Here is a 456509-nt window from a genome sequence, read left to right as displayed (position 1 = left end):
CTGAAAAAATCGATGTCAATCGTATCATCCTCCAACGCCGTAAAACTATGAGGAACATTCGGTGGAATGATGATTCCGTCTCCGGCTTTTACGATATATTCTTTGTCCAGAATTTTCACTTTTACACTTCCTTTGGTAATCAGAGAATACTGTTCGTTGGAGTGCTGATGGGTCGGAACCACCGCTCCTTTTTTATAAGTAAAATATCCGATCGTTCCCTGTTCACCGGAAATCATTCCTCTTGTGAGAAGTTCGTTAACGGGTTTTGTTGGTAATTCCTTCAAGGTAAATGTCTGGACATTTTGGGCAGAAATTTTCATAGCAAACAGCATAGTCATCATTAATAATAGATTCTTCATTTTTGTAATTGAATTAATTGGATTTTAAATTTTAATTCTAAACACTTTAAAAGGCTTTTTAAACTGCTCTTTCCCATTGTGAAACCAAGGCATCAGCTGAATCTGAGAATTGGAAATGTATAAATATCCATCATCAGAAATACTGTAACTGTCCGGCCAGATCAGTTTTTCATCGTCCTCTACAATCGTCTGCATTTTCAGATCCGGAGTAATTTTCACGATTGAATTTTTCTCCAAATCTCCCAAATACAGATTTCCTTTTTTATCGAAAATCATACCGTCTGTCGTAATGAATTTCCCTAAATCTTCTACACTTTTGTTTAAGACAACTTCATTGGTTTTAAAATCTCTCAACAAATCGGTTTTAATTCTGTACAAGCGGTTGTCCGTAAGTGGTTTGTAGTATAGATACTGATTATCGGGAGTCAGTGCAATTCCATCTGAATTCACTTTCAGCAAAGAACCGTCGCCTTTTTTAAGTTCTGTACCTAAAGGAGAAAAATGATAATTCGGGTCAGATTTCACGGATGGAGAATTGGCTAAAACCAATCTTGAATCTCCCGTATTAATATTCAAAACCACGATTCCGCCTGTATTTGAATTGCTTAAATACGCAAAACCATTTTCATTATCCACGCGGATATCATTGATGTAAACATCTTCGTTCACCACATTTTCAGGAAATCTGTAGATTTTCTCAATTTTATTTGTGGCTAAATTGATTTTCACCACTTTACTGCTGTGTTGATACACTTTTCCAAGTCCGATTCCTGCCGCATCCACTACCCAAAGAAATCCTTTGTCATCGGTAACTACAGACTGTACCGTTACAAATTTGTTTTGTCCGTCTTCACCTTTTTTGAAACTGTTCCATTCCACATCAGGATACGGAACCGGTTTTCCGTCTTTCACCTCAACCACGGAATAGGAATGGGTGTCCAGCCAATAAGGATAATTCACAAAGACCCGGTTATCTTTTGCCACGGCAACACCCGTTAACTGATACGTACTGTCTGAGAAAACCTCTTCTAACTGTGTATTTTTTTCGGTCAAAACTTCGCTATTACCCAATTGTTTGGGTTGTTTGGAAGATTCTTTGCAGGCGACTAATGAAACCAATGCCATTGCCAGTACTGCTATATTTTTTAAGTTCATTTTGATAATTTTAAATAATAGATTTTACAAAGTCACCACGATTTTACCAACTGTTCTGCCAGTTTCCTGCTCCAGATGGGCTTCTCTCATTTGTTCGAAAGGAAATATTTTTGAAACGTGAGGTTTTACAGCACCGCTTTCCAATAAAGAAGCAATCTGTTTCATATCTTCACCGCTGGATTGCACGAGAATAAAATAGCCTTTCACGCCTTTTGATTCTGCTTTTGAAGTCACCTGTTCATTCAAACCCGTCGGAATACTGATGATGGAACCGCCTTCTTTCGTTACTTCAAGGGAATGGTCGATATTGTCTCCGCCAATTGTATCCAACACAAAATCAAAAGTTCTGCCCGCTGATTTCCAGTCGAAACCGTGATAGTCGATATGTGAATCTGCGCCTAAACTCAAAACAAAATCTTTGTTTTTTGCGGAAGAAGTTCCCGTTACTTTCGCCCCCAAATGTTTGGCGATCTGCACCGCGATATGTCCCACTCCACCCGAAGCGGCGTGAACCAAAACGTTTTGCCCTGGCTGAATATTCGCATTGTGAACCAAAGCCTGATAGGCTGTAAGCGCAACCAAAGTGGAAGCCGCAGCGTCTTCAAAAGAGATATTTTTAGGTTTTAAAGCCAGTTGATTGGCCGGAGCTGCGACATATTCAGCATATGCTTTTCCGTGTCCGGGGAAATTAACCATTCCGAAAACCTCATCGCCAACTTTAAAATCTGAGCTTTTAGTTTCTTCCACAATTCCTGAAATATCCCAACCCAAAATCAATGGATTTTCTGTTTTGATTCTTCCGTAAACACCTTTTCCGGCACGGCTTTTCACATCTACCGGATTGATGCTGATGGCTTTTACTTTTATTAATACTTCGCCTTCGTTAATGGTTGGTTTTGCCAATTCTACGTATGCTAAATTTTCTACGCTTCCGGCTTCTTTTAAAACAATTGCTTTCATAATATTGATATTTTTTTAATGTTATTTATTTGAATTACTTTAATTTAAATCTTGAACTCAATTTAATTTCTTAATGGTTTCGCATTGATTTTCAGGTTGTAAATCACCACCGGAAATTTCACTTTGCTTTTTCCGTTCTGAAATGCAGCCAAGCGGTTCAGCTGGCCTGTCGGAATCCATAGATATCCGTCGTCATCAATCCATAAAGCGTCTGCCCAAAGCAATCTTTTATCTTTAATGACCAGTCTTTCTTTTCCTTCCGGTGATATTTTGATGATTTCACTTGTATTGACATCGCTTACATAAATATTTCCCTCTGCATCAATGGCGGTTCCTCCTGTTGATGGGGTTTTGTAGAATAATTCAACTTTGGACGTCAAATCTTTTTCGGATAGATTTTCATCATTCAGAAATTGAGTTTCAACTCTCCAAAGCGGGCCGCTTGCAGGCTGGAAATACAGCCATTTTCCATCGGGAGAAAGTTCCAGTTGGTCTGCGTGGATTCTCACTTCATTTCCCTTTTCATCTTTCATTATTTTTCCTTCTGCTTTTATCGGTAAATTGTCGGTGGTTGAAGGGTGATTTTCTAGAACACGTCTGCCTTTTCCCGTCGTTTTATCCAAAATAATTAAAGCCGGTTCGCCCGCGTCGGTCAGGTAAATCGTATTTCCCGAAATTCTTAGATCATCAATAAAAGTCGAAGGTTTTGCAATTCCTGAAAGTGGAATAATCTGCTGAACGGTATTGGTTTTAGTATCGATAGAAACCAGTTTCAAAGCATTTCCTGATAATGGATTTTGTCCCATCGAAGGCGTTCCCGTATCGACAATCCAAAGCAAACCGTTCGGTCCGACTCTCAGAGAATTGGTTCTTACGAATTTCTCATTTACGTCTGCTCCCGATTCCCAATTGTTCCAGTCTTCATTTGGATAGGGAATGATTTTTCCGTTTTTCAGAACTTCCCCGATTCTCATTCCTTTGTCACCTTCAATTCTTGGGAAATTAACAAAGACTCTTCCGTGTGAACTTGTTGTAACACCGTTCCAAACAGTATGGGAAATAGCTACTTTCTGCAGTTGTGATTTAGCAGAGATTGCTAGGGTTAAAAATAAACTCAGTATAATTGCTTTCGTTTTCATATTGCCTATCATTGTCTCTTATTGATTTTGATAAGACAAAGTTAGCTCGGCAGCTGCTGGATAAATAGTTCATTTATCCGAAAGAATAGTACAGAAATACAAAAAACAATTATATCTTATTTTTGTAAGAGAAAATCCCCATAGAAATCTGGGATTTCACTTGCATAAATCTGTTGAGCCACAAAACTGGTGTCATAATCTATTTTCACAATTTCAACTTCTATCTTATTTTTGTTTAACGTTAAATAGCAGTAGGAGGCTTTTCTGTCTGCCTCCCTGCTTCTCCCAACAGAGCCGGCATTAATCAGAAGCTTTCCCGAACTTCTCTGAATATATGGCTGATGCGTGTGCCCCATTACCATTGTATCATAATTATGAACAGACAGGTATTCTGCTAAGCCCAACTTGGGATCTTTCTCAAACAAGTATTCATCATTACTGAAGGGAGTAGCGTGCACCAATAGTATTTTACAGGCATAATCTTCATCTGACAGCGTAACAGATAGACTTGCAGGTAAAGTCCGCAGCCATTTTTTATGATCTTCTGTAATTTCTTTTTTGGATATTGTGATTGCTTTATGCCTGACTAAGGATTCTTGTAGATGGTGATGTTTTAAGTTAATAATAGGCAGATCAAAGGCAATGCGTTCATCGTGATTTCCCATTACACAAGGTATTTTAAGATCCCGTACAAGCTGGATCACCTCATTGCCCCAAGGTGCAAAATCGACAAGATCACCCAAGCAATAAATATCTTTAATGCCCTTGCATTTAATGTCAGCCAAAACCTCAATCAACGCGGTTAAATTAGAATGGATATCACTTATTATTGCAATCTGTTTCATCTGAATTTTATTTATAGTTTATGAGCTCTTGATAACGTAATAATTCCAAATGCAATAAAAGACCAGACAAGCATCTGAATGATGGCAACTGTCCAACCACCAATGCTCCAGCTCAGCAGCCCAAAATACGTTCCTACTCCTGCACCGATGAAGTAGGTAGTCATATAGATTGTATTGAGACGGCTGTGAGATTCCTCGTCGAGAGCATATATTCTGGTGAAATTTGTGATCTGTGTTGCCTGAACACCAATGTCTAAGAAGAAAATGGACAACAGTAAGACCCATAGAGAAAATGGAAATATTAATAGAGCCAATAGACTTAAAAATATCAGTCCGACGGTAAAATAAAGATTATTGAATACATTTCCCTTATCTGCCCTCTTGCCAAAATAAGGAGCGACAAGTGCACCTCCTATTGCTATCAGGCCGAACATACCAATAGTCGACACTGAGTAATTAAACGGTTCCCCACTAAGATGAAAGGTTAATGTCGTCCAGAATGAACAGAATATACCAAAAGTAAAAGCACCAAGTAAAGCGGCCTGTCTCAAAGTTTTAAATTTTTTGATCAGCTTTAGTGTTGATGACAATAGATTGAGATAATTCCCTTTAAATTTAGGCGGAATTTCAGGCAGAAACCTAGACATTAGATACAAGCTGATAATGATCAATCCGGCTGAAAACAAGAACACACTTTGCCAGCCATAAAGATCTGCTAGCCATCCTGCAATAACACGGGAACTTAAGATACCGCAAAGAATGCCACTAAAAACAATGCCGACATTTTTACCGCGCTGTTCCTTATTGAGCGCCGCAGCCATCGGCAGGATGATCTGTGCTGGAGTTGAAAGGACACCCGTCAGGAAGCACAAAATCAATAACGTAGGAAGACTTGTAGTAAAGGATATGGCTACGAGTACTGCTGCTAACAACAGAGAAAGAAATAAAATCAGACGTTTGCGATTGACTTTATCCCCCAAAGGCAGCAGGAAAAACATCCCTAATCCATAACCGACCTGAGCTAATACCGATATTTTTCCAACATTATTTTCATGGCTGTTCAACGAATGAGAGATCTCATTCAGAAGGGGCTGACTGTAATAAACGTTAGCTACAATGGCGCCAGCCGAGAATGCCATTACAGGAATTGTAAATTTATTTTTAGACATTGTAAAGTAATTTCATGCAAACTTATGATTGAAGAAAAATAAAATATTGTACATTACGACAGTAATTTTGTACAAATCATCACAATGAAACTTATTCAGTTTGATCCGCTTTTCATCAGACATTTTAAAACCAGGGAGTGGCCTTTTCCGCTGCATAGCCATAATCATTATGAACTTATGTTGATCAGCGAGGGATCCGGTATTCATATTTTGAATGGAAAAAGAAACAATTTCAAAAAAAATACAATCTTCTTTCTTGCCCCGGAGGATGTTCATGATTTCGAAATTATTGAAGAGATACAATTCAGCGTTTTAAAATTTCTGCCGGCCGTCCTGAAAAATGGGACCAATGTCAGTATGACCGATTATTGGGACAACCTACTGATATTTTTGGCGATGGAATGGAATTATTCAAACAAAGCATCAGAGGATTCGCAGCTTTACAAGACTCTAAGAAATATTATCGATATAATGGTTATGGAGTGGAAAAATTATAGCGAGAAAATTACAGAGGTCCATACCCATCTGCTTCGAAGCTTACTTCTCATAATGGATCAGCATTTAAAAATAAGTACGGATAAAATAGCAGATACTTCAGCTATATCCAAGATAGAACGCATCCAAAATTATATTCATCAGTACATCCATGAGCCTGATAAATTACTGATTAAAACGATTGCTGTACATTTTAGTTTATCAGACTCTGGATTAAGGCAATTTTTTAAAAATAAGATGGAGATGCCCATCAATCAATACATCAGTGAACTAAAAATCAAAATGATCAAAAGTAGAATTGCACACAGTGACCTGACGCTTTCTCAGGTAGCTCTGGAATTTGGTTTTGCTGACGCAAGCCATTTCAATAAGTTTTTCTTTAGATTTGAAAATCAAAACCCTTCCCAATTCAGATTGTCAATAAAGAACAAAAAGAATGCACACATGTAAAATGTATGCATTTGTAAGTTAACATTGAAATTAATTCAGCTGTGATTTTCTGAATTCCAGTGGTCGCATACCCGTCTGCTTCTTAAATAATTTCGTAAAATAGGAGGCATTCTCAAATCCTAAATGGTAGGCTATTTCCGCAACTCCCTTTTCTCCCAATCTCAATAGATTTTTAGCCTCTGAAATAAGAAATATATGGATGAGCTCCAAAGCAGTTTTCCCTGTTTCCTGTTTTAGTACATCACTCAAATAACGTGGTGAAATAAATAGCTGATCGGCAATATAGGTAACGCTTGGCAGCCCGTCCTTTTCCAGACCTCCTTCATCAAAATATTTTTTGAGGATCTCATTGAATTTAGATGCTGTTTTACCATTAACCTGTTCTCTGTCTATGAACTGTCTTTTGTAAAAACGTTGCGCATATTTCAAGATGGAAGAAATATGACTCAAAATAATCTCGCGGCTGTATTCATCGGGATTATTAAAATATTCGCGTTGAATTTTCGAGTGCAGCTCCAGAATTATCTGCTCTTCTTTTGGAGAAAGTTGCAGAGCCTCGGTTACATCATAGTCAAAAAAGCCATAACTGTTAATGCTTTTAAAGAGCTCGTGCCCGTTCAGATAATCTTCATGGATCATAAGCATATAGCCTTTTTCTTCAAATTCAAGGTCTTTCATCTCAATGATCTGTCGTGGTTTAGCAAAGAATAGACAACCGTTATCGTGGTCGTATTTTGTACGTCCGTACATAAACATCCCTGATTTTATCTTTTTAAAAGCAATGATATAACAATCTGTGGTAAATTCCCTATTTCCCAATGGGCAGGCTGCCTGACAGCCGATCATACTGAACAGCGGATTTTCCGGGGCGTCCCAGCCATTTCCCGTGTGTAACTCTGTAAGGCTTTTATAATGTTTCATTATAATTTATTTTAATCGAATGTACGACAATCTCCTTTCATTTTGATTGATTGTCTGATCTTAAGATAAGAATAAGTTAACGTATCCTGCCGTAAGCTCCGGATATTGATGCTGAGGACCGTGTCCCGCATCATTTAAAATAATATGCTGCATTGTAGGTGCATTTTTCAGTAGCGGAAACCAGTTTTCTGTTGCAAAGCTGATGTCGTGGTCCCCGGAAATAACCAAAACGGGAGATTTCAGGGTTTTATAGCCTTCTCTGAAGTTCAGTTTATCTTCTTTCATCGTTGCCGAACCCGCAATATATCTCTGGAAAACCTCCATCGTAGAAGGAATTAACGAACGTTCTAATCTCTGCCCGATTCTGTCGTGAGATTCCTTGGCTGCCTGTCTGCTTTTTTCGGAAGCCGGCTCAAAGAACAGATAATATTCGTCTTCCAGATCATTAATCGGTTTTAAAGCGTGGTCAAAAAACACCTGCTCGATTGGAATTGCATTTTCTCCCGGAGGATTGGTTCCGATTAAAACAGTTTTTAATACTCTTTCCTGATTCTGAAAAGTAACAGCCTGCGCCACCAATCCACCATAAGACCAACCCAACACATTAAACTTATCGATTCCCAAATGGTCTGCCAAAGCCGGAACCGTACCCGCCACTTCTATAACATCCAAAGGCAGCTCTCCTTCTGAGCTTCCGATGCCCGGATAATCAAAAAGAATGACTGTATTTTTTTCTGCCAATGAATCCAGAAATAAAGGATCCCAGGTATCCATAATTCCTCTGAATCTGTTCACAAAGAATAACGGAGCGCCGTTTCCGATTTGTCTGTAAGCAATTTTGTTATTCTTGATTTCTGCGAATTTTGTTTCTGCGTTTAAGGCTGTAGTTTTCATAAATATTAAGATTTTGCTTGATATGTATTAATTCAAACTTGGAAATATTTGCTTGGAAATAATTTATCAAAACAGCGGAAAATTAGCACAAAAAAAAACGATGTTATTATTCCGCTGATTTGAATTTTTTATTAATGACCGTGAGCTGCGATACTCACTTCTTTCCAGTTTTGAATATCATTTAATCTTTTCGTGTAAACCTCATTCACAACGTGATAAGCAATTTTACCAAACAATAATCTTTGCGGAGGAGTTTGATTGTCGATAAGATTCAGAACTGGCTCCACGGTAGCTTCCGGTTTTCCCCACGTCTCAGGATTTTCTCCACTTTCTGCAAAAGCCGCACGCACCGGATTGTAATCTTCAATATGCGAAGAAGTCTGAACCGCAGAAGCTCCGGCCCAGTCCGTTGCGAACCCATTAGGTTCAATTAAAGTGGTTTTGATTCCCAAATGTGCTGTTTCTGAACCAATCGTTTCAATCAAACCTTCCACTGCAAATTTTGAGGCGTTATACAATCCTAAAAGCGGTAAAGTCGTTAATCCCAAAAAGCTGGAAATCTGAATAATATGCCCACTTTTCTGTTTTCTCATCACGGGTAAAACGGCCTGTGCTACCCAAAGTGAACCGAAAAAGTTGGTTTCCATCTGTTCTCTCGCCTGTTGTTCCGTTGTTTCTTCCGTCGTTCCGAATAAGCCGAAACCTGCATTATTGATCAAAACATCAATTTTTCCGAAGTGTTTTACCACCTGTTCCGTTACTTCAAAAACTTCTGAACGGTTGTTGACATCCAGCTTCAAAGGAAGAATGCTGTCACCGTACTTATCTTTCAAATCCTGCAATGCATCGATATTTCTCGCTGTGGCTGCAACTTTATCCCCTCTTTTAAGTAAGGCTTCAGCCCATAATTTTCCAAATCCTTTGGAAGCTCCTGTTGTAAAAACTATTTTGCTCATTGTTATTTTTCTTTTTTGTTTACTCAAAATTATCCTTTTCTGTAGACGTAGAATAGCGCATTTCAGCTGAAGTATAGCACATAATTACGGTATAGCTTTAGCTGCCTAATTCGCCCTACTTATTGTAATAATCGTAAATGGGATAGATCTTTTTTAAAAAGAGCTCCTTCTATTTCTAAAAGAAGCTCTCACCAACACTTCAATTAAAACACTTATTATAAACTTTTTGCTGCCGGAAAATCAATTGGGATCTGGGTGTTTGCAAAAACATAATTAGTGAAACTTCTTAGGGCAACCAGGGCTGTAAGTTCTACGATCGCTTTCTCATCCAGACCAACCCCATAAAAGTTTTCCAATGCTGCATATCCGGCATTACCTTTATTTTTTGCAATCGACTGGGCAAGTTTTATAATTGCATCTAATCTAACATCCTCAACACTTCCCTTTCTGATTCTTAACGTATCTTCCTCGCTAAAGCCATTTAATTTAGCCAGCATAGTATGAGCAGCAAGACAGTAATCACAATCATTCACCTGGGACACCACCAGGTTGATCGCTTCTCTTTCTTTTGCGGTGTAAGAAGAATTATGCGCCAATGTTGCTTCTGTTTCCAGCATCGCTTTTAAAGCTGATGAAGAATAACCGATAGTTGCATAAAGGTTCGGGATCTTGCCCATTTTTTTCTCTACCGATGTTAAAATGACCTGAGCTTCTTGGCCCAATTGTTCTTTGTGTGGAACGTTGACAGTTTTCATATTTTTATTCTTTATTATTTTTTTAATGAATCTTCCAATTGTTAGCTGGAAGCACTTGTTTATTATTTCATTTTTGATAAAACAAAGTTACCACGGATAATGCCCCTGTAAGTAGCCCGTTTGAGCTGAAGAATAGCACAGATTTACGAAAGATGAGACATTCGTAGAGATCTATGCGTAATTCCGTAAAATCTGAAAATTTCCACCCCTTCACTCTTCGAGTTTTGTAGTTAGAATTTTAAATTATTCAACATGAAATAGACAGTTATGATCACAAGGCATCCTTTTAACAGTATATACCAGAAAAACCATAATCAACATATTCATCTGCATTTGGTTGAAAAGGCAAAGTCGAAGTTGCTTCCACTAAATCGGTCAGTGAAAGTGCATATAAAATGGGCTTCACCCTACACACTTTTCAAAAGTATTTAAAGCAAAAACAGGCGAATCTCCCGTGGAGATTCGCCTGTCCAAATAGAATTTTGTGCTACTTTATATTGTTCAATTCAGCATTTTTACTGCTCAGTCCTTGTTAAAACTGATCTCTTGAAAATAAAAATCCCAAGAAAAGTCAAAACCACGATCAGTAAATTGACCATTGCAATGCTCTGAACATTTTTTATCTCAAATAAATTGATCAGTCCATAACCGGCAATAGAACTAATGACGTAAATACCCCCACCTGTCAGCCCGCTTGCTACTCCTGCATTCTTGCTAAAACGCTGTAAACAGTATGCATAGACATTATTGAAAATGAAACCGGAGAGGAAATGGATAAGCAGCGTAAAAATAAGCAGTACATAAAATCCATTCGCCCCAAATGATATAATGGTCATCAGACCTGCGAAAATCAATTGTAGGATCACGGCTGTATTGATCTTTAAGAAGAGATTTTTGTTTATCAACACCTTTGAGGTGATTCCGCCCAGCATCAGAGCAAGTCCTGAACCCAGCGAACTGTAGCCGGTTACAACCGGTGAATAAACAAAAACCTTTTCTATAATAAACGGACTACTTATCCCGTAAATAACGAGCAGCGAATAGCTCAGACCGATAATAAGCAGCCCCATACTAAAATCCACTGTCTTTAGCATACCTGAATAGACATTTAGGATCTGCTTTCGGTTAAAGGACTGGAATTTCTGGAGTGATTCACCTGTATATCTGAACTCGAAAAATAGGACAAATGCTGTCAAAAAGCCCAAAAGATAAAAATTCGACTGCCAGCCAAATGTTACCTGGAGATACCCGCCGATAAAGGGTGCGACAATTGGAGCCGTTGCCCATACAATCGAAAATAGGCTCGTATAGTGCTTCAGCTTTTCACCACTGTACATATCAACAAAGAATGCCCTCTTTCCAACGATGATTAGTGATACTGTTATACCCTGTATAATGCGCATTACATAGATAACCCCGATATCAGGAACCAGTGCAATAATAAAACTGGCGATTGAAAATACGATTAGGGCAAACAAGTTGATCCTGTATCGCCCAAAGCTGTCCAGAATGCTACCGATAAAGAGCTGGCTGAGACCGGAGCTTACCATGAAAAGCAATAAGGAAAGCTGCACCTGCTGTACGGAAACGCTCAGATCACCGGCCATTGCAGGCAGCGAGGGAATGTAAATATCGGTCGTTAGTCCTCCGAGCGGAATCAGTATAAAAGCAAGCAGTGTACTGATGTGTAAATATTCTATTTTTTGGGCTTTCATAACTATGTTTAACTATGTATAAAAAAGCACGGGGTTACCCGTGCGCTGCTTCTGAAACATCTTTCCACTCCTTCCACTGTTGAAGTTTTTCACCATACACTCTTTCCGTTTTCACATATCCTAACTTTCCAAGGAATAATCTCAACGGTGGATTATCGCTGTCGATCAGTTTCAATATAGCAGGAACAGTGGCTTCAGGCGTACCATAATCATCAGGACCAAGCCCTTCTATTTTGGTCAGGCTTTCTTTCAGCGGATTATATACATCCAACTGATCGCCAAATACTGCTGAGCTCCCTCCAAACTCGGTTTTGTAACCATTTGGTTCGATCAGGGTAACATTGATACCAAAATCTTTAACCTCGCTGGCCAGCGCTTCACTCAATCCTTCAACCGCAAATTTGGTTGCATTGTAAATACCTAAAGTAGGAAGGCTCCATACACCTAATACACTTGAAAGCTGGATGATGTGCCCATGTCCCTGCGCTCTCAGAATCGGAAGTGCCGCCTGGGTCACCCATAGTGTTCCGAACAGATTAGCATCGAAAACATCTCTAGCGACTTTTTCACCGACTTCCTCCACCGCGCCAAAAACGCCATAGCCCGCATTATTGATCACCACATCAAGCTGACCGAAATGTTCCTTAGCTTTGTTAACGGTTGCAAATACGGCTTCTCTATCGGTGATATCAAGCTGAAGCGGTAAAAATTGGTCGCCATATTTTTCTGATAATGCTGTAAAAGCATTAGCTTTTCTAGACGTTGCCACGACGTTGTCCCCACGTTGCAATAGTGCTTCTGTCCAAAGTTTTCCAAATCCTGAAGTTGCTCCTGTAATAAAAATTGTCTTTGCCATTTTGTTATTCTTTAAATTATTATTTGTTATTTTGATAAGACAAAGTTATATCCAGAATAGGCCTTTGCTCTACTCCATATCAGCGGAAGAATAGCACAGATTTACGAAAATGTAATTTTGAAACATTTTAACAAGCAAATTCCTAAAATTAGAGACATTGGAAAAGATCAACCATTATAAAAGCATAACTGAACTTCATGAAAAAAGTGGCTTTGAAACTCCGAAGCATCCACTTTTGAGCCTGATGACCTGCAAAGAACTCATGACCTATTCGGTCGGAGAAGACAGGTTCACCGGAGACTTTTATATGGTTGCACTGAAAAAGATCAAATCTGGATACGTGCTTTATGGTAAAACCAAATATGACCACAGCAACGGTTCTACTGTTTTTATGAAACCAAGACAAATTATCGAGGTTAGTAATGTCCAGTTTGCGGAAAAGGGTTTTGTCATTTTTTTCCATGAGGATTATCTGGCGGGCCACATGCTGCATGATCAGATCAAAAATTATGGTTATTTTGAATATGAGATTAACGAGGCCCTGCACCTATCCCCTGCGGAGGAGGTCATCATGTGGGAGCTGTATGAAAAAATACGCAAGGAATATGACGAAAACTCGGACGAATTCAGTCGCGAAATTATCCTGTCACATATTGATTCCATCCTCAAATATTCAGACCGTTTTTATAAAAGACAGTTTGTAGATCGAAGCAGCAACGTCTCGGGAACCACGCTAAAAAGATTTCAGATTGTACTACAGAACTATTTTGATAAGAAGCTTCACCTTAAAGAAGGATTGCCTACCGTGAGTTATCTTGCTGGAGAACTTTTTCTCTCGAGCAGATATCTGAGTGACCTTCTTAAACAGGAAACTGGAAAAACGGCTCTTGAGCATGTTCATATCTACCTGATAAAAGAAGCAAAAAACCTGTTGTTGGGATCAAATAGCAGCATATCTGGAATTGCTTATGATCTGGGCTTTGAGAGTCCTTCTTACTTTACACGTCTGTTTAAAAAAGTAGCAGGCTTAACGCCCGCTCAATTTAAGGAAGCGAAGAACTGATTTATGATATAAGAGGACTCTCCTAGATCATGGCATTTATGTGGGTGGTCAGTATCCTATTGGTATTGATGAATTTCTACTGGTTCTGCTATTCTTTTTCCACGACCAGGGATGGACATTGGAAGTCATAGAACGAATCATGAAAAATTTCCGGAGAACTTCCGGTCTATTTAATAATTCTTCCTACAGAAAACTGTTTGCCCTAATATTATTGGCGCTTAGCTGCCTTGGAACAAAAGGTGTAAAAAATGGAAAATTCAGGTGTCTTTGTAATTAAGCAAACTATAGCCACTCTTCGCAATACCTTTCCATTAGGAATATCTTCAATTTACTTTTCTACAATTGTCGAGCTGTATGTGCCATCTACCTGCTCTGCAGTTTCTAAAGCCTGATATATTTTAGACATAATAATTATTTTGTATAACCATTTCATCTGGATAATAGCGCAGAATTACATCCTGCATTACCTAAAGTTTTTCTTTCGGTACGAGGAAGGAGTTATGTCATTATATTTTTTAAAAATCCGGTTTAGATGGCTTTGGTCCGTAAAACCAAATTCTAAAGCAATTTCACTAATACGCATATCAGTCAACTTTAATCGGCTTTCTATCAGCTTCAATTTGTAAAGCATAATATATTGTTGCAGGCTCTCTCTGGTATGTTTTTTAAAATATTCTCCCATATATTTTGGAGAAAGGTGAAAATGTTCAGCTATTTGATTGATTTTTAATTTTTCCGGCTCGAAAATATGTTGGTGCAGGTAGTTTATAATGGACATTACACCCGAAATTTTACCATTGAAAACTTCTTTTTCCTGCAAGGTAAGGTTGCGGGCAGCGTAGGTTATTATGGTATTGATTAACTGTTGGATTATTTGTTCTTTCTGGGGTGAATTACTTTCTTTTTCACGGATGAGTGCCTCAACAGCAGCACGGATAAACGGCTTGTCGGTGATGGTTTTTAGTATGCAGCCTGGCAAATGATTGTGGCTGTTAAAAATATATTCCAATTCACGGATGTTTTGACTGTTCTGTGTTTTGATATAATCATTATTAAACCTGATGAAGAAAAAACGGCTATAAGCATCTACATTGAAATAGTGAGTATCCTGCGGAAATATAAGAAATAATTTATCTGGAGCATAAGGCAATTCATGCTCGTTGATGATCTGTAGTCCGGTTCCATCAAGTACAAAAACCATTTCAAAAAATGTATTCCTGTGTGATTTCGCTTCATAATATTGTGTTTCAAGCAATTCCAATTCGTAGGAACTATATAGATTCTGCACATTCATACCTGCAATTTTACAAAAAAAACCTGTAATAATCCTTGTTTCAGATATTGCATTTAATAGAACTTTGTACAAAATTTTATTATGAACGATATATCTTATTTGATGTTGCGCCTGGTGGCAGGCATCAGTTTTCTCGGGCACGGTTTGGTACGGTTACCCAAACTCACCGCTTTCAGCCAATGGATGATCGAAACTTTTTCAAAATCCATGTTGCCGCAAAGTTTAATATCACCCTTTAGCTACATCTTACCGGTGGCAGAATTCACGATCGGCATATTGTTGATTTTGGGCATATTTTCTCCCAAAGTTATCATTGCAGGATTTGTTGTGATGATTATATTAATGTTTGGCACTTGCTTGATAGAGAATTGGGAAGCTCTTCCATCGCAAATGATGCACGCCATCATTCTCGTTGTGTTGTATCAATTCATTTCAGCAAACAGCATTTCATTAGACCAATTTTTTAAAAAATAAAAATATGATGGACAGACGAAAATTCATTAAACAAAGCGGTTTGCTCACCACAGCAGGATTGGTTGGGAGCGCCGTACCACTTTCGGGAATGGCACAGAGCACAAACAATCTGCGAGCAGATCCAAATGCAAAAAACTCCAAATGGCTGGATGGATCCCGTCTGGTAGTTTCAGTTTCGATGCAGTTTGAAGCTGGCGGACAACCCGAAAATGCAGAAAGTCCTTTTCCTCAAAATATGGAAAAAGGCTATAGAGATTTGCCGGCAGCAACCTGGTATGAGTACGGATATAAAGAAGGTATTCCTCGTATGCTTGATAACTGGGATAAATTGGGTGTAAAAATCACATCACATATGGTGGGCTCTGCGGTTCTAAAAAATCCGGCATTGGCAAAAGAAATTGTAGATCGCGGTCACGAAGCTGCTGCACACGGTATGAACTGGGCTACACAATACACAATGTCTTACAATGACGAGAAAAAATTTATAGAAGACGGTGTTCATGCCATCAAAAAAATTACGGGCTTCAATGCAATCGGCTATAATGCTAATTGGTTGCGTAGGGGCGAAAACACATTAAAAATTTTGCAGGAATTGGGATTTTTATACCATATTGATGATTTGAGCAGAGACGAACCTTTCATTCAAAAAGTAAATAGTAAAGATTTTGTAACCGTGCCTTATACTTTGCGTTGTAACGATATCCAATTGATTGAGGGTAAAAATTTCTCTGTTGATCAGTTTGTAAATCAGGTGAAAATGGAATTTGATCAATTGTATGAAGAGTCAGAAAATCGCAGAAGGCAAATGTCCATAAGCTTCCACGACCGTATTGGTGGTACACCGCAAATGGTGCAGGCAACGAAGGAATTATTTACATATATCACAAATCACGAAGGTGTAAGCTTTAAGCGTAAAGACGAAATTGCAAGAATGGCATTAGAAGATAAAACAACCATAAGGGAGTAAATAATACCACCGTCAGTAGATCACAAAATCAGAGAAATGTATAAGACATTCCCTAAAATCGACAAGTGATTCGTCTTTGCTTATCGGAACTTTGTCTAAGAAATTTTAAACAAATTCATTATGAAAAATACAGTATTGATCACAGGTGCATCATCGGGATTGGGAAAAGCAAGCGCTAAATTATTTCAGCAAAACGGATGGAATGTCATTGCTGCAATGCGTTCGCCGGAAAACGAAAAAGAACTGAATCTTCTTGCAAATATTCTTTTGGTAAAACTGGATGTCACAAATCCACAGCAAATTCAGGAAGCGATAACAAAAGGAACAGAAATATTCGGTTCAATTGATGTTCTGTTGAACAGTGCAGGCTACGGATTGATGGGCGTTTTCGAATCTTCAAGCCCTGAACAGATCCAAAAACAATTTGAAGTCAATGTTTTTGGTCTGATGAATGTTACCAAAGCCGTCTTACCGATAATGCGAACCCAGAAAAAAGGAACCATCATTAATATTTCTTCATTCGGAGGAGTGACGGCTGGGCCTTTTGCCAGTTTATACAACAGCTCGAAATTTGCAGTGGAAGGATTTTCCGAAGCTTTGCATTTTGAAGTTTCTCCCTTTGGAATTGATGTAAAAATCGTGGAACCGGGCAGTATCGCCACCAATTTCAGAAGTGGAATCGAGATGATTCAAAATACAATTGAAGAATACAATACGGAATTGGCAGCGTTTATCCCGAAATTCACCAAACGTACAGAACATCTTCCGAAAGCAAGCGCAGAAGAAGTTGCAGAAACTGTTTTCAAGGCTGCAACGGATCAACTTTCCAAATTAAGATATGTGATTGGCGAAGATGCACAGTATTATATCGATTTGAAAAACAAAAATTCCGAAGAAGATTTTCTGAGACTGATGCAGAATTAATCATTAGAAAACTTTAATTTTAACTAAAATCAGAAAATGTCAGAAGCTTTTATTTCCATAAAATCTGTTGCAGACCTTCATCGCTTTTATAATTACGAAAGTCCTAAGCATCCTTTGATTACGGTGATTGATCTGAAAAACGTAAGCCGTTCCGACGAAAATTTCGCAGACTATCTATACAGCCTTGATTTATATACGATTGTTTACAAAAAATTTAAAGGAAGTTTAAAATACGGACGTTCAAATTATGATTTTCAGGATGGAACTTTAATGTTTACCGCTCCGAATCAGGTGATGAGTCCCAGTGCGGATACAGAGATTGAGGAAGGTTGGTTTCTGGCATTTCATCCTGATTTTATTTACGGTTCGGATTTAGGCAGAAAAATTCAGAAGTACAGTTTTTTTCAATACGAAAGCAATGAGGCACTTCATATTTCGGAAGATGAAAAAGTTTTGCTTGATGAAGTGACTGCAAGAATTAAAAAAGAATATTCCCAGAATATTGACCGCCATACGCAGGGATTGATTTTAAACCAGATTGAAATGCTTTTGAATTATTCTGATAGATTTTATGACCGGCAGTTTTTCACCCGAAACAAAACAGGAAACGATGTAACACAACGTTTTGAAAGTCTACTTAATAATTTTTTTACTGACGACCATTTGATTGAAAAAGGGATTCCCGAAGTAAAATATTTCGCCGAAAAACTGAATCTTTCTTCCAACTATCTGTCAGATTTGCTCAGTAAATTTACAGGCAAAACGACGATAGAGCACATTCATCTGAAATTGGTCGACAAAGCAAAAAATATCCTTTTGGGAACTACAAAATCGGTAAGTGAAATTGCTTATGAACTCGGATTTGAACATCCCTCCCACTTCACCAAAATTTTTAAAACCAAAGCCGGAGTTTCTCCGTTACACTTCAGAAAACAGTTTCCTGAGCAGAATTAAAACCAATAGACAAGATTATCCCACTATATTACATAGTGGGCATTTCTAAAAGAATGGTCTCACGTTGCGTCTTGAAGTGACAGTTTTTTTGAATCTGGCCGAACTGATCTTTCGGTCAGGCTTTTTTGCAGCCTTTTCGGGAGTAACCTATTAATCTATTTATGCAATAAATGCTGCTGAGAGTAAATCTACAATTCGCAGAGAACTATCGCTTTACTATTATATAACTATTTTGCCATTCCTTTGCCCCGACAGTTGCGATAGATTTTAATCCCCGCGTAGGTCTAAAATTGATATAGATCCAGCAAATAAATATAGATTAAACAAGAAATGCTGAGTAAGATCGATTTGTAGTCGAATTACTTACCTGTTCAACTCTCTCCGACTCTCATAATATCTTGACCAAGGTGCAATAGATTTAATTTTTCATTATACCTTAATTAGTAACCAATTAGAAGACTTAGTGAGACACTTAAATATATTCCATATTAAAAAAACCATGTTAGATCATCAGTTTATCCAATAATCTGCGCAATCGGAGTTTTGTGCTAATCTTCAGCTCATATATACTAACCGAGCGAGCAAGGGCGCTCTAACTTTGTCCTATCAAAAAAAAGGAAAAATGGAAACAATAGAAAAAATTGAAGCTAAGGACTTTTTTAAGTTCACATTAGGCTCATTGGAACTGATCGTAATAAGTGATGGTGAATTTGATCTGGATCCCATACAGCCGCTCTTTGCACCGGACAGAGACCCGGATGAGATCATCGAATTTTTAGAGGGCCGCGACCATCTTCCCCATAAATTGGTATTCGAGGGAAATGTCCTTCTTGTTAAAAACGGTGAACATACAGTGTTAATCGACGCAGGAAGTGGACAGACTTCAGGTCCAACCGTAGGCAAAATAGTTAAGCACCTTTCGGCGGCAGGAATTGAAAAAGAAGATATCACTGAAATTGTCCTTTCACATGCACATCATGATCATATTGGCGGAATAATGGATGAAAATGGTGCATTCACTTTTCCAAATGCAAAAATTTTCATTGCCAAAGCCGAAAACGATTTCTGGCTGTCTGAAAAACCCGATTTTTCAAAAGGGTCAGATAACCAAATGGCAGAATTTCAAAGCGCCTTTGCTAAAAGGCATATCATCTTTGCGCAACCGAAACTTCATTTCTTCGAGGACAACGATGAATTATTTGGCTTTCTGAAATTAAATCTTGCGCCAGGCCATACCCCGGGCCATACTGTTATTACCATTTTCTCCGAAGGAGAGGAACTGGTTCACTTTGCTGACGTGTTCCAACACGTAATCCTACTTGGCCATCCTGAATGGGGGAACCAGATTGATGTTGATTTCCACCAAGCTGTAAAAGCACGTAAGGATATGGGAACACATCTTGCAGAATCCAAGAAATTTACTTTTGGGGACCACCTTCCATTCCCAGGTTTAGGATTTATTGAAAAAAGAGATGATACATTCCATTGGGTTGCCAAAGAAATATAATATTATCTGATCCTCCGTGCTGGACAACAGTTTGATGTCGATTCATAGCAGAAGACTGGGGACGTCCGCATGGAGGAAATAATTTTTCAATGGCAAAAAATCGATGATCAACTAACAAAAAAGAACCCCACGGCCGTTAGATGGCTGTGAGTTTCTATAAATAACCAATCATTCAAATGAAAAAGCAAAGCCTCGAATTTCTTCACATCAGTACCTTACTTGCCTTCATACTAATTCCGCTTGGTGGGTTAACAACAGATATATACATCCCTTCCCTACCGGCTATGGCGGGAAAGCTCAATGTTGACATACAGGCAGTCCAGCTGACCCTTTTGTTATTTATGGTAAGTTCAGGAGCCAGTCAGTTGTTCATAGGAAGTATCCTTGATAGTTTCGGAAGATACAGGATTAACATCGGTGCACTGATCGTATTTTCAGCAGCAAGCTTTATTATTGCTTCTGTACCGAATATTTACTCCATTTATGCCATGAGGATTATTCAGGGAATCACGGTTTCTCTTATTATAGTTGGCAAGAGGGCCTTTTTTGTGGATATGTTCAGCGGAGAAAAACTCAAAAATTATACAAGCCTGTTCTCCATTGTGTTTGCTACAGCACCGATTGTGGCTCCCTTTTTGGGAGGCTACCTGCAGACGCATTGGGGCTGGGAGGCAAATTTCTACCTACTGGGATCGCTTGCTATCATCGTACTCTTCTTTGAGTTGAAGTACACAGGAGAATCTCTCCAGAAAACAAAGGCTTTTAATTGGAAGAACATCAAAGATGTATATAAAACGATGCTGGGTACCCCGGATTTCACACTCGGACTGGTGATTGTTGGTCTTAGTTACTCCCAACTGGTAATTTACGGGATGGTCAGTCCTTTCATTATAGAGAAAAAATATGGATTTTCCGCACTTGTGACAGGTTATAGCTCGCTTTCTTCAGGTGTTGCACTAATGATCGGAGGTATCATATCTAAAATAATGCTCAAAAAAACCCTGATTTCCAAATTATTTCCCGCAATTATCTTATCATCTGTTATCGTGGTTCTGATGATGTTTTTCACTGCTGGCCACGAGAATATCTGGATGCTCTTAGGCTTCACCCTACCCATCCATATCTTAAGCGGTTTTGTTTTTAACAACGTATATGCTTATTGTCTTCAACGTTTCACTCAGAGTGCGGGCACTGCTAGCGGATTAACAGGTGGGGGTATCTATATCATAAGTTCAGCCATGGGCTATGGTCTAATCCACCTGTTTGATATCAGGACGACCCATTTCTTTTCTTTTATAAACGCGATTATCGTGTTCTTATTAATCATTGCCATATACGTTTTCTCGAAAATCAGCAAAAGAAGCAAATAATAGAAAAGTCTTCACAAAAATTAAAAATTCCAAAATATTATTGGCGCTGCAGACAGAACCAAAGTTTAGTGGAAGCAGGAACAATCAGAGTTTAGGTTCAAGGCGGAAATAAATTGATCAGTTTGGCAAGCAGTACTTAAATACTTAAATTTACTAAATAGAATAAAGAAATGAAACACTACAGCTCACTTGCACAAATGCATCATGAGAATCAATGGAATCCCCCGCTAAATCCGATGTTTAGCATAGTCGGTTTTTTATCGGAATGCACATTGGGAGACCGGGAGTTCACTTCGGACTGTTATGTTATTGCTTTCAAAAAAATAATCAGCGGTCAATTTATGTACGGGAGAACCCGGTATGACCATGATAACGGATCATTATTTTTTATGAAACCGAGGCAGATTATCGAAATGAAAAATCTTCAATATGAGAAAGATGGATTTATGATACTTATACATGAAGATTATCTTAAGGGGCATGAGCTCAATAATCTGATTGAGCGCTATGGTTTCTTCGACTATGAAACCAATGAGGCGCTGCATCTTTCCAGTAAAGAGGAACAGACCATTTGGGATCTTTACGGCAAAATCGAGGAAGAGTATAAAAATAATCCTGATGCATATAGCAGAGAGATAATACTCTATCACGTTGCGGCGATACTGAAGTATTCACAGAGATATTTCAAGAGACAATTTGTAGACCGGCAACTGGCCTCAGGTAAAACTGTTTCCAGGTTTGATGAAGTCCTAAAGACCTATCTGGCAAAGAACAGCATAAAAGATCAGGGATTGCCAACGGTATTTTATATGGCAGAACAACTACACCTTTCGCCACGGTATTTGAGCGATCTACTAAGGCAGGAAACTGGTAAGACGGCACTGGAGCTCATCCATCTTGCCCTTATTTCAGAAGCAAAGAATTCGCTCCGCCTGGGAAATCAGACGGTTTCGGAAATAGCCTATGAACTGGGCTTTGAGAATTCTTCATACTTTGCCAGACTTTTTAAAAAGCAGACCGGAATGACCCCGGTAGAATACAGGAAAGCCCAATTGAACTGACGATCACCGTTTTCCTTCGAAGTCTTATAATAAAATATATTTTGAGTAAGACACACAGTATCATTTAGATTAAAAGATCAATGCTTAACATTGCAACAGCGCAATAGAGATATTCTTCGTATTTAATCGTGTATTATTTTGAAAAATTTATCAATAACAATACACGATCACTATCGGACAGATCGTGTCGGAATACAATACCTGGCTGATTTCAGCAGAAAAATAAGAAATAAATACGTTTTAAAATTTTAACCAATTATTAGCGATATAATAATTAAATTTGTTCTATAACTATGAAGTAAATGTTCGAGATTTTCCAAAAATACCTTACCGAAAAAATAGCACTTTCTGATGATGAAATACAATTAATAGAATCTGTTTGCAAACAAAAAAGACTCCGCAAGAAACAGTTTCTTTGTCAGGAAGGAGATATTTGGCAGTATAATGCTTTTATCTGCAGAGGTTTGGTAAAAACCTTTTTCATCGCTGAAAACGGAACAGAACATATCATCAACTTTGCCCCCGAAAATTATTGGACAGGCGACCGAGAAAGCCTCCACAGTGGAAACCCTTCACTTCTCAACATTGACGCTATCGAACCTACAGACGTGATTTTAATTGAAAAAGCAAATTTTGAAAAGTTATGTGCAGAAATTCCTCAGTTAAATCAATTGGTTAATCAGATTATTCAGAAAAGCTTTATTGTTTCACAAGGTCGAATTTTAGCGAACATCAGTTTTACGGCAGAGGAAAAATATCAAAATTTCCTTGAAAAATATCCTCATATCGTCAATCGTATCCCTCAGCACATGATTGCATCTTATATCGGAATCACTCCCGAAACGCTTACCAGACTGCGTAGAAATATGTTCAAGAAATAAAAACGCTTCATTTCATTGACATTTGTTTGCTATTTTTTCGAGCTTTTGTCAATGGAAGAAAGCCTGCTGTTCCTGCATCTTTGCCTTATCAGAATAACAATTAAAAATAAGACAAAATGAACAAAACAGTTTTTATCACAGGAACAAGCACAGGCTTTGGAAAATTAACAGCAACAACACTTGCTAGCGCAGGATACAAAGTAATAGCAGGAATGCGAGGCATTTCAGGAAAAAATGAAACCGTAGCCAAAGAATTGGGATCACTCCCCAATATAGAAGTCGTTGAAATAGACGTAACCGATGATTCTTCAGTAAACAACGCTTTCGAAAAAGTACTTGAAAAGTATGGTAGAATAGATGTATTGGTAAACAACGCCGCCGTTTCAGGTTTTGGACTACTGGAAGCTTATAGTTTGGATAGAATCCGACAAATGTTCGAAGTAAATTTCTATGGCGTTATCCGAACTTATCAAGCGGTACTGCCCTCTATGAGAGAACATAAAAGCGGTTTAATTATCAACATAACTTCCGGAGCGAGTGCTCATACCTCACCGTTTATGGTTCCATATTTTGCTTCCAAGTTTGGAGTAGAAAGTATTACAGAAGGTTTACAGGACGAATTAAAACAGTTCAATATCGACAACGTTTCCATTCAGCCAGGAGTTTATCCAACGGAAATGAATACAGGAGAAAAAACAGGAGTCAATGCAGATAAGCCAGAAATCGCAACATTATATGAACCCGTTGCAACAGAACAATTCAATGCTATTGGCTCTGCGTTATTCGGCAAGATGAAAGAATTCAATATGAATCCACAAACCATTGCTGACGGAATTTTGGAATTGATACAAATGAAAGAAGGTTCCCGTCCGTTACGTTTCCCGCTGGACGCCGTAGCCCAGGGAACTGATTTGGAATTCATCAATGCAAGAGCCGAATTGAAAGCCAAATGGCTTGCAAAATATAGCGATTAGCTCATTACAAATTTTATAGACAAAGGTTGAAGAATTACGCTTCAACCTTTTTTTATTCCTAAACATTAAAGCCAGACCTCAAAATGTATATTAAACCAAGTTCATTTTCATTGACATTTGTTTGTTTTTTTTTCAAGCTTTTGTCAATGGAAGAAGACCACTGAATGTTGGAGATTTGCTTTATAAAATAACAACAAAAAAATATCACAATGAGCAATTTAAAAAAACAAATCAAAGCCAACGCAGCAGCAGTAGCAAGTGCACTTTTATTATCAGCAGCAGTTTCAAATACTTCGGCACAGGAAAGAACAGGAATTCTTGGAATCGACCACGTGGGAATAAACGTTCCGGATATGAAACAGGCCGTGAACTTTTTCACTGATGTTTTGGGATTTTCAGCAGTAACAAGCTTAGGTCCGATTCCTTTGGATGATGCGTGGAAAAAGAATAATCATATGAATCCCAAAACTGGTCCAGTATCCTTCAAAATGGTAAAAGCAGGAACGGGAGCCAACATTGAATTATTCGAATATCAGGACAATAAAGGAAGTTCACAACAACCTGGAGGAGACGATATCGGGGCGAGTCACATTGCTTTTTATACCAATGATATCAACAAAAGTGTAGCTTATCTTAAAAGCAAAGGCGTACAATTCTTGGGAGAACCGTTTTTGATGCCATCAGGAGATACAGAAGGTGAAACTTGGGTCTATTTTGTAACACCTTGGGGGTCTAAAATGGAATTGGTTTCTTACCCGAACGGAAAAGGCTACGAGAAAAAAAATCCAGCAACGATTTTGTGGTCACCTAAAGATGCTTTGAAAAACCAAACTGAAAAATCTGATTCAAAACCACTTTCTGAAAATGAAATTAAATCTTTAGTAGAAGGACATTTAGCGATATGGAACGAGAGAGATCTTAAAAAACGTGAAGCATTAATGTCAAAAATCTATGCGGACAATATTGAAATGGTAGACAGTCACTTTATCGCTGTCGGTCACAAAGAAATCAATGGTTTTGTGGACGGATTGCAACAGAAAAGTCCAAATTCTAAATTTTCTCACATCAAAGCGATAGAGGTTAATCATAACATTGCAAGACTCTACTGGCAAAACGGAACTCCTGAAAAACCAGATGCCGTAACAGGAATGGATTTATTCGTTTTTGAAAACGGCAAAGCTGTGAAACTATACGTTTTTGTAGACGGTAAAAAATAAATCCTTCTTTAAACTTCAAATAAGCCTTAACAATAAACAAATCAGTGAATAAGATTTCTTCAACGGGATTCTTGTTTAATTATTCAAAATTTCAATCAAAATCAATCTTTAACATTTAAAATAAATCGTATGAAAGCATCAGTAATCAATCAAAATTCAGCCAACGAAACATTAATCCGTGAATTGTACAGAATCGCAGAAGAACAGGATACCCAAGGTTTTGTAGATCTTTTTGCAGAAGACGGCTATTTCTGGGATGTATCTGCGGGAACAAAGTATTATGGACAAGACATCGGGAAAACGGTAGATGTTTACGCAACAGCTTTCCCAGATATGCACAGGGAATTGTATGATCTTTACGTATTGGAAAACGAGAACACAGTAGTAGTGGAATTATCTTTAAACGGAACTCATAAAGGCCCGCTTGAGTTACCTTCCGGAACTATACCTGCGACAAATAAAACCATGCAGACACCTTGTTGTGATGTTTTCAAAATCGAGAATGGAAAAATAAAATCATTCCATTGTTACACCGCCGCAACGATACTTTTAGGTCAATTGGGCATCTTCTAAATACTTTAAAATCATCAAGGCAAGTGATACCCTATCATTTGCCTTGATTTAAAATCAAATCAAATGAAAAATATAATAGAATTACTGAACTGGAGGTACGCCACAAAAAAAATGACGGGAGAGAAAATTTCCTCCGAAAAAATCAATAACATTTTGGAAGCAGCTCATCTGGCTCCTTCGGGAATTGGGTTACAGCCCTACGAAATCATTGTTATCAGTGATCCCGAAATCAAAAAGAAAATATTCCCTATCGCAATGAATCAGCCTCAGGTCGTAGAATCTTCACATCTTCTGGTTTTTGCAGTCTGGGACGAATATTCCAAAGAGAGAATTGATCATGTATTCGATTATCTTACGGAAAAACGTAATGTTGATTCTACCAAGTATGACAAGCAAAGAGAATTTTCTAAACAGTTTTTTGGGAAGATGAGTATCGAGGACAATTTTCATCACGCAGCCAAGCAGGCGAATATTGCATTAGGTTTAGCTATTGTTGAAGCGGCTGCAGAAGGAATAGATTCTACACCGATGGAAGGTTTTGACCCGATAGCTCTCGACGATTTTTTAAAACTTCCGTCCAAAGGCTTAAGAAGCTCGATGCTACTCGCTTTAGGATACCGAGACCAAGAAAATGACTGGAACCTAAAACTGGAAAAAGTTCGCAAACCATTTGACGAGTTTGTGACCTTTCTTTAATAACTAACTTAAAATTTAAATTTAAATGGATCATTCACAAAAAATTGGGACATCCAATAATCACGATAAAACACAAACAACAGGAATTACGGTAAGTGCTTACTACAAAGTACATCCTGATGACAGACAAATTTTCATTGATGCTGTTATCCCCGAAATGATTGCAGCAAACGAGCTAGAAGGTTGTATATATTATGCCTTCTCACAAGATTTGACAGATGAAAATACATTTCATCTTCTAGAAGGCTGGAAAGATGAAGAAGCTTATGAACGTCACGAAAATTCGGAAACATTCTTGAAGGCTTTGAGTACGGTTGTGAAAAATGTAAGAATTTTAGACCGAGAAGGAGTTCGTTACGACGTTGCAAAAATTCATATTGACGATCCGCGTGGAAAGGTATGATCTATTTCGCTATCAAAAAGCCTTTTGAAATAATTTTCAAAAGGCTTTTATTACACTAGATAAATCATACAACCACAATCTTTCTCCCTATTACTACATTGCATTTTCCAATTGTAAAGGTCAATTACGGTTTACCAATTGGCCTGTGTGAACGATACCGAAAAGGTGTAAAATCAAGAAAAAAAACAAATACTTATTACAAGCATATATTTTTAATATTCTTTCAATATCAAAAAAAAGCAAATAATAGAAATTTGAGAACAATTAAAATTCATAATTAAAATCCTTTGTCAAATCTGTCAAATAGGATAACTTTGCTTTAGTTATTATCAGTTTGTTTGAGAATGGCGTTCAAATGTCCCCTTAAATAGTTAAATTCCTATATATTAAGGCGATTCATATTCTGTATCGAAACATAATAGATATAATCTTTTAAACATTCCCTAAACGTTTCCCGTATCCACTACCGCCTATAAAAATCTTTGTAAATCTAGACTTTTACTACGGACCTCGAAGGAAAAAATAGGCAAGAGAAAGAAAATGCACCTTCATTTGTTCTGGCCTAAGATACTTTTGATTTATTCAAAAAGTATCTTATGGAAATGCTAACAAAACATGATCTTGAAATATTTAGAGTAAGGATAATCTCCGATTTAGAAAAAATGTTGGAAGCCAACCTAAATCAAGCATATGGAGATTTTTCTTGGTTACGTAGTAAAGCTGTTCGGATGATGATGGATATCTCACCTGCCACCTTACAGAACTTAAGAATTACAGGTAAAATTCGTTTCAAAAAAGTTTTGGGTTCATACTATTACAATAAAGAGGATTTACTAAAACTGTTTGAGGATGAAAATTGATGTATCAAAAAACGGTTTAGAATATCTCGATAACATTTGTAATGATGAACGATTAAATGTATGGCATCTCTGTTTATTACTTGCAATAACACGGTTAGCATATCGGCAAAATGAAGGCAGGATTATCCGTGTCAGCAGAAGTAAACTTATGAAAATGTCACACATTGATACCATTCCCACTTATCATAAATATTTCAAGCAGCTTCAAAATTTCGGTTATATAAAATACATCCCCTCCTATCATCCTGGCTATCGCAGTACTATAGAATTGCTATAGTGACCTACTTAATTGATGTCAATCTTTCATACTTACATTTTTTGGCAAAATCCTGGCAGAAAATTTCGCACGGTTCAAAAGAGTGTCTACCGGTAATTTAAATATGGTAGTTCGAGAATGCGTAGAGATCACCACCTAAGATTTAAATGAAACGATGCTCGCTGAAGCGAACTTTTATATACACTAAAGGAAAAAACAAAAATAAAAAACCATAAATGCATATAAACAGATAACAAACATTGCTCTTTTGTAATACTCTTGTGCCATTACCAGATGAGAAACTTTCATATTTATTACATCTTCATTACCCTTTATTATTTTGAAAAATGAAGAAATAATGTCTCGTTTATAAGAGTTTTTATCTCCTGAAATATTTATATCATCATTTCCTAAAACATGGTAGGTTCCCCTTTCCAAAACTTTTACTGAAAACCATACCGTTCTTAGGGTGTAGATTGCTAAAACGATGGAAATAAATACTGAGGTTTTGATAACTCCAATTGGGATTCCTTTACCCCAAATTAATGTATTTGCACCTATTACAATAGTATTAGCTACACTTAAAGATCCCATAAATAGAGCTGCTTTAGATTCAGTACCTTTTCGACGGTCATCTTCTTCTTGATATATCTTACTTTGCAATTGCAATGCAAGATCTAGATTTTCATCCTCGATTTTTAGAACAGGATTTTCCTCAGCTGCATTATCTTCTTCAGATAAATTCTGATCAGAAATATCACTGTCAACATCCTCTTCAAGCAGTGGCCAAATAAATTCTCTAAGTCTATGCAGTTTATCGTTCATCAATTTTATTTTTTAGCAAATTAACTATAGCACCCGAAACATTTAAACCCAGCAATCTCTCAATCCATGCCCACTGACCATTGGGGTTAATTTCAAGAAATATATAATTACCCATTTCATCTAAAATTAAATCAATTGCGCCAAAATTTAAATTTAGTTTTTTCAGCAGATTAATGCATTTAGCGGAAACATCTACTGGCAAGGTACAAATACTGTGTTTCAGACCATTTTGACTAATCCTCCAATCAACTTTTGAGTCGTCAGAATCTTGCGAGTGTATGAAGGCCGCAAAAACCTTATCTCCCACGACTGTCACTCTTATATCCCCTTGCTTTTTTATATGTTTTTGAAAAAATGTTGGACATCCTGCTACACGCTGAGCACTATTTTTATCGAGGTTAACTTTATTCGTAAAAATAATCGCTTCTTCATTTTCTTCATCAGAAATTAGTCCTGTACGAATCGGTTTTATTATACAGTCCTCATCGTTCATTCTATAAAAATTCATCGCTGAATCAGCATTGGTAGTGATCAGGCTAGGTGCGATTCTAAAACCTAAGTTTTTAGCAAGTAGCAGCTGAAATATTTTGTTTTCAGCATTTCTTATATGCTTAACACTATTTAACCAATACGCAGAATTTAGAATTTCATAGATACCTTCAAGGGTATAACTAATCTCATTTCGTACAAATTGATTTTCAGACCTAGTAAGCTCTGAATTATCGGCCCGTAATTCTGGTCTTCGAAAATATACAGCTTTTATATCCAATAGATTTATTTGAATATTAGTAGTCTTATCAAATATTTTAAAATTACCTTCAGGAAAGTCGAAATTTACCTCAACATTATCTCCTAATTCTTCTGTATTTAGTCTATAAAATTCTATTCTTTCCTCTTTTAACCTTTTTACGATAAAGTCCGTTGTAACATCTGTTTTATTGGTTAAAAGGAGTACGCGTATCATCATTTTCCATTTTAACAAGAGTTTTTGTAGTATACATCACATAATCTAAGTGACAGTCATCTTTTTCACCACTTACCTTAGTCCTCGTAATTAAATCAAAAGACAATGCATGAGAATCACTTTCGGACTTAACTTTTGTGACAGTCGCAACTGTCACCATCAAATCAGTCGATGCATCAATTAGCGGGATTTTTGCACCGTCAATTTCCAGCATATTTAGAGATTCTAAAGGGTCATAGTTGTAATTTGGAGCAACATCTGGCTCCGAACGAACAGTTTTATAGTCTAATATTAATGGCTTCATATCTGTAACAGGTATATCCTGTAAAAATAATAATTATCCATTCAATTTTCATCAATAAATAACCCTACATTTTTATTTAACTATAATCCTACATTAAAACAGAGCCATTAGACTAAATTATTTCAATTAATGATATATTTGACTTTAAACTTAAAACTGTTGATTAAAAATGCCAAATATAGACCTAAACTCGATCAAAATTTTTAAAAGAAATGGCGATGCGATTTCAACGAATAGAGGTTTCTATTATCAATACTTATCTTTCTTGAAGAAATGGATAACTAACTTTATAAATGGAGATGACAGTCCAATTTATACGGAAGTTGACAATGATATTAAAGAAGTTGGAAAGAACCTTGTGTTTACACAATTAAAATGCTATAGCTCAGATTTTAGTTTAAATTCAAAAGAGATTAAACATACTTTATTTGACTTTTTTATTACCTACCTTAGGTACAAGCAAAACAACATTACACCAAAATTCTCTTTTCTTACCAATTCTGGAATACAAAAGAGAGAAAAATTGTTGGGAAAGTGGCTTAACAGAGAAGTTTTTGATAATTCTAACGACCTTGAATCTTTAAAAAAGAAAAATAGAGAAATACTAAAAGGCGAATCTAATAAAATAAGGCAAGCTAAACTTAACCGCCAAAATATCTCTTCAATAAAAAAGCTTGAAATCAACGAAAGTTACAAAGCGTTTTGCACTATTCTCTCGGATGATTTAATTGTTGAAGATTTTTGTAGAGCTGTCCACTGGGATTTCGGGGAAATTACGACAGAGGAAGCTATTTTCCAAATTAGGCAAAACATATTATCCTTATTAAAGAACAAACTATTTGGTAATAAGCCGATCGAAATAATTTTTAGGGTTCTTTTGACCGAAATATACAGATGTTCACAGGAAACCGAAGCTTCTATGCGCTGCCTGACAAGCGTAGACTTACAAAACCTTTTAAGTTTAACAGATACTGAAATATCGCAAAGAATTGATTCGAAATTTATACAATTAATTGGTTTCGAATTAGAGGAAATAAAGGATAGAATTAAAGCGGTTGAATCCATACAGGAAAGTCAAGCTGTATTAATAGAAAAGCTAAGACCAAATACATTCGAAAAGCTTGATTTAACATTAGTTCCATATGTCAATGATGTAGAGGAAGTATTTGGTTGGGAAAATGAACTTGAGGAGGTATTTGATATTCTCAACAATAAAAAACTTATTACAATTAATAATTATGGTGGTGTTGGAAAAACGACATTTGCTAAAAAATTTCTTACAATTAACCGCAATAAATTTAATAACGTCGTATGGTTAAATATCGAGAAATCAGTAGAAACTTCATTTGTCTTTAATAACCTGTTGCTTTCTAACTTGCGTATCAAGTTGGATAAGGAAAAAACTGTAGAAGAACAGTTTAATATTATATTGAATGAGCTAGATAAAATTGGAGAAAATAACCTTATAATATTAGACATCCAAGAAAATGACGAGACTAATTCAGCACTTAACAACATTGCTAGTTTAAGAAACTGGAAGAAAATATTTCTCACGCGAGCGAAACTTAAAACGTTAAATCCTTACTTACTTCCGTATTTGGATTATAACAGTGCGATCAGCTTGTTTAAGTTACACTGTTCAAAGGAATTTGACGAAACAGTATTTAAATCTTTTATAAATTATATCGAGTTTAACTCTCTTATCATAGAGCTTGTCGCCAAAACTATTGAGAATGGATTTGATCTAACTTTAGAGTTTGTATTTGATTCCTTAGAAACACAAAATCTAAATAATGAATTGCTTAAAATAGATATTGACCTTTATGATAAGGAGAATAAAGTTACGGCCATATTTGACTTTATTCTACAAAAATTTTCTGTAAAAGGTATCAACGATACAGAAAAGTTCTTTTTGGAGTATCTTGCCTTACTCCCATCTACAGATATTGTCATTGAAGATTTAGTCTTAATTTGTGGCAAGGAATTTTATGATGGTAACAAACTAAGTTATATAAACTCAATTAATTCTTTAGAAAAGAAAGGGCTTGTACAATACGAGAATGATAAGAAAAGTATACGAGTCCATAAAATACTGCAACAAACAATTATATATAGATTAAGAGCTGGGAATAACGATTTTATAGGTTTCATGTTTTATATAACTTGGCTAACGCATAGATTAACCGAAGGTTATAATAATCCAAAAGAATCATTCAGATTTTTAAAATATGCGGAATCAATTTTAAATACCATTAAAGAAGAATATCGGACAAGTATTTATCAGCCGCTTTTAATTCTTGAAAATGAATATTTGCATCTATCATCATTCTTCTTTATACGTGATAATAGCGATGAATTATGGGCAGACCTGATAAGGAGAACTGAAAAATATTTAGGAAAGGATGCGCTTTGCTTGGGAGCGATGTATAACAATCTAGCATCAACATTAAATATTGAAAATTCTTTGGATGATATTATTAAATACCAAAGAAAAGCTAACAATTTATATCTACAACATTCTCGTGATTTTAAAAATGATAATTTATTAATGTATATAACATCATTACAAAATCTGGCTCAAGCATATCTTTTAAAAGATGATCCAGAAAACGTACTCAAATGTCTCCAAAAAGTAGCAGCCCTTAGAAAACAAAATTATTTTTATAATGATGCACAAGTCGGCGTGGGGTACACTATATTATCTGAACTTCACCGCAGGAACAAAAATTTTGATGAATCTGAGTCATTGATTAAGAAAGCTATTAAATATCATAATTCAATACCCAAAGAAAAGAGAAATGAATTTTTATTATCTATCTACTACAATAAATTAGCGGAGAGTTCCATTTTGAAAAACAACTTAGATGATGCAATAATACATCAATTAAGATCTGTAGAAATTCTGGAATCGCAAGAAATCAAAAATATACATGCTGTAAAGATGTATCAATTTCTCATTGACTTATTTAAAATAAGTAATAACCCTGATAACCATATAATTTATAAGGATAAACTTGAATCATTATTAAAATAGAATTGAGAAAGATATTACACATTCTTCCTGCTAAATGACGATTTAGCCCTTAAACGATTTCTAAAGTTTACTCCTCCGAGATACTCTTAAATATATAAAAACAAGTATATGGAAAATTGCTCAAATTCTCACCTGTTAATAGATGACACGACTTACGGATATGACTTAAAAAAGTTATTATGGAAACAGCAATATCATCAACCTGCTTTCAATGAAATGATAGCATTAACACTTAAACTCCTTAATATTGATTTCCAACATTGTGAAGAAAAAGACTTAAAAATATTCTTTACTGAAAATGAAATAAAGTTGTTCGAAGACACAAAACCTATCCAAAAAATTGACAATAAAGAGGTTTTAGCAAGATGGTTTGATGTAATGTTGACTCTAAATAAAAAGCACATTAAAGCCTACATTAAAAAAGCATATAAAAGCTATATCGATGTCTATGAAGCAACTACTGAAATACACTACTTAATACGCTCCCTTGCATTGGTAAAATATGCCAAGAGCTATTTTAATGATCTATATGAAGAGATATTTGAGAAGGCAAAGTTTGCGTTCATTGAATGTACCTCAGCATATTACCAACAGCTCATCATAATTGAATTATTATCTATCTATGGACAGAATAGATGCCAGGTAGAGTTTAATGAGTACATAGATCAAAAAATACTTCATTATATTACAATTAAAGATTTTCGTTCGGCAAGATTTTGTATTAGATCATTACAACTCATTGGCACATTAGACAGAAATCAATGCAATATTGAAATGGCTGAAAATTATGAAGCGGAAGGAGACCTTTATGTTTCAGAAATGCAGCCCAATACCTACTATCCGACGATTTCTGCAGTATACTTAAAGGGCTTTAGATTGATTGCTTCTGCACATGGATGTCAGGAATTACACAATAGGCTTCAACGAAAAGTTGCCAAATTTCAACTTGAGGACTTTCGTACAATTCAAGCAGCCGGCGTTCGTCTTATTCCAGAAATTGATATGGCCTCGATTCATAAAAATGTGCTAGAATTGAATCTAAGTACATCAAGTCTTGCATATCAAGCTTTGATAGAACTACCGATGATTTCAAACTCAGCAGTTGAGCAATTGGCAAAGTCCGATAGAGAATCTGCCATGGGATTATCCCGATTCTTCTCAGAACAGATCAAAATATCAAAAAAAGGCGCACAAGTCGCATCCGAAGATATTAACCAAAGCCACTTTAGCAATGCACGAACCTACTTGCGAGAGAGGCTAATGGCTTATATTTATTTTGTAAAGGGAAACTTGGACAGCTATATTGATATGAATTATGCAATGGTAGCTAAACTTTTAATAGAATCAAAAAGTCCATTTGTTCCGGAAGACAGATTGCATATTTATAGCTTAGGAATTACGGCTGGTTTTCAAAACGATTTTGTCACAGCCGCCCATCTACTTATTCCGCAGTTAGAAAATAGCCTTAGACACTTAGCTGTCTCAAACGATATCATTGTAACAACTTATGACAAGAGATTTCATTTAGAAAATTTATTAGGAGGCTTGATTGCTAAAGTCCGCCCCTTGGGTAATGATGATATTATTGAAGAACTGGATAGTTTCCTTGTCAATAACAGCAACGTCAATTTTCGAAATGAAGTGCTGCATGGACTGCTGGAGACAACGCTTGTTCATAAGTATGGACTCTATGCTTGGTGGTTATGTTTGAAACTGATACTGAAAACGAAGCTAATTTTCCCAAATATAAAATAGAAGTTATAAAGTACTAAAGTCAAATGGGCTATTCTTGCCATATTAAGTACGATCAGATTGAATAGTTGTTTATATAAGATTTAATTTCCTTCATTTATATGAAATCTTTAGAAATTTAAAATCAAAACATTTTTATATATAAAAAGTGATGCAACAGTTCTGTTATTATCATAACATGTTTTAAATTTGAGAAAAAGTTCAAAATATAAAAAATGGGAAAATTTGTAGTCCATAAGAGATTCAACGGCGAATATCAATTTAATCTTAAAGCTTCGAATGGTCAGATAATTTTATCTAGTGAAGGTTATATTACTAAAGTTAACTGCTTAAACGGTATCGAAGCAGTAAAGGCAAATTCGAAGAATGATGATCGATTTGATAGAAAAAGTTCAAGTAACGGAAAATATTACTTTAATCTGAAAGCTTCTAATGGTCAAATAATCGGAACTAGTGAAATGTACGAAACTGATTCTGCCAGAGAAAATGGAATACAATCTGTGAAAGTAAATGCCAGCACTGCTATAATTGATGATCTTACCTTATGAGCATGCCAGTAGTTTCGGTGATTCAACCTATCCTTGCCAATGGAGTAAGATTACTGATTGACACAAATATATATCTTGATTTTTACCGTAGTAACAAAGATTCAATTCAGCTTTTGAGTGAATTATCAAAGCATCTTGATAAAATAGTACTAACTGACCAGATTATTCAGGAATTTGAAAGAAACAGAGAGGTTGTGTTGAAAACTTTAAGAGCAAGTTTTGAATCAGAGTCACGCTTAAAATATATTTCAAGCGCATTTCTACAAAACTTACCCGAATTTGCTACGCTTCAAAAAGCGCAAAAAGATTACGACAAATGTCGAAGAGACGTCATCTCCTCAATAGATACCATCATTGATTCTCCTGAAAAAGATCCCGTTTATTCTTTTTTTTCAGACATGGTCAGTGTATGCCGATTGAATAATGCAATTTTGAACACAACCGATGAAATTATCGAAAGAGCGCACAAGCGAAAACTTATTGGAAACCCTCCCACTTCATCGGGATTTTCAATTGGTGATGAAATTAATTGGGAGATCGTCATTGCGAATTTAAAGGAGAATATTATTCTAATCGGTAGAGATAGTACCTATACAACTAATTTTTCTTTTCTTAAAAGGGATTTTCATAGAAATACTGGTTGCTTAATAACAAAGCTTACAAACAGTATTACCGAAGCTTTAAAAGAAATTGGTGTCGTCATGACCGCTGAGCTTGAAAACGTTGAGCAGAAAATGATTGAAGAATTAAAAGTTTACAATGAATTTTGGACGACTCCAATTACTAAAGAGGAAAAAACCAGCGAAAGGTAGAACTTCGTATTTTATTTATTTCATATATTTGGCTAAATAAATTAGTTGTTCTTTGTAATCGTCGATAAATATTTACTTCCTCAAATTTACAAAACGATTAGTGGCAAATTCATGGCAGTAAATTAAACATACTTATAAAAATTGGGTTTAAAGTAATTTGGAAGAGGTGGTTCGAATCCCTCCCTTTCCGCTGAGACATAAAAACGCAGTGTGAGGCATGGAAAATAAGATTGTGGCAGAATCGTGGCAAAATGATTCTTTAACAGTCGCAAAACAGCTCTAACAGGGCTAAAAACAAAGAAAGTTCCAGTCCCTCACTCTCCGCTTAGTGTGAAAGTTAAAACTTTCAAAAACGCTTAAAGTTCTTTTAAAAAGCTGTAATTTAATTTATTACAGCTTTTTTTGTGTTTTTATGTGTCGCAAAATTTTCACAAATGCTCATAATATTTGTGGCAGAATCATGGCAGTTTTTATTTAGAAAAAAAACTACCACAAAAACAGATGTAATCCATTGATTATTAACAGGTAAAATAATTTAACATCTTGATTTTCATGTGATTTAATTCGAATTTTATTAACCCTAAAAAATCGAATTATGTTAGAAAGTAGTTTTGGCGTAAATTTTTTCCTTAAAACGCCTTGGAAAAAATATGATCAGTTGAGATTTGTATACCTTCGTATTACTGTTGAAGGTGTCTCAAAAGAGATTTCAACAAAAAGGAAATGGAATATTGTACGATGGAATCAGAAGATGGAACGTGCAATAGGAACAAAAGAAGATGCCGGGTCATTGAATCATTTCTTAGATTTTATAACTACGGGAATCACTAACTTTAGAACAAAGCTAATTAATAGTTCGGAGACTATCACAGCAACTAAACTTATTGAATATGCTCAGGGGAAATCTTACAGCAAAGCTAAGGTTCTAGAAGAATTTCGAAGCATCCAAAGCTAAAACCTCACGAACACGAAAAAGGGGATTAGACTTGGATAAAATGTAAAAATGAAGAAGCAGCTCATTCGCTGCTTCTTTACTAAATCCTGAAGAGGAACGTTACGCAAGATATTACGCCACAAATCTTGATTTCCTGATCTACAATAAACTGGGAAAAAATCCTGTATTAGCCATAGAAGTAGATGGATATGAATACCATAAACTAGAAAGCCGACAAGCCGAAAGAGATATCATGAAAAATGAAATTTTGGAGAAGTATGGAATTCCGTTGGTAAGGTTTTCGACCAGGGGAAGTGGGGAAAAGGATTAGCTTATTAATAAACTAAATCAATTTAAATAGCCAGATAAATTAAACTAACACTGACTAATTCAAATATGGCGAGATATGCTTCGGATATTTCGCAACATTTAATCTTGTTGTCTCGCTTAATTAATTTTATTTTTTATCGTTTTTTGAGACTCTAATTAAATCATGGTAATGATATACTTAATTGTACCATAAATTGCATAATGTTACGGTAGTTAATGCCCAAACAATCTTTGATCTTCATTTAAGAAAAATCATTTTGTACGCCAAAGTATATAATTATCATCTTTTTTTAGCAACACTATATTTCAGTGTCCAATTTTAACAAGTTAAATCCGGAAGAGCTATACTCTATCCGGACTCAACTTATAAATCACTAAAGCTATCAATGTAACTATTGTAGCTATAGTTCTACTTTTTCTCCGCTCTTACTTTAAGGTTCCTTAGCCAGATCTGCAGTGAATTTTCCAAGCCTTTTTGAAACGTATTGCTCATTAGAGATACCAGCCATCCTTCCATACTTTCTTCAACTTTCACTTTGGTTTTTCCATTATGCTCAACAAATGACCAGTTGTGTATCGCAAATGCTCCGAAAGCTTTACCTGTCCAGCCGATTTTACGTCTCTGCTGTACTGTATGCAGAGTAGAATGAATCGTCAATCCTCCACTTTTCCAGTCAAAAGTGCTGCCTTTTTCGAAGGGCCCGTTTAGTTTAGCGTCTTTAACATCACTATGCCAATCCGTCCAATAATTGATACCACTCATAATCCCACAAACCTTTTGTGCAGGAGCATTTATTGTGATTTCCTGATAAGTTTTCACAGGAGCTTTCTTATTGATAGATTCTGACACATTGTATGAGGTAAATATTTCAAGGCAAGTAAGTGTTATCACGACTATTCCTATTATTAAAATAAAACTATAAACTAACTTTTTCATATTGATTATTGTTTTGATTATTAAATTATTTGAAAAAGTTTAAGTGATCCTGAACAAATTGCTCGAAGTCTATCGCTGGCCTTTCTGTTATATCATGAACCGTATTAAAAATTTCTGAAGCCTCTCCTCTTGCATAATGAGCATAATCTTCAATAAGACCTCCGATCTGCCATTCCGGAAACCCGACGGCCTTTAATGCTTCCTGCATCTGTTCGGTATTTAAATCAACATAGGTAATGTCTTTCTCCAGTAGACGGGAAAAAATTTCTGCCATTTGGAAATGGGTAAGAGATTGCTCTCCTGTTATATTGTAGATCTTGTCTTCATGTCCAGCCTCTGTAAGCACTCTTGCCGCTACGCCTGCAATATCCCGAATATCCACTGCACTAACAGTTGCGTTTCCCAATGAGCCATAAAATTTTCCCTCATATTTAATGGAATGTCCAAACGCTAAAAGACCTTGCATAAATAAATTAGGGCGTAAAAAAGTATAATTCATTCCTAACTCCCGGATCCGGTTCTCAACGGCAGCATGATACCTGAGAAAACGCACCGGTGATGCTTCTTCAGCAGCCAGTTGAGATAATTTCACAATATGCTTCACACCTGCTTTATATGCTGCATCGACAAAATTGAGCTGAAGCTCTTCGGCATGCTCTGAAGAGTTGGTAAGTAAAAATATCTTCTCGATTCCTTGTAGCGCTTGAACAAGGCTATCAGTATCGGATAGATCACCGACCGCTACTTCGGCCTGCGGTAAATTTGCCATTAGGTCTCCCTGATCATTATTTCGAACAAGAACTTTAAAAGGTACGTTCATATTCACCAATTGTTTAACAAGCTGTGTACCCACACTTCCTGTTGCTCCTGTAATTAAAAGATTTGTACGTTTCATATAAATTGTTTTTTAATACTCCAAAATTCGGTTTATTAAAGAATCAAAAATTGTAAGAAAACGAAGATGCACATTGAGTACAGGATAGAAAATATTTAAAAAAATGTCGATCAGCATTTTTTATGATAGCTGACCGACATCTTTTATTATGTTGTATAGATTTAGAAAAAAATAAAATTCTGATTAATTCTTAGGATCACAGATGGCTTCCTGGAATTTTAAATATTTTGACGGGCTAAGATGAATATAATATTTAAAATCCTTAATCAGCTGGCTTTGATCATAATAGCCGCACTGATTTATTATATCAAACCAATCAACCTTAGTATTTTCGCACGAAATATTCTGAACAACCTGAATGGCTTTTAAAAAACGTTGATACCGGCAGATTTCCTTTGAGGTATAGCCAAAATGTTTCTTATGGCTACTTTGGATCGATCGCTCAGAAAGTTTGTTCTGTTTGGAAATTTCTTTTATCGGGCTGAAAGTAGTCCGGTCAAAAACAGCGATCTGCTCAGCAATTCCATTCCGGTTTCGTAGATAAGGTCGGCAAAATTCAAGTATTTTCTGAACCCGATTTTCATTACAGCCGATATCTTTCAATACAGACCAGAGCGATGTAAAACAATTTTGATGAAGTAATTCGTCAGGATCCATTTCCAGTCCCTCTGCCAAATCTGCATTACCAAAGAACCTAAAAAAAGCATCATCTTTAAAGTTACAGACCAAGATTTCCGCATCTGCTGGAAGTACGTAATTAAAAGCATGTTTTATAGGTCCCAATACAATACATTTTTCAACTTTGATCTCTTCTTTATTTTTAGAAATAAACGATGCCGGAGTGCCAAAACTGAAAATCATTATCGTCTGATACGAAGGTAAAAGTGTTTTTTCTACGGTTTCTCCAGATCTATTTTCCGCACAATAAAAATGCGAAAAAACATCTTCAAATTCTGTAGGAGCAGATATTCGGTAACTAGTATAACCTTCCATATTTCTAACTTTTGGAATTAAACCATCAGCACTTTGAAGTACTGTTTGATCTTATTGTGCTACTATAGAATTTTAACCAAACAAATATATTTAAAAATTCACAATGCTGTCTACCAATAAAAGCCGTTGATTTTTATATCAACGGCGATCGCTTACGCATGAAAAATTAATCCCAAGCCATAAACCCTTCGTAGGCGAAATAAATTAATGCAATGTAAAAGCCATATTTAATTAATTTTTTAGCTGCCTTATAGCTTTTGAACAATACCGGATTGTAAGCTGATCTGTCGAATGTTGTTTTTGTTGTTTGTTCCATTTTGTTTTATTTATTATGGTTGTTATAAAATTGTCCTCCGGTTGATAAGAAATATAGAAATATTCTTTTTCTACTCCAAAGAATGTCTTCGAAACAATAGCATTGGTCATTAATACATAGGTATTACTTGCTATATCGTTTTTCAACAGTGCATGCGCCTTAACGACGGGCTCTCCATATAATTTTTTAAAGGTACCAATGGTATATTCTGAGAAAGTTCCGTAGTGTGCTATTAATTTTAACGATAAGCCTAATTTATATCCAAGTATAGCCTCTATTTCTTTAAGTTTTATTGTAAAGCTTCTTAGCATTGTTTCGTACAGTTTTAAGATTTTCTGCGTAGAGGGCTTTTTACCAAATTTGTAAAACAATATGGCATCGCCTTCGATTTCGGACACGTTCATCTTCAATTCATTAGCTTGCAAAATTGTAGAAAGTAGTTCCTTGTGATATAGCGACCTGCTTCGATGCAAATACTATTAACAAATTCGGTATAACCACTTATGTCTGGAATGATAATAATTCCTCCTTCAACCCGAATGTTCTTGTTTTCTGACAAATATTGCTTATATAAATACTCCATGATGTCACATTTTTAGTTTTTTCTGAGACAAATTTACATTCATCAATGGAGCAGAAATTGTAAGAAAACGAAAAAAGCTTTCAGGTTAGACAATCCTGAGAGGAATTACACTTAAAATTTAGTTAATGATATACTTAAATGTACCATACGCTTTTAGTTATATAAAGTTACGGCAATTAATCCTTAAAAAATCTTTAAACTAAGTTCAATTTAAATCACTTATAAAATTTTTAAGGTAATGATATATATACTTTACTATACCAGTATCCAAATTAAATTATTTTGCTTTTTTTTAAGCTTCATACAGGAGCTTCGCCAAAGGTAATTCGTTCCAGCACGACAGTGTAATAATGATCTTTATAGATGCATTTCAGCCCCTATAATGATGATAATCTGGATACAACCTATGCCAATTCGGCTATTTTTTCTGCGAAAACAATTAAGAACTTTGGCATATAATTAAAACAGAAAAAATATGCTAAAAGGAAAAGTGATCGCCATTACAGGAGCAAGTGCAGGAATCGGGAAATCTGTTGCAATTGAATTGGCTAAAAATGGTGTAAAAGTTGTTCTTGGTGCAAGGAATACACTGGAGCTGGAAAAGGTTGTTAATGAAATCAAAAACCTTGGGCAGGAAGCTATCTTTCAAAAGGTAGATGTAACGAAAAAAGAGGACTTGGATAAGCTTGTTAATATGGCTGTTGAGCGTTATGGCACTTTGGATGTCATCATCAACAATGCCGGAATAGCCAAACTCTCCAGAATAGATCAGCTTGATACCAAAGGTTGGAATGAAATGATCGATATAAATTTAAAAGGCACTTTATATGGAATGGCGGCGGCGATTGCTGTATTTAACAGACAAAAATACGGGCATATCATTAATATAATTTCAACTTCCGGATTGAAGATTGTGCCTACCCAAGGAGTTTATGCAGGAACAAAAAATGCTGTTCGTACAATTACAGAAGCATTCCGCCAGGAATCCGAAGGAAATATACGGATTACCGGGATTTCGCCGGGGTATGTTAAAACAGATTTTGCCGTCAAAAGTGTTGACACTGAACCTTTAAAAACAGCTATTTCGTATACCGTAGACCAATTGGCCATAAGTCCAAAAGCTATAGCAGATGCGGTAATTTTTGCAATAAGCCAGCCAGCGAAGGTAGAAATTGGTGATATTGTTATCCGTCCGTCGGCTCAAAATTGATTATATTTGAATAATGGAATCGCAGACAGTACATCATATTACAACTGTATCACAGTTGGTCCGGGAGCTTGGACTGGAAGCACCAGCGCATCCTCTTGTTACAGTGGTAGACTATAGTACTGTTTCAACTGGATTGTTGGCTAAGGGACAAAAAATAAGCCTTGACCTGTATAAAATTTCCTTTAAACCCGATTACAGAGGTCAAAGCAGGTACGGTCAGGGATATTACGATTATGAAGATGGGGGGCTTGCATTTTTAAACCCAAGCAGATTGTTTTTTTTCCTGAAGATCCAAATAATTTTCAGGGCTTTTCCTTATACTTCCATCCCGATTTCATTAGAAACTATGCATTGGGAAACGCCATAAACCACTTTGGCTTTTTCTCTTATGCAGTTTCTGAAGCATTGTTTTTGTCTGCGAAAGAAAAAGATATTATTTCGAATTTATTTACTTCTATTACTAATGAATTGGATACTAATATTGACGCATTTACTCAGGACGTATTGGTTTCACAGATAGAACTCCTTTTGAATTATAGCAACCGCTTTTACAACCGTCAGTTCATCACAAGAAAAGCAATAAACAACGATATCGTTGACGCTTTAAACAAACTTTTAGAAGTATATTATGATCGGGGAAATTGTTTAGAGATGGGCATTCCGTCTGTACAGTATATCAGCAAAGAGCTGAACCTCTCACAACGCTATCTCAGCGATTTGCTGCAATCGGTAACCGGTTTGAACACCCAGCAGTATATACAAAATGTAATGATTGAACGCGCCAAAGATAAGCTTTCAACAACTGAACTTACCATTAGTGAGATTGCCTATGAGCTAGGGTTTGAGTATCCACAATCATTCAGCAAATTGTTTAAAAACAAGACAAACATCTCCTTTAGCTTTTAGAAAGTCTTTTAATTGATGCGTTATCAAATTGATCCGTCAAAGCATAATTATCCATTATAATACCGGATTATTTACTGATCTGCAATTCAAAGCTGTACAATATTATAAATTAATTAACGGATTTATCATTTCCTCTTTTCCGGACGAGAAAAAGATTTACTTTCAATTTCTAATGCAACTGAAAACAGATACAGTTCATACCATAAAAAGGTATTGATTAATTAAAAGATTTACGAAATTCCATTGGGGAAATATTCGTTTTCGCCTTGAACAGTTTATTAAATGACTGTGAATGTTCGAAGCCCAGTTCATAAGCGATCTCACTAATGGTAAGTTCAGTTGTAGAAAGTCTCTCTTTAGCTTTTTCGATTACTTTCTCGTGGATGATCTGCTGCGTGGTTTGTCCTGTCAGTGATTTGAGTACCCCCCGCATATATTGTGTCGACATATGTAGCTTCTCAGATAGCAGCTGTACCGTAGGTAACCCATGCTTTATGATATTTTCTCCTTCAAAATACTCATTAAGAAAGATCTCCAGCTTCTCCAAAAACTGATGATTAGCCTTCTTACGTGTTATAAACTGACGCTGATAAAAACGCTGGGAATAGTTAAGCAGTGTTTCCAATTGCGAGACAATAATATTCTGGCTGAACTGGTCTATATTGCTCTGATATTCCTGCTTAATGTTTTCGATGATCTGCTGCATTTTTAGTTCCTCCTCTTCTGATAAAAACAGCGCTTCATTCACTGAATAATCAAAAAATTCATATCTTTTGATCAAAGCGGAAAGTGCCGTGTTCCAAAGAAAGTCAGGATGGATCATCAGCATCCATCCCGAAGGATTCTTACCTTCTTCTTCACGTATTACACTTAGCACCTGATGCGGCGCCATGCAGAACATCACACCTTCGTCAAAATCATAATCCTTCTGGCCGTATCTGTACTTGTGGTTCATGTCACGTTTTACCGAAATCATATAAAAATCGAATATCAGCCTCTGTTTTCCGATCCTGGAAGGCTTTTCCATGTCTTCAAAATTGATCACGCTGATCAGTGGATGCTTTGGTGCCGGCAAACCTCGCAGCCTATGAAATTCGGAAATGGTCTTCAGTCTTAGCGGTTTGTTATCGGACATGATTTTACAGATTTTAGTATTAAAATGAATAAATACAAAAATACAAATTATTGATGCTCAGAAAAATAACATGAATCTTTCAAATCTTCCAGTAAAGTTGGGTGAACCGGATTCCAGCCCAATGCCTTCCTTGTCTGAATACTGGAGCTTAGATTGTCCAGCTTTGCAAAATGTGTAAACCAAGAAAAATGTGACTCAGCTTCATGTGAATTCAGGGAGACCAAAGGGATATTTAAACGTTCGGCAATTTCAGTGGCTACCTTTTTAAGCTGAATACCCTCTTCTGCTACAGCATGATATCTGGTTCCCTTTTCAAATGGTTTCTCCAGAGCTAAACGGTAAAGCTTTGCAGCATCCAAACGGTGGACAGCTGGCCAGTGGTTATTTCCGTCACCAATGATGGCAGAGACTCCTTTTTCCTTTGCGATTTTGATAAATAGCGGAACAAAACCGATTTTATCTCCTTCACCATGTACAGATGGTGATAATCTGATCACGGCAACATTCACGCCTTTTGCGACCTGATCGTCAGCGGCATTTTCAGTTGCAATTCTTGGGTGCGGATGATTAACGCTACGGTCATGCTCTGTTGTAATGCCATCTTTTGAAAAAAGTGCTGTTCCCGAAGTGATCAGAAAGGGCTTCTCTGTACCGACCAAAGCATCTCCAATAGCATTGATCACTTCCTTATCCAATTCACACATCTCCTGAAAACGCCCAAAATCATGAACAAATCCTAAATGTATAACAGCATCCGCAGCCTTAGCTCCTGATTTTAGGCTCTCAAAATCAGTCAGGTCGCCATAATAGGCTTCTGCTCCTGCCTCAATTAATTTCTTTGCAGATTCTTCTGATCTTGCAAGTCCAAGAACCTCGTGACCGGCTCCTAATAATTCCTGGACTACAGCTGTTCCAACGAAACCTGTAGCGCCTGTTACAAATACTTTCATATCCAATATTATTTATGAAGCAAAGTTCAGGTTTGACGGGATGATACATGTAGCCAAAAATAGCTTTGTTGTATCCAGAATTTATAAAAATACAAAACTTGAAATCAAAGGCTAATTTAAATTTTCTGCTTCTTTATTTCTCTGATGATATTTTACCTATCTAAAAAGTCCCGCAGAGGTTATCCGCGGGACTTTTTACAACTATTTACGGAGAAATGCCGTTATTAAGTCAAACCCAAGTATTATAAAACCGGAAGTGTACCGCCATCAATCCTGTAGTTTGCTCCTGTGATGTATTTTGCCTCAGGTGAAACCAAAAAGCTGACAAGTTCTGCTACCTCCTCGGGTTCTGCCATTCTGCCTAATGGAAGATCTCCAATTTCATTTTTAATGGATTTAAAAGTTTCCTCAATAGACGTTCCACTTTTTTCTGCGATATCAGCAATAAAAGCTTCCATCAAAGGTGTTTTGACCAAGCCTGGAGAAACTGCATTAACTCTTATCCCTTGTGGTCCCAATTCGCTTGCCAAAGCTTTTGTATAGGCATTTAAAGCAGCCTTTGAAGCAGAATACGACATGGTCATTTTCCAAAGAGGCTGTAATGCAGCGCCTGTAGATATATTGATGATCACGCCCTGCTTCTGTGCCACCATGCCCGGAATCAGTGCTTTATTTACCCTTACAGCAGACATGAGATTCAGCTGTATCTCGTTATTCCAGTCCTCATCAGTTAAGGTACTGTATCCCCCACCAGGGCTGGTATTGGCTCCGGCATTATTTACCACAATATCCACTTTGCCGAATTTTTCCAGAAGTTCGTCTGCAATGATCTGGCCTGCCTCCGGTTTGCTCAGGTCACCTGCTATAAAATAATGCACAGTTTCCTCATCTGGTTTTGTACGGGCTGTTATGATAACCTGAGCCCCCAGCGAAGAAAGCTTATCAGCAATCGCTTTTCCGATACCTTTTGTTCCGCCCGTAACGAGCGCTATTTTTCCTTCTAATGAATTTTCCATAATGTTAAATTGAAATATTATGTTGCAAATCTAAACCCAATACTTTACATTTGAAAGTAGTTACATAAATGTAAAGTAATACCAAAAAGTACAGCCTTACAGCAAATCAAAACGTTATGAGCAAAAAAAATTCTGAAAAAATTTTAGGTAAGTGTGTGATCCAGGAAATTTTGGATATAATTGGAGGGAAATGGTCAATGTCAATCATTTTTGCTCTTCTTCACGGTACCAAAAGATTCAACGAGCTTCAAAAATTAGTTACCAATATCAATACCCGAATGCTGGTGAAAGAATTAAAGAATATGGAAGAAAATGGAATTGTTATCCGGGAGGTTTTTGCCACTGTACCCCCAACAGTGCAGTATACACTCACAGAAAAAGGAAGAAAGCTGGAACCCAGTCTTACAGAGCTCTTCAAATGGGGCGAAGAATTTGTAAATTAAATCTTGATATTTTAATTTTCCAGCGAAAGGATTATCCAAAATATCGCCAAATCATTATCTGATGTTAGACTACAGCCATCTTCCTCCACTAAATTAGCTAAGCTTCTAAAGGCGCTTACTACAAAATTATGTCAGTTTGCTATAGATTAGCTAGCTTTGCGATATGCCAGATAAGAAAAGTTTAGCGGCATTTTATGCCCATAAGTTTCATGATACACCACCGATCCCACCGCTGGGAGCCGGAGAGTTCAACGTTTTTCGGCTGGCGGACAGTAATGGCGGAACTTCTCCCGCACCATATGCTCGTTATGATTTCTTTAAGATCATGCTGATCCGTGGCAGGCACCGCTGTCATTATGCGGATAAAAGCATTGAACTGACCGGTAGTACACTTATTTTCTTTAATCCAGCAGTTCCCTACCGTTTTGAACGGCTCGATCATGACTCGGCGGGATATTTTTGTTTGTTTAAAGAATCTTTTTATCTGGAATATTTACGGAACGGAATTCAGGATATGACCATGTTTCAAAGAGGTCATCAGCATGTGTATCCTTTAAATAACAATCAGGATAAGGATGTGGAATTGCTTTTTGAAAAGATGCTGAATGAAGCTACTTCCGATTATCGGTTTAAATATAACCTGCTCAGAAATCAAGTGTTCGAACTGCTTCATTATACAATGAAAATGCAGCCTTGTGAAAATTTATTCGAGCATCCAGACGCCAATGCCCGCATCACCTCTATTTTTACTGAAATGCTGGAACGCCAGTTTCCGATTGAATCAATTGCACAGTGTCTTGAAATGCGTTCGCCAGCTGATTTCGCAGAAAAGCTTGCAGTACATGTCAACCACCTCAACAGGGCAGTAAAGCTTACAACCGGAAAAACTACAACGGAACATATTTCACAGAGGATAACTGCGGAGGCCACCGCTCTGCTCAAACATACGGATTGGAATATCGCTGATATCAGTTATTGCCTTGGCTTCGCCCATCCCTCGCATTTTACTTATTTTTTTAAGAAACAGACCAATGCTACACCTACTTCTGTCCGCAATGTTTGAATTTTGATAGTAACGGTTTGATTTGAGTTAATCGCAGAATATCCTTCTGTCTAACTTTGCATCATAAAATCAGACAAAATGCAAAATCAAAAAACATGGTTCATTACCGGAGCTTCAAAAGGTCTTGGCCTCACTTTAGCTAAACAGTTATTAAAAGCTGGTCATAGCGTAGCTGCCACATCCCGTAATACGGAAGTGCTCATTGATGCTATCGGTAAAAAGTATACCGATAATCTATTGCCGTTAAAGGTAGATCTGGCCAATGAGAACAGTGTTTCAACCGGAGTACAAAAAGCATATGAAAAATTTGGGAGCATAGATGTTGTGGTGAATAATGCAGGGTACGGGATCGGAGGAACTATAGAAGAACTCAGCGACAGAGAAACCCGAGACAGTTTCGATATTAACGTATTCGGAACGATCAACGTGATCCGTCATGTAGTACCGATCATGAGAAAACAATCATCTGGGCATATCATTAACATTTCATCCATTGCAGGCATTGCTCCCTCTGCAGGCTGGTCGATATATGGTGCTGCTAAACATGCCGTGATCGGTCTTACAGAAGTATTGGCTGATGATGTCAAAGCACTCGGTATTAAAGTAACACTGATTGCTCCGGGTGCCTTTCGTACAAATTTTAACAACCCCGACTCTCTTGTTCTGGCAGAAAATAGAATTGAAGCCTATTCCCATATCCACAATCTGAATGACCGTTTTGCTGCATTAAGTGGCAGCCAAAAAGGAGATCCCCTAAAGGCAGCAAAAGTGATGATGGAAATCACCGAGATGCAGCAACCTCCGCTCTATTTACTTTTGGGCAGTGATGCATATTCGCGTGCGTTGACAAAACTCAATCTGCTTAAATCTGATTATCAGCAGTGGGAAATGCTTACAAAATCAACAGATTTTTAATGACAGGAAGTTGCCAAAGAACGGTCTATAACAAGTCTGTGGTATAAAAAATAATATTAATTTTTAATAATATCCAGGTTAATCAGGACGTTCCGGCAGTTGGGTTTCTAATTTCAATCCATGGCGATATGTGCTGATTGTTACATTCCGACATTACTGATTATTACGAAAATAAGCTTTCTGGCAAAACTTAAAACAGTTGCTCCAATTCATTTCTGTGATCCTCACCCCATTGTGCAGTTAACTTGATAACAGGTATCAGGCTTTCGCCCAACTCGGTAAGTTCATACTCTACTTTCAGGGGAAGCTCATCGTAAACGACTTTCTTGATTAAGCCGTGTTCCATCAATTGGTTCAGCTGCGCGTCAAGTACACGCCGGGAGGCATTAGGTATTTTCCGCTGGAGTTCACCAGGACGTTTAATTCCTGAATGTATCGCCCAGAGTAAACTTATTTTCCATTTTCCCTGAACCACCTGCAGGAAAAGATGTAAACCGCAATCCAAATTGACCGGAAGCTTTTTTTCGTACATCGCTTATTTATTTTGTAGCTAAAAAATTGGTATAGATAAATTTGTCCGTAATTGACATAGCTGCTTTCTACAACTAACTTTGCTGCAAAGTAAATGTAAAAATATGAAATACAAGTTATTTGGATCAAAAACCGGGCTTTATGCCAGTGAAATAATATTGGGAGCTGCCAACTTTGGAACAAGAAAAGGCTATGGTGCAGACCAGCAGGAATCAGAAAAGATTCTAAAAGCTTACGCAGAGGATGGTGGTAATTTTATCGATATTTCGGATGTTTACCAATTTGGAGAAGCGGAAGAAATCGTGGGTAATTTTATGCAAGGTCAGCGGAGCAATTTTATTATCTGCTCAAAATACACCAGAAGCAGTGACCCCAGCCCGGCCATCAGTAATTTTGGCAATAACCGCAAGTCTATGCGGCTGGCTGTTGAAAAGAGTCTGAAAAGGCTGAAGACAGATTATATTGATATTTATATGCCTCATTATGATGACTGGGTAACTCCTTTTGAAGAAATAGCCATTGGACTACAGGATCTGATCCGCGAAGGAAAAATACTGTATGCGGGACTGACGAATTTTCCGGCATGGAAGGCATCATCCATTGCATCATTAATAAAACTTTCTGCATTGCAAGTTGAGTATAATTTATTGCAGCGTACAGCAGACCGTGAACTGATCCCGATGGCAAAAGAATTTGGTCTTGGTGTGATGATATACTCACCTCTTGCAGGCGGACTGCTTACCGCAAAATACAGAAAGGGAGAAGCAGGGCGCATCAGTCATTCTACTGACGCTGAATATTCGGAAGACGAAAAAACCAAACTGATCATTGATGGACTGGTAGCAATTGCAGAAAAATATGAAGCTACGCCTGGCCAAATTACATTTGCATGGACTTTATCCAAGAATGCATTTCCCTTGCTTGGAGCACGAAATATCAATCAATTTGGGCAAAGCATTAAAGCTGCTGAAATCAATTTGACAGCTGAAGAATTAGCACATTTAGATGCCTTAAGCTCCATTAGTTTGGGGTATCCGCACGATCTGTTGAATACTGTACGGGGTTGATTAGAATGATCAACCGACTGTAGATCTGAAAGAAGTAATCTAAAAGGTTACTTCGTTCAGATTTACACTTTTAAAATCATTATTTGAACCTAACTTTTATCGGTTATCAGTCTTTTATGCTTCTTTCCCCACTCGATCATATCGGTAATTAAAGCTCCATATTCCTTTGCATACTCTGTAAACTCATATTCTATAATTGATGGGAAATCTATATCAACTTTACGTGTGATCAGTTTATTGGCTTCCAGCTCCTTTAAATTTAGTGATAACATTCGTTTGGTAATTGTGGGAATACTCTTTTCGATATCACTGAAACGCTTATTACCATTACATATTGAGTAAATTATAGGCAGTTTCCACTTACCTCCGATCACATAAATTGTATCCTGCAATGCTTTAATATCCTGAGCATCAATTGTTGTTTTTACACATTCTTTCATATCCTTATTCTTTACTATTCGGTTATCAGCGCAAATTTTGCCTTCATTCAAGACTTCCATTTTTTGCTCCCGAGTATCAGCCATGATACTGGTTACAAAGTTATACCTAATTGCTTATAACTTTGCATAAGAAATTGAGATAAAGATCAAAATTTTAAAAAATTTATCACATTCTCAACAATATTATATAATCATTCAAATGAAAGCAGTCATACTAAAAAAACAGGGAGATGTTGACCAATTATCAATGGTAGAGCTCCCTATTCCAACACCCAATGATGATGAGGTGCTCATCAGAGTACATGCAATAAGCATTAATCCCACAGATATATATGCCCGGCAAAACCCTGCATTAGACTACATATTTAACAATGAAACCCCCAAAATATTGGGTTGGGATATTTCGGGTGTCATTGAAACTGTAGGAAACAATGTCAGCACATTTACTGTTGGTGATGAGGTGTTTGGTCTACTCAATTTCCCAACTTTTACAACAGCCGGACACGCTAAAGCTTATGCAGAATATGTAGTTGCCAACATAGCTGATATTACAATAAAACCTGATAATATCTCCCATGATGAAGCTGCTGCTGCAGGCATGGCAGCATTAACTACCTGGCAGCCGCTCATTAAAAATCCTATAAAAATGGGTGATCGTGTACTTATAACCGCAGCAGGTGGCGGTGTGGGGCATTTTGCAGTGCAGTTTGCCAAATATTTTGGTGCTTATGTTATTGCTGTAGCTTCCGGATCAAAAAAGGATTTGGTGATGAGCCTCGGCGCAGATGAATTTGTCGATTATCAAAAGACTGACTTCCTAAAGGTAACCGAACCGGTAGACTATGTTATTGAAGGATTGCGGGATGAGCATATCCAAAAAACCCTTAGTATAGTGAAAAAAGGAGGTACATTATTAAGCCTATGGTCTCACATTGAGGGAAGCGAATGGGAAAAGCGTGCTAAAGAATTAGATGTGCATGCCTATTACAATGCTGTTGTTTCAAACGGGAAAGATATGACCGCCATTGCAGGATTAATGAAAGAAGGTTTAGTAAAATCACATGTTTCCAAGAAGTTTAAACTTGAAGAAATAGCACAGGCTCATACAGAACTTGAAAAAAATCACACTGCAGGTAAAATTATCGTCAATCCGTAACAATAAAGCTTTAATGAAAGTCTTAGAAATTGTACATATTCAATGTTACAAGCATTAGATTATCTATAAACTGATATTAACGAACTTACAATAAAATTTAAATAAAATGTCAAAATTAAAAGAAAAAGCAGCCTTCGTTACCGGAGGAACTCGCGGAATGGGAAAAGCAATTGTAGAACGCCTTGCAAAAGAAGGCGCAATGGTTGCCTTCACTTATTTAAACTCAGAAAGCAACGCTCAGCAAATCGTATCTGATATTGTTGAGGCCGGAGGAAAAGCAGTAGCCATAAAAGCTAATGGAGCAATTCAAGGAGCTGTAGAAAGTGCCATCGAAGAAGCTGTAGCAGCATTTGGTAGGATCGATATACTGGTCAATAATGCTGCTGTAGCCGTAAACGGTCCAATTGAAACTGCAAGCGAAAGAGCAGAAGCATACAATAACCAGATCGATGTAAATATTCGTTCTGTTGCCGAAGCCGTTAGAACTGCACAGAAATATATGCCTGACGGTGGAAGAATCATCAACATTGCCTCGGTTGGTGGAATCAGGATTGGCAGTCCGGGTATGTCTGATTACATAGCCACAAAAGCCGCTGTTTCTGCTTATACCCGAGGTCTTGCCTGGGATCTCGCGCCCAGAAAAATTACAGTGAACAGTGTAGAGCCGGGAGCTACGGAAACAGATATGCTTATTAATGCTGATGAAAATATACGCCAGTATCTTATGGAATCCATTCCATTAAAGCGCTTTGCCCTTCCAGAGGAAGTAGCATCTTTGGTTAATTTCCTAGCGGGTGATGAAGCAGGATACATCACAGGCAGCAGCTTTAAAATTGATGGCGGTATTTCTGCATAATTGATTTTGAAACAATATAAAACAGGACAAGGTTTTCAAACTTTGTCCTGTTGTTTAAATAGTCCATTGTATATTATTAAAAATAATTAAGTATGAATGTTACGGTATGTGAACTCAGTAATGACAGAAAGGAATTTTTAGAAGACTGGCGAGAACTCCAAATTTATCTCAACCAAAATAAGACAGATTTATTACTCTTACCTGAAATGCCTTTTTATTCATGGTTTGTTAATAGCAAAGAGGTCTCAGAAGATGTACAGCAAAAAAGTGTAGAACAACATCAGCTTTGGCTTAAGGAAGTAGAAAAGCTCGAGACTAAGTATATTGTTTATTCTGCTCCCGAGACTGTTGGTACAAAATTTTACAATACGGCATTTGTTTTTCAAAAGGGAAAAGGCCATCGGAAAATTCATACCAAAGCCCTTTTTCCGGAAGAAGATCATTTTTGGGAAGAAAGCTGGTTCGACAGAGAAGATAATATTTCCTTTGAGACAGTTCAGCTTGATGATTTGAAAATTGGTGTGCTCATGTGTACTGAACTGTGGTTCACAGAAAGGGCCCGTCACTATGGAAAACAAAATGCAGATCTATTGTTATGTCCCAGAGCAACGGGGAAATCTTCTGTTGAACAATGGTTAATAATTGGTAGAGCGTCAGCAATTATATCGGGAGCCTACTGTTTGAGTTCAAACAGGTCAGGACAAAGTGCTGAATTCGATTGGGGTGGCACAGGCTGGATTATAGAACCAATGACTGGCAATTTGTTAGAATCAACCACCCCGGAAAGAAAATTTGTCACTCATTCCATAGATTTAAAAAAAACAGCGCAAGCAAAGAAAGAATATCCGCTTAATGTTAACGATTTTATGGCTGAAATGACTAAAAGCACAGAAGTTACAGTAAACGCTATTTTGCCAGGGCCAACAAAATCACGCGGTATCGAAAGGTTTCATAAATGATATGACTGCTGCAAGCAATATAACTCTGCTGAAGCGGAAGCTGATTTCTTCAAAGATATCCGCCCAACTTCTTTAATACAGCGTTTTGCCAAAGTCGAAGAATTTGCTGATACGGTCGCTTACTATGCAAGTCCTTTGGCGTCTGCGACCAATGGAGCAGCTATTCGTGTAGAAGGCGGAACAATTAAAGCAGTTATATAATATTTGAACTCCGTTTGCCATTAACTTTAATAGAGAAGATGGCGAACGGTTCCATTTAAATCTTTGGCAAATTCTCCTGTAATTCTTTATAATTATATTTGTATCAATTAGCTGAGCTTTTCAATGTTCATCAGAATACCATAACTTGATCATCTAATTAAACAGTCCATAACTATGATTGAAGATAATAAATTTAACAACTATAGAATTGCCGTTCCTGCTGAGTTTGAGTCAGTCTTTTCTCATTTTTATTTTGCGGAAAACAAATCCGAGGAATTTATCACAAAGACTTTTCTTCCCTCCTATCAAACAATCTTAATTTTCAATTTTGGCTGCAAGGCAATACTGCATTCCAAGCAGAATTCACAGATCGAAGTTGAAAAATGTTTAATTTTAGGCCCTATAAAAAAAGCCTTTGATTATTCACTCCCTCCCAAATCTGAGATTCTGGTCGCAAACTTTAAAGACGATTCTTTCTACCGTTTCTTCGGAGCTGCTTCCATTGCAGAACATTTACCAATAAACCCAGATGTTCTATTAAATCAAAATTGTTTTACAGCCTTATGGGAAGAACTAAGCAAAATTCACACAACCGACAGAAGAATAGATTTTATCCTGAAATTTTGCAAACCTTATCTTCAAAACAGAAATCAAGTACTGGAAAGTTTGACGGCTACGGATAATCCAAATCTTGACAAAATTAAATCTGTTGCCGCCCTACACAATCATACGGAAAGAAACATTCAGCTTTACCATAAAAAATATCTTGGATATTCAGCTAAAGAAATCAATCGTTATGAACGCTTTCTAAATGCTGTAAAATTTATACAGCACAATATCACTTTAAAAAATAAAGTTGATTGGTTTGAAATCGTTGACAAATGCGGATACTATGACCAAAGCCAATTGATACGAGATTTCAAATATTATATTGATCTTAGCCCAACCAAATATCTTGAATTTCAACAGGCAATCTGTAATCCTAAATCCTGATTTCGTTTTCTTACAATTCTAACAGATGAAGCTTAGATACTTTTGTTCTATCAAAAATAAAAAATAGAACAATGAAACATCTCATTATTTTCGTACATCCAAATGAGGAAAGCCTCAACTACCAGTTATTAAAAACTGCTGTAAAAAGTTTACAAGAAAGAAACCATGAAATTGAAATCAGGGATTTAAATAAACTTAATTTCAACCCTGTACTTTCACTGGAGGATATCGCCGGACAGCGTATAGGCAAAGTATCTGATGACGTCAAAAGAGAGCAGGACTACGTCACTTGGGCAGATCATATCACATTTATTTATCCGATCTGGTGGACCGGTATGCCAGCAATTATGAAAGGATATATAGACCGCGTTTTCAGTTATGGCTTTGCCTATCGTTACGATGAAGGTGTACAAAAAGGTCTGCTTGCAGGTAAGCTCACTACCATTATCAATACCCATGGCAAATCCAAAGAAGAATATGAAAATAGCGGAATGAACAAAGCACTTTCCCTTACTTCGGATACAGGTGTATTTATCTACTGTGGGCTAAAAATCAACCGACATTTATTCTTTGACAAAGCAGACCGAGCATCTCCTGAAACCATCGAAAACTGGAAACAGCAAATAGGAAATTTTTATTAATTGACAGTTACGGAAATTAGTAATTAAAGAGAAAATGTAAAAGTTAGGTTGGAGTTTTTAATTCAACTCCAACCTAAAAAAGCATTACATATCAATTAAACTATATTAAAATCAATAACTTAATTATTTAAACTACCTTTCAGTTTAACTAAAGCCTCACAACTTCCGTTATGAGGTCTTTTGTTTATATTAACTTTATAGATTATTCATATTCTTTATTCAACATCGGCATACAATATTTCATCAGCACTTTCCTGTGAAAATTAATACAGAAGATGCAATTGTCAAAAGTAAAAGCACCTTGAATTTATGACAACAATATATCCAGTTTCATCAATTTAATTTACATCATCTTTTTTTAATCCACACACTTACAGAACCAGAATTTACAGAAAAAATCCCTTTTCCATTTTCATTCGTCGTAATTATATCATCCCTTTGATTCAGAAAGTCTCTATATTCCGAATAAGCATTTTCTTTTCCCAAATCAATCTCTTTGTAACCTTCCTTATGATTGGAAAGAATAACAACACAGCCATTGTGCTTATTATCGCCTTTTCTAATCCAGGCAATACAGTTGGGATGATCAAAATAGTCAATTTGCTCGCCACGGGCAAAATGTTGTCTGGCTTCTAATAATTTAGGTAAAACTTCAACTTTAGGCATAATAATTTTAATTTTCTCACCTTCTTTTACATCAGTATATTCCGCACCGAAAAGGTCCGGATAAAACACGCAGGGGTAAGCATCTTCAGAAAGTAAAATGATGGCATAGGCCAATGGCTTAAACCAATCTTTCACTGCAGATTCCAAAGCCTGCAGCTTCTGTGTATCATGATTTTCAACAAAAGAAACTGAAAAAACAGGCTTTTTCTCTAAAAAGCTTCCCTTTAAAATTTCGCTTAAATTATACTGCTCTTTTTCTTTCGAGGCCTCAAAAAAATTATAGTGCAAAGGTGCATCAAAGCATGAAATCAAATCATCCATCTTGTCCGAAAAATAATTGATTTTTTCAGCCTCATCTTTCCAGAATTCTCCTAAAACATAGCAATCCGGATTCAGTTCTATTTTAATATAGGTAATCCATTCTTTAAGAAAATCAGAAGAAATATGCTTCAAAGCATCCAGGCGAATTCCATCGGCTTTCGTACTTTCCAGATACCATTTGATCCAGTTTTTCATTTCCTGAACCACATGAGGATTGCGATATTCTACATCGGCACCCATCAGATAATCATAATTTCCGAACTGATGACTTACGGTATCCGGCCAATCTGTTCCGTATTCATTATGGATTTTGAAAATCCCGGTCTTCTTCTCACTATCTTTATGGATAGCATCAATACCGCTGAAGCAGCGATAATCCCATATAAAATCTGAATATTTCCCCTGTCTGCCGGGAAACGTAAATTTTGTGCATGCTGTAACTTCAAAAGGATCAGAAATTATTTCATTACGATTTTCTTCATTCACCTCATGTACTGTGATCTTTTCCTCCTCATCACCGCCCATTCTGTGGTTCAGCACAATATCGGTGTAGACCTGAATTCCAGCTTCATGTGCTTTGTTTATCGCCTCGAGATAGTCTTCTTTTGTTCCATATCTTGTAGGGATACCGCCTTTCTGATCAAATTCACCAAGATCATACAGATCATAGATATCGTATCCACGGCCCATTTTTCCCAAACTGCATTTATTAGCCGGAGGAAGCCAGGCCGCTGTGAAGCCAAGATCCTTGAGATACTGTACATTACCGGCAAACTCATTCCATAAATCTCCTGAATAATACCAATGAAAATACTGAATAATAACTCCGTTCATAGCTTGCTAACCGTTAACAATTAAGCCTCCGTTAGGATGTAGAACCTGCCCTGTAATCTGCGCAGATGCCTCTGTAGCCAAAAATAAGAAACTTGTTGCAATTTCGTCCGTAGATGCATTACGCTTAAGGGGTGGTTTGTTTGGATCTTCCTCTTCTTCCCCAAACGTTTTTTCGGTAAGCGGCGTAGCAACAGAACCAGGAGCAACTGCATTAATACGGATCCCTTTCGGTTTAGACTGTAATGCCAGAGATCTCGTAAAAGAAACTATGGCACCTTTGGTAGCCGAATAATCCAGCAGCTCTTCATGACCGAGATAAGCAACTGCTGAAGTAGTATTGATGATAGAGCTCCCTTTTTTTAAATAAGGGAAAGCAGCTTTCGTCAACAAAATCATGCCGATAATATTCGAATTAAAAGTTTTTCTTATATTTTCTTCTTCCAGATCCAGAATGCTTTCAGAAGGAAATTGGGTTCCTGCGTTATTGATCAAAATATCAATTCCTCCAAGCTCCGACACTGTTTTTTCTACTGTATTTTTACAAAATTCGGCATCATTGATATCGCCATCAAAGGATAATGTTTTTCTTCCCAATGCTGCAATTTCATTCTTTGTTTTTTCTGCATCATCTTTATCGTGGTAATGAACGAAAGCGATATTGGCCCCTTCCTTCGAAAAAAGCAAGGCAATCGCTTTCCCAATTCCGCTGTCGGCCCCGGTGATTAAAACATTTTTGTCCTTTAGCTGTAAATTTTCCATATTTAATATTTTGGTGATGTGTATTTATTTTATTTCTTCTCTTAAGCTTATCTGTTTATCCATTTCTACTTTCAGGCATTCTATGATGAATTCACTATAGCATAACTGTGCACTGATAGAATCTTTTCTTGAATTGAGATCCATTTTCTGGGACAAAATAATTTGATTTTTGTAGGAAAAAGAAAAGTAGGCAAAAAGCTTATACTCCGATTCTTCTACCGGTGTTGCATAACCGGTAACTGCTATTCCCCAATCTGTACCGAATAATTTTGCAACATTCAGAGCCATTGCATCCGAAATATTCTGAGAAACACAGTTAGACTGCTTTCCTTCTTCTTCATCAATCTGTAAAAATTTCACTTTTTCATCAATAGTATAAGCGGTTATCCCGCCTTTAAAAAATTGTGAGGCATCTTTTATCTGAGAAAAAGAAAACTGCAAAAACCCCGCAGTAACACTCTCTGCAGTAGAAACTGTTTCTTCAGATGCCTGCAGGTGGTTTCCGATAAATTCTAATAGATCTTTCTGGAGATTCATTTTTGATTTATTTAAATTAAAAAAGCAACAAAGTAATGTCATTAACAGACAGTTCTGTAAAGCATTAAACTGATAATTAATTGTTTATTTATACATACCCACAATTTATATTGTCGACAAATTATCGAATAATAAAGCATCTTTATCGATCTTGAAAAGATTCAGGATCAATGTATAATTATATTTAAAATTCAGATTGAGGAGGTTATTTTTGAATACTTTACCGAATTTCGGAAATAGTAAATGAAAAATATATGATTATAATCAATAACAGAGGGCTTTCCGATGAATATTCTTTTCATCATAAAAATATCTCTAATTCTGTCTTAAAAAATTATGCTTTATAAAAACTACATTAAAACAAAAGACCACCCCATGTAGGCAGCCTTTAATTTTTATTTAATACAATCTTTAATTTCTCACTTTTAAATTTTCAAATTTAGCGTATGAAGATTTTAAACGACACATCTGACCCGAAACCAGTCTTGTACTTTACGGACAATTTAAGTAAGTTTTATGGCTGTCCGCTTCCTCCGGCAGCACCATAAATATGGCCTGTGGTAAAACTTGCACTGTTGTCTGCAAGCTGTACAAATATGGATGCCAGTTCAGCAGGCTGTCCCGGTCTTCCAATCGGAGTATCCCCACCGAATTTTTCTATTTTTTCCTGAGTCTGCCCACCGCTGATTTCAAGGGCAGTCCAAACCGGGCCTGGAGCAACACCATTCACTCGTATTCCTTTCGGTCCCAGCTGTTTTGCCAGCGATTTCACATAGCTTGTGGTTGCTGCCTTAGTTTGGGCATAATCATATAAATCTTCTGAAGGGTCATAGGCCTGAACCGAAGATAATCCTATGATACAGGAACCCGGCTTTAAATGAGGCAATGCGGCTTTTATAATCCAAAATGGAGCATAAATATTGGTTTTCATTGTTCTGTCGAATTCTTCGGTACTGATGTCCAGGACAGATGGATGTGTCTTCTGATGTCCGGCATTGTTAACCAATATATCCAATCCGTTAAGCTGTTCAACGGCCTCAGAAACCAGTTCTTTACAGAAATTCTCATCTCTTATATCCCCCGGAATAGCAACAGCTTTCCTTCCAGCCTTCCGAATAAGTTCAATAACCTGTCTTGCGTCTGGTTCCTCTTCCGGAAGATAATTAATTGCTACATCAGCGCCTTCACGGGCATAGGCAATGGCAGCAGCACGGCCAATCCCGGAATCTCCTCCCGTAATCAACGCTTTTCTGCCTCTGAGTCTTCCCGAGCCTACATAGCTTTCTTCCCCATGATCAGGTACAGGATCCATCTTGCTTGCGAGTCCTGGAAATGGCTGAAACTGTCTTTTAAAAGGCGGTTTGGGATATTTGGTCGTAGGATCTGTTAAATCCGGACCTTCAGCATTGTGAATTTTGTATTGTTTTGGAGACTGTGCCAAATATCCGGGAGAAACTGCTGCAACAGTAATAGTCGCTGCGATCTTCCCGATAGCATTTCTTCTTGTGATTTGTTTTTCCATTAATATTATAATTATTTGGTGATGTGGTGCAGAATAGTCTACAACTATAAGACCATAATGAGGCAAAATACGCAGATGTGGTATCTAAAACCATTATTTGCCCCATTGTGATTTTGATCATAACGATTAATAAAAACCGATGCTATTTTTGTATTAACACCAAAGAAAAATTGATGAAGCCGAAACAGATCCCGGGAATTCCTCTTCAGAAAAAGGGAGGATTTCACGATACTGAAAGTACCAAACAGTACAACAGTTCAGAAATCGATGCAAAATTTAATATCCTTAAAGAGCGTTTTTTTTCTATCAATCGATGGAAAGATTATTGCGGAGATGCTTCTGCCGATTTTAAACATTTTGATTCTTCCGGAAACTTTGTTGAAAGAATTCCTGTAAAGGGAGATTTTATAAGAATTGCCATACCCGGTCCGGGAACGAAAGAAGCAGATGGTTACGATTGGGTAGAAATTGTTAACATATCCCATCGCGACACAAAAAGTTATGAATCTTACCTGATGATGTGCAGGCCATCCAAAGCCCCCAACAGGCTGAGAGGATATATTGCCCATTTTTACAGCCGGGCGGCAACTTCAAACATGATGATTTCAAAAGAAATAGATTTTTTAAGTGTCGGAATTTACGGAAGAAATGAAAGGCCCAATTTCAATGCACGATTTCTCGACAAGATAAGAAACTTTTTTATTGCTTTCGGAGGGATGTTCGGTGCCGGGAAAATACAGTGGAAAATTCTTGCCGAAGGATTATTAGATTTTAAATAATTATATTATTGTTTTTTTAATTCACTTTACTTTTCAACTCCTCAAAATTTTGAGGAGTTTTTGCTGAAAAATAATTATTAATAAATATTTTAAAATAAAATCCCCTATATGATACCAATCATAAAGTTTCATAATCCATCTATCTACCTTTGATCCACACACCACACAAAATTTGATATTATAAAATTACTATTAATAATTCTTTTGCTGCAGTATGGCCACTGGTTCATATTCAGAGCTTTATTTTAATAACCGGCGAAAAAACAGATATATGGCTGGTAAAAACAGTGAGTGTTCTGCTTTTACCTTATTGTCTGCTTTTGCTGTATCTTACTTTTAGTTATAGAAGAAATTTTATGATTGTGATTTCAATAATACTTTGCTGTCTCGGATTATTATGGATCGATTTATACTACTATTTTGCAGGAATTATCAAGTGGACTTACCTTCTTGACGGATTTTTTCAGTTCGTATTCATTATCTACTGGACTGTCTATATGATCCGCTCAGACAAAAAATAATCTTTTATTTTTTTGGGATTTTAATAAATTAAGACCGTTTTTTAAGTCAATTATTAAGCGAAAAAAATCCCTGATTAAAAACCAGGGATAAAAACTAATAACCATGATACTCAAATGAAGTGAGAATCTGAGCAAATATATTTATAAACTAAGTCTTAGACTATGATTGAAATCTATTGGCATTATTTTTCTCTCATCCAGGCAGACATATATTCCCGGTTCATTCTTGCAATGTTATCCAGAGAAATATTTTTCGGACATTCTACTTCGCAGGCTCCTATTACAGAACAATTCCCGAAACCTTCGTCATCCATTGCCTGTACCATGTTCAAAACTCTTCTTTTGGCCTCTACCCTACCTTGAGGAAGTAATGCAAAGTGAGAAACCTTAGCTCCGACAAAAAGCATCGCAGCACCGTTCGGACAACAGGCAACACATGCACCACAACTGATACAAGCTGCAGCATCCATCGCTTTATCGGCATCTTCTTTAGGAACTGCAATAGCATTGGCATCCAATGTATTTCCTGATGTATTGACAGAAATAAATCCTCCCGCCGCCATAATTCTGTCAAAAGCGCTTCGGTCTGTTATTAAATCCTTTATCACAGGAAAAGCAATACTTCTCCAGGGTTCAATAACAATCGTTTCACCATCCGTGAACATTCTCATGTGCAATTGGCAGGTTGTAATTCCTGTGTCGGGGCCATGGGCTCTTCCGTTAATATATAACGAGCACATTCCGCAAATTCCTTCCCGGCAGTCATGATCGAACGCTACAGGTTCTTTGTCTTCTTTTATCAGCTGTTCATTAAGAATATCCAGCATTTCCAGAAATGAAGCATCAGTGGAAATATTCGAAACTTTATATATTTCAAACTTACCTTTTGTTTTTTTGTTTTTCTGCCGCCAGATCTTCAGAGTAAGGTTTAGATTTTTACGTTCGCTCATAATTAAATGATTTGTTTAATTAAAAATACATATAAAGAAATGACGCCTTTATGAGCCATATCATAATGATCTGTGAAAATCCCTGGGCTAATCTGCTAATCGACAATTGAAGATCTTCACTTTTATCTCAATTTTTCCCGGTATTTGCACCTTCAAACAGGTTGCTGCTAAAATCGATCTTACAATTATCCGTCAAAATATGAACTTTAAGGTTTTCTGCATAAATGGGAAACCCTTTTTCTGCCATTTCGGTATTGGTCTGCCCGATTTCTCTTGCATTAATAATCCATACCGAGCCCGAGCCCCGGCAGGTAGCTTTGTATCCTTCTTCAATCAGAAGAGCTGTATCTTCTCCCAGACCAATTCCCCAACATTCCTGATGTAAGATGGTAGCATGTGCAAGCCTTACGAATCTTGCCCGATGTACAAAATAGGTATCAATAATACAGTTTTCTATAAATCCAAATCCGGAATTCAGTTCAATATCATACTCCAGAATCGCTTCACCGTTAATGGCTTCCAGAATAACGATTTTAGGCATACACATGGCTCCGGCGCTGGTTCCTGCAATCATAAAATCATCTTCCTCTTTATATTTCCTTCGTAAAAGGTCTCTTAAAATAGATTGCTTTAAAGCCTCACAAATCCTGTTCTGATCGCCTCCGGTAAAAAATACTGTTTTCGCAGCTTCCACCCTTTTCTTTATTATTTACGGTTTCCTTTTTGTTATCCTGATCAATATATTGCGTTTCAGATTTTGTACATGATGAAAGAATGTATAATAAGAATATATATACTGCTAATTTTTTCATAATAATGATTTGGTTATCCCAAACTTAGTCATCAAAAAATGAAGATTTTATGATGGGAATCACAATATTTAAATAAAAAATATCGCCGGAAAGAAAAACTTAGAGTACAAATGCAAAATTGAAGGATATTTTCAATGATAGAAAGTGATTTCACTGTTTAAACATTAAATATGCATTCATTTTAAATGCTGCACTTTAGAGTTTTGGGCAAGCATTTACTTCTTAAATTTTGCTAAAATATTTAATGGCAAATTTGTGACAGTAATCAAAAATACCTTTAAAAATTACAGAAAAAGTTGTAATTGTAGAAAATACAGCTTTTATTTTATGAAACACTTATCTGTAGTTACTATAAACTACTATTAATTTAGGTATTTATTTTGATTTGTTTCAGCTTCTCCCTAAATTTGTACAAATATATTTTTCATGAACTACAAGCTGGAGCTCAATACGCAGGAACCTAATTCCAATATCGTTTTTAATAACATTATTTTTGATTCGTTCAAAGTTAATATTGTTGAAAAATATTTTGGAAAGAAAGGTTTTAATCCAAAATTGGGCGAAGCATTATTTAAAGTAAGAACTTTAGATGACGTTTTGGTCAACAGAAAAGATGGCCATATCCGATTAAAAATCAAAGGAGAGGATTTTGAAACTTATCAGAGACTGTCGAGAGTACTCAACTCTTATGATTATAAAAATAAATTAATCAACAGAAAAAATGCAGATCAGGACTATGTGCATTTTATTTTAAGCCTGGTAATTACCAATTACTCACTTGCTTAATTTGTTTTTTATCATTGATAAAAGATAATTCTGCTATTAAAAAATCAGATTTCCTCAAGTAGAAATAAAAAACCGCTTCAACAATTTTGAAACGGTTTTTATCTTATATTGGTTTTTAATTAATGTAATTCTGCAAGGTATTTTTCAGCATCCATTGCGGCCATACAACCGCTTCCTGCTGCTGTAATCGCCTGTCTGTAGATGTGATCCTGAACATCACCTGCTGCAAAAACTCCCGGAAGGTTTGTTCTTGAAGAACCTTTTTCAGTTTCTATATATCCATTTTCATCCAAATCGATTTGCCCCTTGAAGATATCTGTGTTCGGCTTGTGACCGATTGCAATAAAAATACCATGAACATCTACTGTCGATTTTTCCTGAGTCTGATTATTGATCACAACGGCTCTTTCCACTAAGTTATTTTCTCCTTCAATACCAATTAATTCATGGTGGAATTTCACTTCAATATTCGGTGTATTCTGAACTCTGTGAACCATCGCCTTAGAGGCTCTGAATTCATCTTTTCTCACCAGCATCGTTACTTTATTTACTAATTTGGCCAGGTAAGTCGCCTCTTCTGCCGCAGTATCTCCAGCTCCAACCACCACTACATCTTTACCTCTGTAGAAAAAACCGTCGCAGGTTGCACATGCAGAAACTCCTCCTCCATTATATTTTTTCTCGTCATCAAGACCTAAATATTTTGCAGTTGCACCAGTAGAAATAATTACTGTTTTAGCGAAAATCTCTTTGTTTCCTGCATATAGCTTATGAGTACCTCCAACTTCCTTGGAAAACTCAACCTTTGTGATCATTTCGTAATGAACTTTTGTGTCGAATCTTTCAGCTTGTTTTTGCAAATCCATCATCATTTCAGGACCTGTAATTCCTGCCGGATATCCAGGGAAGTTATCCACCTCCGTAGTTGTAGTTAATTGTCCGCCCGGCTCCAAACCTGTGTATAATTCAGGTTTTAAGTCTGCTCTTGCTGCATAAATTGCCGCTGTGAAACCAGAAGGCCCAGATCCAACGATCACACAGTCTAAAATGTTTTGCTCCATATTTTGCTTTTCAAAGAGTTAAAATTTACGAGTGCTAATTTCGTAATTTTTACTATGTATTTAAAGTTATTTTAATGATACTTGTCAATATCAAACATGCGAATTCTCTATGATAATTTAAAATTTAATAGATAAAATCTTTTAAACCATTTACACTTTCATTTTTATTTTGTCTACATTGATAATTTTATAGACCAGTTCCTTTATTAATTCCGCTTCACTCATATTGACTGCTCCCAGCCCTTTTCCCTTCATATCGAATTCCCTTAAAATCGAAATCACTCTTGTGGCATGTTTTAGAGGATACAGCTTTGCCGATTCGGCATAGTCTTTAATAAAATAAGGATTTACCCCCATTTGAGAAGCGATGACATTAGGCGGCTGACCAATCATTGTATTATATATAATGACATTCGAAAAATAATTGTATAAACTCGCCAGCATCATTACAAAAGGATTGTTCTTCGGATTTTTACCCATAAAATGAGCAATTTTAAAAGCCGCATTGGTATTTTTTGTTCCTAAAGCTTTCTGCAGTTCGAAAACATTGTATTCTTTGCTGATTCCGATGTGGTCTTCAATAATTTTCCCGTCCAGAATTTCATCAGGCTTAAGAATAATTTTTAGCTTATTCAGTTCATTGGCAATTCTGGAAAGATCGTTTCCGAGATATTCTGCCAAAAGATGAGAAATGTTTGGCGCCGTTTTGATATTTAATCTAATGCATTCGTCTGCAATCCATTTCGGAAGCTGTGCTTCTTTAATCGACTCACTCAGAAATAATGCATTCGATTTTTCCAGAGATTTCGTCACCTTTTTGCGGCTGTCCAGCTTTTTGTGCTTATGGGCAAAAACCAGAACTGTAGACGGAACAGGATTTTCAACATACATTTCCAGCGCTTTCGTTTCAGCTTCGTTTAGCTTTAAATCCTGCGCTTCCTTTACAATAATCACCTGCTTATCTCCCATCATGGGAAACTGTCTTGCCAACGACAGAACTTCCTGATAGGTGGTGTCTTTCCCATACACCACTGTTTGGTTGAAAGCTTTTTCATCTTCATTCAGAAAATCGTGTTCAAGGGCTTTTACAGCAAGATCAATAAAGTAAGGCTCTTCTCCGTGGAAAAAATAAATCGGTAAAACTTCTTTATTTTTAATATTTTTGAGGATTAAATCTAATTCTTTCATCTTATAAATGGAACTTCCAAAACTGAATTTTCAGGAAACTTTTGATTTTAAATTCAAGAAAGACAAAGATAAGTTTTTTATTTATGATTTGGTTCGTAAAACTTACCTTTTGCTCACTCCTGAGGAATGGGTAAGACAGCATTGGGTACACTATTATCTTACTGTAAAATCATACTCTACATCTGCTTTAATTACTGAAAAAAAGATTGTTTTAAATGGTTTGACCAAGAGAATTGACCTTTTAATTACTGAAAAAACGGAACCCATTATTTTAATTGAATGCAAGGCTCCCCAAATTAAGTTGACGGAAAAAACATTCGAACAAACGGCACGGTATAATTCTATTATCGGAGCCAAAGAAATTATTCTTACCAACGGGTTGCAGCATATTAATGCGTACTATGAAAATGAGCAGTATCAGTTTTATAAGCCTGATTGATGACATCAAATACTCCCTTGATTATGAGTTATAAAGTACTAGAACAATATGGTCTGGCAATGGTAAAGACACCGGAAAATTTCATGGTGTTGTTGAGGAAACCTCATTGCTAATTATATTACTGCTTCAGGCATCCCGATGATTCGTTTCGGTTTTAAATTTAACTATTTCCGCTAATTTCTCTCAAATCGAAGCAGTTTTAATAAATTCATTATTTTTCATTAAAACAATTTGTTTTAAACTTCTATAACATAAACTGTTATATTAAATTTAATATGTATATTTATATCTATAAGGTTTGATTAGACCTTCAAATATTAAGATCAAATATATAACACTATGAAATTTAAATTATTCTTTTTTCTCATATTCATTATCACTTTTACAAAAACTTGGAGCCAGTCACCGCCAATACAATGGCAAAAATCTTTTGGGGGAAGTCTTAGTGATACTGGTAAATCGATCCGTCAAACCCAAGATGGTGGTTTTATAATCGCCGGATCTACAATATCTAATGATGGGGATGTTACAGGTCTCCATGGGTTATCCGACTGTTGGATCGTAAAACTGGATAATTCAGCAAATATACAATGGCAAAAAACATACGGTGGAACTGATAATGATGTAGCCAATGACGTTCAGCAAACTTCGGATGGAGGATATATTTTTGCGGGTTATTCTTCTTCTGTAAATGGTGACGTGACCGGAAATCATGGTTCAAGTGATTATTGGGTGGTAAAAATAGATGCATTGGGAAGCATACAATGGCAGAAATCTTTCGGAGGAAATAGCTACGAGGAGGCTACTTCTGTGCAGCAGACTTCAGATGGAGGATACATTGTTGCAGGTCATTCAAGTTCGACAGATTTGTTTGCTGATGTGACCGGAAATCACGGATTTAATGATTACTGGGTCGTTAAATTAAATTCGTCAGGAAATATACAATGGCAAAAATCTTTTGGGGGAAGTGCTCATGAATTTGCGGGTACAATAAAACAGACTTTAGACAACGGATATATTATGATCGGAAGTTCATCATCAAATAATGGAGATATTTCGCAAAATATTGGAAATTGGGATTATTGGGCAATTAAATTAGATTCTTCCGGAAATTTGGTATGGGAAAAATCTTTGGGAGGAAGTAGCAGCGATCAAGCTTTTGATGTTGTACAAGATCAGAATGGTGATTATGTGGTTACAGGTTTCGCTCTTATGCCAAACAGCCAGTTTCCAGACTCACCCGGGTCTCGTGATTTTTTGATCGTAAAGCTCAATCCATCAGGGAATGTAATATGGGAAAAAAATTTCGGAGGAGGTAGTCCAGATGGCGCAAACTCTATCAATCTGACGTCTGATGGAGGATATATTGTTGGCGGATATACACAGTCTATAGACGGAGACATCACTCAAAATTTCGGGAATAATGATTACTGGATTATAAAGTTAGATTCATCGGGAAATTTACAGTGGCAAAAATCTTTAGGTGGTAGTAACGTTGATAAATTATATGCTGTGCAGCAAACTTCAGATAGTGGATACATTATGATAGGAAATACCATGTCTTCTAACGGAAATATTACAATAAATCATGGTGCTTCTGATATTTGGGCTGTAAAATTAGGCTCGACTTTAGGAGTTGAAGAACATAAAAGTATTTTAAAACTTTCTCCTTACCCAAATCCAACAAAAGATTTTGTAAACATAGATAATCTTCCGAAGGAAACAACTGTAAGCATTACTGATGTTTCCGGAAGAAAACTATTTTCAAATAAATATTATGATGAAAAAGCTATTATTGATGTATCACGTTTTATTAATGGAATATACATTGTTAAGGCTGAAAACAAGGGAACAATTATTTTATCTGAAAAATTGATTATAAAAAAATAAATTTGAAATTTTAAGACTTAATAGACTTCTATTATTTAAATTTGACTGTTAAATTTGGACAACAAACCTGTTCAAGCATATTTTTCACCTAACTTTTTCATTCATTTAAATTACAAAATATGATACGTTCATTAGTACTATCAGCATTTCTGCTGACTTCAGGAACAATTTTCAGCCAAAACCTCAAAACAGTTTCCTACAAAGACGATTCCCAAAAACTGAATGGCTTAGTCACTTCAAATGCAGGAAAAAAACTTCCCGGCGTTCTGATTCTTCCGGCATGGAAAGGAATTGATGACGAAGCCAAAACGGCTGCACTCGAATTGGAAAAACAAGGATATGTAGCATTTATTGCCGATATTTACGGGGAAGGAAATATCCCGACCAATCTGGATACGGCCGCTAAAAACTCAGGGTATTTCAAGAAAAATTACGAAGCTTACCAAAAAAGAATTTCTTTAGCTTTGGATGAATTAAAGAAAAACGGCGCCGTTCCTGATAAAATCGCAGTGATTGGCTATTGTTTTGGAGGAACCGGAGCTTTGGAAGCTGCAAGAGGAAACTTACCTGTTGTGGGAGTGGTTTCAATACACGGAAGTATCGGGAAACCCCGTTCAAGACCCAACGGACCGATTTCCACAAAAATTTTAGTAGAAAATCCAGCGGATGATAAAGCGGTAAGCCCCGAAGACTACAACGGACTGGTTGCCGAAATGAATGAAGGAAATGCAGACTGGCAAATCATTACCTATGCTCATTCCAAACATACTTTCACAGATCCCAAATCACCGGATTACAATGAAGTGATGGCAAAAAGAGCATGGAATCACACTTTAATGTTCTTGAAGGAAATTTTAAAATAATTAAAATAGTTAGTCTTTTTGTCATTCTGCCGGTAAGAAAAGTATTTACCACAGAATGACAAAAGGCTTATTTCAGCACTCTTTTTATTAGAGTAATCTTATTACAGCGGCAACACCACCAATATTCTGTTTGGTTGTCTTTTAGTTTCATTTTTGTTTTGTTACCACAACTTTCGCAAATACATTCATCAGATTCATTTTCTTCAGCCTGATAAAAACACTGGTGACAGCCCCAACTGGTAAAATTCGAAACCTCATCATCTATAGACCAGGTGAATGAATTCCTCTTACATTTCGGGCAAATTTGTGTTCCCATAATCAATCCACACCTTCCACTTCCCTGTTCACCAATTCCATAGAAAATGCAGGAAGGCAAATCGCGATATATTCGCAGGCCTCAGGAAACGGATTGCTGTAGCGGATTCTTGCTCCTTTTTCAATCAGAATACTCTGTCCTTTCTCTAAAGTGACAATCTCTCCATCGATTTCAAACTGTTTTTTCCCTGAAATAATGATGGTAAATTCATCAAATTCCGGAGTCTGATGCGGCTCGCTCCAATCCGGAGGTGCTACCATGTGAGCAATTGAAATATTGGAGTTTCCCGTGGAGTTTCCCCAATGCTCTTCGATCAGTTTACCATCCGTCGTCGGAACAACAAATGGCGATTGTTGAATTTTAAATTTTTTCATATTATTAAATTAAATTTGGTTTTAATATAAAGTGTATATTTTAGCTTCTCATTGTTTTTAAGTTCTCAAAACGGCATTTCGCCGATTCCAATAAAGCAGGAATAAAATTGAAACAAGGCCGTTGAGTTATATAAGTTCTCAAAGTTTTTCAGTTATGATTAATCATCTTTATTTAAAAATTTTAATCTGCGAGAATAATTAAGTTTTAATGATTTTCTTTCTTAATTTCATATACAAAATTAGTTCTGGTAGGTTCACCGAAATAAGCAACTTCTTCCTCGGCAATCTTTTGTCCGCCCAATCTTTCCAAAGCAATTTGAGAACGATAATTTTCTTTCCCGATATGGAAACGAACGGTATCGACAAACTGAAAAATATAATCAAGCATTAACTTTTTGATCTGAGGGTTAATCCCCTTTCCCCAGGACTTTACTCCGTAAAAAGTATATCCTATGAAAATACTGTTTTTCTCTTCATCGAAATCGTAAAAACGGGAACTTCCCAAAACGTTTCCACTCTCTTTTTCAACAATTTTAAACGCACCCTGACTTTCAATCGCCCCCTTAAAAAAATTTTCAAAAATCTCTCTTTGATAACGGTCTTTGTTCGGATGCTGTTCCCAGACCTTAGGATCGGAAGCCACTTCGTATAAAGACTCAAAATCCCCTTGCTGTAAGGGGATTAATTGATATTTTTCGTTTTCTAAAATCGTTTGAATAGAAAATTTCATTGCTTAGCCTTTTGCTTTCGAAGCGTCGGATTCGATTTTTTTGATCTCCTTCAGTTTATCTGCAATTTTAGTTACTGCATCCTGATTTGAAGGTTTTAAAGCTACCTCAGCCTGAACCATATCCCACTTGATTACCAGATTTCCGGTATTTTCTCCCGTTGGATTCAGGGTAATTTCAAACCACTCCTGTTTGTCTTCCAGTTTATTTACAGGAACTGTAACGTCTACAACATCCTGCTTCGGATCGTACGTATAAGCGCCCCACTGCTGGAAGTCTTTATTTAAGATCACTTTCCATTCTTTTTCAGTAGGAACGATGAATAATCCGTAAGTTCCTGCAGGAACTACTTTTCCCCCGAAATTAACAGACTGTCCGAAAGTAATTTTTGTAGATGAGTTTGCCCCTGCTCTCCAAACCTGTCCGTAAGGTACCAGTTCTCCGAATATTTTACGTCCTTTTACTCCTGGTCTTCCGTAGTCGACAGAGATTTTAGACATTGAAAACTGCTGCTCCACCTTTTGGCGCGGGCTTGCTGCCGGTACCGAATAATCCTGAGCAAAAGACAAAGCTGAAGCTGATATGCAAAGTGCAAATAGTAACTTTTTCACGTGTAAATTTTTGTCCAAAATTACAAAATCAAAACAGAATAGCCTTCTCCAATTCCAATAATTTTTGCTTTCTCCAGATTCCTCCTGCATAGCCTGTAAGTTCGCCATTCGAGCCAATAACACGGTGGCAAGGGATTAAAATTGCAATTTTATTGATGCCGTTGGCGGTTCCCACTGCCCGGATTGCTTTTGGATTTCCTAAGAATTCAGACTGCTGTTTATAGGTTCTGATCTCTCCCATCGGAATTTCTATCAGCAACTGCCAGACTTTTCTCTGAAATTCTGTTCCGCTAATGTATAATGGAACTTCAAATTTGCTTCTCCTTCCTTCAAAATATTCTTTTAATTCTTCTTCCAACTGCCTGAAATGCTGATGGTCTTTTTCAATTATTTCTGAATCTAAGCTTTTAGATAATGACTGTAACTGCTTTTCAATATTTTTGCGGTCTGTAAATTCCAGTAAACAAATTCCTTCTTCTACTGCGCAGGCAAACATTTCTCCCAAAGGCGTCTGAATTGTTTTTCGATAAATAATTTCCATTGAATTAAAATTAAATAAAATTCGGAAATAGACGAGCTTAATTTATGACTGATTTAAAATTTTACCAGCCTGACGGATGTGTCTTAGATTATGATTGATGATAAAACGGAAAGTATCTCCTAATTTCAGCTTAATTAATTTTGAGATACTGATGCTTGTTTTCGTAGTATTGAGGTCAATATTTTTTGATTTTTCCAGTAAGTCTAATAATTGGCTTTGCTGCTGAATAAATTCATGAATAACCTGTATGTTTAGCTCACTGTGAATGGGATTCATGCTTTTAAAAGTTTTCATAGCATTTAGTTTTTTATTCGGAAGCATGCTTTCGGCAAAGTAATTTCCTAAAATACCGGAAGAAAAGGTAGGATTGGAAGCTCTCTTGGAGGACAGCATTCTTTTATTAATTTCCGGAATATAAAAACTCCCATATCGGTTCAGATGTTCCAGGCATTCCAAAACACTCCAGCTTTTTTCTGAAAGCCTTTTATTCAGGTCATCTTCAGATTTATGTAAAAGATTTTGAGCAAACTGAAGGTTCGCTTTTGTACTGTTTTGCAGTTCTGATATTAATTGTGACGAAGAAATTTTCATTGTTATTTTTTGCAAATTTCATTATTGAAGCTTGTTAAAATCTTGATTGAACTCAAGATTTTTTAAGCCTCGACAAAGTTTCGGGAGACATTCTGAGGTAGTTGGCAATATATTTATTCGGTATTTCCTGAAAAAGTTTCGGACTTCTTTTTAAAACTCTTTCAAAACGTTCTTTCGGAGAATTCATCAACAGGTCTTTTTCTCTTTCGATTTGTTGCAATACCAGATCTTCCAAAATGACAGTCCAGAACTTCATATTTTCATCGTCTGACTGAATAAACTGATAAAAATCCTTTTTAGATGCCAAGCGGATCTCTGTTGTTTTTATAGCCTGAATGTAAAATTCTGATGGCTTTTCAGACAGAAAAGAATCCAGTGAAACAACAATATTTCCCGAATATCCGATCCTGATAATCCTTTCTTCATCCTCATCCATAATGAAAATACGCATACTCCCATTTTCTATGTAATAAATTTGAGTATCAATACTGCCCGCAGTATTCAAGTATTCATTTCGTTTTAATATTCTTTTCTCAGAAAAAATGCCACTTTCCAACAATGTCTGAATCATAATTTGACTAATGAACTTTAAATTTAATTAAAAATACCTGACTCGTTGTGCATTTATTTAATATCAGAATTCAAAGCAACAATCAATTAACAAATCCTTAACAATTCCGAGGAATACTTACACTATCTTGTACTATCCTGCCTCAGCAATTTTTATTTTCTAAAATTTCCATACTTTTAAAAATCAAAAAACGTTTATGTTTTAAAAGATTGTCTGCAAATTTTACAGTTAAAAAATTACAGGGTGTAATCGATTGACTTTTTACAGACAAACCAAATAAAAATTATTAAAGTAACCAGATCAATGAATAACATCCACTCCGGAAATGCTGTTTCTTCCGCTTCAAAAAAGAGAAATTACAGTCTTCCTTTGATTCTTATCATAAGTTTATTTTTCTTTTGGGGATTTATTCATAATCTCGATCCTATTTTAATCAAACACTTGAGAAGTGCTTTTCAGCTGAACCATTTTCAGGCTTCATTGGTTGATTCATCGGTTTTTGCAGCTTATTTTTTATTGGCTATTCCAGCGGGGATTATTATTCAAAAATATGGTTACAAAACAGGAATTTTGGCAGGATTATTCTTTTTTGCAGTGGGTTGTTTTTTATTTGTTCCTGCAGCGAATACAGTCAGTTACCCATTTTTTCTTGGAGCGCTTTTTGTCTTGTCCTGCGGTTTGGCAATTCTGGAAACTGCAGCCAACCCTTATATTACGGTTTTAGGACCACCCGAAAAAGCAACACAGCGACTAAATTTCGCACAATCTTTCAACGGTTTGGCAGCTTCCATTGCTCCCATCATTGGCGGAGTTTTTATTTTGGCAGAAGAACCGAAATCTCAGGAAGAACTTTCAACACTCAGTGAAGCAGCAAAATTAGCATACATCCAGGCAGAAACATCTTTGGTAAAAGGACCTTACATGATTTTAGGTTTGATTCTTTTGCTGGTGATGATTTTATTTTTCTTCATCAAATTACCAGAAGTAACGGAAAGCGAGGAAAAATCAACCAAGAATTTTCTTCAAGTTTTAGGCGTGAAAAATGTCGGGTGGGGAGTTTTAGCACAGTTTTTTTACATTGGAGCACAAATTTATATCTTCAGTTTTCTTTTGGTATTTGCAGAAGACGCGATTGATATGGCCGGACAGGAAGCCAAATATTATGCAGGAGTTGCAGGATTATTGTTTATGATCGGACGCTTTGCCGGAACTTTTTTCATGAGATATGTTTCACCTCAAAAATTATTGAGAATTTACAGTATGATCAGTATTGTTCTCTGCATTTATGTCGTTGCAGGCTCAGGAACTTCAACCTTATACGCACTGGTTGGATTAACATTTTTCATGTCCATCATGTTCCCTACCATTTTTGCTTTGGGAATTGAAGATGCAGGCTCTGATACAAAACCAGCATCGAGTTTATTAATTATGTCGATTGTAGGAGGTGCAATTATCCCACCGATTGCCAGTAAAATCACGGATATTTCAGGAAATATTCATCTATCATATATTGTTCCTGTCATCTGTTTTATCATCGTATTTCTATTCTCATTAAGATTTAGAAATAAGCATAAAACTTTGAGGTCTTAGTCAAGTGGAAACGTCTTTGCGAACTTAAAAGTATAAAGAAAAATATTATAAAAAATCTTTATGCACTTTGCGTTAAAACAAAAAAGGATACGTAAGAAAATATTCAATCTTAAATGTAAAATGAGCAATTTAATTTTAAAAATAAATCCAAAAGACAATGTTTTAGTCGCTCTGCAGGATATTCCGGCAGAAACCGAAATCATTTTCGAAAATAGTATTTACACCACTTTAGAAGAAATTCCCGCCAAACATAAATTCTTTATGAACGACATGACGCAAGGCGACGAAATCTTTATGTATGGCGTTTTGGTGGGCAAAGTACAATACGATTTGGCGGCGGGAACAAGAATGACGACAGAAAACACCAAACACGCTGCTGAGCCCTATTATTACCGTGAAGTCGATTATCATTGGACAAAACCCGATGTTTCAAAATTTCTGCATAAAACATTTAAAGGATATCATCGTTCAAATGGCGATGTTGGCACAGCCAATTACTGGCTTTTTATTCCGACTGTTTTTTGTGAAAACCGTAATTTAGATATTATTAAAGAATCGCTTTATAATGAATTGGGATATTCTGTCGATGCCAAATACAAAAGCTATACACATCAATTGGTTGAAGCCATTTCAAAAGGTGAAAATTTGGACGATATCGATTTTCCGCCATCCAATATTCCATCCAGAGAAAGAGTTTTTAAAAACGTAGACGGAATCAAATTTCTGAATCACACCGGCGGTTGTGGCGGGACAAGACAGGATGCAGATACGCTCAGTAAATTGTTAGCTTCGTATGCAGACCATCCCAATGTGGCAGGAGTAACTTTGTTAAGTCTTGGGTGTCAACACCTTCAGGTTGAAAATTTCAAAAAAGATTTATATAACCGAAATCCGAATTTTGATAAACCTTTACTGGTTTTCGAACAGCAAAAAGCCGAAAGTGAAGAAACCATGATTAAAAAAGCCATTTTTGAAACGCTGAAAGGACTTTTGGAAATCAATAAAATAGAGCGTGAGGATGCTCCGATCAGCAAACTTTGTGTTGGGGTAAAATGCGGCGGAAGTGATGGTTTCAGTGGAATTTCCGCGAATCCTGCGGTAGGACATCTTGCGGATATTCTTTCGGTTTTAGGTGCTAAAGTTTTGCTTGCCGAATTCCCTGAATTGTGCGGAGCCGAACAGGAAATGATCGACCGTTCCATCAATAAAGAAACTGCTGAAAAATTCATCAAACTGATGACAGAATATGATGAACTCGCTCATGCTGTAGGATCAGGGTTTTTCATGAATCCATCGCCGGGAAATATTAAAGACGGATTGATTACCGATGCAATAAAATCTGCAGGTGCTGCTAAAAAAGGAGGTTCATCGCCAGTTGTTGACGTTTTGGATTACACAGAACCAGCCACAAAACCGGGATTAAGTTTAGTTTGTACCCCGGGAAATGATGTGGAAGCAACCACAGGAAAAGCAGCCTCCGGAGCAACTTTAATTCTGTTTACGACAGGCCTCGGAACACCAACAGGAAATCCGGTTTGTCCGGTTATCAAAGTGGCTACCAATACAGCTTTGGCAACAAAAATGTCTGATATTATTGATATTGATACGGGAGCCATTGTCCATGGCGAAAAAACGATCCAGGAAATGGGCGAAGATATTCTGGATTTCTGCATTGAAGTGGCGAGTGGAAATATCATTCCTAAAGCAGTTGCACTGAATCAGGACGATTTTATTCCCTGGAAGAGAGGGGTAAGTCTTTGATAGAAGAGCCAAGGTAAAAGTAAAAAGAGTCAAGTCTGTTGGAATTCACATTACGAATGAAAGGTAAAATAGTGATGGTATCATTTCAAAATCAACATTAAGCCTTAGCTGAGTGAAATCGAAGATTCGACGAAGTCAAACGTCTTTGCGAACGAAAAATATGCAGAACAATATTAAAGAAATCTTAGCGCTCTTTGCGTTAAAAACAAATAAATAAGATAAAAAATGTTTTCATTAAAAAATAAAAAAGCAGTAATAACAGGTGGAGGAAGCGGAATCGGACAAGCCATTGCCGTTCAGCTTGCTGCCAATGGTGCGGAAGTTCATATTCTCGAAATCACAGAACAGAACGGACAGGAAACGCTTGAAAAAATACAGTATGCAGGAGGAAATGCGAAAGTGTATGCGTGTGATGTTTCTAAACAGAAAGATGTTTTAGCAGTTTTCGAGCAAATCGGAGCAATTCATATTTTGATTAATAATGCCGGAATTGCGCACATTGGAAAAGCGGATACCACTTCAGAAGAAGATTTTGACAAAATTTATAATGTCAATATTAAAGGGGTTTATAACTGTATGTTTGCCGGAATTCCGCAAATTAGAAAATCCAACGGCGGTGTGATTATCAATATGGCTTCGATTGCCGCATTAGTCGGAATTCCCGACCGTTTTGCGTACAGTACGGCGAAAGGTGCTGTAAAAGCAATGACGATGAGCGTTGCCAAAGATTATATCAATGAAAATATTCGTTGTAATTCTATTTCTCCGGCAAGGGTTCACACTCCTTTCGTGGATGGATTTTTACAGAAAAATTATCCTGATCAAATTGACGAAATGTTTGAAAAACTATCGAAAACCCAGCCAATCGGAAGAATGGCTCGACCAGAGGAAGTTGCTTCTTTAGCATTGTATTTATGCAGTGATGAAGCGTCTTTCATTACAGGAGTAGATTATCCTATTGATGGTGGTTTTACAACATTAAATAATTAATTATAAAGTAAAAAAACTTAGTGGCTTTAGTTAAATGAAACGCCTTTGCGAACTTAAAAACAATTAGTTGTTAAAAAAACTTAGTGCCCCTTGTGTTAAAATAATTTTAGGCAAAAATCAAATTAATAAAATTTAAAAATGAAATTAATAAAATTCGGAAAACCGGGACAGGAAAAACCAGGAGTCATAATCGGAGAAAAAAGATTTGACGTATCTCATTTGGTGAAAGATTATGACGAAAACTTCTTTTCGGGTGATGCTATCGAAAATTTAAAATCGGAAATCAACACTCAGAATCTGCCGGAAATATCTCAGGATGAAAGATTGGGTGCTCCTTTTGCGAGACCCTCAAAAATCATTTGTGTAGGATTGAATTATAAAGACCACGCAGCTGAAACCAATGCTCCCATTCCACAGGAACCGATTTTGTTTTTTAAGGCGACGTCGGCGATTGTCGGTCCGAATGACGATCTGGTTATTCCTAAAAACAGTGTGAAAACCGATTGGGAAGTTGAATTAGCCGTTGTGATTGGTAAAAAAGCGAGTTATGTTTCTGAGGAAAATGCTATGGAACATGTCGCAGGATACGTTTTGCATAACGATTACAGTGAAAGAGAATTTCAGCTGGAAAGAAACGGACAATGGGTAAAAGGGAAAAGCTGTGATACGTTTGCGCCGATTGGGCCTTTTATTGCGACGCCTGATGAAATTGACGATGTTCATAACCTTCGCTTATGGCTAAAAGTGAACGGAAAAATTTTACAGGATGGTAATACTTCAAATTTAATTTTCAATATTCCTTATGTGGTGAGCTATATCAGTCAGTTTATGACATTACTTCCGGGCGATCTAATTACAACGGGAACGCCTGCCGGTGTTGGTTTGGGGCAGAAACCGGAACCTTGGTATCTGAAACCGGGAGATATTGTGGAACTGGGAATTGACGGTTTGGGAAGCAGCACACAGAAAGTAAAAGCGTACGACGAATGAAAAAATTCTGTCTCGCTCTCGATTTAATTGATGATTCTGAACTGATTGCACAGTATGAAAAATATCATCAGAATATCTGGCCGGAAATCAGGCAAAGTATTTTGGATTCGGGAATTTCCAATATGGAAATTTACCGTGTTCAGAATAGATTAATGATGATTATTGAAGCGGATGAAAATTTTTCTTTTGAAGCTAAAAATGAATGGGATAACAATAATCCTAAAGTTCATGAATGGGAAGAACTGATGTGGAAATTTCAGCAGCAATTGCCTCATTCAAAGCCGGGAGAAAAGTGGCAGTTGATGGACAAAATATTTTCTTTATAAATTTTGAGTACATGATATTTTTTAAACCGCAAAAAATATTTTGGTGCTTTTGCAGTAAATATATTCAACAAAAATTGATTTAAATGATTATTGATTCTCACGTACATTTTTGGAAATTTGATCCGATTCGCGATGCCTGGATTACGAATGAAATGACAGTTATTCAGCGAGATTTTCTCCCCGAAGATTTTTCGTTGTATATCAATGAAAATCAGATTGAAGGTTGTATCGCTGTTCAGGCAGATCAAAGTGATGAGGAAACTGCGTTTTTATTGAATTTAGCTAAAGAAAATTCTTTTATTAAAGGAATTGTAGGCTGGGTTGATCTGACTTGTGAAAAATTGGAAGAATCGCTTCAACAATACCAATCAGAAAAATTAATAAAAGGTTTCAGGCATATTGCAGAAGGAGAAGACATCGGATTTCTACTGAAGGAAAACGTATTTCATGGAATCAAAAAACTTCATCAATTTAATTATACTTTTGATATTTTATTGAGACAACATCAACTTTCCGATGCAGTAAAACTCTCGGAAAAATTACCAGACCAACCTTTTATTTTAGATCATTGCGGAAAACCCAATTTGGCAACGAATGATTTGAGAGACTGGAAAGAAAACATTTCAGAACTGGCGAAAAACCCCAATATGTTTTGTAAGATCTCAGGACTTTTAACGCAGGGAAATTGGAATTTGATGGATGAAAAATCAATTTTTGAAACTTTGGATTTTATTTTTAATCAGTTTGGAATTGAGCGGTTGGTTTTCGGAAGCGATTGGCCTGTCATGTTATTGGGCGGAAATTATGTTTTGTGGTTGGAATTGATTTCAAAATATCTAACTCAGTTTTCAAAGGAAGAACAGGAACTTTTTTACTTTAGAAATGCTTTAAAGTTTTACAATTTATAATTTAACCACAAAAGTTTTTGACACATAAGTCACATTAGGTTTTAGTTAAATACTTTGAGAATATTTAGAGCACATAAGTTTAAAAAATCAAAGATTTTTATTTTTAAAATTTAAAACATTAAAAACCTTTGAGATCTTTGCTAAGTGAAACGCCTTTGCGAACTTAAAAACAGTTAGTAGTTAAAAAAATCTTTGCGCTCTTTGCGTTTAAAAACAAAAACATGAATTTAAATTTAGATCATAAAATAATCATCATAAGTGGCGGTGCAAAAGGCATCGGAAACGGCATTGTTAAAATCTTAGCAGAAGAAAAAGCTTTTCCAATCATCATAGGAAGAAATCAAGAAGACAACAGAAAAGCGGTTCAGGAAATCATTGAAAACGGTGGAAAAGCAGATTTTGTGACTGCCGAACTTTCTCAACCCGAAGAATGCAAAAAAGCCGTTGATGAAGTGATAAAAAAATATGGTAAAATTGATGGAATCGTCAATAATGCCGGTGTGAACGACGGCGTTGGTCTGGAAAATGGTTCATATGAAGAATTCATTGCATCTTATCACAAGAATGTGGTGCATTATTATCTTTTGGTGCATCATGCGCTTCCCTATTTGAAAGAAAGTAAAGGATCTATCGTTAATATCGGTAGCAAAACCGCAGAAACAGGACAAGGCGGAACTTCAGGTTATGCCGCAGCAAATGGAGCAAGAAATGCGTTAACTAGAGAATGGGCAGTAGAACTTTTACCTTTCAGGATTCGTGTAAATGCGATTATTGTTGCCGAAGCGTGGACTCCGCTTTACCAATCTTGGATTTCTACTTTTGAAAATCCGGAGGAAAAACTGAAAAGTATTACCTCAAAAATTCCTTTGGAAAACAGAATGACGACTTCGGAAGAAATTGCGAATATGGCTGCATTTCTGTTATCGGAGAAATCTTCACATACAACGGGACAGCTGATTCATGTTGATGGTGGGTATGTGCATTTAGATAGGAGTTTAGGGTAAAATTAACTATTATTATCTAGATCAATTAAGTTTGTTTTGAGATAAAGAAAGTTGATCTAATGTTTAAATTTATTAACTTTAATAAAATTTAAGCAATGAATTCTAATACATTACATATCATTTATAACGATTTTCACAGTCTTCCTTTGGCGGTATTATCATTTATAAAATTGAAAAAGAAAAGCAGAGTATAAAAATTTTCAGAGTTTTTCATACTTCACAAAACCCTGAAGATACCCATAAAGATAGATTAAAATGAACTTTTTTAATCATATATAATAAATTCGGATGGTATTCCAAATCGGTCTGTATATGAGCTTAATATTTAATGTAAAATGAAAGAAGAAGATCAACATGATTGTATAAGTAGAGAAGATTTACTGGAGCAGACAAGACAAAACATTGAACAGTTCGGACTTCAAGTTATCATGGTTAGTTCTACAGAATATTTACCATCATTTGCTTACAGTGTAGGTTTGGAGAAGACTTATAAGCATCCTGAGATTATTTGTTTTGGGCTTTCTAATGATTTGGCTCATAAAATAATTAATGATATTGCTGAAATTTTAAAAAAAGGTGAGGCAATCCAAAGTGGAAAAGTTTACGATGAAATATTTAATAATAGCCGAGCTTATTTTTTAAACGTTGATAAAAGAAATATTCCCGATTATTTTGGTTCAGCTCTAAATTATTATCAAGATAAAGGATTTGATGCTTTACAATTGATCTGGACAGACCGAAATGATAAGTTTCCCTGGGAAGAAAATTTTGAGGAAGAATTTTTATTCATACAGCCATTATTAGATAGAAATGCTGAATTCAAATTTTATGAACCCAAAAACTTAACAACTTTTACTACAAAACAATGGCTTGAAGAATCTAAACCTATTTTAAGAGTTGTTCATGACAATGATGGAGATTGGCAATTTTTAACAGGAGACCAAATGCCTGATGATATCAGAATTGTTGCTTTGGAAGAATTAATAAAATCTGATCAAACGTTAAATAACGTTTTCGATCTTGATTATGGCGAAGAAGCTGAACGAAGTTCTGTCGGCGGAAAATGGACGAGATACAAATTGGAAGATGATGAGGAAAAATAAGCTTTTAGTAAAATAATCTCAAATAGAAAGGCGGAAGAAAATCTCCCGCCTTTTACTTTATCTTAATCCGAAAACTACATCGTTTCCATTTTGAAACTCATACTTTCGATTACTTTCAAGATCGCTTCAACTGTATCCATTGATGTTAAACAAGGAACACCATTTTCCACACTCATTCTTCTGATCTGGAAACCGTCTCTTTCAGCTTGTTTTCCTTTTGTAGTCGTATTAACAACATACTGAACTTTTCCTTTCTGAATCAGATCGATTAGGTTTACATCTTCCTCTCCTATTTTGTAGCCTATTTTACAAGGAATTCCTTTTTCTTCGAAGAATTTCGCCGTTCCTTCCGTAGCCCAGATTCTGAAACCAACTTCATGGAATCTAGCAGCCAAATCAGCCGCTTCCTGCTTGTGTTTATCGGCTACTGTGAACAAGATCGAACCGTGCATCGGAACTTTTCTTCCCGCTGCAACCAATCCTTTGTAAAGAGCTTTTTCAAGTGTTGTATCTTTACCCATAACCTCTCCCGTAGACTTCATTTCAGGGCCTAAAGAGATATCAACTTTCGTTAATTTAGAGAAAGAGAACACAGGAACTTTTACGAAAACCCCTTCTTTATTTGGAACCAATCCGTTTTTGTATCCTAAATCTGTCAGTTTTTGACCTAAAATTGCTTTCGTCGCCAAATTTGCCATTGGAACATCCGTGATTTTAGACAAGAAAGGAACTGTTCTTGATGAACGTGGATTTACTTCGATCACATACACATTTCCTTCGAAAAGAACGTACTGAATGTTCATTAGACCAACTACATTCAATCCTTTTGCTAATCTTTGCGTATAATCTACCAAAGTATCAACCTCACTTTGTGAAATATTCTGTGGAGGATACACCGCAATCGAGTCTCCAGAGTGAACTCCTGCTCTTTCGATGTGCTCCATAATTCCCGGAATGATTACCGTTTCACCATCGCAAATTGCATCAACTTCAATTTCTTTTCCAACCATGTATCTGTCAACCAAAACTGGGTGTTCCGGACTTGCATCTACCGCAAACTCCATGTAATGAGCCAATTCGCTTTCTGAGTACACAATTTCCATGGCTCTACCTCCTAAAACGTAGCTTGGACGAACTAAAACCGGATAACCGATTTCGTTAGCGATTTTAATGGCTTCTTCTTTCGATGTTGAAGTTTTTCCTAAAGGTTGAGGAATTCCCATTTCCTGAAGGGCTTTTTCAAACTTATCTCTATTTTCAGCTCTATCTAAATCTTCCAAAGAAGTTCCCAAAATCTGAACTCCGTGAGCTGCCAATTTATCGGCTAAGTTGATCGCTGTTTGGCCACCAAACTGTACGACTACCCCTTTTGGTTTTTCCAATTCGATGATGTTCATTACATCTTCTTCCGTTAATGGTTCGAAGTATAATTTATCTGAAATTGAGAAGTCTGTAGAAACTGTTTCAGGGTTGTTGTTGATGATGATTGCTTCGTAACCCATTTCTTTGATTGCCCAAACTGAATGAACTGTCGCGTAATCGAACTCAACTCCCTGTCCAATTCTGATAGGTCCTGAACCCAGAACGATGATTTTTTCTTTATCGGAAGCAACGCTTTCGTTTTCTTCTTCGTAAGTTCCGTAGAAATATGGGGTTTCAGATTCGAATTCCGCAGCACATGTGTCTACCATTTTATAAACCGGCATTACTCCGTTTTCTTTTCTGAAATTGAAAACTTCACGCTCAGTCACATCCCAAAGAACTGCAATATTTACATCTGCGAAACCTAATTTTTTAGCTTCTAATACAATTTCTTTGTTGAATTTATTTTCAGCAATTGTCTTTTCGAAATCAATTAATTTCTTGATTTTCCAGATGAAAAACTTATCGATTTTACTCCATTCTACGATTTGTTCCCAATCGTATCCTCTTCTTAAAGCATCACCGATAATGAACAATCTTTCGTCATCACAAACTCTGATTCTTCTTTCGATTTCTTCAGCTGTTAAAGCTGCAGCTTGTTTCGTTTTTAAACCGATATGTCTGATTCCTGTTTCTAATGAACGGATGGCTTTCTGTAAAGATTCTTCGAAATTTCTTCCGATGGCCATTACTTCACCCGTCGCTTTCATTTGCGTTGATAATCTTCTGTCCGCAGTTTCGAATTTATCGAACGGGAATCTTGGAAATTTAGTTACCACATAATCCAAAGCTGGTTCGAAACAAGCGTAAGTCTTTCCTGTAACAGGATTCATGATTTCATCAAGTGTTAATCCTACTGCGATTTTTGCAGCAATTTTAGCAATCGGATAACCAGTTGCCTTTGATGCTAAAGCTGATGAACGGGAAACTCTCGGGTTTACTTCGATAATATAATAGTTGAATGAATGTGGATCTAATGCCAACTGTACGTTACATCCCCCTTCAATTCCTAAAGCTCTGATGATTTTTAGTGAAGCGTTTCTCAACATCTGATACTCTCTGTCTGAAAGCGTTTGAGAAGGCGCCACAACGATTGAATCTCCTGTGTGAACTCCAACCGGATCTATATTTTCCATGTTACAAACCACAATTGCGTTGTCGTTTGCATCACGCATTACTTCATATTCGATTTCTTTGAAACCAGCGATGGATCTTTCAATCAAACACTGTGTAACAGGACTGTGTTTTAATCCTAATTCGGCGATTTCTTTTAATTCTGCTTCAGTGGCAGCGATTCCACCACCTGTTCCTCCCATTGTGAAGGCAGGACGAACAATTACAGGATAACCGATTTCGTTAGCAAAATTTAAAGCTCCTTCTACCGTATTTACAATGTCTGATTCCGGAACCGGCTCGTTCAATTCTCTCATCAATTCACGGAACAAATCTCTGTCTTCCGCTCTGTTGATCGCTGAAAGTTTTGTTCCTAAAACTTCTACTTTACATTCTTCAAGAATTCCTGATTTTTCCAATTCTACCGCCATGTTAAGACCAGTTTGTCCACCCAAAGTTGGTAAAAGCGCATCCGGACGCTCTTTTCTGATGATATGACTTACAAACTGAAGTGAAATCGGTTCGATATATACTTTATCTGCGATTTCAACATCCGTCATAATCGTTGCAGGGTTTGAGTTGATCAAAATTACCTTGTAGCCTTCTTCCTTCAAAGACAGACAAGCCTGCGTTCCTGCGTAATCAAATTCTGCCGCCTGACCGATGATGATTGGACCTGAACCGATTACTAAAATTGTTTTTATGTCGTTTCTTTTCATTTTAAATTTATCCTTTTTGTTAGTTTTGAACCCTTTTGGGTTCTATTGATGATTTTTTCACCATTTCCATAGGTTGCACCTACGGCTATTCATATTGAATCTTTCGGATTCGTTGAATTCTGATACTTAAATTTCAGCGGCGAATTGCACGCAGCCCGACTTGAGCGGAAATCCTTTTTTGCCATCCTGATTTTTCTATTTTAGCCGAAATGTTCTGCAAAAAAGATTGGGAGTGGAAGGCGGATTAAGCTGCCCAAATTAATCTTCTACTTTTTAAAATCTTCCATTAACTGGATAAACTCATCAAATAAATAGTTCGCATCTTCAGGGCCTGGACTTGCTTCCGGGTGATATTGAACTGAGAAACAAGGGTGAATTTTGTGTTTCAGACCTTCGTTTGTTCTGTCGTTCAAGGCGATGTGAGTTTCAATTAAATCTGTACCTTTTAAACTTTCCTGATCAACTGCATAACCGTGGTTCTGAGAAGTGATGGCCACTTTGTTTTTCTCTAAATCCAACACCGGATGGTTTCCTCCTCTGTGTCCGAATTTTAATTTGAAAGTTTTGGCTCCACAAGCCAAACCGATCAATTGGTGTCCTAAACAGATTCCGAAAATCGGAACTTTTCCTAGAATTCCGTTAATCATTTCAAGAGCTTGTTGGTTATCTTCCGGGTCGCCAGGACCGTTTGACAACATTACTCCGTCCGGATTCATCAGTAAAATTTCTTCTGCAGTTACATCCTGAGAAACTACCGTGATATCGCAGTTTCTTTGAGATAATTCTCTGATAATTCCTAATTTAGATCCAAAATCTACCAATACTACTTTCAACCCTCTTCCCGGATTTGCGTAAGGCGTTTTTGTAGAAACCTGCTCTACCTGATTGGTAGGGAAGTTTGTTGATTTTAATTCTGAAACTACTGTGCTTTCGTCTGCATCAGCGTTTACGATTTTACCTTTCACAACTCCATGGTTACGAAGAATTCTTGTCAGTCTTCTTGTATCGATTCCTGAAATTCCTGAAAGGTTTTTCTTTTTAAATAATTCATCTAAAGTAATCTGAGTACGGAAATTTGAAGGCAAATCACAAAGCTCTTTTACGATAAGACCTTTGATTGCCGGTTCTATACTCTCATAATCATCTCTATTAATCCCATAGTTTCCGATTAATGGATAGGTCATACACACAATCTGACCGCAATAAGATGGGTCAGAAATCAGTTCCTGATACCCTGTCATTCCGGTATTGAAAACCACTTCTCCTGCCGTTTCCAATTCTGCTCCGAAACCTTCTCCATGAAACACTTCACCGGACTCCAGTATTAATTTTTTCTTCATTTTAAACTTTTATCTCTTATTATTTATTTTATTGATCTTCATTAACAGATCGCTCCTACAGAGCTCTTTTAATCTCTATCTTTGTTTCATGGGTTTCACCCATGGCTATTAATAGGTTGCCCCTCTGGGGCTTGGATAATCTTTATCTCTTTTTGTTTTCCACGGGTTTCACCCGCGGCTATTGATATTTCGCCCCTTCGGGGCTCACCAACTTTTTACTTATTTCTTTTAGCTTGTCTCTTTTTATTTAAAAGTATACCCCTCTTTTTCTAAGGCTTCTTTTAAGATTGCCATTCTCGCGAAAACGCCGTTTTGCATTTGTTTGAAAACTCTTGAGCGTTCGCATTCCACCAAGTCTGTATCAATTTCCACTCCTCTGTTGATTGGAGCCGGATGCATGATGATGGCTTCTTTTTTCATTGCTTTTTCTCTTTCTTTCGTCAAACCATATTTTCTGTGGTAATCTGAAGCTGAGAAGCTCATTTTTGCATCGTGTCTTTCGTGTTGAATTCTTAAAAGCATTAAAACATCAACTTCATTAATTAATTCATCTACTGAAAGATAAGTTCCATTAATTAAAGCCCCTTCATCAAACCACTGTTCGGGTCCTGAAAAGTATACTTTTGCACCTAATCTTCTCAATGCTTCTGCATTCGAATTGGCAACCCGGCTGTGTTTTACGTCTCCTACAATTCCCACCTTTAAGCCCTCAAACTTTCCGAATTCCTGATAGATCGTCATTAAATCGAGCATACATTGGGAAGGATGGTTTCCTGTTCCGTCTCCTCCATTGATAATAGGAATCTTTATATTTTTTAATTCATCAAAATACCGGTCTTTCTTATCTCTGATTACGACAAGATTTACTCCAAGACTTTCAATAGTTTTTACCGTATCATAAAGGCTTTCTCCTTTGTTTACCGAACTGTGAGATGCATCAAAAGGAACAACCTGTAATCCTAATTTTCTTTCGGCAATATCAAAACTTGTCTTTGTTCTTGTACTGTCTTCGAAGAAAAGGTTTGAACAAAAAACTTCGCCTTCTATTTTGGCAGTTTTTCCGTTGGCAAAAGCCAGCGCTTCTGTTACTATACTGTTGATTCTCTCGGTGCTTAGTTCTGTAATTGTAAACATAATATTTTCAAATTTTCACAAAAAAAAAGCGAAGAAAATATCTTCGCTTAAAATAAATAAATATCGTAAAGGGCGTCTACGCCCGGTAATTCTAATGATATAAATACTGTGTTATTCATTAGGTGCAAAGATACAACAATTTTACAAACTGACAAAACTAAATTTTGATTTAGATTAAAAAATGATAATCTCTCGTTATTTTCATTTTTAAATATTATTTTTGTTACAACTCAACATTATGATATGGATTTAAAAGACAGAATGATTCTCAGCATAATTCAGGAAGACTCCACTTTATCCGTGAAAGAAATTTCGGAAAAGATTGGTCTTACCTTTACTCCAACCTATGAAAGAATCAAGCAATTGGAGAAAAACGGGATTATTGAGAAATATGTCGGGCTTTTAAACCGTGAAAAATTAGGTTTGAATATCGTGGTCTATTGCAATGTCCGTTTAAAAGAACAATCTCAGAAAGTTTTGGAAACATTCGAGAAAAACATTGGTAAACACGATGAAGTTCAGGAAATCATCAGTCTTTCCGGTGAATACGACTATATGTTGAAGATCATTGCAAAGGATATCAATTCTTACAATGAATTTGCCGTCAATGTAATTTCAAATATTCCTAATATCGGGCAATACCATAGTTCTATCGTGCTTCATGAGGTGAAAAAGTCTACTAAGTTTAAGATTGATCTGGATTGATTTATAAATCTGTAGATATCAAACCAAACTATTAACACAGGAAACAAATATGAAAACCAAATTTAACAACTGGCTTATAGAAACTAAAACAAAAATAACCAGGCCTGATAAATATTCAAATACAATAACAACCATTTCTAATCATTTCAAAAAACAATTAAACAAAGATATTGATCTTTATAAAGTAAGTAATGCTAATGATTTACTTAGAATAAAGGATGAATATTTTAGTTATGATACTTTTTTTGAAAAAAATAAAACAGGAAATAGGATGTATAGTCGATCTTTGGACTTGTATATAGAATTTCTTGAAACAAATCGTCAATTAATTAACAATACAATTAGCGAAATTGAGCAAGTAAAAGCCGATAAGCAATTAACAACTCTTGAAAAAGAAGCAATAATTCTAAGCCGTATCGGACAAGGCAAGTTTAGAGATGATTTAATTGAGCTCTGGAAAGGCAGTTGTGTAATTTCAAAATTTAATGATTCAAGATTTTTAATTGCATCTCATATTAAACCCTGGAAAAAATCAACTAATAATGAAAAAATTGATAAATACAATGGTTTATTATTATTGCCGACTTATGATAAATTATTTGACTTAGGTTTTATATCTTTTGATGATAATGGAATTATAATTATTTCAAATTCACTTACTAATTTTGACAAACTTGGAATTGACGAAGCAATTAGAATTGAATTAAAAGATGAAAATAAAATATACCTACAATATCATCGGCAGGAAATATTTAAAAAATAATATTTAAAAACTAAAAGCATTTTTTTAGTTTGCTTCTAGTTTTTAAATTTTTAATTTACCCCAATAATTTATTTTTCAGTTTATTAAACTGATATTCAATCTTATCCAAACAAAGATTCCCAATACTTCCCTTATGAGTATGATTTAAGTTTCCAATTTCAAAATCAAATTCATTATTCTCAATCTCTTGCCCCACTTTCACATAGGCATCACGGAATGAACTTCCGTTTTTCACTTCTTCATTGATTTTCTCTACGCTGAAAAGATATTTGTACTTTTCATCTTCAAGAATTCCATCTTTCACCTGTATATTCGGTAAAGTATAATTTAAAATCGCCAAACATTCCTTTAAAGAATCAATGGCAGGAAAAAGAATTTCTTTCGTTAACTGCATATCTCGGTGATATCCTGAAGGAAGGTTATTTGTCAATAAAATAAATTCATTCGGCAACGATTGGATTCTGTTGCAACGCGCACGAACCAATTCAAAAATATCCGGATTTTTCTTATGAGGCATAATGCTGCTTCCCGTTGTAAATTCTTTAGGAAAACTGATAAAATCAAAATTCTGACTCAAATATAGACAAACATCATAAGAAAATTTACCCAATGTTCCCGCCAAAGTCGCCATTGCCATAGAAAGCATTTTCTCTGATTTTCCGCGCGTCATTTGAGCGTAAACAGAGTTATAATTCATTGACTGAAAGCCTAAGTTATACGTCGTACTCTCACGATCAATCGGGAAAGACGAACCATAACCTGCCGCCGAACCCAATGGATTTTTATTAATGATATTTTTTACCGAAAACAATAGTTCAATATCATCCAACAACGCTTCTGCATACGCACCAAACCATAATCCAAATGAGGATGGCATCGCAATCTGTAAATGGGTATATCCCGGAAGCAAAACATTTTTGTGCTGTTCTGCCAATTTAATTAATATTTGAAAGAATTCATCCGTCAAAGCTGTAATTTCCCGGATTTCTTCGACTAAATACAGTTTAATATCCAATAAAACCTGATCATTACGAGATCTTGCCGTATGTATTTTCTTTCCGGTATCGCCTAACTTCTCAATTAAAATAGATTCAATCTGTGAATGAATATCTTCCGCATTTTTATCGATCTCAAAAGTTCTATTTTCGATATCTTCTAAAATCTCTGCCAAAACAGCTAGCATCTGCTCTGATTCTTCATTGGAAATAATTCCAACTTCTGCCAGCATTTTACAATGTGCCATCGAACCTTTGACATCATATTTCGCCAAACGCTCATCAAAGTCAAGATCCTTCCCGACTGTAAATTTATTGACTAATATATTGGTGGCATTATCGTCTTTCTGCCATATTTTTTTCATAAAATTTCTTTTTTAATTTAAAATTTTCTTTTGTCTTAAAACAAAAGAAACAAAAATTCAAGACTGGAAACTTCCGCTAAAAAATATTTTTATTCTCTAAAAATCCCAAAACTCGTGCGAATTGAACATTATTTCTTCGGTTCAATATTTGTGTCGCACTCAAACAGTGGGATTTTTTTAACGTTCATAAAACTATTTTTCTTAACGCTCCATTTTTCCTAGGCCGTTATTACACACTGCATAGACTTCAATCATCACATTTACTACTTCCAGCCTATAAAACTTTCTCCAGAATTTTGATGTAAATTTCAATTCCTTCTTCAATTTCTTCAATGAAAATAAATTCATCCGCAGTGTGAGAGCGCCTGCTGTCGCCCGGACCGAGCTTCACAGATGTACAAGGAATAATCGCCTGATCGGATGAAGTTGGGGAACCATACGTTGTCCTTCCGATTTCCAAACCTGCCTGTACGAACGGATGATCCATTTCTATTTTTGAAGAGTTCAACCTGAAAGACCTTGCCGTTAAAGTCGATTTCATTTGCGATTGGATAATTTCAAACGCTTCTTTATTAGAATATTCATCGGTAACTCGTACATCCAAAGTGAAAGTACAAGATTCCGGAACTACATTGTGCTGAACTCCGGCATGAATTCCCGACAACGTTATCTTTACCTCACCCAAATAATCCGAAACTTTTGGAAATTTAAAGCTCAGAATATTCTGAAGATCTTCCATACATTTTACAATCGAGTTATCGTCGTTCGGATGAGCAGCATGAGAAGGAGTTCCTTTCATTTCCCCGTCAATAACCAAAAGTCCTTTTTCCGCAATCGCCAGATTCATCTGCGTGGGTTCTCCTACAATGGCGAGCTCCACATTCGGAAGCTGTGGAAATAAAGCCTCGATCCCATCAAACCCTGAAATCTCCTCCTCGGCCGTCAAAGCAATAACTAAATTATATTGTAAATCTTCTTTCTCATAAAAATGTAAAAAAACCTGCGCCATCGAAACCAAAGAAGCGCCTGCATCATTACTACCCAATCCGAATAACTTTCCATTTTTTTCAATAGGTAAAAATGGATCTATTGTGTAAGCTTTATTGGGCTTCACCGTATCATGATGCGTATTCAGCAAAATTGACGGTTTGAAAACATCAAAATTTTTATTCACCGCCCAGATGTTATTTTTAAAACGTTTTGTCGGAATCTGATGTTTTTTGAAAAAGTTTTCAATTTCCACAGACGTGTTAAATTCATCTTTGCTGAATGACGGAATTTCAATCAGTTTTTTCAACAGTTCTACTGCATTATTCAGTAATTCTTCTTTACTATAAACAGATTTCAGTTCCTGCATGATGGTTTTCTATATGGTTTTTTAGTTCGGTTTCCTTAATTAAGAATACCTTATTTACATTATTTTTCACCGCTCCAAGAGCGTTTTCCAGTTTGGGAAGAATTCCTTTGTGAAGTTTACCTTCGTCTTTTAAGGCTGAAAATTCTTCTTCGGATATATTTTTAATAACAGATTCAGGATTGTTTACATCTCCCAAAACGCCCTCTTTATCAAAGCAATACAATAATTCCACATCGTATTTTACCGATAAAGCCTGTGCAATAACCGAAGCAATCGTATCTGCATTCGTATTGAAAAGGTGACCTTTTTTATCATGGGTAATCGCTGAAAACACAGGAACCAATTTAAGTTTAAGCAACTTTGAAATCAATTTCTTGTTTACACTTTTTTCAGTAATATCGCCCACAAATCCAAAATCTATTTCTTTATGTTCCCGTTTTTTAGCTTTAATTAAATTGGCATCAGCGCCGGAAAAACCTATGGCTTTACACTTCTTCTGCTGAAGTTTTGCGACAATATTTTTATTGATTCCTCCTGCATACACCATTGCCACAATATCCAAAGTATCTTTATCGGTAATTCTTCGTCCGTTAATCAGCTTTTGCTCAATACCCAATTTATCTGCTAAAGTCGTTGCCAGTTTTCCACCACCATGAACAAGGATTTTCTTTTCCGGAATTTCAGCAAACTGCTCCAGAAACTGCTCTAATAATTCCTCATCATCAATCAAAGCACCACCTATTTTTATGACGAAAAGCTTTTCTTGCATGATTTAATTATTTTGAATTAATTTCATCTAAAATTTCTGAAAAAACCGCCTGGGCCGAGAAAATTCTGTTTTTGGCCTGCTGATAAATGATAGAATTCTCACCATCCATCACTTCATCGCTCAATTCTACATTTCGACGAACCGGAAGACAGTGCATTACCTTTGCATTATTGGTCTTTTCTAATTTTTCGTTTGTTAACATCCAGCTTTCTTTCACTTCCGGCATCGCTGCATACTCATCAAAAGACGACCAGTTTTTAACATAAATAAAGTCTGCATCTTTCAACGCTTCATCCTGATTATGAATAACTTTCATATCTTTAGTAAAGTTTTTATCTAAATCATACCCTTCAGGATTTGTGATGACGAAATCTACGTCCATTTCCTGCATCCATTCTGCAAAAGAATTTCCCACCGCGTGAGCAATCGGCTTGATGTGAGGAGCCCAGGTCAAAACCACTTTCGGCTTACGGTTTACACTGAGCTTGTCGAAGTGCCAGTTTTCTGTAATTGTGATGCAATCTGCCAAACTTTGCAAAGGGTGACGTGTCGCAGATTCCAGCGAAATAACCGGCACTTTTGCATGTTGCTCAAATTGACTTAAAATGCTTTCATTCACATCATCTTCTTTACTTTTCATTCCTGCAAAACAACGAACTGCAATGATATCACAATATTGATTTAATACTTCAATTGCATCTTTGATGTGTTCAACCGTGTCGCCATTCATAACAGCTCCATCTGCAAATTCCAGGTTCCATGCTTCCTGAGCAGCATTTAATGTTAAAACATTTAAGCCTAAATTCTGTGCTGCAATCTGGCTACTTAAACGGGTTCTTAAGCTTGAATTTAAAAAGACAAGTCCTATGGTTTTTCCTTTTCCTTTCTTGGTTTCAGAAAGAGGATTTTCTTTAATTTGTAACGCTTTTTTTATAATTTCCTGTAAGTTTTCTACATCACTTACAGAGGTGAATTTTTTCATTTTGAATTGATTTGTTTTACCACAAAAGTCACAAAAGATTATTATCAATTTTAAAGTTTAATACTTTGAAAATATAAGTTCACATAAGCTAAAATCTTTGATTACCAGCAATCCTTTTTTGCTCTTATCACAGATTTATATTTTGTTTATTTATAGTATTTAAAACTTTTGTAACTTTTGTGGTTAATTAAAATTTAAAGATTTTCTAAAACAGTTTTTAAAGCACTGATGAACAGATCAGTTTCTTCTTTTTTAATGGTAAGCGCCGGAAGAATCCTCAACACAGCCTTATCATTAGAATTTCCCGTGAAAATATGATGATTGTACAACAGGTTGTTCCTCACTTCTGAGCAATCCCTGTCGAGTTCAATACCAATCATCAAGCCTTTCCTTCGGATGGTTTTAATATGTGGAAAATCTTTAATTTCATTTTCAATATAAACGCCCATTTGCTGAGCATTTTCGATGAGATTTTCATCTTTCATGACATCCAATACAGCAATCGCTGCAACACAAGCTAAATGATTTCCTCCGAAAGTTGTTCCCAACAAACCATTGCTTGCCTGAAATTTCGGGTGAATCAAAACACCGCCAATCGGGAAACCGTTCCCCATTCCTTTTGCTGTGGTAATGATATCCGCTTCAATTTCAAATTCCTGATGGGCAAAGAAATACCCGCTTCTTCCGTAGCCTGACTGAACTTCATCCAGAATCAAAACAACATCATGTTTTTCACACAGTTCTTTGATTTTCGTTAAAAATTCAACCGTTGGAATCATAATTCCTCCAACTCCTTGGATTCCTTCTATTATTACAGATGAAATTTCGTTTCCTTGTTCTTCAAAGATTTGTTCAAGCTGCTCGATATTATTCCATTCTGATTTGATGAATCTTTCATCATAGTTTACCGGAGCTACAATTTTTGGATTATCTGTAACCGAAACTGCTGCCGAAGTTCTTCCGTGGAATGAACCTGAAAAATACAGCACTTTGTTTTTTCCGTTATGAAAAGAAGCCAGTTTCAAAGCATTTTCATTCGCTTCTGCACCGGAATTGCACAGAAATAAATTATAATCTTCCAAACCTGAAAGCTTTCCTAATTTTTCTGCCAATTCAGTTTGTAATTCATTATGAACGGAGTTTGAATAGAAAGATATTTTATCTAACTGGTTTTTCAATTGAGTCTGATAATGCGGATGGTTGTGCCCGATAGAAATCACGGCATGACCTCCATAAAAATCAAGATATTTTTCTCCTTTATCGTCCCAAAGAAATGATCCCTGAGCTTTTACCGGATTTATGTTGAATAATGGATATACGTTGAATAAATTCATTTTTAGTTGATTGTTGTTGGTTGATAGTTGCTTGTTTTTCTAGCAACTTATCTTTAATATTTTTCTTTTGTCTTGAAACAAAAGAAACAAAAGTTCAAGACTTGGAAACTTTCGCTAAAAATTTAAATTAAATCCTAAAATTTCCAAAACTCGCACGAATTGAAGATTTGTTCTTCGGTTGAAAATTTGTCTCGTGCTCAAACAGTGGAAATTTCTTAACGGATTAAATTTTAATTTTCTTAACGCTCCATTTTCCTAAGTCATTTTTAAATGGAGTTGTTAAATTCACGATTGACTTTTAAAATGCAATCGGCTTTAAGTTCAATCCTGAATTCTCTTCCCATCCCATCGCAATATTCATATTTTGGACAGCCTGCCCGGAAGCTCCTTTTAACAAATTGTCAATCGCTGAGTGAATAACCGCAACATTTCCACTCTTTTCAATCTGTATCACACAGCGATTCGTGTTGACAACCTGCTTTAGATCAATTGCTTTTTCGCTTACTTTTACAAAAGGTTCATCTGCATAAAAATCCTTAAACAACCGCTCTATATCTGAAAGTTCTAAATCTGTTTTCACTGTGGAACTTGTAAAAATTCCTCTCGCAAAATCCCCTCTCCATGGAACAAAATTTAGATTGATTTCATTTGTATTAAAAGAAACTAACTGCTGTAAAATCTCATCCACATGCTGATGCGTCAAAGTTTTATATGCTGAAATATTATCATTCCTCCAGGTAAAATGTGTTGTCGCCTGCAAAGATTGACCTGCACCTGTCGAACCCGTAATTCCTGTAGTGTACACTTCATTCAACAAACCTTTTTGAGCCAAAGGAAGCAAAGCCAGTTGAATTGCTGTTGCAAAACACCCCGGATTGGCAATACTTTTCGCCCCTGAAAGTTGTTTTTTGTTGATTTCAGGTAATCCGTAGATAAAATTTCTGTTCTCAAAATTCCCATCCAAACGAAAATCGTTTCCTAAATCAATGATTAATGCTGAATCTTTTACTGGATTTTGGGTCAGCCAATTCTGACTTTCTTTGTGAGGAAGACACAAAAATAAAATATCTACCTCTTCAGGTTGATCCGTCAAGACCATTTCACAAACTGTCGCTAAATCCGGGTACAAATCTGAAATCTTTGTTCCCGAATTCGATCGACTATATAAAAAACTCAAAGACACGTGAGGATGAAAAGCCAACAGACGAACCAGTTCGCTTCCCGTGTAACCGTTGGCTCCGATGATTCCTGCTGTTTTGTTAATTTCAATCATTTTTATTCTTGTCCATAGGTTTCACCTACGGCTACTTTTATTGAACCCTTCGGGTTCTTCGTTTATATTGATCTTTTTTAATCCATAGGTTTTACCTAAAGCTATTCATTGAACCCTTCGGGTTCATCATCATAATGCTGAATTAATCTGATGATATATATTTAAAGAATTGCTTACAATTTTGGTGTAGCCTTTCACATCTTCGCCTGTCCATGCTCTGTTTGCTTCACCATAACTTCCGAATTTATCAGACATTAAATCATGTTCAGATTCAATTCCATTTAAGATAAATCTGTAAGGATGAAGGGTTACAAAAACTTTTCCACTAACTGTTTTTTGAGAATCTACCAAGAAAGATTCGATATTTCTCATTACAGGATCTAAGAAAAGTGCTTCATGAAGCCAGTTTCCGTACCAATCGGATAATTGAGACTTCATCATCTGCTGATATTTTGAAAGCGTATGTTTTTCTAATAAATGATGCGCTTTGATGATCACAGATGCCGCAGCGGCTTCGAAACCAACTCTTCCTTTAATTCCCACAATCGTATCTCCAACGTGAATATCACGACCGATTCCATAAGCTGAGGCTAATTCCTCTATTTTCTGAATCGCGTAAACTGAATGTTCAAAACTCTCTCCGTTTACCGCTACAACTTCCCCATTTTTAAACTCAATTTCCAATTCCGAAGGCTTAGTTTCTTTAATTTGGGAAGGAAAAGCTTCTTCAGGCAGATAATTTCTTGAAGTCAACGTTTCTTTTCCTCCGACTGAAGTTCCCCAAAGTCCTTTATTCACAGAATATTGTGCTTTTTGGAATTCCATTTCGTAACCGTGATTTTTTAAAAACTCGATTTCTTCTTCACGGGATAAAGCCATATCACGAATCGGCGTAATGATTTCTACATTCGGACACATCACCTGGAAAATCAAGTCAAAACGAACCTGATCATTTCCTGCTCCTGTACTTCCGTGAGCAATGGCGTCGGCTCCAACTTCAATCGCAAATTTTGCAATTTCCTGGGCCTGAATCGTACGTTCTGCGCTCACAGATAAAGGATAAGTATTGTTTTTCAGTACATTCCCAAAAATTAAATACTTCACACAAGAATTATAATAATCTTCCTGAGCATCTACGCACCTGTACTCTTTCACCCCAAGATTCAAGGCTTTTTTCTCCAGCTCTATTTCTTCCTCTTTAGAGAAACCTCCGGTATTTACAGTAACTGCATACACATCATATCCTAGTGTTTCACTAAGATATTTAGCACAGTAAGAGGTATCCAAACCTCCGCTAAACGCTAAGATGACTTTCTTTTTCATCTGGACTCTTTTTATTATTTTTAATGGTCATCTGGAATTCGCCAAGAGAATTTTGTACAGGATACTCAATATCGGTTTGGCTCATTTCATTGCTATATTTAATTTCCGGCTGCGTATGGGCAGCTCCATTTTTTGTTATATTTTCCGGAACAAAAAGCATTGCCGTACAAAGGCAGTTTTTACGTTCTTTTTTCATTAAAATATCATAATTCACACAGCTTTTACAGCCATTCCAGAATTCATCATCCTGAGTGAGTTCAGAATAAATTACCGGTTTGTAGCCTAAATCACTGTTGATCTTCATTACGGCAAGACCTGTCGTAAGTCCAAACACTTTCGCATTCGGATATTTATCTCTAGATAATTGGAAAACTTTATTCTTAATTAAAGTTGCAGCACCTCTTTCCCTGAATTTCGGTGAAACAATCAGTCCGGAGTTAGCCACAAACTGACCGTGCGACCAGGTTTCTATATAACAGAAGCCTACCCACTCTCCATTTTCAGTAGCCACCACAGCATTGCCTTCTGAAATCTTCTTACTTAAATACTCTATGGAACGTTTTGCAATACCCGTCCCTCTACGCTGTGCAGAATCATACATTTCCTGTTGTATTTCACTCACATACATCAGATGCATGGATGAGGAAATTTCTATTTCCATTTATTTATCTAAATTTTTTGGCAAATTTAAAATATAATTTCTTTTAAAACCAAATAAAAAAGATAATTTTATTGAATTAAATTAATACACAGGTAATTTTATCTTTATAATGAATTAACATTTTGCTAAATTATTATATATTTGCTAAAAAGATATAGACATGGAAAATCAATGTCCTAAATGCAATAGTACCAAGGTCGTAAAAAGCGGAATCATCAATGAAAAACAAAGATTCCATTGCAAAGACTGCAACTATTATTTTACCGTAAAAAAACTCGGAAAACAGATTGATGATTACTATGTAACCAAAGCTTTACAACTTTACCTTGAAGGCTTGAGTTTTCGTGAAATAGAAAGAATTATAGGCGTTTCACATGTTACGATCAGTTCATGGATTAAGAAATACAATATTATACGACCTCCCCATTCAGAATTCCATCCGGTATATAAAGTTTTAAAACAAAATGAGTTGATTGAATACATGAGCAAGGAAGAAAATATAAAAAATTCCGGATTGATTATCACACAGTTTGCCGACAAGTATATGTTGATTAAGTGGGAACGGTTTAAAAAATAGGCTTTTAGAATTATGAGTTATAAGTTATTAATTATGAGTTTTTACCATGCATAATCAAAATAAATAAGCACCTTAAATTCAGAATATTAAATATTAAAAATCATTCAAAAATCTACCTATTTCAACACTCATCATTCATAATTTATAATTTACAACTATAGTATTACCATTAATATATATTAAATTTCTTCAAACAAATTATTAATTACAATTTGGCTTTCACAAAATAACAGCCAAAAAATTAATAATTTATGAAGAAAGTATTAAGTTTTATTGGATTAGCTTTAATCAGCAGTTCTGTATATTCACAAGGGTCTCCTGACTATGGAAATGGTTTAAAAATTAACTTAAATCCTGAAGGAGATAAATATATCAGATTTATTTTATGGGATCAGTTCTGGATCAAAAACACAGAAATGAACCCCGGAAGTATGGTCGGAGGCGAGCCAACCGACAACACCTGGAACCTAGGAAACCGAAGAGCACGTATTTTAGCCTATGCACAGGTTACGAAACGATACATGATTCTCGCTCATTTTGGGATCAATAATCAAACTTTTATTAATGGCGGCGCAACAGGCTCTGCAGGCACTGGTGGCTATGGAAACGGAAAAAAACCTCAGCTTTTCTTTCATGATGCGTGGAATGAATATGCAGTTTTAATGCCGGGTGAAGCAGGAAAATTCAGTTTGACTTTGGGAGGCGGTCTTCATTATTACATGGGGCTTTCCCGTATGACAATGGCTTCTACGCTTAATTTCCTTACGGTAGACTCTCCTATTTTCAGCTGGCCTCTGATTGATAATTCTGATCAGTTTGCAAGGCAAATGGGAATTTTCGCAAAAGGAAAATACGGAAAATTTGAATACCGAATGAGTTTAAACAAACCATTCGCAACCGATTTAACTCCGGCAAACACTTTAGTTCCCGGAAATGAAGTGGCAGTAGATAACAACGGAAATCCGAACTGGTCTAAAGCAGGTTATTTTGAATATCAATTCTTAGACACAGAATCTAATCTTCTTCCTTTCAAGGTGGGTTCTTATTTGGGGACTAAAAAAGTTTTCAATGTAGGAGCGGGTTTTTATCATCAGGCAGAGGGAACAAGAACTTCAGTTAATTCAAATATCGAAAAACACGACATTACTTTGCTTTCTGTAGATGCTTTTGCAGATATTCCATTAGGTGAAGCTAAAAATAAAATGGCGGTTTCGGCGTATGCAGGCTATTTCAACTACAATTTCGGTCCGAATTACGTGAGAAATTTAGGAACCATGAACATTGCAGCCAATGACCCGAATTTTGTAGGACAGAGAGCTTTAGCAGGTCCAGGAAATCTTCAACCGATGATAGGGACCGGAAATGTGGTTTATGCTCAAGCCGGACTGTTATTACCAAGTCAGGCAGAGAAACCGAAAATCAGAATCCAGCCTTTTGCGGCGTATACTTATAAAGATTTTGAAGCATTTGACAAACCTTCTTCACAATTTGATGTGGGAGCCAACTGGTTTTTGGACGGTCATCACGCAAAAATTACTACACAATATTCTACAAGACCCGTTTACACGAGTGCAACAGAAAGTCCGAAGTCTAAAGGAGAATTTATTGTACAGCTTCAGATTTATTTATAAAAAAGACTAATTCCGTTATAATAATTTAAACAAAAAAAATCTAGTGATATGAGCGAACAACACCACGATGCCTACGATAATATGACAGATAAGCAGAAAAACCGCACCATCTGGAGCGTCATTACTGCGTCATCACTCGGAACTCTGATAGAATGGTATGATTTCTATATTTTCGGAAGTTTGGCAATTGTTTTGGCCACCAAATTTTTCCCTGCCGACAACCCTACCGCAGCATTTTTATCTACGCTGGCAACTTTTGCCGCAGGATTTGTCGTAAGACCTTTCGGAGCTTTATTTTTCGGAAGATTGGGTGACATCATCGGAAGAAAATACACGTTTTTGGTAACTTTACTAATCATGGGGTTCTCCACATTCCTGATTGGATGTATTCCGGGATATGAAACGATTGGATTCATGGCCCCTGTTTTAGTTTTAATTTTAAGACTTTTACAGGGCTTAGCTTTAGGTGGAGAGTACGGAGGAGCAGCAACTTATGTGGCAGAATACTCCCAACCCCACCGAAGAGGTTACTGGACTTCATGGATTCAGACAACCGCTACAGCAGGACTTTTCATTTCATTAATTGTGATTTTAATTACCAAAAACTCACTTTCAGCAGCAGAATTTGATGCTTGGGGATGGAGGGTTCCGTTCTGGATCTCCATTTTAATGGTAGGAGTTTCGTATTTCATCAGAAAAAATATGAAGGAGTCTCCTTTGTTTGCTAAAGCTAAAAGTGAAGGGAAAACTTCAAAAAATCCTTTAAAAGAAAGTTTTGGGAATAAATTCAACTTCAAATTTGTCTTATTGGCATTATTTGGAGCTGCAATGGGACAGGGTGTAATTTGGTACACAGGACAGTTCTACGCCATGAGTTTCCTTCAAAAAGTAATGAATATTGATTCGATGCAGGTCGATTATTTAATGGCAACTGCATTATTGATGGGAACACCGTTCTTTGTATTTTTCGGTTGGCTTTCAGATAAAATCGGAAGAAAAGCGATTATGATGACGGGAATGTTGGTAGCGATTTTAGCCTACCGACCGATTTACGACAGCATGTACAAAAGTGTCAACATAGAAGCAAAAACCGTTGCCGAAAACGGAATTAAAGAAACAAGAACTGCAGCAATTCACAAAACGATTGCAACAGACAGTTTAATTACTTTCCACAAAGAAACTGCTTACACAGACGGCACTTTAATCAAAAAAGACAGTATTGTTCATTGGTCTGCAACAGGTCCTGTAATGAAAGACGGAAAAGCGGAAGAACCCAAAGTTTCAAAATCAATTACACTGAACAGCGATACGAGATGGTATTTGGTATTTTTAGTTTTCATTCAGGTGATTTTTGTAACGATGGTTTATGGTCCGATTGCGGCGTTCTTAGTTGAAATGTTCCCGGTAAGAATCCGTTATACATCGATGTCTTTACCGTACCACATTGGTAACGGCGTGTTTGGAGGATTACTTCCTGCGGTGGCAACCTATCTTGTAACTCAAGGAAAAGATGCAGGTCATGCAACGTGGTATCTGGAAGGACTTTGGTATCCGATTGGAGTTGCCACAGTCTGCTTGCTTATCGGATTGATTTATCTTAAAAATAAGAATCAAAATATCCACGATTAATAGGGGTAATCACTTAAAAATTTATTAATTTTAAATCTAACAAAATGGACGGATTAAAAAAAATATTAGGCATCGTTTGGATTTTAATTGCCCTGGTTGTTGCCTACTTCGGAATAACCGTGATGGGAATCCCAAAACTCACCTCAGGAAAACAGGAAGACCTCGTATTCGGAATCATCATTCTTTTCGTACTGGTACCGATTGTTTCCGGCGGAATGGCAATTTTCGGATACTATTCTTTGATAGGAGAATATTCTGACGACAAGTAATTATAAATGATAGATGATAATTGATGAATGATTTCGGTCTGTTCATCAATTATCGTTTTTAAGGAAAAATTGAATCAGGAAATAAACATTCGAATCAATCAATTATCAATAATCATTCATCATTTATGAAAAAAAGACACGAACAAAAACTGATTATTTTAAGCATAGGTTTGCTGATTGCCTTCAGCATTCCGGTATCACTGCTTTTTAACAGTGAAAGAGAAGTTTTCGGTTATCCGATGATTTTGGTGTATTTGTTTGCTGTCTGGATGATTTCCATCCTAATTTCTTTTGTAATCGTAAAAAAATATGATGAGTAGTTTCGCATTATTTATCGTTGTTTTAATCTATCTCGCACTTTTGTTCTTAGTTGCCCATTTGGCAGAGAAGAAAAAAAGTAAGTTCTGGATTAACAATCCGTATATCTATGCTTTGTCATTAGCTGTTTATTGCACAGCCTGGACGTATTATGGAAGTATCGGCGTTGCAGCGACAAGCGGACTCAATTATTTACCGATCTACATCGGACCGATTATAATCATTCCTGCATGGATTTACATTAATACAAGAATTGTTCGAATTTCCAGAGTTAACAAAATCAGCAGTCTTGCAGATTTTATTTCTTTACGATACGGAAACAGCAGAAGTTTCAGCGCCATCATTACTTTGGTTTGCATTTTTGCCATCGTTCCTTACATCGGATTGCAGATCAAAGCAATTTCCGAAACTTTCCATTTGGTCACGGAAACTCCGATGTCTAAAAATATTTTAACGGATAATGCCACTTTTGTAGTTGTTTTAATCGCCGTATTTTCCTCTTATTACGGAACAAAATATGTAGACGCTTCTGAAAAACGATTAGGAATTATCTCGGCAATCGCTTTAGAAAGCTTTCTTAAATTGTTCTTCATTATTATTTTGGGATTATTCGTGATTTATTTCGCATTTGACGGATTTTCGGATTTGTATCAGAAAGCAAGTAAATTTTCTGATTTTAAAGCTAAAAATACATTCAACGGAATTGAGGGTGCGATGAACTGGATGGTTCTCTGCATGATTTCCGGAACTGCCATCTGTATTTTACCGAGACAGTTTCACACCGCCATTGTTGAGAACAGACAGGAAAGACACATCAAAACAGCCATTTGGTTTTTTCCTCTTTATTTATTGATTTTTACAGTCTTTATTTTCCCGATTGCCTGGGGCGGAAGATTGATTTTTCAGGGTCAGAATGTGAACCCCGAGTTCTACTCTATTTTAATTCCGCAATATTTTAACAATAATTTGATTACCGTCTTGGTATTTTTGGGAGGTTTAAGTTCATGCATTTCGATGATTATTATTTCTGCAATCACCTTATCCATCATGCTTTCCAACAACCTGATTATTCCTTACGGATTACTGGGAAAATTTAAAGCTGAAAATGAAATTCAGAACACCAGAAATATTACCAATATCAGGAAGTTTTCGATTTTTGGATTGGTTATTTTAGCCTTTGGGTTTTATAAATATTTTATTTTAAAAACTTCACTTGATTCGGTAGGACTCATTTCTTTTGTCATTATTGCCCAGCTTGCCCCCTCTTTCTTCGGAGCTATTTTCTGGAGAAGAGGAAGTTACAAAGGTGCGGTAATCGGACTTTTAGCCGGTTTAATCATCTGCTATTTCGGTTTAATTATACCCCAATACTATTTTTCTTACAATCAGGAATTGAAAGGAGCTTTGCGTGATATGTACAATACTTTTCAGTTTTTTGATATTCCATTTTTAGCCAGAATTCCTGAAATTTTCTTTTGGTCTATTTTGGTTAATACAGGTTTGTTCAGCATTCTTTCTGTAAGTACGAAAGGAAATTACCGCGAGAGAAATTTTGCCGAACTGTATGTTGACATCGACAAATATATTCAAAATCACGAGAATGCTTTCATCTGGAGAGGAACCGCCTATGTTTCTGATATTCAAAATATTCTGGAACGTTTTTTAGGTAAAAAGAAAACCGAACAGGCCATGAGGATTTTTAATATTAAATACAATATTGATTCTCAGACCGAAACCGCAGATTCAAGATTCATTAAGTTCTCGGAAAACCTTTTGGCAGGGAGAATAGGTACCGCTTCTGCGAAGATTTTAATTGAAGGTGTGACAAAGGAAGATAAAATTTCATTGAAAGAAGTATTAAATATTCTAGAGGAATCAAAGGAAAATATTTCATTAAATAAAAAACTGACTGAAAAGTCTGAAGAGTTAAAGCAGCTTTCCAACGACCTTACAATTGCCAATGAAAATTTAATTGTAAAGGACCGACAGAAAGATGATTTCCTGGATTCTGTTGCGCATGAACTGAGAACGCCGATCACAGCAATCCGCTCAGCAGGAGAAATTTTAGCCGATGACGACGATATTCCATTAGAAATTAAAAGAGAATTTTTAAACAACATCATCACGGAATCTGACCGCCTAAGTGAAATCATCAATGATATTTTATATCTGGATAAGCTCCAGCATGGTGAAATCGCCTTAAATATACAGGAAAATGACATTATTGAGACTTATAAAAAGGCATTAAATCCGATTCTGCATTTAATTCACCAAAAGTTTATTAATATCAGTGAAGTCGATTTATTGAACAATCATATTTCGAGATATGATGAAGCGAGAATGATTCAGTTGTTTCAGAATATTATAGGAAATGCCTTAAAATTCACCGATGAACAGGGAACTATTCAAACTAAATTTTTGGAAAAAGAAAATGATTTAATTATTAAAATATTTAATACCGGAAAAAATATACCTGAAGAAGATTTGGAAATGATTTTTGATAAGTTTTACCAGTCGAAAAATCAAAACATCTTAAAACCCACCGGAAGCGGACTCGGATTGGCCATTTCAAAAAGGATTGTCGAAGCCCACAGTGGAAAAATAAAAGCAGAAAACAGTGGATTGGGAGTGACTTTTACGGTGACTTTGCCGAGAAGGATTGATGTTGAGGACGGAGAACCCGAAGGGTTCAATAACAGTAGCCGTAGGTGAAACCTATGGGAACAGAATAAACATAACGCAATCAGAACCCGACAGGGTTCAACACCAATAACCGTAGGTGAAACCTATGAAAACAAAAATAAGCACATAATAATAGAACCCGAAGGGTTCAACAATAAAAACACAAATGAAAAATGGGCACCTATCGACAAATATTTTATCATATTGTTTTCGGAACAAAACACAGAGAACCAACAATTAATGAAAAGAATGAATCAGAAATATACAAATATATTTGGGGTATTTTAAACAATAAAAAATGTAAATTATACAGAATAAATGGAATGCCCGATCATATTCATATTTTTTGCGATCTTCATCCAAATATAAATCTCAGCAATTTGGTAAAAGATATTAAAGTTGCTACAAATTTATGGATGAAAGAATCGGGATTATTCCCTGAATTCATTGGATGGCAGGAAGGTTATGGCGCTTTTACTGTTTCATTTAAAGACAAAGAAACAATTATAAATTATATAAAAAATCAAAAAGAATATCATAAAACGGAAACGTTTGAAGATGAATTTAAAAAGCTTTTAGCTGAACATGGAATTGACTTTGATGAAAATAATATATTCAACCCTACGGGTTGATCTGATCCCAATCATAATACGTAATTCCATAGGTTTCACCTACGGCTATTAAAATTGAACCCTTCGGGTTCCCCAAAGAAAAATATAAAAACAATGAAGTTGAACTTTAAAGCAGAAAATACACAATGAAAAAGATAGTAATTGCGGATGACGAACACAAAATACTAATGTCGTTAGAATACAGTTTCAGAAAAATCGGGTATGAAGTTTTTATTGCCCGAGACGGAACAGAAGTGTTGGAATTTCTGAAAATACTGACTCCTGATGTGATTTTACTCGATATCATGATGCCAAACCTTGACGGGTACAGCACATTAGAAGAAATTAAAAAAAATAAAGCGCTTGAAAACACAAAAGTCCTTTTCCTGAGTGCCAAAAACAATCCAAAAGATATTGAGAAAGGACTTGAAATGGGAGCCGACGCGTATGTAACGAAACCATATTCCATTAAAAAACTGATTCAGCAAATTGAAGAAATGCTGGAATAGATTAAAAATAACAGATAAAAGATTGCTTCGCTTTTAACAATGACCTAAAACACAAAACTTATATGAACACAAATAACTTATTTAAACAAAGCATAGAAAACAAAGAACAGTTCTGGAAAGAACAAGCTCAGGAAATCTCATGGTTTGAATTCCCGAAAACGATTATTTCGCAGGATGAAAACAATTATACACAGTGGTTTGCAGACGGAAAGCTGAATATATCTTATTTGTGCATTGACAAACATATTGAAGACGGCTTCGGAGAAGAAATTGCGATTATTTATGACTCTCCGGTTACTGATCAAAAAATAAAGTACACCTACAATCAGGCAAAATCAGAAATTTCAAAATTGGCAGGCGGCCTGGTCTCCTTAGGATTAAAAAAAGGCGACACCGCGGTGATTTATATGCCAATGATTCCGCAGACACTTTTTGCAATGCTGGCCTGCGCAAGAATCGGTGTCATTCACAACGTGGTTTTTGGAGGTTTTGCACCACACGAATTGGTGGTAAGAATCGATGACTGTAAACCAAAAGCTCTACTCACAGCCACCGCAGGAATTGAAATTGCCAAAAGAATCCCTTATTTACCATTGGTTGAAAAGGCCATCGAATTGGCGCACGATAAAGTCGAAAACATTATCGTTTTTAACAGGAAATTAGTTGATAACCGGCACGAAATGTTTGATGGAATTATTGATTACGAAGAGTTGGTTTCCAAATCAGAGCCGGCAGATTGTGTTTTGGTGGAATCCAGTCATCCGCTTTATCTTTTATATACTTCAGGAACTACCGGAAAACCTAAAGGAATTACAAGGGATACAGGAGGTTACGCAACTGCTTTGAAATTTTCGATGAAATACATTTACGGAATTAAACAGGGCGAAACTTTTTGGGCGGCTTCAGATTTTGGCTGGGCGGTTGGTCACAGTTATACGGTTTACGGACCTTTAATTAACAGAAATACAACGGTAATTTTTGAGGGGAAACCGATTATGACTCCCGATGCAGGAACTTTCTGGAGAATTATTTCTGAACATAAAGTTTTAGCCATGTTTACTGCTCCGACTGCGATTCGTGCAATTAAAAAAGAAGATCCGAATGGAGAATTGGTAAAAAAACACGATTTAAGTCATTTCAAAAAACAGTTTTTAGCAGGTGAAAGATGCGATGTTGCAACGTTGGATTGGTTTGCAGAACACATCGGAGTTCCTGCAATCGACCATTGGTGGCAGACAGAGTCAGGCTCGCCAATGTTAGGCTTAATGACTTTTAATGAAAACTATCAAATAAAAAGGGCTTCTGCAGGAAAACCAATTCCGGGTTATGACATTAAAATTTTTGATGAAAACGGATTGGAATTAAACGAACATAAAGAAGGATATTTGGTCATCAAACTTCCGCTTCCTCCCGGAGCTCTTTTAGGCATCTGGAATGATTACGAAAGATTTGAAAAAAGCTACTTGTCACAATATAAAGGTTACTATTTTTCTGGAGACGGAGCGATCAAAGATGAAGATGGCTATATTTTCATCACGGGAAGAGTTGATGATGTGATTAATGTTGCTGGTCACCGGCTTTCAACTTCCGAAATGGAGGAAATCGTTTCTTCACATCCTGATGTTGCAGAATGTGCCGTCGTAGGAATCGATGATGATTTGCGCGGACAGGTTCCTTTCGCAACCATCGTTTTGAAAAACGGTTCTGAAATTTCAGAGGAAAACGTCGAAAAAGAAATCATTCAAAGCGTCAGAGAAAAAATCGGAGCGGTAGCTTTTCTCAAATCTGTGATGGTTGTGAAAAGATTACCTAAAACGCGTTCCGGAAAAATTTTAAGAAAATTAATACGGACCATTATTGATGGTAAAGAATTTCAGATTCCATCGACGATTGATGATGAAAAAATTATTGAGGAAATCCAGCAAAAAATCAGGGAATATAGGGTTTAAACAAGAAATTAACTATAAATTTAAATAATAAAAAATTCAAATTTCAAAAAAGGAAAAGGATATGAGAAATTACTTAATAGAAGATTTGCCACACTATTTTGAAGAATACAAAAAATCTATCAAAAATCCTAAAAAATTCTGGGACAAGATTGCCGATCAAAATTTTGTATGGTACCAGAGATGGAGCAAGGTGGTGAAATATGATATGAATGAAGCAAAAATTACATGGTTTAAAAATGCAAAACTGAATATCACCAAAAACTGTTTAGACAGACACCTTTCCGTAAGGGGCGAAAAAACAGCAATCATCTGGGAACCCAACGATCCGAAAGAAGAAGCACAACATATTTCTTACAGCGAATTATATACAAGAGTCAACAAAACGGCTAATGTTTTAAAAGACATGGGCATCGAGAAAGGAGACAGAGTCTGCATCTATCTTCCGATGATTCCGGAATTGGCAATTACCATGCTGGCCTGTGCAAAATTAGGGGCTGTTCACTCCGTTATTTTTGCTGGGTTTTCTGCATCAGCAGTTTCTTCGAGAGTGAACGACTGTGGAGCAAAAATGGTGATTACTTCAGACGGAAGTTACAGAGGAAGCAAAGTTTTAGACCTGAAAAGCATTGTTGATGAAGCTTTAGAAAAAACACCTTCTGTAGAATCGGTCTTGGTGGTGAAGAGAACACACAACGAAATCAAGATGAAAGAAGGAAGAGATCATTGGTTGGCAGATTTATATGAAAAAGCTTCTGCCGATTTTGTCACCATCATAATGGATGCCGAAGATCCGCTATTCATCCTCTACACTTCCGGATCGACAGGGAAACCGAAAGGAATGCTTCATACTTCTGCCGGATACATGGTGTATACTGCTTATACTTTTAAAAATGTCTTCAATTATAAAGAAAATGATATTTATTGGTGTACTGCCGATATCGGTTGGATTACAGGGCATTCATATATTTTGTACGGACCACTTTTAAATGGTGCAACCACCGTAATTTTTGAAGGGGTTCCTACTTATCCTCAGCCAGACAGATTCTGGGAAGTTATTGACAAGCATAAAATTACCCAATTCTACACTGCTCCGACAGCCATCCGTTCTTTAGCTAAAGAAAGTGCGGAATGGGTTGATAAACATGACCTAAGTTCATTAAAAGTTATCGGATCGGTTGGAGAACCGATTAATGATGAAGCATGGCATTGGTTCAACGATCATGTCGGAAAGAAAAAATGTCCGATTGTAGATACCTGGTGGCAGACAGAAACCGGAGGAATTATGATTTCACCGCTGCCTTTTGTTACTCCGACCAAACCTACCTACGCTACCCTGCCCTTGCCGGGAATTCAGCCTGTCTTAATGGATGACAAGCGTAATGAAATCTCAGGAAACCAAGTAACAGGAAACCTTTGTATCCGTTTTCCTTGGCCGGGAATCGCAAGAACGATTTGGGGCGATCACCAAAGATATAAAGAAACCTATTTCTCGGCTTTCCCCGGAAAATACTTCACAGGAGACGGTGCATTAAGGGATGAAGTTGGATATTACAGAATTACAGGCCGTGTTGATGATGTAATTATCGTTTCAGGACATAATCTGGGAACTGCACCAATTGAAGACAGCATCAACGAACACCCGGCTGTAGCAGAATCTGCAATTGTTGGTTATCCTCATGATATCAAAGGAAATGCTTTGTACGGTTTTGTCATTTTAAAAGATACTGGAGCAGACAGAAAGCAGGAAAATTTGGTAAAAGAGATCAATCAACTGATTTCAGATCAGATCGGACCGATTGCTAAATTAGACAAAATTCAGTTTGTTTCGGGACTTCCGAAGACACGTTCAGGGAAAATCATGCGTAGAATTCTGAGAAAAATTGCAGAAGGAGATTTCAGTAATTTCGGAGATATTACCACTTTATTAAATCCTGAAATTGTTGAAGAGATTAAAAACGAAAGAATTTAAATAGATACAAAAGCGCAGACTGTTCTGCGCTTTTTCTTTGCTAATTTTTAATGATTTTAATAGACTGCCTTCCTAAATTTGAATGGATATCAAGTAAATAATTCCCTTTTGGATAATTAAAGTCTAAAGAATATTTTTTCAGTCCTTTATCGTTGATATTATCTTTTAAAATATTTTTAATAAACTTTCCCGAAGCATCATACAAACCGATAATTATATGGTCAGAATGCACATAGTCTATATTCAGATTAAGTCTGTCTTTAACAGGGTTGGGTACAACTTCTACCTGTAATTTTCTATCCTGCTTTTCAGTAGAGACTTCATGAGTCGAAAGTGTCCCTTTAGTCATTTTATAAACATTCGTTCCCGCTGCATACGCTACATTATCATTGATGATAAAAATTCGGTTTAAAGATCCTCCGATTCCTGTGTTATTCCATGTAGTTCCGCCATCAAAAGTTTCATAAAACCCGGTGTTGTGACCGCCCATCCAGCCATGAGTTGCTGATGTAAACCCAACTGCCTGAACGTAATGATCCGGAAAATCTTTAGTTTCCCAGCTAAAGCCTCCATTCAGAGATTTTAATAATTTTCCGGTATTTGGCAATTCAGATTCTATGGAGCAGAAAATATTATTCCCTAAAAGCTGTATTTTCCATACATAATCATTCGGAGTGTAAGTGTTATAAATTTTAGTCCACGTATTTCCACCATCCATTGTTTTTAAAAGTACTCCTCCATCATCATCGTTTCCACCTGCGTATCCCACATTTTCCGATACAAAAGCAACTTCTACCAGAGCATTCGCATAGCTCGACATATCAATATATTGCCAGGTATTGCCGCTGTCTGTTGATTTGATGATATAAGCCGGATAAAACCAGGCGCCACAACCATAAACCGTGGAAGTTCCCACACAGTCAAGACCGCAGATCGCCTGTGGATAGGGTGAGATATTATCCACTCTTTGCCATGAATTTCCTCCGTCTACGGTTTTATAAAAATTATTGTTCAATGTTCCAAGGAAACCTACATTTTCATTGAGAAATTCTATATTCCTGTAATATTGATTCGTTGCCGTGCTTACTGTCTGCTGTATCCAGTTCGCTCCGCCGTTTGTTGTTTTAAAAACCGCTCCGTTTCCTCCTTTTGCTGCCCATCCTACATTTTCGTTCAGAAAAAATACATCATCATATCTTCCGGTTCCGTTTGAAGGTGGATAAGAAAAAACCGACCAATTGTATTGTGCCTGTAAAAGCGAAGTGAAGAGCGAAAAAGCCGCTATCATTTTTTTCATGATTGATTAATTTTTCAGATTACAAATTTGAATTATTTTCTACCATTATACAAGTCACTTTGAGTAAAGAATAGTTCATCAATACAATTTTCAATTTAACATTAAATCAAACATTTGTTCAATAGATAATATTATAAAAATCATTAATAAATTATAGATAAAATAACTAATTAATAATTATTTTAAAAAATATTTAAAACATAAAGAAAATAATCTTATCTTTAAGTACAATTTAAAACTATTGCTTATGTCAAATATATTAGCTGGATTATTTGAACATCGCAGCGATTACAAGAAATTGGAAGCTGACCTTGAAAACTCAGGCTTTCAGAATTCAGATTACATTGTATATCTTAATGACGAAAATCTTCACTCACAATATTTAGTAAGTGTCGCCGTAAAAGATATTGACCAGGCAGATCATGCAAGAAATGTTTTCAACCAACATACTGCCCTAAAAACATATCTCTTTGAAAATATGGAAATCAATCAGGCCAATTACCCAAACCTGAAAAGGTTTATCGACGCCAGAAACAAAGCGGAGATCCACAATTGTCCCGATGTGAAAATTAAAACTTCAACTTCAGGAATGGACTCTGAAGTAAAATTCTAAACAATTTAAGATAAAAACTAACGACCGAAAATCCGCAGAGCTTTCTGCGGATTTTTTACTGTTTGAAAAGTGCAAAAATTTTCGTATTTTCGTGTAAATAAAGGCCCTTTACACAAATGAGTTACGACTTAGAACTGGAAAACAAGGAAATCCTTGCAAGATATAAAGATCTGATATCGAATACATACCGAACACTTGATGAGGAAAACAACAAACTCATCCGGAAAGCATTTGATATTGCCCTGGATGCACACAAAGATCAACGAAGAAAATCTGGTGAACCCTATATTTACCATCCTATTGCTGTTGCCAAAATTGTTGCTACCGAAATCGGTTTGGGTGCTACCTCCATTGCCTGTGCACTTCTGCATGACGTCATTGAAGATTCGGATTATACTTACGAAGATTTAAAGAAAATTTTTGGCGAAAAAATAGCCAATATCGTGAATGGACTGACAAAAATATCCATCATGAACCATCAGAATATTTCTGTACAGTCTGAAAACTACAGGAAATTATTACTTACTCTTTCTGAAGATTTCAGAGTAATTTTAATTAAGATTGCCGACCGTCTTCACAATATGCGGACACTGGAAAGCATGGCTCCGGACAAACAGAAGAAAATTGCCTCTGAAACGGTTTACATTTACGCTCCGATGGCGCACCGTTTGGGCTTATATAATATTAAATCCGAACTGGAAGACTTATCCCTGAAATATAATAATCCCGAAGTTTACAGTGAAATAACGGAGAAATTGGAACTGGCAAAAGAAAACCGTGAAAGATATATTCAGGAGTTTACCCAGGAAGTTTCTCAGAAATTAGAAGAAGAAGGATTACACTTTAAGATTAAAGGCAGAGCGAAAGCAATTTCATCTATTTACAGAAAAATGCTGAAGCAGGGAGTTTCTTTTGAAGAAGTATACGACAATTATGCCATCAGAATCATCTATAAATCAGATGCTAAGAACGAAAAATTCCTGGCCTGGAAAATTTATTCCATCGTAACGGATGTTTACCACAGTAACCCTTCAAGGATGCGCGACTGGATTACCCAGCCTCGTTCCACGGGGTATGAAAGTTTGCATTTAACAGTTCTTGGCCCCGATAAAAAGTGGATTGAAGTACAGATCCGTTCCGAAAGAATGGATGAAATTGCAGAAAAAGGGGTTGCCGCACACTACAAATACAAAGAAGGTTATAAACAAAGTTCTGAAGACCGGAATTTTGAAAATTGGGTAACCGAAATCCGTGAAGTTCTGGAACAGCAACAAAATCTTTCCACATCGGAACTTTTGGATAATATTAAACTCAATTTATATTCAAAAGAAGTTTTTGTCTTTACTCCTAAAGGCGAAATTAAAATTTTACCAACCAATGCTACTGCCCTCGACTTTGCTTTTTCCGTTCACTCGGATCTGGGAATGAAATGTTTAGGAGCAAAAATTAATGGTAAATTGGTTCCGATCTCGTATGTTCTTCAAAACGGAGATCAGGTGGATATTCTTTCTTCTCAAAATCAGAAGCCAAAATCCGACTGGCTGGAATTTGTTGTTACCTCAAAGGCCAAGTCGAAGATCAAGAGTTATTTAAATTCACAGAAGAATCAATTGGTAGAAGATGGTAAAGAAATTCTGCAAAGAAAACTCCGTCATGCGAAAATCAATTTTAATGATGAAGAGATCAACAAGCTTCAAAAATTCTTCAACCTTAAAAGTTCACAGGAGCTTTTCCTTAAATTCCAAAGCAACGAACTGGATGCAAGCAGTTTAAGAAAATATATTGAAAGTAAAAATGTATTCAACAACTTACTTTCAAGATTCAGAAAATCTCCTTCAAAAAATGCTGTTTACATAGAACCAAAAGAGCAGAATCTCGATATGATCGTCTTTGGAAAAGATGAGGAAAAGCTCAATTACACGTACGCTAAATGCTGTACAGTAATTCCGGGAGATAAGATTTTTGGGTTTATTACAATTTCTGAAGGAATCAAGGTTCACAGTGACAGCTGTCCGAATGCGATTAACCTTCGTGCTCAGTACGATTACAGGGTTATCCCGGCGAAGTGGGTAAATGCTGAAAGCTTCAAAAACAGAGTGAAAATCGAGATTGAAGGTCTGGACAGAATGGGTATGATCAACGATATTACCACCGTCATCAGCGGTGCGATGGGGATGGATATGAAGAGTATGTCGATCGAGTCTAACGACGGTATTTTTACGGGAAATATTATTCTTGAAGTTAAAAATAAAAATCAATTGGAACAGACATTTAAAAAACTGAATGACATCAACGGAGTTTCAAGAATAAGGAGAATACAATCTTAAACATGAATCTATCGGTATATTTTAAAAAATTTTTCCAAAGCAGCCAATCGTCCGGGATCATTTTGATTTTTTGCGTTTTAATTTCATTATTAATTGCGAATTCAGCTTTTTCCGAAAACTTTCAGCAGTTTTTAAATAAAGAAATCGGGACGGAAATTTTTCATTTGAAATATTCTGTCAACATCTGGATTAATGACGGATTAATGGCTGTATTTTTCCTTTTGGTGGGGCTGGAGATCAAAAGAGAAATCGTTGAAGGTGAACTTTCTTCCTTCAAAAATGCGTCACTGCCTATTTTTGCTGCTGTGGGTGGAATGCTGGTTCCCGCAATGATTTATACACTTTTCAATTTGGATACAGCATACGGAAACGGCTGGGGAATCCCGATGGCTACAGATATCGCGTTTTCATTAGCAATTTTATCAATGCTTGGAAAAAAGGTTCCGAATTCTATTAAAATTTTCCTTGCAGCGCTGGCTATTGTTGATGATTTAGGAGCAATTTTAGTGATTGCCATATTTTATACCGAGCAGATCCACTGGATCTACTTATTCTTGTCTTTTGGAATAGTTGCTTTATTGTTTTTATTAAATTTTTTAAAGGTTACAAAGATCATTTTCTACATTATTCCCGGGCTATTTTTATGGTATTTTCTGCATCACTCAGGAATTCATGCTACGATTGCAGGAGTTTTGCTGGCATTTTCAATTCCTACCAATGTTTCTGATGTAGAAATTTCGCCTTTAGAAAAATTGGAACACCAGCTGCACTTTCCGGTAGGCTTTATCATCATGCCGGTTTTTGCGTTAACCAATACCAATATCACCTTCACTTCTGATATGATTGCCGGAATATCTAGTACTTTAGGTTTAGGAATTATCTTTGGTCTTGTTTTAGGAAAATTAATAGGAATTAACTTATTTTCATTTATCGCGACTAAGCTAAAGCTGAGTTCATTGCCTCAAAATAGCTCGTGGACACAAATGTTGGGAGTTGGATTGCTTGCAGGAATTGGTTTTACAATGTCAATTTTTATTGCTTTGCTTTCTTTCAAAGAAGAAATTGAAATTCAGGATAATGCTAAGTTTGCCATTCTGATCGCTTCCCTTTTATCTGCAGTTTTAGGATATCTGATCTTAAATGCCTGTTGTAAAAAGCAGGGAATTCCGGAGGAAGATTAGCTTTCTTCTTCTTCATTTTTAAGGAAATTCCTTCTGTGCTCTTCATCGCTTTCCAGATTAGGCTCCGATTTTTGTGCACGGAATTCCAACGCCTCTTTTTTTATTTCGTCCGACAGTAATTTTTCGATTCGGAGCTTTCTGATGGCCATATTCAATTCATTTCCGAAAAGAAGAAGATAGACGTTTACATTAACCCAAACCATGAGAAGAATCATACTTCCTATAGAGCCGTAAAGTACGTTATAGCGGGCGATATTTTTTACATACAGGGCAAAACCATACGTTGTTGCCACAAACAGAACTGTCGTTAGAATCGCACCCGGAATGGCCTGTCTAAACCTAGCAATCCTTACCGTTCCCAGCCAATAGAATAATGTTAACAGGATGAAATAAAAAATCGGGAAAGAAACGAATCCGATGATTTTGGAAAGATTGTCAACGAGCCAGGAAACATCGTAAACAGGCGTAAAAAGTTTTAAAACAACTTCAGAATAATACACCCCAAAAAGTGCTAAAAATACGATACTAATAAATCCTATGGTAATAAAAAAGGAAAGGATGAATTCTTTCACGTCAGACATTTTCTCGTCCGTATTTTCATTAAATCCATTGATTAAGGAAAAAGTTCCGTTGGTCGCAAAAACCAAGGCTAAAACAATCGTTAAATTACTGATTCCCTTCATATTGGGAATAATACTATCTTCAATATATCCCCTCACGTCATTTTCCATTTTTGCAGGAAAAACATTATGAATCAATACTTCAAAAATATAGAACTGAAGCTTATCATAAAGCGGCATATGTGGCAAAACAGAGAGAAGAAAAAGTATAAAGGGAAATAAACTGATGGTAAAACTCCACGAAATGGCAGCCGCTTTCCGGCCTATTTTATCTTTAAAAATACCGCGGATATAGATCTGAAACATCTGCCAAAGTGATATTCCCAATACAGGAATATGTATATCATCAAAAAATTCCTGAACTTTCAAGATAAATTTCGGAAGTTTTATAGCCATTTTACTTGAGGATATTATCTATTTTATCAAAATTTCTGTTTACAAATGTAGGTGAATTAAACCGGAAACCCACTCCTATCCTGAACAACCATTGGGTTGTGGAATAAAAATTCTCATTAGAACTGTTGATCCAGTTGAGCTGCGTACCACCACCGAAAAACAATTTTCCATTATCATAGCCAATTCTTGCATTGGAATACAAGCCTACATTAAATTCATGAAAATCTTCATCTATCAGCTTCGAATAATAAAATTCGGGATAAGCTTCTACAATTACATACCAATTATTCTTTATCTTTTTCTGAATTCCGGCGCCCGATCTTAGAGCAATCCTCATATCTTTTGACGGAGATTCTTCACCCGTTTCATTAAAAATTTCCCCCTGATAAATAGTTTTATCAACATGACTGAGAATATTATACTGGTAAAAAAGTCCGGTACTCACCACAAATACATCTTTCAAAGGTTTGTAAGTCATATTATTGAAGCTTCTGTAGTCGGTTTTATTTCCAAGCCACAGATAGCTTGTTTCCCCTTTGTACGAACGGTATTTTGCATCAGGAAACTGCAGATAGCCTTCTTCATTATACCCATTTCCATACAGCATACGCATAAATTCTTTGGTATCCTGAAAATATAAGCCTGCTACCTGGCTAAAATAAACATATTGCCGCAGTTTTGGACTCAGAAAAAAAGTAAAGCCAAAATTGAAGTATCTCGATTTTCCTTTTTCCGGATCATCATTATTGATTCTTGTAAGTTTTGGAGCAAAAGAAAAGCTCACATCCAGCCATCTGTAGCGAAGAAAAAATTCTGTATAAAAAGCATCATTAGGTCTTAACCTGAAAATTTTATCCTGGTACAGCAGGCCAAAAGTATTGTGAAGATAGCTCAAACCTGTAACAACTGAAATTCTTTTATTATCCTCCTCGATATATCTTTGAATCTGATCCTCATTAACTTCCTGTGCATAAGAAATTAACGAGAAACATAAAAACAGAGAAGAAAGGATTTTTGCTTTCATCGAATTGGTGTTACCACAAAAGTAATGATTTTTTTAAACTTTAAATATCCTAAAAATGATACCGATTATGACGTTCCTTAATTTATGAATATCTTTGACCTTTAAAATAAGTAAAACAGAACATGCAGATCAATTTGCTTTGTATTGGTAAAACAGACGACAAGGAAATCACTTCTTTAATTAATTATTACCTGAAACGCCTTCCTAAACACTGGAATTTTGAAATCGTTGAAATTCCTGATGTAAAAAATGCGAAAAACCTTTCTCCGGATCTGTTGAAAAAAGAAGAAGCAAAACTGTTTATGAATCACATCGACAGAACTGATCTTGTAGTGATTCTAGATGAAAAAGGCAAACAGTTTACCAGCAGAGAATTTGCCCAGAAAATTGACAACTGGATGAATTCTTCAGTGAAAAAAATCCATATTCTCATTGGCGGGGCTTATGGATTTTCGGAAGAAATCTACAACAGAGCCAACGAAAAAATGTCATTATCCAAAATGACATTTACGCACCAGATGATCCGGTTATTTATCGTAGAACAGATATATCGTGCCGATCAGATTTTACAGGGAAAACCTTATCATAACGACTAAATATTCAGTAACATTATTTTTTTAAATTAATCTGCCTCTTTGCTTCACCCACCACGAAAGCAACGGAATTCGCAATATTAAAGCTTCGTATGAGTTTAGACATAGGAATCGTTAAATGATTTTCAAAACGATCCAGAACATCTTTACTCAAGCCAACACTCTCTTTCCCGAAAACAAGCCAGTCGCCATCCTGAAAATCGGTTTCCAGATAGGATTTCTCGGCATGTGAACTCATAAGGAAAACGCGGGAAAGATCGGGAATTACTTCCATCCATTCGTCTACATTTTCATACTCGGTGACATCAAGATGAACCCAATAATCCAAGCCTGAACGCTTTAAATTTTTATCATTAATCACAAATCCAAACGGATGAATAAGGTGCAGTCTGCTTTCTGTTCCTACACATAATCTTCCGATATTGCCCGTATTGTTTGGGATCTCCGGTTCTACAAGAACGATGTTCAGCATGAATTATTTAATTTTTTATTCTGATAACAGTTAATCTTTTGTTGTTACCATAACCAGTTGATTAATACCTTTCTCTCTGAATTTTTTCTTAACATTGTCACCGATAAGAACTTTTACAGATTTTACATTTTTTGAAGGAATATTCTTTACCGTTTCTATATCACTTTGAGTTTTGTTGATGAAGAAAACAGATTTTGATGTTGGTTCTTCAGATCTTTTTAAAGCAGCTTCCAGAAGAGAATTTCTTTCAGTCTGTACTTCCGATTGCTGGGCATGAGCTGTAACAGAAATTCCGAAAATTAAAATGGCAGTCGCCAATTGTCTAAGATTTTGTAGTTTCATTTGTTGGTTATATTTATTTTTTTATTTCACATTTAGCATAATATTCAGCCAATGCAGATTTTTCGTAGCCTAAACTCACCGCTTTGTCTAAACTGGCACAGGCTTCTTTCGGTTTTGCTGTTTCCAATAGAATGATCGCTTTGCTTATATAAGCCTGGGCAAATTTCGGGTCGACAGAAATGGCTTTGTTCACATCTGCCAATGCTTCCTTATATTTTTTCAGCTTTACATACACATCGCTTCTTCCACTGTATAATAAAGATTCCGGTTTTTCGGAAATCAACTGGTTATAATCTTTTAAGGCACCTTCAACATCCCCGTTATTTTTCTTAAGATTTGCCAGCCTTGTTCTTGCAAAAATATTATCCGGAGCAAATGTCAGAATTTGTTTTAAATCTTTTTCGGCGAGATCCTTTTTATCCGAATTTTCATACACTTTAGCCCGTGTGAGATAAAGATCTGCATTTTCGGGATCAATACGAAGCCCTTTATTAAGGTAATCCATAGCTGCCTGTTTGTTTCCTTTCTGGCTATGAATAGACCCTAAATTTACATAAACTGGTATCGATAAAGGATTTGCCTTTAATGCAGCTTCGTAAGATTTAATCGCCAGTGTGGTTTTGCCTAATCTTCTCTGAGCCGTGCCCAGATAATTATAATAATCCGACTGGAATTTATGAATCGTTTCTTTTTGTGCCAATTTTGAATATTGCTCTTCGGCACAGTTGTAATCTCCTTTCTGGAAGCATTCTTCAGCAATTTTTTTGTCCTGTGCGTACACATTAAAAAAAGAAACTACCGAAAGTAGAATAAGTAAATGTTTTTTCATGATATATTTTGTTTGTTGATGACTTTTGTAGCGAGTGCACTAAAAATCACTCCCAATAAAGTACCAACAAACGCCCCCACCAAAATATCTACCGGGAAATGCACTCCTAAATATATACGGCTATAAGAAACCACTGCTGCCCATACAAATATGGCATACGGCAACCAGCGCATTTTCTTTCTCAGTAAAACAGTTAAATAAGCCGCCAGAAAGAATGTATTGGACGCATGTGCAGAATAAAACCCAAACTTCCCGCCACATTTTACAATCCTCATGTGGCTTTGTAAAGTAGCATCGTGGCAAGGTCTTAGTCTTTCCACACCGTGCTTGAAAACACCTGCCAGCTGATCAGAAACCGTCACTCCGATGGCAACAAATATTAAAATAAAAGCTAAAGATCTCAGCTTATAATTTTTGTACAAGAAATAACAAAAAATAATATAAAGCGGTACCCAAATCCAGGTACTGGAAATCAGCATCCAAAACTGGTCAAAAGAAGAGTCTCCCAAATTATTGAGAAACAAAAAAACCTTTTTATCTTCCTGAATAATTTCCTCCATATTATCTGCTTACTGGCCCTTCATAAGTTTCATCTTCAGAAGGCTTTGGTTTTGGAGGTTCATTGGATGCCTGAGGCTCTGTAAGAATATCTTTCTGGATATCTTTCACCGGATTAAAATCTTTTGCAGCATCTTTTACTTTCTCGATTTCACGCTTAATTTCAGAAACAGGATTATCCGTTTCCTTCATGATCTCGGTTTTTATATCTTCCACTGCGCCACGCATCTTCCTTACACCTGCTCCTAAGTCACGTGCAATCTGAGGAAGTTTATCAGGGCCGAATAAGACCACTATTGCTACGGCAATGAGTGCCATTTCTCCAATGCTTAATTCCATCTGGTAAAATTACAAAAGATTATAGATATATATTACATCTGTAGTATATTTTAAAAAAATTTTAAGATCCTGAAAGACTGATAAAGATTTGAATATGAAAAATTACTGCAAAAAAGATCGCTTAATATAAAAATACAAAACAGTTAACAATTATTTAATTCACATTAAATTGACTTAAATATAACTTTTTCTTAAATTTAAATATTGAAAAACATAGGCAATATATTCTTTCAAACATTATATTTCCAACCAAAACGGAGAATCGATTCTGATTCTCCGTTTGATTTTTATTCTGTAATATCCTTTTTTACGCTTTTATTTTTAAAATTCAGATAAATAATAACAACACCAATGGTCATGAGGACAAATGCCAGAAAGAAAGGCATTCCCGGAAACCTGAAAGATGCATCATCTTTACTGAACTGATAATAGAGACTCGCCATTAAAGGAGGTCCTATGGTTGCAGTAATACTCATTAAACTGGTAAGTGCACCCTGCAGCTCTCCTTGTTCGTTGGGAGCTACATTTTTTGTAATCACCGACTGAAGAGACGGCCCGCAAATACCGCCAAGACAATAAGGAATCAGGATGGCAAACATCATCCACCCTTCTGTAGCAAAGGAAAACAACAGCATCCCTATCGCGTACATTCCTAATCCGACATAGATACTTTTGTATTCACCCAACCTCGGGGTTGTCCATCGGATAAGAACGCCCTGCACCAAAGCTACCAACAGTCCTACCACGCCTAAAGAAACACCCACCGTAAATTCTGTCCATTTAAATTCACCGATCGTAAAATAACTCCAGTTACTTTGTACAGCGTGACCTGCAATATAAACTAAAAAAAGCGTCACCACCAAACCTGAAAGCTCAGGATGTTTTAGTAAAAACCTGAGTGAACCAATGGGATTGGCTCTTTTCCAGTCGAAAGCTCTTCTTTTATCTTTGTCTAAACTTTCAGGAAGAATAAAATAGCCGTAAAGGAAGTTTAAAAGACACAATACCGCCGCCGCATAAAAAGGTACTCTCGGGCCGAAATGTCCTAAAGCTCCTCCCATTAAAGGACCAATGATAAACCCTAACCCGAATGCAGCTCCAATTAAACCAAAATTTTTTGCCCTATCCTGATCCGTAGAAATATCGGCAATATAAGCGCTCGCCGTGGTAAAGCTTGCCCCAGTGATTCCCGCAATAATTCTTCCGACAAATAAAAGCCAGATGGACGGTGCCAAAGCAAGGAAAATATAATCTACGGCAAACCCGAAAAGAGAAATGAGAATGATGGGCCTTCTTCCGTATTTATCACTTAAGTTTCCAATAACCGGAGAAAAAACAAACTGGGTAAATGCATAGGCAAAACTTAGCCATCCGCCGTATTTTGCAGCTTCTTTTACACTTCCGTGAATCAGTTCCTCAATAAGCTTCGGAATAACAGGAATAATGATTCCCAACCCTATAACATCTATTAAAAGTGTAATAAATATAAAGCCAATGGCTGCCTTTTTCCTCGAGTTTTCCATAATGGTGCAAAAGTAATCAAATCAGGAAAAATAATGATTCTAAATTATGGGTAATAAGCAATTGGTAATGAGTAATGTTGATATTTAATTTATTGAATAAAGAAAATTAAATCTTATTTCAAAATGATATAATTTGAGATGAAAAGAGTTTACGTTGAATCAAAAGATTTAAATAAGATGCTTTAAAACTATAATTTGATGTTAATAACCACAAAAGGCACAAAAGATATAGATAATGTATTTAAAGTTTATCAGTAAACTGACAAAAAGAACGCATAAGTTTTAAAAAAAATCTTTGATTTTATCTTTTTGAGAGCTTTTATTATCTAATAATAGCTGGTAGAATATCTTTTGTGGTTAAATTTAAAATTAGTTTAAACAAATATTTCCGTTGACCTTAAAAGGATCTTGCAAGATGTTTAAAGAATCAAACAATAAACGAAAAGACTATAATTTAATACTAAAAGAATCTCCGTTGACAGTAAAAGAGTCAAAATATCAGTTATTAGCAAAAAAAAAGCCTTTCAGATCGAAAGGCTTTTTTTCTTATTTATTGTAGTATACATTATTTTGAAGCAAGAACTTCCTTGTTAGTAGTCGACTTGCCGTGAACTTCATCTTCCTTACCGGTTTTCAGGAAGTCGTAAGCAATTGCCGATGCTACGAAGATGGATGAATAAGTACCGAAACCGATACCGATTAACATCGCAAACATAAATCCTCTCAGGTTATCTCCACCGAAGATGAAGATCGCCAGGATTACTAAGATAGTTGTAAATGAGGTGTTGAATGTTCTACCCAATGTACTTGAAATAGAGTCATCAAATAACCCTGCTAATGTTAAAGATTTCTTCTCTCTTAAATATTCTCTAATTCTGTCGAAGATAATTACCGTATCGTTGATTGAATATCCTAATACCGTTAAGATCGCAGCGATAAAATCCTGATTGATCTCCATGTTGAACGGCATGTATTTGTGAAGCAATGAATATGCCCCTAAAATAATAACCGCATCATGGAATAGAGCAGCCACCGCTCCAAGAGAGAACTGCCATTTTCTAAATCTTACCAAGATATAGATAAAGATCATTGCCAATGCAGCAACTACTGCATAGATCCCATGGATCTGGATATCATCTGCTACCGACGGTCCTACTTTCTCAGAAGAAATAATTCCTGCATGGTCTTTGTCTGCAGATTTGAACTCTTGTAATGTTGTTCCTGCAGGTAAGTTAGATTTTAATCCTTCAAACAATTTCTGCTCGATAATCTGGTCAGCTTTTAAAGATTCGTCTTCGATAAGGTAATCTGTAGAGATCTTTAACTGGTTGTTGTTTCCGTAAGTTTTAGCTTCAACAGAAGAGTTTTTACCGTCTTCCGTTTTAAACAAAGCCACTAATTTCTCTTCAATATCTTCCGCTTTTACATCTTTATCAAATCTTACCACATAGTTTCTACCTCCGGTAAAATCGATACCGTATTTGAAACCGTGTGTTGCAATTGAAATAATACAAACTATGGTAAGAACAGCAGAAATGATGTATGCATATTTTCTCTTTCCGATGAAATCGATCCAAGTATTTCTGAATAAGTTCTTCGTTGCCGGAGTCCAAACAGAAAGTCCTTTTCCTTTATTTAATCTTGAGAAGATCATTACTCTTGAAAGCAATACTGAAGTGAATAACGTCATCGCGATACCGATCATCAACGTTAATGCGAAACCTTTGATAGGCCCTGTTCCGAAGAAGAACAATACAACCGCCGTTAAGAACGTAGTCGTGTGACCATCGATAATCGCGTTCAAGGCATGTTTGAAACCGTCTTTGTAAGCTTCAAGAATGCTTTTTCCTGCGAATAATTCTTCTTTGGTTCTTTCATAAATGATAACGTTCGTATCGACCGCAACCGCCATCGTCAAAACGATACCCGCGATACCAGGAAGCGTAAGAGTGAAATCTCCGGAATCCATAATACCGAAAATATAGAATAAGTTAATTACCATTGCAATTACCGCATATACCCCAGCTCCACCGTAGTAGAAAATGATATATACAATTATAATAGCAAATGCAATAAGGAACGACATTAAACCGGAATCAATAGCTTCCTGACCTAAAGACGGACCTACCACCGTAGCCTGAACTACTTTTGCACCTGCAGGTAATTTACCCGCTCCTAAAACGTCTACCAATTCTTTAGCTTCTTCCTGAGAGAAGTTACCAGAGATTTGAGTTCTACCGTTAGGAATTGCGCCCACCACGTTTGGTGCAGTATAAACTCTACCGTCCAATGTTACCGCAACTGGTTTACCAACGTTTTTCTCTGTTAAAGTTTTCCATTCTTTAGCCCCTTTAGAATCCATCTGCATGTCTACAACCACTCTGCTCAGCTCATCATAGCTGATGTTAGCGGTTTCAACAGCACCGTCTACCGGAGCTTTCTGGTTGATGTTACCTCTGATAGCATACAATACCAAGCTTTCACTGTCTGTAGCTTCAGGTTTGTAACCCCACATAAACTGTGTATATTTAATGTTAGCCGGACGTAAAGACTGAGCCACTTTGCTGTTCAAGATTTTGTTTACAGCAGCTGTATCAGATAATTTTACGTTAGCAACACCGTTTGTTCTTAATTTGTCAAGGTGTAAAAGATTCATGAAGTTTGTTGTCTTAGCAACTCCCATAGAATCTCCTTTTGCAGCCACAATAGACGTTAATGTCTGGAAATATGGCGCCATTTCCGGAACCTGCTGTACTTCCCAGAACTGAAGTTTTGCAGAAGTCTGAAGCATCTTCTTCACTTTGTCGATGTCCTTCATACCTGGCATTTCCACAGAAATTCTAGCCGTACCAGGTACTCTCTGAACGTTCGGCTGGATAGCACCCAACTTATCAATTCTCGTTCTGATTACCTCGAAAGCCGTTCCTACAGAAGCATCGATTTTTCTTTTAACAATGCTTTTTACCTGATCATCAGGCGTATTGTACTTTACCTCAGAAAGTGTAGTGTTTCCGAAGATTTCCGGATCTGCCAACTTCAGGTTTGTACCCTTTGCTTTGTTAATTGCATCGAACTGATCGAAGAAGTTATCGATGTAAGATTTTGTAGAATTCTTCTGAACTTCATCTGTTTTGTTTAAAGCCTCGATAAGGATCGGGTTTGTAGAATAATTTGTTAAATCATTCACAAGATCTCTCTGGTTGATTTCCAAAAGAACGTTGATCCCTCCTTTCAAGTCAAGACCAAGTTTCATTTCCTTGTCTTTGGCTTTAGAGTAATAAAGTTTTGTGAATCCTAAATTCAGAGTATCCTTAGAAAGCCTTGTAATTTCTTTCTGATACTTCTCCGGATTGTCTCCTGCAATAGCAGTCGCCTGCTTTTCAATTTTGCTGGCGTACCATGTTGGTAATAGCTCATTTAAGCAAATCAACCCTAGTACAATAGCAACAATTGTAATAAGTCCTTTTCCTTGCATTTTGTTATAACTACGTTAAATTAAGTCGGCAAATATAATCATTTTATTGAATTTTATGAATTATTAACAACAGAAATCGTTTATTTTCAGATATATCGGTGTTCTTATTTTTATTACAGATTTAATATTTTTTCTGTGGTATTTTAATGAATTTTTCAATAATTGATTGGTATGAAATTTTCATTCAGTTTTAATACACTAAATATCAAAATATTATGAAAAAACTACTTTTTTGCGCAAGTATTTTTTCTTCCTTCATGATGAATGCACAAAGCATTAATCTGGAAGAATTTGCTACCGGTTTTACCGCCCCTGTGGAAATTTCCCACGCTAACGACACCAGGATGTTCGTCGTTCAACAAAACGGAATCATTAAAATTGTACAGCCCAATGGGACCGTAAACGCTACTAATTTTTTAAACATCAGTACAAAAATTACTTACGGAGGAGAAAGAGGACTTCTCGGCCTGGCTTTTCACCCACAATACCCAACGAACGGGTATTTTTTTGTGTATTATAACGACACAAACGGGAATATTACGGTAGCAAGATATACAAGAAGCTCATCAAATCCTGATGTTGCCGATCCCAACTCAGAAAAAATTATCTTAAACACCCCGAAGCCTTTTGATAATCACAACGGGGGAAGTATTCATTTTGCACCGGATGGTTATCTATGGGTGGTTACAGGTGACGGAGGAAGTGGCGGAGATCCGAACAACAACGCTCAAAACAAAAATTCTCTTTTAGGAAAGTTGTTAAGATTGGACATCAATTCCACAGAACCTTACAATATTCCGCCGGGAAATCCTTTCGTAGGGGTTGATGGTGCTGATGAAGTCTGGGCTTACGGATTGAGAAACGCATGGAAATTCAATTTTGATACGGTTGCCGGAAATGTGATGATTGCCGATGTGGGACAAGGACAAATTGAAGAAATCAACAGAATGCCTTTAACACAAGGGGGAATCAATTACGGCTGGAGATGCTATGAGGGTAATAATTCGTACAATACGACAGGCTGTGCAGCACAGTCGACGATGACTTTTCCGGTTGCAGCGTATGACCATTCCGGAGGAAAATGTTCCATCACAGGCGGTTATGTTTACCGGGGAACTCAATTTCCTTCTTTACAGGGAAGGTATATCTTTGCAGACTACTGCTCCACACAAATCGGAAGTTTAAATGCCGATGATTCCATCACATGGACTTCAGCTTTTTCGGGAAATAATTTTTCGACTTTCGGAGTGAATAACCAAAATGAATTGTTCGTGGCAGCTGTAAACAGCGGAAAAATTTTCAGAATTATTACGAATACTCTGGGAACTCAGGAAAATGACCTTTCAACTCAAATAAAAGTGTATCCGAATCCGGCTTCAAAAACAATATTTATTGAAGGCATAAAAGATAAAAATACTACCGTTGACATCATCAATTTTGAAGGAAGAAAAGTTTTAGAACAAGGAAAAATTGAAAGCGATAACAGCCTAAATATTTCAGGACTTCCTGCGGGAGTTTATTTTATTAACTTAAATTCAGGGAATCAGAAATCTTATAGTAAAAAAATAATTATTCAATAGAATATTTTCAGATAGTTTTCAAAAAAAGCCTCAGTCATTTTCTGACTGAGGCTTTTCTATTTCCATTAAAATTTTATCATTAAATCGTCATGGAGAAAATTCTTGTTTCCGGTTTATTTCTCATCATTCTCAAATCAAAAACCATCGCAACATTTCTTGTAAATGCTCTTCCTTTTTCCGTAATTTTTATCTGATTATTATGGATCTCTACCAACTCGTCGTTTTCCATTTCCTTCAACATTTCAAATGCATTTTCCAGCTCAGGAAAAGAATTATTAACGTCAAAAGTCGTTTCAAGCTGACACATCAAGTTCAGAATATGTCTTCTTACCGTCAAATCTTCATCATTCAGAATATGTCCTTTTACCACAGGAATTCTTCCTTCTTCAACCATTTTCTGATATTCCTCAACCGTTTTTACATTCTGTGCAAAAGCATACCATGAATCTGAAATGGCAGACATGCCCAAACCAACCATCAGCTGAGTTTTACTTGAAGTATACCCCATGAAATTTCTGTGCAGTTTTTTCTGAATCAAAGATTGATACAAATCGTCGTGCTCTAAAGAGAAATGATCCATCCCAACTTCGATATATCCTAAATCTTCCAGTAATTTTTTGCCATCTTCATACAAACGGCGTTTCTCTTCACCACTTGGCAAATCATTTTCGTCAAAACCTCTTTGTCCTACCCCTTTTACCCACGGAACGTGTGCATAAGAATAGAACGCCAAACGATCAGGTTTTAATTCCATTGTTTTGCGGATCGTACTTTCCATAGCTTCCCATGTCTGATGCGGAAGTCCGAAAACCAGATCATGACTGATTCCTCTGTAGCCAATCTCTTTCGCCCATTCCGTTACTTCTTTTACCTTTTCAAAAGACTGGATTCTGTTGATTGCTTTCTGAACTTTCGGGTCATAATCCTGAACCCCAAAACTTACTCTTCTAAAGCCTAAATCATACAAAGTCTGAAGATGTTCTCTCGTTGTATTATTCGGGTGACCTTCAAAGGAGAACTCCTGATGCTCTGCAATTTCTACCGTTTCAAAAATCCCCTCCAATAGAGTTTTTAAATTTTTCGGAGAGAAGAAAGTTGGAGTACCTCCTCCTAAGTGAAGTTCCTTCAATTTTGGCTTTTCATCAAACAGCTGAAGATACAATTGCCATTCTTTTAACACACTTTCCAAATATGGAATTTCCACGCTATGCTGTTTCGTAATACGTTTATGACATGCACAAAACGTACACAGAGCCTCGCAGAAAGGCAGGTGAATATAAATAGAAATTCCTTCCTCTGCATTGGTCTCCTTAAAAGTCCTGATCACACTTTTTTCCCATTGTTCTGAAGAGAAAGAATTTTCGTCCCAGTACGGAACTGTAGGATAAGAAGTGTATCTAGGGCCCGGAATATTATATTTATCTATTAAAGAATTCATTTTTGATTTAAAATTTTTAACCTGAACTTTTTAAACAAAATTCATTATGCAAAATTAAATATATCTTATGAATTTTGAATCATGAAATATATTAGGGTTTATTTTCGAAATTTATAATGAGTCTAAATACTTCTTCGGCAAATTTCTGCCCCATATCGATGTAACCTGCACTGTTGTAATGCCATGGATCATCGCCGTAACCGTAGTTTTTCGTTGAACGGACAATCGCAGCATTTTTATCGCCCCTTACAAATTTTTCCTGAGCATACTGAACCAACTCTCCCATCTTCCAGACTTTTCCCGATTTATCTTTTCCCGAATCTGAAATTTTTCCGATCACAACAGGAAGATCATCCGTTAATAAAGTCGCTCGCATCTGATTCATCAATGTTTTTAAATGGTCATAATAACGATTGGCAATCGCTTCATCATAACTTGCATCGCCTTCTCCCTGCATCCAAAGAATTCCCGAAGGAATGATCTGATCTTTTTTGCCATTTCGATCAATATCAGTTTCAGATAAAGCATTTTTTACGGTTTTTAAGAAATTATCATATTGATTCACTCCGTTTTTTCCATTAAAATCAGAATCCCAGCAACCAAAACCCGCTCTTGCGGCGCTGTCGATTGAAGTTCCTTCTCTGGCATATTTTATTAAAGCAATCCTGTCATTTGGAAAAAGTTCTTTCATCTTTTTCGCAAAAGATAGCTCCAAACCAAACCTATCTGAAAGCGTATTTGTTTTTCCGTCTGTTTTAAAACCTGTTCCGTTTCCGGGTTTCAGAACGTCCCATTTCCCAATTCCACCATTCATATCGCCGTCCGGAACAGAATTTCCCTGGAAAATATAAACATCTTTCAACGCTTTCAAATCGTTCGGAAGATCTTTATTAAAACCAAAACCATTCATATTCGATTGTCCGGCTAAGATAAAAACACGAATTTTTTGAGTATAAAATAAAGTTGGAATTAATAAAAGAAACAATACTTTCAGATTTCTCATTTTGAAAATTTGATCAAAGGTAGTTTGAAAAATGTTTTCTAAAAAACGAATTCCTCTATATTTCAGATTTAAAAATTGATTTAAGCTTAAAATTGCCTGAAGCATATTGTATGAATCTAATTCATTTTCATTTTTAAAATTCGGTCTTTTCCTGCAAAAATAATGGTATTCGGATCTGCCCATTCACAAACGTAGAGATTTTTTTCGTCTGAAATTTTCTTCCAAGTGTTCCCAAAATCTGAAGAGTAACTGATGTGTTTATCTCCGACAGAAATGATTTCTTTTCCTTTGGAACCCGGCTTAATTTTCACACATGTCGTGTACCCTGCATTTTGCCCTGATGCCTGAATTTGCCAGGTTTCACCACCATCGTTTGTAGTAGCAATATTGTTGATATTGGCGTCCTGTTTTGTGTAATCTCCACCAACTGCAATCCCGAATTTATCCTCCGCGAAATCTATAGAATATATTCCCTGAGAAGATTCTCCCTGAATAATTGGAGTATTGAAAATTTTAAACTGATTATTCTTAAAATTTAATTTTAAAATTCTTGATGCTTTTCCACCGGTTGCGATCCACAAGTTATTTTTGGTTGATGAAATATTGGTATTGCTCGCAGCAAAAGCAGCTTCCCCTTCATTTAGTTTGATGTCATTTCCAAACATGCTCCATTTTCCATTTTTAAGCAAAGCCAATTTTAATGTATTATCCTTGTCTGCGTCACTAAAAGCATAAGCAAGCTTATCGTTAACAAAATGAAGTGCGTCATAAAAAGCCGTTTTTGCCGTATCTTTAAACACAACTTCAGATTTTAAATCTTTTTTATTGATCTTAAAAAACTCACCGGGACTTTCAATATTGATGGCATAAAAAGAATCCTTATTCTGACCTAATGTTCTAAACTGAAGCTTCTTTTCTGATAATTTTATCTGTTTTTGATTCTTAGAATTTTTTAAATCAACAAAACCAAATTTAGAATCTGTTCCACTGTACCAGACTTTATTGTCATACAGCTCGATAGCTCTAATGCTGATCTTATCATTAAAAATGGTTTCTATACTTTTAATCTGTTGGGAAAAAGCCAATATTTCGAAGAATGTAAATACGATTGGAAATATTTTTTTCATACTGACAAAAATAAAAAATCCACAGAATTCTGTGGATTTTATTTGATCTATTTATTGAAATTTTAATCTAAATCAGGTTTTTCTAAAGGCTCCTGCTCTGCTTTAAAAGTTTCACCATAACCTACTTTGTGAAGTTTACTGTTTTTCAAACTGTAAGTAAAGTAAATGATTACTCCTAGTGCCAGCCATCCTAAAGAAAGATATTTTGCTTCATGGCTCAGGTTCCAGATCAGGTAAACGTTGATACAGATACCTAATGTAGCAATCACCGGTAGTGCAGGAACTTTGAATGTTCTTGGCATATTCGGTTCTTTTTTTCTTAAGATCCAAACCGCTACACAAACCATTGTAAACGCAAATAACGTCCCGAAACTTGTCATGTCCGCCAATTTGCTGATTGGAGTAAACGCTGCAACCGTCGCAATTACAATCCCTAACAACATTAAACTTTTAGCCGGAGTTTTTCTTATTGGGTGTACATCGCTGAACATTTTAGGAATTAAACCATCTTTAGACATTCCCAAGAAGATTCTGGATTGTCCCATGATCATTACCATCAATACGGAAACCAAACCTACTGTCGCTGCAATCGTAATAATGTAGCCAGCCCATCCCTGTCCTGCAATTTCAAATGCATATGCCACAGGAGCTTTGATAGCATCCGGATATTTCCCTTGAGGATTGAAATCCGAATAATGCATCATTCCCGTAAGTACCAAAGACACTAAGATATATAACCCTGTACAAACTAAAAGTGAAGCAATAATCGCAAAAGGAACATCTTTTTTAGGATTAATAGCCTCACCTGCCTGTGTAGAAACCGCGTCAAAACCAACGTAAGCAAAGAAAATTGCTGCTGCTCCGGAGATAATCCCCTGAATTCCGTAGGCTTCTTTCATATTTTCACCTTCTTTCACCATTGTAGCAGCAGGAATGAAAGGATTCCAGTTGTCTGCATTAATGAAGAAAACTCCTGCAATGATTACAAATAATACCGCAGAAACTTTCATAATTACGATAAGATTATTTGCTTTGGCAGCCTCTTTTGTTCCTTTAATTAAGATTGATATTACTACAAGCACAATTACAAAAGCAGGTAAATTCATAGAAAAACCTTCTCCCGTATAGCTTGCAGGATCTGAAGTAAGATAATCCGGCAAATGCAGGCCGAACATCTTCAGTAGCTTATTAAAATATCCGGACCAGGAAACGGCAACTGTCATGGAGCCCATTGCATATTCCAGGATAAGCCCCCAACCGATAATCCAAGCAAAAATTTCACCTACCGTTCCGTATGCATACGCATAAGCAGAACCCTCTACAGGCAAAATGGATGCAAATTCTGAATAACACAATGCTGCGAATACACATGCGATTCCGGCAATAACGAAAGAAAGAGCTAATGCAGGGCCTGCATGATAATAAGCTCCTGTACCTGTAAGTACGAAAATTCCTCCACCGATAATAGCTCCGATACCGATAGCTGTAAGACTCCATTTACCGAGTACTCTTTTGAGCTGACTGCTTTTCATATCATTTTCGAAAGCACTCATCGGTTTTTTGGTCCAAATTTTAGACATATTTTATTATTTATTAAAGATTTACGAAAATATAAAAAATTTAGAAACCTTAACGTTTATTAATAAATTTTCAACGTTAATTTTAAATATAAAAACTTAAAATTCTGATTTTCACAATATTTAAATCATTTTAAAGTCTCTGGATTTTTGTTTATTTTTGATCACATGAATTTATACGATCTTTTCGTAAAACCCTACGAAACCTACAGTACAGCACAGATTCTTATGGAAGCCTCTGCTACGGTATTCGGAATTTTGAGTGTTTATTTTTCTATTAAAAAAAATATCTGGGTCTATCCTACCGGAATTGTTTCCACATTAATTTATGTATACATTCTTTTTAACTTCGGATTGCTTGGAGATTGCATGATTAATGTTTATTATACGGTCATGAGCGTTTACGGATGGATCTTGTGGGCAAAGAATTCTGAAGACCACATTCATGTGGAGGTAAATTGGGCATCAAAAAAAGAATGGGGCTATGGGATTTTACTTTTTGTATTAAGTTTAATCTTAGTAACAGGAGTCTATTATTACAAACCCTATATTGATAATCAGTTTTCTATGAAAGCCGTGAATCTTGGGTTGTATCACCTGGATTGGGGAAACTGGCTGGACGTAGTCACTACCTCCGTATTTTTGGTCGGGATGTGGTTTATGGCAAAAAGACGTATTGAAAACTGGATTTTTTGGATCATTGGAGATTTTATCTGTATCCCTATGATGATTTATAAAGGTCTCGGTATCACTTCGGTTCAATATTTGGTATTTACAATAATGGCGATACAGGGATACGCCGAATGGAAAAAAAGTTATAAAGAAAAAAAGTTATAAAAAAGTCATGAAAAATTTATTAAAAATAGCATTCAGTGTTATTACTATAGCAAGTTTAGCATCTTGTACAGTATATTCGGATCCTTACGCAAATTCGTATGGAGATCCATATTACGATAACGGATATTATTACGCTCCTCAGGGATATTACGGAAATGGAGGATATTGGGGAAATGACGGGTACTATTACCGAAATAATTATACTTATTATTACGACAATGGTATGCCGTATTATTATCAGAATTACGATAATTCCAGAAGAAAAGTATATGTAGAAAGAAGATCCGGCTCTAACGGAACAACTTCTGCAAGACCTAATAACGGTTTCAGAGGAAATGTAAATGATAGAACTTCAAATAACAACAATGGAGGTTTCAGACAGAACAACACCCAAAACCAGAACAGCGGATTCAGAAACCAGCCGCAGAATACTCCGAGACAGCAGAATAACAGCGGGTTCAGGAATAATTCTTCCGGTAATACTTCAAACAATGGAGGCTTCAGAAACAATTCTTCCAACAGCAATTCCAACAGTGGATTCAGGAATAATTCCTCCAATAACAATTCGAACAGCGGAAGCTTCAGAAATAATTCGGGAAGCTCATCCTCTCAACCTCAGCAAACTTCTCCTCAGCCAACGAGAAACGGAGGCGGGTTTAGATAAAACGATTATAAATAAGAAAACGGACAGCTAACACTGTTCGTTTTTTGTTTTAAATACAGTAATTTTGCATGTTCAATTTTAGACAAAATATTACATCGGAAAAATATGGAATTCTATAAATATCAAGGTACGGGAAACGATTTTGTAATGATAGACAATCGTTCCGGAGAATGGGATGACCTTTCAATTGAAAATATTCAAAAGCTTTGCGACCGCCGTTTCGGGATTGGCGCAGACGGACTGATAAAAATTAATACAGCTCCAGGCTATGATTTTGAAGTGGATTATTATAATTCCGACGGCTCTAAAAGCTTTTGTGGAAACGGCGCCCGCTGTTCGGTTGCCTTCGCTTTTTTTCTTGACATTTTTGAAGGTAAATGTAAATTCACCGCGATCGACGGAGAACATGTTGCCGAAATCCATAACGGGATTGTAAAATTAAAAATGGGTGATGTGGAAACAATTTCCAGAGACGGGGAAGATACAGTGATGAATACAGGGTCACCGCATTATGTAAAATATGTTGAAGATATCGTGAATTACAACGTTTTTGCAGAAGGAAACAGCATCAGAAATTCTGAAAACTATAAGGAAAAAGGTATCAATGTCAACTTCATGGAAAAAATTTCGGACGATGAAATTTTTGTAAGAACCTTTGAACGAGGTGTTGAGGACGAAACTTACAGCTGCGGCACAGGAGTTACGGCTTCGGCTTTAACTTTTCTTCAAAATAACAATCTAATCTCCGTAAAAGTTAAAACTTTAGGAGGAGATCTGAAAGTCTATGCCGAAAAAAAAGGAAGTTCTTTTCAGGATATTTGGCTTGAAGGACCGGCAAAACAAGTCTTCAAAGGGAAAATCGACCTAAATTAAACTAAAACTTTTAATCAACATTAAATGAAAAAAGCTATTCTCATAATCATCCTGCTTGTTTTTGTGGCGGGCGGATTTTTTGGTTTTAGATTTTATAAAAAATATTACGGAAACAATATTGAAAAGGACGGATATGTTTTAATCCCTCACAAGGCAAGTTTTAAACAAATCCTGGATTCTGCATCAAAATATGTTGACAATAAAGAATCTTTCGAGGCCGTAGCAAAAGAAAAGGATCTGGAAAAGTATTTCAAAGCAGGTAGATATCATTTTCAGAAAGGTTTGGGTAATGCCAACCTTGTAAATATGATTAAAGCCGGAAACCAAAGCGAAAACAGCTTCAGAATCGGTGATTTTGGTGATGTTTATCAGATGGTTGGTAAGGTTTCTAAAAAAACAGAACTGGATTCTCTTCAATTCGTGAACGATCTTAATGCTATTGCGAAAGAAAAAGGATACAGCAATGCAGAAGATCTTAAAAAATATTTCTTCATCGATACGTATAATTTTTTCTGGACCGTAACCCCGAAGGAATTCTTCAAAAAATTTGATGATCAGTACAATGAATTCTGGAACAGCGAAAGAAAAGCACAGGAACAGCAATCGGGCTTAACGAGAGATCAGATTTACGCTTTGGCATCGATTGTGTATAAAGAGTCCGGAGGTAAAAAGGATGAAATGAGAACCATTGCCGGGCTATATTTAAACCGTTATAGAAAAAATATGAAGTTACAGTCTGATCCAACAGTAATTTATGCTATTAATAAGCAGACCAACTTTAAAGATCAGATTAAAAGAGTTTTTTACAAGCATTTATCTACCCCGTCGCCTTATAACACGTATGCCAATAAAGGAATTCCTCCGGGACCAATCTGTGTGGTGGATAAAAATTCTGTAGATGCAGTTTTGGATGCAGAAAAAAACGATTATATCTTTATGTGTGCAGATCCGGCAAGATTCGGATACCACAAATTTACGGCAAGTGCGGAGCAGCACGCCATTAATGCAAAAGCATATCAGGACTGGCTGAATTCCAAAAATATAAAATAAGAAATAAATTTAACTTTATTTTAACAATATAACAACTAACATTTGGCAATTTAAATCGACATATACATTTACAAATAATAAATTAAACTTACTATTTTGAAATTTACCCAATTAACAATTTCACAATATTAAGAGAAATCTTTCACGATTTTACACAAAAAAATACCTTATGAATCAGACGGAAATCATTAACATTTTTACAAAAAAAACCTTAGGGCTTACTTTTGTACTTTCGGCGGCAGCACTTGCTTTTGCACAGGAGAAGGTAGGTATTTCCGGGTCGGTTGTCAGTAAAAACAATCAGCCCGTTCCTTACGCTTCTGTTACCTTCAGTAACAAAGCAAACAAACAACTCAGCGATGCGACGCTTACCGACGAAAAAGGGCAATATAAGCTTGATCTGGCTCCCGGTGCTTACGATATTACAATTGAGGCAATCGATTACCAGAAAAGTGTTGTGAATAAACAGATTGCAGCAGCAGGAAATATCGGCGCTTTATCCATTGATCCTGAAAAAAGTGCAACCAACTCAAAAACCACTGATATTCAAGGGGTAACCATTACAGCACAATCTACAAAACCTTATAAAGTTGAACTGGATAAAAGAACCTACGACCCATCTCAGGATATCGTAAGCAAGGGAGGAAATCTTCAGGATGTTCTTTCCAATGTTCCTTCGGTTTCTGTTGATACAGACGGTACTGTTTCTATGAGAGGAAGCTCGAACGTTAGATTTTTAATTAACGGAAAACCTTCTGCCCTTCTTGGAATTGATGATGGCGCCAATGCTTTGCAAAGTATTCCTGCCGATCAGATTGAGAGAATCGAGGTGATTACCAACCCGTCTTCTAAATTTGAAGCCAGCGGAACAGCCGGTATCTTAAATATTATTTTAAAGAAAAGCAAAAAAACAGGTTTTAACGGTAGCGTTATCGGGACTTTAGGATATCTTCCTCAAACCAACTTAAATGCTAACCTTAACTGGAGAAAAGGAAATGTAACGTGGTTTCTAAACGGTGGTGGTGGCTACCGAGAATCAAAAAACACCAGCAGAAATGATGATTATTTCAATGATGCTGTTTTAGATGACGATTTGGTAAAAAGAAATACAAATTCTGAAACCAAAAGTAAAAACAACAATTACAACGCTTCTGCAGGAATTGTATACGACATCACTGAGAGAACATCTGTAAATGCATCCGGTACGGTAAGAACGTTTGACAGCGAAAATTTCGGTAATATTGATTACAGTTACACACCGCTGAGAGATCCTTTTTACACCTCCAACAGAAGTACATTCGGAAGAAATAACAATTTAGCGTTTCAGGGTGACTTCGGATTAGATCATAAATTTGACGATAAGGGACAAAATTTGTCATTGTCATTAAGTTTACAAAGAAGCCGATCATACAATGATACCAATATTGATGATACGATTGATGATTTGAAAAACATTATTAATCAAAATACCATCAACAGATCTGTTATCGGTAAAGTTGATTACGAGTTGCCGATCGGAGAAAATTCAAAATTAGAAGCTGGATACAGGATTGATATCAATACAAACGATTACAGTAATGATGTCCGCGAGAGCACCTCAACACAGCCTTTAGATTTCCTGAAGCCGTATACTTACGATGCAACTTATAAAGAGACTTTCAATGCTTTTTATCTGCAGTTTAAAAGTAAAATCGGAAAATTGGGTTATCAGGTAGGTGTAAGAGATGAGTTGTCGAATGTGGATATCAATTACCTGAGTCTTGATCCCAATCCTGCTAAAAATTCAGTAATAACTACTAAAAATTACAATAATTTATTTCCCAGTGTCTATTTAAGCTACGAATTTGCAAAAGATAATCAGCTTCTATTAAATTATACCAGAAGAATAGACCGTCCGAGATCATTCTTTATGATTCCAAACCCGAATTATAGTGATAACCAGAATATCTTCGACGGAAATATCGACCTGAATCCTTCTTATGTAGATTCATTTGAATTTGGATACAGCATTTCTAAAAAGAAATTCACGATTAACCCGACATTATATTACAGACATCAGACTGATGACACAAAAATGCTGGTGTATAATATTTTGGCTACAGATGATAGTGGAGCGATTATTGATCCGAAGCGTATTGAATCTCATACAAAACCTATCAATTTAGGCTCGGATGACCGCTATGGTTTAGATCTGAACTTCAACTGGGATGCTACAAGCTGGCTGAAATTCCTTGGAAATGTAGATTTATTCGGATATAATACAAAAGGAAGTATTTTATATGATACTTATGACAGAGATTTAAATCCTACACAGGCTGTAGCAGATTTCAGCGGTAAAGGTTTTTCATCAAGAGCCAGACTTACTTCAACAATTAAAGTTGATAAAACATTCAGTTTCCAGTTACAGGGGTTTTACAGAGGAGGACAGAAGACGGCTTATCAGAATAGAAAAGATATGTATGCAGTGAGTCTTGGTGCTTCAAAAACAATTTGGAAAGGCGACGGAACGCTGGCATTTAATATACAGGATATTTTCAATACAAGAGCTATGAGATCTACCACGTACACTGCAAACAGTGTCCGAGACTCTTATATGCAGTGGCAGCCTAGACAGTTCTCGGTTTCTTTAACTTACAGATTCAAACAGGGCGAAAAAATCGAGCAGCCGAAAAGAAAAAAAGACATCAACTCCAACGCTACAGGAGACGATCAGCAAGGTGGGCCAATGTAATCCATCTTTTATACACAAAAAAATCCCGAAAATTACTTCGGGATTTTTTTTATTTTACGGTTTCTGCTCTCGCAATTTTTTCAAGTTCAGCCTCGTAAATTCTTCTTCTTAAATCGCTGGAAGAAAACCTGTGATCTCTTTTGTTGTAAAAGATTTCAATCCCTTTTTCTTCGCAGTATTTTTTACCTGTAAAGTCTCTGTCCAGATAATCATCCCCGATAATTCTTACATCAATTACAAAAGATTTCAGAATATCCAGTAGGTCCTCTTCTGTGTAATATGGTATAATCTCATCCACGGCATCTACTGCCTTCAGCTGAATATATCTTTCTACGATTGTCTGAGTCGGTTTATTTTTATTGGGACGGTCATGAGAAGGATCGATCTGCAGACCTACGATAAGGTAATCACAAACTGTCTTTGCCTCTTCCAGCATTTTAATATGCCCTGCATGCAGTAGATCGAAAGACGAAAACGTAATGCCTATTCTTTGTGTTTTCATATAATAAATTCTTTAATGTATAACTTAATTTTAAGCGTTTCTGGTGTTTAAATATTGTTGCCACTGCCAAACGGTTCTCAGGGCTTCCTCTAAAGAGGTTTCCGACTTCCAGTTGAGCTCTTTCTGGGCTTTATCTACATTGGCATAAGCAATGGTTATATCTCCTTCCCTCCTGTCGCAAATCTGATAAGGAACAGCAACATTATTAGCCGTCTCAAAAGCTTTCACGACTTCCAATACCGAAGATCCTTTTCCTGTACCCAAATTGTAAATATCAATCGTAGCCACATCAGAATGGTCCTCCATTAATTTTTTCAGAGCCACTACATGCGCCTTTGCAAGATCAACCACGTAGATATAATCGCGCACTGCTGTTCCGTCAACTGTAGGATAATCATCGCCCCAGACGTTCAGCTTCTCGCGAATTCCGGCCGCGGTCTGCATCACGTAAGGTACTAAATTATTCGGAACCCCAATCGGTAATTCTCCAATAATTCCTGACGGATGGGCACCAATGGGATTAAAATATCTCAGTAAAGAAATTTTTCGGTGATAAGCTTTTGCAAAATCCATTAAAATTTCTTCTCCCATCTGTTTTGTTTTACCGTAAACGCTTTCAGGTAACTTCAATGGAGTATTTTCATCAATCGGCATCTGGTCTGCCTGTCCGTAAACGGTGCAAGATGAACTGAAAATAAAATTAGAGATTCCTCTTTCCTTGAATTCCTGTAAAATATTGATTAATGAAAACAAATTATTTTCGTAGTAATCAACCGGTTTTATCTGGCTTTCGCCAACCGCCTTAGACGCTGCAAAATTGATACACCCGTCTATCTGGTGGGCATCGAAAACCTGTGTTAAAAGCTCCTTTCTTTTAAGATCAAAAGGATAAAATACAGGCTTTTTTCCTGTAATTTCTTCTATATTTTTTAAAATAAATCTTTCTGAATTGGATAAGTCGTCTACAATAACAACTTCAAAATTGTTATTCAAAAGTTCTACCACCGTGTGCGAACCGATATATCCAAGACCTCCCGTTACGAGTATTGCCATTCTTTAGTTATTGTTTTTAATCGTTGTGCTTTCCTATTTCTTCTATCTCATTTATTCCTTTATCCTGCTTTATTTTAAACATGTTTACAATGATTAAAATTACAATAAATAAAACAAAAAATTTAAAATGAGGATATGTTGCTATCATATTCCATCCTTTGCTTAAAAATCCCAGCACAACATAATATCCGGAAAAAATAATATTTAAAACCAAGCCTGAATTAAGAAATAAGACCGCTTTATCGTATTTTTCAAGCAAGTTAATAAATGCGAAGGAATTTACAATAATTGATAAACCAACAAGAAGTAAACTTAATATACTGAAGTTTTCAAACAGTGCAAAAATTGAAAATGCAGATATCAGAAAAAATATTAGACTTGTTATTACCGCTAAATAATATACAAGTCTATATTTAAATATCTTTCTTTTCATCATCCCATAAACTCCAATACAGCCTCTGTAATATATTTCAGCTGCTCTTCATCCAATTCCGTATGCATCGGAAGAGAAATTACCTGGTCTAACAATTTATCTGTATTTACAAAATCGGCATCATTGCTTTCCTGATAATACGCTTTCTGTTTTCTTAAAGCGACAGGATAATAGATCATTGCCGGAATTTCTTTTTCAGTTAAAAATTTCTGTAATTCATTACGTTTACCGTTCAGAATTCTCAAAGTATATTGGTGAAAAACGTGCGTAGAATTTTCCGCTCTTTTCGGAGTTAAAATATTGGGGTGATTGGCAAAAGCTTCATCATAAAAATCCGCAGCTTTTCCTCTCGCTTCGTTATAAGCATCCAAATGAGGAAGTTTTTTTCTTAAAACTGCCGCCTGAACGCTGTCTAATCTTGAATTTACCCCCACCTCATCATGATAATATCTTTCGTACATTCCGTGGTTTACAATACCTCTTAAACGATGAGCCAGCTCATCATTATTGGTAAAAATTGCACCTCCGTCACCATAACATCCTAAGTTTTTGGAAGGAAAAAAAGAAGTCGTTCCCACCGTAGACATTGTTCCGGCACTTTTTACCGTTCCGTCCGAAAATGTATATTCCGAGCCAATCGCCTGCGCATTATCTTCAATGACATATAAATTATGTTCTTCAGCAATCTTTAAAATTTCTTCCATATTCGCACACTGCCCGAAAATATGTACGGGAATGATCGCTTTTGTTTTTGGAGTGATCGCTTTTTTTATCGCTTCTGTAGAAATCGTGAACGTATCATAATCCACATCTACCAAAACAGATTTAAGCTTCAATAAATGAATAACTTCTACGGTTGCCGCAAAAGTAAAATCAGCAGTAATGATCTCATCTCCTTCCTTTAAATCCAGTGCCATTAAAGCAATCTGCAGGGCATCTGTTCCGTTGGCGCAAGGAATCACGTGTTTTACATCCAAATAAGACTCCAATTCATTCTGGAATGACTTTACTTCAGGGCCGTTAATAAAAGCCGCCGAATCCATTACATTTAAAACTGCATTATCTACTTCATTCTTTATTTTGTAATACTGACTTTGTAAGTCAACCATTTGAATCTTTTTCATAAATAAATATTTCTGTAAAAATAAGGAATTTAAAATCCCATCAAAAATTTTATTGATTTTGTTTTATCTTTATACAAAATAAATACATGAAAAAAACTTTACTCTTTTGTCTCTTAGCGGGTTACTCTGTAAGTTTTGCACAGACATCGCTCGTTTTTGTCTTTTTTAAAGACAAACCAAACAAAGCTGCATTTTATGCAAACCCTTTATCAGAGCTTACTCAGAAGTCATTGAACCGAAGGACAGCATTAGGCGTTGCTTTAAACGATCAGGATGCACCGATTGAACAATCTTATATCAACAATATTCAAAGTTTAGGATTTACGGTTACAGACTATTCGAAATGGCTGAATGGTGTCGCGGTAAATGCTACTCCAGCCCAGATTACAACACTTCAGGCACAAACGTATGTCCTGTCCGTAGAAAGTTTTGCTAAAAATTCTTCTACAGTTCCCAAAACACTTCCCGTTAACAAATGGGAAAACTGGGACCAGTCCGCCAGCAAAAACTTAACTGTATTTGATTATGGTTCAGGTTCCGAGCAGATCGATCAGGTAAACATCCGTCCGCTTCACCTTGCGGGATATACAGGCACGGGGGTTACAGTAGCAGTAATTGATTCAGGTTTTCCGTCCGTAGATACAGGATCTGTATATTCAAGATTATGGACTAACAATCACATTAAGGGAGGTTATGATTTTGTAACAAAAACCCCGGATATTTATAATCCTTCCCTGAATGGTCACGGTTCTGTTATTTTAGGCGCCATCGGAGGATATATCCAGGATACTTTTGTAGGTTCGGCACCCGATGCAGATTTTTACCTTTACCGCAGCGAAAATGCAAGTGTAGAAATCCCTGAAGAAGAGCTTTACTGGATTGAAGCTGCCGAAGAGGCCGACCGAAAAGGCGTGGATATGATTACCACATCTTTAGGATACGCCACCTTCGACGATCCGAAATATAACTATACTTATGCCAACCTCAACGGAACAACCTCTTTTATTGCCAGAGGAGCTGAAATAGCTGTAAATAAAGGAATCTTTGTATTGTTCGCCGCCGGAAATTCCGGGGCACAGCCATGGCATTATATTCTTACTCCGGCAGATAATGCCAAAGTTTTCACTATAGGATCTGTAGATTCCGCAGGAGCTTCCTCAAGCTTTTCTTCTTACGGACCGAATTCTGCCGGCGTAATAAAACCGGACGGCAGTACAAGAGGATCTGCATCCATTTCTGTGTACAACGATGCTACATTGGTGGTTAACGGAACATCGATTGCCACTCCGATTGCAGCAGGCGGAGTAGCCTGTTTGATCCAGGCTTTTACCACCATGAACAGAGATATGATGAGAACCAGACTGAGAGAAACGGCATCTCTTTTCCCAAATCATACCGACCAGATGGGATTTGGAATTCTTAATTTCGGAAAGTTTTATAATAATGTTTTAAGCACCTCCGAATTGGTAAAGAAAAACAGCGTTGCCATTTTCCCGAATCCTGTTAAAAATATTCTGAATATAGCAACGGATCTGGAAGTTCTTTCTTTGGAAGTTTACGATAATTTGGGAAGATTAATTACAAAAGTTAATCATCAGAAATCTGTAAAAGTTGAAGATTTTGCAAAAGGAGTTTATTACCTGAAAATTCAGACAATGGATAAAATTTATTATGAAAAATTCATAAAAGAATAATAAAAAAGAGCTGTTAAAAATTGATTAAACAGCTCTTTTTAGTTGAAACTATTGATTAAAATGTTTCAAAATCCAGTGTAAGCATTCCTCAGAATCCATGATGCTCCAGGAATGCGGATGCCTGAAACCTTCAGGTCGGATTCCTCTGTCGTTAACAATAACTAAATCTGCATCTTTATGTCCTTTTAATTTTAACAGATTCATCATTGCAGTGATACTGATGCAATTCGTATCGTACAAATCTCTGCCCCGGTTGTTCATCTGCCACATAATTCCGGGCTCTGTGTACATCAGAATCGGAATATTCATCAGGTATTTTGCATTGCCACCATCTTTTTCAGTGTATAAAAACATAGACTCTTTAATGTAATTATCTCTGTTTTTGTCGGGATAGCCAATCGCTTCCACCATTTCTTTGCTAAAATATTTTGCCTCGTTTACGGCTGGCTCAGAATAATTTCTTTCGATATCACGGTTTAACTGATAATACATTTTTTCGTAATCAAGTGGCGGATCAAGAGCAAAAATTGAATTGGGAGTAAAATAAGTATTTTTATCTCTCACGGCAATTTCAGCATATTTTACCGCTAACATTCCACCGTAAGACAATCCACCGATAGCAATTTTATCTTTCGGAATTTTGTGTTTTTCAACAATATCTTTTGCTATTCTGTCTAAAAATTTTCTTTCGATATCCATTTTAAAATCGCCGTCTTCAAAACCAGGAAAAACAACAATCAAGTTTTTCTCAGCTGCCAGTTCATCCAGATAAATCTGATTCATTACCCTTTCAGGAGTTTCACCACCACCGGGCAAAATCATAATCATTCCGGCAGGTTTGCCTTCCGGTATTATTTTATAGTAATAATTAGGAGTATCTTTAAAAGTGATCTTTTCAGGTTTTTGAGCAAAAACTGCCATGGAAAAAACAGTGAAAAATGTAACGAAAAATTTAAGGTTCATTGGATATTAGTTTAAAATTAAGCGATAAAAAAACTATCCGAAAGTATGGATAGTTTTAATTTTATGATTAGAACGATTTTTGTTTCCTTTTATTTTGTCATACTTATTTAGGAGGCTTCCAGTTCATCAAAATCTTTAATTTCCGAAAGCATAATTGGTTTCTGGACAGGAATTTTACTCCAGGTTTCTTCAAACACCTCTTCACCGCTATCCGCATTCGGATTTGTGTTTTCTCTGTACTGCTTTTTTCCTGTTAAATAATTAATACTCGTTTCATTATTCACTACAGGGCCGTGATTATCGCTTGCATCATAACCAATTAACTGAAAATCTGAACCTTTCAGCCTGAAAGTATATTTCCAGTAGCCGTATCTTCCATGAGCATAATGAACAAACAGATTTCCTTTTTCAGCATACACCATTAATTCCGGAGCGTAATACACTCCGCCTTCTTCATTTTCTGAGGAAAAACAACTATTATTTTCAACAATCAGCTGATAGTCATCGTTTTTAGTTTTCAAAAGAACAATAATTCCTCTGCGGTTGCGGTCTAATTCGCCCTGACTTTCGTGCTGAATTACTTTATCTTTTGCTGTGCCTTTGATAATTAAAATACAGTCTTTCAGTCCGTCATTATTGAGGTCGCCATAAACCTCCTCAAAGAGCACGTAGCCATTCGGTAAAAAATCGGCTGGTTTTTTCTTATTTCCGGTTCCCACGTGATCTTTTATCGCTTTTTCCACGGATAAAGCCTCATTCTTCGCAGCCGGCGGTAGTTTATCTTTTTTTGAGTCTTTACAACCGACTGAAATAAACAGTCCAACTGCAACCATTGACCCATACAACAAGTTTCTCATACAGGATTTTTATGCCGAATTTCTACTCGCATTAATATTTCCGAACAAAGATCTCGTCACAAGCTTTTCATAAGCCTCTTTATTGCCTTCTCCTTTCTGAATCTTCATTAATGCATATTGCTGAATACTTAACAGCGGAAGAACAATTTTCTCACGGATTTTCACGGATTTTCTTGACAAAGGATCTTCTTCCTGAAGCATTTTAAAGCCTGTCAGTTCCAGCATAATTTCTTTAGACAGAGAATATTCATCAAATAAAACATTCCAGAAAGCACCGAATTTCGGATTATTTTTAATGTAATAGGTCAGTGGGAAATACGTTTTATTCATACTCATCATCGAGTTCAGCACCAATGTTTTAAAGAAATCGGAACCTTTATACAATGCTCTCACTTCTTCAAATCTCCCCTGCTCTTTCATTTTTTGCATCGCAAAACCGAAACCGAAAAATCCGGGAACATTCTGCTTCAATTGTGCCCATGAGCCCACAAACGGAATCGCTCTTAAATCTTCAAACTTAAGTTCATTCCCTCCGCCTCTTTTCGACGGACGGCTTCCGATATTGGTTTTACCGTAATATTCTAACGTACTCATTTCCTGAAGATAAGGAACGAACATCGGATGCGCTTTCAGATCTGAATACTTCTGATAGCTGATATCCGCCAATTCTACAATTAACGCTCTTTCTTTTTCCGTTAATTCTTTCTTTGCATTTTTAAAAACATCGTTCTCGACCCCCGCCGTTAAAAGCTGTTCGAAATTATATTTTGCCTGTTCTTTATTCCCAAAAATACTGGTAATGGTCTGCCCCTGAATCGTTAACTCAATTTTATTATTGGCAATTGTTTTACCCTGAGAAGCATAGAAGTCGTGAGTTTTGCCTCCTCCTCTTGCCGGCGGACCTCCTCTACCGTCGAAGAAAACAACCTTGATTCCGTTTTGTTCGGAAAGCTGGGTCAAGACTTCTTTCGCCTTATAAATTTCCCAGTTGGCTTTCAGATATCCACCGTCTTTGGTTCCGTCCGAGAAGCCAAGCATAATCGTCTGCTGATTTCCTCTTTTCGCCAGATGCTTTTTGTAAACCGGATTTTGATACAATTCATTCATCACGTTTTCTGCATTGGCAAGACCTTCCATTGTCTCGAAAAGCGGAACAATATCCATATTAATTTCCTCATCCTGATAACCACAAACTTTGAAAAATGCATACACATTCATTACATCTTTCACCGCATCAGAATTGGAAATGATATAACGGTTCATTCCTCTTGATCCGTTTAATTCCTGAATCTCTGTGATTTGTGAAACCGTTAATAAAGTATCTTTTACAATATCTTCAAAATCATCAGCATTAATTTTTTCATTAATCCCGATTAATTTATTATATTTCTCTTCGTAGCTCGCTTCAGCATTTCCAAACACTTTAGCAAAAACCTCATCGATCACTTTCTGATGAATTCTGCTGTCCTGACGAACGTCTAACGTCGCAAAGTGGGTTCCGAAGATCTTTACACGGTCTCTGAAATTCACAAGCACATCGATAAACAATGAATTGTGCTGTTCTACCAATATTTTTTCAGCTTCATTCAGCCTTTTTATAATATCTTCTGCCTCAATTTTTTCATTCCTGAAAATAGCGGTATATAATTCAGCGCTCAACTGTCCTAAAACTTCAGAAACACCTCTGAAACTCAGTCTTCTTCTTACCAATTTAAGATTATTGTAGTATGCCTTTAAAATAGCAGACCTTAATTCTTCCGCTACTCTTTTGGTAACATCCGCCGTTACAAACGGGTTTCCGTCTCTGTCGCCGCCCGGCCAGAATCCCAACTGAATAAGGTCTTCATGCAGGTGGAAATGATTATTTTCAAAAGTTGTCTTTATCTTGGTAAAAAGCTCTCCGATGGAATCGTAATAAACATATCTCAGATAATAAATAATGCTCAGCGCTTCATCAATCGGTGTTGGTTTTTCTTTATTAACAAAGGGAGTCTTTCCTAACTGCTGCAACAGCATATCGATGTTTGTAATTGAATCTGTAGTGATCGCATTTCTCAGATCATGTAAAATTCTCTGCACCGAGTTCGGATAAAACTGAGTCGGGTGAGCCGTAAAAACGACTTTTACTGCAAAATCCTTCAGCTTTTCACGGATTTTTTCCAGCTTGTGATCCTGCAATGAACGTTCGTACATATTGGTTACCGTTCCGTTATCGCTTTCGGAGTGAAGATTCGGGAAAGCAGCGTCCTCTATACTATCAAACAGAACCACCTGTCTTTCAATATATTGTATAATTTTAAAAAGCAACTCTGTTTTCTGCTCTTCGGTCTGTAAATCTGTATGATTTTTAAAGAATTCTTCAATGATTTCTTCGGGTGTTTTACCAGCTTCGTAGCCGATCTTGCTTTCTTCACAAAGAAACGGAAGCAGCATCCCGATATTCGTCATTTTATCATAAGGCAGGCTCATAAATAATGAATTATAGATCTGGAACTTATTTTCCACAATCTGCCTGAATTTTTCTGCGCGTTGGTCGTGTATCATATAACAAATGTAGGAGATTTTGTTCTGAATTAATCAGCTTTTTAGTCTAAAAATAATTAAATTTTAATTAAATATCAAATTCAAATATTAAATCTGTAAGTTTGAATTTTAAATAAAAAAATAATGGCATCAGGTTTCATTACCTTACAAAACGGGCAAGACTGGAGTTCCCGATGGTCCGGATATGACTATGTTTTGGAAACAATAATGAACAGATTAAGTTCAGAAGGCGATGAAGGACATTTAAAACAGTGGCTACATTATATTTTACCGACAGAAAATGATGCTGAAAGCGGTTATTGTTTTTTAGACGAATAACTCCTGATCCAAGAGATTCAGAATGTGTTCTGCGTATTATTGATACCAGACTCATGAAAGAAAATTATAAAAAAATATTTTGGAATACCGTAGAAAAATTGAATGCTGAACTCGATCCTGATGAAAGTCCGGGTTATTTAATTAATGGATTGTTTCTCTCTTACCAATACAGTTTAAATCAGGATTATATTGCACCCGAAGATGATGACGAAACACTCATAGAAATTTTTCAAATCGGAGGTTTTGAAATTTGTAGATAAGTATTTATTTCTAATTACTAAACGTAGAAAATTTCATTCGGATCATCATAATTTTGATTATAATACTTTAAATAATTAATTTTACACTTCACACCAATCTGAAACTTATGAAAAAAATATTCTTATTTCTTTTGCCTCTATTATTTTTTACCGCTTGTGGTGACGATTGTTATAATGCACCTCAACCGATTGCTTTTAAATTTGTTGATGTGAATGATGAAAATCTGATCACCAATGGAACGCTGACCACATTTTCTATCCAGGATGAAAATAATGTGGGCGTACAACTGACGAGAACCTCGGATGATATGGTGATTTTGGAAAATGTCGGAGCTTATAACGGAACCAAAAACTACAAGTTCTACTCAGGCGTTAAAGTTTTTGATTTTTCGATCCAGTCGTCTGAATTTAAAGGAGGCTGTGACGGTTTCCAAATCAATAAATTAACCTTTACGGGTGTTGGGATTGACGTAAAAGACGAAAATGGATACTATAAAATTATATTCCAATAACTTTTACTTTGCTACATTTGCAAAAAAAATACAGAATGAAATTATTATTTCCGATTTTATTGTTATGCTCCGGTTTGGTTTTCAGCCAGAAAGCTGTTCCGCATGATTACAAAAAAATCCCGGAAATCTTAGACAATACAGACCTGCTTTATCCTTTTATCGTTCCCGACAAGAAATACAATTACTGGTCGGTTCTTCGCAACAATCCCGATCCGGACAAAGCGATCATTTATGAAAGCCAAACGCCGGATTTCATGACGATTAACGATCCTGCTCCGGAAAAAGGTTTCTTTCAAAAATGCTTGGGCGAAGATTGTTTTTCATATGTTATTGCCTGTGAAAACAGCCAGTCAAAATATTTCTCGAACGAACAACAATTGAGAAGTTTCATTGGATTTGTAGATAATCTTCCGGAAGCAATTTTAATTGCAAATACTTATGGATACACAGTTGATTCAACAAGTCCATTAAGCAGTTCTTATAAAATTGATGACAGCAATATTTCATTATATCTTTCGAAAACAAAAAATTGTCCGCTCAAGAAAGAATCTTTCATTATTAAAATGAATAGAAAAACAGGGAAATCCGAAGTAAAAAGCAACGGAATTTATTTTAAAAGTGAAGAGTGTAAAAAATTATAAAAAATTTATATCCTTTTAATTAAAACGCCTTCAATTCGAGTAAAATTCTGAAAGAATTTGTATCAAGATTTTTTTTATCTATATCAATCAACTCAAATAGTTTAGAAGCTCCCAATACAATTTTTCTCCACTTCGATGCAAAAAATCACTCGAGCCGACGGAAGTCCACTGCACTAATATTTTAACGAATTTAATGACGGAAGCGGGAAGTTACTGCCATCCGTATCATTTTTAGAATGACCTTCATAACTTCCAGCTTTAAGCTTCCAATCATCAAATTAAATATTTATTGCGCCTTGTCCCGAAGCAATTAAATACGCATCTTTCAACGTTTCAGAGTATGTAGGGTGCGCGTAAGAAATTCGGAACATGTCTTCTGCTGTGATCTCGTATTCCTGAGCAATAACGCCTTGTGCAATTAAATCTGCAGCTCTCGCGCCAATGACGTGAACACCCAAAACCTCACCATATTTCGGATCTACCAAAACTTTCGCAAAGCCATCCGTATCCATTGAAGCTCTCGCCCGTGCACTTGCCGAAAACGGAAATTTTCCAACATTGTATGGAATATTATTTTTCTTTAAATATTCTTCAGAATAGCCTACAGAAGCCACTTCCGGCCAAGTATACACTACCCCCGGAATTCTGTCATAGTGAATATGATGTTTCTGTCCGTTGATCGTTTCTGCCACCAAAACACCTTCTTCTTCCGCTTTATGGGCCAACATTGCACCTCCAATCACATCACCAATCGCAAAAATATTGGAAACCGCAGTCTGGTTATTTTCATATACTTTAATAAAACCTCTTTCATCTAATTCAACACCTGTATTTTCTAAGCCTAAGCCTTTAGTAAAAGCCTTTCTTCCGACTGCAACCAAAACAAAATCAGCTTCCAGTTCGTTTTCTGCTCCATTTTTATCTTTAAACAAAACTTTTGCGGAAGATCCTAGATTCTCAGCTTTGTAAACACCTTGATTTAAACGGATATCAATTCCTTCTTTTTTAAGGATTTTCTGAAGATTTTTCCCCAATTCATGATCCATTGTTGAAATCAGATGATCAGCATATTCCAAAATTGTCACCTGAGTTCCAATACGATTAAAAATCGATGCCATTTCAACACCAATCACTCCTCCTCCGATGATTACCATTGATTTTGGTTGTTCTTTTAAAGACAACGCTTCGGTTGAAGTGATAATTCTCTGTTTATCAATCTCAACACCTGGAATTGTAGATGGTTTCGAGCCTGTCGCGATGATATAATATTTTGCAGTGACATCAATAGTTTCATTTTCATTTGTCACTTTTATGGTTGAATTATTGACAAAACTTGCCGTTCCTTTAAGTCTTGTAATTTTATTTTTATTCATTAAAAAATCAAGCCCCGCCGTATTTTTTGAAACTACTTCTGCCTTTCTTTTATACATTTGCTGAAAATCGAGCTCGATTTGATTTAATTTAATCCCGTGTTCATTAAATGTATGCTGAGCCTCCGAAAAATGATGGGTACTGTCCAGCAAAGCCTTTGTAGGAATACAGCCAACGTTGGTACACGTTCCTCCCAAAGTATCATATTTTTCAATAATTGCAGTTTTGTAACCCAATTGTGCAGCTCTTATCGCAGCAACATAGCCACCAGGTCCGGAGCCGATTACGGCAATGTCATAATTTTCCATTTGATTTATTAATTATTTATGATTAAATTTACTTTTATTTTGCAAGTAAATTTAAAACAAAAACTTTCATTTTGCAAGTGATATTTTAGATATTGATATTATGAATAAAAAAAGATCAGACTGCCCTATCAGCTGCTCCCTCGAAATGTGGGGCGACAAATGGTCATTGTTGATTATCCGTGATCTGATGATTAAAAAAGAATGTACTTATGGAGATTTTCTGAAAGCCGGAGAGAAAATTGCGACCAATATTCTGGCATCCCGGCTTCAAAATTTGACAGAAAACGGAATTATCGCAAAAAAAGATCATCCTGATAATAAACTTAAAATTTTGTATTATTTAACTGAAAAAGGTATTGATCTGCTCCCTTTGATCGTTGAAATTAATCTTTGGGGTGATAAATATCTGCAGATTCCCGAGGATAGAAAAAAACTGATTGAGGATATTAAAAAGGATAAGAATAAGTTTATTGAAAAAGCAAAAGCTTATCTTTCTAATTGATTTCCGTAATGTGATTCTGAACGAAATGCAATGAAGTGAAAAATCTATTTTGTGCATAGAGATTTTTCCTACGTCAGAATGACAATTAAATGTTTTTATTTTTTCATTAAACCAATAGTTTTAATAAAATTCAATCATTACAATTTTAAAACTTCTTTAACTTAAATTTCGTTGGGCAATACGTAAATTTGGGTTAAAATAAATTTAAGAACTATGCTTAATTTCGAGTTTAAAAATCCAACAAAAATACTTTTCGGAAAAGGTGAAATTGCAAAAATTTCAAACGAAATTCCTAAAGATGCTAAAGTTTTAATGGTATACGGCGGCGGAAGCATCAAAAATAACGGAGTTTATGATCAGGTTAAAGAAGCCCTAAAAGAGCATGACCTCTATGAATTTGGAGGTGTTCCTGCCAATCCCGAATATGAAGTTTTAATAAATGCTTTAAGTTTTATTAAAGAAAAAAATATTACATTCCTTTTAGCTGTGGGTGGCGGATCTGTAATCGACGGCACAAAGTTCCTGTCTGCAGCAGCCAATTATAGCGGTGAACCTTGGGAAATTCTGAAAAAACCAGTCAGAACATTCGAGGGCGAAGGAATGCCTTTCGGCAGTGTTTTAACACTCCCTGCAACAGGCTCTGAAATGAATTCCGGCTATGTTATTTCAAGAAGGGAAACCAACGAAAAATTGTCATCAGGAGGTCCAGGACTTTTCCCTCAATTTTCTGTTTTGGATCCTGAAGTGGTCAGAACAATTCCTAAAAACCAGATCGTAAACGGATTAACGGATGCATATACCCACGTTTTAGAACAATATATGACCGCTCCATCTTCGGCAGACTTACAGGAAAGAATTGCGGAAAGCATCCTGATCAGTTTGCAGGAAACTGCTCCGAAAGTATTGGCAGATGATTTTAATGCAGATGCAGCCGGAAACTTTATGTGGTGCTGTACCATGGCTTTGAACGGACTGATCCAGAAAGGAGTTATTACAGACTGGGCAGTTCATGCGATGGGACACGAATTGACTGCTTATTTCGGTATTGATCATGCAAGAACTTTAGCAATTATTGCACCTTCTCATTATCGTTATAATTTCGAGTCTAAGAAAGGAAAATTAGCACAATACGCAGAAAGAGTCTGGGGAATTAAAGAAGGAACTCTTGAAGAAAAAGCCGAACTGGGCATCAAGAAAATGGAAGAATTTTTCCACAGTCTGCATATTCAGACCAAACTTTCAGAGTATACAGAAGACTTTAAAGGAACAGCAGAGCGAGTAGAAAAAGCATTTACAGAAAGAAACTGGTTAGGTCTGGGTGAAAATAGAAAACTGACCCCGCAGGATGCTTATAAAATTGTGGAGATGAGCTATTAATAAGCCGGAAGTTTGATGCTGGGTGATGGAAGTTCATTATTTTCGTTTTAAAAAATAGACGATTTGATAGTAGACTTCCTGTACCCATCTTCAAACTTCCTGCCTAAATTGTTTTATTTACAAACATTCGTTTAAAAAACCAAAATTTCATTACGGATATTTCAAATTTATTTATATTTTAGCATATTCTTAAATTTGTGAAAATGAAAAAACAGTTACTTTTATTTGCCTTTTCTGCGTTAGCACTTACTTCTTGCCAAGATGATGATATCCAAGCTTATGAAATGGATATGATGAAAGGTGATTGGAAAACAGTTAAAACGGAAGTTATCGACGGAAAAGATGATAAAACAGTAATCGATGTAATGATACCAAGTGGTTGTTCAACAAAAAATATTACAGAATTCAGAACAGATTATTATACTTCTTATTCTGCCTATACAGGAATTGGAGCAGACTGCCAGCTTGCCAATAAAAGTGAAGGAACTTACACTTATGATACCGAAACCAAGGAAATGGTTATCAAATATAAAAATGACAGCGAAAGAAGATATCAGGTAGTTATTCTTACAAGTTCTGAATTGAGACTAAAACAGAAGTTCGACAATATTGATCAGAACGGAGACATGGTACCGGATGTAACCTATATTTCTTACACAAGATAAAAATAAACTCTCGAATTTTCGGGAGTTTTTTATGAAAAAGAAATTTTAATATAAACTTAAATTATTAAAACAATGAAGAAGATGTTATCAGCATTTTTATTGCTGACCTTTGCCCTTTTCTTTTCACAGGAAAAAAAGCCGATGTTTTGGCAGGACATACAAGATTTCAAAAAATTAGATCAGGAAAACCCTCCAGCAAAAGATGCCATCCTTTTGGTAGGAAGCTCGTCTTTTACAAAATGGAAGGATGTTACAAATTATTTTCCGGATAAAACCATTATCAACAGAGGTTTTGGAGGATCACGACTGACGGATCTTAATTATTATGCCAATGATCTTTTAAACTATCAACCGAAACAAATTATTATTTACTGTGGTGAAAACGATTTTGCAGATAATGATAAGCTTAAAGCTAAAGTAGTTGTCGACAGATTTAAGACATTTTACAAAAAAATCAGAGCAAAATTCCCGAATATCGAGGTTGATTATATTTCCATAAAATATTCTCCAAGCCGCGAGAAACTGTGGCCACAAATGAAAGAAGCCAACAAAAAAATAGCCGCTTTTATGAAAAAACAGCCTAATTCTGAATTCATCGATATCACAAAAGTAATGGAAGATTCCAACGGAAATGTAAGAAAAGAGCTTTTCGTAGAAGACATGCTTCACATGACTCCTGAGGGATATCAGCTTTGGACCAAGGTGATGAATCCTTATATGAAATAATTTTTAAACATGATAAAAAAACTAATAACCACTTTAATTCCGATTTTCATTTGTTCTTTATATTTTGGGCAAAAAAAGAAAGACGGATTTGATAAAGGAAAACTCATTCAGGAACTTGCGGATGGTGCTTGTAAATGTTCAGATTCAATTCATCTATTAAACAGAAGTAAAAGTGATATTTTAAAAGATATCCAAAGCTGTATCGATAAACAAACCGGAGCATTACAAATGGGTACTTTACTTGGAAGCGCAGAAACTTTAGAAAAAGATGCCCCTGTAGTAAACGGCAAAAAACAAATCAATCTTACATTTAATACAGATAAAAATTCTAAACAGTATATCGACAGCTATAACGAACTGGAACGATATTTAATGAAAAACTGTGAAAGTGTAAAAAATATAGCGATAGTTTCGGAAACTAAAGATGAAGGATTTTCGAATGATAAAGAAGCCATGGAATTCTATCATAATGGTCGGTTGGCCGCAGAAAAGGAAGACTGGAAAGAAGCCATTAAAAATATGGAGAAAGCCGTAAAAAAAGATCCAAAATTTATTTACGCTTGGGATGCATTGGGAATTAATTATAGAAGATCTGGAGAATATGACAAAGCAATTTCAGCTTATAAAAAATCTCTTGAATTAGATTCCAAAGGAAAAATGGCTTTACAGAATATTCCGATCGTATATATTTACAAAAAGGAATTCCAAAAGGCAATTGACGCTTATATGGATCTTGATAAAGTATATCCTGAAGACCCCGAAGTTTATTACGGAATAGGAAATGTATATTTTAATGCATTAAAAGATGATGAAAAAGGACTGGACTATATCTGTAAAGCATACAGAATTTATACAAATCAAAAATCACCTTACAGAACTGATGCAGAATCATTGATAGGAGCCATCTATAAAAGTATGAAAGAGAAAGGTAAAACTGAGAAATTTAAAGAGATTCTAAAAAATAACAATATTCAATTTGATTAAACGGAACTCCCTTTTTAAGGGAGTTTTTTATGCAACTTTACATAATATAATAAATTTGGTCGCCATTGATTTTTTTCATTTCTTTGCCGAAAATTAATAACAATAAATCAAACAATGAAGAAAATTTTATTTCTGGCAATAGCCTCTACCATTGCCTTAGGATCATGTAGCAACAATGACGACGAAGAGAATCTTTCACAAACGGTTGTCGGAACCTGGAAACCAGTAATGGAAAAAGTGATTTCAGGAAGTAACGGAAGCATAATTTCAACCGATAATTTCGATACCTGCTACAAAAAAAGTACATTTAATTTCAAATCAAATAATACATTAACTACCAATACTTACGAAAATGTAAGCGGGACATGTACAAATTATGGAGAAGAAACCGTATCGTATTCTTACAATCATTCAAGCATGAAAATTACTATTGATGGTGATGAATACGAAGTAATTGCTCATAATCAGAATGAATTCCAGGTAGTGGGTGATTATGATGATAAAAATGGTGATGGTATAGAAGATAAAGTGGTCTTAGTTTTAGCAAGATAATATCTATATACAACAAAACTCCCTCAAATTGAGGGAGTTTTTATTTATTATTTCTTTCTTTTCGATTTTGAAATAGCCTTCTGTTGAGCTCTGTTGGCTCCGAATTTTTTCGGTGCTTTTCTTTTTGAAGGTCCGCCCCAGTTTTCTTTGGTATTTTTTGCTTTCTTTTCGTGGAAAGCTCCTCCTCCGTCATTTAATTTAACCTGTGCGGGGTTTTTCATTACGACAAGATCTTCTTCAGAAGCAATTTTTTTCGGATTAATTTTTACCTCTTCAGGGAAATCAATGAATTTCAAATCTTTATCCATCAACAATTCGATGTCAAGAACCAAAGCTTCTTCTTTTTTCGTCACAAAAGTAACTGCCTTACCATCCTTATCTGCCCTACCCGTTCTACCGATTCTGTGAATATATTGTTCAGGAATATCCGGAGTTTCAAAATTAATAACGTGCGTAATATCAGAAATATCCAAACCTCTCGCCATAACGTCCGTTGTAATCAAACCTCTTATTTCTTCATTTTCAAAGCGTTTCATGGCTTTCAATCTGTAGTTCTGAGATTTATTCGAGTGGATTACATCAAAATGTTCAGGGAAAAGCTCATCAATTTTTGTAAACAACAGATCTGCATTTTTCTTGTTGTTGGTAAAGATCAATACTTTAGACATATCGGCATCTGTTTTCAGCAAATGCTCCAACAAATTAATCTTCGTATTGAAATTTTCAACTTTATAAGCCGTTTGTTCAATTTTTTCAAGTGGAGTACCGGATTTCGCCAAAGAAATTTCAACCGGGCTTGCAAAATATTCATCCAGCATTTCGTCAACGGATTCGGTCATGGTTGCAGAAAACAAAATATTCTGCCTCTTTTCCTTCATCATTTCGAAGATGTGCGTCAGTTGCGGTCTGAAACCTAAATTCAGCATTTCATCAAACTCATCAATGATCAGTTTCTGAACTTCCTTCAAAGAGATCGCGTTATCAATCGCCAAATCCATTACCCTACCCGGAGTTCCCACCAGAATATCGCAGCCATCGTTAAACAAAAGTTTTTGAGTATTGATATTTTTACCTCCATAAATTCCAATCACTCTTGCAGTAATATTTTCCGTTAATTTCTCCAGAATTTCTGTTACCTGTACCACCAATTCTCTCGTAGGAACCAATACCAAAACAGTTGGATTCCCGGTTTTATTGTATTTCCACGTCTTCAAAACAGGCAAAAGATACGCTAATGTTTTCCCGGTTCCGGTCTGTGCAATTCCCATTACATCTCTTCCGGAAAGTATCGGCTTTAAGCTCTTTTCCTGAATCGGTGTAGGTTCAAATAAATTAAGGTCCGCTAAAACATCAAGAATTTTAACCGGAAGGTCAAAATCTGCAAAAGTGAGTTTCTCCATTTTGCAAAGATAGGCATTTAATTTTTTAAACTTTAGTGGGAAGCTTGAAGATGGGTGATGGAAGTTTTTATGTTCGAAATAAGAGTCGTTTGTCATTGCGAGAAGCGAAGCGACGAAGCAATCTCTTCATAATCTTAACTTAACCGTATCTTAATGGTTTAAAAATTTAAGTTTTAAGCTGAGATTCTTCCTTTGTCAAAAGGACATTTTGATGCATAATTTATTTACTTTCTCGTAATCCTCAACAAAATAATAATCACCAACAAAACAGAAAAAATAAAGCCCAATACTGCCACCAAAGACATTTCTCCAATTCTCGGACCTGATTCTGAAACAAAAACAATTGCCGTTGCAATAATATTTGCTCCTAAAATCATGGCCAATATTAAATTAATAATGCTTGATTTAATGAGCTGGTTTGTCTTTTCAATATTCTTAATTTCGCTGGAAACTGTGAATTTATTTTCGTCTAATTTCTGTAAAACTGAACGCAGTTCTTTGGGAATTTCATCAACATTATCCGTGAAATTCATCATTCTGTCTACCCCAGTTTTCAGAAGATTCTGAGGACTGATCTTTCTGGTAAATATTTTTTTCGTGAAAGGACTTAAACTTTTTACGACATCGAGATCAGGATTGATATTTCGTCCAACACCCTCTATCAAGGTAATTCCTTTAAACAAAAGATAAAAATAATCCGGCATCTGCAGTCGGTTATCCTGCAGCACATCTTTCATTTTATTAATGACTTCCTGTGCATTGATTTCTTTTAAAGAAGTACTATGAACGAAATTCAGAATATCTTCCACATCATTTTCAAACCGTCTTTCATCCGGAATTTGATAATTAATTGCCATTTTTTTCAGATACCGTACAATTTTATGAGGGTTTTTGGCGACAAAACTGACAATTAAATTTTCAAGGACTTCTTTATCATTCGGCGGAATTTTTCCTACGGCTCCGAAATCAATAAAAACAACCTTTCCGTCTCTTTTCACTAAAATATTTCCAGCATGAGGATCTGCATGAAAAAATCCATAATCCATAATCTGGGTTACAAAAAGCCTCAAACCAACCTCAGAAACGTTTACCGGATCAAGATTATTCTCTAACAGAACAGATTTATCCGTCACCTTGATTCCGTCAATAAATTCCATACAAAGAATATTATTGTTAGAAAGCTCTTCATAAACATTGGGAACGTAGGTTTCTTTATTATTTTTAAAATTTCGTCGGAATTGCAGGATATTTTCCTTCTCATTAATCAAAGAAACTTCTTCAAGCAAAGACCTTTCAAATGTAGAAATTGCCTGTTTCAAATTCAGTTTTTCGCCCAATTCAGAATAGGAGGAAACCAGCTTTTCAAGATCTTTAATCAGCAACAAATCGTCTTCAATGACAGTCTGTACATCGGGTTTTTTAATTTTTAGAATCACCTCAGTTCCATCCAGCAAAATAGCTTTATAAACCTGAGCAATCGACGCTGTTGCCAACGGATCTTTCTGAATATCAGCAAAATATTCTTTAATGGAAATATTAAATTCATTTTCAAGAATTTCCTCAACATTCATTTCGACCGTTTCTACTTTATCCTGCAGCTTCTGTAATTCCTGAATCAGCTCCGGCGGAAGAAGATCTTCCCTGTTGCTGAAGGTCTGTCCAAGCTTCACAAAAGTAGGTCCCAGTTCTTCCAAAACTAATCGGATTCTTTCATAAACGGTTCCTTTGGAAACAATTTCGTCAGGATTTTGGGAAATTTCTACCTGCTTATTTCCGTTATTCATTCTGGCCAACAGATCTTTAAAGCCGTACTTACTTAATATGGAAATCAGTCTGGCGGATCTTTTTAATTTTCTTTGCTGCTTATCAAACATGTCTTGAAATGTAGTTGCAATTTAATTCAAAAATTATTCCTTTTAAAGATTTTAGTTTTCTATTTTAAATCGTTTCTTTTTTATAATTTCCCTTTCAGTTTTGTCATTCTGAAAGAAGCACACAGGATTGAAGAATCTATTTTAAACGAAAAGATAGCGAAGATTTTCTTTAAAATGATTAAAAATATTTTTTTGTTCGCAAAGACATTTCACTCAACAAATGATAATAAAGCGGTTCAATATTTTAAATTTATTCAATCTAGTTTGTCTTTCCGTAGTCTAAACGTAGTATTAAAATATAATATTGAAAGATTTACGTTTAGATTCCCTGCAGAAAGACAAACTTTATGGCTATCTTTCTTTCTTGAATAGATGACTGCAACCCTAGCCCCGATAGAAACGGCATCCTTTTTTGTTGCGGCGGAGCGAAGCGGAGCCGTAACAAAAAAGATATAGTGGATAGCGGGAAACAGCTTCAAAAAAATCAATTAAAATTTCAATTTCAAAGAAATTTTTTAACTTTACAAATACTAAACATTAAAACCAACTCTAAAAAATCATTACAATGAAAAATTTAAAGAAAGTATCAAGAGCTCAGATGAAAAGTATTTCTGGAGCGGGAATTATCCGAAACTGTTCTAACCAATGTTGCCCGACTGACGGAAGACCAAAATGTCCGGGATTGATTTGCCCGGCTGTTGTTTGCCCGCAATTAGCTTAGAAAAATTTTAAATTAACAGAAGATAAAAACGGAAAGCACTATGCTCTCCGTTTTTTCTATTTTAAATACGTTTCGTATAAATCTGTTCTTCTGTCTTTCATGATCTGAACCGAACCGTTGTGATGAAGATCTTTGAGTAAATTTAAGTCTACATCGACGATTAAAGTCATTTCTGTATTGGGAGTTGCCTCTCCTTTTACGGCATTCGATGGAAAAGCAAAATCCGATGGTGTGAAAACTGCAGCCTGACCAAACTGGATATCCATATTATTAACTCCCGGGAGGTTTCCTACGCAACCCGCGATCGCTACATAACATTCGTTTTCAATCGCTCTTGCCGCCGCGCAATGACGAACACGCATGTAAGCATTCTGAGTATCCGTGAGATAAGGTACAAACAAAATCTTCATTCCCTGATCGGCTAAAATCCTTGGAAGTTCCGGAAACTCAACGTCATAGCAAATGACTAATCCTATTTTTCCACAGTCGGTATCAAAAACTTTGATCTCGTTTCCGCCTTTCATTCCGTAGTATTTTTTCTCGTTCGGCGTGATGTGAATTTTGCGGTATTCGTCGGTTCTACCATCTCGGTGGAGAAGATAACTCACATTATACAGTTCGTTATTCTCAAAAACAGGCATACTTCCTGAGATGATATTCACGTTATAACTGATGGCCAAATCTGAGATTTTCATCTTGATTTCTTCCGTTAATTTTGCCAGTTCAATCATACTGTCGCGTTCCGAAAGTTTGTTGAAGGGAGCCAATAAAGGTGTGTTGAACAACTCTGGGAAAAGCACAAAATCTGCTTTATAATCTCCCATCACGTCGACAAAAAATTCAACCTGCTCGTAAAAAGCATCGATATCCTTAAAATGTCTCATCTGCCACTGAACCAACCCCAGACGAATTATACTGTCCTGCATGGTATTCGGTTTTTTGCTGTAATAAATGTTATTCCATTGCAGCAAAACCGCATTCTCTTTCGAGGATTCGTCTTCCGGAAGGTATTTCTTTAAAACCCTGATCGGCAGAAAGTTATTTGACAATTGGAAAGATAAAACCGGATCGTAAATTTCCTTATCACGAACTCTTCTGATATATTCTCTCGGTGAAAGCTCGCTGTGTTTATGATAATTCGGGATTCTTCCACCTAAAACGATTGATCTTAAATTTAATAGTTCGCATAATTCTTTTCTGGCATCGTATAATCTTCTTCCCAACCTCAACTCACGAAACTCCGGATCAACAAAAACTTCTATTCCGTACAATACATTTCCCGTAGAAATATGTGTATTAAAAGTATAATTTCCCGTGATATCACTGTAGGTATGATCGTCACCAAATTCGTCATAATCAACAATAATGGAAAGTGCAACCGCTGCCAATTTGCCATCAACTGTGATACAGATTTGCCCTTGAGGAAATATTTTTGTGAGTTTTTCGATACTTTTTTTAGACCAGACGTATTCCGACATCTGCGGATAAGCCCGCTTCATAGTCTCTACCAATTCAGGGTAATCCTGAACGGTGAGCGTTCTTGTTTCAATTTGCATTTGATGTAATTTTACTTAAATTTAGGGAAAAAATTAAACAAATACAGTTTAAACAATTTAAAAGATTTGTTAAAGAACTGTGCAATTACCATGAAAATATATCCATTAATCCAATACATTAGTCTAACCATTATTTTTGCTTTACGAATTTTCTATACTGATTCGACAATTAATGTAGCACACAATATAAATTTATTTTCAGTTTCACCAATCAGTATTGAGGAGACAAAAACTTTTACTTATATTTATTTAATAGGATCTATGGGAATAAGTTATCTTATTTTTCATAAGCATATTTTATTTAAATTGATATATTGTTTACTGATATCGCTTAATATTTTACTGATAGTATGCTCTTAAAACAATTTTAATTTAGTAGCCATATATTTCTATCAATTTTTTTGTTTATTAATTGTATTTTCCATAAAGTAAATTACTCATAGTGGATATAACATCTATAATAAAAAATGCAGTAGCATCAGACATAAATTGGAAGCATCAGGATTTTCATTATATCGTCGATATTTTATCAAAGAGATATTTCATTACTATTGATCTAGAAGAAGAAAAAGTTGCAATTTTAGCTTTAAAGAATACTGTTACAGGATACTTATGCTTAGAGTATCCTTTATTTTTCATAGAAAATAAATTTTATTCCGAGGTTAGATTAATCCTAAATCAATTTAAATATTTAAAGTATATAAAAGTAGATAGTCTATCCGAACAATCTTTGACAGTAAATCCTGAAACTTATAATAAATATTTCAATTATTTTGAGAATATGGACAGCTTTTCTGCTGAAGATTTCTATTTTTATAATATTTATTAAACAAAAAAATCCCACCAAAAGGCAGGATTTATATTTATCTTGAATAATCAGGTAAAGACAGCTCAGAAATACTACTCAATTCAACAGAATCTTTTGCCTCATTATATTTTACATACATTGTTCGCCACTTTTCTTTCATCGCTTCTTCTTTTGTAAAAGCATGCTCTTTTACAGTAAAGTGCTCTTTCATGTGGTCAAAATCTTCATATTTTAATTTAAAAATATTTTCTAGCTTCTGAGTCACAAGAAATTCGTAATCTTTGTACTTAAAATAACCATATTTCTGACTTTTAATTTCATCATTTATCCTTGGTGAATTTTCATTAATAATGGTAGGTTTTTGATTCGTGAACAGTAAATCCAATCGTTTTTTTTCGGGATTTTCAAATCCTGACACGATTATGAATTTCACTTTTTTCTTTGCATTAGAATCTTCAATAAATTTATCAATCTCGGTAATTATTTTTTTTTGACTAATCACTTCATTGATTTCAGGGTTTTTATTACAAGCGGATAATATCAATAAAATTCCCACAATTATTACATTTTTCATGTTAACAGTTTTAAAAATTTAAATATCAAAAATAAAACAAAAAATCCCACCAAAAGGCAGGATTTATATTTAAAATTCAGGTCAAAAATTATTCCCACTCAATCGTTGCAGGTGGTTTGCTTGAAATATCATACGCTACTCTGTTGATTCCTCTTACTTCGTTGATGATTCTGCTCGAAACAGTATCTAAAAACTCGTAAGGAAGCCTGCTCCAGGTTGCTGTCATGAAGTCGATGGTATTTGCAGAACGAACTACCGCTGTGTATTCATAAGTTCTTTCGTCGCCCATTACTCCAACAGATTTTACAGGAAGAAGAACCACAAAAGCCTGAGAAACTTTCTCATACAAATCGTTTTTGTACAATTCTTCAATGAAAATATCGTCAGCTTCCTGTAAAATTCTCACTTTTTCAGCGTCAACAGCTCCTAAAATTCTAATTCCCAAACCAGGACCAGGGAAAGGATGTCTGTGTACCAAGTGATAAGGAATTCCCAATTCTTCTCCTACTTTTCTTACTTCATCTTTGAATAATTCTCTCAAAGGCTCAAGCAATTCAAACTCCATTTCTTCAGGAAGTCCACCAACATTGTGGTGAGATTTGATCACCGCAGAAGGCCCGTTTACGGACTGGCTTTCAATAACATCAGGGTAAATGGTTCCCTGAGCTAAGAATTTAGCACCTTCAATTTTATGAGATTCTTCATCAAAAACATGAATAAATTCGTTTCCGATGATTTTTCTTTTTGCTTCCGGATCGTCAACCCCTGCTAATTTTGATAAAAATCTTTCAGAAGCATCGACCAATTTAATGTTCATATGGAAATGCTCTCCATAATTGTCCATCACTTTTTTGCCTTCGTCTTTTCTCAACAACCCTGTGTCTACGAAGATACAAGTCAGTTGATCACCGATTGCTCTGTGAATTAAAACCGCCGCAACAGATGAATCTACCCCTCCAGAAAGTCCTAGAATAACCTTTTGGTCACCTACTCTTTCACGGATTTCTGCAACTGTTTTATCAATATAATTTGTCAGTTTCCAGTTTTTTTCTGCATTACAGATTCCAAAAACAAAATTTTCAAGCATTTTTCCACCTTCCTCTGTGTGAGAAACTTCCGGGTGGAACTGTACGCAAAAGATTTTCTTCTCTTCATTCGACATGGAAGCAATAACTCCAGATGTTGCATTTAATTCAAAACCTGCAGGCAATTGTCCCACTTCGTCAAAGTGGCTCATCCAAACGACAGAATTGTTCGTAACACCTTTCAGTAAAGAAGATTCTTTTATGATTTCCAAATGTGCCTTTCCGTATTCACCTTTTACTCCTTTATGAACTTTTCCGCCCAAAAGGTGTGCTGTTAATTGCATTCCGTAGCAAATTCCCAATACAGGAATTCCTTGTTCATACAATTCTTTTTCAACCAAATGAGCGTTTTCTGCGTTTACAGAACTTGGCCCACCTGAAAGGATAATTCCTCTCGGCTGTTTTTCTAAAATCGTTTCTAATGGTGTATTGAAAGGTAAAATTTCAGAATATACACCCATCTCGCGGATTCTTCTCCCGATAAGCTGGTTGTACTGTGATCCGAAATCTAATATGATAATACCGTTGTTCATTTTTATAATTGATAAATATGATGATTGATAAATGATGAAAAGTTGAAGATTTGTTCTGTAAAATAAAACTAACCTCTAATTTCTAACTTTTCAATATAAATTGCTTTACAAAAAAAGACCTGGATTTCTCCAAATCTTTTTTCGTGATTTATTTTAAAACTTTCCGATGTCTTCTCTGTAGAATCCGTAATCGAAATGTACGTGGCTTGCGTCTTCGTAAACTTTCTTGCGGGCATCTTCATAAGTTGCTCCCGTAGCCACGATGTTAAGAACTCTACCCCCGTTTGAAACCACTTTGTCTCCTTTTCTGATCGCTCCCGCATATAAAAGCTTGCTGTACTTCAGTTTATCTTCCCCTACGATTTCGAAACCAGTTTCGATGTTTCTTGGGTAACCTCCTGAGCACATTACAAGGCAAACTGCTTTTTCGTCTTTAAACTTAAGCTCGATATCTTTTCCTTCCATACAGTCATTAATAACGTCTAAAAGATTATTCTCCATTAAAGCCATTAATACCTGAGTTTCAGGATCTCCGAATCTCATGTTATATTCTAGAAGGTAAGTTCCGTTCTTCGTAATCATTAATCCGAAGAAAATAATTCCTTTGAAGCTGAAACCTTCACCTTTAAGACCTTTTACTGTCGGTTCTAAGATATTTTTCTCAAAGTCAGCATAGTGTTCCTGAGTAAATTCCGGGCTTGGAGCCACAGTTCCCATACCTCCTGTATTTGGTCCTGTATCACCGTTTCCAGCTTTTTTATAATCTTTTGCCGCTACACAAGGGAATAATTTTTCACCGTTTGAGAATGCAATAATTGAAGCTTCAAAACCTTCTAAATATTCCTCGATAACTAAACGAATTCCGGCATCTCCGTAGATTCTTCTGATCATGAAATCATGGATTGTAGCTTCAGCTTCTTCCAAAGTATCGCAAATCACAACACCTTTTCCGCCAGCTAAACCGCTCGCCTTCACTACTAAAGGAAACTGCTGCGTCTGAACATATTCCTTCGCTTCGTTATATGAATCAAATACCACAGCCTTTGCTGTTTTGATATCATAGGTCTGCATAAACTTCTTAGAGAAAGCCTTACTTCCTTCCAAGCTAGCTACTTTTTGATTGGGACCGAAAACTTTAAGATCATGCTTCTTGAATTCATCCTTTAAACCAGCTACAAGCGGTGCTTCAGGACCCACGATCGTTAAGTCTACCTTTTCTTTGATCGCAAAATCTCTAAGTTCTTTAATCTCTGATAAATGAACATTTTTTCCTATTACATCAGTGGTAGCGTTTCCGTTGGCGAAAAACATTTTAGAAATTCTTGGGTCATTCTGAAGTTTTGCTGCCAAAGCAGATTCTCTTCCACCTTCACCTATGATTAATATTCTCATACTTTATTAATTATCTAGTCTATTTTACAAATATATAATTTAAAATTAAAAGATTGAGAGATTAAAGAATTAAGAAATTACGACTCGGTAATTCCTTAATATCTAAATTTCTGAATCTCTTAATCTTAATTAATGGAAAAAATGTCTAACACCTGTAAACATCATCGGGATTTTGTGCTCATTCGCTGCTTCGATGCTGTCCTGGTCTTTTACACTTCCTCCCGGCTGAATAATGGCCGTAATACCTTCCTGAGCGCAGAAATCTACCACATCACGGAAAGGGAAAAACGCATCAGAAGCCAAAACCAAGTCTCCTGTGAATTTCTCTTTTGCTCTTTCGATCGCCTGTTGAGTAGCCCAGATTCTGTTAACCTGTCCGCCTCCGATTCCGAAAGCCTGAATTCCGTTGGAAACTACGATAGCATTGGATTTTACATATTTTACCACTCTCTGAGAGAACAATAATGCTTTTTTCTGCTCTTCTGTAGGCTGAGTTTCTGTTACCACTTTAATATCATCCGAGAAGATACTGTCGTTATCCTGAACTAATATTCCGCCATCAACTTTTACCCAAGTTTGCTTATCAGAAACAGGGTTAACGATTTTTATAATTCTTAAATTTTTCTTCTTTCTTAAAATTTCCAAAGCTTCCTCATCAAACTCAGGAGCCATAACGATTTCAAGGAAGGTTTTGTTTAATTCTTCCGCTGTTGCTGCGTCGATTTTGTAGTTCATTGCAACAATTCCGCCAAAGATGGAAACCGGATCACACTCGAAAGTTTTCTGATAGGTTTCCAAAGCTGAAGTTCCGATCGCAACGCCACAAGGTGTAGAATGTTTAACCGCACAACAAGCCATTTCTTCTTTGAATTCAGTAACTACTTTCCAGCAAAGATCCATATCACGAAGGTTGTTGAAAGACAATTCTTTACCTCCCAATTGTTCGAAATCTTTCATTGCCCCGTTTTCGAAAGTAGAAACGTAATAAGCTGCCGTCTGATGTGGGTTTTCACCGTATCTAAGGTCAGAAACTTTCTTGTAAGAAGCGTTTAAATAAGTTGGATAATCTTCTTCCAAAAGCATTCTTGAAATCGCAGCATCATAAGCTGAAGTAAGGTTGAATACTTTTCCTGCCAATCTTTTACGGGTTTCGATGAATGTGTCACCATTTTGTTCCATTTCGATTCTTACTGCTGCGTAATCTTCAACATCAGTAATTACCGTTACAGAATCAAAGTTTTTCGCTGCAGAACGAAGCATTGAAGGACCTCCGATATCGATGAATTCTACCTTTTCGTGAAGAGAAATGTCCTTGTTTACATTTTCGAAGAAAGGATAAAGATTCACGATCACCATGTCAATCAGTCCAATTCCGTGCTCCTGAACGGTTTTCATGTGTTCTTCGTTGGAACGAACCGCCAACAAACCACCGTGAACTTTCGGGTGTAATGTTTTCACTCTTCCGTCCAACATCTCAGGGAAATTGGTAACCTCATCAATCTGAATTGGATTTAAACCAGCGTCTTTCAAATGTTTGAATGTCCCTCCTGTAGAAATCAATTCATAGTTTTGGGCTTCCAAAAACTGTGCGAATTCAATTAACCCGCTTTTGTCAGAAACACTGATTAAAACTCTCTTTTTGCTCATTTTACTTTCGATTTTTTGTAATAATTTTTCATGATTAATAAACCAATTCTATAGGATTTTCATCCTATCCTGATTTAAATCGTCCCTTCGGGACTCTTTTTAATCAAAAACTTTTTACTTTAAATTTTTACTTTTTACAGTTATTTCAAACTGTAGACCGGGTCTTTCACCTCCGATCTTACTTTATTTTTACTTAGATTTTTCTTGATTTTCGAAATAATTAAATCTAAATATGTTTTGTTAATTATTATTTTAACGCAAAGGGCGCTAAGTTTTTTTTTCAATTTCTTACTGAATATTTTTCGTTCGCAAAGGCGTTTGACTACGTCGAATCTTCGATTTCACTCAGCAAAGGATGGTTGTTATTAATCTTTTTAGCCACCCCGTCTAAAATTCTTTGAATTTTTGCCACCCCTCCAAAGGAAGGGACTTTTTGTATTGCTAATAATTGTTTTAATTATTATTCAATACTTTGTTTATTGCGATTGGGAAAATTTCATATTCAATTAGATGAACTTTTTCCGCAACGGTTTCGGGAGTGTCGTTTTCTGTAACTTCGAATGATTTCTGAAGAATGGCTTCTCCTTCATCAATTCCCGGAGTTACAAAATGAACGGTTGCTCCGCTTTCTTTTTCTTTGGCTTCAATTACCGCGTTATGAACATGATGTCCCCACATTCCTTTTCCTCCGAATTTCGGAAGCAACGCCGGATGAATATTGATTATTTTTCCAACCCAATTTTCACAAAACTCAGGTTTCAGAATGGATAAAAATCCTGCCAATACGATTAAATCTGTATTTTCAGGGATGATTTTCGCCAATTCGCTGCTGAAGTTCTTTCCTCTCGGAATCAGAACGTTGTCTATGTTATGGTTTTTTGCTCTTTCCAAACCGAAACATTCTCTGTCGGCAACGACCAAAGATACTTTTGCATTCTGGATTTCTCCACTATCAATAGTATCGATGATTCTCTGAAGATTGGTTCCTGAACCCGAAACGAGTATAACTAAGTTTTTCATTTTATTTTGTGAGCCTTGTCAAGGTTTGAAACCTTGACAAGGCTTTCTATGTTTAATAACTAGCCCCGATTGCAGCGGCATCCTTTTTTGTTGCGGCCGGAGCGAAGCGGAGGCCGTAACAAAAAAGATATAGTGGAAAGCGGGATTAAGCTCCTAAAATTTTAAATCTATTTTTTCGCTTCCTTCCGTGATTTCTCCGATTTCGTAAGCATCATCCAAAAGGTGCAATACTTTTTCAGCGTGTTCTGCATCTACCACAACGATCATTCCGACCCCCATGTTGAAAGTTCCGAACATCTCTTCACGAGCTACGCCACCTCTTTTTTCCAATTCCAGCATAATGCTTGGAATCTGGATTTTTGAAGCATCAATTGTTGCGCAAAGTCCGTCACCGATAATTCTTGGGATGTTTTCGTACAAGCCGCCACCCGTGATGTGAGCGATACCGCAAACTTTAACTTCTTCAAGAACTTTGTGGATATCTTTATAATATAATCTTGTAGGAACCAAAAGTGTCTCGTACAAAGGCTTTCCTTCGAATTCTTCGTTGAAATCCGGGAACACTTTTCTTACCAAAGAGAATCCGTTTGAGTGGAAACCTGAACTTGGAAGAGCTATAATTTTATTACCTGCTTTGATTCCTGAACCGTCAATAATCTGGTCTTTTTCTACAATTCCTACGCAGAATCCTGCAACATCGTAATCTCCAGGTTGATACATTCCCGGCATTTCGGCAGTTTCACCACCAATTAATGCACAGTTGTTGTCTTTACAAGCTTCTACCATTCCTAAAACGATTTCTGCAGCGATCTCGGAATCTAATTTTCCACAAGCTAAATAATCAAGGAAAAATAATGGTTTTGCACCGTGGCAAAGAATATCGTTTGCACACATTGCAAAACAGTCTACCCCTATAGAATCGTATTTTTTTGAGTCTAAAGCTACTTTAAGCTTCGTTCCCACACCATCTGTTCCGGAAACCAAAACAGGATTTTTGTATCCTCCGATTTCGTAGAAAGCCCCAAAACTTCCCAAATGATTCAATACATTGGAATTGTGAGTTTCGCCCACCGCTTTCTTGATCTTATCAACGGTTTTGTATCCTTCTTCTTTGTCTACTCCTGCTGATTTGTACGTGTTGCTCATGTTTTATTTAGATTTTTAGATACTAGATTTCAGATTACAGACTATTTGTCAATCTAATATCTGGTATCTGATGTCTCTTATCTTTATATTACTTTTATTCAAATTCAGAAAACAAAAAAGCCGACAATCTTGGTAGATTATCGGCCGTTGTTTTATCTCAGAATTTCAGAGTCCACAATATTCCCTTTCTTGGAGAAACATTCTTTAAAAGTGGTCTGAATTTTCATCTTTTTTCTTTTTGCAAAGATATTAATTTTATATTAATTTTCAAATCTATTTTTCAAGGATAGATTCAACGGCAGAAATTTTCTGGATTTTTTCTTTTAACTCACTGTCTTTCTCCTCGTTAGAAATCTTTCCAGCTTCTTTATCGAAATTATCGTTAAAGAAAGGAAGGGTAAAAGTCTCAACTATATTTCCGCCGTGAAGAGGAAAACGCTTCGTTGCAGCTTCCAAAACACCTAATCCGCCTCTTGCTCCCGGAGCAGTTGCCATCAATAACATAGGCTTCTCATTCCATACTGCTCTGTCTTTGATTCTTGAAGTCCAGTCGAACACATTTTTGAATGCCGTAGAATATGTTCCGTTATGCTCAGACAAAGAAATTAAAAGTAGATCTGCTGCATCGATTTTTTCTGCAAAGTTTTTTGCTTCCTGAGGAACTCCGCTTTCTACTTCTCTCTGGTGTTTGTAGATCGGCATTTCAAAATCGTTCATGTCTACGATTTCCACTTCTGCGTTTTCTATTAATGAAGCCGCGTAAGAAACTAATAATTTATTGATTGATGTTTCGGAATTACTTCCAGCTACTGCTAAAATTTTCATTTATTTTTAATTTTTTGTTTAAAATTATGTTTGTTGAACCACTTCGTGGTTCGTTGATTTTGGGTATTTTTTCCATGGGTTTCACCCACGGCTATTCATATTGAACCACTTCGTGGTTCTCTAACTACAATCATTTCATTTATTGTTGTAATTCCTGCAATGATATCAATTTGACGCTGCAAAATTAACTGTTTATTTCAAATAATCGGGCAATTCCATTGGAACTTCCATTAAAAGGATTTCTGTGTCTTCTGTTGCTTCGATATTGAAACTTTGGGTATCCCAGATTCCTAAACCGTCTCTTTCATTCAGAATTCTGTCGCCCACTTTAGCGCTTCCTTTTAATACAAAAGCGTAAACACCGTTTCCTTTTTTGTTCAGAGTATAGTTTTTGCCATTTCCTTTGGTAAAATTAGCCAGATTAAACCAAGCATCCTGATGAATCCAAACGCCTTCATCGTTTCTGTTGGGAGATAAAATCTGCTGAAAACCGTTGACTTTTTCGCCTTCTTTAATGCTTTTTTGGTCATATCTCGGTTCTACATTTTCTTCTTTCGGGAAAACCCAGATCTGTAAGAATTTTACTTCTTCGTCTTTATTTTTGTTGTATTCGCTGTGCATTACACCAGTTCCGGCACTCATTACCTGAATTTCTCCTTTTCTGATTACGGCAGTCGTTCCCATAGAATCTTTATGTTCCAGATCACCTTCCAAAGGAATGGAAATGATTTCCATGTTTTTGTGCGGATGCGTTCCAAAACCCATTCCCTGAGAAACGGTATCGTCATTTAAAACTCTCAACACTCCGAAATGTGTTCTGTCGCGGTTTTGATAATTGGCAAAACTGAATGTATGGTAAGAATTCAGCCAACCGTGATTGGCGTGACCTCTTGAATCTGCTTTATGGTAAACTGTTTTCATATCTATTTGTTATTTAATTATTGTTGCTAATTATAATACAAATGTACAGCTTGCAGGATTTGGAAATGTTGACGTAGGATAAGAAAGGATATCTATGCAATCAGACAAAGAAATTATTTTAATTGTAATTCTATCAATTTGTTTTTAACATCCAATATTATCCAATTAGGTTTCTCAGAATGTGTAGGTATACATTCAGCTAAGTTTTTCTGATTTTTGTAGTTTTTAAGAGATTTTTTTCCAAACTTTATTTTCATTTCATAGATATCCTGCCCATCATTTCCAATCCATGCTTTTGTAATAATCTCACGATCTTTTTCAATATTTTTACAAAGTAGGGAGTTTGTATTTTCCGGCAAATGACTTATACCATCACACCAAAAATATTCTGCCTCTTTATATCCTGAATTTTCAAAATCAAGACTCCACTCCAGCAAGCTACAAAATTCGATATTAAATGAAGGTTCTTTTAAATTAAAATTAAAGGCTTGGCAATTAGGGCATTCAACATATTCATGGTTCAAGTCATCAAATTTACATTCAATACATCTTCCATATTTATTTAAATGATCGATAATAGCATCAGCTTCATTTTCAGAAAGCATATGCTCATCAATAATTTTGTTTTTCGCAAATAATTTTAATCTATTTTGCATTAATATATAAAAATGAAGTTTTTGTTCTTCTGTAAAGTTTAATTTAATCAATTGTCTTTCGCAGTTCTTACAATTTATTTTCATGTCAATTTTTATGTTTTTAGTTTACGGGAGCTAAGATATGACACCTTTTTAGTAAAAAAACGAACCGAAGTCCGTTTTTATATTGATATTTCATTTCAAAAGTCTTTTATAACTATTTAAAATTACATCAGAAATGCACCTGTTGAATTTCCTCTTCAATTTCTTTTGGAGTATTGTTTTCAGATTTAATAAAAATCATTGTTAAAACAGCTCCCAGTAACATACAGATTCCACCTACAACTATATAATCGATTGCCATTTTTCCAAAGATTCCGCTTACAATCGGACCTCCGAAAATACCGTTAAGAATTTGCGGAATCACAATAAAAAAATTGAAAATTCCCATGTAAACTCCCATTTTCTTTTGCGGAATAGAATCGATCAGCATCGCATACGGCATCGCCAGAATACTTGCCCACGCAAATCCTAAACCGACCATAGAAATCCAAAGGCTGTTGACATCTTTTATGAAGTACATTGAAATTAAACCTAATCCACCACAAGCCAAAGCTAAAGCATGCGTCTGCTTTTTTCCGATAAATCTGGCGATAGGAGTTAGAGCAAAGGCAAAGAAAATGGCGTAAAAATTATAACTCCCGAATAAGCTTCCCGTTAAATCTCCGGCTTTATTAAATTCTGCAGAATGAGTATCATTTGGAGAAAGTCCGAAATGATGGGTTGCCAAAGCGCTTGTCGTGAAAACCCACATGGTAAACAGTGCAAACCATGAAAAAAACTGAACGATTCCTAATTTCTTCATCTGAGAAGGAATATTTCCGAAATCTTTGAAGATATCTGAAAATTTTGGTGACTGTTTTACCTCATCATGATCATCTTCAAAAGACGAAAATTCCTCGGGTGAGTATTCTTTGGTTGTCATAATGGTATATAAAATCGAAACAATTAAAACCGCCGCCCCAATGTAAAAAGAATAAATGACATTGTCTGCTACAAAACCTTTTTGAGCGACATTTGAAATACCCCAATTCGTTAACCAGTTGGGTAAATCCGAACCGATCACTGCCCCGATTCCGATTAAAATCGTCTGCACAGAAAATCCTATTGTCGCCTGGTGTTTCGGCAGCATATCTCCTACCAAAGCACGAAACGGCTCCATCGCCACATTGATTGAAGCATCCATTATTGCTAAAAATATCACGGCCAATAACAGAACATTGGCTGCCATCATCTGTGTTGCAGAAGCGGCATTGGGAAGCATGACCAAACCGACGGCGCACAAAACTGCGCCTATTAAAAAATAAGGTTTCCTTCTTCCAAACGGGCTCCATGTATTATCGCCCATGTGACCGATAATCGGCTGGACAATCAATCCCGTAATGGGAGCAACAAGCCAGAACCATGACAATTCATGAACATCGGCACCGAAATTAGCCAGAATTCTACTTGCATTTCCGTTTTGCAAACCAAAAGCCATTTGGATTCCCAAAAATCCCATGCTCATGTTGATGATCTGAAGCATGGATAAGTTCGGTTTTATTTTTTTCGCCATCCGCCTATTTCTTTTTTAATTGTTGAATTAAAGCATCCTCAATCGGTGCTTTTTCTGCTACTACTTTGTCTACAACATCATTCGGAACCGTTACAGAAAGTACATATTGCTTTACTTTCCATTGTCCGTTGATTTTTTCAACCACTCCAGAACCACGGCAGATTTTCATTTGGGTATCCAGCAATTCATCAAACCAAGCCAGTTTTCCGTCTTTGCTGAAGTAGATATTTCTTTTTAAAGAGGTAAAATTCCAGGTTTTCTTCTTATCAAAATAGGGTTTTGCCCAAACCATGAATTGTTTTTTGTCCCAAACTTCGGTTGCATCTGTTCCAATAAAAGTGGATTCGTCGGCGAAATAGTTGAAATACGTTGTGAAATCAGCTTTTGCAGCCGCCACGTTGAAACCATCGAGCATTGTTCCGATTTCGATTTTTTCTTTTTCAAATTTTGATTGAGCCGAAAGAGTCGTTAAACCGAATACTAAAAAGAAAATTGTAAAGATTCTTGTTGTTTTTTTCATGTTTAATTTTATTTTTTGGCGCAAAATGGCGCAAAATTTTCTATCAAATTCAATGATCCTAAGGATTTTATTAAGAAACTATTGATTTAAATTTTTGTTCAATTTTCTATTAGGCAAAATATTCACTTCTCCTAAATCCCTTTTTAATTCTAAGATTAATGATGATTTTGGAGGAATTTTTAAGCTTTTATCTAAAACAATTTCACTTTCGGAAATAACATCTATCCCAGAATAAAACCCTTTCAACGATTCATCAAAATGATTCAAGTCTAAAGTTTCCTCTTTCTCACTGTTGTTCAGAACCACCATCACACTTTCTTTTTCATTATATCTAAAATACACAAAAACATTATTCTGAGGAACGAAATTTTTAGTTTTTCCGGTATGAATGACCTCTTTTCCTTTTCTCCAGTTCAGCAATTGCCGGGTAAACTGATAAAATTCCTTTTGTTGAGGCGTTTGTGTCGATGGATTGAAAGCATTTTGTTTATCCGATTTCCATCCACCAGGAAAGTCTCTTCGGATATCTGCGTCACCGCCTTTATTTTTATCGCCGCGCATTCCAACCTCGGAGCCATAGTAAATTTGAGGAATTCCGCGAACGGTTGAAATTAATGTTAAACCTAATTTATATGCTTTTGGATCATCATTAAAAATTTCATTCCATCTTTCCGTATCGTGATTTTCGAAAAAAACCATTACGCTATTGATGTCGGGATACAAAAAATCGCTTGACAAACTGTTGTAAATTCTATTCATTCCACTGTCCCAGCCTTCTTTTTCTTTAATTGCCTTAGGCATATCTCCATACAGCATAAAATCCATCACAGAAGGAAGATTAGAGTTGTAATTTGCCGCTTCTCCCGTTTTGGAGTCCTTTTGCCACGCCGAAATTTGTCCGGCAGTGTTCAACCAGGTTTCCCCGACGATATTGAATTTCGGATATTCATCGGTGATCGCTTTTGCCCATTTTGCCATCGCTTCTTTGTCGTTATACGGATAAGTATCCACACGGAAACCTCCCAATTCAGCGTATTCGATCCACCAAATAGCATTCTGTGTCAGATATTTTAAAACCAAAGGATTTTTCTGATTGATGTCGGGCATCGTGGTATCAAACCAGCCATCCAGAGCAGATCTCTTATCAATTTCAGAAGCATTGGTATCGAATTGAGTGGTTGTTTTGTAATTGGAACGCTTAAAGCCATTTTCACCACCGTTAAACCAGTGAATCCAGTCTTTGGTCGGAAGATCTTTAATCATCCAATGTGAAATTCCCCAGTGATTGGTCACATAATCCATCACCAGTTTCATATTTCTTTGGTTTAATTTCTGGGAAAGTTCCCTATATTCTTCGTTGGTTCCGTAGCGTCCGTCAATTTTATATAAGTCTGTCTGTGCATAGCCGTGATATGAATAGACTTTTTCGTTATCTTCATTCACCGGAGTCAACCAGACTGCCGTTGCGCCAAGGTTTTGAATATAATCTAAATTGTTGATAATTCCTCGCAAATCTCCGCCATGACGTCCGTTGGGAAGACTTCTGTTTGCTTTTTCAGTTAAATTCGGACTGGAATCATTTTTTTCATCTCCATTCGCAAAACGATCAGGCATTATCAGATACATCACGTCTTTTGAGGTAAATGATTCCCTGTTCGCAGAATTTGGGTTTCTTTGTTTTAATTCATAAACATAAGACCCTACAATTTTCCTGCCTTTTTTAATATTGATTTTGAATTTCGGAACGTTGATTTCATTGGTATTCACCGTTAAAAAAACATAGTTCGGATTTTCAACTTTCTGAATATCTTTGATCTGAACTCCGTCTGAAAGCTCAATTTCATTATTCGCAATATCTTTTCCGTAGACCAGAATCTGAAGTTCAGGATTTTTCATTCCTTTCCACCAAAAACCGGGTTCTACTTTATCCAGAGGCTTCTGTGAGAAAGCGATGACTGCTGCTGACAGAGCGATGATGGTGTATAATTTTTTCATTTTTAATATTAATTAAAGACAATATTTTAAGGTGCTATCAATTTTATCCTTTTTTTTTGGTTTTAATCTATTTTTCCGACTTCCGTTTTCCGGAACTTTGATATCATCCTGCTGATTCAAAAGAACAGTCTTTTTTATTCTCTACTTTCGATTTTCCCGTCACATAATTCTCTGAATATTGAAGCATATTGTAACGGCAGTATTAATCAAATTTACATTATCTTTTTGAACTGCCCCTAATTTTCAGGTTTCAATACTCAATATAGTAATTCCCTTTTAAGTAGTTTCTTTGAATGTATATTTCACAGATTCCGTCGGCGTTAAAGTGCACATATAAGAAACAACAAATAAAATTCCTTATTTTCACGGATAAGTCATGAGCTTTTTGCATGTTTTAGGCATATCTTCTCCATAGTAATAGCAAAAGCTGATAATACAACTTCTTTCTAGATTAATTTTATCATTTTTTTAAAAAATTATTGAATTTAAGATCCGAGAACCTCCATCCGTTTTGCAATCTTATTTGCCAACCAGCTTACATAAAACAACTGGAAGCTATGGTAAATCATGACAGGAAGCAGAAATAACACTTTTTGTTCATCCGGAATTCCTAAAACCAACAGAAATAAGCTTCCGTGAACCAACGATTTTTTAGAACCGCAGAATGTTGTTGTGATGACATCTTTTGCCTTAAAATGTAATCTTTCAGCGAAAAATTTAAGAATATAATACACCGAGAAAAACAGAAAAACGACACTGAAAGCCAGAATTAAAAACACCAATGAAGGAACCGAAGCGAAAATATTTTCGATAAAGGCACTTGAAAAGCTTTCATACACAATCAGTAAAATAATCAGCCGGTCAAATTCGGCGATAATGCTTGAATATTTTGTCACCCATTTTTTGAATATCGGATTTAATAAAACTCCTAAAATAATTGGCAATAAAACTTTAATTAGAAGCTGCTCTATTATTTCAGTCTGATTGCCTGAAGAAGAGCTTGAAACCAGAAAAAAACTCATCAAAATCGGCGTCATAATAATTCCGATCAAGCCGGAAATTGATGCATTAAAAATTGCTGAAGTCACATTCCCTTTTGCTATAGAAACCATTACAACCGATGAGGAAACTGTTGACGGTAAGCTCGCCAGAAAAAATACCGAAAGCCAGATATTATAATACTCCGAATCTTTTACGAACGGATAGAATAGTAAGACCAATAAAGGAAACAGGATAAATGTTCCCGACTGAATCAGCAAATGTAGTTTCCAGTTGGAGACATCTTTTACCACTTCTTTCAAATTCAGTTTTAAACCATACAAGAGAAAAATCCCTGCAATTCCCCAATCGATAAATGCGGAAAGATTGAAATATTGGTTGTAATACGGTTGAAAAGGAATCAGTTTTGCCAATAAAACCATGGCGACAAGTAGAAATAGAAAAGTGTTTTGCTTGGTAAAAATTTTAGTAATCAGCTTCATTAAATATCATTTATAAAAGAAAAATCCTTAAAGTTTTTGGCTTTAAGGATTATAAATTTACGGATTTTTATTTTATTGGCTTGATTGATACTGCAAAACCTCCGCTTCGAACCATCTTGAAATTAATTTTAGATTTGCTCGTAATCTGCTTTTTGTAGATATTATAGCTTTGAGGATTGTTGATATAATCTGCATCTTTACCGTCTTCGTAGATCGTTGCTTCGTATTTCTGAGCTTTATCCAGGAAAGAGAAGTCTACAGTGTACTCACGCTTGTTTTCATCGGTGATTCCACCTACGAACCAGTTTTCGGTGCCTTTTGCTTTTCTCGCAGTCACAACATAGTCTCCCGGTTCTGCTGATAAGATTTTTGTATCGTCCCAATCTGCAGCCACATCTTTGATAAACTGGAAGGCATCCATGTGCTTCTTATAGTTTTCAGGTAAATCGGCAGCCATCTGAAGCGGCATGTACATCGTTACATAAAGTGCCAACTGCTTTGCCAACGTCGTTTTTACGAAACGGGTATCTCCAGGGAAATAATAATCTAATTTTGTCTGGAAAATTCCCGGTGTGTAGTCCATAGAACCACCCATCCAACGGGTAAACGGAAGAATCGTCTGGTGATCAGGATTGTTTCCTCCGAAAGCTTCATATTCTGTTCCACGAGCGGCTTCAGCAGAAATATAGTTTGGATACGTACGGCTTTCTCCCGTCGGACGAACCGATTCGTGAGAATTTACCATGATTTTATACTCGTTGGCCTTCTCTGCAATTCTGTAATAATGGTTGATTGTCCATTGAGAATAATGATGTTCCCCTCTTGGAATAATATCACCTACATAACCAGTTTTCACAGATTTATAGCCATATTTATTCATCAGCTGGAAAGCTTTATCTGCCCATCTTTCATAGTTCGTTGCTGAACCTGACGTTTCGTGGTGCATGATTAAGTCGATTCCTTTAGAATGTGCATACTCATTCAGCATTTTGATATCAAAATCCGGATAAGGAGTAATAAAATCAAACACATATTCTTTTGAATGACCGAACCAGTCTTCCCAACCGATATTCCAGCCTTCAATTAAAAGTCCCTGGAAACCATTTTCTGAAGCGAAATCGATATATTCTTTTACTTTGGTATTGTTTGCCGCATGTTTTCCGTTAGGTGTTAATTTAGAAAAATCTGTTGCTCCCAAACGAACGTTGGATTCCGGCTGACCATAGGCCCACTGAGATTTTCCGATGATCATCTCCCACCAAACACCCATGTATTTTGTGGGTTTAATATAAGATGTGTCGGTATATTTTGTAGGTTCGTTCAGATTAAAAATCATCTTAGAATCCATTACCTCTTCAGCTTTTGGTGAAACGATAATGGTTCTCCAAGGCGTAACCATCGGGGTCTGCATATATCCTTTCGCTCCCTGTCTGTCGGCTGTCAGGTGTGTTTTAAACTTAAAGTTCGCAGCATCCACTTCAAGGTGTGAAGCCGGATAATCCAGCACTGCCGCTTCTGCAAGATTGATATACAAAGGCTCTTTTCCTTCTCTTTTAAGCATTAAAGGCGACTGAACCGCATTTTTAATCAAAGTCTGAGAAGCATTGGCATCTGCCGCTTTTGGCCATCTTGCAGGAATTTCAGAAATTTTTGTCTCCTGATACTGATATTCCTGAGAATCGTAATCGGCAACGATCCACCATGCTTTCATATCAGATGGAAGATCGATTTCAGAATCTTCTTCTCTGATGACGAAATAGTTCAGGTTTTTCTGCTGAGGAAATTCATATCTGAAACCCAAACCATCATTAAACAATCTGAATTTTACCACAATGCTTCTTTCAGTGGTTGCCTGGTTCAGCGTCACAGCCAATTCGTTGTAATGGTTGATATAGTTTTTCTTTTCACCCAAAACCGGCTGCCAGGTTTCATTTTTAGAATCCCTTTTTTCGTCTGTTTTTGTGAAACCACCGTTCAGATCAAATTTTGCATCTTCAGGCTTAGCAATTTCCGACGCAAATTTTATAGAAGTATCTTTAAATAATCTCAATCCCAATTTGGAATCTTCAACTACTGTTTTCCCGTTATATTTAAGATTGTAATAAGGAACACCCTGCTTCAACTGAAAATCCATCTCGAATTTCCCGTCCGGTGATTTTAAAGACTGTGCATTGACACCCGCAAACATCATTGAGAGCAAAATCGCTCCAACTGTAATTTTCTTCATAATGACTATTTATAAACTTTAAAAATAAAGAAAGTGCTGTTGTAAAGCAGCACTTTGCTATGTAATTCAAATTAAATTAATATTGGCTGTAAATTTTAATATACTGGAATAAAGGAGAATTCACCCGTTATATCATTAAAATAAACATCATAATTAAATGCAGTACTTACAGGAATATTCCCTCCTCCAAGATCAGCTACTCCAAAAAACTCTTGAGCTACTCCCCAATTGGTTCCCCAATCATGATTCGCCCTGAATTTAAATTCACCAGAATTAAGTGCTACATTTTTCTTCACCCATATATGAGAATCAAATATGGTTTTTTGCAAATCTACATCTGTACTCCAATCTCCTGAAGCTGTTCCAATCATAGAGATACTTGTATAATTTGTTGATGGTGATGGAATTGATGTCAAGGTATATGTTAATGCTGTAGTATTAATAGTAAGCTTATAGTAACCGGCAGTTGCAACAGTAATGTTTCCAGATCCACCGCTTGTACTTAAAATGCCCGGAGAATCCATTCCGTACTGAGGATCCCAATTTCCAGGAGTTTTTATTATTTTAAAAGCTCCTTGCGCAAAATATCCTGTATAAGAATAATTACCTGCTACTGATGCTTTCTGTAATGGAAGAAATTTAGTATTTGTAACCTCATTCGTCCATCCTGCAGCTGTTGCATCACCGATTAGGTATAAATCTGTATAGTTATAAACCGGACCTAAGAAATAGGGAGTAACATTTAAAGTAATAGCATTTGAATAATACGCACCCTGCCCAACCATTGTTCTCAGCCTAATTTCGATTTCAGTTGCAACATCTGGAGTCGCACCCAATGCTAGAGCAATAGTATTCAATTCTTTGTTTGTAAATTCTAGCGGAGTATCTACAGCATCAATATTAGATGCCCCTACAAAGTTTTTCCCTTTTATCGCAAATTGTAATTGCTGAGTAGAAACAACGGATAAATCAAATGCGGCTTTAGACCAAGCTACATTCAATACATTATCATCTGGACTATTTTTATCTAAGATAAGCGTTGTTTGGCTGGAAGTAATTTTAGCCTGAGTGATTTCATTTAAAACTGCCTGATCTTCATCTTTTTCGCACGACACAGCCATGATTGCGAGAAAAGCTACTGTGAATATTTTGAAAATATGTTTCATTTTTAGATTCTTTTTTTAAAAATTTAATATCCAGGATTTTGTATAAGATTAGGATTTGCTGTCAAATCTGTATTTGGTATAGGATAAAGCTTTCTAAAGTCTTCAACCGCTCTACCATCTTTTACACCGCCTTTAAATGGCCACAAATAAGATCCAGAAGTAAACTTATTAAATCTGATCAGATCTGTTCTTCGTGTTGCCTCCCAGGTAAGTTCTCTAGCTCTTTCATCTAAAATGAAATCCAAATTGATGGATGCAACATTTCCTGAAGTATTTCCATAAGCTCTTTGTCGCAGCAGATTTATATATTGTAATGCCGTAGCATTAGAACCTCCGCCTCCTCTTAAAACTGCTTCAGCATAAATTAAATAAGCCTCTCCGAGTCTGAAAAGTGGAAAATCTGTATCTACATATAATCCTGTATCATCAGAACCCTTGGTTCCGTCTTTCTTTAAATTCTTAAACTTAATCAATGGATATCCGTCTGTAAATACAGTCTGACTGTTGATTTCAAGATTTTGCCCATCTGTGTAGAATCTTCCTCTTTTATCAAGTGTACCAGTAGCATTCGGAAAAAGATTGACAATATTTTTTGTAGATCGCAATCCGCCCCATCCACTGTTAATACCAAATTGTTCCGGTGGCATCGTTCCACCTACTCCTGCATGAATAATATAAGTTGTACCACCGTATGTTCTTGTATTTATTCCATCAAAGTTTACTGAGAAAATAACTTCATTATTTGCTACATTGTTGTCAGCTAAAAATAATTCATCATAATTTGTTTTTAGAGAATATCCTGCATTAATAACTTTTTCAGCATATACTCTGGCATCAGAATATCTTCCTTGCCCAGTATACACCTCAGCATTAAGATACAGTTTTGATAACAGCATCCAGACAGCGGCTTTGTCTGCACGACCATATTCATTGGTTCTGGGATCTTTCAAAAGATTCTCTAACTCTTTTAATTCATTTTCAATATATGCGAAAAGAGCTGCTCTCTCAATTCTTGGAGGTGGGGTAATTCCCACTTCGGTAGCTTCCGTTACAAAAGGTCCATTTCCAAACAGGTCTATAGCATGGAAATAGCTTAACGCCCTCATAAATCTGGCTTCATTTCTGAATAATCTTGATTCTTCTGCATTTGCTCCCGTAATATTTCTTGAAGCTAATTTTTCATCCGAAGTCTCTCTGATAAATTCATTTGAAATAGCAATCTGATAATAAATTCGGTAATAAAGAGCGCGAATAAAATCATTGCTTGCCGACCAATTCATATTATGAAGATCAGGTAAGGAAGGGTCATTCCAAGCTACGACTGCTTCATCAGTAGGCAATTCCTGTAATTGAAAATACTGTCTGAGATAGTTTGAAGTACCACCATCAATACCACCGATATCTGGATCTCCATCCCCGCCATTTTGCCCACTTACTGCTAATCCTGCATATATTTTAGCCAAAACTGATTTGTAATTTGCAAAATCGGCATACACAGATGCCGATGTTACTTCAGATTCGGGCATCCTATTCAAATCGTTTTCACATGAAGTAAGAAATAAAACTGCAGCGATTCCCGCAGTAAATATTGTTTTGTTAATATATCTAAATGTCATGATAGTTTAATTAAAATTGAAAATTAAGTCCTAAAGAATAGATTCTTGGTCTCTGATATAAATTATTATCTATCCCATTAAAAACTTCAGGATCCAAACCACTGTATTTTGTAATCACAAAGGCGTTCTGAACAGATCCGAATACTCTTATTTTAGAATTCTTGCTGATAAAACTTGCGAAATTATATCCTAAATTGATATTATCCATTCTAATAAAGGATGCATTTTCCACGTAATAATCTGACTGATATTGTGCTCTGTTGAAACCTGTATCAAAATAACTGGTGTGGATATTCTGGAGATATCCGTTATTTTTTATTCCCTGTAAGTTACCGTATTGGGAAGCCACATTATTATAAACATAATTTCCAATACTAGCTCTCATTGTAAATCCTAAATCAAAATTTTTATATGTAAATTTTGAAGAAAATCCTAATAAAACATCTGGTGCCGGCGATTTGTATTTGTATAAATCTGAGTTGTTAATAACTCCATCTCCGTTTCTGTCTACATACGCGCCTTCTATAGGTTTTCCTGCATTATCGTAAACCTGCTGATATACATAAAAAGCATTAGGCTGGTATCCCTGAGAATGTACCTGAATCATCGTACCCGTTCCTCCCCCAATACCACCGGTAAGAACTTCTGTGGAAGCAAGATTCGTGATTTCAGATCTATAATGTGTTGCATTAACGTTAAATTCCCAAGTGAAATTATCTTTCTCAATTGCTCTTACATTAACATTTGCTTCAATACCTCTGTTTCTCATATCACCAATATTTGTGAGTAACAGATTGGTAAGATTTGCTCCTGCAGGAACTGGTACAATACTTAATAAATCTTTTGATTCTTTTTCGTAAACTTCGATAGAACCACTAATTCTGTCTTTTAAAAAACCGAAATCTAATCCTATATTCTTAGTTGTTGTTGTTTCCCACTTTATGTTTTTATCATACCCCTGGGCTCTTAATGTATTATAAAAATCATCACCTATCTGATAGGTTGCTCCCGCATCTGATACCACATATCTTGCAAGATAAGGATAGTCATTATTTTGAATATCCTGCTGACCTGTTTGTCCCCAACCTGCTCTTAATTTTAAACTTGAAAGTACTTTTGAGCCTTTAAGGAAGTTTTCCTGGTCAATTTTCCAGGCGAGTGCTACTGAAGGGAAATAACCCACTCTATTATCTTCGCTAAATCTGGAAGAAGCATCTCTTCTTAAAGTTGCCGTTAAAAGATATTTATTATTGAATGTATAATTAAATCGTCCAAAATAAGAAAGAATGGTATTCTGAGTAAAAATATCTCTTCCGCTTTTCGGATTGCTAAGTCCGGTTCCATAAATTGTTGGTGCAAAAGGTTCAGACCTCTGCCAGTCCTGGTAAGAATATCCTAATGTCAAATCAAAAGTAGATTTAAGAGATTCAACTGTCTTAAGATAATTTAAATAAAAATCTAAAAGTTTATTTTTCTTCTCCTGAGTATATCTTCGATAAGTTCCTTTTTCATAATAATTCATAGCAGCAGAAGGAAGAACTGTTGTATTTCCATTAGAATCACTATAGTCGTAGCCTAAATTCAAATTAGCTCTTAATTCAGGCAAGAAATGAAACTTATAATCAAACTGAATATTTCCTAAAACTCTTCTAACATAAGAAAGATCAAATCTTTGGTTCAACATAGAAACAGGATTCTTAGTAGCGTTGGTATTGGGGTCTCCATTAGCTTGCAGCCATTCCCAGTAACCACCATATTTTGTGAAACTAGGATCGTAAACAGGCTTGGTAGGATCAAATACAACTGCAGCCCCTATCGCCCCATCATCTTTAAATCTGTTTTCAACATAGGTGCCTTTTACATTAAAATTAATTTCAAGGTGTTTATCGAAAAATTTAGGATTCAAATTTAATGAAACTGTAGTTCTTTCAATATTATTAGTCTTAATGATTCCATCCTGATTCAAATAACCTAAAGATAATCGATAAGGAAGATTTTTTACACCTCCTGAAAGAGATACTGAATTATCAAACCCTAATGCCGTCTGATAAATTTCATTTTGCCAGTTTGTATTAGAGTTTCCTAATAATTGTTGGAAAGCAGGCTCTGCTTGGCTCATTACAACATCTCTGAATTGGTTGGTCGACAACATTTTAATATTGCCCATTTTCTCATAGATAGAAGTTGTAGTTGTATAATTTAGTTTTACACGTCCTGAAGTGCCTTTTTTAGTTGTAATAATTATTACACCATTAGAGGCTCGGCTACCGTAAATAGCAGTCGCAGAAGCATCTTTTAAAATATTGAAGCTTTCGATATCATTTGGGTTAATTAAAGCCAAAGGATTAGCAGCGCCACTTATTCCTGTTGCATCTACAGGTACACCATCAATCACAATTAATGGATCATTACTAGCATTTAAAGAAGCCCCTCCTCTAATTCTAATTGTTGATCCTGCTCCGGGAGCACCACTGTTATTTGTAATCTGGATACCGGAAGCTTTACCTTGGATTAACTGCTCAGGAGAATTAATACTTCCTTCATTAAAGTCTTTAGCAGAAATAGCGGTTACAGAACCGGTTAAATCCGACTTCTTCTTAGCTCCATACCCAATTAAAACAACTTCCTCTATTTTTTTCTCTTTCAAAGAGTCATTTGTCTGCGCATGAATTATCGTACTTGCCAATAAAAATGCAGGCGCAATTTTTAATACTGTTGTAAAATTTTTCACAATATCGTTTTTATATAGTTTCGTTTTCTCAAGATTATGGTGTTACACCATATGCCGCAATTTAAAAAAAATTAATAATTATGTTAATTTTAATTAAAATTAGGTTAAAATTGTGTACATTAATCGTAATTTTTTATTTAAAAAATTGAATTACAAACTATTGCATTAAAATATGCATTACATAACATAGAGATGATATCAGCAAAAAGTTAAACAATTGTTTAACTAAATAAAATATTTACGCTCCAAAAAATGCTTTATAGGCTTCGGAAAACACTAATTTTCCAACTTTCGAGGATTATCCCTATCTTTGTGCTTCAAAACTTTACTATAAATGTCAAACAGAAAAATGATTACGGCAGCTTTGCCTTACGCAAACGGACCGGTTCATATAGGGCATTTGGCGGGTGTTTATATTCCTGCGGATGTTTATGCAAGATTTCAGAGAAGATTAGGAAAAGATGTAGCGTTTATCTGCGGGTCGGATGAGCATGGAATTCCTATTACCATAAGAGCTAAAAAAGAAGGGGTTACACCACAGGATATTGTTGATAAATACCACGAAATCATCAAAAAATCGTTCTCAGATCTGGGAATTTCTTTTGATGAATATTCAAGAACAACCTCAGCGAATCACCGCGAAACAAGTCAGGATTTCTTTAAGGTTCTTTATGAAAAAGGGAAATTTACAGAAGAAATGTCTGAGCAGTATTTTGACGAGCAGGCTGGAGAATTCTTAGCAGACCGATATATTGTGGGAACTTGCCCGAATTGTGGCAATGAAAATGCTTATGGTGACCAATGTGAAAGATGTGGTTCCACCCTTTCGCCTTCAGAATTGATTAATCCAAAATCAATGTTGAGCGGCAATGTTCCGATTTTAAAAGAGACTAAAAACTGGTATTTACCGCTAAATGAATATGAAGATTTCTTAAACGAATGGATTATCGAAGGTCATAAAGACGACTGGAAACCGAATGTTTACGGACAGGTAAAATCCTGGTTAAATGATGGTTTGAAACCTCGTGCCATGACCAGAGATTTGAACTGGGGCGTTCCCGTTCCGCTTCCGAATGCTGAAGGAAAAGTACTTTACGTATGGTTTGATGCACCGATCGGATATATTTCTTTCACCAAAGAATGGGCTGCGAAAAACGGAAAAGACTGGAAAGATTACTGGCAAAGTGAAGGAAGTGATTTAGTTCATTTCATTGGAAAGGATAATATTGTATTCCACTGTATTATTTTCCCTGCAATGATGAAGGCTCACGGCGATTTCATTATGCCGAAAAACGTTCCTGCTTTTGAATTTTTGAATCTTGAAAACGATAAAATTTCAACTTCAAGAAACTGGGCGGTCTGGGCGCATGAATATGTAGAAGATTTCCCTGGACAACAGGACGTTTTAAGATATGCTCTACTTTCATCTGCTCCGGAAACTAAGGATAACAATTTTACATGGAAGGATTTCCAGACGAAGAATAATTCTGAATTGGTTGGGATTTTCGGGAACTTTATCAATAGAGTTGCGGTTTTGATTCATAAATATTATGATGGAATCGTTCCTCAAGGTGATGTAAATGCGCCTGAATTAGCTGAAATAAACAAAGCTGCAAAAGAAATTTCAGGCTTCTTGGAAAACTATGAATTTAGAAATTCTTTAACAGCTTTAATGAATTTAGCTCGTTTTGGGAACCAGTATCTTCAGACAGAAGAGCCTTGGAAAACTATTAAAGATAATCCTGAAAAAGCTGCACATTCTTTATTTGTCGGAGCTCAGATTTCAGTTGCTTTGGCTCAGCTGTGTGAACCATTCTTGCCTTTCAGTTCAGAGAAATTGCTTAATATGTTTAATGTTCAGAAATCGGATTGGAATGATGTTGAGACGAAATCTGTTCTAATTGAAACAGGTCATAAAATCAATGAAGCATCTCTTCTTTTCTCAAAAATTGAAGACGACGTCATCGAAGCTCAAATCCAGAAACTGGAAGATACCAAACAAAATAATAAAAAAACAAACCCTAACGCCAACCCTATGAAAGACGAAATCACTTTTGATGATTTTACGAAAATCGACTTGAGAACAGCAACGATTACTGAGGCTGAGAAAGTAGAAAAAGCTGATAAATTATTAAAACTAACCGTTGATACAGGTGTTGACGTAAGAACTGTGGTTTCTGGGATTGCAGAAAGTTTCACTCCGGAAGAAGTAATCGGAAAGCAGGTAATGATTTTATTAAATCTTGCTCCAAGAAAAATCAGAGGCATTGAATCTCAGGGAATGTTGTTGCTGACGACAAAACCAGACGGAAAATTATCTTTCGTAACTCCTGATGACAGCAATGTGGAGAACGGAATTGAAATCGGATAATATTTATTAATATCTTTATACAAAATGGGCATTCTGTGCCCATTTTTTTATTATGGTGAAAAAAAACGTATTAAGAAAACTCTCTGACTCTGAGCTGGAAAAATATCTGATTTTCGGAAATCGCTTTACTCCTGAAGCAGTAGAAGCTGCTTTTGAAATTCTTCAGGAAAGAGGACGCTATTTTAATGATCAGGATAAAGTTTCAGTTCAAAATCTTATTCAGGATAAAAAACAAGAAGAAGAAAACAGGCAGAATGAAGAAAAAGAAGTCTGGAAAGATCATATCACCGAAGATCCCGATACCGTAAAATTACATTCCCTAACAACCATTCTCATCATCAGCTTATTATTCAGTACCATTCCGGGATCTGCTTTATTATTTTTAAACTTTATTACCGTAAAGAAATATATCCCTGCGATATTTACCTTGCTGATTGGATTTGGATTTTTCTTTGTTCAGAATTATATTCTTCAATCTTTTTTTGATATTAATACAAGCTCACGATACAGCCCTGAAATGGGAATCATTGCCTTGGGAGCCATCATATTATTGGTGATTTCCGTGACAATGATGCCTCCAAAACTTCCCTATCGTTCAAAATCTTTAGTTCTTCCTGTTATTTTAGCAATGATTATGATAATTTTTATGTATTTAAATTTTCAGCATTGGTTTTCAGCTTATCCAATTATATCGGTTTTCAGTCTGTTGAAAAATTTTTAGTTATTTATGAAGTCTTGTTAAGATAAAGAAACCGCTACATGAATAATGCCGCGGTTTTATTTATGATATACTTAGGAATGAATTAATCCTGCATTCCTCATCTTTATTTCTTTGTCAGTTTTGCCAGATAAGCATCATCATCCTGCAATACCTTTTCAATTTTGAAACCGTTATTTTCCGCAGCATTTTTCAGGGTATTAAAATCCAGATACAGCCATTTAATTGGATCTTCGGATTCTCCTTTGTAATGAACAATGTAATCCAGTTCGCCATAATACCCTTCTGCCGGAATATAAACACCGCCATCCTCATCTTTATCGAACATGTATAAAATATCAGTACTGTCGATCAGGATCTGACCATTATCATTTAATAATGAATGCAGTTTTTTCAGATAAATATCAATTACCGTAAGGCTCTGGAATATCCCTGTTCCGTTCATTAACATCAGAATCGTGTCGAAAGTTTCTCCTGAAAAATGAAGCATATTTTCCGCAACGGCTTTTTTAATTCCTCTCAGTTTACATACCTCAATAGATTTCGGTGAAATATCCAAGGCTGTTACGTCCAGATTCCTTTCATTCTGAAGATACAAAGAATGTGAACCGGCTCCTGCTCCGATATCCAAGGTTTTTCCTTGAGATAATTTCAATGCTTTTTGTTCAATATCATTCATGCCTTCGAAATCACGGAAAAGATAATCCACCGGAAGTTCATCCAGCTCGGAAATTGAAGTTTCAGTCTGTAGATCTTCGGGATTTTCGTTGTGGAAGTAGTCCCAAATGGCATGGCCCATTAAGTCTTTCATAGTGTAATTAAAGCTGCAAAGATAGAGGTTTGAACCGAATTTTTAAACAAAGGCTTTTAAAAACGGCTATTTTAAACCTATCAGAATTTACCCACAAAAAACGCAAAGTCCTGCTTTACAATAAAAACAGAACTTTGCCGGTAAATAAAACAAGGTTTCTTTACAATGCAGTACCCGCGACATCCTGTATATCTTCTGCCAATTGCTTCTGCTCTCTCATTCTTCTTCTGCCGATCACAGATTTTCCTGCCAACAACCTTATATATCGTACATACTGGAACCTTTCTTTCCCGAAATGATGGGTAAGAATATAAGCTAAAATCGCAAAACCTGACAAAACAATATATCCGAAGATCTTTTTATTGGAAGCAATTATTGCATTAAGCTGAATGGTTTTCATATTGGCAGCTATACTCTGTGATGATATCGTTACACCATCCATATACACTGCCATATCTCCTAAACTTACCACCTGAAAATGATACTGAAACCATGAAAATAATGCCGAAAATATCCCTACCGTAAGGAAAGTTCTCCATACGATAAAGAGCCCTATGGCGGGAAGCATATCGTTTAATTCCAATTTATCCAGGGTATAATACCATACCGATACAAACAGGACTGTCATTCCGTAACCTTTCAGGAACATCGGCAAGTACCAGCTTTCATAGCTGAACTCCAGCACCATTGAGAAATACATGATAATCGCATACCCCAACATCCCCGAAAAACCTGAAAATATAAGCATTTTTAAAGGTTTATCTTTTTTGAACCAATAAACGGCCACCGCTCCAGCTAAAATAATCCCGGGAACCATCAACAGGTTTAATTTTGCATTGGTTAGCTGATCATATCCCAACACGCCAACTGCAAAAATGTTTTGCAGGGAAGCTGTTGCCATAAACATTCCCAGGCAAAGCAACATGAAAATCCCATGAAGCACATTGCTTTTCGAAAAGATTTTGAAGGATAAATACGGTCTTTTCAAATGAGTCTGCCGGGTTACCAAAAGGGCAAAACTTACAAAAGCGGCAATGCTCGCATTGATAATTTTGGTTGAATGAATCCAATCCTGCTGCTTTCCGAAAGCCAATACATACGCCGAAAACATAAACATGGAAACGAAAAACAGAATACTCAGCCAATCGATATAATATAGCGGAACCCTCAGGGCAAAATACTGATCGTGCATAAAAATCCATTGGATCAATGCCAGTACAAAACATAAAATAGAAATGATAATGAAGAAGTGCTGCCAGTTGTATAATATGGAAATCTCAACAGCATAATATCCCACTACCTGATTCATGATCAGGATAAATGCATAAAATACACCATAAAACATTCCCCGGTTGCCAATCATTGCCATTACCGGAAGGAACAATTCTATCGCCACTACCATTTTTAAAAATCCCAATACCAAAGAGCTTCCGATAATCACCGCAGGATCCATAGTTGTGGCATTGATATAATTCAGTATTCCTAACAGAACCAAAGCAAAAGTTACTTTGTGACGGATCTTAAATCTCATCTTTAATCTTAAAACAATCGGCATCGCAGCACCCATTCCGATTGTTGTTGCATAATTGGCGAAAATAAAATATTCAGAAAGTACCCCGGTACCACCCGTCATATAGCTGACATTTCCGGTATACACACCACCAAGCGGCATCACCACGATCATTAATAAAATGATCAACAGCAACTGAACCGGTTTGGGTACCCAATTATGAAATAGTCCTTTGTTATACATTGTTGTAGATTTTAATGAAGCCGAGTCAAAAGCTAAAGATTAAGTTTATATCACTTTGTACTTTTCACAAGGCTCTTTTTACTTTTATTTCTTACTTTCTACTGTTACATTAATATTCATCCCTGCGCTTAGCTTGTCTACATCTTCTTTTTTATTGGAAGCTGTAAACTCGATTCTCACAGGAATTCTCTGCTGAACCTTGATAAAGTTTCCGGTAGAGTTATCCGTTGGAACATTGGAGTATCTTGAGCCTGTAGCTGCGGAAACAGCTGTTACGACTCCTTCAAATTTCTGTCCCCCCAATGCATCAGCAGTCATCATCATTTTCTCTCCGATTCTGATATTCGGCATCTGGCTTTCAAGGAAGTTGGCGGTTACCCATTTCTGATTATTTAAAACAATGGTGGCAACCTGCTGTCCCGGTTGGATCAACTGACCTTCGGAAATGGTTCTTCTTCCCATCACTCCGTCATAAGGCGCCGTGATGACGGTGTATGAAAGATTAATTTTCGCCATATCCAAAGCAGATTTTGTTCTTTTAATTTCAGCATCAATAATCCCGAATTTACTTTTTACCTCTGTGGTGGAAAGGCTGGCAGATTGTTTTTGGTTAACCAAAGTTTCATAAGCTGCTTTCTGGGCATCATACTCAGTTTTTACCTGATCATACTGCTGTCTTGTTACCGCTTCTGAAGTCAATAAGTTTTTATACCTGTTTAAATTCTGCTCAGCATTCCACAGTCTGGCTTTTGCGCCTGCAATATTGGATTCCATAACGTTAACGTTGTTGGAAACCGTGTTTACGGATGAGCTCGTCGCCACTCTTTGTGCCAGTGCATTCTGATAGGCCGCTTCTGCCTGTCCTATCTGCGTTAAAATCTCCCTGTCATCCAGAATTACCAGTGTATCTCCTTTTTTGACCTTTTGATGCTCTATGAACTTTATATCTTTAATATAAGCAGAAACTCTTGTATTAATCGGATTTATAAATTCCTCGACCTGCGCCGCTTCCGTATACGTTTTGTCACCAATATGAAAATATTGGGTTATCAGCCAGTATAATCCGAAACCGATAATGGCAAATACCACGATGTTGGAAACAACTGCTTTTATTTTATTTTTCTTTCTTTCTTTTTTGTTTGCCGCTCCTCCTGTATTTGCAGGTGTCTGCTGTGTATTTTGAGTATTTTGTTCCTTGTTTTCCATTGTTTTGAGTTTTAAAGATTAAAGAGTTCCCGTAGATTTCAGAAGATTATAATATTGGTACAGCACATTGATTTCTGCGTTGGCGTAATCCAGCTCCGATTGCAGTTTCTGGTTCTGCGCATCAATCATTTCCGCCTGTACTGCCAATTGGTTCAGATATTTAGCTTCGGTAATCTTATAGTTTTCTTCGGCTAATCTTTTAGCATCATTCATGATATCTGCCTGCTGTATAGATTCCTGGTATTTTACATAAGCTGCATTTACAGACATATCAATATTTTGCTGAGTAAGAGTCATCGCATCATGCGCCTGATTTTTCTGCAGCACGCCTAATTTTACTCTTTCTTTTGTTTTAAAAAGGTTATCGATATTATAGCTTAAAGAAACACCGGTCTGCCATCCGCCTCCATACATATCGATTACGGGATTTCTGTTGGTAATCGGTCTTTGTAGGGTATATCCTCCGAAACCTGCTACTGTAGGCATTTTATCTGTCTTTATAATTTCGATATTTTTATCAGCCACATCGATATTTGTTTTGGCAGATTTGATTAAAGGATTACTGTCGTGCGCAAGATTGATATAATAATCCATGCCAATGCCGGAATCTTTAACATCAAGACTTTCAATCGGAATAATCTCTGTATCTGTCGGCAGCCCTAAAGCAATGCTTAGGTTATAATTAAGAATTTTTTTATTATTTGCTAAAGTTAGAATTCCCTGATCCAGGTTTTTAATGGCCAATTCCCCACGAATCACTTCATTTCGGGTAACCATTCCCTGCTGATAGAATTTCTGGATATTTTTTAACCGCTCCTGAGCCAGCTTTTTGTTATTCTGAAAAACTTCTTCTTGATTTAAAATTTTATAGACATCCAGATAATTAGAAATCACCAAAAATTTCACATCCTGCTTATTCTTTTCCAGATCTAAATTTGAAAGCTGTTCGCGAAGTCCCGCCATTTCGATCGACTTGTTAACCAATCCACCTTTAAAGATCAGCTGAGTAGCCTGCACCGCATAAGAACTTCCGTAATGTGGCATCGGGATTGTTGTAGAATTGGAAAAATCTTTATCGATAGCCACTGAATTCCCCAGATAGAACTGGCTCGTAGATGCTGTAATAGTAGGAAGTTTCTGAAGTTTTACCACTTCTGTGTTCTGCTTTGCAATATCGATATTCTGTGCCGACACTTTCAGCTGCTGATGATTTTGCAGTGCAAGTTCGGCAACCTCGTTCGCTGTCAACTGTTTTATTTCTTGTGAAAAAAACAGCGCAGGAAATAATGCTATCACGAGTGATAGTGCTGTTTTTATGTTCTTTACCATTTTACCTTGTTTTACAGGTACAAAGTTATGGCAGTATCAAAATCAATCAAATGTTTGAGAACAGGAAAAAGATGTTCAAATGTAAGATTTCAACTTTCAAACTGATTTCTGTACTGTGTAGGACTTTCGCCTAAATGTTTCTTAAAAAAATGAGAAAATGAGTATTGATCACTAAATCCCAATATTGAAGAAATCTCTGATACTGGCTTATTAGAAGAATTTAAGAGTACTTTTGCCTCATTTAACACAATCAGAGCGATCATCTGGCTTGCAGACATTCCCGTCACTTCTTTAAGGACGGATGATAAATGTCTTGTTGTAATAGACTGTCTTTCGGAATAGAACTCTACGGTACGTTCGTTATGGTAATTTTCAGCAAGATCATTAAGAAAAACAAAAACGATTTCTTCCTGTCTTGACATATGGCTCATCGAATTATAATCCTCTTTAGAAATAATCCCTGCCATCTGATAACAAAAAACAGAAAACAGATGCTCCACCACCTCTTTTTTATAGGTCATTTCAGCCTCAGAATCAAGAATATATTTTAAGAAATTAACGCTTTTCCATACCACCTCCATTTCGTCGGGCTCAAAAGGCACTCCGATATTCATCTGTTGCCTAAAGTAGCGATAGGTAATTAATCTATTGAATTTTAAAGATAAAGCTGAGATAAATTCTCTTTTGTAAGAAACCATCCTGGATTGGAAATCGTCTGTAACGGAGACCATTTCGTACACTGTCTGCGGATCTGTTACCATAAACATATTGGCAGACAATTCAAGATCCCGGAAGTGCTGTTTGAGTTTTATCTTCCCTGTTTTTACAAAAATAAACGCCGGATTATCAGGACGAAACGGCTTATCGACAGCAATTCTCTCGAAAATATTGTGCTGTGTAAAAATTTCAACTCCGAATTTTTCTAAGGCAGACATAGCACAAATGTAAGCAATCTCTTCAGCGATTACAAAAATTTATTATTTTAGTATTTTCCAAAATCTTGCTATGAGAAAGATAGATTTGCTATTCGCTGAGTATGCCGAAAGCCACAGAAACTCCACCAACAAACTGATACACTGGATTTGTGTACCATTGATTTTCTGGACAATTTTAGGGTTTATTTCTCTTATTCCGTCCGGATTAATCGGATTTAGGTATATCGGCGAAATCAGTTATGTAAGTTTAATAGCGATGGCTCTGGTAACTCTGTTTTATCTAAGACTTTCTTTCCTTATCAGTATAATTATGTTGATTATTATGACGATCATGGAAAGCTTTGCCTACGGAATTAACATTCGTTTTGAAGGAAACTCATGGATGGTTTATCTTGGCGTTTTCATTATCACATGGATTTTACAATTCGTGGGACACAAAATTGAAGGCAAAAAACCATCTTTTCTGAAAGACCTGCAATTTCTTCTGGTCGGTCCCATCTGGCTTTTAAGTTTTATTCTTAAAAAACTGGGAATCAAGTATTAAACATTTATTTTAAGGTCGGAAGCTAGATGCGGGAAGAAGGAAGTTTGTACGACGTGCAAAAACCTCTAGCCTCCATCTTCCAGCTTTTTTTAATCTTCTAAGGCGTAGACCGCAAAACTTGCCAGCCAATGATCTCCTCCGTAATTCCCCTGAAATAATAAAGGAAGCCCGTTATTCAAAAACACAGTTGCCGTTTTCTGGAATTCTTTCTTCAAAGGGTGATTATCAGGAAGAGATTTTGCAATTCCTTTCATGCACCATGCTTTGGTGAAGGACAATCCCACCAAATGAACGGTTTGATAATCAGACAAATCACTAACCACAGGAATTTTCTCAATATTCTCTAAGCTTCTTTTTTCGTAGAAATTATTCAGCCAGCTAATGAATTCTTTTTGTGGTAAAACTCTTCGCATCAGATCCGCAATCTCAAGACTTGGCGAAAAGAAATCCGAGCCGTCGGGTTCCAGATAAGCCGGTGTTTTTGTATTGTTTAAATAAAAATATTTCGCCTTTTCGATTAATTGATTTTCAAAAGCTTTGTCGCCTGTTGCTCTCGCCCAATCTAAGGCAAAAACCATCGCAAAAGCAGTGGTGGGATGAACTCCGGTTCTGTTTGGGTACGTTTGCTTAGGTAAATAAGTTTTCCAGGAATTTAAGATTTTATCTGTTAAAGGCTTTAAGTTCTGATGCCATATTTTTGCTTTCGGATGATTCCAGGTTGCGAGCTCTTCATCGAGTTTCAGCAGCCACGCCCAGCCATACGTTCTTTCAAATGTTCCGGTTAACTGATATTTTGTAAAATAATCTGCCTCCGTCTGCAGATTTTCTTCTTTAAATGAATTGTCAAGAACAGCCTCAATGTCTTTTGTAATGGATAAATCAGATTTTGTCTTTAGTAAACGAACCAACATCCAATGCCCATGAACGGAGCTGTGCCAATCGAAACAGCCGTAAAAACTGGGGTGAAGATCTTTAGGGCTTAAAGGAACTTCTCCCGAATTATTAATAATATGCGCCGTTTTATTCGGATATTCCTGACTTATACAGTGAAGCGGTTTTTCGGATAATTTAATCGCTATTTCATCGGTAAGCTTCGGAGTTTCCTGGGCAAACATTACAAACGGAGAAAATACAATAGCTAAAAGACTCTTTTTCATTCAATAAAAATATAAAATAATTTTAAGCATTACTTGCTACAACAAATCATAAATTTCATAATAAATTTTGACAATTATTAAATATATATCATCATATATAAATTTTAAGCACAGTTTTTGATAAGATTCCTCAAACTTTTATTCATGAAAAAAATACTTTTACCATTATTCTGTTTCATTCTTATTAATTGTAAAAAGGGGGAAACACAGGCTGTAAACTCCAGTTTAGTGGATGTTGTTCAGGAAGATAAAGCAATTGCTCTTGACGCAGCAAAATCTGCATCCCCCATTCCTCCCAGCTCTGTTGCCGAAACAGCTTCTAAAAATGAATCTAATTCTACAGATACAACCATTATTTCAAAGAAAATCATCAAGAATGGTAATATGAGAATTCAGGTTGGAGATATTAGGAAAGCTCAGAATCAAATTAATTCCATTATTAAAAACAACCAGGCTTATATTCAAAAAGAAGAGTTTCAAAATACAGATACGGACGACAATTTAGATATCACGATCCGAGTTCCGCACAAAAATTTTGACGCTTTGGTGAATTCATTTTCAGAAGGTGTCGGTTCCGTTTTATCCAAAAATATTTCTTCCGATGATGTAACTGAAGAATATACCGACGTTTCCATAAAATTAGCCAATAAAAAAATATATCTTGAAAAGTACCGTGATATGCTGAAAAGTGCGAAAACCACAAAAGATATGCTTGAAATTCAGGAAAATATACGTGAGCTGGAAGATGAAATTGATGTATCGGAAGGAAGATTACGCTTTATAGATGACAGAGTGAATTACAGCACGCTGAATTTAAGTCTATACAAGGAGAAAGTAAGATCTTCAACCACTTCAAAAATCGGTTTTGGAAGCCGTTTTGGAGATTCCGTTACGGAAGGCTGGAATAGCTTTATAGCTTTCTTTTTGGGTATCATCTCGTTTTGGCCTTTCTTTTTATTAATACCTGTTTTTATTTTTATTTGGAGAAAATGGAGAAATAGGAAGAAAAAATTTAATGAAAATAATGAGTAATATTTTTTATCTCGCAGATTATGCTGATTTCGCAGATTTTAATTCTTAAAAAATATCTGTTGACAGAATTTAATTTTCAGAATTTTTTATTATTTTTCATAAAAAACAAATGAAAGAAAATGAAATTTCTTACATCGTAAGAAAATGTATCTTTAATGTATATAATAAACTTGGTCCAGGTCTTTTAGAAATTGTTTACCAAAGGATTCTAATATATGAATTAGAGGAAAATGGATTAGATATAAAAGCCGAATTAGAACTTCCTGTTATCTATGAAGGCAAAAAATTCGACTTAAATTTTAGAATTGATATTTTAGTTGAAGATAAAGTAATTTTAGAATTGAAATCTGTCAAAAATCTTGAAGATATTCATTTTAAACAATTACATACTTACATAAAACTATCAAATAAAAAACTTGGACTATTAGTGAATTTTAATACCACAAATATTTTGGATGGCATTAAAAGAGTGGCTAATAATTTATAGTTTTTGTTTTTTCTCTCGCAGATTTGACAGATTGTGCAGATTTAAAATTACATCTTATAAAAAGATCTGCGTCATCTTCTAAATCTGCGAGAGAAAATATCATTAAAAAATTATTTTCCCAACACAAATACAGCCGGAATTTTATGCAGTTCCGGTTTTTGTTTTTGCCAGTCTTTTATGGTTTTTGTTTTGATGAATTCGTGTTCGGGATCGTTGATATTGGCGGCAATACAAAGCTTGGTATTGGGCGATAAAAACTTAATTAAATCCTCGAAAAGAGCATTATTTCTATAAGGTGTTTCCATAAAAATCTGAGAATATCCCGTCTTTTGAACCAAATTTTCAAGCTGTACAATCTGCTTTTTCTTTTCTCCCTTATCAATTGGTAAATAGCCGTTGAATGTAAATTCCTGCCCGTTAAAACCACTTGAAATCAATGCTAAAATAATAGATGAAGGCCCTGAAATCGGGATTACACGAATATTTTTCTCATGGCACCATTTCACCATCAGATTCCCGGGATCGGCGATACAAGGAAGTCCGGCTTCAGAAAGCAATCCGAAATCCTGACCATTCAGCATGAGTTGCTGAGCTTCTTTAATATCCGCATTTTCAGTGTATTTATCCAGCAGAAAAAGTTTCAGATCCGACTGTTTTTTTTCGGGCGCAAAAAACTTCACCACTTTTCTGGCTGTTTTTTCATTTTCCACAAAGAAATAATCCGTCTGCATGATATAGTCTTTTATCACTGGTGAAAAATGAGTGATAGAAGTATTTTCTGATAGATAAGCAGGAAGTAAAAAAAGCATTTTGAGTTATGAATTATGAGTTATAAACTATGAAATCTATGATAATAGTCGTATTAATTTTTTATTTTTAATTGAGCAAGAATGGCATCACAACCTTTCTCCAACAGTTGAAATACATTTTCGAAGTCATCCATTCCTCCCCAATACGGATCCGGAACTTCCGCATTTTCATGATCCCCTAAAACTTCAAGAAATAATGAAACTTTATGTCTTTGTTCTTCGTTTTTGGTTTTTGAAACTACATCTGCCAATACATCAACATCCATACAATAGATTTTGTCAAAGTTTTCAAAATCAGCTTTGGTAATCGGCCTTGATCTCTGTTTTGAGATATCAATCCCATGATTGGCTGCCGTCTTAATTGCTCTTTTATCAGGATGCTCACCTTCGTGTATGGAAATGGTTCCGGCAGAATCAATGAAAAAACTTTCAGGAACTTTTGTCTTCATGATTCCCTCAGCCAAAGGGCTTCTGCATATATTTCCGAGGCAGACCATCAGTATTTTCATAACGTTTGACTATAAAATTAATTAAGGTTTGATACCTTCATTTGAATCAACAAAACTAAATAAAAAATGAAGAATAAAAATTATTCTCCACTTTTTGATCTTTAAATTAAATTATTTCTTATTGTCTGATTCTTTCGCCCAGCTCTTTCACATATTTCTTAACTTCCTTATCGATCTTGGAAACATCTTTAATCGTATCACAAGCATACATCACCGTAGAGTGGTCTTTTCCGCCCATTTCCGCACCGATTTTGGTGAAAGTGGAATTAGTAAGCTCTTTTGCAAAATACATTGCCAATTGTCTCGGAAGAGCGATCTCCCTTTTTCTTGTTTTTGATAAAAGCTGCTCTTTCTTGATCCCGAAATAATCGCAAACCACATCCTGAATATAAGGAATATTGATAACTTTCTTCTGCGTTGCAGCGATTTTGCTGATTGTTTCTTTTAATAAGTCAAGGCTTAAATCTGTTTTATAAACTGTAGAATAAGCAATTACTGAGTTGATGATCCCGATAAGCTCTCTTACATTGGTTTTTGCCTCAGCCGCTAAGAAATCAAGCATATCATCCGGAAGAATAATTCCGTCTCTGCTTAGTTTATCAATGATAATTCTTTTGCGGGTAGAGATATCCGGAGATTTGATTTCTGCAGAAAGCCCCCACTTGAAACGCGAAACAATCCTGTCCTGAATATCCATAATATCAGCCGGAGCCTTATCTGAAGTAAGGATGATCTGTTTCCCGTTTTGATGCAAATGATCAAAGATATGGAAGAAGCTGTCCTGAGTCGCGGATTTTCCTGAAAGGAACTGAATATCATCGATGATTAAAACATCCACCATCTGATAGAAATTCGCAAATTCGGTCTGCTTATGAGCTTTTGCCGCCGATATAAACTGCTGAATGAATTTTTCAGAAGAAAGATAAAGAACTACTTTATCCGGAAACTGATTTTTCACTTCCAGACCTACGGCCTGGCCAAGGTGAGTTTTTCCTACACCGTATCCACCGTACAAAAATAATGGATTGAAAGCCGTAGCACCAGGTCTTTTTGCAATAGATCTTGCCACAGTAGCCGCAAATTTATTGCTTTCACCTTCTATATAATTATCAAAAGAGAAGTCTGACTTCAGGTTGGAATCAATATTTACTTTCTTAATTCCCGGAACCACAAATGGGTTTACGATATTAGCAGAGAAACCTTGAGGCATTGTTTCCTGTACCTTTGGAGTAGGAACAGATTTCCCTTTCATATTCATTGTAACAGGTTTTTCAAATCCTGTCGGTTTATTTTCCATTACGGAATACCATAACTTCACACCTTTTCCTATGTTTTTCTTCAGGGCAGCAGAAAGCAAGGACAGGTAATTGTCCTCAATATATTCCTTGTAAAAATCGCTCGGAACTATCAGCGTAAGGTTATTATCAACCAACGAAAGTGGCTGCACCTTATCAAATAGTAAGTCGAAAGATTTTTCAAGCTTTTTCAGATCAGAACTGTCTTCAGCAGCGTTGAGATTATCGCGCATGAACTGAAGGCATTTCTGCCATATCATCATTAAATTTTCATCCATAAATATGCCCCGATTAATTCTTTTGTTAGTACCCGTTTTTAGGAGGATGACAAAGGTCTCATTTTTTTATTTTAAAAAAAAATATTGCGGTTATTGATTATTTAAAAATATATTTGTATGTATAATTAAGCAGTAAAAATGATACACACAACACACTCGTTAAGAGTACGTTACGGAGAAACAGACCCTATGAAATATGTTTATTACGGGAACTATGCAGAGTATTTTGAAATTGGCAGAGTAGAGCTTTTCCGAAGCATAGGAATGTCCTATAATGAGATTGAAAATCAAGGAATTTGGTTACCGGTTTCGGAGTATAAAATTAAATATTTAAGACCTGCTTTTTATGACGAAAAATTAGAAATCCATACGTACATTAAAAAAATTCCGGGAGTAAAAATTGAGTTCGAATATGAAATTTTTAACGAAGAAAATATAAAAATTACAGAAGCTTCCACTACTCTTTTCTTTTTGGATGCTCAAAGCCGTAAGGTTATAAAGTGTCCGGATTACCTAATGGAACTGATTGAAAAGAACTGGAAAGACTAAAATCCGTATCTTTAAACTAGATTTAATAGACAAACTGTTAATTTGCCTTCTCAATACTTCCTATTGAGTTCACAATAATTTTTAAAATTCCACTATAATGAAGATTGCATTCTTGGGTCCGCATGCCAGTTTTACCCAATTAGCCGCTGCCCAGCTTTTCCCTGATGAAGAACTTTTGCCACAGGTAAATATTTTAGATTGTTTTATTGCTGTTGAAAACGGATCTGTGGATATGGCCGTAGTTCCTTTGGAGAATTCTATTGAAGGAACCGTTTCCATGACGCTAGACTATCTCTATAAAACTCCGGATATTAAAATTATGGCTGAAGCTGTAATGCCTATTGCGCATCATCTAATGGTGCATCCCCATTGTGTGGTTGAAAAAATAGAGAAAATTTATTCCCACCCTCAGGCTTTAGCACAGAGTTTCCATTTTTTAGATACGAATTATAGAAATGTGATCAAACAAGACTACTCTTCTACCGCTGCCGCTGCAAAACATGTTTCAGAGAATCCCGACCGTAATCTTGCAGCTGTTGCCAATACATTTGCTGCCAACCTATATAACCTGAAAATTATAGAACGAAATATTCAAGATTTTGAGCAGAACCACACGCGGTTTATTGTTATTTCTAAACAAAGCCATGATTATTCCCATAAAAATCTCACTCTGTTGGGTAAAAAATCTGGATTGCTGATCACCCTTCCCGAAGATCACGCCGGTGGGCTTCATCAGGTACTTTCTGTTTTTGCATGGCGTAAGATGAATTTAAGTAAAATAGAATCCAGAACCTTAAAAACAGGGCTTGGAAAATACTTCTTTTTTATTAATGTGGTAGGAAAATGGGAATCAACAGTACAATATAATGCATTGGAAGAGCTAAAAACACTCCAGATAAAGGTCGATTTTTTAGGAAATTATAGCGAATTTCTTCTCAACAGTTAAAAAAAGTTACCAGAATTTTTTAGTTAAAAGATTTAGCACAAAAAAATCGAATTAATTTTCCTTAAAATAACAGTAATAATAAATTCAATATCACAAAAGTGTGATTTATAGATTTTTAGCCAATTTTACAATAAAAACCGTTGTTTTTTCTCTGATGCGAAAAAGTGGAGTTTTTATGAAATTCACATAATTTAATACGATATGTTTAAAAATATTTAACAATAATTCTTTATTCCGCACGATTTTTGATGTATATTTACTGAAACTAACTGAGAATAAACCATTAACTAAATTTAAATTTTTTTAAGCATGAAAACTAAAATTTGTAGCACACTTTTAGCTATTATGGCCATCCCACTTTTTGCCCAATCCGGAAGGATTGGTATCAACACCCCAAATCCGCAGGCCAACTTAGACATCAACGGAACCTTAAAGATCAGACAGACGCCTGTTGCTCCTGCAATACCTGGTTATCAGATTCTTGCCGTAAATCAAAATACAGGAGGAGACTTTCAGGTAGCACAGGTAGACCCTCAGCTTGTTGCTAACCTTGCCTATAATGTGGGTGTAAACAGTTCTGTTACCAAAGTAACTGCAACGGGCACAGGAAACCTGTTAGGATTAACCTTAACCAATGGCTATCAGCCCATTGATTTCCCGGCAGCAACGATTGGATCTGCAAACTTTAACGCAACGACAAACACCTATACTGTACCTTCAACCGGTCTATACGCTATTAGATATTCCTATAGATATGGGGACGGTGTACAGCTAAGATTATTATCCCTTACCGGAGGCAACCCAAGAATCGGAATTTTCAACGGGACTACCTTACTGGATGAGAGCGTATTTAGTGGTGCAAACGTAAACTTATTAGGTGTTTTAGGAGTATTAAGTTTAATCGTGAGTGAAACATCAATTGATTCCATTTATCAGCTTACCGCTGGTAGCCAGTTAACCTTTCAGGCCAACCAGAGTGGAATTAACTTAGACTTGCTTACCAATGGAAGTATTACAACTTCTGTTGTTATTTACAAAATCTCAAACTAAGAATATTAACTTTACAGCAGAACAGTGCTTACTGCTAAAATAATCCGTTATACTCATGTATGATGGATTATTTTTTTTACATATTCAAAAAAAATATTTAGTTATATTTGATATACCCAAAAACAAAAATAATGTATCCGCTGATCATTGTAATAATTGTCCTTATTGTTATTCTTTTCATTTATCTGAACAATAAGATCAGCAGATTGGAAAAGGAAATCTCTGACCTTAATAAGAAAATACTTGGTAAAAACACCATCCAAGAAATTCATGAAAAGCTTCCTATGAAAGCTACTCAGCAATTTTCCCAAGAAAGCAGTACAGTAAAAAAGTCTCAAATTGCTTACAATAATACAAATGATACACAAAAAGACTGGCTGACCCCGGCTTTTAGTTTCTTACAGCAGAATGCCTTAACAATTATAGGAATTTTCACATTGGTTTTGGGAATTGGTTATTTTGTAAAATATGCTATTGATAAAAATTGGATCGGTGAACCTTTAAGAGTTGGAATTGGTTTTATTACCGGAGTCGTTATCATTACAACCGGACATTTTCTCAGAAAAAATTATTCTTCTTTTGCTTCCGTTATTACAGGGGGTGGAATTGCAGTTTTATACTTTACGATTACCATAGCATTTCGGGAATACCATCTCTTTTCGCAGAATATTGCGTTTTCCCTAACCTGTTTAATTACCTTGATTGCTATATTTCTGTCCTACTATTATAACAACAAAATTTTAATCATCTTTTCATTATTCGGCGGTTTTTTAGCTCCTTTTATGATCAGTACAGGACAAAGCAACTATCTATTTCTTTTTACTTATCTAAGTGTTTTAAATATCGGAATGCTGGCTTTGTTCTTTCTTAAAAACTGGAAAAGCGTAGGCTGGATTGCTTTTATTTTTACCCATATTTATCTTTTTTACTGGACGATTGAAAAAACAGACATTCTGAATATTTATTTTTATATTATTAATTATATTATTTTCTACTCTTTTGCTTTAAAAAATTATTTCAAAACAGGAACTTTACTTTCGTCTGATATTTTAATGCTTGTATTAAGCAACCTGCTGGGTATCGTAGGGTCGGTATATATTTTCAGCACTTTAGGGTATGAACCGGTAGTGATCTTCCCTATCGGATTTGCAACAGTAAATGCTTTATTGTTTTACAAAGAATATTCAAAAACTCATTTTGGGATTAATTATTCTGTTTTTGCAGGCATTACGATAAGCCTTATTACAATTGCTTTTGCTTTACAGTTTAAAACTCATTTAATAACAAGCGTCTGGGCCGTCGAAGCAACTTTGATTTTATTTATCTGGAAAAAAACCAGCCACAAGATTTTCAAGATATGCTTCTATCTGTTGCTTCCTCTGGTAATTATTGCACAACTGATCACCTGGGCGCAATATACCGAACTAAAAAATCTGTCTATTGTTTTCAATCCTATATTTCTCACGAGCTCCGTTACGGCGGTTACTATTTTTATCAATTTAATGCTGTTAAGAAAACTTCCCGACAATCAAAAAAGCAACAGTTTTTTCGAAAACATATTTTCAGTAATCAGTTACGGGATAATTTATCTGGCGGTTTTATTGGAGATCATCTATCATATTTCAGAACAACCCTGGATTGTTATTTTCAGTATTGCCGTTCTTTTTACACTGTATTATATTTCCGGGATCATATTATTCAGAAAGAAGCTTGACATTAATCCGATATTGGAAGTAGCGATTATTTATGTATTCTTAGGATTGGTAATCATCGATGTTTTAGTTTCAGGCTCAGGAATTATTTCTAATTTTCTGAAGAAAGAAATCCGTCTTACCTTTTATTATTTATACCTGTTATATTTAATTCCTTTTTTGTATTTAACTGTAAGAATGTTGTCCAAAACAGAGTTTTTCAAGAGAAAAATTTCCTATTGGTACTTAGCTTTTGCGGTTGTAGTTTTCGTAAGCGGTGAAGTTTACCATTGTTATATTTTGCTGAATACTGATATCATTTCCGAAATCCCAATATTAAGAAAGCACTTCAGCCTACTCTATCTGCCGATTATCTGGACGATTCTTGCCTCTTTATTAATCTATAAAGGCATCAAAAACAATCTTGCAGAATACAATAAAATCGGTTTTGTATTGATTGGTGTTATGATTATTAAATTATATGCATACGACGTTTGGGAGATGGATAATATTTCAAGAATTACTGCATTCATTATTTTAGGCATTATCTTGCTTATCAGCTCCTTCTTATTTCAGCGGTTGAAAAAAATTATCCAAACGATGGTTGAAAACAAAGACGAAAAAGAGAATCTCTAAAGTCAAAATCGCAACAAATTCATAAAACAATCATTATTATTAAAATTATTGCAAAAATTTCTTCGGATTTTATAAAAAATAACTATATTTATCAAGTTTTTAACAGTCACTTATTCCTAAACATTATGAAAAAATTATTCTACTCTTTTTTACTTTTATCTTCTGTAACTCTATTTGCTCAGAAGAATACAGCTACAAGATTTGCAGTTGCCAATGATATTGTTGGAACAGTAGATATGTTTACCAGCAATCATAAAGGATCAATCCAAAGTACGCAGACCTACAAAACAGCTGCCAGCCTTCCGCAAAACCTTAAAAAATTCAATTATATTGCAGATAACGGATTAGTAGAATACAAACTGAAGAAAGGTCACGACAATATCGACAGAGTTGCGGTATTTGAGGTTTTGGCTCAGTTCGGTTTGCCAGAAGGCAGTTCTGTGCTTATTGACGGGTATGAATTTACTGATCCTAAAACTTTGCTTTTCGGAGATATCCTCAATCACATGAAAACCATTGATTACAACGGTAAAAAAGCTGTATCGATCACAACAAAACAATAATTTCTTAGACCATATTTAGATGAAAAGGATACTCAAGCGAGTATCCTTTTTAATATTTATTATTCCATTTTTTCTTCAGCTCTTCGTAGATTTTCTTTTCTGTGGCGTTATTTCCCGGTTCATACAATTTTACCGTTCTAATTTCTTCCGGCAGAAAATCCTGATCCACAAAGTTACCCTCAAAAGAATGCGCATACTTATATTCTTTTCCGTAATCTAAATCTTTCATTAATTTAGTCGGAGCATTTCTCAGATGTAACGGAACCTGCAGATTTCCGGTTTGCTTTACCAAAGCCAATGCATCATTAATCGCCATATAAGTGGAGTTGCTTTTCGGAGAAACCGCAAGATAAACAGCAGTTTCGCTCAGAATAATTCTTGCTTCCGGATTTCCGATCACATTAATTGCCTGAAAACAGTTGTTGGCCATTATCAATGCGTTCGGATTGGCCAGGCCAATATCTTCTGATGCCAGAATAATCATTCTTCGGGCAATAAATTTAATATCCTCACCACCTGCAATCATTCTTGCCAGCCAGTATACTGCTCCATTAGGGTCGCTTCCCCGCATCGACTTAATAAAAGCAGAAATAATATCGTAATGCTGTTCTCCGTTTTTATCATACAGCGCCATGGTTTCCTGCAAAACTTCAAGTACATCTTCGTTTTTAATTTCCTGCTTTCCCGAATTTTTATACTGATTTAAAACCAATTCCACAGAATTAATCAATTTTCTTGCATCACCACCCGAATACTGTATCAATGCTTCTTTTTCTGCAACAGTAAAATGGGTTTTCTCATCCTTATTAAATCTTTCGAGCGCAATATCAATCAGTTCTTCAAGCTTTTCATAGCTTAAAGCCTTCAAAACATACACCTGACTTCTGGAAAGCAGAGCCGAAACCACCTCAAAACTGGGATTTTCGGTAGTGGCACCAATCAGAACAATCCAGCCTTTTTCTACCGCATGAAGCAACGAATCCTGCTGGGACTTATTAAAACGGTGGATTTCATCAATAAATAAAATAGGAGATTTTCCTGAGAAAAGATTCTGCTTTTTTGCATCTTCAATCACATCACGAACATCTTTCACCCCGGAAGAAACTGCAGAAAGCTTGTAAAACTTCCTTCCTGATTTTTCAGAAATAATTTCCGCCAACGTTGTCTTTCCTGTTCCCGGAGGTCCCCAGAAAATAAGAGAATTCAGGGTATTGTTCTCTATCATTTTCTTAATTGTCCCCTTTTCTCCGGTAAGGTGCTCCTGCCCAAGAACATCTTCCAGTGTTTTTGGTCTTAATTTTTCAGCTAATGGAATATTTTGGCTCAAAATTTTAGATTTTAAATAAGGTATTTTTTACGTACAAGTTTAAAGCGGCTGTATTTTTCACGATTTTTAAAGAGGTAAAATCTGTAAATCGACGAAGCCCGGATTTTATCCGACAAACCCATATTTGCTGTCTCTAAACTTCTAACAAATTTAAACTAATTTTCAATTTTTTACCCTATTTTTGCAATGTTTTGAAACTTACAGCCAACAAAATAGTCACTTTTCCTTTGGTAATATTCATCAGATTTTACCAATGGTTTATCTCGCCTTTGCTTCCCAAAAACTGCCGATACGAGCCTACATGTTCGCATTATATGGTAAAAGCTTTGCAGGTTCACGGGATCTTCAAAGGATTCTGGCTGGGTGTAAAAAGAATTTCAAGATGTCATCCCTGGGGTGGAAGCGGTTATGATCCCGTCCCGCCAAAAAAATAAATTTAAATAAACAAACTACTAAAAAAATAGAAATGAATAATATTTTTTTCAGAATTTATCTTGTCATATTTGCGTTGATTACCCAATCTCTATGGGCGCAAAATTATTCGGACGGCATGTCCGATGGAACATTAAAAATAAATTCTGCTGCCACTCCGGTAAAGATTTTTTCGACAACGGATGAAGTAAGGCTAAACTCATTTGCTGACAATCCTGTTAAGGAAAATGTACTGATTATTTTAAATGAAACCAATCATGCAGATTATATGATGGCAACATTGGCAAAGTATAAATTGGTACATTATCAGCTTTTCGATAAAAACTTTAAACTGATTACCACTCCTGCGACTCCGGAGAATCTGAAAGAGTTTAAATATGCGATTAAAGCTGCCAAGCCCATTGCGGAAGCAGATACAGTAAGCCTGGAAACTCCTTTTAAAATCTGGGATCCTTCCAAAGGAATTCAATTAGGTCCGATTACGCTGCATTTTTACAGTCTGATGTTCATTTTTGCGTTTGGTTTCGGATATATTTTAATGACAAAAATTTTTAAAACAGATAATGTTAATCAAAAATATTTAGAGCCACTTTTCACATGGACCTTAATTGGGACAATCCTTGGTGCAAGAATGGGGCACGTTATTTTTTATCAGCCAGAATTGTTTAAGCAGGATTTCTGGAGTGTATTTTTACCGATCAGTACAGTTGACGGAATTAAATTCACAGGATTTTCAGGATTGGCAAGTCACGGAGCTACCATCGCTTTAATCTTTACAACGCTATATTATTCATTTAAAATCATTAAGAAAAATCCTTTTTGGGTATACGACAGATTGGGAATCGTGGTGGCATTGGGAGGTGCTTTTGTAAGACTGGGTAACTTTTTCAACTCTGAAATTATCGGAAAGCCTGTAGATCCCAACTCCCCTTTCGCATTGCTGTTTCCACAACAAAGTACAGAATATGGTGTAACAGTACCCCGTTATCCTTCACAGCTATTTGAAGCTATTGGATACGTTTGCCTTTTCGTTTTATTATGGATTTTATACAAAAAAACCGACAAAAAATATCAGCAGGGATGGTTATTCGGTTTGTTCTTTATCATCCTTTGGGCAATAAGATTCTTTGTAGAATTCTTAAAAGAACCTCAGGGAGACGAGTTCATTCAGTTCGGAGGATTAAATACAGGACAGGTACTTTCTATTCCTTTCATGCTTGCAGGTGTTGTGATTATGATTGTTTCTAAAAAGTTCAAGATCACTCAGGCTGAAAACGAAAAACCGGAATAATTCCATAGAAAATAGTAAAAAAGAAAAGCAAGTCTGTTATAACAGACTTGCTTTCTTATCGAATTATATTTGTGAATTTCTATAACACTCTTTCTACCGCATTATTCAATTCCGTAAAAACATTTCCGAATTCATGAATAATATCTGTTGGCAGTACAGCTTCTCTGGAATGTTTTTCAGAGGCAAACTCGGCCGCCCTGCCGTGAAACCAGACGCCTAAAATTGCAGCTTCTTCTTCGGTATATTTCTGTGCTAAAAAAGAGGTCAAAACTCCGGTAAGGATATCTCCGCTTCCTCCTTTTGCCAGTCCAGAATTCCCTGTAATATTATAAAACACTTTTCCTTCCGGATTAATGATCTGCGTATGATGATCTTTTAAAACAATATAAATCTGAAGTTCTTTGGCTTTGTTTTTTGCTAACTCCAGCCTTTCAAAAGAGTTCTCCGTTGCTCCGAATAACCTTTCAAATTCCTTCGGATGTGGTGTTATAATGGATTTCTCCGGAATGAGTTTGATATTCTTTTTATCCTGAGCAATAATATTTAAGGCATCGGCATCTAAAATTAAGGGTTTAGAATAATCTTTGAGGAACTTTAAAAAAGCTTTTACTGTTTCTTCATCAGTTCCTAAACCCGGACCAACTCCGCATACCGAACTTTCATCAATTTCAATATGATCTATAACATCGCTTCCCCCCTCAATAAACATCGCTTCCGGGTTTTCTGTCTGTAAAATTTCGTATCCACATTTCGGAGCGAGGGTAAAAGTCAGGCCGGTACCGGTTTTCAGCGCTGATCTTGTCGCCAAAACTGCTGCTCCCATTTTTCCGTAGCTTCCTGCAGCAATAGTCACTTTTCCGTAAGTTCCTTTATGTGAAAATTCGTTTCTTGGTTTAAAGATATTTTTCACTACCTCATCATCAATGACAAAATCTTCTGTTTCAGTTTCAGAAATATAGTCTTTACTTAAATTAATATCTAAAATCTGAACTTTTCCGGCATATTTTCCGGTTTCAGGGTGTAGAAAAGATTTTTTCCAAAACTGAAAGCTCAGCGTAAAATCTGTTTCAAAAATCGCAGAATTTTCAGAAGAAATAGTATCTGCTTTGAGCCCTGATGGAAGATCTATGGAAATTTTAAGATTGTTTTTTTCATTTAAAAACTCAACCAATTCTTTTAATTCTCCTTCTAAATCTCTGGAAAGTCCTGTTCCGAAAAGTGCATCAATAATTACCGTCCTGTTGTCGAAACGATATTCATTAGCTTCTTTAAATTCCCTTACTGTAATTCCCGAAATTTCCTTTAAACTTCTGAAGTTGCTGCCTGCATCGGGAGAAAATTTCCCTTTGGAATGGGTAAAAACATCCACATCAAACCCTTTTAAATACAACATTTTTGCAATAGCAAATCCATCTCCACCGTTATTTCCGTCGCCACAAAAAACGGCAAAATTCCTGTGGTTTTTACAGTTTTCGAAAATCCAGTCTACACACGATTGTGCAGCTCTTTCCATGAGCTGAATGGAAGAAACCGGCTCGTTTTTTATAGTATACTGATCACAATGGCGAATCTGTTCTGCAGTGAAGATTTTCATAAAGGAAACTGTTTATAATGTATCAGGAGCAATTTACAAAAAGAAAATTTAAAATATGTTGAAATAAGGTTAATCCGTTTTTAAAGCAGATTAATTAATTTCGTCTAACTATATTTCACCAAAAAAGGGAATAGTTTTGTTTTTTTTCGTACCTTAAACCTTTATTTTTGTCAGAAAACTTAAAAAAATATAGATTATGGGATTTTTTAAAGAATTTAAAGAATTTGCATTCAAAGGTAATGTAGTAGATCTTGCTGTCGGTGTCATTATCGGTGCGGCGTTCAGTGCGATCGTAAAATCTTTGGTAGACGATATTATTACCCCTTTGATTTTGAATCCGGCACTGGAAAAAGCAAATGTGAAAAATATTGCTGAACTTTCCTGGAACGGAGTAAAATATGGTAATTTTTTATCCTCAGTCATTAGTTTCCTTATTGTGGCTTTCGTTTTATTCTTACTGATTAAAGGAATAAACAGTCTTAATAAAAAGCCAGAAGAAGTTGCTGCTCCTGCCGGGCCAACCGAAGACCAGAAATTATTAATGGAAATCAGAGATTTACTGAAAAGTAAAAACAGTTTATAAAAATAAAGCACTTCGGATTGAAGTGCTTTCATATTTTAACAATAAGATAATTATTGAATCTGTAAAATACTCGAAATCTGCTCTGCCAGAGATAACCCGATTCTGTCCTGGGCTTCAAGGGTAGAGGCACCCGTGTGAGGCGTCAGGGAGATCTTCGAATGATTTAGAATTTCTTTTGAAGGCGTGGGCTCGTTAATGAAAACATCAAGACCTGCAAACTTCACTTTTCCTGAATCTAAAGCTTCAATTAAAGCAGTTTCGTCGATTACTCCACCTCTTGAACAGTTGACGATTGCCACTCCGTTTTTCATTATTTCAAATTCATTTTTACCGATCATGTAACCGTCTTTCTGAGCCGGAACATGAAGTGTAATGAAATCCGAATGCTTCAACACATCCTGAAGGGGTTCTGTTTCAATATCAACATTAATGAATTGATTGTTGTAGAAAGTTACTTTAATACTTGCTTTTCCAACATTGCTGTCAGCCGCAATTACTCTCATCCCAAGACCTAAAGCGATTTTCGCCACTTCCTGCCCGATTCTTCCCATCCCGACAATACCGATTGTTTTCCCTTTCAATTCGATACCGGCAGCATACGCTTTTTTCAGGCTTGCAAATTCCGTATCTCCTACTAAAGGCATTTTTCTGTTAGAGTCCTGTAAAAATCTTGCTCCCGAGAATAAATGTGCGAAAACCAGCTCAGCAACCGATTCCGAAGAAGCTGAAGGTGTATTGATTACATGAATTCCTTTTTCTCTTGCATAATCTACATCAATATTATCCATTCCTACTCCACCTCTACCGATGATTTCGATGGACGGACAGTTATCAATAATATCTTTTCTTACCTGCGTCGCACTGCGTACCAGAATTGTACGGATCTTGTGCTCATTAATGTAATCTACCAAAAGCTCTTGCGGAACTTTTGTAGTAATCACCTCAAAACCTTTCTCTGTCAATGCATCAATCCCGGATTGATCCAAGCCATCGTTAGCTAAAACTTTCATAAAACTTTTATCGATTTAAAAATTAAAAGATTAAATGACTAAAATATTGATGATAATTTAATCGTTTAATCTTTCTACTAAATTTTTTATTCTTCCTCTTTAAAAACTTCAATTGTTACTTGTTTCTCTACCAAGTCCGTGAATTTTCCTTTATATCTTGTTGCTCTCACCAGGTGGTTATCAATCCAGTGGTAATTTCCGCCTCTTGGTTTTCCGCATAAAACACTGTGATATTTGAATCCGTGCTTGTCTAACCAATCGATTGTAACTTGTTTCAGGTTTTCTGTTCTTGAAGTAAAGAAGCAGATCTGGTGACCTTCATCATACCATTTGTTGATGGTTTCCAGGGCGTCAGGAAAAGGTTCGCAGGTAACCATTCTTTCCGGTTCTTCGTTCGGAACGTCTTCAGTAATGGTCCCGTCAATATCGATTAAGTAGTTCTTTACTCCGTCCTTCAGAATAGGACTAATGTGATCTTTGTACTCTAATTCCATCAGTAAAAATTGAATTGCAAAGGTAGGCTTTTTACATCAAAAAGGCTTATTAAACTTCATTCAAATTATTTTTTTATTGTATTAAAGCAGTCTCAGGGGATTTATTAATAATAAAACGGTTGTTTTTTTAAGTATTGTTAAAATTTTCTTGTAAATTCAATTTTTGAAACTCATTTTCACTTCCGAATTTACATCACTGATTATGAAAAAAATATTGGCATTAATTTTCGCCTTAATCGGTTGGTTTGCGGTGATCATGCAATATCAACTGATGCTTGAAGATTCTAAGTTTACTTTTTTGGAAATGACCATTCAGTTTTTCAGTTATTTTACCATACTTACGAATATTATTGTGGCTGTGTATTTTACTTCTCAATTAGGTAAGAATCCTCAACAAATTGAAAATTCAGGAACTTTGATGGCTATTACTATTTATATTCTTATGGTTGGCTTAATTTATCAGGTTGTGCTTCGTTCCACTTGGAATCCGACCGGAATGCAAAGAGTTGTAGACGAATTGCTTCACGCCATTATTCCTGCATTTGTTTTGCTGTATTGGATTTTTATTGGAAATAAAAATAATCTTAATTACAAACAAATTCCGAGATGGGCAGTGTATCCGCTGATGTATCTTTTCTATATTTTAATCAGGGGACATTTCTCCGGCTTTTATCCTTATCCTTTTGTAGATGTTTTTACAATCGGATATTCTCAGGTTTTGATTAATGCTTTTTTAATTTTGATTTTCTTTACAGGATTGTCGATGCTTTTTATTCGTATTGGAAAGGCTTTGCGAATTTCCAACAACGATTAACAATCAACCATCAACAAAGAAATATGATGTTTTACCAAAAATTTCCAAAATACATTTATTACACTTACATTTGTAGAAATGGAAGAATTTGTAGTTTTAGTAAATCCTCAGGACGAAGTTTTAGGCTTAATGGAAAAGCAGCAGGCTCACATTAATGGCCTATTGCATCGTGCTTTCTCCGTATTTTTATTCAACAGTAAAGGCGAAATGCTTTTGCAGAAGAGGGCTTCAAAAAAATACCATTCTCCATTGAAATGGACAAATGCCGTATGCTCACACCCAAGAATTGAGGAAACATATATTGAAGGAGCCCAGCGAAGAGTAAAAGAAGAACTGGGAATTGACGCTGAAATTACCGAAAAATTTGATTTTATTTATAAAGCAGATGTCGGCAACGGACTTTGGGAACACGAGCTCGACCATGTATTCACAGGAATTTTCGAAGATGAATTTCATTTGAATAAAGATGAAGTGGAAGAAATACGATATGTCTCCATGGAAGATCTGGACAAAGAAATCAGCGAGCAGCCGGAACATTTTACAGAGTGGTTCAAGATCATTTTAGAAGAATACAAACACCATTTTTAGAATGATGAAGAAAACAATTTTAGCATTATCTTTTTTTACAGGTTCTTTGTTATTTGCACAAGCGGTTGCGACGAAAGTTTATGAAAGTGACAGCTATGCCATTACCCTTCCAGAAGGCTGGAAAGTGACGAATGACAGCGATATCATTAATATATTTCCAAGTAATCAGATCGGAGCTATCACAATTTCCGAATATCATGACCTGAATCTACCGAAAACGGAAACAAAAAAATTCATTCTTGCGCTTTACAAATCTTCCGACGACGAAAAGAAGATCAAAAGTAAAAGCGGAAAGAAAGGATATACTGAATATTTTTACGAATATTTAGACGAAAAAGAAAAATTATTCTGGATCACCAAAGTTTTGCAGAAAGATAAAGACCTGTTCCTTATTACCATCAATTGTGAACAAAAATACTGGAACGGCAATTATATGAAGCTTTTCAACGAAGCTTTCGACAGTTTTAAAATAAAGAAATAAATAGAAATAAAATTAAATATGAAGAAAACAGCATTGTACGACAAACACGTTTCTTTGGGAGCTAAAATCGTACCTTTCGCAGGTTTTGAAATGCCTGTACAATACTCCGGAGTTACAGAAGAGCACTTTGCCGTAAGAGAAAAAGCAGGCTTGTTCGACGTTTCTCACATGGGACAGTTTTTCATTGAAGGTGCAGGTTCCAAAGAACTTTTACAATATGTTACAACAAACAATGTAGATGCTTTAGAAAACGGAAAAGCTCAGTATTCTTGTCTTCCGAACGAAAACGGCGGAATTGTGGACGATCTTATCGTTTATAAAATGGAGGACGACAAATATTTCGTGGTAGTCAATGCTTCAAACATCGAAAAAGACTGGAATCATATTTCAAAGTACAATTCTTTCGGGGCAAAAATGACCAACGCTTCAGACGACATGTCCTTATTGGCGGTTCAAGGTCCGAAAGCAACTGAAATTCTTCAGAAATTAACAGAAACTAACCTTTCAGAAATTCCTTATTACCACTTTACAGTAGGTTCTGTTGCAGGTGTTAATGATATCATTATCTCCAATACAGGATACACAGGAAGCGGAGGTTTCGAAATTTATTTTAACAACGAATCTGCGGTAAAACTTTGGGATGCAATCATCGAAGCGGGTGCTGAAGAAGGGATCATTCCTTGCGGATTGGCTGCCAGAGATACTTTGAGACTGGAAAAAGGGTTCTGCCTTTACGGAAACGATATCGACGATACAACTTCTCCAATTGAAGCAGGTTTGGGATGGATTACGAAATTTGACAAAGATTTCCTTTCTAAAGATACTTTCGCAAAACAAAAAGAAGAGGGAGTTACCAGAAAATTAGTTGCTTTCGAACTGACTGACAAAGGTGTTCCAAGACACGATTATCCGGTTGTAGATGCAGAAGGAAACGTGATCGGAAAAGTAACTTCAGGTACTCAGTCTCCTATGAAAAAAATAGGGTTAGGATTAGCTTACGTAAACAAACCTCTTTTCAAATTAGGTTCTGAGATTTTCATTCAGGTAAGAAACAAAAATATTCCTGCAAAAGTGGTGAAAGCTCCTTTCGTATAAGAATGTAAAGATATTTTGAAAGCCGTTTTGCAGTTTTGCAGAGCGGTTTTTTTATTTTTCAGGAGCTTAATCCGGCTATCCACTGTATCTTTTTTGCGACAGGCTCCACTTCGTTCCGCCCGCCGCAAAAAAGGATGTCGTTTCTATCCGGGCTAGAACAAAGATTGTTTTTAAGTTGATTTGTTTCCCACAAGTTGTTTGAGACCTCCGCCAATTGTGTTTTGTTTCCCGCAATCTTTTTGAGACTTCCGTCAATTGCATTTTGTTCCCCACACTTTGTTTGAGACCTCCGTCAGTTGCGTTTTGTTTCCTGCAAGTTGTTTGAGACAACCGTAAAAAATATTTGGTTGAGAATAACGAAAAACCTAACGGGTTTCAAAAACCCGTTAGGTTTAATTTTAAATCATCTCAGGCAAAAGCAGTAAGCCTGCAATCTCCATCAATGGGTTGGACAATATTCAGAAAAAGAATAGTAATTTTTCATACAGATTTATAAAAAGCCTGTCAGATTTCGATGTCTGACAGGTTTTCATTTTCAATTCAGCAATTTTCAGTAGGAAATATATTTTACCTTAGATGCGCCATTTTTGATATTCAGGTTTAGTCTTTCAATTAAAAAACGAACATCCATTACAAAATTGTTCTTTAGATATCTGTCTTCGATATCTTTTCCCCAGCATATTTTCTTATAGAAATCAGTATTTTTCACCAGTGCAGTTTCCAATTCAATCAACTTTAATCGTAAAGGTTCTATTTCGATAAATTCTTCATATTCTTCCCAAAAATCCAAGATTCCCAAATCTATCTCTAAAATTTTTTCGATTTGTCTTAGTAATCTCATTTCGTCATCACCTGCATCGTAAGCATCTTCTCCTGTCATTATCAGATTTAGCCCGTTTCTGTGATCAAAATTATACTGTTCTCTTAATTGTATATATTGTTGATGAGATTCTTCAACATCAAAAACAAAATAAACTTCCAAGCCTAACCCCATTACTTAGCCACACCAAAAAATTCCTGTAAAGCTTCCACGTTTTTCTTATCATTGCCTACAAAAATTTTATCATCGGTCAGAAAAACAGGGCGCTTCAAAAATGTATAATGATCCAATAACAATTCTTTGAAATCCTTTTCTGTCAAAGACTTTGCATCCAAACCTCTAAGCTTAATCTGGGTTGACTTTTTACTGAATAAAGCTTCGTAAGATTTTGTTTTCTCGTACATTTCAGCCAGTTCCTCTTTTGTGATCGGCTCTTTTTTAATCTCACGAAGTTCCCAGTCTGTAAGATCGAATTGCGCTAAAATTTTTCTGCAGGTATCGCAGGTATTTAAATAGAATACTTTTTTCATAGTTCAAAATTAAGATTTAATCTAAACTTTTAAAAATTATAAATACCTTTATTCAAATTTTAAAATCGATGGAGAACAAACCTATTACTTTTCAGTTCATTTCAGAGCCTTCAGATGTCAACTACGGTGGAAATGTACATGGCGGAAGTGTTATGAAATGGATCGATCAGGCAGGTTATGCGTGTGCAACAACCTGGAGCGGAAATTATTCTGTAACCGTTTATGTTGGCGGAATACGTTTTTATGAACCCATTAAAATCGGCGAAATCGTAAAAGTGGAAGCGCAGGTTATCTACACAGGTTCTTCAAGCATGCATATTTCGATTAATGTTTTTTCAAGAAATCTTAAACAGCCGAATTTTGATAAGAAAACACACTGTATCATTGTTTTTGTTGCCGTTGACGAAAATGGTAAAAAACTTCCCGTTCCAAAATGGATCCCGGAAACCGAAGAGGAAAAACAGCAGGAACAGTACGCAAAACGCCTGATGGAGCTGAGAACGCAGATCGAAGACGAAATGAAACCATTCCTGTAGCATGCGCCGAAAAGAATTTCTTAAACTTTCTTCGCTGGGATTTTTAGGCTTGTATTCCTGCGGAATTTCTAATCTTAAAAACAATAAGAAAACATTGGGTATTCAATTATACACCGTTCGGGACGCAATCTCCGAAAACATTGAAAAAACATTGGAAAAATTGTCCGCTTTAGGTTTTACTGAACTTGAAATCTACGGATACAACGGAACTTTTTTCGGAAAGAGCCGGAATGAATTTCAGGCAATTTTAAAAAATACAGGGTTAAAAGTCATCAGCTCTCACCATACCACAGGAATTCTTCATCAAGATAAAGGAACTTTATTAAACAATTGGGAAAAATCCGTCGAAGATCTACATTTTATCGGCACAAAATATATGGTCTGTTCTTATCTTTTTCCCGAAGAACGAACGATTGAAAATTATAAAAAGCTTCCGGAATTATTAGGTAAATCGGGAGAAATTACAAAAAAAGCTGCTATTCAATTCGCATATCACAACCATGATTTTGAGTTTGAAAAGTTTGACGAAACAAAAAATATTTATGATTTTATTTTAGAAAATTCATCACCTGATTTGGTGAAGATGGAGCTCGATTTATACTGGATATCGAAGGCAGGAATCGATCCCTTGATTTATTTTGAAAAATATCCTAAACGATTTCCGTTGTGGCATGTAAAAGATATGAAAGCAGAAACAAAGGATTTTGCCGAGATCGGAAACGGAACGATCGATTTTAAAAGAATTTTTGATGCAAGAGAAAAAGCAGGTCTTCAATATTGGTTTCTGGAGCAGGATTCGAGTAATAAGGATATGTTTGAAAGCATTACAATAAGTAAAAATTATATTCTTGAACACTCTTATTTTAGATAAAATTTGATCCAAAATATGATTATGAAAAAAATTTCGCAACTTATTTGTTTGTTCATGATAATTTCTCTGAATTCACAAACTCACCGGTTTATTTACGAACTTCAGTTGAAAATGGATTCTACCGAAGCGGATTATCAGAAATTCAATATGATCCTGGACATTAATTCCAAAGAGGTAAAATTTTACGGCAAAAATCTGCTTATCGCTGATTCCCTGAATAAAAAGTTTGGAAATATGAACAATAAGCATGTTGATATGACCGGGCAAATTGTAAAGAGAAAAACAAATACTACTGAAAATGAAAATTTTATTAACATAAAATTTGGGTATTATTCATTCAAAACCAACGACAAAATAAACTGGAATATCTCTGGTGAAACTAAACAAGTCCAGCAATATACGCTGCAAAAAGCGACTGCAAAGTTTGGCGGAAGAAATTGGGTAGCCTGGTTTAATAAAAATATTCCTTTTAACGAAGGACCTTTCAAATTCTCCGGACTTCCGGGTTTAGTTTTCGAAATTTACGATACAAAGAAAAATTTCATTTATAATCTTATTAAAAGTCAGGAACTGCCTCGTATTTATTCCACAGAGGATTTCGTTGAATCCAATTTCGGAAATAAAGCAATTCCGATCAATGAGAAACAGAAGCAAAAGCTTGCATTAGAGTTTTATAATGACCCTTTTTCGTTTGAGAGAACCAATTTCAACACCTCAAACAACAATTTAAATATTAATATCGGAGGAAAAGAGATCCGTACCCTTGATGAACTCAATGCACAGGTAAAAAGCATGCAGCAAATTATAAAAAAATATAATAACCCTATTGAAATTGACAAAGCCATTCATTATTGAAATTAAAAATAATATTTATCTTTGTGCTATAAAAGGAAATGGTGTTCTTCCTTACCCAACCGCCTTAAAAAAGCTGATGACGCCTGATTAAAAGATTATTAACAGTAATTTGATCAGGAAAATTATGTCTAAACGTCAACGAACATTCAGCAATACAATAAAATTCCATACAAGATTTTTCTTCAGAAGATTTCCGGCTTTGCCCTATATTTTTAAATGGCTTTGCATCAGTCTCATCATCGGTGCATTAGTGGGAAGCGCTTCTGCAGGATTTTTAAGCTCATTGCAATGGGCCACAGATTTTAGGGAAAATCATATCTGGCTGATTGCGTTTCTTCCTTTGGGAGGTTTTTTTGTCGGACTTTTATATTATTATTTCGGAAAAGATGTAGAAGCCGGAAACAATTTACTGCTTGAGAATATTCATGAGCCGAAAGAAATTATTCCCTTCAAAATGGCTCCGTTCGTCTATTTAGGAACTATTGTTACACATTTTTTCGGAGGTTCTGCAGGACGTGAAGGAACCGCGCTTCAGATGGCGGGTGCTATTTCGGATCAACTGACCAAAATTTTTAAGCTTAATCAAAATGACAGAAAAATTCTGCTGATTTCAGCAATTGCCGCAGGTTTTGGTTCGGTTTTCGGAACACCATTAGCGGGAGCGGTTTTCGGACTTGAAGTTTTCCTGATCGGAAAAATTCGTTATAATGCGATCTTTCCAGCTTTCTCATCAGCAATTTTAGCAGATTGGGCGACAAATCTTTGGAAGGCAAAACATACGCATTATCATATCGATTTTATTCCAAAATTGGAATTTCTACCGATTTTATACGCTGTTATAGCGGGAATTGCTTTTGGAATTTGTGCGGCAACTTTCAGTAAAGCCATGCATTTTGCTAGTTCTGTTTTTAAATCTAAAATTAAATATCCCCCACTTCGCCCAGTTATCGGCGGAATCATTGTTGCTGTCGCAGTTTTTGCAATGGGAACAACAAGATATATCGGTCTGGGAATTCCAACCATCATTGAATCTTTTGAAAAACAACTTCCCTTATATGATTTTGCGTTAAAAATGATCTTTACGATTGTTACACTTTCTGCAAGTTTCAAAGGCGGTGAAGTAACGCCATTATTCTTTATCGGAGCGACTTTGGGAAGTGCTTTATCGCTATTTATTCCGCTTCCCTTTGGTTTATTGGCAGGAATGGGATTTGTCGCAGTTTTTGCGGGAGCAACCAACACACCACTCGCCTGTATACTGATGGGAATTGAATTGTTTGGAGCTGAATGTGGTATTTATGTGGCGATTGCCTGTGTTGTCTCTTATTTATTTTCAGGCAATAACAGCATTTATACCAAACAGAAAATTGGTGAAGCGAAAACCCCTAGATTTGAATATCTGAATGATAAAAGTTTCTCTGATTTGTAGGATTGTTGGATAGTTGTCGGTTGATAGTTGATTACAATTAATGCTGTAATTTTACTACAATCAAAAATAATTTCATTGTTTTGCTAGCAAAAAACTAATAATTCTTTAGCCAATAAAATTCTGAATCTTAAAGATCTGATTTTGTTTTTTTTTATTGGTTCTATCCTGTCTATTCCGACTTTGAAAACAATAGGCTTGAAACCTTTGGCCTTGGCCGTTTTCTTTTGGTTATTGTGAGTGCTGGAGCCCTGTTTATTCTTAAATTGAGCTAAAGCTCTGAGAATGTCTGCCATCTTAGCCTCGATTGGAGCATTTGTTTGAGCTCATTTTTTATGATTCGGCGCGGCAGCTTTGCTGCCGCGCCGAATCATAAAAATAGCGAGTGCGGAAAGCGAGAAAAGCTCCAAAAAATGGAAATTGAAGGTTTAATATTTATAGTTTATCAGATCACTCAATTACAATTCCTTGAATTTTGCCCCTCTCCAAAATGGAATTTCGGAACAACAAACAGGGTCTAATAAATTACAAAAACCTTCCGAAGGTCCGAAAGGCTTTTGCGTATTAAATGTGGAAATGTTTATTTCAGTTGAAATAATATCTTTAAACCGCTGACTGATCACAAGTGTAAACCTGCGGACAAGCAATGTACTGAATACAATATTTTGGTCCTGTTACAGATCCTGAGCAGCTGCATCCGCAAAGTGATAAATCCGGTGTACCGCTTGCTCCTCCTGTGATGTTCTTAAGATCAGCTTTTTTTAATTTTGTGGCGTTCTTTAAAAAATTTTGCATGTGATTTTGGTTTTGAGATTATAATTCAGTTTTAGTTACTTTTCAAAGTTAAACAAATATTAATTATTCAACGCATAATTTAATATTAAATTTTATAATTTATTTGTTTCGTTGAACTTATTAACTGTATAACGAAAATATACATTTAAATATTTCTTAAACAGTTGTAATTATTCTGTAAATTCAAGGTCTTTGTCGTGCGTTTCGGAAACCGTTAAAGCTGAGTAAAAAGCCAATCCAAACACGATGATTCCTACGATTGCTGCACTCAAAATCACCGAAAAATCATTCTTAAAGAAATCAAAACCCAAAATAATCACAGGAACTAACCCGCGAACCATATTGGGAACCGTCGTTGTTGCCGTATTTCTGATATTGGTTCCGAACTGCTCGGCAGCCAACGTCACAAACATTGCCCAATACCCTGTGCCCAAACCAAGCCAAACACAGAAAAGATAATATTTCGTTTCTGTATTGGTATTTCCAAAAAGCATAATCACAACGCCGATAATTGTAAAAACCAACATATAAAAAATCGCCATTTTACGGGATTTTAAAAGATGGGAAATAAATCCGCTCGCTAAATCACCAACAGAAATACCAACATAAGCCCACATAATTGCTTTTCCGGGATTAAGATCCGTAATTCCCAATTCGGGAGCAAACTGATTGGCAAGAACCGCTAAAATTCCGATGCAATACCAAGTTGGCAATCCTACAGCGATGCATTTTAAATAGCGTATTAAACGATCTTTATTGGTAAAAAACGAAAGAAAATTTCCTTTTGAAACAGATTTATTCTCAATATTTTTATAAATCCCGGATTCAGAAACGCTGATTCTCAGAAACAATAATAAAATTCCTAAAACTCCTCCGATGATATAGGAAATATTCCAACCTCCTGCTAATTCTACGGTTAGCTGGGCAACAACAGCACCCATTAATCCAAAACCGGCCACAACAGAAGTCCCAATGGCTCTTAAATTCTTCGGCAGACTTTCAGAAACAAGGGTAATTCCGGCTCCGAGCTCTCCAGCAAGCCCAATTCCCGCAATGAACCTTAAAGCTGCATATTGATACACTAAATGCTCTTTGGGGAAATGTGGCAAAAATCCACAAGCAATATTTGCCAAAGAATATACCAAGATTGATCCGAATAAAACAGAAAGCCTCCCTTTTTTATCTCCGAAAATTCCCCAGAAAATACCACCAAGAAGCAAACCAATCATTTGGGCATTCAAAATAAAGGTTCCGTCAACATCAGGATTTAAACCTAAAGCTTTTAAACTGGGAATCCTCACAATTCCGAATAAAAGAAGGTCGTAGATATCTACAAAATAGCCTAACGCGGCAATGATCACAGGAATAGAGAAGATAAGTCTTGCTTTTGAAGACAAAGAAAGTTCTTGCATTTTGAATTTTTAAATTTTGCTAAAAATAAAAAACCTTTCAATTTCTTGAAAGGTTTTCATAAATTATCTTTTTTCGATTATTATCTAGCAATATTCACCGCTCTGGTTTCTCTAATCACTGTTACTTTTACCTGCCCAGGATACGTCAATTCGTTTTGGATTTTTTCCGAGATGTCGTAAGATAACTGAGAAGCCACTTCATCATTTACTTTTCCGCTTTCTACCATTACTCTCAACTCTCTACCTGCCTGAATTGCATACGCTGATGAAACTCCATCAAAGCTTAATGCTGCAGATTCAAGATCTTTCAGTCTTTGAATGTAAGATTCAAGAACCTGTCTTCTTGCTCCCGGTCTTGCTCCTGAAATTGCATCAGCAACCTGAATGATCGGCGATAATAATGAAGTCATTTCCACTTCGTCGTGGTGAGCTCCGATCGCGTTTACAACTTCAGCATTTTCACCATATTTTTCCGCCCATTGCATACCTAATAAAGCGTGAGGAAGTTCAGATTCCTGCTCCGGAACTTTACCGATATCGTGTAACAGACCTGCTCTTTTAGCCAATTTTACATTTAAACCTAGTTCAGCCGCCATTGTTGCAGCAATATTTGCCACCTCTCTTGAGTGTTGCAATAAGTTTTGTCCGTAAGATGAACGATACTTCATTCTACCTACGATTTTGATTAATTCAGGATGTAATCCGTGGATTCCTAAATCAATGATTGTTCTTTTTCCTACTTCAATAATTTCCTCTTCGATTTGCTTTCTTGTTTTTTCAACAACTTCTTCGATTCTTGCAGGGTGAATTCGACCATCTGTAACCAATCTGTGAAGTGATAATCTTGCGATCTCTCTTCTTACCGGATCAAAACATGAAAGAAGAATAGCTTCCGGAGTATCATCAACGATGATTTCTACACCTGTAACCGCTTCCAAGGCACGGATATTCCTACCCTCTCTACCGATAATTCTACCTTTTACTTCATCAGACTCGATATTGAATACCGATACCGAATTTTCAATAGCCTGTTCCGTTCCGATTCTCTGAATGGTCTGGATAACGATTTTTCTCGCTTCGCTTTTCGCATTCAGCTGAGCTTCTTCCATGATGCCCTGAACGTGTGCCTGAGCCCTTGTCTTTGCTTCAGCCTTTAAAGATTCCACCAATTCAGCTTTCGCCTCTTCTGCAGAATAGTTTGATATTTTTTCTAAAATTTCAACTTTTTTCGCAGTTGCAGTATCTAATTCCTGTTGTTTTCTTTCTAAAATCTCTGTTTTCTTAGCATAATCAGCGATTTGCTTATCCAGATCTTTTTCAAGTTTTCCTGTTTTGCTAAGCTCATCATTCAGCTTATGCTCTTTGTCTTTAATCCTTTTTTCAATCTCCTGCATTTTCTTTTCACGGGACTGAATGTCTGCATCATGCTGAGATTTCAGTTCCAGAAATTTTTCTTTAGCCTGGAGGTTTTTTTCTTTCTTTATGGATTCGGCTTGTACGGTAGCTTTTTCTATAAGGTTTTCGGCATTTTTCTTTGCATCATCTATAATAAATTTCCCCTTTGTATTCAGCGAGCTTTTAGAAAAAACGATTCCTATTACTGCACCAATTACAAGGCAAATAACGCCGACTATAATGGCTGTTGTCATAATCTATATTGAGTTTTAATTGTCTTCAAATAATAAAATAAAAAAGCCCACAATAATCCAGAGATTGAGAGTAAACTCCTAATCAACACGATTTGAACTGATTTCCATTGTCTGTAATCCGGAGAACCGGCACGCCATTCAATGGACATTTGTTCGGTAATTGTTTAGCGTTGAGTTTACCTTTAATGTGTTAGAATTATTGTAGGCAGTTTGTTGGAAAAAAAATCTATTTCCATTATTTTTCATTCAACGATTGATTGATACTGGCTAATCTTTCGTTGGTAGATTGTATTGTTTTATCGTAGTTCATAGACACCACTTCAGCATTTGTTCCCAATTTCAGGGCACACATGGCTAAAGCATCCTGTTTGTCTCTCACATCGAAATTCTGTTCAAAATCTTTAATCATATTCTCAATCTGCTTCCCGACCTTACGCAGTGTTTCTTCCTCTGCCGCCGGTACATTCAGCGGATATACTCTTCCGGCAATGTTGATGGTGATTCTTCTTACCTCCATTATAATCCACTGTTTTGAAGCTGTGCAATACAGAAATCTATTTCCTTTACCAATCGGTTGATGTGGTTTTTCATCAATCTGTTGTGCTCAGGATTTCCTGATATTGCTGAATAAAGTTTTATATTTTTTTGCTCTTCTGCTAATACCTGACCTTTTCTTCTTTCCTCATCATATTTCTTCTTCAACTCTTCATGCTCTGTACTTAATTCTACGAATTTTTCAGTAAGATTTTTATAATTCTTTTGTAAAACTAAAATCTTTTTTTCTAATTCTGAAAAATTGTTTTCTAAATCTTGAAGCATTTCAGGTTTTGTATATTCTAACTATTAGCAAAAATAACAAAATATTAATACTAACAAAAATAAAACGCTCTATATTTTGGTTCCAAACAAAAAAGGAGATACAAAATGCATCTCCTTCTTCTATTTTTTTAACAATTCTTATTCGAATTTAAGGACGAAAAATATTGCTCTAGTCTGTAAAGTTGACATGGCAGAAGTCCAATATGGAGGCGTAGTTGCATTATCAGCCACGATCTCGTTGTTCATGATAAATGTACCTCTTACTGCCGGAGTAAGCTTAAACTTGTTGAAGTAAAACTGAATTCCCATTTCTGCAGACCATGCAAAGTTATGTGTTGTTGATCTGAAAACCTGCTGCATGTTGTCGTCCGTAGAATCTGAATTAGACTGAAGGTTTACCATATAGTTTACCCCCGCTGCAACATAAGGTCTTGAGTTGTACCATCTGTTTCCGTGGAATTCCAGCAATACAGGAACGTCTACCAAGGTTGTTTTAATGTCTCTTACTCTATCTTTTTCCGTTAGCGGCATCGGAATAAAAGGATCATTCGTTAAAGTTCCGGCAGCATACTGGTCGTTCGATTGTGTATTGAAAGTGAGTTGTCTCTGACCAAATTGTAACCCTGGCTCTAATCTTACATCCAAAAAGTCGTTCAGTCTCCACTTAGCGATTAACCCCGCACCGAAACTGTAGCTCTCTTTTGATGTAACAAGATTCTGATTATTATTCATACCATATCTAGGATTCAAAACGATACGGTAGTCTAGTCTGTTACCATTCAAATAAAAACCCCAACTGAATTTCTGCTCGTCAAAGTCTTCCAACTTATCCATTCTGTTACGGGTTCTGAATTGCGCGTTTGCTAAAACTGCAACATTTACTGAGGCTAAAACCAGTGCTTTTAATAAAAATTTATTCATAGGTTACTTTGTTGCTTTATAAATTGTGGCTATACCTAAACTTAGTTTTTTATATTCAACTTTTTTAAATCCTGTATCTAAAAGAATTTGCTTCATCTTTTCCCCGAAAGGAAATGCATTTACAGAATCCGGAAGGTATGTATACGCCCTGTTATCTTTAGAAACCAGTCTGCCGATGGCAGGTAATATATTTTTGAAATAAAACATATACAATGGCCCCATGAACCCCTCAACCTTTGAAAACTCCAGTATATAAACACTCTTGTTATCTTTAACTACTCTTCTTAATTCTGCTAAACCTTTTTTAAGATTTTCAAAATTCCTTACTCCAAATGCAACGGAAACAGCATCGAATCTATTGTCCTCGAAAGGTAAATTCTCTGCATCCCCTTTTTGCATGGAAATTTTGCCGTCTAATTTAAGTTTTTTTATTTTAATAACGCCAACATTTAACATTTGTTGCGATAAATCTAAACCAATTACTTTAGAACCTGTTCCCTTTTCAATCGTAATTGCGAGATCTCCCGTTCCTGTAGCCACATCCAGCACTTCCTGCGGATTATCATTTTTCATCCATTTCACCAAAGTATTTCTCCATAAAACATCAATTTTCAGAGACAATACACGATTCAGCAGATCGTATTTCGGTGCAATATTGTCGAACATATCCTCTACCTGGCTCTTCTTTGTAGCATCAGAATTGTAGGGCGTAATTTTGGTAATATCTTTTGTCAAAACTTAAAACTTGTAATATTCTTTATAATAATTAAGGTAATCCTGCTTTCTGAAGATTTTTGATCTGGACTCCACCTGCTGGATGTTTTTGATCACTTTGTCATAATCTTCATCCACATTGTAGTAAAAATCGTCTGTAAACAATTTACTGAAGCGTTTTGCTCCTCCATAATATGTTTTTCCGTCGATTATTGTCTTATCAAGCGCCAAAAGTAATGAATCTTTTTTAAGATTGTATCCATAATACTGATCATTGATATAATAATCCTGATGGGCAATATTGATAAGACCACGCACTTTATTTACTTCAAACGCAGAATCGAACAATAATTTTTTATTCTGATCAAAAACCTTAATGGTATTTTTTCCTTTATTAAGATCCACAGAAACAGTTTGCCCTCCGGCGATAGTTCCTTCCGAACCGTTATTTATCTTATAGTAAAATGTGTTTGGAGTAGGATTGTCTACCACATAAGCATTCTTTTTCGCTAAAAAGAGAAAGTAGACCCCAAAGGCAACGATAAACGCCACAACTGCAATAAGTAAGCCTTTTAAGGACGGAGTGTTTTTCATAAGATTGTAAAGTACAATTTTTGCAAATTTAATAATATTTTTAATTCTTTGTTATTAATATTAATTATTAACTTTGCATCTTTAAAAAAATCATATAAACGAATGCCGAATACGATCATTATTGGTTCTGGATCTTACCTTCCCAGCAGAATTATTGGAAGAGATTATTTCTTAGATTCAGAGTTTTATTCAGAAGACGGGGTGAAGATTGACAAGCCTGCTGAGGAAACTATTTCAAAATTTGTAGAAATCACAGAAATAGAAAACAGGAGATTTATAGAAGATGATCTTTCGAACTCACAAATCGGTTACGAAGCTGCAAAAATTGCTATCGCAGACGCAAATATAGATCAGGAAGAATTAGATTATATTATTTACGCAAGTAATTTCGGAGAAGTTACTGTACACGGATATGCTGACTTTATGCCGACAATGGCTGCAAGAGTAAAAAATAAATTAGGCATTAGAAACAGAAAATGTGTTACTTACGATATGCTTTTCGGATGTCCGGGATGGGTAGAAGCAATGATTTTGGCTGACAATTTAATTAAAGCTAAAGTGGCCAAAACTATTTTGGTAATCGGTGCAGAAACATTAAGCAGAGTAACAGATCCGCACGACAGAAATAGAATGATCTTTGCAGACGGAGCCGGAGCGGTGGTTGTAAAAGCGACCGACGAAGAAAATGTTGGGATTATTGCTCACAACACCATTTGTGACAACGGACCGGAGTTGGATTACTTAGCAAACGGACCTTCTATCAATAAAGAGTCCGACCAGACCCGTTTATTCGTAAGAATGCAGGGTAGAAAAATCTACGAGTATGCTCTGAAAAATGTTCCGGCAGCTATAAAAGAAACCATCGAAGACGCAGGTCTTTCTATTGAAGATATCAACAAAATTTTGATCCACCAGGCAAATGCTAAAATGGATTATGCCATGATCGAAAGACTTCACAAGCTTTATAACGTGAAAGATTACGACCATTCCATCTCTCCAATGACGATCCAGGACTTTGGAAATTCGTCTGTTGCAACTATTCCTACCATGTTTGATCTGATAATTAAAGGAAAAATGGAGGGTCAAACGTTTAAAGAAAAAGGTAACATTGTGATGACTTCGGTAGGTGCCGGAATGAACATCAATGCTATCGTGTACAGATTTCCTTAATATTATTTAATTTAAAATATAAAAAAGCACAGGGAAATAATTCTTTGTGCTTTTTTTAAACCTAATTATGCAAAGAAATTTTTTAATCATTGCGGCGATCTTCCTTCTTTTGGAAGTTTATATTTATCAGGCGATAAGAACTTTAACGGATAATCTTTGGCTAAGAATCGGTTATTGGGTTATCTCATTCGCTATTTACGGGTTTTTCGCCTACGAAGTCAACCATTTCAGTAGAGCCGACAGAAGCATGGTAAGAGCACAAATTATGATCTCTTTGTTTCTGGTGTTCATTTTGCCTAAAGTTTTCATAGTTCTGTTTTTATTAATTGATGATATTTTCAGAACCGGAAGTTATTTGATTGGTTTCACCCGACCGGCCGAGAACTTTTTCCCGGAAAGGAGGAAATTTTTAAGTATTATGGGATTAGGTTTGGGAGGCGTTCTTTCAGCCCTGTTCATCGACGGAATTACGTTTGGAAAATACCGTCACACAGTAAGAAGGGTGAGAATTAATTTCAAAAATCTCCCAAAAAGTTTCAAAGGATATAAAATCGTACAAATTTCTGACGTTCATAGCGGAAGTTTTTCTGATCCGAGCAAACTGCAACATGCCATTGATTTGATCAATGACCAGAATCCAGACCTTGTGTTATTTACCGGAGATATGGTGAATAATGTTGCTGATGAATTCAAACCCTTCATTCCTCTATTTTCGAAGATCAAAGCGAAAGACGGAAAGCTTGCCGTTCTTGGAAACCACGATTACGCAGATTATGTGGAATGGAGCTCTTTGAATGCCAAAAAGCAAAATCTTGACACATTGATCGATTACGAAAAGCAAGCCGGATTTGATATGCTGAGAAACGAACACAGAGTAATCGAAAAAAATGGCGAAAAAATATACATTTTAGGCGTTGAAAACTGGGGATTAAAACCTTTCCCACAATTCGGAAAATTAGATGATGCTTTAAAGGGAGTTCCTGAAGATGCGACAAAAATTTTAATGAGCCACGACCCTACCCATTTCGATTATGTAGTTAAAAAACATCCAATAGACGTTCATCTGACACTTTCCGGTCACACACACGGAATGCAGTTCGGTTTGGATTTAAAAAATGTAAAATGGTCTCCCGTTCAGTATAAATATCCAAAATGGGCAGATTTATATGAAAGTGAAGGAAAAATGCTATACGTAAACAGAGGTTTCGGAGTTTTAGGATATCCGGGAAGAGTGGGTGTTCTGCCGGAGATTACGCTTTTTGAATTGGCTTAATTTAAAATAAACAGTGGTTGATTTAGATACTTTTCGGAGAATATTTCGATAAGTGTTTTTGAATCAACCGCTGCTTTATCAAATCTTGTTAGAACTTCACGAACTTTGGGATACTCATCTACAAATTCAAGGTTTTCGATTTCTTTTAATCCAAAATCATTCATTATTTCTCTGAAGAAATTTTCATCTATACCCCAATATTTTATATACTTACTTTCGTCAATAAATATTTCGACCAGACTTTCATCATCATTATAAATCAATCCAAAGCTGATAAAAGCATCTTGAGTCAGTTCTTTTTTATATTGACTAATAAATTCTAATATTCCGTCTCTCTCCTCATAATTTCCATAATTAAGATCAAAGTCAATATCTCCAAATAAAACAGCAGCAACATCAGGTAATGTTTGTGACAGAGATAAAACTAAGCTCCAAAGATCAGAATTATCAATATTTATTTCAGCAAAAAAATTAAATCCAATTGATTTGTTTTCAGGATTATTTTTATTAAGCCTGAAAGTATATCCTTGAACAATATTCGCAGTTTTACTTTCTTCCCATCCTTTTAAGATTGAAGGATTATTGGGAATTTCATCTCGATTTAAAAATCTTATAGTTTTGGGGAATTCTAAAGTGGGTTTCATAGTTAAAAAATATAATCTTTCATACGCGATGTAGCCATCTCCTTCTCGTTGATCCAACTAAGGAGAGAATCTAATTTATCCTCCATTTTTTTTCCTGAATTTAATCTTCTGTAAAACGGAACCTCAAACTTATATTTGTTAAAATCCGTAAACTGCCAAGAGTTAAGATAAATCAAAACAAAATCATCTTTCTTCAATGTTTCGAAAACCATGCTTTGATAATAACCTGTCGGCAGCATTTGGAATACAAAATCATTGTATGGCAACTGACTGTATGGAGAAATACTTTCCGGAACAACACTCAGACCATCCTCTTCGTTAATCTGTGTATCTCTTTTCAGACGTTTGAAAGGAAAAAGGATATTCGCATTATCAATATTGGAAACGTAATTAAATTCCAATGACTTCAGACTTTCCTGTGGCTGTTTAAAATCTTTTTGCCGGATTCCTTTAATCTGCTTTTCTAAAAATTCCTGAACAAATTTCTTTACATTTTCAATTTCTTCAAGGCTGGAATTTTTATTGTAAAAAGCAATTTCATGCCCTTGAGATGAAATTGCTTTTAGTAAATTCTGAAGTTTTTCTGCAATAGAAATCTCCACAAAAAAACTTGCCTTTGTATCGTGAATATCTAAAATTCTAAGAATCGCTTTTGTATTCTCGGTTGTGATTTTCAATCTTTCATCATCGGAAATTTCTACTCCTTTTTTACATTCAGCTTCAATATTCACGATGTTAAAAGTTAATAAAACCATTTAAACTTAATTTTAGATAAAATTTTTAATCAATTAAAAATCAGATGTTAAAAACAAAATTAATTCAATATCAACTTTAAGTATTAATTTTTATTTAATTTTACTTTCAAATTCTTGATCATGTCTTTTGTCATCTCAGAAATTCCAAAATCATAAGACAATCCCCAGTCCTTTTTCGCCACAGAATCATCAATTGAAGCAGGCCAAGAATCTGCAATCTGCTGTCTGAAATCCGGTTTATAATCAATCGTAAATTCAGGAATTTCTTTTTTAATTTCTTCCGCTAATTCTTTTGGAGTAAAAGACATTCCACCCAAATTATAAGACGAACGAACCGTTACACTTTCTTTCGGAGCTTCCATTAATTTCAACGTTGCATTGATCGCGTCATCCATATACAACATCGGCATTCCTGTGTTTTCAGAAATGAAACTTGTGTATTTACCCTCTTCAATGGCTTCGTAGAAAATCTCAACGGCATAATCAGTCGTACCTCCACCAGCTGGAGTTTTCCATGAAATCAAACCAGGATATCGGATACTTCTTACGTCTACTCCATGCTTATCAAAATAATATTCGCACCATTTTTCACCCGCCATTTTAGAAATTCCGTAAACCGTTGTAGGATTTAGCACCACATCCTGCCCTACATTTTCCTTTGGAATTCCTTTTCCGAAAACCGCAATAGAACTTGGCCAGAAGATCTTTTGAATAAGCCCCTCTTTCGCCAACTCGCAAAAATGAAGCAGAGGTTCAAGATTTAATTTCCATGCAAAAATCGGCTGCTTTTCTGAAGTACCCGACAATAATGAAGCCAAGTGATAAACCGTTGTGATTTCGTAATCCTTAATCACCTGTCTTACCAGTTGCGTATTCGTAACGTCCATTCTTTCGTAATGTCCTGCAGAAGTAATTCCCTTTTGCCATCTGTCTAACCCTGAAGCAACCACATTATCTGCTCCGTGGATTTCAACAAGCCTGTTCGTAAGTTCGGTGCCGATTTGTCCTAAAGCACCTGTAATAAGTATTCTTTCCGTGTGGGATTCCATTTTAAACTTTTATTAGTTGATCGAAAGCAAAAGTAAATATTTTACAGACTATCTTAAAACAAAATTGTAAATTCGATTACAAAATTTGCAAATGAAAAAGATTATTGTTTCACTTATCTTATTTTCTCACACACTATCAGCACAATACACTGATATTAATATTATAAAAGAAGTAAAAGTAAGAAATAAGGGAGTTGTTGTTTCCGCACATCCGCTGGCAAGTGAGGCTGGTGCAAAAGTGCTGAAAATGGGAGGAAATGCTTATGATGCTATTATCTCTACCCAATATGCTTTAGCTGTGGTCTATCCTCAAGCCGGGAATATCGGTGGTGGCGGATTTTTGGTGGGCGTAAAAAATAACGGTGAAAAATTCACGATCGATTATCGGGAAACAGCTCCCAAAAAAGCCACACATGATATGTACGTGGACAAAAACGGAAAAGCCAATACCGATCTTTCGCAAAACGGAAGATTAGCCGTCGGAATTCCCGGAAGTGTTGCCGGATTTTTTGCCACGTTAAAATATTGCAGACTTCCGATGAATCAATTGATTCAGCCTGCGATTGATTTAGCTGAAAAAGGATTTGCTATTACCGAACAGGAAGCAAATTTATTAAACTCACATAAAGATCATTTTCAGAAATACAATCAATCAGCGAATGTTTTTGTTAAAAATGTTCCTTGGCAAACAGGTGATATTTTAGTTCAAAAAGAATTGGCAGAAACTTTAAAATTAATTCAAAAACATGGTTTAAAAGGATTTTACGAAGGAAAAACTGCTGAACTTTTGGTATCTGAAATGAAAAAAGGAAACGGAATCATCACCCTGGAAGACTTAAAGAACTACAAAGTTGCCGAAAGAAAAGCCTTGGAATTTGATTACAAAGGAAACAACGTCGTTTCTATGCCATTACCTTCAAGCGGCGGAATTTTGCTGGCTCAAATGTTAAAAATGGCAGGGTATGAAAACTTAGAAAAATATCAACAGAATTCAACAAAGACAGTACAAATTATGGTGGAAGCAGAAAGAAGAGCTTATGCCGACAGAGCCGAATACATGGGAGATCCTGATTTTATTCAGGATAAAACATCCTATTTGATTTCTGATGAATATTTAAAAAACAGATGGAAAAATTTCAGCTTCAATAAAGCGACTCCAAGTTCAGAAGTTGGAAAAATTATACAACAACCAAAAGAATCTGATCAAACAACGCATATTTCCGTGATTGATAAAGATGGAAATGCAGCTGCCGTTACTACCACCTTAAATGGTTTGTACGGAAGTAAAGTCGTGGTTTCGGGTGCCGGATTTTTCTTAAATAACGAAATGGACGATTTCTCAGTAAAACCTGGCGTTCCGAATATGTTTGGAGCAGTCGGTGGAGAAGCAAATTCTATCCAGCCCAACAAAAGAATGCTTTCTTCAATGACTCCAACGATTGTTCTGAAAAACGGAAAACCGTACATGGTTGTCGGAACTCCGGGTGGAACAACAATTCCAACTTCCGTTTATCAATCGATTGTTGATATTGTTGATTTTAAATTAAATGCCAATCTTTCCGTTAATTCTCCGAAATTTCACCACCAGTGGCTTCCTGAAACGGTTGCTGTTGAAAAGAACTTTCCTGAAACAACCATTAAAGATTTGGAAAAATTAGGCTATAAAGTCGAAAAATGGAACCAGATTGGAAGAACGGAAATGATTCTGATGGATGATAGCGGAAATATACATGCAGTTGCGGATGGTCGCGGCGATGATTCTGTGGCAGTGGAATAACAAAAATCTATTTAAACTGTCATTCTGAACACAAACTGAAGATCTGAGAACGAAATTCAGAGTGAAGTACATCATAAAAGTATTCTTTGTCGGAAAAACAATTTGGATATAATAAATTTTCAGCTCAGGCTTTCAGCCTGAGCTGAAAATTCTCATGACATTTGTCATGATTTAAAGCAAATTTTACTAATTTCCGCTTTTAAAAATCAATATTCTTTTGAAAAAGAAACAAATTCATCAGCAGCTTTATTTCCAGGTTATTATCGCGATCATTGCAGGAATTCTACTAGGAAAATTTTATCCGGAATTAGGCGAAAAAATGAAACCTTTAGGCGACGGATTCATCAAATTAGTCAAAATGATCATTGCTCCGGTTATTTTCATTACACTGACTTTAGGAATTGCCCACATGACCGATCTTAAAAAAGTCGGAAGAATTGCCATCAAAGCAATGATTTATTTCCTCACATTTTCAACTTTAGCATTAATTATCGGTTTGGTTGTCGGAAATATTTTACAGCCCGGTCATGGTTTAAATATTGATCCGGCAACACTCTCCGGAGACGTTTCTCAATATCAGCAAAAAGCTCATGAAACGACTTTGACAGGTTTTATCATGAATATTATTCCTGAAACATTATTCAGTCCATTAGTTGGAGAAAATATTCTGCAGGTGCTTTTAGTAGCTATTTTAATGGGAGTTGCTTTGGTTTTAACAAAAGAAAAAAGCCAGAAAGTGACCGAATTTTTACAGGATCTTTCGACTCCGGTTTTCAAAATTGTTCATATGCTTATGAAACTTGCGCCCATCGGAGCGTTTGGAGCCATGGCTTTCACGATTGGTAAATACGGACTTCATTCTGTTTTAAACCTTATCCTTTTAGTCGGAACATTTTATATCACTTCTGCCCTGTTTGTTGTCCTTGTCCTGGGAGCAGTTGCATGGTACAATGGTTTTAATATCTTCAAATTAATGTATTACCTAAAGGAAGAACTTCTTTTGGTGCTGGGAACAAGCTCATCGGAATCGGCACTTCCGGGCATTATGGAAAAGCTTGAAAAAGCAGGTTGCTCAAGAGCTATTGTAGGTTTGGTTGTTCCGACCGGGTATTCTTTTAATCTCGACGGAACCAATATCTATATGACCTTAGCTTCACTTTTTATCGCTCAGGCTTTGAATATTCATTTGCCAATTGAAAAACAAATTATGCTTCTTTTAGTTGCTATGTTGAGTTCAAAAGGCGCTGCCGGAGTTACCGGAGCAGGTTTTGTTACATTAGCCGCAACTTTAGCTGTAGTTCCCGAAATTCCTATTGCGGGAATGACTTTGATTTTAGGAATCGATAAATTTATGAGCGAATGTCGTGCTCTAACGAATGTTATCGGAAATTCTGTAGCAACTGTTGTTGTGGCAAATTGGGAAAAACAGCTGGATAAAACGCAACTGCAATATTGTTTGGATCATCCGAATGAAGTGGAGAAAAAATTGGAGGTTTAATTTTTTTTAGCTTTTCCACGTTCTCCGTACTTTTTAGGATTCGGGGCGGCAGCGAAGCTGCCGCCCCGAATCCTAAAAAGTACACACTTAAACAAATGATTGGATGAGATTTCGTCATTTTTTCGTCAGAATCTAAGCAAAGATTATAAACAGATTACTATAAATTTGTAAAATTCTTCCGGAATGACAAGTATAGGAATCAGTCTTAAGATTGCTCTGTCATGTGAATCCCCTACAATGACTTAAACCAAGATACTTAAGCTCGCAGGCTGAACTTTCACATGAATGGGTGATTTTATTTTATTGAACTCTCCGTCCAGATGCCAGTTTTTGGTATTGACTTTAAATTCGATTTCGGAAACCGGAAGATAAGTAATGTAGTCATCTTCTTTAAGCTTTTTGGTAAACATTCTGAAGGCAAAAAGCGGAGAATACGTTAACGGAAATTTTTTCACCAAAACCATGTCTACCAAACCGTCACTCTTGCTCGCCTGTGGTGCAATATATGCGTTGTTTCCGAACTGGCGGGTGTTTGCGATATTAACCATCAGGTATTTTCCGTTGTATTGCTGATATTCTTCATTAAAAAATTTAAGCTTAATCGGTTTATAGCTGAAAAACGTTTTCAGGGAAACTTTGATATAATTCTTAAATCCACGGTTTGTTTTTTCAAATTCTTTTACCACTTTTCCGTCGAATCCGGTTCCGGAAACATTAATGGAAAGCTTGTTATTTACCGTAAAAGTATCGATCTTTCTGGAATTTTTCGCCTTAATTTTGTTCAATAACTCATCTAAGTTTTTGCTGAATTGTGTTTCGTTGGAAAAACCATTTCCGGAACCTGCCGGAAAAATAGCCAGAATTTTATCCGTGTTAATGAGGTTTTTAGCAACCGTAGAAATAGTACCATCTCCCCCGATCGCCACGAAAATATCCACTTCATTAAAATGTTTCTGAATAAATTCATCTGTTCCCGGGATAGATTCTGAAATATAGTACAAAGGATTTTCAACCTTCGTTTTCAGTTCACTGAGGAAAGGCTGATAATTTTTTTTCGCCGAAAAAGGATTGATGATAAAGGCTACTTTTTCCATTGTCGCAAAATTAAAAAATGCTTCCCAATCAGGAAGCATTAATATTACTTAATTTTCATTCTTTCTTTAAACTGAGGAATTAAAGTGCTCCCTAATTCCTGCCAGGAAATGGGGATTATAATATCTCCTGCTGCAAAAGCCGTGATTTCATATGGGCTGTAATGAAAATACAGGTTTTTATCATCAAAATAAAAGTTTTGTGTTGCCGGAATGACGTCTACCAATAGCATTTCAGAATTGTTCACTTCCCCGTTTTCATCCGTTGCACCACCGTTTGCTTTATTGATATTTTTCAGCAACAAAGCTTCGATCTTATTTTTCGGCATTGATGTGATATCTTTCAACTCAACCTTTTTATTGTTTTTCAAATCGAAAACCCTTTCCGAAAAGCCGTAATTATCATGCGCCCCTCCCGAATATGATCCCCAGGAATACTGAATGTGCATATAATCATTTTTGTTGGAGATTAATTTCATCCCGGAACTTTCGTACCATTCCTGGGAGAACTGTATATCAGAAATCCAGTCTTTGTTATCTTTTTTAATTGAATTAAAGTAATTCATTTTATCTTTTTGTAAAAACTGTTGCAAGCCTTGTTTAGAATAATCATTATTTCCTTTGATGCTAAAATAAATACTGTCTAAAAGCTGCTTGTTCTTTATCGTTGGGAAAACCAATAATTTAGAATCGAATTTAGCCGTCAGAGAATCTACAATTTTTGCAGAATCTGCTATACTTACCGAATCGACCACAAATTTTTCAGGCTGAGCCGTTTCAATTTTTTCTGAACTCTCAGTATTTTTCTCAGCTTTATTACATGAAACTGCAAACAGTGAAGAAATCGCTAAAACAGCAATGATGTTTTTCATAATTTTATTTTTGTTCTTATATGCAAAAACCATTCAAAAAATGAATGGTTTTAAGATTATTTAGAAAAAATTTCAATTATTGCTTTTTCACTAAACTGATGACCTGGTTTTCCTGTTTGGAAGCTACTCCCCAAATCTGTTTGAAGGCAGGATAATATTCTTTAGAATAATTCGGACTCAAAATTTTGGTGGTAGAAACCACTTCAAGCTTATTCCCTTTCTGTTCCGCCGTGTAGCTGTATTCAATTTCTTTATCGTCCGTCACAATTTTTTTGTTTTTCGGCATTTCTTCTACCACATATCCTTCAGGAATTTCCAATGCAATTTTCTTAATTCTTGTAAAAGGTGAAGTAAAATCGATCATGAATTTTCTTTCTTCCGTCTGATCAAATTCATTTGAATTTTTATTCAGAAACAACATTGGGTTAATGATCATTTTCTTTCCGATCTTATCAATTAAATTATCCGAAGAAAACTTCATGGTGCTTTCAAAATCTCCGTTTTCAAGAACTTTTGAATCAATACCCGTAAAATCTATGGCGTAATTATCTTTATACTGTTTCTTATATTTATCGGCGTTATCATCATAGCTTTCCTTCGCAAACATGGCGTAAGTCCCGGTATCTTTATCCGAATAGGTTCCTGAAATGCTTCCGTCATCATTGATTTTTGCATCTGCCGTCAAATACGTAAAACTTGTTTTAGCATTCACCATCGATAACTGCTGAACTTTTTCTTTATTAATTAAAATCCCGAACTGATTCCAGTCCCTCGGAGGTAACTGATCCATAGCAGACTGCTTCGCCGTAGCATCATACAAATGGAAACCGTCTTTAGTCTGAATGGCAGCAATTACAAAATTCATATTGGAAACATTCGGTGATGCAATATTGATTAATCCGTTGTTTATTGTGGAAATTGTCAGCGGATCGGCTTTTATTCCCGCTTCACGAAGCATCATAACGAGGAAAAGGTTGATCTCCGCAGCATTTCCGGTCTTTGTTTCCAGCATTTTTTTAATCCCTCCTTCTGTATAAATTCCGCGGTCTTTATTCCAGGTAAAGGTATTTTTCACATAGTTGAAAACAGCATTTGCTTTCTCAATTTCATTAGAAATTTCGGCAATATGGGAAGGCATATTTTCTTTTGCCAACCTTGTTTTTTTTAATTCACCTCCGAAATCTTCATTTTCATACAACCTTTCTTTGATCTGTTCCCATGATGAAGAATACAGCTTCAGCTCTTTGAAATTCGTTGAGTGAAGTTCAGCACTGATCTTTGTTCTGTAATTCCTGTCGTTATTTACAAATTTTTCAGCTTTAAAACCCTTTATATTTTCATAACCGAATCTGTAGGTTCTGTAATTCAATCCATACATCATTTTTTCCGTAACTTCTTTGTGTTTCGGATTTAAAAAACCTGTGTAGTTGACATTATACGCAATATTTGAAGGACTGTCCAGCACATATTCCGTATACAAAGACGGTGTATCCGTTTCGATAAGAATTTCAGGAATTACATATAAAAAGGGCGAAACAACTTCATATTGATATTCAATAACAGATCCGTTTTTCACATTGGGAAAAGCAAACTTAGAGATGGAAACATATTTGCTTTCCTTGCTTTTATACTTTGAGCTTTTATCAACTTTTGTGGCAACAGAAGCTCCGTTTTCCAGGTTATAAGTGAAGGCTTTGATTTTGGAAATTGTTTCCTGATCGCTTCCGTTCTGGTATAAAGGGATTTCAAGATTCAACCAATCTTCAGCTTTATCTTTATCATAAATTTTAACCCTGTAAAAAGCTTTTTTAATGAGATTTCCAGTATTGTAGTCGATATTAAAATGTAACGATTTGTATAGAATCTCTGCGGGTGCATTCTCATCTAAAACCGATTTTTGCTTGGATAAATCTGCATCATTAAATTTCGGATATTCGAGAAATTCATGCTTTTGGGCATCAATAAACATAAAATTCATTGAGCAAAAAGCAACTAAGAATATTTTTTTCATGTTAAATTTTAGAAATTAAAATTTTTGAGTTGTCAATGTTAATTGTTTTTTTTCTGAAGCTGACGTAATCGTTATATTTTTCCTTTGGATAAAGACCTTTATTGATTCTGATGGCTCTGTTCACTTTTACTCCGTCCCCGTTCTTAATAAAACTTAATTTGTAAGTTCCGAATTCTGAATTTAAAGTCACGTTTTCGGGAAGCTCATCCACTTTAAAGTTTTTAGGAATCGTAAAATTAATCTCATATTCATCTTCGAAAGATTGTCTCAGTTCGAAAGGCAGCTCCCTATTTTCTTCTGCTTTATATACATTGTTTGCATAGATCGGAACAGCTCTGAAAATCATGCTGTTCCCCGCATTTTTAGAATAATTGTTGGCTTTAAAATCAAGATCAAATTTGGCAACCGCATTATCTCTGTCATTCAGAAAGTTTTTCATTTCAATTTTTTCGAAATGTAAAAGATCCAAAAGATTTTTCATTGTTTCATTCCTTTCTTTCGGAGACATTGTAGCCAAGCTCAAATTATTATCATACTGAATTCCAGTATAAGAAAAGTTACCTTCACCTGAAATACTGTTATCTTCATTCAGATTGATTTTAAGAACCTGCTTTTCCTTACTTTGATCGGCTGTATACACCGGAGTTTCAACAAGCTCAATCCCATCTTTTTTTATGGCAAGAACGTTTCGGTCTGTTGTATTATAGCTTAGATGGTTAAAAGCTATCTGCTGAGATGTATTTTCCAGCCAGATATTTCCTTTTTCCGTCGGAATCATCAAAATCACATGATTTCCACCCATCTTCGGAAAATCTTTATCAAAAGATACCGGTGAAGACCCCGAGTTAATTACTGAATAATATGAAGGAATACCCGCTTCATCCAATAATGTTTTCATATAATTCGTTAAACCCTTGCAATCCCCGTATCCTTTTTTCTGAACCTCATCCGGAAGCATCGGCTGCCAACCGCCAATTCCTAATGCTACGAAAATATATCTCGTTTTGGTCTGCATGTATTGGTAAAGCTTTTTCACTTTTTCTTCCGTTGTTCCCTGTAAGTTTAATGCGGCAACTTCTGTTTTAATGGCAGGTGTAGACAAAGAAACAGGCTGTAAAATACTGTTGTAATACCAGGATCCGAAATCGCTCCAGCTATAGATATTGCCTTGTTTCCCTTCAAGATTGAATTTCGTTAAAGCAAAGCTCACTTTCGGTAAAATTTTCACAGGTTGCGGCAACAAAAAAGCATTGTCTATCGCCGGAACATTTTTATAGATATATGTTTTCTCTCCCGCATTATCAGTTTCAGAAACTGCCGTGTAATTGTATGCTGAAGGATATGTTTTCGTTTTAAGTTCTATACCAGATTTGTTAATAATCTTCATTTGAGCTTCTTCTAAAGAAACGTTCGTTGATCTGAAGGGCACAAAATCCGGTAAGAAAATTGTATTTTCATCACCAATCTGATAAGAGAATTCAATCGTGTAAGGATATTGAGTCGGCGTGTATGACAAAGCCATTACCCGGTTATTGGAATAGAAAGTACCTTGATTGTTATTCGCAAAATCTCCAAAATCCGATTTAGAAAATGACTTTACTTTTTTTCCAGATTCATCGTAAATATTTACTTTGATATCCGAAATATTATCGCCTTTTTCATAAGGAATAAAAACCTGAGCATCGGAATCTCCGTCTTTATTGAGAACTGTAGTTACCGTGTAATATTGATATTTAATGTCATCAATTCTGTTGATCTGAATCGTTGTAAAATCTTTTCTGATAACCGCATCTGCATTTTTCTTAAGATTTTCTGGGATCGCAGAAACAGGAAAGTTTTGCGAAAAGTACAAAGAAGCTATAGAAAGCGCTCCCATACAAAGTAATTTCATCATGGTTATTAAAATTGAGCAAAAATAATAAAATCTTATAACTGTGGGAAATAATTTTTATTGTATTAAAAAGACTTCATATTAAAATAAAAAAAGACTCCATTTCTGAAGTCTTTTAATTTTATATTAAAGGCATTTAACTATGCATCAATCTTAGCATATTTTGCATTTTTTTCGATAAATTCTCTTCTTGGCGGAACCTCATCTCCCATCAACATAGAGAAAACACTGTCTGCTTCAACAGCGTTATCGATTGTTACCTGTTTCAAGATTCTGTGTTCAGGATTTAGCGTTGTTTCCCAAAGTTGTTCAGGATTCATCTCCCCAAGACCTTTGTAACGCTGAACTTCAACTCCTTTTCCGTCCGGAGACATTTCTAAAGTGAACTCTTCACGTTCTTTTTCATTATAAGCGTATTGCTTTTTATTTCCTTTTTTCAATAGATATAAAGGTGGTTGAGCGATATAGATATATCCGTTCTCAATTAATTCCTTCATATATCTGAAGAAGAATGTCAAAATCAAGGTTGAGATGTGGGAACCATCGATATCGGCATCGGTCATGATTACAATTTTATGATATCTCAATTTGGCCATATTCAACGCTTTGCTGTCTTCTTCTGTACCAACAGAAACACCCAATGCAGTATAAATATTTTTGATTTCTTCGTTATCATAAACTTTGTGAAGCATTGATTTCTCAACGTTCAAAATTTTACCTCTTAATGGTAGAATTGCCTGGAAAAATCTGTCACGACCCTGTTTTGCCGTTCCACCCGCGGAATCTCCCTCGACTAAGAAGATTTCTGATTCTGCAGGATCTTTTGATGAACAATCAGACAATTTTCCGGGAAGCCCTGAACCTCCCATCGGAGATTTTCTCTGAACCATTTCACGGGCTTTTTTCGCAGCCTGCCTTGCTTTTGCTGCCAAAACAACCTTTTGTACGATTAATTTCGCTTCGTTAGGGTTTTCTTCCAAGAAATTGGTCAGCATTTCTCCTACAATCTTATCTACAGCACCAGAAACTTCGGAATTTCCTAATTTTGTTTTGGTCTGTCCTTCAAACTGGGGTTCCATCACTTTTACAGATACAACTGCCGTTAAACCTTCACGGAAATCATCTCCGGTAATTTCTACTTTCTCTTTTGCAGGAAGTCCCAATTCATCTGCATATTTTTTCAAAGTTCTCGTTAAAGCACGTCTGAAACCTGCCAGGTGGGTACCTCCTTCGTGTGTATTAATATTATTAACGTAAGAATGAAGATTTTCGTTGAATGATGTATTGTAACGCATCGCTACCTCAACCGGAATATCGTCTCTTTCACCTTCCATGAAGATTACGTGCTCCATAATTGATTCGCGGTTTCCATCGATGAACGCAACGAATTCTTTCAACCCCCCTTCAGAGTGGAAAACTTCAGATCTGAAAGATCCGTCTTCCAATTTTTCTCTTTCGTCTGTAAGCGTGATGGTGATTCCTTTATTAAGGTAAGAAAGCTCTCTTAAACGGTTTGCTAATGTATCATAATTATACACCAATTCTGTAAAGATCGTATCATCCGGCTGGAAGAACTGCTTTGTCCCTCTGCTTTCGCTGTGACCGATTTCTTCAACACCTGTTTGTGCTTTACCTTTCGAATATATCTGCTGATAAACGTTTCCGTCTCTGTAAACCGTCGTTACCATTTCGTTGGAAAGTGCATTCACGCACGATACCCCAACTCCGTGAAGACCACCGGAAACCTTATAAGAATCTTTATCAAACTTACCTCCGGCTCCGATTTTTGTCATTACAACCTCAAGAGCAGATTTTTGTTCTTTTTCGTGAAAGTCAACGGGGATACCTCTACCGTTATCCATCACCTCGATTCCGTTTCCTTCTTTAATAGCAACAAAGATCGTGTCGCAGTATCCTGCCAACGCCTCGTCAATAGAGTTATCTACTACTTCATAAACCAAATGATGGAGACCTCTTACTCCCACATCACCAATGTACATCGAAGGACGCATACGTACGTGCTCCATTCCTTCCAATGCCTGAATACTACTAGCTGTATATTGTTTCTGACTCATATCAAATATTAAAAATTTTGCTATATGCAAAGACTTACAAATATCGTGATTTTTTTCGAGGTACGAAAGTTAAAATATGTCAAAAAAATATAGATTTTAAAAGGCAAATCACAACAATTTTCATTTGAAAAAAGATCAAAGTTAAAACCTATTCTCCAAATCGTTGCTGTTGTAAATCATGCTGAACATCTTTAATTTATCCTTACCTTTAATACACAAAAATTGATATTTATGGACGACTTTCTTGCAGCTCGTGCACAAATGGCGATGTCACTTGGCTTTCACATCATTTTCTCCTGTGTAGGCATGGTAATGCCTTTTCTGATGGCTTTCGCTCACTGGAAATATTTAAAAACAAAAAACGAAGTTTACAAAGGGCTTACCAAAGCCTGGAGCAAAGGTGTTGCGATACTTTTTGCAACAGGAGCTGTTTCCGGAACCATGCTTTCCTTTGAATTAGGACTTCTTTGGCCACAATTTATGAAACATGCGGGACCTATTTTCGGGATGCCATTTTCTCTGGAAGGAACCGCCTTCTTTATTGAAGCCATCGCCATCGGATTTTTCCTTTATGGATGGGACAAATTTAATAAATGGTTTCATTGGTTTTGTGGATTTTTGGTAGGATTAAGTGGTCTGGCTTCCGGAATTTTAGTCGTTGCAGCCAATGCATGGATGAATTCGCCTGCCGGCTTTGATTATGTTGACGGACAGTATTTAAATATTGACCCTATTAAAGCCATGTTCAATGACGCTTGGTTTCCACAGGCTTTACACATGACGGTTGCTGCTTTTTGTGCAACAGGATTTGCAGTTGCAGGAGTTCATGCCTATTTAATTATGAGAAAAAAGAATGTCGAGTTTCACACCAAAGCATTTAAAATTGCGGCAGGATTTGCTTTAATCGGAGCCTTTGGAGCGCCTTTAAGCGGTGATGTTGCTGCAAAATCCGTGGCAAAAAGGCAACCTATCAAATTGGCTGCGATGGAAGCTCATTTTGAAACAGAAAAAGGTGCCTCTTTCGTGATAGGCGGAATTCCCGACGAGAAAAGAGAAGAAATAAAATATGCCGTAAAAGTTCCCAAAGTTCTGAGTTTTTTAGTGGCAAATGATTTTAATGCTGAAGTTAAAGGTTTAAAAGATTTCCCAAGAGACGAATGGCCTCCGATTGCCGTTGTACACTATGCTTTTCAGATTATGATTTTCTTTGGCGTCGTGATGATTATGATCGGAATGGTTTATTTATACGCCACCTACTTCAAAAAAGAATGGCTGACTAAAAATTGGCTGTTAAAAACGTTTTTATTTGCAACACCGTTTGGATATATTGCTTTGGAAGCGGGATGGACGGTAACCGAAGTCGGACGGCAACCATGGATTATTTACGGAATTATGAGAACTGCAGACGCCGTAACTCCGATGCCTGGAATTCAATATTCGTTCTATTTTTTTACAGCGATTTTCGTTTCGTTATCATTAATTATAGTGTTTCTTTTAAGACGACAAATACAGATGGTTCCGAGATTGTATGACCCGACTGATGCTCAGTTTAATCCTAAAAACAAGAAGTCATGATTTATGTAGTCATAGGTTTTCTTTGGCTGTCGATCTGCCTTTACGTAATTTTGGGAGGAGCTGATTTCGGCGCTGGCATTGTGGAACTTTTCACAAAAAAAAGAGCACGTGATAAAACAAAAGAAATCATGTATGAATCCATCGCGCCGGTTTGGGAAGCCAATCACATGTGGTTGATTATTGCGATTGTAATTCTGTTCGTCGGTTTTCCTGAAATTTACACGACTCTTTCAACTTATCTTCATATTCCGTTGGTTTTGATGTTGGTTGGAATTATTGCGAGAGGAACCGCTTTTACCTTCAGACATTATGATGCCGTGAAAGATGACTGGCAACATGTTTATACTCAGATATTCTATTTTTCAAGTTTATTAACTCCGTTTTTCCTGGGGTTGATTGCTGCTGCGACGGTTTCACATTCTATCAACCCGGATGCGACAGGATTTTTAGAATTATATATTTTCAGTTGGCTGAATTGGTTTGGCGTTGCGGTGGGATTATTTACGGTTTCAATTTGTGCTTATCTCGCTTCAGTATTCGCTTTGAGAGAAACGACCGACCGACTGGAGTTAGGTTTAATGATCAAAAAATCAAAGCAAACCATGATTTTCGTGGTCATTACGGGACTTTTAGTTTTTATTACGGCTTATCTTTCGGATATTCCTTTATTGATGTGGGTTTTCTCGAAACCTTTGGGAATTATGGCAACAGTTTTTGCAACGATTTGTTTGTTACTGATTTTAAGAGCGATGAATCGTCAGAAATTACTTCCTGTAAGAGCTTTGGCAGGATTTCAAATTATCATGATTCTGGTTGCAGCAACGTATCAGCATAATCCGAATATTATTCTTTTTGCGAACGGACAGCATCTTTCGTTATTAGAACACGTTGCAGCTCCGAAAACGATTTCTGCTTTGGGATGGGCATTGATGCTGGGTTCTTTATTTATTCTGCCGTTTTTGTTTTATCTGATGGCTTCGTTTAGTAAACTGAGGAAGTAGTAATTTTATATATAAAGTTTCGGCGGCAGCTTCGCTGCCGCCGAAACTTTCCCATTATTTTTTAAGCAAAACAATTTCAACCCTCCGATTTTTTATAAAATCTTCTTCCTTACGTTCAGGATAAACGACAGGATTAAGATGTCCTTGTCCCGTTGCTTCTATGCGTTTGGAATCAATTCCCTGTTTTATCAAAAATTCTTTAATCGCATTTGCCCTTGTAAATGAAAGATTGAACGTTTTCAAATCAAGATCTTCACCGTCAAAATTATCGTAATCACAGCAAATATGGCCTTGCAATTCGACGACGACATTTGGATTATCCTTCAGAATATTAGCAAGGTGGATCAGCATTTTATCTCCTTTTGGAAGCCAGACGTGACGGCCTCCGACAAAATTAACATCCGGCAACGAAAAAACATCTCCAACTTTCATTTCAGAGACTTTCATACTGAAAAAACTGGCAAATGATTTTCCTGATTTTATTTCTCCGGAATCTAGGATATGATCAATAAAAATATCAACTCTCCTATTTTTCCCGCGAAGCTCTTCCGAACTATTATCGTTGATTTGCTTTTCTTTTCCTAACCCGACAACACTTTCCAGTTTTATATTATTTCCAATCTTTTTCTGTAAATAATTGTTAACTGTATGGGCACGATTTTCAGACAATTTTTTATTGTATTCTGAACTTCCCGAAATATCACAATTCCCAAAAATCCTGAATTTCAGATTACTTTTTAATTGGGCTAAACTATCCAATTTCTTTTGAGACACTTTATTGAGTTTATAACTGTCATACTCAAAATACACAGATGTAAGCATTTGTGCATCAAATTTCACAAAAAAGAAAAACAGAAGAAATACGAGAAAGGTTTTCATCGATTTTAAGTTTTATAAAGAACGGAAAATATGAAATTATAGTTTATTTAAATAAAAAAATCCTGAAAACAAATTTCAGGATTTAATGTATATTTTGTTTAAAATTTTAAACCAATTTCATCAAGACATTCTCATCAATTTTCTCCACTTTCACCAAATTATTTTTAGTTAAAGTTTTTGATGCTTTGTCCCATTTTTTACCGGAAAGTTTAGATTGCTCTTTCACTTCAGCCAAAGCAATTTGCTCTCCTGATTTCAAGATTTCAAGAATAATTTTCTCGTCTTCTCCTAATTCTATTTGAGGAACTGCTTTTTCAGGTCTCATTTGAGGGAAGAACAAAACTTCCTGGATTGATGCATTATTCGTCAGGAACATGATCAATCTGTCCATTCCGATTCCTAACCCTGAAGTTGGCGGCATTCCGTATTCCAACGCTCTCAGGAAATCTTCATCGATGAATTGTCCTGCTTCATCGTCACCTTTTTCAGATAATTTTAACTGCTCTTCAAAACGCTCTCTTTGATCGATTGGGTCGTTCAACTCAGAATAGGCATTTGCGATTTCTTTTCCGCAAACCATTAATTCAAAACGTTCAGTAAGACCTTCTTTGCTTCTGTGTTTTTTGGTCAACGGTGACATTTCGATCGGATAATCTGTAATGAAAGTCGGCTGAATGAAGTTTCCTTCGCATTTTTCACCAAAGATCTCATCGATTAATTTTCCTTTACCCATCGTTTCGTTAACATCAATTCCGATAGATTTTGCAAAGTCGAATAATTCCTGCTCAGTCTTACCAGTAATATCAAAACCTGTAAATTTCAGGATCGCATCTGTCATAGAAAGTCTTTGGTAAGGCGCTTTAAAGTCAACTTCATGCTCTCCAAATGTAGCTTTCGTCGTACCATTTACCTGAATTGCACAGAATTCCAACAATTTCTCAGTGAAATCCATCATCCAGTTGTAATCTTTGTACGCAACATAGATTTCCATTGCGGTAAATTCTGGATTATGCGTTCTGTCCATCCCTTCATTTCTAAAGTTTTTCGAGAATTCATAAACCCCGTCAAATCCACCAACGATCAATCTTTTCAGGTATAATTCGTTTGCAATTCTTAAATATAATGGAATATCTAAAGCATTGTGATGTGTAATAAAAGGTCTCGCAGCCGCTCCACCAGGAATTGACTGTAAAATAGGAGTTTCAACCTCGAAATATCCTGCATCGTTGAAGAACGTTCTCATAGCATTAAACAATTTTGTTCTTTTCACGAAAACTTCTTTGATGTGAGGGTTTACCGTTAAATCTACGTAACGCTGTCTGTATCTTAATTCCGGATCGTTAAATCCGTCATGTACTACTCCATTTTCATCGGTTTTTGCTTGTGGAAGTGGTCTCAACGTTTTAGTTAAAAGCGTAAAGTTTTTCACCAAAACTGTTTTCTCACCAACCTGAGTGGTAAATAATTCTCCTTCAATTCCGATAATATCTCCTATATCTAAAAGGTGCTTGTAAACTTCATTGTATAAAGTCTTATCTTCACCTGTACAGATCTCATCTCTGTTAAAATACACCTGAATTCTTCCTGTAGAATCCTGCAGTTCAGCGAAAGAAGCTTTTCCCTGAATTCTTCTGGACATTAATCTCCCCGCAATCTTAACCTGTTTATTATCAGCGAAATCCTGTTTTATAGATTCTGTCGTATCTGTAATTACATATTCATCTGCAGGGAACGCGTTGATTCCCATTTCAACAAGCTTGTTCAGCTTTTCTCGTCTAATGATTTCTTGTTCTGATAATTGCATTGTATTTATTTAAAATAACGTGCAAAATTAGTGAATTTTGAATTGATGGTCAATGGCTTTTTCGAGAAATATAATTTATTTCATATAAAATTCAATTCAAATTATTGAGTCCGAATTTAAATGAACCAATTTTTACGATTTTTTTGAGGAATAAAAGTCCAAGCCAATATTCTGCTTACTTTCTGACCTTGAGCCATGTCAATGGTTTTGAATTCTATTGCTTTAAGCTTTTTTAAAAGTGACGTCAGCTTAAATAAATTATCTTTTTTCGAAACTAAGCATGTGAACCAAAGAACCTGGCACGAGAATAGAACACTTTCTTCAATCATTTTTGAGATGAAAGCAATTTCTCCACCTTCACACCACAATTCAGATTGTTGTCCGCTGAAATTCAGCAGAGGCTTACGGACTTTTGATTTGTTAAGGTTTTTCGTTTTTCTGAGATTCCCCTTTAAGGCAGATTCTTCAGAATCATGAAAAGGAGGATTGCACATAGAAAATGTAAACCGATCTTCAGGTTGAATAATATTTTTGAATATATGTTCAGCATCAGGCTGTTTCTTTATATGAATGGCCGACAGTAAATCCGGATTATGATCTAAAATGTGTTGAGCGTTTTCCAAAGATTCTTTATTGATATCCGTTCCCAACATTTGCCAGCCATACGACCGATGAGCAATTAATGGATACACAAGATTGGCTCCTGTTCCTATATCCAGCGCGTGAACTTGCAGCCCAGCGGGAATTTCCCTTTGATCTTCAGCCAGCAAATCTGCAATGTAATGTACATAATCTGCTCTTCCGGGAATAGGAGGACAAAGGTTTTTCTCAGGAATATCCCAGTTCTTAATCTGGTAATAATGTTGCAGTAATGCTTTATTAAGCAATTTGACAGCTTTGGGAATGCTGAAGTTAATCGTTACCGTCTGGTAAGGGTTGGTAAAAACATACTGTTTCAGTTCTGGCACACAAGAAATAAGCGTATCAAAATCATAAGGATTACGATGCAGATTTCTTGTATGCAGACTGGATTTTTCGGCAGACATTTATTTTTTCTGTCTTAAGATATATTCTACCATTTTTTTAGCATCTTCTTTAGATACCTGAGAATGGGCAGGCATAGGTACACCACCCCAGACTCCACTTCCGCCTTCAATAATTTTGGAAACCAGCAGTTCTATATCTTTATCAGAATATTTCTCTGCGATTTCCTGGTAAGAAGGTCCTATCATTCTTTCATTTACCGAGTGACAGCCCGAGCAGTCGAGAGTTTCAATGATCTGATCTCCCGAAAGACTGCTTTTTGCAGGTTCTGAACTTACTGTTTCAGAGGTATTGTCAACAGGGGTATTTTCTTTTTTAGAACAGGAAAACATCAGCATCGCCAGACATCCTGTCAAAAACAAATTTTTCATTATTTCGTCAGAGTATCCGCTTTTGCTTCGTTTGCAGGAACAGATTCGGCAGCATTTACTTCTACAGCTTCAGTTTTTCTGGCAGCAGTAGAATCCACTACAGTTGGAGCATCCGGTTCCGGTAACATTGTGTTGCTGTCTTGTAAGTCATGATTAGGCTTTTTTGAACAACTAACTGCCAATAAACCTCCGATAAATGCGATTGCTAATACTTTTTTCATTATTTTTTCTATAAAATTTAGACAAAAATATAAAAAATAAAGTTTTAAACTCATGATAAATATCCACTTTGAAAATATTTATAAGAAAATTTTCAGGATAGCCCTTAATAGTATAAGAAAATATTAATTCACCACAAATTGAATTGTTTTCATTATTTTGTTAATTTCGCACAATCGATTAATTCAAATAATAATTATTACGAAAACTTATGATTAAAAAAACTTTAGGAACATTACTTTTGTTCTCACTTTCTATGCCAATTCTATCTTGCGACAATTCTACGTCCAATGAAGAAAATCAGTATTCCGACAAAATTGAATCTGTAACTCTCTTGAAAACCCAAAAATCCTGGGACGGGACTTTGTATGAAAGCTATCCTACCGGACAGCCTGAAATCACTATTCTGAAAATTTCCGTTCCTCCTAATAAAGCTTTGGATTGGCACAAACATGCGGTCATTAATGCCGCCTATGTGGAAAAAGGAGAAATTGAAGTCGAAAGGAAATCCGACGGGAAAACACAGTGGATAAGACAGGGACAAACCGTTCCGGAAATGGTAGATGTTGCCCACAGAGGAAAAACCGGAGAAAAGGGAGCTACCTTAATTGTATTTTACAGCGGCTCGCCTGATGTTCCGCTGTCTGAACCCGTTCATTAATTTTTATTGAGTTTAAAGCGGTATTTATTAAGGGTATTTTGTAAATTTAAAGAATGATTTTCATCTCAAAGCTTTTATTTTTCACAAGTCACCATGGTTTTCTCACGGTGATTATTCTCTTTGCATTTTTTGTCTTATTATCTGCATTAACTAAGAAATGGTGGTTTCTACTCTCCATCTTGCCTCTTTCTATAGCAAACGGAATCGGCGGACAGTTTTTAAATGCATGGTTTTTAAACAAATACGGTATTGAAAGTACTGCTATTATCACTTCCGATATTCAAACCAATTCTACCTTAAATGACGAATATATCCATGATTATGAAGCTATTGTAAAAAAACAGGATGGCAAATACATCACCACATTTTTTTCAACGACAACAGCCGCAATTTATCCTATTGAAAATGCAATCAGGATTCCGCAGAAAGAAAAGCCCTTTCCCGTAAAATTTATTCCCGGTTATGAAAAAAATATAGTTATTCTCTATCAAGAATCCGAAGAAGGAAAAATGCTATTGAAATATGAAAAACGGGCGCCCGTTGAAAAAGCAAGAATACAATATGAGGCCGATCCGAAAAATCAGGAATTTATCCGGGAATATAGTACAGCATTAAAAAATTACCTGAAAGAATATGAAGATTTAGAATATGAAAAAAAGCTCCACGAGTTAGATATACACGAAGAATAGATCTAAAATTTATAATTTTAAGATCATTTAATTTCAGATTTTTATTTTTCTGTATTGAAAAAAATATTTACATTTGTCCCATGATTATTTCAAACAACAAAAATTGGTGGTGGCTTTCAAACTCTTCGTCGGGTCTGAAGCTATGGTCTTGTTGTTGAATTACAGCCGGAATTTATAGAAAAAAAATACAGAGACTTTGACGATTGCGTTGAAGTCTTTTTTTATGTCTAAATCTCAAAAATTAAAAAATGTCGAATTCCATTATAAAAATTAAAACAAAATCTAAAAAAACATTGGGCGATCTTCAAACCCCGATGAATATTTACCTTCAAATCAGAGACAAATTCCGTGATACCATTCTTCTGGAAAGCTCGGATTCTAAAAATATCGACAATAATTTTTCATTTATTGCCGTGAATGCCATTGCCGGAATTGAGATTAAAGATTTAAACGAATACGAAATTAAACTTCCCAATCAGGCTCCTGAAAAGAAATCATTGAAAAATGAAAATATTTCTGAATTATTAAACAATTTTTCTAAAACTTTCGAATGCGAAAAAACACACGATAAAATTGAAGAAACAGCCCAGTCACTTTTTGGATATACAAGTTTTGAAGCCGTTCAGTTTTTTGAAAATGTAATATTTAAGCCTCAAAGCAAAGAAGTTGAAATTCCTATTTTGCGTTACAGATTATATCAATATGTGATTGCAATCAATCATTTTAATGATGAAATGCATCTTATTGAAAATCAAATTGACGGGGTAAAATCTGAATTTAGAACCCTGGAAGATTTTATTAAAAACAAAAATGCAGTCGTTTATCCTTTTGAAAAAACAGCAGAAGAAACTTCAAATATAACCGATGAAGACTATTTACAATTGGTTGAAGTTGCCCAGAAACACTGTATGCGGGGCGATGTTTTTCAGTTGATTTTAAGCAGAAGATTCGAGCAGAAATTTCAAGGCGATGAGTTCAATGTGTATCGTGCTTTAAGAAATATCAATCCGTCGCCTTATCTTTTTTATTTTGATTATGGAAATTATAAATTATTCGGCTCAAGTCCGGAAAGTCAACTGATTATAAAAGATAACAAGGCCATCATTCATCCAATTGCAGGAACTTTCAAGAGAACCGGCGATTTTGAAACCGATTTACAATCAATCGAATCTTTAAAAAATGATCCGAAAGAAAATGCAGAACACACGATGCTGGTCGATTTGGCAAGAAATGATCTGGGAAAATTAGGAAAAAATGTAACAGTTGCGAAACTCAAAGAAATCCAGCTTTTTTCTCATGTTATTCACATGGTGAGCGAGGTGACGGCAGAACTGGAGGAAAACACCAATCCTTTTGAAATGGTTGCCACCACCTTTCCGCAGGGAACTCTGAGTGGCGCTCCAAAACATAAGGCTTTACAGCTAATCAATGAGTACGAAAAAGATTCGCGAGGTTATTACGGTGGTTGCATAGGTATGATTGGTTTGAATGGCGATTGCAATCAGGCCATTATGATCCGTACTTTTTTAAGCAAAAACAATACGCTGTATTATCAGGCCGGAGCGGGGTTAGTGGCAAAATCAAATCCAGAAAGCGAACTGCAGGAAGTAAATAATAAGCTTAATGCCTTGAAAAAAGCGGTGGAAAAAGCAGAAAATTTAGTTGTTGGTTGATTGTTGTTAGTTGATAGATTTTAAAAGCATAAATATGGAACAAAAGAATTTAGATGTTTGGATTGAATCGAGAGAACTAACGAAACTTGTTTAAGATTCAACAAAAAGTTACCCAAAAGAAGAAATTTTTGGATTGACAAACCAAATGAGAAGATGTACGGCTTCCGTTCCTTCAAATATTGCAGAAGGTTGTGGAAGAAATACTTCAAAGAAACAATACATTTTCTTTTATTGCAAGAGGTTTTCTTTTTGAACTTGAAACACAGTTTTATTTATCATTAGATTTAGAATACATAAATGATGAAAAACTAACAATAATTTCAAATCAGATTACAGTTTGCAAAAAGTTATTAAACGGATTTATTAATTATTACAAAACAAAATAATGACAGATATTTCAAACCCAACAACCAATAACCAACAACCGACAACCAAGGTTCTCGTTTTTGATAATTACGACAGCTTTACCTACAATCTCGTTCAGATTATCGAAAGAATTCTGAATGAAAAAGTCGACGTTATCAGAAATGACCAAATTTCATTGGAAGAAATTGAGAAATATGACAAAATCATTCTTTCACCCGGTCCCGGAATTCCTGAAGAAGCGGGAATTTTATTGGATTTAATTAAAAAATATGCTCCTACAAAAAGTATTCTTGGTGTTTGTTTGGGTCAACAGGCCATTGCAGAAGCTTTTGGCGGAAACCTCATCAATCTCAGCGAAATCTATCACGGTGTTGCTACGGAAGCTATACAAACCAGTGAACACAAACTGTTCAAAGATTTGCCACAAACTCTTGAAGTCGGAAGATATCACAGTTGGGCAGTCAACCCAGAAAGTTTTCCTGATGAACTTGAAATTACAAGTACAGACAGTAAAGGAATGATTATGAGTTTGAAACACAAAACGTACGATGTTCATGGTGTTCAGTATCATCCGGAAAGTATTCTGACACCTGATGGGGAAACGATTATTAAGAATTTTTTATTGTGTTGATAGATTTTGGTTGATGGTTGATAGAAATAAATAACTATTAAAAACCATCAACTAATTACTAAAAACCAACAACGATTTACACTATGAAAGAAATCCTACAATACCTGTTCAATCATCACACCTTATCCAAATCTGAGGCGAAGGCGATAATGATTGAGATTGCTCAGAATAAATTCAATGCAACGGAAGTCACCGCTTTTATAAGCATTTTTTTGATGCGGAATATTACACTGGAAGAGCTTAAAGGTTTCAGAGAAGCGTTACTGCAAATGGCGGTTCCGGTAAATTTGAGTACCATCGATACAATTGATATTGTTGGAACAGGAGGTGACGGAAAAAATACCATTAATATTTCTACTTTGGCAAGTTTTGTCGTTGCAGGAACCGGACAAAAAGTGGCGAAACATGGCAATTACGGGGCTTCAACAATCACAGGTTCATCCAATGTGATGGAAGCTTTGGGCTATCAGTTCAAAAAAACTTCCGAAGAATTGAATCAGGATTTAGAAAAAGCAAACATTTGTTTTCTTCACGCTCCCTATTTTCATCCGGCCTTACAATCGGTTGTTACATTAAGAAAATCTTTAGGTTTACGAACTTTTTTCAACCTTTTGGGTCCGTTGGTGAATCCCGCAAAACCTCGACTTTCAGTGATTGGAGTTTATAATCTTGAAATTGCGAGAATTTATCAGTATTTGCTTCAGAAAGAAATCCGGGACTTTGTTTTGGTTCAAGGAATGGATGGTTATGACGAAATCAGTCTTACCCATGACAGCAAAATCATTACAAAAAATGGGGAAAATATTTATTCGGCGGAAGATTTAGGTTTTAAAACTGTTAATCCGGAAAATATTAAAGCAGGAAATACACCCGAAGAAACTGCAAAAATTTTCAGAAATATTTTAGAAGGAAAAGGCACAGAATCTCAAAATGCAGTGGTTTTGGCAAATGCAGCCGTTGCATTATATTATACCAATAAATTTGGAACTTACGATGATTGCCTGAATCTGGCAAAAGATAGTCTGGAAAGTGGAAAAGCGTTACATTGTTTGAAGCAATTAGTTAATCATTAAAATAAGATACAAATGAATAAACTGCTCATATTTTTAGTCTTTTCTTTTTCATTACAAGCTTGTAAAGATAAACCCCTTGAGAAAAAAACAATTCCGGTTGTGAAAACTCACGAAAAAATGGTGGAACTCTCTAAAGCGGAAAGCGAAAAAATAATAGAAATCATTAGAAATGGAGACGTTAAAGGTGTCCAAGATTTACTCAGCAAAGGAACCGATGTAGATTCCAGATTTGATGGATTTTTTAGAGGAGGAAGACAAGAGAATGCAACGGATGCTTCTAATAAAGAATGGACAATGCTAATGCTAGCAACTTTTTACAATCAAATAAAAATTGCAGAATTGCTGCTCGACAAAAATGCGGATATTAATCTTCAAAATAAAGCAGGACATACTGCATTTTTCTTAGCTTGTGCTAACAGAAATGAGAAAATGGCAAAGTTTCTATTAAACAACAACGCAAATGCTAAAATTGACAGTAAAGATTCAGATGGAACTTCTGCCTTGCAATGGGCTTTAGCTTATGAATGGAACGACATCGTTAAAAAATTGTTAGATCTGAATGTTAACGTGAATAGCTTCAGTAAAGAAACAGGAAGAAACACGCTTTTGGATGCATTATTCAGCGAAACTATTTCCCAGGAAGTTATTTCAAAAATAATAGATAAAGGTGCTGATGTAAGCTATACCAATCCGAAGGACGGAGAAAATGCTCTGATGTGGGCTTGCAAAAAAGGATTTATCGACATTGCAAAGAAGATTGTGAGCAAAGGCGGAAATATCAATTCGGTTTCGAAAAACGGTACCACTCCACTTTCCTCCGTGTCAGGAAACGAATTGTGTTCAACGGAACTTATGGATTTTTTAGTAAAAAAAGGTGCGAAAATAAATACTGAAAAGTATGGAAGAACACCATTAATAGAAGCAGTTTCCTCAAACTGCATCGAAAAAGTAAGAGATCTCGTAGAAAACGGTGCCAATATCAACCAAAAGAGCGAAGGCTTCGGAGGTGTTTCTCCGCTAACGGAAGCATTGTGGCAAACGAATCTCGAAATCACAAAATATCTTGTTGAAAATGGTGCAGACGTAAATATACAGAGAGACAATGGGGAAACTGCACTGCTTGTGGCGGTCTGGAACGAAAAAAATCTTAACGCAGTAGATTTATTAATACAAAAAGGGGCTGATGTGAACCAAACCAACGACGATAAACAAACTCCTCTTTTAAAAGCTATTCAATATAATCTTTACGACATTGCGGTTTTACTGTTAAAAAATGGAGCAAGCACCGATGTTAAAGATTTTTACGGTCATACAATACAGAGTACATTAAAAGAAACGGTAGAACGAACAGGAAACAAAAAATGGCTTGCCTTAAAATTATAAAACCTTAAAAGAATGAACATTCTCGATAAAATCATAGCAAGAAAAAAACAGGAAATTTCAGATTCAAAAACAATAGTTCCTCTACAACAGTTGAAAGATTCAGAATTTTTCGCGAGAAAAACTTGTTCGCTTAAAGAAAGTTTAACATCAAAATCCGGAATTATTGCTGAATTTAAAAGACAGTCTCCATCAAAAGGAATCATTAATGATACAATTTCTCCTTTAGAAGTTGTTTCAGCTTATGAACAATTCGAAGCGAGCGGAATTTCTATTTTAACGGATAAAGATTTCTTCGGAGGGAGCTTCGAAGATATTTTACAAGTCAGAAATCATATCAATATTCCGATTCTGCGAAAAGATTTTATGATTAATGAATACCAGTTTTATGAAGCAAAAGGTATGGGAGCTGATGTCGTTTTGTTGATTGCAGCCTGTCTTTCGCCTCAGCAGGTTCACGAGTTCACCCAGCTTTCTCATGAATTGGGCCTGGAAGTTTTATTGGAAATTCACACTGAGGAAGAGCTGAAACATTTTAATTCAGAAATTGACTTGGTGGGAATTAATAACCGGAATTTAAAAGATTTCAAGGTTGATTTGCAGCATTCTGTTAATCTGAAAAACCAGCTTACAGAAAATATTTTGTCGGTTGCTGAAAGCGGAATTTATCATATGGATGACTTTAAGTATTTAAAAGAAAAGGGATTTGATGGATTTCTAATGGGCGAATATTTTATGAAACATGAAAATCCGGGAAATAAATTCTCTGAATTTATTTCGAATGTATCAATATAACATTTTACCAATTTAACAATGTCTGAAAACCAAAACCCATCAACCAACACCCATCAACCAAAAATCAAAGTTTGCGGATTAACTCAGCTTGCTCAAATTCTTGAATTAGTGGCATTAAAAATCGATTTTCTCGGTTTTATTTTTTATGAAAAATCTCCAAGATATGTTCTGAATTACTTGAGTTTAGAGCAAATTTCAGAAATTCGACATTATGGAAAAGTAGGTGTTTTTGTGAATGAAAGTGTAGAAAATATTATTGAAATCTCAGAAAAAGCAAACTTAAATTTCATTCAGCTTCACGGTGATGAAACCGAGCATTTCATTTCAGAATTAAAACAAAAACTCAATCCAAAAATTGAAATAATCAAAGTCATAAGAATAGGAAACCAATCCTCGAACGAATTACAAAAAACCATCAACCAAAACCTGTTAAGCATCAACTATTTCTTATTTGATACTGACAGCCAAACATTTGGCGGAACCGGAAAAACTTTCGACTGGAATATTTTAAATGAAGTTAAAATCCCAATACCTTATTTTCTGAGCGGCGGAATTTCTCTGGAAAACATCCATCAACTATCAACTGTAAACCAACAACCATTTGCAATTGATATTAACTCAAAGTTTGAATTGGAAGCTGGAATTAAAGATTTAGAAAAAATAAAAGAATTAATAAGTAAATTTAAAAATCCCAATGAAATGATTTTTTAAAGGATAGGATACAAATCCTCTCACACAAATTATAAAAACACAAAGAAATGTCACAATCATTAGTTAAAAATTATGTTCATATCATCTTCAGTACAAAACACCGAAATGATTTTATAGATGAAAGCATTGAAGAAGAACTTTTTGCCTATATATCCACAATATGCAAAAATCTTAGTAGCCCTTCCATCAGGATTGGAGGAACAGATAATCACATTCATATTCTTTTGACTTTGTCACCAAAATATGCGTTGATGAAAGTGGTTCAGGAAATAAAAGCTCATTCTTCAAGATGGATAAAAACCAAAGGAAGGAAATATCAAGATTTTTTCTGGCAGGATGGTTACGGCGCTTTTTCGGTAAGTCAAAAACATATTTTTGCAACGATTAATTATATTACAAACCAAAGAGAACATCATGAAAATGAAGATTTCAAAACAGAATTCATTAATATCCTGGATAAATACAAAACGGATTACGATGAAAAATACCTTTGGGATTAAATCAGAACCAGTCACGAAGTGACGTATTTCTAAAGGATAGGATGATAATCCTATCAAAACATGAAATACAATACAATACAATACAATACAATACAATACAATACAATACAACATGTAAATTAATAGGACTCACGTCCTATCCTTTAATAAATCGTCCCTTCGGGACTCTTTCTAAATGATAAATACAACATCATGAATTATAAAACCCCCGACGAAAACGGATATTACGGAGAATTTGGCGGAGCTTTCATCCCCGAAATGCTCTATCCGAATGTTGAAGAGTTGCAAAAAAATTATCTTAAGATTATTGAATCGGAAGAATTTCAAAATGAATATCAGGATTTGCTGAAAAATTATGTTGGTCGCGCCACCCCACTTTATTTCGGTAAGAATTTAAGTAAAAAATACAATACAAATGTTTATTTAAAAAGAGAAGATCTCAATCACACCGGAGCTCATAAAATCAATAACGCTTTAGGGCAGGTTTTATTGGCAAAACGTTTAGGAAAAAACAGAATTATTGCAGAAACCGGAGCCGGACAACACGGCGTTGCAACGGCAACAGCTTGTGCTTTATTGGGTCTTGAATGTATTGTCTATATGGGCGAAATCGATATTCAAAGACAAGCTCCGAATGTAGCAAGAATGAAAATGTTAGGCGCTAAAGTCGTAGCCGCAACTTCGGGTTCAAAAACCTTGAAAGATGCTGTGAATGAAGCCTTAAAAGACTGGATCAACAATCCTGTGACTACTCATTATGTGATTGGAAGCGTAGTTGGTCCGCATCCTTTCCCTGATTTGGTGGCAAGATTTCAGAGTATCATCTCAAAAGAAATTAAGGAACAGCTTCTCGAACAGACTGGAAAACAAAATCCTGACTATATCATTGCCTGCGTTGGTGGCGGAAGTAATGCAGCCGGAGCTTTCTACCATTTCGTGGAAGAAGAAAATGTGAAAATTATTGCCGCGGAAGCAGGAGGTTTTGGGATTGATTCAGGAAAATCTGCCGCCACTACTTTTTTGGGAACATTAGGTGTTTTACACGGAAGTAAAAGCTTGGTGATGCAGACAGAAGACGGACAGGTCATCGAGCCCCATTCTATTTCAGCAGGTTTGGATTATCCCGGAATCGGACCGTTTCACGCCCATTTATTTAAAGAAAAAAGAGCCGAGTTTTTTAGTATTAATGATGATGAAGCTTTACAATCAGCATTTGATCTTACAAAACTGGAAGGTATTATACCCGCACTGGAAAGCGCTCATGCTTTGGCGGTTTTGGATAAAAAGAAATTTAATGAAAATGATGTCGTAGTTATTTGTTTAAGTGGCCGTGGTGATAAGGATATGGAAACATATTTGAAACATCTTAATCATTAATTTTGTAAAAAACTATTAACAATTATGTTTGGAAAAACTATTAAAATATTTCTAATTGATGGAGAACCTAATGGAAGATTGACATGTGAACTTTCAAATTGGACAGGTAAAGCATTTAAAATTCCTAGAAATAAAATAAAGGTTTCTACGGATCGAACGGAGTTAGAAAGCACCGGCATTTATATTCTTTTTGGAAAATCCACAGACAATAAAGATTTAGCTTATATTGGAGAAGGAGAAGAAATATACAAAAGAATTATTCAGCATGTATCAGGAAAAGATTTTTGGAACGAAGCTGTTGTTTTCATAAGTAAAGATGAAAATTTAAATAAGGCTCACGTAAAATATTTGGAAAACAGACTTTATGAAATCGCTAAAAAAGTTAACAGATACAATTTGGATAATTCTAATATTCCTACCCGCTCAAGCATATCAGAATCTGACAGAGCTGAAATGGAAGAATTCATTGAAAATATAAAATTGTTGACCAACACTTTAGGTTATAAGATTTTTGAAGAATTAATTCATGAAAATCAAACAATTGAGGATCAAAAAAATAACACTTTTTACATTAGAGCCTCAAGAGGAGCAAATGCTCAAGGGCAAATTACCAATGAGGGTTTTGTCGTTTTAAAAGATTCTGAAATTGCAGATTCGGTGACCACTTCTTTAAATCAGTCCATTATAAATTTTAGACAAAGATTAATTGATGAACAAAAAATTGTAAACATTAATAATAAATTAATTTTTACTGAAGACTATTTATTCAGCAGCCCATCAACAGCTGCGGCAATAGTTATGGGTAGAAGTGCAAACGGATTAACTGAATGGAGATTATCTGACGGACGAATTTTAAAATCAGTTGAAATTTAATTATGAAAAAACTAAACATCTACTTCACCGCAGGAATTCCAAAGTTGGAAGATACTGCCGATATTATAAAAACCATTCAGGATGCCGGAGCGGATATGATCGAAATCGGAATGCCTTATTCCGATCCTGTTGCAGATGGGCCGGTCATTTCTCAGGCTCATGAACTGGCGTTGAAAAACGGAATGAATATTGAAAAGCTATTTTCTCAGTTAAAATCCATTAAAAACGAAATAAAAATTCCAATCATTTTAATGGGTTATATCAATCCGGTTTTAAGTTTTGGATTTAAAAACTTCTGTAGAGAATGTTCCGAATGTGGAGTTTCAGGACTAATCATCCCTGATTTACCGCCAATCGAATTTGAGAAAAATTACCAAGAAATTTTAGAGAAATATCATTTAAACTTCACATTTCTGGTGACCCCGGAAACTTCAGACGAGAGAATTCTATATCTGGATTCTTTAAGTTCAGGATTTTTATATGCAGTAAGTTCATCTTCTACAACAGGAAACGAGAATGCAGTTTTAAAAAACGAAGAATATCTTTCAAGATTAGCATCTCTCCCATTACAAAATCCGGTCATGATTGGTTTTGGAATTAAATCTAAAGAAGATTTCGAAAACGTAACCGAAAAAGCACAAGGCGGAATCATTGGAACCGCTTTTGTAAACATTCTTCTGCAAAATAGAGATTGGGAAACAAAAGCCATAGATTTCATCCATTCCATAAAAGCATAAAAATCACTAAATTTGGGTATTCAAAAATTGGTATGAACACACATCAGAATAAAATCGTAGAATTTGAAGATTTAGGCATAAAAGAATATCAACCCGCTTGGGATTATCAGGAAAAACTGATGAAAGATATTATTGATACCAAAATTAAAAACAGAGATTTACCCGAAGAACAGCATATTACAACACCCAATCACTTTCTTTTAGTCGAGCATCCTCATGTTTACACCTTAGGAAAAAGCGGACATGAAGAAAATATGTTGGCCGGAATCGATAAATTAAAAGAAATCGATGCTACTTTTGTAAAGGTAAACCGTGGTGGTGACATTACCTATCACGGTTACGGACAGATCGTCGGTTATCCTGTTTTAGATCTTGAAAATTTTTTTACAGACATTCATAAATACATGAGAAACCTGGAAGAAGTCATCATTAGAACGATTGCAGAATATGGTTTGAAAGGCGAACGTTCAGAAGGTGAAACCGGAGTCTGGCTGGATGTTGGAAAACCTTACGCCAGAAAGATTTGTGCAATGGGTGTAAAAGCCTCGCGTTGGGTAACTTTGCATGGTTTTGCCTTAAATGTTAATACCGACATGCGTTATTTTGAATACATTATCCCTTGCGGTATCAAAGACAAACAGGTCACTTCTTTAAAAAGAGAGCTCGAAAGAGAACTGACTCCCGAAGAAATGGAAGACATCAAAGCAAAAATCAGAAAGCATTTTGTAGATGTTTTTGAAGCAGAATTGGTGGTGAAAGCTTAATAAAATATTTGAACGATATAAAATCTGTTTCTTTTGGGGAGCAGATTTTTTTGTTAGCATACTTTAGTTGATTTGATTTATATTCTTTACTTTTAACAAACTATAGTTTGACTGACAGCTAAATTTAATCATAGTAAAATGGTAGAGCTAATTTCCACGATAAACGAAATTATTAAATATGGACTTAAGCCAAATTTAACAGTAACCGACAAAGAAAAGTGGTTAGAACGGCATTTAGTAAAAATTTACGATCTGTATTTCGAAATAGAATACAAATTCGATGATACACAGTATCCAAGTTTCGACAAATCACGACTTCCGGATATCAGGAAAAATATTACAAGTAATTTTAAAAACTTTGGGTTTTATAAAACTGTCCTTGATATTAATGATATTGATAACTTAAAAGACAATACAATTGGTGACGCAATTGATGATCTATCTGATATCATTACAGATTTGCTGGAAATCAAATGGAGAATTGAAAATAACAGCCTAGCAGACGGACTTTGGTTTTTCGAACTGATATTTCGCAGCCATACCCAACAACATATTCTTGACCTTCTAAACTTTATAATACAGAAAAAATGAATGACGAAAAACTAATTCCCGATTTACAGGATTGGAGAAAATACAATGGCAAAGACTTTTCAATTGAAGATTGGATAAGAGCCGAAGGGAATGTAAGATTCATGATTGGATATTCCTTTCTTTTATGGCCTGATTTTACAGAATATGATGGCTGCATTATATTGAAAGCCCATTTTAACGAAAGCAATTTTGAAAACTGGAAAAATACCGAATCCATTAAAAACTACGCTCAAATTGAATCGGTTCTAAATCATATCCATATTCTGGATCTAGTGGGCACTGATGAAAAAAAAGATGAGGTGACTTATGAACAAATTTTATTTTTGGGAAACAGATTTTGCGACATATACTCAACAAAACTTCAAACTGAATTTCCTGAAAAAAAATTCATTATTAATTTTAATGGAAATGAAAGAGTAAATTCTTTTGAAGAATACCAAATAACATTTTATCAGGAGAAAAATTTGAATAGAAAAACCAAATTTGCTGATTAATTAAAACTAAAGAAATCGTACAAAAATGCTACAGTATAATAATTCCTTTTAAACCACTATTTCATTTGATTTATTTAAATTTTAAAGTTTATTTTTGAACCTCAAAAAAATAAACCATCAAACCCAATGTCACAGACTTTCAGACTATTTTTCCTTGTATTATATTTTTCATTTTTTTATTCCTTTGCACAGACCAATTATGTTTTCGAAATAGACAGCTTACTCAAAGTGAAAGAGCCCAGAATGTTTAATGGAGTGGTTTTAATCACTAAAAATGGAAAGCCGCAGTATTCCAGAGCTTACGGTTTTAAAAAAATCAATAATCCTGCACCCCTACAACAGAATGATCAGTTTGAAATCATGTCCAATACCAAGCAGGTAACGGCAGTTCTGATATTGAAAGAAGCAGAAAAAGGAAAAATCGATTTGCAGTCTGCTATTAGAAGATACCTCCCAACACTTACCCAGACTTGGGCAGATTCTGTCACCGTTCATCAGCTCCTGAACCATACCCACGGAATTACAGACATTGAAAAGCCCTTATCATTCAAACCCGGTTCAGAATTTAAATATGGAAATCTTTCGAATATTCTTTTAGGGAAAATCCTTGAAAATGTTACCGGTCAGCCGTACAGGCAATTGGCAGATCATCTGTTTCATCAATTAGGGATGAAAGATACGTTCTGCTATTCTAAAGAAAATCAGGGAAAACTTGTTTCAGGCCATCTTACCAACGGCCATATTTTCACTACCGTAGAGGAATCTTTTATTAATGATGAAAACCTGCCTGCAGATGGTGTAATAAGCACCGCAAAAGACCTATCCCTCTGGAATGATCAGCTTCATAAAGGAAAAATTTTAGGGGCTCAGATGTATAATTTGATGACGGCTCCTTCCGCAATGTCCCAGCACGATGTTTTTGGGAAAGACAAAAATGGCTATGGCTACAACATCAGGATCGTGAATGATCAGGACACCAAATATTTTGGTCATACGGGATTGGGAGACGGTTTTGCATCGCTTAATATTTACATTCCCGAAAGTGATGTCAGCATCATTGTCTTGGAAAATCAGATGAATGACGACAGCAATCTTTATTATTACTTCGAAAAAGAAATTAAAGATATTATACTCAGAAGTAATTTGCTTAAAAAATAAAATCCTCACAGCTGTATCTCCCCGATACAGTTTTTTTATTGACATAATTTTAAAATGTAATAGATATTATCAACAATTTTATTTTACAAAATTAAATTGTATACAATTTAATTTGGCAGTATATTTGCAACATACAATTCAAAATAAAATTTAACAAAATGTCATTAATAGAAAATTTGAACTGGAGACATGCTGTAAAAGCTTATGATGCTACCAAAAAAGTAAAAGAAGAAGATTTAAATAAAATTCTGGAAGCAGCAAGATTGGCTCCCACTTCATCAGGATTACAGCCGTTCAGAATTATTGTGGTTGAAAATCAGGAATTAAAAGAAAAAATGGTACAGGGTGCTTTAAACCCTGAAGTGATGAGAGATTCGTCTCACGTTTTGGTTTTTGCAGCCTGGGATAGCTATTCAGATGAAAAAATTGACAAAGTTTACGATTATCATACCGATGTAAGAGATTTGCCGAGAGGACGTTTCAGCAGCTACACCGATAAAATCAAAGAAATTTATGGTGCACAAACTCCGGAAGAGCATTTTGCACATACGGCAAGGCAGACGTATATTGCTTTAGGATTGGCAATGGCACAGGCTGCCGAACTGAGAATAGATTCTACACCTGCAGAAGGTTTCAGCAATGAAGTGGTTGATGAAATTCTTAATCTTAAAGAATTAGGTTTAAAAAGCGTAAGTCTGCTGTATCTTGGTTACAGAGACCTCGAAAAAGATTATCTTTCTCACATGAAGAAAGTGAGAATTCCGATGGAAGAATTTATCATTAAAAAGTAATATTTTTATCGGGGCAGCAATTTGACATTCGTCGAAAGCTATTTAGATTTTTTTTCGGGCAGCTTTTCCGTCTTCCGCTCCCACTCTTTTTTGCATCAGAAATTGTCTTAAAAAGAAAAATTTAGGAAAGCAAAAAAGGAGTTCCGCTCAAGTCGGGCTGCAAAGTCTCAGTAAAACAATATTTTCACAAAACATTCATTTATGGACAATCTTACCACTCCAAAACTGGAAAATCAAATTTGTTTTCCATTGTACGTCATCGCAAAAGAAATTACCGGTCTGTATCGACCTTTTCTTGATGAGCTGGATATCACCTATCCGCAATATCTCGTGATGATGATTTTATGGGAAAACGATGGTCTTGCAGTGAACAGCATCGGTGAAAAACTTTATCTTGACAGCGGCACTCTGACTCCACTTTTAAAAAGACTGGAAGCCAAAGGATTTATCCAAAGAAAAAGGAAAAAAGAAGACGAAAGGGTAGTTGAAGTATTCATTACAGAATCAGGAAAAGCACTTCAGCAAAAGGCGTGTGAAATTCCTGAAAAAATTCACAATAAAATAAATGTTACCAGGGAAGACTGGCTTGAACTGAAAGACAGCGTCCAAAAAATATTAAACAAAATAGAAAAATAAATGAAAACCTTATATACAACTGAAGTTACCGCAAAAGGCGGAAGAAACGGACACGTAAAAAGCAACAACGGAATTCTTGACTTAGAAGTCAGAATGCCCAAAGCTCTGGGCGGTTCAAATGATGACTTTACCAACCCTGAAATGCTTTTCGCAGCAGGATATGCCGCTTGCTTCGACAGCGCGCTCAACCTCATCATCAGCAAATCGAAAATTGAAACCGGAGAAACTACCGTAAATGCAAAAGTAAGCATCGGACAAATCGAAAACGGAGGTTTTGGATTAGCAGCCGAACTGGAGGTGAATATTCCCGGAGTTTCTTTGGAAGAAGCACAATCGTTAACAGAGAAAGCTCACCAAATCTGCCCGTATTCTAATGCGACAAGAAATAATATGGAGGTAAAACTTTCAGTGACGAATCATTAAGACTAAAATCTTATAAAAATATTTAATCTGCTTCTCAGGAAGCAGATTTTTTGTTGCAAAAAGAGAATTTCTGATTGATAATTAGGAAGAAATAATTAATTTTATCACCTCTTCTATTTAAATTGAAGTATCAATACCTTTTAATCAAAAAGAAAAATACCAATTAAACTTACTCAATCTGCATTAAAGCAGCATACATGAAAAAAATATTATTCTTAGCACTCGCGGTTTTTGCGTGCCATCCATTATATTCTCAAAAAACATATGCATTTTTCGGATCGTACAATTGGGATAAAGAAACGGAAGGGATTTATGTCTACGAATTGGATACCATTAAAGGTAATTTATCAAAAGTAACCAGCTTTTCAGGCATTTCTAACCCTTCTTTTCTTACGCTGTCACCTGACGGAAAATATATTTTCGCCTGTACCGAAAGCAAAACAAAGAACGGAGGAAGTGTGAGCAGCTTTGAATTTAACAGAGAAAATAAAACCTTAAAGTTTATCAATAGACAAAAAAGCGGTGGCGAAAATCCGGTTTATTTAACGGCTCATAGAAGCGGAAAATGGCTAGTGAATGGAAATTACACGGAAGGAAGTGTTTCCGTTTATCCCATTTCTGAAAATGGAAAAATTGAGGCCTACATTCAAAATTTCCAGTTTACAGAAGGAAGTATAAATTCTGGTCGACAGGAACGTGCACACATCCACTCGACTGTCTTTTCTCCTGATTTCAACTACCTGTTTCTTCCCGATTTGGGAGCCGACAAGATCAGAGCGTATCAATTTGATAATAAGAAAGCCCAGCCTTTATCAGAAGTGGAAATTCCTTTTTCAAAAACCATTCCGGGAAGCGGACCAAGACATCTTAGTTTTCATCCTAATGGAAAATTTGCGTATTGCATTGAAGAAATGGGTGGAGCCGTGAGTGTTTATTCCTACAAAGATGGAACCCTCAATAACCTGCAAAGAATTAACACTCATTCTGAAAAGTACAAAAATGATTTTGAAAGTTCTGACGTACATATTTCGCCTGACGGAAAATTTTTATATGCTTCCAATCGTGGAAATGAAAATAATATTGCCATCTTTTCCATTCAAAATGACGGAACTTTAAAAACGATCGGCTATCAATCTGTTAAAGGAAGACATCCGAGAACTTTCAGCCTTGACCCAAGCGGAAAGTTTTTAATTACTGCTAATACTTTAACCAGTAATGTGACTGTATTTAAAAGAAATGCAGAAACGGGATTATTGAAGAAAGTGGGTAAAAACATTAAGATTAAAAATGTTACGAATGTGCAGATAAGGAAATATTGATTTATCCTGAACCATTTAGAATGAATTAAAAAAACATAACAGATGAAAATATATATTATTGTAAAGAATGATATTCCATACAAATCCGTCCCGGTAATTACTGCACACGCTTCGTTGGCTTGCTACAGGAAATTTGAAAGTAACGAAAATATGATCCAATGGATACATGGAATATTCAGAAAAGTCGTTTGTATCGTTAATGAAACAGAATTTAATGCTTTAAAAACAAAGTTGATTTTGTGCTACTCACTGAATCTTCATTAAATAACAAGGAGAGCTTTGGCATTTTGTTCACGGGAAGAATATCCGAAAAAATTTAAGTTTCTGAAAATGTGGACACCACAAAATATTTGGTAAGATTCAGAAAAATAAAATGTAAAATTATCTCGTCACAGAATCACTTTTCTTAAAAGCATCAACAGGCTGATAAGAATCGTTTTTCTCTTTTTCTTTTTTATCTGAAATTAAAATTCCGAAAAGATGGTCGATTTCATGCTGGAAAATCACTGCGGTAAAACCTTCCACAATTTCTGAATATTTTTGTCCTTTCAAATCCACGTATTCCAGCTGAATCACTTTACTTCTGTAAAACTGATCTCTGAATTCAGGAATCGACAAATCCCCTTCCGGACCCAGATTTTGTAATTCTGATCTCCAGACAATCACCGGATTGATGAAATATTCCAGCGGTTCGCCTTGTTTGTCAAAACGTTGAACCCAGATCAGTTTTCTGTTAATTCCCACTTGCGGTGCTGCAATTCCCACTCCACCATCGGTTGACAGCAAAGATTCTTTCATTCTTTTGACTAAAATTGCCGTGTTTTTATCTAACGGATCGATTTCTGTAGACAGACTCAGCAAAGTTTTATGCTGATTCTCATCAGTTGTCTGATAAATTGGTAATGCAGAATTTACATCTCCTTGATTAATGATTGAAATCTCTTGGGAAGTCAATTTTTGAGCATTGATAAAACCGATGAAAAGGATGAAGAAAAGGGATAGGTTTTTCATTTTAGATAAAATATAAACAAATATAGCCAATGTCTTTTAAACACAAAGTTTGTCATTCTGACGAAGAAAGAATCTAAGCTATATTTTTAGAAATTCTTCACTCCATTTCATTTCGTTCTGAATGACAAACGCTATGTATAAAAAAACGGGCTTCCTTCGACACGCTCAGAATAAAAAAGCCCGTTCCTATTGATAAAATATTCTGTTTTTTAATAAGTCTTCGTCATATCACTCGGTATTATCAGATTAAAATCCGTTGGAATGTAATCTTTTTCCGGTACTTTCAATTCAGGATTTTCAGATTCAAAAACTGAAATTACCGTCATTTTTACATTTGGATTTTTCTGTTTGATGTACCAGTAAATTCCGCCGAATTCTTTGCTGTGATAATTTCCGTTATAATGGATAAACATTTTTCCCGCCTGAAGATTTTTCAGAATAGATTCCGCCATGGTTGCGTCTTTTATAGCTTGAGCGGAAATAAAATTCATCACTTTCATTTCTTCTGCATGATCGCCCATCATCTTTTTCATTTCAGGGTAACCGGGAGTATCTAATGTTACTTTTATTGGCAATTGGGCGATGTAGGTTTTCTCTTTTTCGGAAAGATTATTTAAAGATTCCAATCCTTCTTTTGCAGTCTGAGAAGCATATTTTCTTGGAATATTGGTGGCAATGAAATTCAGCTTTTTATCTTTAGCGAAATCAACCAACGGTTTGTAATCTGTGGTGAAATTATTCCACAAACGTGCCGAATCTTTCAATGTTTTAGCATCAAATTTTCCGCTTAAATATTGATTTAATTGTGACTGATTATCTCTTTCAAACATCTCAGCCCCTAAAATGAGCTGTCCGTTTTTTTGTGCAAACAAAGCCTCCGTAACTTTCAACTGGAGCCAGTGATTGATCGAACTGTTATGATTTTCACCAAAGAAAACAACATCGTAATCTGTCAGTTCTTTGACTAATTTTTCGGTCTTAATTTCCTTTCCTTTTTTATCATAAAATTGATACGCTTTGAAATTCTGGGCATTGAATGAGCAGAAAACAACAAGCAGTATGGTGATGAAAATATTTTTCATTTTTATTTTTTAAAGTTTTAATAACCAGTATATTTATCACTCCTAGGTATCTAGACATGAATATTTCCTGTTTTATCTCTAATAACTTTGATTAGATTGCTCCGGAATGACAAACTGTATGTATAAATTTTTGTAATTAAACAAATTTACAGTTTTACATTAAAAAAGCCGCCCTGCAAAAAACAAAACGGCTTAATAAAATCATCTAACTATTTATTTTTCTAAATCTGCTACAAGATCTTTCCACTCCTGCAGCTCAGGAATTCCTGGTTTTCTTTTTCCGAAGAACTGAACGATGAAATCTCCTTCTTTATTGAATACTTCGATAGCCGTAACTTCTCCGTCCTCAGTCGGTTTTTTCACGATCCAAGCTTCAGCGATTTTCGTTACATCAAGGTGTAAATTGAAATCAGGATCCATTACGTTGAACCACTGCTGATGCCAAAGCGTTTTCTTCACATTTCCTGTATGGATCTGGATAATTCCTCTGTTTCCAACGAAAATCATGATCGGAAGTTCTTTTTCAGAAGCATCTTCCAAAACATTTACCACTTTTGAGCTGTCTATTTTTTTAGTGAAACCTTCCGGAGCCAATCTCAATGCCTGGGTTCTGCTTACTCCAAATTTTCTTGTCATCATGAAGAAATCGTGAGTATCTTTCAATTCAGTCCAGGCTTTCTGGAAACCTTCAACATCAATTTCAGAATCAGCTTTTTCTTCAGCTTTTGGGGCAACTGTTTCAAATTCTAAAACAGGAGTTTGATCTTCAGCCTTGAATTTTTCAACAATAATCTCGAAAGCAGCTTCGTTGCTGTCCTTTGTTAAGTAAATCTTGTGAAGTGCCAAACCGTCTTTTCCGAAGAACTGAAAGCTTTTTCTATCCCCTTCCACTACACTGAAAACAAATTTCCAGTGGTTCAGGAAAATTCTCAAATCGATATCTTCACCTACAAAAAGCTGCGCGTGAGGACTGCTGAAATCACCATTAAGGTAGGTTCCTTTTCTCTCGTGAACGCATTCATCGTTACGTGTAAGAGCCATTACTTTTCCCAGTTGCTCTATTTCAGTAAGGATATTTTGAAATTCCGGCTTTAGAACCGTTACGCCTTCGCCTAGGTTAGTTGCCAATAATTCAGCTTCGCTTACGCCCAATTGGTCGGCAGCATTTCTTATTCTCAAATGCGGATTTTCCGCTTTTAGAGCTTCCCATTTTTCTTTCAGATCATTAACTAATGTGCTCATTATTTTATTTTTTTATGGTTAAAACTGTATAATTTCTTGTTATGGTTTCGTTTCCTGTTTTACTTTTCACTTCTTCTTCCTTTTCGGAGATTTTCATTCTTTTAAAATAACTTTTTGAAACGGTTTGTTCCATTTCGTCTGTATTATATAAAGTAAAATCAAATTGCGTGAAAGGTAATTTTTCCATGAAATCCCGTTGTCCGAAAGTCAGAACGAAAGTTCCGTTGTCTTTCAGCACTCTGTAGATTTCATTTAAATATTCAATCGGTTGCTTCCAGAAATAAACTGTATTTACGGTAAATATTTTATCGAAAGTCTGATCTTCAAAAGGCAATATTGTTCCTTCATACAAAACAAAATCTGCCTGATTTTTAAATTCTTCATTCAGTCTTTTGGCTTCGTCATGCATGGTTTCAGAAATATCAATTCCTGTATATTTTACGTTTTGAGCTTTATTTAAAATGCTTTTAACGTGACCTGCATTTCCGTGACCGATTTCAAGAATGGTTTCATCGTCTTCTATTAAAAGTGTTTTAATACTTTCCAGCGTCATTCCGATGTTGGTAGCATTCATCATTTCGCCAATTTCAATTCCTTTTGGTCCTTGAGGGTTGGCCAAATTCTGAGCTAATATTTTTAAGTCTTCTCTTTCCATATTATCCGAAAATAATCATTGGGTTACTGGTGATGGGATGTGGGCAAATGGTACAGGGAAAATTGTATGCTTTGCTGATATTTTCAGCCGTGAAAACTTCATCCGGCGTTCCGTAAGCAGCTACTCTACCCGATTTCATTAACAATATTTTGTCTGCATATTGTGCCGCCAAATTCAAATCATGAAGAACAACAACCGCTGAATTTGCCTTTTTAGTAAAATTTTTAATGATTTCCAACGCTTTGTATTGGTGTTTAACATCCAAATTATTCAAAGGTTCGTCGAGGAACATGAGTTTGTGGGTAATTTCGTTCTGTAACTGCGCCATCACTCTCGAAAGATGCACACGTTGCTTTTCTCCACCCGACAATGTATTGTATTCCCTGTCTTTCAAGTGATAAACATCCGTTTCGTACATCATATTGTTCAGCGCTTCATGATCTTCCTGTCTCGGTTGAGCATCGAAATACGGGTAACGTCCCATCATCACGACATCTTTCACCTCAAGCGGAATATCATTGCTGTTGTGTTGAGAAAATTTTGCTTTATGCTTCGATAATTCCTGAATATTCCAGTCGCTGATGTTTTTATCTTTAAATAAAATCTGCTGTTTCGATTTCACTTCATTCGCCAGAACACTTAACAAACTGGATTTTCCTGCTCCGTTTGGACCCACAATGGCTAAAAATTCACCGTAATTTAAATGAACATCAACTCCATCCAGAATATGGAATTCTTTATGTTGATAACTGATTTGATGTGCTTTAACCATTAGATTGATTTTTTAAATTTCAACAAAATAGCGATGAAAATCGGTGCTCCCATCATTGCCGTTAAAATTCCGATCGGTAATTCGGAAGGCTGTACAATGCTTCTGCTGATTGTATCTGCTGTTAACAATAAAATACTTCCGAAAATCGCGGATAAAGGCAAAATAAAATTGTAATTTGATTTAAATAAAAGCCTTAAAATATAAGGGACAATCAATCCTACAAAGCCAATCGTCCCTGAAAAAGCTACGCAGCTTCCGACCATTAATGATACGATGACGACGATTTGTTTTTTAAGCCTTTCCACATTAATTCCTAAATGCTGTGCATCTTTTTCGCCTAACATCATGGCATTTAAAGCTTTTCCCTTCGGTAAAAGAATCGCATAAGAAATTAATAAAACTACAGCCAAAACAATGTTTTTCGTCCAGGTTGCAGCGGCTAAACTTCCCATGTTCCAGAAGGTTAAATCTCTCAACTGTTCGTCTTTTGAAATATAAATCAGAAAACCGACAATTGAAAAACCGATGGCTGTAATGGCAACCCCCGTTAAAAGCATCATCACGACATTCGTCTTTCCTCCACTTGTGGAAATTCTATACACCAGCAGCATTGCCAAAAGCGAACCGATGAAAGCTGCAATCCCAACCAGCGAAAACTGTATTACTTCAGGAAGATACTCTCGGAAATACCCTCCTAAAACAATGGTAATCGCCGCCATTAAGGTAGCTCCCGCGGTAAGACCAATTAAATCTCCTGTTGCCAATGGATTTCTGAATAATCCCTGCAAACTCGTTCCTGACACCGAAAGCATACTCCCGATAAGAATCGCCATGATAATTCTGGCTGCTCTTACGTCCCAAACTACATATTTATCGCTCAATGACAACGTTGAATCTCCCATTATTACTTTTCCCAAGACTTCAAACGCAGATTTACCATCAAAATCGTAAACCCCGGTATTAAGAGACCATACTGCTATAATCGCAAGCAGTACGGTACTTATTGTAATGTAAACGTATAATTTACTTTGTGTTTTCAATTAAAAGTTTATTTAATCCTACAGCAGCCTCTCCTAATCTTGGCCCGAAACTTGAAACCAAGCCTCCGTCCATAGCGATAATCTTCTTGTTTTTACCCGCGTTTGTCTGTGAAACGCCCGGCATTTTCAAAGCTCCTTCATTACCTCCTGAACTTTCCAATCCGCTTGAGAAGAAGAACAGAACGTCCGGATTTGCTTTTACAACCGCTTCGGGAGTTAATGGTTTGAAATCTTCGAAATCAGTTACGGCATTTTGACCACCTGCAAGACCGATTAATGCGTCCATTGGCGTATTTTTACCTGAAACCATCAGCATATTTCCTCTTGCATAAATGAACAATACTTTTGGTTTTTTAGCAATCAGTTGAACTTGTTTTAAATCTGCATCGATTTTATTATTCAATTTCTGATAATCTGTATTTCCGATCGCTTTGGCTACGTCTGCGATTAATTTTTTCGTTCCGTCAACAGTAAATTCCTGCTTGAAAGTTTCAGTTTTAATTCCAGAAGCCTTGATTTTCCCCATTAATTCAGGGTTGATATCTTTATCAGATGCTAAAATCAATGTCGGAGAAACGGCCATGATCGGCTCAATTGTCATTGATCTCATATGACCTAAATCTTTTGCCGTAGCCTTCAGAGATTCAGGATAAGTGCTTGTAACGTCTGTTGCAACGATTTCTTTTTCGTGACCTAAAGCCGCTACGATTTCTGTAATTCCTCCGTTTAGTGTTACAATTTTATTGTTATTTTTTGGTGTTTCAGTACTTATTTCTGTATTGTTTTCAGTTTTAGCTCCTTCAGTTTTTTTGCAAGAATACACTGCGACCAATACTGAAGCTGCAAGTATGAATTTTTTCATTGTAGTATTATTTGATTTATAAAGGTTAGAATAATGGCTTGTATTCGAACTGAGGATGACCTCTTTCTCCTTTTTCATCAGTCATATTCTTGAATCTTAGCTTAAAGTAATATCCTTCTGCATCTTTTATCACATAAAAAACTGTACTTTTTACCTGAGATCCGGAAGGTCCCGCTTCTCTCCAATTGCCTCCAATTACACGTTGATCGTTATACACGAACTTAGACTGATCAATATCTGAAAATTTAAAATTATTATATGCATCAGCCCCTGTGGTAGTACCTGTAGCTTTCAATTCATAGGCTCCTGCACCTCCCAGATTATTAATTGTGATAAAATCTGCATACACGTAAGTTCCTAATCCTTCAATAACATTTGTAAAAACAGAGAAACCGATATCCCAATTTTTCTTTTCAGGCTGAATAGCCACTTCGTTATTATTGACTAAGCTTACAAAATTGTAATTATAAGCAGAGTTTTTAGTCACATTAAGTTCCTTGATATTCGTGGTTTCATCAAGTGATGCATATTTAACTTTGTAACCGTTACCCTGTCTTAAAACCTGTATTTTCATCCATCCTCTTGATTCTGAACCAGTATTAACAGATCCAGCTGCCACAGTACCAGTAAAAACTTTCACTCCCATATTGATAAGATAGATTCCATTTTCAGATGCATTGGCTTTTACTTCCTCTATAGCCGTATATCCAGAAGGTATATTCCCTTTCACATCATCAATATATCCTATATTCGCAGCGCTATATGGTCCAACTACAACCTCATTTGTTAAAGTTGCAACACTTGCCGCTGTCACTTGTTTGATATCTGTTACATCAGGAATTTTTTTTGCTGCCATTGCTACTGATGAATTTAAAATAACTTTAAACTCATTCCCTGCATAAAAAGCAAGATCCCAATCTGCTCTTTTCGTAAGAACCATAGAATTTGTCCCAAAATCGAACCATACCTGGTTAGGCTGAGTAGCTCCTCCTACTTTTGCGTCTACAGTAAATCCGTCTGTTTTAGGAACAGCAACCGGATCATCATTATCATTAATACACGATTGTGCAATAAATGCTCCTCCAATTAAAAGATAAAACAGTATTTTTTTCATTTTTAAAATTTTAGAAGTTATAGCCTAATCTTACAAAATAGCTTCGGCCGTAGAAAAGATTTAAATTAGTATCCGCAGACTCATGAACATTCCCTGAAATAGTGGTATCTCTAACCGATGATACATCAAAAATATTTTTAACACCGGCACTTACTTCAAAATGATTTTTAAAGAATGGCTGAGTCACAGTAAAATTCATCATGCTAAAATCGTTACGTTCACCAATTATATACTTAGAAGATGTAAGATCGGATACCAATGTAGGTATTTGGGTTTTCCCTGTATATTTATAAAATAAAGATAGTGTAGTATTTATTTTTGGAACAATATAGTTAGCGGCAACATTCGCTTCAAATGTGTAGTAGAAATCATCAGGTGACAACAGCCCTTCCTGATTTAAAACTCTTGAAATTCCATAATACGCAGCATTGGCAGATAAACTGAATGTCCCCTTCTGAGCTCTGAAATTGGCTTCAAATAAATAACTTTCAAAACGATCAATGTTAATATATTTAAATTTCAGAGGATTTGTATTAACCTGCGCCATTTCAATTCTGTCTTTTACTTTAAGATACGTTGCGCTTGCTCCTACCCCAAAATTCCATCCTGAATTTGTTATTATTTTTTTATCAGCATTTAGAGATACCGTCATTCCTGTTTCCGGATTCAAATCAGGATTTCCCTGGATATCATGATTACTGTCTACCTGATAGGTGTACAACTCATTAAAATTTGGAAATCTATTGGCGCTTCCTACAACAAGACGGACATTATCATTATCCGTTACTTTTGCTCTCGCTGTTAATGAATAATTATGCTGGGTATCAAACTTATCACTTAAAGCTAAACGATACCCCGGACGGATTGAAAGCCAATTAGCAGCATCCCATTCAATGGACATAAAATTAGCATAGTTGAAAATTTTTCTTTTCACATCGTCTGTGCCTGCAAAATTACCTGCTATATTCCCAGCAAATCCTGTTGTATGATCTAATTCATACCCAAGTTGGAAATCTACCTTATCATTATCCAGGAAGTTACTGAAAACTCCTCTGGAATACAAGACATCAGATTTGTTATAAGATTGGTATTCATTTAGATTACCTCTTACCTGTCTGTTTGGAATATCATAGACAAAATCCCTGTATTTTCTATCCTGAGTCTGGTAGGAAAAATCTCCTGTATAATTTATCGCCCCGAGTTTTGTCTGAACATTTAATTGATTAATATATCTTGTCGTTTTGTAATCTCTATCGGTAGAAATAAATGTCCTGTTACCTTCACCTAAATAAAGTTCCTTAACAATTGGATTATAATAATTTAGTTTTTCATTTAAAAACCCGAATTTGTAGAAAATTGATGTTTTATTCTTAGAATAACGTACAACACCATCAACATTTAAAACATCTTTTGGTTGCCACGCATATCCTCTTTTTTCGTCTTGCTCAAAATATTTATAACCTTCCTGGCCTCCTTTGAAACCTTGAAAATCATTATGATTGATGTTAGCCCCTACATACCAGTTTTCATTGATGTTATATCCAACATTTAAGTTCTGAATATGTCTTCCTTCCCCTTTTTTATATAAGTCGTATTCTTTACCTACAGTTTCTTCTTGAAGAAATGCATTTAAAGTTAGTTTTTTAAGACTGTTTTTCTTGGTAATAATATTGATAACTCCGGCAACAGCATTACTTCCGTAATCTACTCCCATAGAACCTCTTACGACTTCTATTCTTTCGACATTGTTTATATTTAATTTTGTAAGATCAATATTATTTCCTAAACCAATATCTCCCACAACCGGTATATTATCGATTAGGATTTTTGTATATTCTCCACCAAGTCCCATAAGATTTGCAGTTGAATTTCCCGAATTACGGTCTGATGTAATAAGAATATTTAAACTCTGATTAAGAACCTCCGCCACATTGGTAGCCGCCATATTCTTAATTTGTTCAGCATTAATAACCTCTACTTTGTAGATAGATTTATTAATGGACTGCTGCATATATTGTCCCGTAATAACAACTTCTTCTATCTTTTTCTGATTAAGAGAATCTTTTTCCTGTGCATTTATCCATAAAACGGCAGATAGAGACACAATAGAAAGTACTTTCTTCTTCATAAACTCATAAATTTTCGACAAATATAACGCTTTATTTAGAATAGTTAAAAATAAATAACTCTAAGTTCTATCATTTTTATTAATGTTAGAAAAATCGAATCTACTTTTATAAATCAATTCATCAATATTAAATTCATTTTTTATAAACAAAACAATTAATTGATTATCAATAAATTAAAACATAAAACAATCAAAGACCATTTCTTAATTGCAAAACTTTTTATAGAATTTTTCAGTAAAATTCGACCTGCTTATTACGAACTCTTGATATAAAACAGGACAAAAATCATATTTTTATTTAGAATGTTTAAAAATAAATATTTACTTTTGTGGAATAATTCTAAATAAACATAACGTTATGAAATTAAAACTACTTTTAGGGACTTTAATGCTTACGGCTATAACGGCTAATGCACAAGTAGCAACGATTAATGAAAGTTTTGAATCATTTACAACTGGTACAGGTGCAATTTGGCCACAGAATGGATGGTCAAAAGTTGCAACAGCAACCACACCAAGAGTTTATGCTGATGGGACTACGGATAAATACGCCCAATTTTACGGTTTTTTTTATACAGGAGTTGAAGCTTACTTAGTATCTCCTCAAATCGTTGCTCCGGATGGATCAAAATCTTTGACATTTACATTTGCGCAGACCTCAGGATCAGCAGGAGTTGGGACTATACAGGCAGGATTAATTTCTGAAAGTTCAACAACCGGAACTGCAGATTTCACCCCAATCAGTTCCGTATATACTGCTACATCGACTACAAAACAAACAGTAACGGTTACTGTTCCTGCTTCTTCTAAACAGTATATTGCTTTTAAATTTATAGGAAATGTGCAACATGCTGCTGTATTAATTGATGACGTAATGTATAACACAAGTTCAACATTAGCCGTTTCAGATAATGCAAAATCTAAAGAAGACGTTCAGTTTGCTGTAAATGCAGAAAACACAGCATTACAATTCGTAGCTAAAAAAGATCCGAAAAATATTGAAATTTATTCCGCGGGAGCTCAGAAAGTTGCCGGAGGTAAATTATCAGACAAATCATTCGATATCAGCGCACTGCAGACAGGCGTTTACTATATTATTATTGAAACTGCCGAAGGTTCAGTTGTGAAATCAAAATTCATTAAAAAGTAAGATTTATTAGACAAAACTTACGTTTTAAAGGCTGATGTATGATTTTCATAGATCAGCTTTTTTTGTATAAAGAATGCAGATATATTTAGTTGAACATTAAATTCTTTTTTTATATCTGAAGAGCAAAAAACAAAATAATTTATTTTTTATTTAGAATAATTAAAAATAATTATGTATTTTTGTTCATGAAATTATGAGATAGAATAATATACATTTATTAATTTATTCCTTTCATAATAGTCAAAATCTAAAATTTTAATACTTTCTATTTTTTCTAATAAAAGGCTGCTCATAAGTTGAACAGCCTTTTAGTTTTTATGCAGTCGTTTGGAAGATGGATACTGGAAGTTTACAAATACTCGCAAGAGAATTTCCCGCTTACCACTTCAAGCATTTAGCCTAAAACTACAACGTTTTATATCCTTTATAAACTAAAGTCGAGCTTTCCAGCATTTTCGAAACATCTCTACGGAAATCCAAAAGGTGATCCTGTCCGTTGTGACGGTTTAGATGTTCCTCACTTTCCCACAATTCTACCATGAAAAAAGTGCCTTTGTTATCTTTGTCTTCGATAAGGTCATACTGCAGACATCCCTCTTCTTTTCTGGTTTCTCTTACCAGGATCTGGAAAAGTTCAACTGCTTCCATCAAGTAATTTTCATTAAACTTGAACAGCGCCACTACGTGTATATTCATTGTTATTTTTTTAGTGGTGTAAATGTAGAATATTTTCGAAACCAAAAAGATAGTTGATACTTTTATTTTTCCACATTTAACACAATTTATAACTAAAAAACTGATTTATAAATCGTAATTGAACTCATGATAATAACCAGTATTCCGATCACTACAAACATACTTTTTACAGGAAGTTTTGCCGTGAGCATTGCAGAAAAAGGAGCTGTAAAAATTCCACCGATCAATAGTCCGAGAATAATGCTCCAATGTTGTATTCCCAATGTAAAAATGAAAGTAATGGCCGCTGTTAAGGTTAAAATAAATTTTGCGACCGTAGAACTTCCGACTGCAAATCTCGGGGTGAAAGAATTCTTGATTAAAGTTCCTGTCACCAACGGTCCCCAACCGCCGCCTGCAAAAGAATCGATAAAACCTCCGATAAGTCCTAATCTTGTTAAATTGGTTTTCCTTTTTAATTTTTTATCCTGCTTGTGTTTAAAAGCATTTGATAAAATCTGGATTCCAAGATATAAAGTGTAAAAAGAAATAATCGTTTTTGTGATTTTAGAATAATATTCACCAAGATACGTGAGAGAAACAGCCCCGATAATCGCTCCGATAACAGCAGGAATCGCCAGTCTTTTGACTAAACTTTTGCTTACGTTTTTCAGCTTGATATGACTGACACTTCCCGCAGCTGTTGTAAAACTTTCTGCAGAATGAATACTTGCGCTCACCGCATGCGGAGGAATTCCCAAAAATAAAAGAGTCGTCGTACAAATGACACCGTAGCCCATTCCCATTGATCCGGCTACAATTTCAGCCAAAACTCCGACCAGCATCATCCAGTAAAATATATAATTATCCTGCGCTAAAATGGTAAAAAGTTCGTCCAGATAGCCTAATTCGTACATGGAAAAAATTGTGATTGACAATATAGCGATCGTCACAAAAAACACATGAAGCCTGATTTGAATTTTTCTTGAAATCACCATTTCTGTTTTGTTTTAAAGATCAATTGGAAAATCACAAAATCATTACAGCTCCCACTGTTGAATTACTCGTCTCGTCGATCAAAACAGCATTTCCCGTTGCATTACTTTCCTCGAAGCTGTCAAAAACCAGTGGGGAAGCCGTTTTCAAACGAACTTTTACCACTTCATTTAGTTTTACACTTTCAGAAACCGGAGTTTTTTCTAAAGTATTGACATCTATTTTATATTCAATTTTTTTGATAATCGTTTTTAAAACCTTGCTTTTATGCTGAATAAAATATTTGTTTCCTTCGTTTAATTCTTTCTTGTCGAGCCAACAGACCACGGCTTCAATTTCATTTTCAACCTTCGGAAGATTTTCAGATTTAACTAAAAAATCACCGCGGCTGATATCAATATCATCTTCAATATGCAACACTGCAGGCTGGTTTGTAAAAACAGAATCCACTTCTTTTCCCCCTGTTTCAACTTTAGAAATTTTAGTCTGAATATTTTGAGGTAGCACGGTAATTTCGTCGCCTTTTTTGTAAACTCCCGAAATCACTTCTCCGGCATAACCTCTGTAATCATGCAGTTCATCGGTTTGTGGACGAATTACATACTGCACCTGAAATCTCGGATTTTCAAATTCCTTATTCTGATTAACTTCAACATTTTCCAGAAAATCCAGCAATGTCGAACCTTCATACCAAAGCATATTCTCAGATCGCTCAACAATATTATCGCCATGAAAAGCTGAAATCGGGAAATAATGAATATTTTCCAAGCCTAATTTCTTCGCGACCAGCTGATATTGAGCTTTAATATCATTAAAAACTTCTTCGGAATAATCCACCAGATCCATCTTATTGATCGCCACAACTACATTTTTCATCTTCAATAAAGAAGCAATAATCGAATGTCTTCGCGTTTGTTCGATTACGCCTTGTCTTGCGTCAATCAGAATGACAATCAGTTGGGAATTAGAAGCTCCCGTAATCATATTTCGAGTATATTGAATATGTCCCGGTGCATCCGCAATAATGAACTTTCTTTTTGGTGTCGAAAAATATCGGTATGCTACGTCAATTGTGATTCCCTGCTCTCTTTCAGCTCTCAAACCGTCCGTTAAAATCGCAAGGTCTACTCCGTTTTCATTTTTATTTTTTGATTGTTTTTCCAACGCTTCAAGCTGGTCGATCAATATATTTTTGCTGTCATATAAAAGCCTTCCGATCAGGGTACTTTTCCCGTCGTCAACGCTTCCTGCTGTTATAAATCTTAATATGTCCACGTGTAATTTAGTTATAAGTTATGAGTGATGAATGATGAGTTTTAAAAACTTCCCGCCTCCTTCTTCCATCCTCTATCCTAAAAATATCCTCCTTTTTTTCGGTCTTCCATCGCCGCTTCCGTTACTTTATCGTCGATTCGGGTTTCGCCGCGCTCGGAAATTCTGGAAGCTATAATTTCGCTCACCACCTCATCCAAAGTTTCGGCAGAACTTTCAACGGCTGCGGTACAAGTCATGTCTCCGACGGTTCTGTAACGAACTTTTTTGTTTACAATCGTATCATTTTCATCAATTTGAATAAAATCTGAAACCGCTATTAATTGTCCGTCAAACTCGATCACATCTCTGTTATGGGCAAAATAAATCGGTGGGAGCTGAATATTTTCTTTTTTAATATAATTCCAGACATCCAATTCCGTCCAGTTTGAAATCGGGAAAACCCTTACATTTTCTCCTTTGTTGATTCTTCCGTTGTAAATATTCCACAATTCGGGACGTTGCAACTTCGGATCCCATTGACCAAACTCGTCACGGACAGAGAAAAAGCGTTCTTTGGCTCTTGCTTTTTCCTCGTCTCTTCTCGCACCACCAATGCAGGCATCAAATTCAAACTCCTCAATAGTGTCAAGCAAAGTATGTGTCTGCAGCCAGTTTCTTGATGCAAATTTTCCTTTCGGCTCGGTTAAATTTTTAGCTTTAATCGTATCTTCAACTTTTCTTACAATCAGTTCAGCATCAATGCTTTCTGCCAAATAATCTCTAAACTGTAATGCTTCCGGAAAATTATGTCCTGTATCAATATGAACCAACGGAAACGGAATTTTCATCGGAGCAAAAGCCTTTTTCGCCAGATGAACCAATGTAATAGAATCTTTACCACCACTGAAAAGCAACGCAGGTTTTTCAAACTGAGCCGCAATTTCTCTCATAATATAGATACTTTCGGCTTCCAGCTGTTCCAGATAGTCTAGTTTATGTGTACTCATTTTTAGTTTAATTTTTTTAAATTAATGCGTATGTAAACCACATTCTTTTTGTGAACTTTCCCACCACCAACGTCCGGCACGGGGATTTTCGCCTTCCACAATCGCTCTTGTGCAAGGCTGACAGCCGACACTGATAAAGCCCTTTTTGTGTAAAGACAATTCCTGAACTTTATTTTGTTCTAAATAATCCAAAACATTTTGATAACTCCAGTGGATTAAAGGATTGTATTTGTATAACTTACGATCTTCATCCCATTCGATGATCGGCATATTTTCACGGTTTTCCGACTGCTCAGAACGTAAACCTGTGATCCAGACTTTCGCATTTTCCAAAGCTCTGTTTAAAGGTTTAACTTTTCGGATAAAGCAACATTCTTTTCTGTTTTCAATGGAATGATAAAAAGCGTTGATTCCCTTTTCATTTACATATTTTTCGACATCAGCACTTTCGGGAAAATAGACTTCCGTTTTTCTTTTGTACCTTGAATTGTTTTGTGAAAGTAATTCGTAATGTTCGTAGAAAAGTCTTCCCGTATCGAGCGTAAAAACCTTTATCGGAAGCTGGTTTTTAAAAATTATATCGGTAATCACCTGATCTTCCTGACCAAGCGATGTTGAGAAAACAACTCCCTCCGAGAATTTTGTTGAGATCAATTTCAATCCCTCCTCTGCTGAAAGTTGTTTCAGTGTATCTGCATCTTCCTTTGAAATCATAATTTATCCATTTGAAGTCATGCAAATATCAGATAAAATAATTATCCTACCAAAAAAGTAGACTAATTATTCAAAAAAAAGGATTTGGCTAATCCACCAAATCCATTAAAGTTCTTTTTTCCAAAATATTCAAAGAAGCATCACGAACCTCGATCAATACATCATGTAAACCACAATGATCTTCGCTGCAGTCATCACATTTTTCATAAAAATTTAAGCTTACACAAGGAAGAAGTGCAATCGGGCCATTCACCAGACGGATGATTTTCGCCAATTTCACGTTTTCAGGATTTTCCTTGAAAAAATATCCTCCTCCTTTTCCCTTTTTACTATCAAGGATATCTGCTTTTTTGAGTTCAAGCAAAATATTTTCTAAAAACTTTAAAGGAATTCTCTTTCGTTCCGCAATTTCGGAAATAAGAACAGGACCATCATTCCTCTTTTCTACAAGGTATGACAGCGCCTTAAAAGCATATTGAGATTTTTTAGACAGCATTACTACAAAAATAAGAAAATTGTTTGAAATGCGGAAAAGTGTAGCTGGAAGTTATTTTACAATGTTATTACTACCCTTTCCAACTTCCGACTTCCAGCCAAATCACTATATTTGTTCCATGTTCAGTAAACAAGAAGCACAACAGTTAAAAAAGGAATTTTGGACGGCTTTCGGAAAGTCTTTCCCACGAAAATGGATTTTGTATGACACAAAAATTAAAGATATGTCGTTCAAATTTTATGCGGATAAGAAAAAAGCGGAAGTTTCTCTGGATATCGAAATGAAAGACGAAGTTTTCAGAGATGCCTATTATAATAAAATATGGTCATTGGAGGATATTCTGAAAGATTTTATCGGAGATTTTACTAAAGAAGAATTTTATACGCTGGAAAACGGGAAAGTCATTAGCAGAATCTGGGTTGAAAAACACGGAGTTTCTATTTTCAATAAAAATACCTGGCAGGAAGCTTTTGAGTTTTTTGTAGAGAAGATGGATGGTTTTGAGAGGTTTTATTATGAGTATGAGGATTTTATAAAGGATGTTTAAAGTATATGAATGTTTTAGAAAAATATAAATTAATTTTTGTCAATCGACCTTACAGTTATCCGAATGAACAAGCTTATTTAGTAAAAGATGCTATTCATTATGTTGAAAATGATTTTTTAGGATATTTTCTAACGAAATTCAAAATAATAAATGATATTGATGAAATTGTTAAAGACATAGATTTTATTTTATCGGAAGGTTTTTACGATAGGGAATATTGTTTAGAAATTTATTTGGATTTTCTTGATGTAATTTATACAGATACCACAGCTTTATTTCAAGAGACAACTGGAATTTTAATAGAAGAAATTCCATTAGATGATTTAAAAAATATTCTTTTACACTGGAAAAGATTTATTCAAACTGAACCATTGGAAAAAACTAAAGTTGAAAAAAATTCTGACTTAATTTATTTCCTTAAAGAAAACGAAAAAGAAGATGAAATCGCTAAATTTATAGCCCAAATATACGGATCCAACTTTACCCTAATCAAATCATAATAAAATACCTATTTACGCAAAATCCGTAATATAAGAACTATAAATTTCACACAAAATTCAAACTTCCGTTTAAATATTTTCCGTATTTTAGTCAAACCAAAAAATATCATCAGGTATTTATTCATCATGCTTTTCAGCAGAATTCTCGTTGATATTTACTAAAATTAAATCATAAAATATTTAGATACAATGGAAAACAACTCGTTTATTTTCTCAGATGGAGCCGACCCCAAAAATGATTGCAGCCTACAAAAAAGCGCAGGAAACCTTTAAATATTTTTGGAGAGAATTGTCCTGGGAGCAAAGAAGAATCGTTCCGGGACTGAATCTTGCCTGTGTAAAAGCTTCTTTTTCCGAGACAACTGAAGACGGTAAAGAAATTGTAGAACACATGTGGATGAATGATATCCATTTTGATGGCGATAATGTAAGCGGATTTCTGATTAATGAACCTAACAGCCTGACCTCAATACAACCTGGAGATTATTTTGAAATGCCTTTGAACAAAATCAGCGACTGGCTTTTTGCTATGATGCCAACCCAGAAAAAAGCTAAAGGACTTTCGAAATTATTTTCTCCATCTTCAGAACCGATTCCGAAAGCGTATGGCGGATTTACCATTCAAAAAATGCGCGCAGATATGTCGGAATCCGAAAGAAAAGAACATGATGATGCGTGGCAGCTGGATTTTGGAGATTATAATGAAATTGAAGTCGTAAACGAACAAAAAGAAAATCCGGAAAACCTTATCGAACATCCGATGAGCAAGAATATGAAGGACAGTCTGATAAAATTTCTCAATGATTACCCCTCTGAATTAACCAATACCGATGAAAACGGATTTACCCTTCTTCACAGGGAAACTATTGCAGGTAACCGAAGTTCGGTAGAAGTTCTTTTAGAATCCGGTGCCGATAAAAATTTAAAAACCAACAACGGAAAAACAGCTTTAGATTATGCCAAGCAGCTTAATTGGGAACATTTGATCCCTGTTTTGGAAAATTAATCATACAGAGAAACTTTTGGGCTTCTCTTTTTATACAATTTTAAAAGAATATGCCTTACATTTGCATTAATGAAAGAAAAAAATCTTTATGTAATTTCAGGTTGTAACGGTGCAGGCAAAACAACGGCATCTTTTACAATATTACCAGAAATTTTAGATTGTAAAGAATTTGTGAATGCAGATGAAATTGCTAAAGGATTATCACCTTTCCAGCCAGAAAAAGTCTCCTTTGAAGCCGGTAGAATTATGTTAGAAAGAATTGAAGAGCTTTTTAAAATTGACGAAAACTTTGCATTTGAAACAACTTTAGCTACAAAATCTTACAAACAAAAAATTATAAAAGCGAGAAAAGCGGGTTACAATGTTACTCTTCTATACTTTTGGCTACAAACTCCCGAGCTTGCAAAGGAACGAGTAAATATAAGAGTAAAAGAAGGGGGACACAGTATTCCGACCGATGTAATTGAAAGAAGATATTTTAATGGAATCAAAAATCTTTTTGACATTTATCTTACAATCGCTGATCAGGTTTTGATCTTCGACAATTCGGAAGGAAAACATATTCTAATTGCAGAAAAAAATATTGATGAAAACATCGTTATTTATTCTGCTGAAAAATTTAAAGAATTAAAAAAATACTATGACAAAAGAAGCGAATAATGAAAGAAAAGCTAAAATTTTGGAAGGTCTTGAAAAAGCCTATGAAAAAATGCTTGATTTCAAAAGAAAGAACAATAGCGAGTTAGTAGTAATTCGCGAAAATAAAATTGTTAAGATAAAACCATAAAATAATAAATATTAAAGAGAAACTTTCCGGTTTCTCTTTAATTTTTTGTCAAATGGCAAATGCAGGAATCTTTTCTTTACTTAAATTGCGTACATGAAAGAATTATTTGATTTTATACTGAGATTTGGCAACCTAAATCAGCAACAGATGGATTTCATTTCAAGCAAAGCCATAGAATTGGATATTCCTAAAGAAGAATATTTTTCTGAGGCGGGGAAAATCGCCAAACAGGTAGGATTTATTACTGACGGAATTCTTCGTGTGTGCTATTACAACAACAAAAGCGAAGAAATTACAAAATATTTCATTGAGGAAAATAATCTGGTGGTAGATCTCGAAAGTTTTGATAATCAAATTTGTTCGAGTGCTTACGTTCAGGCGGTTACCGACTGCAAAATGATTGTTTTTCAAAGAAAAGACTGGCTGGAATTGTTACAGACCATTGTTGGCTTTGATGCCATCGTTCATAAAATTATTTCAAGAGCTTTGATGCAAAAAGTAGAAAGAAGAAGCCCCCTGGTTTCGGAAGATGCAACGACGCGCTATCTGAAATTTCTGGAAATCTATCCTACTGCAGTTAACAGAATTCCGCTTTCTTACGTTGCTTCTTATTTAGGTGTGACACAGTCTTCTTTAAGCAGAATCCGGAAAAATATTACTTTATAAAAATATCAGCAACTTCATTCAAAAATCAATCAACCATCAACCACCAGCGATCAACGAAAAAGCATCTTTTTGCCAAATGACAAATGCCACCTTATTTTATTGACGGAATTTTACATCATCAATTTAAAACAAGAAAATGAAAACAGCATTCATCACAGGAGCGAACAGAAGTATTGGTCTGGAAACCGCCAAACAACTTTCAAAACAAGGTTCATTCGTTTATTTAGGAAGCCGCAATCTTGAAAACGGTGAAAAAGTAGTACAAGAACTTAGCGAACAAGGATATCAGAATATCAAAGCCATCGAAATCGATGTTACCAATCCTGAATCTATTTCAAAAGCAAAAAATATGGTTGAGAAAGAGAAAGGGAAATTAGATATTCTAATTAACAATGCCGGAATTTTAGGGGTCATTCCTCAAACGACAACGGAAACCTCTGTAAATAATATTAAAGAAGTTTTTGAAACCAATTTCTTCGGAGTAATCAACGTTACTCAGGCTTTTTTAGAGTTGCTTAAAAAATCAGACGGCCCAAGAATCAGCAATATTACCTCAGGTTTAGGTTCATTAACCTTGCACAGCGATCCGACATGGAAATATTATCATGTGAAAAATGCAGCGTACGGCCCATCAAAATCAGCTCTGAATGCCTATACAATCGCTTTAGCTTACGAGTTGAGAGAATTACCATTCAAAATAAATGTAATTGATCCCGGTTATACTGCCACAGATTTCAATGCACATAGCGGACCGGGTTCTGTAGAAAGTGCAGCATCTTTTATCATCAAACATACTTTAACTGATGAAAATGGACCGACGGGACAGTATTTCAGCAATGATATTGAGGATGAAACCGGGATTAGCCCCTGGTAAAATTTAAACTAAAAGAGTAAAGAGAGACTTTCGGGTTTCTCTTTTTTTATTTAAATTAAATTTCTCACTAAAAATCTCATTCACGATTCGGTTACATCATTCGTTGATTGGGCTACTTTTAAGATCAGCCATCTTTCCATCTTTGTACCATCATTTAACAACAATAAAATATTTAAAAATGGAAACAAAAAAAGTATGGTTCGTAACAGGAGCTTCAAAAGGATTAGGATTGGAACTGGTAAAGAAATTATTAGCTGAAGGATTTCAGGTTGCCGCAACAAGCCGCACTGTTGATTCTTTAATTTCTTCCATCGGAGAAACGTCAGAAAACTTTTTGCCTCTAAGCATGAACATAACCGACAACAATGATGTAAAATCAGCCATTGAAAAGACAACAGAACACTTCGGAAAAGTTGATGTAATTGTAAACAATGCCGGATACGGACAATTGGGAACTCTGGAAGAACTTAGCGATGAGGAAGCTAGAGCCAATTTTGACGTGAATGTTTTCGGAAGCTTAAACGTAATCAGAAATGCAATGCCTTATCTTCGTGAACAAAAATCCGGGAACATCTTCAATATTTCGTCTATTGGCGGTTATTCAGGGAATTTCCCTGGATGGGGCGTTTACTGTTCTACAAAATTTGCAGTAGCCGGATTTACGGAAGCGCTGGCGGAAGAAGCCAAAGCTTTTGGGATTCATGCGACGGTAGTTTATCCCGGATATTTCCGTACGGATTTCTTAAACAAAGATTCTGTAAAAACGCCTGCCCAATCAATCGAAGCGTATGAAACCGCAAGAAATTCGGAAAGTGCCCATCTGAACGAGATCAACGGAAACCAGCCCAACGATCCTGAAAAAGCAGCAGAGGCACTGATCGCTTTAAGCAAAGAACAAAATCCTCCGGTTCATTTCTTATTGGGAATTGAAACCCATGAATTCCTGAATAATAAAATCGAGGCAATTACCGGTGACGCAAAAACTTGGAAAAGTTTGACAGAGTCTACTGCGATTTAATCATTCTTTTGAACCATTAAGATCTATTTAAGAAAGTAAGAGTATTAAGATTAGCTGCGCTTTTAGCTTACAGTAAACCTATTGATTTTCTTAATTAAACTTTATTCTTATATAAAAAACTTATTTAAACTTTTTTAATCACAGAAGATTTTAACACTATAGTTATTTTAAGTTTAATACTTAAATGAAAAAGAGCACATAAGTTAAAAAAAATCTTTGATTATTACCCTTTTGAACTTTTATTATCAAAGAATAGCAGGAAGAATATCTTTTGTTCCTTTTGTGGTTAAATTTAAAATTAGTTTAAACAAACTTAAAATCTTAATGGTTCAAAATTTTTCAGCATTCAAATTAATTAAATAACTTAGTCGTTATGAAAGAAACATTTCGTTTTAATTCTATATCCGATTTTCATGCTTTCTGCAGTCTTCCGGGTCCCGATCATCCATTGATCAGTCTGATTGATTACAGCAAAGTCCGTTATCCTGTGGATGATACGGAACTTAAATGGATTCAGAACTATTATTCTATCGGCTTGAAACGTAATGTAAATGCGCGCTTCAACTATGGCCAGCAGGAATATGACTTTGATTCCGGAGTTCTATGCTTTGTTTCTCCGCTACAATTTTTAAGGATAGAAATGAAGCCTGAAGTTCAGGTAGAGCCAACCGGCTATTTATTGCTCATTCACCCGGATTTTCTTTGGGGAACTTCTTTGATCAAAAAAATTAAATCGTATGAATTTTTCAGTTATCAGATCAATGAAGCGCTTTTCCTTTCCGATAGAGAAGAGAAAATTATTGTTGATTTATTTAAAAATATTGAAAAAGAATACCAGAACAATATCGATAAATTCACACAGGAACTGATTGTTGCCCAATTGGAACTGATGCTGATTTATTCCGAACGTTTTTATGAACGTCAGTTTTTCACCCGAAAAAAATCCAGCCATGAGCTGCTGAATAAGTTTGAGGAAGTCCTTTCCCAATATTTTGAAAGCGGAAACCTTATCGAAAACGGTATTCCATCGGTAAAAACCATCGCTGAGCAAATGAATATTTCGCCCAATTATCTGGGAAGCCTGCTCCGAATTCACACCCAGCAAAATACACAGCAGCATATTCAGAATAAACTGATTGTTCATGCCAAAGAACGTCTAAGTACAACGAATTTATCCGTCAGTGAAATTGCGTATGAACTGGGGTTTGAGCATCCGCAGTCTTTTAGTAAATTGTTTAAGCAGAAAACGAATCAGTCGCCGGTGGAATTTAGGAAGTTGTTTAATTGAGAAAGAGAATCATTTGGTTTTATTAAATTATTTTTAAATATATTTGAAAAAACTAATATTATGAATTTACAACAAGACGATGATAATGAAAAAAAAATTTCCTCTGAACCAATAACTAAAGATTTAGATTTTCTTATAAACACTTCCTATCCGACTAAAAAAGATTACTCTAAATATAGAGAAATATTTAGCACAGATTGGAAATCAGACGAGTTTTATTCCAATAGTTGGTTAAGTGAGAATAGTGGTATAAAAAGAATAGAGCTTGAAGGCGAAATTAGTAGTCTAAAAAAGCAATTAAAAATTGCTTATAATGAGTTAAAGCAGGCTAAATCCGATAAAGAAGAAAAAATTACTGAATTTAAAACATTAGAAGAAAAACTCAAGTCAAAAGAAAAAATCAGTCATATTATTCCTAGAATTTGTGAAGAAGCAAGAGACTTATTATTATCCCAAGAAGATTTTAGAAGTTCGTTTCAAGATGGAGAAAGTTGCGAAGCAGTTGTCATTTCCATCGATATACGACGTTCTACTGAACTAATGCTAAAAGCAAGAAGACCAGAATTATTTTCTAAATTTATTACTGAACTTAGTCAAAAACTCAGTGATGCTATTTTAAAGAATTTTGGTATTTTTGATAAGTTTACTGGAGATGGCATTCTTGCTTTTTTTCCTAAATTTTATAGTGGAGAACAATCTATAGTTCATGCTTTGAAGGCTGCTGAAGAATGTCATAAAATATTTAAAGAACACTATGAAAATTCAAAAGAATGTTTTAACGTTTTTATCAAAGATGTTGGTCTTGGAATTGGAATAGATTACGGTGATGTTACACTTGTAAACACAAGAAATGAATTGACTGTTGTTGGTATTCCTGTTGTTTATGCATGCAGAATGGGTGGAGCAAAAGCTGGGCAAACTTTATTGAATCAACCGGCAAAAGAAGAAATCAATAGACTTGGTAAGAATTACATTAAAGTTACAGAATCGGAAATTAATATTAAAAATGAAGGCATTGCTTTAGCATATACAATAGAACTACACGAATCTTTTCTTACAGAAAAACCCGATTGGTTAAAGAATTTAATAAATTCTTCAGAAGAACTAGAGCCCGAATCTAATGTATAATAAAAAGAGAAACTCACGTTTCTCTTTTTATTTCTATCCAAACTTCTTCTTTCTCAACCAAAAGAACAGGCCTCCTAAAATTCCTATAATTGCTAAAGGTAGCAGCAAATTAAACCATTGCCAGTAACTTCTTTCTTCACTTATTAAATATCGGTCCAGAAGCCTTTCTTCGATGTTTCGGTTTCTCAGTTCCATCAGATTGCTGTCGTCTAATAAAAAGTCCAGCGCATTTTTCAGGAACTGTTCGTTTCCGAAACGTTCCTGGGTAAGGATATCCATTCCCAACGGAAGCGGTTTCCCTTTTACCACTTTATTTCTTGCCACGTCACCGTCTGCAATGACGATCATTTTATTTTCAGGGCTTGATGCTTTAAAGCCAGGATACGATTTCCTTTCAATTCTTGAAGCATAAGCGGAAGTAAATTTCCCTTCCAAAGCCACCGCAAAAATCCTTGGTGTGCTTGGCTTTTCCATTTGCCCAAGACTGTCCACACTGTTGATTTCCTCTAAGCTTACATAGTTCGGAACCTGCTTCAGTAATGTTCTTTCGCTGGATTCGAAAAGTACAGCGGTTTTAATTCCTTTTCTTCCCAATGTATCAATTGAAGTCGGGAATTCAAATTTCACCGGATTGATATTCTTTGTAACAGGATGGTCGTTTTCATTAATTCCCAAAGGAAAATAAGGCCAAGGCTGCGTAGAATACTGTGCATTTCCCGCCACTTCTCCGGCTACAAATTTCAATTTGGCATATTTCTTAACGTCTTTCACCAAAGCCGGATTGATTCTTAAACCATAATTGAAAAAGAAATCCGTCATATTAATATCTATCGGGAAAGGCATCAGCTTTTCAGACCTCATCAGGGTATCCATTTCGGCATTCACGGCATCGATCATCCAAAGGGTTTTTCCGCCGTTCATGATATACTGATCCAGGATTACCTTTTCATTGTCTGTGAAAGCTTTTCTTGGTTTTGCAATGACCAAAGCACTCATTTGTTTCAACAAAGGAACGTCGGCTAAACTTAATTCTTTCTGATTTTTAGGAATAATAGGTCCCGCATCATAATTTTCGAGTGCCAGATTCATGAATCCCTGGAACTCTGACGGACTCAATTCGTCCTGATTGATTAAAACCCCTACTTTTTTGAAGCTTTCATTCGTTGCAATTTTAAGCTTGGAAATAAAATTGTATTCAAGATTTTCTATAGATTTTGTAAGCAGTTCGGCATTGTCTATATAATTCTGCTCTACGATCAAAGGTACCGTCACTTTGGTATTTCCGTTCTTGATAAGAGCGTATGGATAAATTTCTATCTGAGACGTTTTACCGCTTTTTCTGTCATCCAGCACCGACGGATAAATTCCTCTTGATAATAAAGTGTCTTTCGGAATGGCAGATTTAATAGGATCAATAAATTTAAAATCCACTTTCGAGTTTACTTTTCTGAAGCTTTCAAGCATGAATTTCGTTTCACTCTGAAGCTGCTTGAAATCGGCAGGAAAATCCCCTTCAAGATAGACTTCTATCAATAAAGGTTTCTTTACAGATTCCAGCACTTTGATGGTACTGTCGGAAAGGGTATATCTTTTCTCTTTTGTTAAATCTAATCTAATCCCTGAAACGGCAAGGATCACTACCAAAGGTAATATTACAAAAAGTAAAATCCCAAGCGGAGATTTAAACTGTATCTTCTTCATAATTTTACTTCTTTTTATTAATAAAATGATTAGACAAAACTAAGGTAACTCCAATAATCAAGATAAAATAGGCAACATCTTTAAAATCAATAAGTCCTCTGGTAAACCCAAGAAAATGCTGATAAAAACCAATATTCTGCAGAATAAAATCTGCACCGCCTAATAATTTATAACTTGCCAGCTGCTCGATCCCGAAGTACATAATAAAACACATGAAAACGCCCAATAAATAAGCCATAATCTGATTTTGGGAAAGTGAAGATGCTAAAATTCCCACTCCCGACAGTGCTGCAATCAGCATAATTAATCCGAAATAACTTCCGAATGTCATTCCCAGATCAATATTTCCCGCCGGAACACCCAATACATAAATGGTATACAGGTAAATAATGGAAGGAATTAAACATAAAATCCCCACGATCCACACAGAAAGGAACTTTCCGAATATAAGATCCGAAACTTTCAGCGGTTGGGAAAATAACCAGTTTAAAGTTCCGGTTTGCTGTTCTTCGGCAAAAGTCTTCATCGAAAGTGCCGGAATAATAAACATCAGCAGCCACGGTACCAACACAAAATAGCTTTGCAGAGAAGCCATCCCGATATCGAAAATATTAGAATCATTTTCGAAAAAAAACAGAAACAACGTTGTTATCAGACTGAAAGCTGCAATGATTACCCACGCACTCCAGTTTCCGAAGTAACTCCAAAGTTCTTTTTTTAAAATTGCAATCATAGTTTTTATTGTAAAAATGTTGTTTGTTGACTGTTGCTTGTTGTTTGATGTAAAAACCATCAGCCATTAACTAACAACGGTCAGCCCAATCATTACTTTTTCTTTTTTTTATTCACCAGTTTAACGGTCATCATAATTAAAAATACCAGAACGAAAAATCCAGCAATTAATTGCCACCAATATTCTATCACCATTGATTTCAATATCACAGTAAAGACAACCAAGAATAAAATAAAGGTTGCTATTTCGTTCGCCTGTCTTAACTTTATATTTGCTGTTTCTAAGGCATTCCCATTCAGTTCTTTTAACTGTAAGACTTTTTTCCAACACCAATAATGATAAATCGCGAGGCCTATTAAAAAAGTTAACTTTAAATGAAACCAAGGCATTTTCATCAATCCCGGATTCAGGAAAATCATGATCAGTCCGCACACCGCCATGATAACGCCTGCCGGAACCGTAATGATATTCCAGAGCCTTCTCGCCATGAAGGTGTATTGCTCTCTTAAGATTTTCTTTTTATCCTCGGCAAATTCGTCGGTATCTTTATAGTAAACAAATATTCTTACGAGATAAAAAATCCCCGCAAAATAGCTTACCATGAAGATAATGTGAAGCGCTTTTATTATGGTGTAAAGCATCCTTAAAAAAATATTCGCAAATATAATGTTAATGATAAAAATAACAGACAGAAAAACGGACAAATATTGCTTTTCCTATTTTATGCTAAGAATTTCATAAAAGAACTTTAGAATTATCTGGCAAAAGAGATGCTGTCTGCTTTTTGATCTTTATAGTATATTTTCTTGTATAAAAGCTTACCTTCCCTACTGTAATATTTCCATTCTCCGATGTAATACCAATGATAATTTTTTGGGGATATATCGAGCCTAGTCTGTCCGCTTTCCATTAAAGTACCGTCTGGAAAATATCTTTTTACTCTGGTCAGTTTTTTCCCCACCCTGTTTTTCTCATAAAGCTTATTCTGATACAGCGTTTTCCAGATTCCTACTTTTTCTCCTCTCCTGTATTTTCCCTTTGTAATCAATGTATCTTTATTGTCTATATATACCTCTTCCCATTTGCCGTGCCTTTTTCTCGCATTATTCTCATCTTTTACATATTGGTTGATTTTTGTTTTGCATGATATATTTACAGCAATAATCACGAATGAAATAATAATTTTTTTCATAAAAAAACAGGATTTCTGTAAATATAAGAAATCCTGTTTTTATTCTACAAATGTAGAACCGTATTTTATTTAAGAAATTACATTAAGCTCTTTTCCAACTTTTTCAAAAGCCGCAATCGCTTTATCCAAATGCTCTCTCGTATGTGCTGCAGAAAGCTGGACTCTGATTCTCGCTTTTCCTTTTGGCACAACCGGATAAAAGAACCCGATTACATAAATTCCTTCATCCATTAATTTTTCCGCCATTTTCTGAGCCAAAGGCGCATCATATAACATTACCGGAACAATCGCAGCATCGCCATCAGGAATATCAAATCCTTTTGCTTTCATTTCCGTTCTGAAATATTCTGCATTTTCCATTACTTGATCACGAAGAGAAGTGTCTTCAGAGATCATATCCAACACCTTTAGCGCTGCTCCCACAATTCCCGGAGCCAAAGAATTGGAGAATAAATAAGGTCTTGAACGCTGTCTCAACATATCGATAATCTCTTTCTTACCGGAAGTAAATCCGCCTAAAGCACCACCAAGAGCCTTTCCAAGTGTAGAAGTAATGATGTCCACTCTACCCATAACTTCGTTGGCTTCGTGCGTTCCACGACCCGTTTTTCCGATGAAACCAGTTGCATGAGAATCGTCAACCATTACCAAAGCATCATATTTATCTGCCAAATCGCAAACTCCTTTCAGGTCTGCAACGATTCCGTCCATTGAGAAAACTCCGTCTGTAACGATGATTTTGAAACGGTGATTCTTTTCAGAAGCTTCAATTAACTGAGCTTCCAGATCTTCCATATTATTGTTTTTGTAACGGTATCTTGCTGCTTTACATAAACGAACTCCGTCAATGATAGATGCATGATTCAGTTCATCTGAAATAATAGCGTCTTCGTCTGTAAATAAGGGTTCAAAAACACCTCCATTGGCATCAAAGCAAGCCGCATAAAGAATCGTGTCTTCCAATCCTAAAAAGTCAGCAATTTTTTGCTCCAATTGCTTGTGAATATCCTGAGTTCCGCAGATAAAACGTACCGAGGACATACCGTAACCATGAGATTCGATCATATCCTGAGATGCTTTCATTACTTCAGGATTGTTGGATAATCCCAGGTAATTGTTGGCACAGAAGTTCAACAGTTTTTTTCCGTTGGCTTCTATTTCCGCGCTCTGCTGAGAAGTGATGATTCTTTCTCTTTTGTAAAGCCCGTCGTTATCGATATTTTGTAGTTCATTCTGTAAGTTTTCAAGATACTTTTTAGAGATCATTTCTAATAATTTTTAAGATTCGCTAATTTAATAAAAAGGCAGGAAAGTAAATACATTTCCGTTTTTTATTCTGAATGTCTGCATAAAATCATAAAATTTCCGTTTATAGTCTATAATTTTAGTAGACTAATTATTATATTTGTTACTTTAAAATCAGGAAAATGAGATTATCACCAGTACAAAAAATTAGAAATATATCGTCCGAAGATTTCCTCAAAACATATTTAAAGCCTGCAAAGCCCATCATCCTTGAAGATTTTGTAGCTCTTGAAAGCCCCGCTTTTTCCAAGTGGAATTACGATTATTTTAAAGAAATAGCAGGTAACCACAACGTTAATATTTACGGAAGCGAAATCGAATCGCTGGACAGAGTTGCCAGTAAACCGGTTGGGCAAAGCACATTTTCAGAATATCTTGATCTGATTACTTCCTCTCCTACCGAGCACCGCCTTTTTCTGTTTAATTTATTGAGTATTAAACCTGAACTTAAAAATGATATTCATTATAATGATGTTACGAACGGAAAAATTATCAAGTGGCTCCCTTTTATGTTCTTCGGTGGTGAGGGTTCTATTACCCGAAATCATGTAGATATCGATATGTCACATGTTTTTATTACCCAATTTCAGGGCGTAAAACGAATCTGGCTTTTTCCTTGGGAGCAATCGGATCTGCTTTACAAACTACCTTACAATTTTCATTCAATTACAAATATTAAAGAACCCGATTTCAAAGAATTTCCCGGGCTGAAATATATATATGGATATGAAGCTGTCATAAAACCCGGCGAAACTCTTTATATTCCTTCCGGATGGTGGCATTATATTCAATATGAAACGGAAGGCTATTCTGTTTCCATCAGAGCTTTACCATCTAGTTGGCTGGAAAAATGGCGAGGATTTAAAAACCTTGTCCTGATCAGACATTTTGATAATCTGATGAGAAATCTGTTCAAAGAAAAATGGTTTGATTTTAAAGTAAGAAAGGCAAAACGAAAAGCCAACCGGGCGATTAAAAGGCAGAAAAGTTTTCAGATTTAATTAAGAAATATCAACTGTAAAATAAATATTATGGAATTAATTTATCTCATTCTCTCAGCAAAAAAACCAACTTTTACTTTTTATCCTATTTCTTTAATTAACCTTTATTAAATGAAAAAAATGCTGTCTCAAAAGTGGGACAGCATCTTTAAAAATTACATTACTTATATTTAATCAATAAATTACATTTACTAATATTCAGAAATAAGATTAATTCCAATCACTAAGTCTCCTCCACTAAAGATAACTGGTTTTATACGAATTACATATTTATCATTTTCATGCAATAATCCGGCTCTATCATCATGCAAAATAAGTCCTTTATCTGAATCAAAATTTCCTTCTGCTAAAAGAACTGTATTTGTCTTATCATAGACTTTTATATTGTGAACTTGAGAATAATATCCTGCACCTCCAATGTCAGAAGCTTTCTTAAAAACTATTTTTCTATCTGTTATGTACTGATTAGGTATACTCAAATTAATTTCATAAGTATTACCCATACTCACTACTGGCAATAAAACTCCATCGGAATTTGGATATACACCTGAAATATGTTTAGAAACTGGCCAACCATAAGAACTGTTTTGTGCCGACTTTTTCCAAGGTCTATACCATGAGTTTGAATTACAATTATCAAAAATATAAATTGGATATGATGAAACATTAATGAGTGAATTACAAATAGACTCATCAATTTGTGCTATTGAAGGTGCCATATTTTTATAAATAATTCTTAATGGTGATAAATAATCTTCAGCATCATCTACATGGTGGGAAAATTTATAATTCATCCAATTTGAACAAGTATCAAAAATAATAGTTCCCTTACCTTTTGTTTCTACAACCGGTAGTCCATTTCCAATTGAATGTCCCCCCATTCCACATGAGTCGAATTTAAATGTGAAATCAACACTGTTATTAAAAACTTGAATTAATTTTGCTCCATTATGTAATTCAAATCTAGATCCCCAAAAAGCAATATGAGGTTGAGTCCCGCCTCCAAAAGTATCAGGATTTGCATTAGCATTAACCCTAATAATTGTTCCTTCAAACGGAATAATTGATCCCTGATAATAATTAATATTCTGGCCTTCAAGAAAGTCAAACAAAATACCTTTAAAACCTTCAATATCGGTACCATAAAATCTCCAATTAACAGCCTGATCATTTCCTAAACTAAATAAGATTGAATTCGCATTGGATCCTTTAATTTTACAGTCTCTGAATGTAACTTCAGACATCATAGTACTACCAGTAGATTTAATTATCTGTTTCCAATTCTGAAAAAAGCATTTTTCAAAAATAAATGATTGAGCATTCCCAGTACCACCCCCAACTCCATTCAAAAAATTTCCCTCATGATTTGTTGTGAATTGAATCCCTTGAAATGTACAAAAACCTATTACTCCTGGATTTTCTAACATATACACATCATTGTTTACTGGCTCATAGATTATTTCCGTATTCTGCCATCCATTTCCTTCGAAAACAAATCTTCCACAGTCAACAGAGGCATCAATAATATTATCTTTAACCAAATATTTACCAGAAGGAATGAAAATTTTTGTTGGGTTTCTCCATCCTAATGTTGTGGATATTGGTTCTGATAAGTTATAGACTGTTTGCAACGCTCTTTTAATCCCAATAGTATCGTCAGTATATCCATCTCCTTTTACTCCAAACCATTTTATATTTACTGCATTATCTATCTGTCTTTTATAAAAAGTGTCAACACTTTTTCTGTAAATTACACCATCATCAATAAGACCAGTAGCGCTATCGCATCTTATGTAAAAAACATTTTCGTTTGTTAGAGAGTCTCTTAATTGTACTAATGGGTCTAATGGAATTGTATTTGTAGATGAAAAAAATTCTTGTGTTGTGTACATAATATTTTCTTATTAAAGTTTATATATAATTCTTGGCGAATCTTGAATTCAATACAAATCTAATAAGTGTCCACGCCAAAACTTGACGTATAAAATATTATACTCTCTATTAAAAGTAATTTCTTTTTTGAAGTTGAAAAACTTATTTACACAAAAAAATAATAAGCCCCTCATTTTTGAGGGGCTATTTTATCTCTTTAAAAACTTAATACTCTTATCATTAATTTTAAAAATATAAGTCCCCGGAATCAATTCTGAAATATTGATTGATTTTTCAGGCTGGTAAGTTCCTTTTCTAACTAATCTTCCATCAGTAAAATAAATGTTGAAATCTGTTGGTTTATCAACCCCTTTCAAATTCAACTCATTCTTCGCAGGATTAGGATATAAGGCAAACTCATCTTTATCCAACTCTGAAATACTTAATGTTGCATCCTGAGCAACCGTTGAATTTCTTTCCAAAATCTGATATTCGTAATTAAACTCCACACTAGCTACAGGAAAAGCTACCGTTTGTGTAAAATACTGATTGTTGGTTGTATGATCTAAAGCAAAATAGGCAACCTGTCCTCCTGTTCCGTTTACTTTTATCGGCAGAGGCATTTCAAAGAAGCTTACAATAGAACTGCTTTGAGTCTGAGAAGCTTTAAAAGTAAGCGTATTTCCCGTCTGTTTCCAGCGGATATCATAGGTCGGATATCCTTCACCATAAATCCAATCGTTGAAAAATTCTGTAAAATTTCTACCGGTAGACGTTAATAAAGAGGCATTGAAATCCTGAGTTTTCACATAGTTATAAGCCAGGTTGGGTCTTGCATGATAATCCTGAACAGCCTGATAGAACGCAGTATCTCCTAAGATCCACTTCAACATTCTTAAAACATAAGCTCCTTTTGAATAGGATAACCTTCCGTTGAAAATCGTTCCTACACTGCCTAAATTAGAGTCTGCAACATATACACTTCCTCCGGTCGCACTCGTGATAAATGTTTTTTGTCCGGACAGATAATTGAGAAACTCTGCGTTTGTCATTAATAATTTTTCATTGGCAAGATGCTCCCCGAATGTTGCAAAACCTTCATTCAGCCAGATATCGTTCCATGCACCGCAGGTTACCTTGTCACCAAACCATTGGTGAGCGAGCTCATGAGCAATCAATCCTCTCCCCCAGGATCCCATGGAGGTCATGGTCTGATGTTCCATTCCGCCACCCGCCTGAAACTCCATGTGCCCATATTTTTCACTTCTGAAAGGATATGCTCCGAAATAAGTTTCAAAGGTATTCATGACTGTTTTCGTCCATTCAATATTGCTCATACTGGTTGTATTGGCGGCAGTTGACGGAAAAATATAATTAATGAAAGGGAAAGGCGGATTTCCCATGGTATCAGTCAATTTCACAAAATTGGTAATTGAAAGTGCAATTAAATACGCCGCAGTCGGATATTGAGTTCTCCAGAATGTAAGTTTCTGATTCCCCGGAAGAGTCGTTTCAGACATCGGCGTTCCATTTGCGGCAACATTATATTGAGAAGGTGTTGTAATTTTAAAATCAAACCTTTCAATTTTATCATTTAAACTTTGTTTGGTCGGAAACCAATCCTGTGCTCCGTAAGGCTCATTTAAAGTAGACAATACTGCTGTTCCTCCTTGGGTCCCGTTGAAAAAAGAATTGTTTGCCGTGGGGGGAACTCCAGAATAAGCTACCGTTAAAGAATCCAGAACGTTAGCTGCAAGAGCAGACTGAAAATTAATCCTAAGTTCTTTTGTTGCTGAAAGCTGTTGAAAAGTAAGCGGGTTCCCATGATACAATACCTGTGAAACGGTCATTTGGCTATCCAGATCAAAATAGATGCTGCTTATACTCTGATTAGGTTTGAAATGAGAGGTTACAGAACCCGAAATACTTCTTACCGCAGGATTTATCGTAACATCCATTCTTTGATATTGGAGATCATAATTCAATGTATTCGGATTGATATTCCCCGCAACCATCTTATTAGCAAAAGATTTCATTTCTTTTTCTATCAGACCCTTTCTTTCAATATTATCATTCTGAGCGTAAAATTGCTGAAAAGCCAGCATACCCAAAATCAAAAAGTAAAATTTTCTCATTCTCAATTAATATGTATCAAAGATATAAAAAAACCTTCTAATCATTGATTAAAAGGCTTTTATATTGATTGATTTTTAACAATTTTATAAATCGAGTGCCGGCTCAAGAATTTTCTCCATTCTTTTCTTCACCATGTCTACAGATCCCGCATAATTGTTTACCATTAATGAAAAAACTAATGTTCTCCCTGAATTGGTTTTTAGGTATCCGGCTAACGTTTTTACCTTATTTAAAGTTCCTGTTTTCGCAAAAATCTGTCCGTTTCCTGTACCGCTGAACATTCTCTTCAACGTTCCGGATTGCCCACCAATTGGCAATGAATTAAAATAAGTTTTGTAATATTTTTCATCCATTAAAGAAGTTAAAAACTTCGCCTGAGAAATCGGTGTTACATTATTGCTTCTTGAAAGTCCGCTTCCATCCATATAATTCAGCCCCATCATATCAAAACCGCCGTTTTTCAAATGCTCTGTCACCACTTTTCTACCCGAATCAGTCGTCTGGTCTCCCAGGCTCTGGAATCCGACAGTTCTTAACAAAGCTTCTGCCAAACCATTATCACTGTGCTGGTTGGTGTAATAAATAATATCGCTTAAAGTCGGAGATTTATATACTGAAACCAGTTTTCTGCTTTCCGGGGCGGCATCTGTCATTTTCGGAGTTACTTTCCCGGTTACAGCAATTCCGCTTTTTACCAAAGTTGTTCTGAACGAATTGGCAAGATAAGCCGGTGCATCCGGAAGTTTTGTGGTTAAAATCCCGTCGCCTTCATATTTGTCCGCATAAACCATCTGGTTGTTGTACGGCGAAACATAAAAGAATTTTTTATCTGTAGAGAAATTGGCTGCTTTTTTTACAATCAGTTTTTCGTTGGCAGGATTAATCTCACGAGTAGTACCGGCAGGCAAATAATAGTTATTGTTTTCTAGCCATACAACATTTTCCGGAAGCCTTGAAATAGTACTTTTGAAAAGCGCTGTCTGAATGATAATATCACCGTTTACCTTTTTGATGCCCTCACGAGAAAGCCCGTCTTTGAAATCTGAAACGATATCTTTGTAAGCCCAAGCCCCCGCCTTGTTGGTTCCTAGAGAAGGGTCACCACTTCCTACAATATAAAGGTTTCCGTTTAACACACCATTTTCATCGATGCTTCCCGAATATTCCAATTGGGTATTCCAACGGTAATTTTCCCCCAGCATGCTCATAGCCGTTTCTGTGGTCAGTAATTTCGTTGTAGAAGCAGGAACTAAAGGAGTATTTTCATTGTACGAAGAAATTACCTTCTTCGTTTTCGGGTCGTACACTACGAATCCCCAGGTTGCATTTTTCAATACAGGGTCGGTCATCATCGTGTTTACATTAATGTCTACAAGCTCTTTGGGCGACAAAATAGTTTTTTCTACCATCGAAGTGATGGGAGAAGGTAAGTTTAAACTGCTTTTTTGATTGTCATAAGCCGGAGTATATAGAACTGTAGAAACAGTAGTCTGTGCAAGGAAGAATCCTGAAGCCAGTACCGCAACGCTTGAAATATATCTTCTGAAATTTACCATCAATTTTTTCATTTTATTACATTTTGGATAGGTTAAAAATCAATTGGTTAAATTAAAAATTAACATCCAAACATATAATCAACGACCAAATGTAGAAAATATTGTTGTATGGCAGTTCAGTAGACTGTTATAAAAGCTTTATAAAGTTTGTTAAAAATTGTTAAAAATCTACAAAAATGTCTTTTTTGATGCTTTGGTAAGCAGTAATTTCGTCGAATTCTTTTAGACTTATCAAAATCAGCTTTTTATATTCCTCGTATTTTTTTCCTCTCGGAAGTTTTAGCATAATCTGAAACTGATAAAGATTATTCAATCTCGCAATCTGAGCCTTTTCCGGGCCCAGAACACAATCTTCAGGAAGATATTTTCTTAAAATCGAACCTAGAAACTGAGAAGCGCGGTTCACCTTGTCCTCTCTTCGGTGTTTCAATTCAATCATAATTAATTTGGTAAACGGCGGATAATGGAATTTTTGCCTTTCCGTTAAAATATATTTATAAACCTTCGCCGGATTATTCATTTTAATCAACTGAAAAACAGAATGATCCGGATTGAATGTCTGAATTAAAATTTTCCCTTTTCCAGAGACTCTTCCCGCTCTTCCAGAAACCTGCGTAATTAATTGATATGCTCTTTCTTCCGCTCGGAAATCCTGGACGTATAACATAGAATCCGCTTTCGGAATCGCTACCAATTCAATATGATCAAAATCCAATCCTTTGGAAATCATTTGAGTACCGACAACAATATCGGTTTCACGATCTTCAATCTTTTCGTACAATTTTTCGTAGGCAAATTTCTTCCGCATGGAATCAACATCCATTCTATCAACCTCATTCTCAGGAAATAATTTGACAACTTCTTCATGAATTTGTTCTACTCCCACTCCCCTTTCGTTCAGGTTTTCAGAATAACATTTCGGACAAGTCTTTGGTTTTGAAGCTCTCTGACCACAATAATGGCATTTCATTTCATTCGCAGCCTTGTGATAGGTCATTACCACGTCGCAGTTGGAACAGTAATTCACATAACCACAAGTTTCGCATTCCACAACATTCGCATAACCACGACGGTTGTGAAGCACAATGGCCTGATTTTTTTCATCCAAAACTTTCTTGATTTCATCAATTAAATGCAGAGAAAAATTCCCCGAAACTTTTTTGGAATCCTGTGCTTCTTTAAAATTAATCAATTCATACTCAGGGAGATTGACATTTCCGAAACGTTCTTCCAGAAAAATATATTTCATTTTATCCTTTCGGGCATTGTAATAGCTTTCCACTGAAGGTGTTGCAGAACCTAAAATCACTTTTGCTCCATAAAAATGCGCGAAAACCAGTGCGGCATCTTTTGCATTAAAATAAGGTGAAGCTTCCCTCGGTTTGTAAGCAGAATCATGCTCTTCATCCACAACAACCAATCCCAAATTCTGGAAAGGCAAAAACAATGCATTTCTCGTCCCAATAAGGATTTTAATATCATTTTGTCGGATTCTTCTCCAGACTTCCACCCTTTCAAAATCGGTCAGTTTCTGATGATAAAAGCCAAGCTGTCGGCCGTATTTTTTTTCTAATCTTTGAGTAATTTGTTTGGTTAAAGAAATTTCCGGAAGTAAAAACAAAACATTTTTCCCTTCGTTAATACATTCTTCGATTTTCTCTAAATAAATATGCGTTTTTCCGGATGAAGTTACGCCATGAAGAAGAACATTTTTCCCTTCTGCAAAGGCCTCATCTATTTCTGCTTTCGCTTCTTTCTGAGCTTCGGAAAGTTCTTCGATTTCTTCGATTTCACCTTCATAGCTTTCAATTCGGTCTTTCTGCATGTAATATTCTTCAACCAAACCTTTATCAGCCAAAGCCTTAAAATGTGAACTTCCAAAATAGCCGTCTTCAAAAAGTTCTGATTTTTTGATATGCAAATCCTGATTTTCGGTCTGTTTTTCTAAAATATGAAGGAAAAGATCTTTCTGTTTTTGCGCTCTTTTTAATGATAACAGGATTTCCGTAAGATTTTGTCTTTGTAAAACCTCATCATTGATTTTTACATAAGCAACTTCTTTTGCCTTGTACTTTTCAGCAATTTTTTCATCGATCTCAATGTATTGCAAATCAATCAATGAATTGATGGTCTTGATGATATCCTTCTTGGGAATAAATGCTTCAATATCCGTTAAGTTAATCAACTGTCGAACTTCCAATGCCTGAATGAGATACATTTCATTGACGTCAAGATTCTCGAATTCAACCTTAACATTCGGTTTTAATTTTAAATAGGTTTCACTTTCCAGTTTTAAAGAAGACGGAAATGCAAAACGGTAAATTTCTCCCAAACCGCACAGATAATAATCGGCAAGCCAGTTCCAGAATTTGATCTGCTCCAACGGAACAATCGGTTTGTCATCCAAAATACTGATGACTTCTTTTGCAACAAACTCAATCGGCTCGTTATCGTGAAGTTCAAAAACAATTCCTGTATAAATTTTCTTACCTCCAAACGGAACCAAAACCCGCATTCCTATCTGAATTTCAGATGACAGTTCTTCAGGAACTTTGTACGTGAAAGAACCTTTTAAATTTAACGGTAAAACAATTTGAGCGTATTGCAAGAGAAATATTTAAAGTGTAAAATTAATTTTTTCTTTTGTGAACTGCAATTTTTTTGACGGTGTGTTTTTGAAATACGAAGAGCGCAAAGTTTTTTATCTTACTGAGAATATTTTTTGTTCGCAAAGGCGTTTCACTCAGCAAAAGACACGAAGCTTTTTATGTCATTGCGAGGAGCGAAGCGACGAAGCAATCTTTTTAATTCCTTATTAAACATAAACTTTGTCATTTTGGAAGAATCTAAGCGATGAAAAAAAGTTTTAAAATTATATTAACTATCTTATGAGATTGTTTCGTCGCTTCATTCCTCGCAACGACAGATCCTGAAAAGAATGACCTCCACCCTAGCCCGGATTGCAGCGGCATCCTTTTGGGTTGCGGGCGGAGCAAAGCGGAGCCCGTAACCCAAAAGATATAGTGAAAAGCCGGAAACAGCTCCTGGAAAAAGAAAGAACTTTCGATAATGGAAGTTTAAATGTCTGAAAATAATAGATTTCTCCGTCGAAATGACAATCCAAAGAGTTTGTATTTAGAAAAAATATTCGATGATATAATACCAGATTGCGGAGGTAAAAAGTCCAACAATGATGCTGAAACCGATCGTTAAGTTGGTAAGCTTTGTGTTTAATCTAAATTGTTCTGCGATAATGCTTGAAGTAAGAACGGCAGGCATCGCAGATTCAAAAGTGGTGATCTTGGCAATGTTTCCTTTTATTCCTAGTAAAAAAGCTAATCCTAAAGTGATTGCCGGAGCCAGAATCAGTTTGTAAAACATGGAAGCCGACATTTGTGGAATGAGTTTTTTCCAACCGTTGAATTTCAATTGTAATCCGACCGAAAATAATGCTAATGGACTTACCGTTGCTGCCAGTTTATCGAAAAATGGTTCTGCTAAAGTAAAATCGATGAATTGCGATAATACCAAAGCAGCAATACATCCAACCAATGGAGGAAAGGTGATTAATCTTTTTAATATAAATGCAGCGCTTATTTTCCCGGATTTGCTTCCGCCTTTTAAAGCAGCAATAATTCCCAATGTGGAAAGTGAAAAAAACATAGTCTGATCACAAATAATGGCAATGCTTAAAAGACTTTCGCCATAAAATGCAGAAACCAGCGGAAACCCAATGAATGAGGTATTGCTGTAGCCACTCACCAATTCCAAAGTACTTCTCGACCGCCTTGAATATCCTTTCCTTTTGCTGTAAAACATCATGAAAAAGAAACAGAAAACCGAGGTCAGAAAAGTAGCAATAATCGGGAAAAGCATTTCTGTCGTCCAATGAACTTTGGGCAGATATTTGAATGATACTGCCGGAAGCGCAAGGTAAAGAATCCAGGTATTGATGCCTTTGTGCGCATCGGGATGGATCGATTTTGTCGCTTTGAAAAGCATTCCTGCGATAATACACACTGCAATCAGAACAAAATTTACCATAGATTTTTTAGATAAAAAACAAATTTACGGTTGATTTTTGAAATTCCTCCCCATTTATAAAAAAAGCTTCAAGGCTTTTGAGTACTCTGAAGCTTTAGATATTTTAATTCATTGTATCGTATAAACTCATCACCTCAACACTTTCCAAAGGTTTTGAAACTTTGATTTTTTTAGAAGTTTTTGGTAACAAATCGAAGAAATTATCACCGAAATGCGTATCTCCGATCAGATAAACATCTTTCGCCAAAACATCTGTTGAAACTTCAATTTCTGTTGCTGAAATTTTCTTGATTTTAATTGTTGGTTTTGTTAGTTTTAGGTCTTTTGGTTTTGAAAAAAAATAATTGTTTTGAGCAATAACTTTTTTGTTTCCGTCTTTCAAAGTTAATTTTAAAAAGACTTCATTTTTATTAGAATGTTTAATTAAATTTTTAATCTCTACATGATTAAATTTTAAAATATCATCCAGCGTTTTCCCGCCAAGAACTGTTGTTACATCATTGATAACTTTTCCGTCAAATTGTATAACCTGAGTTTCCAGCTTTACCTCTTCAAATTTTTTCAATTCATCATTAACGGCATAAAAATTTAAAAAATCACCTTCGTCTTCCGTTAAAATCACCTGATTTTTGAAACTTCTTCTCACCTGATAATGCAGTGCTTTCCAGTTTCCCAAATAATCAATTGAAGACCATGACACCACCGGCCAGCAATCATTTAACTGCCAATACAAAGTTCCCATATTGTAAGGTTTCGCACGACGATGCGCTTCGATGGCGATCTGCATTCCACGAGCCTGAAGCAATTGAGAAACATAGTTATATTTTACAAAATCTGTCGGAATATTGTAATCACGTTTCATATAATTATCGATAATCTCCCAACCTCTGGAATGTTTTTCGTGAGCTTTGATCGTTCCGTTCTGCAAACTTAAATCCGGTTCTCCTGAAAACATCGACTTTGTAGTTTCTAGCGTCGGCATTCCCTGAAAACCATACTCCGAAGCAAACCTCGGAACTTTTTCATTGAAAATTTCAAACGGCTGTTCGCCCCACCAAACGCCCCAATAATGAGAATCTCCTTCGGTTAGACTTTCTTTGTGTCCCCATCCGATGGATGGTGAACTTGGCCAATAAATGGATTTATCGCTTGTTGCGTATTTTTTTATAGCATTTGGGATTACTTCGTGAAAAATTTTCTTATAATCTTTCCAAACCTGTAAAGAATCTTCTTTTGAATATTTGAATTGCTTTTGATAACCCCAATTGACAATCGCCTCGTCAACTTCATTATTTCCACACCACAAAGCTAATGACGGATGGTTCTGCAGTCTTTCTATCTGATCTTTGACTTCCATTTCAACATTTTTTTGGAAATTCTCGTCCGAAGGATAAAAGCTTCCTGCAAACATAAAATCCTGCCAAACTAAAATTCCGTTTTCATCGCAGGCCTTATAAAATTCATCATCTTCGTAAATTCCGCCTCCCCATACACGAATCATATTCATGTTGGCTTCTTTACAGTCTTTGATCAGTTTTTGGTATTTTTCTTTGCTAATTCTTGGCGTAAAACTATCCGATGGAATCCAGTTTGTCCCTTTTGCATACATTGGATTTCCATTCACTTTAAAATAAAAAGATTTTCCTTTTTCGTCTTTTTCCTGAATTAATTCAACTGTTCTTAGTCCGATTCGTTCAGATTCTTCAGCAATAATTTTTGAATCTTTTTGTAATGAAATTTTTAACTGATATAAATTCGGATCTCCCCAACCGTTGGGTTGCCATAATTTGGGATTTTGAATTTCATAAGGAATTGAAATTATATTTATTCCCGATTTTAAAGCAATATTTTGAGATTTATTATTGATTGAAACGCTATACTTTCCCTCTTTTTCAGCAAAAATCTCAGCATGAATATTTAAATCTGCTTTTTGTCTGGTTAAAGCTTTCTGTTCGATTTTTACATTTTCAAGTTTTGCATGATTCCAGAAATTTAATTGTACCCCTTTCCAGATTCCTGCCGTCTCCAACCTTGGTCCCCAGTCCCACCCAAACTGATACTGCGCTTTTCTTACATAACTTCTCGGAGATTCAGGCGTGGTAAAAGAAACTTTTTTTGCCAGTTCTTTTCCAACATTTACCGAAGATTTGAATTTAACCTGTAAACTGTTTTCACCGATTTTTAAATTTTGTTTTACAGGAATTGTCCATTTTCTGAACATATTATCTGTAGATTGCAACAGTTTTCCATTTAAATAAATTTCAGAAAACGTATCCAATCCATTAAAAACCAATTCAATATTTTGATTTCCTAATTCCTTCGTAGAAATAGTAAATGAAGTCTGATAATCCCAATCTTCATTCTCAATCCACTGAACTTTTTTCTCATTTTCATCTTTGTAAGGATCTGGAATAATTTTGTTATTGATCAAATCTAAATGAACCGTTCCCGGGACCGTGGCGGTCAGCCATTTTTGATCTTTAGCATTTTTGAATTGCCATTTTTCCAAGGATAAATTTCGCTCGGAAAACTGAGCAAAAATCAGATTTTGAATGAGAAGAAAAGCAAAAAGTAAAGTTTTGTTCATTATAATTTATTTACAATTCGATGAATTCCGTCTTTAATAAGTGGTGTATTAAAATTTATAAGAAGTCCCAGTTTTATATTCGTTAATTTTAAATAAGTTAATAATTGAGAATGGAAAATCGGATGAATTTCTAGTGTAGATTTTATTTCAACAATTACTTTATTTTCTATAATTAAATCTAATTTATAAGCATTTTCAATAACTTCTTCTTTGTATTTAAGAGGTAATGAAATTTGTTGTTTCACGTTTAAACCCAATTCTTTTAATTCATAAGCTAAAGCTATTTCGTAGGCATTTTCTAATAAACCAACTCCTAAGTTTCGATGAACTTCTAAAGCCGCCCCTATAATTTTATAGGATAATTCATTTTCTGTCATTTGTATTGTGTTTATATTTTTAACGCAGAGATTTATTTCTTTATATAATATTTTAAGGAGCAAAGATTAATCAATGAATTGATTTTATGAAGCTACTGTTTTAACCGCACAGCTTCATCAGCGACTTTGTCGCAATTCTTTGCTCCTTAAAATAAGTAATTTGTATATTAAAACTTTGCGTTTAAAAAATTAAAATTTATCTATTCTTCAAAGCAACCACTTCATCCGCATTTGCAAAAGCACCGTCATCCGTAATCGCCGAAGAATGAAAATATCCGGCTTTTGTAAACTCTCGAAGCTCTTCAATATTGGTAGAACGAAGTCCGCCACCGACAAGAATTTCGATTCTTCCGTTGGATAATTCTACTAGTTTTTTCAGGTTTTCTTTACCTTCTGAAACGTTTGGTTTTTGACCAGACGTAAGAATTGTTTTAAAACCACAATCAATCACTTTTTCTAAAGAATTCTCTAAGTCTTTTGCTCTGTCGAAAGCCCGATGGAATGTACATGGATAAGGTTTTGCCAATTCAACCAATTCTTTATTTTGTTCAATATTAACATTATCATTTTCATCTAAAATTCCGAAAACAAAACCATCGACATTTAATGATTTTAATTTAACCAATTCAGATTTCATTTGCGCAAATTCAGCATCAGAATAAGTAAAATCTCCGCCACGAGGACGAATCATTACAAAAATCGGAATATTGATTTTTTCTCTTACTAGTTTTGCTGTTTCAAAACCGGGAGTTGTTCCGCCTTCGCTTAACCCGTCACACAATTCTATTCTGTTTGCTCCGTTTTCAAATGCAATAATTGCCGATTCGGGATTAAAACATGCTATTTCTACTTTTGACATTCTATTTATTTAAAGTTCAAAGTTTAAGATTCAAGGTTTATTTCAAAGCAAATTCAGGTTTCTCCAAACGGTTTCCTTTCTGATCATACACCGCAAAATTAAATCCGTCCTGAATACAGTAAGAGCCATATTCACCTTTTTTATTGATCGCAATAAAACCAACCTGAATATCTTTTAAATTCTTCTTCCTTGCTTTTGTAATTTTCACAATTCTCTCAACCGCTTCTTTACAAGCCTGTTGCGGATTTCTGCCTTGTCTCATCAATTCAACGACCAAATGAGTTCCAACGGTTCTGATTACTTCTTCGCCATGGCCTGTCGCAGTTGCTGCACCCACCTCATTATCAACAAATAAGCCCGCTCCGATAATCGGCGAATCTCCTACTCTTCCATGCATTTTGAAAGCCATTCCGCTTGTTGTACATGCTCCAGAAAGATTTCCGTTGGCATCTAAAGCAATCATCCCGATCGTATCGTGATTTTCGATGTTGACAATTGGTTGATATTTACTGTCTTTCAACCATTCTTTCCATTCTTTTTCGGATTCGGGAGTAAGAATATTTTCTTTTTTGAAACCTTGAGAAACGGCAAACTGCAAAGCTCCGTCACCCACCAACATAACATGTGGCGTTTTTTCCATCACCGCTCTTGCTACGGAAATCGGGTTTTTAATATTTTCTAAAGCTGCAACCGAACCGATGTTGTAGTTTTCATCCATAATACAAGCATCCAACGTCACTCTCCCATCTCTGTCGGGACGACCGCCGTAGCCGACGCTTCTTTCCGTTGGATCATTTTCAACCAAACGAACGCCTTTTTCAACGGCATCTAAAGCACGGCCACCTTTTCCAAGAATGGTCCAAGCTTCTTCGTTGGCTTTTAAACCGAAATTCCATGTGGAAAGAACGATGGGTTTGTTGACTGTTTTTATATTGTTTTCAGGCAAATCTTTTGCAATTAAATCCAACGGATTCAATAATAATGCGGAAGATGCCAATGCTGTATTTTTTAGAAATTTTCTACGTGAGTTCATTTATTTAGGTTGAGGTTAAGGTTGATTGAAAGTTAGTTCATGGTCTAAAGATAAATATGTAAAAGCTCTATGTTTAAACTTTGAACTTTAAACATAGAACCTTGAACTTTACAGTGCTCCGATTTCATCGACAAAAAGCCATGCTTTTGAATCTGCACCGGGATTTCCTGCCGGAATAATTCCTGCGTTTTCTATTTTAATTTTAAGGTATTTTGAATTTTGATTTCCTACATTTAATTTAATTTTTCCTTTTGCAGAAAGAATTTCATCCTTTCCGATTTCTTTAATCAATTTAAAATTTGTTCCGTCATCAGAAATAAAGATCTGAGCCGATTTTGCAAAATGAATCCAGCTTCCTTTATTATCCAACGTGTTAAAATACACTTCAGAAAACTGAGTTTTTTGTCCGAAATCAATCGTTGCTACAACATCTTTTCCATTAAAACCAAGCCATGTTTTTCCCAACTGTCTTTGATTTCCGATAATTCCGTCAATTAAAGTAAATGCACCACCAAAAGAGTAATTTTCGCTCGGCAGTTGTTCCAACATAATTTTTTTCCCTGTTGTTTTTGAAACGGTAAAAGTTTGCGAAGAAACCGCACTTTTTAATTGTCCGTTTTCAAAATAAGCAGATTTTATCGTTAAAGATTTTAAAACAGGAATGGCTTTTTGATACGTTTGAGAATTTACATTCGGTTCCGTTCCATCCAATGTATAACGGATTCCGTCTGGATTTTGCGATGTAGAAAGTTCATAAGAAACGCCATTGTTCGCCGCGACAACTTTTCCTGAAATATTGTAAATACTTTTAGCATAATTAACGCCCATTTTATCCAAATTTTTGAATTCATTAATCACTCTTCCTTCAAATTCTTTATAATTTTCAGGATCTGCCGTTCCCCAACCTACTTCGGAAAGAGCCAGCAATCTTGGGAAAATCATATATTGAACCTGTCTAAAATCAAGGATATATTCTGTCCATAAATTCGCCTGAACACCTTTGATATATTTCGCCTGTTCTGCATTCAATTCACTCGGAACCGGATTGTAAGAATACACTTTATCCAATGGAGTAAAACCTCCGAAAGCATTCGGTTCCGTTGCAGGATCTCCCTGATAATGATCAAAATAACAATAAGAACCCGGAGTCATTATAGCGAAATGTCCTGATTTTGCCGCTTCAATTCCGCCTTTAATTCCAGTCCAGCTCATTACCGCTGCGTTTGGAGCTAATCCGCCTTCTAAAATCTCGTCCCAACCAATGATTTTTCTTCCTTTTGAATTCACATATTTTTCAATTCTTTGGATAAAATAGCTTTGCAAGCCGTGCTCATCCTTCAGATTATTTTTCTTGATCAATTCCTGACAATGAGCACATTCCTTCCATCTTGTTTTTGGACATTCATCTCCGCCAATGTGAATGTATTGTGAAGGGAAAAGGGCCATCACTTCATCCAAAACATTTTCTAAGAACTTAAAAGTTTCATCTTTCGGGCAAAAAACATCGTCGAAAACACCCCATTTTGTTGCCGGTTCAAAAGGACCTTTTGTGCAAGCCAGTTCCGGATAAGCTGATAAAGCCGCCAAAGCATGACCCGGCATTTCGATTTCGGGAACAACCGTAATGTGTCTCTCTGCCGCATATTTTACAACCTCTTTAATCTGATCCTGAGTATAAAAATAAGGTCCGTAAGGTTTTCCATCAAATGTATTATCAACATACGCTCCGATCATTGATTCTTTACGTTTTGAGCCTATTTGGGTAAGTTTCGGATATTTTTTAATTTCAATTCTCCAACCCTGATCGTCTGTTAAATGCCAGTGAAAAGTATTGAGTTTATACATTGCAAGATAATCGATATACTGTTTTACTTCTTCAACCGTGAAGAAATGACGACAAACATCAAGATGCATTCCACGCCAAACGAATTTGGGTTCATCCTCGATTTCCATTGCAGGAATTTTCCCTGAATCTTTGTATTCCTCGAATAACTGAATTAATGTTTGAAGTGCAAGAAAATATCCATTTTCAGAAGCCGACTGAATTTTAATTCCTTCTGGAGAAACAGTAAGACGATACTTTTCAGGTTTCTGAAGATCACTAATACATTTTGAACAAAACTTCCCACTACTTAAATGTACACCCGCTCCTTTAGCAGTTTGAAATTTTAATAATTGTTGAGTACGCTTTTTAAAATATTCCGTTTCTTTCTTTGGCAGATTTTGATCCAACTTAAAACTTTCCGGAATGATAAATTCTCCTTTCTGAAATTCAACTTTTTGCGGATAAGGAATTAAATTTAATCTTGTTTGAGTGAAAAACAGACTTGAAAATAATACAGAAATTATCAGTAAAAAACGCTGCATTGTATGAGTTTAAGATTTAGGCGAATATACTTATTTTCTGAAAATTTTCTGAAACGATTTAACTTATTCCCCAAGAAAACATCTAATTTTGCAAAAAATAAACGATGAGAAAAACAATTCTATTGGTAAGCGCACTTCTGTTTTCAGTTTCCACACAGGCACAGATTTTAGATATTATCAAATCTACCGTAAAAGACAAAACCGGAGTTGACTTAAATGCACCGGTAAAAACCTCAACTCAAACAGGCTCTACAACGACAAATCCGACATCGAACACGACTACAAGTTCTCCTATTAATTTGGGAAGTTTAACCTCAACACAAATTTCATCAGGATTAAAAGAGGCATTAAGCCTTGGCGTAACAGAAGGAGTGAAAAAGCTTGGGGTAACCGATGGTTTTTTGAAAAATGAGGCTGTAAAAATCTTAATGCCGGAAAAATTAAGAAAAATCGACACAACTCTTCGTTCTTTAGGGATGGGAAGTTTGGCAGATCAGGGAGTGAAACTATTAAACAGAGCTGCGGAAGATGCTGTAACAGAAGCCGCTCCTATTTTCACAAAGGCAATTACTTCCATGACCATCACAGACGCTAAAAATATTTTGTTGGGCAGTGACAATGCAGCAACAAATTATTTACAGACAAAAACACAGACTCAATTATTTACTGCTTTCCAGCCAAAAGTAAAAGCATCTTTAGGAAAAGTGGGCGCTGATAAAGTCTGGACGAATCTGATTTCTAAATACAATACACTGACGGGGCAGGCAGTAACTACTGATTTGAATGAATATGTAACGACTGAGGCCATCAACGGAGTTTTTAAAATGGTTGCTGATAAAGAAAGCGGGATCAGAAATACGCCTGCTATGAGAACGACGAGTATTTTGCAGAAGGTTTTTGGAGCACAGGACGGCAAATAATTTTAAAGCTTTACAATTAAGCAAAGGTTAATTCAAATATTTTCAAATAATACAATCCATCTTATCATTTTGTGAGATGGATTTTTGCTTTAAATCTAACGGATTTTGAACTAAAAAATCTAGTCTCATTTTACAATAATCTTCCCTTTTTAAGTTGACATTTTAAAAGAATTATTTTCATGGTTCAATAAATTAATTTCCATTTATTTTTTTTCACTGCAAGAGGAAAAAATTGGTTTCATTGAAGATTTTGGGGAAATAATCCAGTTCTAAAACAGATAAAACATGACAAAAATCATATTGAAAACATCTGCATTAATAAATTTAATCCTCTAAATATCAATTATTTAATTTTTAAAATTAACATTCTGTTAAAAAAAAATGAAAATTTTATTAAAAAAAGTTTAATATAGAAAACCGGAAAATATTTATCGAAATGCGCAATCGATTACATTAAAGTTTTAATTAATTTTTCACCAAATTCTATGAGAAGTAGCTAAGCTCATACTTTTTGTTGAAGAGCAAAAATTTAACTCAAAAAAAAACTAAAATTATGTCATTTGAAAAAATAGCAGAATCCGGATTTCGGGTTCGTAAAAAGCTTGCTGTTTTGTTTCTGTTTTCTTCTGCAATAGTTTTTGCGCAGCAGGGTAAAGAGGTAAACGGAAAGATCACAAACGACAAACAGGTTCCTGTTCCTAATGTAACCGTGAAGGAAGAAGGTACAGAAAACTCTGTTACAACCGATGCTGAAGGAAACTTCTTAATTAAGCTTCTGAAAGATCAATCTTCTCTTTCTGTAGAAAATGATGGCTTTCAGTCTCAGATCATCCCTGTCAATAACCGTTCCTTTATTGCAATTCCTTTAAGAGAAGAAAAAGCGAAAACCATCGAGCAGGTTGTACTGGTGGGTTATGGAAGTGTTAAAAAGTCGGATCTTACGGGCTCAGTTAATACTTTAAGTGCTGATAAAATTGTAGAAAGAAATACGACAAGTCCACTCGAAGCTATTCAGGGAAGCATGGCCGGAGTGAATATCACATCAAATTCGGGAAGAGTAGGTGATGGTTTTAAAATGAGTATCCGTGGAAGCAATTCTCTTATTTCATCGGGAAATCCATTGTTTGTAGTAGATGGTGTGCCCACCGATAATATCGACTTCCTAAATCCTCAGGATATTGCCAGAATGGACGTTTTGAAAGATGCCTCTTCAGCTGCAATTTACGGTTCCCGAGGAGCCAGCGGAGTTGTTATTGTGACGACTAAAAGCGGAGCAACCGTAAAATCAGGGATTAATGTTTCTGTGGAAACTTCCTATGGTGTAAGAACGGCAGCCCGTTTGCCCAAAATGATGACGGGAGCAGAATGGTGGAGGTTTCATCAGGCAGCTTATTTAAGTGCTACCCCAACAACGCAGACACCCGCGCAATTGGCAACGCTTGCAGGAAACCAAAGTCCTCTTCTCGTTCAGAGGGCAAACAACGGATATAATTTTGATTGGTACGATGCTGTGCTGCAACCCGGTGCGATGCAGAATCATTACGTTAATATTTCAGGAAGGTCGGATGGCGGATTGGGATATAATCTCTCCTTCGGTATTCAGGGAAATGAAGGTATTATTGCTAATGATTCTAACGATAAGTATACTTTTAAATTAGGGATTAATCATAAAATCAATTCTAAATTTACAACAGGAGCCAATATTACTGTGGCGAGAACTATCACAGAGTATGGTAGCGATACTGCAATGCGCTCGGCATTTAGTTTCAGTCCGCTTATTTCACCTTATGCTGTGGATGCCAATGGAAATGATATTCCCGGACAACTGTTCTTACTGCCCGGAAAACTTACTTATCCGGACGGTTCATGGGCAATTAATAAAACCAGTACAATAAATCCGTTATTAGAAATTGCCAATTCGAGGCAAAATGAAAGAATCTGGCAGACTTTAGGAAATTTATTTTTCCAATATCAGCCGAAAAAATGGTTGTCGTTAAAAACTACATTCTCTGCAGGATTCTCAAATACCAATCTGGGAATATCAAATACAGCAGAAACTAATGTAGGCATTGCTCTTAATAAACTCAACTCAGCTTCTGTAAGCAAAACGGAGAATTTTAATTATACATGGGATAATCAAATTGACCTAAAACATACGTTTAAAGATGTACATGATGTAAGTTTATTATTGCTTCAGAGCTTTTATTCCAATGAAGATGAATCATCTTACGGATATTCAAACGGTCAACCTTTTAATTCAGAATTTTACAATTTAGGATTCGGTCTTCAAAGCAGTTATCAGCTACAGGCTCCCCCTTATATGAAAAGAACTCTAAACTCTTATGCTGTTAGGTTAAACTATGGATTTAAGGACAAGTATTTATTAACGGCATCTACCAGATGGGACGGTTCGTCGGTGTTATCTGAAGGGAATAAATGGACAGCTTTTCCTTCTTTAGCATTGGGATGGAAAATCAATAAAGAATCTTTTCTTGAAAATGTGAAATCGATTTCAGATTTAAAGCTGAGAGCAAGTATTGGCTACACAGGAAATGATAATGTAGCTCCGTATCAATCACTGGCATTATTGGATCAGCAAACGTTTTATGCCAATGGAAATGATCTGGTTCCGGGATTACAGTCTTCAGTTTTTGCCAACCGCTTTCTTACCTGGGAAAAAACACGTGAACTTAACTTCGGATTGGACTTTGGGCTTCTCAGAAACAGAATCACAGGTAGTGTGGATGTATATGACCGACTTTCAGAAAATCTGATCTACAGACAGCAATTACCCGCAGAAATGGGTATAAAACATACCTACTCTAATGTAGGCTCTGTAAGCAATAAGGGAGTCGAAGTTTTATTAACTACAAAAAATATAAAAAACAGTCTCATTACCTGGGAAACAACTTTCACTTTTACTAAAAATGTAAACAAGCTCGAATCTATTTACAATCAGGACAAGGTAAGTGATAAAGGAAATAATCTTATTTTGGGATCTAGCTTAAATCCTAATTTCAATTACGTTTATGATGGAGTCTGGCAGGAAAGCGAAGCGACTCAGGCAGCATTTTATGGAATGGCACCCGGACAGGCAAGGCCAAAAGACATCAATGGAGACAGGAAATTTGATGCCAACGACCGAACAACGATTGGAAGTTCAGTTCCGAAATGGCAGGGAAGTTTTTATTCGAGGTTTACCATTGGGAAATTTGATTTTAATTTTTCAATTATTACGAGCCAGGGACAGACTGTTTTAAGTACTTTCCACCAAAATTTTGCCGACGTTTCAGACAGAGGCCGTCAGAAAATGGCGATGGAATATTTTGTGCCAACCAACAGTGCAGGATTAGCTTCAAATGCCAATACTACCAACCCAAGACCAGGGCCGGTTGCTACAGGTGCAGGCGCATTTTGGTCAACAGGATTTGGCTATTACAGAGAGGTATCATTTACCAAAGTAAAAAACATATCTTTAGGATACACCTTTGACAATGAATTCCTTAAAAGAATAAAAATGAGCAATTTAAGAGTTTACGTAAACGTTCTTGATCCTTTTGTGTTTACTAAATTTGACGGATACGATCCGGAATGGGCAGCTGCTAATATGGGAATTAACAGACCTGCTGCGATAACTACACAACTGGGATTAAGTGCTAAATTTTAATTAAACAATCATGAAAAAAATAATATTAACATTACTATTTGCCACTTCGCTTTTTAATTCGTGCGGTGATTTTATAGAAGAAGAAAGTTTATCGAACGTCCCTGCGGACGAAGCATATAAAACGGCAATCGGTTTTCAGCTACTCGTAAATACCAATTATGCCGGACTAAAGGGTATTTACGGCGGAGATCCATGGCTTTTCGTAGCGGGTACAGATATGTATGCGGAAGGACGAAGCCCGGAACCGGCTGGTTTAAGTCAGTATACTCAACTAATTCCTGCATCTGAAGGAGTCGATCAATTGTATATGTCATGTTATCAGCTCATCCAGTCTGTTAATAAAACGGTGTATTATTCTGCTATTACGGAGCAAAATGCTAATATTCCCGTTTTAGTTGGGGAGGCAAGATTTCTGAGGGCTAATGCTTACTTTCTTTTGGTTCAAACCTATGGCGGAGTGCCTATTGTAGAAGAGAATTTCACTGCACCGGTCTTACAATTCGACAGAAATTCTGCTCAGGAAGTTTATACCTACATTATTAAAGAATTGGAAGCTTCATTAGCAGCCGTAGGAACAACAACCTATTCTACAACCGGAAAAGTAAATAAAAAAGCAGTAAACGACCTGTTGGCAAAAGTATACCTAACAAGAGGATATGAAAGTTTCGGTGCTCCTACGGATTTTGAGACAGCAGCAGCTTATGCGGACGCCGCGATTGCCGGTCAGGGTTTAACAATACCTCCATCTCAACTTTTTTACCCCGGTAATGATCTTAATGCGGAAACTATTTTCTCGGTACAATATAATTTTAATTCAACATCAAATTCTCCTACTACATTAGGAAATAAACAGTTTTACTATTACAGTTCGTATTTAGGAGGTGCAGAAACCAATGGGAGCGCACCGCTCAGAAGTTATAACCTCTGCCCGACAGCTTATGCATTAAATTTATTCAAACAGGGAGATTTAAGATGGGATGCCACCTTTATGAATGTTGTATATGAAAAATATTATGATTTCTTCAGAGTAGCAGATCATACTAATCTTAAAATTAAACATTTCTATGAACCTATGTGGTATACCGCTTCCGACAAAACGACATGGCTGACCGCTAATGCTGCAAAATTGGCTAACGGGTTTATTTACCATGATAAAGGAACCTATGATGCTGCTTACACTTTGGTTAAAAATCTGGATTACCAAACAATACCTGTGAAAAAATTTGATGATCCGGCCACCTCTACTCCATCAAGCACGGGCCCGGTAAGTACAAGAGATATTATTATTTCCAGATTGGCAGATACGTATCTTATTGCAGCCGAAGCTTATCTAAAATCAGGGAATTCAGCAACAGGATTGGCAAGGTTAAACGTGGTGAGAGCAAGAGCGGGAGTTCCGAATGCAACACCGGCTGAATTTAATATCGATTATATTTTAGATGAACGTGGCAGAGAAATGCTGGGAGAATACAACCGCTGGTTTGATTTAAAACGTACGGGAACCCTGGTAGCAAGAGCCGTACAACACAATTATAAAATCACCAGTGCATCTAATTTTAATGGAAATAATGGTGCTCAGAAAATTTTAAGACCCATTCCACAAACAGTACTGGATTTAAATCAAAATAAAAACTTTCCACAGAATCCGGCTTATTAAACAAGCAGTAAATATTGCAAAAAAAATCCGTCTTAATATGCAAGACGGATTTTGTATTTTATCAAAACTGCATTTCAGGAATTTCTCCTTCAATGATTAAATCGGCTTCTGTAGATCGGATAATATGTTCAACCGAAACTCCCGGCGCTCTTTCAACAAGCTTAAATCCGGCAGGCGTAACATCTAAAACCGCCAATTCAGTTACCACTCTTTTCACACAATTAACACCTGTCAAAGGTAAAGTACATTTTTTAAGAATCTTGCTTTCTCCGGCTTTATTTACATGCATCATAGCAACGATAATATTTTCTGCAGAAGCTACCAAATCCATTGCACCTCCCATTCCTTTTACCATTTTTCCCGGGATTTTCCAGTTGGCAATGTCTCCGTTTTCTGAAACTTCCATAGCCCCAAGAATCGTTAAGTCCACTTTCTGAGCTCTGATCATCCCGAAACTGAAGGCCGAATCGAAGAATGAACCTCCATCCAAGATTGTAATCGTCTGTTTTCCGGCGTTGATGATATCTGCATCTTCTTCTCCCTCGAAAGGAAAAGGCCCCATTCCCAACACTCCGTTTTCACTCTGAAATTCCACGGAAAGATTGTCCGGAACGTAGTTAGCCACCAATGTCGGAATTCCGATTCCTAAATTTACATAATACCCGTCTTTTACTTCTCTGGAAATTCTTTGTGCAATTTGTTCTTTCGTTAGCATAGCTTAATCTTATCCCGCCAAATTAGCCATTTTTTCAGAATTACGAAATAGTTTCTTTCTATACTGTAATAAATTTTGAATCTCAATTTGTTGTAAATTTGTGGGCTTTTAATTTTACTAATGAAAATTTTATTAAATTATTTAAAACCATATAAATGGCTCATTTTAGCTTCTCTTTTATTAGCCTCCATCAATCAGGTATTTTCACTGTTTGCTCCGGCAATTACCGGAAATATCTTAGATAAGCTGGTTACGCATCCTAATTTTTTCGACAAAGAAAGAAATCTTCCGAGGAATATGAACGAATATCTCTACGGAACCGATCTCTATCATGGTGTTTTCTACTTTTTGGGACTGTTGGTGGGTACTGCGATGATAAGTCGCATTGCAAAAGCTTTTCAGGATTATGTCGTGAATGTAATTATTCAGAAATTTGGGGCGAAGATCTTTACGGATGGTTTAAAACATTCAATGAGACTGCCTTTTCAGGAATTTGAAGATCAGCGTAGTGGAGAAACACTTTCCATTTTAACAAAAGTTCGTGAAGATTCCGTGAAGTTTATCAATAATTTCATCAATGTATTTTTCGGAATTTTGGTAAGTATCATTTTCGTTTCTGTGTACGCAATTCGTTTGCACTGGACGATTATGCCGGTTTATGTGGTGGGAATTGTTCTGATTGCTGTTGTAACCAATTTATTAAGCAAGAGAATTAAGACTATCCAAAAAAATATCGTTACAGAAACAACAAATTTAGCCGGAAGCACAACGGAAAGTCTTAGAAATATTGAGATTGTAAAAAGTTTAGGATTAACCAATCAGGAAGTTGAGCGTTTGAATAACAATACGTATAAAATCTTAAATTTAGAATTAAGAAAAGTAAAAAGTATCCGTTCTTTAAGCTTTGTACAGGGAACTTTGGTTAATTTTTTACAGCAAACCATCACTTTTACCTTATTATTATTAATCTTTAAAAATATCGTAACGCCGGGACAATATTTATCATTGATGTTCTACGGATTCTTCATTTTTGGACCGATGCAGGAAATTGGAAATATTATCATTTCTTATCGTGAAGCACAGGCTTCGTTGAATAATTTCGACCGGGTGATGAAAAAAGAAGTGGAACCGAAACCTTTAACTCCAAAGAAAATTGGCGCGATTGAAGATTTGAAATTCCAAAGTGTTTCTTTTCAGCATCAAAGTGCACATTATAAAGCCATCAATTCGATTTCATTTGATGTAAAAAATGGGGAAACGATTGCTTTTGTCGGACCGAGCGGATCAGGGAAAAGTACTTTGGTAAAATTGCTGGTTGGTTTATACAGACCTCAGGAGGGCTCTATCTTTTATAATCATGTTGACGGAAAGGAATTTGATTTTGATGAATTGAGAAATCAGATTGGTTTTGTAACACAGGATACTCAGCTTTTTGCAGGAACCATCAGAGAAAATCTTTTATTTGTCAATCCGTCGGCAACTGAGGAAGATCTTCAATTGGCTTTAAAGAAATCAAGCTGCACTGCCCTTTTAGAACGTGCAGAAAACGGAATTGAAACCGTAATCGGTGAAGGCGGACTGAAATTGAGCGGTGGTGAAAAACAAAGAATTGCCATTGCCAGAGCTTTATTAAGAAAACCACATTTGCTGATTTTTGATGAAGCCACATCTGCTTTAGACAGTATTACTGAAGAAGAAATTACGACCACTATTAAAGAAATTTCAAAAGAAAGAGAGCAGATTACCGTTCTTATCGCCCATCGTTTAAGCACAATTATGCATGCAGACACAATTTATGTTCTGGAGCGTGGACAGATCGTGGAAACGGGTTCGCATTTACAGTTAATTGAAGAAAAAGGTTTATATTACGCCATGTGGAGACAGCAGATCGGAGAAAGGAAAACTGCGGAAACGCAGGCTTAATATAAAACTAATTTCAATGAAAAAACTTTTAACCATTCTCATTTTACCATTTTCATTTCTCATTTTTGCCCAAGAATCAAAGGAAAGCAATTGGATCTTGAAACTGAATGCGACGCAGTTGGTAGACGTCGTATCTTATCCGACCTTGCAAATTTCCGCTGAAAGAAAAATCAACCCTTATTTCAGTGTGAATACTGAATTTGGGTATCAACTGTATGATTTTAATCAACCAGATCATATCATATTAAAATCAAAAGGTTTTAAAACAAATCTTGAAGGAAGGGTTTATTTATTCAAATTTATGAATTCAAGAATTGAGTCGAAGCGAAGTGAATTCTATGTCGGATTGCAGCTTTTTTATCGTGAAAATGAAAGTACCAATTCCTTAGATTATTCTCCGAAAGATGATGATTCAAAGCAGTATACAGATTATTTCGGAACGGAAAGAAAGGCAAAAGGTTTTAATATCATGTTTGGAAATCAGATTTCAGTATCAAAGAAAATCATTTTGGAACCTTACATCGGATTGGGAATGATGGACAGAAAAATAAATAATATTGATATTGAATACAATAAAACAAACGATCAAATCCTTGGAAGTGATACAGTTCCGCTTTTTAAACGATTGGATTTAGAAGAAAGTTCGGGAAATGTGTTTAATTTTTGTTTTGGATTGAGGATTGGATATCGATTGTAGGAAGTTTGAGGATGGGTGATGGATGCTAGATGTTTAATGATTGAGGATAAAGATTCTTCACTAAGCTACTGAACTACCTTCGCAGACCTTCAGTATGTGTTCTGAATGACAAATTAAATCTAAATAACTGATAAAAATAAAATTACCCCGAAAGTTGATTTTCGGGGTATTATTTTTTAAGAAACTGATGAAAAAATTAATCTTTTTTTCTAACCGTTCTCTGTTCAATTCTTTTTTCAAATTTTTCTCCCTGGAAAATTCTCTGGATCATAATTCCCGGAATGTGAATCTGGTTGGGATCTAATTCTCCCGGTTCAACCAACTCCTCTACCTCTGCAATCGTAATTTTTCCTGCCCCAGCCATCGGATGATTGAAGTTTCTTGCCGAACCTTTAAAAATAAGGTTTCCGGCGTGATCTCCTTTCCAGGCTTTTACAATTGAATAATCTGCTTCGTAAGCGTGCTCCAAAATATGAGGTTTTCCTTTGAAATCTTTTAGTTCTTTTCCTTCTGCAACCTCAGTTCCGAAACCTGCAGGGGTATAAAAGGCCGGAATTCCTGCCTGTGCAGCTCTGCATTTTTCTGCTAAAGTTCCCTGTGGAGTAAGCTCAACTTCCAATTCCCCCGAAAGCATCTGTCTTTCAAACTCGGCATTTTCTCCTACATAAGACGAAATCATCTTCTTGATTTGTCTCTTGTGAAGCAATAATCCCAAACCGAAATCATCTACTCCCGCATTGTTCGAAATACAGGTAAGATCTTTTACATCACTCTCTACCAATGCATTAATTGAATTTTCAGGAATTCCGCAAAGTCCGAATCCGCCCAACATCAACGTCATCCCATCCTGAATTCCTTCGATGGCTTCCTTTGCATTTTTTACTCTTTTATCTATCATGAAATATTAGATTTTTCTGTTGGCTTAAATTTAATACTTTTTCTCATATCTATTGTATTTTGTAACTATTTGAATTTTCATCTGGTCTGAATTTTGGTTGACTCCAGACATCACCATCATAAAATATTACAATATGGAAACGAAAAACATTTCAAGAATTGCGTTGGGTACATTTCTGATCACTGCCGGAATTGGCCACCTCACTTTTGCAAGAAAAGAATTCCAAGCTCAGGTTCCCGAATGGGTTCCTCTGAAAAAAGATGATACCGTCGTCTATTCCGGAATTGCAGAAATTGCATTAGGAGCAGCGGTAATTGCCACTCCTAAAAAATATAGGAAAACAATGGGAAAGATCGTAGCCGGATTTTTTGCAGCCGTGCTTCCCGGAAATATTGCCCAATATAAAAACAGAAGGGATTCTTTTGGGCTGAATACGGATAATCAAAGGTTTGCCAGACTTTTTATGCAGGCCCCACTGATTGCCTGGGCATTGAAATCTACTGATGAGTAATTACATCTATCAATTTCAGAATTGGCAAATCACTAGCCCCGATCGCAGCTTTGTCTGAGCTCATTTTTTAGTTTCGGCGCGGCAGCTCCGCTGCCGCGCCGAAACTAAAAAATAGCGAGTGCGGAGAGCGGGAAACAGCTCCAAAAAAAACGGACTACAAAGCCCGTTTTTTTTGAAAAATGATATCGAAAATTATTGAATAATCAATTTTAAAGTAAATAGTTTTCTGGTATGAACTTTTACGAAATATACTCCTTTCGGCAGGTTTTCATTGACTAAAGAAAATCTTTGATTATGAACATTATCCGATTTATAGAGTAAGTCTCCGTTGGCAGAAAGCAATTCTATTTTCTCGATCGGATAATCACTTTTAATGAAGGTCGGCTGTCCCGGTTTTGACGGATTCGGATAGAGAACAACATTCTTTTCTGTAGAATTTTTTACTTCTTCTGCCGCTAACGTCGATCCCTGAACCTGAAACTGTACTCTGTTCGAAACCTCAGTATAAGAATCATTGGTAAACATTACCATATAATAATTCCCGGGGGTGGTTGGTAAAGCAGTTCCATTAATGGTTTTTGTACCTTGAGTAATTCCATCGAAATATGTGTAAGAAACAAAGTTATCATCCGGAGTGTTGATGCTCTGAGGATAAATTCCCAACCAGTCTTTGATGATTCCCGGAGAATCTGTCCAAGAAGCAGAAATATTTTCGCCTAAGGTATAGACCGCTTTGTTTGTCCAAAGTTCGGTTACAATGTCCCCCACTTTGAAGAAAACCTTTTCACCCACTGTTGTATACCCATCTTCAAGGAAATACTGAGCATAATAATATCCTTTGGCAAGACCTGTGAAATTAAGCGTTCCGGCAGGTGTTGTTACATAGCTCCACTGAGTAGAATTTACATTTCCCGGAGTGTGTCCCATTTTGTAAATTCCGATCCAGTCTTTTGTTAAATTCGGTCCGTTGGTGAAGTTTACTGTAACGGTTCCGCCAACAGGATAAACATCAGATGTTGTACTTAAAACCACTTTTGGTCCTACATAGAAACTTTTTCTGGGAGCAATATCTGTGTATCCATTGTTTGCAAAAAATCCGGCAAAATATTGACCTTTATTAGCAATTCCGTTCGGGAAGTTTGCTGTTCCTGCAGTTTGTCCGTTGGTATAAACGTAAGCCTGAGACGTTACAGCAGATGGATTTTGACCTTTTTTGTAAATTCCTACCCAATCCTGATTATTTCCAGGACCGTCTGTAAATGTCGCTGTGATCGCTTCATTTTGTGTGTATTCTGTTTTATTTAAAGTAAATGTGGGGTTTGAAACTACACTTCCTGTTACTTCAAATTGTTTCACATCACTCCAGTCGCTCCATTCCATATTTCTGTCTCTGTAACGAACTTTTACGTAATAAATTCCGTTGGTAATTGAGTTGGAAGCAATGGTAGCTTTTGTAATATCAACGCCTGCATTTAAGTTTTTAGTATAATCAGGAGTTCCGTTTCCGTCTTTTCCAAACCAGTTTTCAAAGTCACGGTAAAACTCTTTTTCAATCACAGAAAAATCTGCAGCTTTACTGATTAGGAACTGAGTTGTATTTAATAATTCATTAGTTGTCGTTGAAAATGCGCTTCCGTTTAGTGTTAAAGGTAATGTAATAGGAGCTGTGAAAGTATTTGTGATAGAAGGCTTAGCCGGTTTAGGCTGATTTTTATAACGGTGAAAAGTATCAATTAGTTCATTATATTTTCTGTGATAAACTCCCCCAATTGAATACGATTCGATATCCACTTTCCCTGTGTCTACGTCAACTTCAACGATTTGATATGTCCAGTCCGTTAATGTTTTCTGAACATCATCAAAGTCTTGCTCAGTGGACATTCCCCAATACTGATCCCAAGCCGTTCCGCCGGAAATAATCTGATAATTAGGAGTATTTTTAAGTTGACCTCTGTGATATAAATGGTGGTGCGCTCCAACGTGCATTAAATATTTATTAGAAGCAGTTAACATAGGAACCGCAGTATTTCTTACCCAAGTCGAAATATCTCCCACGTATTGCTCCGCCTGATAAGGCCTGTGGCTTAATGAAATAATCCAGTCAACAGTAGGATCATTGTTGGCTTCATTTAAAATCTGCTGAAGCCACATTTGCTGTGCCGAACCTGTATGTTCAGAACTTAAACTTATAAACAAAACGTTTCCGGCCTGTTGAGCGTAATAATTCTCATTTCCGGAAGAGATATTTTTATATTTAATTTCGTCAATATAGAAGTGAGCATAATAAGAATTCATTCCCAATGATCCGTAAGTCTCGTGGTTTCCAACGGTAGTCTGAATCGGAAGATAAGGTGATAATTTAACATTCTTTTTAAAATGAACATTTTCATAATGGTCCAATGTTCCCACGTCTACCTGATCTCCCACCATAAACGTCAACGCAATATTATCAGAAGGATCGGAAGTTGCCCCGAATTTTTCCTTTAATTTTTTATAGGCATTTAATGTTAAGCTATCATATCTCGGTTCAGCTTTGATCTGGTTATCCCCCATGATCAGAAAACGGATTTTCCCGTCCGCTGTAACAGGTTGTCCCGGTAAAGGAAGCGTTCTGAAATTGTAAACTGCAGACTCGCTGGTTCCTGTTTTTACTTTATAATAGTATTTAGTATTAGGCTGCAAATTGGCAATTTTTGCCGTGTGGTAATAGTAATTATTATTGTATCCGGTATCTGAAAAAATGTTCGTAGTTCCGGTAAATGTCACATTTAAGTTCGTTGGGCTTGTACCATACATAACCGTTGTTTCGTTATTCGATGATGTTTTCCAATTCACAATCATCGAATTTGGTGTCGGATTTTGCAGATAGGGAACCAGAGTCTGTCCCAATGCCATCTGGACGGCAAAGCAAAAAAAGAATAAGTAATACTTCATTGTTGTTCAGTTTTTAAGTAGCGTGTATATTTATTGTGCTTAATAAAAGATTGATAAACTGTTTTTTTATCATCGGGCAAAAGTAGAATTCCCATGTAAACTGTATCTGATGGGAACTTCACGAAAGTGTTAATTTTCAGGGAGAAAGAGAGTATAAAAAATATTATATTTAATACATTATTTGTTTGGAATATTTGAAAACTATTTCCTATATTTGCAACCTGTTATTCAACCTCTGACGAAGTCCGTGTAAGTTGCTTAGCCTAAACATTTTATTTATTAATAATGGATTTATTAAAGTACGTACAAGACAAGTACATTACAAAAAAAGAATTCCCTGAATTCAAAGCTGGTGATACAATCACTGTGTATTACGAGATTAAAGAAGGTCAAAAAACAAGAACTCAGTTCTTCAAAGGTACTGTTATCCAATTGAGAGGTACAGGATCTACAAAAACTTTCACCATCAGAAAAATGTCTGGTGATGTAGGTGTAGAGAGAGTTTTCCCAATCAACATGCCAGCTCTTCAAAAGATTGAAGTTGACAGAAGAGGTAGAGTTAGAAGATCTAGAATCTACTACTTCAGAGACCTTAGAGGTAAAAAAGCGAGAATTAAAGACGCTGCTTACAAGAAGAAATAATTCAGACAACAATACATACGAAAAGAGACTGCTAATTTTTAGCGGTCTCTTTTTATTTGGACGATGTATAAGTGTGAATGGTGAATTTTACTTCGTCAATGAACAGTCAATTATGAATGTTTAGAAATTGACAATTGACCATTCATTTTTAAAATTCACTTTCTCATTTAATAAACTCATACAACGCATTCCAAAATTTATCATACACTTCGATGTGTGGAAGATGTCCGACATTTTCAAGTTCTACTAATTTCGAGCCTGCAATTTGTTGCTGCGTTTTCTTTCCTAATTCCTGATACTGTCCCATTTTCGGCTGCAGCTCTTTTGGAGCTCTATCCTTACCTATTGCCGTTCTGTCTCTCGTTCCAATAATCAGCAAAGTCGGAGTTTTGATATTTTTAAACTCATAACAAACCGGTTGGTTATAAATCATATCAGATGTTAAAGCCGCATCCCAAGCTACTTTTGGATAGTCTTGATGCAAAGTCCAGCCTGCTATTAAATCCAACCACGGTTGATATTCTGATTTCCATTTGTTGTCGTAATAAAATTTAAGCTGATAATTTTTGTAAGATTCTGCAGTGTTTTTTAATTCAGACTGATACGCCTGATCAATGGTTTGATAGGATGCAAAAGTTTTATAATCTTCAAGCCCGATTGGATTTTCTAAAATTAATTTCTCAACTTTTTCCGGATAAAGTAAGGTAAATCTTGTTGCAACCATTCCTCCCATTGAATGCCCTAAAACTATTAATTTATCAATTTTAAGATCATCTAAAATCGCTTTTGTATTATTCGCCAACTGAGAAAATGAAAACTGATAGCTTTGAGGTTTTGAAGACTTTCCAAACCCAATCTGATCCGGAATAATCACTCGAAAGCCCTTGTCGGAAAGATCTTTTGCCGTTTTCTCCCAATACGCCCCATTAAAATTTTTTCCATGAAGCAACATGATTGCTTTCCCGTTTGCCTTTTTGGGCTGAACATCCATATAAGCCATTTTCAGATCGTTATTTTGAGATTTAAAATTCAGAAAATGAACTTCGTAAGGATATTGATAATTGGTAAGTTCCCCATCCAAAGGTTTCACTTGAGAAAACATGAAGTTGGATGCAATCGATAGCATTAAAATTGCAACAGCATTCTTAAAATATTTCATTTAATTTATTTTAGATGATTAAAATTAAAAAAACCGCTTCAAAAGAAACGGTTTATAGATATTAATTATGATTTATTTAAGATAATTCAGCTAACTGATTTTCTTTTTTGGGCAAATTCATCAGAACTATTGCAAAAAGAATCATGGCGATTCCCACCCATTGAATGAAAATTACTTTTTCTCCCAATAAAACAAAAGCCATAGTAACAGATACAGGAAGCTCCAGCGAAGATACAATACTGCCTAAACCTAATCCTGCATTAGGAAAACCTATATTAAACAAGATCGGAGGAATGATAGTTCCAAACAACGATAAAATCAAACCATATTTCCATAAAATTGAATAATTAAATGAGTGAATATGTTGTGTATTTTCTGTAAAATTTAAATAAAATGACTTTAAACCATCAAAATATGATGGTCCGATCTGAGCAAAAAATAAAAATATAAAAACTACAATTGAACCGCCAAAAAGCATAATAATACTTTTCCTGAAAACCGGCAAATGGGTCGCCAATGTATTGGATGTAAACATTGTTAATGTATAAGATGCCGCTGCCATTAGTCCCCAAAAAATACCTTTCCAGCCAATTTCCAAATTTTCATTTACCAGATTTGTTGCTAAAACCGTTCCGATCAAAACAATACAAACGGAAATAATTTTTCTTGCATTGGGTAATTTTTTTGTTAGAAAACTTTCTATCACAACACTAAACCAAACCGACTGCATGAGTAAAACAATCGCAATTGAAACATTAATATACTGTACTGAAATATAATAAAACAAACTGGTACATCCCAAAGAGGTTCCTGCTAACATCAGTGTTCTTACTTCTTTAAAACTCGGTGATGGTAATTTTTTTTTGGAAGTTATTGTATGAACGAAATTAAGAATAAGTAAACCAACTAATCCCAGCAAAAACTGAGAAGTTGTGACTTCTGATGTAGTGTATCCCTCATTGTAAGCTAATTTTACAAATGTTGCCAACATTCCGTATATACTTGCCCCAATTCCTACAAATAAAACTCCTTTCAGTATATTTTTCTTCTCCATATTTAAATTTTACAGCCTGTAAAGTTACTATTTATAAATCGAGATAATTGAAAAGGTTGAACTGATAGATAAAAAGAATCGGCGCGAGCTTCGCTCGCGTCGATTCAAAAAAATATTTTAAAGTAAATTATTTATTAACAATAACTTTAGATACTGCATCGATACCAATACCTTTCACTTTTACCATATAAGTTCCGTTAATTAACTTATTAGTAGAAATTGATTTCTTAGCATCCGGAGAAATTTTATCTTCAGAAGATACCAATTTTCCAGACATATCATAAATTTCAACACTTACCTTTCCTAAAGTATTAGTTGGGAAATTAATGAAGAACTCATTTTTAGCAGGATTTGGATAGATGGAAATGTTATTTTTAACAGTTTTTACTTCGTCTGTTGCTAATAAACAGTCTGCTGGTACAGTGAAATCCTGAATCTGATCATTAATATTAGTCTTCGATCCAGCAGAAGCCGCAACCCCTAAACCTCTTTTCGCAAAAGTTCTCCAGATCATACATCTGTCAGCCCCTTGGGTTGTAGCTAATTCTGCTTGCAAAATCGCATTTCTTCCATCAATAAAGGTAGGATTACATGCTTGAAGTTTCAGCGCATCAGTTACTAACTGTAAAACTTTCGAACTTCCATTAGTCGTATTTGCTGTAACATCAGAAGAATATCCATATTTCGCCACATATTGCCAATGAAGATCCCAAAGCATCGTTGCCCAGACAAAACCTATTGAATGAACATCCGGTACTAATTGCCCTGCTGTATTTGTATATTGCATTCCATTGGTATCAACATAAGTATAATCATTAATAGCAAAATCAGGTGAATATTTAGCAGGTCTAATTCCTGATCCAGAAATTCCTTGCCCAGCTGCATAAGTTGCCATCCCTCTTGCTACAGATGAATTATCCCCAGGTCTATTAGTTAACATCATCGCAAAGAAATCTGACCAGCCCTCTCCCATTTGCTCCCAATCAGCAGAAGAGTTTAAACATCCTGATCCCGTACCTGTTAATCGATTTGAAATACCATGGCCATATTCATGAATAACAATTCCATTATCAAAACTTCCATCTGGAGTAACCGATGCTGCCGGATCGTTTTTAAGAGTAACATTTACTGTTGTATTTGTAGAAAGCTGACTCTTAATATATTCACCTTCTGTAATACCAATCAAAACTGATGGGATTGTAACAGTAGCATCTGTTCCAGCCATATTTCCAATAGTATTTCCATTTGCAGTATTATTGTAAATAATAGACGCAATTGCACCTGCATTCTGTAAATTTTTTACCTTAACTACAAAATCACAACTCCCTCTTTCCACTAATCCTATTTTACCTGCGAGTGAATTTACTGGTAATGCTGTACAACCATCCAAGACTGATGATAACTGAACATTTCCTGTAACACCAGTCGCATCAAGTGGATTTCCAAACACTGCCGTTCCATTTATAGGCTGCCTAGGAATTGCTGTACTCGGAGCATTATAAAAGAATTGTCTATTTACTGTAGACCAAAGATACATTTGCATTCTTCCTCTTGTTCCATCAGCAGGTGAAGAAAAATTTGCATTATTCACCCCTCCTCCATCTTGAGCCTCTGCTAATACATAATCATTTCCGGAACCACCAAGTCCAAAGTTAGTATTCTGGAAATTTCTTGCTGCTGGAGTAAAACCAAACGTATAGAAGATATCATGTATTTTATTATTTACATAAAATAAATTTGTTATAGAAGCATTTTGATTAGTAAAGGAATCACTATTAATATTAAAAGGATAATCAAAGTTTCTTGCCGTACCGCCATCTGGGGAAAATCCGGGAACATTTAAGCCTGAGGTGTCTTCATAAGCGAATACATTATTTCCTCTTGTTATCGTATAACGATTTGTCCCATCATAATGCCATCCTTCCGGCGAAGCAGCAAGAATCCAAGGATTACTTACTATTGATCTTGATCCAAAAGTCGGAGCTTCTATAGGTAATGGAAAAACATTATATGATGCATTATCAGGTGCTAAAAACGCAAAAGATTTATTACTTTCATTCACAGGACCGATAAAATCATTATGATAATGTGAATAATCGTGAGAATATGCACCTTCGTGGAAGTTACAAGATAAATTTAAATCTAATTTACTAATAATCTCTCCATTAGTAGCATCTACTAAAATATCCCAATAACTCGGAGATCCAGGTTCAGGCAAAGAAAACTGGTAAGCTAACTTCAAAGCGCCAGCATCATTAAAATATACAAGTCTCTGTTTTGCTACAGGAGTATTCCCTCTATCTGCATCAGTAAAATTAAGAATTGGATAAGAACTTATGTTAGATTTTTGTAAATTATCTGCAATTTTGTTTAGTGCAGCCGACTTACTTACAGTTGCCTGACTAGAAACTGAAGAAGTATAATCTTTCAGAAAAGTATCAACATAATAAATTACTTTATTGTCTCTCACCAAAACAGTTCCTTCAGAATTATAAACAGGAAGTCCATTATAGGTCTGCTGAAACTTAACAACATCACCATTCAAAGATTTTGAAGGATCAATATTATCTATGATAAAATTAGTTAAGTCAGATTTTTTATACTCTCTAATTTTATTTTGAGAAATATAATCTTTAATTAACTTCTCGTTATCTTGTCCAAACAACAATGAAGGAAAAATTGCAGATACTGCAAATAGAAGGGGTAAAGCTACTTTTTTCATATACATTATTAAAGCCGCTAATCTACAAATAATTAACAATAAAACAATGATTTATTTAAAATAATTTAAAGATAATTCTACTTTATTGAACCTAGAATAATTTACCAGATTTAAAGAATATTTTATTTAGTGATTTTTTGTTTAAGTGCATTAGATTAAACAAAAAAGCCACTCAAGACGAGTGGCTCAATATTATAAAGTGAATTCAGGATTATTTACCTTCTTCCATCTTTCTTTTCAATTCTGCTAATGCATCGATATCTCCTAAAGTAGATCTTTCTTCGTTTGAAGAAGTAGACACATTGTTAGATCTGTTGTTAGAAGCTTCTCTTGCATTTTTCTTCTCTTCGTCTCTGAAGATCCCTGTGTGAGAAACAACTACTCTCTTGAATTCTTTATTGAATTCAATTACTTTGAATTCAGCAGTTTCACCTTTCTTGATTTTAGATCCGTCTTCTTTCTCTAATAATCTTGATGGGCAGAATGCTTCAACTTCAGCATCTTCGAATTGTACAGAAGCTCCTTTATCGTGAACTTCTACAGCAGTTCCTGTATGTACAGTTCCTTCAGCATATTTAGTTTCGAATGCATCCCAAGGATTGTCAGTCAATTGTTTGTGACCTAGAGATAATCTTCTAGCTTGGATGTCTAGTTCAAGAACAACAACATCTAATTTGTCACCAACTGCACAGAACTCAGATGGGTGCTTGATTTTCTTAGTCCAAGAAAGATCAGAGATGTAGATTAATCCGTCGATACCTTCTTCTAACTCTACGAATACACCAAAGTTTGTGAAGTTTCTTACAGTTCCTACATGCTTAGATCCTACCGGATACTTAGCTTCGATATTTTCCCATGGATCTTTGCTTAATTGCTTGATACCCAAAGAAATTTTTCTGTCTTCTCTGTCTAAAGTAAGTACTTCAGCTTCAACCTCATCACCTACTTTTACAAAGTCACCTGCAGATCTCAAGTGAGTAGACCAAGACATTTCAGAAACGTGGATCAATCCTTCTACACCTGGAGCGATTTCTACGAATGCACCATAGTCAGCAAGAACTACTACTTTTCCTTTTACTTTGTCACCTACTTTCAAGTCAGCAGAAAGAGCATCCCAAGGATGAGCTTCTAATTGCTTCATACCCAATTGGATTCTTGTTTTCTCATCGTCAAAGTCAAGGATAACAACTTTTACAGTCTGTCCGTCCTCAAGGATTTCAGATGGGTGGTTCACTCTAGACCAAGAAAGGTCTGTAATGTGGATCAATCCATCAACACCTCCAAGGTCGATGAATACACCGTAAGAAGTAATATTCTTAACAGTACCTTCAAGAACTTGTCCTTTTTCTAACTGAGCGATGATTTCTTTTTTCTGACCTTCGATATCTGCTTCGATCAATGCTTTGTGAGATACTACTACGTTTTTGAACTCAGGGTTGATTTTCACAACTTTGAACTCCATAGTTTTACCTACGAACTGATCATAATCTTTAATTGGCTTAACGTCAATTTGAGAACCTGGTAAGAATGCTTCGATTCCGTGTACGTCAACGATCATACCTCCTTTAGTTCTAGACTTCACAAAACCGTTAACGATTTCTCCAGTTTCGTGTAGCTCATTTACTTTATCCCAAGCTTTAAGCGTTCTAGCTTTTCTGTGAGATAATTGTAACTGACCTGTTTTGTCTTCTCTTCTGTCTACCATTACTTCAACCTCGTCACCTACACTAAGGCCTTGGTTGTAACGGAATTCGTTAAGAGAAATAACACCTTCAGATTTGAAGTTGATGTCTACGATAGCTTCTTTGTCAGTTAATCTAACAACTTTACCAACTAAAACGTCGTTATCGCTTAGGTTGTTCAAAGATCCGTTGTAGATTTCTTCTAAATCGCTTTTTTCTTTTCTCGCATCTGCATCAAGACCTGATTCGAAAGAATCCCAATCAAATTGTTCTGGTGCTACGTTTTGGTTTAATAAAACCTCTGCTGAATTTGTCTCTTTTGACATTTTCTAATAAAATTTGTATTCCTTCTTTTCCAACGGTTTGAATAAATGTGAATTGAAAAATACGGAAGTAATTAATTATAAGTAATTTACTCATCAAACCTTCTCGCCACAAAAGTGGGTGCAAAGATATGAATTTTATTTGAGATAAACAATAATCCTAAAAGTACTCAAACTAACTATAAATTACTGATTATTAATAATTAAAAATATTATCCGTCTATGAAAGTTTCATCTAAAGCTCTGCTAAACTCATTTTCATTTCCATAATTATAAAATGGTACGGCTGTAATTTTGTATGTATCTGTATAAATTTTGATCGATTTTTTTTCATCTCCTATTATTTTCAAAAAATCTTCCTTCCATTTGTCGTAGCCAATTAAATGCTTTCCTTTAGGTTCTATAAACACTTGAAAAGTCAAATGCTTATTGGCTCTTTCGCTACAAAACAGTAAAAAGTCAGGTTCAAAGGCACGGCCATATTGGTCAAAAATTTTAACTTCCCTTTCGTTACGTATGACATGAATATTTTCAAACTTATGACTAAAACCTTTAAATCGTCTCGCAAATAAAGCAACAAAAGCCTTTTCTTCAATCGTGCCGAAATTATCATTGAAAGAAAACCATTCTTCTTTATCTAAATTAACTTTAAACTCATCACTCGTCTCCGATTGGCTTTTTGCTCTTTCACTATTTTTATCTACCCTGATTTCTTTATCTTTGAAAACTTGATGAATGGGCTGCGGATAATATTCTGACCCTTCAAATTCGGTCGAATTATTTTTGATATCCGCTTTTATATTTTGTAAAAGTCCATTTAACGCCTGAAGAATATCAAAGTTTGAAATTTCCTGAAGACGGCTTTCGTTTCCCTGAAATGTTATTTCTAATTTGCCTAAATATTTTTCACTTTCAATAAACTCTAAATGTGATGAAAGATTCGGGAAATAATGAGATAAATTATTAAAATAATAAAACGGATTTCGGCTCAAGGCATATCTTACAATATGCTTCTGAATATTTTTAACTTTAACATCTTGTGACTTCAGATTCTCATCAAAGGAAGCATTTTTCTCTGTTTCAGAAAATACACTGGATGCTTTTCCATTACCTGAAGAAAGTTGGTAACGAAAATTGGTTTTAGTAACTCCCAGATCTTTAAAAGACTTAATATTATCAAAACTCTTCGGCACTTTTTTATTTGAAAAAACAACTCCTTTTTTATACAATTCCGACGCTTTGAATGTTTGTTTTAATTTTAACTGCTTGGTTTCAAGATTGGCCTCATCTTCATAAATTCCGGATTCTACCAATGCTTTTTTCAGCTCGGAAATATAGCGGCTGTCTTCTTTGGTATGATAATAAAGTTCTTCCAGAATTTTCAGATCATTTAAAATATCGTCATCGTATTTTCGGACAAACTTATCATCACTATGCTCCAATGCAAAAGGATAATATCTCGCGCCACGACCGATTAGCTGAGCTTCCGAAAGTGTAGTTTTTCCCGGCTTTCCATCTTTTCCGTCGCGATCTTCATACAGTCTTACAATATCAAATAAGTTCAGAACATCCCAGCCTTCATTCAGTTTCTGAACCGCAAATATGGCGCGAATCGGGTTGTTTTCATCTTCCAAAGTATTCAGTAAAATCTGGTTTTTCTCGGCTTCTGCATCATTATTTGCACTCAAACAATTCTCTTCTTTAAAATTGGCCTGAATTCTTTTTACAATATCGTTTTCAGAAATATATCTGGATTCGAAAAACTGAAAAGCTTTCTGAACAACTGCAACCGTAGATGTTTTTTTAATTTTTTCGACCATTGCTTCAGAAAAATCTTCAATCAATTGATGAAAATTTGCTTTATTCTCTTCCGACTCTTTGATCGTCTTTTTAGCTTTAAATAGAATAACCGGCTTCAAGTTAATATGATGAATTGCTGCCAGTTCCTGACGATACAAATTGAGGATCAATGCCTGAATAATCCTTTCTTTCTCATCATACATCGAACGGACGAGATTGATTTCTTTGGAAAATTTATCCTTTCTGAATTCCGCTAGGTCATACTTATAGATCACCTTATTTTTATATTTATTGACGATTTCACGGCTTTCGTAATCCAAAGTTGCCGTAAATTCCAGTAGGATATTTTCGTAATTCTGATGAAGAATTTCCAAAACGGTTTCCTCCCAGCTTCCAAACAGGTTCCCGCTTTTTGTTCCGCTGCTTAAATGATGGGCTTCGTCGGCAATCAGCACCAGTTTTTTATCTTTAAAATCTTCGTAAGTAACACTATTTTCCCTTGTATTATTTAAATCTGTATGAAGCTGTTGAATCGTGGTAAATTTAATATTGATATTCTCATGATCGGATTCATCAAAATTTTCAATCTGTTTAAGAAAAACCTCTTTTCCGTTGATTACAATTTTATCATTGAACAAATATTTGGATGTCTGCGAATTAAGAAAATTATCCTTCGTTTTCTGAATGATATTATTGCTGTTCACAAAAAATAAAAAATTACGGTATCCTTTCTCATAAAGATGAAGCATTAAACCGCCCATCACAAGCGTTTTCCCGCTTCCCGTCGCCATATTATAAAGAAGATGGAGCGGTTTGTTAGGTTTTCCGTCGAAGTTTTCCTGTTCAGTATATAAAAAACGTTTAAACGCCTCTTGTTGATAAGAACGAATCCCAAATTTCAGATTATCCGTCATTCCATTAGGCAAAACAACCTGAGACAAAGCCTTCTTCGCAAATGGATTATTAAATATTTCATGTAAAAATTCCATCTGTTTTAGTTTTTAAGTTGATAAAATGCTTTGGTAACTTTGTGCTCTTCTTCAGTACATTTGAAGTTTTCATCATTCAAAGAAGAGAGATTGACGTATAGCTGGTTTTTATCCAGTAATTCACAAAGATGTTGTTTCTGATCTTTTAACCTTAACAATTTAAAATCCTCCAGATGCTTCTCCTGTTTCTGAATATCAACATTATAATTAAGGAAGGATTTGTCTTTCATTTCTTCCCAAATTTGAAGAAGTATTGTTGAATCTTCTGCCGCTTCTATTTTTTCAATGAAAGTTTGGTTGTATTTTTTGAGTTCAAGGTAGATGAATGAGCCGCCGCCTTGCCAGTTGACGGATTTCGAAATGCCTGTTTTATCACCTTGAGTTACATTTTGTAATCGAACAACGCTATCATTTTCACCATAGTTTAATTGTTCAATTCCAATGTATTGCCTGTTCATTTTATGTGCTACTGCTGCTGTTGTTCCACTTCCAAGATGATAATCTAAAACAATATCATTTTCTTCTGTGTTAAGCTCCAATATCTGTTTGAGAAGTTTTTCAGGTTTTTTGCCATTTTTTAATTTAACTCCACCTTCGTTTGCAATACCTGCCCAAGAAATATGGTTCCAAAAATTAGTTAATAACTCTGTAACTTTCTTTTCTCCATCAATTTCCTTAATTTTTGAAGAATAAAAAGCTAGCGCTCCTCCATTTATAATATAAGTTTTGTCACCATCTTGTTTATCATAAACAAATATCTGATTTCTATCATTTTTGGATTTATCTTGTAAACTTTTTATCTGTTGCGTAGGTTTATGTAAATCTCTTAAACTTACAATATTATTAGCATTCTTATATGCATAATCCTCTATCATCTGCTGTAAGGATAATAAATAATTCTTCCCCAATTTACTTTTTAACTCCTTTTCATTTTCATAGCCATTTTCCTTAATAACTTTTTCTTTAAGTGGAATTAACTTCCAATTTTCAACCTCTGAATCGGTATTATCTAAGTATTGGTTATAATTTTTATGATAACCTGTGACAACATAATTTTTTTTAAACTTTACAGCTTTTTTATTTTTTGAGTAAAAAAGAATATTCTCAAGTACATCAATTGGTCCCGGATTAACTGCTTTAAATCCTGATGCAGAAGCTACTTTTACAGCTATTTGTTGTATTTTATTTACATTTCCAAAAACTTCATCTAAAAGAACGTTCAAATATCCCATTTCATGATGATCACATTGTACAAGAATAACCCCATCCTCCCTTAGTAAACTTTTAGCAATTTCCAGCCTGTTCTTAACAAAAGTCAACCAAGTAGAATGATTAAATCTATCATTATATTTAAAACCGTCATTACCAGTATTATAAGGCGGATCTATATAAATCAACTTCACCTTCCCTGCAAACTCTTTTTTCAAAGAATGTAATGCCAAAAGATTATTTCCTTTAATGATAAGATTATCGGTAATGGTTCCGTTTTCATTTCGATTGAATTGATCAAAATCTTTTTCACCATCTTCATCAAATTGTTTAGCATTAGTTAGAACTTTGGGATCAAACAATTCGGTAATTTCATCCTGTGCGAGGGTTTCGTTAAAGAAAATCTCTTCTCTTTTATCTTCTTCCCTACTTTGTCCGCCTTCCAGAACACAGTCTTTAAATGGCCAAACCAATGCAACTTCATTACGCTGTTTCAAATATTTATCATCAATTGTTAATCCTACTTTGTTTTTAAATTGGGTATAACTGTCATTGAGATAATTCTTCTGCTCCAAAAACTGGATAAAAAGACTTTGCTTAAAGACCAAAACATCTTTTACTTTCACGAAAAATTTTTCTTTTAGATCGGAATCATCCAATAACAAAGAAATTAATTCTTCATCTAAATTTTGCGCTTTGTTCAGGACAACCCATTTTTTAACTTCTCCGTTATCGGAAACATAATTAGGTTCTTTTTTAATTTGATTTTCGAGGGTTTGGTATAGTTTCATGGTATTCGTTTTTAAAAAAAGAAAGAATCAACAAAAACTTTTAAATGTTGATATTTTTTCGAATTCTTTCTTTTTCCGGTTAAAAATTTTTATGTATCAAAAATAGAATTGAGAAACAAAAAATAATTACGGGAATCCATAATCCAAATAAATTAAAGATAAATAGGATAATGAATTGAGATTCTTCATTCATTCGTAATAACAAACAAAACATTCTACCTCCAACCATCAATAATCATCCAACACCCATTACTATTTCCTTACCTTTGCACCATGGAACTACAATCAATCTACCAAAAACTGCAGATTCAGGAGATGAATCAGATGCAGCAATCGACCTATAAAGCGACAGAAAATCAACAGGACGTTATTCTGCTCTCTCCCACCGGTTCGGGGAAAACGCTGGCTTTTTTATTTCCGGTTCTTAGAAATTTAAAGAAAAATGTTTCAGGAATTCAGACGTTGATTTTGGTTCCCGCAAGAGAATTGGCATTACAAATTGAGCAGGTTTTCAAATCAATGGGAACAGATTTTAAGGTTTCTGTTTGCTATGGAGGTCACGATAAAAAGATTGAGGTTAATAATTTAATTGAAGCTCCGGCAGTCTTGATCGGAACTCCCGGAAGAGTTGTTTATCATTTAAGAAACAATAATTTTGATCCTAAAACGATTCAGACCTTGGTTTTGGATGAATTTGACAAAGCTTTAGAATTAGGTTTTCATGATGATATGGAATTTATCTCCAACTCATTAAAAGGGCTTTCTCAAAGAATTTTAACTTCCGCAACGGCAATGGATGAAATTCCAAAGTTTACAGGATTACAAAATGAAAAAATCATCAACTTTTTAAAATTAAATGAGGCAAAACCTGATATTCAGTTAAAAAAAGTAATGACGATTTCTGAGGAAAAACTGGATACTTTATTTAATTTAATCTGTAAAATCGGAAACAAAAGAACACTGATTTTCTGCAACCACAGAGAAGCGGTAGACAGAATCTCCGAACTTCTTCGCCAAAAAGGAATCGACAGAGAAACCTTCCATGGGGGGATGGAACAGGACGAAAGAGAACGTGCTTTACTGAAATTCAGAAATGATTCTGCGAGAATTTTAATTACAACCGATTTGGCGGCCAGAGGTTTGGATGTTCCGGAAGTTGAATCGATCGTACATTATCAGTTACCTCCGAAAGAAGATGCCTTCATCCACAGAAACGGCCGTACCGCAAGAATGAATGCCAAAGGTTTTGCCTATTTAATTATGACTGAGGAAGAAAATTTCCCTTTCATTAAAAACAATACGCCGGAAGAGAGTGTTGTGGGATTCAATAAAGTTCCGGAGAAAACGCCTTTCCAGACTATTTACATCAGTGCCGGAAAAAAAGATAAGGTGAATAAAGTGGATATAGTGGGATATTTGCTTAAAAAAGGAGAACTTCAGAAAGAAGAACTTGGTTTGATTGAAGTAAAAGACACCACTTCGTATGTTGCTGTTTCAAGGAATAAAGTGAATTCTGTCCTGAAAAAATTGGCTAATGAAAAATTGAAAGGCAAGAAGGTGAAAATGGAAATAGCTTATTAAGGTTAAGGTTGAGATTAAGGTTTAGATAAATGTTGTCTTTTTATCTTAGCCTTAATCTCAACCTCAAATTATTTCACACCTTTCACTTTTGTCGGTAAAGTATACACCGATTTTGAAGCGGTAATGAATAAAACATCATTATTTTCGCCCCCGAAAGTTACATTGGATGTCCATTCTTCATCAATCGGGATATGATAAATTTTCTTTCCGTCACGATTAAAAACATGAACTCCTTTTCCTGTTAAATACAGATTTCCGTGTTTATCCAATGTCATCCCGTCTGAACCCATTTCACAGAAAAGCTTCTTTTCAGACAATTTTCCTTCGCCAAGAATGTCGTAAACGTAAGTTTTTCCGGCATCAATATCTGAAACATATAATTTTTTAAATTTTTCACTTCCTACAATTCCGTTTGGCTGAGTGAAAGTTTCTAATTTAGAAACTTGTCCTTCTTTATTTCTGTAATACAAGCTTTTATTAGGGATTTCCTGTTTAAAATTAACCCAGTAATCTCTCTCATACAGTGGATCCGTGAAATACATTCCTCCAAATTGATCGTTCCAGACATCATTGGGACCGTTTAATCTCTTTCCTTCGAAATCTTTTAGCAAAACCTGAACTTTCTTATCTTTTGAGATTTTCCAGATTTCTCCGTTATCATCTGAGCAGGTAATTAGATTATCGTCTTTATCAAAATGCGTCCCATTCGCTCTGCCTGTCTTGTTCAAAAACTCAGTGATTTTATTCGTTTTCCAATCCCAAATATAAATTTTATCGTTGGGCTGATCGGTAAAATAAACGTTTCCCTCCTTATCCGAAGACGGACCTTCCGTAAAACTGAACTGATCCGAAATTTTTTCCGGTTTTATTTCATCATAAAACATATTGTTACTATTTACTGATTTACAGTTCAGTAATACTAAAACCAAACCAATATAGCTTGCTTTCCAGATATTTTTCATACTCCATTATTTAAGTGCACAATTTACGACTTGCCGGAGAAGATTCAAAAAACTATTTTCTCATTTTGATGTAATGATTTAATTTAAAAAATGTCTGAATTGTACTATTTAAGAAGTAGATCATATTAGTAATGAAGTTCATTATTTCAGAGCTTTGCGTGAGTAAAAATCACAAATCATTTTCAACTCTAAAATTTAAAAATGAGAATTTATTCAAATTAAGATTATTTCTCATATTATTTTCAATCAAAACTCTAAGACGATGAGCACACAATCCAGCAATTTTCAGGCTCCGGAAATCGATTATGAAGACTTCAGAAATTCTGTGGGAACGATGGATGAAACCGGAAAAAGGAAATGGGTCTACCCCCGAAAACCAAAGGGAAGATACACCAATTACAGAAATTACGTAAGTTATCTTTTACTGGCGTTATTTTTCGGTTTGCCTTTCATAAAAATCAATAACAATCCTCTTTTACTGTTTAATGTTATCGACAGGAAATTTTTCATTTTCGGGCAGCCATTTTATTTGCAGGATTTTTTCATTTTAGCTTTGGGAGCTGTTACATCCGTTATTTTTGTGATGCTTTTTACCGTAGTTTTCGGAAGGATTTTCTGTGGCTGGCTTTGTCCGCAAACCATATTTATGGAAAGTGTTTTCCGGAAAATTGAATATTTAATTGAAGGTGACCGGAACAAACAAATGAAACTCGACCGTCAGGAATGGAATTCAGAAAAAATCATAAAAAGATTAACAAAATGGTTAGTTTTTGTATTAATTTCAGTCATTATAATGAATTTCATGTTCATGTATATTGTTGGGTATGAAGAAGTTTTTAAAATAATTACAGAAGGTCCGGTTGATCATTCTCTGAAATTCTTAGGGATGATCGGTTTTGCCATCATGTTCTACTTTACTTTCGCCTGGCTTCGTGAGCAGGTCTGTACGCTCGTGTGCCCGTATGGAAGACTTCAGGGTGTTTTAATTGACAAACAGACCATCAATGTTTATTATGATTTTAAAAGAGGGGAAAACCGTTCCAAATGGCGAAATAACGAAGACCGAAAAGCAGCTGGTAAAGGCGATTGTATCGACTGTCACCAATGTGTGGTCGTTTGCCCGACAGGAATTGACATCAGAAACGGCCAGCAATTGGAGTGCGTGAACTGTACAGCCTGTATTGATGCCTGTGATGAAGTCATGGAAAAAGTAGGCCTTCCAAAAGGCTTAATCCGATACGCCACCGAAGCGGAAATTGAAAATCAGGAGAAATTCAGATTCACTTCAAGAATGAAGGTTACTACTCTCTTTTTAGCTTTACTGATCGGCTTTCTTGGATTTTTAATGTACGATAGAGGCTCTATGGAAGCAAAATTTATTAAGCCTGCCGGATCAACATTTTTCATCAAAAACGGGAAAATAACAAATACTTTTATTTACACTCTTTTAAACAAATCAAATCAACAGAAAAAATTAACCATAAAAGTTATCAACCCTCAAAATGCAGAAATAAATTTCTTCGGCTCAGACAAAATCATTCTTAAAGGAGATCAGATTCTGAAGGGAAACATCAACATTACTTTTCCTGAAAAAGAAATTAAATTTTCAAAACAAAATATAACCATCGGAGTTTTCGACGACCAAGGAACTCTGGTAGACTCTTTTGAAACTATCTTTGAAGGTCCATTTCAATTGGCTTTCTAAATTAAGATTTATATAATTTGATAAATTGCGTGGGAGTCGTGCCGGAAGTTTTCCGGAAGACTCTCACAAAATAGGAATACTCTTCATACCCCAATCGGAAGGCAATCTCTACCAGACTTTCATCCAGGTACATTAACATTCTTTTGGCTTCCAAAATCACCCTTTCTGTGATTACATCGGTTGCGGTTTTATGAACGACAGTTTGGGTAATACGGTTTAAATGTTTTGAGGAAATATTCATTAAATCCGCATAAAAGGCAATAGACTTTTCTTTCGTAAAATGTTCTTCTACCAAATTTTCAAATTCCTGATAATGTTTAAAATAAGAAAGGCTCGTCGAAGAAGCCAGATTATCAAAATCTCTGGAAAACTGCCTTGTCGAATGAATAAAAATCTGTGACATCAAGGAAAGCATCAAACCGTTTCTCATACTATTTTGAGCCTGATACTCTTCCTGTAATTCTAACATTAAATGAACATTTTTCTTTAATTCAGCTTCATTTAACTGTAATTTTCTTGGAAAGTTGACCGACCCGAAAAAAGGGAAATTTCTCAGTTTCTGGTTCACATAATGCATTTCATAAAAATCCTGCAGGCAAAAGAAAAGATATCCTTCGATATCATCCGAAAGTTCCCAACTGTGAATTTGTCCGGGAGACATGAAAAATAAGCTTCCGGGCGATACGTCGTACTTCTGAAAATCGATCTCATGAATACCGCTTCCTTTTGTGAAAAGAATCGTGGCATAAAAGTCGTGACGGTGGGCTTTTTCAAGATGCCGATGCCCGACAATCAAATGATTCTGAACTGTACTGAAATAAAAATCCGAGGTATTTTTACCCTTCTGAAAAAGATCAATGTTAAGTACGGAAATAGAATCCATCGGATTTTTTATTTTAAATCAAAAATAATAAAACAACCAGAATATTTCACTGTATACAACTTATATTTTTCCCAATTTATCGAGTAAAAATCAACTTTTTACGCGCTGTATTTTTGATGAAATTTAAAAAATATTTATCTTTGAGGATTAGGATTCTTAACATGAAGATAAATTTACCCGATAAGCTGTATTATTCTATAGGAGAAGTGGCCAAAGCATTTGATGTAAACACTTCATTAATACGCTATTGGGAACAAGAATTCCCTATCATCAAGCCTAAAAAGAACAAAAAGGGCAACCGATATTTCACTCCGGAAGACATTAAAAATCTTCAGATTATCTATCATTTGGTAAAAGAAAAAGGATACACCTTAGACGGAGCCAAAATTGCACTGACTACCAACAGCAAGATCTCAGAAACCATTACTTTAATCGACAGACTGGAATTTGTGAAGGCTGAACTGCTGAAACTGAAAGATTCTTTAGCGGAAAAAGATTCGGAATAGTTGAAATAATTCGCCATAATTGATGCTCTTGTTGATTTCTTTAATCAATATATCTGTTTTTATATCATAAAATAACACAATCGTAACACACTTATTGCTAATACTTAATAAAATTATTAAGTTTACAATGATGAAAAACAATTACTACCAAAAAATGGCATTCCTGGGAATGCTTCTCATTATTCTTTTTACCTTTCAGCAGTACACCAGCAAGGAAAAAGAAGATTTTTCTGATGTAAAATTTTTAACACCTCATTCAATCCCTTTACATCTTACAGAATTTGATCCGAACGAACTCGACCAGAAACAATGGCAAAGCTTAGGTTTCACGGAGAAAGAGATTGCAACGATCCTTAACTATAAAAAGGTGGTCGGCGGGCAGTTTATTTCCAAAGAACAATTCAAAAAGTGTTTTGCTGTTTCTAAAGAAAAATTCAGTGAACTAGCGCCTTATATTTTGCTTCCTGAGAGCAATAAAGAGGCAAAACCTTCCCGATATAAGGATTTCAAAAAAAGATCAATTACCGTTTCCGGAAGATTTAATCCGGATCATTATACTGTTAATGATTGGATGGAAATGGGATTCAGTAAAGGACAGGCCGAAGCTATTTTAAACTATAAAAAATTTCTGGGCGGAAGTTTTGTAAGCAAGGAAAAATTCAGGGAATGCTTTATGATCAGTGAAGAAAACTATCAGAAACTAGCGCCTTATTTAATTTTGCCTGACAAAACACCTGCGAACTTCAACAGCTATGCTAAGAATTTTAAATCTGAAAAAACTAAAATTCAATATCACACTTTCGATCCCAATACTTTTGGGCTTGAGGACTGGAAATCTTTTGGCTTTTCAGAAAAACAGGCGCAAAATATCATAAATTACCGTGACCGGAATTTAAAAGGAAGCTTTAAAAACCTTGAAGATATTCAGAAATGTTATATGATTTCTGCGGAAAAATTTGAGGAAATGAAGCCATTTATCAAACTGAATCCGGCAACTATTAACAGTAGCCAAAATCAGAAAGCCGAAATTAAACAACAGGAAAAAACAGATTTTTCAAAAACAGATCTGAATACAATTACTTTTAAACAGCTCATAGAATTTGGATTTGATGAAAGAGCGGCGGGTTCCATGGTAGGATTCAGAAAGAAATTGGGCGGATTTGTAACTAAAGAACAGATCTTAACCACTTATAATATTGATGTAGAATTAATGCAAAAACTGCTTTCTATTGCCCAGCTTAATACTTCCAATGTTCCAAAATATACATTAACTGAAGCTCCGGAAGAATGGCTGAAAAATCATCCTTATTTTAAATATTCTGCAGAAAAAATTATTTTCTATAGGCTAAGCGAAAAAGATGAAAGAAAAATCTGGAAATTATTAAAAGTAAAACCCGAGTACGAGGCAAGAATGAAACTGTACCTGAAATAGCAGTATAATAATGTTTTTCAGTTGTAGATTGAGATGCTGACTTGCCATAGCATCTCAATTTTACTCTTTAATTTGATTAATCAAAAGTTTTGCTGGAACCCTCCAAAAGCTTATTCAGATCCGAAAGTTCTTCTGCGGTTAAATCTCTCCATTTTCCGATGGGAAGATCTAGTTTTATATTCAAAACACGGATACGTTTCAGTTTTTTAACCTCATACCCCAGATATTCACACATTCTACGGATCTGTCGGTTCAATCCCTGTGTCAGCACGATTCTGAAATTCATATCATCGATTTTTTCCACCTCACATTTTTTTGTGACGGTATCTAAAATCGGAACCCCGTTTCGCATCTTTTCCAAAAACCTTGGATTGATGGGTTTATCTACTCTTACGATATATTCTTTTCCGTGGTTGTTTCTGGATCTTAAAATTTTGTTGACAATATCGCCGTCGCTGGTTAAAAGAATTAGTCCTTCACTCGGTTTATCAAGCCTTCCGATCGGGAAAATTCTTTTAGGATGATTGATATAATCGACAATATTATTTTTTTCACGTTTAGTATCTGTTGTACAAACAATTCCTACAGGCTTGTTGAATGCGATGTACACATGATCTTCTTCCGGCTCACGGATGGGTTTTCCGTCAACCTCAATAACATCTTCATCGGAAACCTTCGTTCCCATTTCCGGAACTTTTCCGTTAATCGTTATTCTTCCTTCTTCCAAAAGCTTATCTGCTGCCCTTCTCGAGCAGTAACCAACTTCTGACAAATACTTGTTAATACGTGTTTTTTCCATTAATCTTCTCCGTAACCTGTATAATTTTATTGCTGAATTTCAAATCTAAAATCATTCTCCAAAAAATCTGAAGTAGCATCTTCAATTTTGTATTCTCCGATCTTTGTTCTTCTCAATTGAGTTAAATAGGCACCCACACCTAATTCCTGCCCAATATCGTGAGCCAGACTGCGAATATAAGTTCCTTTTGAACATCCCACCGTAAAACTTACCAAAGGAAGATCAATCTTCATCTCATTGATATAATGAATCGTTGTTTTTCTGGACTTCATTTCAACCTCCTCTCCTGCTCTTGCCAGATCGTATGCTCTTTTCCCGTCGATTTTTATGGCTGAAAAAACAGGCGGTGTCTGATCGATTTCTCCAACGAATTTTTCTAAAGCATTTTTAATCTGCTCTTCTGTAATATGAGAAATATCCTGGTGTAAAATTTCAGGCTTTTCTGTGTCGTAAGATTCTGTCTGTACCCCGATTTTTATTTCCGTCCAGTATTCTTTCGGAGCATCCTGAATTTCAGGGATTTTTTTGGTGAATTTACCACAGCAGACAATTAAAAGTCCTGTTGCACGCGGATCCAATGTTCCGGCGTGACCGATTTTGAATTTCTTTGGTAAATTAAACTCTCTTTTGAGCTTGTATTTCATTTTATTGACAGCCTGAAAAGAAGTCCAATCCAATGGTTTGTCTAATAAAAATATATGTCCTGATTGTAGATCTTCTGCGGTCATGTATGATAAGTAATAGCCTTAATAATTAAATTTTATTTATTGATTCAGACTTGTTAATTCAAGATTTGGATAATCAATAATTTCCGGAAAAAATATTCTGTAACCTTTTGAATTTTCACTAAAAATTCAGATCTTTTCTTTATAAAAATCAGTTTCTGTTCGTTAGATAGTTCTTTAAGAGGATAAAAATACGAATGTTCACCTTCTTTTCCGTGTAAAAAAGAGTAAACTTCTTTTACAATAATATTTTCATTTTTTAGTTCCTGCAAAAGAGATAAATAAGACTTTTTGTTATCTTCAGTGAAGAAATTCCATTTTTTATCTCTTGGGCAACATGTAGAACCAAAATATTCAGAATAGTAGGATACAATGGATTTTTCAGGAATTGCGGTCTGAAGATTTTTAAATTTTATAATAGGATAATTTTCAGAATTTAATGAAACACTGTCCCATTTTGCGGCATCTCTTTTAACAAAATAAAACTTATCTGTTTTTATTGGTTCGGCATAGCCCTTTATTCTATTTGCAAATTCTCTTACATTTTTATAATATTCTGTATCAGGAGAAATTAAAATAAATTCTTTAACCTGCGGCAAAAAAGCTTTTTCGTCAAAAAATAATTTGTTAGGAATATGAGAAGCGTTGTAAAAAATCAAACTTTCTGCACTCTTTATTTTCAATGGAATATCAATTAAAATTAATTCCCCGGATTGAAAAACATTTTCATCTTTTATCAGAATAACATTATCAAAAACTTTGTCTTTCCAATTCTGGGAAAAGAGGATTTCAGAAAATACAATAAAAAAGATAAAATATTTTTTCACTTTTATTTAAAGAAATAAAAATAAATCAACAAAGCTACTCCTACGAAAATACGGTACCAGCCCCATGGCTTGAAACCATATTTATTTAAAACACCAATGAATGCTTTGATAGCAATTAAAGCCACGATAAATGCCACAACATTTCCGACAATAAAAATCGTAATATGATCCTGTGAAGACATGATCATTTCATATCCTTTTTGCGGATTAGCTGTTTCCTTACCCCATGTTTTTACAAAAACGGAATAAACTGTCACCGCCAACATCGTCGGAACTGCCAAAAAGAATGAAAACTCTGCTGCCGCTTTTCTTGTTAATCCCTGTGCCATTCCACCGATAATGGAAGCAGCACTCCTGCTCGTTCCGGGCATCATGGCTAAACACTGCCAGAAACCAATGGTGATTGCATTTCTCACGGTAATCCCTTTTTCGTCATCGATTTTAGGATTTTTAAACCATTCGTCGGCAAACAGTAAAACAACACCACCAAGAACCAAAACCGATGAAATCGCGATCTGATTTCCTAAAACGGCTTCGATTTTATCATCAAATAAATATCCCAAAACCAAGGCCGGAACCACTGCAAAAGCCAGTTTAAAGTAAAACTGAAGATTTTTCAAATCAAAGAATTTCTTCCAGTAAGCAACTACCACAGAAAGAATGGCCCCAAACTGAATGGAGACCTGAAACATTTTTAAAAATTCTGTTTCTTCCAAGCCCATTAAATTGGCTGTAAAACCCATATGAGCTGTTGAAGAAATTGGAAGATATTCCGTTAATCCCTCAATGATAGCAATAATAATTGCCTTGATTAAATCCATAATTTATTTAAAATTAAAAGATTAAGAAACTTAGAAATCCGAACCGTAGGTCCCAAATTTCCGAATTTCTTAATCTTCGAATAAAATGTATTTTCTATTTCCTTTTTAAAATCGCATATACCTCGATGGCAAAACCTGCTACAACAAGCAGCGGTGCAATTCTGATTCTGCGGATGGAAAAAATCCCTTCGTTCCAGGAATTCGGATCATACTTACCGTCTACAGTATTGGCATCAGGCCCCATCATCAGAAGGAAACCTACAACAATACATGCAAGGCCGATAAGCATCCACTTAAAGTTTTCTTTTCCGAAATAAAAAGTGTTTTCCTGTGAAGCTTCGGTTGTTTCTTTCCCGAAATTATCGGCGGAAAATTTATTTGTTTTTTTGCTCATTTTTAAGAGTAATATAAGTCGTCAACGTTTGATCTTAAGAATCTCCAGGTTGCAATCACTGTGCTTAAAACCGTAATGAAGATCCCCACTCCAAGCACTAAAAGCACCAGCCAGAAATATTGATTGTTATCCTGTACAAATGCAGAACCGATCTGGCTTGTAAAGTAATACCAAACTCCGAATAAAGCCAACAGACCGATTACAGAGCCTATTGCTCCTAAAATTACTGCTTCGATGATAAACGGCTTCAGGATAAATCTTCTCTTTGCCCCTACCAGCTGCATGGTTTTAATGATAAATCTTTTGGAGAATATTTTCAGACGGATTGAATTATTGATCAATACAACCGCTAAGATTAAAAATAAAATGGAAAAGCCTAAGATCCATTTAAGAATTCTGCTCAGATTGTTGTAAACTTCCACCATCAAGGTGCTGTCATTTTTTACATCAATAACTCCAGGAACAGCTTTAATGGCTTTGATAGCACCGTCGATCTTTGCGGGATCTACATATTCAGGCTTTAAAGCAATTTCTATAGATGAAGGAAAAATGTTTTCTTCGAAAAGTGCATCGGCATCGATTCCCATACTTTTCTTTGCTTCCTTAGATGCCATTTCTCTGGTAATATAAGTCGCTTTTTTTACGGGAGCCAACGTCTGAATTTCTTTGAAAACCTCAGCTTCCATTTTTGCAATTTTTACAGAATCTTTAGCATCATAATTTTCATCAAAGTAAGCATTTACTACAAGCTGCTCTTTGATATAGTCGGAATATTTTTGGGCATTGATTAAAATAAGTCCCATTAATCCTAACAAAAATAACACTAAGGCGATACTTATTACTACTGTAATATTGCTAGACCTAAGCCTTTTCTTATTAAACTCATCTACAGATTTAGCCATTAATATTAAAATTTTTGGCTAAAATAGAAAAAATCTTCCGAAATTTGGGAACGAAAAAGAGAAAATCACTGTTAATAAAATCATAAAAAACATTGAGTGTAAAAGCAAAAAAGCATCTTGGTCAGCACTTTCTGACAGATGAAAACATCGCAAAAAAAATCGTAGACGGTCTTAGTTTTGAGGGCTACAATAAGGTAATGGAAGTGGGTCCCGGAATGGGCGTTCTCACCAAATACCTTCTGGAAAAAGACCAGAATATCTACTTGGCAGAAATTGATAAAGAATCTATTGAATACCTAAAAAACAACTATTCTAAAGTAACTGAAGAGACTTTTGTCGGTGACTTTTTAAAACAGGATTTCCAGTTTACAAAAGGAGAGCAAATTGCCATCATCGGAAACTTTCCTTATAATATTTCTTCACAGATTCTGTTTCAGATCATCGATCATTATGAGCTGATTCCTGAGATGGTGGGAATGTTCCAGAAAGAAGTTGCAGAGAGAACTGCCGCAGTACCGAGAACAAAAGATTATGGGATTTTGTCGGTTCTGATCCAGGCTTATTATGATACTTCGTATATGTTCACGGTTCATGAAAATGTATTTAATCCGCCACCGAAAGTAAAATCAGGAGTCATCAGAATTACCAGAAATCCTAAAGAAGGCTTAACGGGTAATGAGGTTTTATTTAAACAAATCGTAAAAGCCGGTTTCAATCAAAGAAGGAAGAAATTGTCTAACGCCCTGAAAGTTTTAAATATTCCTGAACCGTTGAAGACACATGAATTTATGGATAAAAGAGCTGAAGAATTAAGCGTAATGGATTTTATTTCTTTCACTCAGCTTTGGAAAGAAAATTTATAATAGATTTTAAAAGTAAATACAGTCTATCTAATTTTAATAATCAATAAAAACCAAAAGCCCCTCAATTTCTTGAAGGGCTTTATTTTTTTGTATTATTTATTCTTATTATTCTCTGTTCTTAAGCATGATCCAGCCAGACTGGCTCATATTTGCTTTCGATTTTGGATACTGGAAGTTGAATTTGTACCAATATGTTGCTGTTGGCAATCTCTTCCCTACCAGAGTTCCGTCCCAGATCGGACTTTGTTTTGTGAATCTGAAAATCTCAGAACCGTATCTATCATAGATAGAACCTGTAAAGTTATTAAACCCTCCAAGCGCCGTAAGATCCAATGTATCGTTTACACCATCCTGATTCGGAGTGATAATGTTTGCAATATTCAATGTGAAGAATTCTAATGCTCCCACACAATGTGTACCTACCGTCCTTACCTGAATATCGTATTTCGTGTTATTCAGAAGACCTGGAAATACATTGGAATCCTGCCAAGAAATCCCACCGTCCACAGAATACTCAACCGTCTGAGGAATATTATTGATCATCGGAACCTGCGCCGTAATCGTTAAAGTATTATTGCTGTAATCTAAGTTTGAAACAAACGGAGACGCCGCCGCCATTACTTTGGCTGTAAACGTTCTTTCGCAGAATCCGTTCTTAATCGTTACGGTATAGATACCCCATTGATCTACGTCAATTGTTCTTGTAATAGCACCTGTACTCCACAGATAAGTGTAGTTGGGTCCTGCGCCCGCGTCCAGAGTTACCCTGTCTCCCTGACACATTTCAACATCTCTTAATGGCGAAGTGAGTTCAGGAACCACTTCAACGGTAATTTTTGCAGGCTGTAAAGATTTACATCCTTTTGGCCCTATTGCATACACTGAAAACGTTGTTGTATTGTATACTGTTGCAGTTTGTGTATTGCCTGTACCTGAAAAATTCGCCCACTGATACGTTGTCCCTCCTGTTGCTGTAAAATCTACAGTATCTCCAGGACATATTTTAATTTTTGAGGCCACTACATTAGCTGTAGGAGTTGTTTCTTTTAACAAAGTAAGTTTAACCATCTTGCTACAGAACGCTCCGTTGGAAACTACCACATATAAGATCTGGCCGTCGTTTCCATTGTAATGTAAAATGTCCTGAATATAATTATTATTCTGAGCTATAGCATCTGCCTGATTTACATAAAAATGGAATATTGCCCCTGGTGTTGTACTGATTGATGGCATGGCATTGGTCAAATCAAACCAGGTAACATCAGGAGTTGTACAAAGCAGTAAAGAAGCATCAACTGCTGCCGGAGTAAACCCTCCATTAATTTTAATATTTGCTTTTCCAGGACAAGGGTTTCCAGGGAAAGTTACCTGAATTTCGTAGTTTCCAGGTTGTGTTGCCGTAACAGTAGGGGTTGTTGCCCCCGGAATTGGATTTCCGTTAAAGAACCACTGATATGCCATGTTAGGGTCACTTACAGAAGCTGTAATCACCTGTGGAACATTGTCACAAACGTTAATTTCTTCCGGTAAAACGGCTCCGGACGGATCCTGAAGCTCTACACCAATGTTAAAGGATCCACCTTCCAGGAAAACCGCAGAATCGTAACTTGTATCCGATGCATCCCCTAACACCATCTTAAAGTGATAAGACTGACCCGGAGTAACCGTTGCTGTTGCTGTAAAAGGTGTTGTTCTCCCGTTAAAGTTAGTTTCAATATTTGCGGTGTTGTACCCTCCGAAAAAAGCTGCGTTAGGCGCACCACATCCCATATCAAAACCACTGAAACTGTTTTGTGGGTGAATATTCGTTACACTTACAGGTCCTGTACCAGGTGCAGGCACAATGGCCATATTTACATAAGGTCCTCCTGAAGTTGGTTTTAGAAGAAGTGCAAATGCATCAGAAAAACTACAAGGGAAAGTCCCCGTATATTCTTCAGAAGCAAATAAATAATTAAATTTCACCTGGCTGGATGTCGGTACAAAGTCGAACTCCAAAATAACCGCATCATTGATATTAACTGACGGGTTGGTAGCAGCCACAAGATCCGGGTCACTTCCCGTCTGAAGCGCATCTCCCAGAGTAGTACTTATATAGTTGTTTCCAGCTTTGTTTACATACCCGGTCATCAAAACGATTCCATCTGTAAAAGGGAAATTGGTCGTGCCTTTGTGAAAATATCCCCAAGATCTGTTTGGGCTCGTAGCTGGTAGCGCCGGAGTCACCTGGACATTCGATACGTTTGGTGTCACGCAGGAATTTGTTCCAGATGAGATGAGAACATCTTTCACCAATTGTAAAGGATCATAGTTCGACGGATTATATCCTGCAGCATTTACATCGATAAAAGCCCCGGCTTTCATTGTCAAGCTTGACGCTTTTTCTTTTTGGGGTTTTCTTGGAGTAATTGTCTGAGAATAAAAGAGACTCGACGAGGAGGCTATGAATAAAGAAAACGTTAGTAGATATCTCTTCATAATAATTTTGTTTCAACAAATTTAATTTTTTTTTGAATAAATCTCACATATATTTCATTTTTTTTAGGACAAAAAAAAGCTTCCAGATAAAACAGGAAGCTTTTTTGTTATTTCACAGAAAGATTATTTATTTAATTTCTATTTTTCAGTAATATCCATCCTGAACGAAGCTCTAACTTCTTACTTGCAGGATTTTCCCACTGTACTCTATACCAGTAAGTAGCCGTTGGCAATGCAATACTTCCTCTTAGGAATCCATACCACACCGTATCATCATTACTTGCTTTAAATACTTCCTGACCGTATCTGTCGAATATGGAAGCAGCAAAGTTATTATACTTACTAATCCCTGTAAAGTCTACAGTATCATTCTTACCATCAGAGTTAGGGGTAATTGCATTCATAACAACAAATGTAAAATAAGAAATCGATGTACCGCACTTAGCATCTTTTACCCTTACCATTAAATTATAATTGGTATTATCTAAGATATTATAGAAAATATTGGAAGGCTGCCATGTTGATCCTCCGTCGTTTGAAAACTCCAAAGTTCCTCCGGAAGGATTGGTTGCAGATATAGTAAGCACATGATTCTCATACTTCACATCCGTAAACTGAGGCAGGGTAGGATTAATAAGCTGGGCACTGAAAACTTTGGTACAGGTTCCGTTGTTTATGGTCACAGAATATATTCCAGGTGTATTTACAGAGATCGTTTGCGTCGTAGCACCGTTACTCCACAAATAAGTATAACCTGGTCCTGATCCGGCATCTAATATCCCGAAATCTCCTGCGCAGACATATACATCTTCTAGTGTAGATACAATAGCAGGAACCACTTCAATGGTAATCTTAGTTGGATTCAGCACTTTACATCCGTTGCCACCTAATGCAAATACAGAATATTCTGTAGTAACAGTTGGTGATACGATCTGCGTATTTCCGTTACCCGGTAGTCCTATCCATTCGTAAGTAACTCCTCCCGTTGCCGTAAGGGTTACAGACTCACCTACACATATTTTAGACTTAGAAGCAGACAAAACTGCCACCGGCGGAGCTACAATGATTGTAATGCTTGCCGTATTTGTTGAAACACATCCATTTGCTCCTACCGCAGTTACGGTATATACTGTATTCTGAGTAGGTGAAACAACCTGTGTATTGCCATTTCCGGGAAGTCCGCCACCCCAATTATAGGTAGCTCCTCCTGATGCCGTTAGAGTAACTGACTCTCCTGAACAGATCTGAAGAACAGAAGCCGTTAAAGTAACCGTTGGAGGTGTTGTATTCTGAACAACCGTAACATTTGCCGTGTAAGTACAGCTTAAGCTGCCCGGTTGATTGACATTAGTAACTGTTAAAGTGTAAACACCACCTGCATTTACAACAGGTGTTAAGGTATTAGCTCCCGAAACAATATTTCCTCCGGTTGTTGTCCACGCAATCGTCGAACCTGTAGGAATTACTGATGCTGATGCATCTAATGTTGCCTGAGGATTTGTACAGGTTATCTGCGAAGGAGGCGCAATCGTTAAGGTAGTTTGTGGTGTTGACAATAACTGCAGTGTAACCACATATCTACATCCGCCACTTACCACCAAAACATATATCGTCTGCCCTCCTGCACTGTTAAAAGAAGTAGGAACCGGAATTGTATTAGTATTTCCTGCATTGGCATCTGCCACATTCAGATAATAAGCGAAAGTAACACCTGATGCTGAAGTAATCTGTGGCTGAGCTTCCGTTAAATCAAAATTGATTCCTCCAGTCTGGTAACATTTAAATAATGTAGCATTCTGTACAGTAATAGGTTGAGAAACGTTAATTGTGATGGTTGCAGGAGTCTGCGAAACACAACCATTAGCACCGACTGCGGTTACGGTATAAGTCGTTGCAGTAGTAGGTGAAACTGTTTGCGTAGCGCCTGTACCCGGTAACCCTACCCAATTATAGGTAGCCCCTCCCGATGCCGTTAAAGTAACTGATTCTCCTAAGCAAATTAATATTTTTGATGCCGTTAATCCTGTTGCCGGAGGAGCACTGTCTCCCGTTACCGTAACATTTGCCGTTGCTGTACAGGTAAGATTACCCGGCTGATAGGTATTTGAAATTGTTAAAGTATAAACCCCTGCTGTATTCACAACAGGATTTAATGTATTTCCGCCTGACACTATATTTCCGCCTGTTGTCGTCCAGCTGAAGGTAGATCCGGCAGGAAAAACAGAAGCAGAAGCGTTTAGAGTAATTTGCGAATTCGTACAGGTCAGTACAGTTGGTGGTGCAATGGTTGCCGTCATTTGTGGCGCCTTAACCAATTGCAGTTCTGCGACCTTGGAACAGAATCCGTTCTTAACCAAGACATACACCGTCTGCCCGGGACTTGAAAATGCTGTAGGAACAGCAATTGTGCTTGTATTTCCTGCGTTGGCATCCGCCAAATTCACATAATAAGCGAAAGTTGCTCCCGGTGTGGTACTTATCGTTGCTTGTGCCGAAGTTAAATCAAATATCGCATTTCCAGCAGTATAACAGGCAGTGAGGGTTGCATTTTGAACAGTTGGAGACGTTCCTCCCACTATGGTAATTGATGCTGTTCCCGGACATGTATTCCCAGGTAAAAATACCTGAACCGTATAAACTCCCGGCTGTGTTGCCGTGTAAGAAGAATTGGTAGCTCCGGGTATCGGAGTTGTTCCTAGCAACCACTGATATGTGGCCCCACCACCCTGAACAGAAGCTGTTAACACCTGAGGTGCATTATCACACACATTAATGGAAGGCGGAAGTGCTACCCCCGCAGGGTTTAGCAACTGAACGCCGATATCAAAAGATCCTGCTTCCAGAAAAACTGATGAATCAAAATTCGAATCCTGATAATCTGCCAACACCATTTTGAAATGATACGTCTGCCCAGGAACTACAGTTGCAGTTGCCGTTAAAGGAATTGTTCTTCCATTAAAATTCGTTTCTATCTGAGGATTATTATATCCCGCAAAATAAGAGGCATTGGAAGCTGCACAGCTTCCCGTAGAAGTTGATATTGCAGGACGGATATTGGTAACACTTACCGGGCCTGCACCTCCCGGAAGCACTGCCAAATTGGTGTAAGCACCTCCTACAGGTTTTAATAGTAATGCAAAACCATCACTTATATTACATGGGAAATTAGACTGATATTCTTTCGATGCAAACAGATATCTGAATGTTACCTTGGTAGAAGCCGGTACAAAATCAAATTCAATATAAGTGGCATCGTGTAATTCTGAATTCGGAACTGATAAAGCTGCAGCCAAATCAGCATCTCCCGCAGTAGGAAGAGGATCACTTAAAGTTCCCTGAAGGTTATTCCCAGCTTTCCTCGCGTATCCGGTCGTAAGCACAATCCCCTTAGCAAAAGGAAAATTTGTAGTTGCTTTATTAAAATATCCCCAGCTTCTGTTTGGATCCGAAATGGGTAAGTTAGGAGAAACTACTACGTTGCTTACATTCGCCGCCGAGCAAGTGGAACCTCCACTTATCAATACATCTTTTACCAATTGCGTTATACTGTAATTAGATTCCGGATATCCGGCCGCATTCACATCGATAAAAGCTCCGGCTTTCATGTTTTCGGGGGTCTGTTTACTTACAACACCCTTACCGTCACGAGTTTGGGCAAAGACGAAACAATTTACAAAAACAAAAAATAAAGCCAAAAATAAACTTCTTGTCCTCCTATTTAACATTTTATATTATTTTAAACAAAAATACTATTTTTTTTAATTGAATTTCAATCCAATACAAATTACATTATCACTCCCGCAATCTTCGTTATCAGGAACTGATAAATATGACTTCTCCTAAACGAAAAAAAGACCAACAAATTGTCGGTCTTTTTAATATAATTTCGAAAAATTATTCAAAATTCTTAAGCAATATCCATCCGGTTTTCAGTGCCGGTTTTTTGCTTGCCGGATCTTCAAAGCTTACCTGATACCAGTATGATGCTGTATTCAGACGTTTACCCTGGAAGTATCCGTCCCAATATGGCTGTAAAGAACTTGCTTTGTATACTTCTTTCCCGTAACGGTCGAAGATTGAAGCTTTAAAGTCTTTATACTTCATAATTCCTCTAAAGTCGATCATATCATTCACATTATCCCCGTTCGGAGTAATAACGTTCTGCATTACAAAAGTGAAATACTCCAGGAATCCTACACAGCTTGTTTTCTTCACTCTTACTCTTATTGAAACTACGATGTTTCTAGGAACATTGGTAAAGACATTGGAATTTTGCCACGTTAATCCGTTATCAATAGAATATTCCAAAGCTCCGTTGCTTGGGTTACTTGCCGTAAGAACCATAGTTCCGTTTTCACTGTAATTCACGTTGATGATTTCCGGAATAACCGCCTTAATAACCTGCGTAGTATAAACTTTTGTACAAACTCCGTTATTGATTGTTACAGAATAAGTACCCGGAGTGCCTACAGTAATCGTCTGGCTGTTATCTCCCGTACTCCATGTATAATTATAATTCGGCCCTGATCCTGCATCTAAAGTAATCGTGTCCCCATCACAGATTAATCCTCCAGACAACTGGGAAGTAATAGCCGGAACCACCTCGATTACAATCTGTGCAGGCTGCAGAGACTTACATCCCTGTGCCCCGATTGCATAAACAGAATAGGTTGTGGTCTGAGTTGGCGACACCGTCATTGTAGCACCGGTTCCTGTCATACCAACCCATTGATAAGTAACACCATTGGCAGCCGTTAACGTAGTAGATTCTCCGGCACAAATTTTCACTTTTGTAGCAGTAAGCTGTGCTACCGGAGTCGCTTCTTTTCTCAATGTTAAAGTCACTCTTTTACTACAGAAACCACCATCGGAAACCACAACATGCAGAACCTGTCCGTCGGTTCCGTTATAGCTTCCTAAAAGAGTTGGATTAATATAATTATTATTTTGAGCAATGGCATCCGCCTGATTGATATAATATCGTACAATCGCTGTTGTTGAAGTTGTAATTAAAGGTGTTGCATCATTCAGATTAAATGTTGTAACAGAAGGCGTAGTACAAAGCTTTAAAGTAGCATCCTGTGCAGGAGGTGTTGTTCCTCCAAGTATTGTTACCGTTGCCGTCTGACATTCAGTTCCTCCCACAAAAGTTTTCACAACATATACTCCGGGCTGTGTTGCTGTATAAGTCGCACTTGTAGCACCCGGAATAGCAACTCCATCTTTATACCACTGAAACGTCATATTCGGTACCGTAGCCACCTGTGCTTTCAGAAGCTGAGGAGTGTTGTCACACATATTAACCGTAGTTAAAGGGTTTCCGTTACCATCAACAATAGTCATCCCGATATCGAAAGAACCTCCCTGAAGAAAAACAGCAGAGTCATAACTTTGATCTCCTGCATCAGCCAATACCATCTTAAAGTGGTACGTAACTCCGGGAGTTACATCTGCAATTGCAGTTAGAGGAATTGTTCTACCATTGTAATTGGTCACTTCAGGCTTATCAGGACCATTGTTGTATCCTGCGAAAAATGAATCATTTACTGCCTGGCAATTACTTGGAAAAGGATTACCATCAAAGCCTTGATTGGTACGGATATTCGTAACCCTCACAGGTCCCGCACCTCCCGGAAGGATGGCCACATTCACATATGGTCCTCCAGCCGCAGGCTTAATTAACAAAGCGAATGCATCTGAATAAGAACATGGGAACGTGCTATAATACTCTTCGGAAGCAAATATATAATTGAATTTGATCTGATTAGAATTTGGAACGAAATCAAACTCTAGCGCAACTGCATCGTGTAATTGCTGTGTTGCTCCGGATGCAGTAACCAAATCCGCATCACTTTGCATATAAGCTATCTGACCTCCTAAACTGCGATAAAAATTAGGGTCAGTATCTTTTGTTGTATTTCCGGCTTCTCTGGCGTATCCTGTTGTAAGCACTACCCCATCCGTAAAAGGAAAATTGGTGGTCGCTTTATTAAAATATCCCCAGAATCTATCGTTGTTAGTCTCCGAATGATTAGGCGAAACCGTTACGTTTGTAACATTGGAAGCAATACAAGCAGAGCCTCCGCTTATCAAAACATTTTTTACAAGTTGTTCAGCAGTAAAACTAGATGGTGCATAAGGAGGCACATTCACATCTATAAACTTTCCAGCCTTTGAAGTAGAGGCTTCTATTTTCGTTTTTTTATGGCCTAATAAACTTCTTTTTTTCTGGGCAAAAGTACCCGTTGAAATAAAAAAGGCCATTAATAGAATAATGTAGTTTTTTAATCTATATTTTAACATTTTGTTGTTGTTTGTTCAAAAATAATAATTTTTCATTTAAAAATTGAACAAAAACAGGGCTTATTTTGCTGTAAATATAATTTATTCTGATAATCGTAAAATAAAAGATAATATATCTAAATAAAGGTAGAAAGCTGATATCTTTTTAGATAATCATATAATTTGAAGTGAAATCTATTTTTTAAATAGTAATATGATTAATCTTTTTTCAATTCGTCAATTTTGTTCTGAAGTTCAAGAATTTTATCTTTTAAAGCTTTAATTTCATTTTTATTAGAATTCACATTGCTTTTTAGAATCGTCTTTTTCGCCCGTTCATTATGATCTTCTTCGTCATCATCTTCATTAATTTCCTCAATATCTTCCTGAATATCCTCAATATCTTCATTAATCTCCTCAATATCCTCGCTGATTTCTTCGATATCTTCGCTGATTTCTTCAATATCCTCCTGAATATCTTCAATATCTTCCTGAATATCCTCAATCTTTTCGTGGCTTTTATTGACCGACATCTGAATTAAAATGGAAAGATAGATGGCTTCCAAAGACAAAACCGTTGTCAGGATCAATAACATTTTATCAAACTCTACAACCTTTAGTAAAGGCAATAAAAACGATACCAGAAAAAATAAAGTATGGGTAACTAATGACGGAATAGAACCTATCCAACTGGTAATTCCGTTGGCTATTTTTTCTAAAACTTCAGATTTTTCGATATATTTTTCTTTCGTTTCGTTTTTTTTCATATTAATTCTTTTGTTACACCTAATCCGAATAATGCGAAATCATACTTTGCAGGATCTTTTTCATCAAATTTTCTAATGATAAGATCCAGCTCTTCCACCGTTTTCCAGTCATTCTGAGTTCTTGAAATCAATCCTAATTTTCTCGAAATATTTCCCGTGTGCACATCCAACGGAATAGAAAGATGCTTCTGATCTATATTTTCCCAAATACCAAAATCCACGCCACGTTTGTCCTTACGAACCATCCAGCGAAGAAACATGATGATTCTTTTCGTGGAAGAATTTTTATAAGGTGAACTTACGTGTTTGTGCGTCCTGTGCTTTTCAGTTCCTAAAAAATTACTTCTGAATCTTTCAATCGCATGAGAAAAATTAATTTCTGAATCATTTACTTTAAATAAATTTTCCAGACTTTCATTTTCTGTATAAATTTTATTAAACTGTTTAATAAAATAGGTAAAATCTTCTCCGTTAAACGTCCTGTGAATGCTTTTATCCTGAATTTCTTTTAAATCTTTTTCAGAATAATTCAGCACAAAATCATACGGTGAGTTTCCCATGATATCGAGCATTTTTTCCGCAGATTTTATGATCGCCTTCCGATTTCCCCAAGAAATTGTTGCCGCCAGAAAACCGGCAATTTCAATATCCTGTTTTAAAGAAAAACGGTGCGGAATCTGGATCGGATCATTCTCAACAAAATCAGGATGATTATACTGATCTGCCTTTTCATCTAAGAAGATTTTCAACTCTTCAAACTTCATCATATTTTTCAAATTTTCACAGCCTCCAACGCTTTAGGTAAAAATGTATTTGGGAAAATATTCCTTGCTTCATCGGTAAAAACGGTAAGATCCCCATATCTGTTCGAAAAATGACCTAAGATAAGCTTTCCAACATGTGCTTTCTGGGCAATGGTAGCCGCTTCCAAAGCTGTAGAATGACCGGTATAATCTGCCATTTCTTTCAAATCATGCAAAAAAGTTGATTCGTGGTACAGAACCGTAACATTTTTAATAATAGGAATTACACTTTCCAGATATCTCGTATCGCTGCAGAATGCGTAAGAAACCGACGGAGCAGGCTCCAAAGTAAGGACTTCATTTTTAAGAATATATCCATCACTCAATACAAAATCTTTTCCCGCTTTAATATTATGATAATCACAACTTTCTATTTCACTGTATTTTGCAATTTCTTTCATATTAAGATGCCTGTCTTTCGGTTTTTCCTTAAACAAATATCCATTGCAATATATTCTGTGATCCAAGGGAATGGTATACACTTCTACCCTGTTGTCTTCATAGATTTTCTCCGAATAATCTTTATCCAGTTCATGGTACACAACTTCAAAACCACGATGCGTTTCCGTAATCGTAAAAATAGTTTCCAGCATATTTTTGATCCCTTTCGGGCCATATACGTGTAGCGGAGTTTCTCTGCCCAACAATCTGAAAGACGCAATGAGCCCCGGCAAGCCGAAACAATGATCCCCATGAAGATGAGAAATAAATATATGATTGATCTTTGAAAATTTCGCTTTTGCTTTCCTCAACTGAACCTGAGTTCCTTCCCCACAATCGATCAGAAAAGACCGCTCTTCCATTTCCAGAAACTGTGCCGTGGGAGAAGAATTAATTGTTGGAATCGCTGAATTAAAGCCTAATATTGTTAAATAAGTACTCAAATCAATAGTTTATTATGAAGACAAATGTACGGATTTAGGTTAAGATAAAGGTTTAGGCTAAGATTAAAATTAAAACAGAAAAGTTACTTCAAATATCTAAATTCCAGCCTTAGCCTAAACCTTATCCTCAACCTTAAAATTATTCTTTAACTTTTAAGAAATCAATAAATAAATCCAGAGCCTGTTTTCTGTGGCTGATTTTGTTTTTATCTTCCGGCTCCATTTGTGCAAAAGTGATATCGTAGCCTTCCGGGACAAAAATCGGGTCGTAGCCAAATCCTTTGAAACCTTTATTTTCAGTTAATAAATTTCCGTGAACCCTTCCTTCGAAATACTTACCGCCGTTTTCATCATAATAACATAAAACTGTAATGAAATAGGCTTTTCTGTTTTCAATGCCTTCCATTTCACTTAATACCTTTTCAATATTTTTAGCAAAATCGTGGTCGCCTGCATAACGTGCGGAAAAAATTCCCGGCCTTCCGTCTAAAGATTCTACCACCAAACCGCTGTCGTCTCCCAAACTTGGAATTCCTGTTTTTTCAAAGCAATATTTAGCTTTAATTAAAGCATTGGCATTGAAGGAATCGCCATCTTCCACAATTTCTTCATGAATATCATAATCAGTAAGACTTTTTACGACAAACTCGCTTCCTAAAATCTGCTGAATTTCTTCTTTTTTATGTACGTTGTGGGTTGCCACCAGTAATTCCATATCCTTATTCATTTATTTAATAAAAAACTTAGTGCAAAAGTAATTATTGAAAGTAAAATACAAGCTATCGATATCAATAAAAACGTGAACATTCCCGAACTTACGTGCTCATCTTTACGTATGGCTATTTCTTCTACTTGATTGTTTTTTGAATAAGCCTTCAAAGTATATTGATCTGACTTATCCAAATTAAAGTCGGCGTATTGTGAATATTTTTTACCGTTTATTTCAAAATACTCTGTTGTGAAAATTAACCTTCGGTTTAATGTATCAGGAAATCTTCTCACAATTTTATTATCTGAGTCTTTTAATTCAAAATAATAATTCATAGAATCGGAGTCTGTATTTTTGTATTGGTCATCAATAAAATACAAAGTATAAGAACCTCCATCTAAATTAATTTTGGATTCTCCGGGAATCTTCCGTTCGATAATATTAAATCGCAAAGATGTAAATATGAGCCCGAAAAACAGCAACGATAAAAATAAAAATACTCCTCTGAAACTATTTTTAACTTATTTCTCATCACTCAAATTTCAGCGTAATGCATTTTATTTTTCTTAACAAATAAATAATAGAATAAAGAAAAAAGTACAATACCAATAGCCAAAATAATCCACTCTGAAAGTTGAAAAGCTTCGGCAAAACTCTCTTTTTGGGTATAAATAACCAATAAGGTGGAGCACAAATTATTAAATGCATGTAGCAACATCGGTAACAGTAGAGATTTTGTTTTGTAATACACTAAGCCTAAAACACAGCCTAATAAAACCGCTCCCACAAACTGCCAGGGGTTTCCGTGCACCAGTCCAAAAACCACAGAAGCAAAAACAATCGCTTTCCAAGGCTCCACTCCGTTATTTATCAATCCTTTCTGGATGATTCCACGGAAGATAATTTCTTCAAAAATCGGAGCCATAATGACCGCAGTGATGATCATGACAACAGGATCATCCGTTAACTGTGCCATCAGATTACCAAAATATTCGTATAAATCACCAAAAACTGGTCCCGTCGTGGGAATTTGTGAAGTGAAAAATTCGGCAATAAACATCATGCCGAGCATCAAAGGAAAAATTAACAGATAAGTGTAAAAATTGGTGGGGGAAAAGTTGAAATTTAATTTTTTTCCTGTTGTCCTCCGTACCACAAAAAAATCAAAACAGGCAATGGCTGCCAAAAATACTACGGCATTGGAAAACATGATGAACCAATCTTTCAAGGCAACATTAATCCCAAAAAAAATTTTAGAAAATGTCATAAAAAAGGAAATAGACATCATTCCCGCAAATAATCCCGCTACCAAAATGACACCTCCGATCCATGTAAATTTAAATTGTGGGTACCTGCTGTTTTCCATGTTTTATTTTCTGTAATTTATGAAAACAAAGATAATTGATTTTAGAGAAAGTAAGTCATTATTGGAATTTTGAATGATAAATATTACCTTTTTATGGGGGGTAGATTATTCGATTAAGCTAATTTTATGAAGTACATTTGCACTTTAATTTTTTCACATGGATAGTTTAGTAAATCGGTCGGAGAATGTTAACTTATCCTTGATTTCTTATGTATGCTTTACGTTTGTAGGATATTTTATCATAGGATTGTCTCTGTCTGTTCTTCCGATTTTTATTAATAAAAGTTTAGGGTTTAGTTTAGTCGTTGCCGGATTGGTCATCAGCTTACAATATGTTTCCACTTTTTTTCTGAGAGCCTATTCAGGGAAAATTATTGATGGAAAAGGTCCAAAGCCTGCTGTTCTATTCAGTATGGCGAGTTTTTCATTAACAGGAATATTTTTAATTATTGCTTATTATTTTAAACTTTCACCATTTCTCAGTCTTACATTTTTGGTGATTACCCGTTTATTGACAGGCTGTGCGGAAGGAATGATTGGTGCAAGTCCGATCAACTGGGCCATTATGGCAGTTGGAGAAAAACATACGGCAAAAATCATTTCTTATAACGGAGTTGCCTGTTATGGAGCTTTAGCCATCGGAGCCTCGTTGGGGGTTACCATCGAACATGAATTCAGTTTATATGGAATCGGGGCCCTTTCGATTATTTTAGGAATCTTAGGATTTCTTTTTGCGAAAACCAAAGAAAATAAAACCAATACGAATGTGCAGGAAGCCCAGTCTTTTTGGAAGGTTTTAGGCAAAGTCGCTCCTTTCGGAGTTTGTCTTGCTTTAGGCGGAATTGGTTTTGCAAGTATTTCAACATTTATCACCTTATATTACAATCATTTTCATTGGAATAATGGCGCTTTGTGCCTTTCTGTTTTTGGTGGATTATTTGTTGCCGGAAGATTGGTTTTCAGTAATGTGATCAATAATTATGGCGGAATAAAAGTTGCCATTGCCTGTCTTTTAGTAGAAACTATCGGACTTTTAACTATTGCTTTTGCTACGAATGCACAAATTGCTTTAATTGGAGCAGGTGTTACCGGCTTAGGATTTTCATTAATATTTCCGGCTTTAGGTGTAATGGCTATAAAAAGTGTTTCACCATCCAGTCAAGGATCTGCATTGGCAGGTTATGGACTTTTCATTGATATATCTTTAGGTGTTGCAGGACCTATTGTCGGAAGTGTTGCCGATTTTTTCGGAATGCAGTTTATCTTTCCATTCAGTGCAGCAATGGTTTTTATAGGACTAGGATTGGCTTATTTCCTTAAAAGAAGATCAAATTTGAAAAAGCCGGCTGAGGGATAATATGGAATGGATTTTTATTCCATGGTTTCACCCACAGCTATGAACATTGAACCACTTCGTGGTTATCAGATTACACTGAAAAATCTTTGATTTTTAAAGCTTATGTGTTCTAAAATAGGCACAATACATTTAAACTAAATCTTATGTGACTCATGTGTTATTGAAAAAGGAATTTTGGATTAAAATACTTTCTGATTATTTATTGAACCCCTGTGGGGTTCGTATTCTGTTTATTTTTTTACCATGGGTTTCACCCACGGCTATGAACATTGAACCACTTCGTGGTTCTCAAATTACACCAAAAAATCTTTGATTTTTAAAAACTTATATGTTCTAAAATAGACGCATTCCATTTAAACTAAATCCTATGTTACTCTTATGTTAAAAACTTTTGTGGTTAAATCTCATTCATTTGGCAATCAAAATTCAATTTTCAAAATCCGATAAAATTCCCGATTTTTGCAACTTCAAAATACGATATGTCAGACTTAATCAAAGAAATAGAAAAAAGAAAAACCTTCGGAATTATTTCTCACCCGGATGCCGGAAAAACCACCCTTACGGAAAAGTTGCTACTTTTCGGGGGTGCGATTCAGGAAGCGGGTGCGGTAAAATCCAATAAAATAAAAAAAGGAGCGACCTCCGATTTCATGGAAATTGAAAGACAGAGAGGGATCTCCGTGGCAACTTCCGTGTTAGCTTTTGAGTACAGAGATCACAAAATCAATATTTTGGATACTCCGGGTCACAAGGATTTCGCAGAAGATACGTATAGAACTTTAACTGCCGTAGATTCCGTAATCGTTGTAATAGACGTGGCAAAAGGAGTTGAGGAACAGACAGAGAAATTGGTTCAGGTCTGTAGAATGAGAAACATTCCGATGTTGGTTTTCATCAATAAACTTGACCGTGAAGGTAAAGATGCGTTCGATCTGTTGGATGAAGTTGAGCAGAAATTAGGTCTTACAGTTTGTCCACTTTCTTTGCCAATTGGTATGGGTAGCGACTTCCAGGGTATTTATAATATATGGGAAAACAATATTCAGTTATTCTTAGAAGAGAAAAAACAGAAAGTCGGAGATTCTATTAAGTTCGATGATATTAATGATACTTCAATCGATGAAGTTATTGGCGAAAAAGCCGCAACGACTTTAAGAGAAGAGTTAGATTTAGTTCAGTCTGTTTACCCAGAATTTAATCGTGAAGATTATATGAAAGGTGATCTGCAGCCTGTTTTCTTTGGTTCAGCTTTGAATAATTTTGGAGTTCGTGAGTTATTGGATGCTTTCATCGACATCGCTCCAATGCCACAGCCAAAAGAAAGTGACACCCGTTTGGTAAAGCCTGAAGAAAGCACTTTTACAGGATTTGTCTTCAAAATCCACGCCAATATGGATCCGAAACACAGAGATCGTTTGGCTTTCGTGAAAATTGTTTCGGGAACGTTTAAAAGAAATGAAAATTACTTATTGGTAAGAGAAGGCAAAAAAATGAAATTCTCTTCACCGAATGCATTTTTTGCTGATAAAAAAGAAGTGGTAGACGAAAGTTTCCCTGGAGATATCGTAGGTCTTCACGATACAGGAAGTTTTAGAATTGGCGATACGTTGACAGGTGGTGAAAAATTGAGCTTTAAAGGAATTCCGAGCTTCTCTCCGGAACATTTCAGATATATTAATAACAACGATCCGTTGAAAGCAAAACAATTGGCAAAAGGCATCGATCAGTTAATGGATGAAGGTGTTGCGCAGTTGTTTACGCTTGAAATGAATGGCAGAAAAATCATTGGAACCGTAGGGGCGCTTCAGTATGAGGTAATCCAATACCGTTTGGAGCATGAATACGGTGCAAAATGTACTTATGAACCACTTTCCATGCATAAAGCTTGCTGGGTTGAAGCCGATGAAAAATCGGATGAATTTAAGGAATTTGCAAGATTGAAGCAGAGATTTCTGGCGAGAGATAAATACAACCAATTGGTTTTCCTTGCTGATTCTTCCTTTACAATTCACATGACGCAGGAAAAGTTCCCGAATGTGAAACTGCATTTTATCAGCGAGTTTCAGAATGCTTAATTAAAAATAAATTTTATATAAATCCGTTGATACTTTTCAACGGATTTTTTATATCCTGAAAATAACCATTCTAACAAATTCAAAAAAAAATAAACATGAAAAAAATAATTTCTATTTTGATAATTATATTAACAAGTCAAAATATTTTCTCGCAGAAATTCCCATCCGAAATTGATGTCTTAAAAACGGAAAATGAAGTTGAAACTATGATTCATAAAATGGGGAAAAACTATAAAAATTTCAAAATAAAGAAAATTGAGAATTTTAAAGAAGAGCAAGGAGAAAACAAATATTGTAAGACAATTGCAGACTCTTTAGGAATTGACAAATCATTTTATAAAGCCGATTTTGATCATAATGGTTATACTGATCTACTTGCCATTGGCGACTATTATGATTTCTGCATTTTTGTTCTGATGAACTATGGAAAAGATTCATTAAAGATAAATAAATTAACTAGAAGAAGTTTTCAATATTGTACTTTTCCAAAAATTGACAATGATTCAATCATCCACTATTTTTATATGTCTCAACCTAATTGGTTTACAAGTGAAAAATCTAAACTGACAAAAAAAGATTTGATATTTAAATTTGGAGATTTTATAGAATACAATTCAAAACCTGCTTCTTATGACATTGAAAAAATTGAGTATGAGACAACAACCTGCTTTGGAACCTGTCCGAAATTTTATATTTCAATAGAAAAAGACAGAAATGCATTTTTTAAAGCTGAACATTATAATACTGATAAAATTAAAAACAAAAAAGAAATTAAGGGAAACTTTAAAACTTTGCTTAAGAAAAATAATTATGACGAAATTAAAAATCTATTAAACTATATTGACTTTCCAAATTTAGAAGACAACTATTCTGTGACCTGGAGTGATGATCAAACATCTACTTTAAAGATTACTTATAATAACGGAAAGGTAAAAGAAATAAAAGATTACGGGTTAATAGGAACCTATGGCTTAAATAGAATTTACCAATTGTTCTTTGAATTACGATTTAACCAAAACTGGAAATAAATTACTTTAATTAATAAAACTTAGATTGTTTGGACCAATTTAGTTTCTAACCATGCGGTAAAAAACTTCTTTTAATGAAAATTAAGAGAGATTATTTTTTGTAAAACAGTAATTTTTATTTTACAAAACGCTAAAAACCAAATCATTATTAATTTACACAAGCAAAACAACTCCTTTACAATCTTTACAAAACTTTCCCGCCTAATTTTACCTCATTGAAAAATTAATGTTATGAAAAAGTTCATATTACTCGTTGCAGTATCAAGCACATTTATCATGTGTAAAAAGGGAGAATCGGCAGTTTCTAAACTGGAAAGTACTGCAAATTCCGCAGATAGCGCCATTTCTGTGGCTTCAGAAAAATTAAATAATGTGAGCGATCAGGCAAGTGCCGCTCTGGATTCTGCCAATGTGAAAATCAAAGATTTTGAAAATGCAAAAAATGAAGTGAAAGACAAAATTGAAAATACTTCAAAAATAGTAGATTCTTTATCTGAAAAAATCTCATCGGTAAAACTTGAATCAAAAACGGAAAAGAAAGATTCTCTCAAAAAAGATGAAAAAATAGTGGTAAATGTTCCGGCTCCTAAAGTGATTAAGGAAACCAAAATCGTTTATAAAGACCAGCCTAAAAAAGAAAATTATGAGCTGAATGTTCCTAAAAATAAATTGGTAAAGACAGGAGTTCTGGAGCTTACAGTTGACGATGCCGAAACTGCCAAAGAAATCGTAAAAGAAGAAGTTTCAAAATACGATGGTGTTGTAAGAAGCGAAAATATATCGGTAAATAATGATGAAAAGAAAATTGCTTATTTAAAAGTAAAAGTTCCCATCCAGAAATTTGATTATCTGATGGATGAGCTTAGCTATAATCTCGGGAAGGTTGAAAATAAAGGAGTGGAAGTTTCCGGACAGGATTTTGTACAAAACACCATGTGCGAAGTAGATATCACACTGTACGGAAAAGACGGAGATTATATAAAAGACAACGAACCTAAAACTTTTGGAGACCGATCTCTGGCAGCCATTTCTTCAGGATGGAATGTCATCACTTCTATTTTCCTGTTTATTCTTCCTCTTTGGCCGCTATTGTTGATCGCCGGAATTGGATATTATTTTTATAAGAAGAGAGGTAAAAACACAACAAACAATGATTCAAATTAATTTCGAAAGTCCATCCTTGTGATGGATTTTTATTTTTAATAATATTTTAATCGGATTTCCGTTTTTGTGATAATTCTTATGCATAATTTTAGCCAATAGAAAAGAAAACTGATAAATTCTTCAATAGAGATTTAACTTATTTACCAAATATTAATCAAAAAGGTACAATAAGCAGTTAAAATAAAACATATATATTAATATTTTGTGGTTCGTGTGAAAGTAAAAAGGCTCCCAAATTGAGAGCCTTTTACTATTTTAATTAAAAGTATTTTTAAATTATTTTGCAATACTTCTTGAGATTACGATCTTCTGGATTTCAGAAGTTCCTTCGTAGATTTGAGTGATCTTAGCATCTCTCATTAATCTTTCTACGTGGTACTCTTTTACATATCCGTATCCACCGTGGATCTGTACTGCTTCAATAGTCGTATCCATTGCCACCTGAGAAGCGTATAATTTTGCCATTGCTCCACTTTCAGAGATATCTTTTCCGGCATCTTTTTCACAAGCAGCCTTGAAGCAAAGCATTCTTGCTGCTGTAATCTGAGTCGCCATATCTGCTAATTTAAAAGCAATCGCCTGGTGGTTGATGATTTCAGTTTTGAAAGCTTTTCTTGTTTTAGCATATTTCAAAGCCAGTTCGTAAGCTCCGGAAGCAATTCCTAAAGCCTGAGAAGCGATACCGATTCTCCCACCGTTCAAAACAGCCATTGCAAAATTAAATCCGAAACCGTCTTCCCCGATTCTGTTTTCTTTTGGTACTTTTACGTTGTTGAAGATCAAAGAATGTGTATCACTTCCTCTGATTCCCAATTTATCTTCTTTCGTTCCGATCTCGAAACCTTCCCAACCTCTTTCAACGATGAATGCGTTGATTCCTTTATGCTTTTTCTCAGGATCAGTTTGTGCAATTACAATATAATAAGTGGCCGTTCCACCATTTGTGATCCAGTTTTTGATCCCATTCAACAAATAGTAATCTCCTTTATCTTCTGCAGTAGTTTTCTGAGAAGTTGCATCAGAACCCGCTTCAGGCTCAGACAAAGCAAAAGCTCCGATTACCTGTCCGCTTGCCAAAGGTGTAAGATATTTCACTTTTTGCTCTTCAGAAGCAAATTTTTCAAGGCCTGCACAAACCAATGAATTATTTACAGACATTACAACAGCTGCAGAAGCATCAATTTTTGCGATCTCCTCCATTGCCAAAACATAAGAAACGCTGTCCATTCCCGCTCCTCCATATTTAGGATCTACCATCATCCCCAAAAGTCCCATTTCTCCCATTTTCTTTACCTGTTCTGCAGGAAACTTCTGGTCGCGGTCTCTTTCGATAACCTCCGGTAATAGTTCGTTCTGAGCAAAATCTCTTGCTGCCTGCTGAATCATCAGCTGTTCTTCTGATAAATTAAAGTCCATAAAAATTAATAATTAGATGGTCGCTAATTTACACTTTTTGAACAAATCTGAAAATAGAATCAAAGATTAGACTAATACAACAAATTTCTACGATTTTTAAATATTCATCAGATATAAATTTAGTTTGAATTATTAAATATATTCAGGCATACATTTTATTAATTTCTAATTAACACGAATGATTTCTCCAATTAAAAAAAATGCTTATATTTAAATTAATTAAAATTATACTTAAAGAATCATGACAATCAAAAGATTATTCGATATACCTCACTACGCTTTAGAAAAATATCCCAAGGCGGATATGTTTGTAACGAAATACCACGGCGAATGGAAGAAAACCTCTACACAGGAATTTATCAATGAAGCCAATAAGATTTCAAGAGGACTTTTGAAACTGGGGATAAAACCGGGTGATAAAATCGCTTTAATCACAACCAATTCGCGGACAGAATGGGCGATTATGGATCTTGGGCTGTCACAAATCGGGGTGGTTTCCGTACCTGTATATCCCAGTATTTCGCCGGAAGATTATGAATTTATCTTTTCCAATGCAGAAATAAAGTACTGTTTTGTTTCGGATAAGGACCTTTTTAATAAAGTGATGAAGGTAAAACACAACATCCATTCTTTACAGGGAATTTTCAGCTTTGATAATATCAGCGGGGCTGCCAACTGGAAAGAAATTCTTGATTTAGGCGAAGATGATTCTACCCAGATTGAGGTGGAAGATTTGTCCAATGCCATAAATTCTGAAGATCTTGCAACCATTATTTACACCTCGGGAACCACAGGAAAACCGAAAGGGGTCATGTTGACGCATCATAATATTGTCTCTAACGTTTTGGGTTCAATTCCTAGAATTCCGAGAAAGAAAAGTTTAGATTATAAAGATACGAGAGTCCTTAGTTTTCTTCCTATCTGTCATATTTTCGAGAGAATGCTGTTTTATCTTTTCCAATACAACGGTTTTTCGATTTATTTCGCAGAGAGCATTGAAAAAATGGGCGAAAATGTAAAAGATGTAAAGCCTCATTATATGAGCGTTGTGCCAAGGCTGGTGGAAAAAGTATATGATAAAATTTATGCGACAGGGTCTTCGGCTGGAGGTCTGAAACAGAAAATATTCTTTTGGGCATTAGATTTAATTCAAAAAAAGAAAACAGTTTCAAAACCTTCTGGGCTGAAGGAAATTATTGCAGATAAACTGGTATTTAAAAAATGGAGAGAAGGCTTGGGTGGAGAGATCATTACTTTGGTTTCCGGCTCTGCGGCGCTTTCTACAAGATTGAATCTGATGTTTCAAAACGCAGGAATCCCTATTTTGGAAGGCTATGGATTAACAGAAACTTCTCCCGTAATCTCTGTAAATACCTTTGGGAAAATGAAAATAGGAACTGTTGGATTACCTTTGGATAATCTTGAAGTGAAGATTCAGGCAGATGGAGAAATAACCGTGAAAGGACCTTCGATTTTTCAGGGCTATTTTAAAAATGAGGAAATGACGAAAGAAGTCTTTACGGAAGACGGATTCTTCAAAACCGGAGACATCGGAAATATCGACAGCGATGGCTTCTTACAGATTACCGACCGTAAAAAGGAGATGTTTAAAACTTCCGGAGGAAAATATATTGCACCTCAGACCATTGAAAATTTAGCAAAAGCATCGAAGTTTATCGAACAGATCATGGTGGTAGGTGATGGCGAAAAAATGCCAACTGCTCTGATACAGCCTGATTTTGAATTCGCTAAAAGCTGGGCCATGAGAAACAACCTGAATATCGGCGCTACTCCTCAGGAAATTGCACAAAGCACAGAACTTAAGGAAAGAATAAAAAAAGAAATCAATGATATCAATGAGCATTTAGGAAACTGGGAGCAGATTAAAAAATTCGAACTGACCCCTGAGATCTGGAGCATTGATGCGGGGCTATTAACACCTACTTTAAAACTGAAAAGAAAAGCTATTAAAGAGAAATTTATTGATCTTTATGATAAGATGTATGAGCATCATGAATAGTTTTTCTTTGAAAATAAAAATAAATAAAATCTACCGATTCATCATTTTTGGATCGGTAATTTTATTTACATCCTGTGAAAAGCGTATTGATAAAATTGATAAAGTAGAAGAAATTCATAAAAGAGATTCAATTCAACTTATTTCAGATATTCCAATCATAAAAGGACTTAAGGAAAATGAACTTATCAATTATGTAAAATATGCTCCTACAATTAAGCCTAATAAGAACAATGGAATTCCATTTAATAATCTTAATTATGATAAGATTATTGCCTATGATTTTAATTGTGATGAAAAAATGTACGATAATGTAATTGATAAAAATGGAAAATTTATCCCCATCATAGAAAAACAGCAGTTTTTAACACAGAAACAGGCTGATAAAATTTTGTCAGCTTTAACAAAAAAGTCCAGTTACGGAGAAGCTTCTGCCGCTTGTTTTAATCCTCACTTAGGATTGGTATTTTTTAAGAATAATAAAAAAGTGAATCAGATCAGTATTTGCTTAGACTGCAATGATTCCACTTCTGAAATTGATATTCCTGCACGAAGACACAAGGTTTTCAATAAAGGAACTGATAGCGAATATTCTTTTACAGGTTATACCTCTAAAGGAAAAACTGCAGTAATTGATCTTTGTAAGGAGCTTCAATTTTATTACAAATCTGCAATTCCTATTGATACAAAAAAATAAGGCAGAATTTATTTCTGCCTTATCAATATTTTTAAAATCGTAATTAGAATTTAATTACAGTTTTCATTCTTTCGTTTTCCTCCATTACCAACTCGTCGTCAACAAGGATTTTTCCTGAATGCTCATCGATAATGATTTTCTTTCTCTGGGCAATCTCCATTTGCTTTTGAGGCGGAATTGTGAAGAAAGATCCTTTTGGAGCTCCTCTTTCTAATCCTACTACTGCAAGACCGTTTGGAGAATTCGTTCTGATTCTGTTGTAAGAAGCCAATAATCTTTCGTCGATTTTAGTAGAAAATTCTTTAGACTGCTCGATCAGATACTCTTCTTCTTTCTGAGTTTCAGAAACAAGACCTTCCAATTCTTCTTTTTTGAATTTCAGGTGATTCTTCAGATCGTCGATTTTTGAATTCAACTCGTCTAAAGTTTCGTTTTTGTGAGCAATTTTAGCACCGAACTCTTTAATTCTTTTTTCAGAAAGCTGAATTTCAAGTTCCTGATATTCAATTTCTTTACCTAATGCTTCAAACTCTTTATTGTTTCTTACGCTATCTTGCTGAGATTTGTATTTTTCAATTAAAGTTTTTGCATGGTTGATTACTTCATGCTTCGTTTTAATCTGATCTTCCTGATCTTTGATATCTGCATGAAATTTTTCAGCTCTTTTTTCAAGACCTTCGATTTCAATCTCAAGATCCTCTACTTCGATTGGCAATTCTCCTCTTGTATTTCGGATTTCGTCCAATCTAGAATCAATGATCTGCAAATCGTATAAAGCTCTTAACTTCTCTTCAACTGAAATATCGTTGGTTTTTGCCATATTTTAAATGAAATAATTTACCGGGTTTGTTTTCTCAATAGATTTTGAGATTGCAAATGTACTAAATTTTTGTGACAAAATTTCAAATAATTGTTGAGTTACAAATTGTTCCGATTCAAAGTGCCCGATATCACAGATCAGCATTTTAGATTCTGCCAGAAAAAAATCATGGTATTTTACATCTCCTGTAAGGTAAGCATCACATTTTTTGGAGATTGCAGACCGTATTCCGCTGGCTCCGGAACCTCCTAAAACCCCTACTCTTTTTATTTTTTTACTGTTAAAATCAGAATGACGAATCACTTCCAGATTGAATTTCTCTTTTACGAATTTCAGGAAATCCTTCTCTTCCATTGGCTCTTCAAAATCTCCGTACATTCCCAATCCGCTGTGATGATTGGTATTATCTAAACTGTAAATCTGATGTGCCACTTCTTCATACGGATGTGCCGTTTTCATCGCATTGATAATCTGTCCCTGCTTGTAGTCTTCAAAAATAACAGATATCATGTCTTCATCCGCATTTTCACGGATATTCTGCTGTCCCGAAAACGGATTAGAACCCTCGATCGGTCTGAACGTTCCATTTCCATTAATACTAAAACTGCATTCATCGTAAAAGCCTATATTTCCTGCTCCTGCGTTAAAAAGTGCTTCTTTTACTTTATCAGAATAGTCTTTTGGAACAAAAACCGTTAATTGTTTTAAATTATTTTTTTTAGGCTGAAGGATTTTTAAATTTTTTAATCCCAACTGGTTACAAATTCCTCTGTTTACCCCAAAGAAATCATTATCAAAAGCGGTATGAATGGCATAAATGGCAATCTTGTTCTCAATCGCTTTTACGACAGCCCTTTCTACATAGTTTTTTCCGGTTAAAGATTTTAACCCTGAAAAAATAATCGGATGAAAGCAAACAATTAAATTACAATTTCTAAGAACGGCTTCATCCACCACATTTTCCAGTGCATCGTGACAAACCAAAATTCCACTGACATCGCGATCCCAAGACCCGCACAACAAGCCTACATTATCAAAATCTTCTGCCTGACTTATTTTTATTCTTTCTTCAATTTTTGAAATTACTGCCCTTAGCTTCATGAGAAAAATTTTTAGTTTCAGCGAAGATATTAATTTTTAATGGAGCATTAAGGTATCCATTGGGTTAAACTTTTTCACCACAAATCGAAGATTCGACGAAGTTAAAAGAATTACAAGATTTTAGCACTTTAGTTATTTTAAGTTTACTATTTAAAGAATAAGTTTGTTTAAACTAATTTTAAATTTAACCACAAAAGGCACAAAAGATATTCTTCCAGCTATTATTAGATAATGAAAGCTCCCAAAAGGATAAAAATCAAAGATTTTTTTTTAAACTTATGTGCTCTTTTCTGCAGTTTAATGATAAACTTTAAACACATTATCTAAATCTTTTGTGCCTTTTTGTGGTTAAATAAAAAGTTTAAATAAGTTAATACTTAAGTCAAATTTTATCCCATAAAAAAGCCGACTTAAAAGCCGGCCCATATCCAAAACTAATAACTATGATTTAATCTTTAAACAGAGAGACTCTGGTAAAAGAATCGACAACGATATTACAGGTGATATCTGCTTCAAGGAAAAGCTGATACCCTCTTCCGGGATCAAGACTTGCCGAATCTGCAATGGTGTAAAAATAAAAGGTTAAAATATTTCCGACACCACTGGAACCGTTTGGAACAAGCTGAATAGAGTTGATTTCGAAAAGTGAATCCGGATTTCGGAAAGTCGCTTTAATAGAACCGGAGGAGTTGGATCCCGGTGTTACATTGGCAATTAGTCTCCATACATGCACCTGTCCTGAAATTTCGTTTTCCCTCCATTTTCCGGCGATATAAATATTTGAAGTCACACCGGGAAACGGAACTGTAGTTTCCGGCCAGCTTGTGGTAGGGCTTGCAGCAAAAACCAGCGGTGTTGTGTAAGTCACCTGCTGTCTGGGACCATAACCACTACCTGCAGCACTTAAATTGAGAGAGGGTTTCACATTTGCGTTTCCAGAATTCACTTTGACAACACCGTCATTTCCAGCCTGAGAAGATGTGGGAACAAAAAGCTGCTTCCAGACGGTACCGTCCCAATACTGAAAGTTGTTGGCGGTTGTGTTGAAAATAAGAGTTCCGGCAGTAAGATTAGAATTAGCAACGCCCGCAGGGGGAACAGTAAGCGGATCGTTGTCTGCAAGATTTGTGTTTCTATCTGCATCGGTAAGACGCGGAATCAGAATTCCTTTCTGATTTGAAAAAATATCCAATACTGTAGCTCCGTTTGGAGTAGCTGTATTAATCCCAACCTGGGCTCCCAAAAAATTATACATAAAAATCGGGATGAGGAGTGTAAAAATTTTTCTCATAACGTTAGCTTTTCTGAAATAAATGTACATTGTTTTCGTTAATTTTTGTTAAAAAAAACATTTTTATTTTTAATTTTTTATTCGTAAATTATATAAAACAAGTCACTGAAAACCATTACTTTAAATACAAATAAGTCACAAATTAACGATTAAAATTCCATTAACATTTCCGCAAACATTTTAACAATCAACAATCTCTTTCATAATTGATGAAATTTATTAACTTCGTTGTGAAATAAATAAACCCAGATGGAGAAAGAACATAACCTTGTTCCTGAAGACAAACTATGGAAAAGGCATCTTTACAGAATAATTTATCGCTCCGATACAAGGCTCGGAAAACTGTTTGATGTCGCTTTGCTGGCACTTATTCTTATCAGCACATCCATTATTATGATGGAAAGTATCCCGAAACTTGACAAAAGATTCCACTATACTTTTATTATTACCGAATGGATTATCTCTTTATTTTTCACCGCAGAATATTGGTCCAGAATTGCCGTCGTTAAAAATAAAAAGCAATATATTTTCAGCTTTTTCGGAATTATCGATTTTTTAGCATTAGTACCATTCTATTTAAGCTTCTTCTTTCCGGTAACCAAATATTTTCTGATTTTCAGAATGCTGCGTATGCTTCGGGTTTTCAGAGTTTTCAATCTAATGGATTTTATGAATGACGGCTCCGTTATTATAAGGGCATTAAAAAACAGCTCAAGAAAAATCTATATTTTCCTTTTGTTCCTCATTATTTTCTCGGTCATCGTTGGTTCACTCATGTTTATGGTAGAAGGCGGAAGGCCAGGATTTGAAACCATCCCCCAATCAATCTACTGGGCTGTAGTTACCGTAACAACCGTAGGATATGGCGACGTTTCCCCTATAACGCCTATGGGAAAATTTTTTGCCGTCATCTTAATGCTTGCCGGCTACTCCATTATTGCGGTTCCCACTGGTATTGTAACTGCCGAAATGCGGAACAAAAGACAGAATCTTGAGAAGATATGCGACCGATGCGGAAATGAAGATATTGACGACGATGCAAGATACTGCAAACAATGTGGCAAGAAATTAGCTTAACATAAAACAGTAATATATTCTATTAACCAAACACCGTAGATATCATGGAACCTAAAAAGAAAAACAAACCGAACAGTTTAGTCGTTATCCTTTTTGCTTTAATTGTATTAATGGTCGTTATTTATTTTATACTGGTAACTTTCTTCCCGGCCGTCTTTGAAAGCTTAAATACAGGGGATCTCCAGCCTGTTCCCAACAAATAGTCCATTCCGGATTTAAACAAAATAAAAGGCGATCTTTAAAGACCGCCTTTTTAATTTACCTAAGTTTCTTATTTATTTTTTAATCGCTTTAATGGTCTGCTTAGAACCGTCTTTCATTGTTAAAGAAATTAAATACATTCCCTGTCTCAACTCACCAAGGTTAATTTCAGAAGCAGGCGTATTAATTAATTTTACCAATCTTCCTGAAACATCAGACACAGAAACAGATTTCACATTGGCGATATCTGAAATATTTACTATATCAGTAAAAGGATTCGGATATAATTTGATTATATTTTTAGTATTCTTTATGTCAGAAGTGCCCAGTGTTCCTTTTACAATATCAATAGTGAAAGCTCCTTCTTCCTCATCAGAACTGCTGTAATGACCCACATTTACATAGTAAGTATTTCCTGAAAGTGTAGGAATTGACAATGTTTCGGTAGAACCACTTCCCGTATCATCCACAGTTCCTTCGCAAGATAAACTTCCGCACATTCCGCTGTAGATACCGATCTGAGGATCAAAATTACTTCCCGCAGGCATTGTCACCGTTACAGTAAATGTATCACCATCACCTACAAAACGGAACCAAGTTCCATCATTCATGTCATTATTGCTACACACTGAAACTGGTCCACCGATATCGGTAGCACCTGCTGCATCATCCTGCACATACGTGAACGGAAAAGCTGTTGCTACAATAGCACCAGTACACTCATCGTTTGCAGGCGCTGGCGGAAATGTTCCTACACAGATGTCAAAACTCTGATTACTTCCCGCTCCGCTATAGCTATAAACTCTTACCAAATACGTTTCTCCCACGTTAAGACCGGTTATACTTGCAGACTCTCCATCCGAGCATAAAATACTTGACAAAGCACCACAACCTCCACTGAACACCTGAAAATATGTATCCGTGTCATAATTATTAGTTCCTATAGCCATGATATTCAGAAGAGAAACTTTATGACGCGCTGCCGTTGCTACGAATTTAAACCAAACATCATCGTCAGGATTTCCATAACAAGGATCCGGAACCAACCCTGAATCTGTTGCACTTAACGTATATCCTGGCGTTACAGTTCCACAATTAAGATCAGGATTAACTGTTAACGTAATTGCTCCAGCGCACTCGTCATTAGAAGGTATCGGCGGAGCCGTAGTAAATGTTATATTCGAACATCCTGAAGATTCTCCTCCGGTACCGACAGCAACTACATTTAAATAAAGATTTGCATTAGAATTAAAAGGAGCTGAAGGTGTAAAACTATTCGTAGTTACAGCCACCTGATTAGCCACATCGGTTCCTCCGGGAGTTGTCCCTATCGAAACTTTATACCCTGTTGCCCCCGGAGAAGCATTCCAGTTGAATGTAGCCGTAAGTGGAACAAACGTTGCGTTATTCGCCGGATATGTAATAAGAGGACATGCAGGAATAGGACTTAATGTTAATCCTTCAAATGTAATTACCGATTTGTAATTCTCTAGATTTCCATCCACGGGAGGAGTTGCAGGATTTGGATCTTCGTAATCGTTCTTATAATATAGAGTAGAATTCTGAGCACCTCCGTAAACATACATTACCTCATCCCAATTATTATTATCATACCCTGTCGAGTTTTCTTCCGCAGCTACCACTAAGTTTGCGATGTTGTCATACGGAAACGGCGTTGGAAAATTAATTTCAACAACCCCATTGTTATTACTCACCGTACCGGAAAAAACCTGTGTAAGATCGGAAAGAGGAATCCAATCTGAGACTGAAACAAAGTCGGTTTTAGAAGTTTGTCCTAAATACACTACCCATTGCGATGAGTTGGTAATAGACATGGAAGGATCTAAATAAAATTTCAATCCTGTAATATTCCCTGCTGCATTCGCATTAATTTCCTGTTTGGTAAAAATCTGCTGCACGTAAGAATATCCGTAATACGTACTGATTGGAGCCACTCCAACCTCAGTGCTTGCCGCTCCTAAAGTAATTTGAGCAGAAAAAGCCATGCTTGCTAACATGAAGCATGAAAGTAGAAATTTTGTCATAAACTATTATATTTTGCTGATGTGAATACTAAGTTACCAATAAAAACATTATGTTAACATTAATATTTTAAATTTAACATAAAAAAAGTAGCGACTAATAATTAGCCGCCACTTAACCTTTTAGCACTGATATAAAAATTATTTTTTAATTGCTTTGATTGTCTGCTTAGAGCCATCTTTCATCTCTAATGTAATAATATATACCCCTTGCTTCAATTCATTTAAATAAAGAATCGCATCCGGCTTAACAACAGTTTTCACTACCCTTCCTGAAATATCTGCTATCCAAACCGTTTTCACATTTGCTATATCGGAGATATTCAGTACATCTGAAAATGGATTCGGATATACTTTTATATTGTTTTTCGATTCCTTTACTTCATGAGTTGCTAAAACAATAGATGCATCATAAGCTGATATTCTAAACTCACCATCAGTTACACTTGTATTCCCCGTATATTTCCAAACACTGATATAAAGTTTTGCACCCGGGGTCTGCCCTGTTAAGGCAATATAAGAAAACAATCCTCCCGCAGGATTATCATCATTACACTGAATCAACGTTAATCCTGAACAGTTCCCTGAGTACACAGACATTACCGTATCAGTAAATGTAGAACTTGTGCCCGCTTTTGTTTCCAGAGTAATACTTCCACTCGCCGGAACAATTACGGAATACCACACGTTGTTATTGGAGTTTGTCTGGCAAGTCGCTACAGAGCCTGAAGTTGAGTTCATATTTGTACCTGTAATCGCATTCTGATCAAAATTCCCTCCCGGCACCAGGGCAATCGCTCCACCACATTCATCATTCGACACCGGTGTTACGGTAGTGGTGGTAAATTTTCTTTCTGCACATGATGAACTTGTAACTCCGCCACTGTATGCATTAACTGTATAGAAATAATCTGTACTTAATGCTAAAGGGGAAGGAAAGGTATAAGAAGTAACATTTCCAAGATCAACATTATTCAGGACATTTGTACTTCCGGCAGTAGTTCCGACTGTTAATCTATAACCAGTAGCTCCGGCAGATGATGCCCATGATATTGTTGGCTGAAGAGGGGCATTCGTCGCATTATTTGAAGGAGCACTTACAGATGGACAGGTAATACCACCCGTTGTAAAGCTTCTCTCTGTACATCCACTTGAAGTACCCGCAGCATTCATCGCATATACCGTTACGTAATACTGTGTATTATAATTAAGAGGGTTTGCCAGCGTATAACTTGTTACATTCCCCACATCCATCATATTCATCACATCTGTACCTCCGGCAGTTGTTCCAAGACTAATTTTATACGAACTTGCAGTTGCGGCGGCAGCCCAGCTTATAGAAGGCAGCACAGAAACCCCCGTTGCCGCGGCAGCCGGCGCACTTACCACCGGACAAGACGGAGCATTAGGTGACAACCCCAGGAATGTGATTCTTGATTTTGTTGCTGATCTTGTTCCTGTAGGAAGTGTTCCTGCAGGATCAGGATTTGTAGTGTCACTTCTATAATACAACGTACTATTAGAAATACCACTATAGGTATAGAAATATAACGCATCATCAAAATTCGGCTTATTTTCATCTACTGCAATAACGAGATTATCGGTATTATTGTAAGCAAAAGGAGCAGAAAAAGTAACAGTAACTTCTCCATTATTGTTAACCACTTCCCCATCAAAAACCTGAGTAAGAGAAGCAAGCGGAATCCAATCTGAAGTAGAGCTGAAAGTAGTTTTGGCAGTCTGACCAATATATACCTTCCAAGTGGTAGAGTTGGCAATAGAAGAAGTTGCCCCCAAGTTAAATTTCACCCCTGTAATATTTCCTGCCGCCACAGCATTCAATTCACTTTTCAAAAAAATCTGCTGAGAATATGTATATCCCCAGTTCGTAAGCACAGGCATTGTTCCCGTATTCGTTCCGCTTCCCAGCGAAATCTGTGCAGACATCCCTATTCCGAAGGTTATCATGCAAGCCAATAGAAATCTTTTCATATTCAGTAATAATAAAATTAGTATTTCAAAGGTATAAATTAATTTAATAAAAAATGTTAAATTATATTAATTAAATAAATTATAAATAAAATAAAATATTTATAATTAAATAAAACCAAACAAATATTTAATTTTATTAATAAAACATCAAATAGTGAATAAAAACAACACTCTGATTTTAAATCAATTAAAAAATAATCACAAAAAGTTGATTTACAGAATACATACAACTTAACATAATATAATAATTCACAAAATAACTATTCAAAACATAACGATACTTATCATAAAAAAATAGCGACTAAAAATTAGCCGCTATTTGTGATTTATTTTAGATAATTCTAAATAAACAGATTATCTTTTCAAAACTTTGATCGTTTGTTTTGAACCATCGTACATCTGCAACGTTACCAGATACATTCCTGCTTTCAATTCACTTAAATAAAGAGTTGATTCAGGTTTTGCGATTGATTTAACCAATCTTCCGGCTGTATCAATAATTAGAATTGATTTTACGTTTTTGATATCAGAAATATTCAGTGTATCTATGAACGGATTCGGATACACTTTAATCATTTTACTGGTTACATTATTTTCTCCGGTAGCCAAAACCGGCACAGGCTCTACCGTGAAATTATCAACAAAGAAATCAACATCATTTGAATCTGAAACAGTTCCATTCGTTGAATAAAATGCAAATACGGTATTTGCCGAATTATATCCCGTAAGATCGAGAGAAAACGGTGTAGAGGTGTTTGACGGAGAATTTGCTGCATTCCAAGTCTGAAGGACCGTCCACGAAGTACCCCCATCCTGAGAAACGATAAATTGAACCAAATCATCACTACCCAAAGTTCCCGGAATAGTATCTGCAAAATCAGTCATTCCGTAATCAAATTTAACTCGGTAGCCGGAAGCAGACAAGTCAAAAGTTGGCGACTTCAGCCAGCCAATTCTGGAAGAACCAAAACCATTGTAAACATTAATTTTTACGGCTCCTGTAGAGCCCACATTAAGAAAACCATCTTCAACCCAGAGTGCCGTTCCTGTTCCTGTAGAACCTGTAGCAGGACTTCCGCCTAATGCATTATTAGTCCAGCAGGCACCCGGAACTCCATTATTAAAGTTATTGGTATAACCAGAGGTAGGAACAAACGGAGTACACACTGTTACAAAACTCCTTTCAGAACAAGATTGAGAAACTACCTGCGCATCATAAGCATTTACAGTATAAAAATACGTTGTACTATTATTAAGTGACGTTGGTAATGTATAGGTTAAAACACTTCCCACATCTACATTGTTTAATATATTAGTTCCACCAGAAGTAGTTCCCATAGTAATTCTATACCCTGTAGCACCAGTAACGGCACCCCATGTAATTGTAGGAGTAAGCGACACATTGGTAGCCGCAGCTGCCGGAGCACTCACAGCCGGACAGAATCCTGAAGTTGTAAACGAAGGTGCCACTATCCATGGACTTGTAGCTCCACCGCAATTTGACCTTACATAGATATAGTAGAGTGTTGAAGGGTTAAGAGGATTAACAACATACGAACCGGTAACATTGGTATAAGTAGGAGTTGCTGTTGAAGCTGGAGGAACGTTACTTGTACTTACAAAAACATCATAATTATTCACCGGATTTGAAGATGAGGCCACCCAACTGATCGTTGCGGATTTATAAGTGATAGCAGATACAGCAAGCCCTGTCGGTTCTACACAAGCAGGAATTTCCTCTACTGATATATTATCAATATAAACACTTCTATACGTTCCACCCAAACCATGCCTGAAAGCAAGATAATTATTGGCACCTGCCGGAATATTAACAATATATTGAGTCCATGAAGACGAAAGCGTTATTGATGAACCTATAGCTGCGTAAGAAGCCGGATTGGATATACTTGATAATGTACCAACCTGCAAACTATACGACGAGCTTCCTGACCTGGCCATGAATTTAACCCTCTTGTTACCGTCAGATAAATTAGAGGTTTCAGGCGACACTAACATGATATTTCCAGAATTAGCTGCATCGTTATAGAGATAAAATGAATTCGGTGCAGAATAATTTGTAGAAGTTACGTAACCATAACCAGCACTTCCGGAAGTCTCTATGTATGACCAGCATAGCGGAGCATTTGTATTTGAACTTCCTCCAGTAGCTGTAGTATCAAAATTCTCACTATAAGGCGCCAAGGTTGCCGGACAAACCGTAGTAAATGCACGTTGCGTACAAGAAGCCGAATTACTAGTAGATGTATACGCATTTACCGTATAATAATAAATGGTGCTGTTATTTAATGGCGTCCCGAATGTATAAGTGAGTACATTCCCCAGATCAATATTATTCAACACATTCGTTCCTCCCTGTGTAGTTCCGACCGAAAGTCTATATCCTGTAGCATCTGTTACCGCATTCCAATTGATTGTTGGCGTTAATGACATGTTAATTGCACCAGCAGAAGGCGCTGTCACAGTAGGACAACCAATATTTTTCGTGGTAAATGAAATCTCTGTACATCCCGTCGCTGCACCATTTGCATTTGATGGTAAAATTGTTACATAATACAGTTTACCATACAACAATTGAGATGCCGCTGGAATTGTATACGTAGTCACATTTCCAACATCAACACCATTCATCACATCTGTCCCCCCAGCAGTCGTACCTAAATTAATCTTATAAGAAGCAGCTCCAGAAACCGCTCCCCAAGTGATTGTCGGAGTAATCGACTGTGCTGTAGCATTATTTACCGGTGCACTTACTGTTGTACAAGGTGGAGGAACCGTAGAAACAACAATGCTAAGATTATCCACAAATATATCATTACTGCCATAGTCTGCAGTTGCCGATAATCTAACAATAGCATTGGAAGCATTGGAATTAATAATAAAAGAAGGCCTTGTCCAAGCCGAATTTGTAGTAACAGAACCAATCGAAGTAAATGTCACACCATTATCAACAGAATAAAGCACATCCAGCTTATCCGATCCACTATTGTTTCTATAATCGAAAGATATAATTCTTACTCCCGGACCCCCAGAAGAAAGATTCACATATAAATCCATATTTCCAACGAGACCTGCATTTGCATAATAAGAATGGAATCGGGCGGTAGGCGCAACAGCCGGAGCAACAATAGAAGTTACACTACTAGTTGATTCAGCATTATCATACCATCCTGATGTACTGGTATACCCGACACTCGATACAGGAATATCATTCTGCCTCCAACTGGAATTACCGCGGGAAGGCCACGTTCGCCAATATGTAGAATTCGGAAGATCACCAGTGGAGTTACCATTTGCCCAACTGGAAAAATCTTCATTAAACGGAAGGCTTGCATAGACAGTAGGTGCCGAAAGCCATGCTCCAGGAGCATAAGTAAAGGTAAGTCCACTAGCTGGAACCGTTGCTGCATTTGTAGTACCTAAAGTACAACTGGAAGAGTTCGCAGTTCCAACACTTGTTGCCGTCCAGTCTGTACCCAATCTGTTATTCACATCCCCCGTTCCATCAGCTCCCCTCAGTCCAACCTGACCGGTTGCGGTAGCAGTCCCAGAGACACAATTCCCATAGACAATAGCAACCGTATTGGTATTTAAATCCAATTGAATTTGAAAATTCAGCAATTGCGTAGCTGATCCACCACTTGCTTTCAAATCCGTAAATTGAATAATAAATTTACTTCCTGTGTTCTCGTAAGCAATTTCAGAAGTAGTGGTATTTGCATTAACAAGGTTTGATGCAAAACCCGCTATAGCACCTTCAGCCAAATTAGGCACAGAAGCATTGGTAGAAAGTCCGGTATAAGTTGTGCTCAGCGGAGCACTTCCGAAAGTTACAAAACCATTATTACTGATAAATAACGACGTATATGTCTTGCCATTAAACCTAAATGCCGGAATCGTAATCGCGGACGAAACCCCGTTTGTCCCAAGCGTAACACCCGATTGCCATACGGTTTTACTACCACTTAAAGGAACATAAGATCCTGATGACTGTGCAAATCCATACCCATTGTAGGTATTAGGAGTGGAAGCCTGAGGCGGCCCCACCTGTGCAAAGGAGGCTGCACCAACAGCCAGCAAGCACGTGAGTAAAAGTTTTTTCATGCTTTAGTAAAATAAATTAGGGTGGTAAAGATATCATTTATTTCATAAAAATGTTAAAATATCATAAATAATAAAACATACCACAATTTTATTTTATAAAAAATAACAAAAAAGCAAACAAACATTTGATTTTTTGAATATTATATATTTTAAAATTAAATTAATAATTGATTAATAATCAGATAATTGAATTTACTCACAATTTCAGGATTTAACAGATCATTTGCTACTTAACATAATAAAATAATTATAAAAACAAGAGAATGAAATAATTATAAACAAAAAAGTGACTTATGATAAGCCACTTTTCTATATTTTATAAAAGAAATTATTCTAATTCAGATAAAACTCGTATTTATTAAGCAATTGAATTTCTTTAATTAAATCACCATTAAGATTGACTGAATGTTTCATAGATTGGACTTCCAAATGATCGGCTCCGGCATCATGATCAATATTTTTTATATAAAATTTCAACTTCTGATCACCTTGATTTCTTTCCAAAACCTTTCTGAAAAAATTGAGATCTTCTGCTCTGAAATCCATCACATCCATTACCAAAGAAATACTTTTAGCATACCTCTCGAAAGCCTCCTGAAGCTCAATTACATCATTTACATTGACAAAAACCCGTCCATCCTTTACCTGAGCAAATTTAATTTTAAAAATAACAAACCGCTGAACTTCAAGCTTTTCCTTTAATTTCATATAATCTCGATCTCCCAATCTGAAAGAATATGATCCGGAATAGTCTTCCAACGTCACAAAAGCTACTTTTTCACCGCTTCTGAAACCGTCTTTTACGATATATTCGGTGATCAAGCCGGCAACCGTATACTCTTTTCCCCCGCCACCGTTTTCTCTTTCTTTTTGTAAAGTTTTCCAGTCTTTTTTCTTTTCCTCAAATAATTCTTCCTGTTTATTCGCAAAAGCCTGTTCCTTATAAGCATCTACCTCATCAAGATTCAAAAAGTGAAAAACACCCTTCGGCTCCGCTTTTTTCTTTACTTCTTCAATCACTTCTTCCTCTTCTCCAGCAACAATATCATCGGAAACAATTTCTATCAGATCTGCAGCTTCATCTATGGAATCTTTTTCTAAAATCGGGGCATCATCAGTAATAATTTTCTCCTCTTCATCTTTTATTAATACCGAATCTTTAGACAGCCTCCCCTGCATAAACTGATATTCAAATTTAAATTCATCCAGCGGATGCGCAGAAAGATAGAAACCGATAATTTCCTTTTCTTTATTTAGCTTATGCATATTCGGCCATTCCGGACAAGGTGCCAATTTCGGCTGCTCAATCTGAACTTCTTCCGCAAAATCCGCAAAAAGAGAATGTTCCATTTCATTTTTACTTTCCTGAAAGCTTTGTCCGTAACGGATCAGTCTTTCAAGATTGGTTCTTCCTGCCATATCAATATCAAAATACTGACCTCTGTGAAAAGTATCCAGCTCATCGAAACCTCCTGCCAAAACCAAACTTTCCGCAACCCTCTTGTTCATTTGAGATGGCAAAATTCTTTCAAAGAAATCGTAAATATTTTTAAACCTTCCGTTTGCTGCTCTTTCTCTTGTAATTGCTTCGCTCGGCCCTTCACCAATACCTTTGATGGCACCCAGACCGAAGCGGATCTGCCCTTTTTCGTTTACGGAAAATTTATATTGAGATTCGTTCACATCCGGCCCCAAAACATCAACCCCCATACTTTTGCAATCCTCCATGAACATGGTAATCGCTTCCGTATTGTTAATGTTATTACTCATCACACTTGCCATATATTCTGCAGGATAATTGGCTTTTAAAAATGCTGTCTGATAAGCAATCAAGGCATAACAGGTAGAGTGAGATTTGTTGAAAGCATATTCAGCAAAAGCTTTCCAGTCGTTCCAGATTTTTTCTAATCTTTCTTCGTTCAGATTATTTTTTCGTCCGCCTTCGATGAACTTCGGGTACATTTTATTCAGAACGTCAATCTGCTTTTTACCCATTGCCTTTCTAAGCGTATCGGCCTCACCTTTTGTAAAGTTGGCCAGTTTCTGGGACAGCAACATTACCTGCTCCTGATAAACGGTAATTCCGTAGGTTTCCTTTAAATATTCCTCTGTTTCCGGTAAGTCATAAACAATTTCCTCGATTCCATGTTTTCTGTTGATAAAGTTCGGAATATATTTAATCGGACCCGGTCGGTACAATGCATTCATCGCAATAAGGTCGGCAAAAACCGTGGGCTTAAGCTCTCTCATATACTTTTGCATTCCCGGACTTTCGTACTGGAAAATACCGATCGTTCTTCCTTCTTTAAATAACTGGTAGGTTTTAGTGTCTTCAAGACCTATTTCATCAGGATTGATATCTATTCCATGTCTCTCTTTAACCAGTTTTAAAGCATCTTTAATAATGGTTAAAGTTCTCAGACCTAAAAAGTCCATTTTCAGAAGTCCCGCACTTTCCGCCACCGAGTTGTCAAACTGAGACACCAAAATGTCGGCATCCTTCGCGGCAATCGTCACCGGTACCAGGTTACTCACATCTTCAGGTGTAATAATCACCCCACAAGCGTGAATTCCGGTATTTCGGATGCAGCCTTCCATTTTTTTAGCACTCGCCAAAACGCTGTGACGTGCATCATCAGGAGTACTGAGAACATACTTCATCTCATCGACAAGCATCTGTTCTTCAGGTTTCAGCTTATCATATTTAGATAAAGCCTTTGCTATATTCATCCCCGGACTTGGAGGAATCAGTTTGGCAATATTATTGGTATCAGGAATCGGGACATCCAAAACTCTTCCCGCATCTTTAATTGCAGATTTCCCACCCAGAACTGAGTACGTAATAATCTGGGCTACCTGCGTTTTACCATATTTTTCAACAACCCATTTGATAATTTTATCCCGGCCTTCATCATCGAAGTCGATATCAATATCGGGCATGGAAACCCTTTCAGGGTTAAGAAATCTCTCAAAAAGGAGATCATATTTAATCGGGTCAACGTTGGTAATTCCGATACAATATGCAACCGCCGAACCCGCTGCAGAACCACGACCCGGACCAACCCAAACGCCCATTTTACGGGCTTCATTACAGAAATCCTGTACAATCAAAAAGTAACCAGGATAACCTGTATTGGCAATAACTTCCAATTCAAAATCCAAACGTTCACGTACGTCGGCAGTTATGCCTTCTTCACCATATCTTTTTCTGGCACCTTCATATGTCAAATGTGTTAAATATGCCATCTCACCGCGTTTCCCACCGTCAATTTCATCTTCTGCGTGAATAAATTCCTCCGGAATATCGAATTTTGGAAGGAGAACGTCTCTTTTTAGAGTATAAGGTTTAAATTTTGCTGTAAATTCTTCATACGCCTCAAAAGCATCAGGATACGCCAGAAAAGTTTCTTTAATTTCATCTGCATTTTTGATGTAGTATTCACCCGTCGCCAAACCTCTTCTCTTTCCAAAGCCTTTGCCGACAGGGGTTGTCAGTTTTTCGCCATCTTTGATACAGCTTACAATATCCTGAATATTAGAATCGTCTTTATTGGAATAAAACGTTTCGTTCTGTGCTAAGATTTTAACATTATATTTATCTGCAAAATGCAATAAAACATCATTCAAATGCTCTTCTTCAGGCAGTTTGTGATTCTGAATCTGAACATAAAAATCATCACCAAAAGTGTCTTTCCACCATTTGAAAAGTTCCTCTCCTTTCTGTTCACCAGTATTTAAAATCGCATCCGGAATATCTCCGTGAATTCCCGACGTCAAAGCAATAACTCCTTCTTTATATTCTGCAATCAGCTCCCGGCTAATCCTTGGTACTCCAAAATAAAATCCTTTCAGGAAACCTATACTTGAAAGTTTTGCTAAATTTTTATAGCCGGTAAAATCTTTTGCCAACAAAACAACCTGCGTTCTTCTGTCAGGATCATCTTTGGTAAACTGTTTTTGCTCATAACGGTCTGAAATATAAAACTCACACCCCACAACAGGAATCAAAGGCTCAGAACTCGGTTCTTCTTCATTAAATTCTTCTCCTTTCTCTTCCGCTTCCTGCTTTTTGGCTAAATATTCTTTATGCTTTTTCGCACGGTCACCATTCGCTCCTTCAACCGCAGAAACGAATTTGAAAGCCCCCATCATATTTCCAAGATCCACCATTCCGACAGCTGGAAAATTATCATCAGTCGCTTTTTTAATTAAATCATTAATGCTTGAAGTCGCCATCAGTGTGGAAAAAACACTGTGATTGTTGAAATTGAAATATTTGCCTAAATCAATCTCATCAATACTTCCGAAATCCTGCTGTTTTTTCTTGTTGTTAAAATCAGCAACCTGCCTTCTGATAATAATATTGAAAGGCTTGATCGGATCTGGATACAATGTTTTGAAATACGCCAACTGATCTTCCGACGTTTTCAGAACCTCAGCAGGAATTACCCCAATTCTCATCATTTCGAAGAAAACCTGAGCCGTTGCATTTACGTCTGCCGCCGCGTTGTGTGCTTCATCGAACTTATGACCATATAATTTTTCGTACAATTCTTCCAGTTTCGGGGGTTTAAATCTTCCTCCCCGGCCTCCTCCAAGCTGGCAAAAATCCGTACCCAAAATCATGGTATCGGCTCTTGGTTTTTCCTGAAGATTGTCTTTTATATTTTTTCGGTAAAATTCAGCTCCGACAATGTTGTAATCAAACTCAACATTATGTCCGGAAACGACTCTTACTTTTTCTAAAACTTTGGCAAATTCATTTAAAATCTCTTCAAGGTCACGACCTTCTTCATTGGCGATTTTTGTAGTGATCCCGTGAATTCTTGCTGCGTTGAAGGGAATATCGTACCCTTCAGGTTTTATAATATAATCCTGGTTTTCAATTAAAGTTCCGTCATCATCGTGCAACTGCCACGCAATCTGAACCATTCTTGGCCAGTTGTCTGAGTCTGAAAGCGGAGCGTTGAAATTCTTTGGTAAACCTGTGGTTTCTGTGTCAAAAACTAAATACATGTAATTTTTCTAGCTTTTTTATTAAAAGAGAATGTAAAGTTACTTCAATTTTTTGTCTTCTGAAATTAGTTTTTATAAATCCCGCTAAATCATGGTATAAATAGCGGGAAGCCACCCTTTGAACTTCCAAATAAAATTCCATTCAGAACTCAATGAAAATCATTCAATTACCCAAAAACACTAACAATTGTTAGTATTTTGTTTTTTTGTTTATCTTTGTTTCCTATGGAAAATACACTTCACGAGAAAGTTTCACAGGATATTCTGCTCAAGGCTTACAACCACATGATGCTGGCGAAAGCTATGGCAGACATTTATGAGGAAAACAGAAATGTTACCAAATATGTTCACAGTACATCAAGAGGGCACGAAGCGATTCAGTTGGCAACTGCTTATCAGTTAAAAAAGGAAGACTGGGTTTCTCCTTATTACAGAGACGAAAGCATTCTTTTGGGAATTGGTTTCGAGCCATATCAACTGATGTTGCAATTATTGGCAAAAGCTGATGATCCTTTTTCAGGAGGTAGATCTTACTACTCTCACCCATCGAGCAGAGATGAAGACAAACCCAAAATCATTCATCAAAGTTCGGCAACCGGAATGCAGACAATTCCGACTGCTGGTGTTGCTCAAGGAATAAAATATATTCAGGATTTCAATTTACAGCAATTTGAAAACAATCCGGTTGTTGTTTGCAGCCTTGGAGACAATTCTGTAACGGAAGGTGAAGTGAGTGAAGCACTTCAGTTTTCAGCATTACATCAGCTTCCTATCATTTTCCTTGTTCAGGATAATGAATGGGGAATTTCCGTAACGAAAGATGAAGCAAGAACCTGTGACGCTTACGATTTCGTAGCAGGATTCACGGGTTTAAGCAGAATGAGAGTGGACGGAACAGATTTCGTAGAAAGTTTCGAAGTGATGAAAAAAGCGGTTGATTTTGTACGAACTGAAAGAAAACCTTTAGTTGTTTGTGCAAAAACAGTTCTAATTGGTCACCATACTTCCGGAGTAAGAAGAGAATTCTATAGAGATGAAGAAGATTTAGCAAAACACAGAGCAAAAGATCCGGGAGAAATACTTAGAAATCAATTGATCGATGCGGGAGTTGATGAAGAGTTATTAAAACAAATCACGAAAAAAGCCCGTCTTGAAGCTGAAGAGGCATTCGACAGAGCTCAAAAAGCAGAAGATCCGAAGCCTGAAACGGTAATGAATCACATTTTTGCACCTACTCCGATTACGGAGGAAGTGGGAACCCGTGAGCCTGAAGGCGGAGAAAAAATCGTCATGGTTGATGCTGCGATCCACGCGATTCAGGAACTGATGTGGAAGCATCCGGAAGCTTTATTGTACGGACAGGATGTTGGAGAAAGAATTGGTGGAGTTTTCCGTGAAACGGTGACTTTAGGAAAGAAGTTCGGAAGCAAAAGAGTTTTCAATACAGCCATTCAGGAAGCTTATATCATAGGTTCCACAACGGGAATGAGTGCAGTTGGCTTAAAACCGATTGTTGAAGTTCAGTTTGCAGATTATATTTATCCGGGAATCAATCAGTTGATTACGGAGATTTCAAAATCGAGTTATTTAAGTCAGGGTAAATTTCCTGTAAGCAATATCATCCGTGTTCCGATCGGAGCTTACGGAGGGGGCGGTCCTTATCACAGTGGAAGTGTTGAAAGTATTTTAGCAAATATTAAAGGAATTAAAATCGCTTATCCTAGTAATGCAGCCGATTTTAAAGGTTTATTAAAAGCAGCTTATTACGATCCGAATCCAATTATCATGTTGGAACATAAAGGTCTTTACTGGAGCAAAGTTCCGGGAACTGAAGATGCAAAAACGATCGAACCGGCAGAAGATTACATCTTACCTTTCGGAAAAGGAAAAGTTATCATCGAAGCTGATACAAATGAAACTGAAAAAGGCAGAACTTTATTGGTTGTGACTTATGGAATGGGTGTTTATTGGGCTAAAGAAGCGGTGAAGAATTTTAACGGAAGAGTTGAGGTGATCGATTTAAGAACATTAATCCCTTTGGATGAGGAATTGGTTTTCGAAAGAGTAAAAGCCCACGGAAAGTGTATCGTTTTAACGGAAGAGCAGCTTAATAATTCATTTGCGGAAGCTTTTGCACACAGAATTTCTAAGAATTGCTTCAAATACCTTGATGCTCCGGTTGAAACGATGGGATCTTTGGATACTCCAGCTGTTCCTATCAACTTAGTTTTGGAAAAAGCAATGCTTCCCAACGCTGAAAAACTAAGTGCAAAAATCGAAGAAATGCTGAAATATTAATTCGGATAAAAAATAAAATTTAACCTCTAAAAATTTTTTAGAGGTTTTTTTGTACGCTTTTTGCTAACTTGGATTTATAAAAATTCAACATTTATAATGATTACCACAAAATACGTCAATTACAAACAGGTTCTCAATTTGTCAGGTTTCCATGTTATCCTGATTTCCATTTGGTGTACGTTGATTGCAGTTCTTTTTCATTTTTTCAATTGGCAGTGGATGATCATTCCCTGGGTTCCTGTTGCACTTATCGGTACGGCAGAAGCTTTTTTGGTAGGTTTTAAAAATAATCAGGCTTATGACAGACTGTGGGAAGCAAGAAAAATTTGGGGCGGTATTGTAAATTCGAGCCGGATGCTTGGATCCATGGTGTATGCGTTCGATACAGGCAACGAGGAAGTAGGCAAATTCGATCTGGAAGACCGCCGCAGAAAAATAGTCTGCCGCCATATCGCATGGCTGTATCAACTTCGTGAACAGCTTTTGATCCCCACTGAATGGGAGCACATTAAAGTGGAAGAAGAACAGTTCAAGAATATCGACCATAAACGTAACCGACTGATCAAAGCCGGATTTCCGGATTACGGAAGGACTCCTATTTTCCTCAACAAATATCTATCCGAAGAAGAAGCGGAACTACAGTCTCACTATAAGAATTTTGCAACTTATCTTATTGCTCAGCAGTCAAAGGATGTGAATGAGCTGAAAAATATGAATGTTATCTCAGATTTTAATCAAAAGCAATTGCAGGATTGCCTTAATGAATTTTATACGTTGCAGGGACAGGCAGAAAGAATCAAGAAATTTCCTCTGCCAAGACAGTTTGCGAGCACAGCTTTTGTGTTTAATGTCATTTTTATTATGCTGCTTCCTTTAGGTTTGGTAAGTGAATTTGCCAAGTTGGGTGATTGGGGAATCTGGGCATCCATTCCGTTTTGTATTACAATTGGATGGATTTATATCATTATGGAACTGGTGGGAGACTATTCTGAAAATCCTTTTGAAGGACTGATGTTTGATATTCCGATGCTTTCGATTTGCAGAACGATTGAAATTGACCTTTTGCAAATGACGGGAGAAAAAGATCTTCCTGATCCTATTGCCTCTAAAAATGGGGTCTTAGTTTAGTTGACTTAAAAGTTTTTAATTTAAGAGCCTTTTTTCATTCTGTAGGAATCTGAGTACAATAACTCTAATGCTATACTGAGATAACTACAGAATAGTAAATTTTTCGATTTTTTTCTATATTTTATTTGAATGACTGCTACCCTAGCCCCGATTGCAGCTTTGTTTGAGCTCATTTTTTTGGTTCCGGGGCGGCAGCGAAGCTGCCGCCCCGGAACCAAAAAAATAGCGAGTGCGAAAAGCGGGAAAAAGATCCTAAAAAATATTTACAACACAATCGCTGTTGTATTCTTCACTTCAGAGATCATGAAAGAACTGTGTGTGCTTGCGATATGTTGTAAAGTCGTGAGTTTCGATAACATAAAATTCCGGTAATCTTCCATATCTTTTACTCCGATCTTTAGAATATAATCGTAATCACCGCTTACATGGAAACATTCTGTAACTTCCTGTAAATTCATCACTTCTTTTTCAAACTGAAGGACATATTCTTTTTTATGTTGGGTTAGTTTTACATGACAAAGAACAATAAAATCCCGGTTAACTTTATAACGGTCCAGAATCGCTACATATTTAGAAATCACCCCTGTATTTTCCAGTTTTCGGATACGCTCATAAACAGCCGTCACCGACAATCCAAGCTTGTAAGACAGCTCTTTGGTCGTTTGTTTGGAATCTTCCTGCAAAAACAGCAGCAGTTTTTTATCAATTTCATCAAAGTTCATAGATAAATTTTTGTTAAAAGTTTATAATAATCAAATATAATAAACTTTTTTTCTATCAAAATAAATTATAGTAGATTTATATTCTAAATAATTAAAATAACATTGTAATACTTCCTCAACTTATTCATATTTATCACAGAAAAATCTATGTATATATGAAAGACTTTAATGCGGCAAATGAAATTCAGGACTTACAATATTTTGGCGAATTTGGCGGAGTAAACCCATCAATTTCAGACAGTTCTACTTACACTTTCCTTTCTGCAAAAACCATGTTTGATACCTTTGAGGGAAATGCAGACGGCTGTTATTTATATTCAAGACATTCTTCACCGATGAATCTGTACCTTTCTCAGGCATTGGCAAAAATGGAAAATACGGAAGCCGCCAACGTTACGGCTTCAGGTATGGGAGCCATCACTTCTGTTTTAATGCAGGTTTGTAAATCGGGAGATCACATTATTTCCAGCAGAACCATCTACGGTGGAACGTACGCTTTTATGAAAAATTTTCTTCCGCCATTTCAGATTGAAACGTCTTTCCTTGACATCAATAATTTCGAATCTATCGAAAATGCCATACAAAAAAACACTAAAATTATATTTTGTGAAAGTGTGAGCAACCCGTTATTGGAAGTTGCTGATCTGAGAAAGCTATCGGAAATCTGTAAAAAACACAACTTAAAACTGATTGTTGATAATACTTTCTCACCACTTTCTATTTCTCCGACATTATTGGGGGCAGATATTGTTATTCATTCTTTAACTAAATTTATTAATGGAAGCAGTGATACGGTAGGCGGGGTTTATTGCGGAACGCAGGAATTCATTAATGACACTAAAAACGTAAACACCGGAGCGTGCATGCTACTCGGCCCTACCATGGACAGTTTCCGATCTGCGAGTATTCTTAAAAATCTGCGAACGCTTCACATCAGAATGAAGCAACACAGTCACAATGCCATGTATCTTGCTAAAAGATTCGAGGAAGATGGATTAAAAGTTTCTTATCCCGGATTAAAATCTCACAAAAACCACGAATTAATGAAAACGATGATGCAGGAAGAATACGGATTCGGTGGATTATTAACCTTAGATGCCGGAACTACGGAAAAAGCCAATGAACTGATGGAAATGATGCAGCAGGAAAACTTAGGGTATTTAGCGGTAAGTTTAGGCTTTTACAAAACATTATTCTCATGCTCAGGAAGCTCAACCTCTTCTGAAATACCGGAAGAAGAACGAGAGGCGATGGGAATTTCCGACGGACTGATCAGATTTTCCATAGGATTGGATCACGACATTGAACGAACCTACGAAAAGATGAAAGAATGCATGCTAAAAACAGGCGTTCTCAACCATGAAACCATTTCTATATTCTAACTATTGTTATAAAAGCTGTTGATATCGACAGCTTTTATTATTTTAATTCTTTCCACACTAATTACATTTTTTTAAACGCAAAGTTTAATTTTAAATGATAAATATTTTTAAGAAGCAGAGAGGAATCAACATGTTGATTAATGAAGCGTATGTTTCTAGCTTGACGTAGCAAATTTATTTGCCTTTGCTTTCTAAGATAAATAGTTGCTAAAAAAATCTTCATTAAAAAATTACCCTAGAAAGTAATGCCTCACAAATTTAGTGTTAAAACTAAACCTTATGAAAATGTTTTGGAAAAGCTTCTTCAGGTTTCATTTTTAAAACATTCAGTAAAATCCATGACTTTAAAAAACCGTAACCATAAGAAAACATCTGGATATACGTTGAAATAACCGCCATTCCTGCGATTGCGATATTTTTGGTAACAATCATTGAGTGAATCAAAACCATAAAAGTATACAATCCGAAAAGTGCTAAAATAACCCCTTTTCCTAAAATAAAATATTCAATAAATCCTAAAACATACCCCAGCAAAAACAAAGTCGGAAACGCAAAAGAAATTTTCACATAATTCGGATGTCGCTGGTTGAGGATCGGTCTTGCACAACCGAATTGGTAAACCTGTTTTGAGAACTTCCCAAAATCGACCCTTCTTTTGTGATATACCGCAATATTATCAAAAAAAGCAGTTGTAAATCCATTTTCCCAAAGCGTCATCGACAAGTCTGGATCCTCTCCTATTCTCATCTCTGAAAAACCTCCAACTTTTTCAAACACCTCTTTTTTTATTCCCATATTAAAACTTCTGGGCTGGAATTTTGAAACCGCATTTTTATTCCCGCGGATTCCACCTGTCGTAAAAACAGAAGTCATAGAATAAGAGATCGCTTTCTGCATCAGATTAAAACCCTTGTGCGCTTTATCTGCTCCTCCAAAGGCATCGCACGGAATCTCAACAATGCTTTTTTTAATACTTTCAATATAATCTTTCTCTACAATTACATCACTATCTACGAAAACAAGCCATTCGTTTTCAGCTCTTCTGGCTCCGTAATTTCTCGATAAGCCCGGTCCGGAATTGTCTTTCCTAAAATATTTTATTTGTAAAAATTCTTCAAATTTTGCTATCGTAGGTTTAAGGTCAACCTGTGAACCGTCATCTACAATAATCACTTCAAACTCTCTGTCTGTCTGCGCAGTTAAAGAGTTCAGAAGTTCAAAAAGTTCGTCTTTACGATTAAAAATGGCAACGATAATGGAAATTGTAGGCTTCAAATCTGAAAATTTTTCAAAATTACTTATTAACGGAGGAATGCGCAAACTTGTTTCATATTAATTAAACGGGATACACAATAAAATAACATATAGATCTCAAATTATTATTTGAGAAATTTTTCAACATCTCTAAAAATTTAAATTTTTAGTTAAATTTTTCTTTTTTTAAGTAATTTTGATTTTCAAATACAAATGAAATGACAATTGCTGTAAAGGAATTTAAATATTCAATGATAACTTTTATTCTCTCATTATTATCTAATATCACCATTATTTCTTTGCTTTATTATTTTTTTAACATCCGTCAATTTCCACCCAAATATGGACGCGATTTTTGGATAATTGCTGTTCTAATTTTATTGGCAATAACCTTTTTTATTAAAAAAATTTGCGTTCAAAAATTAGATTTATCTTCATCCCGAAAAAGCATTATTATCTTTACATCTATGTTTTGTTCTTATTTGATCATGCTTTTTAATGTAGAATTATTATCACATTGTGGAATAAAAACAAAAGAAATACCGAATATTGAAAGTGTTTATTCTGCGAAAAGCAGATATTTAGTGATAAAAAATTTTGAAGTAATTCGGCAGCCTATTATTTATTCTCATATCGTGAGTCAAAAAAAGCCTGTAAGTAGATATGCACAAGTTATTTATATTTATCCTTTCAAATCTGAAAAATATGATATTTTCTACTGTTTAAAATTTAAAAAAGATATCGAAGGAAAGAACAATGAAGAAAGGCAAAAGAAAGCAATGAATGATTTATTGCTTTATACGAGAGATACGTTAATGAAAAAATATGATTTTCAGAAAATAAAAACCTTTGAATACATTACAAAAATGTCACCTGAATACAATGAGTTTTCGCAAGCAATTTCATCTAACAAAAACGTAATATTTTTAAAACCTAATACAGATAATATGGAAAAAAAAGCTGATAAAGAAATCCTATTTTCGGCGAAATCAATACTTGTCGCTTTTTTGGCATATATTGCTATTTTTCTTTTAACTAGAGTAACTAATTGGAAATAATCATATAAAAATTCCTGATTTAAAATAAATACAAAACACCGCAGAAACAAATAACAAAATTACAGAGCTACTGAACAACAGCCATTGAAATACACTCTTGAAATAATATTTTTCTAAAACATATAAAATATAAAAAACAAGAAAAGATAAAGTTAAGCCCATTAACGACACAACAATAAGTGTCTGAACGTAATTTTCAGCAGGTAGCGGATCTTTAAAAACTAAAAACAACAGAACGGTAGAAATTAACAGAAACACTGCACTTACGGTCTCTGTAAAATACTTTCTTTTCTTTTTTATTTTAGATTTTTCATGGTAAGATGAAGATGAAGAATTACTGCCTAATAATTCCATAACATCCATTACAACGCCAAAAATATCTAGAAAATCGAAATTCATAGTTTGTGTTTTGACAAAAATATATTTTTTATTTAAGATGATAAAAAAACCTTCCGAAAACGGAAGGTCTAATTTTTATTTATCTTCTAATTTATGTACTTTTTTCGTACCCTCATACATTTCATACTGAAGGAATCTCGTCTCTAATTTTCCGTTGAAAAGTTTGATTTTTCTTGACGGACGAAGGCCAATTTTCTTTACAGCTTCCAGATCAGAAGAAATCAGCCATGCTAAAGTATTCGGATAGTGAGTTTTGAAGGTATCTCCTATTTTTTTGTAGAAATCATCATCATTAATCGAAATCCTTTCATCATAAGGCGGATTGAAGACCATTAACAAAGGGAAAAGCTCTTTTTTAGAATCAAAGAAATTCTGTTTTTTCACTTCAATAACGTCTTCCATTTCGGCTGCTTCAATATTCATTCTCGCCGCATTCAGCATTCTTGCGTCGATATCATAACCTACAATTTTTCCTGTAAATTCTCTTACACGATTGATTCTGAATTCTTTTATTTTCGTAAACAAATCTGCGTCATAATTTTTCCAGTTTTGGAAAGCAAATCTTTTTCTGAAAATCTGAGCCGGAAGATCCATTGCAATCATAGCCGCTTCAATTAAAAGCGTCCCGGAACCACACATCGGATCAAGGAAATTACCTTTTCCGTCCCAGCCTGCCAATTGTAGCATTCCGCTGGCAAGAACTTCATTAATCGGTGCCTCACCCTGTTCTCTTCTGTATCCTCTTTTAAACAAAGCATCACCGGAAGAATCCAAAGAAATGGTCACCAATTCTCTGTCGATATGAAGATGAAATTTAATATCCGGATGTTTGGGCTCTACATTCGGACGTCTTTTGAATTTTTCCTGAAAATAATCCACGATCGCATCTTTCATCTTTAAAGTCACGAATTGTGAATGTTTGAACGTTTCAGAATTTACTGTTGCATCGATCGCAAAGGACTGATCAACATCCATGAACTGTTCCCATTCCATTTTAAAAAGCCTGTCATAAAACTGATGCTGGTTGAAAGCCTTGAATTCATGAATCGGAACTAAGATTTTTAAAGCCGTTCTTGCAGAATAATTAATTTTATAAAGAAACCCCAAATCACCTTCGCAATTCACCGCACGGTTTTTAACCTCAACCTTTCTGCCTCCCAATTTTTTAATTTCTTCAGCCAAAATCTGCTCTAATCCGAAGAATGTTTTTATCTGGATCTGTATATTTTCTATGTTCATGGTGCAAAAATACAATTTTAGTTGTTGGTTATCAGCTTATAGTTGACAGAAATCGCAGCAACTGATAAAAACCATCGGTGTACAAGCATCAACTCTCGGTCAAAAAACACTATTTTTGCATCATGGAATGGTTTGAATCTTGGTTTGATACCCCTTATTATCATTTACTTTATAACAACAGAGACTATACTGAAGCAGAAAACTTCATAACAAAACTAACAGAAGATTTACAGCTTCCGAAAAACTCTAGAATTATCGATCTGGCTTGCGGAAAAGGAAGACATTCGGTTTTTCTCAATAAATTGGGATATGATGTTTTGGGATTGGATCTTTCTAGACAAAGTATAGAGTTCGATAAACAATTTGAAAATCAGACCCTGTTATTCGATGTTCATGATATGAGAAACCCGATTGATGCCGATCCTATGGATGCGGTTTTTAATCTGTTTACCAGCTTCGGATATTTCGATAATGAAAATGATGACAAAAAGGTGTTTCAGTCTGTTTACAATGTATTGAAACCCGGAGGTTTTTTTGTTCTGGATTATCTTAATGAAGAATATGTAAGGAAAAATATTGTTCCTGAATCTATTGTGAAAAGAGGTGATATTGAGTTTAAAATCTGTAAAAAAATTGAGGGCAGACATATCGTAAAAGATATCAGATTCGAAGCGGACGGAAAGCCATACCATTTCTTTGAAAAAGTAAAGCTTCATACGTTGGAGGCTATTAATTCTTATGCAACAGATTGTGGCTTTGAAAGAGTGAAAATCTGGGGTGATTATCAGCTGAATGAATTTGATAAAGAAACTGCCGTTCGTTGCATTAATTTATTTAAGAAAAAATAATGATTACAGTACTTTTGCTGATCCTGAGTGTCGTTGCCGGAGTATTTCTGGGAAAACATTTCGGTAAAAAAGAAAAACTGGCGAAAAATTTATTGATTCTGAGTGCCGGATTTCTGATTACCATCTGTCTGAATGAAGTATTTCCTGAGGTTTACAATGCCGAAGTTGGAAGCAGTTTGGGGATTTTCGTCATAGGAGGGGTTTTACTTCAGATGATCCTGGAAGCTTTGACCAAAGGATTTGAGCACGGGCATTTTCATCATCATAATGAACATAATATTCTTCCTGTTGCTTTAATGTTGGGACTTTTCATTCATGCTTTTATTGAAGGAATTCCTTTGGCCAATGAAGAACATGAATTTTCGCCATATTTATTAGGAATTGTATTCCACAATCTTCCGATTTCTTTTATTCTGGGAGCATTTTTGTTCAACAGGAAAGAAGGCTCAAAGGGCAGTTCTTATCCATCTTTATTAATTGTTGCTTTATTTGCATTGGCTTCTCCGATGGGAATGTTGTTGGGCAATTATTTCAATCCGGATTTACAGCCTTATTTCTTAGCCGTTGTAGGAGGAATTTTCCTTCATATTTCTTCTGTAATTATCTTCGAAAGCAACAAGAATCACAATATCGACTGGGTAAAAATAGGCTTGGTCATTTTAGGAGTTTCCTTAGCCTTAATTATGCATCTTTTCCACAGTCATTCTCATGTGGGACATCATCATTAATTTAATAATTGATTCATTAAAAAAATAAAAGCTCCGGACTAACAGTTCGGAGCTTCCATTTAATCACTCATTACGTATTTGGGGAATTAGAACTTCCAGCCCAACGTAAGGAAGAAATTGTTTCTGATATTTTTCACATCTGATACCACCGAAGCATCACTCGAAATCAAACGGCTTGGTGAATAGTATCCGGCTTCTATATTATTTGTTTGATCGGCAATTCCTTTTAACATCGGATTGCTGAATTTTGAACTGATATTCTGATAAGAAGCATCAATGTAGAACGATCTAAAATCATACCCCACACCGAATGATAAAGCATTTCTATCATTTAAAGTCCAGTTGCTGTATGATTGATCCACAATATCTCCCGCATTTGTATATGTTCTTTGGGTTAGAGCATCGAAAGGGCTTGATGTGTAAGCATATCCACCTCTCAGTCTAAACTGTTTCAATCTGTATTCTGCTCCAATTTTCAATTCAGATAAGTTTTTGTAATCTTCTTTAAAGAAATCATTAAGTTCAGTTTCAGCCGGTCCGTATACTTTATATCTTGGCTTAGTTAATCCAAGGCTATAGTCTACATTCAAAGAGAATGCTTTACTGGCAATAAATGCCGCACTTACAGTCGCTTTAAGCGGCGAGGTGAACTTTCTGTTTTCTACAGCATAATCATCACCATAAATAGGATCATTATAGAAATTGTAGCTTCTGTCGATATTCCAGAAAGTAGGTGTTTCCAATGCTGCTCCGATTCTGAAGTTCGGGCTTAATTTTCCGATAACACCTAATGAAGCAGAGAAACCATTTCCTTTTTCATAAAAAGGCGTATTCTGCTTGCTGAAAAATTCTGAACTTCCGTTATCTGTTGAATTGAATATAGCAGTATCCGACTGATCAATTGAAGAATTAAAGAAATTTAACCCTGCACCTATATATAAATTATTATTATGATTGGCTCCGACACCAATACTTGTTTTTGATACATAACCATATCTGTCGTAAGCATGTCTTCCGAAAGATGAACTTCCCCCATCCGGAAAATCGTATACTAAATTACTGTTTCCCGGAGTCTCAATATAATTATCAATATTCTGATTAGAGTAGTTTACCCCGATGTTAATAAATTTCCATGCACTTTCGCTCATCAGCTGAAACGTCATTACCGCTCCCACATTTCCTAAATCACCCTTATTAACAGTATATCCGAAAGATGAACCTGCATAAGATGACGTATTTTTATTGCTTGTAATGGATAATGTTCCCGAAACTTCCCCTGAGATTGCCACTCCTAACCCTGCAGGGTTCGTAAGCAAAGAGTTGGCATCACCGCCCAATGCACCATTAGAACCAGCCATTGCATTAAACTTAGCAGAGCCCACATTCGGAGAACCTGAGTAGACATCTACAGTATTTCTTATCACAGAAATATCCTGAGCCTGCGCAAAAAATGCTGCAGAAATACTCATTATAGCTAAAGATTTTTTTAACATTATTTTTTTGAATAGTTATTAATTTGAAATTATCTACCACCACGGAAGCCACCGCCTCCACCGCCGGATCTCATACCGCCGCCGCCTCCACCGAAGCCACCGCCGCCGGATCTGAATCCGCCACCACTGCTGGAGTTGTTGAAGCCTCCATTATTTCTGAAACCTCCGCTGTTGTTGTCATTTCTGAAACCACCGTCATTTCTTCTTGGCTGAGACTGTTGGTTGTAGTTATAGTTCGGTCTTCCCTGAGGTTGCTGATTACGGAAGCCTCCTTGAGGTCTTACCCCATTCTGATTTCTGAATCCTCCGTTTGTATTACCTCTGAATCCTCCTGCATTTCCATTATTTCTAAATCCGCCGTTATTTCCTTGTCTGAAACCTCCTGAATTGGTATTGCTTCCTCTGAAACCATTCCCGCTGGTAATACCATATCTGTTAGCAAATCCTCCGTTGTAAGTATTAAATCCTCTTCCGTCTGCCCCACTTCTTCTGTACATAGGTCTGTAATAGCTACCTCCCCAGTAGCCACCACCATAGCCCCAGCCCCAATAAGGAGATCCGTAGCCATAATAGCCGCCCCAGTATGGATTATAACCACCCCAACCCCAAGGAGAGTAGCCCCAGCCTATATTCCAGCCGCCGCCCCAACCCCATGAGCCACCCCATGAAAGTCCAAGGCCCCAGCCGTAACCGCCGTAGCCACCCCAACCCCAATATGGGTTGTAGCCGCCATACCATCCACCCCAGCCCCAAGGAGAACCCCATCCCCAAGAGTTATCGTAATAGTTGGTTTGGCTTCCTGCATAATTTCCCCAATCAGAATCGGTTGCTGTAGAATTTGTGTTCCATGCGTAGTCATTCCAAGAGTCGTATCTTCCTTCTCTAGAATTCATTTCTGCGTTTTGAACAACGCTGTTGTCATCCTGATAATAATTGTAATCTTCTCCTACTCTGTTTCCTCTGTCATTAATAATTACCCCTTCAGGAAGTGTATCTTTATTCGGGTCGTAATAAACGCCATCTGTCTCGCTGTAGCCACCCATCTGAGCACCGCAAGACACAAGTAATAATCCGCCTGATATTGCCAGAATCCCTTTGGATTTTAGTATACCGAGCAAATTTTTATGTATATTTTTTTTCATGATAACGTAAAAATTTTTAATTTAAATTATATTTGCAATCTGTACCAAAAATGTACCAAAAACACAGGTACAAAAATCTATCAAAAATAGATTTTTATTTTTAGATAACAATAATAGCAAAAAGTTAAAAAAATTAAAAAAAATAATGGCAAAATTAACCTCAAGAAGAGAAGATTACAGCAAATGGTATAATGAGTTGGTGGTAAAAGCCGACTTAGCTGAAAACTCAGGAGTAAGAGGATGCATGGTGATTAAACCATACGGCTATGCGATCTGGGAGAAAATGCGTGACGAAATGGATAAAAAATTCAAAGAAACAGGTCACGTTAATGCTTATTTTCCGCTTTTTGTGCCCAAGAGTTTATTCGAAGCTGAGGAAAAAAATGCAGAGGGTTTTGCTAAAGAATGTGCGGTAGTTACCCACTACAGATTAAAAACAGATCCGGATAATCCGTCAAAACTGATTGTGGATCCTGATGCTAAATTAGAGGAAGAATTAATCGTTCGTCCGACTTCAGAAGCTATCATCTGGAATACTTATAAAAACTGGATTCAATCTTACCGAGATTTACCTATATTAATTAACCAATGGGCAAACGTTGTGCGTTGGGAAATGAGAACACGTCTTTTCTTAAGAACAGCAGAATTTTTATGGCAGGAAGGGCATACGGCTCACGCAACAAAAGATGAAGCGGTGGAAGAGGCTGAAAAAATGAATAAAGTATATGCTGATTTTGCAGAAAACTTTATGGCAATGCCCGTAATTCAAGGGTTAAAAACACCTTCTGAAAGATTTGCAGGAGCCGACGAAACGTATTGTATTGAAGCATTAATGCAGGACGGAAAAGCGCTGCAAGCCGGAACATCTCACTTTTTAGGACAGAATTTTGCCAAGGCATTTGATGTAAAATTCACTAACAAAGAAGGAAAAATAGAGCATGCATGGGCAACATCTTGGGGAACTTCAACCCGTTTGATGGGCGCTTTAATTATGACTCACTCTGATGATTTCGGATTGGTATTGCCTCCGACTTTGGCTCCAATTCAGGTGGTGATTGTTCCTATTTTCAAAGGAGAAGAACAATTGGCACAGATCAGCGAGGTAGCTTTGGATATTCAGGCTAAATTGAGAGCAAAAGGAATTTCTGTAAAATTCGACAACGATACTCAAAACAAACCGGGTTGGAAATTCGCAGAATACGAGTTGAAAGGTGTTCCTGTACGAATTGCAATGGGGCCAAGAGATCTGGAGAATAATTCGGTAGAAATCGCAAGAAGAGATAATCTTACGAAAGAAGTTCGTTCTATCGAAGGGCTGGATTCTTACATTGAAGACTTATTGAAAACCATTCAGAAAGATATTTACACGAAGGCTTTTGAATTCAGAAAAAATAATATCACAAAAGTAGATACGTATGAAGAATTCAAACAAGTTTTGGAAGAAAAAGGTGGCTTCATCTATGCACATTGGGACGGAACTGCTGAAGAAGAAGAGCAAATTAAGGATGAAACTAAGGCTACCATCAGATGTATTCCTTTAGATGATGATATTGAAGAAGGTGTTTCTTTAATTTCCGGAAAACCATCTAAGAGACGTGTTTTATTTGCAAAAGCTTATTAACAGATAACTCACAATAAATTATTAAATCTGCAAAATTTCAATAAAATTTTGCAGATTTTTTTTGAATTAGGGATTTGGATAGATTTTTGATTAAATTTATAACACATTAATCTCAAAATAATTTATTATGTCTTTAAACATCATTGATTTAATTAAGGGGCAATTGGGTCCTGCGTTAGTATCTCAGACTGCATCACAGTTCGGGGAGAGTGAGTCTGGTATTTCAAAAGCTATCGGAGGGCTGATACCCGCTGTATTGGGAGGACTGGCAAACAATTCCGAAAATCCTCATGTTTTAGATGCTATTACCAATGCACCATCGAGTGGGATTTCAGGAAATTTAACCGGAGATTTAGCCAACAACTCATGGATTTCAACCTTACTGTCCTCTATTTTCGGGGATAAAGTAAGTGGATTGGTAAATTCCATTGCTACATATGCAGGGATCAGTAATAATTCATCAGGTTCTCTTTTGAATCTCGTAACCGGAGCAACGATTGGCTCTATCGGGAAATATGCTGTCGATAATAATTTGGACAAACAGGGAATTTCAAGTTTACTGAATGATCAAAAAGGAATCGTTTCTTCATTATTGCCTGCTGGTTTGTCTTTTGCTTCATTAAATATGGGTGACTGGGATGCAAGATATAAATTCGACAATGATAAAGATGCCATCAATATTCCGGCTCAGGAAGAGCCAAAAATTGAAGTAACAAGAAGTACAGCGCCTAACGGAACTTTTCCCGACAGAAATACGAATGACGGCGGAGGCTCGATCTGGAAATGGCTTCTTCCACTTTTATTATTGATTGCTGCCGGGTATTTTCTTTGGAAACAATGCGAGAAAAAAGAAACAACGACGACCACTACTGTAAATGATTCAGGAAATGTTGTCACCGACACTGCTTCAGTTTCGCCAGCAGATACTACAGGCTCTGCTGTAACAACAAAAGTAGACGAAGATATTGATTTAAACGGTACAGCTTTAAAAGGCTACAAAGGTGGAATGGAAGACCAAATGATTGCCTTCCTGAAATCTGACGGATATAAAAATGCAAAAGACGACGCAGCATTGAAAACGACCTGGTACAATTTTGACCACGTTAATTTTAAAATCGGCAGTGCCAATCAACTAGAAGCAGGCTCTGAAGGACAATTACAAAACCTTGTAGCTATCCTGAAAGCTTATCCTGAAGCCAAAGTAAAAATCGGCGGATATACCGATAAAACAGGAGATGAAGCTAAAAACCTAAAATTATCTGCAGACAGAGCAACTTTCATCAAATCTTGGCTGGATAAGCAAGGCGTAGGTGCTCAGGTTGCGGGAGCAGACGGATACGGAAGCCAATTTGCAACTGTTGATGCAAAAGCATCCGATGCAGAAAGAGCGGTAGACAGAAAAATGGCTGTAAGATTTACTAAATAATCTGTTACTCAATAAAGTTAGAAATCCCGAAAGTTATTTTCGGGATTTTCTATTGGGCATTTTGTAGTTTTTATTTATTTAATTACATTTGTTAGTCATTTCTAACATTTATGAATTTCAATTTAAAAAACGCGTGGCGTAAAGATAAAACATCCCACTCTTTATCAGAAGTTTATTCTTCGGTAAAAGTGCCTAAAAATGCAAGTTTTTTGAAAAAATACCTGGCATTTGCAGGGCCGGGGCTAATGGTTGCAGTCGGATATATGGATCCTGGAAACTGGGCAACGGATATTGCCGGGGGCGCACAATTCGGGTATACTCTGCTTTCTGTGATTTTAATTTCAAATATTTTTGCAATGGTTTTGCAGCATTTGTCTGTGAAATTAGGTGTCGTGGCAGAAAGAGATCTAGCACAGGCTTGCAGGGATCATTTTAGCCCTACAACAAATTTTATACTTTGGGTATTCTGTGAAATAGCCATTGCCGCTTGCGATCTCGCAGAAGTTATTGGTTCTGCCATCGCATTGAACTTACTTTTCCAGATTCCGCTTACATGGGGAATTGTGATTACTACCATTGATGTTTTATTTATTCTCTTGCTCCAGTCCAAAGGCTTCCGATGGATCGAGAGTATCGTCGGCGGATTAATTTTTATTATTCTTGCCTGTTTTGTGTATGAACTTGTGATTTCCCAACCTGCCATGAATGAGCTTTTAGGCGGATTGGTTCCTCAGAAGGAGATTATTCAGAATCCGGCGATGCTTTATATTGCAATTGGTATTTTGGGGGCCACCGTGATGCCTCACAATTTATACCTACACAGCAGCATCGTTCAGACCAGAGATTACGAACGTACAAAAGAAGGAAAAAAAGAAGCGATAAAATTTGCAACTTTAGATAGCACGGTCTCCTTGATGTTGGCGTTTTTTATCAATGCTGCCATCTTAATTTTAGCGGCTGCAACTTTTCACGTTACAGGAAACAAACACGTTGCAGATATTCATGATGCCTATAAAATGCTAACTCCTATTTTGGGGGCTTCAATGGCAAGTATTGCTTTTGCGATTGCTTTACTGGCTTCCGGACAAAACTCGACTCTTACGGGAACTCTGGCCGGACAAATCGTGATGGAAGGATTTTTAAATATCAGGCTGAAACCTTGGTTAAGACGTTTAATTACAAGATTAATTGCCGTAATTCCGGCCTTAATTGTTGCTATTCTCTATGGTGAAGAAGGTACAACCGAATTGTTGGTTTTAAGCCAGGTAATTTTATCCATGCAGCTCAGTTTTGCCGTAGTTCCGCTGGTGATGTTTACGAGCGACAAAGCCAAGATGGGCGAATTTGTAAATAAGCCTTTTCTAAAAATCTGTGTCTGGATTATTTCATTCATTATCATCGTTTTGAATCTTTATCTTTTGTATCAGACATTTTTCGGGAAATAATTTTTAAATTTTTCAGAAGCTATTTCCCGCTTTCCGCACTCGCTATTTTATAGGTTTCGGCGCGGCAGCGAAGCTGCCGCGCCGAAACCTATAAAATGAGCTCAAACAAAGCTGCAATCAGGGTTATCTATGATTTGCCTTTACCTCAATTTTAGGTAACAACATCAATTTTTTCCAACTCAGATCCTGTTTAAAAATTAACCAAAATTATTTCACAACTCTAAAAGGAGTAATTTTGCCTAATTTTAATGGGATTTTTCGCCCTTCAGGATTGTGTAAACAAAAATTCAATTAAAATTTCGATTTTGAAATAAAATGTAAACAGACTCTAAATCACATTAGAAATCGAAACAATCAAAAAATAATTCAGAATCTCATTTTTAGAGCTTGTTTAAATGAATTGTTTAATCGAAAAGAATCCCATCGGGACTATCTGTTAATAGATAAATTATACAGATCTATTAAAGCTCTGTAAGAGCGACCTGTGAAACAATAATTATCAGGTCGTTCCTACAGAACTCCTCTTTTCTCACATTTCATCCTATTAACAGAATGCTCCTGCGGAGCCTGAGATTATTTTGGTCTTGCAATATTTGAAGATAAATTTTAGAATGTTAATTGAATTTTACAATTTTGTTCAAAAAATATATAAGGTTTCAACAAACTTAACCTGATACTGCGAATTACATTTATTATTAGGTCTGTCAATCTGAACTCGGCGAAGATACAGCTTAATAATTGTTGAAAAATCAATGCAATAAAAATATTTTAATGAAATATAAACAGGTTCTTAAGTACAAAAGAATTCTTCCTTCACAAAATCCCAACAACTAAAAACCACCCCTAAAATCTGCCGAAATGTCACGCTTTTTTCTTTGGCAGAATGTTTGCGAATAAAAATGAAAATAAAGATTGAATTATGGAAAATCAGGATATTAACGAAGAAAGCATCAATAATCAAGAAGATACGAATATCGCAAACGAAGCAGCAACTGAGGAAAATGTGACAGCTCAACCCACTGCAGAGGAACTTTTGGCAGAAGAAAAAGACCGTTACATCAGATTGTATGCAGAGTTTGAAAACTATAAAAAAAGAACTTCTAAAGAGAAAATGGAGTTCTTCCAATATGCCAACCAGGACATGATGATCTCTATGTTGGGTGTTTTGGATGATTTTGAAAGAGCTTTAAAAGAAATCGCTAAAAACGGAAATCCTGCTGATCTACAAGGTGTGGAATTAATTTACAATAAATTCAAAAATAAACTTACTGAAAAAGGATTGAAAACGATGGAAGTAAAGGCCGGAGACGCTTTCAATGTAGACTTCCATGAGGCAATTACCCAGATTCCTGCGCCGTCAGAAGATCTGAAAGGGAAAATCGTAGACGTAATCGAAACAGGATATACTTTAGGCGACAAAGTAATTCGTTTTGCAAAAGTGGTTACAGGAAATTAAAACATAAGCAATAAGCAATGGGTAATAAGCAATTTTGAATATTACCCATTTCTCATTCTAATTACTCATAAAAAAGATGTCAAAAAGAGATTATTACGAGGTTCTTGAGATCAGCAAATCTGCATCGGCCGACGAAATAAAGAAAGCATACCGTAAAATGGCCATCAAATTTCACCCGGATAAAAATCCTGGTGACAAAGAGGCTGAAGAAAAATTCAAAGAAGCAGCAGAAGCTTACGAAGTACTGAGTGACGAGCAGAAACGTGCAAGATATGACCAGTTCGGACACGCAGGAATGGGCGGAAACGGCGGCTTTGGCGGCGGTTTCGGTGGCGGAATGAACATGGAAGATATTTTCAGTCAGTTCGGAGATATTTTCGGTGGTGGTTTTGGAGGATTTGGCGGTGGCGGCGGTGGTCGTCAGCAGGTGAAAGGTTCTAATTTAAGAATCAGAATCAAGCTGAACCTTGAAGAAATGGTAAATGGAACCCAAAAAACCATTAAAGTAAAGAAAATGAAGATGGCAGAAGGTGCCACTTCAAAAACGTGTCCTACTTGTAACGGTTCCGGAGTTCAGCTAAAAGTAATGAACACGATGTTTGGTCAGATGCAGACTCAGACGACTTGCGGAACTTGTCAGGGAATCGGGAAAGTAGCAGATAAAATCCCGGCTGGAGCAAATGCTCAGGGATTAATTAAGGATGAAGAGGAAATTTCAATCAACATCCCTGCAGGAGCCAGAGACGGAATCCAGCTGAATGTAAGAGGGAAAGGTAATGACGCGCCTTTTGGTGGTGTTCCGGGAGATTTATTGGTGATTATTGAGGAAGAAGTTGACAAAGTAATCAAAAGAGAAGGCGATAATCTTCATCAGGAATTATATGTTTCTTTTGCTGAAGCAGCTTTGGGAACGAAGAAAGAGGTTCCTACCGTTGGCGGGAAAGTGAAAATCACGGTGGATGCAGGAACTCAGTCCGGAAAAATCTTACGATTGGCAGGAAAAGGTCTTCCAAGTATTGACAGTTACGGAAAAGGTGATATGTTCATCCACATCAATGTATGGACACCACAAAAACTCACAAAAGATCAAAAAGATTTCTTCGAAAAGCAGATGAACAGCGGAGAAATGGTTGCAGAACCATCCGGAAAAGAAAAAACTTTCTTTGATAAAGTGAAAGATTTATTTAATTAATCATATTTAAAAGAGGCTTATTTTTTAAGTCTCTTTTTTGTTGATATTAATTTTATCTGAAGCTATTTCTTGGTTCCCGTACTCGTTATTTTTTCGGATTCGAGGTTCGGCGGCAAAACCGAAAAAAATGTACTCAAACAAATCCTACGATTAGGTTATTGGATTGGTAGTATCCAATAAACCAGACAGAGTTTTAAGGAAGAGAAAATCCTATAAGGAAACTACAGTATTGCTCATGTTATTTTTAAGGGCAATGATCATTATTATATTTATTTTGGTGGCTTAAAAGGCGGTCAGCTTAAAATACAGGAATAATAAGTCCTTGACAGAAGCTAAAGAACCCAATAAAGGTGAAAATGCTCTTTCACCAAAAATTGCCCTTTTAAGTAAAAATATGCTTGAATTTGCCGAAGAACCTAAGGATGTACAAATTCTCGACGAAAACGGAAATCCTTTAAAAGCAGAAGATCATAACCATCGGTTTTTCGAAGGAGTATGGATGCATCAGTACAACAAGAAATATTACCTGTCCTACTCTACCGGAGACACTCATAAATTGGTCTATGCAATCGGTAACAGTCCTTACGGACCATTCACTTTTCAGGGAGAGATTTTAAGTCCGGTTGTTTGATGGACGACTCATCAGAGCATTGTAGAGATTGGCAAAAAATGGTATCTTTTTTACCATGACAGCAAACCATCCGGTGGAAAAAACCATTTAAGGAGTATAAAAGTAAGGGAGCTTCAGTATGACGAAAACGGGAAAATAAAACCAATGAACGGACAGGATTAATTCTGCTTAATCTTTTACGTTTTAAGTTAAAAAATCGTGGCGGCTTCAATTCCTGAAGCCGCCCCGGTCATTATTATTTATCAAATTTCTATTATCTTTTAGCTAAAGAATAGACTCCTTTTCCGATAGTGAAAATTGCCACTGCAATTAAACCACCTGCAAGGCCTAAAATAACCTCCTTCAAAATCGTAAGCAATTCATTAGAAGACCACGATTCTAAAAAATGGTGAAGAAACTCCACTCTGTGGGCGAAAATTCCACCGGCAACCATAATTAATGCAATTGTTCCGATCACTCCTAAAGCTTTAATCACGATAGGCAAAGCCTTTACCAGTAAATGCCCAAGCTGTCCGAAAAATCCTTTATCGTTACTTTTTTTAATCAATTTAAACCCTGCATCATCCATTCTTACAATCAGTGCCACAATTCCATATACTCCGACAGTCGCAATGAAAGCGACTAGGCTCGTCACTAAAATTTGTGTAATAAAGGGATGGCTTTCTTCCAAAACAGTTCCCAAAGCGATAATCACAATCTCAATCGATAAAATAAAATCGGTGGTAATTGCAGATTTAATCTTTGCTTTTTCTATTTCCTCAGAGCTTTTTTCGTCTTCTACAATCTCTTCTACTACCTCATGACCTTCTTTATCACGGTGAAAAACAAATTCTATAATTTTTTCCACTCCTTCAAAAGCTAAATACAGTCCACCCAGGATCAAAACATAGTTGATGGCCGGAGCGTAGAGCCAGTTCAGCAAAAATACAATAGGCAGAATGATCAGCTTGTTGATGAATGAGCCTTTGGTGATAGCCCACAATACCGGCAGCTCTCTTGAAGAAAGGAAACCTGTAGCTTTTTCAGCATTTACAGCAAGGTCGTCTCCTAAGATTCCCGCCGTCTTCTGTGTTGCTATTTTACTTGTAACCGCCACATCATCCATCAAAGCTGCAATATCATCTAAGATTGCAAAAAAACCAGATGCCATAAGATTTTAATATTTTTTTAATAATTGTTAAAGGGCAAAAATAGATATTTAATTCGATTTATTATATGATTAAAGGTTTTAAGTAAAATTTATTTGGAGCTGTTTCCCGCTTTCCATTACAATCTTTTTTTGCAAAAAGGATTTTCATTGCAATCGGGGCTAAGGTGAAAGTCATATAATCAAACATTCGTAAAATATCCATAGAGTTTGTCATCCTGTAGAGATCTGAGCATAATATTAGAAATAATCGGGAAAGATTCGAGCTAAGATCCTATAGGAATGACAACCTTTGAAAAAAAAATCATTTAACATTTAATAACTTATGACATCCAAAAAGAGACTTTAAAACAAACTTTCATGAGATTTTTTACGGCTTTTCTTTTCATTCTTATTTCAAATTTTACATTTTCACAAGCAAAATATATTTTAGGATTATCAAAAACGGATCATAAAATGGTTGTTTTGGATTACAACTCTCTCGAGATTATTTCTAGAATTCCTGTAGGCGAAGATCCGCATGAAGTTGTAACCTCAGATGACGGCTCAGTGGCTTATGTTGCCAATACAGTAGGGGGGAACCGCTCATGAAATTAATGTAATCGATTTAAAAAATTTAAAACCACTAAAAAATATTGATACAAGACCTTTGTACGGTTCTCACGGACTGGCTTATCTTAATGACAAATTATGGTTCACGGCACAAGGTTCAAAAGCTGTCGGAAGATACGATGTAAAAGAGGATAAATTGGAATGGTCGATGGGGACAGGACAAAATACCACTCATCTTTTATATGTTACTCCAGATGCAGAACATTTTTATGCCACCAACATAGATTCGGGCACGGTAAGCATTTTTTGATCATGTCTTGCTGCAACCTACTGTTCCGCCAACAGGAGTTCTTCTCCCAAACGCAAAACCTCACTGGGATTGGGTACAGACTTTGGTTGAAGTGGGAAAAGGCGCTGAAGGTTTTGATGTTTCAAAAAACGGAAAAGAACTGTGGACAGCCAGACCAGACGGTCATATTATTGTTGTCGACCTTGAAAAAAGAAAAATTAAAAATGATATTGATGCGAAAGTTTTAGGGCTGCATCGCCTGAAATTTACACCGGATGGAAAATCTGTTTGCATTGTAAGCGTAAAAACCGGAGAACTGCTTTTTTATGATGCAAAAACAAGAAAAGAAATCAAGAAAATCAATGCCGGACAAGGAGCGGCTATGTATATGGACGAAGAGAAAGACAGACTTTTCCTAGCCTGCACTCCCAATAATTCTGTTTCTGTCATCGATCTTAGTAAAATGGAAGTCGTAAGAAAGCTGGATATCGGAGGAAGACCAGATGGCATTACCATGGCAGTCGTGAGATGATTATGAATATTTTGTATATTCGTTAAAACCAATATCACCAAATTAACAATGAAACACATTCAGTTATTTTTACTTTTATCTTTTACTTTATTTTTTGCACAAAAGCAGCAGTTTATTTACGAATACAGATTTGTCCCGGATTCTACAGACAGAAGTGCTGTTAGAACAGAATTTATGGCTCTGAATATCAATTCCACGAAATCAGAATTCTATGGATTAGAAAGATTCAAGTCTGATTCTGCGATGCTTGCAGACAGTAAAAAAGGGATTTTCAGCATGCCTCCGAATAAGGAAATGATTGGAGAAAGAGTGATAAAATATCCTAACTCAAGCAAATTAAGCTATATAAAAATTTTGGATGAAAAATATATTGTTGAACAGGATGTAAAACTCAACTGGAACCTGAAGAACGAGTTTAAAACCATCATGAGTTATAAAGCGCAAAAAGCAACCACCGAATTTGGCGGCAGAAGATGGATAGCATGGTTTACTTCAGGAATTCCGTTTCAGGACGGACCTTATAAATTTTCCGGACTTCCGGGACTTATTCTGGAACTTGAAGACAGCACCCACAGTCATATTTTCACCATAAAAGGAATGAAAGATACTGATGAAGAATTTATTTATCCCAACCTAAATAATTACAAGGAAATAAAAATCACGTACCCTCAATTCGTTAAAGTATTTAAAACCAACAGAAAAAATCCCGTCGCTTCTCTGATAGGAAAAATTCCTGACCAAACCGATTCTTCTGGAAAATTTACAAGCGGGCAGCAAATGCTAAAGGAAATCGAAACGATGAGACTGGAGCAGTTTAAAAAGGATAATAATATTATTGAAATTAATCTTTTGAGATAAATGATTATCACTCAAAACATAAGAGCTGTTTTCCTCTTTTTATTAATTTCTTTGTCTTGTTTTGGGCAAAAAGATATCAGTGTGATTGAGTGTAATATAAAATCATTAAAAACTACCTGTTTGGAAAGCTCAAAAATAATTTCAGAAGTGAAATATAAAGTTCAGCATTCGGATCTTGGAAGCGCAAAAATTGACCGAATTTATGGGCGTTTTGAAGATTTAAAGACAGGATTATCTGATAAAAATTTTAACCAGAACAAAATTGACCTTACTTGTGAACAATTAATGCATGATCAAGAAAACAAAATCTACTATTCTCGGGAAAAAAATGATCAGAGAAATTTTTATTTCATATATGAATCGGATAAGTTGATGTATAAAGGAACTGAGGATCTCAAACAGATTAAGCAGATTAATTTGAATTCTGACACTAAATATATTCTGCTTTATAACAAGGAACGTGAAAATGATGAAAATTACGAAGTAAGCTACAATTATTATGATCCGAATGGTCTGCTAATTTACAGTTTTCATCAAAGAGCCAATGAATTTGATGAGTTTACGTATGAATATAACAGAAGTTTGGAATATCATACCATTTATAAAAACGGGGCAATTTGGAAAGAGTATTCAAACCATGATAAAGATGAAATCATAGAAAGTACCGTTATAGAATATATTATTCCTGAATCTTATCAGCTTGATAAAAAGAGCAGACCGTTTTTAAAAGAATCAAAATTTACACTAAAAGATAAAAATTGTCACTGCAGAGAAGGATATGTAACAAAAGTGGAATTCTGGACAAAAAACAAATGTCATGAAGAATATATTTTAGAGTAGTTATATTATGAATATTATAATTTAAATTTAATTTGAGTTGTAATTTTCATTACATTTATTCTATGAAAAAGCTGATTCTTCAATACCATTTCTTCGTTTTAGGGTTAATTGGCTTTGTACTGAGTTCATGCAATACAAGAAAATTCAAAGTCTGGGTGGGAACCAATAACGACCAGAAAATCTATAACCTCAAATATGGCGAGCACAAAAGACAGAAAATGGATGTTTTTCTGCCATCCGACTATCCCGAAAATTCTCCGGTGGTATTAATTGTACATGGCGGTGCATGGACTCTGGGCAAAAAAGAACACATGATCCAGATTCAGAAAATGCTTTTTAAGAATAATATTCCGAGTATTAATATGAATTACCGATTGGTTTCCCAATCAAAAAAGATTACATACAGAGAGCAATTGGAAGATATTGCTTCTGCTATTTTAAAATTTAATACTTTGGCTCACAAAGCGGAACTTCAGCCCGATAATTATATTCTTTTGGGCGAAAGTGCGGGAGGACACCTGGCTTTACTCTATGGCTATCAGCATCCGGATCAGGTCAAAAAAATTATCTCTTTAAGCGGCCCTACGGATTTCTATTCACCGGACTATCTTCGTTCCTTTTATTCAAAATACACGTCCCCTACTTTTCAAAAAGTAGTCGGAGAAAAATTTGATCGCAAGAATGTGTCCGAAGAGTTTAAAAAAGCAAGTCCGATTGCCAATGTTTCTCATGTTCCTACGCTATTGTTTCAGGGAAATCAGGATTTTTTGGTCAATCAGCATCAAGGTTTGGCTTTGGATTCTGTACTTACAGCCCAAAATATTCCTCATAAATTGATCTTTATGAAGAAAACGGGTCACGTTCCAAGATTTTTCAACAAAAAGAAAAGGGACAGCGTTATTTACCCTAATATTCTGGAATGGATAAAAAATGATTCTCCTCATAGCTACGATTGAGCGTTAGGTTTAAGCGCTTTTTCATGATTAGGCTCGGCGGCTTCGCCGCCGAGCCTAATCATGATGAAAAGAGTAGCGAAAGCGGGAATTGCTCCAAAAAAATAACCCGCTCAAATGAACAGGTTACCTTTATAATTTTAAACTTAATTTTTATTTTTCATCTTCATCAAAATTATGATTTTCGTATTTTGAAAAATCTTCCTTTTTACCGAACAGAAACTTAATAATTACAGGAACTGTAGTTATCAGCACAATCACGATAATAATAAGTTCGAGTTTCTTTTTAAGATCAATTCCGAACTGATCGATGAATAATTTATCCAGGTAATGTCCCGCAAAAATTAAAAGAAAAGACCATAAAACTGCTCCGATAATATTATCTCGTAAGAAATCTTTTTTATCCATTTTTACGATTCCCGCAACAATAGGTGTAAACGTTCTTACCACCGGTAAAAATCTTGCCATAATAATCGCTAATGCTCCGTTTTTCTCAAAAAAATCATGAGCCTGATATAAATATTTCTTCTTAAATAACCATGTATCCTGCTTTTTGTATAATGCAGCTCCTGTTTTTCTCCCAAAATAATAGCCTACCTCGTTACCGATAATTGCAGCAACTGCTACGGAAATTGCCAGAATAAACGTATCTAAAAAATCGCTCCCCGTAGAGCCGAAAGTCTCTTTGATGATTTCAACAGCATATATTCCCGATACGAAAAGTAATGAATCTCCCGGTAGAAAAAATCCTACAAAAAGACCGGTTTCCGCGAAAATAATGAACAAAATCAGCCAAAATCCTCCAAGCTTGATGTAAAACTCAGGGTTTAATAAATCTTTCCAACTATTGTAATCTTCCATACGTTTTGATAAGTAACAAAAATAGGATTAATAAACGTCAAAAAGAAATTTATTTCACGATTTTAACGAAATTTAAACATGACATTTACAGGTCCATATCATCGTCTGAAACTGCCGTTCCATCCGCCATTAAGAAGGCTTTAAGGAATGGTGTTAGATTTCCGTTCATTACAGAATCCACATCCGAAGTTTCATATCCCGAACGGACATCTTTTACCAATTTATAAGGATGCATTACGTAGTTTCTGATCTGGCTTCCCCACTCTATCTTCATCTTGTTGGCTTCTATTTCGTTACGGGCTTTCATACGTTCTTCCAATTCCATTTCGTACAATCTCGAACGAAGCAATTGCATTGCTTTTTCTTTATTCTGAAGCTGGGAACGAGACTCTGAGTTTTCAATAATAATCCCTGTTGGTGCGTGACGAAGACGGACCGCCGTTTCCACCTTGTTGACGTTCTGCCCCCCCGCTCCGGAAGATCTCATCGTTTCAAAGCTGATGTCGGCAGGATTGATATTAATTTCAATAGTATCGTCTACCAAAGGATAAACATATACAGACACAAAACTCGTATGGCGTTTCGCATTAGAATCGAAAGGCGAAATTCTTACCAGTCTGTGAACCCCGTTTTCCCCTCTCAGATATCCGAACGCAAACTCTCCGTCGATTTCTAGTGTTACTGTTTTTACGCCCGCAACATCACCTTCCTGAAAATTCAGTTCACGGATTTTATAGCCTTGCTTTTCAGACCACATGGTGTACATTCTCATCAGCATTGCAGCCCAGTCACAGCTTTCTGTTCCTCCCGCTCCAGCTGTGATTTGAAGCACTGCAGAAAGTTCGTCACCTTCATTGGAAAGCATATTTTTGAATTCAAGATCTTCGATTTTTTCCAGTAATTGAGGAAAAGCTTCATCCAATTCTTTTTCGGAATCGGGATCTTCTTTTGCAAATTCCATTAAAACCTGAAGATCTTCAAACTGTGTGTTGATTTCTTCGTAAGCTTCTACCCATTTTTTCTTAGAACGAAGTAACTTTAAAAATGCTTCAGCCTCTTTCGGTTTGTCCCAAAATTCCGGAGCTGCTGTTTTTTCATCATCATTGGCTATTTCCACCTTCTTTTTTTCAATCTGAAGGTAAGTATATAAATCCTCAATTCTTGATTGAGTTTCTTTTATCTGGTCGTTGTTGATCACGATTGTTTATTTTTTGCAAAAGTAAGAATAAAAAGTAACTGATAATATTGTAGGCTCACTTAGAACTGTGTATGGTTGAAAGGAGCCTGTTTAAATTAAGTTTTACCATAAAGGAAATTCTATTTATCTCAGGTTTTCAAATGTATGTTAGTGAAAATTACTTTTGCAGCCTGGCCTTTAATGACCGATTTACTTCCAAAAAGATTATCCCTGACTTTCATCATCTTCACCATTATGATGAAAACCTATCGCTCTTCTAGGCTCTTCCACTATTTTATAAGCATCCAGCTCCAATTTTAAGCTGTGAATTCTCTGTTGAAACTGGTCAAAATTATTAATAATAGCATCACCCAAAAACCTTGCAACCTGATCCAGATATTCTTCTGTTAACTTTCCGGCTGCGTCTCTCAATGCACTATTTAGAATAGTCTGATCGATTTTCATATTTTCATTTCTGGTTCTTTGATACTGATTTTTAATTCTCTTTTTTAAGCTTTGGGTAAAATCAATCAGCATTGTATTGCTGAACGCCTTCATCTGTAAAGAAATGCCGTGCCAGAAAGGAACTTTATCAGCTTTATTGTTTTTCAGTATTTTAAATAAAAGAGAGTCTTTTTCAAGTTTTCTCGTCATGGCATACAAAATAATTTCAGACCTTTCTGCATGATTAGGAGGGAAAACAGGAATCATGACATCAAATCTTCCCGGTGCCAGAATCTCTTCATCAATTTCGGAAACAGAATTGGCAGAACCTACCATCAACAGGTCTTCCTGCTCGAATTTTGAAATATAGTGAAGAATAATTTCCTGTGTTTCTAGATTACAGGAAGCAACATTGTTATCGGCTTTTCTCGACATCATAATTTCATCAAAATCTTCCAGAAACATCAGCACTTTATCTTCCTTCATCATAGTAACCAAGAAATCGTTAAAATTGGTACGGTTTCCATCAACGAAAGATGTCCCGAGGTAATGTTTTTTCACCTCTTTGAACTGATACCCGATAATCTCTGCAATTTTGTTCGCCCAAAATATTTTCCCGCTTCCCGGAGGTCCGTACAAAATAATTCCCGCCGGTTTATTGATTCCCCAGTCTTTAATTTGCTGTGGATTCAGAAACGGCTCCAGCACTCCTGAAATATAGAAAAATAAATCTCTATACCCGATAAAATCTCTTTTCTGAAGGCTCGTTTTATGCCCAAAGTAATTGTAGACGAACTGATAATTCCCGCCTAATTTAATATCGATTCCATAGCTTGAAATGGAGGACTTGAAAAATCCATTATCAAAAATATTCGGGTCGGCTTCCTTAATTGCTTTTTCTACCTTTTCTTTAGGCTGCTTAATAGTTTCAGCAATTTGCTCCAGAGTTTTTGTTTTATCTAAATCTTTTTCATAAACCCTTAAAAAATCAATGTTTTCTCGGGCAAACTTCTCAAAATCTTCTTTCACCTCGAAATTCGTACTGATGCATACTCCCAAATCAAGATCAAAATCCTGAATAAATTGTTTTATAGCTTCGGCAGAAACATTCAGTTCCTTTGCCAGTTCGATAAGTTTCATAATTGTTGATTAATTCTACCAAATTTAATGCATTTGTAATATATTTTAAATTGATTTATGATAATTCTGTAACAAATCCTAATTTATATAGACTACTACTATGTAAAACAAATTACATGGAAAAGATTTTATCAGTAAAGAATCTGACGAAGAAATTTAAGAGAGTTGTCGTAAACAATATTTCTTTTGACGTCGAAAAAGGAAATGTCTATGGACTGTTAGGACCTAACGGTAGCGGTAAATCCACGACTTTTGGAATGCTACTTTCTACCATTAATCCTACCAGCGGAGAATGGTATTGGTTTGGAAAGAAGGGAACAGATCCGGATACTTTGAAAAATATAGGGGCGATTATCGAACAGCCCAACTTTTATCCTTATCTGAGTGCCGAAACCAATCTTAAAATCGTAGCCCAAATCAAGCACACCCCGTACTCCAGAATTGAGGAAGTTTTAAAAACCGTTGGCCTTTATGAAAGACGAAAAGACACCTTCAAAACCTATTCTTTAGGAATGAAGCAGCGTCTTGCCATTGCTTCAGCCATGCTGAACAATCCGCAGGTTCTCATTCTTGATGAGCCCACAAACGGTCTGGATCCTGAAGGGATTATCCAGATCAGGGAAATCATCAGCAATATTGCCAAACAGGGCATTACCATCATTATTGCCAGCCACCTTCTGGATGAAATCGAGAAAATCTGCAGCCATGTCATTGTTTTAAAGGAAGGAACTTCGCTGTACTGCGGAAGAGTGGATGAAATGACGGCCAATAATGGTTATTTCGAATTAAAAGCAGACAATAACACCTTATTATTAAATGTTTTGAATGAGCTTCAGTGGTTTACATCGATTAATCAGGATGGTGATCTCCTGAAAGCCCAGATTCGTGACGATGCATCGATTTCTGCTTCAGCATTAAACCAGAAACTGGCAGAAAAAGGGATTTTCCTTTCCCATTTAACAAAGAAAAAACTGTCTCTTGAATCTCAATTCCTTGAACTTGTAAAGACAAAATAATCATGATAAAATTATTAAAACTAGAATATTACAAAAATCTGAATTACAGACCATTCAAGATTTTCACCATCCTTTATTTTGCCATTCTTATTGCTTTGCTTTTCATAGGATTGGTAGACTTTGACCTCTTTGGCGGAACCATTAATCTGAAAGAACAGGGAATCTATAACTTCCCCGAAATCTGGAATTTCACAACCTGGATCGTTGGTCTTTTGAAAATTTTCCTGGGCTTAATTATTGTTTTTTCAATCTCACAGGAGTTCAGCGACAGAATGTTTAAACAGAATACCATTGACGGACTGAGCAGAAAAGAATTTATCGGTTCAAAATTACTGACGATCAGCATTTTTACGATTGTTTCCACTGTTATTGTGTTTGCAATAACGATGTTTTTAGGATATCAGTATTCCAACACCACCGATTCGGCAAAAGTTTTTGAGGAAATATTTTTTATCGGAAATTATTTTGTAAAACTGTTTACATTTTTCTGTTTTCTGATGTTCCTTTCCATTCTATTGAGGAAATCGGTTTTCGTATTTCTTGCATTTTTTGTTTTCTGGATCGTAGAAAGCATATTATCTGCCATGGAAACTTTTGTAAAGGTAAAAGGAATGCAAGGACCTCAAAGAAATGATGTCTTACAAAATGATTTTTTTGCGTCTCATCTTTTACCCTTGGAAAGTATGTCGAGCCTGATTCCCAATCCCATGATGAGGTTGAACATGGCCAAAATGATGGGTTTAAAATACGAGTTCCACTACCCTACAGAAAACATGATTGCCTGCCTGGTCTGGTGTGCAATTTTCATTTTTGGATCGTATTGGATCTTGAGAAAAAGAGATTGGTAAGGTTTTTGATTGTTACTAAAAACTTTAAATATTTAAAGATTATTTTTTTGAAAAAGTGATTCAATTGTTGAATCACTTTTTTTGGCTTAAAATTTTCATTCGGTTTGAACAAAATAATTGCCATGAAGAAAATTTTCTATGTTCCGGGATTGATCAGTGCTTTGTTGATACCGGTTTTGTTTTGGTATTATGGAAATCAAAAATTTGAAGAGGTAAACCTAAGAGTAATAGATATTGGACTTCCTGCTAAATCTCATGACGGAAAAGAATTAGCATTTGCAAGTTTTGAACCTTATCGAAAATGGAATTATAAAAAAATTATAGTAAAGCCCAATTCAGCAAAAGAAAATTCTAAATTTCATGTTTCTGAGATTAAAAAACTTCAAAAAGAAAATAGAGAAAAATCCGGAATAGAATTTATTTTAAGTGATGAAAATACTTATAATGATATTGTTGCTTTGTTGAATGATATGAAACTTACTAAACAACCTACCTATCACTTAGACCTTGATAAAACAGGGCATTTTTTTGTAGTTAATCAGCCTCTTATTTCAAATAGTCCTATGTATAATGATGATACAATAGGAAGATGTGGAAATGAAGTCATAGATTTTACTAATGAACAATTTAGAATATCACTCTTAAAGGGTTTTTCAAAATTTGAGTATCAGCTTACAAAATTGCCTGAACAGTCTTTTTATATCATCTTTGGATTTTTATTATTTTTAAATATTTCCATGTTGAGTATTAAAGAAAGATTTCAATTCCAGAGATTTGAAATAATTAAATAGATTCTTCACTCCGCTTTGCTTCGTTCTGAATGACAGCGTATTAATCTTTTGAATTTAAAATAAGAAAAGACTGCCTTTCGACAGTCCTTACAATCACCTCACTTAATAATACACTTATTTTTTATCTAAAAGAGAAATATATTCTCCGTAACCTTCTTTCTGCATATCAGCCTTCGGAACAAACTTCAGTGAAGCAGAATTGATGCAGTAACGAAGTCCGCCTTTGTCCGCAGGTCCGTCATTGAAAACGTGCCCCAAATGCGCATCTCCCGTTTTACTTCTTACCTCAACTCTTGTCATTCCGTGAGAACGGTCTAATTTTTCATCAATCAACTGTTTTGTAATTGGTTTTGAAAAACTTGGCCACCCACAACCTGATTCAAATTTATCGGTTGAAATAAATAAGGGTTCTCCCGTTGTAATATCTACATAAATTCCTTCACGGGTCTCATCCCAGTATTCGTTTTGGAAAGCCCTTTCTGTACCATTTTCCTGAGTTACTCTATATTGTTCGTCTGATAATTCTTTTTTTAGTACGGCTTTATCTTTTTTTTGGTATTTCATTTCTTTATTTTCTTTTTTAGTAGGAAGCGGGTTGGCTTTTCTTGCCATTTCAAACAATCCCGGCTCTATATGACAGTAACCTCCCGGATTTTTATCCAGATAATCCTGATGATAATCTTCCGCTTTATAGAAATTTTTCAAAGGAATAGTTTCTACTAAAACCGGTTTGTCATAATTCTTGGATAATTTCTGAACCTCTTCTTTTATGATAGCTTCCGTAGCTTTATCAGTAGAATAAATTCCTGTTCTGTACTGATCACCTCTGTCATTTCCCTGTTTGTTCAAACTTGTAGGATCAATTGTTTTAAAATACAGATCAATTAAAAGTTTGAGATCAACCTGCTCAGGATCATATTTCACTTTTACAGTTTCCGCAAAACCTGTGGTGTGGCTTACTACTTCTTCATAGGTAGGATTTTCTTTATTTCCATTGGCATATCCTACTTCGGTTCCTACAACGCCTCGAATTTGCTGAAAAAAGTGTTCAGTTCCCCAAAAACATCCGCCGGCAAAATAAACTTCTTTTACATTTCTGTTGTCCATAATGGTCTCATTTTCTTTTTTAGTTTCTGTGGATTTTGGTTTGGCATCTCCACAGCTTGTCGCAAAAACTGCTATACCCAGAACTACTCCAAGCAATATTAATATGTTTTTCATTTTTATCTTTTTATTCATTTTTAATTCTTTTGGTCAATTAAAAATCTGCAATTTCTTATTACAAATCTCGGACTAAAAATACTGATGAATCAGTGATAGTTTCTATCGAAATGATAGTATAATTATTTTCGATTTATCTATAATTATATACGATCAATATTCAAAGTTGGTTTTATATGAAAGAGAGATTTCGTAAGAATCCCGTTGATTTAGTTTTAAGATTTTCCTGTTCATTTTAGCGATTTTGAATTAATACTTTGTCATTTTCAAAAGTATAGTCGGAACAATTTCAAAATCCTGACAACGATTTTATTAAATATCTAAATTTTTAAATATTTTTTCTTTAAAACTCTGAATTTCAGAATCATTAATTTCAATATTTTCTTCACGAGAAAGTTTTCTTTTTAGAATATTGTCTAAAATTTCCAGTTTTTCTTTATAAGCCCTGCACCATTTGCAGATTCTCAGATGCACGTTCAGCTTCCAGTTCTCCTTTGGAGAAATGTCATCTGCATTTCGCTTTTCCATCAGTAAAGTGGCTTCACTGCAAGGTAAAAAGATAATATGTATTAGTTTTCTTAACATTTTCAATCCCTTATGATTTGGCAAACCAGTTAAATTCCAGGCATTCCCGCAACTGCATCCTGCTTCGCTGTAAAATCTTCCAAAGATTAGTCGAAGAAATATTCAATTCCTGACTCACTTCGGGTGCTTTTTTTTCTTCAAGATAATACATTTTCATCGGAATCTTCCATCTGGAGGGCAAATCTTCGATACAGTCTTCCAATGTTTTATTAAAATCTCCGTTGTCGAGAAGTTCGGTTTCTTTCTCGGAGGCATCCCAATCATTAAGGACATCATCATTTTTCCACGAACCGTTTTCTTCAAAAAAATGGTCTAATTTTATATGTGGTTCGGATTTATATTTTTTACGGTAAAAATCAGCAACTTTATTACTGAGAATCGTCATTAGCCATGTCAAGGGTTTACTTTTCCCTTCAAAATTATCATACGACGAAAAAGCCGAAATAAAAACCTCCTGAACAATATCTTCTGCCTCAATTTTATCCGAAAGCAAATAAACTGCCCTTCTCAGCAATGGTTCAGAGTATTGTTCTATCCAGTTTTTAATTGTTTCGTTTTTTGTCATATTCAAGCTTTATCTTTTTCAGATCATCACGAATATAGTAAGTTAAAAGGAAAGAACAAAAAAATACACAGCATGAAGTTTATATGAATAAGCATGTAGATTTCTTCGTCGTTGAAATGATAAAATTCAAACAGACTCTTAAAACAGTAAACTATATTTTAGTATTCCTTTAAAAACCTTAAATTTGCATCTTATCAAAAATCTGTAAAAGCAAAAGCAATATATCATTATGACATCACAAGAGATTCGTCAGAAATTTTTAGATTATTTTAAAAGCAAAGGCCACCTTATCGTTCCTTCTGCGCCTATCGTGCTGAAAGACGACCCTACCCTCATGTTTTCCAACTCGGGAATGACGCAGTTCAAAGATTATTTTTTAGGTTACAAAGAGCCTAAAGCCCCAAGAATTGCCGATACTCAGAAATGTTTAAGAGTTTCAGGGAAGCATAATGATCTGGATGATGTGGGGAGAGATACCTATCACCACACCATGTTTGAAATGTTGGGGAACTGGTCTTTTGGTGATTATTTCAAAAAAGATGCTATTGCTTTTGCCTGGGAATTATTGACGGAAGTTTTCGGAATCCCGAAAGAAAACCTGTATGTAACGATTTTTGAAGGAGATGCTTCCGAAAATCTTGAAAGAGATCAAGATGCCTATAATTTCTGGAAATCTCACATTTCGGAAGACAGAATTATCAACGGAAATAAAAAAGACAATTTCTGGGAAATGGGAGAAAGCGGACCTTGCGGACCATGTTCTGAAATCCACGTAGATTTGAGAAGCGAAGAAGAAAAAGCTAAAGTTTCAGGATTGGAACTGGTGAACAACGACCACCCACAAGTAGTGGAAGTCTGGAATCTCGTTTTCATGGAATTCAACAGGAAAGCCGACAGAACGTTAGAAAAATTACCTGCACAACATGTGGACACCGGAATGGGCTTTGAGCGTCTTTGTATGGCGCTTCAGGGAAAGTCTTCCAATTACGACACCGATGTTTTCACACCGTTGATTGCTAAAGTTGAAGAACTTTCCGGTAAAAAATATACCGGAATTTTAGAAGACGAAAAAGATATCGCCATCCGTGTTGTGGTAGATCACATCAGAGCGGTTTCCTTCGCGATTGCAGACGGACAACTGCCATCCAACGGAGGTGCAGGGTACGTAATCAGAAGAATTTTGAGAAGAGGAATTTCTTATTCTTACCGATTCTTAGAGATGAAAGAACCTTTCCTTTATCAGTTGGTTGCAGTGCTTCAGGAGCAAATGGGTAAATTCTTCCCGGAATTGGAAAAACAGGGAACTTTGGTTACTGAAGTCATTAAAAGTGAAGAAGAATCTTTCCTTAATAAGATTGAAAATGGATTAATCAGAATCAACAATATCATCAAAGACACCCAAAACAAAGGAGAAACTGTAGTTCCCGGAAATTTGGTTTTTGAATTGTATGACACCCACGGATTTCCTGCAGATCTTTCAAGAATTATCGCCGAAGAAAAAGGGCTAACAATTGATGAAAAGGGCTTTGACGAGGAAATGAAGAAGCAAAAAGATCGTTCAAGAGGTGATTCTGAACAAAAAGTTTATGATTGGGTAAATTTAGAAGAAAGAGAAGAAAACTTCGTTGGTTACGATAAATTTGAATCTGAAACATACATTACAAGATACAGAAAAGTAGAAAATAAAGACGGAGAATTTTATCAGGTGGTGTTGAGCGAATCGCCTTTCTATCCGGAAGGTGGTGGACAAATCGGTGATAGAGGTGTCCTTGAAAATGCTACGGAAAGTTTCGAAGTTTTAGATACAAAAAAGGAAAACGGATTGATTATTTCTTTAATCAATGGGCTTCCGAAAGACGCAGGTGCACTTTTCTATGCGAAAGTAAATGTAACCGACAGAAAAAATTCTCAGGCGAACCACTCTGTAACGCACTTGTTGCATGAAGCGTTGAGAGAAGTTTTGGGAACTCACGTTGAGCAGAAAGGTTCTTACGTTGGTCCGGATTATCTGCGTTTTGACTTCTCCCATTTCAATAAAATGACTGAGGAAGAATTGACTTTGGTTGAAGATAAAGTGAACCAAAAAATCAAGGACAGTATTGCTTTACAGGAATTCAGAAATATCCCAATTCAGGAAGCTTTTGATAAAGGAGCAACCGGACTTTTTGGTGAAAAATATGGTGATTATGTAAGAATGATCCAGTTTGGAACCTCAATGGAACTTTGTGGTGGAACTCACGTGAAAAACACTAGTGAAATTGGTCATTTTAAAATTATTTCTGAAAGTTCTGCAGCAGCAGGAATCAGAAGAATTGAAGCCATTTCCGGAGATAAATCTGCAGAATATTTCAAAAGTTTAGAAAAGCAAATTACTGAACTTTCTCAATTACTGAAATCTAAAGATGTTGTAAAATCTATCGAGAAATTAATCTTAGAAAATTCAACATTAAAATCAGAAGTTGAAGCATTCAAAAAAGAAAAAGCAAAAGGCGAAATCGGCGACTGGAAAGGTGCTTATGAGCAAAAAGGGGATAAGTTACTTTTAGTGAAAAAAACTTCTTTGGATGCCGGTTCGGTAAAAGATATCGTCTTCCAGTTGAAGAAAGAAATCCCGACTTCTATAACGGTTATTTTGTCTGACGCAGACGGAAAACCAATGATTACCGTTGGCGTTTCTGATGATTTGGCAGGTGTTTATCAGGCCGGAGCATTGATTAAAGATTTAGCTAAAGAAATCCAAGGCGGTGGTGGTGGAAACCCAGGTTTCGCAACGGCTGGAGGAAAAAATCTTGATGGCTTGGAAAATGCTTATCAGAAAGCTTTGAATATTTAATTCTAAAAAGTATTTCTAAATATAATAAGACAGTTGTTTTTACGACTGTCTTATTATTTTTATCAAGGCTAATCGTCGCGTCAATTCGAGTAATTTTTTGCAAAAAAATTGTATCGAGAAGTTTATGATGTGAAAACTAATTTTGTCCTTCAGGTCAAAAGTTCTCGATACATTTTTCTTCCACTTCGTTACAGAAAAACACTCGAACTGACGACCGACTAACGGAGCAACTTTCTTCATATAAACCGATCGTCACTTCGAGTAACGGAGCGAAGCGGAGTGTATCGAGAAGCTATGATAAAAAAGACAGATTTTGTCCTTCAGTTCATTGGTTCTCGATACATTTTTCTTCCACTTCGTTACAGAAAAATACTCGACCTGACGAGCGACTAACGGAGCAACTTTCTTCATATAAACCGAACGTCACTTCGAGTAACGGAGCGAAGCGGAGTGTATCGAGAAGCTATGATAAAAAAGACAGATTTTGTCCTTCGACTCACAGGTTCTCGATACATTTTTCTTCCACTTCATTACAGAAAAACACTCGAACTGACGAGCGACTAACGGAGCAACTTTCTTCATATAAACCGATCGTCACTTCGAGTGCGGAGCGAAACGGAGTGTATCGAGAAGTTTTGTTGAAAAATACTCTAACTGACGGTGGTGGCGACTCATAATAAATCAATAAGAAAAAATATCATCTACCAAACTTCTTTTTCGCAAGATTAGGCAAATCTTCATACCGTCCCTCAATTAATGCTAATTTCTTTGCCTGAGACCAATTCTTAATCTTTTTCTCAAAAGTAATCGCTTGTTCGATATCCATAAACTGACAAAAATAAACTAATTGCAAAGGGCGTCTTGAGAAGGTATAAGAACCAAAATATTTACCATCCTGATGTTCGTCAAAACGTTTGTAAACATTTTCAGTGATACCAGTGTAATAGGTATTGTCTGAGCAAAGTAATATGTAGACAAATGATGTTTGCATGATTAATTGTTTAATGCTTTATTTCGATACTCCCCGTCACTTCGAGTAAGCTTTTGCAAAAAAGCTGTATCGAGAAGTTTGTGATGAAAAGACAAATTTGTCCTTCGGTTCACCGGTTCTCGATACATTTTTCTTCCACTTCGTTACAGAAAAAACACGAACTGACGAGCGACTAATGGAGCAACTTTCTTCATGTAAACCGAACGTCACTTTGAGTAACAGAGCGAAGCGGAGTGTATCGAGAAGTTTTGTTGAAAAGACAAATTTTGTGCTTCGATTCACCGGTTCTCGATACATTTTTCTACGCTACGCTTCGAAAAACACTCGAACTGACGAGCGACTAACGGAGCAACTTTCTTCATATAAACCGATCGTCACTTCGAGTGCGGAGCGAAGCGGAGTGTATCGAGAAGCTATGATAAAAAAGACAGATTTTGTCCTTCAGTTCATTGGTTCTCGATACATTTTTCTTCCACTTCGCTACAGAAAAACACTCGAACTGACGAGCGACTGACGAGCAAACTTTTTCACACCGGAGTTACAGGAGGAACTTCCTGCAATCCGCTTGGAGTGTCGTAGATGATGTAGTCGTTGTACTTGGCTTCGTTGGTTTCGTAGAAAATATCCTGACCGATACCTGCGTATTTTGTGAGCAGCTGATAAAGTTTGTTGAGGGCTTCTACTCTACCTTCAGCGGAGACATCACGATCGGATATTCCTTGTGCCTGTTTGTCGATGGCAACATCCAGTGCATCACGTTGTGTGACAAGAGTGGTTAGTTTTTCCGGGGTTAAACCTTCATCAGCAAGTTCGGTAAGGTATTTCTCTGCCGTAAGGCTCATGATTTTGGCGACACGTACAATTTCCGCATCACTTTGCTGACTGATTAAGGCATCGCCGAATTCCTTGTATTTGGCACTGTGCTGTCCGAAAACATTTTCCGCCATATTGAAAATACTACGCATGGATTTTTCCAATGCTTTTCTGGCGACTTCTTTTTGTTCGGTGAGATTTATTTTGATGGCTTCCAGCTGTTCATCGCTTGGGAAACTGTCTACTGTGTTTCGGGCCGTCGTGAGTTCGGTCTTTTTTGCAGTGTTGTAGCCACGATCTGTAAATTCGGTGATGTCTCTGTCGATTAAAGCAATGAATTCATCTGCTTTTTGTTTCAGGACAGAATCTGCAAGTCTGAAAGTACGGGTAACCTGTTCTTTTTTCATAATGGATTTTGTTTTTTGGGTTTAAAATATAGTATTGAAGTCTAAATTTATCTTTTGTGTTCATTCAGCAATTTTCACAAAACGGCTGTAAAGTATTGGAAAATAACAAATTGTACTTGATCGGCTCTTCGAACTGGTTGATTGGCTCTTCGAAGCGGTTGATTCCCTCTTCGAACTACTTGATTGCTTCTTCGAACCAGTTGATTGCCTTTACGAAACACTTGTACGACCTTTCGAAGGAGTTGCTGGTCTTAACGAAATGCCTGAACGTTATTTCTAAACGGTTGAAGCAGTCTTCAAACTCCTTGAGCGATCTAACGTAACGCTTTATCCGTTTTTGAGCTCAATAAGTTGTTGCTTAAAATTGTGTTTTTTGAATCCGAAAGTACCGGAAGCCTGTGCATGAACTGCGGGATTATTTTTAAATATCATCATTTTGTTTTTGGTTGTTCTTAAAACAAATATAAAAATATTTTTGAATAGTATGGGATTAGGATTTTATTTTTTTAAATGAGAAAACCTTATAAATAAATACACTTCATTTGAATAGGCATAGTTATTAGTTCCTATTTAAATTTTTGTTATATTTTTACCAAAGAAATCAATTATTATGAAAGTCAAATTAGGTCAAGCTGTAAAAATGTTTTTTGGAAATTCATCACTTGAAATGGTGTATTTTGAAGCCTTAAGTAACGCTATGGATGCTGGTGCAACACTAATTGATATTAAGATTTCAATTGATGCAGTAAATAGACCCGAAACATTAACTGTAGAAATTATAGATAACGGGGTTGGATTTGATGATAATCGATATAAAAAATTTTCAAATCTATTTGATGTTGAGGAAAGTTCACACAAAGGTCTTGGAAGGCTTGTCTACTTGTGTTACTTTGACGAAATAATTGTACAGAGTCAATTTGAAAAGGACAAAAAACGATTATTTACTTTTAATCAACAATTTGAAGAAGAAAAATTTAGCATTATTAGTAATAGTTCTGAACAAATTGGCACATCATTAAAAATGCAAAGTTATACATTGCAAAAAATAGCAAAATCTGAATATATATATCCACAATTCTTAAAAAAAAGAATCCTACAAGAGTTTTACTCACGACTTTTTAAATATAAAATCGAAAATAGGATTATTGAAATAAATATTTTTGCCACAATTGACGGTAAATCTTATAAAGAATTTCTAACAAGCAGCGAAATACCCGATATGCAATGTGTGAACATTGACGATAGTAGCCTAAACTTGTATGAAAATTTTCAATTATATTATTCGATTGAAAAATGTGATCCACATGAAACGGCACTAATATCAGCTATATCTGTTGATAATAGAACCTTTAAAGTAGAATTGGTGGCAGATGAAAATATTCCAACTGGATATAAAATGATTTTTTTACTCTTCTCAGATTTTTTCACAGGAAAAGTCGATGCGGCAAGACAAAATCTAACACTTACCAAAGTGGAATTAAAAGAGATACAGAAATTATTTCGAAAAAAAGTTACATCACTGATAGAAAAACATATTCCGCGCGTAAAAGTCACCAATGAAAAAATTAAAACTAGTCTTATAGACAGATATCCTCATTTAAATGGTTATTTTGACACTGATAATATAGGTTACATTAAAAGAAACGAAATACTAAGAAATGCTCAAGAAGAATTTTTTAAGGCACAAAAAGAACTGCTTGATGCAACTCAGTTAACCGATGAACAGTTTAAAAAATCTCTCGAAATTTCTGATAGAGCTTTAACGGAATATATTTTATTTAGACAACTAACTATTGAAAAACTTAGAAATTCTACTAAAGATGATTCAGAGACTTATTTACATGAAATTATCGCATCAAAAGGGAAGAATGGGAAATTTTTAAAAGAGAATCTCATAAATGATATTTATAAAAATAATTCTTGGCTTTTAGATGATAAATACATGACATATGAAGTCACTTTAAGTGATAGAGAAATGTCCGAATTAGTTACTTATTTGGTTGATGAGGAAGTAGAAAAAGATATAGATAGACCTGATTTTGCCTTCATTTTTTCAAATAATCCCAACGAAAATAAGCCTTTTGATGTGGTGATAGTTGAAATTAAAAAACGTGGGGTTAATCAATATGATAACTTAAAAACTATTAATCAGTTAGAAACTCGTGCGAGAAATCTAAATAAATATTATAATAATAAGGTACAGCGTGTTTGGTATTATGGAATTATCGAATTTAACGATGAAATTGAGTTAGCATTATCTGGCCGTTTTACCGAATTATATTCAAGTGGGAAATTATATTATACAGAAACTGAAGTAGCTATTTCATTACGGCCGAAAATGACAATTCCAATTGGAATTTTTATGTGGGATATTGATGCCGTCGTACGAGACGCAGATGCTCGTAACAGTACATTTTTAAACTTTATTAAAAGTAAGTTTTCAACACAATAGATTCACTCTCTCTAAATATTATTATAACTAGATATATAATAAACAAGCACTCAATTGAGTGCTTGTTTTAAATTTCTTCAAAAAATTCTACTATCTCACTTTCCTGTCTAGGATTAGGTCGGAATTTCCCAGAACAATAATATGCTTCTTGCAAAGCTTCTTTTATAGCTATAGCAGTTTCCTTATCTTGTGCATAGAACTCAAATTTGGCTATTTCTTTGTTACCTCCTTGGGCTACTGAATACATCGCTGTAATTGTAAATTAATATTTTTTCATTAATTTATTTTTTTAAATATAGTTTAAAATTTAAATAAAAAAAATAGATTTTTGAATTGTTGTTTTTGATTTGTAATCTTATAACTTATAATAATTTTTACTCAAACCGACGGAATTCAAATTTTAGAAATATTGGAGACTTTCAGAAAGCCTTAAAAACTCTTAAATAAAATTTCAATTCTCATTCATTAATGAAATTATACACTGAAAAATCAATCTTATTCAATTGAAACACAACCCATTTTATTTTTAACAAAAGATTATATTTTTTCATGAAGTTTTGTAACCTTCTTATCAATAGTTTTGTCTTACTAATAAACAAGATTAATGACCAGACTTTTATTTTCACTGTTTTTATTCTCAACAGCATTACTTTTCGGACAGGTTCAACTGAAAGTTATCAGTAAAGCCAATAAAGAACCCATCCACAATGCAGCCGTCTACTGTGATGATGAACTTCTCGGGAAAACAGATTTCAACGGTAATTTGTCCTTTAAAACCAAATGTAAAAAGGTAGAAATTCTGGCGAGTAATTTTGAAGATATTCTGGCAGATGTAAAAAAATCGATGGAAGTTTCGATGAAGCCTTTGTCAGAAAAAGTGGGCAATATTGATAAAGTGGTTATTAATGATAAAAGTGATCCTAAAGCTTTAAGAATTCTGGATGAACTCAATAAAAGAGCCAAAGAAAACTCTCCGAAATCTCTGGATTCCTACAATTTTAAATCGTACAGCAAATTTTCTTTAGACGTGGACAAAGATTCTGTGGATGTGTATAAAAACTTTCTGGCGATCAGAAAAGATTCGCTTTCAAAGGTGGATCAAAAAGATTTTAAGCAGAAAGAAAAAGATAAAAAAGATTCTTTAACGGCGGAAGATTTTATCAGTGCCACCGAGCAAAGCCAGATGTTTCTTTGGGAAAAAGCAACGGAATACAAATACTCCAAGAGTTTTGGCGAAAAAACCAATATCATCGACAACAGAATGTCCGGTTTTAAAAACCCTATTTATGAAGCTTTAGCCATTAATATTTCTAATCTGGACAGAACCCCAAGACAGCTGAAACCGGAAAACAGAAAACTCTTTAATTTCTATCTTTCCGATACTTTGCAGATTGACGGAAGGAAAACCTATGTCATCAAATTCAAGGAAATTATCGATAAAAAGAAGCAGAATCCGAGAAAATTCAACGGAAAAATCTATGTGGATTCAGAAACCTATGCTTTGAAAAAGTTTGAAAGTCAGAACAAAAAACAGAATGAAGGCGATATTGTCTCTGTCTGGAAACCGATTGACGGAAAATGGTTCCTGGATTATGAAGACATCAAATTAAAAATGGGCAGCCAAAGTTTTAATACCTCTAAAAAAGACAGCTTGAAGTCGGGACAGACTGTAAAATACAACCGAAAAAAATTCGGAAGCTACCTGTACGTAAAAAACCGTTTCTTCGATTTTGAACTGAACCAGAAACAAAAAGCCTCCGATTTTAAAGGCTATTCTCTGGAAATGAAAAACGCAGACGGCAGCCTTTTGGAAAAATACAGAACCGATAGTCTTACGGCAAGAGAAAGCGCTACCTACACCAATATCGACAGCCTCGTACAGAAACATAATTTTGAGAAAAAATTAACCACCTTAACCCAACTGCTGAGAGGAAATATCCGCTATAAAATGATTGATTTTGATATTACCAAACTTTTCAGTTACGATCAATATCAGGGTATACGTTTGGGAGCAGGTTTGAAACTGAATGAAAAATTCAGTAAAACTTTTTCTCCGGACGGATATTTCGGATATGGCTTTAAAGACCATCGCTGGAAATACGGTTTGGGACTTGATGTAAGGTTGTCTGACAAGAGAACTTCTGTGTTCCGTATCGACTATGTGGATGATGTTTTTGCGGCAGGAAGATTCAGCAATACTATGTGGGATATGATGATGAAAGTTTCGGATATCAACCTTGATCTTCACAACGGTACTTTTTACAAAAATCAGAAATGGGGAGCTTCCTATTTATATGATATTTCCAATTCATTAAGCATGAAAATTGCCGTAAATAAAGAAAAACAGCAGGCTCTTTTCGATTATCAGTATCAAAATTTAGGGAACAGTTTCGATAATACAAGTGCCACATTATCCTTAAAATTTGCTCCGAATGATAAGAATATTATGACGCCAAGCGGAAAGTACACCTATGAAAAAGCTTATCCTCAGATTTTTATGAATTATGAAAAAGGATTTAAAACTTTGGGCGGAGATTTGGATTATCACAGAGTTGACGCTTTGATTATTCATCAGTTCAGATCTAAATTAGGCTCTACCAACATCAAGCTTTTCGGCGGAATTTCTTCGGGAAGTGCTCCGATCTGGAAAAACTTTGAAATTGCCGGGCAAAACGATACAAATGTTGACACATGGTCTTCAAACATCAGTACACCTTCGAATTTAGGATTTACAACGATGCCTTCAGGAACTTTTTTTGCCGATAAATTTGTTGCCTTTAAAGTTTCTCAAAACCTGCCTTTCAGATTTAAAACATTCGGAACAAGATATTCCAACATTGAGCTGGAATATCAGGCTGCGGTCGGGAACATGAAAAACAGAGAAGATCATCAGTTCCAGTTTCAGGTGCTTGATCATTTCTATCAGGAAGTCGGCTTTATCTGGAACCGATTTTTGGGTACGGGTTTCGGAGTTGGATTTTCCTATAGGTTAGGACATTATCAGACTTCCGAATTCAAAGACAATTTTGGAATTAAGCTGAGGTTTAATCTTTTAAATTAAAACCTGATTATTTATAAAACTCCCGAATTATCCGGGAGTTTTTTCTATTGTTTTGAAAGATAATTCCAATGAAACCTGACATTAATATCAATTAACAAAACTTTTCCAGGATAATAAATATCATTAATTTTGGCAAGTTTTCTATGAAAAGGATTTTATTGTTTTTATGTCTTTCAATCTGCATTTTTGGTTTTTCACAATCAAAAGTTACCTCTATTGAGGGCGTTGTGATAGAAGATAAAAGCGATCCGCGCGCACTGGAAATTCTGAAAAAAGTAAATCAGTACTTCCATGAAAATTCTCCGAAAACATTAGATTCCTACTCTTACAAATCTTACGAAAAAATTTCTCTGGATATTGATGAAGACAGCATTGCGCAGTTCAACAAGTTTTTCGAGGAAACCGGAATGTTCAAGAAAAAAAGAGAAAAAGATTCATTAAACAACATATCTGCCCGAAAAATATTTTCAAAAAGCAAACTCTTTCTCTGGGAAAGGGCTCAGGAATTTTTATACGCTAAAAAATACGGTGAAAAAATCAATATTCTCGACAATAGAATTTCCGGACTGAAACAGCCGATCTACGAAATGATCGCTCTTCAGCAAAGCAACAGAGACAAACTTCCCGATCAGCTGAAACAGGAAAACCGCGGACTTTACCGATTCTTTCTCACCGACACAATTGACATGGACGGGAGAAAAAATTTCGTCATCCGCTTCAGAGAAGTGAATTATAAAAAACCCGACAAAAAGAGGAAATATAACGGAGCTATTTATATAGATACCGACACCTACGGCGTTAAAAAAATTGAAAATTTCAGTAAAAATAAAAACGACGGAATTATTACCAGCACCTGGACTTATTTCAATAACAAGTGGTTTCTGGCTCACGAAACCGTAAAGTTGAAAATGAGCAATATGGCGATGGAAGAAGATGATAAAGAACACCCCAATGAAAAACACGACAAAAAAAATAAGCAGAGCTTCGGAACTTATGCTTTTCTGACTTCAAGATATTTTGATTATAAATCGCCTACAGAAAACAATAAAAACGATTTTAAAGGATATACTTTTTCCGTAAAAAACATCGATGGAAAAACCCTCGATCAGTATCGCACCGATCCTTTGACAGAACGGGAAAAAAACACGTATAAAACTATCGACAGTTTAGGAAAAAAATACAATATTGACCGTAAAGCGAAAGTTTTAGGAGGGTTGTTACTGAATGGACAGATCAAAGTCGGTGTTGTGGATTTTGCGGTGGATGAGATCGTTAATTATAACCTGTATGAAGGTTTCAGAGTAGGCTTAAAAGCCAAGCTGAATGAAAATTTCAATCCCTATTTTTCGCCTGATTATACATTTGCATACGGCTTCAAAGATGATAAATGGAAATACAGAATCGGTCTGGATATTAAAACAACTTTGGAAAAAGACTCTTATTTCAGAGTTGATTATTACGATGATGTAACGGCTTCCGGAGAATTTTACAGAAGACTCTGGAACTTTAAAATGAGAATGGCAAATTATGGAAACAACCTCAACAATGATCGGTATTATCGTTACAAAGGAGCTTCCGTTTCGTACTTAAATGATGTGACAAATGGCTTAACTCTCGTGTTTGCAGCCAGAAGAAATCTTGAAGAAGCCATGTTCGATTACTCTTTCAGAGACAGAGGTTCGTCATTTGATAATTTCAATACACTATTTACTCTAAAGTATTCTCCCAATTCTACGAATCTGATGACCCCACAGGGAAAATCTCTGATCGACCAAAAATATCCTGAGCTGTATTTTAACTACGAACAGAGTTATAAAATTTTTGGCGGAGATTTTAATTATACCCGTTTTGATGCACTTTTCGTACATAATTTTAAAACAAGATTCGGAACAACAGGCTTCAGATTATATGGTGGAATGGTTTTTGGAGATGCCCCCATCTGGAAAAATTTTACCATGAACGGACTGGCCTCACCAAGAAGGGACTTTAATTTTAACCTTACTTCATTTCTTGGCTTTGCAACACTGGAAGGCGGAAAATATTACAATGACAGGTTTGTAGCCTATTATTTTACCCATAAACTTCCCTGGTATTTTAAAAGTTTCGGACAGAATATTTCGAGCTTCGACTTTGTTTTAAGAGGAACCATCGGTAATATGAAATATCCCGAATATCATCAGTTTAAATTCCGCCCGTTAAATCATTTATATCAGGAAGTTGGTCTGGAATGGAATAATTTTCTTTCCACTTACTTCAATTTGGGGTTATTTTACAGGGTCGGATATTACACCACTCCGAATTTTATGCAGAACTTTGCGATTCAGTTTAAATTAAAACTATTGGAATTTTGATTTATGAACAATAAGTTATGAGTAATGAGCAATAAAAAATCAATAATAAAACAATGCAAAAAATCGAAATAAAAGCAGAACAGTTTTTCGAATTATTAAAATTAAAAGATACTTCCATGTGGGAAATTTTCGCTCAGATGATTGACGGAAGCGAGAAAGAAATTATCTTTCTGGATGACGAAGATAAAATCCTTTTCAATTATATTCTTCCTTCGGAACAGGAAAAACTGGAAGAAGACAGAAAAGAGTTTTCTAAACAGTTTGCTGATAAATTGGCGGATCTTAATTAATGTCGGAGAGTTTTAGCGTAAAGAGTAATAGAGTTTTTCTCAGGAACTATTACTCTACAACGCTCCCACTCTCGAACAGGTCAATCGTTTTCTTTGCTTCCGCAACATCGTGAACTCTCAAAATTTTTGCGCCTTGCTGTAAGACCTTTATATGTAATTTCTGCGTTTCTTCGTTGATATCTAAAGAAGATTTTCCTAAAGGCTTATAAATAAAAGATTTTCTTGAAATCCCTATCAGCAAAGGAAATCTCCCAAAACCTAAATATCGAACCTCATCGATCATTTTCATCTGATCCTCTACTGTTTTTCCGAATCCAAAGCCGGGATCAAGAATAATATCACTGACCCCTTTTTCCAATAATTCAGCTGTTTTTTCAGAAAAATACTGATTCACAGAAAGCGTAATATCTGCGAATTTTATTTTGTCATGCATTGTTTCATAGGAAGGATTTACATGCATTAAAATGTAAGGAAGCTTTGTTTCTGCGGCTGTCTCAAACATATTGTTGTCATAATGTCCGCCGGAAATATCGTTGATGATATCCATACCTTCATTAAAGCCAAATTTTACCGTTTCGGAATAAAAGGTATCCAGAGAAACCAAAGCTTCAGGAAATTCTTTTTTGATTAATAAAATCATATTTCCAATTCTTCTGATTTCCTCTCCAGCACTTAGAAATTCGGCATTCGGCCTTGTTGATTGTGGTCCGATATCAATAATTTCAGCTCCATCTTTCAGCATTTTTTCCGTTTGTTCTAAGGCTGATTTTTCATTGTTAAATTTTCCGCCATCAGAAAAAGAATCCGGAGTTAGATTCAAAATTCCCATAATTTTCGGAACTGTTAAATCTACTAATCTTCCGTTGCAGTTGATTGAGGGAGAGAGTTGGTGAGTTTGAGAGTTTGGGGATTGGAGAGGTAATGAGTTGGATGATTTATGAGTAGACATTTTAGAATGATGAATTGAAATTTATCCTACAAAATTAAAACAAAAAAGAATAAAACATCTACCCCAAAACTTTTACATTTAAAAACTCAAACTCTAAAACCCTCAGACCCACCAACACAAAAACCCTCCCACTCTTAAACTCTCCCACCCTACAATCCCTGCAACACACAAAAATTCGTATATTTGAAAGATTAAGAGAATTTATGTCAAAAACATCAGTACAGTTCGAGAAAATTATTGGTCAGTGCCGTGAGCTTTTCAGCAAAAAATTACAGGATTACGGTGCAGCATGGAGGGTTTTAAGACCGAGTTCAATTACGGATCAGATTTACATTAAAGTTAACAGAATCCGAACGTTACAGATGACCGATAAAAAAATGGTGGATGAAAGCGAAGAAGACGAATTCATCGCCATTGTGAACTACTCTATTATCGGACTTATTCAGCTTGAAAAAGGCTTTTCCAACGATTTTAACGAAAATAAAGAAGAGATTTTACATCTTTACGACAAATATTCTACGGATGCCCGGAATTTAATGGAAAGAAAAAACCATGATTATGGCGAAGCGTGGAGAGATATGAGGATTTCTTCCATTACCGATTTAATTTATCAGAAAGTTTTAAGAACAAAACAAATAGAAGACAATCAGGGTGTTACCATCGTTTCTGAAGGATTAGATGCCAATTATTTTGACATGCTCAACTATGCCGTTTTCTGCCTGATCAAATTCTCTGAAAAAGAAAACAACATCAAATCACAAACTATATAACTATGATCAAAGGTTTATTACGTTTTATTATCGCAATTATTTTCATCCTTTCGGGCTTCGTGAAGGTGGTAGACTTGGTAGGTTTTTCTTTCAAAATGGAAGAATATTTCGCTCCCAATGTCTTTAATATGCCATTTTTTGAGAAATTTGCCTTACCGCTTTCAATATTTGTGGTGGTTTTGGAGCTTCTTCTTGGATTTATGCTTTTAATTAAATTAAAACTTAAATTCACACTTTCCGCTTTAATTGCGCTTTGTATTTTCTTTGGTTTCCTTACATTCTATTCTGCCTATTACAATGTAGTAACCGATTGTGGATGTTTTGGAGATGCGATAAAATTCACGCCTTGGCAGAGCTTTGTGAAAGATATTGTGCTTTTGCTTGGTCTAATTATCGTATTTTTTCTTTACAGAAAAGACTTTAAGAAAAAAGATGCGTACAGCTACAGCCCAAAAAAAGAGTCCGGGAACAAATTTAAATATATTCTTCTGGGTGTATTTTCTGTGGCAATGATTCTGGTGGGCGCTCATGGCATTGTTCACGAGCCGGCTATCGATTTCCGTGATTATAAAATCGGGACAGACTTAAAAGCAGAGAAAGCAAAAATCAATAAAAACCCGTCAGAATACAAGACTTTTTATTCGCTTAAGAATTCGAAAACGGGAGCGGTTTTAAAAGTTAATCAGGACGATTATATCAAAAAAACAGAATATTGGGCAGAAGGTTCTCCATGGAAAATTGAAGAAGGAAAGAACGAATCTGTCTTGGTAAAGGAAGGATACAAATCTGAAATCGCAAAATTTAAAATTGAAGATCCTACAGGTCAGGAAATGACTGCAGAAATTATCAATGCTCCAAAAGCAATCATCGTATTCTCTTATCATCCGCAAAATGTTTCCCCGGAGTTAATAAAAGAGCTTGAGGCGAGAGTTAAAACACAGGGAGCAACGGTTGTATATGGGGTTTCAACGCTTCCGAATACGTTTAAAACCATTAAAAACCTGATGATGGATGCGACAGCTATTAAAACCATTGCGAGAAGCAATCCATTTGTTTTGATTTTAGAAAATGGCAAGATTGTTGACAAACAGCCTGCGAAAGATTATTTGAAATAACAAATGGTGAATTGTCAATTGTGAAACCCAAAACAAAAAACTTTAAACACTAAACTTTAAACTATATTATTTATAAATGCAAAAGTCTAATAAACCGATTGCCGGTTACCATCTATTAATGATTCTTTCTTCTGTAGACGGAGAATTTGCTCCGGAAGAAGGAATGCTTGTTCAGCAATATTTAGCGGATGAATTTCCTTTTAAAATGAATTTGGATAACGAGCTTGAAACGATAGCATTATTGCAGCCGGAAGAATGGAAAGATCATTTCGAGTTCCATGCTCGTTGTTTCTATGACGATTCTACGGAAGAAGAGCGTACAAATTTTGTACAGTTTGCCAAGACACTGATTAAAGCAGACAATGTAGTAACAGACGAAGAACACACGTTCTACACACTTTTGAAAAACCTTTGGAATATCTAATTAATTGAGAAATTAGATATCAGAAGTTAGAAATTAGTCTAAAACTTACTGTTATTCTAACTTCTAATATCTAGCCTCTAACTTCTAAAATAAAAAATCTATGAGAAGAAAAATAGTTGCAGGAAACTGGAAAATGAATAAAAATGTAATTGATGCACAGCAATTAATGGTTCAGTTACTAAGCTATAAAAACAATAATGCTACGAACTGTGAAGTTTGGATTGCTCCTCCGGCATTGTACTTAATGATGGCAAAAGATATTTTCGAAAAAGATGAAATCGGAGTTTTTGCACAGGATATCAGCGAGCACGAAAGCGGGGCGTACACAGGAGAAATTTCTGTAGACATGCTGGAATCTATCGACGCAACGGGTTCTTTAATTGGACATTCTGAAAGAAGACAATATCATGGTGAAACAGATTCTCACTGCAACAGAAAAGTGAAATTGGCTTTGGATAAAGGCTTAATCCCTGTTTACTGTAATGGTGAGACGTTAGAACAAAGAAAAGCAGGCCAGCATTTCGAAGTGGTAAAAAACCAGACTGAAGTTGCTCTTTTCACCCTTTCTGCAGAAGAAATTAAAAAAGTAGTAATTGCTTACGAACCGGTTTGGGCAATCGGAACCGGTGAAACGGCAACTCCTGAACAGGCTCAGGAAATTCATGCCCACATCAGAAGTATCATCGCTGCAAAATACGGACAGGAAGTTGCTGATGAGGTTTCTATCCTTTACGGAGGTTCTGTAAAACCCGACAATGCTAAAGAAATTTTCTCTCAGCCGGATATCGACGGAGGCCTGATCGGTGGAGCAGCTTTGAAATTGGAAGATTTCTCTAAGATTATTGAAGGATTCAATTCATAACAGAAATTAAAGATATATAAACCATCGGATCCGGTGGTTTTTTTATGCCTAAAATGTAAAGCCAAAAATAAAATATCGCTCTCGATAATCAATTGCTTTTCCCGATAGAAAATAGACGTAAAGTTTCTTTTGAAATAACCCTGAAAAAGATTCAGAAAGCGTATATACAATCTTTTGCTCTTGAGTATAAACCGGAATTATAATTCCGTAAAATTCCTTAATCTCAGCCGCAATCAGATCTAAGAAATTATTTTTGGATGATGACATAAGCCCGTTTATTATTTAAGTTAAATTTACGTACGATAAATTTTTGTTTCCGGATTTACAAATTATGAAATTGTATGTAAAATCCATTCATCAAAAATGAAAACGGTATTTATTCAATAAAAAAAGTCTCTCACAATGAGAGACTTCCGTATTACTAATTTAAGATTCTACTGGATATCCACAATATACATCGTTCCTTTGTCCTGTTTTCCAGTTTTAGGGAGAATTTTTGTTTTAGGGTTCCCGGCTCCGTCGTCTGCAACACCAAAATCATCGTCATTAAAAACAGCAAGCTTATTATTACCTAAATACACAATTCCTTCGAATTTATCGTGCTCATAACCTAATTTTGCCACCAGATCTACTGCTAAAGTTTTTGTTACCGGTTTTAATCCGGCCGTATTAATTTCGTCCCAAGTCGATTGTTCAAGTGCTTTTCCGTTGATTTTCATTCCGTCAACTGCGGTTAAATCTGTTCCTGATACATCAGAGGCATTCGCAAGATTGATTCTGTATACTTTTTTCAGTCCCCCAACCGAACCGAAATTTCCGTCTCTTTCGATTACTAAAAATTCTGTATTGCTGATCGGGGTGATATCGCAGACTGAGTCTGAAGCACCTCCATCCTGCCTGTATAAATATTGTTTTGTCTGTCCTGTTGCCAAGTCAAAAGTGACAATTCTTGTCAGAGTCGTATTGGTAGCCAAAGCTTTTGTCGGCACATACATGGTCGACTGCATCGTTCCTACCAGCATTTTTCCGTCCGGAGTCATACACATTCCTTCCATACCACGGTTAGGTCTTCTTTTGGCAAAAACAGCAGGCAATTTTCTTGTTCCTGTGTTCACGCCAATCGGACTGATTCTTTCCATTTCTACCCCATCGGCATTATAATGAACAATGTGAGGACCATATTCATCAGACACCCAAAAAGTTCCGTCTGCTGCAGCAACAATACTTTCACTGTCCAATCCGTAATTATCGGTTCCTAAGACGCTTCCGTCTGCTGCATACGCAATTTCTCCCGTACTTCCCATTCCAGCCGGGTTCGGAAGACCTGTAATAGGCTGTCCTGATGGATTTTTCAGCTTAATATATTTAATAACTTCAATATTTCCGTCTGCATTAATTTTGAAATGCATAATACTCGGCGTAAAATCCGGAACTAGAATCTTGATCCCGTTGGAATATGCTACATTCGGGCCACGATCGGTAATCACATAGAATTCTCCTTTTCTTGTCGGGTGTGCTGTGGCTCCAGAACCGAAACCACCGTTGATGATATTTACACCATTCAGAGTTTTTAAAGTGCTGAAGGGAAATTCCTGTGGAAGTTTAGAGTAATCAATATTCTGATTATTGTTATTATCATCGTTATTACATGCCGTGAACGAAATGAAGGCAAGTAAAGGTAATAAGATCTTTTTCATGTTTACTTTTATTGGAGGCGAAAGTAAATATTGATTATAAACTGTACTTAAATGGAATGATAACTATTTTTTAATTATGATTAATCATTGAGAAAAGCTTTAAATATTTAAAATAAAAATTAATCAATACTTACCGAATTACCCTTCGGTTTCACCGATCATTTTTGCCTATTCAACGAAATCCGAACTGTTTCATAAGAATTCTGACGGATCTTTACATCAGAAAAAACAATCATATCAACACTTTAAATCTTACTATTATGAAAACAAAAATCGGAATTACAGAACAAAACACAGAGGCTGTAGCAACACAATTGGCAAAATTACTGGCTGATGAAACGGTACTTTACATCAAAACCAGAAACGCACACTGGAACGTTACCGGCGATAATTTTCACGCCAACCATATTTTCTTCGAAGAACAATACAAACAATTGGATGAATTAATCGACAGCGTGGCAGAACGTCTGCGTAAAATTGGACATTATGCGCCTGCAACCATGAAAATATATTTGGAACTTACCCATCTTACAGAATACAGCGACAGAACAAACGACGGCTTAGGCTATATGAAAGATTTATTAAGCGACCACGAAAGCATTATCGAATTCCTTAGAGGAAACATCACTCCTTTTGCCGAAGAATACAAAGATTACGGAACCAGCGATTTCATTACGGGACTGATGGAAACTCACGAAGAAATGGCCTGGATGATCCGTTCATACTTCAGATAAACCCAATGTTCAGCCATAATTAAGTATATTTGTATAAACTCATAAATATACCGGAAAATGAAAGCTTTGATTGTTGATGATAACGATATTGCCAGAACCACTTTGTCACATCTGGCCAAGCAGATCCCAAATCTTACGATCATAAATGAATATTCTAATGCGATAGATGCTTATAATCATTTGCAGTCCAAACACGTAGACATTATTTTTCTGGATATTGAGATGCCGGAAATGACGGGGATAGAGCTTACCAAGGCGCTTGCAGGAAAAGAAACCCTCATAATTTTTACCTCTTCCAAAAAAGAATACGCATTGGAAGCCTTTGAGCTGAATATTGCAGACTATCTTCTGAAACCCATCATGCCTGCAAGATTTTTACAGGCTGTGGCTAAAGCCCAGGCAATTTTAGAAAGCAGGAAAGAAAGTGTTCAGTTAACAAATGATGAATTTCTTTTCGTAAGAGATTCTAATATTACCAGAAGGCTCAAGCTGGATGATATTTTTTATGCTGAGGCAATGGGCGATTATGTTAAATTTTATACCCGTGAAAAAATGTTTGCGATACACGGGACGATGAAAGCTGCAGAAGAACGTCTTCCGAAGGACAACTTTATCAGAGTTCATCGCTCGTATATTATTTCTGTAAATAAAATTGATACCCTTCAGGACGGCGGAATTATGATTAACGGAAAATTCATTCCGATAGCAGATGCCTACAGAAAAGCGCTGAATACAAGAATGAATATTTTTTAAAAAACTCTTCTGCCTGTTTAAATTTGATTATTTTCTTTTATCATAAATTATGAAAAATATACCTTCAGTAATGGGCAACAAGCGTTTTGCATACCTCATCATCCTTACCTTTATTGCAGATTCTTTACTGCTGATTGCTATACAATTTAATTCTGCAAGAAATACCAAGGCGCTTATTCATAATAATAATATCCTTTTAAGTGAGCTGAGATCCAGTAATCATTTAAGAGAGATAGACCGTGATATTTTAGGAGTGGAAAGCAGGATCAGGGCTTCTATTGCAACCAATGACACGACTCATCTTGAAGGGATTGACCAAAAAATCAGTCAGATTGAAAATTTTCTCGATTCTCTTTCGAAAGACGATGCTGATGAAGAAGAAGAGCGCCTGATCCACAGGCTCAGCGTGTTGGCAATGGAAAAGAAAAATACCAAAGAAAAACTGCTGAGACGATATGCAGACCTGGGAAATATGGATGATCAAACCTCCATTGCCAATCCGCGGGCCAGAAAGATATCCAATGAAATTACTTCCATCACCGCAAAAATCTACGAAAGCAGACAGAAGCACATGGTAGACCTCAGCAACAGAAGCGAGGAAATGGGAAGAAAAGCAAAAATCTATGACATGACTTTATTAGCCCTCCTTGTATTAAGCGGTGCAATCATAGGTTATCATATCGTTCGACAGTTCCGAAGACAATATATTTTAATACAGGAACTGAATATCGCGGAGAAAAAAGCATCCATTGCTGCCCAAACCAAAGAAAACTTTCTGGCCAACATGAGCCACGAAATACGGACACCTCTCAGTGGAATCTTAGGATTTACCAATCTTTTGCAGAAACGCTCTTTGGATGAAACCTCTTCAGAATTTGTATCTTCTATTCAGCGGTCCGGAGAAAATTTAATGACTATTATTAATGATATTCTGGATCTTTCGAAAATAGAAGCAGGAATGATGAGAATTACTCCAGGAATTTTCAGTATCAACGGACTGATAGATTCAGTAGAAACTCTTTTTCTTGAAAGGGCCAAAGAAAAAGGCCTGCAAATATCCAGCACTGTGGACGCCACTATTCCGGACACATTAGTTGGTGATGCCACAAGATTAACGCAGATTTTGGTAAACCTTATCGGAAATGCCATCAAATTCACCCAGAAAGGCAATGTTAATGTTGAAGTTTACAGAAAACAGCAGACAGAGAAACAAGTCGTTATTGGTTTTAAGGTTTCAGACACGGGAATCGGAATTGATAAAGAAAAATTAAACGAAGTTTTTGAAAGATTCAATCAGGGGGAAGATTCCATCACACGGAACTATGGCGGAACAGGACTGGGGTTATCCATCGTGAAAAGTCTTATCTTGCTTCAGAATGGTAACATTGAAGTCATCAGCGAACAGGGAAAAGGAACAACATTTCATTTCTATATTCCTTATGACATCGCGCAGGAGCAGCTAAACAAAGTAAATCCTGTTAATACTGATTATTTTAAGGATAAATCCAAAACTCCTCTCCGTGTTCTGGTAGTGGATGACAATGCGATTAATCAGAGTCTTATGAAGCATCTTTTAAAGCAGTGGAATATAGATTTTGATATTGTTTCAAACGGTCTGGAAGCCGTGGAGTATTTAAAAAATAACGATTCTGATCTTGTGCTGATGGATATCCAGATGCCACAAATGGACGGGTACGCCGCCACACAGCAAATCCGTGAAGTATTAAAGCTTGATATTCCCATCATCGCCATGACAGCCCATGCCTTGGCAGGCGAAAGAGAAAGATGCCTGAGCCGGGGAATGAACGAATATATTTCTAAGCCGATAAAAGAAGAAGAACTTTTCAAACTGATTTCAGGTTTCGGACTGGAAAATAATCGGGTCTCAAAAACTGACACACAGGAAGAAGTACCTTCTTATCAATACATCGACTTAAGCTATATGCAAACCATAAGCGGAGGAGATACAACCTTTGAAAAAACCGTTACCCAACAGTTTATTGACAATATTCCACAACATTTGAAGGAACTTGTCCTTGCCTATGAAGACAAAGATTTTTCAACCGTAAAATTGAGAGCACACGATCTGAAGTCCAGTGTTGCCATCATGGGATTACTGCCTTTATTAGAAGAAAAACTGGAGTTCCTAGAAATAATTTCCAGACAAGACCAGCCATCAGAAGAAGCTTTGGAAACAGTAAGAAATATTATTACATCATCACTTTCAGAAGCTGAAAAATTTTTACATCAATTACAAAATATTAAACCTTAAAAATAATGAATTTATTTAGCCCCATACAACTTCGCAGTCTTGAGCTCAAAAACAGAATTGTATTATCTCCAATGCAGCAGTATAGTGCCCAAAACGGGATACCGGGCAACTGGCATCTTGTTCATTTAGGAAGCCGTGCCGTAGGCGGAGCAGGTTTGATCCTTACCGAATGTACCGCCGTTTCCGAAGAAGGCTTAGCTACTTTAAGCGATGTCGGAATCTGGAACGAAGAGCAGCAAAACGCCTGGAAAAACATTGTAGACTTTGTTCACGAACAGAATGCTAAAATAGGAATCCAGCTTTGGCATTCCGGAGGAAAAGGAAGCCTCAAACACCCTAACGAAAGAATGAAACCCCTTACTGTGGAAGAAGGCGGATGGATTGTCAAATGTTCCTCACCCACAGAAATCAACGGGGTGATTCCTCAGGAGTTATCTATTTCGGAAATCCAGGAACTTAAAAATAAATTTGCCCAAGCCGCTGTACGGGCAATAAAAGCAGGTTTTGATACGATTGAACTTCACGCAGGACACGGTTATCTTTTTCATCAGTTTTATTCAGCTTTAATTAATAAAAGAACGGATGAATACGGTGGAAGTTTTGAAAACCGAATCCGTTTTTTAGTAGAAACTGTTCAGGAAGTAAGAAAAGTGATCCCTGAAACAATGCCTCTTCTCGTAAGAATCTCTGCTGTAGATTATGTAGAAACCGAAGAAGGCTGGACACTGGATAACAGCATCCGTCTTGCAGAAATCCTTAAAAACGAAGGTGTAGATTTTATTACCGCATCAGGCGGCGGCTTTACCAATGTAAGCAAAGACAGGGTTTTCCCGGGATATCAGGTTCCTTTTGCTACTGCTATTAAAGAAAAAACTGGACTTTTAACGGGAGCTGTAGGGATGATTACCTCAGCAAAACAAGCTGACGAAATTATCAGCGGAAACAAAGCAGATCTTGTTATCATTGCAAGAGAGCATTTGAGAGATCCTTATTTTGCAATACATTCTGCAATCCAACTTGAACTTGATACAGAAATCCCTTGGCAATACAGAAGAGCTTTTTAAATTTGTAAAAAACTGATGATATGGAAAATCAAGGTGCATCTGTAGTAATTTCACATCATATCCTCGATGGGAAACAGCAGGAATACGAACAATGGCTGAATGAGATTGTTCCTTTAGCCAGACATTCCCAAGGTTTCATAGACCATCAGATTGTACGTCCAGTTAAAGATCTTACCTTCATCTATACTGTTATCATCAGATTTGATACAATTGAAAATCTCCGAAACTGGATAGAATCTGATGCCCGTAAAAAGCTCATCGAAAAAGCTGTCCCACTGTTCCGCAAAAATGACAACTATAAAATAAAATCCGGGCTTGATTTCCTTTTCGAAGACGACAATCAAACCACAGTTCCTGTCCGCTGGAAACAGTTTTTGGTAACCTGGTCAGCCATTTATCCTTTATCTTTATTGATTCCACTGATACTTCTACCCTTTCTAAGGTTATTAAAAATTCCTGCAAATCATTATTCCGACGGACTTCTGATTTCGGGTTGTATTGTTTTCCTGATGGTTTTTATAGTTATGCCAAATTATACAAAACTGATTAAAAAATGGCTTTATAAATAATATCAACCACATTAATCTATCAACTCAGAATCACTGCTTTTTACAGTGATTCTTTTGTTTATAATGAGGTTTCCCCTTACCATTCCACAGACATGTAATTATCATTTACAGAGTTTATTGAGAATCCTATGGAACGACAATTTTTTCATTAAATTAATTTTCTTTTTTTAAATAAATCATCATACCTGTTCAACGATACTTTTTGCCTGTTCATCGAACATCAATTGATTTTGTACTGAGTTGCTTGTAGCTTTACACTATCAAATTAATACAAACACTTAAAACCAAAACATTATGGAAATCCTACAAACACCAGAAAACGCATTGTCTCACTCAAGTGTAACTGCAATTATCAATGCACCAATCGAAAAAGTTAATATTGCAGACTGGCTATTAAACTTACCGGATGCCGAATATCAGAGATGTTCAACGCAGCACATAGGAGCAGCCATTTCCAGCACTTTTGATGGCCAGCCTGTTTCTTTAAATGTTGAAACAATCGGAGATGCTCTGATGGTTCAGCATTATGTTGCAGATGTCTACCGCCCTGATTACTGCAGAATGTTATCCATTTCAGATTCAATTACAAAAGGTGGAAGAACAAAAGTTCAGGTTTTATGGGAACTGAAAGCTACTAAAATCGACGACAACACCACTTTGTATACCAATGAAATCCACGCAACGGCAACACCCGAAATGCTGGCATATATTAAAGAAAATGGAATTAATCTGTCGGATGCTGCCGCAGCAAGACAGGCTGCATCAGACGCTCACAACCACGAAGAAACCCCAAACTTTGCAAAAAGCATCGAAAACAAAGCGCTTACAGGTAAATACAATCAGCCTTTTTAATCCCCAAAAACATAATGAGCGTATTAAAAGTACGCTCATTTTATTTAAGATTATGGAAACGACATTACTCAAAAAACTTCTTGGGACCTGGACACTCGTTGAATTAACTGAAGTTCCTGTAAACGGTGGAGAAATCACATATCCGATGGGCGAAAATCCGAAAGGGCTGATTATTTATAATCCAGATGGTTATATGTCGGCACAAATTATGAATCCTGAACGCAGTAATTTCCAGCAGGAACATTGGACAAATGCAACTCCGGAAGAATATGCGCAGGAAGCTGCCACCTATCTTGCTTATTCCGGCCCATTCAAAACGGATGATAAAAAACAAATCGTAAGTCACACGATATATATTTCCCTTTTTCCCGAACTGGACTGGGCAAATACAAAACAGAATTGTTATTTTTAAAGACGGCTTTCTTCATCTTGAAAGTGAAAAACCTTTTACAAGCAACTCCCGGTTGGTCATCCATAAACTAACCTGGAAGAAAGTTTGAAGTAAATCTAATATTAAAATTGAAAAAAATGAAAGCAATCGTAATCACAAAGCATGGAGCTCCGGACGTTTTACAGCTAAAAGAATATCCTGCTCCCGAAGTATCAGGAGACCAAGTTTTAATAGAAGTAAAAGCTGCCGGCCTCAACCGTTCAGATATTTTTCAGCGAGAGGGCAATTATCCCGCTCCGGCTGGTGTCAATCAGGAAATTCTTGGTTTGGAAGTTGCCGGTACAATTGTTCAGTGCGGACCAGATGTTACCGATTTTGAAATTGGCGACAAAGTTTGTGCACTTTTGGCAGGTGGTGGTTATGCTGAGCTGGTGAGTGTTCGCGAAGGCCAGTGTCTCCCAATTCCCAGCGGACTTAGTTTGGCAGAAGCAGCTAGTCTGCCTGAAACCGTATTCACA

408 protein-coding genes, 4 pseudogenes and 1 riboswitch (1 of these 413 running past the window's edge) are annotated in these 456509 nt (G+C 35.9%); of the genes and pseudogenes, 203 read left to right on the top strand and 209 right to left on the bottom strand.

Features of this window, described 5'->3' with window-relative positions; translation table 11 throughout:
- The 6 genes from BUA89_RS03645 to BUA89_RS03620 form a co-directional block, all read right to left on the bottom strand.
- Positions 1-359, bottom strand: a 359-nt coding sequence (locus BUA89_RS03645) for a cupin domain-containing protein (RefSeq protein WP_143152255.1), incomplete at its 3' end; no start/stop codon positions are given.
- 24 nt (positions 360-383) lie between these two features.
- Positions 384-1514 carry an L-dopachrome tautomerase-related protein gene (locus BUA89_RS03640; RefSeq protein ID WP_083531583.1) on the bottom strand — a complete coding sequence of 377 codons (1131 nt, stop codon included), beginning with the start codon at positions 1512-1514 and terminating at the stop codon, positions 384-386.
- 24 nt (positions 1515-1538) lie between these two features.
- Entirely contained in the window at positions 1539-2474 is a 936-nt protein-coding gene (locus BUA89_RS03635; RefSeq protein ID WP_072953253.1) for an NADP-dependent oxidoreductase, read from the bottom strand.
- 62 nt (positions 2475-2536) lie between these two features.
- Positions 2537-3613, bottom strand: coding sequence for an L-dopachrome tautomerase-related protein (locus tag BUA89_RS03630; protein ID WP_072953252.1), 1077 nt, complete (start codon positions 3611-3613; stop codon positions 2537-2539).
- Positions 3614-3729: 116 nt separating this feature from the next.
- Positions 3730-4458, bottom strand: a complete 729-nt coding sequence (locus tag BUA89_RS03625) for a metallophosphoesterase family protein (RefSeq protein ID WP_072953251.1) — start codon at positions 4456-4458, stop codon at positions 3730-3732.
- An 11-nt stretch (positions 4459-4469) separates the two neighbouring features.
- Positions 4470-5627 carry an MFS transporter gene (locus tag BUA89_RS03620; protein WP_072953250.1) on the bottom strand — a complete coding sequence of 386 codons (1158 nt, stop codon included), beginning with the start codon at positions 5625-5627 and terminating at the stop codon, positions 4470-4472.
- A gap of 84 nt (positions 5628-5711) precedes the next feature.
- Between BUA89_RS03620 and BUA89_RS03615 the strand changes: the two genes are divergently transcribed.
- On the top strand, positions 5712-6572 hold the full coding sequence (locus BUA89_RS03615) for a helix-turn-helix domain-containing protein (RefSeq protein ID WP_072953249.1): 861 nt from the start codon (positions 5712-5714) through the stop codon (positions 6570-6572).
- Between the two features lie 30 nt (positions 6573-6602).
- Here BUA89_RS03615 and BUA89_RS03610 read toward each other — a convergent pair whose 3' ends face one another.
- The 4 genes from BUA89_RS03610 to BUA89_RS03595 all read right to left on the bottom strand — a co-directional run bounded on the left by BUA89_RS03610 (position 6603) and on the right by BUA89_RS03595 (position 10098).
- Entirely contained in the window at positions 6603-7493 is an 891-nt protein-coding gene (locus BUA89_RS03610; protein ID WP_072953248.1) for a helix-turn-helix domain-containing protein, read from the bottom strand.
- 60 nt (positions 7494-7553) lie between these two features.
- Positions 7554-8387: an alpha/beta fold hydrolase gene (locus tag BUA89_RS03605; RefSeq protein WP_072953247.1), complete on the bottom strand. Its 834-nt coding sequence runs from the start codon at positions 8385-8387 to the stop codon at positions 7554-7556.
- 131 nt (positions 8388-8518) lie between these two features.
- Positions 8519-9343, bottom strand: coding sequence for an SDR family NAD(P)-dependent oxidoreductase (locus tag BUA89_RS03600; RefSeq protein WP_072953246.1), 825 nt, complete (start codon positions 9341-9343; stop codon positions 8519-8521).
- A 215-nt stretch (positions 9344-9558) separates the two neighbouring features.
- Positions 9559-10098, bottom strand: coding sequence for a carboxymuconolactone decarboxylase family protein (locus BUA89_RS03595; RefSeq protein WP_072953245.1), 540 nt, complete (start codon positions 10096-10098; stop codon positions 9559-9561).
- A gap of 403 nt (positions 10099-10501) precedes the next feature.
- On the opposite strand from BUA89_RS03595, the pseudogene BUA89_RS23480 reads away from it, so the two are divergent.
- Positions 10502-10576 (top strand): annotated as a pseudogene (locus BUA89_RS23480) (hypothetical protein); the annotation flags it as partial.
- A 37-nt stretch (positions 10577-10613) separates the two neighbouring features.
- Here BUA89_RS23480 and BUA89_RS03585 read toward each other — a convergent pair.
- Both BUA89_RS03585 and BUA89_RS03580 read right to left on the bottom strand, forming a co-directional pair.
- Complete coding sequence (locus BUA89_RS03585) at positions 10614-11813, bottom strand: MFS transporter (RefSeq protein WP_072953244.1); 1200 nt, start codon at positions 11811-11813, stop codon at positions 10614-10616.
- Between the two features lie 34 nt (positions 11814-11847).
- On the bottom strand, positions 11848-12669 hold the full coding sequence (locus BUA89_RS03580) for an SDR family NAD(P)-dependent oxidoreductase (protein WP_072953243.1): 822 nt from the start codon (positions 12667-12669) through the stop codon (positions 11848-11850).
- A gap of 157 nt (positions 12670-12826) precedes the next feature.
- Between BUA89_RS03580 and BUA89_RS03575 the strand changes: the two genes are divergently transcribed.
- Together BUA89_RS03575 and BUA89_RS03570 are read left to right on the top strand one after the other, a co-directional pair.
- Entirely contained in the window at positions 12827-13732 is a 906-nt protein-coding gene (locus tag BUA89_RS03575; RefSeq protein WP_083531582.1) for a helix-turn-helix domain-containing protein, read from the top strand.
- Between the two features lie 29 nt (positions 13733-13761).
- Positions 13762-13988, top strand: a pseudogene (locus tag BUA89_RS03570) (YWFCY domain-containing protein); the annotation flags it as partial.
- A gap of 207 nt (positions 13989-14195) precedes the next feature.
- Here the strand turns inward: BUA89_RS03570 and BUA89_RS03565 are convergent.
- The gene (locus BUA89_RS03565) at positions 14196-15026 is read right to left on the bottom strand and encodes an AraC family transcriptional regulator (protein WP_072953242.1); all 831 of its coding nucleotides are present in this window, start codon (positions 15024-15026) and stop codon (positions 14196-14198) included.
- 81 nt (positions 15027-15107) lie between these two features.
- Between BUA89_RS03565 and BUA89_RS03560 the strand changes: the two genes are divergently transcribed.
- The 14 genes from BUA89_RS03560 to BUA89_RS03495 all read left to right on the top strand — a co-directional run bounded on the left by BUA89_RS03560 (position 15108) and on the right by BUA89_RS03495 (position 27887).
- Positions 15108-15500 (top strand): DoxX family protein, encoded by a 393-nt coding sequence (locus tag BUA89_RS03560; protein ID WP_072953241.1) that lies wholly within the window; start codon positions 15108-15110, stop codon positions 15498-15500.
- A 4-nt stretch (positions 15501-15504) separates the two neighbouring features.
- Positions 15505-16467, top strand: a complete 963-nt coding sequence (locus BUA89_RS03555; protein ID WP_072953240.1) for a polysaccharide deacetylase family protein — start codon at positions 15505-15507, stop codon at positions 16465-16467.
- Positions 16468-16587: 120 nt separating this feature from the next.
- Positions 16588-17391: an SDR family oxidoreductase gene (locus tag BUA89_RS03550; protein ID WP_072953239.1), complete on the top strand. Its 804-nt coding sequence runs from the start codon at positions 16588-16590 to the stop codon at positions 17389-17391.
- A gap of 36 nt (positions 17392-17427) precedes the next feature.
- Complete coding sequence (locus BUA89_RS03545; protein WP_072953238.1) at positions 17428-18345, top strand: helix-turn-helix domain-containing protein; 918 nt, start codon at positions 17428-17430, stop codon at positions 18343-18345.
- 622 nt (positions 18346-18967) lie between these two features.
- Positions 18968-19852 carry an MBL fold metallo-hydrolase gene (locus BUA89_RS03540; protein ID WP_072953237.1) on the top strand — a complete coding sequence of 295 codons (885 nt, stop codon included), beginning with the start codon at positions 18968-18970 and terminating at the stop codon, positions 19850-19852.
- A gap of 176 nt (positions 19853-20028) precedes the next feature.
- Positions 20029-21222 carry an MFS transporter gene (locus BUA89_RS03535; protein WP_072953236.1) on the top strand — a complete coding sequence of 398 codons (1194 nt, stop codon included), beginning with the start codon at positions 20029-20031 and terminating at the stop codon, positions 21220-21222.
- Between the two features lie 236 nt (positions 21223-21458).
- Positions 21459-22283: a helix-turn-helix domain-containing protein gene (locus tag BUA89_RS03530; protein WP_228420516.1), complete on the top strand. Its 825-nt coding sequence runs from the start codon at positions 21459-21461 to the stop codon at positions 22281-22283.
- 302 nt (positions 22284-22585) lie between these two features.
- Positions 22586-23164 carry a Crp/Fnr family transcriptional regulator gene (locus BUA89_RS03525; protein ID WP_072953234.1) on the top strand — a complete coding sequence of 193 codons (579 nt, stop codon included), beginning with the start codon at positions 22586-22588 and terminating at the stop codon, positions 23162-23164.
- Positions 23165-23280: 116 nt separating this feature from the next.
- Complete coding sequence (locus BUA89_RS03520) at positions 23281-24138, top strand: SDR family oxidoreductase (RefSeq protein WP_072953233.1); 858 nt, start codon at positions 23281-23283, stop codon at positions 24136-24138.
- Positions 24139-24347: 209 nt separating this feature from the next.
- Positions 24348-25355, top strand: a complete 1008-nt coding sequence (locus BUA89_RS03515; protein WP_072953232.1) for a VOC family protein — start codon at positions 24348-24350, stop codon at positions 25353-25355.
- Positions 25356-25484: 129 nt separating this feature from the next.
- The gene (locus BUA89_RS03510; RefSeq protein ID WP_072953231.1) at positions 25485-25928 is read left to right on the top strand and encodes a nuclear transport factor 2 family protein; all 444 of its coding nucleotides are present in this window, start codon (positions 25485-25487) and stop codon (positions 25926-25928) included.
- A 63-nt stretch (positions 25929-25991) separates the two neighbouring features.
- Entirely contained in the window at positions 25992-26624 is a 633-nt protein-coding gene (locus BUA89_RS03505) for a nitroreductase family protein (RefSeq protein WP_072953230.1), read from the top strand.
- 25 nt (positions 26625-26649) lie between these two features.
- Entirely contained in the window at positions 26650-27027 is a 378-nt protein-coding gene (locus BUA89_RS03500) for a putative quinol monooxygenase (RefSeq protein ID WP_072953229.1), read from the top strand.
- Positions 27028-27623: 596 nt separating this feature from the next.
- Positions 27624-27887: a helix-turn-helix domain-containing protein gene (locus tag BUA89_RS03495; protein WP_072953228.1), complete on the top strand. Its 264-nt coding sequence runs from the start codon at positions 27624-27626 to the stop codon at positions 27885-27887.
- A 460-nt stretch (positions 27888-28347) separates the two neighbouring features.
- On the opposite strand, the gene BUA89_RS03485 is transcribed toward BUA89_RS03495, so the two are convergent.
- From BUA89_RS03485 to BUA89_RS03475, 3 genes are read right to left on the bottom strand one after another with little or no spacing between them, the layout of a single operon-like run.
- Positions 28348-28968 (bottom strand): hypothetical protein, encoded by a 621-nt coding sequence (locus BUA89_RS03485; RefSeq protein WP_072953226.1) that lies wholly within the window; start codon positions 28966-28968, stop codon positions 28348-28350.
- Entirely contained in the window at positions 28958-29935 is a 978-nt protein-coding gene (locus BUA89_RS03480) for an MvdC/MvdD family ATP grasp protein (protein WP_083531581.1), read from the bottom strand. The genes BUA89_RS03485 and BUA89_RS03480 overlap by 11 nt, the downstream gene beginning before the upstream one ends.
- Positions 29904-30236, bottom strand: a complete 333-nt coding sequence (locus BUA89_RS03475; RefSeq protein WP_072953224.1) for a hypothetical protein — start codon at positions 30234-30236, stop codon at positions 29904-29906. The genes BUA89_RS03480 and BUA89_RS03475 overlap by 32 nt, the downstream gene beginning before the upstream one ends.
- Positions 30237-30405: 169 nt before the next feature.
- Here BUA89_RS03475 and BUA89_RS03470 point away from each other — a divergent pair, with 169 nt between their 5' ends.
- The 6 genes and pseudogenes from BUA89_RS03470 to BUA89_RS23475 all read left to right on the top strand — a co-directional run.
- Positions 30406-33270 carry a tetratricopeptide repeat protein gene (locus tag BUA89_RS03470; RefSeq protein ID WP_072953223.1) on the top strand — a complete coding sequence of 955 codons (2865 nt, stop codon included), beginning with the start codon at positions 30406-30408 and terminating at the stop codon, positions 33268-33270.
- A 108-nt stretch (positions 33271-33378) separates the two neighbouring features.
- Positions 33379-35025: a hypothetical protein gene (locus BUA89_RS03465; protein WP_072953222.1), complete on the top strand. Its 1647-nt coding sequence runs from the start codon at positions 33379-33381 to the stop codon at positions 35023-35025.
- Between the two features lie 212 nt (positions 35026-35237).
- Positions 35238-35570: a YegP family protein gene (locus BUA89_RS03460; RefSeq protein ID WP_072953221.1), complete on the top strand. Its 333-nt coding sequence runs from the start codon at positions 35238-35240 to the stop codon at positions 35568-35570.
- Entirely contained in the window at positions 35567-36382 is an 816-nt protein-coding gene (locus BUA89_RS03455; protein ID WP_143152254.1) for a PIN domain-containing protein, read from the top strand. Before BUA89_RS03460 ends, BUA89_RS03455 begins: the two co-directional genes overlap by 4 nt.
- Before the next feature lie 595 nt (positions 36383-36977).
- The gene (locus tag BUA89_RS03450; protein ID WP_072953219.1) at positions 36978-37337 is read left to right on the top strand and encodes an Arm DNA-binding domain-containing protein; all 360 of its coding nucleotides are present in this window, start codon (positions 36978-36980) and stop codon (positions 37335-37337) included.
- 112 nt (positions 37338-37449) lie between these two features.
- A pseudogene (locus BUA89_RS23475) lies at positions 37450-37647 on the top strand (DUF2726 domain-containing protein); the annotation flags it as partial.
- 408 nt (positions 37648-38055) lie between these two features.
- On the opposite strand, the gene BUA89_RS03440 reads toward BUA89_RS23475, so the two are convergent.
- From BUA89_RS03440 to BUA89_RS03425, 4 genes are all read right to left on the bottom strand, one after another.
- Positions 38056-38583: an SRPBCC family protein gene (locus BUA89_RS03440; protein ID WP_083531580.1), complete on the bottom strand. Its 528-nt coding sequence runs from the start codon at positions 38581-38583 to the stop codon at positions 38056-38058.
- Between the two features lie 25 nt (positions 38584-38608).
- Entirely contained in the window at positions 38609-39478 is an 870-nt protein-coding gene (locus tag BUA89_RS03435) for an SDR family oxidoreductase (RefSeq protein ID WP_072953217.1), read from the bottom strand.
- A 183-nt stretch (positions 39479-39661) separates the two neighbouring features.
- Positions 39662-40471 carry a helix-turn-helix domain-containing protein gene (locus tag BUA89_RS03430; protein ID WP_072953216.1) on the bottom strand — a complete coding sequence of 270 codons (810 nt, stop codon included), beginning with the start codon at positions 40469-40471 and terminating at the stop codon, positions 39662-39664.
- A 231-nt stretch (positions 40472-40702) separates the two neighbouring features.
- The gene (locus tag BUA89_RS03425) at positions 40703-41260 is read right to left on the bottom strand and encodes a DUF2652 domain-containing protein (RefSeq protein WP_072953215.1); all 558 of its coding nucleotides are present in this window, start codon (positions 41258-41260) and stop codon (positions 40703-40705) included.
- Positions 41261-41845: 585 nt separating this feature from the next.
- Between BUA89_RS03425 and BUA89_RS03420 the strand changes: the two genes are divergently transcribed.
- Genes BUA89_RS03420 through BUA89_RS23265 form a run of 3 tightly spaced genes read left to right on the top strand, consistent with a single transcriptional unit; the run spans position 41846 to position 43486 of the window.
- Positions 41846-42580 carry an SDR family oxidoreductase gene (locus tag BUA89_RS03420; protein WP_072953214.1) on the top strand — a complete coding sequence of 245 codons (735 nt, stop codon included), beginning with the start codon at positions 41846-41848 and terminating at the stop codon, positions 42578-42580.
- A 13-nt stretch (positions 42581-42593) separates the two neighbouring features.
- Positions 42594-42947 (top strand): hypothetical protein, encoded by a 354-nt coding sequence (locus BUA89_RS23270; RefSeq protein ID WP_228420515.1) that lies wholly within the window; start codon positions 42594-42596, stop codon positions 42945-42947.
- Positions 42932-43486, top strand: coding sequence for a helix-turn-helix domain-containing protein (locus BUA89_RS23265; protein ID WP_228420514.1), 555 nt, complete (start codon positions 42932-42934; stop codon positions 43484-43486). The genes BUA89_RS23270 and BUA89_RS23265 overlap by 16 nt, the downstream gene beginning before the upstream one ends.
- Positions 43487-43703: 217 nt before the next feature.
- Here BUA89_RS23265 and BUA89_RS03405 read toward each other — a convergent pair whose 3' ends face one another.
- The 3 genes from BUA89_RS03405 to BUA89_RS03395 form a co-directional block, all read right to left on the bottom strand.
- Entirely contained in the window at positions 43704-44621 is a 918-nt protein-coding gene (locus BUA89_RS03405; protein ID WP_072953212.1) for a helix-turn-helix domain-containing protein, read from the bottom strand.
- A gap of 47 nt (positions 44622-44668) precedes the next feature.
- On the bottom strand, positions 44669-45571 hold the full coding sequence (locus tag BUA89_RS03400; RefSeq protein ID WP_072953211.1) for an SDR family oxidoreductase: 903 nt from the start codon (positions 45569-45571) through the stop codon (positions 44669-44671).
- Positions 45572-45813: 242 nt separating this feature from the next.
- Positions 45814-46587, bottom strand: coding sequence for an SDR family oxidoreductase (locus BUA89_RS03395; RefSeq protein ID WP_072953210.1), 774 nt, complete (start codon positions 46585-46587; stop codon positions 45814-45816).
- A 116-nt stretch (positions 46588-46703) separates the two neighbouring features.
- Here BUA89_RS03395 and BUA89_RS03390 point away from each other — a divergent pair, with 116 nt between their 5' ends.
- The 3 genes from BUA89_RS03390 (at position 46704) to BUA89_RS03380 (ending at position 49008) form a co-directional block, all read left to right on the top strand.
- Complete coding sequence (locus BUA89_RS03390) at positions 46704-47030, top strand: winged helix-turn-helix transcriptional regulator (protein WP_072953209.1); 327 nt, start codon at positions 46704-46706, stop codon at positions 47028-47030.
- 163 nt (positions 47031-47193) lie between these two features.
- The gene (locus BUA89_RS03385; RefSeq protein ID WP_072953208.1) at positions 47194-48093 is read left to right on the top strand and encodes a helix-turn-helix domain-containing protein; all 900 of its coding nucleotides are present in this window, start codon (positions 47194-47196) and stop codon (positions 48091-48093) included.
- 78 nt (positions 48094-48171) lie between these two features.
- Positions 48172-49008 carry an SDR family NAD(P)-dependent oxidoreductase gene (locus tag BUA89_RS03380; RefSeq protein ID WP_072953207.1) on the top strand — a complete coding sequence of 279 codons (837 nt, stop codon included), beginning with the start codon at positions 48172-48174 and terminating at the stop codon, positions 49006-49008.
- A gap of 190 nt (positions 49009-49198) precedes the next feature.
- Here BUA89_RS03380 and BUA89_RS03375 read toward each other — a convergent pair whose 3' ends face one another.
- The gene (locus BUA89_RS03375; RefSeq protein WP_072953206.1) at positions 49199-49540 is read right to left on the bottom strand and encodes a winged helix-turn-helix transcriptional regulator; all 342 of its coding nucleotides are present in this window, start codon (positions 49538-49540) and stop codon (positions 49199-49201) included.
- 157 nt (positions 49541-49697) lie between these two features.
- Between BUA89_RS03375 and BUA89_RS03370 the strand changes: the two genes are divergently transcribed.
- Complete coding sequence (locus BUA89_RS03370) at positions 49698-50606, top strand: aldo/keto reductase (RefSeq protein WP_262487531.1); 909 nt, start codon at positions 49698-49700, stop codon at positions 50604-50606.
- 89 nt (positions 50607-50695) lie between these two features.
- Here the strand turns inward: BUA89_RS03370 and BUA89_RS03365 are convergent, their stop codons facing one another.
- Positions 50696-51046, bottom strand: a complete 351-nt coding sequence (locus BUA89_RS03365) for a winged helix-turn-helix transcriptional regulator (RefSeq protein WP_072953293.1) — start codon at positions 51044-51046, stop codon at positions 50696-50698.
- Positions 51047-51245: 199 nt separating this feature from the next.
- Here BUA89_RS03365 and BUA89_RS03360 point away from each other — a divergent pair, with 199 nt between their 5' ends.
- From BUA89_RS03360 to BUA89_RS03340, 5 genes are all read left to right on the top strand, one after another.
- Positions 51246-52202: an NADP-dependent oxidoreductase gene (locus tag BUA89_RS03360; protein WP_072953204.1), complete on the top strand. Its 957-nt coding sequence runs from the start codon at positions 51246-51248 to the stop codon at positions 52200-52202.
- A 106-nt stretch (positions 52203-52308) separates the two neighbouring features.
- Positions 52309-53058, top strand: coding sequence for an SDR family NAD(P)-dependent oxidoreductase (locus BUA89_RS03355; protein WP_072953203.1), 750 nt, complete (start codon positions 52309-52311; stop codon positions 53056-53058).
- A gap of 92 nt (positions 53059-53150) precedes the next feature.
- Positions 53151-54017, top strand: a complete 867-nt coding sequence (locus BUA89_RS03350; protein WP_072953202.1) for a carbon-nitrogen hydrolase family protein — start codon at positions 53151-53153, stop codon at positions 54015-54017.
- A 375-nt stretch (positions 54018-54392) separates the two neighbouring features.
- Positions 54393-55211, top strand: coding sequence for an AraC family transcriptional regulator (locus BUA89_RS03345; RefSeq protein WP_072953201.1), 819 nt, complete (start codon positions 54393-54395; stop codon positions 55209-55211).
- A gap of 71 nt (positions 55212-55282) precedes the next feature.
- Entirely contained in the window at positions 55283-55852 is a 570-nt protein-coding gene (locus tag BUA89_RS03340; protein WP_072953200.1) for an NAD(P)H-dependent oxidoreductase, read from the top strand.
- A 348-nt stretch (positions 55853-56200) separates the two neighbouring features.
- Here the strand turns inward: BUA89_RS03340 and BUA89_RS03335 are convergent, their stop codons facing one another.
- The 4 genes from BUA89_RS03335 to BUA89_RS03320 form a co-directional block, all read right to left on the bottom strand.
- A complete protein-coding gene (locus tag BUA89_RS03335) occupies positions 56201-57673 on the bottom strand; it encodes an alpha-amylase (RefSeq protein ID WP_072953199.1) in 1473 nt (490 codons plus the stop codon).
- A 6-nt stretch (positions 57674-57679) separates the two neighbouring features.
- Complete coding sequence (locus BUA89_RS03330; RefSeq protein ID WP_072953198.1) at positions 57680-58432, bottom strand: SDR family oxidoreductase; 753 nt, start codon at positions 58430-58432, stop codon at positions 57680-57682.
- Between the two features lie 24 nt (positions 58433-58456).
- Entirely contained in the window at positions 58457-58969 is a 513-nt protein-coding gene (locus tag BUA89_RS03325) for a CinA family protein (protein ID WP_072953197.1), read from the bottom strand.
- A gap of 514 nt (positions 58970-59483) precedes the next feature.
- The gene (locus BUA89_RS03320; RefSeq protein ID WP_072953196.1) at positions 59484-60491 is read right to left on the bottom strand and encodes an SDR family oxidoreductase; all 1008 of its coding nucleotides are present in this window, start codon (positions 60489-60491) and stop codon (positions 59484-59486) included.
- Positions 60492-60664: 173 nt separating this feature from the next.
- Here BUA89_RS03320 and BUA89_RS03315 point away from each other — a divergent pair, with 173 nt between their 5' ends.
- Positions 60665-61270: a hypothetical protein gene (locus BUA89_RS03315; RefSeq protein ID WP_072953195.1), complete on the top strand. Its 606-nt coding sequence runs from the start codon at positions 60665-60667 to the stop codon at positions 61268-61270.
- Positions 61271-61973: 703 nt separating this feature from the next.
- On the opposite strand, the gene BUA89_RS03310 is transcribed toward BUA89_RS03315, so the two are convergent.
- The gene (locus BUA89_RS03310; protein ID WP_072953194.1) at positions 61974-62741 is read right to left on the bottom strand and encodes a succinate dehydrogenase/fumarate reductase iron-sulfur subunit; all 768 of its coding nucleotides are present in this window, start codon (positions 62739-62741) and stop codon (positions 61974-61976) included.
- Positions 62742-62868: 127 nt separating this feature from the next.
- The gene (locus BUA89_RS03305; RefSeq protein WP_072953193.1) at positions 62869-63435 is read right to left on the bottom strand and encodes a cyanophycinase; all 567 of its coding nucleotides are present in this window, start codon (positions 63433-63435) and stop codon (positions 62869-62871) included.
- Positions 63436-63979: 544 nt separating this feature from the next.
- Between BUA89_RS03305 and BUA89_RS03300 the strand changes: the two genes are divergently transcribed.
- A complete protein-coding gene (locus BUA89_RS03300) occupies positions 63980-64339 on the top strand; it encodes a prevent-host-death protein (protein ID WP_072953192.1) in 360 nt (119 codons plus the stop codon).
- Between the two features lie 119 nt (positions 64340-64458).
- Here BUA89_RS03300 and trxB read toward each other — a convergent pair whose 3' ends face one another.
- Together trxB and holA are read right to left on the bottom strand one after the other, a co-directional pair.
- Positions 64459-65400, bottom strand: coding sequence for a thioredoxin-disulfide reductase (gene trxB / locus BUA89_RS03295; protein WP_072953191.1), 942 nt, complete (start codon positions 65398-65400; stop codon positions 64459-64461).
- Between the two features lie 150 nt (positions 65401-65550).
- A complete protein-coding gene (holA, locus tag BUA89_RS03290) occupies positions 65551-66588 on the bottom strand; it encodes a DNA polymerase III subunit delta (protein ID WP_072953190.1) in 1038 nt (345 codons plus the stop codon).
- A gap of 7 nt (positions 66589-66595) precedes the next feature.
- Here holA and BUA89_RS03285 point away from each other — a divergent pair, with 7 nt between their 5' ends.
- From BUA89_RS03285 to BUA89_RS03275, 3 genes are all read left to right on the top strand, one after another.
- Positions 66596-67027 (top strand): type I restriction enzyme HsdR N-terminal domain-containing protein, encoded by a 432-nt coding sequence (locus tag BUA89_RS03285; protein WP_072953189.1) that lies wholly within the window; start codon positions 66596-66598, stop codon positions 67025-67027.
- 339 nt (positions 67028-67366) lie between these two features.
- Positions 67367-68917 carry a T9SS type A sorting domain-containing protein gene (locus tag BUA89_RS03280; RefSeq protein ID WP_072953188.1) on the top strand — a complete coding sequence of 517 codons (1551 nt, stop codon included), beginning with the start codon at positions 67367-67369 and terminating at the stop codon, positions 68915-68917.
- A 119-nt stretch (positions 68918-69036) separates the two neighbouring features.
- Entirely contained in the window at positions 69037-69780 is a 744-nt protein-coding gene (locus BUA89_RS03275) for a dienelactone hydrolase family protein (RefSeq protein ID WP_072953187.1), read from the top strand.
- A gap of 318 nt (positions 69781-70098) precedes the next feature.
- Here BUA89_RS03275 and BUA89_RS03270 read toward each other — a convergent pair whose 3' ends face one another.
- From BUA89_RS03270 to BUA89_RS03245, 6 genes are all read right to left on the bottom strand, one after another.
- A complete protein-coding gene (locus tag BUA89_RS03270) occupies positions 70099-70470 on the bottom strand; it encodes a cupin domain-containing protein (protein WP_072953186.1) in 372 nt (123 codons plus the stop codon).
- 205 nt (positions 70471-70675) lie between these two features.
- Positions 70676-71200 carry a GNAT family N-acetyltransferase gene (locus BUA89_RS03265; RefSeq protein WP_072953185.1) on the bottom strand — a complete coding sequence of 175 codons (525 nt, stop codon included), beginning with the start codon at positions 71198-71200 and terminating at the stop codon, positions 70676-70678.
- Positions 71201-71203: 3 nt separating this feature from the next.
- A complete protein-coding gene (locus BUA89_RS03260) occupies positions 71204-71809 on the bottom strand; it encodes a DUF2911 domain-containing protein (protein WP_072953292.1) in 606 nt (201 codons plus the stop codon).
- Between the two features lie 28 nt (positions 71810-71837).
- The gene (locus BUA89_RS03255) at positions 71838-72350 is read right to left on the bottom strand and encodes a methylated-DNA--[protein]-cysteine S-methyltransferase (RefSeq protein ID WP_072953184.1); all 513 of its coding nucleotides are present in this window, start codon (positions 72348-72350) and stop codon (positions 71838-71840) included.
- A gap of 42 nt (positions 72351-72392) precedes the next feature.
- Positions 72393-72941: a DinB family protein gene (locus tag BUA89_RS03250; protein WP_072953183.1), complete on the bottom strand. Its 549-nt coding sequence runs from the start codon at positions 72939-72941 to the stop codon at positions 72393-72395.
- A gap of 52 nt (positions 72942-72993) precedes the next feature.
- Positions 72994-73512 (bottom strand): Crp/Fnr family transcriptional regulator, encoded by a 519-nt coding sequence (locus BUA89_RS03245; protein WP_072953182.1) that lies wholly within the window; start codon positions 73510-73512, stop codon positions 72994-72996.
- A 303-nt stretch (positions 73513-73815) separates the two neighbouring features.
- Here BUA89_RS03245 and fucP point away from each other — a divergent pair, with 303 nt between their 5' ends.
- The 8 genes from fucP to BUA89_RS03205 all read left to right on the top strand — a co-directional run bounded on the left by fucP (position 73816) and on the right by BUA89_RS03205 (position 82184).
- The gene (gene fucP / locus BUA89_RS03240) at positions 73816-75102 is read left to right on the top strand and encodes an L-fucose:H+ symporter permease (protein ID WP_072953181.1); all 1287 of its coding nucleotides are present in this window, start codon (positions 73816-73818) and stop codon (positions 75100-75102) included.
- A gap of 120 nt (positions 75103-75222) precedes the next feature.
- On the top strand, positions 75223-76863 hold the full coding sequence (locus BUA89_RS03235; RefSeq protein ID WP_072953180.1) for a UxaA family hydrolase: 1641 nt from the start codon (positions 75223-75225) through the stop codon (positions 76861-76863).
- A 225-nt stretch (positions 76864-77088) separates the two neighbouring features.
- Positions 77089-77853: an SDR family NAD(P)-dependent oxidoreductase gene (locus tag BUA89_RS03230; RefSeq protein ID WP_072953179.1), complete on the top strand. Its 765-nt coding sequence runs from the start codon at positions 77089-77091 to the stop codon at positions 77851-77853.
- 138 nt (positions 77854-77991) lie between these two features.
- Positions 77992-78843 (top strand): fumarylacetoacetate hydrolase family protein, encoded by an 852-nt coding sequence (locus BUA89_RS03225; protein ID WP_072953178.1) that lies wholly within the window; start codon positions 77992-77994, stop codon positions 78841-78843.
- Positions 78840-79169 carry an L-rhamnose mutarotase gene (locus tag BUA89_RS03220; RefSeq protein WP_072953177.1) on the top strand — a complete coding sequence of 110 codons (330 nt, stop codon included), beginning with the start codon at positions 78840-78842 and terminating at the stop codon, positions 79167-79169. Before BUA89_RS03225 ends, BUA89_RS03220 begins: the two co-directional genes overlap by 4 nt.
- 83 nt (positions 79170-79252) lie before the next feature.
- On the top strand, positions 79253-80077 hold the full coding sequence (locus BUA89_RS03215) for an amidohydrolase family protein (RefSeq protein WP_083531577.1): 825 nt from the start codon (positions 79253-79255) through the stop codon (positions 80075-80077).
- Positions 80078-80298: 221 nt separating this feature from the next.
- The gene (locus BUA89_RS03210) at positions 80299-81081 is read left to right on the top strand and encodes an L-fucose dehydrogenase (RefSeq protein WP_072953176.1); all 783 of its coding nucleotides are present in this window, start codon (positions 80299-80301) and stop codon (positions 81079-81081) included.
- A 335-nt stretch (positions 81082-81416) separates the two neighbouring features.
- Positions 81417-82184, top strand: a complete 768-nt coding sequence (locus tag BUA89_RS03205) for a DUF4262 domain-containing protein (RefSeq protein WP_072953175.1) — start codon at positions 81417-81419, stop codon at positions 82182-82184.
- Between the two features lie 74 nt (positions 82185-82258).
- On the opposite strand, the gene carB is transcribed toward BUA89_RS03205, so the two are convergent.
- The 3 genes from carB to BUA89_RS03190 form a co-directional block, all read right to left on the bottom strand.
- On the bottom strand, positions 82259-85438 hold the full coding sequence (gene carB / locus BUA89_RS03200; protein WP_072953174.1) for a carbamoyl-phosphate synthase large subunit: 3180 nt from the start codon (positions 85436-85438) through the stop codon (positions 82259-82261).
- A 266-nt stretch (positions 85439-85704) separates the two neighbouring features.
- Positions 85705-86778 carry a carbamoyl phosphate synthase small subunit gene (locus BUA89_RS03195; RefSeq protein ID WP_072953173.1) on the bottom strand — a complete coding sequence of 358 codons (1074 nt, stop codon included), beginning with the start codon at positions 86776-86778 and terminating at the stop codon, positions 85705-85707.
- Between the two features lie 243 nt (positions 86779-87021).
- Positions 87022-87912 (bottom strand): aspartate carbamoyltransferase catalytic subunit, encoded by an 891-nt coding sequence (locus BUA89_RS03190; protein WP_072953172.1) that lies wholly within the window; start codon positions 87910-87912, stop codon positions 87022-87024.
- A 243-nt stretch (positions 87913-88155) separates the two neighbouring features.
- Between BUA89_RS03190 and BUA89_RS03185 the strand changes: the two genes are divergently transcribed.
- Both BUA89_RS03185 and BUA89_RS03180 read left to right on the top strand, forming a co-directional pair.
- Positions 88156-88617 carry an Lrp/AsnC family transcriptional regulator gene (locus tag BUA89_RS03185; RefSeq protein ID WP_039365735.1) on the top strand — a complete coding sequence of 154 codons (462 nt, stop codon included), beginning with the start codon at positions 88156-88158 and terminating at the stop codon, positions 88615-88617.
- A 49-nt stretch (positions 88618-88666) separates the two neighbouring features.
- Positions 88667-89380 carry an HNH endonuclease gene (locus BUA89_RS03180; RefSeq protein WP_072953171.1) on the top strand — a complete coding sequence of 238 codons (714 nt, stop codon included), beginning with the start codon at positions 88667-88669 and terminating at the stop codon, positions 89378-89380.
- A gap of 55 nt (positions 89381-89435) precedes the next feature.
- Here BUA89_RS03180 and argH read toward each other — a convergent pair whose 3' ends face one another.
- The 8 genes from argH to BUA89_RS03140 form a co-directional block, all read right to left on the bottom strand.
- Positions 89436-90740 (bottom strand): argininosuccinate lyase, encoded by a 1305-nt coding sequence (gene argH, locus BUA89_RS03175; RefSeq protein ID WP_072953170.1) that lies wholly within the window; start codon positions 90738-90740, stop codon positions 89436-89438.
- Between the two features lie 274 nt (positions 90741-91014).
- Positions 91015-92097 (bottom strand): M20 family metallo-hydrolase, encoded by a 1083-nt coding sequence (locus tag BUA89_RS03170; protein ID WP_072953169.1) that lies wholly within the window; start codon positions 92095-92097, stop codon positions 91015-91017.
- Positions 92072-92866 (bottom strand): acetylglutamate kinase, encoded by a 795-nt coding sequence (gene argB / locus BUA89_RS03165; RefSeq protein ID WP_072953168.1) that lies wholly within the window; start codon positions 92864-92866, stop codon positions 92072-92074. The genes BUA89_RS03170 and argB overlap by 26 nt, the downstream gene beginning before the upstream one ends.
- A 7-nt stretch (positions 92867-92873) precedes the next feature.
- The gene (locus BUA89_RS03160; RefSeq protein ID WP_072953167.1) at positions 92874-93848 is read right to left on the bottom strand and encodes a Rossmann-fold NAD(P)-binding domain-containing protein; all 975 of its coding nucleotides are present in this window, start codon (positions 93846-93848) and stop codon (positions 92874-92876) included.
- A gap of 194 nt (positions 93849-94042) precedes the next feature.
- A complete protein-coding gene (locus BUA89_RS03155; RefSeq protein WP_072953166.1) occupies positions 94043-95182 on the bottom strand; it encodes an aspartate aminotransferase family protein in 1140 nt (379 codons plus the stop codon).
- A 298-nt stretch (positions 95183-95480) separates the two neighbouring features.
- Positions 95481-96455, bottom strand: a complete 975-nt coding sequence (argC, locus tag BUA89_RS03150; protein ID WP_072953165.1) for an N-acetyl-gamma-glutamyl-phosphate reductase — start codon at positions 96453-96455, stop codon at positions 95481-95483.
- A gap of 129 nt (positions 96456-96584) precedes the next feature.
- The gene (gene argG, locus BUA89_RS03145; protein WP_072953164.1) at positions 96585-97778 is read right to left on the bottom strand and encodes an argininosuccinate synthase; all 1194 of its coding nucleotides are present in this window, start codon (positions 97776-97778) and stop codon (positions 96585-96587) included.
- Positions 97750-98439, bottom strand: coding sequence for a GNAT family N-acetyltransferase (locus BUA89_RS03140; protein WP_072953163.1), 690 nt, complete (start codon positions 98437-98439; stop codon positions 97750-97752). The genes argG and BUA89_RS03140 overlap by 29 nt, the downstream gene beginning before the upstream one ends.
- A 160-nt stretch (positions 98440-98599) precedes the next feature.
- On the opposite strand from BUA89_RS03140, the gene BUA89_RS03135 reads away from it, so the two are divergent.
- From BUA89_RS03135 to acs, 10 genes are all read left to right on the top strand, one after another.
- A complete protein-coding gene (locus BUA89_RS03135; protein ID WP_072953162.1) occupies positions 98600-99016 on the top strand; it encodes an IS1/IS1595 family N-terminal zinc-binding domain-containing protein in 417 nt (138 codons plus the stop codon).
- Between the two features lie 251 nt (positions 99017-99267).
- Positions 99268-100647 (top strand): porin, encoded by a 1380-nt coding sequence (locus BUA89_RS03130; RefSeq protein ID WP_072953161.1) that lies wholly within the window; start codon positions 99268-99270, stop codon positions 100645-100647.
- Between the two features lie 48 nt (positions 100648-100695).
- The gene (locus BUA89_RS03125; RefSeq protein WP_072953160.1) at positions 100696-102276 is read left to right on the top strand and encodes an MFS transporter; all 1581 of its coding nucleotides are present in this window, start codon (positions 100696-100698) and stop codon (positions 102274-102276) included.
- A gap of 44 nt (positions 102277-102320) precedes the next feature.
- On the top strand, positions 102321-102545 hold the full coding sequence (locus BUA89_RS03120; RefSeq protein WP_072953159.1) for a DUF6814 family protein: 225 nt from the start codon (positions 102321-102323) through the stop codon (positions 102543-102545).
- Positions 102546-102670: 125 nt separating this feature from the next.
- Positions 102671-102865 carry a hypothetical protein gene (locus tag BUA89_RS03115; protein WP_072953158.1) on the top strand — a complete coding sequence of 65 codons (195 nt, stop codon included), beginning with the start codon at positions 102671-102673 and terminating at the stop codon, positions 102863-102865.
- Positions 102858-105575 carry an ATP-binding protein gene (locus tag BUA89_RS03110; protein ID WP_072953157.1) on the top strand — a complete coding sequence of 906 codons (2718 nt, stop codon included), beginning with the start codon at positions 102858-102860 and terminating at the stop codon, positions 105573-105575. The genes BUA89_RS03115 and BUA89_RS03110 overlap by 8 nt, the downstream gene beginning before the upstream one ends.
- A 143-nt stretch (positions 105576-105718) precedes the next feature.
- Positions 105719-106177, top strand: a complete 459-nt coding sequence (gene tnpA / locus BUA89_RS03105; RefSeq protein ID WP_072953156.1) for an IS200/IS605 family transposase — start codon at positions 105719-105721, stop codon at positions 106175-106177.
- A 125-nt stretch (positions 106178-106302) separates the two neighbouring features.
- Positions 106303-106665, top strand: a complete 363-nt coding sequence (locus BUA89_RS03100) for a response regulator transcription factor (protein WP_072953155.1) — start codon at positions 106303-106305, stop codon at positions 106663-106665.
- Positions 106666-106727: 62 nt separating this feature from the next.
- Positions 106728-108614 carry an AMP-binding protein gene (locus BUA89_RS03095; protein WP_072953154.1) on the top strand — a complete coding sequence of 629 codons (1887 nt, stop codon included), beginning with the start codon at positions 106728-106730 and terminating at the stop codon, positions 108612-108614.
- 61 nt (positions 108615-108675) lie between these two features.
- Positions 108676-110583 (top strand): acetate--CoA ligase, encoded by a 1908-nt coding sequence (gene acs / locus BUA89_RS03090; RefSeq protein ID WP_072953153.1) that lies wholly within the window; start codon positions 108676-108678, stop codon positions 110581-110583.
- Between the two features lie 40 nt (positions 110584-110623).
- Here acs and BUA89_RS03085 read toward each other — a convergent pair whose 3' ends face one another.
- Positions 110624-111880 carry a T9SS type A sorting domain-containing protein gene (locus tag BUA89_RS03085; protein ID WP_072953152.1) on the bottom strand — a complete coding sequence of 419 codons (1257 nt, stop codon included), beginning with the start codon at positions 111878-111880 and terminating at the stop codon, positions 110624-110626.
- A gap of 247 nt (positions 111881-112127) precedes the next feature.
- Here BUA89_RS03085 and BUA89_RS03080 point away from each other — a divergent pair, with 247 nt between their 5' ends.
- The 3 genes from BUA89_RS03080 to nhaA all read left to right on the top strand — a co-directional run bounded on the left by BUA89_RS03080 (position 112128) and on the right by nhaA (position 116001).
- Positions 112128-112493 (top strand): hypothetical protein, encoded by a 366-nt coding sequence (locus tag BUA89_RS03080; RefSeq protein ID WP_072953151.1) that lies wholly within the window; start codon positions 112128-112130, stop codon positions 112491-112493.
- Between the two features lie 116 nt (positions 112494-112609).
- Positions 112610-114820, top strand: a complete 2211-nt coding sequence (locus BUA89_RS03075) for a RelA/SpoT family protein (protein WP_072953150.1) — start codon at positions 112610-112612, stop codon at positions 114818-114820.
- A gap of 2 nt (positions 114821-114822) precedes the next feature.
- A complete protein-coding gene (nhaA, locus tag BUA89_RS03070; protein WP_072953149.1) occupies positions 114823-116001 on the top strand; it encodes a Na+/H+ antiporter NhaA in 1179 nt (392 codons plus the stop codon).
- Here nhaA and BUA89_RS03065 read toward each other — a convergent pair.
- Both BUA89_RS03065 and BUA89_RS03060 read right to left on the bottom strand, forming a co-directional pair.
- Positions 115998-117017, bottom strand: coding sequence for a YihY/virulence factor BrkB family protein (locus BUA89_RS03065; RefSeq protein ID WP_083531576.1), 1020 nt, complete (start codon positions 117015-117017; stop codon positions 115998-116000). The two genes, nhaA and BUA89_RS03065, sit on opposite strands and share 4 nt — an antisense overlap.
- A 1-nt stretch (position 117018) precedes the next feature.
- Complete coding sequence (locus tag BUA89_RS03060) at positions 117019-118041, bottom strand: DUF4421 family protein (RefSeq protein ID WP_072953148.1); 1023 nt, start codon at positions 118039-118041, stop codon at positions 117019-117021.
- Between the two features lie 122 nt (positions 118042-118163).
- Between BUA89_RS03060 and rlmH the strand changes: the two genes are divergently transcribed.
- On the top strand, positions 118164-118637 hold the full coding sequence (gene rlmH / locus BUA89_RS03055; protein WP_072953147.1) for a 23S rRNA (pseudouridine(1915)-N(3))-methyltransferase RlmH: 474 nt from the start codon (positions 118164-118166) through the stop codon (positions 118635-118637).
- Positions 118638-118650: 13 nt separating this feature from the next.
- Here the strand turns inward: rlmH and BUA89_RS03050 are convergent, their stop codons facing one another.
- The 7 genes from BUA89_RS03050 to secD all read right to left on the bottom strand — a co-directional run bounded on the left by BUA89_RS03050 (position 118651) and on the right by secD (position 126172).
- Complete coding sequence (locus BUA89_RS03050) at positions 118651-119106, bottom strand: tRNA (cytidine(34)-2'-O)-methyltransferase (protein WP_072953146.1); 456 nt, start codon at positions 119104-119106, stop codon at positions 118651-118653.
- Positions 119107-119136: 30 nt separating this feature from the next.
- Positions 119137-119448 (bottom strand): hypothetical protein, encoded by a 312-nt coding sequence (locus BUA89_RS03045; RefSeq protein ID WP_072953145.1) that lies wholly within the window; start codon positions 119446-119448, stop codon positions 119137-119139.
- A 13-nt stretch (positions 119449-119461) separates the two neighbouring features.
- Positions 119462-120277: a tetratricopeptide repeat protein gene (locus tag BUA89_RS03040; RefSeq protein WP_072953144.1), complete on the bottom strand. Its 816-nt coding sequence runs from the start codon at positions 120275-120277 to the stop codon at positions 119462-119464.
- Positions 120274-120837, bottom strand: coding sequence for a phosphatase PAP2 family protein (locus BUA89_RS03035; protein ID WP_072953143.1), 564 nt, complete (start codon positions 120835-120837; stop codon positions 120274-120276). The genes BUA89_RS03040 and BUA89_RS03035 overlap by 4 nt, the downstream gene beginning before the upstream one ends.
- A gap of 1 nt (position 120838) precedes the next feature.
- The gene (locus tag BUA89_RS03030) at positions 120839-121174 is read right to left on the bottom strand and encodes a Sec-independent protein translocase subunit TatA/TatB (protein WP_072953142.1); all 336 of its coding nucleotides are present in this window, start codon (positions 121172-121174) and stop codon (positions 120839-120841) included.
- A gap of 287 nt (positions 121175-121461) precedes the next feature.
- Positions 121462-122697, bottom strand: a complete 1236-nt coding sequence (locus BUA89_RS03025; protein WP_072953141.1) for a TCR/Tet family MFS transporter — start codon at positions 122695-122697, stop codon at positions 121462-121464.
- Between the two features lie 565 nt (positions 122698-123262).
- The gene (gene secD, locus BUA89_RS03020; protein ID WP_072953140.1) at positions 123263-126172 is read right to left on the bottom strand and encodes a protein translocase subunit SecD; all 2910 of its coding nucleotides are present in this window, start codon (positions 126170-126172) and stop codon (positions 123263-123265) included.
- Positions 126173-126387: 215 nt separating this feature from the next.
- On the opposite strand from secD, the gene BUA89_RS03015 reads away from it, so the two are divergent.
- A complete protein-coding gene (locus BUA89_RS03015; protein WP_072953139.1) occupies positions 126388-127752 on the top strand; it encodes a PQQ-dependent sugar dehydrogenase in 1365 nt (454 codons plus the stop codon).
- Positions 127753-127831: 79 nt separating this feature from the next.
- Here BUA89_RS03015 and hemN read toward each other — a convergent pair whose 3' ends face one another.
- The 4 genes from hemN to BUA89_RS02995 all read right to left on the bottom strand — a co-directional run bounded on the left by hemN (position 127832) and on the right by BUA89_RS02995 (position 132900).
- A complete protein-coding gene (gene hemN, locus BUA89_RS03010) occupies positions 127832-129190 on the bottom strand; it encodes an oxygen-independent coproporphyrinogen III oxidase (protein WP_072953138.1) in 1359 nt (452 codons plus the stop codon).
- Positions 129191-129281: 91 nt separating this feature from the next.
- On the bottom strand, positions 129282-130193 hold the full coding sequence (locus BUA89_RS03005) for a sialate O-acetylesterase (RefSeq protein ID WP_072953289.1): 912 nt from the start codon (positions 130191-130193) through the stop codon (positions 129282-129284).
- Between the two features lie 116 nt (positions 130194-130309).
- Positions 130310-131320: a WD40/YVTN/BNR-like repeat-containing protein gene (locus BUA89_RS03000; protein WP_072953137.1), complete on the bottom strand. Its 1011-nt coding sequence runs from the start codon at positions 131318-131320 to the stop codon at positions 130310-130312.
- Positions 131321-131382: 62 nt separating this feature from the next.
- A complete protein-coding gene (locus tag BUA89_RS02995; RefSeq protein ID WP_083531574.1) occupies positions 131383-132900 on the bottom strand; it encodes an APC family permease in 1518 nt (505 codons plus the stop codon).
- Positions 132901-133065: 165 nt separating this feature from the next.
- Here BUA89_RS02995 and pnuC point away from each other — a divergent pair, with 165 nt between their 5' ends.
- From pnuC to BUA89_RS02970, 5 genes are all read left to right on the top strand, one after another.
- On the top strand, positions 133066-133734 hold the full coding sequence (gene pnuC / locus BUA89_RS02990) for a nicotinamide riboside transporter PnuC (protein WP_072953136.1): 669 nt from the start codon (positions 133066-133068) through the stop codon (positions 133732-133734).
- A gap of 7 nt (positions 133735-133741) precedes the next feature.
- Positions 133742-134398 (top strand): hypothetical protein, encoded by a 657-nt coding sequence (locus BUA89_RS02985; RefSeq protein ID WP_072953135.1) that lies wholly within the window; start codon positions 133742-133744, stop codon positions 134396-134398.
- 105 nt (positions 134399-134503) lie between these two features.
- Entirely contained in the window at positions 134504-135271 is a 768-nt protein-coding gene (dapF, locus tag BUA89_RS02980) for a diaminopimelate epimerase (RefSeq protein WP_072953134.1), read from the top strand.
- 24 nt (positions 135272-135295) lie between these two features.
- Positions 135296-136321: an endolytic transglycosylase MltG gene (gene mltG, locus BUA89_RS02975; protein WP_072953133.1), complete on the top strand. Its 1026-nt coding sequence runs from the start codon at positions 135296-135298 to the stop codon at positions 136319-136321.
- A gap of 169 nt (positions 136322-136490) precedes the next feature.
- Positions 136491-139052 carry a TonB-dependent receptor domain-containing protein gene (locus tag BUA89_RS02970; protein WP_072953132.1) on the top strand — a complete coding sequence of 854 codons (2562 nt, stop codon included), beginning with the start codon at positions 136491-136493 and terminating at the stop codon, positions 139050-139052.
- Positions 139053-139101: 49 nt separating this feature from the next.
- Here the strand turns inward: BUA89_RS02970 and BUA89_RS02965 are convergent, their stop codons facing one another.
- The 4 genes from BUA89_RS02965 to BUA89_RS02950 are packed head-to-tail and all read right to left on the bottom strand — an operon-like array spanning position 139102 to position 142164.
- Positions 139102-139554 (bottom strand): adenylyltransferase/cytidyltransferase family protein, encoded by a 453-nt coding sequence (locus BUA89_RS02965; RefSeq protein ID WP_072953131.1) that lies wholly within the window; start codon positions 139552-139554, stop codon positions 139102-139104.
- Between the two features lie 30 nt (positions 139555-139584).
- A complete protein-coding gene (galE, locus tag BUA89_RS02960; RefSeq protein ID WP_072953130.1) occupies positions 139585-140607 on the bottom strand; it encodes a UDP-glucose 4-epimerase GalE in 1023 nt (340 codons plus the stop codon).
- Positions 140608-140623: 16 nt separating this feature from the next.
- A complete protein-coding gene (locus tag BUA89_RS02955) occupies positions 140624-141043 on the bottom strand; it encodes a hypothetical protein (RefSeq protein WP_228420513.1) in 420 nt (139 codons plus the stop codon).
- Positions 141040-142164, bottom strand: a complete 1125-nt coding sequence (locus tag BUA89_RS02950) for a DegT/DnrJ/EryC1/StrS family aminotransferase (protein ID WP_072953129.1) — start codon at positions 142162-142164, stop codon at positions 141040-141042. The genes BUA89_RS02955 and BUA89_RS02950 overlap by 4 nt, the downstream gene beginning before the upstream one ends.
- Before the next feature lie 86 nt (positions 142165-142250).
- On the opposite strand from BUA89_RS02950, the gene BUA89_RS02945 reads away from it, so the two are divergent.
- Positions 142251-143858 carry a S8/S53 family peptidase gene (locus tag BUA89_RS02945; protein WP_072953128.1) on the top strand — a complete coding sequence of 536 codons (1608 nt, stop codon included), beginning with the start codon at positions 142251-142253 and terminating at the stop codon, positions 143856-143858.
- 48 nt (positions 143859-143906) lie between these two features.
- Here the strand turns inward: BUA89_RS02945 and BUA89_RS02940 are convergent, their stop codons facing one another.
- The 3 genes from BUA89_RS02940 to BUA89_RS02930 form a co-directional block, all read right to left on the bottom strand.
- A complete protein-coding gene (locus BUA89_RS02940) occupies positions 143907-144821 on the bottom strand; it encodes an alpha/beta hydrolase family protein (RefSeq protein WP_072953127.1) in 915 nt (304 codons plus the stop codon).
- Between the two features lie 107 nt (positions 144822-144928).
- Positions 144929-145678, bottom strand: a complete 750-nt coding sequence (locus tag BUA89_RS02935; RefSeq protein WP_228420512.1) for a hypothetical protein — start codon at positions 145676-145678, stop codon at positions 144929-144931.
- A 9-nt stretch (positions 145679-145687) separates the two neighbouring features.
- Positions 145688-148222 carry a phosphoenolpyruvate carboxylase gene (locus tag BUA89_RS02930; protein ID WP_072953126.1) on the bottom strand — a complete coding sequence of 845 codons (2535 nt, stop codon included), beginning with the start codon at positions 148220-148222 and terminating at the stop codon, positions 145688-145690.
- Between the two features lie 123 nt (positions 148223-148345).
- Here BUA89_RS02930 and BUA89_RS02925 point away from each other — a divergent pair, with 123 nt between their 5' ends.
- From BUA89_RS02925 to BUA89_RS02910, 4 genes are all read left to right on the top strand, one after another.
- Entirely contained in the window at positions 148346-148540 is a 195-nt protein-coding gene (locus BUA89_RS02925) for a hypothetical protein (RefSeq protein WP_072953125.1), read from the top strand.
- A 53-nt stretch (positions 148541-148593) separates the two neighbouring features.
- Positions 148594-148800, top strand: a complete 207-nt coding sequence (locus tag BUA89_RS02920; RefSeq protein WP_072953124.1) for a hypothetical protein — start codon at positions 148594-148596, stop codon at positions 148798-148800.
- 107 nt (positions 148801-148907) lie between these two features.
- Complete coding sequence (locus BUA89_RS02915; protein WP_072953123.1) at positions 148908-149312, top strand: hypothetical protein; 405 nt, start codon at positions 148908-148910, stop codon at positions 149310-149312.
- 35 nt (positions 149313-149347) lie between these two features.
- A complete protein-coding gene (locus BUA89_RS02910; protein ID WP_072953122.1) occupies positions 149348-149953 on the top strand; it encodes a hypothetical protein in 606 nt (201 codons plus the stop codon).
- A 278-nt stretch (positions 149954-150231) separates the two neighbouring features.
- Here the strand turns inward: BUA89_RS02910 and lpdA are convergent, their stop codons facing one another.
- On the bottom strand, positions 150232-151632 hold the full coding sequence (gene lpdA / locus BUA89_RS02905; protein WP_072953121.1) for a dihydrolipoyl dehydrogenase: 1401 nt from the start codon (positions 151630-151632) through the stop codon (positions 150232-150234).
- A gap of 100 nt (positions 151633-151732) precedes the next feature.
- Between lpdA and BUA89_RS02900 the strand changes: the two genes are divergently transcribed.
- From BUA89_RS02900 to BUA89_RS02875, 6 genes are all read left to right on the top strand, one after another.
- Entirely contained in the window at positions 151733-152134 is a 402-nt protein-coding gene (locus BUA89_RS02900; RefSeq protein WP_072953120.1) for a winged helix-turn-helix transcriptional regulator, read from the top strand.
- Positions 152135-152347: 213 nt separating this feature from the next.
- The gene (locus BUA89_RS02895; protein WP_072953119.1) at positions 152348-153511 is read left to right on the top strand and encodes an iron-containing alcohol dehydrogenase; all 1164 of its coding nucleotides are present in this window, start codon (positions 152348-152350) and stop codon (positions 153509-153511) included.
- Between the two features lie 203 nt (positions 153512-153714).
- On the top strand, positions 153715-154176 hold the full coding sequence (locus BUA89_RS02890; RefSeq protein ID WP_072953118.1) for a lipocalin-like domain-containing protein: 462 nt from the start codon (positions 153715-153717) through the stop codon (positions 154174-154176).
- A gap of 72 nt (positions 154177-154248) precedes the next feature.
- Entirely contained in the window at positions 154249-154902 is a 654-nt protein-coding gene (locus BUA89_RS02885) for a GDSL-type esterase/lipase family protein (protein ID WP_072953117.1), read from the top strand.
- A 9-nt stretch (positions 154903-154911) separates the two neighbouring features.
- Positions 154912-155886, top strand: a complete 975-nt coding sequence (locus BUA89_RS02880) for a tetratricopeptide repeat protein (protein ID WP_072953116.1) — start codon at positions 154912-154914, stop codon at positions 155884-155886.
- Positions 155887-156000: 114 nt separating this feature from the next.
- Positions 156001-156438 carry a lipocalin-like domain-containing protein gene (locus tag BUA89_RS02875; protein WP_072953115.1) on the top strand — a complete coding sequence of 146 codons (438 nt, stop codon included), beginning with the start codon at positions 156001-156003 and terminating at the stop codon, positions 156436-156438.
- A gap of 47 nt (positions 156439-156485) precedes the next feature.
- Here the strand turns inward: BUA89_RS02875 and BUA89_RS02870 are convergent, their stop codons facing one another.
- Positions 156486-157838: a DEAD/DEAH box helicase gene (locus tag BUA89_RS02870; RefSeq protein ID WP_072953114.1), complete on the bottom strand. Its 1353-nt coding sequence runs from the start codon at positions 157836-157838 to the stop codon at positions 156486-156488.
- 224 nt (positions 157839-158062) lie between these two features.
- A complete protein-coding gene (locus BUA89_RS02865; protein ID WP_072953113.1) occupies positions 158063-159712 on the bottom strand; it encodes an ABC1 kinase family protein in 1650 nt (549 codons plus the stop codon).
- Positions 159713-160277: 565 nt separating this feature from the next.
- Between BUA89_RS02865 and BUA89_RS23045 the strand changes: the two genes are divergently transcribed.
- Positions 160278-160433: a bacteriocin-like protein gene (locus tag BUA89_RS23045; protein ID WP_178362421.1), complete on the top strand. Its 156-nt coding sequence runs from the start codon at positions 160278-160280 to the stop codon at positions 160431-160433.
- Between the two features lie 56 nt (positions 160434-160489).
- Here the strand turns inward: BUA89_RS23045 and BUA89_RS02855 are convergent, their stop codons facing one another.
- On the bottom strand, positions 160490-161989 hold the full coding sequence (locus BUA89_RS02855; RefSeq protein ID WP_072953111.1) for a carbon-nitrogen hydrolase family protein: 1500 nt from the start codon (positions 161987-161989) through the stop codon (positions 160490-160492).
- A gap of 442 nt (positions 161990-162431) precedes the next feature.
- On the opposite strand from BUA89_RS02855, the gene BUA89_RS02850 reads away from it, so the two are divergent.
- A complete protein-coding gene (locus tag BUA89_RS02850; RefSeq protein ID WP_072953110.1) occupies positions 162432-162818 on the top strand; it encodes a hypothetical protein in 387 nt (128 codons plus the stop codon).
- Positions 162819-162852: 34 nt separating this feature from the next.
- Here the strand turns inward: BUA89_RS02850 and BUA89_RS02845 are convergent, their stop codons facing one another.
- The 17 genes from BUA89_RS02845 to BUA89_RS02765 form a co-directional block, all read right to left on the bottom strand.
- A complete protein-coding gene (locus BUA89_RS02845; RefSeq protein WP_072953109.1) occupies positions 162853-163371 on the bottom strand; it encodes a hypothetical protein in 519 nt (172 codons plus the stop codon).
- Between the two features lie 88 nt (positions 163372-163459).
- Positions 163460-164989 carry a glutamine-hydrolyzing GMP synthase gene (guaA, locus tag BUA89_RS02840; protein WP_072953108.1) on the bottom strand — a complete coding sequence of 510 codons (1530 nt, stop codon included), beginning with the start codon at positions 164987-164989 and terminating at the stop codon, positions 163460-163462.
- A 153-nt stretch (positions 164990-165142) separates the two neighbouring features.
- Positions 165143-166381, bottom strand: coding sequence for a phosphoribosylamine--glycine ligase (gene purD / locus BUA89_RS02835; RefSeq protein WP_072953107.1), 1239 nt, complete (start codon positions 166379-166381; stop codon positions 165143-165145).
- A gap of 129 nt (positions 166382-166510) precedes the next feature.
- Positions 166511-168028 (bottom strand): bifunctional phosphoribosylaminoimidazolecarboxamide formyltransferase/IMP cyclohydrolase, encoded by a 1518-nt coding sequence (purH, locus tag BUA89_RS02830; RefSeq protein WP_072953106.1) that lies wholly within the window; start codon positions 168026-168028, stop codon positions 166511-166513.
- 453 nt (positions 168029-168481) lie between these two features.
- Positions 168482-169048, bottom strand: coding sequence for a phosphoribosylglycinamide formyltransferase (gene purN / locus BUA89_RS02825; RefSeq protein ID WP_072953105.1), 567 nt, complete (start codon positions 169046-169048; stop codon positions 168482-168484).
- 153 nt (positions 169049-169201) lie between these two features.
- Complete coding sequence (gene purM / locus BUA89_RS02820; protein ID WP_072953104.1) at positions 169202-170194, bottom strand: phosphoribosylformylglycinamidine cyclo-ligase; 993 nt, start codon at positions 170192-170194, stop codon at positions 169202-169204.
- 273 nt (positions 170195-170467) lie between these two features.
- On the bottom strand, positions 170468-171019 hold the full coding sequence (locus BUA89_RS02815; protein ID WP_072953103.1) for an NADPH-dependent FMN reductase: 552 nt from the start codon (positions 171017-171019) through the stop codon (positions 170468-170470).
- Between the two features lie 192 nt (positions 171020-171211).
- Positions 171212-171940: a pirin family protein gene (locus BUA89_RS02810; protein WP_072953102.1), complete on the bottom strand. Its 729-nt coding sequence runs from the start codon at positions 171938-171940 to the stop codon at positions 171212-171214.
- 113 nt (positions 171941-172053) lie between these two features.
- Complete coding sequence (locus BUA89_RS02805) at positions 172054-172680, bottom strand: hypothetical protein (protein WP_143152252.1); 627 nt, start codon at positions 172678-172680, stop codon at positions 172054-172056.
- A 127-nt stretch (positions 172681-172807) separates the two neighbouring features.
- Complete coding sequence (locus BUA89_RS02800; protein WP_072953100.1) at positions 172808-174190, bottom strand: MFS transporter; 1383 nt, start codon at positions 174188-174190, stop codon at positions 172808-172810.
- 4 nt (positions 174191-174194) lie between these two features.
- Complete coding sequence (locus BUA89_RS02795; protein WP_072953099.1) at positions 174195-174710, bottom strand: nuclear transport factor 2 family protein; 516 nt, start codon at positions 174708-174710, stop codon at positions 174195-174197.
- Between the two features lie 78 nt (positions 174711-174788).
- Positions 174789-176705 carry a glycoside hydrolase family 13 protein gene (locus tag BUA89_RS02790; protein WP_072953098.1) on the bottom strand — a complete coding sequence of 639 codons (1917 nt, stop codon included), beginning with the start codon at positions 176703-176705 and terminating at the stop codon, positions 174789-174791.
- Between the two features lie 485 nt (positions 176706-177190).
- Positions 177191-178186, bottom strand: coding sequence for a bile acid:sodium symporter (locus BUA89_RS02785; RefSeq protein WP_072953097.1), 996 nt, complete (start codon positions 178184-178186; stop codon positions 177191-177193).
- A gap of 67 nt (positions 178187-178253) precedes the next feature.
- Positions 178254-180413, bottom strand: coding sequence for a glycoside hydrolase family 97 protein (locus BUA89_RS02780; RefSeq protein ID WP_072953096.1), 2160 nt, complete (start codon positions 180411-180413; stop codon positions 178254-178256).
- A gap of 95 nt (positions 180414-180508) precedes the next feature.
- On the bottom strand, positions 180509-181579 hold the full coding sequence (locus BUA89_RS02775; RefSeq protein ID WP_072953095.1) for a SusE domain-containing protein: 1071 nt from the start codon (positions 181577-181579) through the stop codon (positions 180509-180511).
- A 23-nt stretch (positions 181580-181602) separates the two neighbouring features.
- Positions 181603-183195, bottom strand: coding sequence for a RagB/SusD family nutrient uptake outer membrane protein (locus tag BUA89_RS02770; protein WP_072953094.1), 1593 nt, complete (start codon positions 183193-183195; stop codon positions 181603-181605).
- A 10-nt stretch (positions 183196-183205) separates the two neighbouring features.
- Positions 183206-185926 carry a SusC/RagA family TonB-linked outer membrane protein gene (locus tag BUA89_RS02765; RefSeq protein WP_072953093.1) on the bottom strand — a complete coding sequence of 907 codons (2721 nt, stop codon included), beginning with the start codon at positions 185924-185926 and terminating at the stop codon, positions 183206-183208.
- 334 nt (positions 185927-186260) lie between these two features.
- Between BUA89_RS02765 and metG the strand changes: the two genes are divergently transcribed.
- Positions 186261-188297 (top strand): methionine--tRNA ligase, encoded by a 2037-nt coding sequence (gene metG, locus BUA89_RS02760; RefSeq protein ID WP_072953092.1) that lies wholly within the window; start codon positions 186261-186263, stop codon positions 188295-188297.
- Between the two features lie 52 nt (positions 188298-188349).
- Complete coding sequence (locus BUA89_RS02755) at positions 188350-189018, top strand: hypothetical protein (RefSeq protein ID WP_072953091.1); 669 nt, start codon at positions 188350-188352, stop codon at positions 189016-189018.
- Between the two features lie 103 nt (positions 189019-189121).
- Here the strand turns inward: BUA89_RS02755 and BUA89_RS02750 are convergent, their stop codons facing one another.
- The 5 genes from BUA89_RS02750 to BUA89_RS02730 form a co-directional block, all read right to left on the bottom strand.
- Complete coding sequence (locus tag BUA89_RS02750; protein ID WP_072953090.1) at positions 189122-189826, bottom strand: class I SAM-dependent methyltransferase; 705 nt, start codon at positions 189824-189826, stop codon at positions 189122-189124.
- A gap of 160 nt (positions 189827-189986) precedes the next feature.
- Positions 189987-191579 carry an MFS transporter gene (locus BUA89_RS02745; protein WP_072953089.1) on the bottom strand — a complete coding sequence of 531 codons (1593 nt, stop codon included), beginning with the start codon at positions 191577-191579 and terminating at the stop codon, positions 189987-189989.
- Between the two features lie 84 nt (positions 191580-191663).
- Positions 191664-192785, bottom strand: a complete 1122-nt coding sequence (locus tag BUA89_RS02740; protein ID WP_072953088.1) for an HlyD family secretion protein — start codon at positions 192783-192785, stop codon at positions 191664-191666.
- A gap of 18 nt (positions 192786-192803) precedes the next feature.
- A complete protein-coding gene (locus tag BUA89_RS02735; protein WP_072953087.1) occupies positions 192804-194114 on the bottom strand; it encodes a TolC family protein in 1311 nt (436 codons plus the stop codon).
- Between the two features lie 89 nt (positions 194115-194203).
- Positions 194204-195049: a helix-turn-helix domain-containing protein gene (locus tag BUA89_RS02730; protein ID WP_072953086.1), complete on the bottom strand. Its 846-nt coding sequence runs from the start codon at positions 195047-195049 to the stop codon at positions 194204-194206.
- 70 nt (positions 195050-195119) lie between these two features.
- Here BUA89_RS02730 and BUA89_RS02725 point away from each other — a divergent pair, with 70 nt between their 5' ends.
- Positions 195120-195593: an Mpo1 family 2-hydroxy fatty acid dioxygenase gene (locus BUA89_RS02725; RefSeq protein ID WP_072953085.1), complete on the top strand. Its 474-nt coding sequence runs from the start codon at positions 195120-195122 to the stop codon at positions 195591-195593.
- A gap of 89 nt (positions 195594-195682) precedes the next feature.
- On the opposite strand, the gene BUA89_RS02720 is transcribed toward BUA89_RS02725, so the two are convergent.
- Positions 195683-196750 (bottom strand): DUF2891 domain-containing protein, encoded by a 1068-nt coding sequence (locus BUA89_RS02720; protein WP_072953084.1) that lies wholly within the window; start codon positions 196748-196750, stop codon positions 195683-195685.
- A gap of 144 nt (positions 196751-196894) precedes the next feature.
- Here BUA89_RS02720 and BUA89_RS02715 point away from each other — a divergent pair, with 144 nt between their 5' ends.
- Entirely contained in the window at positions 196895-197782 is an 888-nt protein-coding gene (locus BUA89_RS02715) for a DUF4349 domain-containing protein (protein WP_072953083.1), read from the top strand.
- A gap of 109 nt (positions 197783-197891) precedes the next feature.
- Complete coding sequence (locus BUA89_RS02710) at positions 197892-198269, top strand: GxxExxY protein (RefSeq protein ID WP_072953082.1); 378 nt, start codon at positions 197892-197894, stop codon at positions 198267-198269.
- Positions 198270-198379: 110 nt separating this feature from the next.
- Here the strand turns inward: BUA89_RS02710 and BUA89_RS02705 are convergent, their stop codons facing one another.
- The 3 genes from BUA89_RS02705 to dnaA form a co-directional block, all read right to left on the bottom strand.
- Positions 198380-199078 (bottom strand): SAM-dependent methyltransferase, encoded by a 699-nt coding sequence (locus BUA89_RS02705; RefSeq protein WP_072953081.1) that lies wholly within the window; start codon positions 199076-199078, stop codon positions 198380-198382.
- 53 nt (positions 199079-199131) lie between these two features.
- Entirely contained in the window at positions 199132-199587 is a 456-nt protein-coding gene (locus tag BUA89_RS02700; RefSeq protein WP_072953080.1) for a low molecular weight protein-tyrosine-phosphatase, read from the bottom strand.
- A gap of 118 nt (positions 199588-199705) precedes the next feature.
- Positions 199706-201160, bottom strand: coding sequence for a chromosomal replication initiator protein DnaA (gene dnaA / locus BUA89_RS02695; RefSeq protein WP_072953079.1), 1455 nt, complete (start codon positions 201158-201160; stop codon positions 199706-199708).
- Between the two features lie 138 nt (positions 201161-201298).
- Between dnaA and BUA89_RS02690 the strand changes: the two genes are divergently transcribed.
- The 5 genes from BUA89_RS02690 to BUA89_RS02670 all read left to right on the top strand — a co-directional run bounded on the left by BUA89_RS02690 (position 201299) and on the right by BUA89_RS02670 (position 206595).
- Positions 201299-201709: an acyl-CoA thioesterase gene (locus BUA89_RS02690; RefSeq protein ID WP_072953078.1), complete on the top strand. Its 411-nt coding sequence runs from the start codon at positions 201299-201301 to the stop codon at positions 201707-201709.
- A gap of 97 nt (positions 201710-201806) precedes the next feature.
- Positions 201807-202655, top strand: coding sequence for a prephenate dehydratase (pheA, locus tag BUA89_RS02685; RefSeq protein ID WP_072953077.1), 849 nt, complete (start codon positions 201807-201809; stop codon positions 202653-202655).
- 309 nt (positions 202656-202964) lie between these two features.
- Entirely contained in the window at positions 202965-203705 is a 741-nt protein-coding gene (locus BUA89_RS02680) for a hypothetical protein (RefSeq protein ID WP_072953076.1), read from the top strand.
- Between the two features lie 131 nt (positions 203706-203836).
- Complete coding sequence (locus BUA89_RS02675; protein WP_072953075.1) at positions 203837-206032, top strand: DUF2339 domain-containing protein; 2196 nt, start codon at positions 203837-203839, stop codon at positions 206030-206032.
- Between the two features lie 125 nt (positions 206033-206157).
- Positions 206158-206595, top strand: a complete 438-nt coding sequence (locus BUA89_RS02670; protein ID WP_072953074.1) for a hypothetical protein — start codon at positions 206158-206160, stop codon at positions 206593-206595.
- Positions 206596-206644: 49 nt separating this feature from the next.
- On the opposite strand, the gene BUA89_RS02665 is transcribed toward BUA89_RS02670, so the two are convergent.
- Positions 206645-207922, bottom strand: coding sequence for a replication-associated recombination protein A (locus BUA89_RS02665; protein WP_072953073.1), 1278 nt, complete (start codon positions 207920-207922; stop codon positions 206645-206647).
- Positions 207923-208113: 191 nt separating this feature from the next.
- Between BUA89_RS02665 and yidD the strand changes: the two genes are divergently transcribed.
- Complete coding sequence (gene yidD / locus BUA89_RS02660) at positions 208114-208356, top strand: membrane protein insertion efficiency factor YidD (RefSeq protein ID WP_072953072.1); 243 nt, start codon at positions 208114-208116, stop codon at positions 208354-208356.
- A gap of 422 nt (positions 208357-208778) precedes the next feature.
- Positions 208779-209645: a prolipoprotein diacylglyceryl transferase gene (gene lgt, locus BUA89_RS02655; RefSeq protein ID WP_072953285.1), complete on the top strand. Its 867-nt coding sequence runs from the start codon at positions 208779-208781 to the stop codon at positions 209643-209645.
- A gap of 79 nt (positions 209646-209724) precedes the next feature.
- Here the strand turns inward: lgt and BUA89_RS02650 are convergent, their stop codons facing one another.
- A complete protein-coding gene (locus BUA89_RS02650; RefSeq protein ID WP_072953071.1) occupies positions 209725-211239 on the bottom strand; it encodes a bifunctional ADP-dependent NAD(P)H-hydrate dehydratase/NAD(P)H-hydrate epimerase in 1515 nt (504 codons plus the stop codon).
- A gap of 196 nt (positions 211240-211435) precedes the next feature.
- Between BUA89_RS02650 and mscL the strand changes: the two genes are divergently transcribed.
- Positions 211436-211822 (top strand): large conductance mechanosensitive channel protein MscL, encoded by a 387-nt coding sequence (gene mscL, locus BUA89_RS02645; protein ID WP_072953070.1) that lies wholly within the window; start codon positions 211436-211438, stop codon positions 211820-211822.
- A gap of 50 nt (positions 211823-211872) precedes the next feature.
- Here mscL and BUA89_RS02640 read toward each other — a convergent pair whose 3' ends face one another.
- Both BUA89_RS02640 and BUA89_RS02635 read right to left on the bottom strand, forming a co-directional pair.
- Positions 211873-212832, bottom strand: coding sequence for a D-2-hydroxyacid dehydrogenase (locus BUA89_RS02640; protein ID WP_072953069.1), 960 nt, complete (start codon positions 212830-212832; stop codon positions 211873-211875).
- A gap of 86 nt (positions 212833-212918) precedes the next feature.
- Positions 212919-213326, bottom strand: a complete 408-nt coding sequence (locus BUA89_RS02635) for an LNS2 domain-containing protein (protein WP_072953068.1) — start codon at positions 213324-213326, stop codon at positions 212919-212921.
- A 202-nt stretch (positions 213327-213528) separates the two neighbouring features.
- On the opposite strand from BUA89_RS02635, the gene BUA89_RS02630 reads away from it, so the two are divergent.
- The 4 genes from BUA89_RS02630 (at position 213529) to gcvT (ending at position 216304) form a co-directional block, all read left to right on the top strand.
- Positions 213529-214140 carry a Pr6Pr family membrane protein gene (locus BUA89_RS02630; protein WP_072953067.1) on the top strand — a complete coding sequence of 204 codons (612 nt, stop codon included), beginning with the start codon at positions 213529-213531 and terminating at the stop codon, positions 214138-214140.
- Positions 214141-214218: 78 nt separating this feature from the next.
- On the top strand, positions 214219-214728 hold the full coding sequence (gene idi / locus BUA89_RS02625) for an isopentenyl-diphosphate Delta-isomerase (RefSeq protein ID WP_072953066.1): 510 nt from the start codon (positions 214219-214221) through the stop codon (positions 214726-214728).
- A gap of 1 nt (position 214729) precedes the next feature.
- Positions 214730-215209: a hypothetical protein gene (locus tag BUA89_RS02620; RefSeq protein ID WP_072953065.1), complete on the top strand. Its 480-nt coding sequence runs from the start codon at positions 214730-214732 to the stop codon at positions 215207-215209.
- Between the two features lie 18 nt (positions 215210-215227).
- On the top strand, positions 215228-216304 hold the full coding sequence (gene gcvT / locus BUA89_RS02615) for a glycine cleavage system aminomethyltransferase GcvT (RefSeq protein WP_072953064.1): 1077 nt from the start codon (positions 215228-215230) through the stop codon (positions 216302-216304).
- 550 nt (positions 216305-216854) lie between these two features.
- Here the strand turns inward: gcvT and BUA89_RS02610 are convergent.
- Together BUA89_RS02610 and BUA89_RS02605 are read right to left on the bottom strand one after the other, a co-directional pair.
- Entirely contained in the window at positions 216855-217298 is a 444-nt protein-coding gene (locus BUA89_RS02610; protein ID WP_072953063.1) for a hypothetical protein, read from the bottom strand.
- Complete coding sequence (locus BUA89_RS02605; RefSeq protein WP_072953062.1) at positions 217298-217654, bottom strand: arsenate reductase family protein; 357 nt, start codon at positions 217652-217654, stop codon at positions 217298-217300. The genes BUA89_RS02610 and BUA89_RS02605 overlap by 1 nt, the downstream gene beginning before the upstream one ends.
- Positions 217655-217722: 68 nt before the next feature.
- On the opposite strand from BUA89_RS02605, the gene BUA89_RS02600 reads away from it, so the two are divergent.
- From BUA89_RS02600 to BUA89_RS02585, 4 genes are all read left to right on the top strand, one after another.
- A complete protein-coding gene (locus BUA89_RS02600) occupies positions 217723-218190 on the top strand; it encodes an acyl-CoA thioesterase (RefSeq protein WP_072953061.1) in 468 nt (155 codons plus the stop codon).
- Between the two features lies 1 nt (position 218191).
- Complete coding sequence (locus tag BUA89_RS02595; protein ID WP_072953060.1) at positions 218192-219061, top strand: sugar phosphate isomerase/epimerase family protein; 870 nt, start codon at positions 218192-218194, stop codon at positions 219059-219061.
- Positions 219062-219082: 21 nt separating this feature from the next.
- Positions 219083-219916, top strand: coding sequence for a GLPGLI family protein (locus tag BUA89_RS02590; protein WP_072953059.1), 834 nt, complete (start codon positions 219083-219085; stop codon positions 219914-219916).
- A 25-nt stretch (positions 219917-219941) separates the two neighbouring features.
- Positions 219942-220009, top strand: a riboswitch (Fluoride riboswitch).
- Positions 220010-220040: 31 nt separating this feature from the next.
- Positions 220041-221345, top strand: coding sequence for a voltage-gated chloride channel family protein (locus BUA89_RS02585; RefSeq protein ID WP_178362419.1), 1305 nt, complete (start codon positions 220041-220043; stop codon positions 221343-221345).
- 600 nt (positions 221346-221945) lie between these two features.
- On the opposite strand, the gene BUA89_RS02570 is transcribed toward BUA89_RS02585, so the two are convergent.
- The 8 genes from BUA89_RS02570 to BUA89_RS02535 form a co-directional block, all read right to left on the bottom strand.
- The gene (locus BUA89_RS02570) at positions 221946-222137 is read right to left on the bottom strand and encodes a hypothetical protein (protein WP_072953056.1); all 192 of its coding nucleotides are present in this window, start codon (positions 222135-222137) and stop codon (positions 221946-221948) included.
- 170 nt (positions 222138-222307) lie between these two features.
- A complete protein-coding gene (locus BUA89_RS02565) occupies positions 222308-223549 on the bottom strand; it encodes an MFS transporter (RefSeq protein WP_072953055.1) in 1242 nt (413 codons plus the stop codon).
- Between the two features lie 80 nt (positions 223550-223629).
- Positions 223630-225198 (bottom strand): ribonuclease Y, encoded by a 1569-nt coding sequence (gene rny / locus BUA89_RS02560; protein ID WP_072953054.1) that lies wholly within the window; start codon positions 225196-225198, stop codon positions 223630-223632.
- Between the two features lie 235 nt (positions 225199-225433).
- Complete coding sequence (locus BUA89_RS02555) at positions 225434-225715, bottom strand: cell division protein ZapA (RefSeq protein ID WP_072953053.1); 282 nt, start codon at positions 225713-225715, stop codon at positions 225434-225436.
- On the bottom strand, positions 225715-226017 hold the full coding sequence (locus BUA89_RS02550; RefSeq protein ID WP_072953052.1) for a hypothetical protein: 303 nt from the start codon (positions 226015-226017) through the stop codon (positions 225715-225717). The genes BUA89_RS02555 and BUA89_RS02550 overlap by 1 nt, the downstream gene beginning before the upstream one ends.
- A gap of 138 nt (positions 226018-226155) precedes the next feature.
- Positions 226156-226938: a type IX secretion/gliding motility protein PorT/SprT gene (gene porT, locus BUA89_RS02545; protein WP_072953051.1), complete on the bottom strand. Its 783-nt coding sequence runs from the start codon at positions 226936-226938 to the stop codon at positions 226156-226158.
- A 3-nt stretch (positions 226939-226941) separates the two neighbouring features.
- Positions 226942-227673 (bottom strand): bifunctional demethylmenaquinone methyltransferase/2-methoxy-6-polyprenyl-1,4-benzoquinol methylase UbiE, encoded by a 732-nt coding sequence (gene ubiE / locus BUA89_RS02540; RefSeq protein WP_072953050.1) that lies wholly within the window; start codon positions 227671-227673, stop codon positions 226942-226944.
- 3 nt (positions 227674-227676) lie between these two features.
- Positions 227677-228246 carry a hypothetical protein gene (locus BUA89_RS02535; RefSeq protein ID WP_072953049.1) on the bottom strand — a complete coding sequence of 190 codons (570 nt, stop codon included), beginning with the start codon at positions 228244-228246 and terminating at the stop codon, positions 227677-227679.
- Between the two features lie 102 nt (positions 228247-228348).
- On the opposite strand from BUA89_RS02535, the gene BUA89_RS02530 reads away from it, so the two are divergent.
- Both BUA89_RS02530 and BUA89_RS02525 read left to right on the top strand, forming a co-directional pair.
- Complete coding sequence (locus tag BUA89_RS02530) at positions 228349-229416, top strand: 3-oxoacyl-ACP synthase III family protein (protein WP_072953048.1); 1068 nt, start codon at positions 228349-228351, stop codon at positions 229414-229416.
- A gap of 67 nt (positions 229417-229483) precedes the next feature.
- Positions 229484-230689, top strand: coding sequence for a metallophosphoesterase (locus tag BUA89_RS02525; RefSeq protein WP_072953047.1), 1206 nt, complete (start codon positions 229484-229486; stop codon positions 230687-230689).
- On the opposite strand, the gene BUA89_RS02520 is transcribed toward BUA89_RS02525, so the two are convergent.
- From BUA89_RS02520 to BUA89_RS02510, 3 genes are all read right to left on the bottom strand, one after another.
- Positions 230686-231333: a hypothetical protein gene (locus BUA89_RS02520; protein ID WP_072953046.1), complete on the bottom strand. Its 648-nt coding sequence runs from the start codon at positions 231331-231333 to the stop codon at positions 230686-230688. The two genes, BUA89_RS02525 and BUA89_RS02520, sit on opposite strands and share 4 nt — an antisense overlap.
- Before the next feature lie 2 nt (positions 231334-231335).
- The gene (locus BUA89_RS02515; protein ID WP_072953045.1) at positions 231336-232088 is read right to left on the bottom strand and encodes a polysaccharide deacetylase family protein; all 753 of its coding nucleotides are present in this window, start codon (positions 232086-232088) and stop codon (positions 231336-231338) included.
- An 83-nt stretch (positions 232089-232171) separates the two neighbouring features.
- Complete coding sequence (locus BUA89_RS02510) at positions 232172-233137, bottom strand: NAD-dependent epimerase/dehydratase family protein (protein ID WP_072953044.1); 966 nt, start codon at positions 233135-233137, stop codon at positions 232172-232174.
- A gap of 91 nt (positions 233138-233228) precedes the next feature.
- Here BUA89_RS02510 and ggt point away from each other — a divergent pair, with 91 nt between their 5' ends.
- Both ggt and BUA89_RS02500 read left to right on the top strand, forming a co-directional pair.
- On the top strand, positions 233229-234914 hold the full coding sequence (gene ggt, locus BUA89_RS02505) for a gamma-glutamyltransferase (RefSeq protein WP_072953043.1): 1686 nt from the start codon (positions 233229-233231) through the stop codon (positions 234912-234914).
- 217 nt (positions 234915-235131) lie between these two features.
- Positions 235132-236412 (top strand): dicarboxylate/amino acid:cation symporter, encoded by a 1281-nt coding sequence (locus tag BUA89_RS02500; protein ID WP_072953042.1) that lies wholly within the window; start codon positions 235132-235134, stop codon positions 236410-236412.
- 242 nt (positions 236413-236654) lie between these two features.
- Here BUA89_RS02500 and BUA89_RS02495 read toward each other — a convergent pair whose 3' ends face one another.
- From BUA89_RS02495 to gyrB, 5 genes are all read right to left on the bottom strand, one after another.
- Positions 236655-237506, bottom strand: a complete 852-nt coding sequence (locus BUA89_RS02495) for a diacylglycerol/lipid kinase family protein (protein WP_072953283.1) — start codon at positions 237504-237506, stop codon at positions 236655-236657.
- A 44-nt stretch (positions 237507-237550) separates the two neighbouring features.
- Positions 237551-238375, bottom strand: a complete 825-nt coding sequence (locus BUA89_RS02490; protein WP_072953282.1) for an RsiV family protein — start codon at positions 238373-238375, stop codon at positions 237551-237553.
- 76 nt (positions 238376-238451) lie between these two features.
- Positions 238452-240386, bottom strand: coding sequence for a transglutaminase-like domain-containing protein (locus BUA89_RS02485; protein ID WP_072953041.1), 1935 nt, complete (start codon positions 240384-240386; stop codon positions 238452-238454).
- A 1-nt stretch (position 240387) separates the two neighbouring features.
- The gene (locus tag BUA89_RS02480; RefSeq protein ID WP_072953040.1) at positions 240388-242280 is read right to left on the bottom strand and encodes a DUF3857 domain-containing protein; all 1893 of its coding nucleotides are present in this window, start codon (positions 242278-242280) and stop codon (positions 240388-240390) included.
- Positions 242281-242417: 137 nt separating this feature from the next.
- Entirely contained in the window at positions 242418-244352 is a 1935-nt protein-coding gene (gyrB, locus tag BUA89_RS02475; protein ID WP_072953039.1) for a DNA topoisomerase (ATP-hydrolyzing) subunit B, read from the bottom strand.
- A gap of 231 nt (positions 244353-244583) precedes the next feature.
- On the opposite strand from gyrB, the gene BUA89_RS02470 reads away from it, so the two are divergent.
- Complete coding sequence (locus tag BUA89_RS02470) at positions 244584-245927, top strand: cytochrome ubiquinol oxidase subunit I (protein WP_072953038.1); 1344 nt, start codon at positions 244584-244586, stop codon at positions 245925-245927.
- Positions 245924-246928, top strand: coding sequence for a cytochrome d ubiquinol oxidase subunit II (locus BUA89_RS02465; RefSeq protein WP_072953037.1), 1005 nt, complete (start codon positions 245924-245926; stop codon positions 246926-246928). The genes BUA89_RS02470 and BUA89_RS02465 overlap by 4 nt, the downstream gene beginning before the upstream one ends.
- A 54-nt stretch (positions 246929-246982) precedes the next feature.
- Here BUA89_RS02465 and BUA89_RS02460 read toward each other — a convergent pair whose 3' ends face one another.
- The 5 genes from BUA89_RS02460 to BUA89_RS02440 form a co-directional block, all read right to left on the bottom strand.
- The gene (locus tag BUA89_RS02460) at positions 246983-247807 is read right to left on the bottom strand and encodes an OmpA family protein (RefSeq protein WP_072953036.1); all 825 of its coding nucleotides are present in this window, start codon (positions 247805-247807) and stop codon (positions 246983-246985) included.
- A 106-nt stretch (positions 247808-247913) separates the two neighbouring features.
- Positions 247914-249611, bottom strand: coding sequence for a lysine--tRNA ligase (gene lysS / locus BUA89_RS02455; protein WP_072953035.1), 1698 nt, complete (start codon positions 249609-249611; stop codon positions 247914-247916).
- Between the two features lie 116 nt (positions 249612-249727).
- Positions 249728-250657, bottom strand: coding sequence for a 23S rRNA (adenine(1618)-N(6))-methyltransferase RlmF (rlmF, locus tag BUA89_RS02450; RefSeq protein WP_072953034.1), 930 nt, complete (start codon positions 250655-250657; stop codon positions 249728-249730).
- Positions 250658-251026 (bottom strand): c-type cytochrome, encoded by a 369-nt coding sequence (locus BUA89_RS02445; RefSeq protein WP_072953033.1) that lies wholly within the window; start codon positions 251024-251026, stop codon positions 250658-250660.
- On the bottom strand, positions 251026-251247 hold the full coding sequence (locus BUA89_RS02440; RefSeq protein WP_072953032.1) for a hypothetical protein: 222 nt from the start codon (positions 251245-251247) through the stop codon (positions 251026-251028). Before BUA89_RS02440 ends, BUA89_RS02445 begins: the two co-directional genes overlap by 1 nt.
- Positions 251248-251456: 209 nt before the next feature.
- Between BUA89_RS02440 and BUA89_RS02435 the strand changes: the two genes are divergently transcribed.
- The 22 genes and pseudogenes from BUA89_RS02435 (at position 251457) to BUA89_RS02330 (ending at position 269151) form a co-directional block, all read left to right on the top strand.
- The gene (locus BUA89_RS02435) at positions 251457-251906 is read left to right on the top strand and encodes a cupin domain-containing protein (protein ID WP_072953031.1); all 450 of its coding nucleotides are present in this window, start codon (positions 251457-251459) and stop codon (positions 251904-251906) included.
- Between the two features lie 53 nt (positions 251907-251959).
- Complete coding sequence (locus tag BUA89_RS02430) at positions 251960-252595, top strand: hypothetical protein (RefSeq protein ID WP_072953030.1); 636 nt, start codon at positions 251960-251962, stop codon at positions 252593-252595.
- Positions 252596-252843: 248 nt separating this feature from the next.
- Entirely contained in the window at positions 252844-254268 is a 1425-nt protein-coding gene (locus BUA89_RS02425) for an anthranilate synthase component I family protein (RefSeq protein WP_178362418.1), read from the top strand.
- Between the two features lie 145 nt (positions 254269-254413).
- Positions 254414-254654 (top strand): annotated as a pseudogene (locus tag BUA89_RS02420) (four helix bundle protein).
- A complete protein-coding gene (locus tag BUA89_RS02415; protein WP_072953029.1) occupies positions 254654-255265 on the top strand; it encodes an anthranilate synthase component II in 612 nt (203 codons plus the stop codon). Before BUA89_RS02420 ends, BUA89_RS02415 begins: the two are co-directional and overlap by 1 nt.
- Positions 255266-255348: 83 nt before the next feature.
- The gene (trpD, locus tag BUA89_RS02410) at positions 255349-256338 is read left to right on the top strand and encodes an anthranilate phosphoribosyltransferase (RefSeq protein WP_072953028.1); all 990 of its coding nucleotides are present in this window, start codon (positions 255349-255351) and stop codon (positions 256336-256338) included.
- 12 nt (positions 256339-256350) lie between these two features.
- Positions 256351-257721, top strand: coding sequence for an ankyrin repeat domain-containing protein (locus BUA89_RS02405; RefSeq protein ID WP_072953027.1), 1371 nt, complete (start codon positions 256351-256353; stop codon positions 257719-257721).
- Positions 257722-257733: 12 nt separating this feature from the next.
- Positions 257734-258513, top strand: coding sequence for an indole-3-glycerol phosphate synthase TrpC (gene trpC, locus BUA89_RS02400; protein WP_072953026.1), 780 nt, complete (start codon positions 257734-257736; stop codon positions 258511-258513).
- A gap of 18 nt (positions 258514-258531) precedes the next feature.
- Positions 258532-259224 carry a phosphoribosylanthranilate isomerase gene (locus BUA89_RS02395; protein WP_072953025.1) on the top strand — a complete coding sequence of 231 codons (693 nt, stop codon included), beginning with the start codon at positions 258532-258534 and terminating at the stop codon, positions 259222-259224.
- Positions 259225-259271: 47 nt separating this feature from the next.
- Positions 259272-259724 carry an IS200/IS605 family transposase gene (gene tnpA, locus BUA89_RS02390; RefSeq protein WP_072953024.1) on the top strand — a complete coding sequence of 151 codons (453 nt, stop codon included), beginning with the start codon at positions 259272-259274 and terminating at the stop codon, positions 259722-259724.
- Between the two features lie 192 nt (positions 259725-259916).
- The gene (gene trpB, locus BUA89_RS02385; RefSeq protein ID WP_072953023.1) at positions 259917-261101 is read left to right on the top strand and encodes a tryptophan synthase subunit beta; all 1185 of its coding nucleotides are present in this window, start codon (positions 259917-259919) and stop codon (positions 261099-261101) included.
- A gap of 24 nt (positions 261102-261125) precedes the next feature.
- Complete coding sequence (locus BUA89_RS02380; RefSeq protein ID WP_072953022.1) at positions 261126-261974, top strand: GIY-YIG nuclease family protein; 849 nt, start codon at positions 261126-261128, stop codon at positions 261972-261974.
- 2 nt (positions 261975-261976) lie between these two features.
- Complete coding sequence (gene trpA / locus BUA89_RS02375; protein ID WP_072953021.1) at positions 261977-262711, top strand: tryptophan synthase subunit alpha; 735 nt, start codon at positions 261977-261979, stop codon at positions 262709-262711.
- Positions 262712-262743: 32 nt separating this feature from the next.
- Positions 262744-263475 carry a lipoyl(octanoyl) transferase LipB gene (lipB, locus tag BUA89_RS02370; protein WP_072953020.1) on the top strand — a complete coding sequence of 244 codons (732 nt, stop codon included), beginning with the start codon at positions 262744-262746 and terminating at the stop codon, positions 263473-263475.
- A gap of 138 nt (positions 263476-263613) precedes the next feature.
- Positions 263614-264066 carry a hypothetical protein gene (locus BUA89_RS02365; RefSeq protein ID WP_072953019.1) on the top strand — a complete coding sequence of 151 codons (453 nt, stop codon included), beginning with the start codon at positions 263614-263616 and terminating at the stop codon, positions 264064-264066.
- Positions 264063-264560: a hypothetical protein gene (locus BUA89_RS02360; RefSeq protein ID WP_072953018.1), complete on the top strand. Its 498-nt coding sequence runs from the start codon at positions 264063-264065 to the stop codon at positions 264558-264560. The genes BUA89_RS02365 and BUA89_RS02360 overlap by 4 nt, the downstream gene beginning before the upstream one ends.
- A 126-nt stretch (positions 264561-264686) precedes the next feature.
- Positions 264687-265718 (top strand): serine hydrolase domain-containing protein, encoded by a 1032-nt coding sequence (locus BUA89_RS02355; RefSeq protein ID WP_072953017.1) that lies wholly within the window; start codon positions 264687-264689, stop codon positions 265716-265718.
- A 158-nt stretch (positions 265719-265876) separates the two neighbouring features.
- Positions 265877-266509, top strand: coding sequence for an NAD(P)H-dependent oxidoreductase (locus BUA89_RS02350; protein WP_072953016.1), 633 nt, complete (start codon positions 265877-265879; stop codon positions 266507-266509).
- Positions 266510-266710: 201 nt separating this feature from the next.
- Positions 266711-267145 carry a MarR family winged helix-turn-helix transcriptional regulator gene (locus tag BUA89_RS02345; protein WP_072953015.1) on the top strand — a complete coding sequence of 145 codons (435 nt, stop codon included), beginning with the start codon at positions 266711-266713 and terminating at the stop codon, positions 267143-267145.
- A complete protein-coding gene (locus BUA89_RS02340; protein ID WP_072953014.1) occupies positions 267146-267568 on the top strand; it encodes an organic hydroperoxide resistance protein in 423 nt (140 codons plus the stop codon).
- Positions 267569-267765: 197 nt separating this feature from the next.
- The gene (locus tag BUA89_RS02335; protein WP_072953013.1) at positions 267766-268887 is read left to right on the top strand and encodes a lactonase family protein; all 1122 of its coding nucleotides are present in this window, start codon (positions 267766-267768) and stop codon (positions 268885-268887) included.
- Between the two features lie 42 nt (positions 268888-268929).
- Positions 268930-269151 (top strand): peptidyl-tRNA hydrolase, encoded by a 222-nt coding sequence (locus BUA89_RS02330; protein WP_228420511.1) that lies wholly within the window; start codon positions 268930-268932, stop codon positions 269149-269151.
- Between the two features lie 117 nt (positions 269152-269268).
- Here BUA89_RS02330 and BUA89_RS02325 read toward each other — a convergent pair whose 3' ends face one another.
- The 9 genes from BUA89_RS02325 to BUA89_RS02285 form a co-directional block, all read right to left on the bottom strand.
- Entirely contained in the window at positions 269269-269898 is a 630-nt protein-coding gene (locus tag BUA89_RS02325) for a peptide deformylase (RefSeq protein ID WP_072953012.1), read from the bottom strand.
- Positions 269899-270107: 209 nt separating this feature from the next.
- Positions 270108-270980, bottom strand: a complete 873-nt coding sequence (locus BUA89_RS02320; RefSeq protein WP_072953011.1) for a ChaN family lipoprotein — start codon at positions 270978-270980, stop codon at positions 270108-270110.
- Positions 270981-271193: 213 nt separating this feature from the next.
- Positions 271194-272222, bottom strand: coding sequence for a hemin-degrading factor (locus BUA89_RS02315; RefSeq protein ID WP_072953010.1), 1029 nt, complete (start codon positions 272220-272222; stop codon positions 271194-271196).
- A 4-nt stretch (positions 272223-272226) separates the two neighbouring features.
- Positions 272227-272877 (bottom strand): class I SAM-dependent methyltransferase, encoded by a 651-nt coding sequence (locus tag BUA89_RS02310; protein ID WP_072953009.1) that lies wholly within the window; start codon positions 272875-272877, stop codon positions 272227-272229.
- Position 272878: 1 nt separating this feature from the next.
- Positions 272879-273649, bottom strand: coding sequence for a heme ABC transporter ATP-binding protein (locus BUA89_RS02305; protein ID WP_072953008.1), 771 nt, complete (start codon positions 273647-273649; stop codon positions 272879-272881).
- Positions 273649-274689 (bottom strand): FecCD family ABC transporter permease, encoded by a 1041-nt coding sequence (locus tag BUA89_RS02300; protein WP_072953007.1) that lies wholly within the window; start codon positions 274687-274689, stop codon positions 273649-273651. The genes BUA89_RS02305 and BUA89_RS02300 overlap by 1 nt, the downstream gene beginning before the upstream one ends.
- The gene (locus BUA89_RS02295; protein WP_072953006.1) at positions 274673-275551 is read right to left on the bottom strand and encodes a heme/hemin ABC transporter substrate-binding protein; all 879 of its coding nucleotides are present in this window, start codon (positions 275549-275551) and stop codon (positions 274673-274675) included. Before BUA89_RS02295 ends, BUA89_RS02300 begins: the two co-directional genes overlap by 17 nt.
- Before the next feature lie 25 nt (positions 275552-275576).
- The gene (locus BUA89_RS02290) at positions 275577-276665 is read right to left on the bottom strand and encodes an HmuY family protein (RefSeq protein ID WP_072953005.1); all 1089 of its coding nucleotides are present in this window, start codon (positions 276663-276665) and stop codon (positions 275577-275579) included.
- A gap of 10 nt (positions 276666-276675) precedes the next feature.
- The gene (locus tag BUA89_RS02285) at positions 276676-278793 is read right to left on the bottom strand and encodes a TonB-dependent receptor plug domain-containing protein (protein WP_072953004.1); all 2118 of its coding nucleotides are present in this window, start codon (positions 278791-278793) and stop codon (positions 276676-276678) included.
- 358 nt (positions 278794-279151) lie between these two features.
- On the opposite strand from BUA89_RS02285, the gene BUA89_RS02280 reads away from it, so the two are divergent.
- Entirely contained in the window at positions 279152-279943 is a 792-nt protein-coding gene (locus tag BUA89_RS02280) for a T9SS type A sorting domain-containing protein (protein WP_072953003.1), read from the top strand.
- Between the two features lie 405 nt (positions 279944-280348).
- Here the strand turns inward: BUA89_RS02280 and BUA89_RS02275 are convergent, their stop codons facing one another.
- The 6 genes from BUA89_RS02275 to BUA89_RS02250 all read right to left on the bottom strand — a co-directional run bounded on the left by BUA89_RS02275 (position 280349) and on the right by BUA89_RS02250 (position 285085).
- The gene (locus tag BUA89_RS02275; protein WP_072953002.1) at positions 280349-280639 is read right to left on the bottom strand and encodes a putative quinol monooxygenase; all 291 of its coding nucleotides are present in this window, start codon (positions 280637-280639) and stop codon (positions 280349-280351) included.
- Positions 280640-280731: 92 nt separating this feature from the next.
- The gene (locus BUA89_RS02270) at positions 280732-281535 is read right to left on the bottom strand and encodes a sulfite exporter TauE/SafE family protein (RefSeq protein WP_228420510.1); all 804 of its coding nucleotides are present in this window, start codon (positions 281533-281535) and stop codon (positions 280732-280734) included.
- A gap of 112 nt (positions 281536-281647) precedes the next feature.
- Positions 281648-282889 carry a sulfate adenylyltransferase subunit 1 gene (locus BUA89_RS02265; RefSeq protein WP_072953000.1) on the bottom strand — a complete coding sequence of 414 codons (1242 nt, stop codon included), beginning with the start codon at positions 282887-282889 and terminating at the stop codon, positions 281648-281650.
- 77 nt (positions 282890-282966) lie between these two features.
- Positions 282967-283875, bottom strand: coding sequence for a sulfate adenylyltransferase subunit CysD (gene cysD, locus BUA89_RS02260; protein WP_072952999.1), 909 nt, complete (start codon positions 283873-283875; stop codon positions 282967-282969).
- Positions 283876-283896: 21 nt separating this feature from the next.
- Positions 283897-284589 carry a phosphoadenylyl-sulfate reductase gene (locus tag BUA89_RS02255; RefSeq protein ID WP_072952998.1) on the bottom strand — a complete coding sequence of 231 codons (693 nt, stop codon included), beginning with the start codon at positions 284587-284589 and terminating at the stop codon, positions 283897-283899.
- A gap of 88 nt (positions 284590-284677) precedes the next feature.
- The gene (locus tag BUA89_RS02250) at positions 284678-285085 is read right to left on the bottom strand and encodes an RrF2 family transcriptional regulator (protein ID WP_072952997.1); all 408 of its coding nucleotides are present in this window, start codon (positions 285083-285085) and stop codon (positions 284678-284680) included.
- 118 nt (positions 285086-285203) lie between these two features.
- On the opposite strand from BUA89_RS02250, the gene BUA89_RS02245 reads away from it, so the two are divergent.
- The 10 genes from BUA89_RS02245 (at position 285204) to BUA89_RS22870 (ending at position 292899) form a co-directional block, all read left to right on the top strand.
- Positions 285204-285632 (top strand): DUF4268 domain-containing protein, encoded by a 429-nt coding sequence (locus BUA89_RS02245; protein ID WP_072952996.1) that lies wholly within the window; start codon positions 285204-285206, stop codon positions 285630-285632.
- A 5-nt stretch (positions 285633-285637) separates the two neighbouring features.
- Positions 285638-286132, top strand: coding sequence for a hypothetical protein (locus BUA89_RS02240; RefSeq protein WP_072952995.1), 495 nt, complete (start codon positions 285638-285640; stop codon positions 286130-286132).
- A 235-nt stretch (positions 286133-286367) separates the two neighbouring features.
- Positions 286368-287138 (top strand): DUF2314 domain-containing protein, encoded by a 771-nt coding sequence (locus tag BUA89_RS02235; protein ID WP_317043372.1) that lies wholly within the window; start codon positions 286368-286370, stop codon positions 287136-287138.
- A gap of 69 nt (positions 287139-287207) precedes the next feature.
- The gene (locus tag BUA89_RS02230) at positions 287208-287798 is read left to right on the top strand and encodes a zeta toxin family protein (protein ID WP_072952993.1); all 591 of its coding nucleotides are present in this window, start codon (positions 287208-287210) and stop codon (positions 287796-287798) included.
- Positions 287779-287925 carry a hypothetical protein gene (locus tag BUA89_RS23040; protein WP_178362417.1) on the top strand — a complete coding sequence of 49 codons (147 nt, stop codon included), beginning with the start codon at positions 287779-287781 and terminating at the stop codon, positions 287923-287925. The genes BUA89_RS02230 and BUA89_RS23040 overlap by 20 nt, the downstream gene beginning before the upstream one ends.
- A gap of 93 nt (positions 287926-288018) precedes the next feature.
- Positions 288019-288591 carry a Crp/Fnr family transcriptional regulator gene (locus BUA89_RS02225; protein WP_072952992.1) on the top strand — a complete coding sequence of 191 codons (573 nt, stop codon included), beginning with the start codon at positions 288019-288021 and terminating at the stop codon, positions 288589-288591.
- Between the two features lie 136 nt (positions 288592-288727).
- The gene (locus BUA89_RS02220) at positions 288728-289465 is read left to right on the top strand and encodes an SDR family oxidoreductase (protein ID WP_072952991.1); all 738 of its coding nucleotides are present in this window, start codon (positions 288728-288730) and stop codon (positions 289463-289465) included.
- Positions 289466-289643: 178 nt separating this feature from the next.
- A complete protein-coding gene (locus BUA89_RS02215; protein ID WP_072952990.1) occupies positions 289644-290483 on the top strand; it encodes an SDR family NAD(P)-dependent oxidoreductase in 840 nt (279 codons plus the stop codon).
- Between the two features lie 373 nt (positions 290484-290856).
- A complete protein-coding gene (locus BUA89_RS02210) occupies positions 290857-291771 on the top strand; it encodes a helix-turn-helix domain-containing protein (protein ID WP_072952989.1) in 915 nt (304 codons plus the stop codon).
- Positions 291772-291831: 60 nt separating this feature from the next.
- Positions 291832-292899, top strand: a complete 1068-nt coding sequence (locus BUA89_RS22870) for an adenylate/guanylate cyclase domain-containing protein (RefSeq protein ID WP_072952988.1) — start codon at positions 291832-291834, stop codon at positions 292897-292899.
- Positions 292900-292932: 33 nt separating this feature from the next.
- On the opposite strand, the gene gldG is transcribed toward BUA89_RS22870, so the two are convergent.
- From gldG to kbl, 5 genes are all read right to left on the bottom strand, one after another.
- Positions 292933-294600: a gliding motility-associated ABC transporter substrate-binding protein GldG gene (gldG, locus tag BUA89_RS02200; RefSeq protein ID WP_072952987.1), complete on the bottom strand. Its 1668-nt coding sequence runs from the start codon at positions 294598-294600 to the stop codon at positions 292933-292935.
- 4 nt (positions 294601-294604) lie between these two features.
- Entirely contained in the window at positions 294605-295333 is a 729-nt protein-coding gene (locus BUA89_RS02195) for an ABC transporter permease subunit (protein WP_072952986.1), read from the bottom strand.
- Positions 295334-295425: 92 nt separating this feature from the next.
- Complete coding sequence (locus BUA89_RS02190; protein WP_072952985.1) at positions 295426-295974, bottom strand: CopD family protein; 549 nt, start codon at positions 295972-295974, stop codon at positions 295426-295428.
- Positions 295975-296087: 113 nt separating this feature from the next.
- Positions 296088-296525 (bottom strand): toxin-antitoxin system YwqK family antitoxin, encoded by a 438-nt coding sequence (locus BUA89_RS02185; RefSeq protein ID WP_072952984.1) that lies wholly within the window; start codon positions 296523-296525, stop codon positions 296088-296090.
- A 69-nt stretch (positions 296526-296594) separates the two neighbouring features.
- Positions 296595-297791 (bottom strand): glycine C-acetyltransferase, encoded by a 1197-nt coding sequence (gene kbl, locus BUA89_RS02180; RefSeq protein WP_072952983.1) that lies wholly within the window; start codon positions 297789-297791, stop codon positions 296595-296597.
- Positions 297792-297952: 161 nt separating this feature from the next.
- Between kbl and BUA89_RS02175 the strand changes: the two genes are divergently transcribed.
- Positions 297953-298831 (top strand): cupin-like domain-containing protein, encoded by an 879-nt coding sequence (locus BUA89_RS02175; protein ID WP_072952982.1) that lies wholly within the window; start codon positions 297953-297955, stop codon positions 298829-298831.
- Between the two features lie 191 nt (positions 298832-299022).
- Here the strand turns inward: BUA89_RS02175 and BUA89_RS02170 are convergent, their stop codons facing one another.
- From BUA89_RS02170 to BUA89_RS02125, 10 genes are all read right to left on the bottom strand, one after another.
- Positions 299023-300723 (bottom strand): glycosyl hydrolase family 28-related protein, encoded by a 1701-nt coding sequence (locus tag BUA89_RS02170; protein ID WP_072952981.1) that lies wholly within the window; start codon positions 300721-300723, stop codon positions 299023-299025.
- Between the two features lie 189 nt (positions 300724-300912).
- Positions 300913-302838: a M1 family metallopeptidase gene (locus BUA89_RS02165; RefSeq protein WP_072952980.1), complete on the bottom strand. Its 1926-nt coding sequence runs from the start codon at positions 302836-302838 to the stop codon at positions 300913-300915.
- 84 nt (positions 302839-302922) lie between these two features.
- Positions 302923-304395, bottom strand: a complete 1473-nt coding sequence (dacB, locus tag BUA89_RS02160; RefSeq protein ID WP_143152259.1) for a D-alanyl-D-alanine carboxypeptidase/D-alanyl-D-alanine endopeptidase — start codon at positions 304393-304395, stop codon at positions 302923-302925.
- A 160-nt stretch (positions 304396-304555) separates the two neighbouring features.
- Positions 304556-307003: a replication restart helicase PriA gene (gene priA, locus BUA89_RS02155; protein ID WP_072952978.1), complete on the bottom strand. Its 2448-nt coding sequence runs from the start codon at positions 307001-307003 to the stop codon at positions 304556-304558.
- Positions 307004-307530: 527 nt separating this feature from the next.
- Complete coding sequence (locus BUA89_RS02150) at positions 307531-308439, bottom strand: AEC family transporter (protein WP_072952977.1); 909 nt, start codon at positions 308437-308439, stop codon at positions 307531-307533.
- Between the two features lie 103 nt (positions 308440-308542).
- Positions 308543-311026: a beta-mannosidase gene (locus BUA89_RS02145; RefSeq protein ID WP_072952976.1), complete on the bottom strand. Its 2484-nt coding sequence runs from the start codon at positions 311024-311026 to the stop codon at positions 308543-308545.
- Positions 311026-311403: a GxxExxY protein gene (locus BUA89_RS02140; RefSeq protein WP_072952975.1), complete on the bottom strand. Its 378-nt coding sequence runs from the start codon at positions 311401-311403 to the stop codon at positions 311026-311028. Before BUA89_RS02140 ends, BUA89_RS02145 begins: the two co-directional genes overlap by 1 nt.
- Positions 311404-311599: 196 nt before the next feature.
- The gene (locus tag BUA89_RS02135) at positions 311600-312262 is read right to left on the bottom strand and encodes a copper homeostasis protein CutC (RefSeq protein ID WP_072952974.1); all 663 of its coding nucleotides are present in this window, start codon (positions 312260-312262) and stop codon (positions 311600-311602) included.
- A 37-nt stretch (positions 312263-312299) separates the two neighbouring features.
- Positions 312300-313295, bottom strand: a complete 996-nt coding sequence (locus tag BUA89_RS02130; protein WP_072952973.1) for an isoaspartyl peptidase/L-asparaginase family protein — start codon at positions 313293-313295, stop codon at positions 312300-312302.
- 108 nt (positions 313296-313403) lie between these two features.
- Positions 313404-315662, bottom strand: coding sequence for a glycoside hydrolase family 20 protein (locus BUA89_RS02125; RefSeq protein ID WP_072952972.1), 2259 nt, complete (start codon positions 315660-315662; stop codon positions 313404-313406).
- Between the two features lie 104 nt (positions 315663-315766).
- On the opposite strand from BUA89_RS02125, the gene BUA89_RS02120 reads away from it, so the two are divergent.
- From BUA89_RS02120 to BUA89_RS02110, 3 genes are all read left to right on the top strand, one after another.
- Positions 315767-316582, top strand: a complete 816-nt coding sequence (locus BUA89_RS02120; RefSeq protein ID WP_072952971.1) for a DUF4197 domain-containing protein — start codon at positions 315767-315769, stop codon at positions 316580-316582.
- Positions 316583-317135: 553 nt separating this feature from the next.
- Complete coding sequence (locus BUA89_RS02115; RefSeq protein WP_072952970.1) at positions 317136-320249, top strand: SusC/RagA family TonB-linked outer membrane protein; 3114 nt, start codon at positions 317136-317138, stop codon at positions 320247-320249.
- Between the two features lie 10 nt (positions 320250-320259).
- A complete protein-coding gene (locus tag BUA89_RS02110) occupies positions 320260-321906 on the top strand; it encodes a RagB/SusD family nutrient uptake outer membrane protein (protein ID WP_072952969.1) in 1647 nt (548 codons plus the stop codon).
- 61 nt (positions 321907-321967) lie between these two features.
- Here BUA89_RS02110 and BUA89_RS02105 read toward each other — a convergent pair whose 3' ends face one another.
- Positions 321968-322621 (bottom strand): CoA transferase subunit B, encoded by a 654-nt coding sequence (locus BUA89_RS02105; RefSeq protein ID WP_072952968.1) that lies wholly within the window; start codon positions 322619-322621, stop codon positions 321968-321970.
- Between the two features lie 120 nt (positions 322622-322741).
- On the opposite strand from BUA89_RS02105, the gene BUA89_RS02100 reads away from it, so the two are divergent.
- Positions 322742-324544, top strand: a complete 1803-nt coding sequence (locus BUA89_RS02100) for an ABC transporter ATP-binding protein (protein WP_072952967.1) — start codon at positions 322742-322744, stop codon at positions 324542-324544.
- 16 nt (positions 324545-324560) lie between these two features.
- Positions 324561-325241, top strand: coding sequence for a DUF3575 domain-containing protein (locus BUA89_RS02095; protein ID WP_072952966.1), 681 nt, complete (start codon positions 324561-324563; stop codon positions 325239-325241).
- Positions 325242-325437: 196 nt separating this feature from the next.
- Here the strand turns inward: BUA89_RS02095 and BUA89_RS02090 are convergent, their stop codons facing one another.
- Positions 325438-326139, bottom strand: coding sequence for a CoA transferase subunit A (locus BUA89_RS02090; RefSeq protein WP_072952965.1), 702 nt, complete (start codon positions 326137-326139; stop codon positions 325438-325440).
- 133 nt (positions 326140-326272) lie between these two features.
- Between BUA89_RS02090 and BUA89_RS02085 the strand changes: the two genes are divergently transcribed.
- A complete protein-coding gene (locus BUA89_RS02085) occupies positions 326273-326650 on the top strand; it encodes a DoxX family protein (protein WP_072953280.1) in 378 nt (125 codons plus the stop codon).
- Positions 326651-326842: 192 nt separating this feature from the next.
- Here the strand turns inward: BUA89_RS02085 and BUA89_RS02080 are convergent, their stop codons facing one another.
- A complete protein-coding gene (locus BUA89_RS02080) occupies positions 326843-329584 on the bottom strand; it encodes a fibronectin type III domain-containing protein (protein WP_072952964.1) in 2742 nt (913 codons plus the stop codon).
- A 285-nt stretch (positions 329585-329869) separates the two neighbouring features.
- On the opposite strand from BUA89_RS02080, the gene rplS reads away from it, so the two are divergent.
- Complete coding sequence (gene rplS, locus BUA89_RS02075; RefSeq protein ID WP_034709455.1) at positions 329870-330226, top strand: 50S ribosomal protein L19; 357 nt, start codon at positions 329870-329872, stop codon at positions 330224-330226.
- A 163-nt stretch (positions 330227-330389) separates the two neighbouring features.
- Here the strand turns inward: rplS and BUA89_RS02070 are convergent, their stop codons facing one another.
- The 6 genes from BUA89_RS02070 to BUA89_RS02045 form a co-directional block, all read right to left on the bottom strand.
- On the bottom strand, positions 330390-331385 hold the full coding sequence (locus BUA89_RS02070; RefSeq protein WP_072952963.1) for an alpha/beta fold hydrolase: 996 nt from the start codon (positions 331383-331385) through the stop codon (positions 330390-330392).
- 76 nt (positions 331386-331461) lie between these two features.
- Entirely contained in the window at positions 331462-332439 is a 978-nt protein-coding gene (locus BUA89_RS02065) for an EamA family transporter (protein WP_072952962.1), read from the bottom strand.
- A 127-nt stretch (positions 332440-332566) separates the two neighbouring features.
- Positions 332567-335161, bottom strand: coding sequence for a T9SS-dependent M36 family metallopeptidase (locus BUA89_RS02060; RefSeq protein ID WP_228420509.1), 2595 nt, complete (start codon positions 335159-335161; stop codon positions 332567-332569).
- A gap of 211 nt (positions 335162-335372) precedes the next feature.
- The gene (gene rpsA, locus BUA89_RS02055) at positions 335373-337169 is read right to left on the bottom strand and encodes a 30S ribosomal protein S1 (protein ID WP_072952960.1); all 1797 of its coding nucleotides are present in this window, start codon (positions 337167-337169) and stop codon (positions 335373-335375) included.
- Between the two features lie 209 nt (positions 337170-337378).
- A complete protein-coding gene (locus BUA89_RS02050) occupies positions 337379-339955 on the bottom strand; it encodes a DEAD/DEAH box helicase family protein (protein ID WP_072952959.1) in 2577 nt (858 codons plus the stop codon).
- 5 nt (positions 339956-339960) lie between these two features.
- The gene (locus BUA89_RS02045; protein WP_072952958.1) at positions 339961-341955 is read right to left on the bottom strand and encodes a DNA methyltransferase; all 1995 of its coding nucleotides are present in this window, start codon (positions 341953-341955) and stop codon (positions 339961-339963) included.
- Positions 341956-342228: 273 nt separating this feature from the next.
- Here BUA89_RS02045 and BUA89_RS02040 point away from each other — a divergent pair, with 273 nt between their 5' ends.
- Positions 342229-343536, top strand: coding sequence for a DEAD/DEAH box helicase (locus BUA89_RS02040; protein ID WP_072952957.1), 1308 nt, complete (start codon positions 342229-342231; stop codon positions 343534-343536).
- Positions 343537-343604: 68 nt separating this feature from the next.
- Here BUA89_RS02040 and BUA89_RS02035 read toward each other — a convergent pair whose 3' ends face one another.
- Positions 343605-344498: an SMP-30/gluconolactonase/LRE family protein gene (locus tag BUA89_RS02035; protein ID WP_072952956.1), complete on the bottom strand. Its 894-nt coding sequence runs from the start codon at positions 344496-344498 to the stop codon at positions 343605-343607.
- A 262-nt stretch (positions 344499-344760) separates the two neighbouring features.
- On the opposite strand from BUA89_RS02035, the gene ccoG reads away from it, so the two are divergent.
- Complete coding sequence (gene ccoG, locus BUA89_RS02030) at positions 344761-346203, top strand: cytochrome c oxidase accessory protein CcoG (protein WP_072952955.1); 1443 nt, start codon at positions 344761-344763, stop codon at positions 346201-346203.
- A 1-nt stretch (position 346204) separates the two neighbouring features.
- Here ccoG and BUA89_RS02025 read toward each other — a convergent pair whose 3' ends face one another.
- Positions 346205-347086 carry an AraC family transcriptional regulator gene (locus BUA89_RS02025; protein WP_072952954.1) on the bottom strand — a complete coding sequence of 294 codons (882 nt, stop codon included), beginning with the start codon at positions 347084-347086 and terminating at the stop codon, positions 346205-346207.
- Positions 347087-347247: 161 nt separating this feature from the next.
- Here BUA89_RS02025 and BUA89_RS02020 point away from each other — a divergent pair, with 161 nt between their 5' ends.
- The gene (locus BUA89_RS02020) at positions 347248-347592 is read left to right on the top strand and encodes a MerR family transcriptional regulator (protein WP_072952953.1); all 345 of its coding nucleotides are present in this window, start codon (positions 347248-347250) and stop codon (positions 347590-347592) included.
- Between the two features lie 127 nt (positions 347593-347719).
- Positions 347720-349024: a helix-hairpin-helix domain-containing protein gene (locus tag BUA89_RS02015; RefSeq protein WP_228420508.1), complete on the top strand. Its 1305-nt coding sequence runs from the start codon at positions 347720-347722 to the stop codon at positions 349022-349024.
- 76 nt (positions 349025-349100) lie between these two features.
- Here the strand turns inward: BUA89_RS02015 and rluF are convergent, their stop codons facing one another.
- The 6 genes from rluF to BUA89_RS01985 all read right to left on the bottom strand — a co-directional run bounded on the left by rluF (position 349101) and on the right by BUA89_RS01985 (position 353492).
- Positions 349101-349823: a 23S rRNA pseudouridine(2604) synthase RluF gene (gene rluF, locus BUA89_RS02010; protein ID WP_072952951.1), complete on the bottom strand. Its 723-nt coding sequence runs from the start codon at positions 349821-349823 to the stop codon at positions 349101-349103.
- Positions 349824-349849: 26 nt separating this feature from the next.
- Positions 349850-350551 (bottom strand): tRNA pseudouridine(55) synthase TruB, encoded by a 702-nt coding sequence (gene truB / locus BUA89_RS02005; RefSeq protein WP_072952950.1) that lies wholly within the window; start codon positions 350549-350551, stop codon positions 349850-349852.
- A gap of 53 nt (positions 350552-350604) precedes the next feature.
- A complete protein-coding gene (locus BUA89_RS02000) occupies positions 350605-351375 on the bottom strand; it encodes a hypothetical protein (protein WP_072952949.1) in 771 nt (256 codons plus the stop codon).
- Between the two features lie 2 nt (positions 351376-351377).
- A complete protein-coding gene (locus BUA89_RS01995; RefSeq protein WP_072952948.1) occupies positions 351378-352196 on the bottom strand; it encodes an undecaprenyl-diphosphate phosphatase in 819 nt (272 codons plus the stop codon).
- A gap of 94 nt (positions 352197-352290) precedes the next feature.
- Positions 352291-352590, bottom strand: a complete 300-nt coding sequence (locus tag BUA89_RS01990; RefSeq protein ID WP_072952947.1) for a DUF3098 domain-containing protein — start codon at positions 352588-352590, stop codon at positions 352291-352293.
- Positions 352591-352592: 2 nt separating this feature from the next.
- Positions 352593-353492, bottom strand: a complete 900-nt coding sequence (locus tag BUA89_RS01985) for a cell division protein FtsX (protein ID WP_072952946.1) — start codon at positions 353490-353492, stop codon at positions 352593-352595.
- A 92-nt stretch (positions 353493-353584) separates the two neighbouring features.
- Between BUA89_RS01985 and rsmA the strand changes: the two genes are divergently transcribed.
- Positions 353585-354355: a 16S rRNA (adenine(1518)-N(6)/adenine(1519)-N(6))-dimethyltransferase RsmA gene (gene rsmA / locus BUA89_RS01980; protein WP_072952945.1), complete on the top strand. Its 771-nt coding sequence runs from the start codon at positions 353585-353587 to the stop codon at positions 354353-354355.
- Positions 354356-354460: 105 nt separating this feature from the next.
- On the opposite strand, the gene BUA89_RS01975 is transcribed toward rsmA, so the two are convergent.
- From BUA89_RS01975 to BUA89_RS01935, 8 genes are all read right to left on the bottom strand, one after another.
- Entirely contained in the window at positions 354461-356833 is a 2373-nt protein-coding gene (locus tag BUA89_RS01975; RefSeq protein WP_072952944.1) for a choice-of-anchor L domain-containing protein, read from the bottom strand.
- Positions 356834-356964: 131 nt separating this feature from the next.
- Complete coding sequence (locus BUA89_RS01970) at positions 356965-360558, bottom strand: choice-of-anchor L domain-containing protein (RefSeq protein WP_072952943.1); 3594 nt, start codon at positions 360556-360558, stop codon at positions 356965-356967.
- Positions 360559-360727: 169 nt separating this feature from the next.
- The gene (locus BUA89_RS01965; RefSeq protein WP_072952942.1) at positions 360728-363136 is read right to left on the bottom strand and encodes a choice-of-anchor L domain-containing protein; all 2409 of its coding nucleotides are present in this window, start codon (positions 363134-363136) and stop codon (positions 360728-360730) included.
- Between the two features lie 197 nt (positions 363137-363333).
- Positions 363334-363882, bottom strand: coding sequence for a DUF1003 domain-containing protein (locus tag BUA89_RS01960; protein WP_072952941.1), 549 nt, complete (start codon positions 363880-363882; stop codon positions 363334-363336).
- Positions 363879-364646: a TIGR02757 family protein gene (locus tag BUA89_RS01955; protein WP_072953279.1), complete on the bottom strand. Its 768-nt coding sequence runs from the start codon at positions 364644-364646 to the stop codon at positions 363879-363881. The genes BUA89_RS01960 and BUA89_RS01955 overlap by 4 nt, the downstream gene beginning before the upstream one ends.
- Positions 364647-364654: 8 nt before the next feature.
- Entirely contained in the window at positions 364655-365569 is a 915-nt protein-coding gene (locus BUA89_RS01950) for a ribonuclease Z (RefSeq protein ID WP_072952940.1), read from the bottom strand.
- Between the two features lie 139 nt (positions 365570-365708).
- Positions 365709-366296: an RdgB/HAM1 family non-canonical purine NTP pyrophosphatase gene (rdgB, locus tag BUA89_RS01945; protein WP_072952939.1), complete on the bottom strand. Its 588-nt coding sequence runs from the start codon at positions 366294-366296 to the stop codon at positions 365709-365711.
- 517 nt (positions 366297-366813) lie between these two features.
- Complete coding sequence (locus BUA89_RS01935) at positions 366814-367644, bottom strand: CPBP family intramembrane glutamic endopeptidase (RefSeq protein ID WP_072952937.1); 831 nt, start codon at positions 367642-367644, stop codon at positions 366814-366816.
- 157 nt (positions 367645-367801) lie between these two features.
- Between BUA89_RS01935 and BUA89_RS01930 the strand changes: the two genes are divergently transcribed.
- The 4 genes from BUA89_RS01930 to BUA89_RS01915 all read left to right on the top strand — a co-directional run bounded on the left by BUA89_RS01930 (position 367802) and on the right by BUA89_RS01915 (position 373268).
- The gene (locus BUA89_RS01930; RefSeq protein WP_072952936.1) at positions 367802-369001 is read left to right on the top strand and encodes an MFS transporter; all 1200 of its coding nucleotides are present in this window, start codon (positions 367802-367804) and stop codon (positions 368999-369001) included.
- Between the two features lie 479 nt (positions 369002-369480).
- On the top strand, positions 369481-371076 hold the full coding sequence (locus BUA89_RS01925; RefSeq protein ID WP_072952935.1) for a peptide chain release factor 3: 1596 nt from the start codon (positions 369481-369483) through the stop codon (positions 371074-371076).
- A gap of 95 nt (positions 371077-371171) precedes the next feature.
- Complete coding sequence (locus BUA89_RS01920; protein WP_072952934.1) at positions 371172-372104, top strand: DUF6438 domain-containing protein; 933 nt, start codon at positions 371172-371174, stop codon at positions 372102-372104.
- 231 nt (positions 372105-372335) lie between these two features.
- Positions 372336-373268, top strand: coding sequence for a DUF4349 domain-containing protein (locus BUA89_RS01915; RefSeq protein ID WP_072952933.1), 933 nt, complete (start codon positions 372336-372338; stop codon positions 373266-373268).
- Positions 373269-373544: 276 nt separating this feature from the next.
- On the opposite strand, the gene BUA89_RS01910 is transcribed toward BUA89_RS01915, so the two are convergent.
- Positions 373545-374684, bottom strand: a complete 1140-nt coding sequence (locus tag BUA89_RS01910; RefSeq protein ID WP_072952932.1) for an acyl-CoA dehydrogenase — start codon at positions 374682-374684, stop codon at positions 373545-373547.
- Between the two features lie 241 nt (positions 374685-374925).
- Here BUA89_RS01910 and BUA89_RS01905 point away from each other — a divergent pair, with 241 nt between their 5' ends.
- Together BUA89_RS01905 and BUA89_RS01900 are read left to right on the top strand one after the other, a co-directional pair.
- Positions 374926-376704, top strand: coding sequence for an AMP-dependent synthetase/ligase (locus tag BUA89_RS01905; protein WP_072952931.1), 1779 nt, complete (start codon positions 374926-374928; stop codon positions 376702-376704).
- A 7-nt stretch (positions 376705-376711) separates the two neighbouring features.
- A complete protein-coding gene (locus BUA89_RS01900) occupies positions 376712-377398 on the top strand; it encodes a hypothetical protein (protein ID WP_143152250.1) in 687 nt (228 codons plus the stop codon).
- A 43-nt stretch (positions 377399-377441) separates the two neighbouring features.
- Here the strand turns inward: BUA89_RS01900 and BUA89_RS01895 are convergent, their stop codons facing one another.
- From BUA89_RS01895 to BUA89_RS01885, 3 genes are all read right to left on the bottom strand, one after another.
- Positions 377442-378218, bottom strand: coding sequence for a zinc ribbon domain-containing protein (locus BUA89_RS01895; RefSeq protein ID WP_072952929.1), 777 nt, complete (start codon positions 378216-378218; stop codon positions 377442-377444).
- Between the two features lie 3 nt (positions 378219-378221).
- Positions 378222-379319 carry a Nif3-like dinuclear metal center hexameric protein gene (locus BUA89_RS01890; protein ID WP_072952928.1) on the bottom strand — a complete coding sequence of 366 codons (1098 nt, stop codon included), beginning with the start codon at positions 379317-379319 and terminating at the stop codon, positions 378222-378224.
- Between the two features lie 448 nt (positions 379320-379767).
- Positions 379768-380610: a hypothetical protein gene (locus tag BUA89_RS01885; protein WP_228420507.1), complete on the bottom strand. Its 843-nt coding sequence runs from the start codon at positions 380608-380610 to the stop codon at positions 379768-379770.
- A 249-nt stretch (positions 380611-380859) separates the two neighbouring features.
- On the opposite strand from BUA89_RS01885, the gene BUA89_RS01880 reads away from it, so the two are divergent.
- A complete protein-coding gene (locus tag BUA89_RS01880; RefSeq protein ID WP_072952927.1) occupies positions 380860-381687 on the top strand; it encodes an ion transporter in 828 nt (275 codons plus the stop codon).
- 44 nt (positions 381688-381731) lie between these two features.
- Entirely contained in the window at positions 381732-381890 is a 159-nt protein-coding gene (locus tag BUA89_RS23035; RefSeq protein WP_178362416.1) for a hypothetical protein, read from the top strand.
- A gap of 72 nt (positions 381891-381962) precedes the next feature.
- Here the strand turns inward: BUA89_RS23035 and BUA89_RS01875 are convergent, their stop codons facing one another.
- The 4 genes from BUA89_RS01875 to dnaE all read right to left on the bottom strand — a co-directional run bounded on the left by BUA89_RS01875 (position 381963) and on the right by dnaE (position 395060).
- Positions 381963-383933, bottom strand: a complete 1971-nt coding sequence (locus BUA89_RS01875; protein ID WP_083531572.1) for a T9SS type A sorting domain-containing protein — start codon at positions 383931-383933, stop codon at positions 381963-381965.
- A 138-nt stretch (positions 383934-384071) separates the two neighbouring features.
- Positions 384072-385922: a T9SS type A sorting domain-containing protein gene (locus BUA89_RS01870; protein ID WP_072952925.1), complete on the bottom strand. Its 1851-nt coding sequence runs from the start codon at positions 385920-385922 to the stop codon at positions 384072-384074.
- A gap of 354 nt (positions 385923-386276) precedes the next feature.
- Complete coding sequence (locus BUA89_RS01865; RefSeq protein WP_072952924.1) at positions 386277-390044, bottom strand: T9SS type A sorting domain-containing protein; 3768 nt, start codon at positions 390042-390044, stop codon at positions 386277-386279.
- Positions 390045-390377: 333 nt separating this feature from the next.
- Positions 390378-395060: a DNA polymerase III subunit alpha gene (dnaE, locus tag BUA89_RS01860; RefSeq protein WP_072952923.1), complete on the bottom strand. Its 4683-nt coding sequence runs from the start codon at positions 395058-395060 to the stop codon at positions 390378-390380.
- 225 nt (positions 395061-395285) lie between these two features.
- Here dnaE and BUA89_RS01855 point away from each other — a divergent pair, with 225 nt between their 5' ends.
- Entirely contained in the window at positions 395286-397358 is a 2073-nt protein-coding gene (locus BUA89_RS01855) for an alpha-ketoacid dehydrogenase subunit alpha/beta (protein ID WP_072952922.1), read from the top strand.
- Between the two features lie 96 nt (positions 397359-397454).
- Positions 397455-398486: a bestrophin family protein gene (locus tag BUA89_RS01850; protein WP_072952921.1), complete on the top strand. Its 1032-nt coding sequence runs from the start codon at positions 397455-397457 to the stop codon at positions 398484-398486.
- Between the two features lie 263 nt (positions 398487-398749).
- Here the strand turns inward: BUA89_RS01850 and BUA89_RS01845 are convergent, their stop codons facing one another.
- Complete coding sequence (locus tag BUA89_RS01845; protein ID WP_072952920.1) at positions 398750-399208, bottom strand: Lrp/AsnC family transcriptional regulator; 459 nt, start codon at positions 399206-399208, stop codon at positions 398750-398752.
- Positions 399209-399363: 155 nt separating this feature from the next.
- Here BUA89_RS01845 and BUA89_RS01840 point away from each other — a divergent pair, with 155 nt between their 5' ends.
- Positions 399364-400590 (top strand): aminotransferase class I/II-fold pyridoxal phosphate-dependent enzyme, encoded by a 1227-nt coding sequence (locus BUA89_RS01840; protein WP_072952919.1) that lies wholly within the window; start codon positions 399364-399366, stop codon positions 400588-400590.
- A 270-nt stretch (positions 400591-400860) separates the two neighbouring features.
- Here the strand turns inward: BUA89_RS01840 and BUA89_RS01835 are convergent, their stop codons facing one another.
- Positions 400861-401865, bottom strand: coding sequence for a glycosyltransferase family 2 protein (locus tag BUA89_RS01835; protein ID WP_072953277.1), 1005 nt, complete (start codon positions 401863-401865; stop codon positions 400861-400863).
- Between the two features lie 197 nt (positions 401866-402062).
- Between BUA89_RS01835 and BUA89_RS01830 the strand changes: the two genes are divergently transcribed.
- The gene (locus tag BUA89_RS01830) at positions 402063-402902 is read left to right on the top strand and encodes a hypothetical protein (protein WP_072952918.1); all 840 of its coding nucleotides are present in this window, start codon (positions 402063-402065) and stop codon (positions 402900-402902) included.
- On the opposite strand, the gene BUA89_RS01825 is transcribed toward BUA89_RS01830, so the two are convergent.
- Positions 402903-403301: a branched-chain amino acid ABC transporter substrate-binding protein gene (locus BUA89_RS01825; protein ID WP_072952917.1), complete on the bottom strand. Its 399-nt coding sequence runs from the start codon at positions 403299-403301 to the stop codon at positions 402903-402905.
- Positions 403302-403376: 75 nt separating this feature from the next.
- Entirely contained in the window at positions 403377-404540 is a 1164-nt protein-coding gene (locus tag BUA89_RS01820; RefSeq protein ID WP_072952916.1) for a THUMP domain-containing class I SAM-dependent RNA methyltransferase, read from the bottom strand.
- Positions 404541-404662: 122 nt separating this feature from the next.
- On the opposite strand from BUA89_RS01820, the gene BUA89_RS01815 reads away from it, so the two are divergent.
- Both BUA89_RS01815 and BUA89_RS01810 read left to right on the top strand, forming a co-directional pair.
- A complete protein-coding gene (locus tag BUA89_RS01815; protein ID WP_072952915.1) occupies positions 404663-405388 on the top strand; it encodes an SAM-dependent methyltransferase in 726 nt (241 codons plus the stop codon).
- Between the two features lie 2 nt (positions 405389-405390).
- On the top strand, positions 405391-406116 hold the full coding sequence (locus BUA89_RS01810) for a ZIP family metal transporter (RefSeq protein ID WP_072953276.1): 726 nt from the start codon (positions 405391-405393) through the stop codon (positions 406114-406116).
- An 86-nt stretch (positions 406117-406202) separates the two neighbouring features.
- Here BUA89_RS01810 and BUA89_RS01805 read toward each other — a convergent pair whose 3' ends face one another.
- Positions 406203-407585, bottom strand: coding sequence for an OmpP1/FadL family transporter (locus BUA89_RS01805; RefSeq protein ID WP_083531588.1), 1383 nt, complete (start codon positions 407583-407585; stop codon positions 406203-406205).
- Between the two features lie 53 nt (positions 407586-407638).
- Positions 407639-408751 carry a prolyl-tRNA synthetase gene (locus BUA89_RS01800; protein WP_072952913.1) on the bottom strand — a complete coding sequence of 371 codons (1113 nt, stop codon included), beginning with the start codon at positions 408749-408751 and terminating at the stop codon, positions 407639-407641.
- A 145-nt stretch (positions 408752-408896) separates the two neighbouring features.
- Here BUA89_RS01800 and proS point away from each other — a divergent pair, with 145 nt between their 5' ends.
- From proS to BUA89_RS01770, 6 genes are all read left to right on the top strand, one after another.
- The gene (gene proS, locus BUA89_RS01795; protein WP_072952912.1) at positions 408897-410372 is read left to right on the top strand and encodes a proline--tRNA ligase; all 1476 of its coding nucleotides are present in this window, start codon (positions 408897-408899) and stop codon (positions 410370-410372) included.
- 127 nt (positions 410373-410499) lie between these two features.
- A complete protein-coding gene (locus BUA89_RS01790; RefSeq protein ID WP_072952911.1) occupies positions 410500-411798 on the top strand; it encodes an OmpA family protein in 1299 nt (432 codons plus the stop codon).
- Positions 411799-411908: 110 nt separating this feature from the next.
- Positions 411909-413243 (top strand): Nramp family divalent metal transporter, encoded by a 1335-nt coding sequence (locus BUA89_RS01785; RefSeq protein ID WP_072952910.1) that lies wholly within the window; start codon positions 411909-411911, stop codon positions 413241-413243.
- A 919-nt stretch (positions 413244-414162) separates the two neighbouring features.
- Positions 414163-414699, top strand: a complete 537-nt coding sequence (locus BUA89_RS01780) for a nucleotide exchange factor GrpE (RefSeq protein WP_072952909.1) — start codon at positions 414163-414165, stop codon at positions 414697-414699.
- Positions 414700-414775: 76 nt separating this feature from the next.
- Entirely contained in the window at positions 414776-415891 is a 1116-nt protein-coding gene (gene dnaJ / locus BUA89_RS01775) for a molecular chaperone DnaJ (RefSeq protein ID WP_072952908.1), read from the top strand.
- Positions 415892-416213: 322 nt separating this feature from the next.
- Positions 416214-416522, top strand: coding sequence for a glycoside hydrolase family protein (locus BUA89_RS01770; protein ID WP_072952907.1), 309 nt, complete (start codon positions 416214-416216; stop codon positions 416520-416522).
- Positions 416523-416775: 253 nt separating this feature from the next.
- On the opposite strand, the gene BUA89_RS01765 is transcribed toward BUA89_RS01770, so the two are convergent.
- Entirely contained in the window at positions 416776-417672 is an 897-nt protein-coding gene (locus BUA89_RS01765) for a DUF808 domain-containing protein (RefSeq protein ID WP_072952906.1), read from the bottom strand.
- A gap of 357 nt (positions 417673-418029) precedes the next feature.
- Here BUA89_RS01765 and BUA89_RS22865 point away from each other — a divergent pair, with 357 nt between their 5' ends.
- From BUA89_RS22865 to BUA89_RS01745, 6 genes are all read left to right on the top strand, one after another.
- Positions 418030-418260 carry a YncE family protein gene (locus tag BUA89_RS22865; RefSeq protein ID WP_143152249.1) on the top strand — a complete coding sequence of 77 codons (231 nt, stop codon included), beginning with the start codon at positions 418030-418032 and terminating at the stop codon, positions 418258-418260.
- 58 nt (positions 418261-418318) lie between these two features.
- Complete coding sequence (locus BUA89_RS22860) at positions 418319-418531, top strand: YncE family protein (protein WP_143152248.1); 213 nt, start codon at positions 418319-418321, stop codon at positions 418529-418531.
- 7 nt (positions 418532-418538) lie between these two features.
- Complete coding sequence (locus BUA89_RS22855) at positions 418539-419042, top strand: YncE family protein (RefSeq protein WP_143152247.1); 504 nt, start codon at positions 418539-418541, stop codon at positions 419040-419042.
- A 48-nt stretch (positions 419043-419090) separates the two neighbouring features.
- The gene (locus tag BUA89_RS01755) at positions 419091-419900 is read left to right on the top strand and encodes a GLPGLI family protein (RefSeq protein WP_072952905.1); all 810 of its coding nucleotides are present in this window, start codon (positions 419091-419093) and stop codon (positions 419898-419900) included.
- Between the two features lie 120 nt (positions 419901-420020).
- Positions 420021-420740, top strand: a complete 720-nt coding sequence (locus BUA89_RS01750; RefSeq protein ID WP_143152246.1) for a hypothetical protein — start codon at positions 420021-420023, stop codon at positions 420738-420740.
- A gap of 62 nt (positions 420741-420802) precedes the next feature.
- Positions 420803-421696, top strand: coding sequence for an alpha/beta hydrolase (locus BUA89_RS01745; RefSeq protein ID WP_072952903.1), 894 nt, complete (start codon positions 420803-420805; stop codon positions 421694-421696).
- A 150-nt stretch (positions 421697-421846) separates the two neighbouring features.
- On the opposite strand, the gene BUA89_RS01740 is transcribed toward BUA89_RS01745, so the two are convergent.
- The 3 genes from BUA89_RS01740 to BUA89_RS01730 form a co-directional block, all read right to left on the bottom strand.
- Positions 421847-422554: a DedA family protein gene (locus BUA89_RS01740; protein WP_072952902.1), complete on the bottom strand. Its 708-nt coding sequence runs from the start codon at positions 422552-422554 to the stop codon at positions 421847-421849.
- Positions 422555-422639: 85 nt separating this feature from the next.
- On the bottom strand, positions 422640-423752 hold the full coding sequence (prfB, locus tag BUA89_RS01735; RefSeq protein WP_072952901.1) for a peptide chain release factor 2: 1113 nt from the start codon (positions 423750-423752) through the stop codon (positions 422640-422642).
- Between the two features lie 204 nt (positions 423753-423956).
- Positions 423957-425315, bottom strand: coding sequence for an AAA family ATPase (locus tag BUA89_RS01730; RefSeq protein WP_072952900.1), 1359 nt, complete (start codon positions 425313-425315; stop codon positions 423957-423959).
- Between the two features lie 116 nt (positions 425316-425431).
- On the opposite strand from BUA89_RS01730, the gene BUA89_RS01725 reads away from it, so the two are divergent.
- The 3 genes from BUA89_RS01725 (at position 425432) to BUA89_RS01715 (ending at position 427970) form a co-directional block, all read left to right on the top strand.
- Positions 425432-426331 carry an ABC transporter ATP-binding protein gene (locus BUA89_RS01725; protein WP_072952899.1) on the top strand — a complete coding sequence of 300 codons (900 nt, stop codon included), beginning with the start codon at positions 425432-425434 and terminating at the stop codon, positions 426329-426331.
- A gap of 2 nt (positions 426332-426333) precedes the next feature.
- Complete coding sequence (locus BUA89_RS01720; RefSeq protein ID WP_072952898.1) at positions 426334-427179, top strand: ABC transporter permease; 846 nt, start codon at positions 426334-426336, stop codon at positions 427177-427179.
- Between the two features lie 122 nt (positions 427180-427301).
- The gene (locus BUA89_RS01715) at positions 427302-427970 is read left to right on the top strand and encodes a hypothetical protein (protein ID WP_072952897.1); all 669 of its coding nucleotides are present in this window, start codon (positions 427302-427304) and stop codon (positions 427968-427970) included.
- Positions 427971-428084: 114 nt separating this feature from the next.
- Here BUA89_RS01715 and msrB read toward each other — a convergent pair whose 3' ends face one another.
- The 3 genes from msrB to BUA89_RS01700 form a co-directional block, all read right to left on the bottom strand.
- The gene (msrB, locus tag BUA89_RS01710; protein WP_072953275.1) at positions 428085-429191 is read right to left on the bottom strand and encodes a peptide-methionine (R)-S-oxide reductase MsrB; all 1107 of its coding nucleotides are present in this window, start codon (positions 429189-429191) and stop codon (positions 428085-428087) included.
- Positions 429192-429503: 312 nt separating this feature from the next.
- Positions 429504-429776 (bottom strand): hypothetical protein, encoded by a 273-nt coding sequence (locus BUA89_RS01705; RefSeq protein ID WP_083531571.1) that lies wholly within the window; start codon positions 429774-429776, stop codon positions 429504-429506.
- 10 nt (positions 429777-429786) lie between these two features.
- Entirely contained in the window at positions 429787-430341 is a 555-nt protein-coding gene (locus tag BUA89_RS01700; RefSeq protein WP_072952896.1) for a sigma-70 family RNA polymerase sigma factor, read from the bottom strand.
- Positions 430342-430570: 229 nt separating this feature from the next.
- Between BUA89_RS01700 and alaS the strand changes: the two genes are divergently transcribed.
- Entirely contained in the window at positions 430571-433174 is a 2604-nt protein-coding gene (gene alaS, locus BUA89_RS01695) for an alanine--tRNA ligase (RefSeq protein ID WP_072952895.1), read from the top strand.
- 697 nt (positions 433175-433871) lie between these two features.
- On the opposite strand, the gene BUA89_RS01690 is transcribed toward alaS, so the two are convergent.
- Both BUA89_RS01690 and BUA89_RS01685 read right to left on the bottom strand, forming a co-directional pair.
- Positions 433872-434165: a GIY-YIG nuclease family protein gene (locus BUA89_RS01690; RefSeq protein WP_072952894.1), complete on the bottom strand. Its 294-nt coding sequence runs from the start codon at positions 434163-434165 to the stop codon at positions 433872-433874.
- Positions 434166-434692: 527 nt separating this feature from the next.
- Entirely contained in the window at positions 434693-435385 is a 693-nt protein-coding gene (locus BUA89_RS01685) for a hypothetical protein (RefSeq protein WP_072952893.1), read from the bottom strand.
- A 610-nt stretch (positions 435386-435995) separates the two neighbouring features.
- Between BUA89_RS01685 and BUA89_RS01680 the strand changes: the two genes are divergently transcribed.
- Positions 435996-437837: an ATP-binding protein gene (locus BUA89_RS01680; RefSeq protein WP_072952892.1), complete on the top strand. Its 1842-nt coding sequence runs from the start codon at positions 435996-435998 to the stop codon at positions 437835-437837.
- A 67-nt stretch (positions 437838-437904) separates the two neighbouring features.
- Here BUA89_RS01680 and BUA89_RS01675 read toward each other — a convergent pair whose 3' ends face one another.
- Positions 437905-438084: a hypothetical protein gene (locus BUA89_RS01675; protein ID WP_072952891.1), complete on the bottom strand. Its 180-nt coding sequence runs from the start codon at positions 438082-438084 to the stop codon at positions 437905-437907.
- 357 nt (positions 438085-438441) lie between these two features.
- On the opposite strand from BUA89_RS01675, the gene BUA89_RS01670 reads away from it, so the two are divergent.
- The 3 genes from BUA89_RS01670 to BUA89_RS01660 all read left to right on the top strand — a co-directional run bounded on the left by BUA89_RS01670 (position 438442) and on the right by BUA89_RS01660 (position 443539).
- Positions 438442-440898: a DUF5686 family protein gene (locus BUA89_RS01670; RefSeq protein ID WP_072952890.1), complete on the top strand. Its 2457-nt coding sequence runs from the start codon at positions 438442-438444 to the stop codon at positions 440896-440898.
- A gap of 143 nt (positions 440899-441041) precedes the next feature.
- Positions 441042-443249 (top strand): DUF5686 family protein, encoded by a 2208-nt coding sequence (locus tag BUA89_RS01665; RefSeq protein WP_072952889.1) that lies wholly within the window; start codon positions 441042-441044, stop codon positions 443247-443249.
- 53 nt (positions 443250-443302) lie between these two features.
- On the top strand, positions 443303-443539 hold the full coding sequence (locus BUA89_RS01660) for a hypothetical protein (protein WP_072952888.1): 237 nt from the start codon (positions 443303-443305) through the stop codon (positions 443537-443539).
- Between the two features lie 49 nt (positions 443540-443588).
- On the opposite strand, the gene folP is transcribed toward BUA89_RS01660, so the two are convergent.
- Positions 443589-444368 (bottom strand): dihydropteroate synthase, encoded by a 780-nt coding sequence (gene folP / locus BUA89_RS01655; RefSeq protein ID WP_143152258.1) that lies wholly within the window; start codon positions 444366-444368, stop codon positions 443589-443591.
- A gap of 323 nt (positions 444369-444691) precedes the next feature.
- Here folP and BUA89_RS01650 point away from each other — a divergent pair, with 323 nt between their 5' ends.
- The 4 genes from BUA89_RS01650 to tpiA all read left to right on the top strand — a co-directional run bounded on the left by BUA89_RS01650 (position 444692) and on the right by tpiA (position 447659).
- Positions 444692-445258 (top strand): DUF1599 domain-containing protein, encoded by a 567-nt coding sequence (locus BUA89_RS01650; RefSeq protein ID WP_072952887.1) that lies wholly within the window; start codon positions 444692-444694, stop codon positions 445256-445258.
- Between the two features lie 2 nt (positions 445259-445260).
- Positions 445261-446373, top strand: a complete 1113-nt coding sequence (locus tag BUA89_RS01645; RefSeq protein WP_072952886.1) for a BT_3928 family protein — start codon at positions 445261-445263, stop codon at positions 446371-446373.
- Positions 446374-446449: 76 nt separating this feature from the next.
- Positions 446450-446797, top strand: coding sequence for a tellurite resistance TerB family protein (locus tag BUA89_RS01640; protein ID WP_072952885.1), 348 nt, complete (start codon positions 446450-446452; stop codon positions 446795-446797).
- Between the two features lie 100 nt (positions 446798-446897).
- Entirely contained in the window at positions 446898-447659 is a 762-nt protein-coding gene (tpiA, locus tag BUA89_RS01635; protein WP_072952884.1) for a triose-phosphate isomerase, read from the top strand.
- A gap of 434 nt (positions 447660-448093) precedes the next feature.
- Here tpiA and BUA89_RS01625 read toward each other — a convergent pair whose 3' ends face one another.
- Complete coding sequence (locus BUA89_RS01625; protein ID WP_072952882.1) at positions 448094-449356, bottom strand: esterase-like activity of phytase family protein; 1263 nt, start codon at positions 449354-449356, stop codon at positions 448094-448096.
- Positions 449357-449616: 260 nt separating this feature from the next.
- Here BUA89_RS01625 and BUA89_RS01620 point away from each other — a divergent pair, with 260 nt between their 5' ends.
- The 8 genes from BUA89_RS01620 to BUA89_RS01585 all read left to right on the top strand — a co-directional run.
- On the top strand, positions 449617-450090 hold the full coding sequence (locus BUA89_RS01620; RefSeq protein WP_072953272.1) for a Dps family protein: 474 nt from the start codon (positions 449617-449619) through the stop codon (positions 450088-450090).
- A gap of 57 nt (positions 450091-450147) precedes the next feature.
- On the top strand, positions 450148-450843 hold the full coding sequence (locus tag BUA89_RS01615; protein ID WP_072952881.1) for a LytR/AlgR family response regulator transcription factor: 696 nt from the start codon (positions 450148-450150) through the stop codon (positions 450841-450843).
- A 49-nt stretch (positions 450844-450892) separates the two neighbouring features.
- Positions 450893-453115 carry a hybrid sensor histidine kinase/response regulator gene (locus BUA89_RS01610; RefSeq protein ID WP_072952880.1) on the top strand — a complete coding sequence of 741 codons (2223 nt, stop codon included), beginning with the start codon at positions 450893-450895 and terminating at the stop codon, positions 453113-453115.
- 5 nt (positions 453116-453120) lie between these two features.
- Positions 453121-454179 (top strand): NADH:flavin oxidoreductase/NADH oxidase, encoded by a 1059-nt coding sequence (locus BUA89_RS01605; protein WP_072952879.1) that lies wholly within the window; start codon positions 453121-453123, stop codon positions 454177-454179.
- A gap of 20 nt (positions 454180-454199) precedes the next feature.
- Positions 454200-454748 carry an antibiotic biosynthesis monooxygenase gene (locus BUA89_RS01600; protein WP_072952878.1) on the top strand — a complete coding sequence of 183 codons (549 nt, stop codon included), beginning with the start codon at positions 454200-454202 and terminating at the stop codon, positions 454746-454748.
- A 294-nt stretch (positions 454749-455042) separates the two neighbouring features.
- On the top strand, positions 455043-455600 hold the full coding sequence (locus BUA89_RS01595) for a hypothetical protein (RefSeq protein WP_072952877.1): 558 nt from the start codon (positions 455043-455045) through the stop codon (positions 455598-455600).
- A gap of 52 nt (positions 455601-455652) precedes the next feature.
- Positions 455653-456012 (top strand): lipocalin-like domain-containing protein, encoded by a 360-nt coding sequence (locus tag BUA89_RS01590; protein WP_072952876.1) that lies wholly within the window; start codon positions 455653-455655, stop codon positions 456010-456012.
- Between the two features lie 116 nt (positions 456013-456128).
- Positions 456129-456509, top strand: the 5' portion of a protein-coding gene (locus BUA89_RS01585; protein WP_072952875.1) for an NAD(P)H-quinone oxidoreductase. Its footprint extends 588 nt past the window's final position; only the first 381 of its 969 coding nucleotides appear in the window; the start codon lies at positions 456129-456131; its stop codon lies off the right edge, out of view.

It is taken from the genome of Chryseobacterium arachidis, from assembly GCF_900129245.1.
In the GTDB taxonomy this organism is placed as follows: Bacteria; Bacteroidota; Bacteroidia; order Flavobacteriales; family Weeksellaceae; genus Chryseobacterium; species Chryseobacterium arachidis.
This window is presented reverse-complemented; position numbering and strand designations above follow the sequence as displayed.

What these genes read in the sequence shown, in the direction of transcription:
- BUA89_RS03375 (WP_072953206.1), bottom strand. Translation starts at nt 49,540, where the DNA reads ATGTACGAAAAAAAGCTTCCGGTCAATTTGGATTGCGGTTTACATCTT.
- BUA89_RS01625 (WP_072952882.1), bottom strand. Translation starts at nt 449,356, where the DNA reads ATGAAAAAGATCTTATTACCTTTACTTGCCTTCATTTCGTTCACGGCA.
- BUA89_RS03265 (WP_072953185.1), bottom strand. Translation starts at nt 71,200, where the DNA reads ATGAAATTTTCTATTCAAACGATTTTAGAAAACGAAAAATATCAATTA.
- carB (WP_072953174.1), bottom strand. Translation starts at nt 85,438, where the DNA reads ATGAAAAGAAACGACATAAAAACAATTTTAGTAATCGGTTCAGGTCCA.
- BUA89_RS03190 (WP_072953172.1), bottom strand. Translation starts at nt 87,912, where the DNA reads ATGTTTACAATTACAGAACTAAGCACCGAGAGAATCAACAGTATAGTA.
- BUA89_RS02630 (WP_072953067.1), top strand. Translation starts at nt 213,529, where the DNA reads ATGAAAAAAATATTGGCATTAATTTTCGCCTTAATCGGTTGGTTTGCG.
- BUA89_RS01650 (WP_072952887.1), top strand. Translation starts at nt 444,692, where the DNA reads ATGTCAAAAACATCAGTACAGTTCGAGAAAATTATTGGTCAGTGCCGT.
- BUA89_RS03540 (WP_072953237.1), top strand. Translation starts at nt 18,968, where the DNA reads ATGGAAACAATAGAAAAAATTGAAGCTAAGGACTTTTTTAAGTTCACA.
- purD (WP_072953107.1), bottom strand. Translation starts at nt 166,381, where the DNA reads ATGAGAATATTAATCATAGGTGAAGGTGGAAGAGAATCTGCTTTGGCA.
- dnaJ (WP_072952908.1), top strand. Translation starts at nt 414,776, where the DNA reads ATGTCAAAAAGAGATTATTACGAGGTTCTTGAGATCAGCAAATCTGCA.
- BUA89_RS02895 (WP_072953119.1), top strand. Translation starts at nt 152,348, where the DNA reads ATGCTTAATTTCGAGTTTAAAAATCCAACAAAAATACTTTTCGGAAAA.
- BUA89_RS03545 (WP_072953238.1), top strand. Translation starts at nt 17,428, where the DNA reads ATGTCAGAAGCTTTTATTTCCATAAAATCTGTTGCAGACCTTCATCGC.
- BUA89_RS03340 (WP_072953200.1), top strand. Translation starts at nt 55,283, where the DNA reads ATGAAACATCTCATTATTTTCGTACATCCAAATGAGGAAAGCCTCAAC.
- BUA89_RS03475 (WP_072953224.1), bottom strand. Translation starts at nt 30,236, where the DNA reads ATGAAGCCATTAATATTAGACTATAAAACTGTTCGTTCGGAGCCAGAT.
- BUA89_RS03595 (WP_072953245.1), bottom strand. Translation starts at nt 10,098, where the DNA reads ATGAAAACTGTCAACGTTCCACACAAAGAACAATTGGGCCAAGAAGCT.
- BUA89_RS02865 (WP_072953113.1), bottom strand. Translation starts at nt 159,712, where the DNA reads ATGTTTGATAAGCAGCAAAGAAAATTAAAAAGATCCGCCAGACTGATT.
- cysD (WP_072952999.1), bottom strand. Translation starts at nt 283,875, where the DNA reads ATGAGTACACATAAACTAGACTATCTGGAACAGCTGGAAGCCGAAAGT.
- BUA89_RS01680 (WP_072952892.1), top strand. Translation starts at nt 435,996, where the DNA reads ATGAAAGTCAAATTAGGTCAAGCTGTAAAAATGTTTTTTGGAAATTCA.
- BUA89_RS03220 (WP_072953177.1), top strand. Translation starts at nt 78,840, where the DNA reads ATGAAAAAATTCTGTCTCGCTCTCGATTTAATTGATGATTCTGAACTG.
- BUA89_RS23270 (WP_228420515.1), top strand. Translation starts at nt 42,594, where the DNA reads ATGGAATCGCAGACAGTACATCATATTACAACTGTATCACAGTTGGTC.
- tnpA (WP_072953024.1), top strand. Translation starts at nt 259,272, where the DNA reads ATGTCACAATCATTAGTTAAAAATTATGTTCATATCATCTTCAGTACA.
- BUA89_RS01640 (WP_072952885.1), top strand. Translation starts at nt 446,450, where the DNA reads ATGCAAAAGTCTAATAAACCGATTGCCGGTTACCATCTATTAATGATT.
- BUA89_RS03390 (WP_072953209.1), top strand. Translation starts at nt 46,704, where the DNA reads ATGAGCAAAAAAAATTCTGAAAAAATTTTAGGTAAGTGTGTGATCCAG.
- BUA89_RS02680 (WP_072953076.1), top strand. Translation starts at nt 202,965, where the DNA reads ATGAAAACTAAAATTTGTAGCACACTTTTAGCTATTATGGCCATCCCA.
- BUA89_RS03485 (WP_072953226.1), bottom strand. Translation starts at nt 28,968, where the DNA reads ATGAACGATAAACTGCATAGACTTAGAGAATTTATTTGGCCACTGCTT.
- BUA89_RS02090 (WP_072952965.1), bottom strand. Translation starts at nt 326,139, where the DNA reads ATGATAGATAAAAGAGTAAAAAATGCAAAGGAAGCCATCGAAGGAATT.
- BUA89_RS03030 (WP_072953142.1), bottom strand. Translation starts at nt 121,174, where the DNA reads ATGGAATTAAGCATTGGAGAAATGGCACTCATTGCCGTAGCAATAGTG.
- BUA89_RS03155 (WP_072953166.1), bottom strand. Translation starts at nt 95,182, where the DNA reads ATGAATTTATTCAACGTATATCCATTATTCAACATAAATCCGGTAAAA.
- BUA89_RS03455 (WP_143152254.1), top strand. Translation starts at nt 35,567, where the DNA reads ATGAGCATGCCAGTAGTTTCGGTGATTCAACCTATCCTTGCCAATGGA.
- BUA89_RS03355 (WP_072953203.1), top strand. Translation starts at nt 52,309, where the DNA reads ATGTCAAAATTAAAAGAAAAAGCAGCCTTCGTTACCGGAGGAACTCGC.
- BUA89_RS23040 (WP_178362417.1), top strand. Translation starts at nt 287,779, where the DNA reads ATGACAAAAGAAGCGAATAATGAAAGAAAAGCTAAAATTTTGGAAGGT.
- BUA89_RS22865 (WP_143152249.1), top strand. Translation starts at nt 418,030, where the DNA reads ATGAGATTTTTTACGGCTTTTCTTTTCATTCTTATTTCAAATTTTACA.
- BUA89_RS01660 (WP_072952888.1), top strand. Translation starts at nt 443,303, where the DNA reads ATGCAAAAAATCGAAATAAAAGCAGAACAGTTTTTCGAATTATTAAAA.
- purM (WP_072953104.1), bottom strand. Translation starts at nt 170,194, where the DNA reads ATGAGCAACACGTACAAATCAGCAGGAGTAGACAAAGAAGAAGGATAC.
- BUA89_RS02605 (WP_072953062.1), bottom strand. Translation starts at nt 217,654, where the DNA reads ATGAAAAAAGTATTCTATTTAAATACCTGCGATACCTGCAGAAAAATT.
- BUA89_RS01855 (WP_072952922.1), top strand. Translation starts at nt 395,286, where the DNA reads ATGGAAAATACACTTCACGAGAAAGTTTCACAGGATATTCTGCTCAAG.
- rlmH (WP_072953147.1), top strand. Translation starts at nt 118,164, where the DNA reads ATGCAGATCAATTTGCTTTGTATTGGTAAAACAGACGACAAGGAAATC.
- BUA89_RS03045 (WP_072953145.1), bottom strand. Translation starts at nt 119,448, where the DNA reads ATGAAACTACAAAATCTTAGACAATTGGCGACTGCCATTTTAATTTTC.
- BUA89_RS02535 (WP_072953049.1), bottom strand. Translation starts at nt 228,246, where the DNA reads ATGAAAAACACTCCGTCCTTAAAAGGCTTACTTATTGCAGTTGTGGCG.
- BUA89_RS03215 (WP_083531577.1), top strand. Translation starts at nt 79,253, where the DNA reads ATGATTATTGATTCTCACGTACATTTTTGGAAATTTGATCCGATTCGC.
- BUA89_RS03110 (WP_072953157.1), top strand. Translation starts at nt 102,858, where the DNA reads ATGAGTAGTTTCGCATTATTTATCGTTGTTTTAATCTATCTCGCACTT.
- BUA89_RS03335 (WP_072953199.1), bottom strand. Translation starts at nt 57,673, where the DNA reads ATGAACGGAGTTATTATTCAGTATTTTCATTGGTATTATTCAGGAGAT.
- BUA89_RS03170 (WP_072953169.1), bottom strand. Translation starts at nt 92,097, where the DNA reads ATGCAGGAACTGAAATCTGTTTATAGTAAAGAAGAATTACTGAATAAT.
- BUA89_RS02080 (WP_072952964.1), bottom strand. Translation starts at nt 329,584, where the DNA reads ATGAAGTATTACTTATTCTTTTTTTGCTTTGCCGTCCAGATGGCATTG.
- BUA89_RS02235 (WP_317043372.1), top strand. Translation starts at nt 286,368, where the DNA reads ATGATTGCAGCCTACAAAAAAGCGCAGGAAACCTTTAAATATTTTTGG.
- BUA89_RS02705 (WP_072953081.1), bottom strand. Translation starts at nt 199,078, where the DNA reads ATGCTTTTTTTACTTCCTGCTTATCTATCAGAAAATACTTCTATCACT.
- BUA89_RS02995 (WP_083531574.1), bottom strand. Translation starts at nt 132,900, where the DNA reads ATGTCTAAAATTTGGACCAAAAAACCGATGAGTGCTTTCGAAAATGAT.
- BUA89_RS02925 (WP_072953125.1), top strand. Translation starts at nt 148,346, where the DNA reads ATGGCATCAGGTTTCATTACCTTACAAAACGGGCAAGACTGGAGTTCC.
- BUA89_RS02490 (WP_072953282.1), bottom strand. Translation starts at nt 238,375, where the DNA reads ATGAAAAACATCATTGCTGTTTTAGCGATTTCTTCACTGTTTGCAGTT.
- metG (WP_072953092.1), top strand. Translation starts at nt 186,261, where the DNA reads ATGTCAAACAGAAAAATGATTACGGCAGCTTTGCCTTACGCAAACGGA.
- BUA89_RS03195 (WP_072953173.1), bottom strand. Translation starts at nt 86,778, where the DNA reads ATGAAGAAAAAATTAATACTGGAGTCCGGTGAAGTGTTTCATGGAGAA.
- BUA89_RS02810 (WP_072953102.1), bottom strand. Translation starts at nt 171,940, where the DNA reads ATGAAAACAGTTTACCATAAAGCAGATTCAAGAGGTCACGCCAATCAC.
- BUA89_RS01790 (WP_072952911.1), top strand. Translation starts at nt 410,500, where the DNA reads ATGTCTTTAAACATCATTGATTTAATTAAGGGGCAATTGGGTCCTGCG.
- BUA89_RS03630 (WP_072953252.1), bottom strand. Translation starts at nt 3,613, where the DNA reads ATGAAAACGAAAGCAATTATACTGAGTTTATTTTTAACCCTAGCAATC.
- BUA89_RS01595 (WP_072952877.1), top strand. Translation starts at nt 455,043, where the DNA reads ATGGAAATCCTACAAACACCAGAAAACGCATTGTCTCACTCAAGTGTA.
- BUA89_RS02245 (WP_072952996.1), top strand. Translation starts at nt 285,204, where the DNA reads ATGTTCAGTAAACAAGAAGCACAACAGTTAAAAAAGGAATTTTGGACG.
- BUA89_RS02740 (WP_072953088.1), bottom strand. Translation starts at nt 192,785, where the DNA reads ATGGAAAACAAGGAACAAAATACTCAAAATACACAGCAGACACCTGCA.
- BUA89_RS02465 (WP_072953037.1), top strand. Translation starts at nt 245,924, where the DNA reads ATGATTTATGTAGTCATAGGTTTTCTTTGGCTGTCGATCTGCCTTTAC.
- BUA89_RS01715 (WP_072952897.1), top strand. Translation starts at nt 427,302, where the DNA reads ATGAAGAAAATTTTCTATGTTCCGGGATTGATCAGTGCTTTGTTGATA.
- BUA89_RS02140 (WP_072952975.1), bottom strand. Translation starts at nt 311,403, where the DNA reads ATGACAGAAAATGAATTATCCTATAAAATTATAGGGGCGGCTTTAGAA.
- BUA89_RS03460 (WP_072953221.1), top strand. Translation starts at nt 35,238, where the DNA reads ATGGGAAAATTTGTAGTCCATAAGAGATTCAACGGCGAATATCAATTT.
- BUA89_RS02120 (WP_072952971.1), top strand. Translation starts at nt 315,767, where the DNA reads ATGAGAAAAACAATTCTATTGGTAAGCGCACTTCTGTTTTCAGTTTCC.
- purN (WP_072953105.1), bottom strand. Translation starts at nt 169,048, where the DNA reads ATGAAAAACTTAGTTATACTCGTTTCGGGTTCAGGAACCAATCTTCAG.
- BUA89_RS01700 (WP_072952896.1), bottom strand. Translation starts at nt 430,341, where the DNA reads ATGACAAAAAACGAAACAATTAAAAACTGGATAGAACAATACTCTGAA.
- BUA89_RS01910 (WP_072952932.1), bottom strand. Translation starts at nt 374,684, where the DNA reads ATGGACTTTAATTTATCAGAAGAACAGCTGATGATTCAGCAGGCAGCA.
- BUA89_RS02855 (WP_072953111.1), bottom strand. Translation starts at nt 161,989, where the DNA reads ATGCAAATTGAAACAAGAACGCTCACCGTTCAGGATTACCCTGAATTG.
- BUA89_RS03405 (WP_072953212.1), bottom strand. Translation starts at nt 44,621, where the DNA reads ATGTCCGATAACAAACCGCTAAGACTGAAGACCATTTCCGAATTTCAT.
- BUA89_RS02445 (WP_072953033.1), bottom strand. Translation starts at nt 251,026, where the DNA reads ATGAAAAATTTGTTTTTGACAGGATGTCTGGCGATGCTGATGTTTTCC.
- BUA89_RS03400 (WP_072953211.1), bottom strand. Translation starts at nt 45,571, where the DNA reads ATGAAAGTATTTGTAACAGGCGCTACAGGTTTCGTTGGAACAGCTGTA.
- BUA89_RS03115 (WP_072953158.1), top strand. Translation starts at nt 102,671, where the DNA reads ATGAAAAAAAGACACGAACAAAAACTGATTATTTTAAGCATAGGTTTG.
- BUA89_RS01785 (WP_072952910.1), top strand. Translation starts at nt 411,909, where the DNA reads ATGAATTTCAATTTAAAAAACGCGTGGCGTAAAGATAAAACATCCCAC.
- BUA89_RS02800 (WP_072953100.1), bottom strand. Translation starts at nt 174,190, where the DNA reads ATGGCGAAAAAAATAAAACCGAACTTATCCATGCTTCAGATCATCAAC.
- BUA89_RS03470 (WP_072953223.1), top strand. Translation starts at nt 30,406, where the DNA reads ATGCCAAATATAGACCTAAACTCGATCAAAATTTTTAAAAGAAATGGC.
- idi (WP_072953066.1), top strand. Translation starts at nt 214,219, where the DNA reads ATGGAAGAATTTGTAGTTTTAGTAAATCCTCAGGACGAAGTTTTAGGC.
- BUA89_RS02930 (WP_072953126.1), bottom strand. Translation starts at nt 148,222, where the DNA reads ATGATACACGACCAACGCGCAGAAAAATTCAGGCAGATTGTGGAAAAT.
- BUA89_RS02495 (WP_072953283.1), bottom strand. Translation starts at nt 237,506, where the DNA reads ATGGAAAAAGTAGCCTTTATCATCAATCCTTTTTCGGCGAAAAAAAAT.
- BUA89_RS03560 (WP_072953241.1), top strand. Translation starts at nt 15,108, where the DNA reads ATGAACGATATATCTTATTTGATGTTGCGCCTGGTGGCAGGCATCAGT.
- BUA89_RS03120 (WP_072953159.1), top strand. Translation starts at nt 102,321, where the DNA reads ATGGACGGATTAAAAAAAATATTAGGCATCGTTTGGATTTTAATTGCC.
- BUA89_RS03625 (WP_072953251.1), bottom strand. Translation starts at nt 4,458, where the DNA reads ATGAAACAGATTGCAATAATAAGTGATATCCATTCTAATTTAACCGCG.
- BUA89_RS02425 (WP_178362418.1), top strand. Translation starts at nt 252,844, where the DNA reads ATGTCGAATTCCATTATAAAAATTAAAACAAAATCTAAAAAAACATTG.
- BUA89_RS02210 (WP_072952989.1), top strand. Translation starts at nt 290,857, where the DNA reads ATGAAAGAAACATTTCGTTTTAATTCTATATCCGATTTTCATGCTTTC.
- BUA89_RS02255 (WP_072952998.1), bottom strand. Translation starts at nt 284,589, where the DNA reads ATGATTTCAAAGGAAGATGCAGATACACTGAAACAACTTTCAGCAGAG.
- BUA89_RS01920 (WP_072952934.1), top strand. Translation starts at nt 371,172, where the DNA reads ATGAAAAAAATAATTTCTATTTTGATAATTATATTAACAAGTCAAAAT.
- BUA89_RS03615 (WP_072953249.1), top strand. Translation starts at nt 5,712, where the DNA reads ATGAAACTTATTCAGTTTGATCCGCTTTTCATCAGACATTTTAAAACC.
- dacB (WP_143152259.1), bottom strand. Translation starts at nt 304,395, where the DNA reads ATGGTAAATTTCAGAAGATATATTTCAAGCGTTGCGGTACTGGCTTCA.
- proS (WP_072952912.1), top strand. Translation starts at nt 408,897, where the DNA reads ATGGCAAAATTAACCTCAAGAAGAGAAGATTACAGCAAATGGTATAAT.
- BUA89_RS02610 (WP_072953063.1), bottom strand. Translation starts at nt 217,298, where the DNA reads ATGGGGTTAGGCTTGGAAGTTTATTTTGTTTTTGATGTTGAAGAATCT.
- BUA89_RS02620 (WP_072953065.1), top strand. Translation starts at nt 214,730, where the DNA reads ATGATGAAGAAAACAATTTTAGCATTATCTTTTTTTACAGGTTCTTTG.
- BUA89_RS03140 (WP_072953163.1), bottom strand. Translation starts at nt 98,439, where the DNA reads ATGGAAATAGAAATTTCCTCATCCATGCATCTGATGTATGTGAGTGAA.
- BUA89_RS02430 (WP_072953030.1), top strand. Translation starts at nt 251,960, where the DNA reads ATGATTTTCATCTCAAAGCTTTTATTTTTCACAAGTCACCATGGTTTT.
- BUA89_RS02095 (WP_072952966.1), top strand. Translation starts at nt 324,561, where the DNA reads ATGAAAAAACTTTTAACCATTCTCATTTTACCATTTTCATTTCTCATT.
- BUA89_RS03500 (WP_072953229.1), top strand. Translation starts at nt 26,650, where the DNA reads ATGGATCATTCACAAAAAATTGGGACATCCAATAATCACGATAAAACA.
- BUA89_RS03350 (WP_072953202.1), top strand. Translation starts at nt 53,151, where the DNA reads ATGAATGTTACGGTATGTGAACTCAGTAATGACAGAAAGGAATTTTTA.
- BUA89_RS03205 (WP_072953175.1), top strand. Translation starts at nt 81,417, where the DNA reads ATGAAAGAAGAAGATCAACATGATTGTATAAGTAGAGAAGATTTACTG.
- BUA89_RS02600 (WP_072953061.1), top strand. Translation starts at nt 217,723, where the DNA reads ATGGAGAACAAACCTATTACTTTTCAGTTCATTTCAGAGCCTTCAGAT.
- BUA89_RS03245 (WP_072953182.1), bottom strand. Translation starts at nt 73,512, where the DNA reads ATGATTCAGACATTGTTGGAAAGTGGCATTTTTTCTGAGAAAAGAATA.
- BUA89_RS03365 (WP_072953293.1), bottom strand. Translation starts at nt 51,046, where the DNA reads ATGAAAGAATGTGTAAAAACAACAATTGATGCTCAGGATATTAAAGCA.
- BUA89_RS02965 (WP_072953131.1), bottom strand. Translation starts at nt 139,554, where the DNA reads ATGAAAACACAAAGAATAGGCATTACGTTTTCGTCTTTCGATCTACTG.
- BUA89_RS02470 (WP_072953038.1), top strand. Translation starts at nt 244,584, where the DNA reads ATGGACGACTTTCTTGCAGCTCGTGCACAAATGGCGATGTCACTTGGC.
- BUA89_RS01885 (WP_228420507.1), bottom strand. Translation starts at nt 380,610, where the DNA reads ATGAGAAAAATTTTTACACTCCTCATCCCGATTTTTATGTATAATTTT.
- BUA89_RS03330 (WP_072953198.1), bottom strand. Translation starts at nt 58,432, where the DNA reads ATGGAAAATTTACAGCTAAAGGACAAAAATGTTTTAATCACCGGGGCC.
- folP (WP_143152258.1), bottom strand. Translation starts at nt 444,368, where the DNA reads ATGGGAATTTTGAATCTAACTCCGGATTCTTTTTCTGATGGCGGAAAA.
- BUA89_RS02710 (WP_072953082.1), top strand. Translation starts at nt 197,892, where the DNA reads ATGAAAGAAAATGAAATTTCTTACATCGTAAGAAAATGTATCTTTAAT.
- BUA89_RS02725 (WP_072953085.1), top strand. Translation starts at nt 195,120, where the DNA reads ATGAGAAAGATAGATTTGCTATTCGCTGAGTATGCCGAAAGCCACAGA.
- BUA89_RS02025 (WP_072952954.1), bottom strand. Translation starts at nt 347,086, where the DNA reads ATGGATTCTATTTCCGTACTTAACATTGATCTTTTTCAGAAGGGTAAA.
- BUA89_RS03380 (WP_072953207.1), top strand. Translation starts at nt 48,172, where the DNA reads ATGCAAAATCAAAAAACATGGTTCATTACCGGAGCTTCAAAAGGTCTT.
- secD (WP_072953140.1), bottom strand. Translation starts at nt 126,172, where the DNA reads ATGCAAGGAAAAGGACTTATTACAATTGTTGCTATTGTACTAGGGTTG.
- BUA89_RS02415 (WP_072953029.1), top strand. Translation starts at nt 254,654, where the DNA reads ATGACAGATATTTCAAACCCAACAACCAATAACCAACAACCGACAACC.
- rlmF (WP_072953034.1), bottom strand. Translation starts at nt 250,657, where the DNA reads ATGTCTGCCGAAAAATCCAGTCTGCATACAAGAAATCTGCATCGTAAT.
- argH (WP_072953170.1), bottom strand. Translation starts at nt 90,740, where the DNA reads ATGAAAAAAATATGGCAGAAAGACGATAATGCCACCAATATATTAGTC.
- BUA89_RS02675 (WP_072953075.1), top strand. Translation starts at nt 203,837, where the DNA reads ATGTATCCGCTGATCATTGTAATAATTGTCCTTATTGTTATTCTTTTC.
- BUA89_RS03250 (WP_072953183.1), bottom strand. Translation starts at nt 72,941, where the DNA reads ATGAAAATTTCTTCGTCACAATTAATATCAGAACTGCAAAACAGTACA.
- BUA89_RS02805 (WP_143152252.1), bottom strand. Translation starts at nt 172,680, where the DNA reads ATGAAAATAAATTGTAAGAACTGCGAAAGACAATTGATTAAATTAAAC.
- BUA89_RS02135 (WP_072952974.1), bottom strand. Translation starts at nt 312,262, where the DNA reads ATGTCAAAAGTAGAAATAGCATGTTTTAATCCCGAATCGGCAATTATT.
- ccoG (WP_072952955.1), top strand. Translation starts at nt 344,761, where the DNA reads ATGAGCACACAATCCAGCAATTTTCAGGCTCCGGAAATCGATTATGAA.
- BUA89_RS02330 (WP_228420511.1), top strand. Translation starts at nt 268,930, where the DNA reads ATGAAAATATATATTATTGTAAAGAATGATATTCCATACAAATCCGTC.
- BUA89_RS03300 (WP_072953192.1), top strand. Translation starts at nt 63,980, where the DNA reads ATGAACTACAAGCTGGAGCTCAATACGCAGGAACCTAATTCCAATATC.
- BUA89_RS02745 (WP_072953089.1), bottom strand. Translation starts at nt 191,579, where the DNA reads ATGTATAACAAAGGACTATTTCATAATTGGGTACCCAAACCGGTTCAG.
- BUA89_RS01765 (WP_072952906.1), bottom strand. Translation starts at nt 417,672, where the DNA reads ATGGCATCTGGTTTTTTTGCAATCTTAGATGATATTGCAGCTTTGATG.
- BUA89_RS02635 (WP_072953068.1), bottom strand. Translation starts at nt 213,326, where the DNA reads ATGGAATTAGAGTACAAAGATCACATTAGTCCTATTCTGAAGGACGGA.
- BUA89_RS03125 (WP_072953160.1), top strand. Translation starts at nt 100,696, where the DNA reads ATGAGCGAACAACACCACGATGCCTACGATAATATGACAGATAAGCAG.
- BUA89_RS02880 (WP_072953116.1), top strand. Translation starts at nt 154,912, where the DNA reads ATGATAAAAAAACTAATAACCACTTTAATTCCGATTTTCATTTGTTCT.
- BUA89_RS02870 (WP_072953114.1), bottom strand. Translation starts at nt 157,838, where the DNA reads ATGGAGAAACTCACTTTTGCAGATTTTGACCTTCCGGTTAAAATTCTT.
- BUA89_RS02320 (WP_072953011.1), bottom strand. Translation starts at nt 270,980, where the DNA reads ATGAAAAATATTTTCATCACCATACTGCTTGTTGTTTTCTGCTCATTC.
- BUA89_RS02460 (WP_072953036.1), bottom strand. Translation starts at nt 247,807, where the DNA reads ATGAAAACCTTTCTCGTATTTCTTCTGTTTTTCTTTTTTGTGAAATTT.
- BUA89_RS03610 (WP_072953248.1), bottom strand. Translation starts at nt 7,493, where the DNA reads ATGAAACATTATAAAAGCCTTACAGAGTTACACACGGGAAATGGCTGG.
- BUA89_RS02555 (WP_072953053.1), bottom strand. Translation starts at nt 225,715, where the DNA reads ATGGAGGTAAGAAGAATCACCATCAACATTGCCGGAAGAGTATATCCG.
- BUA89_RS01930 (WP_072952936.1), top strand. Translation starts at nt 367,802, where the DNA reads ATGGATAGTTTAGTAAATCGGTCGGAGAATGTTAACTTATCCTTGATT.
- dnaE (WP_072952923.1), bottom strand. Translation starts at nt 395,060, where the DNA reads ATGTATTTAGTTTTTGACACAGAAACCACAGGTTTACCAAAGAATTTC.
- alaS (WP_072952895.1), top strand. Translation starts at nt 430,571, where the DNA reads ATGACATCACAAGAGATTCGTCAGAAATTTTTAGATTATTTTAAAAGC.
- BUA89_RS02515 (WP_072953045.1), bottom strand. Translation starts at nt 232,088, where the DNA reads ATGGTTTTATTAACTTTTAACATCGTGAATATTGAAGCTGAATGTAAA.
- BUA89_RS03040 (WP_072953144.1), bottom strand. Translation starts at nt 120,277, where the DNA reads ATGAAAAAACATTTACTTATTCTACTTTCGGTAGTTTCTTTTTTTAAT.
- BUA89_RS01665 (WP_072952889.1), top strand. Translation starts at nt 441,042, where the DNA reads ATGAAAAGGATTTTATTGTTTTTATGTCTTTCAATCTGCATTTTTGGT.
- BUA89_RS03345 (WP_072953201.1), top strand. Translation starts at nt 54,393, where the DNA reads ATGATTGAAGATAATAAATTTAACAACTATAGAATTGCCGTTCCTGCT.
- BUA89_RS03085 (WP_072953152.1), bottom strand. Translation starts at nt 111,880, where the DNA reads ATGAAAAAAATGATAGCGGCTTTTTCGCTCTTCACTTCGCTTTTACAG.
- ggt (WP_072953043.1), top strand. Translation starts at nt 233,229, where the DNA reads ATGAAAAAGATTATTGTTTCACTTATCTTATTTTCTCACACACTATCA.
- BUA89_RS03100 (WP_072953155.1), top strand. Translation starts at nt 106,303, where the DNA reads ATGAAAAAGATAGTAATTGCGGATGACGAACACAAAATACTAATGTCG.
- BUA89_RS02510 (WP_072953044.1), bottom strand. Translation starts at nt 233,137, where the DNA reads ATGGAATCCCACACGGAAAGAATACTTATTACAGGTGCTTTAGGACAA.
- fucP (WP_072953181.1), top strand. Translation starts at nt 73,816, where the DNA reads ATGAATAACATCCACTCCGGAAATGCTGTTTCTTCCGCTTCAAAAAAG.
- BUA89_RS02940 (WP_072953127.1), bottom strand. Translation starts at nt 144,821, where the DNA reads ATGAACCTTAAATTTTTCGTTACATTTTTCACTGTTTTTTCCATGGCA.
- BUA89_RS02970 (WP_072953132.1), top strand. Translation starts at nt 136,491, where the DNA reads ATGAATCAGACGGAAATCATTAACATTTTTACAAAAAAAACCTTAGGG.
- BUA89_RS02270 (WP_228420510.1), bottom strand. Translation starts at nt 281,535, where the DNA reads ATGTACGAATTAGGCTATCTGGACGAACTTTTTACCATTTTAGCGCAG.
- BUA89_RS01620 (WP_072953272.1), top strand. Translation starts at nt 449,617, where the DNA reads ATGAAAACAAAAATCGGAATTACAGAACAAAACACAGAGGCTGTAGCA.
- BUA89_RS03395 (WP_072953210.1), bottom strand. Translation starts at nt 46,587, where the DNA reads ATGGAAAATTCATTAGAAGGAAAAATAGCGCTCGTTACGGGCGGAACA.
- BUA89_RS03585 (WP_072953244.1), bottom strand. Translation starts at nt 11,813, where the DNA reads ATGAAAGCCCAAAAAATAGAATATTTACACATCAGTACACTGCTTGCT.
- pnuC (WP_072953136.1), top strand. Translation starts at nt 133,066, where the DNA reads ATGAATTTATACGATCTTTTCGTAAAACCCTACGAAACCTACAGTACA.
- BUA89_RS02875 (WP_072953115.1), top strand. Translation starts at nt 156,001, where the DNA reads ATGAAGAAAATTTTATTTCTGGCAATAGCCTCTACCATTGCCTTAGGA.
- BUA89_RS02310 (WP_072953009.1), bottom strand. Translation starts at nt 272,877, where the DNA reads ATGGAAAGAGAAGACTTAAAAATATTAGCTCAGAATTTGGCCAACCCT.
- BUA89_RS01690 (WP_072952894.1), bottom strand. Translation starts at nt 434,165, where the DNA reads ATGCAAACATCATTTGTCTACATATTACTTTGCTCAGACAATACCTAT.
- BUA89_RS02670 (WP_072953074.1), top strand. Translation starts at nt 206,158, where the DNA reads ATGAAAAAATTATTCTACTCTTTTTTACTTTTATCTTCTGTAACTCTA.
- BUA89_RS01590 (WP_072952876.1), top strand. Translation starts at nt 455,653, where the DNA reads ATGGAAACGACATTACTCAAAAAACTTCTTGGGACCTGGACACTCGTT.
- BUA89_RS02595 (WP_072953060.1), top strand. Translation starts at nt 218,192, where the DNA reads ATGCGCCGAAAAGAATTTCTTAAACTTTCTTCGCTGGGATTTTTAGGC.
- BUA89_RS02100 (WP_072952967.1), top strand. Translation starts at nt 322,742, where the DNA reads ATGAAAATTTTATTAAATTATTTAAAACCATATAAATGGCTCATTTTA.
- BUA89_RS03620 (WP_072953250.1), bottom strand. Translation starts at nt 5,627, where the DNA reads ATGTCTAAAAATAAATTTACAATTCCTGTAATGGCATTCTCGGCTGGC.
- BUA89_RS02065 (WP_072952962.1), bottom strand. Translation starts at nt 332,439, where the DNA reads ATGGAGAAGAAAAATATACTGAAAGGAGTTTTATTTGTAGGAATTGGG.
- BUA89_RS02715 (WP_072953083.1), top strand. Translation starts at nt 196,895, where the DNA reads ATGAAAAAAATACTTTTACCATTATTCTGTTTCATTCTTATTAATTGT.
- BUA89_RS02295 (WP_072953006.1), bottom strand. Translation starts at nt 275,551, where the DNA reads ATGAAAAAATTCATACTTGCAGCTTCAGTATTGGTCGCAGTGTATTCT.
- BUA89_RS01840 (WP_072952919.1), top strand. Translation starts at nt 399,364, where the DNA reads ATGAAAGACTTTAATGCGGCAAATGAAATTCAGGACTTACAATATTTT.
- BUA89_RS03320 (WP_072953196.1), bottom strand. Translation starts at nt 60,491, where the DNA reads ATGGAAAAACAAATCACAAGAAGAAATGCTATCGGGAAGATCGCAGCG.
- BUA89_RS01825 (WP_072952917.1), bottom strand. Translation starts at nt 403,301, where the DNA reads ATGAATTTCGATTTTCTAGATATTTTTGGCGTTGTAATGGATGTTATG.
- BUA89_RS02220 (WP_072952991.1), top strand. Translation starts at nt 288,728, where the DNA reads ATGAAAACAGCATTCATCACAGGAGCGAACAGAAGTATTGGTCTGGAA.
- BUA89_RS03285 (WP_072953189.1), top strand. Translation starts at nt 66,596, where the DNA reads ATGGAACTTCCAAAACTGAATTTTCAGGAAACTTTTGATTTTAAATTC.
- BUA89_RS03535 (WP_072953236.1), top strand. Translation starts at nt 20,029, where the DNA reads ATGAAAAAGCAAAGCCTCGAATTTCTTCACATCAGTACCTTACTTGCC.
- rny (WP_072953054.1), bottom strand. Translation starts at nt 225,198, where the DNA reads ATGACAACAGCCATTATAGTCGGCGTTATTTGCCTTGTAATTGGTGCA.
- BUA89_RS02170 (WP_072952981.1), bottom strand. Translation starts at nt 300,723, where the DNA reads ATGTACACAACACAAGAATTTTTTTCATCTACAAATACAATTCCATTA.
- BUA89_RS01990 (WP_072952947.1), bottom strand. Translation starts at nt 352,590, where the DNA reads ATGAGCAAAAAAACAAATAAATTTTCCGCCGATAATTTCGGGAAAGAA.
- BUA89_RS03600 (WP_072953246.1), bottom strand. Translation starts at nt 9,343, where the DNA reads ATGAGCAAAATAGTTTTTACAACAGGAGCTTCCAAAGGATTTGGAAAA.
- guaA (WP_072953108.1), bottom strand. Translation starts at nt 164,989, where the DNA reads ATGAACAACGGTATTATCATATTAGATTTCGGATCACAGTACAACCAG.
- argG (WP_072953164.1), bottom strand. Translation starts at nt 97,778, where the DNA reads ATGAAAAAGAAAGTCATCTTAGCGTTTAGCGGAGGTTTGGATACCTCT.
- BUA89_RS01845 (WP_072952920.1), bottom strand. Translation starts at nt 399,208, where the DNA reads ATGAACTTTGATGAAATTGATAAAAAACTGCTGCTGTTTTTGCAGGAA.
- BUA89_RS03635 (WP_072953253.1), bottom strand. Translation starts at nt 2,474, where the DNA reads ATGAAAGCAATTGTTTTAAAAGAAGCCGGAAGCGTAGAAAATTTAGCA.
- BUA89_RS03075 (WP_072953150.1), top strand. Translation starts at nt 112,610, where the DNA reads ATGAGTTACGACTTAGAACTGGAAAACAAGGAAATCCTTGCAAGATAT.
- BUA89_RS02045 (WP_072952958.1), bottom strand. Translation starts at nt 341,955, where the DNA reads ATGAAACTATACCAAACCCTCGAAAATCAAATTAAAAAAGAACCTAAT.
- BUA89_RS02325 (WP_072953012.1), bottom strand. Translation starts at nt 269,898, where the DNA reads ATGAAAAACCTATCCCTTTTCTTCATCCTTTTCATCGGTTTTATCAAT.
- BUA89_RS02230 (WP_072952993.1), top strand. Translation starts at nt 287,208, where the DNA reads ATGAAAGAAAAAAATCTTTATGTAATTTCAGGTTGTAACGGTGCAGGC.
- BUA89_RS02780 (WP_072953096.1), bottom strand. Translation starts at nt 180,413, where the DNA reads ATGAAGAAAATTACAGTTGGAGCGATTTTGCTCTCAATGATGTTTGCG.
- BUA89_RS02380 (WP_072953022.1), top strand. Translation starts at nt 261,126, where the DNA reads ATGTTTGGAAAAACTATTAAAATATTTCTAATTGATGGAGAACCTAAT.
- BUA89_RS02345 (WP_072953015.1), top strand. Translation starts at nt 266,711, where the DNA reads ATGGACAATCTTACCACTCCAAAACTGGAAAATCAAATTTGTTTTCCA.
- BUA89_RS03060 (WP_072953148.1), bottom strand. Translation starts at nt 118,041, where the DNA reads ATGAAAGCAAAAATCCTTTCTTCTCTGTTTTTATGTTTCTCGTTAATT.
- BUA89_RS02365 (WP_072953019.1), top strand. Translation starts at nt 263,614, where the DNA reads ATGGTAGAGCTAATTTCCACGATAAACGAAATTATTAAATATGGACTT.
- rplS (WP_034709455.1), top strand. Translation starts at nt 329,870, where the DNA reads ATGGATTTATTAAAGTACGTACAAGACAAGTACATTACAAAAAAAGAA.
- lpdA (WP_072953121.1), bottom strand. Translation starts at nt 151,632, where the DNA reads ATGGAAAATTATGACATTGCCGTAATCGGCTCCGGACCTGGTGGCTAT.
- rpsA (WP_072952960.1), bottom strand. Translation starts at nt 337,169, where the DNA reads ATGTCAAAAGAGACAAATTCAGCAGAGGTTTTATTAAACCAAAACGTA.
- BUA89_RS01895 (WP_072952929.1), bottom strand. Translation starts at nt 378,218, where the DNA reads ATGGCAAAAACCAACGATATTTCAGTTGAAGAGAAGTTAAGAGCTTTA.
- BUA89_RS01740 (WP_072952902.1), bottom strand. Translation starts at nt 422,554, where the DNA reads ATGGAAGATTACAATAGTTGGAAAGATTTATTAAACCCTGAGTTTTAC.
- BUA89_RS03515 (WP_072953232.1), top strand. Translation starts at nt 24,348, where the DNA reads ATGAGCAATTTAAAAAAACAAATCAAAGCCAACGCAGCAGCAGTAGCA.
- BUA89_RS02360 (WP_072953018.1), top strand. Translation starts at nt 264,063, where the DNA reads ATGAATGACGAAAAACTAATTCCCGATTTACAGGATTGGAGAAAATAC.
- BUA89_RS02700 (WP_072953080.1), bottom strand. Translation starts at nt 199,587, where the DNA reads ATGAAAATACTGATGGTCTGCCTCGGAAATATATGCAGAAGCCCTTTG.
- gcvT (WP_072953064.1), top strand. Translation starts at nt 215,228, where the DNA reads ATGAAGAAAACAGCATTGTACGACAAACACGTTTCTTTGGGAGCTAAA.
- BUA89_RS02550 (WP_072953052.1), bottom strand. Translation starts at nt 226,017, where the DNA reads ATGCTTCAAGATTTAGAAAACAATTTTTCAGAATTAGAAAAAAAGATT.
- BUA89_RS03095 (WP_072953154.1), top strand. Translation starts at nt 106,728, where the DNA reads ATGAACACAAATAACTTATTTAAACAAAGCATAGAAAACAAAGAACAG.
- BUA89_RS02525 (WP_072953047.1), top strand. Translation starts at nt 229,484, where the DNA reads ATGCAAAGAAATTTTTTAATCATTGCGGCGATCTTCCTTCTTTTGGAA.
- BUA89_RS02290 (WP_072953005.1), bottom strand. Translation starts at nt 276,665, where the DNA reads ATGAAAAAAATACTGTTTTATCTTTTAATTGGAGGAGCATTTATTGCA.
- BUA89_RS02565 (WP_072953055.1), bottom strand. Translation starts at nt 223,549, where the DNA reads ATGCAAGAACTTTCTTTGTCTTCAAAAGCAAGACTTATCTTCTCTATT.
- BUA89_RS02185 (WP_072952984.1), bottom strand. Translation starts at nt 296,525, where the DNA reads ATGAAAAAAATTATTATTTCATTCGTGATTATTGCTGTAAATATATCA.
- BUA89_RS03050 (WP_072953146.1), bottom strand. Translation starts at nt 119,106, where the DNA reads ATGCTGAACATCGTTCTTGTAGAACCGGAGATCCCAAACAATACGGGC.
- BUA89_RS03520 (WP_072953233.1), top strand. Translation starts at nt 23,281, where the DNA reads ATGAACAAAACAGTTTTTATCACAGGAACAAGCACAGGCTTTGGAAAA.
- BUA89_RS02985 (WP_072953135.1), top strand. Translation starts at nt 133,742, where the DNA reads ATGAAAAATTTATTAAAAATAGCATTCAGTGTTATTACTATAGCAAGT.
- BUA89_RS03430 (WP_072953216.1), bottom strand. Translation starts at nt 40,471, where the DNA reads ATGGAAGGTTATACTAGTTACCGAATATCTGCTCCTACAGAATTTGAA.
- BUA89_RS01720 (WP_072952898.1), top strand. Translation starts at nt 426,334, where the DNA reads ATGATAAAATTATTAAAACTAGAATATTACAAAAATCTGAATTACAGA.
- BUA89_RS03525 (WP_072953234.1), top strand. Translation starts at nt 22,586, where the DNA reads ATGTTCGAGATTTTCCAAAAATACCTTACCGAAAAAATAGCACTTTCT.
- BUA89_RS01960 (WP_072952941.1), bottom strand. Translation starts at nt 363,882, where the DNA reads ATGAAAAAAAACGAAACGAAAGAAAAATATATCGAAAAATCTGAAGTT.
- BUA89_RS02845 (WP_072953109.1), bottom strand. Translation starts at nt 163,371, where the DNA reads ATGAAAAATGTAATAATTGTGGGAATTTTATTGATATTATCCGCTTGT.
- rluF (WP_072952951.1), bottom strand. Translation starts at nt 349,823, where the DNA reads ATGGAAAAAACACGTATTAACAAGTATTTGTCAGAAGTTGGTTACTGC.
- BUA89_RS01815 (WP_072952915.1), top strand. Translation starts at nt 404,663, where the DNA reads ATGGAATGGTTTGAATCTTGGTTTGATACCCCTTATTATCATTTACTT.
- BUA89_RS01670 (WP_072952890.1), top strand. Translation starts at nt 438,442, where the DNA reads ATGACCAGACTTTTATTTTCACTGTTTTTATTCTCAACAGCATTACTT.
- BUA89_RS02340 (WP_072953014.1), top strand. Translation starts at nt 267,146, where the DNA reads ATGAAAACCTTATATACAACTGAAGTTACCGCAAAAGGCGGAAGAAAC.
- BUA89_RS02955 (WP_228420513.1), bottom strand. Translation starts at nt 141,043, where the DNA reads ATGATGAAAAGAAAGATATTTAAATATAGACTTGTATATTATTTAGCG.
- BUA89_RS03275 (WP_072953187.1), top strand. Translation starts at nt 69,037, where the DNA reads ATGATACGTTCATTAGTACTATCAGCATTTCTGCTGACTTCAGGAACA.
- BUA89_RS03580 (WP_072953243.1), bottom strand. Translation starts at nt 12,669, where the DNA reads ATGGCAAAGACAATTTTTATTACAGGAGCAACTTCAGGATTTGGAAAA.
- BUA89_RS01730 (WP_072952900.1), bottom strand. Translation starts at nt 425,315, where the DNA reads ATGAAACTTATCGAACTGGCAAAGGAACTGAATGTTTCTGCCGAAGCT.
- BUA89_RS02920 (WP_072953124.1), top strand. Translation starts at nt 148,594, where the DNA reads ATGAAAGAAAATTATAAAAAAATATTTTGGAATACCGTAGAAAAATTG.
- BUA89_RS02900 (WP_072953120.1), top strand. Translation starts at nt 151,733, where the DNA reads ATGAATAAAAAAAGATCAGACTGCCCTATCAGCTGCTCCCTCGAAATG.
- BUA89_RS03420 (WP_072953214.1), top strand. Translation starts at nt 41,846, where the DNA reads ATGCTAAAAGGAAAAGTGATCGCCATTACAGGAGCAAGTGCAGGAATC.
- BUA89_RS02175 (WP_072952982.1), top strand. Translation starts at nt 297,953, where the DNA reads ATGAGATTATCACCAGTACAAAAAATTAGAAATATATCGTCCGAAGAT.
- trpA (WP_072953021.1), top strand. Translation starts at nt 261,977, where the DNA reads ATGAAAAAACTAAACATCTACTTCACCGCAGGAATTCCAAAGTTGGAA.
- BUA89_RS03280 (WP_072953188.1), top strand. Translation starts at nt 67,367, where the DNA reads ATGAAATTTAAATTATTCTTTTTTCTCATATTCATTATCACTTTTACA.
- rdgB (WP_072952939.1), bottom strand. Translation starts at nt 366,296, where the DNA reads ATGAATAAGGATATGGAATTACTGGTGGCAACCCACAACGTACATAAA.
- BUA89_RS02125 (WP_072952972.1), bottom strand. Translation starts at nt 315,662, where the DNA reads ATGCAGCGTTTTTTACTGATAATTTCTGTATTATTTTCAAGTCTGTTT.
- BUA89_RS03160 (WP_072953167.1), bottom strand. Translation starts at nt 93,848, where the DNA reads ATGAAAAAATTCACCTCTGTAAGTGATGTAGAAAACTTACAGGAAATT.
- BUA89_RS01755 (WP_072952905.1), top strand. Translation starts at nt 419,091, where the DNA reads ATGAAACACATTCAGTTATTTTTACTTTTATCTTTTACTTTATTTTTT.
- BUA89_RS01610 (WP_072952880.1), top strand. Translation starts at nt 450,893, where the DNA reads ATGAAAAATATACCTTCAGTAATGGGCAACAAGCGTTTTGCATACCTC.
- BUA89_RS03065 (WP_083531576.1), bottom strand. Translation starts at nt 117,017, where the DNA reads ATGGCTATAAAACTTCCGAAATTTATCTTGAAAGTTCAGGAATTTTTT.
- BUA89_RS03555 (WP_072953240.1), top strand. Translation starts at nt 15,505, where the DNA reads ATGATGGACAGACGAAAATTCATTAAACAAAGCGGTTTGCTCACCACA.
- BUA89_RS02690 (WP_072953078.1), top strand. Translation starts at nt 201,299, where the DNA reads ATGATACACACAACACACTCGTTAAGAGTACGTTACGGAGAAACAGAC.
- BUA89_RS03440 (WP_083531580.1), bottom strand. Translation starts at nt 38,583, where the DNA reads ATGAAAAAGTTAGTTTATAGTTTTATTTTAATAATAGGAATAGTCGTG.
- BUA89_RS02165 (WP_072952980.1), bottom strand. Translation starts at nt 302,838, where the DNA reads ATGAGAAAATTTTACTTTTTGATTTTGGGTATGCTGGCTTTTCAGCAA.
- BUA89_RS01645 (WP_072952886.1), top strand. Translation starts at nt 445,261, where the DNA reads ATGATCAAAGGTTTATTACGTTTTATTATCGCAATTATTTTCATCCTT.
- BUA89_RS03180 (WP_072953171.1), top strand. Translation starts at nt 88,667, where the DNA reads ATGAAAACCAAATTTAACAACTGGCTTATAGAAACTAAAACAAAAATA.
- dapF (WP_072953134.1), top strand. Translation starts at nt 134,504, where the DNA reads ATGGAATTCTATAAATATCAAGGTACGGGAAACGATTTTGTAATGATA.
- BUA89_RS02105 (WP_072952968.1), bottom strand. Translation starts at nt 322,621, where the DNA reads ATGCTAACGAAAGAACAAATTGCACAAAGAATTTCCAGAGAAGTAAAA.
- BUA89_RS02085 (WP_072953280.1), top strand. Translation starts at nt 326,273, where the DNA reads ATGGAAACGAAAAACATTTCAAGAATTGCGTTGGGTACATTTCTGATC.
- BUA89_RS01890 (WP_072952928.1), bottom strand. Translation starts at nt 379,319, where the DNA reads ATGAAGCTAAGGGCAGTAATTTCAAAAATTGAAGAAAGAATAAAAATA.
- BUA89_RS02570 (WP_072953056.1), bottom strand. Translation starts at nt 222,137, where the DNA reads ATGCAAAATTTTTTAAAGAACGCCACAAAATTAAAAAAAGCTGATCTT.
- BUA89_RS03385 (WP_072953208.1), top strand. Translation starts at nt 47,194, where the DNA reads ATGCCAGATAAGAAAAGTTTAGCGGCATTTTATGCCCATAAGTTTCAT.
- BUA89_RS02115 (WP_072952970.1), top strand. Translation starts at nt 317,136, where the DNA reads ATGTCATTTGAAAAAATAGCAGAATCCGGATTTCGGGTTCGTAAAAAG.
- BUA89_RS03035 (WP_072953143.1), bottom strand. Translation starts at nt 120,837, where the DNA reads ATGGAGGAAATTATTCAGGAAGATAAAAAGGTTTTTTTGTTTCTCAAT.
- BUA89_RS01925 (WP_072952935.1), top strand. Translation starts at nt 369,481, where the DNA reads ATGTCAGACTTAATCAAAGAAATAGAAAAAAGAAAAACCTTCGGAATT.
- lysS (WP_072953035.1), bottom strand. Translation starts at nt 249,611, where the DNA reads ATGCAATTATCAGAACAAGAAATCATTAGACGAGAAAAGCTGAACAAG.
- BUA89_RS02640 (WP_072953069.1), bottom strand. Translation starts at nt 212,832, where the DNA reads ATGAAAGTTTTAGCTAACGATGGCTTGGATCAATCCGGGATTGATGCA.
- BUA89_RS01985 (WP_072952946.1), bottom strand. Translation starts at nt 353,492, where the DNA reads ATGGCTAAATCTGTAGATGAGTTTAATAAGAAAAGGCTTAGGTCTAGC.
- BUA89_RS02405 (WP_072953027.1), top strand. Translation starts at nt 256,351, where the DNA reads ATGAATAAACTGCTCATATTTTTAGTCTTTTCTTTTTCATTACAAGCT.
- BUA89_RS01905 (WP_072952931.1), top strand. Translation starts at nt 374,926, where the DNA reads ATGACAATCAAAAGATTATTCGATATACCTCACTACGCTTTAGAAAAA.
- BUA89_RS02190 (WP_072952985.1), bottom strand. Translation starts at nt 295,974, where the DNA reads ATGCTTTACACCATAATAAAAGCGCTTCACATTATCTTCATGGTAAGC.
- BUA89_RS01605 (WP_072952879.1), top strand. Translation starts at nt 453,121, where the DNA reads ATGAATTTATTTAGCCCCATACAACTTCGCAGTCTTGAGCTCAAAAAC.
- BUA89_RS03230 (WP_072953179.1), top strand. Translation starts at nt 77,089, where the DNA reads ATGTTTTCATTAAAAAATAAAAAAGCAGTAATAACAGGTGGAGGAAGC.
- acs (WP_072953153.1), top strand. Translation starts at nt 108,676, where the DNA reads ATGAGAAATTACTTAATAGAAGATTTGCCACACTATTTTGAAGAATAC.
- gldG (WP_072952987.1), bottom strand. Translation starts at nt 294,600, where the DNA reads ATGAAGAAGATACAGTTTAAATCTCCGCTTGGGATTTTACTTTTTGTA.
- BUA89_RS03435 (WP_072953217.1), bottom strand. Translation starts at nt 39,478, where the DNA reads ATGAAACGTACAAATCTTTTAATTACAGGAGCAACAGGAAGTGTGGGT.
- BUA89_RS02315 (WP_072953010.1), bottom strand. Translation starts at nt 272,222, where the DNA reads ATGAGCACATTAGTTAATGATCTGAAAGAAAAATGGGAAGCTCTAAAA.
- BUA89_RS03235 (WP_072953180.1), top strand. Translation starts at nt 75,223, where the DNA reads ATGAGCAATTTAATTTTAAAAATAAATCCAAAAGACAATGTTTTAGTC.
- BUA89_RS01800 (WP_072952913.1), bottom strand. Translation starts at nt 408,751, where the DNA reads ATGAAAAAAAATATACATAAAAATTTGCTCGGTATACTAAAATCCAAA.
- BUA89_RS01705 (WP_083531571.1), bottom strand. Translation starts at nt 429,776, where the DNA reads ATGTTAAGAAAACTAATACATATTATCTTTTTACCTTGCAGTGAAGCC.
- BUA89_RS01725 (WP_072952899.1), top strand. Translation starts at nt 425,432, where the DNA reads ATGGAAAAGATTTTATCAGTAAAGAATCTGACGAAGAAATTTAAGAGA.
- BUA89_RS03000 (WP_072953137.1), bottom strand. Translation starts at nt 131,320, where the DNA reads ATGAAAAAAATATTTCCAATCGTATTTACATTCTTCGAAATATTGGCT.
- BUA89_RS03080 (WP_072953151.1), top strand. Translation starts at nt 112,128, where the DNA reads ATGTCAAATATATTAGCTGGATTATTTGAACATCGCAGCGATTACAAG.
- msrB (WP_072953275.1), bottom strand. Translation starts at nt 429,191, where the DNA reads ATGAAAAACATATTAATATTGCTTGGAGTAGTTCTGGGTATAGCAGTT.
- gyrB (WP_072953039.1), bottom strand. Translation starts at nt 244,352, where the DNA reads ATGAGTCAGAAACAATATACAGCTAGTAGTATTCAGGCATTGGAAGGA.
- galE (WP_072953130.1), bottom strand. Translation starts at nt 140,607, where the DNA reads ATGGCAATACTCGTAACGGGAGGTCTTGGATATATCGGTTCGCACACG.
- BUA89_RS02950 (WP_072953129.1), bottom strand. Translation starts at nt 142,164, where the DNA reads ATGAAAAAGATTCAAATGGTTGACTTACAAAGTCAGTATTACAAAATA.
- argB (WP_072953168.1), bottom strand. Translation starts at nt 92,866, where the DNA reads ATGCAAGAAAAGCTTTTCGTCATAAAAATAGGTGGTGCTTTGATTGAT.
- BUA89_RS02730 (WP_072953086.1), bottom strand. Translation starts at nt 195,049, where the DNA reads ATGTCTGCCTTAGAAAAATTCGGAGTTGAAATTTTTACACAGCACAAT.
- BUA89_RS03270 (WP_072953186.1), bottom strand. Translation starts at nt 70,470, where the DNA reads ATGAAAAAATTTAAAATTCAACAATCGCCATTTGTTGTTCCGACGACG.
- BUA89_RS02110 (WP_072952969.1), top strand. Translation starts at nt 320,260, where the DNA reads ATGAAAAAAATAATATTAACATTACTATTTGCCACTTCGCTTTTTAAT.
- tpiA (WP_072952884.1), top strand. Translation starts at nt 446,898, where the DNA reads ATGAGAAGAAAAATAGTTGCAGGAAACTGGAAAATGAATAAAAATGTA.
- BUA89_RS01870 (WP_072952925.1), bottom strand. Translation starts at nt 385,922, where the DNA reads ATGAAAAGATTTCTATTGGCTTGCATGATAACCTTCGGAATAGGGATG.
- BUA89_RS02910 (WP_072953122.1), top strand. Translation starts at nt 149,348, where the DNA reads ATGAAATTATTATTTCCGATTTTATTGTTATGCTCCGGTTTGGTTTTC.
- BUA89_RS03135 (WP_072953162.1), top strand. Translation starts at nt 98,600, where the DNA reads ATGGAAAATCAATGTCCTAAATGCAATAGTACCAAGGTCGTAAAAAGC.
- BUA89_RS01685 (WP_072952893.1), bottom strand. Translation starts at nt 435,385, where the DNA reads ATGAAAAAAGAACAGGTTACCCGTACTTTCAGACTTGCAGATTCTGTC.
- BUA89_RS01615 (WP_072952881.1), top strand. Translation starts at nt 450,148, where the DNA reads ATGAAAGCTTTGATTGTTGATGATAACGATATTGCCAGAACCACTTTG.
- BUA89_RS03255 (WP_072953184.1), bottom strand. Translation starts at nt 72,350, where the DNA reads ATGGAAATTATTTATCGAAAAACAATTCAGACGCCTTTGGGAGAAATG.
- BUA89_RS02590 (WP_072953059.1), top strand. Translation starts at nt 219,083, where the DNA reads ATGAAAAAAATTTCGCAACTTATTTGTTTGTTCATGATAATTTCTCTG.
- BUA89_RS01675 (WP_072952891.1), bottom strand. Translation starts at nt 438,084, where the DNA reads ATGTATTCAGTAGCCCAAGGAGGTAACAAAGAAATAGCCAAATTTGAG.
- BUA89_RS02520 (WP_072953046.1), bottom strand. Translation starts at nt 231,333, where the DNA reads ATGAAACCCACTTTAGAATTCCCCAAAACTATAAGATTTTTAAATCGA.
- BUA89_RS02395 (WP_072953025.1), top strand. Translation starts at nt 258,532, where the DNA reads ATGTCTGAAAACCAAAACCCATCAACCAACACCCATCAACCAAAAATC.
- porT (WP_072953051.1), bottom strand. Translation starts at nt 226,938, where the DNA reads ATGAATAAATTTTTATTAAAAGCACTGGTTTTAGCCTCAGTAAATGTT.
- BUA89_RS03310 (WP_072953194.1), bottom strand. Translation starts at nt 62,741, where the DNA reads ATGAGCGAACGTAAAAATCTAAACCTTACTCTGAAGATCTGGCGGCAG.
- BUA89_RS02480 (WP_072953040.1), bottom strand. Translation starts at nt 242,280, where the DNA reads ATGATGAAATTACTTTGTATGGGAGCGCTTTCTATAGCTTCTTTGTAC.
- BUA89_RS02720 (WP_072953084.1), bottom strand. Translation starts at nt 196,750, where the DNA reads ATGAAAAAGAGTCTTTTAGCTATTGTATTTTCTCCGTTTGTAATGTTT.
- lipB (WP_072953020.1), top strand. Translation starts at nt 262,744, where the DNA reads ATGAACACACATCAGAATAAAATCGTAGAATTTGAAGATTTAGGCATA.
- BUA89_RS02215 (WP_072952990.1), top strand. Translation starts at nt 289,644, where the DNA reads ATGGAAACAAAAAAAGTATGGTTCGTAACAGGAGCTTCAAAAGGATTA.
- BUA89_RS03605 (WP_072953247.1), bottom strand. Translation starts at nt 8,387, where the DNA reads ATGAAAACTACAGCCTTAAACGCAGAAACAAAATTCGCAGAAATCAAG.
- BUA89_RS03480 (WP_083531581.1), bottom strand. Translation starts at nt 29,935, where the DNA reads ATGATGATACGCGTACTCCTTTTAACCAATAAAACAGATGTTACAACG.
- BUA89_RS02770 (WP_072953094.1), bottom strand. Translation starts at nt 183,195, where the DNA reads ATGACATTTAGATATATTAACAAAACAATATTTACTGCGGGAATCGCT.
- BUA89_RS03505 (WP_072953230.1), top strand. Translation starts at nt 25,992, where the DNA reads ATGAAAAATATAATAGAATTACTGAACTGGAGGTACGCCACAAAAAAA.
- BUA89_RS02240 (WP_072952995.1), top strand. Translation starts at nt 285,638, where the DNA reads ATGAATGTTTTAGAAAAATATAAATTAATTTTTGTCAATCGACCTTAC.
- purH (WP_072953106.1), bottom strand. Translation starts at nt 168,028, where the DNA reads ATGAGCAAAAAGAGAGTTTTAATCAGTGTTTCTGACAAAAGCGGGTTA.
- BUA89_RS02050 (WP_072952959.1), bottom strand. Translation starts at nt 339,955, where the DNA reads ATGGAATTTTTACATGAAATATTTAATAATCCATTTGCGAAGAAGGCT.
- BUA89_RS02885 (WP_072953117.1), top strand. Translation starts at nt 154,249, where the DNA reads ATGAAGAAGATGTTATCAGCATTTTTATTGCTGACCTTTGCCCTTTTC.
- BUA89_RS01880 (WP_072952927.1), top strand. Translation starts at nt 380,860, where the DNA reads ATGGAGAAAGAACATAACCTTGTTCCTGAAGACAAACTATGGAAAAGG.
- BUA89_RS02020 (WP_072952953.1), top strand. Translation starts at nt 347,248, where the DNA reads ATGAAGATAAATTTACCCGATAAGCTGTATTATTCTATAGGAGAAGTG.
- BUA89_RS01875 (WP_083531572.1), bottom strand. Translation starts at nt 383,933, where the DNA reads ATGACAAAATTTCTACTTTCATGCTTCATGTTAGCAAGCATGGCTTTT.
- dnaA (WP_072953079.1), bottom strand. Translation starts at nt 201,160, where the DNA reads ATGGATGAAAATTTAATGATGATATGGCAGAAATGCCTTCAGTTCATG.
- BUA89_RS02060 (WP_228420509.1), bottom strand. Translation starts at nt 335,161, where the DNA reads ATGAAAAAAGTAGCTTTACCCCTTCTATTTGCAGTATCTGCAATTTTT.
- BUA89_RS03225 (WP_072953178.1), top strand. Translation starts at nt 77,992, where the DNA reads ATGAAATTAATAAAATTCGGAAAACCGGGACAGGAAAAACCAGGAGTC.
- mltG (WP_072953133.1), top strand. Translation starts at nt 135,296, where the DNA reads ATGAAAAAAGCTATTCTCATAATCATCCTGCTTGTTTTTGTGGCGGGC.
- BUA89_RS03005 (WP_072953289.1), bottom strand. Translation starts at nt 130,193, where the DNA reads ATGAGAAATCTGAAAGTATTGTTTCTTTTATTAATTCCAACTTTATTT.
- BUA89_RS02890 (WP_072953118.1), top strand. Translation starts at nt 153,715, where the DNA reads ATGAAAAAACAGTTACTTTTATTTGCCTTTTCTGCGTTAGCACTTACT.
- trpB (WP_072953023.1), top strand. Translation starts at nt 259,917, where the DNA reads ATGAATTATAAAACCCCCGACGAAAACGGATATTACGGAGAATTTGGC.
- BUA89_RS02225 (WP_072952992.1), top strand. Translation starts at nt 288,019, where the DNA reads ATGAAAGAATTATTTGATTTTATACTGAGATTTGGCAACCTAAATCAG.
- BUA89_RS01915 (WP_072952933.1), top strand. Translation starts at nt 372,336, where the DNA reads ATGAAAAAGTTCATATTACTCGTTGCAGTATCAAGCACATTTATCATG.
- BUA89_RS02735 (WP_072953087.1), bottom strand. Translation starts at nt 194,114, where the DNA reads ATGGTAAAGAACATAAAAACAGCACTATCACTCGTGATAGCATTATTT.
- BUA89_RS02280 (WP_072953003.1), top strand. Translation starts at nt 279,152, where the DNA reads ATGAAATTAAAACTACTTTTAGGGACTTTAATGCTTACGGCTATAACG.
- BUA89_RS02435 (WP_072953031.1), top strand. Translation starts at nt 251,457, where the DNA reads ATGATTAAAAAAACTTTAGGAACATTACTTTTGTTCTCACTTTCTATG.
- BUA89_RS03495 (WP_072953228.1), top strand. Translation starts at nt 27,624, where the DNA reads ATGGAAATGCTAACAAAACATGATCTTGAAATATTTAGAGTAAGGATA.
- BUA89_RS03530 (WP_228420516.1), top strand. Translation starts at nt 21,459, where the DNA reads ATGTTTAGCATAGTCGGTTTTTTATCGGAATGCACATTGGGAGACCGG.
- BUA89_RS03360 (WP_072953204.1), top strand. Translation starts at nt 51,246, where the DNA reads ATGAAAGCAGTCATACTAAAAAAACAGGGAGATGTTGACCAATTATCA.
- BUA89_RS01780 (WP_072952909.1), top strand. Translation starts at nt 414,163, where the DNA reads ATGGAAAATCAGGATATTAACGAAGAAAGCATCAATAATCAAGAAGAT.
- hemN (WP_072953138.1), bottom strand. Translation starts at nt 129,190, where the DNA reads ATGAATTCTTTAATAGATAAATATAATATTCCGGGCCCTAGATACACT.
- trxB (WP_072953191.1), bottom strand. Translation starts at nt 65,400, where the DNA reads ATGGAGCAAAACATTTTAGACTGTGTGATCGTTGGATCTGGGCCTTCT.
- BUA89_RS02275 (WP_072953002.1), bottom strand. Translation starts at nt 280,639, where the DNA reads ATGAATATACACGTAGTGGCGCTGTTCAAGTTTAATGAAAATTACTTG.
- BUA89_RS02485 (WP_072953041.1), bottom strand. Translation starts at nt 240,386, where the DNA reads ATGAAAAAAATATTCTTAGTTGCTTTTTGCTCAATGAATTTTATGTTT.
- BUA89_RS01600 (WP_072952878.1), top strand. Translation starts at nt 454,200, where the DNA reads ATGGAAAATCAAGGTGCATCTGTAGTAATTTCACATCATATCCTCGAT.
- BUA89_RS01955 (WP_072953279.1), bottom strand. Translation starts at nt 364,646, where the DNA reads ATGAAGTTTGAAGAGTTGAAAATCTTCTTAGATGAAAAGGCAGATCAG.
- argC (WP_072953165.1), bottom strand. Translation starts at nt 96,455, where the DNA reads ATGATTGAAATTAACAAAACAGCAGGAATCATCGGAGCCAACGGTTAC.
- BUA89_RS03325 (WP_072953197.1), bottom strand. Translation starts at nt 58,969, where the DNA reads ATGAATCTCCAGAAAGATCTATTAGAATTTATCGGAAACCACCTGCAG.
- tnpA (WP_072953156.1), top strand. Translation starts at nt 105,719, where the DNA reads ATGGGCACCTATCGACAAATATTTTATCATATTGTTTTCGGAACAAAA.
- BUA89_RS02815 (WP_072953103.1), bottom strand. Translation starts at nt 171,019, where the DNA reads ATGAAAATTTTAGCAGTAGCTGGAAGTAATTCCGAAACATCAATCAAT.
- BUA89_RS02945 (WP_072953128.1), top strand. Translation starts at nt 142,251, where the DNA reads ATGAAAAAAACTTTACTCTTTTGTCTCTTAGCGGGTTACTCTGTAAGT.
- BUA89_RS02650 (WP_072953071.1), bottom strand. Translation starts at nt 211,239, where the DNA reads ATGAAAATCTTCACTGCAGAACAGATTCGCCATTGTGATCAGTATACT.
- nhaA (WP_072953149.1), top strand. Translation starts at nt 114,823, where the DNA reads ATGAATCTATCGGTATATTTTAAAAAATTTTTCCAAAGCAGCCAATCG.
- BUA89_RS02775 (WP_072953095.1), bottom strand. Translation starts at nt 181,579, where the DNA reads ATGAAACATATTTTCAAAATATTCACAGTAGCTTTTCTCGCAATCATG.
- mscL (WP_072953070.1), top strand. Translation starts at nt 211,436, where the DNA reads ATGGGATTTTTTAAAGAATTTAAAGAATTTGCATTCAAAGGTAATGTA.
- BUA89_RS03450 (WP_072953219.1), top strand. Translation starts at nt 36,978, where the DNA reads ATGTTAGAAAGTAGTTTTGGCGTAAATTTTTTCCTTAAAACGCCTTGG.
- BUA89_RS02195 (WP_072952986.1), bottom strand. Translation starts at nt 295,333, where the DNA reads ATGATTGCAATTTTAAAAAAAGAACTTTGGAGTTACTTCGGAAACTGG.
- BUA89_RS01805 (WP_083531588.1), bottom strand. Translation starts at nt 407,585, where the DNA reads ATGAGTATTTCTGCAGCATTTTTTGCGCAGGCTCAGGATATTTCTGTG.
- BUA89_RS03015 (WP_072953139.1), top strand. Translation starts at nt 126,388, where the DNA reads ATGAAAAAACTACTTTTTTGCGCAAGTATTTTTTCTTCCTTCATGATG.
- BUA89_RS23035 (WP_178362416.1), top strand. Translation starts at nt 381,732, where the DNA reads ATGGAACCTAAAAAGAAAAACAAACCGAACAGTTTAGTCGTTATCCTT.
- trpC (WP_072953026.1), top strand. Translation starts at nt 257,734, where the DNA reads ATGAACATTCTCGATAAAATCATAGCAAGAAAAAAACAGGAAATTTCA.
- BUA89_RS03510 (WP_072953231.1), top strand. Translation starts at nt 25,485, where the DNA reads ATGAAAGCATCAGTAATCAATCAAAATTCAGCCAACGAAACATTAATC.
- BUA89_RS01965 (WP_072952942.1), bottom strand. Translation starts at nt 363,136, where the DNA reads ATGTTAAAATATAGATTAAAAAACTACATTATTCTATTAATGGCCTTT.
- BUA89_RS02285 (WP_072953004.1), bottom strand. Translation starts at nt 278,793, where the DNA reads ATGAAGAAGAAAGTACTTTCTATTGTGTCTCTATCTGCCGTTTTATGG.
- BUA89_RS01850 (WP_072952921.1), top strand. Translation starts at nt 397,455, where the DNA reads ATGATTACCACAAAATACGTCAATTACAAACAGGTTCTCAATTTGTCA.
- BUA89_RS01820 (WP_072952916.1), bottom strand. Translation starts at nt 404,540, where the DNA reads ATGAACATAGAAAATATACAGATCCAGATAAAAACATTCTTCGGATTA.
- BUA89_RS02035 (WP_072952956.1), bottom strand. Translation starts at nt 344,498, where the DNA reads ATGAAAAATATCTGGAAAGCAAGCTATATTGGTTTGGTTTTAGTATTA.
- BUA89_RS22870 (WP_072952988.1), top strand. Translation starts at nt 291,832, where the DNA reads ATGAATTTACAACAAGACGATGATAATGAAAAAAAAATTTCCTCTGAA.
- BUA89_RS02530 (WP_072953048.1), top strand. Translation starts at nt 228,349, where the DNA reads ATGCCGAATACGATCATTATTGGTTCTGGATCTTACCTTCCCAGCAGA.
- BUA89_RS03565 (WP_072953242.1), bottom strand. Translation starts at nt 15,026, where the DNA reads ATGAATGTGCAGAATCTATATAGTTCCTACGAATTGGAATTGCTTGAA.
- trpD (WP_072953028.1), top strand. Translation starts at nt 255,349, where the DNA reads ATGAAAGAAATCCTACAATACCTGTTCAATCATCACACCTTATCCAAA.
- BUA89_RS02750 (WP_072953090.1), bottom strand. Translation starts at nt 189,826, where the DNA reads ATGAAAGACTTAATGGGCCATGCCATTTGGGACTACTTCCACAACGAA.
- BUA89_RS02305 (WP_072953008.1), bottom strand. Translation starts at nt 273,649, where the DNA reads ATGGTTAAAGCACATCAAATCAGTTATCAACATAAAGAATTCCATATT.
- BUA89_RS02350 (WP_072953016.1), top strand. Translation starts at nt 265,877, where the DNA reads ATGTCATTAATAGAAAATTTGAACTGGAGACATGCTGTAAAAGCTTAT.
- BUA89_RS03025 (WP_072953141.1), bottom strand. Translation starts at nt 122,697, where the DNA reads ATGGAAAACTCGAGGAAAAAGGCAGCCATTGGCTTTATATTTATTACA.
- BUA89_RS02585 (WP_178362419.1), top strand. Translation starts at nt 220,041, where the DNA reads ATGTCTAAACGTCAACGAACATTCAGCAATACAATAAAATTCCATACA.
- holA (WP_072953190.1), bottom strand. Translation starts at nt 66,588, where the DNA reads ATGAAAGAATTAGATTTAATCCTCAAAAATATTAAAAATAAAGAAGTT.
- BUA89_RS01745 (WP_072952903.1), top strand. Translation starts at nt 420,803, where the DNA reads ATGAAAAAGCTGATTCTTCAATACCATTTCTTCGTTTTAGGGTTAATT.
- BUA89_RS02250 (WP_072952997.1), bottom strand. Translation starts at nt 285,085, where the DNA reads ATGCTGTCTAAAAAATCTCAATATGCTTTTAAGGCGCTGTCATACCTT.
- BUA89_RS03465 (WP_072953222.1), top strand. Translation starts at nt 33,379, where the DNA reads ATGGAAAATTGCTCAAATTCTCACCTGTTAATAGATGACACGACTTAC.
- BUA89_RS03640 (WP_083531583.1), bottom strand. Translation starts at nt 1,514, where the DNA reads ATGAACTTAAAAAATATAGCAGTACTGGCAATGGCATTGGTTTCATTA.
- BUA89_RS03185 (WP_039365735.1), top strand. Translation starts at nt 88,156, where the DNA reads ATGGATTTAAAAGACAGAATGATTCTCAGCATAATTCAGGAAGACTCC.
- BUA89_RS02015 (WP_228420508.1), top strand. Translation starts at nt 347,720, where the DNA reads ATGATGAAAAACAATTACTACCAAAAAATGGCATTCCTGGGAATGCTT.
- BUA89_RS01995 (WP_072952948.1), bottom strand. Translation starts at nt 352,196, where the DNA reads ATGGATTTAATCAAGGCAATTATTATTGCTATCATTGAGGGATTAACG.
- BUA89_RS01975 (WP_072952944.1), bottom strand. Translation starts at nt 356,833, where the DNA reads ATGAAGAGATATCTACTAACGTTTTCTTTATTCATAGCCTCCTCGTCG.
- BUA89_RS02795 (WP_072953099.1), bottom strand. Translation starts at nt 174,710, where the DNA reads ATGAAAAAAACAACAAGAATCTTTACAATTTTCTTTTTAGTATTCGGT.
- BUA89_RS02790 (WP_072953098.1), bottom strand. Translation starts at nt 176,705, where the DNA reads ATGAAAAAATTATACACCATCATCGCTCTGTCAGCAGCAGTCATCGCT.
- BUA89_RS02755 (WP_072953091.1), top strand. Translation starts at nt 188,350, where the DNA reads ATGGTGAAAAAAAACGTATTAAGAAAACTCTCTGACTCTGAGCTGGAA.
- BUA89_RS02040 (WP_072952957.1), top strand. Translation starts at nt 342,229, where the DNA reads ATGGAACTACAATCAATCTACCAAAAACTGCAGATTCAGGAGATGAAT.
- BUA89_RS02150 (WP_072952977.1), bottom strand. Translation starts at nt 308,439, where the DNA reads ATGGTAAATTTTGTTCTGATTGCAGTGTGTATTATCGCAGGAATGCTT.
- BUA89_RS03210 (WP_072953176.1), top strand. Translation starts at nt 80,299, where the DNA reads ATGAATTTAAATTTAGATCATAAAATAATCATCATAAGTGGCGGTGCA.
- truB (WP_072952950.1), bottom strand. Translation starts at nt 350,551, where the DNA reads ATGACCGCAGAAGATCTACAATCAGGACATATATTTTTATTAGACAAA.
- pheA (WP_072953077.1), top strand. Translation starts at nt 201,807, where the DNA reads ATGAAGATTGCATTCTTGGGTCCGCATGCCAGTTTTACCCAATTAGCC.
- BUA89_RS01865 (WP_072952924.1), bottom strand. Translation starts at nt 390,044, where the DNA reads ATGAAAAAACTTTTACTCACGTGCTTGCTGGCTGTTGGTGCAGCCTCC.
- BUA89_RS02915 (WP_072953123.1), top strand. Translation starts at nt 148,908, where the DNA reads ATGAAAAAAATATTCTTATTTCTTTTGCCTCTATTATTTTTTACCGCT.
- BUA89_RS01935 (WP_072952937.1), bottom strand. Translation starts at nt 367,644, where the DNA reads ATGGAAAACAGCAGGTACCCACAATTTAAATTTACATGGATCGGAGGT.
- BUA89_RS03550 (WP_072953239.1), top strand. Translation starts at nt 16,588, where the DNA reads ATGAAAAATACAGTATTGATCACAGGTGCATCATCGGGATTGGGAAAA.
- BUA89_RS02785 (WP_072953097.1), bottom strand. Translation starts at nt 178,186, where the DNA reads ATGAAGCTGATTACTAAAATTTTTACCAAGCAAAACACTTTTCTATTT.
- BUA89_RS23045 (WP_178362421.1), top strand. Translation starts at nt 160,278, where the DNA reads ATGAAAAATTTAAAGAAAGTATCAAGAGCTCAGATGAAAAGTATTTCT.
- BUA89_RS02355 (WP_072953017.1), top strand. Translation starts at nt 264,687, where the DNA reads ATGTCACAGACTTTCAGACTATTTTTCCTTGTATTATATTTTTCATTT.
- BUA89_RS01830 (WP_072952918.1), top strand. Translation starts at nt 402,063, where the DNA reads ATGACAATTGCTGTAAAGGAATTTAAATATTCAATGATAACTTTTATT.
- BUA89_RS03130 (WP_072953161.1), top strand. Translation starts at nt 99,268, where the DNA reads ATGAAGAAAGTATTAAGTTTTATTGGATTAGCTTTAATCAGCAGTTCT.
- BUA89_RS02145 (WP_072952976.1), bottom strand. Translation starts at nt 311,026, where the DNA reads ATGAACAAAACTTTACTTTTTGCTTTTCTTCTCATTCAAAATCTGATT.
- BUA89_RS02130 (WP_072952973.1), bottom strand. Translation starts at nt 313,295, where the DNA reads ATGAACTCACGTAGAAAATTTCTAAAAAATACAGCATTGGCATCTTCC.
- BUA89_RS02070 (WP_072952963.1), bottom strand. Translation starts at nt 331,385, where the DNA reads ATGAAATATTTTAAGAATGCTGTTGCAATTTTAATGCTATCGATTGCA.
- BUA89_RS03315 (WP_072953195.1), top strand. Translation starts at nt 60,665, where the DNA reads ATGAAGCCGAAACAGATCCCGGGAATTCCTCTTCAGAAAAAGGGAGGA.
- BUA89_RS01970 (WP_072952943.1), bottom strand. Translation starts at nt 360,558, where the DNA reads ATGTTAAATAGGAGGACAAGAAGTTTATTTTTGGCTTTATTTTTTGTT.
- BUA89_RS02935 (WP_228420512.1), bottom strand. Translation starts at nt 145,678, where the DNA reads ATGAGAAACTTGTTGTATGGGTCAATGGTTGCAGTTGGACTGTTTATT.
- BUA89_RS02335 (WP_072953013.1), top strand. Translation starts at nt 267,766, where the DNA reads ATGAAAAAAATATTATTCTTAGCACTCGCGGTTTTTGCGTGCCATCCA.
- kbl (WP_072952983.1), bottom strand. Translation starts at nt 297,791, where the DNA reads ATGATCTCTAAAAAGTATCTTGAAAACTTACAGAATGAACTACAAAAT.
- BUA89_RS02440 (WP_072953032.1), bottom strand. Translation starts at nt 251,247, where the DNA reads ATGAAAAAAGTATTAGCAATCGCATTTATCGGAGGTTTATTGGCAGTT.